This window comes from Melaminivora jejuensis (assembly GCF_017811175.1).
Classification (GTDB): Bacteria; Pseudomonadota; Gammaproteobacteria; order Burkholderiales; family Burkholderiaceae_C; genus Melaminivora; species Melaminivora jejuensis.
Genome location: NZ_JACWIJ010000002.1, coordinates 109,525 through 561,916, shown reverse-complemented (window position 1 = coordinate 561,916; position 452,392 = coordinate 109,525). Strand labels below are relative to the sequence as shown.

Annotated in this window: 384 protein-coding genes, 5 tRNA genes, 1 other RNA gene, 34 pseudogenes and 1 riboswitch (2 of these 425 running past the window's edge); of the genes and pseudogenes, 239 read left to right on the top strand and 185 right to left on the bottom strand. The window is 67.1% G+C overall.

Annotated features, from left to right (window positions below; translation table 11 throughout):
• The 3 genes in view from IDM45_RS02865 to IDM45_RS02855 are tightly spaced (at most 16 nt apart) and all read right to left on the bottom strand, a layout consistent with a single transcriptional unit that may run on beyond the window.
• Positions 1–347: the 5' portion of a multicopper oxidase family protein gene (locus tag IDM45_RS02865; protein ID WP_209421546.1), read on the bottom strand. It extends 1,066 nt beyond the left edge of the window; the window shows 347 of its 1,413 coding nt (coding positions 1–347); the start codon lies at positions 345–347; its stop codon lies off the left edge, out of view.
• 16 nt (positions 348–363) lie between these two features.
• Entirely contained in the window at positions 364–1,794 is a 1,431-nt protein-coding gene (locus IDM45_RS02860; RefSeq protein WP_209421545.1) for a TolC family protein, read from the bottom strand.
• Positions 1,791–2,126, bottom strand: a complete 336-nt coding sequence (locus IDM45_RS02855; protein WP_232653535.1) for a hypothetical protein — start codon at positions 2,124–2,126, stop codon at positions 1,791–1,793. Before IDM45_RS02855 ends, IDM45_RS02860 begins: the two co-directional genes overlap by 4 nt.
• A 154-nt stretch (positions 2,127–2,280) precedes the next feature.
• On the opposite strand from IDM45_RS02855, the gene IDM45_RS02850 reads away from it, so the two are divergent.
• From IDM45_RS02850 to IDM45_RS02840, 3 genes and pseudogenes are all read left to right on the top strand, one after another.
• On the top strand, positions 2,281–2,964 hold the full coding sequence (locus IDM45_RS02850) for a heavy metal response regulator transcription factor (RefSeq protein WP_209421544.1): 684 nt from the start codon (positions 2,281–2,283) through the stop codon (positions 2,962–2,964).
• Positions 2,965–4,365 (top strand): annotated as a pseudogene (locus tag IDM45_RS02845) (heavy metal sensor histidine kinase).
• 147 nt (positions 4,366–4,512) lie between these two features.
• The gene (locus IDM45_RS02840; protein WP_209421543.1) at positions 4,513–4,860 is read left to right on the top strand and encodes a DUF4148 domain-containing protein; all 348 of its coding nucleotides are present in this window, start codon (positions 4,513–4,515) and stop codon (positions 4,858–4,860) included.
• Positions 4,861–7,592: 2,732 nt separating this feature from the next.
• Here the strand turns inward: IDM45_RS02840 and IDM45_RS02835 are convergent.
• On the bottom strand, positions 7,593–7,964 hold the full coding sequence (locus tag IDM45_RS02835) for a type II toxin-antitoxin system YafQ family toxin (protein ID WP_232653539.1): 372 nt from the start codon (positions 7,962–7,964) through the stop codon (positions 7,593–7,595).
• The gene (locus tag IDM45_RS02830; RefSeq protein ID WP_209421542.1) at positions 7,936–8,217 is read right to left on the bottom strand and encodes a type II toxin-antitoxin system RelB/DinJ family antitoxin; all 282 of its coding nucleotides are present in this window, start codon (positions 8,215–8,217) and stop codon (positions 7,936–7,938) included. Before IDM45_RS02830 ends, IDM45_RS02835 begins: the two co-directional genes overlap by 29 nt.
• A gap of 245 nt (positions 8,218–8,462) precedes the next feature.
• Between IDM45_RS02830 and IDM45_RS02825 the strand changes: the two are divergent.
• A pseudogene (locus IDM45_RS02825) lies at positions 8,463–9,637 on the top strand (IS4 family transposase).
• Here IDM45_RS02825 and IDM45_RS02820 read toward each other — a convergent pair.
• The gene (locus IDM45_RS02820) at positions 9,610–9,870 is read right to left on the bottom strand and encodes a hypothetical protein (protein ID WP_209421541.1); all 261 of its coding nucleotides are present in this window, start codon (positions 9,868–9,870) and stop codon (positions 9,610–9,612) included. The pseudogene IDM45_RS02825 and the gene IDM45_RS02820 overlap by 28 nt on opposite strands.
• Positions 9,871–10,119: 249 nt before the next feature.
• Between IDM45_RS02820 and IDM45_RS02815 the strand changes: the two genes are divergently transcribed.
• The 4 genes from IDM45_RS02815 (at position 10,120) to IDM45_RS02800 (ending at position 16,916) form a co-directional block, all read left to right on the top strand.
• Positions 10,120–11,670 (top strand): class I SAM-dependent DNA methyltransferase, encoded by a 1,551-nt coding sequence (locus tag IDM45_RS02815; protein ID WP_209421540.1) that lies wholly within the window; start codon positions 10,120–10,122, stop codon positions 11,668–11,670.
• A complete protein-coding gene (locus tag IDM45_RS02810; protein WP_209421539.1) occupies positions 11,660–12,952 on the top strand; it encodes a restriction endonuclease subunit S in 1,293 nt (430 codons plus the stop codon). Before IDM45_RS02815 ends, IDM45_RS02810 begins: the two co-directional genes overlap by 11 nt.
• 31 nt (positions 12,953–12,983) lie before the next feature.
• On the top strand, positions 12,984–13,556 hold the full coding sequence (locus IDM45_RS02805) for a DUF2971 domain-containing protein (RefSeq protein WP_209421538.1): 573 nt from the start codon (positions 12,984–12,986) through the stop codon (positions 13,554–13,556).
• A 252-nt stretch (positions 13,557–13,808) separates the two neighbouring features.
• Entirely contained in the window at positions 13,809–16,916 is a 3,108-nt protein-coding gene (locus tag IDM45_RS02800; protein WP_209421537.1) for a type I restriction endonuclease subunit R, read from the top strand.
• Between the two features lie 47 nt (positions 16,917–16,963).
• Here the strand turns inward: IDM45_RS02800 and IDM45_RS02795 are convergent, their stop codons facing one another.
• A complete protein-coding gene (locus IDM45_RS02795) occupies positions 16,964–17,221 on the bottom strand; it encodes a hypothetical protein (protein ID WP_209421536.1) in 258 nt (85 codons plus the stop codon).
• Between the two features lie 258 nt (positions 17,222–17,479).
• Complete coding sequence (locus tag IDM45_RS02790) at positions 17,480–17,914, bottom strand: mercury resistance transcriptional regulator MerR (protein WP_000414383.1); 435 nt, start codon at positions 17,912–17,914, stop codon at positions 17,480–17,482.
• A gap of 71 nt (positions 17,915–17,985) precedes the next feature.
• Here IDM45_RS02790 and IDM45_RS02785 point away from each other — a divergent pair, with 71 nt between their 5' ends.
• From IDM45_RS02785 to IDM45_RS02760, 6 genes and pseudogenes are all read left to right on the top strand, one after another.
• Complete coding sequence (locus IDM45_RS02785) at positions 17,986–18,336, top strand: mercuric transport protein MerT (RefSeq protein WP_001294666.1); 351 nt, start codon at positions 17,986–17,988, stop codon at positions 18,334–18,336.
• Between the two features lie 15 nt (positions 18,337–18,351).
• Positions 18,352–18,627, top strand: a complete 276-nt coding sequence (gene merP / locus IDM45_RS02780; protein ID WP_000732290.1) for a mercury resistance system periplasmic binding protein MerP — start codon at positions 18,352–18,354, stop codon at positions 18,625–18,627.
• Between the two features lie 71 nt (positions 18,628–18,698).
• Positions 18,699–20,382 (top strand): annotated as a pseudogene (merA, locus tag IDM45_RS02775) (mercury(II) reductase).
• A gap of 17 nt (positions 20,383–20,399) precedes the next feature.
• A complete protein-coding gene (gene merD / locus IDM45_RS02770; protein ID WP_008063284.1) occupies positions 20,400–20,756 on the top strand; it encodes a mercury resistance co-regulator MerD in 357 nt (118 codons plus the stop codon).
• Positions 20,753–20,988, top strand: a pseudogene (gene merE, locus IDM45_RS02765) (broad-spectrum mercury transporter MerE). The gene merD and the pseudogene merE overlap by 4 nt, the downstream one beginning before the upstream one ends.
• A complete protein-coding gene (locus IDM45_RS02760) occupies positions 20,985–21,314 on the top strand; it encodes an EAL domain-containing protein (protein WP_008063282.1) in 330 nt (109 codons plus the stop codon). The pseudogene merE and the gene IDM45_RS02760 overlap by 4 nt, the downstream one beginning before the upstream one ends.
• A gap of 18 nt (positions 21,315–21,332) precedes the next feature.
• On the opposite strand, the gene cadR is transcribed toward IDM45_RS02760, so the two are convergent.
• Positions 21,333–21,773: a Cd(II)/Pb(II)-responsive transcriptional regulator gene (gene cadR / locus IDM45_RS02755; protein ID WP_008063281.1), complete on the bottom strand. Its 441-nt coding sequence runs from the start codon at positions 21,771–21,773 to the stop codon at positions 21,333–21,335.
• 83 nt (positions 21,774–21,856) lie between these two features.
• Between cadR and IDM45_RS02750 the strand changes: the two are divergent.
• Positions 21,857–24,260 (top strand): annotated as a pseudogene (locus IDM45_RS02750) (heavy metal translocating P-type ATPase).
• A 457-nt stretch (positions 24,261–24,717) separates the two neighbouring features.
• Here IDM45_RS02750 and IDM45_RS02745 read toward each other — a convergent pair.
• A pseudogene (locus IDM45_RS02745) lies at positions 24,718–24,851 on the bottom strand (transposase); the annotation flags it as partial.
• Between the two features lie 324 nt (positions 24,852–25,175).
• On the opposite strand from IDM45_RS02745, the gene IDM45_RS02740 reads away from it, so the two are divergent.
• The 9 genes and pseudogenes from IDM45_RS02740 to IDM45_RS02700 all read left to right on the top strand — a co-directional run bounded on the left by IDM45_RS02740 (position 25,176) and on the right by IDM45_RS02700 (position 33,339).
• Positions 25,176–25,874 (top strand): hypothetical protein, encoded by a 699-nt coding sequence (locus IDM45_RS02740; RefSeq protein WP_209421535.1) that lies wholly within the window; start codon positions 25,176–25,178, stop codon positions 25,872–25,874.
• Between the two features lie 31 nt (positions 25,875–25,905).
• Complete coding sequence (locus tag IDM45_RS17450) at positions 25,906–26,379, top strand: helix-turn-helix transcriptional regulator (protein ID WP_232653544.1); 474 nt, start codon at positions 25,906–25,908, stop codon at positions 26,377–26,379.
• 151 nt (positions 26,380–26,530) lie between these two features.
• On the top strand, positions 26,531–28,408 hold the full coding sequence (locus tag IDM45_RS02730; protein ID WP_209421534.1) for a helicase-related protein: 1,878 nt from the start codon (positions 26,531–26,533) through the stop codon (positions 28,406–28,408).
• Between the two features lie 540 nt (positions 28,409–28,948).
• A pseudogene (locus IDM45_RS02725) lies at positions 28,949–29,889 on the top strand (IS256 family transposase).
• Positions 29,890–29,986: 97 nt separating this feature from the next.
• Positions 29,987–30,652, top strand: a pseudogene (locus IDM45_RS02720) (site-specific integrase); the annotation flags it as partial.
• A gap of 139 nt (positions 30,653–30,791) precedes the next feature.
• Entirely contained in the window at positions 30,792–31,175 is a 384-nt protein-coding gene (locus IDM45_RS02715; protein WP_209421533.1) for a type II toxin-antitoxin system RelE/ParE family toxin, read from the top strand.
• Entirely contained in the window at positions 31,156–31,461 is a 306-nt protein-coding gene (locus tag IDM45_RS02710; RefSeq protein ID WP_012479502.1) for a helix-turn-helix domain-containing protein, read from the top strand. Before IDM45_RS02715 ends, IDM45_RS02710 begins: the two co-directional genes overlap by 20 nt.
• Positions 31,462–31,486: 25 nt before the next feature.
• The gene (locus tag IDM45_RS02705) at positions 31,487–32,503 is read left to right on the top strand and encodes a hypothetical protein (RefSeq protein WP_232653547.1); all 1,017 of its coding nucleotides are present in this window, start codon (positions 31,487–31,489) and stop codon (positions 32,501–32,503) included.
• 28 nt (positions 32,504–32,531) lie between these two features.
• Positions 32,532–33,339 (top strand): annotated as a pseudogene (locus IDM45_RS02700) (transposase).
• Positions 33,340–33,549: 210 nt separating this feature from the next.
• Here IDM45_RS02700 and IDM45_RS18210 read toward each other — a convergent pair.
• From IDM45_RS18210 to IDM45_RS02670, 7 genes are all read right to left on the bottom strand, one after another.
• Complete coding sequence (locus IDM45_RS18210) at positions 33,550–33,699, bottom strand: DUF4113 domain-containing protein (RefSeq protein ID WP_209421532.1); 150 nt, start codon at positions 33,697–33,699, stop codon at positions 33,550–33,552.
• A 185-nt stretch (positions 33,700–33,884) separates the two neighbouring features.
• On the bottom strand, positions 33,885–36,002 hold the full coding sequence (locus IDM45_RS02690; protein ID WP_209421531.1) for a UvrD-helicase domain-containing protein: 2,118 nt from the start codon (positions 36,000–36,002) through the stop codon (positions 33,885–33,887).
• Between the two features lie 4 nt (positions 36,003–36,006).
• Positions 36,007–39,069, bottom strand: a complete 3,063-nt coding sequence (locus IDM45_RS17445) for a DUF1998 domain-containing protein (protein WP_233457465.1) — start codon at positions 39,067–39,069, stop codon at positions 36,007–36,009.
• Positions 39,045–42,464 carry a DEAD/DEAH box helicase gene (locus IDM45_RS17440; protein ID WP_233457464.1) on the bottom strand — a complete coding sequence of 1,140 codons (3,420 nt, stop codon included), beginning with the start codon at positions 42,462–42,464 and terminating at the stop codon, positions 39,045–39,047. The genes IDM45_RS17445 and IDM45_RS17440 overlap by 25 nt, the downstream gene beginning before the upstream one ends.
• Complete coding sequence (locus IDM45_RS02680; protein ID WP_209421530.1) at positions 42,434–43,336, bottom strand: nucleotidyl transferase AbiEii/AbiGii toxin family protein; 903 nt, start codon at positions 43,334–43,336, stop codon at positions 42,434–42,436. Before IDM45_RS02680 ends, IDM45_RS17440 begins: the two co-directional genes overlap by 31 nt.
• A complete protein-coding gene (locus IDM45_RS02675; protein WP_106684098.1) occupies positions 43,333–43,932 on the bottom strand; it encodes a type IV toxin-antitoxin system AbiEi family antitoxin domain-containing protein in 600 nt (199 codons plus the stop codon). The genes IDM45_RS02680 and IDM45_RS02675 overlap by 4 nt, the downstream gene beginning before the upstream one ends.
• Positions 43,933–44,105: 173 nt before the next feature.
• Positions 44,106–44,660 carry a hypothetical protein gene (locus tag IDM45_RS02670; protein WP_209421529.1) on the bottom strand — a complete coding sequence of 185 codons (555 nt, stop codon included), beginning with the start codon at positions 44,658–44,660 and terminating at the stop codon, positions 44,106–44,108.
• Positions 44,661–44,819: 159 nt separating this feature from the next.
• On the opposite strand from IDM45_RS02670, the gene IDM45_RS02665 reads away from it, so the two are divergent.
• The 6 genes from IDM45_RS02665 to IDM45_RS02640 all read left to right on the top strand — a co-directional run bounded on the left by IDM45_RS02665 (position 44,820) and on the right by IDM45_RS02640 (position 56,523).
• Positions 44,820–46,145, top strand: coding sequence for an ISL3 family transposase (locus IDM45_RS02665; RefSeq protein WP_209421528.1), 1,326 nt, complete (start codon positions 44,820–44,822; stop codon positions 46,143–46,145).
• A gap of 146 nt (positions 46,146–46,291) precedes the next feature.
• Positions 46,292–47,551, top strand: coding sequence for a metallophosphoesterase family protein (locus tag IDM45_RS02660; RefSeq protein WP_209421527.1), 1,260 nt, complete (start codon positions 46,292–46,294; stop codon positions 47,549–47,551).
• The gene (locus tag IDM45_RS02655) at positions 47,551–51,015 is read left to right on the top strand and encodes a YhaN family protein (RefSeq protein WP_209421526.1); all 3,465 of its coding nucleotides are present in this window, start codon (positions 47,551–47,553) and stop codon (positions 51,013–51,015) included. The genes IDM45_RS02660 and IDM45_RS02655 overlap by 1 nt, the downstream gene beginning before the upstream one ends.
• A 64-nt stretch (positions 51,016–51,079) precedes the next feature.
• Complete coding sequence (locus tag IDM45_RS02650; RefSeq protein ID WP_209421525.1) at positions 51,080–51,943, top strand: IS5 family transposase; 864 nt, start codon at positions 51,080–51,082, stop codon at positions 51,941–51,943.
• A gap of 96 nt (positions 51,944–52,039) precedes the next feature.
• Positions 52,040–53,428 carry a hypothetical protein gene (locus IDM45_RS02645; RefSeq protein WP_209421524.1) on the top strand — a complete coding sequence of 463 codons (1,389 nt, stop codon included), beginning with the start codon at positions 52,040–52,042 and terminating at the stop codon, positions 53,426–53,428.
• Entirely contained in the window at positions 53,326–56,523 is a 3,198-nt protein-coding gene (locus IDM45_RS02640) for a hypothetical protein (RefSeq protein WP_209421523.1), read from the top strand. The genes IDM45_RS02645 and IDM45_RS02640 overlap by 103 nt, the downstream gene beginning before the upstream one ends.
• Before the next feature lie 242 nt (positions 56,524–56,765).
• Here the strand turns inward: IDM45_RS02640 and IDM45_RS02635 are convergent, their stop codons facing one another.
• On the bottom strand, positions 56,766–58,916 hold the full coding sequence (locus tag IDM45_RS02635) for an SEC-C metal-binding domain-containing protein (protein ID WP_209421522.1): 2,151 nt from the start codon (positions 58,914–58,916) through the stop codon (positions 56,766–56,768).
• A 277-nt stretch (positions 58,917–59,193) separates the two neighbouring features.
• Between IDM45_RS02635 and IDM45_RS02630 the strand changes: the two genes are divergently transcribed.
• The gene (locus IDM45_RS02630; protein ID WP_209421521.1) at positions 59,194–60,258 is read left to right on the top strand and encodes an alkene reductase; all 1,065 of its coding nucleotides are present in this window, start codon (positions 59,194–59,196) and stop codon (positions 60,256–60,258) included.
• Between the two features lie 110 nt (positions 60,259–60,368).
• Positions 60,369–61,543: pseudogene (locus IDM45_RS02625) on the top strand (IS4 family transposase).
• A 17-nt stretch (positions 61,544–61,560) separates the two neighbouring features.
• On the opposite strand, the pseudogene IDM45_RS02620 reads toward IDM45_RS02625, so the two are convergent.
• Positions 61,561–61,962: pseudogene (locus tag IDM45_RS02620) on the bottom strand (tape measure protein); the annotation flags it as partial.
• Between the two features lie 71 nt (positions 61,963–62,033).
• Between IDM45_RS02620 and IDM45_RS02615 the strand changes: the two are divergent.
• The gene (locus tag IDM45_RS02615; RefSeq protein ID WP_209421520.1) at positions 62,034–62,285 is read left to right on the top strand and encodes a type II toxin-antitoxin system Phd/YefM family antitoxin; all 252 of its coding nucleotides are present in this window, start codon (positions 62,034–62,036) and stop codon (positions 62,283–62,285) included.
• The gene (locus tag IDM45_RS02610; RefSeq protein ID WP_209421519.1) at positions 62,282–62,692 is read left to right on the top strand and encodes a type II toxin-antitoxin system VapC family toxin; all 411 of its coding nucleotides are present in this window, start codon (positions 62,282–62,284) and stop codon (positions 62,690–62,692) included. Before IDM45_RS02615 ends, IDM45_RS02610 begins: the two co-directional genes overlap by 4 nt.
• A 9-nt stretch (positions 62,693–62,701) precedes the next feature.
• Here the strand turns inward: IDM45_RS02610 and IDM45_RS02605 are convergent, their stop codons facing one another.
• A complete protein-coding gene (locus IDM45_RS02605) occupies positions 62,702–63,343 on the bottom strand; it encodes a DUF6441 family protein (RefSeq protein ID WP_209421518.1) in 642 nt (213 codons plus the stop codon).
• A gap of 224 nt (positions 63,344–63,567) precedes the next feature.
• Between IDM45_RS02605 and IDM45_RS02600 the strand changes: the two are divergent.
• The 3 genes and pseudogenes from IDM45_RS02600 to IDM45_RS02590 all read left to right on the top strand — a co-directional run bounded on the left by IDM45_RS02600 (position 63,568) and on the right by IDM45_RS02590 (position 67,334).
• A pseudogene (locus IDM45_RS02600) lies at positions 63,568–64,737 on the top strand (IS256 family transposase).
• A 115-nt stretch (positions 64,738–64,852) separates the two neighbouring features.
• Entirely contained in the window at positions 64,853–65,101 is a 249-nt protein-coding gene (locus IDM45_RS02595; RefSeq protein ID WP_209421517.1) for a hypothetical protein, read from the top strand.
• A 1,957-nt stretch (positions 65,102–67,058) separates the two neighbouring features.
• Positions 67,059–67,334, top strand: a complete 276-nt coding sequence (locus IDM45_RS02590) for a hypothetical protein (protein WP_209421516.1) — start codon at positions 67,059–67,061, stop codon at positions 67,332–67,334.
• A 29-nt stretch (positions 67,335–67,363) separates the two neighbouring features.
• Here the strand turns inward: IDM45_RS02590 and IDM45_RS02585 are convergent, their stop codons facing one another.
• Positions 67,364–68,599: a tyrosine-type recombinase/integrase gene (locus IDM45_RS02585; protein WP_209421515.1), complete on the bottom strand. Its 1,236-nt coding sequence runs from the start codon at positions 68,597–68,599 to the stop codon at positions 67,364–67,366.
• Positions 68,600–68,870: 271 nt separating this feature from the next.
• Between IDM45_RS02585 and IDM45_RS02580 the strand changes: the two genes are divergently transcribed.
• The 8 genes from IDM45_RS02580 (at position 68,871) to IDM45_RS02545 (ending at position 79,330) form a co-directional block, all read left to right on the top strand.
• Entirely contained in the window at positions 68,871–69,467 is a 597-nt protein-coding gene (locus tag IDM45_RS02580; RefSeq protein WP_209421514.1) for a GspH/FimT family pseudopilin, read from the top strand.
• Positions 69,455–70,105, top strand: a complete 651-nt coding sequence (gene pilV / locus IDM45_RS02575; protein ID WP_209421513.1) for a type IV pilus modification protein PilV — start codon at positions 69,455–69,457, stop codon at positions 70,103–70,105. The genes IDM45_RS02580 and pilV overlap by 13 nt, the downstream gene beginning before the upstream one ends.
• An 89-nt stretch (positions 70,106–70,194) precedes the next feature.
• Positions 70,195–71,031 (top strand): PilW family protein, encoded by an 837-nt coding sequence (locus tag IDM45_RS02570; RefSeq protein ID WP_267912123.1) that lies wholly within the window; start codon positions 70,195–70,197, stop codon positions 71,029–71,031.
• A 17-nt stretch (positions 71,032–71,048) separates the two neighbouring features.
• Entirely contained in the window at positions 71,049–71,801 is a 753-nt protein-coding gene (locus IDM45_RS02565; RefSeq protein WP_209421511.1) for a pilus assembly PilX family protein, read from the top strand.
• Between the two features lie 97 nt (positions 71,802–71,898).
• Entirely contained in the window at positions 71,899–75,663 is a 3,765-nt protein-coding gene (locus IDM45_RS02560) for a pilus assembly protein (RefSeq protein ID WP_209421510.1), read from the top strand.
• Positions 75,664–75,714: 51 nt separating this feature from the next.
• Positions 75,715–76,164, top strand: a complete 450-nt coding sequence (locus IDM45_RS02555) for a type IV pilin protein (protein WP_209421509.1) — start codon at positions 75,715–75,717, stop codon at positions 76,162–76,164.
• 46 nt (positions 76,165–76,210) lie between these two features.
• Positions 76,211–77,329 (top strand): bifunctional diaminohydroxyphosphoribosylaminopyrimidine deaminase/5-amino-6-(5-phosphoribosylamino)uracil reductase RibD, encoded by a 1,119-nt coding sequence (ribD, locus tag IDM45_RS02550; RefSeq protein ID WP_209421508.1) that lies wholly within the window; start codon positions 76,211–76,213, stop codon positions 77,327–77,329.
• Positions 77,330–77,548: 219 nt separating this feature from the next.
• Positions 77,549–79,330: a phospholipase D family protein gene (locus tag IDM45_RS02545; RefSeq protein ID WP_232653557.1), complete on the top strand. Its 1,782-nt coding sequence runs from the start codon at positions 77,549–77,551 to the stop codon at positions 79,328–79,330.
• Here the strand turns inward: IDM45_RS02545 and IDM45_RS02540 are convergent.
• Positions 79,290–80,312: a tRNA dihydrouridine synthase gene (locus tag IDM45_RS02540; RefSeq protein WP_209421507.1), complete on the bottom strand. Its 1,023-nt coding sequence runs from the start codon at positions 80,310–80,312 to the stop codon at positions 79,290–79,292. The genes IDM45_RS02545 and IDM45_RS02540 overlap by 41 nt on opposite strands.
• A 152-nt stretch (positions 80,313–80,464) precedes the next feature.
• Between IDM45_RS02540 and IDM45_RS02535 the strand changes: the two genes are divergently transcribed.
• Entirely contained in the window at positions 80,465–81,583 is a 1,119-nt protein-coding gene (locus IDM45_RS02535; protein ID WP_209421506.1) for an ISAs1 family transposase, read from the top strand.
• Between the two features lie 67 nt (positions 81,584–81,650).
• Here IDM45_RS02535 and IDM45_RS02530 read toward each other — a convergent pair whose 3' ends face one another.
• From IDM45_RS02530 to moaE, 5 genes and pseudogenes are all read right to left on the bottom strand, one after another.
• Positions 81,651–82,172: a GNAT family N-acetyltransferase gene (locus tag IDM45_RS02530; protein ID WP_209421505.1), complete on the bottom strand. Its 522-nt coding sequence runs from the start codon at positions 82,170–82,172 to the stop codon at positions 81,651–81,653.
• 142 nt (positions 82,173–82,314) lie between these two features.
• Positions 82,315–83,762 (bottom strand): annotated as a pseudogene (locus IDM45_RS02525) (coniferyl aldehyde dehydrogenase).
• A 31-nt stretch (positions 83,763–83,793) separates the two neighbouring features.
• Entirely contained in the window at positions 83,794–84,102 is a 309-nt protein-coding gene (locus IDM45_RS02520) for a hypothetical protein (protein ID WP_232654370.1), read from the bottom strand.
• A 79-nt stretch (positions 84,103–84,181) separates the two neighbouring features.
• Positions 84,182–86,794: an ATP-dependent chaperone ClpB gene (gene clpB, locus IDM45_RS02515; protein ID WP_209421503.1), complete on the bottom strand. Its 2,613-nt coding sequence runs from the start codon at positions 86,792–86,794 to the stop codon at positions 84,182–84,184.
• 83 nt (positions 86,795–86,877) lie between these two features.
• The gene (gene moaE / locus IDM45_RS02510; protein WP_232653559.1) at positions 86,878–87,381 is read right to left on the bottom strand and encodes a molybdopterin synthase catalytic subunit MoaE; all 504 of its coding nucleotides are present in this window, start codon (positions 87,379–87,381) and stop codon (positions 86,878–86,880) included.
• Positions 87,382–87,439: 58 nt separating this feature from the next.
• On the opposite strand from moaE, the gene IDM45_RS02505 reads away from it, so the two are divergent.
• From IDM45_RS02505 to IDM45_RS02495, 3 genes are all read left to right on the top strand, one after another.
• Positions 87,440–87,694, top strand: a complete 255-nt coding sequence (locus tag IDM45_RS02505) for a hypothetical protein (RefSeq protein WP_209421502.1) — start codon at positions 87,440–87,442, stop codon at positions 87,692–87,694.
• Positions 87,695–87,828: 134 nt separating this feature from the next.
• Complete coding sequence (locus IDM45_RS02500; RefSeq protein ID WP_209421501.1) at positions 87,829–87,966, top strand: DUF3149 domain-containing protein; 138 nt, start codon at positions 87,829–87,831, stop codon at positions 87,964–87,966.
• An 83-nt stretch (positions 87,967–88,049) separates the two neighbouring features.
• Positions 88,050–88,388, top strand: coding sequence for a hypothetical protein (locus IDM45_RS02495; RefSeq protein WP_209421500.1), 339 nt, complete (start codon positions 88,050–88,052; stop codon positions 88,386–88,388).
• On the opposite strand, the gene IDM45_RS02490 is transcribed toward IDM45_RS02495, so the two are convergent.
• The 8 genes from IDM45_RS02490 to IDM45_RS02455 all read right to left on the bottom strand — a co-directional run bounded on the left by IDM45_RS02490 (position 88,375) and on the right by IDM45_RS02455 (position 95,492).
• Positions 88,375–88,668, bottom strand: a complete 294-nt coding sequence (locus IDM45_RS02490) for a MoaD/ThiS family protein (protein WP_209421499.1) — start codon at positions 88,666–88,668, stop codon at positions 88,375–88,377. The genes IDM45_RS02495 and IDM45_RS02490 overlap by 14 nt on opposite strands.
• Positions 88,665–89,921 (bottom strand): molybdopterin molybdotransferase MoeA, encoded by a 1,257-nt coding sequence (locus tag IDM45_RS02485; protein WP_209421498.1) that lies wholly within the window; start codon positions 89,919–89,921, stop codon positions 88,665–88,667. Before IDM45_RS02485 ends, IDM45_RS02490 begins: the two co-directional genes overlap by 4 nt.
• Positions 89,922–89,925: 4 nt before the next feature.
• Entirely contained in the window at positions 89,926–90,489 is a 564-nt protein-coding gene (gene mobB / locus IDM45_RS02480) for a molybdopterin-guanine dinucleotide biosynthesis protein B (RefSeq protein WP_209421497.1), read from the bottom strand.
• 97 nt (positions 90,490–90,586) lie between these two features.
• Positions 90,587–92,047: a threonine synthase gene (gene thrC, locus IDM45_RS02475; protein WP_209421496.1), complete on the bottom strand. Its 1,461-nt coding sequence runs from the start codon at positions 92,045–92,047 to the stop codon at positions 90,587–90,589.
• An 8-nt stretch (positions 92,048–92,055) separates the two neighbouring features.
• On the bottom strand, positions 92,056–92,481 hold the full coding sequence (locus IDM45_RS02470; RefSeq protein WP_209421495.1) for a type II toxin-antitoxin system VapC family toxin: 426 nt from the start codon (positions 92,479–92,481) through the stop codon (positions 92,056–92,058).
• 11 nt (positions 92,482–92,492) lie between these two features.
• The gene (locus IDM45_RS02465) at positions 92,493–92,756 is read right to left on the bottom strand and encodes a type II toxin-antitoxin system Phd/YefM family antitoxin (RefSeq protein ID WP_209421494.1); all 264 of its coding nucleotides are present in this window, start codon (positions 92,754–92,756) and stop codon (positions 92,493–92,495) included.
• 59 nt (positions 92,757–92,815) lie between these two features.
• Entirely contained in the window at positions 92,816–94,150 is a 1,335-nt protein-coding gene (locus IDM45_RS02460; RefSeq protein WP_209421493.1) for a homoserine dehydrogenase, read from the bottom strand.
• Positions 94,151–94,238: 88 nt separating this feature from the next.
• Positions 94,239–95,492 carry a pyridoxal phosphate-dependent aminotransferase gene (locus IDM45_RS02455; RefSeq protein ID WP_209421492.1) on the bottom strand — a complete coding sequence of 418 codons (1,254 nt, stop codon included), beginning with the start codon at positions 95,490–95,492 and terminating at the stop codon, positions 94,239–94,241.
• A gap of 151 nt (positions 95,493–95,643) precedes the next feature.
• On the opposite strand from IDM45_RS02455, the gene IDM45_RS02450 reads away from it, so the two are divergent.
• From IDM45_RS02450 to IDM45_RS02435, 4 genes are all read left to right on the top strand, one after another.
• Positions 95,644–96,015 (top strand): Mth938-like domain-containing protein, encoded by a 372-nt coding sequence (locus tag IDM45_RS02450; RefSeq protein ID WP_209421491.1) that lies wholly within the window; start codon positions 95,644–95,646, stop codon positions 96,013–96,015.
• 209 nt (positions 96,016–96,224) lie between these two features.
• A complete protein-coding gene (locus IDM45_RS02445) occupies positions 96,225–96,785 on the top strand; it encodes a peroxiredoxin (protein ID WP_209421490.1) in 561 nt (186 codons plus the stop codon).
• Positions 96,786–97,007: 222 nt separating this feature from the next.
• The gene (locus tag IDM45_RS02440; RefSeq protein WP_209421489.1) at positions 97,008–98,792 is read left to right on the top strand and encodes a PhoH family protein; all 1,785 of its coding nucleotides are present in this window, start codon (positions 97,008–97,010) and stop codon (positions 98,790–98,792) included.
• A 2-nt stretch (positions 98,793–98,794) separates the two neighbouring features.
• Positions 98,795–99,181, top strand: a complete 387-nt coding sequence (locus IDM45_RS02435) for a hypothetical protein (RefSeq protein WP_209421488.1) — start codon at positions 98,795–98,797, stop codon at positions 99,179–99,181.
• A gap of 74 nt (positions 99,182–99,255) precedes the next feature.
• On the opposite strand, the gene dnaB is transcribed toward IDM45_RS02435, so the two are convergent.
• The 5 genes from dnaB to rpsF form a co-directional block, all read right to left on the bottom strand.
• On the bottom strand, positions 99,256–100,677 hold the full coding sequence (gene dnaB, locus IDM45_RS02430; RefSeq protein WP_209421487.1) for a replicative DNA helicase: 1,422 nt from the start codon (positions 100,675–100,677) through the stop codon (positions 99,256–99,258).
• Between the two features lie 254 nt (positions 100,678–100,931).
• Complete coding sequence (rplI, locus tag IDM45_RS02425) at positions 100,932–101,384, bottom strand: 50S ribosomal protein L9 (protein WP_209421486.1); 453 nt, start codon at positions 101,382–101,384, stop codon at positions 100,932–100,934.
• Positions 101,385–101,398: 14 nt separating this feature from the next.
• On the bottom strand, positions 101,399–101,680 hold the full coding sequence (gene rpsR / locus IDM45_RS02420; RefSeq protein ID WP_209421485.1) for a 30S ribosomal protein S18: 282 nt from the start codon (positions 101,678–101,680) through the stop codon (positions 101,399–101,401).
• A gap of 19 nt (positions 101,681–101,699) precedes the next feature.
• Positions 101,700–101,990, bottom strand: a complete 291-nt coding sequence (gene priB, locus IDM45_RS02415) for a primosomal replication protein N (protein WP_209421484.1) — start codon at positions 101,988–101,990, stop codon at positions 101,700–101,702.
• A gap of 14 nt (positions 101,991–102,004) precedes the next feature.
• Positions 102,005–102,430 carry a 30S ribosomal protein S6 gene (gene rpsF / locus IDM45_RS02410; protein ID WP_209421483.1) on the bottom strand — a complete coding sequence of 142 codons (426 nt, stop codon included), beginning with the start codon at positions 102,428–102,430 and terminating at the stop codon, positions 102,005–102,007.
• A gap of 266 nt (positions 102,431–102,696) precedes the next feature.
• Here rpsF and grpE point away from each other — a divergent pair, with 266 nt between their 5' ends.
• The 3 genes from grpE to dnaJ all read left to right on the top strand — a co-directional run bounded on the left by grpE (position 102,697) and on the right by dnaJ (position 106,552).
• Positions 102,697–103,233, top strand: a complete 537-nt coding sequence (gene grpE, locus IDM45_RS02405) for a nucleotide exchange factor GrpE (protein WP_209421482.1) — start codon at positions 102,697–102,699, stop codon at positions 103,231–103,233.
• 107 nt (positions 103,234–103,340) lie between these two features.
• Complete coding sequence (gene dnaK / locus IDM45_RS02400) at positions 103,341–105,299, top strand: molecular chaperone DnaK (RefSeq protein ID WP_209421481.1); 1,959 nt, start codon at positions 103,341–103,343, stop codon at positions 105,297–105,299.
• A gap of 113 nt (positions 105,300–105,412) precedes the next feature.
• Complete coding sequence (gene dnaJ / locus IDM45_RS02395; RefSeq protein ID WP_209421480.1) at positions 105,413–106,552, top strand: molecular chaperone DnaJ; 1,140 nt, start codon at positions 105,413–105,415, stop codon at positions 106,550–106,552.
• Between the two features lie 49 nt (positions 106,553–106,601).
• Here the strand turns inward: dnaJ and IDM45_RS02390 are convergent, their stop codons facing one another.
• The 6 genes from IDM45_RS02390 to IDM45_RS02370 all read right to left on the bottom strand — a co-directional run bounded on the left by IDM45_RS02390 (position 106,602) and on the right by IDM45_RS02370 (position 112,780).
• On the bottom strand, positions 106,602–107,138 hold the full coding sequence (locus tag IDM45_RS02390; protein ID WP_209421479.1) for a GNAT family N-acetyltransferase: 537 nt from the start codon (positions 107,136–107,138) through the stop codon (positions 106,602–106,604).
• Positions 107,135–107,416, bottom strand: a complete 282-nt coding sequence (locus tag IDM45_RS02385) for a type II toxin-antitoxin system TacA family antitoxin (RefSeq protein WP_209421478.1) — start codon at positions 107,414–107,416, stop codon at positions 107,135–107,137. Before IDM45_RS02385 ends, IDM45_RS02390 begins: the two co-directional genes overlap by 4 nt.
• Positions 107,417–107,522: 106 nt before the next feature.
• Positions 107,523–108,653 (bottom strand): type IIL restriction-modification enzyme MmeI, encoded by a 1,131-nt coding sequence (locus tag IDM45_RS17435; RefSeq protein WP_325168938.1) that lies wholly within the window; start codon positions 108,651–108,653, stop codon positions 107,523–107,525.
• A gap of 17 nt (positions 108,654–108,670) precedes the next feature.
• Entirely contained in the window at positions 108,671–111,109 is a 2,439-nt protein-coding gene (locus IDM45_RS02380; protein WP_233457463.1) for a DNA methyltransferase, read from the bottom strand.
• 34 nt (positions 111,110–111,143) lie between these two features.
• Positions 111,144–111,392, bottom strand: coding sequence for a type II toxin-antitoxin system HicB family antitoxin (locus IDM45_RS02375; RefSeq protein ID WP_209421477.1), 249 nt, complete (start codon positions 111,390–111,392; stop codon positions 111,144–111,146).
• A gap of 17 nt (positions 111,393–111,409) precedes the next feature.
• Positions 111,410–112,780, bottom strand: coding sequence for a tryptophanase (locus tag IDM45_RS02370; protein WP_209421476.1), 1,371 nt, complete (start codon positions 112,778–112,780; stop codon positions 111,410–111,412).
• Between the two features lie 314 nt (positions 112,781–113,094).
• Between IDM45_RS02370 and ubiU the strand changes: the two genes are divergently transcribed.
• The 26 genes and pseudogenes from ubiU (at position 113,095) to IDM45_RS02245 (ending at position 137,026) form a co-directional block, all read left to right on the top strand.
• Complete coding sequence (gene ubiU, locus IDM45_RS02365) at positions 113,095–114,156, top strand: ubiquinone anaerobic biosynthesis protein UbiU (RefSeq protein ID WP_209421475.1); 1,062 nt, start codon at positions 113,095–113,097, stop codon at positions 114,154–114,156.
• Between the two features lie 102 nt (positions 114,157–114,258).
• Positions 114,259–115,167 (top strand): U32 family peptidase, encoded by a 909-nt coding sequence (locus IDM45_RS02360; protein ID WP_209421474.1) that lies wholly within the window; start codon positions 114,259–114,261, stop codon positions 115,165–115,167.
• A 59-nt stretch (positions 115,168–115,226) separates the two neighbouring features.
• Positions 115,227–115,730, top strand: a pseudogene (gene ubiT, locus IDM45_RS02355) (ubiquinone anaerobic biosynthesis accessory factor UbiT); the annotation flags it as partial.
• Positions 115,731–115,825: 95 nt separating this feature from the next.
• Positions 115,826–116,275 (top strand): putative zinc-binding protein, encoded by a 450-nt coding sequence (locus tag IDM45_RS02350; RefSeq protein ID WP_209421472.1) that lies wholly within the window; start codon positions 115,826–115,828, stop codon positions 116,273–116,275.
• Entirely contained in the window at positions 116,268–116,852 is a 585-nt protein-coding gene (locus IDM45_RS02345) for a UbiX family flavin prenyltransferase (protein WP_209421471.1), read from the top strand. Before IDM45_RS02350 ends, IDM45_RS02345 begins: the two co-directional genes overlap by 8 nt.
• A gap of 198 nt (positions 116,853–117,050) precedes the next feature.
• Positions 117,051–118,535: a 4-hydroxy-3-polyprenylbenzoate decarboxylase gene (gene ubiD / locus IDM45_RS02340; RefSeq protein WP_209421470.1), complete on the top strand. Its 1,485-nt coding sequence runs from the start codon at positions 117,051–117,053 to the stop codon at positions 118,533–118,535.
• A 21-nt stretch (positions 118,536–118,556) separates the two neighbouring features.
• The gene (locus IDM45_RS02335; RefSeq protein ID WP_209421469.1) at positions 118,557–119,921 is read left to right on the top strand and encodes an MBL fold metallo-hydrolase; all 1,365 of its coding nucleotides are present in this window, start codon (positions 118,557–118,559) and stop codon (positions 119,919–119,921) included.
• Between the two features lie 63 nt (positions 119,922–119,984).
• Positions 119,985–120,302 (top strand): annotated as a pseudogene (locus tag IDM45_RS18205) (J domain-containing protein); the annotation flags it as partial.
• A gap of 611 nt (positions 120,303–120,913) precedes the next feature.
• Positions 120,914–121,291, top strand: a complete 378-nt coding sequence (locus IDM45_RS17430; RefSeq protein WP_233457462.1) for a hypothetical protein — start codon at positions 120,914–120,916, stop codon at positions 121,289–121,291.
• A 143-nt stretch (positions 121,292–121,434) separates the two neighbouring features.
• Positions 121,435–122,442: a LysR family transcriptional regulator gene (locus IDM45_RS02320; protein ID WP_209421466.1), complete on the top strand. Its 1,008-nt coding sequence runs from the start codon at positions 121,435–121,437 to the stop codon at positions 122,440–122,442.
• A gap of 37 nt (positions 122,443–122,479) precedes the next feature.
• Positions 122,480–123,901 carry a 3-isopropylmalate dehydratase large subunit gene (gene leuC, locus IDM45_RS02315; protein ID WP_209421465.1) on the top strand — a complete coding sequence of 474 codons (1,422 nt, stop codon included), beginning with the start codon at positions 122,480–122,482 and terminating at the stop codon, positions 123,899–123,901.
• 14 nt (positions 123,902–123,915) lie between these two features.
• A complete protein-coding gene (gene leuD, locus IDM45_RS02310; RefSeq protein ID WP_209421464.1) occupies positions 123,916–124,569 on the top strand; it encodes a 3-isopropylmalate dehydratase small subunit in 654 nt (217 codons plus the stop codon).
• A gap of 132 nt (positions 124,570–124,701) precedes the next feature.
• Positions 124,702–125,772 (top strand): 3-isopropylmalate dehydrogenase, encoded by a 1,071-nt coding sequence (gene leuB, locus IDM45_RS02305; protein WP_209421463.1) that lies wholly within the window; start codon positions 124,702–124,704, stop codon positions 125,770–125,772.
• Positions 125,773–126,041: 269 nt separating this feature from the next.
• On the top strand, positions 126,042–127,154 hold the full coding sequence (gene asd, locus IDM45_RS02300; RefSeq protein ID WP_209421462.1) for an aspartate-semialdehyde dehydrogenase: 1,113 nt from the start codon (positions 126,042–126,044) through the stop codon (positions 127,152–127,154).
• Positions 127,155–127,421: 267 nt separating this feature from the next.
• Positions 127,422–128,834, top strand: coding sequence for a type IV pilus assembly protein FimV (locus IDM45_RS02295; protein ID WP_209421461.1), 1,413 nt, complete (start codon positions 127,422–127,424; stop codon positions 128,832–128,834).
• A 71-nt stretch (positions 128,835–128,905) separates the two neighbouring features.
• Positions 128,906–129,793, top strand: coding sequence for a type IV pilus assembly protein FimV (locus tag IDM45_RS17425; RefSeq protein WP_233457461.1), 888 nt, complete (start codon positions 128,906–128,908; stop codon positions 129,791–129,793).
• Between the two features lie 193 nt (positions 129,794–129,986).
• Positions 129,987–130,145 (top strand): FimV/HubP family polar landmark protein, encoded by a 159-nt coding sequence (locus IDM45_RS17420; RefSeq protein ID WP_233457460.1) that lies wholly within the window; start codon positions 129,987–129,989, stop codon positions 130,143–130,145.
• 91 nt (positions 130,146–130,236) lie between these two features.
• A complete protein-coding gene (gene truA / locus IDM45_RS02285; protein WP_209421460.1) occupies positions 130,237–131,064 on the top strand; it encodes a tRNA pseudouridine(38-40) synthase TruA in 828 nt (275 codons plus the stop codon).
• Positions 130,955–131,788, top strand: coding sequence for a phosphoribosylanthranilate isomerase (locus tag IDM45_RS02280; RefSeq protein ID WP_209421459.1), 834 nt, complete (start codon positions 130,955–130,957; stop codon positions 131,786–131,788). Before truA ends, IDM45_RS02280 begins: the two co-directional genes overlap by 110 nt.
• Entirely contained in the window at positions 131,789–133,060 is a 1,272-nt protein-coding gene (gene trpB, locus IDM45_RS02275; RefSeq protein WP_209421458.1) for a tryptophan synthase subunit beta, read from the top strand.
• On the top strand, positions 133,057–133,890 hold the full coding sequence (gene trpA / locus IDM45_RS02270) for a tryptophan synthase subunit alpha (protein ID WP_209421457.1): 834 nt from the start codon (positions 133,057–133,059) through the stop codon (positions 133,888–133,890). The genes trpB and trpA overlap by 4 nt, the downstream gene beginning before the upstream one ends.
• A gap of 6 nt (positions 133,891–133,896) precedes the next feature.
• On the top strand, positions 133,897–134,769 hold the full coding sequence (accD, locus tag IDM45_RS02265; protein WP_209421456.1) for an acetyl-CoA carboxylase, carboxyltransferase subunit beta: 873 nt from the start codon (positions 133,897–133,899) through the stop codon (positions 134,767–134,769).
• A 223-nt stretch (positions 134,770–134,992) separates the two neighbouring features.
• Positions 134,993–135,586 (top strand): NINE protein, encoded by a 594-nt coding sequence (locus IDM45_RS02260; RefSeq protein ID WP_209421455.1) that lies wholly within the window; start codon positions 134,993–134,995, stop codon positions 135,584–135,586.
• Positions 135,587–135,598: 12 nt separating this feature from the next.
• Complete coding sequence (locus IDM45_RS02255) at positions 135,599–135,940, top strand: hypothetical protein (RefSeq protein ID WP_209421454.1); 342 nt, start codon at positions 135,599–135,601, stop codon at positions 135,938–135,940.
• Between the two features lie 37 nt (positions 135,941–135,977).
• A complete protein-coding gene (locus tag IDM45_RS02250; RefSeq protein WP_209421453.1) occupies positions 135,978–136,550 on the top strand; it encodes a hypothetical protein in 573 nt (190 codons plus the stop codon).
• A 62-nt stretch (positions 136,551–136,612) separates the two neighbouring features.
• Positions 136,613–137,026, top strand: a complete 414-nt coding sequence (locus IDM45_RS02245) for a hypothetical protein (RefSeq protein WP_209421452.1) — start codon at positions 136,613–136,615, stop codon at positions 137,024–137,026.
• Positions 137,027–137,103: 77 nt separating this feature from the next.
• Here IDM45_RS02245 and IDM45_RS02240 read toward each other — a convergent pair whose 3' ends face one another.
• The gene (locus tag IDM45_RS02240) at positions 137,104–137,655 is read right to left on the bottom strand and encodes a YggT family protein (protein WP_209421451.1); all 552 of its coding nucleotides are present in this window, start codon (positions 137,653–137,655) and stop codon (positions 137,104–137,106) included.
• A 46-nt stretch (positions 137,656–137,701) separates the two neighbouring features.
• Here IDM45_RS02240 and IDM45_RS02235 point away from each other — a divergent pair, with 46 nt between their 5' ends.
• The 11 genes from IDM45_RS02235 to IDM45_RS17895 all read left to right on the top strand — a co-directional run bounded on the left by IDM45_RS02235 (position 137,702) and on the right by IDM45_RS17895 (position 149,167).
• Positions 137,702–138,355, top strand: a complete 654-nt coding sequence (locus IDM45_RS02235; protein ID WP_209421450.1) for an LON peptidase substrate-binding domain-containing protein — start codon at positions 137,702–137,704, stop codon at positions 138,353–138,355.
• Positions 138,356–138,623: 268 nt separating this feature from the next.
• Positions 138,624–140,174, top strand: a complete 1,551-nt coding sequence (lysS, locus tag IDM45_RS02230) for a lysine--tRNA ligase (RefSeq protein WP_209421449.1) — start codon at positions 138,624–138,626, stop codon at positions 140,172–140,174.
• Positions 140,175–140,202: 28 nt separating this feature from the next.
• The gene (locus tag IDM45_RS02225; RefSeq protein ID WP_408631649.1) at positions 140,203–141,222 is read left to right on the top strand and encodes a GGDEF domain-containing response regulator; all 1,020 of its coding nucleotides are present in this window, start codon (positions 140,203–140,205) and stop codon (positions 141,220–141,222) included.
• A 49-nt stretch (positions 141,223–141,271) separates the two neighbouring features.
• The gene (locus IDM45_RS02220; RefSeq protein ID WP_209421448.1) at positions 141,272–142,030 is read left to right on the top strand and encodes a mechanosensitive ion channel family protein; all 759 of its coding nucleotides are present in this window, start codon (positions 141,272–141,274) and stop codon (positions 142,028–142,030) included.
• 28 nt (positions 142,031–142,058) lie between these two features.
• Complete coding sequence (locus tag IDM45_RS02215) at positions 142,059–143,180, top strand: high-affinity branched-chain amino acid ABC transporter substrate-binding protein (RefSeq protein WP_209421447.1); 1,122 nt, start codon at positions 142,059–142,061, stop codon at positions 143,178–143,180.
• Positions 143,181–143,310: 130 nt separating this feature from the next.
• Positions 143,311–144,240, top strand: coding sequence for a high-affinity branched-chain amino acid ABC transporter permease LivH (gene livH, locus IDM45_RS02210; protein WP_209421446.1), 930 nt, complete (start codon positions 143,311–143,313; stop codon positions 144,238–144,240).
• A gap of 20 nt (positions 144,241–144,260) precedes the next feature.
• The gene (locus IDM45_RS02205) at positions 144,261–145,493 is read left to right on the top strand and encodes a high-affinity branched-chain amino acid ABC transporter permease LivM (RefSeq protein WP_209423968.1); all 1,233 of its coding nucleotides are present in this window, start codon (positions 144,261–144,263) and stop codon (positions 145,491–145,493) included.
• Positions 145,490–146,299 carry a high-affinity branched-chain amino acid ABC transporter ATP-binding protein LivG gene (livG, locus tag IDM45_RS02200; RefSeq protein ID WP_209421445.1) on the top strand — a complete coding sequence of 270 codons (810 nt, stop codon included), beginning with the start codon at positions 145,490–145,492 and terminating at the stop codon, positions 146,297–146,299. The genes IDM45_RS02205 and livG overlap by 4 nt, the downstream gene beginning before the upstream one ends.
• A 35-nt stretch (positions 146,300–146,334) precedes the next feature.
• Positions 146,335–147,036 (top strand): ABC transporter ATP-binding protein, encoded by a 702-nt coding sequence (locus IDM45_RS02195; protein ID WP_209423967.1) that lies wholly within the window; start codon positions 146,335–146,337, stop codon positions 147,034–147,036.
• 55 nt (positions 147,037–147,091) lie between these two features.
• The gene (locus IDM45_RS02190) at positions 147,092–148,942 is read left to right on the top strand and encodes a sensor histidine kinase (protein ID WP_209421444.1); all 1,851 of its coding nucleotides are present in this window, start codon (positions 147,092–147,094) and stop codon (positions 148,940–148,942) included.
• 102 nt (positions 148,943–149,044) lie between these two features.
• Positions 149,045–149,167 (top strand): hypothetical protein, encoded by a 123-nt coding sequence (locus IDM45_RS17895; protein ID WP_267912101.1) that lies wholly within the window; start codon positions 149,045–149,047, stop codon positions 149,165–149,167.
• Positions 149,168–149,399: 232 nt separating this feature from the next.
• Here the strand turns inward: IDM45_RS17895 and nagZ are convergent.
• Positions 149,400–150,490, bottom strand: a pseudogene (nagZ, locus tag IDM45_RS02185) (beta-N-acetylhexosaminidase).
• Between the two features lie 209 nt (positions 150,491–150,699).
• Between nagZ and IDM45_RS02180 the strand changes: the two are divergent.
• Positions 150,700–150,879 carry a CsbD family protein gene (locus IDM45_RS02180; protein WP_209421443.1) on the top strand — a complete coding sequence of 60 codons (180 nt, stop codon included), beginning with the start codon at positions 150,700–150,702 and terminating at the stop codon, positions 150,877–150,879.
• 87 nt (positions 150,880–150,966) lie between these two features.
• Here the strand turns inward: IDM45_RS02180 and acpS are convergent, their stop codons facing one another.
• The 20 genes and pseudogenes from acpS to IDM45_RS02080 all read right to left on the bottom strand — a co-directional run bounded on the left by acpS (position 150,967) and on the right by IDM45_RS02080 (position 168,579).
• Complete coding sequence (acpS, locus tag IDM45_RS02175; protein ID WP_209423966.1) at positions 150,967–151,359, bottom strand: holo-ACP synthase; 393 nt, start codon at positions 151,357–151,359, stop codon at positions 150,967–150,969.
• A gap of 50 nt (positions 151,360–151,409) precedes the next feature.
• Positions 151,410–152,198 (bottom strand): pyridoxine 5'-phosphate synthase, encoded by a 789-nt coding sequence (locus IDM45_RS02170; protein ID WP_209421442.1) that lies wholly within the window; start codon positions 152,196–152,198, stop codon positions 151,410–151,412.
• 4 nt (positions 152,199–152,202) lie between these two features.
• Positions 152,203–152,964 carry a DNA repair protein RecO gene (gene recO, locus IDM45_RS02165; RefSeq protein ID WP_209421441.1) on the bottom strand — a complete coding sequence of 254 codons (762 nt, stop codon included), beginning with the start codon at positions 152,962–152,964 and terminating at the stop codon, positions 152,203–152,205.
• 81 nt (positions 152,965–153,045) lie between these two features.
• Entirely contained in the window at positions 153,046–154,014 is a 969-nt protein-coding gene (era, locus tag IDM45_RS02160; RefSeq protein ID WP_209423965.1) for a GTPase Era, read from the bottom strand.
• Positions 154,015–154,127: 113 nt separating this feature from the next.
• The gene (gene rnc / locus IDM45_RS02155) at positions 154,128–154,835 is read right to left on the bottom strand and encodes a ribonuclease III (protein WP_209421440.1); all 708 of its coding nucleotides are present in this window, start codon (positions 154,833–154,835) and stop codon (positions 154,128–154,130) included.
• Between the two features lie 11 nt (positions 154,836–154,846).
• A complete protein-coding gene (locus IDM45_RS02150) occupies positions 154,847–155,212 on the bottom strand; it encodes a DUF4845 domain-containing protein (protein ID WP_209421439.1) in 366 nt (121 codons plus the stop codon).
• A 47-nt stretch (positions 155,213–155,259) separates the two neighbouring features.
• Complete coding sequence (gene lepB, locus IDM45_RS02145; RefSeq protein ID WP_209421438.1) at positions 155,260–156,234, bottom strand: signal peptidase I; 975 nt, start codon at positions 156,232–156,234, stop codon at positions 155,260–155,262.
• Between the two features lie 12 nt (positions 156,235–156,246).
• Positions 156,247–158,055 carry a translation elongation factor 4 gene (lepA, locus tag IDM45_RS02140; RefSeq protein WP_209421437.1) on the bottom strand — a complete coding sequence of 603 codons (1,809 nt, stop codon included), beginning with the start codon at positions 158,053–158,055 and terminating at the stop codon, positions 156,247–156,249.
• Between the two features lie 302 nt (positions 158,056–158,357).
• A pseudogene (locus IDM45_RS02135) lies at positions 158,358–159,847 on the bottom strand (DegQ family serine endoprotease).
• Between the two features lie 176 nt (positions 159,848–160,023).
• On the bottom strand, positions 160,024–160,746 hold the full coding sequence (locus tag IDM45_RS02130) for a sigma-E factor negative regulatory protein (protein ID WP_209421436.1): 723 nt from the start codon (positions 160,744–160,746) through the stop codon (positions 160,024–160,026).
• Between the two features lie 83 nt (positions 160,747–160,829).
• Positions 160,830–161,465, bottom strand: a complete 636-nt coding sequence (gene rpoE / locus IDM45_RS02125) for an RNA polymerase sigma factor RpoE (RefSeq protein ID WP_209421435.1) — start codon at positions 161,463–161,465, stop codon at positions 160,830–160,832.
• A gap of 21 nt (positions 161,466–161,486) precedes the next feature.
• On the bottom strand, positions 161,487–161,993 hold the full coding sequence (locus tag IDM45_RS02120; RefSeq protein WP_209421434.1) for a hypothetical protein: 507 nt from the start codon (positions 161,991–161,993) through the stop codon (positions 161,487–161,489).
• A 120-nt stretch (positions 161,994–162,113) separates the two neighbouring features.
• The gene (gene fabF, locus IDM45_RS02115) at positions 162,114–163,358 is read right to left on the bottom strand and encodes a beta-ketoacyl-ACP synthase II (protein ID WP_209421433.1); all 1,245 of its coding nucleotides are present in this window, start codon (positions 163,356–163,358) and stop codon (positions 162,114–162,116) included.
• A gap of 50 nt (positions 163,359–163,408) precedes the next feature.
• Positions 163,409–163,648, bottom strand: a complete 240-nt coding sequence (gene acpP / locus IDM45_RS02110) for an acyl carrier protein (protein ID WP_166159477.1) — start codon at positions 163,646–163,648, stop codon at positions 163,409–163,411.
• A 105-nt stretch (positions 163,649–163,753) separates the two neighbouring features.
• On the bottom strand, positions 163,754–164,497 hold the full coding sequence (gene fabG / locus IDM45_RS02105) for a 3-oxoacyl-ACP reductase FabG (RefSeq protein ID WP_209421432.1): 744 nt from the start codon (positions 164,495–164,497) through the stop codon (positions 163,754–163,756).
• Entirely contained in the window at positions 164,494–165,447 is a 954-nt protein-coding gene (gene fabD / locus IDM45_RS02100) for an ACP S-malonyltransferase (protein WP_209421431.1), read from the bottom strand. The genes fabG and fabD overlap by 4 nt, the downstream gene beginning before the upstream one ends.
• A gap of 75 nt (positions 165,448–165,522) precedes the next feature.
• Entirely contained in the window at positions 165,523–166,503 is a 981-nt protein-coding gene (locus IDM45_RS02095; RefSeq protein WP_209421430.1) for a beta-ketoacyl-ACP synthase III, read from the bottom strand.
• Entirely contained in the window at positions 166,503–167,555 is a 1,053-nt protein-coding gene (gene plsX / locus IDM45_RS02090) for a phosphate acyltransferase PlsX (protein WP_209421429.1), read from the bottom strand. Before plsX ends, IDM45_RS02095 begins: the two co-directional genes overlap by 1 nt.
• A 166-nt stretch (positions 167,556–167,721) precedes the next feature.
• Positions 167,722–167,904, bottom strand: coding sequence for a 50S ribosomal protein L32 (gene rpmF, locus IDM45_RS02085; RefSeq protein WP_209421428.1), 183 nt, complete (start codon positions 167,902–167,904; stop codon positions 167,722–167,724).
• A 126-nt stretch (positions 167,905–168,030) separates the two neighbouring features.
• On the bottom strand, positions 168,031–168,579 hold the full coding sequence (locus tag IDM45_RS02080) for a YceD family protein (protein WP_209421427.1): 549 nt from the start codon (positions 168,577–168,579) through the stop codon (positions 168,031–168,033).
• Positions 168,580–168,605: 26 nt separating this feature from the next.
• Here IDM45_RS02080 and IDM45_RS02075 point away from each other — a divergent pair, with 26 nt between their 5' ends.
• Together IDM45_RS02075 and IDM45_RS02070 are read left to right on the top strand one after the other, a co-directional pair.
• Positions 168,606–169,205, top strand: a complete 600-nt coding sequence (locus IDM45_RS02075) for a Maf family nucleotide pyrophosphatase (RefSeq protein ID WP_209421426.1) — start codon at positions 168,606–168,608, stop codon at positions 169,203–169,205.
• Entirely contained in the window at positions 169,202–170,005 is an 804-nt protein-coding gene (locus IDM45_RS02070) for an SAM-dependent methyltransferase (RefSeq protein ID WP_209421425.1), read from the top strand. The genes IDM45_RS02075 and IDM45_RS02070 overlap by 4 nt, the downstream gene beginning before the upstream one ends.
• A gap of 101 nt (positions 170,006–170,106) precedes the next feature.
• Here the strand turns inward: IDM45_RS02070 and IDM45_RS02065 are convergent, their stop codons facing one another.
• The 3 genes from IDM45_RS02065 to IDM45_RS02055 form a co-directional block, all read right to left on the bottom strand.
• Positions 170,107–170,292, bottom strand: a complete 186-nt coding sequence (locus tag IDM45_RS02065) for a hypothetical protein (RefSeq protein WP_209421424.1) — start codon at positions 170,290–170,292, stop codon at positions 170,107–170,109.
• A gap of 20 nt (positions 170,293–170,312) precedes the next feature.
• On the bottom strand, positions 170,313–171,371 hold the full coding sequence (locus IDM45_RS02060) for a YeeE/YedE thiosulfate transporter family protein (RefSeq protein WP_232654372.1): 1,059 nt from the start codon (positions 171,369–171,371) through the stop codon (positions 170,313–170,315).
• Between the two features lie 98 nt (positions 171,372–171,469).
• Positions 171,470–172,426, bottom strand: coding sequence for a sulfurtransferase (locus IDM45_RS02055; protein ID WP_408631683.1), 957 nt, complete (start codon positions 172,424–172,426; stop codon positions 171,470–171,472).
• Positions 172,427–172,605: 179 nt separating this feature from the next.
• Between IDM45_RS02055 and IDM45_RS02050 the strand changes: the two genes are divergently transcribed.
• Positions 172,606–173,433: a crotonase/enoyl-CoA hydratase family protein gene (locus IDM45_RS02050; protein ID WP_209421421.1), complete on the top strand. Its 828-nt coding sequence runs from the start codon at positions 172,606–172,608 to the stop codon at positions 173,431–173,433.
• Between the two features lie 19 nt (positions 173,434–173,452).
• On the opposite strand, the gene IDM45_RS02045 is transcribed toward IDM45_RS02050, so the two are convergent.
• Genes IDM45_RS02045 through IDM45_RS02030 form a run of 4 tightly spaced genes read right to left on the bottom strand, consistent with a single transcriptional unit; the run spans position 173,453 to position 176,623 of the window.
• The gene (locus IDM45_RS02045) at positions 173,453–174,508 is read right to left on the bottom strand and encodes a S49 family peptidase (RefSeq protein WP_209421420.1); all 1,056 of its coding nucleotides are present in this window, start codon (positions 174,506–174,508) and stop codon (positions 173,453–173,455) included.
• A gap of 15 nt (positions 174,509–174,523) precedes the next feature.
• Complete coding sequence (locus tag IDM45_RS02040) at positions 174,524–174,901, bottom strand: Rieske (2Fe-2S) protein (RefSeq protein WP_209421419.1); 378 nt, start codon at positions 174,899–174,901, stop codon at positions 174,524–174,526.
• Positions 174,902–174,912: 11 nt separating this feature from the next.
• On the bottom strand, positions 174,913–175,581 hold the full coding sequence (locus IDM45_RS02035) for an HAD family hydrolase (protein WP_209421418.1): 669 nt from the start codon (positions 175,579–175,581) through the stop codon (positions 174,913–174,915).
• Between the two features lie 13 nt (positions 175,582–175,594).
• Positions 175,595–176,623, bottom strand: a complete 1,029-nt coding sequence (locus IDM45_RS02030; protein WP_209421417.1) for an RluA family pseudouridine synthase — start codon at positions 176,621–176,623, stop codon at positions 175,595–175,597.
• A 637-nt stretch (positions 176,624–177,260) separates the two neighbouring features.
• Here IDM45_RS02030 and IDM45_RS02025 point away from each other — a divergent pair.
• From IDM45_RS02025 to IDM45_RS02005, 5 genes and pseudogenes are all read left to right on the top strand, one after another.
• Positions 177,261–180,614, top strand: coding sequence for an Rne/Rng family ribonuclease (locus IDM45_RS02025; protein WP_209421416.1), 3,354 nt, complete (start codon positions 177,261–177,263; stop codon positions 180,612–180,614).
• Between the two features lie 226 nt (positions 180,615–180,840).
• A complete protein-coding gene (yaaA, locus tag IDM45_RS02020) occupies positions 180,841–181,617 on the top strand; it encodes a peroxide stress protein YaaA (RefSeq protein WP_209421415.1) in 777 nt (258 codons plus the stop codon).
• 45 nt (positions 181,618–181,662) lie between these two features.
• Positions 181,663–182,523: a 2OG-Fe(II) oxygenase gene (locus IDM45_RS02015; RefSeq protein ID WP_209421414.1), complete on the top strand. Its 861-nt coding sequence runs from the start codon at positions 181,663–181,665 to the stop codon at positions 182,521–182,523.
• A gap of 70 nt (positions 182,524–182,593) precedes the next feature.
• Positions 182,594–183,435, top strand: a pseudogene (queF, locus tag IDM45_RS02010) (NADPH-dependent 7-cyano-7-deazaguanine reductase QueF).
• Between the two features lie 29 nt (positions 183,436–183,464).
• On the top strand, positions 183,465–184,295 hold the full coding sequence (locus tag IDM45_RS02005; RefSeq protein WP_209421413.1) for a DODA-type extradiol aromatic ring-opening family dioxygenase: 831 nt from the start codon (positions 183,465–183,467) through the stop codon (positions 184,293–184,295).
• Between the two features lie 33 nt (positions 184,296–184,328).
• Here IDM45_RS02005 and IDM45_RS02000 read toward each other — a convergent pair whose 3' ends face one another.
• The 5 genes from IDM45_RS02000 to pbpC all read right to left on the bottom strand — a co-directional run bounded on the left by IDM45_RS02000 (position 184,329) and on the right by pbpC (position 191,881).
• A complete protein-coding gene (locus IDM45_RS02000) occupies positions 184,329–185,891 on the bottom strand; it encodes a methyl-accepting chemotaxis protein (protein ID WP_209421412.1) in 1,563 nt (520 codons plus the stop codon).
• Between the two features lie 111 nt (positions 185,892–186,002).
• A complete protein-coding gene (gene dinB, locus IDM45_RS01995; protein ID WP_267912122.1) occupies positions 186,003–187,211 on the bottom strand; it encodes a DNA polymerase IV in 1,209 nt (402 codons plus the stop codon).
• A gap of 68 nt (positions 187,212–187,279) precedes the next feature.
• A complete protein-coding gene (locus tag IDM45_RS01990) occupies positions 187,280–188,227 on the bottom strand; it encodes a DMT family transporter (protein WP_209421411.1) in 948 nt (315 codons plus the stop codon).
• A gap of 70 nt (positions 188,228–188,297) precedes the next feature.
• On the bottom strand, positions 188,298–189,473 hold the full coding sequence (locus IDM45_RS01985) for an alpha-hydroxy acid oxidase (protein WP_269783618.1): 1,176 nt from the start codon (positions 189,471–189,473) through the stop codon (positions 188,298–188,300).
• 122 nt (positions 189,474–189,595) lie between these two features.
• A complete protein-coding gene (gene pbpC, locus IDM45_RS01980; protein ID WP_209423962.1) occupies positions 189,596–191,881 on the bottom strand; it encodes a penicillin-binding protein 1C in 2,286 nt (761 codons plus the stop codon).
• Between the two features lie 117 nt (positions 191,882–191,998).
• Between pbpC and IDM45_RS01975 the strand changes: the two genes are divergently transcribed.
• From IDM45_RS01975 to IDM45_RS01965, 3 genes are all read left to right on the top strand, one after another.
• Entirely contained in the window at positions 191,999–193,474 is a 1,476-nt protein-coding gene (locus tag IDM45_RS01975; protein WP_209421410.1) for a hypothetical protein, read from the top strand.
• Positions 193,475–193,540: 66 nt separating this feature from the next.
• Entirely contained in the window at positions 193,541–196,003 is a 2,463-nt protein-coding gene (locus tag IDM45_RS01970; RefSeq protein ID WP_209421409.1) for a hypothetical protein, read from the top strand.
• A 60-nt stretch (positions 196,004–196,063) separates the two neighbouring features.
• Complete coding sequence (locus IDM45_RS01965; RefSeq protein ID WP_209421408.1) at positions 196,064–196,561, top strand: type III secretion system chaperone; 498 nt, start codon at positions 196,064–196,066, stop codon at positions 196,559–196,561.
• Between the two features lie 201 nt (positions 196,562–196,762).
• Here the strand turns inward: IDM45_RS01965 and IDM45_RS01960 are convergent, their stop codons facing one another.
• The 4 genes and pseudogenes from IDM45_RS01960 to dnaX all read right to left on the bottom strand — a co-directional run bounded on the left by IDM45_RS01960 (position 196,763) and on the right by dnaX (position 201,762).
• Positions 196,763–198,838, bottom strand: a complete 2,076-nt coding sequence (locus IDM45_RS01960; RefSeq protein WP_232653581.1) for a hybrid sensor histidine kinase/response regulator — start codon at positions 198,836–198,838, stop codon at positions 196,763–196,765.
• Between the two features lie 58 nt (positions 198,839–198,896).
• A complete protein-coding gene (gene recR, locus IDM45_RS01955; RefSeq protein WP_209421407.1) occupies positions 198,897–199,487 on the bottom strand; it encodes a recombination mediator RecR in 591 nt (196 codons plus the stop codon).
• Between the two features lie 13 nt (positions 199,488–199,500).
• A complete protein-coding gene (locus IDM45_RS01950) occupies positions 199,501–199,833 on the bottom strand; it encodes a YbaB/EbfC family nucleoid-associated protein (protein WP_209421406.1) in 333 nt (110 codons plus the stop codon).
• A gap of 82 nt (positions 199,834–199,915) precedes the next feature.
• A pseudogene (gene dnaX / locus IDM45_RS01945) lies at positions 199,916–201,762 on the bottom strand (DNA polymerase III subunit gamma/tau).
• A 281-nt stretch (positions 201,763–202,043) separates the two neighbouring features.
• Between dnaX and IDM45_RS17890 the strand changes: the two are divergent.
• From IDM45_RS17890 to IDM45_RS01930, 4 genes are all read left to right on the top strand, one after another.
• Positions 202,044–202,175 (top strand): hypothetical protein, encoded by a 132-nt coding sequence (locus tag IDM45_RS17890; protein ID WP_267912100.1) that lies wholly within the window; start codon positions 202,044–202,046, stop codon positions 202,173–202,175.
• A 12-nt stretch (positions 202,176–202,187) separates the two neighbouring features.
• Positions 202,188–202,646, top strand: coding sequence for a GGDEF domain-containing protein (locus IDM45_RS01940; protein WP_325168998.1), 459 nt, complete (start codon positions 202,188–202,190; stop codon positions 202,644–202,646).
• A gap of 32 nt (positions 202,647–202,678) precedes the next feature.
• Positions 202,679–202,775, top strand: an RNA gene (gene ffs, locus IDM45_RS01935) — signal recognition particle sRNA small type.
• Between the two features lie 293 nt (positions 202,776–203,068).
• Complete coding sequence (locus tag IDM45_RS01930) at positions 203,069–203,710, top strand: hypothetical protein (protein ID WP_209421404.1); 642 nt, start codon at positions 203,069–203,071, stop codon at positions 203,708–203,710.
• A 52-nt stretch (positions 203,711–203,762) separates the two neighbouring features.
• Here IDM45_RS01930 and IDM45_RS01925 read toward each other — a convergent pair whose 3' ends face one another.
• The 11 genes and pseudogenes from IDM45_RS01925 to IDM45_RS01880 form a co-directional block, all read right to left on the bottom strand.
• Complete coding sequence (locus IDM45_RS01925) at positions 203,763–203,891, bottom strand: TOBE domain-containing protein (RefSeq protein WP_209423960.1); 129 nt, start codon at positions 203,889–203,891, stop codon at positions 203,763–203,765.
• 63 nt (positions 203,892–203,954) lie between these two features.
• Positions 203,955–204,494, bottom strand: a complete 540-nt coding sequence (locus tag IDM45_RS01920; RefSeq protein ID WP_232653586.1) for a hypothetical protein — start codon at positions 204,492–204,494, stop codon at positions 203,955–203,957.
• Complete coding sequence (locus IDM45_RS17415; RefSeq protein ID WP_232653588.1) at positions 204,418–204,768, bottom strand: class I SAM-dependent methyltransferase; 351 nt, start codon at positions 204,766–204,768, stop codon at positions 204,418–204,420. Before IDM45_RS17415 ends, IDM45_RS01920 begins: the two co-directional genes overlap by 77 nt.
• On the bottom strand, positions 204,765–205,544 hold the full coding sequence (locus tag IDM45_RS01915) for an ABC transporter ATP-binding protein (RefSeq protein WP_209421403.1): 780 nt from the start codon (positions 205,542–205,544) through the stop codon (positions 204,765–204,767). The genes IDM45_RS17415 and IDM45_RS01915 overlap by 4 nt, the downstream gene beginning before the upstream one ends.
• Positions 205,541–206,532, bottom strand: a pseudogene (locus IDM45_RS01910) (FecCD family ABC transporter permease). Before IDM45_RS01910 ends, IDM45_RS01915 begins: the two are co-directional and overlap by 4 nt.
• Before the next feature lie 67 nt (positions 206,533–206,599).
• Positions 206,600–207,670 (bottom strand): ABC transporter substrate-binding protein, encoded by a 1,071-nt coding sequence (locus IDM45_RS01905; protein ID WP_209421402.1) that lies wholly within the window; start codon positions 207,668–207,670, stop codon positions 206,600–206,602.
• Entirely contained in the window at positions 207,667–208,212 is a 546-nt protein-coding gene (locus IDM45_RS01900) for a DUF2478 domain-containing protein (protein WP_232653591.1), read from the bottom strand. Before IDM45_RS01900 ends, IDM45_RS01905 begins: the two co-directional genes overlap by 4 nt.
• On the bottom strand, positions 208,193–210,181 hold the full coding sequence (locus IDM45_RS01895) for a TonB-dependent receptor plug domain-containing protein (RefSeq protein ID WP_209421401.1): 1,989 nt from the start codon (positions 210,179–210,181) through the stop codon (positions 208,193–208,195). The genes IDM45_RS01900 and IDM45_RS01895 overlap by 20 nt, the downstream gene beginning before the upstream one ends.
• 107 nt (positions 210,182–210,288) lie before the next feature.
• A complete protein-coding gene (locus IDM45_RS01890; RefSeq protein ID WP_209421400.1) occupies positions 210,289–211,716 on the bottom strand; it encodes a TIGR03862 family flavoprotein in 1,428 nt (475 codons plus the stop codon).
• 139 nt (positions 211,717–211,855) lie between these two features.
• Entirely contained in the window at positions 211,856–215,260 is a 3,405-nt protein-coding gene (locus IDM45_RS01885; RefSeq protein ID WP_209421399.1) for a UvrD-helicase domain-containing protein, read from the bottom strand.
• Positions 215,257–217,821 (bottom strand): PD-(D/E)XK nuclease family protein, encoded by a 2,565-nt coding sequence (locus tag IDM45_RS01880; protein WP_209421398.1) that lies wholly within the window; start codon positions 217,819–217,821, stop codon positions 215,257–215,259. The genes IDM45_RS01885 and IDM45_RS01880 overlap by 4 nt, the downstream gene beginning before the upstream one ends.
• Before the next feature lie 114 nt (positions 217,822–217,935).
• Between IDM45_RS01880 and trxA the strand changes: the two genes are divergently transcribed.
• From trxA to IDM45_RS01845, 7 genes are all read left to right on the top strand, one after another.
• On the top strand, positions 217,936–218,268 hold the full coding sequence (gene trxA, locus IDM45_RS01875; RefSeq protein ID WP_209421397.1) for a thioredoxin TrxA: 333 nt from the start codon (positions 217,936–217,938) through the stop codon (positions 218,266–218,268).
• A gap of 254 nt (positions 218,269–218,522) precedes the next feature.
• Positions 218,523–219,785, top strand: a complete 1,263-nt coding sequence (rho, locus tag IDM45_RS01870; RefSeq protein WP_209421396.1) for a transcription termination factor Rho — start codon at positions 218,523–218,525, stop codon at positions 219,783–219,785.
• Positions 219,786–219,843: 58 nt separating this feature from the next.
• On the top strand, positions 219,844–221,298 hold the full coding sequence (locus IDM45_RS01865; RefSeq protein WP_209421395.1) for an EAL and HDOD domain-containing protein: 1,455 nt from the start codon (positions 219,844–219,846) through the stop codon (positions 221,296–221,298).
• A 147-nt stretch (positions 221,299–221,445) separates the two neighbouring features.
• Positions 221,446–221,706, top strand: a complete 261-nt coding sequence (locus tag IDM45_RS01860) for a type B 50S ribosomal protein L31 (protein ID WP_209421394.1) — start codon at positions 221,446–221,448, stop codon at positions 221,704–221,706.
• 234 nt (positions 221,707–221,940) lie between these two features.
• Positions 221,941–223,593, top strand: coding sequence for a hypothetical protein (locus IDM45_RS01855; RefSeq protein ID WP_233457459.1), 1,653 nt, complete (start codon positions 221,941–221,943; stop codon positions 223,591–223,593).
• Positions 223,594–223,725: 132 nt separating this feature from the next.
• Positions 223,726–225,663 (top strand): SurA N-terminal domain-containing protein, encoded by a 1,938-nt coding sequence (locus IDM45_RS01850; RefSeq protein ID WP_209421392.1) that lies wholly within the window; start codon positions 223,726–223,728, stop codon positions 225,661–225,663.
• 49 nt (positions 225,664–225,712) lie between these two features.
• A tRNA-His gene (locus IDM45_RS01845) sits at positions 225,713–225,788 on the top strand.
• 456 nt (positions 225,789–226,244) lie between these two features.
• Here IDM45_RS01845 and IDM45_RS01840 read toward each other — a convergent pair.
• Genes IDM45_RS01840 through IDM45_RS01830 form a run of 3 tightly spaced genes read right to left on the bottom strand, consistent with a single transcriptional unit; the run spans position 226,245 to position 227,093 of the window.
• Positions 226,245–226,544, bottom strand: coding sequence for an addiction module antidote protein (locus tag IDM45_RS01840; protein ID WP_209421391.1), 300 nt, complete (start codon positions 226,542–226,544; stop codon positions 226,245–226,247).
• Positions 226,541–226,864 carry a type II toxin-antitoxin system RelE/ParE family toxin gene (locus IDM45_RS01835; RefSeq protein ID WP_209421390.1) on the bottom strand — a complete coding sequence of 108 codons (324 nt, stop codon included), beginning with the start codon at positions 226,862–226,864 and terminating at the stop codon, positions 226,541–226,543. The genes IDM45_RS01840 and IDM45_RS01835 overlap by 4 nt, the downstream gene beginning before the upstream one ends.
• Positions 226,839–227,093, bottom strand: coding sequence for a hypothetical protein (locus tag IDM45_RS01830; RefSeq protein WP_209421389.1), 255 nt, complete (start codon positions 227,091–227,093; stop codon positions 226,839–226,841). Before IDM45_RS01830 ends, IDM45_RS01835 begins: the two co-directional genes overlap by 26 nt.
• Before the next feature lie 88 nt (positions 227,094–227,181).
• Between IDM45_RS01830 and IDM45_RS01825 the strand changes: the two genes are divergently transcribed.
• Positions 227,182–227,358, top strand: a complete 177-nt coding sequence (locus tag IDM45_RS01825) for a hypothetical protein (protein ID WP_209421388.1) — start codon at positions 227,182–227,184, stop codon at positions 227,356–227,358.
• A gap of 49 nt (positions 227,359–227,407) precedes the next feature.
• Here IDM45_RS01825 and IDM45_RS01820 read toward each other — a convergent pair whose 3' ends face one another.
• Positions 227,408–229,639 carry an EAL domain-containing protein gene (locus IDM45_RS01820; RefSeq protein ID WP_209421387.1) on the bottom strand — a complete coding sequence of 744 codons (2,232 nt, stop codon included), beginning with the start codon at positions 229,637–229,639 and terminating at the stop codon, positions 227,408–227,410.
• 474 nt (positions 229,640–230,113) lie between these two features.
• Between IDM45_RS01820 and ppk1 the strand changes: the two genes are divergently transcribed.
• Positions 230,114–232,246 (top strand): polyphosphate kinase 1, encoded by a 2,133-nt coding sequence (gene ppk1 / locus IDM45_RS01815; RefSeq protein ID WP_209421386.1) that lies wholly within the window; start codon positions 230,114–230,116, stop codon positions 232,244–232,246.
• Positions 232,243–232,706 (top strand): annotated as a pseudogene (locus IDM45_RS01810) (SixA phosphatase family protein). The gene ppk1 and the pseudogene IDM45_RS01810 overlap by 4 nt, the downstream one beginning before the upstream one ends.
• Positions 232,707–232,867: 161 nt before the next feature.
• Here the strand turns inward: IDM45_RS01810 and IDM45_RS01805 are convergent.
• From IDM45_RS01805 to IDM45_RS01795, 3 genes are read right to left on the bottom strand one after another with little or no spacing between them, the layout of a single operon-like run.
• Positions 232,868–234,346 carry a Ppx/GppA phosphatase family protein gene (locus tag IDM45_RS01805; protein WP_209421385.1) on the bottom strand — a complete coding sequence of 493 codons (1,479 nt, stop codon included), beginning with the start codon at positions 234,344–234,346 and terminating at the stop codon, positions 232,868–232,870.
• Entirely contained in the window at positions 234,241–235,569 is a 1,329-nt protein-coding gene (locus IDM45_RS01800) for an ABC transporter substrate-binding protein (RefSeq protein WP_325168937.1), read from the bottom strand. Before IDM45_RS01800 ends, IDM45_RS01805 begins: the two co-directional genes overlap by 106 nt.
• A complete protein-coding gene (locus tag IDM45_RS01795) occupies positions 235,566–236,057 on the bottom strand; it encodes a fasciclin domain-containing protein (RefSeq protein WP_209421384.1) in 492 nt (163 codons plus the stop codon). The genes IDM45_RS01800 and IDM45_RS01795 overlap by 4 nt, the downstream gene beginning before the upstream one ends.
• Before the next feature lie 320 nt (positions 236,058–236,377).
• On the opposite strand from IDM45_RS01795, the gene pstS reads away from it, so the two are divergent.
• The 7 genes from pstS (at position 236,378) to phoR (ending at position 243,349) form a co-directional block, all read left to right on the top strand.
• A complete protein-coding gene (gene pstS / locus IDM45_RS01790) occupies positions 236,378–237,418 on the top strand; it encodes a phosphate ABC transporter substrate-binding protein PstS (RefSeq protein WP_209421383.1) in 1,041 nt (346 codons plus the stop codon).
• A 75-nt stretch (positions 237,419–237,493) separates the two neighbouring features.
• Positions 237,494–238,519, top strand: a complete 1,026-nt coding sequence (pstC, locus tag IDM45_RS01785) for a phosphate ABC transporter permease subunit PstC (RefSeq protein WP_209421382.1) — start codon at positions 237,494–237,496, stop codon at positions 238,517–238,519.
• Positions 238,516–239,403: a phosphate ABC transporter permease PstA gene (gene pstA, locus IDM45_RS01780; RefSeq protein WP_209421381.1), complete on the top strand. Its 888-nt coding sequence runs from the start codon at positions 238,516–238,518 to the stop codon at positions 239,401–239,403. The genes pstC and pstA overlap by 4 nt, the downstream gene beginning before the upstream one ends.
• Positions 239,404–239,437: 34 nt before the next feature.
• Positions 239,438–240,220: a phosphate ABC transporter ATP-binding protein PstB gene (gene pstB / locus IDM45_RS01775; RefSeq protein WP_209421380.1), complete on the top strand. Its 783-nt coding sequence runs from the start codon at positions 239,438–239,440 to the stop codon at positions 240,218–240,220.
• 132 nt (positions 240,221–240,352) lie between these two features.
• The gene (gene phoU, locus IDM45_RS01770; protein WP_209421379.1) at positions 240,353–241,054 is read left to right on the top strand and encodes a phosphate signaling complex protein PhoU; all 702 of its coding nucleotides are present in this window, start codon (positions 240,353–240,355) and stop codon (positions 241,052–241,054) included.
• A 62-nt stretch (positions 241,055–241,116) separates the two neighbouring features.
• Positions 241,117–241,839: a phosphate regulon transcriptional regulator PhoB gene (phoB, locus tag IDM45_RS01765; RefSeq protein WP_209421378.1), complete on the top strand. Its 723-nt coding sequence runs from the start codon at positions 241,117–241,119 to the stop codon at positions 241,837–241,839.
• Between the two features lie 109 nt (positions 241,840–241,948).
• Positions 241,949–243,349 (top strand): phosphate regulon sensor histidine kinase PhoR, encoded by a 1,401-nt coding sequence (gene phoR, locus IDM45_RS01760; protein WP_209421377.1) that lies wholly within the window; start codon positions 241,949–241,951, stop codon positions 243,347–243,349.
• On the opposite strand, the gene IDM45_RS01755 is transcribed toward phoR, so the two are convergent.
• From IDM45_RS01755 to IDM45_RS01745, 3 genes are all read right to left on the bottom strand, one after another.
• A complete protein-coding gene (locus IDM45_RS01755; protein WP_209423958.1) occupies positions 243,270–244,646 on the bottom strand; it encodes an MATE family efflux transporter in 1,377 nt (458 codons plus the stop codon). The two genes, phoR and IDM45_RS01755, sit on opposite strands and share 80 nt — an antisense overlap.
• A 73-nt stretch (positions 244,647–244,719) precedes the next feature.
• On the bottom strand, positions 244,720–245,817 hold the full coding sequence (gene aroC, locus IDM45_RS01750) for a chorismate synthase (RefSeq protein WP_209421376.1): 1,098 nt from the start codon (positions 245,815–245,817) through the stop codon (positions 244,720–244,722).
• Between the two features lie 152 nt (positions 245,818–245,969).
• Positions 245,970–246,434 (bottom strand): CBS domain-containing protein, encoded by a 465-nt coding sequence (locus IDM45_RS01745; RefSeq protein ID WP_209421375.1) that lies wholly within the window; start codon positions 246,432–246,434, stop codon positions 245,970–245,972.
• A 96-nt stretch (positions 246,435–246,530) separates the two neighbouring features.
• Between IDM45_RS01745 and IDM45_RS01740 the strand changes: the two genes are divergently transcribed.
• The 4 genes from IDM45_RS01740 to IDM45_RS01725 all read left to right on the top strand — a co-directional run bounded on the left by IDM45_RS01740 (position 246,531) and on the right by IDM45_RS01725 (position 250,466).
• Complete coding sequence (locus IDM45_RS01740; protein ID WP_209421374.1) at positions 246,531–247,853, top strand: O-acetylhomoserine aminocarboxypropyltransferase; 1,323 nt, start codon at positions 246,531–246,533, stop codon at positions 247,851–247,853.
• The gene (locus IDM45_RS01735; protein ID WP_209421373.1) at positions 247,853–248,662 is read left to right on the top strand and encodes an alpha/beta fold hydrolase; all 810 of its coding nucleotides are present in this window, start codon (positions 247,853–247,855) and stop codon (positions 248,660–248,662) included. The genes IDM45_RS01740 and IDM45_RS01735 overlap by 1 nt, the downstream gene beginning before the upstream one ends.
• Before the next feature lie 160 nt (positions 248,663–248,822).
• Positions 248,823–249,851, top strand: coding sequence for a ferrochelatase (gene hemH / locus IDM45_RS01730; protein ID WP_209421372.1), 1,029 nt, complete (start codon positions 248,823–248,825; stop codon positions 249,849–249,851).
• A gap of 168 nt (positions 249,852–250,019) precedes the next feature.
• Positions 250,020–250,466: an RNA-binding S4 domain-containing protein gene (locus IDM45_RS01725; RefSeq protein ID WP_209421371.1), complete on the top strand. Its 447-nt coding sequence runs from the start codon at positions 250,020–250,022 to the stop codon at positions 250,464–250,466.
• A 10-nt stretch (positions 250,467–250,476) separates the two neighbouring features.
• Here IDM45_RS01725 and IDM45_RS01720 read toward each other — a convergent pair whose 3' ends face one another.
• The 3 genes from IDM45_RS01720 to IDM45_RS01710 form a co-directional block, all read right to left on the bottom strand.
• On the bottom strand, positions 250,477–250,731 hold the full coding sequence (locus IDM45_RS01720; RefSeq protein WP_209421370.1) for a Txe/YoeB family addiction module toxin: 255 nt from the start codon (positions 250,729–250,731) through the stop codon (positions 250,477–250,479).
• A complete protein-coding gene (locus IDM45_RS01715) occupies positions 250,728–250,979 on the bottom strand; it encodes a type II toxin-antitoxin system Phd/YefM family antitoxin (RefSeq protein ID WP_209421369.1) in 252 nt (83 codons plus the stop codon). Before IDM45_RS01715 ends, IDM45_RS01720 begins: the two co-directional genes overlap by 4 nt.
• Before the next feature lie 112 nt (positions 250,980–251,091).
• Positions 251,092–252,555, bottom strand: coding sequence for a short-chain fatty acyl-CoA regulator family protein (locus IDM45_RS01710; protein WP_209421368.1), 1,464 nt, complete (start codon positions 252,553–252,555; stop codon positions 251,092–251,094).
• 159 nt (positions 252,556–252,714) lie between these two features.
• On the opposite strand from IDM45_RS01710, the gene prpC reads away from it, so the two are divergent.
• The 4 genes from prpC (at position 252,715) to IDM45_RS01690 (ending at position 258,855) form a co-directional block, all read left to right on the top strand.
• The gene (prpC, locus tag IDM45_RS01705) at positions 252,715–253,893 is read left to right on the top strand and encodes a bifunctional 2-methylcitrate synthase/citrate synthase (protein ID WP_209421367.1); all 1,179 of its coding nucleotides are present in this window, start codon (positions 252,715–252,717) and stop codon (positions 253,891–253,893) included.
• Between the two features lie 113 nt (positions 253,894–254,006).
• On the top strand, positions 254,007–256,667 hold the full coding sequence (gene acnD, locus IDM45_RS01700; protein ID WP_209421366.1) for a Fe/S-dependent 2-methylisocitrate dehydratase AcnD: 2,661 nt from the start codon (positions 254,007–254,009) through the stop codon (positions 256,665–256,667).
• A gap of 102 nt (positions 256,668–256,769) precedes the next feature.
• Complete coding sequence (gene prpF / locus IDM45_RS01695) at positions 256,770–257,963, top strand: 2-methylaconitate cis-trans isomerase PrpF (RefSeq protein WP_209421365.1); 1,194 nt, start codon at positions 256,770–256,772, stop codon at positions 257,961–257,963.
• A 16-nt stretch (positions 257,964–257,979) separates the two neighbouring features.
• Complete coding sequence (locus IDM45_RS01690; RefSeq protein ID WP_209421364.1) at positions 257,980–258,855, top strand: isocitrate lyase/PEP mutase family protein; 876 nt, start codon at positions 257,980–257,982, stop codon at positions 258,853–258,855.
• On the opposite strand, the pseudogene IDM45_RS01685 reads toward IDM45_RS01690, so the two are convergent.
• Positions 258,846–259,277: pseudogene (locus IDM45_RS01685) on the bottom strand (Rossmann-fold NAD(P)-binding domain-containing protein); the annotation flags it as partial. The gene IDM45_RS01690 and the pseudogene IDM45_RS01685 overlap by 10 nt on opposite strands.
• 172 nt (positions 259,278–259,449) lie before the next feature.
• Here IDM45_RS01685 and IDM45_RS01680 point away from each other — a divergent pair.
• The 3 genes from IDM45_RS01680 (at position 259,450) to IDM45_RS01670 (ending at position 261,302) form a co-directional block, all read left to right on the top strand.
• Positions 259,450–259,902 carry a CopD family protein gene (locus IDM45_RS01680; RefSeq protein WP_209421363.1) on the top strand — a complete coding sequence of 151 codons (453 nt, stop codon included), beginning with the start codon at positions 259,450–259,452 and terminating at the stop codon, positions 259,900–259,902.
• A gap of 16 nt (positions 259,903–259,918) precedes the next feature.
• Positions 259,919–260,425: a flavodoxin family protein gene (locus IDM45_RS01675; RefSeq protein ID WP_209421362.1), complete on the top strand. Its 507-nt coding sequence runs from the start codon at positions 259,919–259,921 to the stop codon at positions 260,423–260,425.
• A gap of 406 nt (positions 260,426–260,831) precedes the next feature.
• Positions 260,832–261,302 carry an ABC transporter substrate-binding protein gene (locus tag IDM45_RS01670; protein ID WP_209421361.1) on the top strand — a complete coding sequence of 157 codons (471 nt, stop codon included), beginning with the start codon at positions 260,832–260,834 and terminating at the stop codon, positions 261,300–261,302.
• A gap of 118 nt (positions 261,303–261,420) precedes the next feature.
• Here IDM45_RS01670 and IDM45_RS18200 read toward each other — a convergent pair.
• The 4 genes and pseudogenes from IDM45_RS18200 to IDM45_RS01660 all read right to left on the bottom strand — a co-directional run.
• Positions 261,421–261,933: pseudogene (locus IDM45_RS18200) on the bottom strand (IS5 family transposase); the annotation flags it as partial.
• A gap of 42 nt (positions 261,934–261,975) precedes the next feature.
• Complete coding sequence (locus IDM45_RS18195; protein WP_411828408.1) at positions 261,976–262,218, bottom strand: transposase; 243 nt, start codon at positions 262,216–262,218, stop codon at positions 261,976–261,978.
• A 131-nt stretch (positions 262,219–262,349) separates the two neighbouring features.
• Positions 262,350–262,472 carry a hypothetical protein gene (locus IDM45_RS17885; RefSeq protein WP_267912099.1) on the bottom strand — a complete coding sequence of 41 codons (123 nt, stop codon included), beginning with the start codon at positions 262,470–262,472 and terminating at the stop codon, positions 262,350–262,352.
• A 42-nt stretch (positions 262,473–262,514) separates the two neighbouring features.
• A complete protein-coding gene (locus IDM45_RS01660) occupies positions 262,515–263,549 on the bottom strand; it encodes a sulfate ABC transporter substrate-binding protein (protein WP_232653602.1) in 1,035 nt (344 codons plus the stop codon).
• Between the two features lie 127 nt (positions 263,550–263,676).
• On the opposite strand from IDM45_RS01660, the gene IDM45_RS01655 reads away from it, so the two are divergent.
• From IDM45_RS01655 to IDM45_RS01595, 13 genes are all read left to right on the top strand, one after another.
• Complete coding sequence (locus IDM45_RS01655) at positions 263,677–263,949, top strand: oxidative damage protection protein (protein ID WP_209421360.1); 273 nt, start codon at positions 263,677–263,679, stop codon at positions 263,947–263,949.
• A gap of 107 nt (positions 263,950–264,056) precedes the next feature.
• Complete coding sequence (locus IDM45_RS01650) at positions 264,057–264,722, top strand: trimeric intracellular cation channel family protein (protein WP_209421359.1); 666 nt, start codon at positions 264,057–264,059, stop codon at positions 264,720–264,722.
• A gap of 6 nt (positions 264,723–264,728) precedes the next feature.
• Positions 264,729–266,882, top strand: a complete 2,154-nt coding sequence (gene mnmD, locus IDM45_RS01645) for a tRNA (5-methylaminomethyl-2-thiouridine)(34)-methyltransferase MnmD (protein WP_209421358.1) — start codon at positions 264,729–264,731, stop codon at positions 266,880–266,882.
• A 240-nt stretch (positions 266,883–267,122) separates the two neighbouring features.
• The gene (locus IDM45_RS01640) at positions 267,123–268,913 is read left to right on the top strand and encodes a nitrite/sulfite reductase (protein WP_209421357.1); all 1,791 of its coding nucleotides are present in this window, start codon (positions 267,123–267,125) and stop codon (positions 268,911–268,913) included.
• A gap of 89 nt (positions 268,914–269,002) precedes the next feature.
• A complete protein-coding gene (locus IDM45_RS01635; RefSeq protein ID WP_209421356.1) occupies positions 269,003–269,398 on the top strand; it encodes a DUF934 domain-containing protein in 396 nt (131 codons plus the stop codon).
• Positions 269,395–270,042, top strand: coding sequence for a phosphoadenosine phosphosulfate reductase domain-containing protein (locus tag IDM45_RS01630; RefSeq protein WP_209421355.1), 648 nt, complete (start codon positions 269,395–269,397; stop codon positions 270,040–270,042). Before IDM45_RS01635 ends, IDM45_RS01630 begins: the two co-directional genes overlap by 4 nt.
• Positions 270,043–270,192: 150 nt before the next feature.
• Positions 270,193–271,125, top strand: coding sequence for a sulfate adenylyltransferase subunit CysD (cysD, locus tag IDM45_RS01625; protein WP_209421354.1), 933 nt, complete (start codon positions 270,193–270,195; stop codon positions 271,123–271,125).
• Positions 271,126–271,312: 187 nt separating this feature from the next.
• Positions 271,313–272,632: a sulfate adenylyltransferase subunit 1 gene (locus IDM45_RS01620; RefSeq protein WP_209423956.1), complete on the top strand. Its 1,320-nt coding sequence runs from the start codon at positions 271,313–271,315 to the stop codon at positions 272,630–272,632.
• Between the two features lie 132 nt (positions 272,633–272,764).
• Positions 272,765–273,091 (top strand): ferredoxin FdxA, encoded by a 327-nt coding sequence (gene fdxA, locus IDM45_RS01615; protein WP_209421353.1) that lies wholly within the window; start codon positions 272,765–272,767, stop codon positions 273,089–273,091.
• 111 nt (positions 273,092–273,202) lie between these two features.
• On the top strand, positions 273,203–274,234 hold the full coding sequence (locus IDM45_RS01610; RefSeq protein WP_325168935.1) for an NAD(P)/FAD-dependent oxidoreductase: 1,032 nt from the start codon (positions 273,203–273,205) through the stop codon (positions 274,232–274,234).
• Positions 274,235–274,279: 45 nt separating this feature from the next.
• A complete protein-coding gene (locus tag IDM45_RS01605) occupies positions 274,280–275,071 on the top strand; it encodes a hypothetical protein (RefSeq protein ID WP_209421352.1) in 792 nt (263 codons plus the stop codon).
• A gap of 190 nt (positions 275,072–275,261) precedes the next feature.
• Positions 275,262–275,370: riboswitch (TPP riboswitch) on the top strand.
• 89 nt (positions 275,371–275,459) lie between these two features.
• The gene (locus IDM45_RS01600) at positions 275,460–276,788 is read left to right on the top strand and encodes a purine-cytosine permease family protein (RefSeq protein WP_209421351.1); all 1,329 of its coding nucleotides are present in this window, start codon (positions 275,460–275,462) and stop codon (positions 276,786–276,788) included.
• A 214-nt stretch (positions 276,789–277,002) separates the two neighbouring features.
• On the top strand, positions 277,003–277,521 hold the full coding sequence (locus IDM45_RS01595; RefSeq protein WP_232654374.1) for an SH3 domain-containing protein: 519 nt from the start codon (positions 277,003–277,005) through the stop codon (positions 277,519–277,521).
• 18 nt (positions 277,522–277,539) lie between these two features.
• On the opposite strand, the gene thiD is transcribed toward IDM45_RS01595, so the two are convergent.
• Complete coding sequence (gene thiD / locus IDM45_RS01590; protein ID WP_209421350.1) at positions 277,540–278,439, bottom strand: bifunctional hydroxymethylpyrimidine kinase/phosphomethylpyrimidine kinase; 900 nt, start codon at positions 278,437–278,439, stop codon at positions 277,540–277,542.
• Between the two features lie 264 nt (positions 278,440–278,703).
• Between thiD and thiO the strand changes: the two genes are divergently transcribed.
• The 5 genes from thiO to IDM45_RS01565 all read left to right on the top strand — a co-directional run bounded on the left by thiO (position 278,704) and on the right by IDM45_RS01565 (position 282,985).
• Positions 278,704–279,837, top strand: coding sequence for a glycine oxidase ThiO (gene thiO / locus IDM45_RS01585; protein WP_209421349.1), 1,134 nt, complete (start codon positions 278,704–278,706; stop codon positions 279,835–279,837).
• Positions 279,834–280,031, top strand: coding sequence for a sulfur carrier protein ThiS (gene thiS, locus IDM45_RS01580; protein ID WP_209421348.1), 198 nt, complete (start codon positions 279,834–279,836; stop codon positions 280,029–280,031). The genes thiO and thiS overlap by 4 nt, the downstream gene beginning before the upstream one ends.
• 21 nt (positions 280,032–280,052) lie before the next feature.
• Positions 280,053–280,880: a thiazole synthase gene (locus IDM45_RS01575; protein WP_209421347.1), complete on the top strand. Its 828-nt coding sequence runs from the start codon at positions 280,053–280,055 to the stop codon at positions 280,878–280,880.
• Complete coding sequence (gene thiE / locus IDM45_RS01570; protein WP_209421346.1) at positions 280,877–281,806, top strand: thiamine phosphate synthase; 930 nt, start codon at positions 280,877–280,879, stop codon at positions 281,804–281,806. Before IDM45_RS01575 ends, thiE begins: the two co-directional genes overlap by 4 nt.
• Positions 281,807–282,040: 234 nt before the next feature.
• Positions 282,041–282,985 carry a helix-turn-helix transcriptional regulator gene (locus IDM45_RS01565; protein ID WP_209421345.1) on the top strand — a complete coding sequence of 315 codons (945 nt, stop codon included), beginning with the start codon at positions 282,041–282,043 and terminating at the stop codon, positions 282,983–282,985.
• 237 nt (positions 282,986–283,222) lie between these two features.
• On the opposite strand, the gene IDM45_RS17880 is transcribed toward IDM45_RS01565, so the two are convergent.
• Complete coding sequence (locus IDM45_RS17880) at positions 283,223–283,357, bottom strand: hypothetical protein (protein WP_267912098.1); 135 nt, start codon at positions 283,355–283,357, stop codon at positions 283,223–283,225.
• A 75-nt stretch (positions 283,358–283,432) separates the two neighbouring features.
• A complete protein-coding gene (pmbA, locus tag IDM45_RS01560) occupies positions 283,433–284,878 on the bottom strand; it encodes a metalloprotease PmbA (protein WP_209421344.1) in 1,446 nt (481 codons plus the stop codon).
• Between the two features lie 108 nt (positions 284,879–284,986).
• On the opposite strand from pmbA, the gene yjgA reads away from it, so the two are divergent.
• From yjgA to IDM45_RS01540, 4 genes are read left to right on the top strand one after another with little or no spacing between them, the layout of a single operon-like run.
• The gene (yjgA, locus tag IDM45_RS01555) at positions 284,987–285,649 is read left to right on the top strand and encodes a ribosome biogenesis factor YjgA (protein WP_209421343.1); all 663 of its coding nucleotides are present in this window, start codon (positions 284,987–284,989) and stop codon (positions 285,647–285,649) included.
• Between the two features lie 45 nt (positions 285,650–285,694).
• Entirely contained in the window at positions 285,695–286,345 is a 651-nt protein-coding gene (gene mog, locus IDM45_RS01550; protein ID WP_209421342.1) for a molybdopterin adenylyltransferase, read from the top strand.
• A 43-nt stretch (positions 286,346–286,388) separates the two neighbouring features.
• Positions 286,389–286,820, top strand: a complete 432-nt coding sequence (locus IDM45_RS01545; RefSeq protein ID WP_209421341.1) for a putative toxin-antitoxin system toxin component, PIN family — start codon at positions 286,389–286,391, stop codon at positions 286,818–286,820.
• A complete protein-coding gene (locus IDM45_RS01540) occupies positions 286,817–287,062 on the top strand; it encodes a toxin-antitoxin system HicB family antitoxin (RefSeq protein WP_209421340.1) in 246 nt (81 codons plus the stop codon). Before IDM45_RS01545 ends, IDM45_RS01540 begins: the two co-directional genes overlap by 4 nt.
• Before the next feature lie 48 nt (positions 287,063–287,110).
• Here IDM45_RS01540 and cysE read toward each other — a convergent pair whose 3' ends face one another.
• Together cysE and IDM45_RS01530 are read right to left on the bottom strand one after the other, a co-directional pair.
• Positions 287,111–287,914, bottom strand: coding sequence for a serine O-acetyltransferase (gene cysE / locus IDM45_RS01535; protein ID WP_209421339.1), 804 nt, complete (start codon positions 287,912–287,914; stop codon positions 287,111–287,113).
• A gap of 46 nt (positions 287,915–287,960) precedes the next feature.
• Positions 287,961–288,773 carry an RNA methyltransferase gene (locus tag IDM45_RS01530; RefSeq protein ID WP_209421338.1) on the bottom strand — a complete coding sequence of 271 codons (813 nt, stop codon included), beginning with the start codon at positions 288,771–288,773 and terminating at the stop codon, positions 287,961–287,963.
• Positions 288,774–289,033: 260 nt separating this feature from the next.
• On the opposite strand from IDM45_RS01530, the gene IDM45_RS01525 reads away from it, so the two are divergent.
• The 3 genes from IDM45_RS01525 (at position 289,034) to IDM45_RS01515 (ending at position 293,026) form a co-directional block, all read left to right on the top strand.
• Positions 289,034–290,707: a YsnF/AvaK domain-containing protein gene (locus tag IDM45_RS01525; protein WP_209421337.1), complete on the top strand. Its 1,674-nt coding sequence runs from the start codon at positions 289,034–289,036 to the stop codon at positions 290,705–290,707.
• Between the two features lie 133 nt (positions 290,708–290,840).
• Positions 290,841–291,860: an inositol monophosphatase family protein gene (locus tag IDM45_RS01520; RefSeq protein WP_209421336.1), complete on the top strand. Its 1,020-nt coding sequence runs from the start codon at positions 290,841–290,843 to the stop codon at positions 291,858–291,860.
• Between the two features lie 110 nt (positions 291,861–291,970).
• On the top strand, positions 291,971–293,026 hold the full coding sequence (locus IDM45_RS01515) for an Ldh family oxidoreductase (RefSeq protein ID WP_209421335.1): 1,056 nt from the start codon (positions 291,971–291,973) through the stop codon (positions 293,024–293,026).
• 95 nt (positions 293,027–293,121) lie between these two features.
• On the opposite strand, the gene IDM45_RS01510 is transcribed toward IDM45_RS01515, so the two are convergent.
• The gene (locus tag IDM45_RS01510) at positions 293,122–294,768 is read right to left on the bottom strand and encodes an acyl-CoA synthetase (RefSeq protein ID WP_209423953.1); all 1,647 of its coding nucleotides are present in this window, start codon (positions 294,766–294,768) and stop codon (positions 293,122–293,124) included.
• Positions 294,769–294,890: 122 nt separating this feature from the next.
• Here IDM45_RS01510 and dnaG point away from each other — a divergent pair, with 122 nt between their 5' ends.
• The 4 genes from dnaG to IDM45_RS01490 all read left to right on the top strand — a co-directional run bounded on the left by dnaG (position 294,891) and on the right by IDM45_RS01490 (position 300,392).
• Positions 294,891–296,744, top strand: coding sequence for a DNA primase (gene dnaG / locus IDM45_RS01505; RefSeq protein ID WP_209421334.1), 1,854 nt, complete (start codon positions 294,891–294,893; stop codon positions 296,742–296,744).
• A gap of 305 nt (positions 296,745–297,049) precedes the next feature.
• Complete coding sequence (gene rpoD, locus IDM45_RS01500; protein ID WP_408631651.1) at positions 297,050–299,359, top strand: RNA polymerase sigma factor RpoD; 2,310 nt, start codon at positions 297,050–297,052, stop codon at positions 299,357–299,359.
• 267 nt (positions 299,360–299,626) lie between these two features.
• On the top strand, positions 299,627–299,932 hold the full coding sequence (locus IDM45_RS01495) for a winged helix-turn-helix transcriptional regulator (RefSeq protein ID WP_209421333.1): 306 nt from the start codon (positions 299,627–299,629) through the stop codon (positions 299,930–299,932).
• Between the two features lie 100 nt (positions 299,933–300,032).
• The gene (locus IDM45_RS01490; protein ID WP_209421332.1) at positions 300,033–300,392 is read left to right on the top strand and encodes an FKBP-type peptidyl-prolyl cis-trans isomerase; all 360 of its coding nucleotides are present in this window, start codon (positions 300,033–300,035) and stop codon (positions 300,390–300,392) included.
• A 16-nt stretch (positions 300,393–300,408) separates the two neighbouring features.
• Here the strand turns inward: IDM45_RS01490 and IDM45_RS01485 are convergent, their stop codons facing one another.
• The 4 genes from IDM45_RS01485 to ppsA form a co-directional block, all read right to left on the bottom strand.
• Positions 300,409–300,873, bottom strand: coding sequence for a hypothetical protein (locus tag IDM45_RS01485; RefSeq protein ID WP_209423951.1), 465 nt, complete (start codon positions 300,871–300,873; stop codon positions 300,409–300,411).
• 207 nt (positions 300,874–301,080) lie between these two features.
• Positions 301,081–303,165 (bottom strand): VC_2705 family sodium/solute symporter, encoded by a 2,085-nt coding sequence (locus IDM45_RS01480; RefSeq protein WP_209421331.1) that lies wholly within the window; start codon positions 303,163–303,165, stop codon positions 301,081–301,083.
• Positions 303,158–303,472 carry a DUF4212 domain-containing protein gene (locus IDM45_RS01475; protein ID WP_209421330.1) on the bottom strand — a complete coding sequence of 105 codons (315 nt, stop codon included), beginning with the start codon at positions 303,470–303,472 and terminating at the stop codon, positions 303,158–303,160. The genes IDM45_RS01480 and IDM45_RS01475 overlap by 8 nt, the downstream gene beginning before the upstream one ends.
• Positions 303,473–303,493: 21 nt before the next feature.
• Entirely contained in the window at positions 303,494–305,884 is a 2,391-nt protein-coding gene (gene ppsA, locus IDM45_RS01470) for a phosphoenolpyruvate synthase (RefSeq protein WP_209421329.1), read from the bottom strand.
• Positions 305,885–306,142: 258 nt separating this feature from the next.
• On the opposite strand from ppsA, the gene ppsR reads away from it, so the two are divergent.
• Positions 306,143–306,973 (top strand): posphoenolpyruvate synthetase regulatory kinase/phosphorylase PpsR, encoded by an 831-nt coding sequence (gene ppsR, locus IDM45_RS01465; protein ID WP_209421328.1) that lies wholly within the window; start codon positions 306,143–306,145, stop codon positions 306,971–306,973.
• Between the two features lie 64 nt (positions 306,974–307,037).
• On the opposite strand, the gene IDM45_RS01460 is transcribed toward ppsR, so the two are convergent.
• The 4 genes from IDM45_RS01460 to IDM45_RS01445 all read right to left on the bottom strand — a co-directional run bounded on the left by IDM45_RS01460 (position 307,038) and on the right by IDM45_RS01445 (position 312,126).
• Positions 307,038–308,243: an ABC transporter permease gene (locus IDM45_RS01460; protein ID WP_209421327.1), complete on the bottom strand. Its 1,206-nt coding sequence runs from the start codon at positions 308,241–308,243 to the stop codon at positions 307,038–307,040.
• A 1-nt stretch (position 308,244) separates the two neighbouring features.
• The gene (locus tag IDM45_RS01455) at positions 308,245–309,534 is read right to left on the bottom strand and encodes an ABC transporter permease (RefSeq protein ID WP_209421326.1); all 1,290 of its coding nucleotides are present in this window, start codon (positions 309,532–309,534) and stop codon (positions 308,245–308,247) included.
• Positions 309,531–310,379 carry an HlyD family secretion protein gene (locus tag IDM45_RS01450; RefSeq protein WP_325168934.1) on the bottom strand — a complete coding sequence of 283 codons (849 nt, stop codon included), beginning with the start codon at positions 310,377–310,379 and terminating at the stop codon, positions 309,531–309,533. Before IDM45_RS01450 ends, IDM45_RS01455 begins: the two co-directional genes overlap by 4 nt.
• A 274-nt stretch (positions 310,380–310,653) precedes the next feature.
• The gene (locus IDM45_RS01445) at positions 310,654–312,126 is read right to left on the bottom strand and encodes a TolC family protein (RefSeq protein ID WP_232653608.1); all 1,473 of its coding nucleotides are present in this window, start codon (positions 312,124–312,126) and stop codon (positions 310,654–310,656) included.
• A gap of 213 nt (positions 312,127–312,339) precedes the next feature.
• Here IDM45_RS01445 and IDM45_RS01440 point away from each other — a divergent pair, with 213 nt between their 5' ends.
• The 6 genes and pseudogenes from IDM45_RS01440 (at position 312,340) to IDM45_RS01415 (ending at position 321,109) form a co-directional block, all read left to right on the top strand.
• Positions 312,340–315,243 carry a valine--tRNA ligase gene (locus IDM45_RS01440; protein WP_408631652.1) on the top strand — a complete coding sequence of 968 codons (2,904 nt, stop codon included), beginning with the start codon at positions 312,340–312,342 and terminating at the stop codon, positions 315,241–315,243.
• A gap of 85 nt (positions 315,244–315,328) precedes the next feature.
• Positions 315,329–316,215, top strand: a pseudogene (galU, locus tag IDM45_RS01435) (UTP--glucose-1-phosphate uridylyltransferase GalU).
• 123 nt (positions 316,216–316,338) lie between these two features.
• Positions 316,339–317,433, top strand: a complete 1,095-nt coding sequence (locus tag IDM45_RS01430) for a Sir2 family NAD-dependent protein deacetylase (protein ID WP_232653613.1) — start codon at positions 316,339–316,341, stop codon at positions 317,431–317,433.
• Positions 317,430–317,816, top strand: coding sequence for a hypothetical protein (locus IDM45_RS01425; protein ID WP_209421323.1), 387 nt, complete (start codon positions 317,430–317,432; stop codon positions 317,814–317,816). The genes IDM45_RS01430 and IDM45_RS01425 overlap by 4 nt, the downstream gene beginning before the upstream one ends.
• Before the next feature lie 18 nt (positions 317,817–317,834).
• On the top strand, positions 317,835–319,178 hold the full coding sequence (locus IDM45_RS01420; protein WP_325168933.1) for a DUF262 domain-containing protein: 1,344 nt from the start codon (positions 317,835–317,837) through the stop codon (positions 319,176–319,178).
• Positions 319,175–321,109 carry a DUF262 domain-containing protein gene (locus IDM45_RS01415; RefSeq protein WP_209421322.1) on the top strand — a complete coding sequence of 645 codons (1,935 nt, stop codon included), beginning with the start codon at positions 319,175–319,177 and terminating at the stop codon, positions 321,107–321,109. Before IDM45_RS01420 ends, IDM45_RS01415 begins: the two co-directional genes overlap by 4 nt.
• A gap of 49 nt (positions 321,110–321,158) precedes the next feature.
• On the opposite strand, the gene IDM45_RS01410 is transcribed toward IDM45_RS01415, so the two are convergent.
• The 3 genes from IDM45_RS01410 to cysM form a co-directional block, all read right to left on the bottom strand.
• Positions 321,159–321,386 carry a sulfurtransferase TusA family protein gene (locus IDM45_RS01410; RefSeq protein WP_209421321.1) on the bottom strand — a complete coding sequence of 76 codons (228 nt, stop codon included), beginning with the start codon at positions 321,384–321,386 and terminating at the stop codon, positions 321,159–321,161.
• A 5-nt stretch (positions 321,387–321,391) separates the two neighbouring features.
• Positions 321,392–321,964, bottom strand: a complete 573-nt coding sequence (locus tag IDM45_RS01405; protein ID WP_209421320.1) for an NUDIX hydrolase — start codon at positions 321,962–321,964, stop codon at positions 321,392–321,394.
• A gap of 61 nt (positions 321,965–322,025) precedes the next feature.
• A complete protein-coding gene (cysM, locus tag IDM45_RS01400) occupies positions 322,026–322,931 on the bottom strand; it encodes a cysteine synthase CysM (protein ID WP_209421319.1) in 906 nt (301 codons plus the stop codon).
• A gap of 45 nt (positions 322,932–322,976) precedes the next feature.
• Between cysM and IDM45_RS01395 the strand changes: the two genes are divergently transcribed.
• The 3 genes from IDM45_RS01395 (at position 322,977) to IDM45_RS01385 (ending at position 324,266) form a co-directional block, all read left to right on the top strand.
• Positions 322,977–323,061: transfer RNA gene (locus IDM45_RS01395), tRNA-Leu, on the top strand.
• A 176-nt stretch (positions 323,062–323,237) separates the two neighbouring features.
• The gene (locus IDM45_RS17410; RefSeq protein WP_232653615.1) at positions 323,238–323,459 is read left to right on the top strand and encodes an Arm DNA-binding domain-containing protein; all 222 of its coding nucleotides are present in this window, start codon (positions 323,238–323,240) and stop codon (positions 323,457–323,459) included.
• 46 nt (positions 323,460–323,505) lie between these two features.
• Positions 323,506–324,266 (top strand): IS5 family transposase gene (locus IDM45_RS01385; protein ID WP_411828433.1). Its coding sequence is split into 2 segments (ribosomal slippage): positions 323,506–323,830 and positions 323,830–324,266, totalling 762 coding nucleotides; the frame shifts between segments, so codons are not numbered across the junction.
• Between the two features lie 1,143 nt (positions 324,267–325,409).
• Here IDM45_RS01385 and IDM45_RS01380 read toward each other — a convergent pair.
• From IDM45_RS01380 to IDM45_RS01370, 3 genes are all read right to left on the bottom strand, one after another.
• On the bottom strand, positions 325,410–325,637 hold the full coding sequence (locus IDM45_RS01380) for a hypothetical protein (RefSeq protein WP_209421318.1): 228 nt from the start codon (positions 325,635–325,637) through the stop codon (positions 325,410–325,412).
• Positions 325,638–325,780: 143 nt separating this feature from the next.
• On the bottom strand, positions 325,781–327,379 hold the full coding sequence (locus tag IDM45_RS01375) for a cryptochrome/photolyase family protein (protein ID WP_209421317.1): 1,599 nt from the start codon (positions 327,377–327,379) through the stop codon (positions 325,781–325,783).
• Positions 327,376–328,356 (bottom strand): LysR family transcriptional regulator, encoded by a 981-nt coding sequence (locus IDM45_RS01370; RefSeq protein WP_209421316.1) that lies wholly within the window; start codon positions 328,354–328,356, stop codon positions 327,376–327,378. The genes IDM45_RS01375 and IDM45_RS01370 overlap by 4 nt, the downstream gene beginning before the upstream one ends.
• Positions 328,357–328,541: 185 nt before the next feature.
• On the opposite strand from IDM45_RS01370, the gene IDM45_RS01365 reads away from it, so the two are divergent.
• From IDM45_RS01365 to IDM45_RS01355, 3 genes are all read left to right on the top strand, one after another.
• Positions 328,542–329,735, top strand: coding sequence for an acyl-CoA dehydrogenase (locus tag IDM45_RS01365; protein ID WP_209421315.1), 1,194 nt, complete (start codon positions 328,542–328,544; stop codon positions 329,733–329,735).
• Between the two features lie 211 nt (positions 329,736–329,946).
• Positions 329,947–330,411: a hypothetical protein gene (locus IDM45_RS01360; RefSeq protein ID WP_209421314.1), complete on the top strand. Its 465-nt coding sequence runs from the start codon at positions 329,947–329,949 to the stop codon at positions 330,409–330,411.
• A complete protein-coding gene (locus IDM45_RS01355; RefSeq protein WP_209421313.1) occupies positions 330,399–330,944 on the top strand; it encodes a DUF4124 domain-containing protein in 546 nt (181 codons plus the stop codon). The genes IDM45_RS01360 and IDM45_RS01355 overlap by 13 nt, the downstream gene beginning before the upstream one ends.
• Here the strand turns inward: IDM45_RS01355 and IDM45_RS01350 are convergent.
• Positions 330,932–331,900: an NAD-dependent epimerase/dehydratase family protein gene (locus IDM45_RS01350; protein WP_209421312.1), complete on the bottom strand. Its 969-nt coding sequence runs from the start codon at positions 331,898–331,900 to the stop codon at positions 330,932–330,934. The two genes, IDM45_RS01355 and IDM45_RS01350, sit on opposite strands and share 13 nt — an antisense overlap.
• Positions 331,901–331,948: 48 nt before the next feature.
• Between IDM45_RS01350 and IDM45_RS01345 the strand changes: the two genes are divergently transcribed.
• A complete protein-coding gene (locus tag IDM45_RS01345; protein ID WP_209421311.1) occupies positions 331,949–333,019 on the top strand; it encodes a CDP-6-deoxy-delta-3,4-glucoseen reductase in 1,071 nt (356 codons plus the stop codon).
• Positions 333,020–333,052: 33 nt separating this feature from the next.
• Here IDM45_RS01345 and IDM45_RS01340 read toward each other — a convergent pair whose 3' ends face one another.
• A complete protein-coding gene (locus IDM45_RS01340; RefSeq protein ID WP_209421310.1) occupies positions 333,053–333,409 on the bottom strand; it encodes a four-helix bundle copper-binding protein in 357 nt (118 codons plus the stop codon).
• Positions 333,410–333,626: 217 nt separating this feature from the next.
• Between IDM45_RS01340 and IDM45_RS01335 the strand changes: the two genes are divergently transcribed.
• Positions 333,627–334,550, top strand: a complete 924-nt coding sequence (locus IDM45_RS01335) for a tripartite tricarboxylate transporter substrate binding protein (protein WP_325168932.1) — start codon at positions 333,627–333,629, stop codon at positions 334,548–334,550.
• Between the two features lie 76 nt (positions 334,551–334,626).
• On the opposite strand, the gene folK is transcribed toward IDM45_RS01335, so the two are convergent.
• From folK to hda, 4 genes are all read right to left on the bottom strand, one after another.
• The gene (gene folK, locus IDM45_RS01330) at positions 334,627–335,136 is read right to left on the bottom strand and encodes a 2-amino-4-hydroxy-6-hydroxymethyldihydropteridine diphosphokinase (protein WP_209421309.1); all 510 of its coding nucleotides are present in this window, start codon (positions 335,134–335,136) and stop codon (positions 334,627–334,629) included.
• Complete coding sequence (gene pcnB / locus IDM45_RS01325) at positions 335,133–336,839, bottom strand: polynucleotide adenylyltransferase PcnB (RefSeq protein WP_209421308.1); 1,707 nt, start codon at positions 336,837–336,839, stop codon at positions 335,133–335,135. Before pcnB ends, folK begins: the two co-directional genes overlap by 4 nt.
• Positions 336,836–337,540: an HAD family hydrolase gene (locus tag IDM45_RS01320; RefSeq protein WP_209421307.1), complete on the bottom strand. Its 705-nt coding sequence runs from the start codon at positions 337,538–337,540 to the stop codon at positions 336,836–336,838. The genes pcnB and IDM45_RS01320 overlap by 4 nt, the downstream gene beginning before the upstream one ends.
• A 63-nt stretch (positions 337,541–337,603) precedes the next feature.
• Complete coding sequence (hda, locus tag IDM45_RS01315; protein ID WP_209421306.1) at positions 337,604–338,296, bottom strand: DnaA regulatory inactivator Hda; 693 nt, start codon at positions 338,294–338,296, stop codon at positions 337,604–337,606.
• Between the two features lie 246 nt (positions 338,297–338,542).
• Here hda and purM point away from each other — a divergent pair, with 246 nt between their 5' ends.
• The 3 genes from purM to IDM45_RS01300 all read left to right on the top strand — a co-directional run bounded on the left by purM (position 338,543) and on the right by IDM45_RS01300 (position 341,368).
• Positions 338,543–339,610, top strand: a complete 1,068-nt coding sequence (purM, locus tag IDM45_RS01310) for a phosphoribosylformylglycinamidine cyclo-ligase (RefSeq protein WP_209421305.1) — start codon at positions 338,543–338,545, stop codon at positions 339,608–339,610.
• 175 nt (positions 339,611–339,785) lie between these two features.
• The gene (locus tag IDM45_RS01305; RefSeq protein ID WP_209421304.1) at positions 339,786–340,754 is read left to right on the top strand and encodes an AI-2E family transporter; all 969 of its coding nucleotides are present in this window, start codon (positions 339,786–339,788) and stop codon (positions 340,752–340,754) included.
• A gap of 221 nt (positions 340,755–340,975) precedes the next feature.
• Entirely contained in the window at positions 340,976–341,368 is a 393-nt protein-coding gene (locus IDM45_RS01300) for a universal stress protein (RefSeq protein WP_209421303.1), read from the top strand.
• A 130-nt stretch (positions 341,369–341,498) separates the two neighbouring features.
• On the opposite strand, the gene IDM45_RS01295 is transcribed toward IDM45_RS01300, so the two are convergent.
• A complete protein-coding gene (locus IDM45_RS01295) occupies positions 341,499–342,344 on the bottom strand; it encodes a SirB1 family protein (RefSeq protein WP_209421302.1) in 846 nt (281 codons plus the stop codon).
• 22 nt (positions 342,345–342,366) lie between these two features.
• Positions 342,367–343,932 carry a murein biosynthesis integral membrane protein MurJ gene (murJ, locus tag IDM45_RS01290; RefSeq protein ID WP_209421301.1) on the bottom strand — a complete coding sequence of 522 codons (1,566 nt, stop codon included), beginning with the start codon at positions 343,930–343,932 and terminating at the stop codon, positions 342,367–342,369.
• Between the two features lie 104 nt (positions 343,933–344,036).
• On the opposite strand from murJ, the gene rpsT reads away from it, so the two are divergent.
• Complete coding sequence (gene rpsT / locus IDM45_RS01285; RefSeq protein ID WP_209421300.1) at positions 344,037–344,342, top strand: 30S ribosomal protein S20; 306 nt, start codon at positions 344,037–344,039, stop codon at positions 344,340–344,342.
• A gap of 141 nt (positions 344,343–344,483) precedes the next feature.
• Here the strand turns inward: rpsT and IDM45_RS01280 are convergent, their stop codons facing one another.
• A complete protein-coding gene (locus IDM45_RS01280; RefSeq protein WP_209421299.1) occupies positions 344,484–344,810 on the bottom strand; it encodes a DUF3579 domain-containing protein in 327 nt (108 codons plus the stop codon).
• Positions 344,811–345,089: 279 nt separating this feature from the next.
• Here IDM45_RS01280 and IDM45_RS01275 point away from each other — a divergent pair, with 279 nt between their 5' ends.
• Positions 345,090–346,292, top strand: coding sequence for an aspartate aminotransferase family protein (locus IDM45_RS01275; RefSeq protein WP_209421298.1), 1,203 nt, complete (start codon positions 345,090–345,092; stop codon positions 346,290–346,292).
• A gap of 5 nt (positions 346,293–346,297) precedes the next feature.
• Positions 346,298–347,224: an ornithine carbamoyltransferase gene (argF, locus tag IDM45_RS01270; protein WP_209421297.1), complete on the top strand. Its 927-nt coding sequence runs from the start codon at positions 346,298–346,300 to the stop codon at positions 347,222–347,224.
• Between the two features lie 331 nt (positions 347,225–347,555).
• Here the strand turns inward: argF and IDM45_RS01265 are convergent, their stop codons facing one another.
• From IDM45_RS01265 to IDM45_RS01255, 3 genes are read right to left on the bottom strand one after another with little or no spacing between them, the layout of a single operon-like run.
• Positions 347,556–348,419 (bottom strand): ChbG/HpnK family deacetylase, encoded by an 864-nt coding sequence (locus IDM45_RS01265; RefSeq protein ID WP_209421296.1) that lies wholly within the window; start codon positions 348,417–348,419, stop codon positions 347,556–347,558.
• Positions 348,416–348,832, bottom strand: coding sequence for a GtrA family protein (locus IDM45_RS01260; RefSeq protein ID WP_209421295.1), 417 nt, complete (start codon positions 348,830–348,832; stop codon positions 348,416–348,418). Before IDM45_RS01260 ends, IDM45_RS01265 begins: the two co-directional genes overlap by 4 nt.
• 10 nt (positions 348,833–348,842) lie before the next feature.
• Positions 348,843–349,874 carry a glycosyltransferase family 2 protein gene (locus IDM45_RS01255; protein ID WP_209421294.1) on the bottom strand — a complete coding sequence of 344 codons (1,032 nt, stop codon included), beginning with the start codon at positions 349,872–349,874 and terminating at the stop codon, positions 348,843–348,845.
• A 123-nt stretch (positions 349,875–349,997) separates the two neighbouring features.
• Here IDM45_RS01255 and IDM45_RS01250 point away from each other — a divergent pair, with 123 nt between their 5' ends.
• Together IDM45_RS01250 and IDM45_RS01245 are read left to right on the top strand one after the other, a co-directional pair.
• A complete protein-coding gene (locus IDM45_RS01250) occupies positions 349,998–350,828 on the top strand; it encodes an alpha/beta fold hydrolase (RefSeq protein ID WP_209421293.1) in 831 nt (276 codons plus the stop codon).
• A 122-nt stretch (positions 350,829–350,950) separates the two neighbouring features.
• Positions 350,951–352,066, top strand: coding sequence for a carboxypeptidase regulatory-like domain-containing protein (locus IDM45_RS01245; protein ID WP_209421292.1), 1,116 nt, complete (start codon positions 350,951–350,953; stop codon positions 352,064–352,066).
• 159 nt (positions 352,067–352,225) lie between these two features.
• Here IDM45_RS01245 and IDM45_RS01240 read toward each other — a convergent pair whose 3' ends face one another.
• On the bottom strand, positions 352,226–353,050 hold the full coding sequence (locus IDM45_RS01240; RefSeq protein WP_209421291.1) for an undecaprenyl-diphosphate phosphatase: 825 nt from the start codon (positions 353,048–353,050) through the stop codon (positions 352,226–352,228).
• A gap of 363 nt (positions 353,051–353,413) precedes the next feature.
• On the opposite strand from IDM45_RS01240, the gene IDM45_RS01235 reads away from it, so the two are divergent.
• Genes IDM45_RS01235 through IDM45_RS01225 form a run of 3 tightly spaced genes read left to right on the top strand, consistent with a single transcriptional unit; the run spans position 353,414 to position 355,727 of the window.
• A complete protein-coding gene (locus IDM45_RS01235) occupies positions 353,414–353,719 on the top strand; it encodes a 2TM domain-containing protein (protein WP_209421290.1) in 306 nt (101 codons plus the stop codon).
• Between the two features lie 59 nt (positions 353,720–353,778).
• Positions 353,779–354,909 carry a sensor histidine kinase gene (locus IDM45_RS01230; RefSeq protein WP_325168931.1) on the top strand — a complete coding sequence of 377 codons (1,131 nt, stop codon included), beginning with the start codon at positions 353,779–353,781 and terminating at the stop codon, positions 354,907–354,909.
• Entirely contained in the window at positions 354,906–355,727 is an 822-nt protein-coding gene (locus IDM45_RS01225; RefSeq protein WP_209421289.1) for a LytR/AlgR family response regulator transcription factor, read from the top strand. The genes IDM45_RS01230 and IDM45_RS01225 overlap by 4 nt, the downstream gene beginning before the upstream one ends.
• 158 nt (positions 355,728–355,885) lie before the next feature.
• Here IDM45_RS01225 and IDM45_RS01220 read toward each other — a convergent pair whose 3' ends face one another.
• The gene (locus IDM45_RS01220) at positions 355,886–357,841 is read right to left on the bottom strand and encodes an FMN-binding glutamate synthase family protein (RefSeq protein WP_232653623.1); all 1,956 of its coding nucleotides are present in this window, start codon (positions 357,839–357,841) and stop codon (positions 355,886–355,888) included.
• A 165-nt stretch (positions 357,842–358,006) separates the two neighbouring features.
• Between IDM45_RS01220 and IDM45_RS01215 the strand changes: the two genes are divergently transcribed.
• Positions 358,007–359,266 carry an MFS transporter gene (locus tag IDM45_RS01215; RefSeq protein ID WP_209421288.1) on the top strand — a complete coding sequence of 420 codons (1,260 nt, stop codon included), beginning with the start codon at positions 358,007–358,009 and terminating at the stop codon, positions 359,264–359,266.
• Between the two features lie 65 nt (positions 359,267–359,331).
• On the opposite strand, the pseudogene IDM45_RS01210 reads toward IDM45_RS01215, so the two are convergent.
• From IDM45_RS01210 to IDM45_RS01200, 3 genes and pseudogenes are all read right to left on the bottom strand, one after another.
• Positions 359,332–360,560: pseudogene (locus tag IDM45_RS01210) on the bottom strand (FAD-dependent monooxygenase).
• Between the two features lie 62 nt (positions 360,561–360,622).
• Complete coding sequence (locus tag IDM45_RS01205; RefSeq protein ID WP_209421287.1) at positions 360,623–363,565, bottom strand: aconitate hydratase; 2,943 nt, start codon at positions 363,563–363,565, stop codon at positions 360,623–360,625.
• A 279-nt stretch (positions 363,566–363,844) separates the two neighbouring features.
• Complete coding sequence (locus IDM45_RS01200; protein WP_209421286.1) at positions 363,845–364,150, bottom strand: H-NS histone family protein; 306 nt, start codon at positions 364,148–364,150, stop codon at positions 363,845–363,847.
• A gap of 198 nt (positions 364,151–364,348) precedes the next feature.
• Between IDM45_RS01200 and IDM45_RS01195 the strand changes: the two genes are divergently transcribed.
• The gene (locus tag IDM45_RS01195) at positions 364,349–365,191 is read left to right on the top strand and encodes a symmetrical bis(5'-nucleosyl)-tetraphosphatase (RefSeq protein ID WP_209421285.1); all 843 of its coding nucleotides are present in this window, start codon (positions 364,349–364,351) and stop codon (positions 365,189–365,191) included.
• A gap of 4 nt (positions 365,192–365,195) precedes the next feature.
• On the opposite strand, the gene IDM45_RS17405 is transcribed toward IDM45_RS01195, so the two are convergent.
• Positions 365,196–365,381 carry a hypothetical protein gene (locus IDM45_RS17405; RefSeq protein WP_232653625.1) on the bottom strand — a complete coding sequence of 62 codons (186 nt, stop codon included), beginning with the start codon at positions 365,379–365,381 and terminating at the stop codon, positions 365,196–365,198.
• 77 nt (positions 365,382–365,458) lie between these two features.
• Positions 365,459–365,737: pseudogene (locus IDM45_RS17400) on the bottom strand (FAD:protein FMN transferase); the annotation flags it as partial.
• A 125-nt stretch (positions 365,738–365,862) separates the two neighbouring features.
• On the opposite strand from IDM45_RS17400, the pseudogene IDM45_RS01185 reads away from it, so the two are divergent.
• The 3 genes and pseudogenes from IDM45_RS01185 to IDM45_RS17395 all read left to right on the top strand — a co-directional run.
• Positions 365,863–366,825, top strand: a pseudogene (locus IDM45_RS01185) (4Fe-4S binding protein); the annotation flags it as partial.
• Positions 366,822–367,579 (top strand): annotated as a pseudogene (locus IDM45_RS01180) (right-handed parallel beta-helix repeat-containing protein); the annotation flags it as partial. The pseudogenes IDM45_RS01185 and IDM45_RS01180, both read left to right, overlap by 4 nt.
• Complete coding sequence (locus tag IDM45_RS17395; protein ID WP_325168997.1) at positions 367,574–367,795, top strand: nitrous oxide reductase accessory protein NosL; 222 nt, start codon at positions 367,574–367,576, stop codon at positions 367,793–367,795. The pseudogene IDM45_RS01180 and the gene IDM45_RS17395, both read left to right, overlap by 6 nt.
• A 91-nt stretch (positions 367,796–367,886) precedes the next feature.
• On the opposite strand, the pseudogene IDM45_RS01170 reads toward IDM45_RS17395, so the two are convergent.
• From IDM45_RS01170 to xdhC, 6 genes and pseudogenes are all read right to left on the bottom strand, one after another.
• A pseudogene (locus IDM45_RS01170) lies at positions 367,887–369,382 on the bottom strand (DEAD/DEAH box helicase).
• A gap of 40 nt (positions 369,383–369,422) precedes the next feature.
• Positions 369,423–370,292: a KPN_02809 family neutral zinc metallopeptidase gene (gene ypfJ, locus IDM45_RS01165; protein WP_209421284.1), complete on the bottom strand. Its 870-nt coding sequence runs from the start codon at positions 370,290–370,292 to the stop codon at positions 369,423–369,425.
• 94 nt (positions 370,293–370,386) lie between these two features.
• Complete coding sequence (dcd, locus tag IDM45_RS01160) at positions 370,387–370,953, bottom strand: dCTP deaminase (protein WP_209421283.1); 567 nt, start codon at positions 370,951–370,953, stop codon at positions 370,387–370,389.
• A 134-nt stretch (positions 370,954–371,087) separates the two neighbouring features.
• Positions 371,088–372,368: a guanine deaminase gene (guaD, locus tag IDM45_RS01155; protein ID WP_209421282.1), complete on the bottom strand. Its 1,281-nt coding sequence runs from the start codon at positions 372,366–372,368 to the stop codon at positions 371,088–371,090.
• A 102-nt stretch (positions 372,369–372,470) separates the two neighbouring features.
• On the bottom strand, positions 372,471–373,703 hold the full coding sequence (locus tag IDM45_RS01150) for a urate hydroxylase PuuD (protein WP_209421281.1): 1,233 nt from the start codon (positions 373,701–373,703) through the stop codon (positions 372,471–372,473).
• A 144-nt stretch (positions 373,704–373,847) separates the two neighbouring features.
• Positions 373,848–374,825, bottom strand: a complete 978-nt coding sequence (gene xdhC / locus IDM45_RS01145; RefSeq protein ID WP_209421280.1) for a xanthine dehydrogenase accessory protein XdhC — start codon at positions 374,823–374,825, stop codon at positions 373,848–373,850.
• Between the two features lie 363 nt (positions 374,826–375,188).
• On the opposite strand from xdhC, the pseudogene IDM45_RS01140 reads away from it, so the two are divergent.
• Positions 375,189–375,632 (top strand): annotated as a pseudogene (locus tag IDM45_RS01140) (hypothetical protein); the annotation flags it as partial.
• A 71-nt stretch (positions 375,633–375,703) separates the two neighbouring features.
• On the opposite strand, the gene uraH reads toward IDM45_RS01140, so the two are convergent.
• Positions 375,704–376,054 carry a hydroxyisourate hydrolase gene (gene uraH, locus IDM45_RS01135; RefSeq protein ID WP_209421279.1) on the bottom strand — a complete coding sequence of 117 codons (351 nt, stop codon included), beginning with the start codon at positions 376,052–376,054 and terminating at the stop codon, positions 375,704–375,706.
• Between the two features lie 163 nt (positions 376,055–376,217).
• Here uraH and ggt point away from each other — a divergent pair, with 163 nt between their 5' ends.
• A complete protein-coding gene (gene ggt / locus IDM45_RS01130) occupies positions 376,218–378,023 on the top strand; it encodes a gamma-glutamyltransferase (RefSeq protein ID WP_209421278.1) in 1,806 nt (601 codons plus the stop codon).
• 68 nt (positions 378,024–378,091) lie between these two features.
• Here ggt and IDM45_RS01125 read toward each other — a convergent pair whose 3' ends face one another.
• Positions 378,092–379,450, bottom strand: a complete 1,359-nt coding sequence (locus IDM45_RS01125) for a glycerate kinase type-2 family protein (protein ID WP_209423943.1) — start codon at positions 379,448–379,450, stop codon at positions 378,092–378,094.
• Between the two features lie 165 nt (positions 379,451–379,615).
• Between IDM45_RS01125 and IDM45_RS01120 the strand changes: the two genes are divergently transcribed.
• The 6 genes from IDM45_RS01120 (at position 379,616) to IDM45_RS01095 (ending at position 388,726) form a co-directional block, all read left to right on the top strand.
• Positions 379,616–380,284 carry a GntR family transcriptional regulator gene (locus IDM45_RS01120; RefSeq protein WP_209421277.1) on the top strand — a complete coding sequence of 223 codons (669 nt, stop codon included), beginning with the start codon at positions 379,616–379,618 and terminating at the stop codon, positions 380,282–380,284.
• Positions 380,285–380,298: 14 nt separating this feature from the next.
• Positions 380,299–381,282, top strand: a complete 984-nt coding sequence (puuE, locus tag IDM45_RS01115; RefSeq protein ID WP_209423942.1) for an allantoinase PuuE — start codon at positions 380,299–380,301, stop codon at positions 381,280–381,282.
• A 102-nt stretch (positions 381,283–381,384) separates the two neighbouring features.
• Complete coding sequence (gene uraD, locus IDM45_RS01110) at positions 381,385–383,160, top strand: 2-oxo-4-hydroxy-4-carboxy-5-ureidoimidazoline decarboxylase (protein WP_209421276.1); 1,776 nt, start codon at positions 381,385–381,387, stop codon at positions 383,158–383,160.
• Positions 383,161–383,183: 23 nt separating this feature from the next.
• Positions 383,184–384,452: a M20/M25/M40 family metallo-hydrolase gene (locus IDM45_RS01105; protein ID WP_209421275.1), complete on the top strand. Its 1,269-nt coding sequence runs from the start codon at positions 383,184–383,186 to the stop codon at positions 384,450–384,452.
• A 324-nt stretch (positions 384,453–384,776) separates the two neighbouring features.
• Complete coding sequence (locus tag IDM45_RS01100; RefSeq protein ID WP_209421274.1) at positions 384,777–386,264, top strand: nucleobase:cation symporter-2 family protein; 1,488 nt, start codon at positions 384,777–384,779, stop codon at positions 386,262–386,264.
• 152 nt (positions 386,265–386,416) lie between these two features.
• Complete coding sequence (locus IDM45_RS01095) at positions 386,417–388,726, top strand: NADP-dependent malic enzyme (RefSeq protein ID WP_209421273.1); 2,310 nt, start codon at positions 386,417–386,419, stop codon at positions 388,724–388,726.
• A 143-nt stretch (positions 388,727–388,869) separates the two neighbouring features.
• On the opposite strand, the gene yccS is transcribed toward IDM45_RS01095, so the two are convergent.
• The 4 genes and pseudogenes from yccS to IDM45_RS17875 all read right to left on the bottom strand — a co-directional run.
• Positions 388,870–391,011, bottom strand: a complete 2,142-nt coding sequence (gene yccS / locus IDM45_RS01090; protein ID WP_209421272.1) for a YccS family putative transporter — start codon at positions 391,009–391,011, stop codon at positions 388,870–388,872.
• Between the two features lie 22 nt (positions 391,012–391,033).
• Positions 391,034–393,916 (bottom strand): phosphoenolpyruvate carboxylase, encoded by a 2,883-nt coding sequence (gene ppc / locus IDM45_RS01085; RefSeq protein WP_209421271.1) that lies wholly within the window; start codon positions 393,914–393,916, stop codon positions 391,034–391,036.
• An 89-nt stretch (positions 393,917–394,005) separates the two neighbouring features.
• Positions 394,006–394,938: a PD-(D/E)XK nuclease domain-containing protein gene (locus IDM45_RS01080; RefSeq protein WP_232653628.1), complete on the bottom strand. Its 933-nt coding sequence runs from the start codon at positions 394,936–394,938 to the stop codon at positions 394,006–394,008.
• A 3-nt stretch (positions 394,939–394,941) separates the two neighbouring features.
• Positions 394,942–395,055 (bottom strand): annotated as a pseudogene (locus IDM45_RS17875) (AAA family ATPase); the annotation flags it as partial.
• Positions 395,056–395,105: 50 nt separating this feature from the next.
• On the opposite strand from IDM45_RS17875, the gene hemC reads away from it, so the two are divergent.
• The 4 genes and pseudogenes from hemC to IDM45_RS01060 all read left to right on the top strand — a co-directional run bounded on the left by hemC (position 395,106) and on the right by IDM45_RS01060 (position 399,391).
• On the top strand, positions 395,106–396,110 hold the full coding sequence (gene hemC, locus IDM45_RS01075) for a hydroxymethylbilane synthase (RefSeq protein ID WP_209421270.1): 1,005 nt from the start codon (positions 395,106–395,108) through the stop codon (positions 396,108–396,110).
• A gap of 10 nt (positions 396,111–396,120) precedes the next feature.
• Entirely contained in the window at positions 396,121–396,981 is an 861-nt protein-coding gene (locus IDM45_RS01070; protein WP_232653631.1) for a uroporphyrinogen-III synthase, read from the top strand.
• Positions 396,959–398,082 (top strand): annotated as a pseudogene (locus IDM45_RS01065) (uroporphyrinogen-III C-methyltransferase). Before IDM45_RS01070 ends, IDM45_RS01065 begins: the two are co-directional and overlap by 23 nt.
• Before the next feature lie 4 nt (positions 398,083–398,086).
• A complete protein-coding gene (locus IDM45_RS01060; protein ID WP_209421269.1) occupies positions 398,087–399,391 on the top strand; it encodes a heme biosynthesis HemY N-terminal domain-containing protein in 1,305 nt (434 codons plus the stop codon).
• A gap of 178 nt (positions 399,392–399,569) precedes the next feature.
• Here IDM45_RS01060 and IDM45_RS01055 read toward each other — a convergent pair whose 3' ends face one another.
• Positions 399,570–399,812 (bottom strand): TIGR04438 family Trp-rich protein, encoded by a 243-nt coding sequence (locus tag IDM45_RS01055; protein ID WP_209421268.1) that lies wholly within the window; start codon positions 399,810–399,812, stop codon positions 399,570–399,572.
• Between the two features lie 107 nt (positions 399,813–399,919).
• Between IDM45_RS01055 and IDM45_RS01050 the strand changes: the two genes are divergently transcribed.
• Positions 399,920–400,225, top strand: a complete 306-nt coding sequence (locus tag IDM45_RS01050) for a c-type cytochrome (protein WP_209421267.1) — start codon at positions 399,920–399,922, stop codon at positions 400,223–400,225.
• Between the two features lie 113 nt (positions 400,226–400,338).
• Here the strand turns inward: IDM45_RS01050 and IDM45_RS01045 are convergent, their stop codons facing one another.
• Positions 400,339–400,827, bottom strand: a complete 489-nt coding sequence (locus tag IDM45_RS01045) for a LapA family protein (RefSeq protein ID WP_209421266.1) — start codon at positions 400,825–400,827, stop codon at positions 400,339–400,341.
• A 180-nt stretch (positions 400,828–401,007) separates the two neighbouring features.
• Positions 401,008–403,002, bottom strand: coding sequence for an acetate--CoA ligase (gene acs, locus IDM45_RS01040; RefSeq protein ID WP_209421265.1), 1,995 nt, complete (start codon positions 403,000–403,002; stop codon positions 401,008–401,010).
• An 812-nt stretch (positions 403,003–403,814) separates the two neighbouring features.
• Between acs and proV the strand changes: the two genes are divergently transcribed.
• The 4 genes from proV to proX (IDM45_RS01020) all read left to right on the top strand — a co-directional run bounded on the left by proV (position 403,815) and on the right by proX (IDM45_RS01020) (position 408,964).
• Positions 403,815–405,110, top strand: a complete 1,296-nt coding sequence (gene proV / locus IDM45_RS01035; RefSeq protein ID WP_209421264.1) for a glycine betaine/L-proline ABC transporter ATP-binding protein ProV — start codon at positions 403,815–403,817, stop codon at positions 405,108–405,110.
• A 21-nt stretch (positions 405,111–405,131) separates the two neighbouring features.
• Positions 405,132–406,538 (top strand): glycine betaine/L-proline ABC transporter permease ProW, encoded by a 1,407-nt coding sequence (gene proW / locus IDM45_RS01030; RefSeq protein WP_232653635.1) that lies wholly within the window; start codon positions 405,132–405,134, stop codon positions 406,536–406,538.
• Positions 406,539–406,743: 205 nt separating this feature from the next.
• Positions 406,744–407,781: a glycine betaine/L-proline ABC transporter substrate-binding protein ProX gene (proX, locus tag IDM45_RS01025; protein WP_209421263.1), complete on the top strand. Its 1,038-nt coding sequence runs from the start codon at positions 406,744–406,746 to the stop codon at positions 407,779–407,781.
• A 127-nt stretch (positions 407,782–407,908) separates the two neighbouring features.
• On the top strand, positions 407,909–408,964 hold the full coding sequence (gene proX / locus IDM45_RS01020) for a glycine betaine/L-proline ABC transporter substrate-binding protein ProX (protein WP_209421262.1): 1,056 nt from the start codon (positions 407,909–407,911) through the stop codon (positions 408,962–408,964).
• 182 nt (positions 408,965–409,146) lie between these two features.
• Here proX (IDM45_RS01020) and fumC read toward each other — a convergent pair whose 3' ends face one another.
• Positions 409,147–410,559: a class II fumarate hydratase gene (gene fumC / locus IDM45_RS01015; protein ID WP_209421261.1), complete on the bottom strand. Its 1,413-nt coding sequence runs from the start codon at positions 410,557–410,559 to the stop codon at positions 409,147–409,149.
• A gap of 249 nt (positions 410,560–410,808) precedes the next feature.
• On the opposite strand from fumC, the gene IDM45_RS01010 reads away from it, so the two are divergent.
• The 3 genes from IDM45_RS01010 (at position 410,809) to IDM45_RS01000 (ending at position 413,393) form a co-directional block, all read left to right on the top strand.
• Positions 410,809–412,368 carry a fumarate hydratase gene (locus IDM45_RS01010; protein WP_209421260.1) on the top strand — a complete coding sequence of 520 codons (1,560 nt, stop codon included), beginning with the start codon at positions 410,809–410,811 and terminating at the stop codon, positions 412,366–412,368.
• Between the two features lie 114 nt (positions 412,369–412,482).
• The gene (locus tag IDM45_RS01005) at positions 412,483–412,965 is read left to right on the top strand and encodes a hypothetical protein (protein ID WP_209421259.1); all 483 of its coding nucleotides are present in this window, start codon (positions 412,483–412,485) and stop codon (positions 412,963–412,965) included.
• Positions 412,966–413,021: 56 nt separating this feature from the next.
• Positions 413,022–413,393 (top strand): DUF805 domain-containing protein, encoded by a 372-nt coding sequence (locus IDM45_RS01000; RefSeq protein WP_209421258.1) that lies wholly within the window; start codon positions 413,022–413,024, stop codon positions 413,391–413,393.
• Between the two features lie 53 nt (positions 413,394–413,446).
• Here IDM45_RS01000 and IDM45_RS00995 read toward each other — a convergent pair whose 3' ends face one another.
• Complete coding sequence (locus IDM45_RS00995; protein ID WP_411828406.1) at positions 413,447–414,034, bottom strand: hypothetical protein; 588 nt, start codon at positions 414,032–414,034, stop codon at positions 413,447–413,449.
• Positions 414,035–414,247: 213 nt separating this feature from the next.
• Complete coding sequence (gene polA, locus IDM45_RS00990) at positions 414,248–417,019, bottom strand: DNA polymerase I (RefSeq protein ID WP_209421257.1); 2,772 nt, start codon at positions 417,017–417,019, stop codon at positions 414,248–414,250.
• A gap of 83 nt (positions 417,020–417,102) precedes the next feature.
• On the opposite strand from polA, the gene IDM45_RS00985 reads away from it, so the two are divergent.
• The 5 genes from IDM45_RS00985 (at position 417,103) to IDM45_RS00965 (ending at position 421,069) form a co-directional block, all read left to right on the top strand.
• On the top strand, positions 417,103–417,531 hold the full coding sequence (locus IDM45_RS00985; RefSeq protein WP_209421256.1) for a hypothetical protein: 429 nt from the start codon (positions 417,103–417,105) through the stop codon (positions 417,529–417,531).
• Complete coding sequence (locus IDM45_RS00980; protein ID WP_209421255.1) at positions 417,528–418,757, top strand: serine hydrolase domain-containing protein; 1,230 nt, start codon at positions 417,528–417,530, stop codon at positions 418,755–418,757. The genes IDM45_RS00985 and IDM45_RS00980 overlap by 4 nt, the downstream gene beginning before the upstream one ends.
• 38 nt (positions 418,758–418,795) lie before the next feature.
• Positions 418,796–419,173, top strand: coding sequence for a hypothetical protein (locus tag IDM45_RS00975; protein ID WP_209421254.1), 378 nt, complete (start codon positions 418,796–418,798; stop codon positions 419,171–419,173).
• A 121-nt stretch (positions 419,174–419,294) separates the two neighbouring features.
• Complete coding sequence (locus tag IDM45_RS00970) at positions 419,295–420,257, top strand: homoserine kinase (protein WP_209421253.1); 963 nt, start codon at positions 419,295–419,297, stop codon at positions 420,255–420,257.
• Entirely contained in the window at positions 420,254–421,069 is an 816-nt protein-coding gene (locus IDM45_RS00965; protein ID WP_209421252.1) for a BPSS1780 family membrane protein, read from the top strand. The genes IDM45_RS00970 and IDM45_RS00965 overlap by 4 nt, the downstream gene beginning before the upstream one ends.
• 31 nt (positions 421,070–421,100) lie before the next feature.
• On the opposite strand, the gene IDM45_RS00960 is transcribed toward IDM45_RS00965, so the two are convergent.
• The 3 genes and pseudogenes from IDM45_RS00960 to IDM45_RS00950 form a co-directional block, all read right to left on the bottom strand.
• On the bottom strand, positions 421,101–421,829 hold the full coding sequence (locus IDM45_RS00960) for an OmpA family protein (protein ID WP_209421251.1): 729 nt from the start codon (positions 421,827–421,829) through the stop codon (positions 421,101–421,103).
• A complete protein-coding gene (locus IDM45_RS00955) occupies positions 421,826–422,410 on the bottom strand; it encodes a hypothetical protein (RefSeq protein WP_209421250.1) in 585 nt (194 codons plus the stop codon). The genes IDM45_RS00960 and IDM45_RS00955 overlap by 4 nt, the downstream gene beginning before the upstream one ends.
• 162 nt (positions 422,411–422,572) lie before the next feature.
• Positions 422,573–425,010: pseudogene (locus IDM45_RS00950) on the bottom strand (UvrD-helicase domain-containing protein).
• 198 nt (positions 425,011–425,208) lie between these two features.
• Between IDM45_RS00950 and IDM45_RS00945 the strand changes: the two are divergent.
• Both IDM45_RS00945 and IDM45_RS00940 read left to right on the top strand, forming a co-directional pair.
• Positions 425,209–426,186, top strand: a complete 978-nt coding sequence (locus tag IDM45_RS00945; protein WP_209421249.1) for a GMP reductase — start codon at positions 425,209–425,211, stop codon at positions 426,184–426,186.
• 97 nt (positions 426,187–426,283) lie between these two features.
• A tRNA-Lys gene (locus IDM45_RS00940) sits at positions 426,284–426,359 on the top strand.
• Positions 426,360–426,455: 96 nt separating this feature from the next.
• On the opposite strand, the gene IDM45_RS18055 is transcribed toward IDM45_RS00940, so the two are convergent.
• The 4 genes from IDM45_RS18055 to serA all read right to left on the bottom strand — a co-directional run bounded on the left by IDM45_RS18055 (position 426,456) and on the right by serA (position 428,411).
• Positions 426,456–426,629: a hypothetical protein gene (locus tag IDM45_RS18055; protein WP_325168929.1), complete on the bottom strand. Its 174-nt coding sequence runs from the start codon at positions 426,627–426,629 to the stop codon at positions 426,456–426,458.
• On the bottom strand, positions 426,611–426,895 hold the full coding sequence (locus tag IDM45_RS18050) for a hypothetical protein (protein WP_325168928.1): 285 nt from the start codon (positions 426,893–426,895) through the stop codon (positions 426,611–426,613). Before IDM45_RS18050 ends, IDM45_RS18055 begins: the two co-directional genes overlap by 19 nt.
• A gap of 124 nt (positions 426,896–427,019) precedes the next feature.
• Positions 427,020–427,109 (bottom strand) — tRNA-Ser (locus tag IDM45_RS00930).
• Positions 427,110–427,181: 72 nt separating this feature from the next.
• Positions 427,182–428,411, bottom strand: a complete 1,230-nt coding sequence (gene serA, locus IDM45_RS00925) for a phosphoglycerate dehydrogenase (protein ID WP_209421248.1) — start codon at positions 428,409–428,411, stop codon at positions 427,182–427,184.
• 307 nt (positions 428,412–428,718) lie between these two features.
• Between serA and ugpB the strand changes: the two genes are divergently transcribed.
• The 6 genes from ugpB to IDM45_RS00895 all read left to right on the top strand — a co-directional run bounded on the left by ugpB (position 428,719) and on the right by IDM45_RS00895 (position 436,520).
• Entirely contained in the window at positions 428,719–430,032 is a 1,314-nt protein-coding gene (ugpB, locus tag IDM45_RS00920) for a sn-glycerol-3-phosphate ABC transporter substrate-binding protein UgpB (RefSeq protein ID WP_209421247.1), read from the top strand.
• A 216-nt stretch (positions 430,033–430,248) separates the two neighbouring features.
• Positions 430,249–431,130, top strand: coding sequence for a sn-glycerol-3-phosphate ABC transporter permease UgpA (gene ugpA / locus IDM45_RS00915; protein WP_209421246.1), 882 nt, complete (start codon positions 430,249–430,251; stop codon positions 431,128–431,130).
• Position 431,131: 1 nt separating this feature from the next.
• Complete coding sequence (gene ugpE / locus IDM45_RS00910; RefSeq protein WP_209421245.1) at positions 431,132–431,980, top strand: sn-glycerol-3-phosphate ABC transporter permease UgpE; 849 nt, start codon at positions 431,132–431,134, stop codon at positions 431,978–431,980.
• Between the two features lie 71 nt (positions 431,981–432,051).
• Positions 432,052–433,056, top strand: a complete 1,005-nt coding sequence (locus IDM45_RS00905; protein ID WP_209421244.1) for a sn-glycerol-3-phosphate import ATP-binding protein UgpC — start codon at positions 432,052–432,054, stop codon at positions 433,054–433,056.
• Between the two features lie 13 nt (positions 433,057–433,069).
• Positions 433,070–433,825 carry a glycerophosphodiester phosphodiesterase gene (ugpQ, locus tag IDM45_RS00900; RefSeq protein ID WP_209421243.1) on the top strand — a complete coding sequence of 252 codons (756 nt, stop codon included), beginning with the start codon at positions 433,070–433,072 and terminating at the stop codon, positions 433,823–433,825.
• Positions 433,826–433,973: 148 nt separating this feature from the next.
• The gene (locus tag IDM45_RS00895; RefSeq protein ID WP_209421242.1) at positions 433,974–436,520 is read left to right on the top strand and encodes a DUF3772 domain-containing protein; all 2,547 of its coding nucleotides are present in this window, start codon (positions 433,974–433,976) and stop codon (positions 436,518–436,520) included.
• 66 nt (positions 436,521–436,586) lie between these two features.
• Here the strand turns inward: IDM45_RS00895 and IDM45_RS00890 are convergent, their stop codons facing one another.
• Positions 436,587–436,862: a hypothetical protein gene (locus IDM45_RS00890; protein WP_209421241.1), complete on the bottom strand. Its 276-nt coding sequence runs from the start codon at positions 436,860–436,862 to the stop codon at positions 436,587–436,589.
• 96 nt (positions 436,863–436,958) lie between these two features.
• On the opposite strand from IDM45_RS00890, the gene hemA reads away from it, so the two are divergent.
• The 3 genes from hemA (at position 436,959) to prmC (ending at position 440,420) form a co-directional block, all read left to right on the top strand.
• Positions 436,959–438,266, top strand: a complete 1,308-nt coding sequence (hemA, locus tag IDM45_RS00885) for a glutamyl-tRNA reductase (RefSeq protein WP_209421240.1) — start codon at positions 436,959–436,961, stop codon at positions 438,264–438,266.
• A gap of 143 nt (positions 438,267–438,409) precedes the next feature.
• Entirely contained in the window at positions 438,410–439,492 is a 1,083-nt protein-coding gene (gene prfA / locus IDM45_RS00880) for a peptide chain release factor 1 (protein ID WP_209421239.1), read from the top strand.
• A gap of 76 nt (positions 439,493–439,568) precedes the next feature.
• Positions 439,569–440,420: a peptide chain release factor N(5)-glutamine methyltransferase gene (gene prmC, locus IDM45_RS00875; RefSeq protein WP_209421238.1), complete on the top strand. Its 852-nt coding sequence runs from the start codon at positions 439,569–439,571 to the stop codon at positions 440,418–440,420.
• Between the two features lie 135 nt (positions 440,421–440,555).
• Here prmC and IDM45_RS17385 read toward each other — a convergent pair.
• Positions 440,556–441,205: pseudogene (locus IDM45_RS17385) on the bottom strand (RNA-guided endonuclease InsQ/TnpB family protein); the annotation flags it as partial.
• Positions 441,206–441,377: 172 nt separating this feature from the next.
• Here IDM45_RS17385 and grxD point away from each other — a divergent pair.
• Positions 441,378–441,710 carry a Grx4 family monothiol glutaredoxin gene (gene grxD / locus IDM45_RS00865; RefSeq protein ID WP_209421236.1) on the top strand — a complete coding sequence of 111 codons (333 nt, stop codon included), beginning with the start codon at positions 441,378–441,380 and terminating at the stop codon, positions 441,708–441,710.
• A gap of 146 nt (positions 441,711–441,856) precedes the next feature.
• Complete coding sequence (paeA, locus tag IDM45_RS00860; protein ID WP_209421235.1) at positions 441,857–443,221, top strand: polyamine export protein PaeA; 1,365 nt, start codon at positions 441,857–441,859, stop codon at positions 443,219–443,221.
• Here paeA and IDM45_RS00855 read toward each other — a convergent pair.
• The gene (locus IDM45_RS00855) at positions 443,197–443,862 is read right to left on the bottom strand and encodes a lytic transglycosylase domain-containing protein (protein ID WP_209421234.1); all 666 of its coding nucleotides are present in this window, start codon (positions 443,860–443,862) and stop codon (positions 443,197–443,199) included. The genes paeA and IDM45_RS00855 overlap by 25 nt on opposite strands.
• Positions 443,859–445,604: a proline--tRNA ligase gene (locus tag IDM45_RS00850; RefSeq protein WP_209421233.1), complete on the bottom strand. Its 1,746-nt coding sequence runs from the start codon at positions 445,602–445,604 to the stop codon at positions 443,859–443,861. The genes IDM45_RS00855 and IDM45_RS00850 overlap by 4 nt, the downstream gene beginning before the upstream one ends.
• Before the next feature lie 90 nt (positions 445,605–445,694).
• Here IDM45_RS00850 and IDM45_RS00845 point away from each other — a divergent pair, with 90 nt between their 5' ends.
• Positions 445,695–446,414 (top strand): RNA pyrophosphohydrolase, encoded by a 720-nt coding sequence (locus IDM45_RS00845; RefSeq protein WP_209421232.1) that lies wholly within the window; start codon positions 445,695–445,697, stop codon positions 446,412–446,414.
• A 42-nt stretch (positions 446,415–446,456) separates the two neighbouring features.
• On the opposite strand, the gene proB is transcribed toward IDM45_RS00845, so the two are convergent.
• The 4 genes from proB to rplU form a co-directional block, all read right to left on the bottom strand.
• Positions 446,457–447,599: a glutamate 5-kinase gene (gene proB, locus IDM45_RS00840; protein ID WP_209421231.1), complete on the bottom strand. Its 1,143-nt coding sequence runs from the start codon at positions 447,597–447,599 to the stop codon at positions 446,457–446,459.
• Positions 447,600–447,699: 100 nt separating this feature from the next.
• Complete coding sequence (gene cgtA / locus IDM45_RS00835; protein ID WP_209421230.1) at positions 447,700–448,785, bottom strand: Obg family GTPase CgtA; 1,086 nt, start codon at positions 448,783–448,785, stop codon at positions 447,700–447,702.
• A gap of 121 nt (positions 448,786–448,906) precedes the next feature.
• Positions 448,907–449,164 carry a 50S ribosomal protein L27 gene (rpmA, locus tag IDM45_RS00830; protein WP_209421229.1) on the bottom strand — a complete coding sequence of 86 codons (258 nt, stop codon included), beginning with the start codon at positions 449,162–449,164 and terminating at the stop codon, positions 448,907–448,909.
• A gap of 26 nt (positions 449,165–449,190) precedes the next feature.
• A complete protein-coding gene (gene rplU / locus IDM45_RS00825) occupies positions 449,191–449,502 on the bottom strand; it encodes a 50S ribosomal protein L21 (RefSeq protein ID WP_209421228.1) in 312 nt (103 codons plus the stop codon).
• A gap of 166 nt (positions 449,503–449,668) precedes the next feature.
• Between rplU and IDM45_RS00820 the strand changes: the two genes are divergently transcribed.
• The 3 genes from IDM45_RS00820 to pilB all read left to right on the top strand — a co-directional run.
• Complete coding sequence (locus tag IDM45_RS00820) at positions 449,669–450,652, top strand: polyprenyl synthetase family protein (RefSeq protein ID WP_209421227.1); 984 nt, start codon at positions 449,669–449,671, stop codon at positions 450,650–450,652.
• A 29-nt stretch (positions 450,653–450,681) separates the two neighbouring features.
• Positions 450,682–450,758, top strand: a tRNA-Pro gene (locus IDM45_RS00815).
• Positions 450,759–450,896: 138 nt separating this feature from the next.
• Positions 450,897–452,392: the 5' portion of a type IV-A pilus assembly ATPase PilB gene (pilB, locus tag IDM45_RS00810; protein ID WP_209421226.1), read on the top strand. It continues 238 nt past the right edge of the window; only the first 1,496 of its 1,734 coding nucleotides appear in the window; it begins with the start codon at positions 450,897–450,899; its stop codon lies beyond the right edge, outside the window.

The following is a 452,392-nucleotide window of genomic DNA, read 5'->3' as shown; positions in this document are numbered from 1 at the left end:
CGCACACGGTCGCCTTCGACGACCTCGATGGTCGGGCCGGGACTCTGCCCGTTGTAGCCCCACAGGTGAGCCTTCATCCCTGGGGCCACTTCGCGCACCACCGGTTCGGCCACCAGGTGGAACTCCTTGATGCCCTGGTTCATACGCCACGGCAGCGTCCAGCCGTTGAGCGTCACCACTGGGTTGTACGGCCGTCCCGAATTGGGCATCAGCGGGGCCATGGTGTTTGGGCTAGTCTGAATCACCGGCTCGGGCAATGCCGCCATGGCGACACGGCTGACCGCGCCGGCCGCAACGGCGCCGCCAGCAATACCGGCAAATTTGAAAAAATCTCTTCTGGATGTCATGGCAATCGTCTCTGCATCAGTGTCCGGCACCCGCGTCGCTGGGGGCGCTGGTGGTGACCGACAAGGTGGTGCTCGTGGGGCGCCCGATCACGGAGGCCTGCAGGGCGGCGTCGGCCAGCCAGAACTGCTGCTGTGCGTCGATGGCAGCGGAGACGGCGCTGACCTGATCGCGCGCATCGGCCAGCAGCTCGAAAACGCTGATCAGCATGCCGTTGTAGCGAAGCTGGTTTTCCTCCGAGATCACCTTGCGCAGCGGCACCACTTCATCGCGGTGGTGGCGGGCCACGTCGTAGGCCGTGCGGTAGGCCGAGTAGCTTTCCCGCAGGCTGGAGCCTGCTGCGCGCACGGTGGCTTCGAGCTGGTTGGCTGCGGCCAAGGTCCGTGCGTTCATCGCATCACGCTGTATCCCGCCCCAATCGAAGATCGGAAGGCGTACGGCGATTTCCCAACCACGCGCGGTCGAACGGGTGCCCTCGGCGCGATCCCAGCTGGTATTGCGACGCCCCTCCAACTCGATGTCAGTGAAGCTGGTCACCAGGTTCAGACCCTGGGCCTTGGCCGCGCTATCCAACGAGGCCTGCGCCAGCCGAATGTCCAGGCGCGCTCTGGAGGCCTGCGTGGCAACAGCCTGCGGCTGCAGCGGCTCTTTGGGAAGGTCGGGGAGTCGCTCGGGCAGGCGAAGCGCTTGCGCCTGGGCCTCATCGAGCCCAAGCAGGCGCACGAGTTCTTCCCGGCTGGCCGCGACCTGGTGTTGGGCCGTGCTCAGTCGAGTGGCGGCATCTGCATAAAAAGCCTGCTCGCGCGCACGGGTGATACGGTTGAAGTTGCCCACGCCCTGCATGCGCCGGGCCAATTCGGCGCCCGCTTCGGCGCTGTCATAGACCTGCTTGGCATACTGGAGCGTCTGCTGTGCGGCCACGGCCCGCACCCAGGCCTGGCGCACGCGCGTGACCTGATCCACCACGTCGCTGGTCAAACGCAGCTGCGACTGCTCAATGCGCCGGGTGGCAATGCCGTGCCGGGCCGGCAGGGTCAACAGATCCAGCAGGCCAAAGGAGAGCGCACGCCCCAAGTCCAGCTCGGTGCCGGCCGTCATGCGCTCAAAACTGAAGATGGGGTTGGCAATCCGCCCCACCTGCGCGGCATCGGCCGACTCCGCCCAACCCTGCGCCAGCAGGGCCTGCAGGGACGGGCTGTTCACCAAAGCCAGCTGAACGGTTTCTTTCTGACCCAGAGGCTGCGCCAGCAGGGCTTGGGCGGCCTGCGCTCGCTGGTCGCGTTCCTCCTGGGTACGAGCCAGGGCGAGCTTGCCTTCGGTGAAGCTGCCAGCCTCGTCGTTGACGCGGCCGATGTTCTGCTCCAGGCTGACGCTGGCACAGCCTGTCAGCACCGCCAGTCCGAGTGCAGACAGGCCCCATTTGGCGTGAGTGGCACGCAAACGCATCATGGCTTGTCTCCCCCGTGATGGCCAGAATGCGGGTCGCTGGCGGGAGCAGCATCCTTGGCGGACGCGGGCTCGCCCGTCTTGATCTCTTTGGCATAGCTGCGCCAGCCGCCAATCTCGCCCACACGATCATTGGCTTCGCGCCAGGATTGCACCTGTTGATCCGCATAGGCCTGGTACGCACCGATGGCGGACGAATACTGCAGCTTCGTCGGCAGTGAAGGCTGGGGGGCTTCGGTATCTGCCGGGGCTTGTGCAAAAGCCGCCCCTGCGAACAACGCCAGTGCCCAAGGCAACAGGGCCCTGAAGGATGGCAGGTGATGGGAATGGGCCATGGTCTCCTCTGAAAGCATCTTTGATCTCACGTCGGAGATTCTGGAAAGCCCGCCCTTTCAGCAAGATGTTTGCAACATTACATTCTTGTCAGCTTCGTGTTGGCAGCCATCCAACGCGGCACACTGATGTGGGAACCTTTAACGGAGCATGCGGGTGAAGATACTGATCGTCGAAGACGAGCCCAAGACGGGTGAATATTTGCGCCAGGGCTTGAGCGAGGCCGGGTATGTCGCGGACCTGGTGCCCCATGGTACCGATGGGCTGCACATGGCCTTGCACGGTGCCTACGACCTCGTGATCCTGGATGTCATGCTGCCCGGGCTGAACGGCTGGCAGGTGCTGCAATCGCTGCGCGAGCGCGGCCTGCAAATGCCAGTGCTGTTCCTGACCGCACGCGACCAGGTGGAAGACCGCGTCAAGGGACTGGAGCTTGGCGCCGACGACTATCTGGTCAAGCCGTTCTCGTTTGCGGAACTGCTGGCCAGGGTGCGCATCATCTTGCGCCGCGGCCCGGCGGGCAACGAAGGCACCCTATTGCGTGTCGCCGATCTGGAGCTGGATCTGCTGCGCCGCCGGGTCTCGCGCAACGGCAAGCGCGTGGACCTGACGGCCAAGGAGTTCGGCCTGCTGGAACTGCTGATGCGTCGCCACGGCGAGGTGTTGCCACGCTCCCTGATCGCATCGCAGGTGTGGGACATGAACTTCGACAGCGACACCAATGTCATCGAGGTGGCGATGCGACGACTGCGCATGAAGATTGACGAGGGCCACTCGGTCAAGCTCATCCAGACCGTGCGCGGCATGGGTTATGTGCTCGACGTTCCGCAGGAGGAGTAGATGGCGTTGCGGGTTCGTTGGGGTCAGTTGCCGCTGACGCAGCGCCTGACCCTGCTATTTACCGCGGTGGCGGCCTCGGTGGTGCTGGGGCTGGGCGCCTTGTTCTTGGTAGAAACCGAGCGGCATTTCGTCGAGCTTGATCGGATGGCGCTGCAAGACAAGCAACACCTGATCGAGGATATTCTGCGCAATGCCAACTCGGCGGACGACGCTCGCCGGCGACTGGGCGAAGCGCTGAGCTATCACCATGATCTCTACGCCCAGGTCCAGGATGGACAAGGAGCGGTGGTCTTTCAATCCCGAGGGTTCATCCCCACCATGCGCGGCGACAAGACCCCGCACGCCGGTGAAAACCAGGTGTTCGGGGTATTGCGGCACGACGGTGCCCGGTTCCATACACTGGTCTTCAAGGCCCCCCTGCCTACTCCAGCCCCCCCTGATGGTCTGGATCGCTGCGGATACGGATCACCACACGCAGTTTCTCGACCGCCTGCGGCGCAGCCTCGCCCTGTATGTGCTCGCCGCCATCGCCATCTGCGGCCTGCTCTCGTGGTTCGCCGCGCGCCAGGGGCTAGCGCCCTTGCGCGACATGAAGTCACGGGCCGCCAAGGTGACAGGCCAGAAGCTCGGCGAGCGCATGCCCGTGCAGGCCGTACCGGTGGAAATGGCCGACCTGGCGCAAGAGCTAAACCGTATGCTGGATCGGCTGCAGGAGGACTTCCAGCGCCTTACTGATTTCGCGTCGGACCTGGCACACGAGCTGCGCACCCCATCAGCAATCTGTTGACGCAAACGCAGGTGGCGCTGGCGACCAAGCGCGATGCCGCAACCTACCGCGACATCCTGGCATCGAACGCCGAGGAATTTCAGCGTTTGGCGCGCATGGTGTCCGACATGCTCCTGCTGGCCAAGACCGAGCGGGGCGTGGATCTGCCGCACAAGGAGCGGTTTTCCGCCCGCCAGGACGGGCTGGCGCTGCTCGACTTCTACGAGGCCGTGGCCGAGGAAAAGCGCATCCGGCTGCGGGTGGAAGGCGATGGCGAGATCGAAGGCGACCGCCTGATGTTTCGCCGCGCGGTCAGCAACCTGCTGTCCAACGCCCTGCGCCACGTTCCCGAGGCCGGGGATGTCACCATCCGCATCGCCGCCACAGCACAGGCCACGACAGTGGCCGTGGAGAACACCGGTGCCGACATCGACGCCAAGATTCTGCCCCGGCTATTCGACCGTTTCTACCGCGCCGATGCTTCCAGGCCCCATCCGGACACCGACGGATCAGGCTTGGGTTTGGCCATCACGCGCGCCATCGCCGAGGCCCACGGCGGCCGCGTCACCGTCACATCATCCAATGGACGTACATGCTTTGCCCTGGTGTTTCCGCATCGTGCGATCCAAGCATGACGCTGACCACGAGGAAAGCTGTCGGAAATGTCATTCGGCTGTCTAGGTTTTGTTGGGTAGGGGTTTCTACCATGAACACATCTCCTCAGCGCCTAACCAAGGCATGAGAGATGCAAGTTTCATCCACCTTCGTCAGGAGCTTCAATCATGACCCAACAACGCCTCTCCCTTTCTTCCATGATCGCCGCCGCGGCCGCAGTGGCTGCCCTGGGCCTTCCGGGGATGGTTTTCGCAGCATACGAGCATCCTGCCAACAATGAAAAGGGCGTCATTGTTCACCTAGAGCACTTCAAGAGCGATAAAACCCGCGCCCAAGTCAAGGCAGAAGCAGAGGCTGCTATGCAGCAAGGCCGCCTTTCCTACGGCGAAAGCAACTACCCGATTCGCACGCCCGATGCAGGTCCCGGCAAGACGCGTCAGCAAGTGATAAAAGAACTGCTGAGCGAGTCGCCTGCCGAACGCGATGCGCGTCTGCGCCTCTACTCTCCTGGTTAATGTAGTCAGTCGGGGCCGATGGGGGCGCATGGATCAATCTCGATCCCTTTACCCCCAATACCCGCCATCGAGTTGAAACAGCCAGCGTTCGCGAGGTTCAAGCGGCGTAGCTGTGCGGGGCATTTTGCTTCGGGCCTTGCATGCAGGCCAGACCAACGCCAGTCGACGAGAAAGCACAAGCGTTCGTCGGCCGTACTTTCCGAAGACAGGTCCACAACAAATTGCCGGCGGGTCAACTTAAATCCTGGGCTTGTGCACAGCACCAGCGTGCAAATGCCGCCTTATGGCAGCACACAACGAGAATTCAAAGCATTCCAATTCAACCGGATCAAGATCTGGTGCATTGCTTGCGAACTTCGATCGGAGGCATCGGTCGGACTCCGATAACCTCGCTGTTCGCGCATGGCTCCTCGTCGATTCGTGTGGAATCTGACAAAGCGCCAATCCCCAAAAACCGATCAGGCGCAACTACCCCGAGGCGACCAAAACGCCTCCCTGCGCCAGCAGTACGCCTGCCAGCTCCGCGCCAACTTCACCCCGTTGGAAAGGGAGGGGATTTGCACCCCCGACACCCCACTTGAAGAAACCTAACCGCTACGTACAGCCCGTGTCACGACTGTACGCCCGCACCCTTACGGTAATGCGACCTCCATAACCCGTAGCTCCGAAGAACCCAGACGCCTGGAAAAGCACCCTAGACCGGGCCAGCCGCTATTTCGAGAGCCAACAGACCCCCGTGGTTGCGAGACCACCGCCGTGAACCCAACCTACACGCTACCTCCCGCCACACTCGGCAAGCCCTCACGCGCACTGGACGCCTATCCAGCAGGTTCCCCTATCTCCATAGCTGCAGGGTGCCACAAAGAGCCAGCAAAGCGCCAACTCCCTCACACCCATCACTCCCCAGCAAGCCCACCTTGCAGCCCGCAATCTCCTCCTTTCATCGTTGCCAACCAACAGCCACCAGCACCAGCGCCAGCAAGCCCTGATCGCAGCGCAGCACCACAGCCACTCACCGTCAGCACCCCAGCAGTCACAGCACGCTTTCCCTCGCACCAGAACCACCAACAGCACCACCCGACAAACAGCCGCAGCACACACGCAGCGCCACACCAAACGCAGCACACAAGCCGCCAAGAACAACACCAAAGTTGCTCAAATTTTCAGCAGTTCAGTGCCGAAATCATTCAATAAACAGGTTCTGTGCCCGCCTCTGTGTTGAACGAAGCGCGTAAGTGCTTGTCGCCATTGAGGAATTCGACCTAAATCAGGCACTCTGTGTTGATCTGTTGTGAATTCCAAAAAAGCGCACTACCCCTATAGGGCAGTGGGCGCAACAAAAAAAACGGGTCAGCCGAAGCTGCCGTTTCTTTCGCCCATTGCGGGTCGAGAGTTGCCAGACATTTCCGCAAAAGCGGTGTTGGAAAGTGGTGCATGGCCCTAGCAAACCATGCATGAGGGCGAGCGTAGCACGGCCTGGGAGAGTTGTGCAACGCAAATGAGAGCGCCAAAGCAGCATCTTTCAAATTTGACCTCGGGCCTTCCCGCTTGCGACTGAAGGCTGGCCCGCGCCACTTTTGGACAAGATTGTCCAAATTTGGACAGGACTGTCCAATTTTGGACAAATTCCGCCAATTTTGGACAGGATTGTCCAATTTTGGCCAGCCAGCAGCAAGACGCAAAGCGATGAGCATCCCCCAAAGAACACCACCTCCCCGCCCCTTCCGTGCGCCTACGGCTGTACTTCCACCGGGCAGAGTGGTCTTTGCGGGAGCTTTTTTTGTTGCTCGCCGCCTTGCCCAACGAACGTGAAAGAGCGGGGGTCATCCGTCATGTTTTGACTTTCGGGCACAAGTCGTCCCTGCCGCCTGATCCGGTGCATCAAGACCAGGAGGTCACCGCCATCTCCGTGCGAGTCTTAGCGATCGAGGCAGCCCGTATCGCAGCCTCGATTTTTAGCAAACACTCTCTGAAGCCGAGTGGTCGGTACCAACGTGAGTGCCCAAGCTTGCCGCGCATTGGATTAGCAGTAGCTCAGAAGGAAGGGCGTGTGTGTAGGTTCGCCATCGCTGCCGCTCAAAAAAGGCCATATGAGACCCAGGCACAAGCGTGGCAGGCACTGCGTGCAGTTGAGCTAAGTGTTTGTTGCAAATATATTTTTTCTGTTTCTGGACTTCCCTGGAAGATTTTTTGCAATTAATTTTGCACTCACGATAATAGTAGTTATCGTCAGCTAAGTGAGTGAAAAAATTCCGAAGTACGCCGCGCCTCTACCGCGATCGAGGCCAAGCCTGCCTTCGTCTTGCAGCAACCGGTTGTCCAGTGGTGGCCATACAGGCCCGGGCTGGTTTCATTGCTGCCCGCACCGCGCCGACGCATCTACTGACGCAAGAGCGAATACGAGTGCAATTCGCCGTGATTGCATGCTTTGGCCCCAAGTGCGCGTTGATTGAGCTGCGTGAACCCGAATCTTGCACGCGCCGCAGCTAGTTGCGACGCGAGCGCCGACCGGCGTTGCAAGTGCTGGCGCTGTCCGAACGATTCACCAAGAGCTCGGCAAATCTCGGGGTTCAGGGCGCGGACGCGGCAGGCGGCCTGATGAGGCGTTTGCTGTTCCTCGATGTACCATCTAAAGACCCTCTGCAAAACCTCGTTTTCTGAAATTCCGACCTAGTTAAATCAATGATTTAAGATGCCTCCGCTTGGAATTTCAGAGAGTTTGTAGACCATCTTTAGGTGATTTTTTGCCAAGCCCTAATCAAATATCGGATATAGCTCAAGAAACAGCTCGGAGCGAGTCCCACTGCGCACAAAACAACCAAGCCGCTCTTGCCAGAATCGTCGAACCGATAGAACAACAGGAAGTCGCCGCCGATGTGGTATTCACTATGGCCGGCCCACTCACCCATCAACGGGTGATCGAGCCATTCAGGCGGTAGTGGCCCGTTGTTGGCGACGAGCAGTAGCATGACATTTTTCAACCGGTTCATGTCATACCGGCCAGAGTGGGACAGGCGTACCCAATCTTTTTGAAAATCTCTGGTGTAATCCGACGCTCGGGGCAGGTTTGCCCGTTTACTCGCTGCTGATTTCTTCGAGGCCATTCAGCAAGGCGTCAGCGGTTGCAAAGCGAGCGCGGCGGCTCTTGATGATCTCGTCGGCCTCGGCAATGGCAGCGACACTGCTGGCGCTTGGTGCCTTGAGGGCAAACGGCAGCTCCTTGTCGGCGACGACACGGGTCAGAAACACGCGAATCGCATCGGAAACGGTCATGCCCATTGAGGCCAGCGTTTCCGCAGCTTGCGCCTTGATGTTCTCGTCCACGCGAACGTGAACCATGGTGGTGGTAGCAGCCATGGAGGCCTCCTGTTGTGAATGATAGGAGATACATTGTGTCTCACATTATCGGTGCTTGCTGAATAGCGTCACTCTTGCTCGCTGTCCACGATAGGCTGAGCCGTGCGAGAAAGTCGCTGGGCCTCACCAGCCAGTCAATTCACTTTCCACTTTCGTAGAAGGCCCGCAAAGCCACCAAAGCGGTCAACCCATCTCGTTATACACAACCCTCTACCATCCGCAGTTCTCCGTAAAGAAACAAACCGATGAGCTGGGCAGCCCAAGAATTTGAAACCCTCGATCTGGGCGATGCACGGCTGAACAAGCGGGCGGTGCTGCTGGCCGAACGCCTGGCCGCCAAGCCGACGGCGAGCATTCCCAACGCCTGCAGCAATTGGACAGAGACGATTGCGGCCTACCGTTTCTTGAGCAACGACCGCCTGTCCTGGGAGGACGTGATGCAGCCGCACTGGCAAGCCAGCGTCCAGCGCATGGCCGCGCACCCGCTGGTGCTGTGCCTGCAAGACACCACGGAGCTGGACTACAACGGCCAGCAAATGCAGGGCCTGGGGCCGCTGAGCTACGAAGCCCAGCGCGGCATGTACCTGCACCCCACTTACGTCATCACCCCGCAGCGTGAACCGCTGGGCGTGACCGACGCCTGGATGTGGGCACGCGAGCCCAAGCCGGTGAGCTGGACTATCCAGCCGATTATCTGGTGCGCTGCAAGCACAACCGCGTCCTGCCCGAAGGCGGCAAGCTGTGGCAAAACGTGATGGACAGCGCGCCGCTGGGGTGCGTGCGCTTTGAGATTGCCGCCGGTCGTGGCCGCAAGGCGCGCAGCGTCAAACAAGAGGTGCGCGTGCGGCGTGTCGTTGTCAAGGACAGCCGCCAGGGCCGCATCGAAGTCAGCTGCCTGATAGCCACCGAGATCGATCCCCCGCCGGGAGTGCAGCCCGTGGTCTGGCGGCTGCTGAGCAACCGCCAGGCCGTCACCTTGGAGCAGGCCTGTGAGCTGATCGACTGGTACCGCGCGCGCTGGGAAATCGAGCTGTTCTTTCTGGTGCTCAAGGAAGGCTGCCAAGTCCAGCGCCTGCAGCTGGGCAACACGCAGGCGCTGCAAACGGCTCTGGCGCTGTACATGGTGATTGCCTGGCGCATCAACCGCTTGATGCGTCTGGGACGCACCCTGCCCGAGCTGCCCGCCGATCTGCTGCTGGAGACCCAAGAGTGGCACGCGGCGTTCATCTTGAACAAGAAAAAACCGCCCAAGGAGGTGCCCCAGCTCAATACGGTGCTGCGGCTGATCGCACAGCGCGGTGGGTTTCTGGCACGCAAGGGCGATGGTGAACCCGGCGCCAAGACGATCTGGTTAGGAATGCAGGACGTAGCGGCGTTTGTGGCCGGGGTGCGCTACATGCGCGAGGCCGGGCTGGGGTGAGTTGTGTATAACGAGATGCGCAAATCCTTGCCCTCCGGGTTTGCGGGCGACAGGTCATGGTCGCGATGCCCGCTGCGCAGGTAGATGTCTGCGCACAGGATTTCCTCGTAGCGTGATTGCATTCTGCTGCGTTCAAACAAGGTCGCCATGGCCTTCCTCTGCAACTCCTCCTCGGCTTGCTTTTCTGCCTTTGTCTTCTTCCGTTCAGCAGTGTCTGGAGTCTTCTTGGCCATAGGTTCCTCAGTGAGTGACTGACTGCATTTTTACCTCAGTCAGCACAGGAGGACATGCCGCAAGTTCGGATTACGTTGACCTCAGTCGAAGGGCTTGCAAGCACGTTGAACGCGCCATCGCAACACCCTGCCAACCAGTCGCCAGAACTGTATCCATCTGTGATCGTGACGGTAAGATGGTGCGAACGATCTCTACCTGCTCCGTCCACGCCCCAAGTCGGGTGGGGCAGCCAACCAATTCCCGCTTCAATGCTCGACGACATCAAAAAAACCCTCTGGGCCACCGCCGACAAGCTGCGCGCCAACATGGACGCCGCCGAATACAAGCACCTTGTGCTCGGCCTCATTTTCGTCAAATACATCTCCGACACCTTTGCCGCCCGCCGTGCCGAGCTGACGGCCCGCCTGACCAACCCCAACGACGAATACTTCTACGGCGACGCCGACCCCGCTGACATTGAAGCCGAGCTGGAAGACCGCGACTACTACAAAGAGGTCAACGTCTTCTGGGTGCCCGAAGGCGCGCGGTGGGAAGCTTTGCGCGCCGCCGCCAAGCAGCCCGACATTGGCAAACGCATTGACGACGCCCTCACACTGATCGAGGCCGAAAACCCCAAGCTCAAAGGCATCCTCGACAAACGCTATGCCCGTGCGCAACTGCCCGACGGCAAGCTGGGTGAGTTGGTGGATTTGGTATCCACCATTGGCTTTGGTGAAGACGCTGCCATTGCCCGCGACGTGCTGGGCCAGGTGTACGAATACTTTCTGGGCATGTTCGCCAGTGCCGAGGGCAAGCGGGGCGGGCAGTTTTACACTCCCGCCAGCATCGTCAAAACCCTGGTGGCCATCCTCAGCCCGCACGAAGGCAAGGTGTACGACCCCTGCTGTGGCTCGGGCGGCATGTTTGTGCAGTCGGAAAAGTTCATCGAAGCCCACGGCGGCAAGCTGGGCGATGTGAGCATCTACGGCCAAGAGGCCAACCCCACTACATGGCGCCTGGCCGCCATGAATCTGGCCATTCGCGGCATCGACTACAACCTGGGCCGCGAGCCTGCCGACACTTTCACCCGCAACCAGCATCCCGACCTGCGGGCCGACTACATTCTGGCCAACCCGCCCTTCAACATCTCTGACTGGTGGCACGGCAGCCTGGAAGGCGACCCGCGCTGGGAGTATGGCGACCCACCCCACGGCAACGCCAACTACGCCTGGTTGCAGCACATGCTGCACCACCTGAAGCCCACGGGCCGCGCCGGCATTGTGCTGGCCAATGGCAGCATGAGCAGCAGCCAGAACAACGAAGGCGTGATCCGCGCCGCCATGGTCGATGCCGACGTGGTCGAAGTCATGGTGGCCCTGCCCGGCCAGTTGTTCTTCAACACCCAAATCCCCGCCTGCCTCTGGTTTTTGGCCAAGCAGAAAACGCGCAAAGGCGAAGTGCTGTTCATCGACGCCCGCAAGCAGGGTCGCATGATCAGCCGCGTACAGGCCGAGCTGACCGACGACACCATCACCCGCATCGAAGCCGTGGTGGCCGCCTGGCGCGGCGAGCCAGGCGCAGGCAGCTACGAAGACGTGAAAGGCTTTTGCCGCAGCGTGCCCCTGGCCGAGATCGCCCAGCACGGCCATGTGCTTACCCCCGGCCGCTACGTGGGCGCGGAAGAGGTGGAAGACGACGACGAAGCCTTTGCCGACAAGATGCAGAAGCTCACCGAAAAGCTGGGCGAGCAAATGGCCAAGGGTGCGGAGCTGGATGCAGTGATTCGGGCGAAGCTGGGGGGACTGGGGTATGAGTTCTGAGTGGAGGGTGCAGAAAATTTCCTCACTCGGGGAATTTGATCGAGGCAAGTCGAAGCACAGACCAAGAGATGCCGCTCACCTTTATGGCGGACCGTATCCGTTCATCCAGACGGGAGACGTGACGAACTCTGACGGGCGAATCACAAGCTTTCGACAGACCTACAGTGAAGCCGGATTGGCTCAGAGCCGGCTTTGGCCTGCGGGCACGCTCGCGATCACGATCGCCGCGAACATTGCCGAAACAGCAATACTCACCTTTCCTGCATGCTTCCCAGATAGCGTTGTTGGTTTCACGGCTGACACTGCAAAAGCAGATGTTCGTTTCATAGAGTATTTGTTTCAGGCAATGCGAAAGCAGGTCAAGAGCCACGCATATGGCTCTGCTCAGGAGAACATCAATCTTGAAGTCTTGCGTAAGCTTGAGTTCCCTATCCCACCGTTGCCGCTGCAGACGAAGATCGCCGATTACCTCTCGCTGATCGACGACCGCATCGCCCTCCTGCGCGAAACCAACGCCACCCTCGAAGCCATCGCCCAGGCCCTGTTCAAGTCCTGGTTCGTCGATTTCGACCCCGTGCGCGCCAAGATGGCAGGCCGCACGCCCGAAGGCATGGACGAGGCCACCGCAGCGCTGTTTCCCGATGGGTTTGAAACGTCGGAGTTGGGGGAGGTGCCGAGGGGGTGGCGGGTTGGCATGATCGGCGATTTTGCGCAACTCAAGAAAGGCTCCGTCAACCCAGGTAGCCAACCAGAAGCGACTTTTGAACACTTCAGTTTGCCCTCGTTTGATGCTGGGCAAAGGCCAATCTTTGAACGTGGCGACTCCATCAAGAGCAACAAAACGCCTGTCACGCCAGATGCGGTACTGCTGTCGAAGTTGAATCCGCACATTCCACGTATTTGGCTACCGGTCGAGTGCGGATCGAACGCGGTGTGCTCAACGGAGTTTCTGGTTTTCGTGCCAATCGGAATCGGATCGAGAGAGCTTATCTACTGCGCGTTCAGTTCTCCCGACTTCATCGCTAGATTGCAGCAACTTGTGACGGGAACATCCAATAGTCACCAGCGAATCAAACCTGATCAAGTGGCGCTCATGTCCTCTGTCGTACCCACCGCAGATGTAGCCAGAGCGTTCGAAGCAGCAGCGAAGCCCATTTTTCAAAAGGTGTTCGCGAACAGAGCGCAAGTCCAAACCCTCACCACCCTTCGCGACACGCTGCTCCCCCGTCTGATCTCCGGCCAACTCCGTGTTGGAGAAGTGCCAGCAGTCGAACATGCATGACACACTGTAGTACCCAAGTATGAATCCAGGCATGAGCAAGCTAGAAATTCCAGAGGTGGTCTACCACTACACCTCCAACGACGTACTGCTGAAAATCTTGGAACACAAGGCATTGAGGTTGAGTGCAAAGCATCACCTCAACGACACTCTGGAAGGTGATCAGTTCTTTGCCTTGCTGAAAACACACCCTAGCGCGCCAGATTCACTTCGAATAGATGACTTGCGTAATGCCCTTGATCCTTTCGAGTTCTTTGTCACCTGTTTCAGCTCCTTAGGTGATCGCCTCAGTCAGTGGCGCGGGTACGCAGCCAATGGCACTGGTGTCTCGATTGGATTCAAGAGCAAGGCCATTCTCACCGCGATCAAGGGAGTAAAGAGGCTCTTCTTTATCCGGTTGCCTATGCCGATAAGGTGGACGAACTGCCGAATGATCGGGCCAACACAATCAATGCAATGCTCACGAGCACGGGATCGCCAAGCACTGCCGCTATTCAGGCGTTTGCGAAAGAGCGCTGGGCAATCAAACCCTCAGGGTTCGAGGAAGAGCATGAAACTCGGCTGGTTGTCACTATTGACTCGCGAAGCAGAAAACTTCACCCAGTAACGCCAGGCTTCCGGATTGGGTACTTTGCAACCGGGTCCGAGGTCAGAGAGTATTGCGAATTTCTCCTGGGCTCGACGGTTGATGCCGGTGTGATCGAGTCCATCACATTGGGGCCCAACAATCGGACGAACGAAGGCGCGCTCCAAAGAGCATTGCTGCATTTTGGGTTGCCGAACGTTGTGATCGAGCGGTCGCAGCTCTCGTACCGATAGTCAACACACACAGAATCTTGCGACCATCAGGCGCGTGCAAATGACAGAAGACCAACTCGAACAAGAAACCCTGGCCTGGCTGCAAGACGTGGGCTACACCCACCGCTACGGCCCTGATATCGCCTTCGATGGTTCTTCGCCAGAGCGTGCCGACTACCGCCAGGTCGTTCTACCCTTCCGGCTGCGCGAAGCCATCAACCGCCTGAACCCTGGCATCCCCGTGGCTGCCCGAGAAGATGCCATCAAGCAGGTCACTGACTTGGGCATCCCATCCCTGCTGTCGGCCAACCGGGCCTTCCACAAAATGCTGGTGGGCGGTGTCTCCGTCCAGTATCAAAAGGATGGCGAAACTCGCGGCGACTTCGTGCGCCTGATCGACTGGTCACACCCCGAGAAGAACGAATGGTGGGCCATCAACCAGTTCACCATCAAAGGCCCCCACAAGACCCGCCGCCCTGACATCATCCTGTTCGTCAATGGCCTGCCGCTGGTGCTGCTGGAACTCAAGAACCCTGCGGACGAAAACGCCAGCATCTGGAAGGCGTTCGACCAGCTCCAGACGTACAAAGAGCAAATCCCAGACGTGTTTCAGTACAACGAGGTGCTGGTGATTTCGGACGGCACCGAGGCGCTGATGGGGTCGCTGTCTGCCAACGCCGAGCGCTTTATGGCCTGGCGCACGATCGATGGGGTGAACCTCGACCCGCTGGGGCAGTTTCAAGAGCTGCAGACCCTGGTGCGTGGGGTGCTGGCCCCACAGTACCTGCTGGACTACATCCGTTACTTCGTCCTGTTCGAGGACGACGGCCAATTGGTCAAGAAGATCGCTGGCTACCACCAGTTCCACGCCGTGCGCGCAGCCATCGAAGAAGTGGTGACCGCTTCCCGGCCAGGAGCTTCCCGCAAGGGCGGTGTGGTATGGCACACCCAAGGCAGCGGCAAGAGCATCACCATGACCTGCTTTGCCGCCCGTGTGATGCAAGAAGCAGCGATGGAGAACCCCACCATCGTGGTCATCACCGACCGCAACGACCTGGATGGGCAACTCTTTGGCGTGTTCAGCCTGGCTCAAGACCTGTTGCGCGAGCAGCCGACTCAGGCACTGACCCGCCCAGACCTTCGCGCCAAGCTGGGCAATCGCCCTTCGGGCGGCATCATCTTTGCCACCATTCAGAAGTTCATGCCAGGGGAGGATGAAGACACCTTCCCGGTGCTGTCTGACCGCAGCAACATCGTGGTGATCGCGGACGAAGCCCACCGCACCCAATACGGCTTCAAAGCCACCCTCAAAGGAAAGCCTGGTGAAGAGAAGTACCAGGCGGGCTATGCCCAGCATCTGCGCGATGCCTTGCCCAACGCCACATTTGTAGGCTTTACCGGCACCCCGGTCAGCAGCACCGACCACGACACCCGAGCCGTGTTTGGAGAGTACATCCACGTCTACGACATGCAGCAGGCCAAGGAAGATGGCGCCACGGTGGCCATCTACTACGAATCGCGCCTAGCCAAGCTGCGACTCAAAGACGAAGACCTGCCCGCCATTGACGACGAAGTGGACGAGCTGGCCGAGGACGAAGAAGAAAGTACCCAAGCCAAACTCAAAAGCCGCTGGGCCGCCCTGGAAAAGATCGTGGGTGCCGAACCCCGCGTGGCCAGCGTGGCCGCCGACCTGGTCGCCCACTTTGAAGAGCGCAGCACCGCTCAATCGGGCAAGGCCATGGTGGTGGCCATGAGCCGTGAAATCTGCGTGCACCTGTACGACGAGATCATCAAGCTGCGGCCCGACTGGCATGACCCTGACCCAGAAAAAGGCGCCATCAAGATCGTGATGACCGGCTCCGCCAGCGACAAAGCCCTGCTGCGCCCCCATATCTACGACGGCAAGGTCAAAAAACGACTGGAAAAACGCTTCAAAGACCCCGCCGACCCGCTGCGCCTGGTGATCGTGCGCGACATGTGGCTCACCGGCTTTGACGCCCCCTGCGTACACACCCTGTACGTGGATAAGCCTATGAAGGGCCACAACCTCATGCAGGCGATTGCGCGGGTAAACCGTGTCTTCAAAGGCAAGCAAGGCGGCTTGGTGGTGGACTACATCGGCATCGGCAACGAACTCAAAGCCGCCATGAAGGAGTACACCGCCAGCAAAGGCCGGGGCACCCCCACCGTGGATGCCCGCGAGGCGTACAGCGTGCTGATGGAAAAGCTCGATGTGCTGCACTCCATGCTGCATGGCTGCGACACCAGCGACTTCCTCACCGGGGGCCACCAAACCCTGGCCCGGGCTGCCAACCACATCCTGGGCCTGCGGGAAGCAGGTGGCAAGGACGGCAAACGCCGCTTTGCCGACACCACGCTGGCACTGACCCAAGCCTTCTCGCTGTGCTGCACACTGGACGAAGCCAAGGCCGTGCGCGAAGAAGTGGCCTTCCTGCAGGCCGTCAAAGTCATCCTGACCAAGCGCGACATCACCGCCAAAAAGCGCACCGACGAGCAGCGTGACGCGGCCATCCGCCAGATCATCAGCAACGCCGTGGTGTCTGACCAGGTGGTGGACATTTTTGACGCTGTGGGTCTGGACAAACCCAATATCGGCCTGCTGGATGATGAATTTCTGGCCCAGGTGAAGAACCTGCCCGAGAAGAACCTGGCGGTGGAACTGCTCGAACGCCTGCTGGAAGGCGAAATCAAGAGCCGCTTTGGCAGCAACGTGGTGCAGGAAAAGAAGTTCTCCGACCTGCTGGGCAACGTCATCAAGCGCTACCAAAACCGCTCGATTGAAACCGCCCAGGTGATGGAAGAGCTGGTGGAGATGGCCAAGAAGTTCCGCGAGGCGGCCCACCGGGGCGAGCTGCTGGGCCTGACCGAAGACGAAGTGCGCTTTTACGACGCCCTGGCCACCAACGAATCAGCGGTGAAAGAACTCACCGACGAAACCCTGAAAAAGATCGCCCACGAGCTGACCGAGAACCTGCGCCAGAACCTGACGGTGGACTGGAGCGAGCGCGAGAGCGTGCGCGCCAAGCTGCGGCTGATGGTCAAACGGGTGTTGCGCAAGTACAAGTACCCGCCGGACTTCCAGGAAGAGGCTGTGGACTTGGTGCTACGGCAGGCGGAGGTGTTTGGGGAGAGCTGGGGTGGCAGCTAATCTGACTCCGGGGCAGACCGAATCGCTAGTACTGGCGAGCACTTCGCTCAGTGATTCTTGGTACCGAAGGCTTTCACGGCATCAAGCAAGCCCTTTGCGAGCGTGCGGATACCGCTCAAGTTGTAGCTGCCACCGATCTGTTCATAAGCATAGCGGGCTTGAATGAAGTAGTCCGAGCACTCGGCAAGAAGCGGTGCCAGCTGTTCTCCTGACGCCGCCAGAAATTCAGACTCAATAGCAGCCTGAGTGGGCGGTTCAAGAGACGCAAACACATCCGACAAGTTGTGCCCATGTGCCGTGGACATGATCTTGCAGCCTTCACAAGACCGTCCGGGGTCAGGCCGCCACCGACAGCGCCTCCCTCTGCGGCCTTCAAGCTGAGTTCAGCGCAGAGCGCATAGTTGACGATCAGCGGGAATACGAATTCGTTCAGATCGACTCCCTCGCTTGTCCAAACCTGCTCTGCTGCCTTGTAGAACTGCTCTGCTGATACCCAGATTCGGCCATTAGGGGTCGTCTCAGAAAACGGAAAATAAAGCACGCTAAGGCGTAACTACCCTCGGCTACACCGCGTCGGCACCACGCGGCTCTTTCTCCCCTTGCAGCGAAGCAATCAGCGGGCAAGAAACGTTCCCTTGCCGCGCATGGCAGGCGAACACAAGTTCGGATAGCACGGTTTCCATGCGCGCCAGGTCGGTCATTTTTTCGCGCACGTCCTGAAGCTTGTGCTCGGCCAGGCTGCTGGCTTCCTCGCAGTGGGTGCCGTCATCCAGCCTCAGCAGCTCTGCGATCTCGTCGAGGCTGAATCCGAGCCGCTGGGCTGATTTCACGAAGCGCACCCGCGTCACATCCGCCTCGCCATAGCGGCGGATGCTGCCATAGGGCTTGTCCGGCTCCGGCAACAAGCCCTTGCGCTGATAGAACCGGATTGTTTCCACGTTGACCCCGGCCGCCTTGGCGAAAACGCCAATAGTCAGATTCTCCAAATTTTTTTCCATATCGCTTGACTCCGTACATTGGTACGGAAGTAAGCTTAAGCTATCCAATCCAGATTTGAAAGGACAAGCGTATGTCTGAACCTCAAAACGGGCGCGGGGCGCTCTTCACTGGCGGGCTAGCCGCCATCCTCGCCTCGGCTTGCTGCCTGGGGCCGCTGGTTCTGATCGCCCTGGGGTTCAGCGGCGCTTGGATCGGCAACTTGACGGTGTTGGAACCTTATCGCCCGATCTTCATCGGCGCGGCGTTGGTGGCGCTGTTTTTCGCCTGGCGGCGCATCTACCGACCGGCGCAAGCCTGCAAACCAGGGGATGTGTGTGCGATTCCCCAAGTGCGCGCTACTTACAAGCTCATTTTCTGGGTCGTGGCCGCGCTGGTTCTGGTCGCGCTCGGATTTCCCTACGTCATGCCATTTTTCTATTAATCACAGGAGTTCATCATGAAAAAACTGTTTGCCTCTCTCGCCATCGCTGCCGTTGTTGCCCCCGTGTGGGCCGCCACCCAGACCGTCACGCTGTCCGTACCGGGCATGACCTGCTCCGCTTGTCCGATCACCGTCAAGAAGGCGATTTCCAAGGTCGAAGGCGTCAGCAAAGTTAACGTGACCTTCGAGACACGCGAAGCGGTTGTCACCTTCGATGATGCCAAGACCAGCGTGCAGAAGCTGACCAAGGCCACCGAAGACGCAGGCTATCCGTCCAGCGTCAAGAAGTGAGGCACTGAAAACGGCAGCGCAGCACATCTGACGCCCTTGTCTGCTACCACAAACGAAAAAGGATCTGTCGCATGACCCATCTAAAAATCACCGGCATGACCTGCGACTCGTGCGCGGCGCACGTCAAGGAAGCGCTGGAAAAAGTACCCGGCGTCCAATCTGCCATAGTGTCCTATGCCAAGGGCGCGGCCCAGCTCGCCCTTGATCCAGGCACAGCGCCGGACGCACTGACCGCCGCCGTGGCTGGCCTGGGCTACAAAGCGATGCTCGCCGATGCCCCGCCGACCGACAACCGCACTGGGCTGTTCGACAAGGTGCGCGGCTGGATGGGTGCCGCCGACAAGGGCAGCGGCGGCGAGCGCCCGTTGCAAGTCGCCGTGATCGGCAGCGGTGGAGCCGCGATGGCGGCAGCACTGAAGGCCGTCGAGCAAGGCGCGCAGGTCACGCTGATTGAGCGCGGCACCATCGGCGGCACCTGCGTCAACGTCGGTTGTGTGCCGTCCAAGATCATGATCCGCGCTGCCCACATCGCCCATCTGCGCCGGGAAAGCCCATTCGACGGCGGCATGCCACCCACACCGCCGACGATCTTGCGCGAGCGGCTGCTGGCCCAGCAGCAGGCCCGTGTCGAAGAACTCCGTCATGCCAAGTACGAAGGCATCCTGGACGGCAATTCAGCCATCACCGTTCTGCACGGTGAAGCGCGTTTCAAGGACGACCAGAGCCTTATCGTTAGTTTGAACGAGGGTGGTGAGCGCGTCGTGATGTTCGACCGCTGCCTGGTCGCCACGGGTGCCAGTCCGGCCATGCCGCCGATTCCGGGCCTGAAAGAGTCACCCTACTGGACTTCGACCGAGGCCTTGGTCAGCGACACCATTCCCGAACGCCTGGCCGTCATCGGCTCGTCGGTGGTGGCGCTGGAACTGGCGCAAGCCTTCGCCCGGCTGGGTAGCCAGGTCACGATCCTTGCGCGCAGCACGCTGTTCTTCCGCGAAGACCCTGCCATCGGCGAGGCCGTCACAGCCGCCTTCCGTGCCGAAGGAATCAAGGTACTGGAACATACGCAAGCCAGCCAAGTCGCCCATGTGGACGGCGAATTCGTGCTGACCACTGGACAGGGCGAAGTGCGCGCCGACAAGCTGCTGGTCGCCACCGGCCGGACACCGAACACGCGCAGCCTGGCATTGGAAGCGGCGGGGTAGCCGTCAATGCGCAGGGGCCATCGTCATCGACAAGGGCATGCGCACCAGTAGCCCGAACATCTACGCGGCCGGCGACTGCACCGACCAGCCGCAGTTCGTCTATGTGGCGGCAGCGGCCGGCACTCGTGCGGCCATTAACATGACCGGCGGCGACGCCGCCATCAATCTGACCGCGATGCCGGCCGTGGTGTTCACCGATCCGCAAGTGGCGACGGTGGGCTACAGCGAGGCGAAAGCGCACCACGACGGCATCGAGACTGACAGCCGTACGCTCACGCTCGACAACGTACCGCGCGCGCTCGCCAACTTCGACACGCGCGGCTTCATCAAGCTGGTCATCGAGGAAGGTAGCGGACGGCTCATCGGTGTACAGGCGGTGGCGCCCGAAGCGGGCGAACTGATCCAGACCGCAGTGCTCGCGATCCGCAATCGCATGACGGTGCAGGAACTGGCCGACCAGTTGTTCCCGTACCTGACGATGGTCGAAGGGTTGAAGCTCGCGGCGCAGACGTTCAACAAGGACGTGAAGCAGCTGTCCTGCTGCGCCGGGTGAGGAACAGGAGGTGGTCGATGAACGCCTACACGGTATCGCGTCTGGCCCATGAGGCCGGTGTGAGCGTACATGTCGTGCGCGATTACAAGGTGCGTGGGCTGCTGCGGCCGGTGGCGCGCACCGCCGGCGGCTACGGGGTGTTCGACGCGGCCGCCTTGCAGCGGCTGTGCTTCGTGCGAGCCGCCCTGGAGGCCGGCATCGGCCTCGACCTGCTGACGCGGCTGTGCCGGGCGCTGGACACCGCAGACGGCGATGAAGCGTCGGCGCATCTTGCCGACCTGTGCCACCTCGTCGAGCGCCGACGCCAAGCGCTGACGAACCTGGAAACGCAGTTGACCGAATTGGCGCACAGCACGTCGGAGATCTCGGCATGAACAGCCCGGAGCGCGTTTCCCCCGAGGCGCGCAAGCCGGTCGCCGGCTACCTGTGGGGCCTGCTCGCCGCGCTGACCTGTCCCTGCCACCTGCCGGTGCTCGCCATCGTTCTTGCCGGCACCACCGCCGGTGCGTTCCTCGGCAAGTATTGGGCATTGCGGCGTTCGGCCTGACCGGCTTGTTCGTCCTGTCCCTGGCGCGGGCGATGCGGGCGTTCAAGGGAAGATCATGAGCGCTACCGAGCCGGATGGCTGGACGGCGGCGCAACTGGCCCAGGCGGCCGAGCATCGGCAGCTTGAGCTGCACTACCAGCCCATCGTCGATCTGCGCCGCGGCCGAATTGCCAGCGCGGAAGCGCTGCTGCGCTGGCGGCACCCGAGCCTTGGCCTGCTGCCGCCGGGCGCGTTCCTGCCACTGGCCGAATCGTCCGGGCTGATGCCCAAAATCGGCGCGTGGGTGCTGGGTGAAGCCTGCCGTCAGATGCAGCGCTGGCTGGCGTTGAATTGGCGGCCGTTTCGATTGGCCGTTAATGGGGTCGCCTCAGAAAACGGAAAATAAAGCACGCTAAGCCCTTACTTACCCAGATGTTTGACTTTTCGTGGCACTTTCACCATGGCAATTGCAATTGCCCAACCCTTGCAAAATGCCGCACGCCTCTACAGATCGAGAGCCAGAACACTTCTCGCGCAAATCAACCAAGTGCCGCTTTAACTGCAACAGCGCGGACACACGCATTTCCACCTGTTGAATATGGGCCTCCAGCAGCGTGTTGACCTCCCCACAGTCCTGCATCGGGTTGTCTCGCAGACCCAGCAATGCGCGAATCTCGCTCAACGTCATGTCGAGCGAACGGCAATGACGGATGAATTGCAAGCGCTCAATGTGCGCCTCACCGTACAGCCGGAAGTTGCCACCGCTTCGCGCTGGCTTCGGCAGTAGCCCTTCCTTCTCGTAGTAGCGGATGGTCACAACCTCGCATCCAGAGCGCTTGGCGAGGTCGCCAATTCTGATTTCCATGCATCAATCTCCTTTATTTCACTTGACTCTATAGTAACTATAGGGTTTGTAATGGAAGTTGTATAGATTTGAAGGAGTTATTTATGAGCGAATGCGCTTCCACGGCGTGTGGCTGCTCGGCTGGGCCGATCATCCAACCCACGACACAAGCCCCAGCGACAACCGGATCGGCTCAAGCGGTGTATCGCATCGAGAACATGGACTGCCCCACGGAAGAGGCGCTGATCCGAGGCAAGCTGGTCGGGCTGGCGGGGTGGTTGGTCTTGAGTTCAACCTGATGCAGCGTACTTTGGCCGTTCGGCACGAACTGCCTTCGTTGTTTCCCGTTGAGCAGGCGCTAACCGCCATCGGCATGCAAGCCGTGCGCATGGATCAGGCATCGACCGGGCAAACGACCAAGCTGTCCATTACCAAAATGGATTGCCCGACCGAAGAGACGTTGATCCGCAACAAGCTCGGTACCATGGCCGGAGTTGCCGATCTCGATTTCAACCTGATGCAGCGCACGCTGTCGGTACGCCATGCGGACCAGGTTCTGCCGGACGTGCTCGCGGCACTGCAAGCGCTTGGATTCGAGGCGCAGGTGTTGGACACCGCAGAGGCCGCATCGCCATCCGCATCCCTTGTGACCACGCCGACCAACTGGTGGCCGCTGGGCATCTCCTTTGTAACTGCATCGGCGGCCGAGGCGGTCTACTGGCTCCACAACGGCAATCATTGGTCGGTCGTCGTTCTGGCGCTCGTCGCGGTCTTCACCGGCGGTCTGTCCACCTACAAGAAAGGTTGGATTGCGCTCAAGAACCGTAATCTCAACATGAACGCCCTGATGTCGATTGCCGTCACGGGTGCCATGTTGATCGGGCACTGGCCCGAGGCGGCAATGGTGATGGTGCTTTTCGCGCTGGCCGAGGTGATCGAAGCCAAGTCGCTGGATCGCGCCCGCAATGCCATCCGTGGCCTGCTCGACCTGACCCCGGAACAGGCCACGGTGCAGCAGGCTGACGGCACATGGCGCGAGGTGGGTGCAAAGCAAATTGCCATCGGTAGCCGCGTCCGGGTCAAGCCAGGTGAGCGCATCGCCCTGGATGGTGAGGTGCTGGAAGGCCGCTCTGCCGTCAACCAAGCCCCGATCACGGGTGAAAGCCTTCCGGTCGAGAAATCCCCCGGTGATCCGGTGTTTGCGGGCACGATCAACGAATCCGGTTCATTCGAGTACCGCGTCACCGCCGTGGCCAGCAACTCCACATTGGCCCGCATCATTCACGCGGTAGAGGCTGCCCAAGGAAGCCGTGCGCCGACTCAGCGCTTTGTCGATCAGTTCGCCCGCTGGTACACGCCCATTGTTTTCGGTGTTGCCATCGCCGTCGCGTTGTTGCCACCGCTGTTCATGGGTGCGGCATGGCTCGACTGGATTTACCGTGCATTGGTTCTGCTGGTGGTCGCCTGCCCGTGCGCACTGGTGATCTCTACGCCGGTCAGCATCGTCAGCGGCCTGGCCGCTGCCGCCCGCCACGGCATTCTCATCAAGGGCGGCGTCTATCTGGAAGAAGGCCGCAAGCTGCGCTGGCTGGCTCTGGACAAGACCGGCACGATCACGCACGGCAAGCCCGCACAGACCGATTTTGTCACTTGGGGCAATGCACTCGCCGCAAACAGCCGCAGCATCGCTGCCAGTCTGGCGGCTCGTTCCGACCACCCTGTATCCAAAGCGGTGGCACAAGCCGCGCAGACGGATGGGGTTGCCTTACTCGACGTAGCCGAGTTCAGCGCGCTGCCCGGTCGGGGCGTGCAAGGCCAAATCAACGGTGAGACCTACCATCTTGGCAACCAGCGGATGCTCGAAGCGCTGGGGCAATGCACACCAGAACTGGAACAGCGCATCGCGGCGCTGGAAACCATGGGTAAAACTGTCGTGATGTTGGTCAGCGCAAAAGGGTTCATGCCTTATTTGCCGTAGCGGACACCATCAAGGAAAGCAGCAGGAGCGCCATTGCCGAGCTTCATGCACTGGGCATCAACACCATGATGCTGACCGGCGACAACCCCCACACGGCACAGGCCATTGCCGCACAAGCCGGGATCGACAGTGCGCAAGGCAATCTGCTCCCAGACGACAAACTGCGCGAAGTTGAGCTACTGGCCATAAAGGGCAAGGTCGGCATGGTCGGTGATGGCATCAACGATGCCCCGGCCTTGGCGCGTGCGGACATCGGCTTTGCCATGGGAGCGGCTGGCACCGATACCGCCATCGAGACCGCTGACGTGGCCCTGATGGACGACAACCTGGGCAAGATTCCGACCTTCGTGCGCCTGTCGCGTGCGACGGCGCAGGTGCTGATGCAAAACATTGTGCTGGCCCTTGGCATCAAGGCAGTATTTCTGGTGCTGACCTTCACGGGTCAAGCGACCATGTGGATGGCGGTGTTTGCTGATATGGGGGCCAGCTTGCTCGTCGTTGGCAATGGCTTGAGGCTGTTGCGCAAATGAGCTGGAAATTCTTTCTCTACGACTGGGGTGGTCTAAACATCGCGCCAAGATCGGCGCGGGCAAGTTCAGGCCGCTACGACCATTGCAACCGGCTTAGCGTGCTTTATTTTCCGTTTTCTGAGACGACCCCTTTTTGGCTGATCAAAGCGCGCCTCATCAGGGCAGAAACTACGAGCCTTCGTACAGGTTCCTGGTTTTGTTGAGCACTCTTGGGGCTGAGAGGATGCCACCTGTCCAAGCTTGGGGCGTGCGACCCGGGTGGCCAAGGGTGGGCGAGGTGGGGAGTAAGAGGGACGACCGGCCAAATTTGGCCGGTCAAAAGGCGACGGAGACAGGCCATCTTTCGACACTTGGGCCTGCGCTGATCCCAAAAGCGGCATCCGATCGAGCTGACGGTGGCCAGTGCAGCCCGGGGATGGGACTGACGCCGCGACGACCGGCCAAATTTGGCCGGTCGCTTGATCCACTTGCAAAAACTGTGCTGGCTCACGCCGATCCGGGCAGACACGTCCGCCCCCCGAGGTCTCGCTCAGTGATCTGCTGGAGCGCCTCGATCTTGAACTCCCCGGGATATGGCCGCTTGGTCGTCATGGCGCCTCCTATTGGAGCCTCAGGCTTGAGACTTGAAGATGCCTGATTCAGCCGGGGTAATTCACTGGGCTCTCCCGCGTGCTTGCAAGCTCGCCATCAGCTGCGCCATCACGGCGCAGGCCATGGACAGCGAACAGCAATTTCCGTCTATACAACCCTTCGGAATGCGATAGCTGAAGGGCAATAAAAGACAAAATTGCCAGGTGCCTCATCGGATTGGTGACAAGCCATCCTTCGACTGCATTTGACTGGGAAATTATTCATGGGATATTGAATTGACCAATCGGAGCAGATGGTCTGCTCAATTGGCTCACAGGAGAACCCATGAGAAATTTTACCTACCACCAGGAAGATCACTTCCGAGGCCAAGACCCTGAGGCGCACGCAGCCACGGGCTGCATCAGCCTGGCGCAGGCTCTTGTCCAGCTTAACGCGCAGCTGGGCAAGACACTGCTGCTCGAAGTGATGTATGCCGAAAATTTCCCCGACTACGGAGCCTTGCAAAACAGCCTTCTTGCCGAGCACCTCAAAACTGATCGGCTGCAATTGGAGCTGCTGGATTTGAGGATCAAGGCGGCGCTTGACCTGGCTGCTCGCGTGAAGGAGCTGTTCGGGCAAACACCCGATGCTCATGTTTTGAGCGAAGAAACCGTCCAGTTGCTGCTGAAGGACATGGAGGGGGTGGGGCTCGACTGGAAGGGGCAGATCAGCCTGGATCGCTGGGCCGCAGATACCGATGCGATCGTTCGCCAATGGCAGCGAGAGCGCAGAACACTGGAGGCGAGAATCAGCGAGAAGCAGGAAACCTCCGAGCTGATGGCCCTTCAGCAAGAAATGGCGGAAGTGTTGACCCTGGGCGCCAATCATTTGCACGCCCATGTGTCGACTCTGGAGTCACCCAACCCTTGCAGGGTGCAGATACTGGAGGGCCTGAAGGTCAATGCCCGCAATCCTCTGACGACCAGTTGGCAATGGTTGTTCAACAACAGCGACCTTCAGGAACTTGTCCAGCAGTCTTGCTGAGGCAGTAGAGATTGGCGAAAGAGCCGGGGCCTTGAAGGCTTCGGCTCCTGCCCGGCAACAGGTCACGCATACTGAATGCTGCTGCCTCAAGCGTGTTATTCGCTTCCAACGCCGTTCGCAAAGCATTTACCATGCTCCCCATGGATTCATCGACGTACCGATTGAATCCGTGGCGCTTTCGGTTTACGCCCATGAACTGCCAATCGGCTGCACGCAGGATTGCACGCAGGACACGGAGCACATCGGAGCTTCTTCGGTCTTTGTTTTGTCTGAGGGTGTATTTATGTCTGGGATCTTGGTCAGGAGCAATGCAGCGCATCAAGAGCGTCGTCTGCTGCGTTTGAGGTCAGTTTTGGAAATGACGGGCCTGGGGCGCAGCAGCCTCTACAAAATGGTCAAGGAGCAAAAATTCCCGCGTCCGGTGCAGATTGGCAAACGAACGGTCGCTTGGGACAGCACCGCAGTGGCAATCTGGATTCAAGAGCGGATCAATGGAAAACTGTGATCCTCCAGAGAAGGCTCAAAGCCTTCTCTGAGGAAGTCGAAGCCGTCTCACTTCAAGACCAGTCACGCTATCGTCAGCAGACAAACCTTGAGATTTCGATGATGGGTTTGAGGCACGGCGCACGCATGGCTTTTACCTCTGTAGTTGCAACATGACTGTCTTTACTGCACTCGATCGCATTGGATGCCAGACGCCCGCAGAGGCATTGTTGGTACTGCCCAAGGATTACGTCGACAAGACCTATCTGCATCGACGCATCACTGCACATTTTCCGGCCAAGCGCCTCATCCTGTTTTGCGCTGTTGTACGTTCCTGGAGAGGCCTCAACAGCCTGAGCCAAGTGACCTCCAGCCCGCATCCGCTCAGCATCGAGTTGACGCTGGATTTTGAAGATGTGAAAGGCTTTCAGGTGCGATTTTTCGGCCTGACCCAAAAAGAGGCCAAGCCACTTGTCGGTCAACTGCTGCAGTTCCAGGCCAGCGTCAAAGAGTGCTCCAGTGGCCAGCGATTTTTGCAAAACGCTCAGCTTGCTGCGTTCAGCGGCAAGGTTGAGCCGCTGTACACCGGCGTGCAAGGCACCGTGTCGGGCACCAAGATTGAGGCCGCCATCCAGGCCGCGCTGGCGATGCCTGACGCTCTGGATGCAGCCGCCCAGATCCTCATGGACAACCCGACCATCGCGGATTTGCTACATCGGTACGGCCTCACCGCCCGGCAACTCATCGTGGACTTGCACCAGCCCAGCTCGTTCGAGCGTGCCGACTGCGCCCTGCGCTTGGCCCGTCACTGCGTCGTCCAAGAGGTGCGTGCGCAGGCGCTGCAAGGCAGTGATGCAGGCCGTGGCGAAGTCGTGCCAGCTCTCTACAACCTGGATGAGGACTTGCGCGCCTTGGTGCACGCCCAACCCGAGACCCTCAGCCATGACCAGCGCCACGCCCTCAACGGCATCCGCAAACTCGTCAACGCTCAGCGTGGCGTGCGCATTTTGCTCAATGGCGACGTGGGTACCGGCAAGACGCTGGTGTTCTTGCTGGCACTGGCCGCCATTTGTCAGGCCAGCGTCAAACGTGTGGCCGTCGTCGTCCCGAGCGACCTGGTGGCGCGGCAGATCCATGCCCAGGCCGCCCGCCGCTTCCCCCACCTGCACCCCGCTTTGGTCATCGCCGGCTCGGAAGTGCCTGCTCAGGCCAGGATGCTGATCGGCACACAAGCCTTGTTTGCCCATGCTGACCGCTTGGAGCTGGAGGCTTTGGTTGTGGACGAACAGCACAAGTTTTCCGTGCAGCAGCGCGCCTTGCTGGCCCAGGGGCACACTCACATCATCGAGGCCAGTGCAACGCCTATTCCTCGCTCCCTGGCGCTGGCCATCTTTGACGGCTGGCAGCAGGTTCGACTGGTCAACGGCCCGGTGGCCAAGACCATCCGCTCTCGCATCGCATTGAGCAACGAGCGCCAGCAAGTCAATCAACTGATTCGCTCGCATCTGCACGGCGGTCGCAAAGTCATTTTTCTGTACCCCAAGGTGAGTGGGCAAGGGGCATCGGTGAAGGCCGCCGGTGAGCGGCTGGGGCAGCACTTCAAGGACAAGGTGGCCGTGCTGCACGGCCAGATGGCAGGCGTTGCCAAGGCTCAGGCGCTCGAATCATTTGCCAGCGGCGACAAGCCCATCGTGGTGGCCAGCACGGCGGTAGAGGTCGGGGTGGATGTGCCCGACATCGGCCTCATGGTGGTCTCTGGCGCTGATCGTTTCGGGGTGGCCCAACTGCACCAGTTGCGCGGGCGGCTGGCCCGCAACGGCGGCAGCGCCGACTTCGTGATGATGCTCGACAAGCAGCCTTCACGGCTGACCCAGGAGCGGCTTCAGGCAGTGTGCAACCACGCTGACGGCTTCTCGCTGGCCGAGCGGGACATGGAGATCCGGGGCTTTGGCGATGTGCTGGGCGAGTTTCAGACAGGCAAGTCGCTGGGCACCTTCAAGCTGCCGCGTCTGGAGGTGCAGGACTTCACGGAAGGGGTTGGTCAGATGTAGCCGACCAGCCCGGGCATGGACAGGCTTTCCAATGGCCTCAACCATTGGAAAACCCGCCGAAGCGGTTTTTTTTCAAGCATCAGTGATGCTCGGCGTCTTTTTTGGCATCGCCTTCGACGGCGACCAAGGCCAAATAGCCTCCAAAGAGAGCTGCCAAGGCGCAGATGGCATAAAAAATGACCGTCACATCAATCTCCTTTGCTGAGGATGGCTCCAAAAAAAAAGAACAACACCGCCAGCAGCAGCAAGGCCAAGACCTTGCCAAGACCTTGCCAAGACCTTGCCAAGACCGTACCAAAAAGCACCCATAGACGAAAACGTCAGAGACGTTGCGCCGATCAAAGCTGCGGCACACAAAGTATGCAGCAGCCTGCCGTAGGCTTCTTTTTGGGAACCTCTCACAACCCCATGATTGACGGATCCGAATAGGCACGATTGGACGCCAGCCGTTTTGAATGCGCGATGAGGCCTGAGGGTGTGCAGAAATTTGTGTAAACGGACAATCCACCGCCGGCGCAAGCCGGCCTGTCCGTAAGCACAATGAACACCAAGAAACACGACGTACCCGAAGAACTGCTCTCTGGCCTGCTGGCCAACTACAAGAAGCCCGAAGACCTCATCGGCGAGAACGGACTGCTCAAGCAGTTGACCAAGCTGCTGGTCGAGCGAGCTTTGGACGCTGAGCTGACTGAGCACCTGGGCCATGAACGCAACGAGGCGGTGGCCAACCCCGCTGGCAACACCCGCAACGGCAAGAGCAAGAAGACCCTCAAGGGCGAGTTCGGCGAATTGCCCATCGAAGTGCCACGCGAGCGCCATGGCAGCTTCGAGCCTCAGCTCATCCCCAAGCACCAGACCCGCTGGGCCGGCTTCGACGACAAAATCATCTCGCTGTACGCCCGTGGCATGACGGTGCGCGAGATACAGGCCCATCTCGAAGAGATGTATGGCACCGAGGTCTCACCCAGCTTGATTTCCTCGGTGACCGCAACCGGGGCGTGCAGGACATCTTCATTGCCTGTGTCGATGGGCTCAAGGGCTTCCCGGACGCCATCGAGGCGGTGTTCCCCAAGGCGGTGGTACAACTGTGCATCGTTCACATGGTGCGCCACAGCCTGAACTACGTCTCATGCAAGCGCCGCAAGGAAGTGGCGGCCGACCTGCGCCGCATCTACACGGCCGCCACCGCCGAGGAGGCCGAACTGATGCTCGCATAGTTCGAGGCCCGATGGGATGCCGAGTACCTGCCCATCGGCCAGTCCTGGCGCAGGAACTGGAGTCGCTTGACCCCGTTCTTTGACTACCCGCTGGAAATCCGCAAGGTCATCTACACCACCAACGCCATCGAGTCGGTGAACATGAGCCTGAGGAAGCTGACCAAGAACCGGGGCTCGTTCCCCAGCGACGAGGCGCTGACCAAGCTGTTCTACCTGGCGCTGCGCAACATCAGCCAGAAGTGGACCATGCCCATCCGGGATTGAAAGGCCGCGCTGACCCGCTTTACCATTCAGTTCGGAGACCGCATCTCCGTCAATTGAAGTCCGACCCGTTTACACAAAAATTCGGACACGCCCGTGTGGCTACCGCCCGGACGGCACGAACCCGTGCCGGCATGTCCCGATGTTCCCGCCGGGCAAGGAAACCCGGCTCATCGTGGATGGCGAATTGGCGCTGATCTACCGCCACCTGGACAAGTTGGAGGCCGAAGGGCTGGAGAACTACGTCATCCCCCTGGCGATCCGGCTGCAATTCGAGTTTGCCGCCCGGCGCTCCGAAATCTGCCCACTCGAATGGGCTTGGCTGGACTTCGAGAACCGCCGTGTGGTTTGGCCCGACAGCAAGACTGGCGGCATGTCCAAGCCCATGAGCGCGGAAGCCTATCGGCTGCTCTCGACGGCGCCGCGCCGGGAAGGCTGCCCGTATGTCCTGCCGTCGCCCAACGACCCGGACAAGCACCTGACCTTTGGCGAGCACTACGGCGGCTGGTGCCGGGCGCTCAAGGCCGCCGGCGTGCCGCACGTCGGCACGCATGGTATTCGCCACCGCTCGACCACCGACATTGCCAATTCGGGCGTGCCGACCAAGGTAGGGATGAGACTGACAGGACACAAGACCGTAGCGATGTTCATGCACTACGTCCACACAGAAGACAAGCCAGTACGCGAGGCGGCCGAACTGGTGGCCAGCCGGCGTCAGGCCATCACCGGCGCAGGGCAGCGCCAGTCGCTGGAGGCCGCAGCATGAACAGCGAAATGCTTCTGTATATGGACGACAAGCCAATCCGCCAGACATTGTCTGGCGAATCCTCTCCAACGCCGAGAAAGCCGAAAGTTGAACTGGCAAACCATGCCCGTTTCGGGTATAGTTTTCGGGAGTGCCAAATATGACCGTCTTCAACCGCAGGGACTTTGCACGGTGGCAGGCCAGCGAAAGGCTACCTGACGCCGCTTTGTGCAAAGCAGTCCAGGAGATGGAGGCCGGTCTGGTTGATGCTGACCTGGGCGGCTTTCTCTACAAGAAGCGGGTAGCGCGCCCTGGTGGCGGCAAAAGCGGCGGCTATCGGACGCTGCTGTCGGCACGGATCGGCAGCAGCTATGTGTTCCTGCATGGGTTCCCCAAGAGCAACAAGGCGAATATCACTCAGGACGAAAGGAAGGCGTTGCAGTTCGCTGGCAAGGTGTTTCTGGAACTGTCGGCAGAGAACTTGGCGAAAGCGCTGGAGTCCGGCGTTCTACTGGAGGTGTGTTGTGACGAGCAAGCTCATTGAATCCCTGCGCGGCGACTTGGCTGCGCTGCATGACGCTGGCGCAATCGGCAAGGTAACGATGCGCGAGTTCGATGCCATCTGCCCGCCGCCAGTGCGGGAGTTCAGTGCTGCCGACATCAAACACCTGCGCGAAGAACTGAAGTTCAGCCAGCCGGTGTTCGCGCTGCATCTGCACACGACTGCTTCGACGGTGCGCAAATGGGAGCAAGGCGATACCCACCCGGCCGGCCCGGCGCTCAAACTGCTGAACATCATCGCCGACAAGGGCTTGCAAGCCATCATCTAGTGCCCCGCACTGGTGACTGCCACGCATGGATGAAGCCGTAGTCGTTTTCTCCCGCAAGGGCCTGTTTCAGACCCGGATTGTGGCGCGCGATGTTCGCAGCCGGGAACATGCGCGCAAGTTATGGCCGTTGGTGTCTCCCGATGCTTTGCGGCAAATGGTGACGTGGGTCAGCCCTATCTTTGAAGATGGAAAGCTGCGTCGGCGCTCCCATTTCCGGCAATTGCCCGTTGATCGCATCTACGACCTCAGGGCGCACTTTGATGACGAAGAAACCAACCGGCAGCGGGCCGTACAGGAAAGCCAAGAGCATCGGCGCGCAAAAGAGTTGATCGCGGCAGAGCTTGGTCGGCGTCTGGATGCCAGGCTTGCCATGCCGTGGTGGTTCAAGGATGCGGATGCATCAGACTACCCGCTGGAAGGTAACCTATTGCTCGGCGCTGATCGTGTAGCGACCGAGCATCCATTGGATACACCCTTCGGCAGCCGATTCCGGCTCGATGTTGCGGTGCTTGGGCCGCCTGTCCAAGCGGAGCCAATGGTTTTGGGTGGCGTGGAAATCGAGCTTGGCCATGCCTTCGACGGACGTAAGGCACTGATCGGTAAGTCGCTGGGGTTCCCGCTCATCTCCATCGACATCACGGAAATGTCGATCGACGAGTTGACGCCAGAATGGGCGCAGCAGGCATTGACCGCCACCACGCGCAGCCACGAACAAGGGCGCCGGCAAACGTACATCTATCTCCATGACCTGCTGTACCCCCTCTACGCCCAGTTGCCAGCATTCCTCGATGACGAGCAACGTCACCAGTTCCTAGTGTTCGCAGATGATGCAACCTTGCAAAAGCTGGCGCACTGGATGAACTTGCTGGCGGAAAGGCTGGAATACCCGAAGGGAGCTGTTGCGGTCGCGTTGGTCAACGGAAAAAGTGAACAATCACGCAAGATGCTGGAGCGCGCAGGGGAAGTTGCCGGGCCTGATTGGGGCTCCTCGTCGATTCGTGTGGATCCCAACACCCCCAATTGGCCCCTGGGGCAACACTGAGTAGATCAGAAGAAAGAAGCAAACCGACATGACCGCAGGAGCAGGGATCGAGGCGTTGTTCACCACGGCACTGGGCCTGCAGCCGCCCTGGGAGGTGGTGCAGGTGCAGCTTGAGACGGCCCGCCGGCGCATCGACTTTGAAGTGCGCTGCAGCGCCAAGCGCCTGGCTTGCCCGCACTGCGGCCTGGCCGAGCAAGGCATCCACGACCGGCTGCGCCGCTGCTGGCGCCACCTGGACTTCTTTCAATACGAAGCCTGGCTGCCAGGCCATGGACGAGGTGCGCACCAGCGAGTGGCGCAGCCACCCCAAGGCGGTCACGGAGGTCTTTGGTGACAAGGACAGCGAAACCCGCAAGGGCTTGATGTGGGGCATGCGCAAGAACCCGCAGGGCTGGACGGCCAGGCAAGCCGCCGCCATGCACTGGCTGCAGCGCTCGCATCTTCAGTCTGCCCGTGCCTGGCGCATGAAGATGAGTTTGCGTGAGGTGTACGCCAGGGCGCGTGAACACAACGACTCGGGCAGCGCGCAGCTTGAGCTCAGGCGCTGGCTCAGCTGGGCCAGGCGAAGCCGCCTGAAGCCCTTTGTGCGTCTGGCCAAGACCATCACCGAACACTTCGATGGCGTCGTGCGGGGGATGCTGGACAACCGCTCCAACGCCTATGTGGAGGCCATGAACGGGCTGCTGCAGCAGGTCAAGCGGGCGGCCCGGAGCTTTCGCACAGCCAAGAACTTCATCGCGATTGCGCATCTGCGCATGGGCCGGCTCAAGGATTTGCCGCAAAGCCCATTCAAGATGGCTGAGCCTGGCAATGACACGGGCTACCGCCATGTGTAGTGCCTGTCAGATTCCACACGAATCGACGAGGAGCCGAGGCCGGGCTGGGGTGAGTTGTGTATAACGAGATGGGTCTGGCGACATCGCTGCGATGGTTCGGATTGCCCACGGTGTTCGGATGGGCCTGACGGTCACAGACGATATGGAGGGCTGAGGCTCGCCAGTGAATTACCTTCTGAAAAGGCGAGTACCAATTTGGTACTCGCCTTTTCAATATGCGGCGACTTTGGGTACATCCTCCCACCGCGTCGTATACCGTGGGGACACCCGGCCGCGCTTCATCGTCCACAGTGGCTTTGTGCCCAACGCCCCCAGCTGAACTGCCCCGCAGCCAAAACGGGCGTTGACCTCATCGAGCACCCCATCAACTTGTGCGAGCGTTCCCAGCCGACCTCGTCAGCTTCGTCATTCCATAGGCCGACCTGGCGTTAACTTGCGGGCAGCAGGTCGCTCAACATGACCACTGCCTTCCTGCGCTAAAAGTCTGCCCGTCTAGCCCATTCGCAGCATCAAAAAATTGCATAGACAGCACGCGCATGCGGAAGCTAGTTGATTAACAATAGTTCGGCCCCACGCTTCGCGCGTGTCAATGCAACGTATAACAATTTGCGCTGGGTTTCCGTTTCTTCTGCCACACCCAAATAGCTCTTGGGGGCAACCACCACCACGCAATCGAATTCAAGTCCCTTGGCTCGGTGCATGGTGGCCAGATGAACCACATCGCGGGCATCGGCATGGTTGCTTTGCGCCGTGATGGCGATGCACCGCAAGCCTGCGGCCTGTATCAGACCTGCGATTGCATCCCGGCTTTTTTCGCTGGATGCAATGACGCAGAACGACAGCGGCACGCCATCACCCTGCGCGGTGCTCCATTGACGGACAAATTCATTAGCGTGTTTTGCTGCGTCCTCAATGCCCTCCACACTCAAAACAGTGGGGGCTGGTCCGTGTGACAACGACTTGTAGCGCTTGGTCTCATCGTGGCCATCGTCGAGGTCATCGATTTCGCAGCCTTCCAGCAATGCAACAGCCTGCCGGCGAATTTCATCCGTAGTGCGGTAGTTGAGGTACAGCTTTTTGGCGCGGCCCCGGATGTCGATACCACAGCGGCTCATTGCGGCCTTGTTGCGGCTGTAGATGCGCTGGTGACCGTCCCCGACAAAAAAGAGGTCGTTCGGGCCGACTGGCACCAAGGCGCGGAGTAAACGCAGCGCTTGCGGCCCCAAATCCTGGGTTTCGTCTGCGACGATGGCACTGTAGACAGGTTTGGAGCTTTGAGCCTCAGCGTTCAGCATATCGGCAACCTCGCGGTAAGCATCATCTACTTCTTTGAGCTTGCGCGATGCCAGCTGCCCACGGTATTCCTCAAACACCGGCCATACCGCATCACGTTTGGCGCGAGTCAGAATCACCCCGCGACCCGTGCGCCGGGCCGTCCGGTACTGGTCCAGCGTGGTGATGCCTTGCGCAAGAACCACTTGCTCCAGTTCGCTCTCGTAGAAGTTGTCAGGCAAGTCCAGGGACGAATCCTTCACGGCCAATGCCGCTTGCCATGCTTGGTGGGCGGCATCCTGCTTGCGGTCGTACACGATGCGGTGTTCCAGCTTGCGGCTGCGCATGAATGCATTGACCCAGGCGTCCAGGTTGCGGACCTCCAGCTTGGCGAATGTCTCGCTACTGCAGAGTGTGCGCAGGTTCTGCTCGATATCTGCCGCGAGATTCTTGGTGAAGGTGGTGACGAACACCTTCTGGTTTGCCTTGGTCCGGTTCTCTGCCAGCCACTTGGCGCGGTGCATGGCCAGCACAGTCTTGCCCGTGCCAGCGCCGCCCAGCACCCGTACGGGGCCGCTGCGGTCTCCAACAGTGAGTTTTTTCTGGGTGGGATGCAGGAACACACGCCATTGCGCGAGAGGCGCATTCAGGATGGCGGTCATGGACTCGTCGTCGCTCACCACGACAAACCGCGATTGCGACTCGGGCGTGGCCAGCGCTGCTGCGAAGTCCTGGGTATCGATGACCTTGTCCACCCGCGTCTCACGGGCATTGAGCACTTGACTGACCGTGTCGCCTGCCGCAACAAGGAATAGACCTTCGTATGCCTCCATCGGAAGCTGCGCCTGTTTGGCGTCCAGCTCGTCTTCACTAGCGATGCTGCGAACGAAGCCGAGTAACTCTTGTGGCACGCCGAGGCTCATCAAATCTCGGTCTTCCATTTCTCCAAAGAGCGTCGGAGCCACCGTTGCCACGGAGTCCTCCACCACGCCTTCGGCCACCGCAGCCTTGGCGCTTGGAGCTTCATCCGGCACCTGCTGCGTGACGCTTTCAAAAGTCAGCATCTGCATCGCCCCGGTGACGGGGTTAATGGTCAGCTTGCGATTTTCGGCCCAGCGGTAGGCGTCGTCGTGGTGGTCCACGTACAGCAGCACATACACATCACCGGCCGACGGTTTGAAGACAATACCGCGCCAGTCGCCGTCGAGCCGGACTGACTTGAGATTCGGGTCCCGCGCGCCGTTGATGTTCTCGTAATTGATGCCGGGGCTCTTGGGGTCGGCCTGAAACTGGATGGCCCACTTCATCACCTTGGTGTGAACCTTGGCGGGCAACTTGGCCAGCTGAAGCAGAAAATCGTTGCTCAACGCAACCTTGGGTTTGAAGCTCAAAGTTCTACTCCTGGTTTTCGATGGTCAGACCCAAGGCCGTTGCAGCAGCCTTGTCCCAAGGCTGCGCATTGCAATGTGTCAGGTCCTCATCCAGACACAGCACTGTCCACCCTTGCGCGGTCCACTCCTGCACCATATCTGCCTGGTCCGGTCGAAGAATCGCTACATGGGCAGCTGCCCAAACCATCTCGGCGTCCGCCGCAACGCGGCCTTTGTCATCTGCCAGTTCGGGGCCGATTTCGGGCACAGCCGCGCCGGCCTGCGCCAACCGAACCATACCCGGCTTGAGAGGCTCCAAAAGCTGCTCAAGGACCTCCAACCACGCGCCGTTCAAAGACGTTTGCTCAGACGACTGCGCGGCCGCAGGTGCAGGCACGGGGGGCAGGCCGTCGTAATCGTGCTGGTCCAGTCCGCTGGCGGTGACAAGCCACATTCCTGGCAGCGACTGCGCCGTGTTGAACAGTTGCAGCCACTGGCGCCAAGCCAGGTGAAGGGCAGTGTCATCTTCTGCCTTTGCCTCGTCCAGCACCAGAACGCCAGGCGCCATCCAGTTCTCATCCTGTGGAAGACCCTTGGCGGCAACCAACGGCCACCAGCCAACTTGCTGACATACTCCCGACACCTTGGACAGGCTGTGCGCAAAACCTTTGCCCGGTTCCTTGACATGCGCAGGCAGTCGATGAATCCATTGCCCGAGCTGATGCTCACATGTGGATTTCTCCTGTTCGTTATGCGGCACCATCAAAAAGCCCAACCACAAGGCGTTGCGCTGCAACTGCTCGACTGCAGGGTCGCCGGAGGGTCCATCCGCCGGGGTGGCAAGCCAATGCAACAAGCTGGCGACCGCATGCTGCGTGAAGGCCTTCTCTTGCGCGCGTGGAACCGTTGCGGGAGCCTTGGCCCCATGATGGCGGGACATGCCCATCAACGGCGACTCCAGGTCGGTATCCACTTTCCCTGCAAGCGCATCCATCACATCGTTGTGCGTAACAGACCAGCACCAGAACCTGCCGCTGGCCACCAACGCGCTACGCTTCAACGCATCCTCGCGCAAACAGTCTTTGTGATAAGCCCAGCCGTCGCAAAAAACGGCAACGGGGCGGCGTTTGGAGCCCGTTGCCCAAGGCCAAATCACAAAATCCGGTTTGCTTGCGGCGAGTACCCCTTGCTCAGCGCCCACATCGCACTGCGGCTCCACTCGATACCGCTGCCCACCCACTTCCAACACAAAGCCGGACTTCCCGTTCACTACGTCCTGCACCAGCTTGACCATGGGGATGGAGCCGACACCACCGAGGCGCTTCAGTGACTCGATAAACCGAGCCTCCAGGACTGAGTCGAAGTTCGGGTTGATAAAAATCTCGGAAATCGTCTTGACCCGCTCCAGCTGGTCCAGCGCCCCCACCAGTTCACCCAGCACCGCCTTGGCTTGGTCTCGGGACACCTGCTCCATGCTGCGCCCCAGTCGGTACTGGTAAAGACAGCGGTAGCAGCCATCTTTTTCCGGGTCGTCATTGCAAGAGCAACTGGTGACCGCCTGCAACGCCATCTTGAGCACATCAGACAAGGTGCCCGCATCATGGGCCAGCAACTGGTGCAGATAGCCTGTGCCTCCAGGTACGGAGTCGTACAGCATGACGTAATGGCGGCGCGGCCCACCGTCTTTTCCTGGCTCGTCTTGCAACACCATGCGCAAGTGGTCCACCTTGCCACCAAAGCGGCGCTTGAGGCCCAACTGCACGGCCGCCATGAAGGACTGGACCACGCTCTCGTCCATGCCGTTCTTGGTGTACGGCACCAGAATCCGCAACGCCTCCGACTCGAACTCTCGGTACAGGTACAGGCACTCCAGCAAGTTGGTAGGACTGTCATCCCCGTATTTGGGGCAATCGAAGCTATGGCTTTGCCCGCTCGGGTCGCTGCTGCGCCGTGGGGGCTTTTGCACCTTGCCGCAGTGCTTACACAGCTTGAACCCCGGGCGCGAGGATTCCTTGTCCGCCACCTTGAACGCCTCGCCAGGCTTGGCGAGCTCGCCAAAGTTCACGTCCCGGAACGTCACCCGGGAGATGAATTCAAAACCAAACGGCAGAGCACCCGAGCCAATCTGCCATCCCTCGCGGATGTGAGAGGGCGAGAAATCCGCCATCAGCTGGCGCACGTAATACTTGGGCTCGCGGTCATCGGCACTGTCGTCGATGCGCACATCCGTGTCGTTGCTGTTGGCAATGGCTTGCTTGAAGCGCAGCAGCGTACGGCGTTGTGCCGCATCCGACCACATCGCATCGCCGCACGAAGGGCACGCTACATGGGTGTCTGCCTCTACCGTCAGGTTTTGCATGTGATGACAGGACGGGCAGAAACGCCAGTCTTCCGTCTTGGCCAAATTCATGTTGATTTGGTCCACCTCCACACGCCGCTGGTTGGCATAAAAGCGGTTCTCAGGCGCGAACTCCGAAAGGGCAGATTGGGCCGGGCGTTCGTACTTTTGCGTGGTCAGCGTGACATAGGCGCCTTGGCCTGGCTCGTCCGAGGCCCGCTTGCGCCACAAAACCGACTTGAGCTCCACGCCGGCCTCCGGGAAGGCATAGTTGGGAATCAGCCCCGCATCGGTCAGCGTGTTCAGCAGGTCGCGCGTGTTGATTTCTTTAATCAGCTCCAGCAATTTGTCCCGCTCGCGCAGCAGGTTGTCGATTTCAGCGCGCGTGGCATCGTCCTGAGGCCTTTGCTGTGCTTTCGTGCGCACCTTATCGAGCTCGTCCTTGCGCTTTTTGTAGGTACGCCGCTCTTCCTGCAGCTCCTCCAGGGCCTTCAGCAAACGAGTGCGCATCCCGTCCGATTCACCTTGCCCCTGCATGAAGTCCCACAGCCTCGCAGTGACCACATCGTCAATATCACTCGCCAGCAACTGTACAAAGCCCTGAAACAACCGCTCCTCGTGCGCCAGCACATAGTTGCTGAATACGTACGGGAAGCGCTCCTGCTTACCCTGGTCCATCGCATCAAGTGCCTGCGAGGTCTTGTCAGGCAACGCTGAAATGTTGTTCAGGCTGGCCACCCAGTCGTCCATGCAAAACGCAAACAATTGCCGACGCAACACCTCAGCAGCCTGTAAGAACACCCCAGGCGGCGCCACCTCACCCGACAGCATCTCCTGGGTTTCGGCGAAGAAGTACAGGTCATGGGGCTGTTGCCATCTGCCAGCGTGGTAGCCAGGGCATTGCCGTCACGACGCCCAGCCCGACCTACCCGTTGCAAAAAGCTGGCTTGGTTGGGAGGTACCGAGCACAACAACACCGACGACAAATCGCCAATATCCACCCCCATCTCCAGCGTGGGCGTCGCGGAGAGCAGATTCTCAAACCATGGTTTGGGCTGCTTGGACTTGAAACGGCTCTCAAGGGCCTCTCGCACAGGTCGCTCCAGCAACCCAGTGTGCTCGGCGGCAATGACACGCCGCAAGTCGCCTTTGCTAAACCGTCGAGCCCACCAATCATCCGGCTGAGAAATGAGGGCTTCGTACCGAGACTCTGGCGCATCAATACAGGCCATTCCCAGCAGTTGCTCTGCATCTTGCCGGGGCACTGCCAGCCTGCGCTTGCTGCCGGCAGTGGCCACGAACGCCACCTCGGTATCTAGCTCCAACGCCTCGGGTTTGATGGCCCAGGTCTCGCCTTGGTGGTGGACCGTCAGCTCCAGAATACCGGCCTCCTTGAACGCCAGCAAAGCCTCACGGTACATATCGGCGGCCATGCCTTTGGCCAGCAAGGCTTGCTGCCCCAGAACGGCAGCGGCCCATCGGTCGTACCAGGTGGGGCGCTTACTTCCGGTCAATTTGTCAAAGCCAGGCTGCGTGCCCATGGTCAGCAGCACCGGTCGCGGTGTGTGCTCTCCCATCTTGGGCATCCATTCCGCGCTGCTCCCGGTTTTGACCAGGGCATAGACTCTGCCGTCTCCAGCGTAGGCGCCGAGCTCAGGGTGCATCACCCCACCGCGTCTACGCATGTGCGCCAGGGTGCCCCACAACCATTGGGTCACCGTCTTCAATTCGAGCCCATGGGTGCCAAACTGTTCGCGATAACGCGGCAGCAAGTCGGCAGCCACCGCCTCCACCACGTTCCAAGGCACCGATAGCGTCGCTTTGCCTGTGCGCTCCAAGGTTCGCCCGCGGTGGCTTTGGTAGGTCATCTCACTGTAGGCCTGCCAGAGCAGTCGCTTCTTGACCTTCAGCGGCAGCCGGCTCTCAGCGGGCAGATGCTGCTTTTCCTGCAGCTCCACCGACCAATCGCGCTGCCACATCATGTTCGGCGCCACGAACTCCGATACCAGCGACTCGCGCGACATGTGCAACACCGAGCCGGGTTGCTCGAACTGCTGCTCCATCTTTTCGAGGAACGCGGTCCAGTTCAAGCGCGTGGGCGCCACCTCGTCCATCACATGGGCCAGTGCCGTGCGCACGTTGTTCAGGTAAGTACGCGCGCCAAAGAAGCCCGCACGGTGGGCAGCATCTTGCACCGAATCTGAAAACGCAATCAGCTTCTTGTCGTCGTTGAACACGCTGGCCCAACTGCTCTCCACCACCTGCGAGCCCAGCGTGGCGCTGCGCGCACCCAGCAGCAAGAGCTCGTCTTGCTCGCCGCAAGCTGGGCAGGTGTTGTCGTGCCGCGTGTACTGCGCCTGGCCTATCACTTGCGTCTTCTGGGCCGTCACACGAAACACCGACAACAACTCTTGATGACCGCAAGCCAGGCACTCTTCCTGGCTTTGCTGCATGGTTCCGCAGGCTACGCAAACGCGCTCGGTCACGCCATCGACATGCGAGCGCGAAATGCTCTCTGATGCATACAGCCGCGCCGCCTCGGGGCGTCGCGAGAACCAGGTGTTGTAGACCTCATCAAGCTGGGTCGAGAGTTTGCTGGTGCCCTGCACCAATCGGGATAGCCAACCCGTGGTGCGGCACTGGCTGCACTGCACCATGGGCAGGTAGACACCATCGCGCGCCACCGGCAGGTCACGCTCACTGCGCAATTTCACTTCTTGTGGGTTCACGCTGAGCTTGCCCACCATGCGGCGTAATTCACGTACCCATAGCTGTAGCCGCAGTGTTACCAGGGGCTGCGAGCCATCGCGCAGCGCCCAGGCCACCAGCACCAGCAAGGCATCCAGCACCTGAGTGACCTGCGCTGTGCTGGCCGCGGGCATGTTGCGCGCAAAGGCTTCTGTCAGTTCGGGGTAGCTCACCACGCCACCCTTAGCCAACTTCAGCAAGTTCACAAAGAGTTGATGGCGCTTGAGCAACTGACCAAGCCCGCGGCGCCACGCAGGTGCATTCACATCCTCTGGCGCTGGCTCGTCCGGGAAAAACAGTGAAAACCAAGCCTGCACCGCAGTCTGCGGCGTGGGGTACTGCGATGGCTCCAGCAGCGGCGCCTGTTCTGCTCGGAACAAGAACATATAGTCCACCGTGGCGTCTTCCAGAAACCGCCCCACCGATTGGCGGCTCTCGGTCACCACAGCCTCTTCGCTAAACGGCACACCAAAAATCTGCCGCGCATATTCACGCAGAGGCGATGTGTCTGCGGCGTTGCCCAAGGTGGCTGATGTACCGGCACAGATGAGGTGCCCGGTGGGAGTTTTGAGTCGTGCGCGTAAGCGGCGCAGCAGCAAGGCCAGGTCAGTACCCTGGGCACCATCAAAAGTGTGCAGCTCGTCCACCACCACATAGCGCAGCGTGGTGGGTACGTTGGCTGCCCACAGCTGTCGGTCCTTGGGCCGCAGCATCAGGTAGTCGAGCATCTTGTAGTTGGTCAGCAAGATGTCGGGCGGGTGCTTGCGAAGAGTGTCACGGTCAGTGATGACGGCTCCCTGGGTCATCACCATGCCTTCGCCAGGTGCCCCGGCGTTTCCGCCCACATACAGCCCCACGCGCAACCCGGCAAACGCAGCGGTGGAGGCTACCAGTTCGGCAATGCGACGCGCTTGGTCAGTGGCCAGCGCATTCATGGGGTAGATGACCAAGGCCTTTACGCCAGATTCGCCCGCCGCGCGGGCGCGAGCGCAGTGGTCCAGCACCGGGTACAGAAAACACTCTGTCTTACCGCTGCCCGTACCGGTGGCCACCAAAGTGCTGAGGCCTTGACGGTGGCTCGCCAGCCGCTCCCATGCGTGTTCTTGGTGGCTGAAACCAGGGTGCGCGGTCTCGAACGTGTCAAAGAACGTCTTACCACTTTTGCCTGCCACAAAAGGCAGCCCCACCTGCACATACGGGCCTTTGAGCCACGCTGCCTCGTCATCGACAAAGCGGCTCATCAAGCCGTGGTTGAAAGCGTCGGCGGGCTCGAAAGCGGAAACCAGAAACTGCTTCAGTGCCGCCTGGATGTCGTGAGCAAGCAATGATGGAAGCATGTGAACGGCTAAATCAGTTGGTTGATGCGTCAAACCCAGCGCAAGGAATCCGGGCGCCAAGTGGCCTTCGCCTGGCTGTGTGCGGCAGCCACCTGCGTGGGAGGCCACAGCAGGTCGTCAAGCAGCGCAATGGTGTCACCCAAACTGGCTGCGGCAATGCGGTTCTTGTTCAAGAAAGCCTGCCACTGGCGCAGCTTGGCAGGGTCTTCGCTGAACTGTTTCGTCAGTGCAAGCGGGCGCCCTGTAGGCAATGCTGTCTGGCGTCGGGCAAAGGTGGCGGTTATGGCTGTGGCCAGCGTGGCGCCGTCCAGCTCTGTTCGCCTTGCAATCACCGTAAGGTCGAAAAAGTCTTTCATGCGGCTGTTTGCCTGCCCCAGCATCACCATGGCCTGGTACTTCTCGGCAATCACGGTGTAGACCGGATACACCCGCAGCGTAGGGGCTTGGAAGTCGTCCAGCAAAGTGGGATAAGTCACAGTCTGCGGCCCTGGCGTCACGGCATCGCCAAAGCCCACGTCGATTTGCAGGGCGCAGCGCGCAGAGCCTATGCGTGCCACCAGCGTGATGCGGGTGCCGCCGTAGGTGTTGTCTTCGCGAATGGCATCGGCTTTCACGGATTCCGGGTCAAACACGATGCCATCGTCCAGGTCCATGGCAGCGACTTCGCGGAAAGTGGCTATCAGGTTTGTCTCATCATCAGGGCCGAAGCCCAGCAGGTCGGCATCCCGTGTCGGGCGGTGCGGAGTGTCGTACCACAGCGCAAAGAGCAGCGCACCCTTGAGCAAGAAACGCTCTGCATACGGTGAGCTGCTGACGCGCGCCAGCAGGCGCTCCATGCCGAAGCGGTTGAGCAGCAGGCTGTAGTCGTCATCCCGTTGTTTGGCAAGCGTCAGCAACCGGGCCAGGATGGATGCCGAAAGATTCGCGCTCATTGCGTGACCGCCTCCAGGTAAGGCTGCATGACACGTTCGACGCGATTGATCTTGGCGAAGTGGCCCAGCTCGTCCATGGTGACCTTTCGGCTGCGCCATGCATCTTTCAGCGCCTCCAGCGCCACGTCCAGGCCAATCTTGTTGCGGAACTTGAAGCAGTCCGTCACCGTTTTGGCGGCGCTGTACACGCGGATTGGGGCGCCGTGCTCGGCCACTGTCTGGATGCCGTCGCTGTACGCGGCGCCACGCAGGCGCGTGATGCGCAGCGCCGGGTAGCCCGGCGCCGGGGCCTGCGTGCCTTCAGGCAGCGCGACCCATACTTCGTGGGGCAGTTGCGTGCCGATCTCGTGGAACTGCAACGCGCTCAGCAGGCACAGCACGGCCTTGGGCACGCGCTGGCACACCTCGATCAGCGTCTGGTGCTCGGTCACTTCGGCGTCGGGCAGCCCGTACAAACCGCGCCCCAGCCGGTGCAGCTTGCCCGCCTGGTGCAGCCGAATCAAAAGCTGCGGCGACCAGCCTTGCGCACGCACATCCGCCGCCCGCAGCACGCGCCGGTGCCGGGCCAGTTCAAGGATGTAGTCGGATTGGTTCATAGGCGTCCAAGTTTAATATTTACATCACTTTTTTTCAAGTAATGTGATTTACATCCAGCAGGACTCCATTGGCCTTGCTCGATGGCCGGCGCCACGACGGCGCGGGCTATTCTTACGGCATCGCTGCGCTGGATGACTATCGGTGCTGCAGACGGACGAGATCAGACCAAACTTCAGCGCTCAGCAACTGAACCGTCAACGCCATAGAACTCTTTTCCCTCCACCACTGCGCTCCAAGCAGCGCGCGCAGGCAGTCCAAGGGCTTCGTCTTTCAATCGAGCGGAACCATGCTCTTTCAAAAAGTCCATAGCGGCATACGCCTCGATACGTTCAACTTCCTTGGGAACTGCATAGCGTTGTCCTTTGACTGAATCGAAACTGCCCTCCATCAAGGCCAACGCGAACGAATCCAGGGATGGGTCTTGTTCCCGAACGGCATCGAATAGCGCCCTGCAACGCTCTGGGACCAGTCGCGGTGCAAGCCACAGGTTGATAGCGGAGCGCAGTTTGTTAAACAACGCACCCGATCTTGCTGCGCGCTCCAGGTTGTTGCCCAGCTCCGTCAATACCCGCTCTTTTGCATCAGCGCTTGCACGAACAACCGCCTTGGCATCGTCATCTCTTTCGTCTTTCACATAGCTCTCAAAGGCAACTGCTACGGCGATAGACAAAGCCTCCTCATCGCCGATCAGCCTCTCCGCCAATTGCACCGTGGAATCTTGCTGCATGCGCTTGCCCAGGGCATTTATGGCGCGCAGAGCCAATCGATCTGCAGACAGAAGGAAAACATCACGCCTATGGCTCCTCGTCGATTCGTGTGGATCCCAACACCCACAATTGGCCCCTGGGGCGACACTGAGTAGATCAGAAGAAAGATGCAAACCGACATGACCGCAGGAGCAGGGATCGAGGCGTTGTTCACCACGGCACTGGGCCTGCAGCCGCCCTGGGAGGTGGTGCAGGTGCAGCTTGAGACGGCCCGCCGGCGCATCGACTTTGAAGTGCGCTGCAGCGCCAAGCGCCTGGCTTGCCCGCACTGCGGCCTGGCCGAGCAAGGCATCCACGACCGGCTGCGCCGCTGCTGGCGCCACCTGGACTTCTTTCAATACGAAGCCTGGCTGCACGCCGACGTGCCGCGCGTGGCCTGCTCGGGCTGCGGCAAGACGGCGCAGGCGCCTGTTGCCTGGGCCCGGGAGGGATCGGGTTTTACGGCCTTGTTTGAAGCGCTGGCGCTGTCGCTGTGCGCGCAGATGCCGGTGCGCCAGGCGGCTGAGCTGCTGCGCTGCTCGGACAAACAGCTGTGGCTGCGCATCGAGCACTACGTCGGGTGCGCTCGCCACGGCGACGACATGAGCGGCGTGCGCCGCATCGGCATCGATGAGACCAGCCTGCGCAAGGGGCACAACTACATCACCGTGGTGCATGACCTGGAGGCCAAGCGGCTGCTGTTTGTCACCGAAGGGCGCGACCATGAAACGGTGCACGCCTTCGTGCAGGACTTGCAGGCGCACCAGGGCGATCCCGCCAAGATCGAGCATGTCTGCCAGGACATGAGCGGCGCCTACCTCAAGGGGGTGAGCCAGGCGCTGCCCCAGGCGGCCATCAGCTACGACCGCTTTCACGTGGTGGCCCTGGCCGGCCAGGCCATGGACGAGGTGCGCACCAGCGAGTGGCGCAGCCACCCCAAGGCGGTCACGGAGGTCTTTGGTGACAAGGACAGCGAAACCCGCAAGGGCTTGATGTGGGGCATGCGCAAGAACCCGCAGGGCTGGACGGCCAGGCAAGCCGCCGCCATGCACTGGCTGCAGCGCTCGCATCTTCAGTCTGCCCGTGCCTGGCGCATGAAGATGAGTTTGCGTGAGGTGTACGCCAGGGCGCGTGAACACAACGACTCGGGCAGCGCGCAGCTTGAGCTCAGGCGCTGGCTCAGCTGGGCCAGGCGAAGCCGCCTGAAGCCCTTTGTGCGTCTGGCCAAGACCATCACCGAACACTTCGATGGCGTCGTGCGGGGGATGCTGGACAACCGCTCCAACGCCTATGTGGAGGCCATGAACGGGCTGCTGCTGCAGGTCAAGCGGGCGGCCCGGGGCTTTCGCACAGCCAAGAACTTCATCGCGATTGCGCATCTGCGCATGAGCCGGCTCAAGGATTTGCCGCAAAGCCCATTCAAGATGGCTGAGCCTGGCAATGACACGGGCTACCGCCATGTGTAGTGCCTGTCAGATTCCACACGAATCGACGAGGAGCCAAGACTATCCGCCTTGATGGCGTGGCAGTATGTGGCCGATGGCTGGCGACGCCGGACAGGAGCATGCTAGTTGCGGCTGTCTCAAAATCGAACGAGAGACTGGAGGGAAGTATGGGATTTCGTTTCATTCACGCAGCGGACATTCACCTTGACAGTCCGCTGCGGGGCCTGAGCTCTTACGAAGCGGCGCCCGTCGAGCAACTGCGAGGCGCCACGCGGGAGGCACTCAAGCAACTGGTGACAACGGCAATCGAAGACAAGGTCTCCTTTGTCGTCATCGCCGGGGACCTGTATGACGGGTCATGGAAGGACTACCGCACCGGCATCTTCTTTGCCCAGCAGATGGGACGGCTCGCCAAGGCCGGCATTCGCGCCTATGTCCTCTACGGCAATCACGATGCGGAGAGCGAGATGACGAAATCGCTCAAGATGCCAGACAACGTCCACGTCTTCTCTTCGCGCTCACCTGAAATTCACAAGATTGAAGACCTAAAGGTCGCCCTACACGGCAGGAGCTTTCCCAACCGCGCCGTCGACGAGAACTTCGCCGCCAGCTACAAGGGCGCGGTCAAGGACTGCTACAACATTGGCATCCTGCACACAGCCCTGGAGGGCTACGCCGAGCACACGACGTACGCGCCTTGCACGGTGGATGAACTTCACGCCAAGGGTTACGACTACTGGGCTCTGGGCCACGTTCATGAATTCCAGCAGTGGGATGGAGCGTCCACCATCGTGTTCCCGGGCAACCTGCAGGGCCGCAACATCCGCGAGACCGGCCGCAAGGGCGCTGTGAGCGTGACAGTCAACGACGCGGGCAAGTCAGTCGTGGAGCGACTGTACCTGGACGTGCTGCGCTGGGAGGTTCTGAAGGTCGATGTGAGCGATTGCTCCACCCTGGACGCTGTGGCGCAGAAAGTTGGCCGAGGTCTGAGCCGATTGCTGGAGCAAAGCAGCGTCTGCCACGCCGTGCGTGTGGTGCTTGAGGGGAGCACACAGCTGCACGGCTTGCTGTTCGGAAATGGCGCCGCATTGCGAGCCCAAGTCATCGCACAAGCTGCATCCATCGACTCCGAAAAGCTCTGGGTCGAGAAGGTGAAGGTCGCGACGTCGGCGCCAGGGCAGCAGCCGGTCGACTCAGAGGCGCGCGAGGCGCTGTCGGAGTTGCAGGTCATCCTGGCAGAGGCCAAGGCAGACCCGGACTTCCTCGCGCAGCTCCAGGAGGAGCTCGCTCCCTTCTTGAACAAGCTCTCAGAGGACGTCAAATACGACGTGCCGCTGCTGTCCCTGGCGCGGGAGCAGCGCTTTGGCGATGTGGTCGCCGAGGTCGCGCCCGGCCTGATTGCTCGCCTGAGCGCGAAGGTGTCGTGATGCGGCTAAGAGAACTCAATCTTCTTGCGTACGGCAAGTTTACTGACTGCGAGTTACAGTTCCCGCGCAGCGAGCATGACTTCCATGTCATCATTGGTCCCAACGAGGCTGGGAAGTCCACGGTGCGCCGCGCCATCCGGGAGCTTCTCTTCGGGATGGAGCGCCAGTCCCCTTTGGGCTTCCTGCATCCACAGAGCGACCTCAAACTGAAAGCAGTCTTGGAAGCTGCAATCGGTAAGCTGGAATTCATTCGTACCAAGCAGCAGAAGTCGCTTCGTTCCCTGGCGGATGAGCCCCAGCCTGATGGCTACCTGGCTGCGGCATTGGGCAGCCTGACCGAGGAGGCCTTCATCCACCTGCACTCCCTGGACCACACGGCACTGGTCAAAGGTGGGCGAGGCATCGTGGACCCGAGCACCTCGGTCAGTCAGATGCTGTTTCAGGCCGCCTCGGGGCTCGAAGGCTTTGCGGCCGTGCGAGACAGCTTGCGTGAGCGCTCCGCGGAGCTTTTCTCCGCCCGCAGCAAGAAGAATGAATACGGTGCGGCCAGCGAACGTCTTGCCAGCGCCCAGAAGATGCTCAAAGAGGTACAGGTGCGCTCGAAGGACTGGGTTCAGGCCAGCGAGGCACTGGATAACGCCCGCAGTGCTCTGAGCACGGAGCGCAAAAATCGCGCAGAGCTCGAGCAGTTGCGCTCAGCGTGGGAGCGTTCAAGACGCTTGGGGTCGCGCATTGAACAGTACGACGAGCTGCTGCAGGAACTCGCCGACCTGGGCGAGACGCTTGCGTTCGCCGCAAATGCCAATGCGACGCTGGAGCAAGGAATCACGGAGCTGAACACGGCGGCGGGCATCACCCAGACGCGTGAATCCGACGTCCAGGCCAGGCAAGAAGAGCTCGCGGCCTTGGAGCTAGACGAGAGGGTCACGGAATTGGCCGCAGAAGTAACGCAGCTTGCGCAGCTTTGCGGTCAATGCGTCAAGTACCCGACGGACATCGCCTCTCGCAAGAACGAGGTGCAGTTATGGCTGCGCGAGGCACTTGCCCATGCCAAGCAGTTCGGGTGGGGAGAGGGCGAAGAGGAGATTCGCTCACGGGTGCCGCAGGACAAGGTTCTGCGTACGCTGGAGTCTCTGCTCAAAGAACGAGGCGCGTTGATTGAGGCGGAGCGCGGCGCCAACGAAACGCAGAACAGGCAGCAGCAGACCCTGGACTCGGTCAACCAGAAGCTGCAGGACCTCGGTGATTCTTCCTATGACCCAGCGGTGGAAGTCGCCCTGGACCAGGCGCTTCCCTACAGGTCCAGTGCGACCAAGGAGCGAACTCTGGGAGTGGCGGTGGAGACAGCCAAGACAAAGCTCGGCAACGCGCTTACGGCCTTCGGGCGGCCAGCCCTGGATGTAGACAGGCTGCGTCACCTGCAGCTGCCATCTCGCGAGCGAGTTACCAGCATCAAAGCGACACGGCAGGCGATTGCTTCGCAGCTGTCGCTGCGCCAGTCACGTGCCGAGGAGTCCCAGCTGTTAGCCCGGGCACTCGAGCTGCAAGTCAGACAGTTCGAGGCGGGCAACAAGGTCGTGACGGCCGCAGAGGTCGGCGCCGTGCGGAGGGAGCGTGACAGCGTTTGGGGTGACATCAAGGCGGGCGCTCTCGCAGTTGCAGATGGCGCGCCCCGCCTGGACGCGAACCTGCGACTCGCAGACGAGCTAGCAGATGCGCGGACCTTGTCCGAATCCGCCGCTGCGAGTTTGCAGGGGCTGCGGGACCAGCATCAGGCGGCAAAAGAGCAGGCCGATTCGCAAGCAAAGCTGGCGGAGGACAAGCAGCGCGAACTCGACGAGTTTGATGCCTCGTGGACCGAGCAAACGACCCAGTGGGGCATCGCCGGCATCGAGCTTGAGGACATGCACGACTGGCTTGCCAAGCGCGATGCAATTCTTGCTGCAGCCGACGAGCTGCAAGGCAAGGGCAGTGAGCTTCGGCTGGAGCAGGAGGTCGCAGCAGACGCCGGCAAGGCACTCGCCACTGCGATGGCGAAGGCAGGAATCGAGGTCGCGCAGAACACGGGTCTGGCGCAGATGGTCGCGAGAGCAGAGGAGTACGTCGAAGACGCGAAGACACAGCGTGTGACGAAGCAAGGACTGCTGCTGCAGCAGGCCGATGCCAAGGTGGCACTGGAGCAGGCCAAGCAGGCGGTGACCTCCAAGGCCGAAGCCGTCACCCAGTGGAACGGGCGATGGTCGGCTGCGCTGGCTGCGGCCAACCTTCAAGTCACCGACACTGCCGAAGTGGAGGCTGCAATCTACGCGGGACGTGAGATTCGCCAGCTCCTGGCGAAGGTCGACGACCACCGGGTCAGCCGCATCGACATGATGGAGGCCGAGCTCGAGCTGCTGGGAAACACTGCCCGCGAACTCGCCCAGGAACTGGCGCCTGAACTGCTGCAGGGCAAACCGCAGGAAATCAGTCAGGCGCTCACCACACGCCTGCAGCGCGCGCGGACGCAAGCCGATAAGCACGCCTCCGCGACCAATGCGCTGAACGAAGCACAGCGCCTTTTGAAGGAGGCGAAGGCCAGGGCTGAGCTCGTGAAGAAGGCGATGGGGCCGGTGCTGCAGTTAGCTCAAGTCGAGGACCCTTTGCTTGCGCTCCCCTTGGTTGAAAGGGCAGACCGCAAAAGGCACCTGCAGCAGGAGATTCACTCGGCGAAGCTTTCCATCGAGCGCGATAGCGATGCCTTGAACCTGGACAAGCTCCGGCTCGAGCTGCAGGAGCATCCGCCGGTCGAAGCACCCGGAAAGATTCAGGATATCAAGGACCGGCTTGAAGAGTCCGACCGGACTATGACGCAACTTGTGCAGGCTGAGGTGACCGCAAGGCAGGCGTTCGAGGCCATTGACGGCAGCGAGAAGGCGGCAATCGCCGAGGCTCAGCGCCAGGAAGCCATCGCCGATATGAGCACGGCCGGAGAAGAATACGTGCAGCTAGCCACTGGAAGCGCGCTGCTGAAATGGGCAGTGGACCGCTATCGTGACCGCAAGCAGGGCCCGCTTCTTGAGCGCGCAAGCTCAATCTTCGAGTCCCTGACCATCGGCTCGTTCCGGAAGCTTCGCATCGACTATGACCAGACGCCACCCGCGCTGCTCGCTTATCGGTCCGAGGGTGCGCCGGTCAAGGTAGAAGGCTTAAGCGACGGCACACGAGACCAGCTGTTCCTCGCATTGCGGATTGCCGCGCTGGAGCTTCAGTCCGAGCAGGGTGAACCAGTTCCGTTCATAGCAGATGACTTGTTCATCAACTTCGATGACGAGCGCTCCAAAGCGGGCCTGAAAGCGCTCTGGAATTTATCGACGAAGACCCAGGTCATCTTCCTCAGTCACCAGGAACACCTGCTGCCGGTCGTCGAGAGCCTCTTCCCGCAAGTGAATGTCCTGCGGCTCGAAGCAAGTGAGGCGTTGGCCTGACTTAGGATTTGTCCGTAAATTAAAATTCTCCCGAGTCGCCCGTGATGCGACGAAGGAGCGATAAATGGCCAAGGCGCATGCCAATTCGTGGGAGGTAACGGACGAGTTCTGGAAACTGGTAGAGCCGCTGGTGCCACAGCCAGTGCGCGATCCAGGCAAGCACTACGAACGCGCAGCCGGGGCGGGCCGCCCCGCAAAACCGCCACGGCTGGTGTTCGAGGCCATCATGTATGTGCTGCGCACAGGCTGCCAGTGGAAGGCGCTGCCGGCTGAACGCTTTGGCAGCGCCAGCGCGATCCATCACAAGTTCATGCTGTGGTCCAAGGCCGGGTTCTTCGAGAACCTGTGGAAGGCAGGGCTGGCCGAATACGACGACTGTGAAGGCATCGCCTGGCGCTGGCAGAGCATCGACGGCGCCATGTTCAAGGCGCCCTTGGCGCAGCAAGCTGTGGGGCGCAACCCGACGGATCGGGGAAAAAAAGGCAGCAAGCGTCACCTGCTGGTGGACGGGCGTGGCGTCCCGTTGTCGCTCGTCGTGACCGGGGCGAACGCGCACGACGTGACGCAACTTGAGGCCGTGTTGTCTTGCTGCATGGTCAAACGCCCCACGCCCAAGCAGCGGCGCAGCAAGCACCTATGTGCTGATGCGGGCTACCGGGGCAAGAACGCCATGAAGATCATTGTGGCCCACGGCTATATCCCGCATGTGGTGGGCCGCAAAAGCGAGGCAGAGCACAAAAAGCGTGATCCGAAGAAAAAAGCGCGCCGTTGGGTTGTGCAGGCTTGCCATGGCTGGTTCAACCGGTTCAGGAAATTACTGGTGCGCTACGAGAAGCTGGAGCACACGTTCCTCGCACTCAACCATCTCGCCGCCGCCATCATCGCGCTGCGGAAAATCCACCTGCCCGTTAATATTATTTACGGATAAATCCTTATACCAAGCAGTCTCCGCGTATCCGGGCGATTCAGTCCAGCCGGTTTTGGGGGCTGCTGGTCGGGTCACTATGAAATTTCTGGGGGGCGCGTGTTGGCATTGAGTTTAGATTTCACCCGCATCCGTGAGCACCGGGGCACCCAGATGGGCGGTTTCGAAGAGCTCTGCTGCCAACTGGCTGCCCTTGAAGACCCAGCCGAGGACTCGCGCTTCATCCGAAAAGGCCCCGGGGCAGACCAAGGCCTGGAGTGTTATCGCGCCTATGTGGATGGGCATGAGGTGGGCTGGCAGGCTAAGTACTTCATGAACGGATTTGAGGGAACTCAGGTTTCCCAAATCACTGAATCCTTGCAGCGGGCACTTGCTGCTCACCCGAAGCTGACGAAGTTCATCTTGTGCCTGCCGGTCGACCTCCAGGACAATCGGTCTGGCACCAAGCTTAGCCAGTTGGAGCGGTACGAGGCTTGGCGTGGCAAAAGCATCGCGGATGCTGCAACGCACGGCCGTACTCTGGCAATCGAACTCTGGAGCGCATCAAGCATCACGGAGCGGCTTGCGCGCGACACACCGGCCTACTCGGGACGAGCCCGCTACTGGTTCGACACCCTACGCTTCAACTCGGCCTGGTTTCGCCAGAAGTTCGAGGTCCAGCGGCAAAATCTCGGCGAGCGATACAGCCCCGAAAGCCACGTCGACCTACCTATCGAGGAGGCCTTGCAAGCGCTTGCGCGCGACTCAAAGCTTTTGGAGGAACCAAGCGCCTGGGCGGCGGAGATTACCTACCGGCTTGACGGGGCTGCACGGAGCTTGGCCCGGGAGGGTTTGACTCAGGCGGCTAACCAAGTGAAGCAAGCCTGCACGCCGTTGGTGGACGCGCTTGCCAGCTCGCCAGCCACCCTCGACGTGCCGATTCCCTTGGAAGCGTGGCTCGCGTTGTCGGCGGCAGGCACGCAGAGCGTTTCGTCCTCCCTGACCGAGCTCCAGGAGAAGGTCCCGGACAAGGACCGCGCCCTTGCTCGCAAGGACCTCTTCGACTTGTATGCATCCGTGGAGCACGTGCGGCGCGAGCTCGCGGGCACAAGGTGGCGGTTGGCAAACAAGCGGGAAATTGTCATCACGGGTCCGGCCGGCATCGGCAAGTCCCACTTGGTAGCCGACTTCGGTGAGAAGCAGATTCAGCTGAACCGCCCCTTTGTGCTGGTGTTGACTGGAACCCTGACGGAAGCCGAGCCTTGGGAGCAGATTCGAGGCCAGCTGGACGTCTCGCAGGTGAGCACGAATGAGTTCCTCGGCGCATTAGATGCAGCTGCAGAAGCTGCCGGCTGCCGGTCAGTGCTTGCAATCGACGCTTTGAACGAGAGGCACGGCGTCGACCTTTGGGAGTCCAGGCTACAAGGCTTCATTGCCCAGATGCAGCAGTTCCCGCGTCTAGCCTTGGTTCTGACCGTACGCGACACCTACCTGAACTACCTCCCCTGAAGGGTCTTGAACGAATCGTTCACCGCGGCTTTGCTGGTCACGCAGGCGCTGCCGCCAAGGCATACCTGGACCGCCGCGGCATCGCCCGTCCCAGCTCGCCAAACCTGGCCCACGAGTTCGAGAATCCTCTTTTTCTTCGAACTTGCTGCGCTTACTTAGATGCCGAGAATCTCAAGCAATTACCCAAGGGGCTGGAGGGCATCACAGCCATCTTCGATTTCTACCTTTCGGCGGTCGCCAAGAAGGTCGAGCGGCAGCTGCGGCTGGTTCCCCTGCAGAAGATTGCGTGCAAGGCACTCGACGGATTCCTTGACGCCTGCAGCGCCCATGGTGACGGGGGGAGCTTGCCGCTCGACACCACGATTGAGCTGCTAGACAGCTTCCACAACTCCGGCGGCAGTGAGGAACGAAGCCTGCTGTCAGCGTTCCTGTCCGAGGGCGTACTCACCCAGGAAGTCGAGCGCCATGACGGCAAGGTTGTGGAGACCATCAGGTTCACTTTCGAGCGACTGTCCGACCACCTGCGTGCCGAGCGCCTTGTCGCCCAAGTGGACCCAGCCGACCTCAAAAGCTCGTTCGGGCGAGTGCCGCTCTCTAGCTACTTCGGGCCTGATGCATCCTGGCGCTTCGCCGGCGTCGTCGAAGCACTCGCGGTCCAGGCCCCTGAACGTTTTGGGTGTGAGCTTTTTGATGTTCTACCGGAAGATTCAATTGTCGACACGGCCCTCTGTGACGCGTTCGTTAGTTCTCTGCTTTGGCGCGCGCCGACGGCGTTCACAGAGGGCACAGTGAGCTGGATAAGCAAGGTGTGCGAGCTCACCGGGCGGTCTCCATACGGACTGCTGCTACTGGTCTGCACTGAGCCTGAAAACCAATTCAACGCCGAGTGGCTGCACGGTGAGCTTTGGAAGCTGCCCATGCCACAACGTGATGCGCGATGGTCTGTATTCCTGGCGGAAGACGACCTGAGCGAAGGTGGCGCGGTCGAGACACTCATCGAATGGGCTTGGCAGGTTGAAGCCGGCGAGGTGGAAGCACAGCGTCTTCGACTTGCTTGCCTCACACTCACATGGTTTCTGTCCACCAGCAACCGAGCCGTGCGGGACCGTTCCACGAAGGCGCTAGTCAATGTCCTGGCGCCCAAGCTCACCATCGCCTCTGAACTGCTCGACAAGTTCGCCGATGTCGACGACCCCTACATCACAGAGCGCCTGCTGGCGGCCTGCTATGGAGCGATGATGCAGGGGGATGAAAAGCTGGGCTGCAAAGCAGTCACGTCAGCGGTATGGCGGAACCACTTCGCGTCGGGGCGCACACCACCGGTGCACCTGCTCGCACGCGACTATGCGCTTGGCACGTTTCTTTACGCTCAAGCGGCTGGCCAACTATCTCATGAAGTGGACATAGCAGCCGCGGAGGCCAGGTTCTCCTCCCCGTGGCCCTTGGAAGAGGTGACCGAGGAGAGCTTGAAGGAGTACCGAAAAAATGGCTACGGCGACGACATTTACTCGTCGACCGAAGAGTACGGCGACTTCGGCACCTACACCTTGCGTGCTTGGCTCTACGACTTCGTCGACGTTTCTCGGAGGCTGGTCGGGCAGACCACGCCGCGGCTTTATTTGCGCTGGGAAGTTGACTTCAGAGGCAAGGCAGAAGAAGCGCAGTTGCGGGCGTACTTAGACCTTCATGAGGCGAGTTTGCGGTACCGCCAGCGGCCGGAGCAGTATTGGCTCAGTGGCGAAGGCAACGACGAGTCCGGGCAGCTCTGGGAGGCGCTTGCCAATGCCAACTTCGTGTTCAAAAGCTTGCTGACTCCCGAGATGCGGGCGGAGTACGCGAACTTTGCCGAACTGCACCTGCTCGAAGCGACAAGGATGGACGACGACAACCGGCGGCCACCCGAGTTCGACCATGCAACAGTCAGGCGCTGGATTTGTGCTCGCGCGCACACGATGGGGTGGACCGAAGCACTCTTCACGTCGTTCGATAGTGGTCCTCACATCTTCCGCGAGCGCATGGGCAATCACCGCGTCGAGCGTATCGGCAAGAAGTACCAGCACATTGCACTCGCCGAAGTCACGGCTCGAATGGCAGACAACCTGGCTGTTTGTTCCTACCAAGACGAGGGAGTGCTGCGGGCTTTTAAGTACGGGCCAAGCGGCCGGGATATGAGGAAGGACATTGACCCCTCGCTTCTAGTCCGCGGGACGCATGAATCAGGCTGGTCCCCCACGCCGATGACCTGGTGGACCCCCTCCGCTCCTCGGCTGCCGGTTGGAGACACGGAGTTGCTCCTAGCATGGCTACCGTTGGAGGATGACTTGTGCAACGCGGCGGACCAGATTGAGGTCGCCGACCCCACAGGTGGTAACTGGCTTGTTGTCCGCGCCTTCAGGCACTGGAAGGTTTCAGGCCAAGAGAGGCGCAACCACGCCGATGCGTGGTCTCACATCAGTTGCCTAGTGACGAGGCAAGGCGATGGTACCGCGCTAGCTGTGGACCTGCTGAAGAAGCAGCGCGGAGACTCCTCACGCCTCTTAGGAGATGGCGGCACAGATAGTTTCCTGGGGGAGCATGGCTGGCGCGAAGTGATGGACATTGAGCTTTCGGACAACGCGCACGCAGGGATAGGTACTCCATACGCCGGAATCGTTGAGTCGTTAACAGCTGAAGGCAACACAGAAGATAATTCGGTCGAGGAATCGTTCAAAATCCACTTGCCATCGGCGGCTGCCATGCAGCTACTTGGCCTGCATCTGCACAGCGGGAAGAAGCCCGAGTACTCGGACTCCTCAGGAATCATTCGATGGCAGGACCCCTCCTTGCACACACGCGGTTGTGGGGCCGGCGTGGTATCGCGGGAGTATTTCCTGCAGTGCCTGGCGCAGGCTGGACTCGAGCCCGTCTGGGTGATAGCTGGTGAAAAGAATGTCTACGGGGGGCAGGATATTGGGCTCAGCAAAGGGTTTGGAGGCTGTCTGTACCACACCACTGTTTTCACCATGAGCGGCGGTGAAGTGAAGCAGTTCGGGCAAAGAATGAGCTATCACCCGGGCAGCAAGGAGCAGTTGGCGGCGCTACGGGCGGTCGGCTAGCACGGTGCATACCGTGGTTATTCCTGATTCAGGGTTGGTTTCATTCAGCAGCTTCACCTTGACAGCCGGCTCCGGGACCGAGCTCTTACGAAGTGGCGCCCGTTGGACCGCAGCTGAGCCATGACTGTTGGCACGATGACGATTCGGCTTCGGCCCCGACTTCCAAAGCGAACAAGCCGGCTCACCTCCAGCCTGGCGCATGGCTCAAATCGGCGTCGGCGGCAACATAGGCAGTCTTGTAGCTATTTCAGGCAGCACTTCTTGTGCTTGAGACCACTTCCGCAGGGGCATGGTTCATTACGGCCGACCTTGATGCGGCGAGCCTCTTTGAGGTATTGAGGAAGGACATCGCGCACCCGGGAGGCCGGCTTCATGTCGGCCGTCAATTGGTCTAGCTCCTTTGATGGTTCCCACGGGAAGTCGAGCGTGACGCCAAACTGAACCTGGCCATCTGCGCCCACGGACACTCCGAACCATTGCGCCGCGTGTCCCAGATACTTGCGCTTGGCGCAGTGAGTCTCCAGAACATCCACCGCCTCGGGAGAGGGAGCCGGGTTGCAATGAAAACAGACCCCGACGGGCGGCTTGCTCGACGCGAGAGTCACATCGTGTCTCTTGCCATCCAGCTGCGCCTTGCGCGTGATTGCCTCCAGCAAACGATGAACGTTCTTGCAGGAGTCTTCGTCCATGGAGAGCAGGTGGAACCCAAGTTCGAGAGTTGCGGGGTCCGCCCGATTCTCAATCTCCGTGATGACGCTCTCATAGCGAGTTCCACGCATTTTGGTAAGGATTCCCACTGGAGTGTCGTCGCCAGGCTGGTTATCCCTCCGAACCATCATCGCTGTGTCCAGGTCCTGCGCGATTGAGTCGTCAAGCATCACCAGCTGATGCTTTTCGTCGAGCCAGAGGTTCTGTTTCAAATGATAGGCAAGCACCGTTAGCTCGTGACCAGTCATCAGTTTGTCTGTGACAGTCACGCGCAACTTTACGTAGCTGAGAAGTCGCAGAGGCGTCGCCAGCATCTCGGTCAACGTGTCAAGAAGGAACACGTCCATGACGAACGGAGCCCGGATGACGTCTGTTGTTTGGAACTTCAACGACTGGCTCGCTTGAAATGCCAAGGCCGGATAGTGCTCCGACACCAGGCTGACCAAGAAAATCTCCTTGATGTGAGCTGGAAGCTTGAGCTCTTTCTCGTCGTCGTCCACCAGGCGGCACCCCCCGGCAAGCATCTCATTCGCGCACGCCCAACCCTGGTCGTAGGAGTCTTGAATTGCTGCAGCAAAGTCGGCCTTCAGCTGGTTGTCGTTCCCCTTGCGAGCTGCGATGGTCAGCTTCTTCGCCTTTGCCTGTACGATGATGAGGCGGTCGCCGTAGATGACCAAGACATCAGCCTCACCAACTATGTCCTTGCCACGATGCAAGTTGACATTCGTATGGACGTGCTCGTGGCCGAAGACCCCTGCCAGACGTCTCGCGGCGAACTTTTCAGTAAAGGCCCCGCGGTGCGCTTGTGCCGTCGGGCGGTAGGCTTTGTCCTCCCACATCCAGAAGAACGGAGACTCGTACAGAGCTTCGGAAATTGCATAATGCGAGAAAAGGAGTACTGTCCCCCGGTCGGTGGGAAGTAGGGGCCTAGCAGCGACCTCATTGAAATCACCGGCCTCGTTGAACGCCGTGTTGTCTCCAGTGAAGAGAAATGCGCGGAAGAACGCCTCAACCACGTCTTGCGCAATGCCACTGCGTGCCGATACCTCGTTCGATGAGAACTCAAAAGCGGGTAGCCAGGTCTCTGGTGGGCTTTTCGCATCGCGAGCTTCCATGAAGAGCCTGGTGCCCTTCTCATCCATCAATACGCACATCGTCTTGGCGATGGCGCTGGCCTGGCCGGCGGTGAAGGCTTTTACTCGGGACAACCAGTCGTCGTCCGGTCCATATTTCTCTGGAATGAGGTCTCGATATTGGAATGCATAAGCCGACTCGGTCCCATAGAAGATGGGTTCGCGCATTCCTGGCCCATGCCAAGGGTCCGGCGGCTTGGTGCCAGCCTTCATGGCCTCGAACATGGTGTCCCACATCGGATAGGAGATTGCATCATGCAACTCCTTCATGAGGGCGTCCGTACGCTGTACGTAACCATCGACAACGTCGCGTGGCTGCAGCGACAAGTCCAAAGGGTTCTTGGCCATCAAGCCGATGACCGTCGTCAACTCCGTTCGTATGAGCCGCTCTCGGCTGAACAAGCGGTCCATATCGGACGGCTTCAGCTTGTCCTTGATGTAGATGATGTTGTCGCGATTGCACATGCGCGCAACGGCATGGACGTACCCGGGTGATGCGGCTAGCGCTTCTAAGTCCGCAAAAATCTGTGACTCGTCGCGCGGCTTCTTCATTGTTGTCCCCTTTAGTTCACGTTCGACTGGGCGTCTTCGACGCGCACCAGCCGATGAGCACCCAAGCCCTGGGGTCGGAGAGGGCGCGCGATGGCTTGAAGGACGTTCTGCTGGGGCCCGCGCCGCAGGCGCTGCGGGCGGCTGAGGACCGGCGCGCCTCGGATTCTCAGCTTATGGGGCGCTTTTTCTCAACTTATGGGTCTTTTTCTCAGCTTATGCGTCTACCTACATTAGCTTTACCACTGTTTTCTGTTCACTAATCTGGCTTTTCATCCACATGCTATTCAATCCACTTCAAGTAGGTTCTCTCACCCTGCCCAACCGCATCCTTCTGGCACCGCTGACCCGCACCCGTGCCGACGCTGGCCACATGCCCAACGCGCTGATGGCCGAGTACTACAGCCAGCGAGCCACCGGCGGCCTGCTGATTTCCGAATGCACCATGGTGGCGCCCGGTACATCGGCCTTCGTCAATGAGCCTGGCATCTACAACGACGCGCAGATTGCAGCCTGGAGGCAGGTGACCGACGCGGTGCACGCCAAGGGCGGACGCATCTTCATGCAGATCTGGCACGCTGGCCGCGCAGCCTACCCTGGCGCTGCCGATGGCGCCCCCATTGTCTCCAGCAGCGCCACCGCTATTGAGGGTGAGATCCACACGCCCCAAGGCAAGGTGCCGCACGCGGTGCCCCGCCCCCTGACCGTCGAAGAGATTCCCGGCATCGTGGCTGCGTTTGCTCAAGGCGCACGCAACGCCATTGCCGCCGGCTTTGATGGTGTGGAAGTACACGGCGCCAACGGCTACCTGATTGACCAGTTTCTGCGCGACACGCCCAACCAGCGCACCGATGCTTACGGCGGATCGCTGGAAAACCGTGCACGCTTGCTGTTCGAGGTACTCACCGCCGTGACCCAGGCCATCGGTTCCGAGCGTGTGGGTCTGCGCCTGTCGCCACTCAACAGCTACAACAGCATGAAGGACAGCGATCCGCTGGCCCTCATCGGTTTCTTGGCCGACAAGCTCAACGCCTTCAAGCTGGCTTACCTGCACGTGATGCGGGCCGACTTCTTCGGCGTGCAAAAGGCCGATGTCATGCCCGTAGCGCGTGAGAAGTACAAAGGCGTGTTGGTGGGCAACATGGGCTACAGCGCTGACGAAGCCGAGGCGGCCATCGCCGCAGGCAAGCTTGACGCTGTGGCCTTTGGCACCGCCTTCCTGGCTAACCCGGACCTGCCCACACGCATCAGGGCCAAGGCACCGCTGAACGCGCCTGACACCAACACGTTCTACTCAGGTGGCGCCAAGGGCTATACAGACTATCCGACACTGCAGGTCGCGTAAATCACCGCCCCAGAAGACCGAAGAAACGAGCCACTTTATACCCAAGGCTCTGCCCATCTCGTTATACACAACCCTCTACCATCCGCAGTTCTCCGTAAAGAAACAAACCGATGAGCTGGGCAGCCCAAGAATTTGAAACCCTCGATCTGGGCGATGCACGGCTGAACAAGCGGGCGGTGCTGCTGGCCGAACGCCTGGCCGCCAAGCCGACGGCGAGCATTCCCAACGCCTGCAGCAATTGGACAGAGACGATTGCGGCCTACCGTTTCTTGAACAACGACCGCCTGTCCTGGGAGGACGTGATGCAGCCGCACTGGCAAGCCAGCGTCCAGCGCATGGCCGCGCACCCGCTGGTGCTGTGCCTGCAAGACACCACGGAGCTGGACTACAACGGCCAGCAAATGCAGGGCCTGGGGCCGCTGAGCTACGAAGCCCAGCGCGGCATGTACCTGCACCCCACTTACGTCATCACCCCGCAGCGTGAACCGCTGGGCGTGACCGACGCCTGGATGTGGGCACGCGAGCCCAAGCCGGTGAGCTGGACTATCCAGCCGATTATCTGGTGCGCTGCAAGCACAACCGCGTCCTGCCCGAAGGCGGCAAGCTGTGGCAAAACGTGATGGACAGCGCGCCGCTGGGGTGCGTGCGCTTTGAGATTGCCGCCGGTCGTGGCCGCAAGGCGCGCAGCGTCAAACAAGAGGTGCGCGTGCGGCGTGTCGTTGTCAAGGACAGCCGCCAGGGCCGCATCGAAGTCAGCTGCCTGATAGCCACCGAGATCGATCCCCCGCCGGGAGTGCAGCCCGTGGTCTGGCGGCTGCTGAGCAACCGCCAGGCCGTCACCTTGGAGCAGGCCTGTGAGCTGATCGACTGGTACCGGGCGCGCTGGGAAATCGAGCTGTTTTTTCTGGTGCTCAAGGAAGGCTGCCAAGTCCAGCGCCTGCAGCTGGGCAACACCCAGGCGCTGCAAACGGCCCTGGCGCTGTACATGGTGATTGCCTGGCGCATCAACCGCTTGATGCGTCTGGGACGCACCCTGCCCGAATTGCCCGCCGATCTGCTGCTGGAGACCCAAGAGTGGCACGCGGCGTTCATCTTGAACAAGAAAAAACCGCCCAAGGAGGTGCCCCAGCTCAATACGGTGCTGCGGCTGATCGCACAGCGCGGTGGGTTTCTGGCACGCAAGGGCGATGGTGAGCCCGGCGCCAAGACGATCTGGTTGGGAATGCAGGACGTAGCGGCGTTTGTGGCCGGGGTGCGCTACATGCGCGAGGCCGGGCTGGGGTGAGTTGTGTATAACGAGATGCCGTAGAGGGTGGCGGTTTCCTGGATCGGCACGCCGATGCGCTGGGCGATGGCGAACAACTCCTTTTGCGCGACGGCGTACTCGCGGCTGCCTGCGGTGGCAAGCTTCAAGCGCGCGCCCATCATGTTCCAGGCGTCGGCGATTTGCACGACCTCCTGCACCTTGCCAGCCGCCCAGTTGATGGTCACAAACGCCAGCAGCTGCGTCTTGGCACGGTTGATCTGTTCGCCAAAGGCCGTCATACCAGCCTTGACCTCGGCCATCCCGGCAGCGGCCTTATCACCTGCGGTTTTGGCGGTTTGCGAGAGTTCGCCCAGGGATTTTTCGGCCGAGGCGACGGCGCGCTTGAGCCCTTCGTCGGCACCTTCAAGGGCGACGAGCACGGAGATGCGGTTGGCCATAGTCCTGGAATCGGTTAAAGTGCAAAATCTGACTTGTATAGTCAGAATTCACGATAGAAAGGAGATCACCCATGCACACCTGGCAAATGCAGACCGCCAAGGCGCGGTTTTCTGAGGTGGTCAAGCAAGCCGCCGATGACGGCCCGCAAGAAATCACCGTGCATGGCCGCTCGGTGGCCGTGGTCATCTCCAAGGAGCTGTTTGACCGCCTCAGCGGCAACGAAGCCTCGCTGGTGGACTTCATGCGCCAGTCCCCGCTGTACGGAGACGAGGACATCGCGTTCGAGCGCGACCGCAGCCTGGCGCGCGAGGTGGACTTGTGAGCTATCTGATCGACACCAACGTCCTGTCCGAGCTGCGGCGCAAGGCGCCCGATCCACGGGTCGTGGCTTGGCTGCAAGCGCGCCCGCGCCAGTCCTTGTTCCTGAGCGTGCTGACGCTGGGCGAGATCCGCAAGGGGCTGGAACGGGTGCAAGAGCCTGCCCGCAAACAAACCCTGCTCGACTGGCTGGAGGTGGAGCTGCCGAACTACTTCGTCGGCCGGGTACTCACCATCGACGCCGCCACCGCCGACCGCTGGGGCCGTTTGATGGCGCAGGCCGCGCGCCCCTTGCCCGCCATCGATGCGTTGCTGGCGGCCACCGCGTTACACAACGATCTGACGCTGGTGACGCGCAATACCAAGGACTTTGCGGGACTTGATGTGCCACTCATCAACCCCTGGGATTGAGGCCTGCGGTCACAGGGCCGAGAGGGATTTCTCCATGGCAGCCGCCAAGCCCGGGATGCGACCGGCCACCAGGCGTTCGATGTTCAAGCGTTTTTTGAGCACCACCCGGGGCACCAGCACGGCAATCGGGATATCTGCACCGCGTTTCAATTTTTTGATGCCTTCGGCTTTGCGATAACGGCGCTTGAAGTCCGACAGGGGCCGGTCGTGCTCCTTGATGTTCTCGGCCATCAGCACGATGTTGCCCCGCTTGTTCTTGATGAAGTAGGCGTTGCCGCCGCGCATGAGCTCGGCGATCTGCGCCTTGAAGCGCTTTCTGCCCACACGCCCGTGCAACGGGATCAGCATCCGAGCGCCGATGCTGCCCCCGCGTTCGTGCATCCTCGACCAGGGAATGCGCGAACCCACGTAGAGCGCGGGCAGACGGTTGGGGTTCTTGTCCAGCACCTTGGCACTGAAACCCTTGAGGAAAGATTTCTTCACCACGGCCATCTGGCCCGCGACATGGGCGCGTACGTCCTCCTTGATCTCCCGGGCCTCGGCGGCCATGGCGCGCGCCACGGCTTTTTTGACCTTGTCCCGGTACTCTCCACCCCAGCGGCGCAACTGTGCCTGGGCGTCCTTGCTATCGATGCGAATGGCGATGCGCATGGTTCAAAGCTTGGTCGGTGAGTCGCTCGAACGTCTGGTCGAGGTGGCGTGCGTCACCGCGTGTGGCCGTCGCCACCAGGGACAACAGGCGCGCGTCCCGCATTGCATCGCTGCGCACCGTGGCCGCCACAAAGCCGCGCAGCTGCGCCAGGGTGGAGGGTGTGCAGAAATTTGTGTAAACGGACAATCCACCGCCGGCGCAAGCCGGCCTGTCCGTAAGCACAATGAACACCAAGAAACACGACGTACCCGAAGAACTGCTCTCTGGTCTGCTGGCCAACTACAAGAAGCCCGAAGACCTCATCGGCGAGAACGGACTGCTCAAGCAGTTGACCAAGCTGCTGGTCGAGCGAGCTTTGGACGCTGAGCTGACTGAGCACCTGGGCCATGAACGCAACGAGGCGGTGGCCAACCCCGCTGGCAACACCCGCAACGGCAAGAGCAAGAAGACCCTCAAGGGCGAGTTCGGCGAATTGCCCATCGAAGTGCCACGCGAGCGCCATGGCAGCTTCGAGCCTCAGCTCATCCCCAAGCACCAGACCCGCTGGGCCGGCTTCGACGACAAAATCATCTCGCTGTACGCCCGTGGCATGACGGTGCGCGAGATACAGGCCCATCTCGAAGAGATGTATGGCACCGAGGTCTCACCCAGCTTGATTTCCTCGGTGACCGATGCCGTGGCCGATGAGGTCAAGGCCTGGCAGGCCAGACCGCTGGAGCCGATTTACCCCATCGTCTATCTGGACTGCATCCACGTGAAGGTGCGCGAGGGCGCGGTGCGGGTCAAGGCGGTGTACCTGGCCATCGGCATCACCATGACGGGCGAGAAGGAGGTGCTGGGTCTGTGGCTGGCGCAGACCGAGGGTGCCAAGTTCTGGCTGCAGGTTGTGACCGAACTGCGCAACCGGGGCGTGCAGGACATCTTCATTGCCTGTGTCGATGGGCTCAAGGGCTTCCCGGACGCCATCGAGGCGGTGTTCCCCAAGGCGGTGGTACAACTGTGCATCGTTCACATGGTGCGCCACAGCCTGAACTACGTCTCATGCAAGCGCCGCAAGGAAGTGGCGGCCGACCTGCGCCGCATCTACACGGCCGCCACCGCCGAGGAGGCCGAACTGATGCTCGCATAGTTCGAGGCCCGATGGGATGCCGAGTACCTGCCCATCGGCCAGTCCTGGCGCAGGAACTGGAGTCGCTTGACCCCGTTCTTTGACTACCCGCTGGAAATCCGCAAGGTCATCTACACCACCAACGCCATCGAGTCGGTGAACATGAGCCTGAGGAAGCTGACCAAGAACCGGGGCTCGTTCCCCAGCGACGAGGCGCTGACCAAGCTGTTCTACCTGGCGCTGCGCAACATCAGCCAGAAGTGGACCATGCCCATCCGGGATTGAAAGGCCGCGCTGACCCGCTTTACCATTCAGTTCGGAGACCGCATCTCCGTCAATTGAAGTCCGACCCGTTTACACAAAAATTCGGACACGCCCATTTCTTGCTCCATACTGGGCTATGTCTTTCCTGCGCCTGCCCCGCCACCAGCCGCCCATTACACGCCGCAGCATCCAGCGGCTTTTGCTACTCAATTGCATCTGTCTTGCCTGGATCGCTGCTGCTGCCATCTTTCGTGGCGATCTCGTTTTGCTGGCGTTGGCTGCCCTGCCCTTCGGGCCAACACTGGGGATGTATTTCTCGCTGGGCGACTATGGCTTGAAGGGAGCGCCACCCCGCGATGCCAGCGAACAAGACATGCACCATTGATGTCCTGCGCCCGGCGTTCGGATTGCTTGTTGTCCTGATGGGCATTGCCCTGGAGACATGGCAAACCATCGGCCAATCTTCCTGGTGGATGGGCGTTGCCGCAGGCTGCTGCTCGGTCCATACGGCTTTTTTGTCCTGCGGGGATGCGCAGTGATAGGCCACCCCAAGGCTTCACCAGCATTCAGCCAGCCCAGGCCAGCAGAGGCCATGTCCGCCGCCGACTCTCCAGCCCAGCCGCAAAAAAATAGCACCGGCTAAATTTGGCCGGTCGCAAACGGCACAGGGTATCCGAGCGCCCAGAGAAAACCCACCACCAGGCAAAGCGCCAATCCCCAAAAACCGATCAGGCGCAACTACCCCCGAGGCGACCAAAACGCCTCCCTGTGCCAGCAGTACGCCTGCCAGCTCCGCGCCAACTTCACCCCGTTGGAAAGGGAGGGGATTTGCACCCCCGACACCCCACTTGAAGAAACCTAACCGCTACGTACAGCCCGTGTCACGACTGTACGCCCGCACCCTTACGGTAATGCGACCTCCATAACCCGTAGCTCCGAAGAACCCAGACGCCTGGAAAAGCACCCTAGACCGGGCCAGCCGCTATTTCGAGAGCCAACAGACCCCCGTGGTTGCGAGACCACCGCCGTGAACCCAACCTACACGCTACCTCCCGCCACACTCGGCAAGCCCTCACGCGCACTGGACGCCTATCCAGCAGGTTCCCCTATCTCCATAGCTGCAGGGTGCCACAAAGAGCCAGCAAAGCGCCAACTCCCTCACACCCATCACTCCCCAGCAAGCCCACCTTGCAGCCCGCCATCTCCTCCTTTCATCGTTGCCAACCAACAGCCACCAGCACCAGCGCCAGCAAGCCCTGATCGCAGCGCAGCACCACAGCCACTCACCGTCAGCACCCCAGCAGTCACAGCACGCTTTCCCTCGCACCAGAACCACCAACAGCACCACCCGACAAACAGCCGCAGCACACACGCAGCGCCACACCAAACGCAGCACACAAGCCGCCAAGAACAACACCAAAGTTGCTCAAAGTTTCAGCAGTTCAGTGCCGAAATCATTCAATAAACAGGTTCTGTGCCCGCCTCTGTGTTGAACGAAGCGCGTAAGTGCTTGTCGCCATTGAGGAATTCGACCTAAATCAGGCACTCTGTGTTGATCTGTTGTGAATTCCAAAAAAGCGCACTACCCCTATAGGGCAGTGGGCGCAACAAAAAAAACGGGTCAGCCGAAGCTGCCGTTTCTTTCGCCCATTGCGGGTCGAGAGTTGCCAGACATTTCCGCAAAAGCGGTGTTGGAAAGTGGTGCATGGCCCTAGCAAACCATGCGTGAGGGCGAGCGTAGCACGGCCTGGGAGAGTTGTGCAACGCAAATGAGAGCGCCAAAGCAGCATCTTTCAAATTTGACCTCGGGCCTTCCCGATTGCGACCGAAGGCTGGCCCGCGCCACTTTTGGACAAGATTGTCCAAATTTGGACAGGACTGTCCAGTTTTGGACAAATTCCGCCACTTTTGGACAGGACTGTCCAAATTTGGACAAATTCCGCCACTTTTGGACAAGATTGTCCAATTTTGGCCAGCCAGCAGCAAGACGCAAAGCGATGAGCATCCCCCAAAGAACACCACCTCCCCGCCCCCTCCGTGCGCCTACGGCTGTACTTCCACCGAGCAGAGTGGTCTTTGCGGGAGCTTTTTTTGTTGCTCGCCGCCTTGCCCAACGAACGTGAAAGAGCGGGGGTCATCCGTCATGTTTTGACTTTCGGGTGCAAGTCGCCCCTACCGCCTGATCCGGTGCATCAAGACCAAGAGGTCACACCCTCACCGTTCGGGTGATCTTGAGCGTCAGAGACCCCTGGCTGCTGCCATTGCGGCAAGGGGCCAGCCGCAACGGCACCCCGCCAGAGAGAAATATATTTGCAAAACAATGGCTTTCTTGAATTGCGCATTTGCAAATCATTTGCCGTGGCAAAAATTTGGAGAAAAAGACATTGCGCCAAGGGCTCTCCGCAAAACCTCGTTTTGCGAAATTTTTACTCAATGAAATCAATGGATTAGGAGAGCTTCGCCTGGAATTCCAGGGGTTTTGCAGACCCTCCCCAATTCAGGAAGATCTGTCGGAACAAGCCAAATCCGCAAGCAAACAAATCATCCTGGTGTCGGCTTTGCACGCCAGCCAGCGCACTGAACAATCGCTCCCACCTGGGTTATTCCAATGGCTGTGATTTTCTGGCCGGTAAGCAGCTATGAGGGATCAGGCAGAGCGGCTCAAGGGAATGACTCCTGCCGGTACCGCCACATGGTCACAATGCCGCGCCCAATCGGCCATCAGGACGCGGCGCTTTTCAAGCAAACTCCCACGTTGATAGGCGGCCTCGGCCTTGTCTTTCAACTGGTGCGCCAGCGCGTGTTCTATGACCTCGCGAGGATGATTGGTAGCTTCGCCGCTCCAGTCCCTGAAGCTGGATCTAAAGCCATGCACGGTCAAATCCTGCCGCCCCATGCGCTTGAGCAGCATCAATCCGGCCATGTTAGACAAAGGCTTTTGGATTTTGACACCAGGAAATACATAGCCCCCTTTGCCATATACCTCAGCCTGAATTTGCAGCACGTTCACAGCGGCGTCTGACAATGGTATGACGTGCTCTTTGCCTGCCTTCATTCGGGTGGCTGGGATCGTCCAGGTGCGCTGCGTCAGGTCGATCTCGCGCCACTCGGCATTGAAGGCCTCAGATGTGCGGCAGGCGGTCAGGATAACCAGTTCGACGGCTCGCGCGGCAGTGCCTTGTTGGCCCCGCAGCTCGCGCATGAAGGCCCCCATCTCCCGCCAGGGCAGCGCGGCATGGTGCTCTATCTTTTGTACCTTCGAGCGTGCAGGTAGCAGCTTGTCCAGGTGTCCACGCCAGCGGGCCGGGTTGTCACCCTGCCGATAGCCATGCACCGTTGCCCAGTCGAGGATGCTCTCAATCCTGCCACGCAAGCGTGCAGCGGTCTCGGCCTTGGTGCGCCATATCGGCTCCAGCACACGCATGATGTGTGTGGTTCCGACCTCAGCTACGAGCAGTTCGCCAATGATGGGATGGGCATAGGTCTCCAAGGTCGCAGTCCACTGGGCAGCGTGTTTTGCGCTCTTCCAACCGACTTTGTGACCTTCGATGTAGTCGGCAGCACACGATGCAAAGGTGCGGCTGTCGTTGGCCTCCATTCGGGCCTGATGCTGCATCTCGCGCCTTTGTTCAATTGGATCCATGCCATCGGCCAGCAGCTTGCGCGCAGCTTTGGCACGGTCTCGTGCCTCTTGCAGAGAGAAAGCACTGACGCTGCCCAGGCCCATCTCACGCGCCCTGCCGGCCATGGTGTAACGCAACACCCAGGATTTGCTGCCACCGCGCGCCACCTGCAACCACAGGTTGCCGCCATCAGCGTAGTAACCCGGCGCTTTCGCCGTCTTGACTTGCAGCGCACTCAGACGATTGATTGCCCTAGCCATACCCAGTTTCCCACCCACGTTTCTACCCACGTTCTTACCCACGTTATGGGCTGCGATTGTCTGGGATTGGAGTGTACCTCCTAGGAACAGTATCTTATTATAAGTTGTTGTTTATATTGAATTTTTGGACAATCCTGGATTGTATTGAATCATCACGCGGCGGACACAGTCTCCGCCACCTCTCGCCCCAATCCGAGCCGTCGATCCAGCCCCGGCTTCCGCTCGTCGGCTCTCATGCAGCGCCGTTCAGCGCTCTGCGTAGGATGGCTGCATGACCATCCCGCCCTGTCGCGCTGAACCCCAGCTTCAGTGCCGCCATCAGCTCCGGCGGCACCCAAAGCGTGGCTTCACGGCGCTTGAACTCCTGGTGACCATTGCCATTCTTGGCATCCTCACTGCCTTGGCTGCGCCCAGCTTCGTTCCGCTGATGGAGCGCTGGCGCACCCAGCAGGTGGCCGAGCAATTGCGCTCGACCATCTATTTCGCCCGCTCCGAAGCCATTAAGCGCGGGGGCAACGTCGTCCTCCAGAAGTTACCCAACGCTGGCGATTGCTCTTTTGCGTCCGGCAACGACGAATGGGGCTGCGGCTGGTTTGTCTGCGTTGACAGCAACAGTAATGGCTCGTGCGCTGCCAGCGAAGAGGTTTTGCAGCGCTACGACACCCCCGGCAAGGTCAAGGTCAGGCGCTCTACCAGCGGCGCCGGCATCAAGCTCAACCGCTGGGGACTGGTGGAGGGGAAATATCCCGGCTTCACCATCGTTCCAGAGGGCAAGAATCTCAGCGATCCCGCCGCCCGGGGTATCTGCGTCAGTTCAGGCGGGCGGGTGCGCCTGGTCAAAGCCGAGGATGTGCCATGCAACAGTTGAAGCCGGTTTCCCCGCCGCAGCGTCGCCAGCGTGGCGTTTCGCTGCTTGAGTCCCTCGTGGCCATCGCCGTGGCTGCCCTGGGTATCCTGGGCGTGGTGGGCGTGCAGATGCGCACCCTGGCCGATACCCAGACCACCGTACGCCGCGCCCAGGCCGTGCGCCTGATCGAGGACTTGAGCGAGCGCCTCAAGGTCAACCCCAACGCCATGGACGGCCTTGACGCCTATGTCTCGGGCTTCAGCGACGAGCCCACGCCCGGCGACTGCAGCGGCGGCAACAGCTGCACCAAGGAGCAGCTCGCCGCTCACGACATCGGCGTGTGGAAGCAGACCGTCAAGAGCAATTTGCCACTGGGCCAGGCCAACGTCTTTGTGGCTCCAGCCGAGAGCGGCGTCTCCGCCTCCAACCGGCGCCAACTCGGCGTCATGATCAGCTGGCGCGAGAACGAAAAAGAAACCGATACCGACTACAAGGACAGCATCGACGCTACCAAGGTCAAGAATGGCACCACGCTCACCGCAGGCGGGGGCAGCGTCACCTGCCCCACCGATCGCGTCTGCCATCTGCAGTACATCCCGGTGTCGGCGCGCTGCGCGCCTGACCTCGGCAGCGGCATTGTCCAGTTCTACTGCTCATGAGGGTCTGCAGCATGTCGTTGTCCCACCCCGCAAAAAAGATAGCAGATTGCGCTGACCTAGCAAGGGTTTCCAGCCCAAAACCCTTCCAACTGCAAAGGCGCTTCAGTAGCGCCAAGACCCAGCGCGGCGTAACGTTGATCGAGCTGATGGTCGGCTTGATCATCGGCCTGCTGGTCGTGGGCGTGGCCATGGGGGCACTGATAGTCGCGCGCGGCGTGACGGGTACCGTCAACGATGCCAGCGACATCCAGCAGCAGGCTGCCTACGCCATGCGCGTCATTGGCCAGCAACTGCGCCAGGCGGGCTCGCTCTACCTGGAACCCAACACGGCATCGGCCTCGGGCAGCGAGGTTTACATGACCCCCGTGTCTTTCGAAGAAAAAGATTTCGACTCCATCAAGGGCACGCAGTCGCCCCTGTCCTTCACCTCGCGCTATCGGCGCTACAAGGAAGCTGTCCATACAGGCGCCGCAGAGCAATCGCTGGTGCGCAATTGCATCGGTGCTCCGGCGGACGACAAACCCGATCGGCTGATCGAGAGCGCTTTTTCTTTCAGCGACAACGAACTGCGCTGCGGCGGCAACAGCGCTCCAGCGCAGCCCATCATTAGCCGCGTTGCAGACTTCCAGGTGCGTTATTTGCAGCAGAACAGCACCACCGATCCGGGTAACGTGACCATCCGCTACATCGACGCCGACAACATCAGTGCCACCAGCGCCTGGGACGACGTGCAGGCACTGGAGGTGTGCATGGTGCTGTATGGCGAGGAAGCCATCGACATGCCGGCAGGCAGCACCTATACCGGTTGCGACGGCACCGAGGTGAACATGAGCACCCTGACCGGCCCGCGCGCGCGGCGCATGCACATCATGTTCCGCAACGTTTTCCAGTTGCGCAGCCAGGGTCTGATCAAGGAGCCGACGTGATGCCGCACCAACGCCCCATGCAACGTCTTTCCCCTGCCGCTCCCCGCCAGCACGGCGTGGCCCTGTTCGTCGTCCTGGTGTTCGTGCTGCTGACCATGCTGCTGGCCGTATGGGGTTCGCGCACCTCGCTGTTCAACGAGCTGGTCGTGGGCAACGATGCCGACTACCAGCGCGCCTTCGAAGCGGCGCAGGCATTGCTGCAGGATGCCGAGCTGGATATACGAGAAGAAAACCCCGATGGCACACCTTGCTCGGGCTCCGGCGACGTCTGCCGAAAAGGCATTACCGAGCAAATCCCGGTTGAGGAAAAGGAAGTCGGCGATCTGCTGTCCCGCCTGGCACAGAACACCCCGACGGGTTGCCGCAATGGTCTGTGTGTCAAGCGCACCGGCAAGGTGGACTTCTGGAACAACAAGACGGCCAGCGAAGGCCCGACCCTGGCGCAGATGGCCCAGGACGGCGTGGGTGCACGCTACGGGCGTTACACCGGCGCAGTACCCGGCAGCAGCGGCAGCCCGGGAAACCCCATCCTGGCCGACACCAGCGCTGCCGACAAGGGCGGCTGGTATTGGATCGAAGTGCTGCCCTATGACAAAAGCAGCGAGACCGCCGGGCTGATCGTGGACGACAGCGGCAACCGCAAGACCTTTCTGCGGCTGAGCCTGGAGCCGGTGGTCATCTACCGCCTCACCGCCCTGGCCTATGGGCGCAAGCCCAGCACCCTGGTAGTGCTGCAACAGACCTATGCCCGGCAAAAGCTCAAGGACTGAGCAACACCGCCTTTGCTACCAAAAAAATAGCTGTCATCGCTTGCCCTGCAAGGCTTAAAGCCGTTTTTCATAAAAATTCAAGACAGGAGGACTGACCATGTTTGGCCCCGCCCCCCACCCCCTTCACATGCGCCCGACCCTGCTGGCTCTGGCGGCCTGCGCTGCACTGAGTCCGCACGCTGCCTGGGCGCTCGACCTGATGCAGGCCCCGCCGGGCACCGTGCAGCCCTACGTGGCACCCAACGTCATCCTGTCGCTGGACGACTCGACCAGCATGGATGCCAAGGACATGGTGCTCAAGGATCCGACCAAGCCCTATCACTGGAAGAACAACCCTTACACCAAGACCCGCGTGCAGGTGCTCAAGGACGCCCTGAAAGAGGTCTTCGAAGACAAAGATCTGATCCCTGACGGCAAGATGCGCCTAGCTTGGCAGACCCTGGGGGATTGCACCAAGGTCAACAACAAGAAATGGGCTCCTCCGCTGGGGACTACGGCTGCCACCGTCACAGGAGTGAACAACCCCAACGTCATGCGGGTGCTCGAAGGCACGCACCGGGACAACTTCCTGCAATACGCCGCCAATTTCACTTCCTGCACTTCCACGCCCACGCACTACATGGTCAAGCGGGCAGACGAGTACATGCGTGCCGAGGTACACCGCAATGGCCCTTGGGCCACCAAGCCTGGCGATCCTTCAGGCACCCCTGAATACTTGGGGTGCCGGCGCAATTACCACATCCTGCTGACCGATGGCGACTGGAACGGCACCTACGACGGCAGGGAGAATATCAACACCACGCCCATCAACTTCGACAACCAGGACACAGACGACAACATCAACGGGGCGCCCAAATCCGGCAGCAACAGCCGTCCAGTCAAGACCTATCCCTCCTTCAAGCTGCCCGACGGCACGGCCTACAAGCGCAGCGATCCCCAGACCTGGGTGTATCGCGACATCGACTTTCCAACCTGGAGCAGCTGGCACCCAGGCTATGAGAGCCAGTACATCAGTACTCTGTCGGATTGGACGTTCAAGAGCTGGGCCGACCCCTTGCAACCGTCCAGTGCTCTGACCGGCTCGATTGCTCCTGCCCCCGAATATGACAAGGCACCTGCCGAGGAAATTTTTACCAACCGCGTGTCAGGCAGAACCGCCACACTAAAAAAATACTGGAACCCGCGCTACAACCCTGCCACCTGGCCGCACATGGTCACTTTCACCATTGGCTTCAGCGAGGACTCCCTGCCGGAAAACCAGCTTCGCCCGGTCGGCAAGGACAATGAGTGGAAGGGCAATATCGGCAAATACTGGAACCCCAACCTCTCCAAGCCACTGTGGAATGAGGATGGCCCCTTCGTGGATACCACCAACGGCAACAACGGCAAATTGGTGCGCCCGACCAGCACCCTGCCCTACGGCTACGACGGCAGCTTTGCCGATTACGCCTCGGGCTGGGCGCAATGGCACGCCGTCAAGGGCGGCGAGGCAGTGGAAGACATGTGGCACGCTGCCATCAATGGCCGGGGCCAGTTCTACGCCGTGGAAAAGGGCGAAGACCTGAAAGAGGCCTTCCGCCAGATCATCCGCACCATCAACACCGATGTGCAGCCTGACATCACATCGACTGCGACCAGCGGCTCCAACACCTCGCGCAACGACGTCGGCAAATTCACCGGCAACTTCGAGCCCAAGAACGCCTGGAAGGGCTTTGTGACCGCTGATGCAGTCAAGAACGATGGCACGACCGAGCCGATTGCGGGCTGGGGCGGGCAGAACACAGCACAGAAACTCGACGCCTTGTCCTCGGTCTCCTCGCGCCTGATCCTGAGCTGGAGCGACCAATGGGTCGGCAGCAAGCCCAAGGGGGGTGTTCCCTTCCTGTGGGCGAGCAACCAGAACTACCTGAGCACCGAGCAGAAACTGGCGTTGCAAAAGGGCACGGACGGCATCGATGGAGGAGCCAGCGCTGGTGAGTCGCGGCTCAACTACATCCGGGGTGATCAGTCCAAGGAAGGCACGGATGGCCCCAACGGCTATACCAGCACCAAACCCTACCGCCAGCGCAAATCGCGCCAGGGCGACATCGTCAACTCCGTCATCTGGTACACCGGCGCGCCGGTGAGCAATTACTCTTTCAAGGGCTACACCGCCTTCATCCGCACGGCCAAGACGCGCACGCCGATGATCTACGTCGGCGGCAACGACGGCATGTTGCATGGCTTTTCGGCCCAGGACGGCAGCGAGAAGATTGCCTATGTGCCCCAGGGCGTCATCCCCAGCCTGAATCAGCTCACAGCGCCGGCCTACAACCAGCGGCACCGCTACTTTGTCGATGGCTCACCCATGACGGGCGACGTGAATGTGAGTACCGATCCCGAGGCGCCCGATTGGCGCACCCTGCTGGTGGGCTCGCTGGGCGCTGGCGGCAAGGGCTATTTCGTGCTGGATGTGTCCGACCCCGACGCTTTCTCCGCCGGCCAGGCCGCCAATCTGGTCATGCTCGACCGCACGCGCAACGCCGAGGCCGGAGTCCCCGACTGCACTCTTTCCACCCTGAGCAGTGGACAAAAGGCCGCGTGCAACAAAACTGTCGAGGAGGATCGCGACATCGGGCACATCACGGCCCAGCCAGTGCTGGACGAGAACAACCCCTTGCGCACCACGCAGATCATCCGCCTGAACAACGACCGCTGGGCTGTGGTCATGGGCAACGGCTACAACAGCGCCAACCAGCGTCCGGTGCTGCTGATCCAGTACCTGGACGGCAACCGCGAGTTGCTGCGCATCGCTGCTGCCGCCGCCGACGCCACGGGCACGGGCAAGGCGCAGGACAACGGGCTGATGGCGCCGCGCCTGGTCGATCTCGACGGCGATGGCCGATACGACATTGCCTACGCCGGCGACAACCAGGGCAACCTGTGGAAGTTCGACCTGACCAGCAGCGACGCCACGCAGTGGGGGGTGGCCTTCAGCGGCAGCCCGCTGTTCAGCGCCCAGGGCGGCACGCAAGGCTCGCCCAATTCGCGCACCCTGGCCCAACCCGTCACGGCTGTGCCCACCGTGCGCGCCAATGACCGCATCAGGACTGTCGGCACCGGCCCCAGCGCCAAGAAAGTCCCGGTCGGCGGGATGATGGTGGCCTTCGGCACCGGGCGCAACGTCACCAAGGCGGATGAAAACGACCGCAACATGCACACCCTGTATGCAGTGCTGGACAACACCCGCTATCGCCGCGTGGGCAGCGGCGCCAGCGAGCGCCTGGAAGTGCATCCCGGCAGCGGCACCTGCTCGCCCGTCCCAGCCGCCGACTGCGTGCCGGCCCCGGCAGCGCTGGGCACCGGAGTGGCGCAGGCCAAGCTGGTCAGCCGCAAAATCGAAGAAGTGAGCAACGGCGCCTTTGGCCGGGTGCTGGCTACGACCGAGCTGGACTGGGGCAGCCACAATGGCTGGTACATGGACTTTCCGACGGTGGGCGAACGCCTGCTCAAACCCATGGAGTTCTACGAAGGCAGCAATCTCATGACGGTGTTCTCACAGGTTCCGGCCAAGGGCTCGGATGTCGCCGCCGATGTCGAGAGCTGCGAGTCCAGCTCGGTGGACGAGGAGCGCCAATACATGACACTGATCAACATCATGGACGGCAAGCGCCCCTCGATCCAACTGATGGACATCAATGGCGACGGTCTGTACAACGCAAATGATGCCAACGTCTCGCGCAGACAGGTACCTCCGGGATCCATCACCCTGATCAGTCAGACATCTTCGACAGCTGTGCTGGACAAGAAAAACAGCAAGGTCACCGACTTGCGCCACCTGCCCGAAAACTCCCTGCGCCCCAGCTGGCGCCAGCTCCGATAAGTCATCGGCAAGCGCTTGACAACCCAAGGCATCCTCATGTTCATGGCATCCATGTCTCCACCGCTTCTCCCGCGCCCCCGGCGCCGGGGGCGGGCCACCTCGCGCGGTTTCACCCTGATTGAGCTGATGATCGTCGTCGCCATCGTCGGCATCCTCTCGGCCATTGCCTATCCCAGCTATACCGAGTACATCCGCCGCGGCCATCGTGGCGAGGCGCGTACCGGCCTGCTGCAGGCTGCGCAATGGATGGAGCGCGCCGCCACGGCCACGGGTACCTATCCGCTGGCGGCAGCCTTCCCGGCCAGCCTCAAAAAGGTGCCCGGCGATCGCTACGACATCAGCATCAGCTCCACGGACGGCGTCAAGTACACCCTCAGCGCCACTCCCAAGGGCGCGCAGGCAACCGACAAATGCGGCACCTACACCCTGGCGCACAACGGCCTGCGCGGTGCCAAGGGCGTGACCACCGGCGCCATCGTCACCGAGTGCTGGGGCAAGTGAGCACCAGGGGGATTCAGCCCTGCGGCGCGCTACCATCGCCGCCGCCATGACAGCCACCCACCCCTTCATCGACCAGGCGCTTGGGCTTGCCGCCCAGGCGCTTTTTCTTTCCAGCCCCAACCCGCGCGTCGGCTGCGTCCTGGTGGCCGCCGATGGCCGCAGCCTCCTCGGCCAGGGCTTCACCCAGCAGGCCGGTGGCCCGCACGCCGAGGTCATGGCGCTGCGCGACGCGGCAGCGCGTGGCGCCGATGTGCGCGGCGCCACCGCCTACGTCACGCTGGAGCCCTGCGCCCACCAGGGCCGCACCGGGCCATGCTGCGACGCGCTGGTGCAGGCCGGCATCGGGCGCGTGGTGGCCTGCATGGCCGACCCCAACCCGCTGGTTGCCGGCCAGGGCTTTGCCCGGCTGCGCGCCGCTGGCGTCGAGGTCGAAGTCGGGCCGGGCGCAGCAGCAGCACGTGCGTTGAACATCGGATTTTTTCAGCGCATGGAACGCGGCACACCGTGGGTGCGCCTGAAGGTTGCCGCATCGCTGGACGGTGCCACCGCCCTGGCCAATGGCGCCAGCCAGTGGATCACCTCTGCGGCAGCACGCGCCGACGGGCAGGCCTGGCGCGCACGCGCCTGCACCATCCTCACCGGCATCGGCACCGTGCTGGCCGACGATCCACGCCTGGACGTGCGGGACATCGACACCCCGCGCCAGCCCCGGCTGGCCATCGTGGACAGCCAGTTGCGCACGCCCTTGCAGGCGCGTCTTTTCAGCGTGGCGCAGCGCGAGGTGTTGATCTACACCGCTGCTGCGGCCAGCCATCCGGCCTGGCAGGCCCTGCAGGCCCAGGGCGCGACCCTGGTGTCGCTGCCCGGCAGCAGCGGCCAGGTCGATCTGCCGGCCATGCTGCGCGACCTCGGGGCTCGCGGCACCAACGAATTGCATGTCGAAGCGGGCAGCCTGCTCAACGGAGCCCTGCTGGCCCAGGGGCTGGTGGACGAGGTGCTGGCCTATCTGGCTCCCCTGCTGCTGGGCAGCGGCGCCCGGCCCATGGCGCACTGGGGGCCGCTGCAGGCGCTGACCGAAGGGGCACACCTGCAGTTCCATGCGGTGGAGCGCATCGGCCCGGATCTGCGGCTGCTGCTGCGCGCCGCTGGCAGCCAGCCTTCCTGAGCATGGCATCACGCGGCCTCCGCCGCCCACCGCTGCGCGCGCCGGTGTCCGACACGGGCGTGACAAGGGTGCAGGCTATAAATTTGCCACCGCCACGGCAATCCCGCGTGACGGCCTGCCGGCTCAGGTACCCAGGGCCGCGCAGCACAACAGACCGCAGCCCCAGCCATCTGCACCCTGCCCGGCCTATCGCCAACCCCCTGCCAATAGCCATCCATCATGCCCAGCCCTGCTCCATTCTTCCCGCCACGCGCAGGCATGGGTGCAGCGGCGCGGCGCTGGCTGGCAGCCCTGCTGGCGCTGGTGTGCAGCGCCTGCGCCGGTCTGCCCAAGGATGTGGAGCGGCCCGTGTCCACGGCATTCGATGCGGCAGGCCAGCCGACTGCCCTGTCCGCCCTGGCGCAGCAGCGCCGCCAGGCAGCCGGCACGCGCACCGCCTCCGGCTTCATGCTGCTCAGTGGCCCGCAGGAGGCTTACGGCAGCCGCCTGGCGCTGGCGCAAAGCGCCGAGAAAACCCTGGATCTGCAGTACTACACCATCCACGCCGACGAAAGTTCGGCGCGGCTGCTGCGCGAAGTGGTGGCAGCGGCGCGGCGCGGCGTGCGCGTGCGCATCCTGCTCGACGACTTCCACAGCACCGGGCGCAACGCCCTGGTCATGCGGCTGGCCTTCGAGCCGCACATCGAGATGCGCATGTTCAACCCGGTCTCCGGCCCGCGCGACTCCATGCTGGGCCGCCTGTGGGGTTCGCTGACGGATTTCTCGCGCGTGCAACAGCGCATGCACAACAAGCTGTTCCTGGCCGACAACGTCATGGGCGTGACCGGTGGGCGCAACCTGGGCGACGCCTACTTCGGCCAGGGACAGGCGAAAAATTTCGTCGATCTGGACGTGTTGGCTGCCGGCCCCATCGTGGCCGACATGTCGCGCAGCTTCGACAGCTACTGGAACAATCCGCGCGCCTATCCGGTGCAGTCGCTCATCACCAAGGAAGAGCTGGAGCGCCTGCGCGAGCAACTGGCGCAGGACAGCAACGAGGCACCCGCAGCGCAGGATCCGGCCAAGGCAGCGCCGCCGCAATTGCTGCCGCCTCCAGGCACCACGAAAGATGGCGGCGAGACTGCCGCTCGCCAGCGGGGCAACTGGGATGAGCAGCCCCTGGATCTGCGCCAGGCGCGCTTTGTCTGGGCGCCAGCGGTCATGCTGGCGGACAAGCCGGCCAAGATCGCACTCAGTGCAGACACAGGCGCAGACCAGGAGGCCAGCGATGAGGAAGGCACAGGCGATGAGGAAGGCGACACCGTCGTCGATGGCCTGCTGACCCTGATGCAGCACACGCGCCAAGAGCTGCTCATCATCTCGCCCTACTTCGTGCCCGGCCAGGACATGAAGCGCGCCTTCGCCGATGCCTGCGCGCGCGGCGTGCGCGTGCGCATCCTGACCAATTCGCTGGCCTCCAACGACGCGCCCATCGCCCATGTCGGCTATGCGCGCCACCGCCAGGAGCTGCTGGAAATGGGCGTGGAGCTGTACGAGCTGCGCAGCGAACAGGCCGGCCTGCGCTCGGCGTTCGGCAGCTCCGCAACCGGCAGTTCAGGGGCGGCAATGCGCTCGGGCAGCCGGGGCAACGCCGGCAATGCAGGGCTTTCAGGCGGTGCGACCGGGGCGTCGCGCTCCATGCTGCACTCCAAGGTCATGGTCGTGGACAGACGCCTGATCGTGGTCGGCTCCATGAATCTGGACTTGCGCTCGCAACTGCAAAACACCGAGATCGCCCTGCTGGTGCGCAGCAAGATGCTGTCCGAGCAGGCTGCCCGGCAGATCGACGACGCCATGCGCCAGGGCGCCTGGCATGTGCAATTGCAGGAAGGCGGCTCACTGGTCTGGCGCGCACCACAGGGCAGCGACCTGCCCGACATGCATCACGACCCGGACACCAGCGCCGGCCTGCGGCTGATGCTCAGGCTGCTGGGGCCGCTGGCACCGGATCGGCTGCTCTGAGCTGCCCGCGCAGCCACGCACCGATGGCCTGCTGATCGGTCAGGACACGCACGGCATCGAACGCTGCCTGGGCCTGCGGATAGCGCCGGCGCAGCAGATTCAGCCACTGCTTGAGCCGCCCGGCGCGCTGTCCCGGCTCCAGATCGGTGCAGACCATGTGCCAGAAGCGCTCGATCTGCGGCAACAGGGCCGTCCAGGTCAATGTTTCCGGGACTGGGGCCGGGGGCTGCTGGCTGGCCCTTGCGCCGGCAGCAACGCCATCGGCAGCGCGGATGGCCAGCGCCAGGCCCGGGTCGGCCACCATGCCGCGCCCCAGCATCAGTGCCGTGCAGCCGCTGAGCGCGCGGCAGCGCCAGGCATCCGGCACGCTCCAGATTTCGCCATTGGCCACCACCGGCACGCGCAGCGCTTCGCGGATGGGCGCGATCCGCTCCCAGTACGCTGGCGGGCGATAGCCATCGGCCTTGGTGCGGGCGTGGATCACGATCTCGCCGGCGCCGCCGTCCTGCATGGCCAGCGCGCATTCCAGGGCGCGGCCAGGGTCGTCGTAGCCCAGGCGCATCTTGGCCGACACGGGCAGCTGCGCCGGCACGGCGTGGCGCACGGCGGCGACCACGGCGGCGATGCGCTCGGGTTCGCGCAGCAGGGCAGCGCCGCCGCCGTGGCGGTTCACCGTCCGGGCCGGGCAGCCGAAGTTCAGATCCACGCCTTCGGCGCCGAGCTGCGCCAGGCGCGCCGCGTTGGCAGCCATGCTGGCCGGGTCGGAGCCCAGCAATTGGGCGCGCACCGGCGTCCCGGCCAAGGTGTGGCTGCCGTTGCGCAGCTCCGGCAGACAGCGGTGAAACACCCGATCGGGCAGCAGCGTGCCAGTGACACGGATGAATTCGCCCACACAGCGATCGACCCCGCCGACGCGCGTCAGCACGTCGCGCAGGACAAAATCGAGCAGCCCCTCCATGGGGGCCAGCAGCAGCTGCGTCATGGGGCGGGGGCGGGAGCGCCGACCGGCATCAGCATGTTTTTATGGTCAAAACTGGCTCAAACCCAATGCTAGCAAGCGCAGGGCGATCGCATCTAAATTTTGAGCCAATCTTGATGCAAAGTGCAGGCTCCTAAAGCCAACCGGATGCGACCTTGAGCCTGCTGCAACTGCTCCAACAAATTCCCGATCCCCGTGTGCAGCGCACCCGCCGCCATGAGCTCATCGACTTGCTGGCTATCGCCCTGTGCGCTACTGTCGCCGGAGCAGACAACTGGATCGAGACGGTGGAGTTTGCCCAGGCCCACCAGGCCTGGCTGCAACGCTTTTTGCGCCTGCCCTGCGGCATTGCCTCACACGACACCTTCGCGCGGGTCTTTCGCCGCCTGGATCCACAGGCACTCGAACAGGTCTTGCAGCAATGGCTCAAGGGTATGTCTGCGAGCGCCTCGGGCCATGTGGCCATCGATGGCAAGAGCGTGCGCAGCGCCCACCGCAAGGGCAAGGGTGCGCACCACAGTTTGCATTTGGTCAGCGCCTGGGCATCTGAGCAGCGCTTGCTGCTGGGCCAGCGCAAGGTCGATGGCAAGAGCAACGAGATCACGGCCATTCCTGAGTTGCTCAAGTTGTTGGACATTGGTGGGTGCACCATCACCATCGATGCCATGGGCTGCCAAAAAGCCATTGCCAAGCAAATCGCCGACCAAGGTGCCCACTACGTGCTCAGCCTCAAGGGCAATCAGCGGCACATGTTCAACGTGTGCAAGAAACACTTTGAAAGCGCTGAAGCTGACAGGGGCCAGCAAACGTTCAGTGACTCAGACAAAGGCCACGGGCGCATCGAGACGCGCAAGTACCAGGTGTCGGCACTGCCGCCGGCGCTGCAGCGTGCGGCCCAGCACTGGCCCCAGCTGCAAAGCGTGGTGCGCGTGGTGCGCACGCGCCAACTGCCAGGCCAAGAGCGAGTCAGCGAACAAACGAGCTACTACCTCAGTAGCCTGAGCGCACACACCAGCGCCCAGCAAATGGCGCAATACATCCGGGGGCACTGGAGCGTGGAAAACCAGCTGCACTGGAGCCTGGATGTGGGCATGGGCGACGACAGCGGTCTGAGCCAGAAAGACCACGCTGCGCACAACCAAGCGCTGCTCAGGCGCATGGCCCAGCAGATGCTGCAAGCCGACACCAGCGTGAAGGCCGGACTCAAGGCCAAGCGCAAACGCGCGGGCTGGGACTTGACCTACTTGGAGCGGGTCATGGAGCTATGCATTTAGATGCGATCGCCCTGCTAGCAAGCGCTGGTAGCTATTGAAAATATAGCTAACTACAGGGCTTGCCGCGTCAGTTGAGCGGGCGCTTGAGACGCACTTCCTCGATCTTGACGCCGCCGATGATGGCCGTCTTGGCGGTGGTCATCTCGCGCTTGAAGCCGGCGAGTTCATGAAAGCGCAGGGCGCGCTCGTTGCGCAGCGGCACCCAGGCGGTGACGGTGGTGCAGCCCTCCTCGGCCAGGCCGTCGCGGGCCGCATCCCACAGGGCCACGCCGACGCCCTGGCTCCAGTGGCTGGGGACGGCATAGATAGCCCAGATCTCGCCCGTGGTGGGGCGGGTCTTTTCATCGCGCGAGCGGTCGAAGCCGACGAAGCCGACGATCTTGTCGCCCTCGACGGCCACCTGCACCTGAGGCTCGCAGTATTCGATGGCCTCGCGCCAGTAGGCCTGGCGCTTTTCCACCGAGGACATGGCTTTGAGTTGATCGTCCGGCACCAGGCCACGGTAGGCCTCCAAAGCGGCAGTGGTGTGGACTTGGGCGATGGCCTTGGCATCGCGGAGAGTGGCAGGGCGAACCTGGATACTGGACATGGGACAGCGAAAACGGATAAACGGGTGACAAAGGGAAAACCCGGCATTTTCGCGCAAACCGCTGCCGATGCGCCAGGGGGTCATTCATCCTGCGCTGGACAGTGCGATTGTCCATGCAGCCAGCACGCCGCCGGCCAATGCGCTACATGAGCCGGCGCAGCAGTGCCATGACGCGATCGAAGCGCGCGCCATAGGGCGGATACAGCAGGTGCCCCATGCCCAGGCGCGACTGCGCCAGCACGCTTTTCTGGTGGCAAAAGCGCAGATAGCCCGGCTCGCCGTGGTAGGCGCCCCAGCCGCTATCGCCGACGCCGCCGAAGGGCAGGTTCTCATGGGCGATGTGCATCAGCGTGTCGTTGACCGAGACGCCGCCGCTCACCGTGCGGCGCAGCACATCGTTGCGCACGGCGTCACTGCGGCCAAACCAGTACAGCGCCAGCGGCCTGGGGTGGGCGTTGATGTGGGCGATGGCGTCGTCCAGCCGCTCGTAGCTGAGCACCGGCAGCACCGGGCCGAAGATCTCCTCCTGCATCAGTTGCATGGCGTGCGTGGCGCCAAAGACCAGCACCGGCGCCATCTGCCGGGCTACGCCGTCGCCAATGGACTGCGGCGGTGGCGGAGGGCTGCCCGGCGCCGGCTGCAGCACCTGCACTTGCGCGCCCAGAGTCTGCGCCTGCTGCAGCATGGTACGCAGCCGCCCCAGGTGGCGCGGGCTGATGATGGAGGCGTAGTCCGGGTTGCCCTCGAAGTACGGAAACAGCCGTGTCACGGCCTGCTGGAAGGCGTCGGCAAAAGCCGTCTCGCTGCCGCGCGGCAGCAGCAGGTAGTCAGGGGCGATGCAGGTCTGGCCGGCATTGAGCAGCTTGCCGTGGGCGATCTTCAGCGCTGCGTCCTGCAGGTCGCAGTCGGCATCCAGGATGCAGGGCGACTTGCCGCCCAGCTCCAGCGTGGTGGGCGTCAGGTTGGCAGCCGCCGCTTGCGCCACCTTGCGACCCACGGCGGTGGAGCCGGTGAAGACCAGATGGTCGAAGGGCAGCGAGGCGACCAGCGCGGCCGTGGCGGCATCGCCCTGCACCACGGCGAATTCCTGCGGGTCGAAGAACTGCGCCACCAGGGCCGCCAGCTGCGCCGAGGTGTGCGGCGTCAACTCGCTGGGCTTGAGCAGCACGCGGTTGCCAGCGGCCAGGGCGCTCATGGCCGGCGCCAGGGCCAGCTGCACGGGATAGTTCCACGGTGAAATGACGCCCACGACACCCAGCGGCTGGCGCTCGATCCAGGCACGCGCGGGCTGCAGCGTGAGGGGGTGCGCACCTTTTGCGGCCGGCTCCAGCGCGCCAGATGGCGCAGCGTGTGCTGGAGCTGGGCGCGCAGCACAAAGAAATCGGCCACTTCGGTCAGGCGCGGCGAGCGTATGCCGAAGTCCGCCTGCACCGCAGCCGCCAGCACCGGCGCGTTTTCCTCCAGCAGCTTGCCCAGGCGCAGCAGGCGCTCGCGGCGCAGATGCAGGGGCACGTCGGGCTGGGCGCGGGTGGCGGCGCGCTGGCGCTCGAAAAGGTCGCGGATGTCGTCGGGGCTCGTGGCGGGGTTCATGGCAGCCATGATAGGCGCGGGCCGCCGGGCATCAGCGTACTTCGCGCACCTGCACGTCGGTCACATCGGCCACCTGGCGCAGGCGGGCGCCACCAGCGCGGGCCGTGCCGGCGGCATGGGCTGTCCAGCGCGCCGTGCTGCGCGTGGCCTGGTTCCAGGCGCCGCGCGGATCGACGCGCCGCCAAGACGCCACAGGGCGCCCGGTCAGCCGCGCCCACATCAGACGCAGGCCCCAGGCCAGGGCCAGCACGCAGCCCACAGCCAGGATGCTCAGGAACAGCACCGCACCCATGGCAACCACCAACAGGCGCAATGTCCACCGGGTCAGGCCGGTCAGCATGTCGTTCAAAGCGTGCCCCTTTCTAGGCAAGATGCGGCGCGCGGCAGTTGGTTGCCGCGCGCCAGGGCCATGTTAGGCCTCACGGCGCGACCTCGGCCTCGCCGAACTGGAATACCCCCGGCTCATGTACCGGATCGACCCCCACCGGAATAGTGCTCTTGGGCGGGTAGCGGCCCTCCAGCAGCAACCTGGACAGCGGGTTCTCGATGCGCTGCTGGATGGCGCGCTTGAGTGGCCGGGCGCCGAACACCGGGTCGAAGCCGACCTTGGCCAGCTCCGCCATGGCTGCGGGCGAGACCTGCAGATGCAAGTCCATGCGGGCCAGGCGCGCTTCGAGCTGGCGCAGCTGGATGCCGGCAATAGCCTCGATGTGGCGCGCATCCAGGCCGTGGAAGACCACCGTCTCGTCGATGCGATTCAGGAACTCGGGGCGGAAGTGCTCCTTGAGCTCACCCCAGACGGCTTCCTTGATTTCCTCGGCATCGCTGCCCACCATGCTCTGGATCAGGCGCGAGCCGATGTTGCTGGTCATGATGACGACCGTGTTCTTGAAGTCCACGGTACGGCCCTGGCCATCCGTCAGCCGGCCATCGTCGAGCACCTGCAGCAGCACGTTGAACACGTCCGGATGGGCTTTTTCCACCTCGTCGAGCAAGATGACCGAATAGGGCTTGCGGCGCACGATCTCGGTCAGGTAGCCGCCCTCCTCATAGCCGACATAGCCCGGCGGCGCGCCGATCAAGCGGGCCACGGAGTGTTTTTCCATGAACTCGCTCATGTCCACGCGCACCAAGTGCTCCTCGCTGTCGAACAGGAACGCTGCCAGCGCCTTGCTGAGTTCGGTCTTGCCCACGCCCGTAGGGCCGAGGAACAAAAAGCTGCCCAGCGGACGATTGGGGTCGGACAGGCCCGAGCGCGAGCGGCGAATCGCGTTGGCCACGGCGGAGATCGCCTCCTCCTGGCCGACCACGCGCTCATGCAGCTTGGTCTCCATATGCAGCAGCTTGTCCTTTTCGCCCTGCATCATCTTGGCCACCGGGATGCCGGTGGCGCGGCTGACCACTTCGGCAATCTCCTCAGCTCCGACCTGGGTGCGCAGCAGCCGGTGCTTCGGAGCGCCTTCGGCACCTGCGCCAGCCTCGCTGTCCTGGGCTTCCTTGAGGCGTTTTTCCAGTTCGGGCAGCTTGCCGTACTGCAGCTCGGCCACGCGGTTGAAGTCGCCCTTGCGCTTGAGGTCGTCGATCTGCGTGCGGATGGAATCGATCTCTTTTCTGATCTGCTCGCTGCCCTGGGCGCTGGCTTTCTCGGCCTTCCAGATTTCCTCCAGGTCAGCGTATTCGCGTTCGAGCTTTTCCAGGTCTTCCTCGATCAGCTGCAGGCGCTTTTGCGAGGCCTCGTCGGTTTCCTTCTTCACCGCCTCGCGCTCGATCTTGAGCTGGATCATGCGCCGCTCCAGGCGGTCGAGTTCCTCGGGCTTGGAGTCGATCTCGATCTTGATCTTGGCCGCCGCCTCATCGATCAGGTCGATGGCCTTGTCGGGCAGGAAGCGGTCGGTGATGTAGCGCTGGGAGAGCTCGGCCGCGGCGACGATGGCCGGGTCGGTGATGTCCACGCCATGGTGCGCCTCGTAGCGCACCTGCAGGCCGCGCAGGATGGCAATGGTGTCTTCGACGCTGGGCTCTTCCACCAGCACCTTCTGGAAGCGCCGCTCCAGCGCCGCGTCCTTCTCGATGTACTTGCGGTACTCGTCCAGCGTGGTCGCACCGATGCAGTGCAGCTCGCCGCGCGCCAGCGCGGGCTTGAGCATGTTGCCTGCGTCCATGGCGCCTTCGGCCTTGCCGGCACCGACCATGGTGTGGATCTCGTCGATGAACAGGATGACGCGGCCTTCTTCGTGCGCCACTTCCTTGAGCACGGATTTCAGGCGCTCCTCGAACTCGCCCCGATACTTGGCGCCAGCCAGCAGGCCTGCCATGTCCAGCACCAGCACGCGCTTGTTCTTGAGCGTCTCGGGCACCTCGCCGGCCAGGATGCGCTGCGCCAGGCCTTCGACGATGGCCGTCTTGCCCACGCCAGGTTCGCCGATCAGCACCGGGTTGTTCTTGCTGCGCCGCTGCAGCACCTGGATGGTGCGGCGGATTTCCTCGTCGCGGCCGATGACCGGATCGAGCTTGCCGGCGCGCGCGCGCTCGGTCAGATCCAGCGTGTATTTCTTGAGTGCCTCGCGCTGGCTTTCGGCCTCAGGGCTGTCCACGCGCTGGCCGCCACGCACGGCGGCAATGGCTGCTTCCAGGCTCTTGCGGCTCAGGCCGTTGGCGCGGGCGATGTCGCCGGCCTCGCCCTTGCTGTCCACCAGCGCCAGCAGGAACAATTCGCTGGCGACGAACTGGTCGCCGCGCTGGATGGCTTCTTTTTCCGTGGCCTGCAGCACGCGGCCCAGTTCGGGGCTGCCCTGCACTTGGTCGTGGCCCTGCACCTGCGGCAGGCGCTTGATGGCGGATTCCGCCGCGCCCAGCAGGCCGTTGACATTGGCGCCGGCGCGCTCCAGCAGCGCGCGCGGGCCTTCGTCCTGGCGCAGCATGGCGACCAGCAGGTGGGTCGGTTCGATATAGGCGTTGTCATGCCCCAGCGCGATGGACTGGGCATCGGACAGCGCTTCCTGGAACTTGGTGGTGAACTTGTCGAGACGCATGTGATGAAACCTCCAACTCATCGCTAGCTGCGGCTGCTGCAGCCGCTTTCAAGCGGTTTTTCACCCTCTGCCGCTTCCGCCCTTCAGCCGGCCATGGGAGCTGCCGTGACACCCCAGCGCGCCAGCGCCGAGTCGTCGCTCTCGCGCGCATCGACCCAGCGCGCGCCCTGCGGCGTCTGCTCCTTCTTCCAGAACGGCGCCTGGGTCTTGAGGTAGTCCATCAGGAACTCGCAGGCCTGGAAGCTCTCGCCCCGGTGCGCCGATGTCACCGCCACCAGCACGATCTGATCGTGCGGCGCCAGCAGCCCCACGCGGTGGATGACGCGCACGCCATGCAGCGCAAAGCGCGCCAGGGCAGCGTCGATCATGGCCTCGATAGCCTTTTCCGTCATGCCGGGATAGTGCTCCAGCTCCATCGACGCCACCTGCGCGCCATCGCTGCGCTCGCGCACTGTGCCGACGAAGCAGCATACGGCGCCCACGCGACCGTCGCCGGCACGCAGCGCCGCCAGCTCGGCGGAAACATCGAAATCCTGGGTCTGGATGGAGACGCGCGGCAGGGCGGGCATGGGAGACGTGGCAGGCATGGACTGGGCGGCTGACCGGTTTGCTACATTGCCCGGCACTTTAACCCTGCCCCGCACCATGGCACAGCAAGCCTTCAGCACCCACCTCTACACCCTCTACCCCTCGCCGCACAACCAGCACCGCGAATTGTTCGCACACCAGGTCTTCGTGCCCCACCCCTACGCGCTGATCGACCTGCCCAGCTTTGCCCTGGCCGGGCGCTGCAGCCTGTTTGCCGCGCACCGCAAGGCCGACAACAAGATGGGGCAACTGGTCAGCTTCGAGCTGGAGGCTGACCGCACGCGCTTCGAGCGGGACTTCGCGCCCGACTAAGCGAGCGCCAGGGCGCTGCTGCGCCGGAGTTGACCTGCCTCAAGACTGCCATTAGAAACATGGTTTGCAATATGGCTATTCACGGCCAGCAGACCCACTGGCCAACATTCAACAAGACGAGGAAGGAAAGCCCCATGCGACTGCTTCAGGAACTCTTTACCACCGAAGTCGGCTTGTTCGCCGCCACCGGTATCGCCTTCATGCTGGGCATGGGCGTGTTTTTCCTGCGGTTGTTCATGCGCGACGACGCGCCCAAGACACAGCAGAAATAACGCCGCCCCCGGCACTGCGGCCCCACCCAGCGCCCGTCCATTTGGCCGGGCGCTTTTTCTTGCCGTCCACGGACAATGCACCCATGCAAGAAGATGACAACCAGATCTTGATCCCGCCGTCCTTCGTGGCCCTGTACAGCGATGCGCGCGGGCGCCTGACCGAGCGCCCGGACACGCTGCGCGGGCGCTACGAGCTGTGCGAAGACCTGGCCAGCCACCTGGTCGAGCAGGCCCGTCTGCTCTACCACACGCAGGTGCCGTCGGAGGGCGAAATCCTGCAGCGCATCCACGCCGGCCTGGCGGGCGGGCCGCAGACCGGGGTCAGCGCAGCCGAGGCCCGCTGGATCACGCTGCGCCTGGCCGAGCTGCTGCAGTGGCCCAGCCCGGCGCTCACGCCCCTCAACCCGATCAGCCCCCCGTGACGGGCGGGAAAAAGGCCGCTTCGGCGCCATCGGGCAGTTCCTGGCCGCCCTGCGCCATGTCCTGATTCAGCGCCATGCGCACGGCGCGGCCCTGCGCCAGGCAACTGGCCCAGGGCTCGCCCCGGGCGATCAGTTCCTCGCGCAGCGCACCCAGCGTCTCCGCCTGGGTCTGCACGGTTTCCTGGCCGCTGCCCACCGCCTCGCGGATGGAGGCGAAGTAGCGCACGGTGATGGTCTTGGCGGTTTTGGTGGTCTGGGTGGTCTGGGTCGATTCGTTCACAGCAGCTCCGCAAAAGGCAGGAAAGACACGCTGTCGCCGGGCGCAATGGTCTGGCCAGGCTGGTTGTCCACCAGGCCATCGCCCCAGACGGTCGAGGTCAGCACGCCCGAACCCTGGTTGGCGTACAGCTCCAGCGCTCCCCCCGGCGTCAGGCGCACGCGCAGGAATTCACGGCGTTTGTCGGCCTTGAGCCAGGTGAAATCAGCGCGAGCAGCTACGATTTTAGGAGCAACATCGACCACCCCCTGCAGCCGCAGCAGGAAGGGCCGCACCAGCACGCAGAAGGTGATCAGGCTGGACACCGGGTTGCCCGGCAGACCGATGAAGTGCGCGCCGCCGCCTGCTGCATCAGCCTCTGCCTGCACCCGGCCATAGGCGAAGGGCTTGCCCGGCTTCATGGCGATCATCCACAGGTCGAGCGAACCCAGGCTTTGCACGGCTGGCTTGACGTGGTCTTCCTCGCCCACGGACACGCCGCCGCTGGTCAGGATCAGGTCGTGCCCGGCAGCCGCCTCGCGCAGCGCCTGCACGGTGGCGTCCAGCCGGTCGGGCACGATGCCCAGGTCGGTCACCTCACAGCCCAGGCGCTGCAGCAGGGCGCGCAGGAAGAAGCGGTTGCTGTTGTAGATGGCTCCGGGCGGCATATCCTGCGGCGCCACTGCGCCGGGCATGACCAGCTCGTCGCCAGTCGAAAACAGCGCCACGCGCGGGCGGCGCGCCACCTGCAGCTGCGCCAGGCCGATGCTGGCGGCCAGGCCCAGCGCGGCGGGCGTCAGGCGCGTGCCGGCGGCCAGTACGGTGGCGCCCAGGCGAATGTCCTCGCCGGCGCGGCGGATGTTCTGGCCGGCAGCCGGCAACCGGTTGACGCGCACACGGCCATCGGCGAGCGCCTCACAGTCCTCCTGCATGACCACGGCATCGGCCCCGGCGGGCACGGGTGCGCCGGTGAAGATGCGCGCCGCCGTGCCTGGCTGCAGCGCCGCACCCACGCTGCCGGCCGGGATGCGCTGCGAGACCGCCAGCACGGCGCCTTGCGCAGCGCCCGCCCCGGCCACGTCGGCGCAGCGCAGCGCGTAGCCGTCCATGGCGCTGTTGTCCTGCGGCGGCACCTGCAGGGGCGAGACGGCATCGTGTAGCAGCACCCGGCCATCGGCGTCAAAGGTCGAGACGGCCTCGCCGCCAGCGAGCGGCTGCGCGTGCGCCAGCAGTTCGGCCAGCGCCTCGTCCAGGGGTTTCAGGGGCAGGCGGCTCATGGCTTTAATCCTCCAGGCAGGGCGCACCGCAGCGGGCGCGCCAATCGTCGAGTTGCGCGGCATGGCGCAGCAGCCACTCGGCCACCTGGGCCGGGGCGTTCAAGTCCAGCACCGGCTGGCGCGGCGCCGTGGGCAGGTGCTGCGGCGTGCTGGTGGCGACGGCGATGATGCCGTCGTCGTCGGGGTAATGCACCGGGCGCGGGGCCTCTCCAGCAGCGGGTGCGCGCCAGACTTCGATGCGCGGCAGGTCGCTGGCCTTGAAGCCCTCCACGAGCACCCAGTCCACGCCGGCATCGAGCCGCGCCAGCAGCTCATGCACGTCGGGCGCCTCGCCAGGCGGGTATTCGCGCATCAGCGCCAGGCGCTGGTCGGAGGCCACCAGCACCTCGCGCGCGCCGGCCTGGCGGTGGCGCCAGCTGTCCTTGCCGGGCCGGTCGATGTCAAAGCCGTGGTGCGCGTGCTTGATGGCCGACACCGCCAGGCCGCGTGCCACCAGATGGGCGATGACTTGCTCGACCAGGGTGGTCTTGCCGCTGCCGGAGTAGCCGACAAAGCCCACGACCTTCATGATTAACTCCTGAAAATATAGCTGTCAGCGCTTGCCAGGTAAGGGTTTGAGGCCGATTTCATTCAAAAAACACTGGTGAACAGCGGCCCCTCCAACCTCACTGGCAGTGCGCCGCGATGTAGTCCTTGACCTGCTGCACGTCGGCGGGCAGCACCGTGACGCGCTTGGGCAGCGCTTCGATGCCCTCGAAGCGCGCCGGGCGCTCGGGCGAGCGGCCCAGGGCCTCGACGATGGTGGCCTCGAACTTGATGGGCAGGGCCGTCTCCAGCACGATCATGGGCACATCGGCGCTGGCCGGCTGCTCGCGCGCCACCTTGATGCCATCGGCGGTGTGCGTGTCGATCATGCTGCCGAAGCGCTCCCAGGTATCGCGGATGGTGGCCAGGCGGTCGGCGTGCGTGCTCTTGCCGCTGGCAAAGCCGAAGCGCGCGGCGGCATCGGCAAAGCGGGCGTCGCCGCTCAGATCGAAGCGCCCCTCCCGCGCCACCTGCTCGAACAGCGCGCGCGTGGCCGCGCCGTCGCGCCCCAGCAAGTCGAAGACGAAGCGCTCGAAGTTGCTGGCCTTGCTGATGTCCATGGAAGGGCTGGAGGTCTCATATGTGTGCTCGGCGCCGCGCACCTGATAGACGCCGGTGCGAAAGAACTCGTCGAGCACGTCGTTCTCGTTGGTCGCCACGACCAGGCGCTCAATGGGCAGGCCCATCTGCCGCGCCACGTGGCCGGCGCAGACATTGCCGAAATTGCCGCTGGGCACGGTGAAGCTGACGCGCATCGCTCCCTCTCCCTCTGGGAGAGGGCTGGGGTGAGGGCTTTGCGTAGCCTGGAAGTAGCCGGCGAAGTAGTACACCACCTGGGCCAGGAGGCGCGCCCAGTTGATCGAGTTGACGGTGCCTATGCGGTATCTCGCCTTGAAGGCGTGGTCGTTGCTGACTGCCTTGACGATGTCCTGGCAATCGTCGAACACGCCGCGAATAGCGATGTTGTGGATGTTCTCGTCCTGCAGGCTGAACATCTGCGCCTGCTGGAAGGGGCTCATGCGCCCGTGCGGGCTGGTCATGAAGACGCGGATGCCCCGCTTGCCGCGCATGGCGTACTCGGCGGCGCTGCCGGTGTCGCCGGAGGTGGCGCCCAGGATGTTCAGCTCCTCGCTGCGGCGCGCCAGTTCGTACTCAAACAGGTTGCCCAGCAGCTGCATGGCCATGTCCTTGAAGGCCAGCGTCGGGCCGTTGGACAGCTCCTCGATCCACAGGCCGTCCTCGCCGAGCCGGCGCAGCGGCACGATCTCGCGCGTGCCGAACACGTCCTCGGTATAGGTCTTCTCGCACAGCGCGCGCAGGTCGGCTGCCGGGATGTCGTCGATGTACAGCTGCAGGATCTCGAACGCCAGCGCGGCGTAGCCTTGGGTGCGGTAGATGGCGCGCAGCTGGCCCAGGCGTTCGGTGCTGATCTGTGGATAGTGCTCGGGCAGGTACAGGCCGCCGTCGGGCGCCAGGCCGGCCAGCAGGATGTCGCAGAATTTGCGCGCAGTCGCGTCGCCGCGGGTGGAGAGGTAGTGCATGGGGTTTCTCAAGAAGCGGGGGCTTCCCAGGGATTGACGAGGCGCAGCCCCGTGTCCTGGAAATGGCGGATGTTGCGGGTGACCAGCACCAGGCCGTGGTGCAGGGCGGTGGCGGCGATGGCCAGATCCAGCGCGTCCTGCATACGGCCAATGGCACACAGCGAGGCCTTGAGTTCGCCCCACTGGCGCCAGACGGCATCGTCCGTGGGCAGGATGCGGTCTTCGAACTGCTGCGCCAGCGCCAGCGCCCAGCCCTGGAGCTGGTTGCGCCTGGCGCCCGGCGCCAGGCTGGCGATGCCATAGTGGATTTCGCCGAACGAGGCGCTGGAGATGGCGGCCTCGTGGCCGTGGCGGCGCAGCCAGTCCATCACGCCCGGGTCAGGCCGCGAGCGGACGGTCTCGGAGAGCGTGCAGGTGTCGAGCAGCCAGCGCATCGGCGTCTCGATCAGTCTTCGCCAAACAGGGGTGGCCGCGAATTGGTGTCGCGCGGCATCTCGGGCAGGCCACCCTCCACCCTGGACATGCTCAGCAGGAACTCGACGAAACCATCGTCCCTGGGCGGCGCGGCGGGCATCTCGCGCCCTATCGCCACCACCCGCACTACGGGCTTGCCGTGGCGCGTGACGGTCTGCGGGCCTTCGCTCACGGCGCGCTCGATGAGTTCGCTGAAGTGGTTCTTGGCTTCCTGTACTTGCCAGACTGCGGACATGGCGGCCTCCTGCGCGGTGAAATGGCCAGAATTCAAGCTAATCTGGCCATTTTAACGTCTCAGTTCAGCTCTTCCTTGCGGATGCGCGTGATCGGCGCCAGCACCGTGGGCAGCTGCTGGATCTGCGCCAGCGCGGCGTCCATGTCGCCCTCGCGCGTGTCGTGGGTCAGGATGATGACGTCGGTCTGGGTCGAGCCTTCGCCACCGACCTCGTCGGCCTCGCGCTGCAGCACGGCGTCGATGCTGATGCCGGCATTGGCCAGCACGCCAGTGATTTTGGCCAGCACGCCGGCCTCGTCGGCCACGCGGGCGCGCAGGTAGTAGCTGGTCACGACCTCGCTCATGGGCAGCACCGGCAGCGCGCTGCCCGCCGTCGCCAGGGTGTGGCTCTGGAAGGCCAGCGGCGGCACGCGGTGCGCGGCGTCGGCGCCCTCCAGGCGGGCGATGTCCACCAGGTCGGCAATCACCGCGCTGGCCGTGGGTTCGCTGCCCGCGCCCTTGCCGTAGTACAGCGTCGTGCCCACGGCGTCGCCATGCACCACCACGGCGTTCATGGCGCCCTCGACATTGGCGATCAGGCGTTTGGCCGGCACCAGACTGGGGTGGACGCGCAGCTCTATGCCCTCGGGGCGGCGGCGCGTGATGCCCAGCAGCTTGATGCGGTAGCCCAGCTGCTCGGCATAGCGGATGTCGGCTGCCGACAACTGGGTGATGCCCTCGACATAGGCCTTGTCGAACTGCACCGGCACGCCGAAGGCGATGGCGCTCATGATGGTGGCCTTGTGCGCGGCATCGACCCCTTCGATGTCGAAGGTCGGGTCAGCCTCGGCGTAGCCCAGGCGCTGCGCCTCCTTGAGCACCACGTCGAAGTCCAGGCCCTTGTCGCGCATCTCGGACAGGATGAAGTTGGTCGTGCCGTTGATGATGCCGGCCAGCCACTGGATCTGGTTGGCCGTCAGGCCCTCGCGCAGCGCCTTGATGATGGGGATGCCGCCGGCCACCGAGGCCTCGAAGGCGACGATCACGCCGCGCTCGGCAGCCGCCTGGAAGATTTCCGTGCCATGCACGGCCAGCAGCGCCTTGTTAGCCGTGACCACATGCTTGCCGGCGGCAATCGCCTCCAGCACCAGGGTGCGCGCCACGCCGTAGCCGCCGATCAGCTCGACCACCACGTCGATGTCCGGGTCGGCAATCAGCTCGCGGCCATCGGCCAGCACGCGCGCCGACTCGCCCACGATGGAGCGCGCGCGCGCCGTATCCAGATCGGCCACGGCAGTGATCTGGATGCCACGGCCAGCGCGGCGGCGGATCTCCTCCTGGTTGCGCTGCAGCACGTGGAACACGCCGCTGCCCACGGTGCCGATGCCCAGCAGGCCTACTTGGATGGGTTTCATAAGGTTTTAATGGTCAAAAATGGCTGAAAACCTTGTCAGACAAGCGGTTCCAGCTATCGAAAAAGGAGTTTCTGGAGTACTGCGGCGCTCAGGCTGCGACGGCTGCAGTCGCCGCTGTGCGGGCATGGCGCTGGCGGTACTGGGCCAAGAAGGCGGCCAGGCGGCCAATGGCCTCGCGCAGGTCGTCCTCGTGCGGCAGGAAGACGATGCGGAAATGCTGGTTGTCCGGGTAGTTGAAGCCCGAGCCCTGCACCAGCATGACGCGCGTGGCGCGCAGTACCTGCATGAAGAACTCGCGGTCATCCTGGATCGGATACATGTCCGGATCCAGGCGCGGGAACATGTACAGCGCCGCGCGCGGCTTGACGCAGGTGACGCCCGGGATCTGCGTGATCAGCTCGTAGGCCAGGTCGCGCTGGCGCCGCAGCCGGCCACCCGGCTTGACCAGGTCGTTGATGCTCTGGTAGCCGCCCAGGGCGGTCTGGATGGCCCACTGGCCCGGCACGTTGGAGCCGAGCTTGATGTTGGCCAGCATGTTGATGCCCTCGATGTAATCCCTGGCGGCAGCCTTGTCGCCAGAGATCACCATCCAGCCGGCGCGGTAGCCGCACGAGCGGTAGGCCTTGGACAGCGAGTTGAAGGTCAGCGTCAGCACGTCGGTGGACAGGCGCGCCATGGGCGTGTGGCGCACGCCGTCATACAGCACCTTGTCATAGACCTCGTCGGCGAAGATGACCAGCTCGTGCTCGCGCGCGATTTGCACGATGGCCAGCAGCAACTCGTCCGAGTACAGCGCGCCGGTGGGGTTGTTCGGGTTGATGACCACGATGCCGCGCGTGCGCGGGGTGATGCGGGCGCGGATGTCGTCCAGGTTGGGCATCCAGCCGTTGTCCTCGTCGCACTGGTAGTGCACCGGCTTGCCGCCCGAGAGGCTGGCGGCGGCCGTCCACAGCGGGTAGTCGGGCGCGGGCACCAGCAGCTCGTCGCCATCGTCCAGCAGCGCGTTGGTGGCCATGACGATCAGGTCGCTGGCGCCATTGCCCAGGTAGATGTCGTCCAGCGTCACGCCGGCCACGCCCTGCTCCTGGGTGTAGTGCATCACCGCCTTGCGCGCGGCAAAGATGCCCTTGCTGTCCGAGTAACCCGCCGAGTTGGGCAGGTTGCGGATCATGTCCTGCTGGATTTCCTCGGGCGCGTCGAAGCCGAACGAGGCCAGGTTGCCGATGTTGAGCTTGATGATCTTCTGGCCCTCGTCCTCCATCTGCCGCGCCGCGTCCACGATGGGGCCGCGCACGTCGTAGAGAACGTTGTTGAGCTTGGTGGATTTCTTGATGGGCTTCATGCGCGGGGGAGGCGCCGCAAGGCGCCGGGGACGACGAAAAACGGACAAAAGGCGGACAACCGGGCTGCAAAGCCGGCGAAACCTATAATTTGACCACAGTTCCCATCCTGCCCCGGGCCGCAGCGCGGGACACCAGCACCCGCCCGCCGCCATGAAATTCCAGCCCGACCGCTTCGAGACCAACGCCATCACCGCCTATGGCCCAGGCTGGATCGCCGTGGATGGCGAGCGCACCACCGCCAGCACCGTGCTCAGCTCGCGCGGCCCGCGTCTGGACTGGCACTGCACCAGCTTTGCCGACCTCACGCCCGAGCATTTCAAGCAGCTCATCGAACTGGAGCCGGAGGTCATCGTCTTCGGCAGCGGCAGCCGCCTGCGCTTTCCTGCCCCGGCCTGGCTGGCTCCCCTGATGCGCCAGCGCATTGGCGTGGAAAGCATGGACACGCAGGCCGCCTGCCGCACCTACAACATCCTGGCCGGCGAAGGCCGGCACGTGGTCGCCGCGCTGCTGCTGGAGGCCTGACAGCCTCGCGCCGTGACAAACTGAAACACTGCATATCCAACCAGTATCCGGGGCTGGATTAGGCCGAAAAGGGCCTTTGCGGGTAAAATCGCGGGTTGCGGTCGGGGGCTACGCCTGCGGCAACCATCGGGCAGGCAGCCTGGTTGCAGCACCTCACCCTCCCATTCCCCCGGCTTTCTTCGACCAATACCAAGAGAGATAGAAGCGCCATGGCGATCGTTGTCAACAAACCCCTTCCTGAATTCGAAGCCAACGCGACTGGTGGAATCAAGGTTTCCAACGTCTCGCATCTGGGTCAGGTGCTGATCCTGTACTTCTACCCCAAGGACAATACACCCGGCTGCACCACCGAGGCCATGCAATTCCGTGACAAGTTCAAGGACTTTGAAAAAGCCGGTGCCGTGGTGTTCGGCGTCTCGCGCGACAACATGAAGTCGCACGACGACTTCAAGGCCAAGCTGGAGCTGCCCTTCGAGCTGATCGCCGACACCGAAGAAAAGATGTGCCACATGTTCGGCGTGGTCAAGAACAAGATCATGTACGGCAAGAAAGTGAAGGGCATCGAGCGCAGCACCTTCCTGATCGGCGCCGATGGCCGTGTGGCCCAGGAGTGGCGCGGCCTCAAGGTGCCGGGCCATGTGGACGAGGTGCTCAAGGCCGTCAAGGCGCTCAAGTCCGGCACCAAGCCTGCCGCAGCCAAGACGGCCGCCAAGGAAGCCAAGGACAGCAGCAAGGAAACCAAGGAATCCCCCGTTCAGGAAGCCGCCTGAATCCCGGCCTGGACAGGCAAAAAGCCGACATCAAGCCGTCTTGAGGGGCGTGCATAATGGGTTGATGCCGCTGACGCACGCATCTGCCCCGCCCTCCCCGACAACGCAAGCCGCCTGGCCCGCCCGGCGGCTTTTTTGCGCTCTGGCGCACGCGCTGTCCAGCAGCGCACGCCGTTGACTGCGCCCGCAGCGCCATACTTTCCTTCGCCAAGGCCTCTGCCCATGCCCCTGCCTCCTGCCCCGAAAAAGCGTGCCGCCATCCTGGCTCCCAGTGCCTACCGCCAGACGGTGGGCGAGGATCAGCCGCAGGACGATGCGCCTACCGGCCAGCTCGAAGCCGTCGCGCTCGCGCCTGCCGCACCGATGGCCGCCGCCAGCCACGCCCCAGCCACCTCTGCCGCGCCCGCCAAGACGGCTGCACGCAAGGGCCGCGCCAGCACTGCGGCCACCAGACGCGCTGTGCCGGCTGCCGAGCAGACGGATGGGCAGGTGCTCGCCCAGCCGGCAGTCGCCAGCACCAAGGCCAAGGCCCCACAGAAGGCTGCACCGGCTTCTGCCAGCGCCAAGCGCGTCGCTGCTGCGCCCCGTCCCGCCGCCCGCAAGCGCAGCAGCGACGGCCCGCGCAAGATGTTCGTGCTCGACACCAACGTGCTGCTGCACGACCCGACCAGCCTGTTTCGCTTCGAGGAGCACGACATCTTCCTGCCCATGGTGGTGCTGGAGGAGCTCGACGCGCACAAGACCGGCATGACCGAAGTCGCCCGCAATGGCCGCCAGACCAGCCGCACGCTGGACGCCCTGGTGGCCGCGCAGGGCGCCGACATCGCCGAGGGCCTGAAGCTCGACGCCACTGGCAACGTCGCCGCCGGCGGCTGCCTGTACTTCCAGACCGAGCCGCTGGACTACGACCTGCCCGCCAGCCTGCCGCAGGGCAAGGCCGACAACCAGATCCTGGGCGTGGTTACCGCTCTGCGCAAGAAGCACGCGCCGCGCGAGGTGGTGCTGGTGTCCAAGGACATCAACATGCGCGTCAAGGCGCGCGCCCTGGGCCTGTCCGCCGAGGACTACCGCAACGACAAGACGCTCGACGACGCCGACCTGCTCTACACCGGCGTCCTGGCCCTGCCGCCGGACTTCTGGAGCAAGGCCGGCAAGAAGGTCGAAAGCTGGCAGAACGGCGCCCACATGTACTACCGCATCGGCGGGCCGCTGGCGGCGCAGCTGATGATCAACCAGTTCGTCTATTTCGAGGCGCCGGGCGAGCCCAGCCTGTATGCGCGCGTGGTCGAGATCCGCGAGCAGATGGCAGTGCTCAGGACGCTCAAGGACTACAGCTCGTCCAAGCACACCGTCTGGGGCGTGAACACGCGCAACCGCGAGCAGAACTTCGCCATGAACCTGCTCATGGATCCGAATGTGGATTTCGTCACCCTGACCGGCCAGGCGGGCACCGGCAAGACGCTGCTGGCGCTGGCCGCCGGCCTGACACAGGTACTCGACGAGCGCCGCTACACCGAAATCATCATGACCCGCGCCACCGTGAGCGTGGGCGAGGACATCGGTTTCCTGCCCGGCACCGAGGAGGAAAAAATGGGGCCGTGGATGGGTGCGCTGGACGACAACCTGGAGTTCCTCGCCAAGGGCGACGGCGGCAACGCCGGCGAATGGGGCCGCGCCGCGACCAATGAGCTGATCAGGAGCCGCATCAAGATCAAGAGCATGAACTTCATGCGCGGGCGCACCTTCCTGAACAAGTACGTCATCATCGACGAGGCGCAGAACCTGACGCCGAAGCAGATGAAGACCCTCATCACCCGCGCCGGCCCGGGCACCAAGATCATCTGCATGGGCAACCTGGCGCAGATCGACACGCCCTACCTGACCGAAGGCTCCTCCGGCCTGACCTATGCCGTCGATCGCTTCAAGGGCTGGCCGCACAGCGGACACATATTGCTGGCGCGCGGCGAGCGCTCGCGCCTGGCCGACTTCGCCAGCGAGGTGCTCTAGCCATGGCCGGCTGGCTGTCCGCGCTCAAGTTCGTCCCCTGGGGCCAGGTCATAGAGGCGGCGCCGCAGATCGTCCAGGGCGCGCGCAAGCTGATGCGCCGCAGCGAGCACGAGACCGCCGCAGCGCCCCCGCGCCCGGTGGCAACCAGTGCCGCCACCGGCTCGCCAGACACCCTGGCGCAGCAGTTGGCCACGCTGGAGCAGCGCGTGGCGCAGCTGCACGAGGAGCAGCGCGCCAGCGCCGTGCTGATCCGCTCGCTGGCCGAGCAGAACGCCCAGGTGGTGCGCGCCATCGACACCCTGCGTGCGCGCACGCGCTGGCTGGGCCTGGCCTGCGCGCTGCTGGGTGTGGTCAGCACCGGCCTGCTGGTGTGGGTGCTTTCACAATAAGACTACGCTATATAAAATATAGCTGTCAGCGCTTGTCTGGCAAGGGTTTGAGGCAGTTTTTACCCTGAAAACCTTCAGTAGTCATCACCGCCATAGCCCATGGCCAGGTTCTCGAAGCGCGTCTGATCCTTCTGGAAGAACAGCTTGACCGTGCCCGTGGGGCCGTTGCGCTGCTTGCCGATGATGATCTCGGCCACATTCGGCTCCTTGGACTCCCGGTTGTAGTAGTCGTCGCGGTAGATGAACATGATGATGTCGGCGTCCTGCTCGATGGCGCCCGACTCGCGCAGGTCACTCATCATGGGGCGCTTGTCGGTGCGCTGCTCGACGCTGCGGTTGAGCTGCGACAGCGCAATGACCGGGCATTGCAGTTCCTTGGCCAGCATCTTCAGGCCGCGCGAGATCTCGCCCAGCTCGGTGGCGCGGTTCTCGCCGCTACTGGCGCCCGAGCCGCTCATGAGCTGCAGATAGTCCACGACGATCAGGCCCAGCTTGCCGCAGGTGCGCGCCAGGCGCCGGGCGTTGGCGCGCAGCTCGGAGGGCGTCAGGCCCGGCGTCTCGTCGATGTGCAGCGAGACGTTGCGCAGCCGCTCGATGGCCTCGGTCAGGCGCGGCCACTCCTCGTCGGAGAGCTTGCCGGTGCGCAAGTGGCCCTGGTTGACCCGGCCGATGGAGCCGACGATGCGCACCGCCAGCTGCGCCGCGCCCATTTCCATGGAAAAGATCGCCACCGGCAGCCCCTCGTTGAGTGCCACGTGCTCGGCGATGTTCACGGCAAACGAGGTCTTGCCCATGGACGGGCGCGCCGCCAGCACCACCAGATCGCCCGCCTGCAGCCCGCTGGTCATGCGATCCAGATCGACGAAGCCGGTGGGCACGCCGGTCACGTCCATAGGGTTGTCGGCCATCTCCTGCACGCGATCCAGCAGATCCACCACCAGCGTGTTGAGCGGCTGGAAGCCCTGCTTCATGCGCGAGCCTTCCTCGCCAATGGCGAAGATTTTCTGCTCGGCCTCGTCGAGCACGCGCTCCACCGGCTTGCCCTGCGGGTTGAAGGCGCTGGTGGCGATCTCGTCGCTGGCGGTGACCAGTTTTCGCAGGATGGCGCGCTCGCGCACGATCTCGGCGTAGCGGCGGATGTTGCTGGCACTGGGCACGTACTGCGCCAGGCCGTTCAGATAGGCCAGGCCGCCGATGGCCTCGGCCTTGCCCAGGCTTTGCAGGTGCTCGTGGACGGTGATGACATCCGCCGGCTTGCTGGCATTGATCAGCGCGCCGATGGCGGCATAGACCTGCTGGTGCTCGTAGCGGTAGAAGTCGCCATCGACCAGCAGGTCGCCCACCCGATCCCAGGCCATGTTGTCCAGCAGCAGCCCGCCCAGCACGCTGGACTCGGCCTCGATCGAGTGCGGCGGCACACGCAGCTGCGCCACCTCGTGATCCAGCGGCGGGGCGAAGTCGTAATCGAGGGCGGAGACGGACAGAACGGCAGACATGCGGGCAGACAGATGGGCGGCAAGGCACCCTGAAAGGATTCCGGGAGGGCAATGCTAGCCACCCGGGGGCGCACGTCATTGCACAAGTCTGTGGACAAGCGGTGGGCACCGGGTGAACAACCAGCCGGCTTCGCTGGTGCGCTACTGGGGATAGAGCCCCAGGCAGGCGGATCGAAAAAATTTCCGCCGCAATGCAAAAACCGCCCGAAGGCGGTTTTGTCAGCAGTTGCGCAGATGTGGCGCTCTGGCCAGGATCAGGCTGTCTCGCCGTACACCGCCACGGTCACTTCGACCACCACGTCGGTGTGCAGAACCACGGTGATGGTGGTGTCGCCAGTGGTCTTGATGGGGCCATTGGGCAGGCGCACCTGGCTCTTGACCAGCTTGTAGCCCTGGTTGTTGAGTTCGTTGGCGATGTCCTGGTTGGTCACCGAGCCGAACAGGCGGCCATCGACGCCAGCCTTTTGCGTCAGCTTGACGGTCGAGCCGCCGAGCTTCTCGCCTTCGGCCTGGGCGGCAGCCAGCTTCTCGGCGGCAGCCTTTTCCAGTTCGGCGCGCTTGGCCTCGAACTCGGCCTTGGCGGCAGCCGTGGCACGACGGGCGCGGCCCGTGGGGATCAGGAAGTTGCGGGCATAGCCGTCCTTGACCTTGACGATCTCGCCCAGGTTGCCCAGGTTCAGAACCTTGTCGAGCAGGATGATTTGCATGATGTTGCCGCTCCTCAGATCTTGTGCTGGTCGGTGTACGGCAGCATGGCCAGGAAGCGCGCGCGCTTGATGGCGGTGTTGAGCTGACGCTGGTAAATCGCGCGCGTGCCGGTCAGGCGCGCGGGGATGATCTTGCCGTTCTCGGCGATGAAGTCGCGCAGCGTGTCGATGTCCTTGTAGTCGATCTCTTTCACGCCAGCGACGGTGAAGCGGCAAAAGCGCTTGCGCTTGAACAGCAGCGACTGGGTGTTGCGCTTGGGACGCTTGTCCTTGTTGAATTTCTTGAACGTGGCCATTGGTGGACCTCTTGAAAATTTAAATCCGTTGCATGTCCTGGATGTGGAAAACCAGCCCCTTGCCGTTGCGCCCCGCAGCCAAAAAGCCGCAGAACTGCCACTGGCTGCCCAGCGCCTGGCGGGCCAGCCGCTCGGCCAGCGTGCCAAAGGCGATGGCCCGGGCGGCCAGCTTCACCTGGCGCTGGCTGCCGGCCTCGGCCTGCACCGACTCATGCGTGAGCAGCACATCGATGGCCGGCAGCCCGGCGGGCGTATGGCGCAGCGGCTGCGCCTCGGCAAGCACGGCCCGCAGGGTCAGCTGGTTGTCCACACTCCCGGGGCGAATCAGCGCTCGGTGGCGCGCTCGCCCGAACGCTCATTCGAGCGCTCACCCGTGCGCTCGCCGGCGGCAGCGGCCTCGGCCTGGCTGGCCTTGCGGGCTTCCTCGCGCTCGACGGTCTTCATCATGGAAGACGGGCCGGTCTCGGCGTCCTTCTTCTGCACCGTCAGGTGGCGCAGCACGGCGTCGTTGAACTTGAAGGCGTGCTCCAGCTCAGCCATCACGGCCTGGTCAGCCTCGATGTTCAGGCACAGGTAGTGGGCCTTGGCGAGCTTGTTGATCAGGTAGGCCAGCTGGCGGCGGCCCCAGTCTTCCACGCGGTGGATCTGGCCACCGCCGGCGGTGATCATGCCCTTGTAGCGCTCCAGCATGGCGGGAACCTGCTCGCTTTGATCCGGATGGATCAGCAGGATGATTTCGTAGTGACGCATGCACACTCCTTTTGGATGAAGCCATCCGCCGCGTCGCCCCCGGGCAAAGGCCCAAGGGAAAGCGGTATGGCAAGGCAAAACGCGCGATTATATGCTGCGCCGCAGCACCTGTACACTGCGCCCCGCGCCCGGGTAGCCCCTCGCTGCTGCTGCCCGTGCCACCCTGCCCGACTGGCCCGGGCCATGCTTGAAATCCCGCGCTGGCACTCCCAACTGCCGCCAGTCCACCCTGTTTTTCAACACCAACAACAGCCAACCCAGCCGACATGTCCGACCAGCCCCCATTCAATCCCTCCCCCGAAGAGACTGAGGCCGCGATGGCCGCCAATGCCGCCGACGAACTGGCGCGCCTGCAAGGCGAGCTGGCCGAACTCAAGGCCAAGAGCGCCGACCTGGCCGACCAGTACCTGCGTGCCAAGGCCGAGGCCGATAACACCCGCCGCCGCGCCGACGAGGAAGTCGCCAAGGCGCGCAAGTTCGGCATCGAGAGCTTTGCCGAAAGCCTGCTGCCGGTGTGCGACAGCCTGGACGCCGCCCTGGCCATCGAAAGCGCCACCGCCGAGCAACTGCGCGAAGGCTCGGACGCCACGCTGCGCCAATTGCTCACGGCGCTGGAGCGCAACAAGGTCGTCGTGGTCAACCCACAACCTGGCACCAAGTTCGACCCGCACCAGCACCAGGCCATCAGCATGGTGCCCGCCGAGCAGGAGGCAGGCACCATCGTCAGCGTGCTGCAAAAGGGCTACCTGATCTTCGAGCGCGTGCTGCGCCCGGCCCTGGTCACCGTGGCCGCGCCCAAGTAAGCCCGGGCCGGCAAATTCCCGCATGGGGCCGCTTGAAGACCCGCCAGCGAGCCACATGTAACCAATCATCCAAGCATTACCACCCCTATTTGCGGAGAGAGAAAACAATGGCAAAAATCATCGGCATCGACCTGGGCACGACCAACAGCTGCGTGGCCATCATGGAAGGCAACACCACGCGCGTGATCGAAAACAGCGAAGGCGCGCGCACCACACCCTCCATCGTGGCCTACCAGGACGACGGTGAAATCCTCGTCGGCGCCTCGGCCAAGCGCCAGGCCGTCACCAACCCCAAGAACACCATCTACGCCGCCAAGCGCCTGATCGGCCGTAAGTTCGACGAAAAGGAAGTGCAAAAGGACATCGACCTGATGCCCTTCCAGATCATCAAGGCCGACAACGGCGACGCCTGGGTGCAGGTGCGCGACCAGAAGTTGGCCGCCCCGCAAATCAGCGCCGAAGTGCTGCGCAAGATGAAGAAGACCGCCGAGGACTACCTGGGCGAGCCGGTCACCGAGGCCGTCATCACGGTGCCCGCCTACTTCAACGACAGCCAGCGCCAGGCCACCAAGGACGCCGGCCGCATCGCCGGCCTGGAGGTCAAGCGCATCATCAACGAGCCCACCGCTGCGGCCCTGGCCTTCGGCCTGGACAAGCAGGACAAGGCCGACCGCAAGATCGCCGTCTATGACCTGGGCGGCGGCACGTTTGACGTGTCCATCATCGAGATCGCCGACGTCGATGGCGAAAAGCAATTCGAGGTGCTGGCCACCAATGGCGACACCTTCCTGGGCGGCGAGGACTTCGACCAGCGCATCATCGACTACATCATCGGCGAGTTCAAAAAGGATCAGGGCGTGGACCTGTCCAAGGACGTGCTGGCCCTGCAGCGCCTCAAGGAAGCCGCCGAGAAGGCCAAGATCGAGCTGTCCAACAGCGCGCAGACCGACATCAACCTGCCCTACATCACGGCAGACGCCTCCGGCCCCAAGCACCTGAACATCAAGCTCACGCGCGCCAAGCTGGAGAGCCTGGTGGACGACCTGATCGAGCGCACCCTCGCGCCCTGCCGCACCGCCATCAAGGACGCCGGCATCAGCGTCTCCGACATCAACGACGTGATCCTGGTGGGCGGCATGAGCCGTATGCCCAAGGTGCAGGACAAGGTCAAGGAATTCTTTGGCCGCGAGCCGCGCAAGGACGTCAACCCGGACGAGGCCGTGGCTGTTGGCGCCGCCATCCAGGGCCAGGTGCTGTCGGGCGACCGCAAGGACGTGCTGCTGCTGGACGTCACTCCCCTGTCCCTGGGCATCGAGACCCTGGGCGGCGTGATGACCAAGATGATCGGCAAGAACACGACCATCCCGACCAAGTTCGCGCAGACCTTTTCCACTGCCGAGGACAACCAGCCCGCCGTGACCATCAAGGTCTTCCAGGGCGAGCGCGAGATCGCCACTGCCAACAAGCTGCTGGGCGAGTTCAACCTGGAGGGCATCGCCCCGGCCTCGCGCGGCACGCCGCAGATCGAGGTGACCTTCGACATCGACGCCAACGGCATCCTGCACGTGTCGGCCAAGGACAAGGGCACGGGCAAGGAAAACAAGATCACCATCAAAGCCAACTCCGGGCTGTCCGAGGACGAGATCCAGAAGATGGTCAAGGACGCCGAGATGAACGCCGCCGACGACAAGAAGAAGCTCGAACTGGTGCAGGCGCGCAACCAGGGCGAGGCCGCCGTCCACTCGGTGACCAAGAGCCTGGGCGAGCACGGCGACAAGCTCGACGCCGACGAAAAAGCCAAGATCGAAGCCGCCGTCAAGGAGCTGGAAGACGCCTTGAAGGGTGACGACAAGGCCGCCATCGACGACAAGACCACCGCCCTGATGGCCGCCAGCCAGAAGCTGGGCGAGAAGGTCTATGCCGACGCCCAGGCTGCTGCCCAGGGCGCAGCCGGCGATGCAGGCGGCGCCGCGCCGGGCGCGCAGCAGTCCGCCGCCGGCGCCTCCGCCGCCCGCGACGACGACAACGTCGTGGACGCCGAAGTCAAGGAAGTCAAGAAGGGCTGACCCAGACCCGCAGGGCCGCCGCGCCCTGCCCTTTTTCACCGCCGCGTCGGGTTCCGCTGTTGTCTGCGGGGCCTTGCGCGGCGTTGTCGCACCCAACGGGTACCTGTCACACCATGTCCAAACGCGATTTTTACGAAGTGCTGGGCGTCCCGAAGAACGCTTCGGACGACGAGCTGAAGAAGGCCTACCGCAAGCTGGCCATGAAGCATCACCCTGACCGCAACCAGGGCGACAGCGCCAAGAAGGCCGAGGAAGCCTTCAAGGAGGCCAAGGAGGCCTACGAAATCCTGTCCGACGCGCAAAAGCGCGCCGCCTACGACCAGTACGGCCACGCCGGGGTCGATCCCAACATGCGTGGCGGCATGGGCGGCGCCGAAGGCTTCGGCGGCTTTGCCGAGGCCTTTGGCGACATCTTCGGCGACATGTTCGGCGGCGCGCGCGGCGGCGCCCGCAGCGGCGGCCGGCAGGTCTATCGCGGCAGCGACCTGTCCTACGCCATGGACATCACGCTGGAAGAAGCCGCCAATGGCAAGGAGGCGCAGATCCGCATCCCCAGTTGGGAGGGCTGCGACACCTGCCACGGCTCGGGCGCCAAGCCCGGCACCGCACCCAAGACCTGCACCACCTGCAGCGGCTCGGGTGTGGTGCAGATGCGCCAGGGCTTTTTCAGCGTGCAGCAGACCTGCCCGCACTGTCGGGGCAGCGGCAAGATCATCCCCGAGCCATGCACCACCTGCCACGGCCAGGGCAAGGTGAAAAAGCAAAAGACGCTGGAAGTGAAGATCCCTGCCGGCATCGACGACGGGATGCGCATCCGCTCCACCGGCAACGGCGAGCCGGGCACCAATGGCGGCCCGCCGGGCGACCTCTACATCGAGATCCGCATCAGAAAGCACGACATCTTCGAGCGCGACGGCGACGACCTGCATTGCGAGGTGCCGGTGAGCTTCACCACAGCGGCGCTGGGCGGCGAGATCGAGGTGCCGACCCTCAGCGGCAAGGCCGCCATCGACATCCCCGAGGGCACCCAGGCCGGCAAGCAGTTCCGCCTGCGCGGCAAGGGCATCAAGGGCGTGCGCTCGTCCTACCCCGGCGACCTGTACTGCCACATCGTGGTCGAAACACCTGTGAAACTGACCGAGTACCAGCGCAAGATCCTGCGCGAGTTCGACGAATCGCTGAAAAAGGGCGGTGCCAAGCATTCGCCCTCCACCGAGAGCTGGACGGACAAGCTCAAGAGCTTTTTTAGCTGACGACCGCGCCTGCCGCGCGCGTATGACAGCGTATGACAGCTCCCCGGCTTTACCGCCCCTGCGACTGCCCCGGATGCCGACCCGGCACCGGGAGCAGCTCAATGGTCGCCAGTGGCAGGAACAGCGTGCGCGGCGCTTCGGGCAAGGCGACAAAGCCGTGGTGCCGATAGAACTGCGCCGCCGGCTCGTCCTTCGCGTCCACCACCAGCGCGTAGGCGGCGATTTCCGCGCGGGCGGCGCGGGTGAGCGCATCGGCCAGCAGCGCACCGCCTAGGCCCTGCCCCTTGAAAGCCTGATCGACCGCCAGGCGGCCCATGCGCACGGCCGGCACGGTCGGGTAACGCGGCAACTTCTTGCCAACGACGGCTGGAAGATCGACCAACAGCAGACTGGCCGAGGCCAGGGTGTAGTAGCCCGCGATGCGCTGTCCGTCCGGCGAGGCCACGAAACAGGCGGCCACGCGGCGGCGAATGTCCTGGGTGGCGTGCTCGCGCAGGTAACGGTTCAGCGGCGGCGAGCCGCAGTCGAACAGGGTGCGGTCATGGGCGGCAGCGAGCGGCGAGAGCTGAAACGGCGCGCCGCTCATGGAGCACGCAAAAGCTTGCCGCGCCTGGCAAAGGCACGTCTGAGGGCAGGAGCCGGCTGCGGCGGTGCCAGCAGCGCCTGGGCAAAGCATTCCTGATCGGCCAGGGACAGGCGAATGACTTCGGCCTGCTCGATGGCGTGCTGCGCGGCCTCCTGGACGGCGGCCACGACGAAATCGGTCACGGTGCGCCCTTGCAGTTCGGCGGCGCGCTTGAGCATGGCGTGCAGATCGGTGCTGATTCGCGCTTCAAGGCGGGCGGTAGAGGGGGTTGCAGACATGGGCTTTCTCCTCGGCAAAATTTACGGCAAATTGCCGTACATATCAACCTCGACCGCCTCACCGCTTGCAGGCGAGCCATGCATCGCCCTCTGCCAGCCATGCCCCTCACCCACCCCAGGCCGGCGTGCCGTCCGCCAGGGCCACGGGGCGGGCGCGGCCCAGGGCTTCGAGGGTTTGCAGCAGCGTCGGCAGGCTTTTCTTCCACGGGCCACGGCCCTTGAAGCGCGCCTCGATGGCGGCCAGCGGCAGCGGCGCGCTGCTGGCCGCCAGCACCTCGGCCACGGCGCGCACCTGCTCGGGCAGGCTCGATGGCCAGGGCTGCGCCAAGACGGTTTTTTGCTCCTGTTTCAATAGCGATTTTTCACCTATGAAATCAGGCTCCATCCCTTGTCCATCAAGCGCTTCCAGCTCCTGATTTTGAGGCAAATTCTGCGGATTCTGGAACGCTGGGCGCAGCCAGCGCACGCTGCCCTGCGCCTCCTCCTGCGCGCGCCGGGCGTTGAGCTGCACCAGATGCGCCAGCACGGCCTGCGTATCGGCGCCGGGCGCCAGGCCATAGGCGGCCAGGACTGCTGCATCCAGCTCGTCGTGCAACTCGCGCAGCACGCCGGCCAGGCCCTGGGTGTGCAGCGCCTGCTCCTTGGCGGTGAGCGCCCGGCCCTCGCGCAGCGCGGCCAGCACGTTGTAGATGCCGGTCAGCGTCAGGCCGGCGTGGCCGGCGGACAGCACGCGCTTCCTGTGGGCGTCGATCTGCTCGGCCAGGTGGGCGATGCGTTCGCGCAGGGCGGGCGTCAGGCCGGTGTCGTCTCCCGGGAAGGGGAAGGTTTCGAAGCACATACTCTTGTTGTATACGGGGCGATCTTCCAACGTACCTCCCACAGCTAATGCCCAATCGATGTGCAACTGGCTGGACAGGACGCCTAGCGTGTACCCATCGTTTAGGGCAATAGCGATAAGTCTGTTGTCCGGCAGGATGCTGGCATCCAGGAACTGGAAGGTGCGGTGCTTGGCGGTTTCGACGGTGGCGATGTAGCGCGGCAGGCCAGCGAGCTGTTTACGCATTTCCTGGCGTGGCTTGCCATGCAGCCACCACAACCTGGCGTAGCCGGCTCCATCCTTGGTCGAGCCCTTGGCATCTCGCTCCGGCTTCACCCGCTCCAGCAGCCATTGGTAGATGGACGGATGCTGCGCGCGCAACTGCTCGGCGCTCAGGCCGAAGGCGTCGATGACTTGCACGCCGCGCGGCTTGTCGGTCAGGTCGCGGCCATTGCGGTAGTCGCGGATGAGCGGCGGACGCTGGCCCCCACCCCAACCCTCCCCAGAGGGGGAGGGAGCAGGGCAGCGGCCTGCTCGGGGGTGACGATGAAGCCGGCCCCATGCAGCTTGACGCCGGGCGAGGAGATGCCCTGCATGGCCCGCAGCGGCTGCGCTGCCGCCACGTTCGCCCCGACGCTCAAATCCGCATGGATCAGCCCGTCCTGCGCCCGCAACTGCACGTCCACCTCGCCGAACTCGCGCGCCTGCTCGTGCGTCACCGTCAGTAGCTGCCCCACCTCCTGCGCCCCACCGGCCAGCACCGTCATGGCGATGCGCACGGCTGCGCCATTGGCGCTGTCCACCCACGGGTGGTCGGGCACGGCCAGCGCGAGGTGCGTGCCGGCATCCAGCGCCGCCTGCACGACGCGGCGGTTGAAGGTCTGGCGCAGGCTGTTGGTGGTGATCAGGCCCATGCGCTGCGCCGCCCCGCCGGCCACCTGCGCGGCGGCGTGCTGCCACCAGAACATGACGAAGTCGGCGCTGTCGGGCACCTCGGGCCAGGCGCCGCGCAGGGCTTCCACGTAGCCGTCGCCCAGGGCGGCGCGCATGGCAGCGGCGCCAATGAACGGCGGGTTGCCGACGATGAAATCCGCCTGCGGCCACACCGCCTTGCGGGCGCCGACGTAGCGCCACTGCGGCACCTGCGCGGCCTCGTCGGGCACCGGCTCGCCGGTGACGGGGTGGGGCTTGAAGCTGCGGCCATCCCAGCGCGTGATGGGCTGGCCGGCGGCATCGCGCGCCGGCTCCAGCGCGTCCCAGGCCAGCACCGCATCGCGGCATTCGATGTTGCCGTAGGCGTGGACGATCGGCTCGGCGACGCTGGCGCGCCCGCGCGTGCGGATGTGCCACTGCAGCCAGCCGATCCACAGCACCAGCTCGGCCAGCGCGGCGGCGCGCGCGTTCAGCTCGATGCCCAGCAGCTGCTGCAGCGTCACCGTCTGGCCCTCGAAGCCAAGCTGATCCTGCGTCTGGCCCAGCTCCTGCAGGGCGTTGACGACCTCGCCCTCCAGGCGCTTCAGGTGCTCCAGCGTGACGTACAGGAAGTTGGCGCTGCCGCACGCCGGATCGAGCACGCGCACCCGACACAGGTACTGATGGAAGGTGCGCAGCTCGGCGCGCGCCTGCTCCAGCTTTGCCTCGCGGGCGCGGCCCGACAGCTCGGCGGCCTCGTGCGCCAGCACCAGGGCGGCGGCACGCGCATCCTGCCAGCGCGTGCGCAGCGGCGCGATCACCGTGGGCAGCACCAGGCGCTCGACATAGGCGCGCGGCGTGTAGTGCGCGCCCAGGGCATGGCGCTCGGTGGGGTCGAGCGCGCGTTCGAGCAGCGTGCCGAAGATGGCCGGCTCGACCTCGCGCCAGTTGGCGCGGGCCGCCTCGATCAGCAGGTCGATCTGCGCCGGGGTCAGCAGCAGGCTGTAGCCGTCCTCGCCCGCGCCCTTGAACAGCTTGCCGTTGAAGTGCAGCACGCGCCCGGCCAGCGCGGCGCAAAAGCCGCCGCTGTCCATGTCGCTCCACAGGATGCGCAGCATTTGCTGCAGGGTGGGCGGGTCGTCGCGCCAGGTCTGCAGGAGCTTGAGAAAACTGCCGGCGGGCAGCAGCTCCACGTCCTCGGCGAACATGGAGAACAGGCAGCGGGTCAGGAAGTTTGCTACCTTTTCTGGAGCTACTGCCACTTGTCCAGCAAGGGTTTGAAGCCGATTTGATGCAGATTCCGGCGCCGGCTTGCCACTGCCTTCGAGCGAGCGGGCCAGGCGCGCCAGCAAATCGGCCACGCCGCGCGTGACTTCGGCGCTGATGAGGGCGGGGTTGAGGCTGTCGGGTGCCAGCCAGATGCTGCGCAGCCGCTGGCGCACCTCGGGCCGCGCCAGGTCGGCCAGCGGCAGGCGGTGGCTGCGCGGGTCGGGAAACGGCGTGTAGGTGGCGCCGCTGCGGCTGAACTCGGCATAGACCTCGATGACATTGCCGACATCGAGCACCAGCAAAAAGGGCGGACGCCCCTCGGCGGCGGGCAGGGCGCGGGCATAGCCCTCGGCCTGGCTGCGCGCGCGCAACATGCCGTCGTCGAAGCCCTTGGTGTGGCCGGCGGCCCGGAGTTTTTTCGCCTCCAGCACGAAGTGCCCGCGCCGGTAGCAGTCGATGCGCCCGCTGCTGGTGCTGCCGTCGCCGTGCTGGAAGGTGACGGGGCGCTCGAACATGTAGTCCTGCTCGGGCGTGGCGTGCGGCGTGTCCACGCCCAGCAGCGCGCACAGCTCGATCACGAAGCTCTGCGCCGTTGCCAGCTCGCTGGCGGCCACGCCCTGCCAGCGGGCGATGAAGGCAGCGGCGGCGGCGTTGTCCGCCGCGCGGGCGGCTGGGTCGGTGGCGGCTTCGGTCATGCGGCGTGTGTCCGGTTGTTTCTCCCGCGCGGGATTATGGACAGGCGCCGGAGGTGCTCCTGTTGCTGCTGCCCAGCCCTGGCTGCACCCCATGCCGGGCGCAGACCTGTTGGAAGCAATCCAGGGATGCGCGAAATTCACGCCGCAGCCCATCCACGGTGGAGCCGTAGAAATCGGCACCACCGTTGAGGCCCTGGATCTCCCCGCGGAATCGAGCGCTCTCAGGGTCGTATTGCAAGACGGCGGTATAGCCGTCCAGCTCCATCGTGGTCGGGGTGGTCATGGGTGGCGCCCCCAGCCTCAGACCCACGCACACTCGCACGTGAAATGCCGCAGGAACTTCGGCTGCTTGGTGATCCGCACCCCGCGGATGCTGGCGGCCTTGTCCTTGACTTCGGCAATCACCTCGGCGGCGTAGTCGAAGTGGCTTTGCGTGTACATGCGCCGGGGGAAGGCCAGGCGCACCAGCTCCATGCTGTGGAACGTCTCGCGGCCATCATCGCCGCGCTTGCCGAACATGACCGAGCCGATCTCCACGCCGCGGATGCCGCCTTCCAGGTACAGCGCGTTGCACAGCGCCCAGGCGGGGTAGTGCTCGACGGGCATGTCGGGCAGCACGCTCTTGGCGTCGATATAGACAGCGTGCCCACCCGTGGGGCGCACAAAGCCGACACCGGCGGCATCGAGCTTTTCGCCCAGGTATTCGGCGGTGCGCAGGCGGTAGCGCAAATAGTCCTCGTCCATGCCCTCATACAGCCCCACGGCCAGGGCTTCGAGGTCGCGCCCGGCCATGCCGCCGTAGGTCGGAAAGCCCTCCATCATGATCAGGTTGTTGCGCACGGCATCGAGCCACTCGTCGGTACGCAGCACGATGAAGCCGCCGATGTTGACCATGCCGTCCTTCTTGGCGCTCATGGTCGCGCCGTCGGCATACGAGAACATCTCGCGCACGATCTCGGGGATGGACGCGCCCTCGTAGCCCGGCTCGCGCATCTTGATGAACATGGCGTTTTCCGAGAAGCGGCACACGTCCATGATGAAGGGCTTGCCGTATTTCTTGAGCAGCTGCGCATACGCGCGGATGTTGGCCATGGACACGGGCTGGCCGCCGCCGGTGTTGTTGGTGATGGTGAGCATCCCGAACGGGATGCGGTCGCCATCCTTTTTCAGCACCTCCTCGGCGCGCTCCAGGTCGATGTTGCCCTTGAAGGGGTGCAGCGCGGCGGGCTGCAGGCCTTCGGCGATGACCAGATCGAGCGCGGTGACGCCCAGAAACTCCAGGTTGCCGCGCGTGGTGTCGAAGTGGCAGTTGTTGGGCACCACGTCGCCATCCTTGGCAATGGCGGAAAACAGCACTTTCTCCGCTGCCCGGCCCTGGTGCGTGGGCACGAAGTGCGCCATGCCGGTGATGTCCTGGATCGCCTTTTCCAGCCGGTAGTAGCTGCGCGCGCCGGCATAGCTCTCGTCGCCTTCCATGATGGCGCCCCACTGGCGGCTGGACATGGCGCCGGTGCCGGAATCCGTCAGCCAGTCGATCAGCACGTCCTCGGCGCGCAGCTTGAAGACGTTGAGTTTGGCCTCGTCCAGCAGCCGCTCGCGGTCGGCGCGGGTGGTCATGCGAATCGGCTCGACGCTCTTGATGCGAAACGGCTCGATCAGGGTCTTGGGCATGGAGTTCTCCTGGAGTTGTGGTTGCGATGGGGCAGGAAGTTAGGCCGTCCGGCACGGTCGTGGTGTCGGTTTTTCCCAACGCTGGGGCAGAAAAACGCTGTTTGCGGCAGGTCAATCCCGAGTGTTTTATTCGGGTTTGCGCAGCAGGCCTTGCGGCAGGTCAGGCCGGCGCCCGGGCGGGCGGCCTAAGGTGCGCCGTTCAGGGCTTGCGGGTCTGTCGTGCATCTGCCCGGCCCACTCGCCGCCTGGTCTGCGCCGCACTGGCGCGCCCATTGCGCATTCCTGCCTGTCACTTCTGCCTGTTGCTGCTCCCGATGGCCTCTGCTGCTTGCCTTGCCCCTGCCGCCCCTGCCCCCGCCGCCTCCGCCGCGCCGCGCCCCGAGCTGGTCTGCCCGGCGGGCAGCCTGCCAGCCCTGAAGGCGGCCATCGACGGCGGGGCCGATTGCGTCTATCTGGGCCTGCGCGATGCCACCAATGCGCGCAACTTCGCCGGGCTGAACTTCGACGAGGCGGCCATCCAGACCGGCATTGCCTACGCCCACCAGCGCGGCGCCAAGGTGCTGCTGGCGCTCAACACCTATCCGCAGGCGGCCAATCCGGCGCCCTGGCGCCAGGCGGTGGATCGCGCCGCCGCCTGGGGGGTGGATGCCGTCATCCTGGCCGACCCGGGGCTGATGCGCTACGCCTGCCAGCAGCATCCGGGGCTGCGCCTGCATCTGTCGGTGCAAGGCTCGGCAACGAATCACGACGCCATCAACCTGTACCGCGCGCAGTTCGGCATCCAGCGCGCCGTGCTGCCGCGCGTGCTGGCGCTGGAGCAGGTGCGCCAGGTCGTGCAGCGCACCGACGTGGAGATCGAGGTCTTCGGCTTCGGCAGCCTGTGCGTGATGGTCGAGGGGCGCTGCGCGCTGTCGTCGTATGCCACGGGCGAGTCGCCCAACACGCATGGCGTGTGCTCGCCGCCCAAGGCCGTGCGCTGGCAGGAGACCAAGGATGGCGTCCACGCGCGCCTGAACGGCGTGCTGATCGACCGCTACGCGCCGGACGAGAACGCCGGCTATCCGACGCTGTGCAAGGGCCGCTTCGACGTTGGCGACGAAAAGAACTACTACGCGCTGGAGGAGCCGACCAGCCTGAACACGCTGGAGCTGCTGCCGCAGTTGATCAAGATGGGCGTGCGCGCCTTCAAGATCGAAGGGCGCCAGAGGAGCCCGGCCTACGTAGCGCAGGTCACGCGCGTGTGGCGCGAGGCCATCGACCATTGCCTGGCGCAGGGCCATTTGTACGTCCCCAAGACGGCCTGGATGGCCAGCCTTGATCAGGTGGCCGAGGGCCAGCAGCACACGCTGGGGGCGTATCACAGGCCGTGGAAGTGAAGCAAGCCGGCCTGAGAGACTTTCTCCCTCTCCCGCATGCGGGAGAGGAAGCCAGACCCGTCCCGCATCCAAATTCTCATGACACCCCTCAGCACCCCTGCCATGCAACTGGCCCTCGGCCCCCTGCTCTACTACTGGCCGCGCGAGACGGTCTTCGACTTCTACCAGGCCATGGCCGAGACGCCGCTGGACATCGTCTATCTGGGCGAAGCCGTGTGCTCGCGCCGCCACGAGCTGCGCCAAAGCGACTGGATCGACATCGCCCGGATGCTGCGCAGTGCCGGCAAGCAGCCGGTCATGTCCACCATGGTGCTGCTCGAATCGACCAGCGGCGTGGCCGACATGCACAAGACCGTGCGTGACGAGGAATTCCTGATCGAGGCCAACGACATGGGCGCCGTACACAACCTGGCCGGCAAGCGCGCCTTTGTCGCCGGGCCGCAACTCAACCTGTTCAATGCCGACGCGCTGGCCTGGATGGCCGGCCTGGGCGCCAGCCGCTGGGTGGCGCCGCTGGAGATGCGCGGCAGCGATCTGGTACTGCTCAACGCCCAGCGCCCCGCCGGGCTGCAGACGGAAGTCTTTGCCTATGGCCGGATGCCGCTGGCGTTCTCGGCGCGCTGCTTCACTGCACGGCACTACAACCTGCCCAAGGACGATTGCGGCTTTTCCTGCATCCAGCACCCCGACGGGCAGGTGCTGGCCACGCGCGAGGGCGAGGCATTTTTAGTACTCAACGGCATCCAGACGCAATCGGCACGCATCCACAACCTGATCCAGGACGTGCCGCAGCTGGCCGCCGCGGGCGTGGACATCCTGCGCCTGTCGCCGCAGTCGCAGCACATGGCCGGAGTGATCGCCGAGTTCGACGCCGCCCGCCGCGCCGCCGCGCCCGACCCCGCCGCCCTGGCCCGGATGCACGCGCTGATGCCCGCAGCGGCCTGCAACGGCTACTGGCACGGCAAGCCGGGGCTGGAACTGGTCGAGGGGGCAGGGGAGGTTGTGCGATGAGCCTGAAAGGCCGCAGGAATCCATCGCCCACCGCACAACGCACAACGCACAACGAGACCATGTACCACACCGCCCCGCCCGCCCCCTACACCCTGCCCCGCCCCGTGGGCGCCGCCCTGGCGCGGCTGCCGGCCTGGCCGGGTTCGCGTCTGCTGGTCGCGGCCATCAACGTGGCCCTGGCGCGCCACCTGCCCGCCGACGTGCGCGCGCTACTGCAGGGCAAGCGCCTGGCGATCCGCGTGCGCGATGCGCGCCTGGCCTTCGACTTCACCTGGAGCGGCCAGCACTTCGTCGCCAGCCGGGCGCACGCCCAGCCAGACCTGGTCATCAGCGCCAACGCGCAGGACTTTCTGCTGCTGGCGCAGCGCCGGCAAGACCCGGACACGCTGTTTTTCAACCGCCGCCTGGTCATGGAGGGCGACACCGAGCTGGGCCTGATGGTCAAGAACGCGCTGGACGCGCTGGAGCTGCCGGTGCTCGACCCCTGGCACTGGACGCCGCACGCCGTGCTGTCGCGCCGCGCGCCGCAATTGGCGCGGCTGCTGCCGCCGCTGCCGGGCTTTGCGCGCAGGCCGGGGGGTGAGCCGCCCGCAGACTGGCGCGCTGGCGCAGGCGCTGCACCCGCCCGCCCACATCCAACCCCACCCAGGAGCCAGCCATGAGTCCCCTGCCCGCCTCCAACGACGACGAGCACGCCCCCGAGGCGCTGGTCTATTCCTGCTCGGGCTGCTCCAGCGCGGCGCAACTGGCCAACCATGTAGCGCTGCAGATGGATAGGCGCGGCGTGGCCGAGATGTCGTGCATCGCCGGCGTGGGCGGCGACGTGCCCAAGCTGGTCAAGGTGGCCAAGTCGGGCCGCCCCATCATTGCTCTGGATGGCTGCCCGCTGGTGTGCGTCAAAAGCGTGCTGGCGCGCCACGGCGTCGCGCCGGCGCGGCACTACCAGTTGCATCAGTACGGCGTGAAAAAGCGCACGCACCAGGACTTCGACCCAGCGCAGGCGCAGGAAGTGCTGCAGCGCGTCGAGGCCGACCTGCGCAAGCGGCCACTGCAGGCTACGCCGCCGCCGGGCACCAGTCCCGGCACCGACCAGGCCCAGCATGTCTGAGCCGCGCCGCATCATCGTCGGCATCTCGGGCGCCAGCGGCGCCGTCTATGGCGCGCGGCTGCTGCAGGCGCTGCGCGAGCTGGGCGGCGTCGAGACGCATCTGGTGGTCTCCAGCGCCGGCTGGCTGAACCTGCGCCACGAGCTGGACATGGATCGCCCCGCCGTGGAGGCGCTGGCCGATCGGGTGCATAAGGTGGCCGACATCGGCGCGTGCATCGCCAGCGGCTCGTTTGCCGCACATGGCATGGTGGTGGCGCCGTGCTCCATGCGCACGCTGGCGGCGATTGCCCACGGCCTGACGGACAACCTGCTCACGCGCGCGGCGGACGTCTGCCTCAAGGAGCGCCGCCGCCTGGTGCTGATGGTGCGCGAGTCGCCGCTGCACCTGGTGCATCTGCGCAACATGGCCACGGCAACCGAGCTGGGTGCCATCGTCTGCCCGCCCATGCCGGCCTTCTACCAGCGCCCGACCAGCGTGGGCGAGATCGTCGATCACAGCGTCGCCCGGGTGCTCGACCTGCTGGGCCTGGAGCACGCGCTGGCACCGCGCTGGCAGGGCTTGCAGGAGGCAATTTGATAAAAAAATGATAGCTATCATCGCTTGCCTGGCAAGGGTTTCAGTCGTTTTTCACTGAAAAAACCCTCATGCACCGCCACCCCGCCCCCTCTCCCGCGTGCGGGGAGGGCCGGGGCGAGGGGATCGGCAATGAGCGCCGCGCCCGAACCACCCCCTCTCCCCAGACCTCGCCCCAAGAGAGCGAGGAAGTGAAACCCCATGCCCTACCGCGACCTGCGCGACTTCATCACCCAGCTGGAGGCCGCCGGCGAGCTGCGCCGCATCGCCCAGCCCGTCTCCCCGCACCTGGAAATGACCGCCCTGGCCGATCGCGTGCTGCGCACCGGCGGCCCGGCGCTGCTGTTCGAGCAGCCGACCGGCCACTCCATGCCGGTACTGGCCAACCTGTTCGGCACGCCGGCGCGCGTGGCCCGGGCCATGGGCGTGCGCGATCTGTCCGAGGTGCGCGCCTTCGGCGAGGCCCTGGCCCAGCTCAAGGAGCCGGAGCCGCCCAGCAGCGTGCGCGGGCTGTGGCAGCAGCGCGATCTGGTGCGCTCGCTGTGGCACATGACCCCGGCCAGCGTGCGCCAGCCGCCCTGCCAGCAAATCGTGCTGGAGGGCAGCGAGGTCGATCTGGGCCGCCTGCCGGTGCAGCACTGCTGGCCGGGCGATGTGGCCCCGCTCATCACCTGGGGCCTGACCATCACGCGCGGGCCGCACAAGCGCCGGCAAAACCTGGGCATCTACCGCCAGCAGGTGCTGTCGCGCAACCAACTCATCCTGCGCTGGCTGCCGCACCGTGGCGGCGCGCTGGACTTTGCCGAGCACGGCCGCCGGCATCCCGGCCAGCCCTACCCTGTGGCCGTGGCCATAGGGGCCGACCCGGCGACCATCCTGGGCGCGGTGACGCCCGTGCCCGACGCCCTGTCCGAATACCAGTTCGCCGGCCTGCTGCGCGGCGCGCGCACCGAGGTGGCGCCGGCCATCGGCGTGCCGCTGGCGGTGCCGGCGCACGCCGAGATCGTGCTGGAGGGCCACATCCTGCCCGATGCCGAGCATCCCAGCGGCTGGCAGCACGCTTGGGAGGGGCCGTATGGCGACCACACCGGCTACTACAACGAATGCGCCGAGTTCCCGGTGCTCACGGTGCAGCGCCTGACACAGCGCCGGGGCGCGATCTACCACAGCACCTACACCGGCAAGCCGCCAGATGAGCCGTCCATGCTGGGCCTGGCCATGAACGAGCTGTTCGTGCCGCTGCTGCAGCGCGCCCTGCCCGAGGTGCTGGACTTCTGGCTGCCGCCCGAGGCCTGCAGCTACCGCCTGGCCGTGGTGCGCATCAGAAAGAGCTACCCCGGCCACGCCCGGCGCGTGATGATGGGCGTGTGGGGCCACCTGCGCCAGTTTCTGTACACCAAGTTCATCATCGTGGTCGATGAGGATGTCGATGCGCGCCACTGGCCCGACGTGGTCTGGGCCATGACTACGCGCATGGATCCGGCGCGCGACACCATGCTGGTGGAGAACACGCCCATCGACTATCTGGACTTTGCCTCGCCCGTGTCCGGCCTGGGCAGCAAGATGGGGCTGGATGCAACCAACAAATGGCCCGGCGAGACGCAGCGCGAATGGGGCCGCACCATGGCCATGGACGCACAGGTCAGCGCCCGCATGAACGCCCTGGCCGACGCACTGGGGCTGTAGCGCAGCGGCTATCCTGCCGCCATGACCGTCCACCTCACCTTCCTCGGCGGTGCCGGCACCGTCACCGGCTCCAAGTACCTCGTGCGCCACGGTGGCCAGGCGCTGCTGCTCGATTGCGGTCTGTTCCAAGGCTACAAGCTGCTGCGCCAGCGCAACTGGCAGCCGCTGCCGCTGGCCAGCGCCGCCCTCGACGCCGTGGTGCTGACGCACGCCCACCTCGACCACAGCGGCCACCTGCCGCTGCTGGCGCGCCAGGGCTTTGCCGGCCCGGTCTGGTGTACGCCGGGCACGCGCGACCTGTGCGCCATCTTGCTGCCCGACAGCGGCCATTTGCAGGAAGAAGACGCCAACTACCTGAACCGCCACGGCCTGAGCCGCCACAGCCCGGCGCTGCCGCTGTACACCCGGCTGGACGCCGAGCGCAGCCTGGCGCTGCTGCGCACGCAGCCGCTGCACCAGGACTTCGAGCCGCTGCCGGGCTGGCACGCGCGCTTCAGCCGCGCCGGGCACATCCTGGGCGCGGCCAGCGTGCTGCTGCAGGTCGGCGGGCGGCGCATCCTGCTGTCCGGCGACCTGGGGCGCAGCGACGATGTGCTGATGCACGCCCCGGAGCCGCCGCCAGCCGCCGACGTGGTGCTGGTCGAATCCACCTACGGCGACCGCAGCCACCCGCCGGGCACGGTGGCGGACGAACTGGGGCCGGCGCTGGCCCGCGTGGCGGCGCGCGGCGGCGTGGCCGTGGTGCCGGTGTTCGCCGTGGGCCGGGCGCAGACGGTGCTGCACGCCATCACCGAGCTCAAGGCGCGCGGCGCGCTGCCGGCGGCGCTGCCGGTCTTTCTGGACAGCCCGATGGCGGTCAACGCCACGCAGCTGTTCGAGGATCACCTGGGCGAGCACCGCCTGAGCCGCGCGCAGCTGCAGGCCATGGCGCGCGGCACGACGCTGGTGCGCAGCGTCGAGGAGTCCAAGGCGCTGGCGCGTCTGCACGGCCCGCGCGTCATCCTGTCGGCCAGCGGCATGGCCACCGGCGGGCGCGTGCTGCACCACCTGCAGCTGCACGCCGGCGACCACCGCAACATGATCGTCCTGACCGGCCACCAAGCCGGCGGCACGCGCGGCGCGCGCATCGCGGCGGGCGAGAAGAGCATCCGCATCCACGGCCAGGACGTGGCCGTGCGCGCCGAGGTGGTGCAACTGCACACGGCCTCGGCCCACGCCGACGGCCAGCAGGTGCTGGACTGGCTGGCGGCCAGCCCGGGCGCGCCGCGCCAGGCCTATGTGGTGCATGGCGAGCTGGCCGCCGCCGACGCGCTGCGCCAGCGCATCGAGCAGCGCCTGCGCTGGCCAGCGCAGGTGCCCGAGCATGGCGCCACGGTCGTGGTCTGAGGGTCAAAACCGCCTCAAACCCTTGTCAGACAAGCGCTGCCAGCTATCATTTTTTGAAAAACCATGTCGCCCGGCTGCAGCCCGCAAGTCGGCGGCAGGCCGCTCGGGCGGGGCTGCGACAATTCCTGCTGCCCTGAGCCAGCCGCCTGGCGCCGTGGCACCCTGATTGCCAAGTCCATGCCTGCCGAGCTCTTCACACTGCACACCCACTACGACAACCTGAAGGTCAGTCGGGATGCACCGCCGGAGGTCATCCGCGCCGCCTACAAGGTGCTGGTGCAGCGCTGCCACCCGGACAAGTGGGACAACGCAGCCGAAGCCACCTATGCCATGCAGGTGCTCAGCGAGTCGTATGCCGTACTCATGGACCCGCAGCAGCGCCGCGAGCACGACGCCTGGATCCTGCGCGAGGAGCTGCGCCAGCAGACCTGGACGGGCGCCTGGACGACTGCCCCGGCCCCCACCCCGCCGCCACACGAGCCGGCGCCGCAGCCGGCCAGCACCCAGCCGCCTGATGATGCAGATGAGGCGGATGGTGCGAAGCCAGCGCAGCACAAGGTGGCCAGCCTTGGCAGCACGCAGGCAGTCGAGGGCAGCGTCGGCGCACCGCCCCTGGCCCCGGAGCCTGCAGCGCAGACGCAGGCGGTGGTCGTTGCCGCCCAGCCCGGGCCAGCGCAGACCACTGACCCGCCTGCTGCCGAACCACCTGCTGCCGAACCGCCCGCGACGGCAGACCCCGGCACCTCCCCGGAGCCGGAGCCAGAGCCGGAACCTGAACCAAGGCCCGAACCCGCAGCAACGCCGATACCGCCGCCGCAAGCACAGGCCTTCAGCCCCTGTGCCGCAGCCAGGCCCACGCTGTCCCAGCAGCAGACAGCTCCCTTGGCAACCCCGGGTGCTCCCGCAGCGCCCATCCCTCCTGCGGCCAGCCCCGCCCTCTCGCGCCCGCAGTCCAGCCAGCCGCGCCGGGGCCGCAGCCGCCGCCTCGGCCCATGCGGCGGCGCCGATCCGGACTGCGGCCCGAGGTGCTGGTGGCCGTGCTGGCAGCCGCGATCGTCCTGGGCGCGCAACTGTTCTTTGCACCCCCCGAACCGGGCGAGGCGCACGCCCCGGAGGCCCCGCTGTCATCGGCGGACGTACACGACCTGACCCGGCCCGTGCCGCCCCAGGTGCAGGCAGTGACCTACCCCCAGGTCAGCAAGGCGCATCCGGATGCGCGCCTCATCGTCGTCAGCCCCGAATTCGACGCCTGGCGCAAACAGCAAAGCGCCGCCCGCCGGGCGGAGATCACGCGCATCCTCGGCCAAGGCACGCCGGGCGAGGTCATCGCCCTGCTGCATGAGTACAAGCGCCAGCTGCACGACTCCTGAGCACACAAGCCATCGCCAGACACGATGCCTGACACCCATATTTGGCAGCCCACCCCCATCCATTCGCGATGCCAAGGCGCATCACATAGGGCAAAATAGGGGCATCCATCTTCATTCAAGAAGACTGAAAATTACCACCCCGCATGAAACCCGAACGCAGCCTTGCCCGCCGCATCGATCTGACCACGCTGCAACTGTTCGTTGCCGTGTGCCGCACAGGCAGCATTGGCCGGGCGGCGCAGCAGGAGTTCATCGCCGCCTCGGCCGTCAGCAAGCGCCTGGCTGACCTGGAGGCTGCCGTGGGCACGCCGCTGGTCTATCGCCACAGCCGGGGCGTGGCGCCCACGCCTGCCGGCGAAAGCCTGCTGCACCACGCACGCAACGTGCTGCTGGGCCTGGAGCGCCTGCACGGCGAGCTGTCCGAGTACGCTGGCGGCGTGCGCGGCCATGTGCGCGTACACGCCAACATCTCGGCCATCGTGCAATTCCTGCCGGAAGACCTGGGCGCCTTTGCCCGCACGCACCAGCAGATCAAGATCGACCTGCACGAGCGCCTGTCGCCCGAGGTGCTGCAGGCCGTGCAGGAGGGCAGCGCCGACCTGGGCCTGTGCCAGGCGCCCACCGCCGGCTCGGGCAGCGGCCTGGATGGCGCCGTGGCCTGCGGCCTGCAAGCGCGCCCCTATCGCAGCGACGAATTGGTGCTCATCGTGCCGCAAGGCCACGCCCTGCAAGCGCAGGCAGCTATCAAATTTGAAGAAGTGCTGGACTGCGACATCGTCGGCCTGCACGCCGGCAGCTCCATCAGCCTGGCCATGCAGGCCGCCGCTGCGCAGGCCGGGCGACCGCTGCGCCAGCGCATCCAGGTCACCGGGCTGGATGCCATGTGCCGCATGATCGACAACGGCCTGGGCGTGGGCCTGTTGCCCAGCCGCGCCTTTGCGCTGATGCAGGGCCTGGGCCGGCTGGCCGCCGTGCCGCTGGATGAACCCTGGGCGCGCCGCACCCTGGTGCTGGTGGCGCGCGACTTTGCCGCCCTGCCGGCCAGCGCCCGGCTGCTGGCCGAGCACCTGGCGCAGCCGCCCGGGGCGGGCTGCGCCGACATTGGCACCAACACCAGCAACAACACCAGCACCGTTGCCGCTGCTGCCTGACGCCTTTTTCCTTCCCCACCCACGAGACGAGACTGCCATGGGACGCACCCTGTACGACAAGATCTTCGACGAGCACGTCGTCCACACCGAGGACGACGGCACCGCCATCCTCTACATCGACCGCCATCTGGTGCATGAAGTCACCAGCCCGCAGGCTTTCGAGGGCCTGCGCGAGGCGGGCCGCCGCGTCTGGCGCAACAGCTCCATCGTCGCCACCGCCGACCACAACACGCCCACCACCGGCTGGGAGCTGGGCTACGACGGCATTGCCGACCCCATCAGCCGCGAGCAGATCGTCACACTCGACAAGAACATTGCCGAGCATGGGGCGGCGGCCTTCTTCCCGTTCATGAGCCGCCGCCAAGGCATCGTGCATGTCATCGGCCCGGAAAACGGCGCCACGCTGCCGGGCATGACCGTGGTCTGCGGCGACAGCCACACCAGCACGCACGGGGCGTTTGGTGCTCTGGCGCACGGCATCGGCACCAGCGAGGTCGAGCACGTCATGGCCACGCAGACGCTGCTGGCCAAGAAGGCCAAGAACATGCTGGTCAAGGTCGAGGGCAAGACGGCGCCCGGCATCACCGCCAAGGACATCGTGCTGGCCATCATCGGCAAGATCGGCACCGCCGGCGGCACGGGCTACACCATCGAGTTTGCCGGCCAGGCCATTCGCGACCTCTCCATGGAAGGGCGCATGACGGTGTGCAACATGGCCATCGAGGCCGGTGCGCGCGCCGGCCTGGTGGCCGTGGATGACAAGACCATCGACTACCTGCGTGGCCGGCCCATGTCGCCCACGGGCGTCGAGTGGGATCAGGCGGTGGCGTACTGGAAGACGCTGCACTCCGACCCGGACGCCAAGTTCGACGCCGTGGTCGAGCTGCGCGGCGAGGACATCGTCCCGCAGGTCACCTGGGGCACCAGCCCGGAGATGGTGCTGGGCGTGGACGCCCGCGTGCCCGACCCCGACAAGGAAAAGGACGCCACCCGCCGCAGCGCCATGGAGCGCGCCCTGACCTACATGGCCTTGGCGCCGGGCAAGCCGATTGCCGACATCTTCGTGGACAAGGTCTTCATCGGCTCGTGTACCAACAGCCGCATCGAGGACATGCGCGAGGCCGCCGCCGTAGTGAAAAAGCTCGGCCAGAAGGTGGCCAAGAACATCAAGCAGGCCATGGTCGTGCCCGGCTCCGGGCTGGTCAAGGAGCAGGCTGAAGCCGAGGGCCTGGACAAGATCTTCAAGGCCGCAGGCTTCGAGTGGCGCGAGCCGGGCTGCTCCATGTGCCTGGCCATGAACGCCGACCGGCTGGAGCCGGGCGAGCGCTGCGCCTCGACCTCCAACCGCAATTTCGAGGGCCGCCAGGGCGCGGGCGGGCGCACGCACCTGGTCAGCCCGGCCATGGCGGCAGCGGCAGCCATCCACGGCCATTTCGTCGATATCCGCAAATTCGCCTGAAAGGACACAGCGCCATGGAAAAATTCACCATCCACCAGGGCCTGGTCGCGCCCATGGATCGCGAGAACGTCGATACCGACGCCATCATCCCCAAGCAATTTCTGAAGTCCATCAAGAAGACGGGCTTTGGCCCGAATCTGTTCGACGAGTGGCGCTATCTGGATCAGCCCGGCCAGCCCGGCGTGCCGGAAGCCGAGCGCCGGCCCAACCCGGATTTCGTGCTGAACCAGCCGCGCTATCAGGGTGCGAGCATCCTGCTGGCACGGCAGAACTTCGGCTGCGGCTCCAGCCGCGAGCACGCGCCCTGGGCGCTGCAGCAGTACGGCTTTCGCGCCATCCTGGCGCCCAGCTTTGCCGACATCTTCTTCAACAACTGCTTCAAGAACGGCCTGCTGCCCATCGTGCTGCCACAGGGCGTGGTCGATCGGCTGTTCAACGAAGTCCATGCCTTCCCCGGCTACGAGCTGACCATCGACCTGGAGCGCCAGGTCATCGTGCAGCCGCAGGGCGAGGAGATCCCGTTCGAGGTCAACGCCTTTCGCAAGTACTGCCTGCTGGGCGGCTATGACGACATCGGCCTGACGCTGCGCCACAAGGACAAGATCGCCGCCTTCGAGGCCGAGCGCCTGGCCACCAAGCCCTGGCTGGCGCACACCATGGCAGCGTAGGAAGGCCACCCCTCGCCCCACTCCTCTCCCTCACGTGGGCGAGGGAGTGAAATATATATAAAAACTGCCTCAAACCCTTGCCAGTCAAGCGTGAGCAGCTATCAATTCAATAATTCACAGAGAAACCAAACCATGAAAATCGCAGTTCTGCCGGGCGACGGCATCGGCCCCGAGATCGTTGCCGAGGCCGTCAAGGTGCTGGGCGCCCTGGATCTGAAGTTCGAGCTGGAGTCCGCCCCGGTGGGCGGCGCGGCCTACGAGGCCGCCGGCCATCCGCTGCCCGAGGCCACCTTGAAACTGGCCAGCGAGGCCGACGCCATCCTGTTCGGCGCCGTGGGTGACTGGAAGTACGACACGCTCCAGCGCCACCTGCGCCCTGAGCAGGCCATCCTGGGCCTGCGCAAGGCCCTGGGCCTGTTCGCTAATTTCCGCCCGGCGATTTGCTACGAGCAGCTGGTGGGCGCCTCCAGCCTCAAGCCCGAGCTGGTCGCCGGCCTGGACATCCTGATCATCCGCGAGCTGACGGGCGACATCTACTTCGGCCAGCCGCGCGGCCGGCGCCAGGCCACGGACGGGCACTTTCCCGGCGCCGAGGAAGCCTTCGACACCATGCGCTACACGCGCCCCGAGATCGAGCGCATCGCCCGCGTGGCCTTCGAGGCGGCACGCAAGCGCAATAAAAAAGTGACCAGCGTGGACAAGGCCAACGTGCTGGAGACCTTCCAGTTCTGGAAGGACGTGGTCACCGAAGTCCACAAGGACTACCCGGACGTGCAGCTGGAACACATGTACGTGGACAACGCCGCCATGCAACTGGTCAAGGCGCCCAAGGCCTTCGACGTGATCGTCACCGGCAATATGTTCGGCGACATCCTGAGCGACGAGGCCTCCATGCTCACCGGCTCCATCGGCATGTTGCCTTCGGCGTCGCTGAACGACAGAAAGCAGGGCCTGTACGAGCCCAGCCACGGCAGCGCGCCCGACATCGCCGGCAAGGGCGTGGCCAATCCGCTGGCGACCATTTTGTCGGCGGCCATGATGCTGCGCTTCTCGCTGGGCCAGGCCGAGGCGGCCGAGCGCATCGAGACCGCCGTCCAGGCCGTGCTGGCCCAGGGCCTGCGCACGCCCGACATCTGGAGCGAGGGCACGAGCAAGGTCGGCACGCAGCAGATGGGCGATGCGGTGGTCAACGCGCTGCGCTGAGCGCGCGTTAGCCATCCCCGGGGCCGGTCATTGCCGGCCCCTTAAAATACCCCTCCATGACTGTCGCTCACCTGCGTCCCCCAGGAATGCCGCCCGCACCAGCGGGCCTGGCGGGCGACTTTCTTCCTCCACCAAAACCACGACCATTACGGGCTGACCCAGCTCCGGCATCGTCGTGCGCCCTTCCGGCCAGACGAGCCGGAGCCGAAGAAAGGCAGCCGCCGGTCGCGTGCGCACTGTTTCTTCAACCTCGTACAAGGGCATTTCAAATGAGCAAGCAACTGGTAGGCCTCGTCGGCTGGCGCGGCATGGTCGGCTCCGTGCTGATGGATCGCATGGTCGCCGAAGGCGACTTCGAGCTGATCGAGCCGGTCTTCTTCTCCACCTCCAACGCCGGCGGCAAGGCGCCCGCCATGGCGCGCACGCACACCCAGCTCAAGGACGCCAATGACGTGGCCGAGCTGGCCAAGTGCGCCATCGTCATCACCTGCCAGGGTGGCGACTACACCAAGGAGGTCTTCCCCAAGTTGCGCGCGTCCGGCTGGCAGGGCCACTGGATCGACGCCGCCAGCGCGCTGCGCATGGAAGGCGACGCCGTCATCGTGCTCGACCCGGTCAACGAGGGCCTGATCCAGCAAAAACTCGCCGCCGGCGGCAGGAACTGGATCGGTGGCAACTGCACCAACTCCATCCTGCTGATGGGCCTGGCCGGGCTGTTCAAGGCCGATGCGGTCGAGTGGGTCAGCTCCATGACTTACCAGGCAGCGTCCGGCGGCGGCGCCAACCACATGCGCGAGCTGCTCAAGGGCATGGGCGTGATCCACGGCGCAGTGGCCGACGAGCTGGCCACGCCTTCCTCGGCCATCCTGGACATCGACCGCAAGGTCGCCCAGACCATCCGCGAGGACGTGCCCACGGAATTTTTCGGCGCGCCGCTGGCCGGCGGCCTGATCCCCTGGATCGATTCGCAGCTCGACAACGGCCAGTCCAAGGAAGAGTGGAAGGGCCAGGCCGAGGTCAACAAGATCCTGGGCACCGAGAGCGCTATCCCCGTCGATGGCCTGTGCGTGCGCATCGGCGCCATGCGCTGCCACTCGCTGGCGCTGACCCTCAAGCTGAAGAAGGATTTGCCTTTGCCTGAGATCGAGACGCTCATCCAGGGCGGCAATCCGTGGGTCAAGTTCGTCGCCAACGAGCGCGCGCTCACGGTGCAGGAGCTGACCCCGGCCTCCATCACCGGTGGCCTGCAGATCGGCGTGGGCCGGGTGCGCAAGCTGAACATGGGGCCGCAGTACATCTCCGCCTTCGTGATCGGCGACCAGCTCCTGTGGGGCGCCGCCGAGCCGCTGCGCCGCATGTTGCGCATCCTGCTGGCCGCCTGAGGACGCGGGCGGTGCCCGGGCGCACCGCCTCGGCGCCGGGGCCACGTGGTTACCTGCAGTTACGCCACGTTGTCCCCGGCCAACAAGAAAAACCGCTTTCCAGCCACCCCCCGCAAGGGCCGGCGCCAGGCGCGAGGCCTCAGCTTGTCAGTGCAAACCGTTGCTGATATGGTGCTTTGGACATATTTGTAGACGCGGGCGCCGCTTTTCGGCATAGCACTAGAACAATCGCCAATCCCGGCACCACTTACACAATCAGTCGCACACATGCATCGCTGGAATCTCTCCGTCCTGGCCACCGCAGCCCTGTTGTCTGCCGGCCTGTATGCCACCGATGCCAATGCCCTTGCCCTGGGACGCCTGAACGTCCAGTCCGCATTGGGCGAGCCCCTGCGGGCCGAAATCGACCTGCCCCAGATCACGCCTGCCGAGGCCGATTCCCTGCGCGTGGCGCCAGCCAGTCCCGACGTATTTCGCGCCCAGGGCGCCGAATACTCGCCAGCCGCGCACAGTGTCCAGATCCAATTGCAGCGCCGCCCCGACGGCAGCATGTATCTGCGCCTGAGCAGCGCCCGCCCGATCAACGAGCCCTTTGTGGATCTGGTCATCGATGCCAACTGGAGCTCCGGGCACATCGTGCGCAGCTACACCATGCTGCTCGACCCGCCGGCGCTACGCCGTCCGCAGGCAGCCACTGCTGCCCCGCAGTTTCAGCCCCAGGCGCCGCGCCCGGCAACGCCCGCACAGGCGCCAGCGCGCACCGAGCCTCCAGTCCGCAGCCGGCCAGCACCGGCCCTGCCGGCCCCTGCCCCAGCGGCTGCGGAGCAGTCCGCTGCCAGCGGCGAGGTGACAGTGCGCAGCGGCGACACCGCCGGACGCATTGCCGCTGCACATCGCCCGGCAGGCGCATCGCTTGACCAGATGCTGGTGGCCATGATGCGCAGCAATCCGGACGCCTTCATCGACGGCAACGTCAACCGCCTGCGCGCCGGCACCGTACTGCAGCTGCCCGACGCAGCCCAGGCCCAGGCCACGCCAGCCGCCGAAGCCCGGCGCATCGTGGCAGCGCAAAGCCGCGATTTCAACGAATTCCGCCGTCGCCTGGCCCAGGCTGCGCCCTCCAGCGCCACCGCTGCCGCCGACCGCTCGGCCAGCGGCAGCGTCCAGACGCAAGTGCAGGACAGCCGCCCAGCCCAGGCCAGCCCGGACAAGCTCACCCTGTCCAAAGGCAGCGTGAGCGCCGCCAGCAACGACGAGAAGCTGGCCCAGAGCAAGCAGGCCAGCCAGGACGCACAGCGCATGGCCGAGCTGTCGCGCAACATCTCCGAACTCAATCAGCTCAGCCAGGGCTCAGCCTCTTCCACACCTTCCTCCTCGCCCTCTGCCGCCGCCGGCACCGCTGCAACACCCGCCGAGCCAGCCGCCCCAGCCAGTGCTGCAGGCCCTCTGGCCATCCCCGCAACCGGCGAGGCCGCACCAGTCGCCCCACCAACCTCTGATGAGCTGCCGGACAGCTCCGCCGCGCCTGCCGCCGCCCCGGACGAGCCCCCTGCCGCCGACGAGGCCCCAGCCGAGGCCGCAGCGCCCAGCCCGGAGCAGCCGCCCGCTCCTGCTCCAACCCCTGCAGTCAAGCCGCCGCCACCGCCGCCCCTCAAGAGCCCAGCTTCTTCGACTTCCTGACGGAAGACCCGCTGCTGGCCGGCGGTGCGCTGGCGCTGCTGCTGGCGTTGATCGGCTATGGCGGCTGGCGCGTGGTGAAGCAGCGCCGCGCCAATGCCTTCCCGGACAGCTCCATCATGGACAGCCGCAAAGGCCCGGATACCTTCTTCGACACCAGCGGTGGCCAGCGCGTGGACACGGCGGCCAACAGCGAACTGAGCACCGGCGCCTCGTCCTCCATGACGTACTCGCCCAGCCAGCTCGATGCCGGCGATGTCGATCCGGTGGCCGAGGCCGATGTCTATCTGGCCTATGGCCGTGATCTGCAGGCCGAGGAAATCCTCAAGGAAGCACTGCGCCATTACCCCGACCGGGTCTCCATCCCCGTCAAGCTGGCCGAAATTCACGCCAAGCGCCAGGATCGCCGGGCGCTGGAGGTGGCAGCCGGCGACGTGCTGCGCCTGACGGGCGGCAAGGGGCCGGACTGGTCGCGCGTGGCCGAACTGGGGCGCTCGCTCGATCCGACGAACTCCCTGTACCAGCCCGGCGCTGCAGCAGGCACTGCCACCGCAAGCGCCGGCGCAGCAGCAGCAGCAGCAGCAGCCCCTGCGGCCCCTGCGGCCCCGGACTCGGAGCTGCCCGACCTGGATCTCGACCTGGACTTCGATCTGGATCTGCACGAGGCGCCCGCCACCGCCCTCCTCCCAGTTCGTTTGCCGCAGCCGCAGCCGCCCAGACAGCGCAGGACAAGGCAACTCCAGACCCCGCTCCCCTCCAGCCGCCAGCAGCCGCAGCGCCAGCGCCACTTGAGCCGCCGCAGGACGCTGCAGGCCTGGATCTGGAGCTGGGCGATCTTGATCTGCCAGGGGGGCAGTGGGAAGCCGAGCAGCCGGCACCAAGCCCCGCCGCCGAGCCGATCGGCGCCCCGCCGCCACCGATCAGCGAGCCTTCGCCGCTGGATCTGGACGACATCGGCCTGACGTTCACGGATTCGGCCCCGGCCCCGCTGGAGCCCAGCCCCGAGCACGAGCCGCCGTCGTCCGAGCCCGCTGCGCTGGAGTTCGACCTGGGCGACCTGACGCTCGACCTGGGCACACCCAGCCGCCCGGCCAGCCTGCCCGAGCAGGACACGCTGAATGTGGATCTGCTCGACACCACCCTGGCGACATCCCCATGCCCGACGACCCGCTGGCCACCAAGCTGGCGCTGGCCGAGGAATTCAACGCCATCGGCGACAGCGAGGGTGCCCGCTCCCTGGTCGAGGAAGTGATCGCCGAGTCCAGCGGCGACCTGCGCGCCCGTGCCCAGCGCCTGCTGGCCACGCTGTCCTGATCCCGCCCTGCCGCCTGCGCCCCAACCTGATGCGCCTTGCCCTGCCGCGTGCCTGCGGCCCCTGCCGCAGCGCCGGCCCGCAGGAGCTGCCATGAGGGTGGCCCTGGGCGTGAGCTACAACGGCCAGGCCTATCGCGGCTGGCAAAGCCAGCCGGATGGCCAAACCGTGCAGGATCACCTGGAAGCCGCCCTGGCGCGCTTTGCCACCCAGCCCATCCATACCCTGTGCGCCGGGCGCACCGATGCCGGCGTACACGGCCTGATGCAGGTCGTCCACTTCGACACCGCCATCGACCGGCCAGCGTTCTCCTGGGTGCGCGGCAGCAACACCTTCTTGCCGCCGGACATCGCCGTGCAGTGGGCGCAGATCGTGCCCGCTGCCTTCCACGCCCGGGCCAGCGCCACCGGGCGGCGCTACGCCTATGTGTTGCTGCAGTCCAGCGTGCGCCCCAGCGTCGAGGCCGGGCGCGTCGGCTGGGTGTTTCGCCCGCTCGATGAAGCCGCCATGCGCGCCGGCGTGCAGTACCTGTTGGGCGAGCACGACTTCAGCTCGTTTCGCGCCGCCGGCTGCCAGGCCAGGACGCCCGTCAAGACGCTGCGGCGCATCGACATCGCGCGCCGGGGCCTGCCGGATGGCGCCGACGGTGCAATGCTGCACGGCGTGCAGCCCTGCTACTGGCGCTTCGACTTCGAGGGCGACGCTTTCCTGCACCACATGATCCGCAACATCATGGGCTGCATCGTCGCCATCGGCCAGGGCCTGCGCCCGCCGCAGTGGATGGCCGAGGTGCTGGCCGCGCGCTCGCGCGATGCGGCAGCGCCTACCTTCGCACCCGACGGCCTGTACTTCCTGGGGCCACAGTACGACGCCGCCTGGGGCCTGCCCACGCACACGGCTGCTTATCATTGGCTGCCATGAGCAGCCCCCAACAACCACCCCGCCACGCACGCGGGTGAAGATCTGCGGCCTGACGCGCGAGCAGGACGTGGATGCCGCCGTCGCCCTTGGAGCCGACGCCATCGGCTTCGTGCTGTACGCCAGGAGTCCGCGCGCCGTAAGCGCCCAGCGCGCCGCCGAGCTGGCGCGGCGGCTGCCGCCCTTCGTCACTCCGGTGCTGCTGTTCGTCAATGCTTCTGCTACCGAAGTAATAGCTGCCAGCGCTTGTGTGGCGGGCGCTACAGTGCAATTTCATGGTGATGAAACGCCCGAGGACTGCCTGCGCGCCACAGATGGCGGGCGCATCCCCTTCATCCGTGCGGCGCGCATTCCCCTGGGAGACGCGGGCGCGCGCTTTGACCTCCTAGAATACGCCGGGCACTATCCACAGGCCCGCGCCATCTTGCTCGACGCTCTGGTCGAGGGCTATGGCGGCGGGGGCAAGGCATTCAATTGGTCACTTCTTCCACCCGCCGTCGGCTGTCATCTCGTTTTGTCTGGTGGACTCACGCCTGCAAACGTGACCGATGGCATCGCCCAGCTCAGACCGCGCTGCCAGTCGCTCGCGGTTGACGTCAGCTCCGGCGTGGAGGCCACAGCCCCCGATGGCTCGCTGCTGCGGGGCATCAAGGACGCCGGCAAGATCTCCCGCTTCATCGCCGCCGTGCGTGCGGCCGATGCGGCAACTGCCCACACAAATTCATAAATGTCCAGCACCTACCAACAACCCGACGCCGGCGGCCACTTCGGCCCCTATGGCGGCAGCTTCGTCAGCGAGACACTGACGCACGCCATCCACGAGCTGCGCGCAGCCTATGCGCGCTATCAGAACGACCCGCAGTTCCAGGCGGAATTCCGCAGCGAGCTGGCGCACTACGTGGGCCGGCCTTCGCCGGTCTATCACGCCGCGCGCACCAGCCGCGAGCTCGGCGGCGCGCAGATCTACCTCAAACGCGAAGACCTCAACCACACCGGCGCGCACAAGATCAACAACGTCATCGGCCAGGCCATGCTGGCCAAGCGCATGGGCAAGCCGCGCATCATTGCCGAGACCGGCGCCGGCCAGCACGGCGTGGCCACGGCGACGATCTGCGCGCGCTACGGCCTGGAGTGCGTGGTCTATATGGGCGCCGAGGATGTCAAGCGCCAAAGCCCCAACGTCTATCGCATGAAGCTGCTGGGCGCCACCGTGGTGCCCGTCGAATCGGGCAGCAGGACGCTCAAGGACGCGCTCAACGAAGCCATGCGCGACTGGGTGGCCAACGTCGATCACACCTTCTACATCATCGGCACCGTGGCCGGCCCGCACCCTTACCCCATGATGGTGCGCGACTTCCAGAGCGTCATCGGCCAGGAGTGCCTGACGCAGATGCCGGCCATGCTGGCGCAGCAGGGCATCGCCGCCGAGCAGCCCGATGTGGTCATCGCCTGCGTGGGCGGCGGCAGCAACGCCATGGGCATCTTCCACCCCTACATCCCGCACACCGGCACGCGGCTGATCGGCGTCGAGGCCGCCGGCGAGGGCCTGGACTCGGGTCGCCACTCGGCCAGCCTGCAGCGGGGCAGCAGCGGCGTGCTGCACGGCAACCGCACCTTCATCCTGCAGGACGACAACGGCCAGATCACCGAGACGCACAGCATCAGCGCCGGCCTGGACTACCCCGGCGTCGGCCCCGAGCACGCCTGGCTGCAGGAGATCCGCCGCGCCGAGTACGTCGGCATCACCGACGCCGAGGCGCTGGCCGCCTTTCACCACCTGTGCCGCACCGAGGGCATCATCCCGGCGCTGGAGTCGAGCCACGCCTTCGCCCACGCCCTGAAGCTGGCCCCCACCATGACGCCTGAGCAATCCATCCTGGTCAACCTGTCCGGGCGCGGCGACAAGGACATCGGCACCGTGGCCGACCTGTCGGGCGTGGACTTCTACGACCGCCCCAGCACGCGCGGCCACGCCGTCAAGGGAGGAGCCAAGGAATGAACCGCATCGAAGCCACCTTCAGCGCGCTGCAGCAGGCCGGGCGCAAGGCACTGATTCCCTATGTCACGGCAGGCTTTCCGTTTGCCGACATCACGCCGGCGCTGATGCACGGCATGGTCGAGGCCGGCGTCGATGTCATCGAGCTGGGCGTGCCGTTTTCCGACCCCATGGCCGACGGCCCGGTCATCCAGAAGGCCGGCGAGAAAGCCCTGTCGCTGGGCGTGGGCCTGGCGCAGGTGCTGGAGATGGTGGCCACCTTCCGCCAGCGCAACCAGAGCACGCCCGTGGTGCTGATGGGCTATGCCAACCCGCTGGAGCGCTACGAGCAGCAGCGCGGCAAGGGCAGCTTTGCGCGCGACGCGCAGGCCGCCGGCGTCGATGGCCTGCTGATCGTGGACTACCCGCCCGAGGAATGCGTGGAGTTCGCCGCCGAGCTGCGCGCCCACGGCATCGACCTGATCTTCCTGCTGGCGCCCACTTCGACGCCCGAGCGTATGCAGCAGGTGGCGCGCGTGGCCAGCGGCTACGTCTACTACGTCTCGCTCAAGGGCGTGACCGGCTCGGCAGCGCTCGACACCGAGGAAGTCGCAGCCAAGCTGCCGCAGATCCGCGAGCACGTGAAAATTCCCGTCGGCGTGGGCTTTGGCATCCGCGATGCGGCCACCGCCCAGGCCATTGGCCGCGTGGCCGACGCCGTGGTCATCGGCAGCCGGCTGATCCAGTTGCTCGACGGCCAGCCGCACGAGCGGGTGGTCGGCATCTCGGTCGATTTCCTGCGCCAGATCCGCAAGGCGCTCGACGCGCCGGCGAGCGACGACACCAAGAGGTAATCCAACATGTCCTGGCTTGAAAAACTCCTGCCCTCCAAGATCCAGCAGACCGACCCGGCCGAGCGCCGGCAGATGCCCGAAGGCCTGTGGATCAAGTGCCCCAGTTGCGAGACGGTGCTCTACAAGAACGACCTGGAGGCCAACCAGAACGTCTGCCCCAAGTGCAGCCACCACCACCGCATCGGCGCGCGCGCGCGGCTCAACGCCTTCCTGGACGGCGAAGGCCGCTACGAGATCGGCCAGGAAGTGCTGCCGGTCGATGCGCTGAAATTCAAGGACAGCCGCAAGTACCCCGAGCGCCTCAAGGAAGCCCTGGAGCACACCGGCGAGACCGACGCGCTGGTCGTCATGGGCGGCGCGGTGAAAAGCATCAACCTGGTGGCCGCCTGCTTCGAGTTCGACTTCATGGGCGGCTCCATGGGCAGCGTGGTCGGCGAGCGCTTCGTGCGCGGCGTGGAGACCGCCATCGAGCAGAAGGTGCCCTTCATCTGCTTTACCGCCACCGGCGGCGCGCGGATGCAAGAAGGCCTGCTGAGCCTGATGCAGATGGCCAAGACCAACGCCGCACTCACGCGCCTGGCGAAAAAGGGCCTGCCCTACATCAGCGTGCTCACCGACCCGACCATGGGCGGCGTGTCCGCCGGCTTTGCCTTCGTGGGCGACATCGTGATGGCCGAGCCCAAGGCACTGATCGGCTTTGCCGGCCCGCGCGTCATCGAGTCCACCGTGCGCGTCACCCTGCCCGAGGGCTTCCAGCGCGCCGAGTTCCTGCAGCACAAGGGCGCCGTGGACATGATCGTCGATCGCCGCGAGTTGCGTGACACCGTGGCGCGCAGCCTGGCCATGCTGCAGCGCCTGCCGGCAGACGCCGTGGCCTGAAGCGCCGCCCGGCAGCCTCTGCCGCCTCTCCTGCATTGCATGACCGCCCGCGTTGGCGGTCTTTTTTCATGCGCCGCCGCAGGGCGACACAACCTGTCGCACGTCCTCCCTACAGTCCCGTGCATCGGCCTCAAGCCGTGGAGCAGCTAGCAAAAATCATAGCTGCCCACGCTTACCCAGCAAGGGTTAGAGCCGAAAAACTTCAATAAACACGGAGAACACCATGAGAGGACAGCTACTCGGCTTCAACGAGGAAAAACAGGCCGGCGCCATTGCCGCCTCCAACGGACAGCGCTACATCTTCCACATCAGCGACTGGCAGGACGTATTGCCGCCCGAGCGCGGCATGAGCGTGGACTTCACGCCTGGCGAGGGCACGCGCGCGCACCAGGTGCAAATCGCCGCGCCCGCTGCCTTGCCCGATCCCCTGTTCGACCCCCTGCCACCGCCACCTCTGCAGGCGCAGCCCGCCGGCACGGCCAGCGCGCCCCAGCCGCCTGCCCCCATGTCGCTGGCGCTGCGCCCCAAGCGCAAGGCGGTGCTGACCCTGCTCACCTTGTTTCTCGGCTTCCTCGGCGCACACCGTTTCTACATGGGTGCCTGGGGCCTGGGCCTGGTGCAGCTGCTGGCCGTGCCCCTGGTCATCGGCGTGCTGGCCCTGGCGCTGCCGCCCCTGGGAGGACTGCTGTACCTGATCGCCCTGATCTTCATCTGGGTCGAGCTGGTGCGCTACATCTGGATGAGCGACGCCGAGTTCGACACCAGGGTGCAGCACTACCAGGCAGCGCGCCCCGGGCCGTTCTCCTTCTTTTGGTGAGTGCGGCTGGCCATGCAGCACAGCATCCCCCTGCAGCCCCACTCGGGGCTGGGCATTGCTTCCTTCATCATCAGCCTGGGTGCCGGGCTGATGCTGCTCATCGCCCTGCTCATCGCCGGCGTGCTCGAATCGCAGCCCGGCGGCCTGGACGAGGACTCGATCGCCGCTGGCGTCCTGGGCCTGATCCTGGTGCTGGCCGTGCTGGCCCAATTGCTGGCCCTGGGCCTGAGCATCGCCGCCGTGGTGCAGGTCGGGCGCAACAAGCTCTACGGCATCCTGGGCCTGGTGTTTTCCGCCACCGGGCTGATCGGCGCCGTGCTGATCCTGCTGCTGGGTGCGCTGCTGGGCAGTTGAGGCAGCAGGCAAGACCAACCAACCGATGAATGATTCCATGTCGATACCCAAGCCCCTGAAACCAGCCCTGCCCAGCGCCCTGCTCGGTGCCGCCCTGGCGCTGTCCACCGGCACAGCCAGCGCCCAGGCAGACAACCTGGAGGGCGCGCTGGAGCGCGGTGCCACGCATTCCGTGCTCTGGTTCGCCAGCCCCGAAACGGGCGACCTGATCGGCCAGGCCTTTGCCAACGATTCGCAGGCCGGCCAGACCATCCTGGCACGCTGCCTGCCCGACCTAGGCTGCGCCGTCGAGGCAGCCCGCTTCGCCGACGAGGCCCCGCAGGAGGAGCTGGAGCGCATGGGCTTCAGCGCCCAACCCTCCGGCTGGACACTCATCACCCACGCACGCGACGCCTACATGCTGACCAACCTGCCCCTGCAGGAGCGTGAACTGCAGACGCGCCACGGACGACTCAGCATCACCGACGACCACCGCCTGCTGTTCAACGACCGCGCCGTGCTGGACAGCCCGCCAGCGCCGCCGGAGGCGCCAGCGGTCGCCCAGTCGTCAGCGGCCACTCCAGCCGCTGCCCCGTCCCCGCCCCGGCAGTCTCCTGGACGCAGCGCCTGAGCGCCTGGTGGCAAGGTCTGTGGGGCCGGCTGCTGGCCCTGTTCGGGCGCGCGCCAGTCACAGTGGGCACAGGCACTGCCGATGCCACGGCAGCAGCCCCCGTCACACCGATCTCCGCCGCAACCCCTGCCCCGGCGGCGCAGGGCACTGCCGATCTGGTGCAGGGCAACAGCCGGCTGGACATCGTGGCGCACTTCGAGCTGGAGGGCCAGGACATCGTGCTGCTGCAGGACACGGGCGGCACCGCCTGCCCGGCGCTGTTTCGCTTTGCCACCCTGACCAGCCAGGGCATCGCCGTGACACCAGAGTTCGGCACCTGCTCGGATATCGCCACCGTGGCCATGAACTCGGTCACGCTCGACCCGGTGCCGGAGCTGTTGGTCAGCATGGCGGGCTACCGTGGCCCTTCGAGTCGGAGCAGGAGCAGCAGCGCGCCTACCGCCAGCTGCACCGTTTCACCCTGCGCCAGGGCGTAATACACGAGCAGGGCTATCAAAAACCATAGCTGTCTGCGCTTGCCAGTCAAGGGTTTGAGCCGGAAAACACCCTTGACTCACCCCAGCAGCACCCCCGCCTGCAGGTGCCCCAGCACCATGGCCAGCACCTGCAGCAGCACCAGCAGCACCAGCGGCGACAGGTCGAAGCCGCCCAGCAGCGGCAGCACGCGGCGCAGCGGCGCCAGCAGAGGCTCGCACAGGCGGGCGATGACATCGACGATGGGCGAGCGCGTCTGCACCCACGACAGCACGACATGCACGAACACCAGGCCCATCAGCCCCGAGACTGCCACCTGGGCCGTGCCGAACAGCGCCATCCACGGCGCCCAGGCCAGGCCCATCGCGCCGCTGAACAACAGCAACAGCAGCAGGTACTGCGCCAGCTTGAGCAGCAGCGCGGCAGCCAGGCTGGCCAAGTCCCAGCGACCTGCGGCGGGCACCAGCTTGCGCAGCGGCAGCACGATCCAGTCCGTCACCGCAAACACCAGCCGCCCGACCGGATTGGCAAAGGGCACGCGCTGCAATTGCATATACAGCCGCAGCAGGCAGGCGCCAGCCAGCAGGCCGGTTGCGACATCGAGGAGAAAGGACAGGATTTGCAGCAGCATGGCGGCTCCGGGCGGGTGGCAAAGCCGTGGGATGATAGCCACGCCCATGAATTCCAATCCGCCCTCGCCGTCGCCGCTGACCCTGACCTCGCTGCCGCTGTTTCCGCTGTCCAGCGTGCTGTTTCCGCAGGGCACGCTCGACCTGCGCGTCTTCGAGGTGCGTTATCTGGACATGGTGCGCAAGTGCCAGCTTGCCGGCGCGCCCTTCGGCGTGGTGGCGCTGGCGCAGGGCAGCGAGGTGCGCCGCGCCGGCGCCGGCGACGAGCAACTGCACGACATCGGCACGCTGGCCGCCATAGAGCAGCTGCACGCACCCCAGCCCGGCCTGGTGCTGCTGCGCTGCAGCGGCAGTCAGCGCTTTCGCATCACGCAGCGCCAGCGCCTGCCACATGGCCTGTGGGTGGCCGACGTGCAACTGCTGCCCGCAGATGCCGCCGTGGCCGTGCCGCAGGACTTGCGCCGCACGGTGGCAGCGCTGCAGCGGCTGCTGGCCTCGCTGCAGGCACGCGGCCAGGCGCCTGCCGCCCTGAGCGCGGCCAGCACCGCCCAGCTCGATGACTGCGCCTGGGTCGCCAACCGCTGGTGCGAGCTGCTGCCCCTGCCGCTGGAGCTGCGCCAGCGGCTCATGGCGCTGGACAACCCGCTGGTGCGGCTGGAGCTGGTGGGCGACATCCTGGAGCGCACCGGCATCCTGGACTGAAAGCAGCCCCTCTTGAGGCCATCCCTTTCGAGGTGCTGGAGCAGGCAAGCCTTTCATGCGCCGCCAGGCGACCGGGCATTGGGCATTGGGCATTGGGCGCCAGACACTCAGCAGCCACCCGCACCGATCGGCGCTTTGGGATATGCCTAAAATCCCGCAGTTGTCCCAAGGCGTGCCGCACGCACCGCCGTGGCCGCAGCGCCCGCGCCGGCCCAGTGCCCTGCCGCCCTCCCATTCCCCTCGGCGTTTGCCTCCTCTCCCTTTGTCTATGTCTTCCGACCAGCCCAGCCCCGCCGCCCCGCCCGTGGATGAAAACCAGCTCATCGCCGAGCGCCGCGACAAACTGCGGGAGCTGCGCGAGCGCCAGGCGCGCGGGGCCGGCGTGGCCTTCCCCAACGATTTCAAGCCGCAGCACAACGCTGCCGACCTGCACGGCTCGCACGGCGGCTTGCCAGCCGAGGCGCTGGAGGCGCAGCCCATCAGCGTCAGCGTCGCCGGTCGCATGATGCTCAAGCGCGTCATGGGCAAGGCCAGCTTTGCCACCATCCAGGACGGCTCGCTGGGCGAGACCGGCGGGCGCATCCAGCTCTACGTCACGCGCGACGCCGTGGGCGAGGAGCTGTACGCCGACTTCAAGCGCTGGGATCTGGGCGACATCGTGGGCGCCGAGGGCACGCTCATGAAGACCAGGACGGGCGAGCTGTCCATCAAGGTCACGCGCCTGCGCCTGCTGACCAAGAGCCTGCGCCCCATGCCCGACAAGTTCCATGGCGTGGCCGACCAGGAGGTCAAGTACCGCCAGCGCTACGTCGATCTGATGACGGATGAGGCCGCGCGCCGGCGCTTCGTGGCGCGCAGCCAGGCGATTTCCGGCATCCGCGCCTTCATGGTCGAGCATGGCTTTCTGGAGGTGGAAACGCCCATGCTGCATCCCATCCCGGGCGGCGCCAATGCCCGGCCCTTCGCCACGCACCACAACGCGCTGGATCAGGAAATGTTCCTGCGCATCGCGCCCGAGCTGTACCTCAAGCGCCTGGTGGTGGGCGGCTTCGAGCGCGTGTTCGAGATCAACCGCAACTTCAGGAACGAGGGCATCTCGGTGCGCCACAACCCGGAGTTCACCATGATGGAGTTCTACGCGGCCTACTGGAACTACCGCGACCTGATGGACTTCACCGAGGAGCTGATCCGCAACGCCGCGCGCCAGGCCACGGGCGGCCTGCAGCTGGACTACGGCGGGCGCGCCGTCGATCTGGCCGCGCCCTTTGCCCGCATGACCATCCGCGAGGCCATCCACGCCCACACCGAGGCCGGCGCGCACGTCGATGACGCCGCCTGGCTGATCAGCGCCCTGAAAAAACTCGGCCTGAGCGAGGACAAGGATCGCCTGTCCAGCCGCACCCTGGCCGGCCTGCAGGTGCTGTACTTCGAGGAGGCGGTGGAGGACAAGCTGTGGCAGCCGACCTTCATCATGGAGCACCCCACCGAGATCTCGCCGCTGGCGCGCGCCAACGATGCGCGCCCCGAGGTGACCGAGCGCTTCGAGCTATACATCACCGGGCGCGAGATGGCCAACGGTTTTTCCGAGCTCAACGACGCCGAGGATCAGGTGGCGCGCTTCCAGGCGCAAGTCGATGCCAAGGACAGCGGCGACGACGAGGCCATGTATTTCGACCATGACTTCGTGCGCGCGCTCGAATACGGCCTGCCGCCCACGGGCGGCTGCGGCATCGGCATCGACCGACTGATGATGCTGCTCACCGACAGCGCCAGCATCCGCGACGTGATCTTGTTTCCAGCGCTGCGCCGCGAGCACTGAGGCCCGCCCCCGTGCCGCCGCACACGCCATGAGTGCCCAGCCCATGCCCGAACCCGCTGCTTCCCATCAGCCGTTTTGCGTGCTGGTGGTCGAGGACGACGGCGCCTTGCGCGCCACCCTGGCCGCCGAGCTGCAGCAGGCTGGCGCCACCGAAGTGCTGCAGGCCGCCCATGCACCGGCGGCGCTGCAGCTGTTTCGTCAGCACCGGCCCGACCTGGTGTTGCTGGACATCTGCCTGCCCGGCAGCGAGGACGGCTACTGGGTGGCCCAGCGGATGCGCGAGGCCGAGCCGGGCGACTGGACGCCGATCATCTTCCTGTCCGGTCTCACGGGCGATCTGGACGTGTGGCGCGGCATCGAGGCCGGCGGCGACGACTACCTGGTCAAGCCGGTCAAGCCCATCGTGCTGGCCGCCAAGCTGCGCGCCATGCGCCGACTGCGCGACATGCGCCGGCGCCTGGTGGAGCTGACCGACGAACTGCACCAGGCCAATCAGCGCCTCAACGAGATGGTCGAGGTGGACGCGCTCACGGGCCTGGTCAACCGGCGCGGCTTCGACCGCATCCTGCACAGCGAGATCCTGGCCGCCCGGCGCGAGGGCGCCCCGCTGACGCTGATGCTGTGCGACCTGGATCACTTCAAGCGCTACAACGACACGCTGGGCCACGTGCGGGGCGACGAATGCCTGAAAATCGTCGCCCGCGTGCTGCGCGAGGTCTGCGTGCGCCCGCGCGACGTGGCGGCGCGCTACGGCGGCGAGGAGTTCGCGCTGATCCTGCCGCACACGCCGCGCTCGGGCGCCATGACCTTCGCCCGCGCCCTGGGCGGGCTGTTGAAGGCGCGCGGCATCGCACACCCGGACTCGCCCCTGGGCCAGGTGCTGACCTTCTCGGGCGGCATCACCACCTGCGTGCCCGACGCCAGCACCAGCGCCGAGGGCATGTTGATGCGCGCCGACGAGGCGCTGTACGCCGCCAAGGCGCAGGGCCGCAACCGCTTCTTCAGCTTCGAGATGCAGATGGACACCATCGAGCAGCGCCAGCGCTGAAGCCACCCGCCTGCCGCTGCCCGCTGCCGCCCCACGCCACTACGCCGACATGCAATCGCGCCTGAAACTCTATCTGCCGCCCTGGATGCAGGACTGGCTGGACGTGATCGTGCCGCTGCTGCAGATCGCGCTGATCGTGCTGGTCACGCTGGCGCTGTACCGCCTGCTGCAGCGCATCTTCCGCCGCGCCAGCGAGCGCTATCAATTTCCGCACGAGTTGCTGCGACCGGTCAGCGTCATCGTGCGCTGGCTGCTGATCGGCGGCGCCGGCCTGCTGGCGCTGGAGCGCCTGGGCGTGTCGGCCAGCGTGCTGTGGAGCGCCTTCACCGGCTTTGCCACCGTGGGCGCGGTGGCCTTCTTTGCTGCCTGGAGCGTGCTGTCCAACCTGTTCTGCGCGTTCCTGATCGTCAGCGCCGGGCCGTTTCGCCTGGGCGACCACATCGAACTGCTGGAGAGCGCCGACAAGCCCGGCGCCCTGGGCCGGGTGGTGGACATCAATTTGCTCTACACCACGCTGGAGGATGCCACCGCCCCCGAGCCCGGCACGCTGCTGCAGATCCCCAACGCGCTGATCTTCCAGCGTGTGCTGCGCCGCTGGCGCGCCGGAATGCCGGTGCCGCCCGAGCGGCTGCAGCCCCCGAGGCGCTGCGCGCACCGCCTGCGCCAGCCGGTGCCGAGGCTGGCGCACAAACGTTGCGCGAAAGCAAAATCCATCAGCACTAACCCTGTTGCCAGTGCCCTTGAGGGCATTAAGCTGGCGGCCTGCGCTGCAGGCCCGCTTGTCCGGGCCTGTCTTTTTGCCACCTGATTTCCTCACCAAGATCGGAAAGATTTTCATGAACACACCGTTTCGCCTGCACTCCGTTGTCGCCGCCCTGAGCCTGGCCGGTGCCGCCCTGCTGCTGCCCGCGCACGCCCAGATCAAGATCGCCATGGTCATCCCGACCACCGGCCCGCTGACGCAGTACGGCGACATGGTCAAGGAAGGCGCCACCACCGCCGTCGAGCTGGCCAACGCCACCGGCGGCATTGGCGGCAAGAAGATCGAGCTGGTCGCCGTGGACGACGCCTGCGAGCCCAAGCAAGGCCCGGTGGCCGCCAACCGCGTGGTCAACGGCAAGATCGGCTACGTGGTCGGCCCGGTGTGCTCGGGCGCCTCGATTGCCGCCGCCCCCATCTACAACAACGAGGGCGTGGTGGTGGTGACGCCCTCGGCCACCTCGCCGGCGCTGACCGACGGCAAGAATTTCCACTTCATCTTCCGCACCATCGGCCGCGATGACCAGCAAGGCCCGGCTGCCGCCAAGTTCATCGCCGAGAAAGTCAAGCCCAAGAAGGTCGCCATCCTGCACGACAAGCAATCCTACGGCCAGGGCATCGCCTCCTCGGTGCAGGCCGACCTGAAGAAGGCCAACGTGCCGGTGGCGCTGTTCGAGGGCATTAACGCCGGCGACAGCGACTACTCCGCCGTCATCACCAAGCTCAAGAGCGCCGGCGTGGACTTCGTCTATTACGGTGGCTACCACCCCGAAATGGGTCTGCTGCTGCGCCAGGCCGGCGAGCAGGGCCTGAAGGTGCGCATGATGGGCCCCGAGGGCGTGGGCAACCCCGAGGTGAACGCCATCGCCGGCAACGCCGTCGAGGGCATGTTGGTCACGCTGCCGGCAGATTTCTCGGCCAACCCGAAGAACGCCGCCGTGGTCAAGGCCTTCCAGGACAAGAAGCGCAACGCCTCGGGCGCTTTCCAGCTGACCTCGTTCGCCGCCACCCAGGCCATCCTGGAAGGTATCAAGGCCGTGGGCGACGATCCGGCCAAGGTGGCCGACCACCTGCACAAGGCCACCGTCGAGACCGTGCTCGGCCCCATCAGCTGGAACAAGCAGGGCGACCTGAACTCGTTCGACTTCCAGGTCTTCGAGTGGCACAAGGACGGCAGCAAGTCGCCCGCCGCCAAGTAAGCAGGCGCTGCACCGAGCTCCAGCGCTTTCCTTTCCTCTTGCACACCGGGGTGCCGCTGAACGCATCCCGGCGTGCTGTCACATCCGGGCCGCTCGCGGCCCTTTTTTCGATTGTGGAGGGCGGCATACCATGTCCGATCTCTTGCCCCAGCTGCTACAGCAGCTGTTCAACGGTCTGTCCCTGGGCGCCATCTATGCCCTGATCGCCATCGGCTACACCATGGTCTACGGCATCATCGGGATGATCAACTTTGCCCACGGCGAGATCTACATGATCGGCGCCTACATCGGGCTGGTCACACTCTCGGCCATCGGCATGCAAAGCGGCCTGCCGGTGTGGGCCATCATCTCCATCATGCTGCTGGTGTCGGTGGTCATCACCGGCATCTATGGCCTGGTGGTCGAGCAAGTGGCCTACAAGCCGCTGCGCGGCAGCCCGCGCCTGGTGGCGCTGATCTCGGCCATCGGCATGTCGATTTTTCTGCAGAACTGGGTGGCCCTGGGCCAGGGCGCACGCGACATGGCCGTGCCCTCGCTGATCCCGGGCGCCTTGCGCTTTGGCGGCGAGGACGGTGGCTTCGAGATCTTCGTGCCCTACTCGCGCATCCTGATCATCGTCGTGGCCGTGGCGCTGATGGCGCTGCTCACGGTGTACATCAAGCACTCGCGCATGGGCCGGGCCTCGCGCGCCTGCTCGCAGGACATGCACATGACCAACCTGCTGGGCATAGACACCAACCGGGTCATCTCCTTCACCTTCATCCTGGGCGCCATGCTGGCCGCCGTCGGCGGCGTGCTGATCGCCCTGGCCGTGGGCAAGCTCAACCCCTTCATCGGCTTCATCGCCGGCATCAAGGCCTTCACCGCAGCGGTGCTGGGCGGCATCGGCTCCATTCCCGGCGCCATGCTGGGCGGCGTCATCCTGGGCGTGGCCGAGACCTTTGCCGCCGCCTACATCTCGTCGGAGTACAAGGACATCGTGGCCTTCAGCCTGCTGGTGCTGATCCTGCTGTTTCGCCCCACGGGTCTGCTGGGCAAACCTGAAGTGGAGAAGGTGTGATGCAGCCGCAAGTCCAATCCATGCCGTTTTCCATGCACCTGCGCCACGCCTTTGTGTCCGCCTTCCTGGCGGCCATCGTGGTGTTGCCCATCTTCACCCTGCACCTGGAGCGCGCCGGGGTGCGCACCATCATCGTGCCCGAGTGGCGCACGCTGCTCTGGGGCTGCCTGGCGGTGTTCGCCGTCCAGCTGCTGCGCCCGCTGCTGCTGCCGCGCCTGCCGCGCCTGGCCCTGCCACGCATCCCGCAGGTCGCCCCCAGCCATCACAAGGTGCTGCTGCTGGCCGCGCTGATGATCGCCGTCATCTGGCCCTTCTTTGCCGGGCGCAACGCCGTGGACATCGCCACGCTGGCCATGATCTACGTGATGTTGGGCCTGGGCCTGAACGTGGTCGTGGGCTTTGCCGGCCTGCTGGACTTGGGTTTCGTGGGCTTCTACGCCGTGGGCGCCTACACCTTCGCCCTGCTCTACCACTGGGCGGGCTGGAGCTTCTGGCAGGCACTGCCGCTGGCCGGCGCCCTGTCGGCGCTGTTCGGCTTCCTGCTGGGCTTTCCGGTGCTGCGCCTGCGCGGCGACTACCTGGCCATCGTGACCCTGGGCTTTGGCGAAATCATCCGCCTGCTGCTGGTCAACCTGACGGACTGGACGGGCGGGCCGGACGGCATCTCGGGCATCCCCAAGCCCAGCGTGTTCGGCCTGGAGATGGGGCGCAGTGCCAGCACCGAGGGCGGCACCACCTTCCACCAGTTCTTCGGGCTGGAGTTCAACTCCATGCACATGGTGATCTTCCTGTACCTGATGGCGCTCTTGCTGGCGCTGGTCACGCTGTTCATCAGCAACCGGCTGATCCGTATGCCCATAGGCCGCGCCTGGGAGGCGCTGCGCGAGGACGAGATCGCCTGCCGCTCGCTAGGCCTGAACCCCATGTCCATCAAGCTCTCGGCCTTCACGCTGGGCGCCATGTTCGCCGGCTTCGGCGGCGCCTTCTTTGCTGCGCGCCAGGGCATCGTCAACCCCGAATCCTTCACCTTCATCGAGTCGGCGCTGATCCTGGCCATCGTGGTGCTGGGCGGCATGGGCTCGCAACTGGGCGTGATCCTGGCGGCCATCCTGCTCACCGTGCTGCCCGAGGTGGCACGCGAGTTTTCCGAGTACCGCATGTTGATCTTCGGCCTGGTCATGATCGTGATGATGATCTGGCGGCCTCAAGGGTTGCTGCCCATGAAGCGCCACCATGTGGAGGTGCCGGCATGAGCGCCCCCATGACAGCCACCCGGCCAGCGGCAGCGACCAGCGCCGCGCCCATCCTGCAAGTCAGCGGCCTGTGCATGCGCTTTGGCGGCCTGCTGGCGGTCGATCACGTCGCCTTCGACGTGGCGCCGCAAGAGGTCTTCGCCATCATCGGCCCCAACGGCGCCGGCAAGACCACGGTGTTCAACTGCATCAGCGGCTTCTACCAGGCCAGCGAAGGCCAGATCCAGCTGGCCGGCCAGAGCATCGCCGGGCACAGCAGCCACCAGGTCGCCAACCAGGGCGTGGTGCGCACCTTCCAGAACGTGCGCCTGTTCAAGGCCATGACGGCACTGGAGAACCTGCTGGTCGCCCAGCACCGCCAGTCGCGCGCGCCGCTGCTGGCCGGCATCTTCAACACCGCCAGCTACCGCAGGAGCGAAGCCGAGAAGATCGAGCGCGCCCTGCAATGGCTGGACGTGATGGGCCTGCGCGAATTCGCCAACCGCGAGGCCGGCAATCTGGCCTATGGCCACCAGCGGCGGCTGGAGATCGCGCGCTGCATGATCACCGGCCCACGCCTGCTGATGCTGGACGAGCCCGCCGCCGGGCTGAACCCGCAAGAAAAGAAAGACCTGCAGCAGCTGATCGACCAGCTGCGCCGCGACTGGGGCGTCACGGTGCTTTTGATCGAGCACGACATGGGCCTAGTCATGGGCGTGTCCGAGCGCATCCTGGTCATGGAATATGGCAAGCCCATCGCCCTGGGCGTGCCCGAGGCGATCCGCAACGACGAACGGGTCATCAAGGCCTACCTGGGAGAAGCCTGATGACGAGCGCAACCATGAAAACCGCAGCCGCGCCCATGCTGCAGGTGCAGGGCCTGTTCACCCACTACGGCGCCATCTGCGCTGTCAACAATGCCAGTCTGCACGTCAACCAGGGCGAGATCGTCTCGCTGATCGGCTCCAACGGCGCCGGCAAGACCTCGCTGCTCATGACGCTGTGCGGCACGCCGCGCGCCAGCGGCGGCAGCGTGCTGTACGAGGGCGAGGACATCACCCAGGCGCCCACGCACCTGATCATGCGCCGCGGCATCGCCGTCTCGCCCGAGGGGCGGCGGGTGTTCCCGCAGCTCACCGTGGTCGAGAACCTGAAGATGGGCGGCTTCTTCCTGGACAAGGACGAGATCGACGCCGGCATGGAGCACGTCTTTGAGCTGTTCCCGCGCCTCAAGGATCGCGCCAGCCAGCGCGCCGGCACCATGAGCGGCGGCGAGCAGCAGATGCTGGCCATCGGCCGCGCCCTGATGAGCCGCCCGCGTCTGCTGCTGCTCGACGAGCCGACGCTGGGCCTGGCGCCACTCATCATTGCGCAGATCTTCGACATCATCCAGATGATCCGCAGCGAGGGCGTGACGGTGTTCCTGGTCGAGCAGAACGCCAACCGCGCGCTGGCCATCGCCGACCGGGGCTACGTGCTGGAGAACGGGCGCGTGGTGCTGGAGGACACTGGCGCGGCGCTGCTGGCCAACGCCGATGTGCGCAAGGCCTACCTGGGCGGGTAGGCCTGCCAGGAGCCTGTTGCTGCAGCCGGGGCGCCGGTGGCTTGCCGGGTGGGCCTTGTTCTTGCTGGCCTTGTGCAATCCAGCGCTGGCGTCCTGGGCCATCACCGACCTCGCCGTGCTCGAAGACGCAGCCGGCAGCCAGACCATCGCCAGCGTCACGCAGCCCGACCGTGCGGCGGCATTCAAGTCTGCCCCGCACGGCTTTTCTGCCGGCTTCAGCCGCTCCGCGCATTGGATGCGCTTCACCCTGCCGGCGCCGCCCCCGACGCACGGGGCCGGCGCACAGTCCTGCTGGAGATCCACCCACCCTACCTGGACGAGCTGCAGCTCTACCTGTCTCGGCCCCAGGCCCCGGGCACCTTCAGCATCAAGCACGCCGGCGACCTGCTGCCCCAGACGGCCAAGGAATACCTACCGCGCCTTCGTGTTCCAGGTCGATTTCGCCGATGCGCGCCCGCGCACCGTCCACGTCCGGCTGCGCACCACCAGCAGCTCGGTGCTGGCTGTGCGGGCCTGGCAGCCCCGCCACTTCGTGGCCCAGGCAGCGCGCGAGTACGCCCTGCTGGGCCTGCTGCTGGGCCTGTTCACGGCGGCGCTGATCACCAACCTGTGGCAAAGCCCCTGGCGGCGCGAGACCATCTACCGCCGCTATATCGCCTATCTGCTGGCCAACATGGCCAACATCATCGGGGTCAATGGCCTGGCTGCTGAATTCCTCTTCCCCCAGTCGCCCTTCTGGGCCAACCACTGGGTGTCCCTGGGGACGCTGTCCGTGATCATTTTCGGCACGCGCTTTTACATGGAGGCGCTGGACTTGGCCCACGCCCAGGCCTGGATGCGCTGGCTCTACCGGATGCAGCTGTGGGTGGCCGTGCTGTGCCTGCCCGCACCTTTCCTGGACTTCTACCCCGAAGTGGCCCGGGTGGTGCTGCCGCTGGCATCGTTGACCCTGCTGATCGGCGCCGTGCGCAGCGTGCAGCTGTGGCGGCAAAAAAACGCTAACGGCAAGCTCCTGCTGCTGGCCCATCTGCTCAGCCTGGTGGGCAGCGTGTCCGTGGTACCCACGCTGCTGGGCCTCTTCCCAGGCCAGCTGTGGCTGATCTACGGCTTCCAGCTCGGGCCTTTGGGCACCCTGGTGGCGCTGCAGCTCATGCTGTCGCAGCGCACGCGCGTGATGCAGGCGCAACTGCTCCAAGCCAGCCTGGATGCCGAAATCGCCGAGGCCACCGCCCGCCAGGAGCGCGCCGAGCGCGAGCACCAGCGGCACTTCCTGTCCATGCTCACGCACGAGCTGCGGACACCGCTGTCGGTCATCCGGATGCGCCTGGGCGCGCAGGAGCCCACCTTGCGGATGCAAAGCCACGCCCGGCAGGCAGTGCGCGACATCGACGCCATCGTCGAGCGCTGCGCCCTGGTCAGCCAGCTGGAGGACAAGGCCACCCAGGTGCAGCGCGTGCCGTGCGACATCGGCGCCCTCGTGGCCGAGGTGATCGCGCTCCAGCCGCCGGGCGCCGCCGGGCGCATCAGCCTGCGCCTGGCCCCGGACGCCGCCAGCGCCAGCCTGTCCAGCGACCTGCTGCTGCTGCGCACCATCCTGGGCAACCTGATCGACAACGCCCTCAAATACGCGCCGCAGGGCGCGCCGGTACGCATCGACGTGGCCGCAGCCCATCACGGCGAACGCCCGGGCGTGGCCATCCAGGTCAGCAACCCGCCAGGCGTGGCCGGCCTGCCCGACCCGGCGCGCATCTTCGAAAAATACTACCGCGCCCCGGGCGCCCACCAGCAAAGCGGCTCGGGCCTGGGGCTGCACATCGCCCAGGCGCTGGCCCAGCGGCTGGGCGGTAGCATCGAGTGCCACGCCGAGCCGGGCGTGGTGACCTTCGTGCTTTGGCTGCCCCTGTGACCGTGAACCTCCTCCACCAGCAGTTGCAGCTGCGGATCGGCCTGCACCAGTGAGTCCAGAAACGCCAGGCCGCCGGCGCTGGTGGCGTTGCCGGTGGCCAAAATGGCCACCTGCTGCAAGATGTTGTCCAGTGGCGGCGCTACGGCAGAAGTGCTGGAGGTGCTGGAAGAAATGCTGGCGGTAGCAGTGGCAGGCGACGTGGCGGCGGGCATGGGGTGTTCCTGAAGCGCGACTGAAGGGCAAAAGCTGGAAGCCGGCACTGCAAGCCGGAAACCATTTTTTGCAATTGGGCGGTTGCGTGTTGCACCATGGGCAGTGCAAAGCTGCTAGCGCACTCTAGGAGGCCCACAAAATCCAAGCTTGCCAAAGCTTGCTGTTACATGTCTGGCCAGGCCAGGCCTTGAATCTTTCTAATTTGATAGCTGCCAGCGCTTGCCCTGTAAGGGTTTGAGGCAGTTCACGGCAGCAACTCCAGCGCCTGCATGTACGCCGGCTGCACCATCAGCTCATCCCAGGGCTGCGGCAGCGTCTGCGGCAGCAGGGCCACGCGGCGGGCCTCGCTGGCTTCGCTGGGCTGCCAGCGCCCAGCTGTGCGCGCCGCGTCCAGGCCCTCGATCAGCTCATCCACCGCCCGGCCCTCGCCCACACTCTGGTTGCACAGCAGCACCAGGTCGCAGCCGGCAGCAAGCGCCGCCGCCGCCGCTTCGGCGTAGCTCACCACCTGGCCGTCGATGCGCCGCGCGCCTTCCATGCTCAGGTCGTCGCTGAAGATGGCGCCATCGAAGCCCAGGCGGCCGCGCAGGATGTCCTGCAGCCATTTTTGCGAAAAGCCCGCCGGGCGCTTGTCCACCCGGGGTAGATGACGTGCGCCGGCATGACGCTGGTGAGCACGTTCGACAGCCAGTCGTAGGGCATAGCGTCGTCCTGCAAGATGGCGCCGAGGCTGCGGCGATCGACCGGCACTTCGGTGTGCGAATCGGCGGCGACGTGGCCGTGGCCGGGGAAGTGCTTGCCGCAGTTGGCCATGCCGGCCTGCAACAGGCCCTGCATCAGCGCACGCGACAGCATGGCGACCACGCGCGGGTCGGCATGGAAGGCGCGGTCGCCAATCACCGCGCTCGGCCCCCAGTCCAGGTCGAGCACCGGCGTGAAGGAAAAGTCCACGCCGCAGGCGCGCAGCTCGCTGGCCAGCACGTAGCCCGCCGCCGTCGCCGCCTGCATGGCGCGCAGGGCGCCGCTGCCCTCGCGGTGCTTGCTGCCTTTGCCATCCTGCATCCACAGCTCGCCCAGGGCGCGCATGGGCGGCAGGTGGGTGAAGCCGTCGGTGCGAAAGCGCTGCACGCGCCCGCCTTCGTGATCGACGCAGATCAGCAAGTCCTCGCGCACGTCCTTGATGGCGGCGCACAGCTCCAGCAGTTGCCGCCGATCTTGCCAGTTGCGTGTGAACAGGATGATGCCGCCGACCAGCGGATGGGCCAGGCGGCGGCGGTCGGCGGCGCTCAGGGTGGTGCCGGCTGCGTCGATGATCAATGGGGCGTGCTGGGTCATGGCATTAACTCTCGAAAAGATAGCTGTCTTCGCTTGCTGTATAAGGGTTTCAGGCAGTTTTCATCATACTTACCGACACGTCTGTAGGTTGCAGCCGACCTGAAAATCTAACTTCGGCTGCCACGTGCGGCCCGGGGTGGAACCTACATTGAAGGTGTCGCACAGCCACCCCGGCACATGCGCATCATCCATCTTCAAAGGACAGCAACATGAACACCGATCAGATCAAGGGCGCCGCCAAGGAAGTGGCCGGCAAGGTGCAGCAAAAGACTGGCGAGGTCTTCAACAGCCCCGAGCAGCAGGTCAAGGGCGTGGCCAAGCAGGTCGAGGGCGGCGCCCAGAAGGCCTATGGCAACGCCAAGGAAGACATCAAGGACGCCACCAAATAAGTGTCGAGGTATGAAAAGCCCCGCTGCACGACTGCAGCGGGGTTTTTTTGCGCCCGGCTCCGGCCTGGTGGAGTGCAGGCCGGGCCGTCAAAGCCGCTCGACCACAACGAAGCTGGCGGCGTATTCGCTCTCGTCGGTCACACTCAGATGGGCGCGCAGGCCGCGCTGCTCGAACCACAGGGCCAGCTCGCCGTGCAGCACGATGCACGGCTGGCCGCTGGGCAGGTTGGCGACCTCGCAGGCGCGCCAGGTCATGGGCATACGCATCCCCAGGCCGATGGCCTTGGAGAACGCCTCCTTGGCAGAAAAGCGCGTGGCCAGGTAGCGCACGCCGCGCTCGGGCCAGCGCGCGCTGCGGGCCTGCCAGGTAGCCAGCTCGCCATCGGCCAGCACGCGCTCGGCAAAGCGCTCGCCGTGGCGCGCCAGGCTGGCGCGGATGCGGCGCACGTCGCAGATGTCGGTGCCTATGCCGTAAATCATAGTCAAATCAGCCTCAAACCCTTGTCCAGCAAGTGCTGACAGCTATTGTTTCAGGAGCGATCCGCCATACCCTGGTCGATGCACTGCTGGTAGGCACGCACGGTAGCGGCGTAGCCCAGCTCCAGCGCATCGCTGATGAAGGCGTGGCCGATGGACACCTCCAGCAGGCCGGGCACGCGGGCGACGAAGGCGGCCAGGTTATCCCGGTTCAGGTCGTGGCCGGCGTTGACGCCCAGGCCGGCGGCTAGTGCCGCCTGGGCGGCGGCGGCGTAGCGCGCCAATTGCGCCTCCTGCTGCGGCGTGCCCCAGGCGGCGGCGTAAGGCTCGGTGTACAGCTCGACGCGGTCGGCGCCCACGGCGCGCGCGCCGGCCATCTGCCCGGGGACGGGATCCATGAACAGGCTGACGCGCACGCCCAGGGCGTGGCACTCGGCAATCAGGGGCGCCAGGCGCTGGGCGTCCTGCGGAAAGCTCCAGCCGTGGTCGCTGGTGAACTGATCCTCGCTGTCGGGCACGAAGGTGGCCTGCTGGGGGCGCACGGCGCGGATGAAGTCCAGCAGGTTCTGCGTCGGGTTGCCCTCGATGTTGTATTCCCGATCCGGCCAGGCCTTGAGCAGCGCCGCCAGCTCATGCACATCGTGGGCGCGGATGTGGCGCGCGTCGGGCCGGGGATGGACAGTGATGCCCTGGGCGCCGGCCTGCAGGCATTGCTCGGCGGCGCGCAGCACGCTGGGGATGCCCAGGTGGCGCGTGTTGCGTACCAGCGCGACCTTGTTGACGTTGACGGACAGGGCGGTGCGCGCACTGGCAGAGGTGACAGATGTGGCGAAGGAGGTCATAGGGTCACAGCGATTGCAAATCCATCATGAGCTGGCGTGTGCGCAGCAACGGGCTGCCGCAGTGGTATTGCAGCAGCGCGCGCAGCTGGGGCTTGAGCGGCGCGGCCAGGGGCGCGGCGGCGCGCAGCAGCGCGGGGTAGGCGGCGCCGGCCTGCAGGGCCTGCTGCAGCGTCCTCCACTGTGCGCCGGTCAGGGTGGCGCGGTCATCGGGGCCGGCAGCGCGCAGGCCGCCTTCGGGCACCAGGGCATAGGCGGCAGCGGGCTGCAGCGCGGCCAGGGTGGCGCTTTCCTGGTCGAGGGCAGGCAGCAGGCCCAGCGCGCGCAGCAGCAGCAGCTCGAAGGCGCGCAGCACCGGCTCCAGCGCCTCGCCGTGGCTGCCCGTGCCCAGCACGCGCACCACGCCGGCATAGACATCGAACAGCTCGGCGTGCGGGTCTTCGCGCGCCAGCAGGCGCAGCAGCAATTCGTTCAGGTACAGGCCGGCCAGCAGCGCATCGCCCGCCGGCATGGTGTGACCGCCGGCCCACTCGGCGCCGCGCAGGGCGTGGATGTCGCCATGCCCGCCGCTGGCGGCGTAGGTCACGCGCAGCGGCAGCAGCGGCAGCAGCACCGGGCGGAAGTTGGAGGTGGGCTTCTTGGCGCCCCGCGCCACCAGCGCCACCCGGCCCCGGTGACGGGTGAAGGTCTCCAGGATCAGGCTGGACTCGCTCCAGTCGTAGCTGTGCAGGATGTAGGCGGGTTCGTCGGAGACGCGGCGGGTGGCCATGGGGGCGTTATGCGCTGTGCATCGAGCGTTGTGCGTGGGCGCTTGTCGCAAGACACTCGCCGCACGACGCTCAGCCGGCCTTCACTCGTAGCCGAAGGAGCGCACGCGCGCCTCGTCGTCAGCCCAGCCGGAGCGCACCTTGACCCAGACCTCCAGGAAGACCTTGGCGTCCAGCAGTTTCTCCAGCTCCTGGCGCGCTTCGGTGCTGATGCGCTTCAAGCGCTCGCCGCCCTCGCCGATGACCATGGCCTTGTGACCGTCGCGCTCGACCACGATGGTCGCGGCGATGCGCATGAAGCGTTTGTGCTGGCGGCTGGCCTCTTCGTCGAACTTGTCGATGACCACGGTGGAGGTGTAGGGCAGCTCGTCGCCGGTGAAGCGAAAGAGCTTTTCGCGCACCGTCTCGCCGGCCAGGAACTTCTCGCTGCGGTCGGTGAGTTCGTCCTGGCCGTACCACCAGGGCTGCTCGGGCAGGTATTTTTCAACGATGCCCAGCAGCCGCTCGATGTCATCGCGCTTCTTGGCCGACATGGGCACGAACTCGGCAAAGGGGTGGCGCTCCTGCATGTCGCGCAGCCAGGGCGCGATCTCGGCACGCCGGTGTACGGTGTCGAGCTTGTTGGCCACCAGCAGCACCGGGATGCCCGGCTTGAGCAGCGACAGCACCTTGGCGTCTGCCAGCGTGAAGCTGCCGGCCTCGACGACGAACAGGATGACATCCACGTCGCCAATCGCGCCCATCACGGTCTTGTTCAGCGACTTGTTGAGCGCCGTGCTGTGCCGGGTCTGGAAGCCCGGCGTATCGACAAAGACGAATTGCGTGTCGCCGCGCGTGCGGATACCGGTGATGCGGTGGCGCGTGGTCTGCGCCTTGCGCGAGGTGATGCTGATCTTCTGCCCGACCAGGGCGTTCATCAGCGTGGACTTGCCGACGTTGGGCTTGCCGACGATGGCGATCAGGCCGCAGCGCTGGCCCTCGCGGGCCGCAGCGGCGTCGCTGGCCGGCTGGGCAGCCAGCGCGGCGCCGCCGGGCCGGGCGGCGGCCAGCATGGCCTCCAGGTCGGGCTGGCGCAGCTGGCTGCCCTGCCCGCTGCGAGGTTCTTGGTTGTTTTGGCCGTTTTGCGGCTCCTGGCCTGCGCCACCAGCTATGTTTTCAGTAGCACTCATGCCTTGTTCCTCGTCGTTGTCAGTCGGGCCAGCACGGCGGCGGCGGCGGCCTGCTCGGCGGCGCGGCGCGAAGCGCCCGAGCCGCGCTCGCGCAAATTTCTTTCGGCCACTTCGCATTCCACGTGGAAGACCTGGGTGTGCGCAGCGCCGGTGGTCTCGACGACCCGGTACTGGGGCAGCTTGAGCTTGCGGCCCTGCAGCCACTCCTGCAACGCGGTCTTGGCGTCCTTGGCCTCGGCCTGCAGGCGTGCGCTCAGCTCCACGCCCTCGAACAATCGGTGTACCAGCGCCTGCGCCACTTCGTAGCCGGCATCCAGATAGACAGCGCCGATCACCGCCTCCAGCGCATCGGCCAGGATGGAGGGGCGCTGCTTGCCGCCGGACTTGGTCTCGCCTTCGCCCAGGCGCAGCACCTCGGGCAGCTGCAGGCGCACGGCAATGGGGTGCAGCGACTCCTGGCGCACCAGGTGCGCGCGCACGCGCGACAGCTCCCCTTCGGGCAGGTGCGCCAGGCGCGTGAACAGCAGGCTGGAGACGGCCAAGTTCAGCACCGAGTCCCCCAGGAATTCCAGCCGCTCGTTGTGCTCGGCGCTGAAGCTGCGATGCGTGGTGGCCCGCGCCAGCAGTGCCGGGTCGGCAAAGTCATGTTGCAGCCGCTGCTGCAGCGCCAGGAGGGCCGGGCGGACTGTGGGGACTGGTTGCACGTGGATGGCGGTCAGTTGGAGGAGCCTTGGAAACGATAGACCAGGAGGGCCGGGCCGGCCAGGTGGATTTCGCGCTCGTAGCTGTACGACACGACGATGCGGTCGTTTTGCTTGGTGACCTCCAGATCCTTGCCGGAGATGGACTTGATGTCGTCGATGGCAGCGGCCCGGTCGAAGGAGGCGCGGATTTCGGGCACCGTCGAGCCCTCCTGCGCAGCCTTGTTGGCGGCCTTCTTGATGGCGAAATATTCGGTGTAGATGGGCAGCGACTGGCCGCCGATGGCAAAGACCGCCACCGCCAGGACGCCGATGAAGACGACGCCGATGAAGGACAGCCCGCGTTGGCGCGAGCGAGGTGCTGTGCGTGGCAAGGCCATGCCTGGTCTCCCTGTGCTGTGCTGTTGTGCCTGGGTGGGATGCCGGCTCAGTTGAACGAGCCGATGCGCTTGAGGTTGCCGAAGTTCATCCACACGAAGAACGCGCGGCCCACGATGTTCTCGTCGGGCACGAAGCCCCAGTAGCGCGAGTCGAGCGAATTATCCCGGTTGTCGCCCATCAGGAAGTAGTGGCCTTCGGGCACCTTGCAGGTGACGCCTTCGACGCTGTAGCGGCAGCCCTCGCGGCCGGCGAAGTTGCTGGCGCCCTGCACGAAGGCCGGGGCGTCGGTGTTGACGATGACGCGGTGGCGGCGCTCGCCCAGCTGCTCCTCGAACAGCTTGAAGTAGCGCATGGCGTCCTGGTCGAAGTAGTCGGGCAGCGCCGTGGTGGGCACGGCCTGGCCGTTCACCGTCAGGCGCTTGTTCAGGTAGGCCACCTCGTCGCCGGGCAAGCCGACCACGCGCTTGATGTAGTCCATGCTGGGCTGCGGCGGGTAGCGAAACACCATCACGTCGCCGCGCTGCACGGGCGTGCCGGCGGTGATCTTCTTGTTGATGACCGGCAGGCGCACGCCGTAGGTGAACTTGTTCACCAGGATCAGGTCGCCCACCAGCAGCGTGGGGATCATGGAGCCCGACGGGATCTTGAAGGGCTCGAACAGGAACGAGCGCAGCAGGAACACGATGGCGATGACCGGGAACAGCCCGGCCGTCCAGTCCAGCCACCACGGCTGCATGAGCAGGCGTGCCTTGGCCTCCTGCACGTCGCCATCCACTTTCTGGATGCCCATGCGGTCGAGTTCGGCGCGGCGCTGGGCGGCGGCGTCTTCCAGCGCCTGGGCGGCGCGCCGGCGCTGGGGCAGGAAGACCAGCCGCTCGGCCAGCCAGTAGGCGCCCGTGACCACCGTGGCCAGAAACAGCAGCAGCGCGAAGTTGCCTTCGATGGCCCCCGTGTACCAGGCGCCGACGTAGCCGACGAAGGCCGCCAGCACGGCAGCGGTGATGTATTGCATGGCTTGCATGGATGGGCCCGCTTATTCCTCGACCTGCAGGATGGCCAGGAAGGCTTCCTGCGGCACCTCGACCGAGCCGATCTGCTTCATGCGCTTCTTGCCGGCCTTTTGCTTTTCCAAGAGCTTGCGTTTGCGCGAGACGTCGCCGCCGTAGCACTTGGCCAGCACGTTCTTGCGCAGCGCCTTGATGTTCTCGCGCGCGATCACGTTGGCGCCAATCGCCGCCTGGATGGCCACGTCGAACTGCTGGCGGCTGATGATCTCGCGCATCTTGGCGGCCACGGCGCGGCCCCGGTACTGCGCCTGGGTGCGGTGCACGATGATGGACAGGGCATCCACCTTCTCGCCGTTGAGCAGGATGTCCACCTTGACTACGTCGGACGGGCGGTTTTCCTTGAATTCGTAGTCCATCGAGGCGTAGCCCCGGCTGACCGATTTGAGCTTGTCGAAGAAGTCCAGCACGATCTCGCCCAACGGCATCTCGTAGGTCAGCATGACCTGGCGGCCGTGGTATTGCATGTTCATCTGCACGCCGCGCTTTTGGTTGGCCAGCGTCATCACGGGCCCGACATAGTCCTGCGGCATGTACAGATGCACCACGACGATGGGCTCGCGCACCTCTTGGATCTTGCCCTGCTCGGGCATTTTTGACGGGTTTTCCACCTGGATGATTTCGCCGTCGCCCTTGACCACCTCATAGACCACGCTGGGTGCGGTGGTGATGAGATCCATGTCGAACTCGCGCTCCAGGCGCTCCTGCACGATCTCCATGTGCAGCAGGCCCAGGAAGCCGCAGCGAAAGCCAAAGCCCAGCGCCTGCGAGACTTCCGGCTCGTAGTGCAGCGAGGCGTCGTTGAGCTGGAGCTTTTCCAGCGCGTCGCGCAGCGCGTCGTACTGGTTGGCCTCGGTCGGGTACAGGCCGGCGAAGACCTGCGGCTGGATTTCCTTGAAGCCGGGCAGTGCCTGGCTGGCCGGGCCAAGGTTGTTGGGCAACTTTTTTTCCAGCGTGATGGTGTCGCCCACCTTGGCAGCCTTCAGCTCCTTGATGCCGGCGATGATGTAGCCGACCTCGCCGGCCTTGAGTGCGTCGCGCGGCAGCTGCGCCGGGGTGAACACGCCCAGGTTGTTGGCGTCGTAGGTGGCGCCGGTGGCAATCATCTTGAAGCGCTCGCCCTTTTTCAGCTCGCCATCGACCACGCGCACCAGCATGACCACGCCGACATAGCTGTCGAACCAGCTGTCGATGATCATGGCGCGCAGCGGCGCGTCGGGCTTGCCACGCGGCGCCGGCACCTTGGCGACGATCTGCTCCAGCACGTCGTCTATGCCCATGCCGGTCTTGGCGGAGATCGGGATGGCCTCGCTGGCATCGATGCCGATCACGTCCTCGACCTCGGCCTTGGCGGCGTCCGGATCGGCCTGCGGCAAGTCCATCTTGTTGAGCACCGGCAGCACTTCCACGCCCAGATCCAGCGCGGTGTAGCAGTTGGCCACGGTCTGCGCCTCGACGCCTTGCGAAGCATCGACCACCAGCAGCGCACCCTCGCAGGCCGACAGCGAGCGCGAGACTTCATACGAGAAATCCACGTGGCCGGGCGTGTCGATCAGGTTCAGGTTGTAGACCTGGCCGTCGCGGGCCGTGTATTGCAGCGCTGCGGTCTGTGCCTTGATGGTGATGCCACGCTCGCGCTCGATATCCATGGAGTCCAGCACCTGGGCCTCCATCTCGCGGTCGGCCAGGCCGCCGCAGCGCTGAATGATGCGGTCGGCAAGCGTGGACTTGCCGTGGTCGATGTGGGCAATGATGGAGAAATTTCGGATGTGGTTCATCAACGGCTAACGGGCAGGTATCTGACAGGTATCTGTATGGCCGCACTCGACGGCCATGAAAAAAGGGCGCGTCAGACAAGTGACGCGCCCTGAACCAACAATCTGTGGCAACTGCGATGGTTGGAGCTTCATTGTAGGCAAAAAGCCCATCGGCAAGCCCGCGCAGCGCTGCTCAGGGGCCGCCTCCGGGCGGCGGGTGGCGGCTGGAGCGCCCGGTCACACGGAGGTTTTTGGCGGGGCATTCTAGCAAACGGCCCGAACGGGCAGGCCGCCTGCAACGCCGACAAACCCGCTGGCCGCTCTCAGCGCGCCGGGCGGATCAGCGCGTATTGGGCCCACTCGCCACGGCGCACCAGCACGCTGACAGGCTTGGACTTTTCGGCCTTGGCCACCGCCGTATCGAAGTCCTTGAGGTTGCGGATTTCCACATTGGCCAGGGCCACGATCACGTCGCCCTCGCGCAGGCCGGCGCGCGCTGCCGCGTCGCTGGCCGAGACCACGCGCACGCCGCCCTTGATCTTGAGCTCCTTTTCCTGCGCGGCGGTCAGCTCGGCCACGACCAGGCCCAGGTGCTGGGCGGTAGCGGTCGGCTGGCTGCCATCGCCCTTGCCTTGCCCCTCGTCTGCCTTGGCGACGGTCTTCTCGTCAGGCTCGACCTCGGCAATGGTCACCGTCAGGTCGCGCGCCGCACCACGCCGGAACACCGTGATGGCGGCCTTGGTGCCGGGCTTGGTGTTGCCCACCAGGCGCGGCAGGTCGGCCACCCGATCCACCGGCTTGCCCTCGAAGCGGATGATGATGTCGCCGGCTTCGATGCCGGCCTTTTCCGCCGGCGAGCCGGGCTCGACGCCGCGCACCAGCGCACCCTGCGACTTGCCCAGGCCGATGGACTCGGCCACGTCCTTGGACACGCCCTCGATCTGCACACCGATGCGCCCGCGCGAGACGCGGCCCGTGGCGCGCAACTGGTCGCTCACGCGGATGGCCTCGTCAATCGGGATGGCAAACGAAATCCCCATGAAGCCGCCCGAGCGCGAGTAGATCTGGCTGTTGATGCCCACCACCTCGCCGCGCATGTTGATCAGCGGCCCGCCGGAGTTGCCGGGGTTGATCGCCACGTCGGTCTGGATGAAGGGCAGGTAGTCGCCGGTGTCGCGCTGCTTGGCGCTGACGATGCCGGCGGTGACCGTGTTGTCCAGGCCAAAGGGCGAGCCAATCGCCATGACCCACTCGCCAGCCTTCAGGCGGCTCACATCGCCCACGCGCACCGCCGGCAGGCCGGTGGCGTCGATCTTGACCACGGCCACGTCGGTGCGCTTGTCCGAACCGATGATCTTGGCCTTGAACTCGCGCTTGTCGGTCAGGGTCACGATGACCTCGTCGGCGCCCTCGACCACGTGGGCATTGGTCATGACGAAGCCGTCGGCGCTCAGGATGAAGCCCGAGCCCACGCCGCGCGGCTGCTCGCGGGGCTGGGGCGGCTGCTGCGGGCCCTGCTGGCGCGGGATGTTGGGCACCGGCAGGCCGAAGCGCTTGAAGAACTCCAGCATGTCCTCGTCCATGCCCCCATGGACGGACGGGCGTTGACGCGCTCGGTGGTGCGGATGTTGACCACGGAGGGGCCGACCTGCTCGACCAGTTCGGTGAAGTCGGGCAGGCCACGCACGGCGGGTGCGGCCTGCGCGTGGGCCGGTGTGGCGCTGGCCAGCCATCCGGTGCCACCGGCCAGGGCCAGGGCCACGGCTAGCGCGCAGGAGGACAGTTGGTTTCTGGTGGGCGGATTCTTGAGCATGGGCAGCCTTTCCAAGCAAAGGGGTGTTGTAGTTGTCGCATCCAGACCCGCAGGGCGTGCAACGCACCTGGGGTCATGAACCGGCACTTGGAAGGAAAGCAGACGCCATTGGTTCCCTGGCGTCTGCCGGCCAGGATGCGCCCAGGCTGTCGGCAAAAGCGCCCAACGCCCAACGTTCAGCGCTCACGCCCGGCAAAGCTGGCGTTGCGCAGGAAGTCTGCCGGCATCTGCAGCGCCGTGGTGCTGTTGCCCAATTGCCGGTGTGCGGCCAGCAGCTCGTCCAGACGTGGGTCGCGGATCATGATGGGCTGCGGCGGCGGCACTGCCGTGGCCATGGTTGCAGCCATGCCCGAAGCTCCTGCCGCCCCGGTGGCAGAGACGGCAGCGGCGGAATCGGCTGCAGCAAGGGTCTGCCCGGCAGCCGCAGGAGCTGCCCTGGCTGGCGCAGCCGCCAGTTGCGCGCCCTGCGGCTGCGCTGCACCCATGCTGGCGTAGCTGTGCCAGCCCAGCACGGCCACCGCCGCCAGCGAGGCAAAGCCAGCGGCCATTTTCCAGCGCCAGACCTCGGCATTGGCCGCCGGATCGCGCGCGGTGGCAGGGCGCCCGGCCAGGGGCTGGGCCAGCGTCTGCACTACTGCCGGCGCCAGGCGCGGCACGGGAGCTTCCTGCGCCAGTCGCTGGCGCAGGCTGGCCAGCAGGGCGCCGCCATCACCGCCGGCGCCGGCAGCCGGTTCGCTGCGGCGCAGGCTCTCGCCGATCAGGTGATAGGCCTGCCAGCAGGCCTGCCCTTCCTCTGTTGCAGCGTAGTCCAGGGCCTGGGCAGCTTCGGCGCCGTGCAACTCGCCATCGGCCAGTGCCGAAAGCTGTTCACGCTGCAGCATCACATTGCGGTCATTCATGGTTCATCCGCCTCACGGGCGCAGATACATGCAGATAGATATTCGACCTGCCGGCCACTGCCACCGGCACAGCTGCCAGAGGGCTACCAGCGCTTGCCTGTGCGCCGATCCAGCAGCGGCTTGACGCGCGCCGAAATGGCCTCGCGCGCACGAAAGATGCGTGAGCGCACCGTCCCGATGGGGCAATCCATGACAGTGGCAATCTCGTCATAACTGAGGCCTTCCAGCTCGCGCAGCGTGACCGCCTGGCGCAGCTCCTCGGGCAAGGCGGCCAGCGCATCGTTGACTGCGGCAGCAATCTCCTGGGCGGCGAGCACGGTCTCCGGGGTTTCATCGCTCGTTAGTTCACGCTCCAGCAGGGAAGTTTCATCATCGTCCTCGCTGCCACCGCGCAGGGCGCTTTCGGTGATGACCGGGTCGCGGCGCATGTCCACCAGCGCCTTCTTGGCCGTGTTGACGGCAATGCGGTACAGCCAGGTATAGAACTGGGCATCGCCGCGAAACTGGTGCAGCGCCCGCCAGGCACGCAGAAAGGTTTCCTGGGTGATGTCGGGCACCAAATCGACATCGCGCACCATGCGCGCCACCAGACGCTCGACCCGGCGCTGGTACTTGATGACCAGCAGTTCGTAGGCTCCCTGGTCGCCCGCCACGGCACGCTCGACCAGCTGCAGATCGGTATCGGCAGGGCTGGCAGGCACGGCGGGGGAATCTGTCATGTTGCTGATCGTCGCCTCGGCTCAGCCAGGCATGGAGTCGGATGGTGACACGGCATTGCTGTCCGGTGCGGGCGCCTCGGGGGCGCGGGAATACAGCGCACGGCGCAGCGGCAGCCAGGCGCCGCAGGCCGGGGTGGCAGCGCAGCGGGACAACCACAGCCACAGCGCCGGCTGGTGCTGGAGCTGCCCGCGCAGCAGCAGGGTCGATTGCAGATCAAGACACACCTCGGGCGGGCCGGTCAGCGCCTGGGGCTGTTCCCAGCCGCTGCGCTCCAGGCTCCAGCCCTGGCCATCCCACACCAGCTGACCGCACGGCAACGCGCGCCACCAGCGCCAGGCCAGGGCTGCGCAGACCAGCCACAGGCAGGGCACAGCGATGGTGGCAGCGACGCTGCGCGGGCCGCTCAGCACCAGCCACGACGCACTGCACAGCAACCCGGCAGCACACAGTAATCCGACTGCCCAGCCCAGCCCGGCGCTCGGGCCGAAAGCGTGGCGTACTGCAGGAGCCAGCCGATGCACCTGCACGGCAGCTAAACGCCAGTCGGGAACCAGGCAGCGAGTGCGGCCACCCTGGCGGACGCAGCAGGCCGCACTTGCAGGCAACGCAGCTGCTGCACGCTCTGGCTCTGGCTCTGGCTCTGCCGCTCAGACCCGCTGGAACACCAGCGTGCCGTTGGTGCCGCCAAAGCCGAAGTTGTTCTTCAGCGCCACGTCCATCTTCATGTCGCGCGCCTCATTGGCGCAGTAGTCCAGGTCGCACTCGGGATCCTGCTCGAAGATGTTGATGGTCGGCGGCACCTTCTGGTGGTACAGCGCCAGCACGGTGAACACGCTCTCGATGCCGCCGGCGCCGCCCAGCAGGTGGCCGGTCATGGACTTGGTCGAGCTGACTACCATATTGCGGGCATGTTCACCCAGGGCCGCCTTGATGGCATTGGTCTCGTTGATGTCGCCCAGCGGCGTCGAGGTGCCGTGCGCGTTCAGGTATTGCACCTGGTCGGCGTTCAGGCCGGCGTTCTTCAAGGCCGCCAGCATGGCGCGGCGCGGGCCGTCCATGTTGGGCGCCGTCATGTGGCCGGCGTCGGCACTCATGCCGTAGCCGGTGAGTTCAGCGTAGATCTTTGCGCCGCGCGCCTTGGCGTGTTCGTATTCTTCGAGTACCAGCACACCAGCGCCCTCGCCCAGCACGAAGCCATCGCGGCCCTTGTCCCAGGGGCGCGAGGCCGTCTGCGGATCGTCGTTGCGCGTGGACAGCGCCCGCATGGCGGCAAAGCCCCCCACGCCCAGCGGCGAGACCGTAGCCTCGCTGCCGCCGGCGACGATCACGTCGGCATCGCCATACTCGATCTTGCGCGCCGCCTCGCCGATGCAGTGCAGCCCGGTAGTGCAGGCAGTGACCACCGACAGGTTGGGGCCTTTGAAGCCAAAACGCATCGAGACGTGCCCGGCCACCATGTTGATGATGGACGCCGGCACGAAGAACGGCGTGATGCGCCGTGGGCCGCGCTTTTCCAGCTCGGCGTGCGTGTCCTCGATCAGCGGCAGGCCACCTATCCCTGAGCCAATGATGCAGCCGATGCGCGTGGCCAAGTCTTCGTCCAGCGCCGCACCCGTGGGCAGGCCGGCATCCTGCACGGCCTCCTGGGCCGCAGCGATGCCGTAATGGATGAAGGTATCCATGGTGCGCGCATCCTTGGCGCTCAGATAGGCATCGAGGTCGAAGCCCTTGACCTCACCGGCAATCCTGCAGGCGAAGCTGGAGGCATCGAAACGGGTGATGAGGTCGATGCCGGACTTGCCGGCAAGGATGTTGGCCCAGGACTGCGCCACCGTATTGCCCACGGGGGAGACGCAACCCAGGCCGGTCACGACAACGCGACGACGGCTCATGCGTGAAAACCTTTAGCTGGGGGGGTGCGCCGCCACCGTGGCGGCATGGTTCAGCCCTTGTGGTGGGCGTTGGCGTAGTCGATGGCGTTTTGCACCGTGGTGATCTTCTCGGCGTCCTCGTCGGGGATCTCGATGCCGAACTCGTCCTCCAGCGCCATCACCAGCTCCACCGTGTCCAGGGAGTCGGCACCCAGATCGGCCACGAAGGCCTTCTCATTGGTGACCTGGGACTCTTCCACACCGAGTTGCTCGGCGATGATTTTTTTGACACGTGCTTCGATATCGCTCATGGTTTCCCTCTGGGGGTTGTGAAATGAATCCGCGATTCTAGCCGCATGAGGATGACACCTCCGTGCGGCTTGCCAGGCGGAATATCTGGCGCCAACTTCGCTCAATTACATGTACATGCCGCCATTGACATGCAACTCCTGCCCGGTGACATAGCCGGCGCCATCCGAGGCCAGGTAGGCCACGGCGTGGGCGATGTCTTCCGGGCGGCCCAGATCGCCCAGGGCGATCTGCGCGCGCAGGGCTTTTTTCTGCTCTTCGGGCAGCACCGCCGTCATGTCGGTGGCAATGAAGCCCGGGGCGACGCAGTTCACCGTGATGCCGCGGCTGCCCAGCTCGCGCGCCAGCGCCCGCGTCATGCCGGCCACGCCGGCCTTGGCCGCCGCGTAGTTGGCCTGGCCCGGGTTGCCCGAGGCGCCAACCACGCTGGTGATGCTGATGATGCGGCCAAAGCGCTGCTTCATCATGGGGCGGATGGCAGCGCGACTGGCACGGAACACCGCCTTGAGGTTGGTGTCGATGACGGCGTCCCAGTCGTCGTCCTTCATCCTCATGGCGAGCTGGTCGCGGGTGATGCCGGCGTTGTTGACCAGCACGTGCAGGCCGCCGTCGTGCTTGACGATGGCATCGACCAGGGCATCGACGGCAGCGCCGTCGGTGACATCGAGCCGCACGCCGCGCCCGCCGTGCGGGGCCAGGGCCGCGCCGATGCGCTCGGCGCCTTCGTCGCTGGTGGCGGTGCCGATGACGCGCAGGCCGCGCGCGGCCAGCTCGGCGGCGATGGCCGCGCCGATGCCGCGCGTGGCGCCGGTGACCAGGGCGACGCGGGGAGTGGATTCCTGGGCGCTCATGCCAGCAGCTCCTTGGTTTCGGCCAGCGTGGCCGGGTCGTACAGGGATGCGCCGACCAGCTCGGGGTCGATGCGTTTGGTCATGCCAGTCAGCACCTTGCCGGGGCCGCACTCGACGATGTGGGTTGCACCGCGTGCTTTCAGCGCCTGCACGCACTCGACCCAGCGCACCGGGGCGAAAGCCTGGCGGTACAGCGCGTCGCGGATGGCGTCCGGCTCGCTCTGCACCGCCACGTCCACGTTGTTGAGCACGGGGATGCTCGGCGCGGCCAGTGCAAGGTTGGCCAGGGCCGTGCGCAGCTTCTCGGCAGCGGGCTGCATCAGGCTGGAGTGGAAGGGTGCGGACACCGGCAGCGGCAGCGCACGCTTGGCGCCCAGACCCTTGAGCACTTCGCAGCCCTTGTCCACGCCGGCCTTGGTGCCGGCAATCACGGTCTGCACCGGGTCGTTGAAGTTCACGGCCTCCACGACTTCGACAGTGTTTTCTCCGAAAAAGGCCGTGGCTTCAGCGCAGCCAGCTATCACTTTGGAAGCATCCAGACCCAGGATGGCAGCCATGGCGCCGGCACCCACGGGCACAGCCTGCTGCATGGCGGCGGCGCGCAGGCGCACCAGCGGCGCGGCCTGGGCCAGCGTCAGCACGCCAGCGGCGACCAGCGCGGAATATTCACCCAGCGAGTGCCCGGCCACGGCGGCAGGCAACGCACCGCCCTCGGCACGCCAGGCGCGCCAGGCAGCCACGCCGGCCACCAGCATGACGGGCTGGGTGTTGGTAGTCAGCGCCAGCGCCTCCTTGGGGCCGGCGGCGATCAACGCGCCGATGTCCTCGTCCAGGGCGTCGGACGCTTCGGCCAGTGTCTCGCGCACGGCGGGATGGTCGCCCCAGGCGTCCAACATGCCAACCGACTGCGAGCCTTGGCCCGGGAAGACGAATGCAAAGGTTTCAGCCATTACCAACTCGGAATCAAACCATTCAAAATTATCAATGAAATACGCCTCAAAGCCTTGCCAGGCAAGCGTTTGCAGCTACATTTTCAGGAGCACAGCACCCCAGGTGAAGCCGCCGCCCACGCCCTCCAGCATCACGGTCTGGCCGGGCTGCACCTGGCCGGCGCGCACCGCCTGATCCAGCGCCAGCGGGATGGAGGCTGCCGAGGTGTTGCCGTGCTGATCGACGGTGACCACGACCCTGTCCATGGGCAGCTTGAGCTTGCGCGCCGTGCTCTGCATGATGCGGATGTTGGCCTGGTGCGGGATCAGCCAGTCGATGTCCCCTTCCTGCAGGCCGGCCTTGTCCAGCACGGCGCGGGCGGCCTTCTCCAGCACGCCCACAGCCAGCTTGAAGACCGCCTGGCCATCCATGGTCAAGAGCGGGCTGCCCAGCACCTCGCCGCCATAGACGTTGCCGGGCACGCACAGAATGCCCACGTGCCTGCCGTCGGCGTGCAGGTCGCTGGCCAGGATGCCCGGCTCGTCGCTGGCTTGCAGCACCACGGCGCCGGCGCCGTCGCCGAACAGCACGCAGGTCGTGCGATCCTGGAAGTTCAGGATGCGGCTGAAGACCTCGGCGCCCACCACCAGCGCGCGCCGGGCATTGCCGGCGCGGATCATGGCGTCGGCCACGGTGAGCGCATAGACAAAACCGCTGCACACCGCCTGCACGTCGAAGGCCGGGCAGCCGGCGATGCCCAACTTGTGCTGCAAGATGCAGGCCGTGGAGGGAAATACCATGTCCGGCGTGGACGTGGCGACGATGATCAGGTCGATGTCTGCGGCCTCGCAGCCGGCAGCGGCCAGGGCCTGGCGCGAGGCCTGCAGCGCCAGATCGCTGGCCGTCTGCTCGCGCTCGGCAAAGTGGCGCGCGTGGATGCCGGTGCGCTCGACGATCCACTCGTCGGAAGTCTCGACGCCCTGGGCTGCCAGCTCGGCCACCAGATCGGCGTTGCTCACTCGGCGCGCAGGCAGGCTGCTGCCCGTGCCGACAATGCGGGAATAGCGTGGTGTCATCAAAGGGGGGCCGAGGCGGCGCCAGGGGTGGTGGAAGCGGTCGTGCTGCCCAGCAGCGGCGCCGCATGGGCAACCCGGGCGCGCACGCGCTCGAGCAGGTTGTTGCGGGCCGCATCATAAGCCCGGCACAGTGCCTGCTCGAAGGCCAGCGCGTCGGCCGAGCCGTGGCTCTTGAACACCAGCCCGCGCAGGCCCAGCAGCGCCGCGCCGTTGTAGCGGCGGTGATCCATGCGCCGCTTGAGCGCCGACAGCACCGGCCAGGCCACCACGGCGGCGGCCTTGGTCAGCAGGTTGCGCGAGAACTCCTCCTTCATGAAGCCGCCGATCATGCTGGCCAGGCCCTCGATGGTCTTGAGCGCCACGTTGCCGACAAAACCGTCGCACACCACGATCTGCGCCGTGCCACGGAAGATGTCGTTGCCCTCGACGTTGCCGATGAAGTTCAGGTCGCCAGCGTTGCCTGCGGCACGCAGCAGCTCGCCGGCGCGCTTGATCTCTTCGCTGCCCTTGATGGCTTCTTCGCCGATGTTGAGCAGGCCGACGCTGGGCTGCGGCTCGTCATTCAATACTGACACCAGGGCCGAGCCCATCACGGCAAACTGCAGCAGGTGTTCGGCGGTGGAGTCGACGTTGGCGCCCAGATCGAGCACCGTGGTGGCGCCGCCGCGTGCGTTGGGGATTTGCGTGGCGATCGCCGGGCGGTCGATGCCATCCAGGGTTTTCAGCAAATAGCGGGCAATCGCCATCAGCGCGCCGGTGTTGCCGGCCGACACCGCCGCCTGCGCGCTGCCGCTCTTGACCTGGGCGATGGCCACGCGCATGGATGAGTCCTTCTTGCGCCGCAGCGCCACCTCCACGGCATCGTCCATGCCGACCACCTCGCTGGCTGGGACGTGCTGGGCGCGCTCGTGTACCAGCGCCTGCAGCCGCTCGGGGCGGCCTACCAGCAGCAGGCGCGCGTCGGCGTGGCTCTCCAGGAACTGGCGGCACGCAACCAGCGTGACATCGGGGCCGTGGTCGCCCCCCATGCAGTCAACAGCCAAGGTAATCATCGGCAAGGATCGCAAAGACACGGCCCAGCAGTGGGCCGGATACAAAAAAGCTGCCATTGTGGCAGCCGAAAACGACAAGGGCCTGCGCTACGCAGGACGTAGCCGCAGGCCCGAATATGGTGCAGCCCGCCCCGCAAGCAGCAGGCGGGCCGCCGCAGCGCAAGTGTCAGGCTTCGTTCTTGGCCTTGATCACCTGGCGGCCACGGTAGAAGCCGTTGGGGCTGATGTGGTGGCGCAGGTGCGTCTCGCCGGTCACCGGCTCGACAGCCGTGCCCGGGGTGGTCAGGGCGTTGTGCGAGCGGTGCATACCGCGCTTGGAGGGGGACTTCTTGTTTTGCTGAACAGCCATGATCGGCTCCTGGTCTTGAAAGGGTTGAAAAAGAAAACGCGATCAGCCCATAAAAGACACGAGGGGTTTCGCGCGAAGCCCGCAATTATAGCGCAGGCGTCGATGCCGATCCGGCACTGGCCCGGCTCAGTCCTTGCTGCCCTTGCCCAGGCCAGCCAGCGCGGCAAACGGATTGGGCACGCTGGCACTGGCCACCTCGAAATCCTCGTCGCTGGAGGCCAGTTGCACCGGCACCGGGCATTCGTCGTGGCGCGGCACGATGGGCAGGGCCATGATCAGCTCATCCTCGATCAGCTCGCGCAGATTGAAGTCGCGCCGCAGGGCCAGCAGGTCTTCCTCGCAATCATCGTCGAGCGCCTCGGCGGTCGCCTCGTCGGCGACGAAGCGAAACTCGCGCTCCACCTGCAGCGGCACATCGACGGGCTGCAGGCAGCGCTGGCAGATCAGCGGCACGGTGGCGTCGGCCTTGAGGTGCAGCCAAACTTCGGCGCCCAGGCCGTGGGTCGAGCGGATAGCGCCGTCGGCGCTCCAGTCCACGCGCAGATCGGGGTGCAAGCCGCGCGCCTCTTCGGCCAGGCGCTGGTAGCGCAGCAGGGTGTCATGACCGGACAGATGCGCGCCGGCCTGCGCGAAGGCCTTGACATCCAGCCGGTCGGGGGAGTGTTCCTTGGTCATGGCGGGCAGTGTAAGAGAATCAAACGATGTCAAGAACACCTTTCCTGCCCCGCCCGCTGGTACTGGCTTCGACCTCGCGCTACCGGCGCGAACTGCTGCAGCGCCTGCAATTGCCCTTTGCCGTGGCCGCGCCGCAGGTCGATGAAACCCCGCTGCCGGACGAGGCGCCACGCGCCCTGGCGCTGCGCCTGGCGCTGGCCAAGGCGCAGGCCGTGGCGGCGCAGCAGCCCGGCGCCCTGGTCATCGGCTCCGACCAGGTGGCCGACCTGGCCGGGCGCAGCCTGGGCAAGCCCGGCAGCCACGAGCGCGCCGTGCAGCAGCTGCGCCAGATGCGCGGGCAGACGGTGGTCTTTCATACCGCGCTGGCCGTGGTCTGCCTGGAAGCAGGTTTCGAGCAAGCCGATGTGGCGCCGGTGCGCGTGCGCTTCCGAGATTTGCACGACGACGAGATCGAGCGCTACCTGCACGCCGAGCAGCCCTACGACTGCGCCGGCAGCGCCAAGAGCGAGGGCCTGGGCATCAGCCTGCTGGAGGCCATCGACAGCGACGACCCCACGGCGCTGATCGGCCTGCCCCTGATCCGCACCTGCGGCATGTTGCGCGCCGCCGGAGTGGTGCTGCCATGAGTGGCGCCCCCGCCACCACGCCCGGCACGCTGTACCTGGTGCCGGCGCCGCTGGACTTCGGCTGCGCCGCCCAGGCACCGCTGGTCGAGGTGCTGCCAGCCGGCACGCTGCGCCAGGCCGCGCAACTGACCCACTGGGTCTGCGAGAACGCCAAGAGCCTGCGCGCCTACCTCAAGCGCATTGATGCCGAGCAGCCGCTGGCCGCGCCGCTGCAGCAGCAGCACATCAGCGAACTGCCGCGCCACGTCCACAAGAAGGGCGACCACGGCGGCAGCGGCGCTCCGGCCTTCGACGCGCGCACGCTGCTCGCCCCCTTGCTTGCCGGCCACGACATGGGCCTGGCCAGCGAGGCCGGGATGCCCGCCGTGGCCGATCCGGGCAGCTCGGTGGTGCGCGCTGCGCACGACGCCGGCGCGCGCGTCGTGCCACTGGTCGGGCCGGTATCGCTGCTGCTGGCGCTGGCGGCCAGCGGCCTCAATGGCCAGAACTTCGCCTTCGTCGGCTATCTGCCGCAGGACGCAGCAGCGCGCGCCCAGCGCATCCGCGAGCTGGAGGCGCTGGCGCTGCAGCAGGGCCAGAGCCAGCTGTTCATCGAGACGCCCTACCGCAACGCCGCGCTGTGGCAGGCGCTGGTGCAGCAATTGCGCCCGGGCACGCGCCTGGCCTTTGCCGAGGGCCTGACGCTGGCCGATGCGCGCGTGTACTCACATACCGTGCAGCAGTGGCGTGCGGGGGCCAGGCATGGAGCGGATGCAGCGCCGGACAATCGCACGCCGGTGGTGTTCGCCCTGGGAGCCTGACGCCTGGCAGAAGATGCCATATTGAGCATCAAATCGGCCTCAAACCCTTGTTTAGCAAGCGCTGACAGCTATTGATAAAGTAGCAAAATTCTCGCCTAGCCTCATTTCGGCATGGCGCAGTGCCCGCCGCTGGCCGCCGTGCCCGAGCCGGCGGTGATCATGGGCGGCTCCAGGCGCAGGTTGACCGGGTCGGAATGCACATAGTCCCAGGCGATGAAGCCCACCAGGGCCAGCCAGAAGGCCCAGCGCCGGAGGTTGGCGGAAGATGCAGGATTGCTCGTTGCCATGACTGAAATCCCCGCCCGGTTCAAAACTTGAAGTACCGGCGCACGCGCAGGCCCACCAGCGTGCCGGCGAAGGCCAGCGGCACCCAGATCCAGCCATGCAGGCTGCCGGTGCTGATGCCGCTGACCATGGCGCCGACGTTGCAGCCGAATGCCAGCCGCGAGCTGTAGCCCAGCAAAAAGCCCGCCCCCATGCCCACCAGCCACTGCTGGCCGCTCAGCGGCTGGCTCGGACGCGGGCGCCGGGCCGCCACCCACAGCGCCCCGGCCAGGATGCCGATGTTGGTGATGCTGGTGACATCCAGCAGCAGCGTCTGCGACAGGCGCTGGGCGTGGCCGGCGTCGCCCCAGAAGGCGTTGGCCGCCGGATCGAACAGGCCCAGCGCCGTGGCCGCCTTGGCGCCCCACAGGCCAAAGCCATAGACCACGCCCCAGGGCTGGCCGGCGACCAGCAGATTCAGCGCCGCCAGCAGCGCCAGCGCCAGCGCCCCCCAGAGCCAGCGCCCGGACAGGCCGGCGCGCAGCGGGCGTCCACTCCAGCGCGCCACCAGCAGCGCCACCAGGGCCAGGGCGGCCAGCGTGGCGGCCAGCGCCGTGCCCGCGCCCCAGCGCTGCACCAGGCCCACCGGCGCCGTCGCGCCCAGGGCCAGCCAGTCATTGAGATGCACAGAGCCCAGAAAGCTGCCCAGTGCGAACAGCGGCAGGATGGCCATGTTCATGGGCACGCCCAGGCCGGCCTTGTACAGCGTGCCCGAGCCGCAGCCGTCGGCAATCTGCATGGCCATGCCGAACACGAAGGCCCCCACCAACAGGCTGACCGAGGGCGGGCCGAGGGCGGCGGTGGTTTCCGGGAAGTGCGCCAGCATGGGCATGGAGATGGCCGACAGCAGCGCCAGCAGCAGCAACTGGCCATAGACGCCGCCCGGGTCGCGCCGCTCGACCAGGTGGCGCCAGCCGGTGGTGAAGCCAAAGCGCGCGCCGGCCAGCGTGGCGCCAAAGCCCACGCCGACCAGCAGCAGCAGCGCCTGGCGCGCCGAGACCGACCACAGCAGCCAGCCGAACAGCGCCAGCACGGCCAGCAGCAGCGGCAGGCGCTGCGCCCAGGCCGACGCAGGGGCTGAGGCGGCGCCAGAGACAGGGGCCGCCGAAACAGGGGCGGCATTGGGCAGGACGACGGTATTCATGGCGCTTGCGTTCCGAGGTTGCGGTGGGCCCAGCTCAGGGCGGTGTAGCGCAGCTGCTGCCAGCGGCCAGGCTCGTTGTCCATGGGCAGCGGCGTGCTGGCGCGCGTCCAGTCCACCATGGAGCCGGGATACAGGCGCACCTCGGGCCGGCCCAGCACCTCGGAGAGCACGAACCAGTCCGTGGCAGCCCAGTGCCCGGTGTTGCAGAACGCCACCACCGGCTGGTCGGGCGCGGCGCCCAGGCTGTCGAGCTCATCTTGCAGCGCTGCCTTGTCCAGCAGCACCGGATGCTCCAGCTCGAACAGCCTCTCGCTGTCCAGGTTGACAGCGCCCGGCAGCGTGCCGCGCGCGCGCGCCGCGTCGTGGGCGATGCGGCCTTCATAGAAGCGCGCCGGACGCGAATCGACGCGCAGCACGCCCGAGTCGCCCAGGCCAGTCTGCACCTGCTCGCGCGTGGCCAGCCAACGGCTGGAAAACTCGGGCTGCCACTGGCTGCGCGGCGCGGCCACCGGCTGCTGCTCCAGCGGCAGGCCGGCCTGCTTCCAGGCCGCCAGGCCGCCATCCAGGATGGACAGCTCGGCCACGCCCAGGGACTTGAGCGTCCAGTACACGCGCGCAGCGGCGCCGAAGTCGGTGGCGTCGGCCCCGGCGTGCGCCACCACCACGCGGCTGGCGGACGTCAGGCCCAGCTCCTGCACCAGTTGCGTCAGCACCGGCAAGGGCAGTAGCGCGCCGGGGTTATCCGGGCCGGAGCGCCAGCGGCCATAGGGCGCTGACAGCGCGCCGGGTATGTGCTGCAGCGCATAGGCCGGCGCATCGCGCACGTCCAGCACCACCAGCCGCACGCCCTGTTGCTGCTGGGCGGCCAGCTGGCGCGGACTGAGCAGCGGCTGGGCCGCCATGGCGCCGCCGGCCAGCAGCAGGCAGCAAAGGAAAAGGGAACGCAAAAGCACACGCATGGGCTGTGGGGCAGGCAAAGGCTGGGCCGGGTAGGCAAAGGCGTGCATTGTCCTGGCATCGGCAGGGCCGCCCAACGACAGATTCGTCAGATGCTTATCTGCCGGCCCGCGCCGCCTGGGCGCCACTTCGGCGCCGGCCTACCATGCGCCCTCTTGCATCGACAGGCACCGCCATGAACGCCCCACATCCTGAACCCGTCCTGTTTGCCAGCCACGGCCCGGTCTGCAGCATCACCATGAACCGGCCCGAGCGGCGCAATGCCGTACACCGGCCCATGGCCGAGGCGCTGCGTGCGGCCCTGGCCCGCTTCGAAGCCGACGACAGTCTGCGCGTGGCCGTGCTGCACGGCGCTGGCGGGCATTTCTGCGCCGGCGCCGACCTGACGGCAGTGGCCGATCCGCTGCTGCGCAACGAACTCGACCCCGAAGGCGGTGGCGCCGGCCCGATGGGGCCGACACGGCTGGCGCTGGCCAAGCCTTTGATCGCCGCCATCGAGGGCCATGCCGTGGCCGGCGGGCTGGAGCTGGCGCTGCTGGCCGACCTGCGCGTGGCCGCCGAGGACGCCACGCTGGGCGTGTTCTGCCGCCGCTGGGGCGTGCCACTGATAGACGGCGGCACGGTGCGCCTGCCGCGCATCGTCGGCATGGGACGCGCGCTCGACCTGATCCTGACTGGCCGGCCAGTGGGCGCTGCCGAGGCGCTGGGCATGGGCCTGGTCAACCGCGTCGTGCCTGCCGGGCAGGCGCTGGAGGCAGCGCTGGCACTGGCCCGGCAGCTCGCCGGCTTTCCGCAGCAGTGCATGTTGGCTGACCGGGCCTCGGCCTATGCGCAGTGGGAGCTGCCGCTGCCCGAGGCGCTGCGCATGGAGGGCCGACGCGGCACCCCCATGGTGCTGGCCGAAGGCGTGCAGGGTGCTGCCCGCTTTGCCGCTGGCGCCGGGCGGCACGGCGCATTCGACGCATCCGCATCCGCCAGCCCGGGCGAGACCCGGGAAAACTGAGGGCGGCGGCCCCGGCCCTTCAGCGCACTGCCGGCAGCGACAATCCGGCCAGCGCCCGGGCCGCGCCGGCACCCACGGCTGCGCCGAACTTGCGCGCCAGGCGCTCGGCCATGTTGTCGCGGCGCGTGTAGTCGATGACTTCCTCGGCCTTGACCACCTCGCGTGCCACGTAGTCCAGATTGCCCAGGCGGTCGGCCAGGCCCAGCTCGACGGCCTGCTGGCCCGTCCAGAACAAGCCGCTGAAGGTCTCGGGCATCTCCTTGAGACGCTCGCCCCGGCCCGCCTTGACCACGGCGATGAACTGCTGGTGGATCTGGTCGAGCATGGCCTGGGCGTACTCGCGCTGCTGGTCGCTCATGGGGCTGAAGGGGTCGAGAAAGCCCTTGTTCTCGCCAGCGGTGATCAGGCGCCGCTCCACGCCCAGCTTGTCCATGGTGCCGGTAAAGCCGAAGCCGTCCATCAGCACGCCAATGCTGCCGACGATGCTGGCCTTGTCCACGAAGATGTCGTCCGCCGCTGCCGCGATGTAGTAGGCCGCCGAGGCGCAGGTCTCCTCGACCACGGCATAGACCGGCTTGCCGTGCTTGGCCTTGAGGCGCACGATCTCGTCGTTGATGATGCCGGCCTGCACCGGGCTGCCGCCGGGCGAGTTGATCAGCAGCACCACGGCCTGCGAGCCGGAATCCTCGAAGGCGCTTCGCATGGCGGCGACGACGAACTCGGCACTGGCCTCGGCGCCGGCGGCGATCTCGCCCTTGATGTCCACCACCGCCGTATGCGGGCCGCTCTTGGTGCTGCTGGCCAGATCGCGCGTGGCGACCAGCCAGAACATGGCTCCCATCAGGGCAATCCAGGCAAAGCGCCAGAAGATGCGCCAGCGGCGCGCGGCGCGCTGCTCGGCCAGCGTGGCCAGCACCAGTTTTTCCAGCACGCTGCGCTCCCAGGCGGGGTTCTGGCCAGCGGTTTGCTGCGCCCCTTTTGCTACATTTTCGGTAGCTGGCTGCGCCCACAGGTCGGGCGGTTGGGGCGGATTGGACTGCGAACCGGTTGGTGGGGGAGTGTGGGGGTCGGTCATGGGTGGGCAGCGGTATCAGAACGCCAGCGGTTGCAGCAGGGGCGCAGTATGCCAGCGCACCTGGCCGCCCTCCTCGGTCAGCTCGACCTTGACCAGGCCGCCCCGGCAGGGGCCGCCGACGCAAGCGCCGGTATCGGGCGCGTAGGTCGCGCCGTGCGTGGCGCACAGCAGCCAGCGGCCCGTGTCGTCGAAGAAGCGGCCTTCCTGGTAGTCCATTTCCATGGGCACGTGGCTGCAGCGGTTCAGGTAGGCGTGTACCCGGCCTTCGTAGCGGATGGCGAAGGCGCGCAGCACCTGCCCGGCATAGACCACATCGAACGCCACGGCGCGTCCGCCGTCCTGCAGCTCGCTGCTGGCGCACAGGGGCTGGCCCTGCATGTGTTTCAACGGCATGGCATCGGACATCAGGCGTGCTCCTGCAGCCACTGGTGCAACTCGCCGACCGAGCGGGCGATGAAGCGCGGCGCCAGGGCGGCAAAACCGTCGATGCTGTGTGCGCCATAGCCTACGCCCACGCTGGCGCAGCCAGCGGCGCGCGCCATTTCCAGATCGTGCGTGGTGTCGCCGATCATCAGCGTGCGCTCGGGCGCCACGTCCAGCTCGGCCATCAGCTCATGCAGCATCAGCGGGTGCGGCTTGCCCGCCGTCTCGTCGGCCGTGCGCGAGGCGTCGAACATGCCGCGCAGCTGCACCGCCTGCAGCACGTGATCCAGGCCGCGCCGGCTCTTGCCGGTGGCCACGGTGAGCAGGTGGCCGCGCGCTTTGAGCATGTCCAGCAGCGGCAGCACGCCATCGAACAGGCTGATGTCGTCTTGGTGCTGCAGGTAGTGGTAGCGGTAGCGCAGCGCCAGCTCCTGGTATTTTTCGCGCGGCACGTCGGGCGCGGCGTGGGCCAGCGCCTGCGGCAGTGCCATGCCGATGACCCAGGCCGCCGCCTCGCTGGTGGGCCGGGCGCCGCCGACATCGACCACCGCCTCCTGGATGGAGCGGGTGATGATGGCGGTGGAGTCGAACAGCGTGCCGTCCCAGTCGAAGGCGATCAGGTCGAAGCGGCGGGAGAGGGTGGCGGGCATGGAAGGCAGAGAATCAATCGGCAACAGGGAGGAAATCGGCCAGCTCGGGCGGCAGACCGGCGTGTAGCGTGACGTGCTCGCCGCTGGCCGGGTGCGTGAACTGTAGCCGCCAGGCGTGCAGGAACATGCGCCTGAGGCCTTGCCGGTGCAATCGGCGGTTCAGCTCGAAGTCGCCGTATTTGTCGTCGCCGGCGATGCCGTGGCCGCTACTGGCCAGGTGGACGCGGATCTGGTGCGTGCGCCCGGTCTTGATGGTCACCTCCAGCACGCTCATGGCCGGCAGGCCCTGCAGCGGGCGCGGCCCGAGTTGCTCGCGCACCCTGACCAGCGTCAACGCACGCATGGCGTCCGGGTCATCGGCAGTGGTCACGCGCACGCGGCGCTCGCCGCTCTCCAGCAGGTATTTGTACAGCGGCGTGTCGATGACCTTTCTGCTGGTCGGCCAGCTGCCGGCCACCAGCGCCAGATAGGTCTTGCCGGTCTCGCGGCTGCGGAACTGCTCCTGCAGATGCGTGAGCGCCGAGCGCCGCTTGGCCACCAGCAGGATGCCCGAGGTCTCCCGATCCAGCCGGTGTACGAGTTCCAGAAACTTCGCCTGCGGGCGCGCCCGGCGCAGCTGCTCGATGACGCCCGAGCTCACGCCGCTGCCGCCATGCACGGCCACGCCGGCGGGCTTGTCCAGGGCGATCAAATAGTCGTCCTCCAGCAGAATGGGAAATTCACGCGCCGGCGCCGCGTGCGCGCCGTCCAGCGCCGCTGCATCCGGCGGCTGCGCCACGCGCACTGGCGGCAGGCGCACCACATCGCCCTCGGCGATGCGCGCGTCGGCGCTGGTGCGGCCCTTGTTCAGGCGCACCTCGCCGCTGCGGATGATGCGATAGACGTGCGTCTTGGGCACGCCCTTCAAGTGGCGCAGCAGGAAATTGTCCAGGCGCTGGCCGCTGGACTCGGCATCCACTTGCAGCAGGCGCGGGGCTGGGCTGCCAGGGCCTTGGGGCGCTGCCCGGTGGGCGGGCGGTTTGCCCTCTATAATCTGTTTCACCTGTGCGACAAATGTGTAAGTGGTTGATTTGTCTGGATTTTATCGGACGAAACGCCCAACTCGACGCCCAGGCTGCCGATGCCATCGGGCGTCGTGCGTTTTTTGCAGGCCAAGGTTTCGCCTGCACGGGCGCACGGCAAGCGACAGGCTGATGCATCGAGACACGGAAAACCGACGGATATTTCAAGCCAGTTGCCCCCGCCCCGTGGCGCGCGCGGCCACTGGCGGATCAAAGCGAAATCATGGTGTGGCTGCTGATGTGGATAGCGTCCTTGTGCGCGGGGCTGGCGCCCCGGGTGCAGTTGCGCGCCCTGCCGGCAGCCCCCTCGACACGATGCCCCCCACCGCCCTGCCACTACCCGTGGTGCGGCACTGCGCATTGTGCTTCGCCCCCATCCACGCGCCCCCTACCCCGCCAGCGCAGTTGAGCCGCTCCCCGCTGCGGCCGCGTGTGCGGTGCGTGGAGCCATCCCGTCCTTCCTCGTCCTGATGCGCCAGCCCCGGCATCTTTGGCTCACCTTTGAGCCTGTTGCTGTCTGGCTGCCGACTCCTTGTGCCCATGCAGACCCGCACCGAGACGGGCTGCGCACCAGGCGTCGCAGCCGCATGAATATCGAATTGACGAAGGAATCGCATCATGAAGCGGATGCTCATCAACGCCACGCAGGCTGAAGAACGGCGCCTGGCCATCGTGGACGGCCAGAAGCTGCTCGACTACGAAATCGAGATCGAAGGGCGCGAGCAGCGCAAGGGCAACATCTACAAGGCCGTGGTCACGCGCGTGGAGCCCTCGCTGGAGGCTTGCTTCGTTGACTATGGCGAGGATCGCCACGGCTTCCTGCCCTTCAAGGAAATCTCCAAGCAGTACTTTGCCGAGGGCGTGTCGCCCAGCCAGGCACGCATCCAGGACGTGATCCGCGAGGGCCAGGAGCTGATCGTCCAGGTCGAAAAGGAAGAGCGCGGCAACAAGGGCGCGGCGCTGACCACCTTCGTCAGCCTGGCGGGCCGCTATGTCGTGCTGATGCCCAACAACCCGCGCGGCGGCGGCGTGTCGCGGCGCATCGAGGGCGAGGATCGCGCCGAGCTCAAGGAGGCGATGGATCAGCTCGAATACCCAAAGGGCATGAGCATCATCGCGCGCACCGCCGGCATCGGCCGCACCGCGCCCGAGCTGCAATGGGATCTGAACTACCTGCTGAAACTGTGGAACGCCATCGACGGCGCGGCCCGCGCCGGGCGCGGGGCATTTCTGATCTACCAAGAGTCCAGCCTGGTCATCCGCGCCATTCGCGATTACTTCAACAGCGACATCGGCGACATCCTGATCGACACCGACGACATCTACGAGCAGGCGCAGCAGTTCATGGCGCACGTGATGCCCGAGCACGCGCCCAAGGTGAAGCGCTACCGCGATGACGCGCCGCTGTTTTCGCGCTTCCAGATTGAGCACCAGATCGAATCCGCCTACTCGCGCACCGTCATCCTGCCCTCGGGCGGCGCCATCGTGATCGACCACACCGAGGCGCTGGTGTCCGTGGACGTGAACTCGGCGCGCGCCATCAAGGGCGGCGACATCGAGGAGACCGCCACCCGCACCAACCTGGAGGCGGCCGACGAAGTGGCGCGCCAGATGCGCCTGCGTGACCTGGGCGGCCTGATCGTGATCGACTTCATCGACATGGAGGAGTCCAAGAACCGCCGCGAGGTCGAGCAGCGCCTGCGCGAGGCGCTGCGCCAGGATCGCGCGCGCGTGCAGTTCGGCACGATTTCCAAGTTCGGCCTGATGGAGATGAGCCGCCAGCGTCTCAAACCCTCGCTGTCCGAGGGCGCGCACATCCGCTGCCCGCTGTGCGACGGCACCGGGCACGTGCGCGACACCGAGGGTTTTGCGCTGCAGATGCTGCGCATGATCCAGGAGGAGTGCATGAAGGACAACACCGCCGCCGTGCATTGCCAGGTGCCGGTGGAGGTGGCCAGCTTCCTGCTCAACGAAAAGCGCGCCGAGATCGCCAAGATCGAACTCAAGCAGCGCGTCAGCGTGGTCTTGATCCCGAACAAGACCCTGGCCACGCCGCACTACAAGCTCGAACGCCTCAAGCACGACGACGCGCGCCTGGAAGAGCGCGAAGCCAGCTACAAGCTGGCCGAGCAGGAACAGGAGCCGACGCACATCACGCGCCGCTCGCAGGAGCCGACCAACAAGCAGACCCCGGTCATCAAGGGCGTGCTGCCCGATGCGCCGGCGCCGGTGGCCGAGCCGCGCCCGCAGTCGGCCAGCCAGCCATCGCGCAGCTCCGGCGGACGCGGCGGCCAGCAGCCGCGCAGCGCTGCAGCCGCAGCCACGCCGGTGCAGCCGCCGGCACCGGCGCCCGAGCAGGGCTTCTTCGCCTGGCTCAAGAGCCTGTTCGGCTTTGGCCGCAGCCCGGCGCCCGTGGCCGCGCCCGTGGCCCAGCCTGCACCCCAGCCCGAAGCACCGGCACGCAGCGAAGGACGGCGCGATGGGCGCTCCGGTGGCGAGCGCAGCCGCCGCAGCCGCAGCGACGCCAGCCGCGACGGCACTGCCGATACGGCGCAGGGCGAACCGCGCAGCCGCCGCAGCCAGGGTGCTGGCGGCGCCGAGCGCTCCACCGAAGGCCGTGAGGGCCGAGAAAGCCGCGAAGGCAGCCGCGAAGGCAGCCGCAATGGCCGTGGCAACCGCGCCGAGCGCAGCGAATCCAGCCAGGGCGAGGCCGGCAGCGACAGCCGCCGCGCGCCCCGCGAAGGACGCGCCAGCCGCGAGCGCGCCGAGCGCCAGCCCGTGGCAGAAGGCCAGTTGGAGCAGCACGCCAGCCACAGCCCGGCCAACGAGTCCGAGGGCAGCGCTGCCACCGGCCAGCCGGCACGCGGCGAGCGCACGGCACGCAGCAGTGAGCGCAACGGCGAACGCAGCGAGGAGCGCAACGGCGAGCGCCGCAGCCGCCGCAGCGACGAGCGCGGCCCGCGCACCATCGACGCCGATGCACCGGCAGCGCCGCTCCAGGCCGGCGGGCAGCCCGAGACTGAGCTGCTGGCGCCGTCCGCCGGCGCCGCCCGGGACGACGAGGCGCTGACCGCCCAGGACGGCAGCAGCGCCAGCGACACCGGCGAACAGCCGCGCCGCGAGCGCCGTTCGCGCGACCGCTATGGCCGCGACCGCCGCGCCGCCCGCCACGCAGCCAGCGAGGCGAACGAAGCGAACGAGGCCAACGGAAGCGGCGATGTCAGCGACGCCAGCGATCTGGCCACCGGCCACGGCGCTGCCCAGCCGGCGCGGGAGCCGGTCGCGCTGGACATCGACCCGGTAGCCGGCATGGCACCCCAGGGCGCCGAGCAGCCGGCGCGGCGCAGCTACTTCGCCGCTGCCCCGGCACCGGTCGGGCCTGCTGCCGCTGCGGCGCAGCCAGCCAGCCCGCCGGCCGCAGCCGTGCCTGCCCCGCAGGCTGCCGCCAGCGCCGAAGCCCTGCCGCTGCCTTTGCCGCTGCCGGCCACGCCAGCAGCCGAGGCCTCGGACAGCGCCAGCAGCAGCAGCAGCAGTGCCAGCACCGGCCAGGCTGCCGTTGACGAGCGCCAGCAGGACGCCCCTGCCGCCCAGCCGGCACCGGCACCTGCTCCCGCCCAGCATTGCGCCCAGCCGCAGGAGCAGCAGGAGCCGCAGATGCAGCAGCCCGCCCAGGGCGGCAGCGCCCTGCCGCGCGTGCCGGTCTTCGAGCTGCCGGTGCAGGCGCTCTCCGACATGGCCAGCGCCTCGGGCCTGCAATGGGTGAATTCGGACGCGCAAAAGATCGCCGCCGCGCAGGCCGCCATTGCCGCCGAGCCGCAGCCCGTCCACGTGCCGCGCGAGCGCCCGGCTCCGGTGGTGCTGGACGAAGGCCCGCTGGTGCTGGTGGAAACCCGCCGCGACCTGCGCGAGCTGCGCCTGCCCTTCGAGCAGGAGCAGCAGCAGGCCCAGGCGCCCGGCGCCACCACGGCCTGAGAGCGACCCCGCGCTCCCGGGAGGTTGTGCGTCGTGCGTATGCGCCGGACGCCGGGCGCATGACCTGCGCCCCACCTCTGCCCGCCCCTGCGCCCGCCTTACCAGCACGGCGCAGGGCTTGAAAAACCATAGCTGCCACCGCTTGCCTGGCAAGGCTTTGCGCCGGTTTTGGCATCAAAGCCAGGCCGCATCCAGCGATCGGCGGCAGCATCTGCCAGACCTGCCCATGCTGTTCGTGCTCTCCCCTGCCAAATCCCTGGACTACGACACGCCGGTGCCCGGCGGCCTGGCGCACACCCAGCCGGCTTTCATGGCCGAGGCCGCACAGCTGATCGAGGTGCTGCGGGGCAAGGCGCCGCAGGAGCTGGCCACGCTGATGTCCATCAGCGACAAGCTGGCGGCGCTGAACGTGGCGCGCTACGCCGCCTGGCAGCCGCAGGCCGGTGCGGGCAACGCACGCCAGGCGCTGCTGGCCTTCGACGGCGATGTCTACGCAGGGCTGGACGCGCGCAGCCTGTCGCTGGCCGAGCTGGAGTGGGCGCAGCAGCACCTGGCCATCCTGAGCGGCCTGTACGGCGTGCTGCGCCCGCTGGACTGGATGCAGCCCTACCGGCTGGAGATGGGCACGCGCCTGGCCACCGCCGCCGGCGCCAATCTGTACCAGTTCTGGGGCGCGCGCATCGCCCGGCACCTCGACGGCCTGCTGACCGGCATGGACGAGCCGGTGCTGGTCAACCTGGCCTCGCAGGAATATTTCAAGTCGGTGGCGCGCGATGCGCTGCGTGCGCCGGTGGTCGAATGCGTGTTCCAGGACTGGCGCGCCGGGCAGTACAAGGTCATCAGCTTCCACGCCAAGCGCGCGCGCGGGCTGATGGCGCGCTGGGCCATCGGGCAGCGCGCCAGCCGGGTGCGCCAGCTCCAGGGCTTTGCCGCCGAGGGCTATGCTTTTGCGGCGGATGCCTCCACGCCCGAGCGTCTGGTGTTTCGCCGCCGGCAGGATTGACGCCCTCCTGCCGCCTTCTTGCCACCAACACAGAGGAAGAAACCGATGGCTGCCTCCCCCGCCCAACCCATCACGCCCGAGCTGCGCGCCTGGATCATCGAGCAGGCCGCCACCGGCATCAGTGCCCCGGCGCTGATCGACGCCATGACCCACTCCGGCTGGCGCGAGGAGGTGGCGGTGGATGCCGTCGAGCAGGTGCTGCGCGGGCACCTCGACCAGTTGGCGCGCCAGCAGGGCCTGCCGCCCGCCGCAGCGGTGCCCGAGCCGGCGCTGGACGAGTCGCCGCGCTGGCTGGACGCGGGCGACCGCCAGGTCGAAGTGCTGATGAGCCTGGCCAATCCGCGCGTGGTGCTGCTGGGCAACGTGCTGTCGCAGCAGGAGTGCGAGGCGCTGATCGCCGCCGCCCGCCCGCGCATGGCGCGCTCGCGCACCGTGGCCACGGCCACCGGCGGCGAGGAGGTCAACGACGACCGCACCAGCGACGGCATGTTCTTCCAGCGCGGCGAGAGCGAATTGCTGCAGCGCATCGAGCAGCGCATCGCCCGGCTGCTGCACTGGCCCATCGAGAACGGCGAGGGCCTGCAGGTGCTGCACTACCGCCCCGGCGCCGAATACAAGCCGCACTACGACTACTTCGACCCTGCCGAGCCGGGTACGCCCAGCATCCTGCGCCGGGGCGGCCAACGCGTGGGCACCCTGGTCATGTATCTGAACGATCCGCCCAAGGGCGGCGGCACGACGTTCCCGGACGTGTTCCTGGAAGTGGCGCCGGTGCGCGGCAACGCCGTGTTCTTCAGCTACGAGCGCCCGCACCCGAGCACGCGCACCCTGCACGGCGGCGCACCCGTCATCGAGGGCGAGAAGTGGATCGCCACCAAGTGGCTGCGCGAGCGCGAATTCACATGATGGATTCTTGGTCAAATCGGCTTCAAACCCTTGCTGGACAAGCGCTGACAGCTATCATTTTTGATAATCGATGACCCCTGAACAATCCCCCCTGGGCCGCAGCGCGGATTACCCCGCCGAGTACGACGCCGCGCTGCTGTACCCCTGGCGCGCGCGCCCAAGCGCCAGGAGCTCGGCCTGGCCGGCGCCACGCCTTTTTTTGGCGCCGACCTGTGGACGGCCTACGAGCTGTCGTGGCTGAACCCGCGCGGCAAGCCCCAGGTGGCGCTGGCGCATATCACCGTGCCCTGCGAGACGCCCAACATCATCGAGAGCAAGTCCTTCAAGCTGTACCTGGCCAGCTTCAACAACACGCGCTTCGATAGCCTGGAGGAGGTGCGCGCGCGCATTCGCGCCGATGTCAGCGAGGCCGTGTGGCGCGGCAGCGGCCAGTCGGCCAGCGTCGGCGTGCGCCTGATCGCCCCCGAGGCCTTCGACCAGCAGCCCCTCCACGAACTCGACGGCCTGCTGCTCGACCGGCTCGATCTGGAATGCACGCACTACACGCCCGCACCCGAGCTGCTGGGCGCCAACCATGACGAAGCGCCGGTCAGCGAGGTGCTGACCAGCCACCTGCTCAAGAGCAACTGCCTGGTCACCGGCCAGCCCGACTGGGGCAGCGTGCAGATCAGCTACAGCGGCGCGCAGATCGATCAGGCCGGGCTGCTGCAGTACCTGGTCAGCTTTCGCAACCACAACGAGTTCCACGAGCAGTGCGTCGAGCGCATCTTCATGGACGTGTGGACGCGCTGCCGGCCCATCAAGCTGTCGGTCTATGCGCGCTACACGCGGCGCGGCGGGCTGGACATCAACCCGTTTCGCACCAGCGCGCCGCAGCCGCTGCCGGCCAACGTGCGCACGGCGCGGCAATGAAGCCACCAGGCAACAGGACTGCACTACCAATGACCACTCTGCCGACCGCCCCTGTCCCGCGCCAGCCTGTGCTGTTCATCCCGCACGGTGCCGGGCCGTGCTTCTTCATGGACTGGAGTCCGCCCGATGCCTGGGATCGCACCGCCGCCTGGCTGCGTGGCATCCCTGCCAGCCTGCCGGCCCGGCCAGCGGCCATCGTCCTGGTCACAGCGCACTGGCTGGAGGCCCAGCCCACCCTGGGCAGTGCCGCCCAGCCCGCCCTGCTGTTCGACTACCACGGCTTTCCACCGCACACCTACGAGCTGACCTACCCCGCGCCCGGCGCGCCGCAGCTGGCCCGGCAGGCCAGTGCGCTGCTGGCGCAGGCCGGCTTCGCGCCGCAGCTGGACGAGCGGCGCGGCCTGGATCACGGCAGCTTCATCCCGCTGAAAGTGGCCTTTCCCGAGGCCGACATCCCGGTGCTGCAGATGTCGCTGCTCTCCAGCCTGGATGCTGCCGAGCACCTGCGCCTGGGCCAGGCATTGCAGCCGCTGCGCGATGCCGGCGCGCTCATCATCGGCAGCGGCATGAGCTACCACAACATGCGCGGCTATGGCGACCCGCGCTCGACACCCGCCTCCAGCGCCTTCGACCACTGGCTGGCAGAGACTGTGGCGCTGCCCGAGGCGCAGCGCCATGCGCGCTTGGCCGACTGGGCCGCTGCCAGCGCCCCGGCTGGCCGCCTGGCCCATCCGGCAGGCCGCGAGGAACACCTGCTGCCGCTGCTGGTGGCCGCCGGTGCAGCCGGCGCCAGTCCGGGCGCCCGAGTCTTCACCGACCGGGTGCTGCAAGTCGATATTTCCGCGTTCAGGTTCGATTGAGGGCCGCCCTGGGCGGCGGCCTCGGCGGCAGGCTCAGGGCAGGCGGAAGATCTCCAGCGTGCGATGCAGCACGCCGGCGTTGTGGCTCATGGTGCGCGCTGCAGCCGCAGACTCCTCGACCAGCGCGGCGTTTTGCTGCGTCACCCGATCCAGATCATTCACGGCGGCATTGACCTGGGCGATGCCCTGGGTCTGCTCGCGCGTGGTGTGGCCCATCTGCAGCATCAGCTCACGCACCTGCGCTGCGCTGTGCACCACCTGTTCGATGGTCTGGCGGGCGCCTTGCATCTGGCTGGCGCCGCTGTGCACCTGGGCGGTGGAGCCTTGGATCAGCGTGCGGATTTCGCCAGCGGCCGTGGCGCTGCGCTGCGCCAGGGCGCGCACCTCGCCGGCCACCACGGCAAAGCCCCGGCCCTGCTCGCCGGCACGCGCGGCTTCGACAGCCGCGTTGAGCGCCAGGATGTTGGTCTGGAAGGCAATGCCCTCGATGGTGGCGATGATCTGGCCCATCTGCTGCGAGGACTGCTCGATGGCCTGCACCAGCGCACCGGCCTGGGCTACGGCAGCGCCGCCCTGCTGCGCCAGCTCGGCGCTGCGTGCGCTCTCGGCCAGCACCTGCTGCGTGCCATCGGCGGCCTGGCGCGCGGTGCTGGCCAGCTCCTCCATAGCGGCGGCGGTCTGCTCCAGGTTGCCGGCCTGGGTTTCGGTGCGCGCCGACAGATCATGCGCGCCCTGGGCAATCTCGGTGGAGGTGCTGACGAAGCCGGCAATCTCGCTGCGCGAGTCGCCCACGACGGCGCGCAGGTTGATCTGGATCTGGCTGAGCTGCTCCATCAGCAGCGCCATGGGATGGCGCCCCTCGGCAGTGGAGGCCGGCGTGGTCAGGTTGCAGCCGGCGAGGTCGCGCGCCAGGCGCAGGGCATCGCCCAGGCTGGAAGTGATGCGCCGGTGAAAGCGCCACAGGATCCAGGCGCACATGGCCAGCAGCACCAGCGCCTGGCCCAGCGCCACCTCCAGCCCCGTCCAGCCCAGCAGCGCTGGTGCCAGCGCCACGCCCAGCAGCGGCACCAGCATGGCCGCCAGGCGCTGGGTGAAGCTGGCGCGGCGCAGGCGCTCAAGCCAGTCGCGCCAGCCGGTGTGGCGCACGTGGCCGGCGTGCAGGATGAAGCTCCTGCGCCCGCTCTCGATCTCCTGGCGCAGCCGCGCGTACATGGCCTCGGCAGCCTGCACCTCCTCGCGCGAGGGTTTTTCGCGCACCGACATGTAGCCCTGCGGCTTGCCGTCCACCACGATGGGCGTAACGTTGGCGCGCACCCAGTAGTGGTCGCCATTCTTGCGCCGGTTCTTGATGATGCCGCGCCAGCTGCGGCCATTGCCGATGGTGCTCCACAGATCCTTGAAGGCCTCGGGTGGCATGTCCGGGTGGCGCACCAGATTGTGCGGCTGGCCCATCAGCTCCTGCATGGTGTAGCCGCTCACGCGGGCAAAGGCCTCGTTGCAGTGCGTCATCCGGCCCTGCCTGTCGGTCGTGGACATGAGCAGCTCATCGGCCGGAAAGTCGTACTCTGCCTGGGTGACCGGAAGATTGACGCGCATGGTGAGGTTGCAAAAAAACGTTTCAGGCCCGTAGGGTAACTGCAAGGCAATCCCAAAAAAATCCGAACAGCCAGGGTTTTCCCGATTTTGTCGCCCGCACGCCGGCAGCCGTCAGAACAACTGCGCTGTCGTGCCCGGCACGCCGCCATGCTCCCCCTCGCCGGCTCGTACCAGGGCGCCCACGCGCACGCCCAGCAGGCGCAGGCGCTGCACCAGCGGCACGCGCCTGAGGCACTGGCCGGCGGCGCGGCGGATGGTGGCCGCGTCCTGCGTGGCCTGGGCCATGGTCTGCTCGCGCGTGGCGCCGCGAAAGTCCTCGTAGCGCAGCTTGATGCCGATGGTGCGCCCGGCGTAGCCCTTGGCGACCAGATCCTGCGCCACCTGCTGGCACAGCGCAGTGAAGATGCGCGACAGCTCGGCACGGTCATGCACGGCGTGCAGGTCGCGCTCGAAAGTCGTCTCGCGGCTGATGGACACCGGCTCGCTGTGCGTCAGCACGGGCCGCTCGTCGCGCCCCCAGGCGGCCTCGTGCAGCCAGGCGCCATAGGCGCGGCCAAAGTGCGCCTGCAGCCACAGGCGATCGCGCGCGGCCAGCTGGCCGATGGTCTCAATGCCATGCGCGCGCAGCCGCTGGTCGGCCTTGGGGCCGACGCCGTTGAGCTTGCGGCACGGCAGCGGCCAGACCAGCACCGGCAAGTCCTGCGGCTGCAGGGTGGCGATGCCGCGCGGCTTGTGGAACTCGCTGGCCAGCTTGGCCAGCAGCTTGTTGGGCGCCACGCCGATGGAGCAGGTCAACTGCGTGGCCGCCTGGATGCCCTGCTGGATGCGCTCGGCCAGCATCCGACCGCCCTGCTCCTGCCCGCCCGGCGCGTGCGTGAAGTCGATATAGACCTCATCGACGCCGCGATCCTCCATGACCGGTGCGTGCTGCCGGACGACGTCCTTGAAGCGGCGCGAAAAGCGCCGGTACTCGGCAAAGTCCACCGGCAGCCGAATGGCATCCGGGCACAGATGGGCGTTCTTCATCAGGCCCATGGCCGAGCCCAGGCCGAAAGCGCGCGCCGCGTAGGTGGCGGTGGTGATGACGCCCCGGCCCCGGTAGTCGGCCAGGCGGGCAAAGGCCGGCAGCGGGATGGCGTGCAGCCGCCCGGCAAAATCCGCCGCCAGCCGCTCGTCGTGCGCACTGCGCCCGCCACCTATGACCAGCGGCAGCCCGGCCAGCTGCGGGTAGCGCAGCAGCTCGACCGAGGCATAGAAGGCATCCATATCCAGATGGGCGATGCGCCGGGGCACAGGCCCGGCAGCGCCATCGGTGGCCAGATGAGCGATCGGATCGGCAGCAGGGACAGCGACGGTATCGGACACGGCGGGCGATTGTGGCGCGCCCCTCAAACCCCCTGCAAGCACACCAGCACCAGGCCGATCAGCATCAGCGCCAGGCCCAGGCGCTCCAGGGTGCTGAAGGATTCGCCCAGCCGGCGCGAGACCAGGTAGCTGAACACCACCTCAACCATGCCCAGGGTGCGGATCTGCGCCGCGCCCTGCATGGCATAGGCCGTGAACCAGGCCAGCGACGCCGCCGCGCCCATGCTGCCGGCCAGCAGCGACACACGCCAGGCGCGCGCCAGTGGGGCCAGGCCAGCAGGCGCACGCCAGACGATCCAGCCGCCCAGGCCCAGGCTTTGCAGGCTCTGCGCCAGCAGCACGCCCCAGGCGCCCGACAGCCACGGCGGCGCCTCGCCCAGCGCCAGCGCCGCACCGCGAAAGCCCACCGAGCTGACGGCAAAGCAGGCACCGCAGGCCAGGCCATACAGCGCCGCCCGGCCCGAGCCGCCGCCGTCCCCCGTCGCGCCCACTGCGGCAGCACGCAGCCGGCGCGGCGGCAGCGACAGCAGCAGCACGCCCACGGTGGCCACGACCATGGCCACCCCGGCCAGCGCCGAGGGCAGCTCGTGCAAGAGCACGCCGGCAAACAGGGCGACTTGCAGCACCTCGGTCTTGGATAGGGTCACGGCGACGGCGAAATTGCGCTCCTGCATGGCCAGCAGCAGCGCCGCCGTGGCCATGACCTGGAAGAAGGCGCCCAGCGCAATCCAGCCCGCCCAGGCCCAGGAAAATGCCAGCGCCGGCTGCCCGCCCGGCAGCGCATACAACGCGATCAGCCAGGCAGCGGCAAAGGGCAGGCCGAACAGAAAGCGCACCAGGGTGGCGGCCAGCGTGCCGACCTCAGCCGTCAGCGAGCGCTGCGCCGCATTGCGCGCAGTCTGCGCCAGAGCGGCGAACAGCACCACCGGCACCCACAGGCCGGGCAGCAGGGAAGAAAAGGTGGCGCTCAAGAAATAAAAAACATCAAAAACCGCTGAAACCCGCTCCAGGCAAGCGCTGCCAGCTATCAAATAAAAAGCATCAAGGCAGCGGCACGGGCAGCGGATAAGTGCCCGGCACCAGGATGCGGCCATCGACGTTGCGGATGTCCACATGCCCACAAAAAGCCATGGTCACATCCAGCTCCTTGTGGATCAGCTCCAGCGCGCGGGTCACGCCGGCCTCGCCATATGCGCCCAGGCCATAGACCATGGCACGCCCGATCAGGGTACCGCGCGCGCCCAGCGCCCAGGCCTTGAGCACATCCTGGCCGCTTCGGATGCCGCCGTCCATCCACACTTCGACCTGGCTGCCCACGGCGGCCACGATGGCCGGCAGCGCGGCAATCGACGAAGGCGCGCCATCGAGCTGGCGCCCGCCGTGGTTGCTGACCACGATGGCGTCGGCGCCGTGCTGCACGGCCAGCAGCGCATCCTCCACTTCCATGATGCCCTTGAGTATCAGCTTGCCGCCCCACTGCTCCTTGACCCAGGCCACATCCGCCCAGGACAGACGCGGGTCGAACTGCTCGTTGGTCCAGGCGGCCAGCGACTTCATGTCCGACACGCCCTTCACATGCCCGACCAGGTTGCGGAAAGTGCGCCGCTGCGTGCCGGCCATCCCTAAGCACCAGCGCGGCTTGGTCATCAGGTTGGCGATGTTGGCCAGCGTCGGCCGGGGCGGCGCGGACAGGCCGTTCTTGATGTCCTTGTGGCGCTGGCCGATGACCTGCAAGTCCAGCGTCAGCACCAGGGCGCTGCAGCCGGCTGCCCGGGCGCGCCCGATCATGCGGGCCATAGATTCGCGGTCGCGCATCATGTACAGCTGGAACCAGAACGGCGCGCTGGTGTGCGTGGCGATGTCTTCGATGGAGCAGATGCTCATGGTGGACAGGGTGAAGGGGATGCCGAACTTCTCGGCGGCGCGCGCGGCGTGGATCTCGCCGTCGGCGTGCTGCATCCCGGTCAGGCCCACCGGGGCGATGGCCACCGGCATCCGCGTCGGCTGGCCGGCCATGGCGCAGGCCGTGCTGCGCCCCTCCATGTTCACGGCCACGCGCTGGCGCAGCTTGATGGGCGTGAAATCCTGCTCGTTGGCGCGGTAGGTGGTCTCAGTCCACGAGCCCGAGTCGGCATAGTCGTAGAACATGCGCGGCACGCGCCGCTGGGCGACCTGGCGCAGGTCTTCGATGGTGGTGATTCTGGACAGATCGGGCATGGCGATGGCAGCTGCGTGGATGGCCAAAAGGGCAAGGCGCGCATGGTAGTGCGGGCGAGCGGCGTGTGGTTTGAGCGATTTTTGCCGCGCGTGAAAATCCTTCCACCACCGGCAGGCGACCTTCAGCGCACCCCGGCGCCGCGCACCTCGATGCCGATCTCGTCGAGCACCTGCCCGCGCCCGTCCAGCAATTGCACGCGGTGGCGCCCCGGCCAGGGCAGCCAGGCGCCCTCGGAGCCGCGTGCCACCGGCTTGCCGCCGATGCGCCAGGCCAGCGCCTGCCCCGGCGCCGCACCGCTGGCGCGCAACTGCAGGCGCTGATGGGCTGGCGGGATGTCCGGGTCGAGCGCCAGCACCGTGCCGGCCACCGGGGCCGCAATGCGCGCCCGGCTCGCTGCAGCCGCCCAATTTTTTTGGTCTTTTTGGCCTGAAACCCTTGCTGGGTAAGCGCTGACAGCTATTTTTTCAGAAGCAAACAAGGCCTGCTGCGTACCGCGCACAAACCATTCCTGGCGGGCGCTCTCGATGGGCTGACCGCCCTCGCCCGGGCCAAAGCGCACGGCCTGGCGCAGCACGCCCGGCGGCGGCGCCGGCACGCGGCTGGGCGTGCGGCGGTGCAGGTGCTGCATCAGCGCCGCCCAGATGGGCGCCGCGCCGCTGGTGCCGCTGACATCGTGCATGGGCGCGCCGCTGGCATTGCCCACCCACACCGCCACCGTGTAGCGCGCCGACCAGCCCACGGCCCAGTTGTCGCGCATGTCCTTGCTGGTGCCGGTCTTGACCGCGCTCCAAAAGCGCGTGTTCAGCACGCTGTCCGGCCCGAAGGTGGGCACGCGCGCCTGTGCATCGGCCAGGATGTCGCCGACGATGAAGGCTGCGCCGGCATCGAGCGCCGCCACCGGCGCCGGCTGTGGCCCGCCCGCTGCCGCCAGGCGCAGGCGCGCCGGTGTGAACTGCCCGCCATTGGCCAGCGCGCGGTAGGCGTTGGCCAGGTGCAGCAGGCTTACCTCGCTGGCGCCCAGCGCCAGGCTGTAGCCGTAGTAGCCGCCCGACTCGCGCAGCGGCAGGCCCAGCGCGCGCAGCTGCCCAAAAAAAGCATCGGGCGTGACCATGACCAGGGTGCGCACCGCCGGCACGTTGAGCGACGCGGCCAGCGCCGTGCGCACCGACACCAGGCCCTTGAAGCGCCGGTCATAGTTCTGCGGGATGTACAGGCCCGAGGCCGTGGGGATGTGGGCGCTCGAATCCTCCACCAGCGAGGCCGCCGTCAGCCGCCGCTGGGCGATGGCCTGCGCGTACAGGAAGGGCTTGAGCGCCGAGCCCGGCTGGCGCAGCGCCAGCACGGCGTCCACCTCGGGCGCAGCGCTCAGGGCGCCGGAGGAGCCGACCCAGGCCAGCACCTCGCCGCTGGCGTTGTCCAGCACGACCAGCGCGCCGTCGCGCGCGTTGCGCCCGGCCAGCTCGCGCAGGTGCCGGGCCAGCAGCTCGGTGGCGTGGCGCTGCAGCGGCGCGCTCAGGGGCAGGCGCTCGCCGCCGCGCACCGCGTCCGCGCCCGCCGCGCGCAGCCACTGGCGGGCGAAGTGCGGCGCCACGCCCTCGCTGGCGCTCCAGGCACGGCGCTGCAGGGCGGCTTCGGTCAGCAGCTCCAGCGCGCCGCAGTCGGGCGCGGCGGGGACGATCAGGGCCGCAGCCCCGGGGACGGCGCCGGCCCTGGCTGCGGCCCCGGCCTGCGCCGGTGCGCTGGCGCGCTGCATCTCGCCCAGCACCGCGCAGGCACGCCGCGCCACCAGCGCCGCGCCGGCGTTGGGCGCACGCACCAGGGCGGCGGCAATGGCCGCCTCGCGCGCATCCAGACCGTGCGCGGCCTTGGCGAACAGCGTGCGCGACAGTGCGTCGATGCCGACCAGCTCGCCGCGAAACGGCACCAGGTTCAGGTAGGCCTCCAGGATCTGATCCTTGCGCCAGCGCCGATCCAGCACCTGCGCGGCCACGGCCTGGCCGGCCTTTTGCACCACGCTGCGTCCGCCCGGGCCGGCGCGCCAGTCGCCATCGAGCAGCCCGGCCAGCTGCATGGTGATGGTGCTGGCGCCGCGCGTGCGCGTGTTCCACAGATTGCCCCAGGCAGCGGCGGATACGGCCGCCCAGTCCACGCCGCTGTGCTCATGAAAGCGCCGATCCTCGCCCAGCACCAGGGCCACGCGCAGCGCCGGCGAGACATCGCCCAACTGCAGCCACTGGCCCCGGCGCACAGTGCTGTCCAGGCGCACGCGGCCCAGCACCTGGCCTTCGCGCGAGTGCAGCAGCACATCCGAGGGCTGATGCGCGGCGCGCACTTCGGCAAACGTCGGCAGGGCCAGCGCCGGCAGGGCCAGCAGGCCCGGCAGCGCGGCCAGCGCCAGGCGCGCCAGGGTTGTGCCAAGCCCGTGGACAGGCGCCGCATCCGGGCCTCGATGGCGCCGGTCTGCCGGCGTGTTGTTGCGCTCCACCCCAGTGTCCTTTTCTCATCTTTGCGGCAGGAAGCTGCCATGCAGCACTGCCCAGGCATTTTCGTCTGCACGCCGGCGCTGGCCTGGAACCACCGCCGTGCAACTGCCACTCATGAGGGTCTTCTTCACCACCCCGGCCCACCGGCCAAGGCACGCACCATGGACAAGATCAACATCTCCTTCGGCCTGAACCAATCCCTGGCCCTGAGCGAGAGCCGCATCCAGAAATTCCTGGACGGCAACAACGCTGCCGCCCAGAAGATGGGTTGGTTCGACACCTTCAAGGATCAGGTCTTCGGCGGGGGCGCCAAGCAGGCTGCACTGCAGCAGCTGGCCCAGGAATTCGACGCCGCCCACGGCCTGAGCGCCTTCGAGAAGTTCGAGCGCCTGGCCCAGTACGCCACTGCCGCCGACCGCAGCCAGTTCACCGTCACCAACGAAGGCCCGCAGCAGGCGCCCAACCTGACCTACAGCATCAAGGGCACGCCGGTCAAGCACGACCAGGTCTCGGCGCAGGCCTGGAGCACCATCGAAACCCGCCTGGGCCAGGTCACCGGACTGGGCGACATGGGCCATCCGCGCGCCGCCGACTGGCTGGGACAGCACGAGCGCCAGGATCTGGAGGCCGAGCGCAACGCCGTGACCGACGACGCCTTCCGGGAGGGCGGTGTCCACAAGCGCTTCGACCCCAGAAGCGGCGTGCTGCGTGCCGAGGACAACACCGGCGCGCGCGACTTCGACAAGGAGCGCCTGGTCGAGGAGCGCGCCGCCACCAGCGACAGCCTGGCGCGCTACGTCTCGACGCAGAAGGTGCTGAGCGAAGCGGAAAAATCGGCCATGCTGCCCGGCATCAGCAGCAACAAGGCCCACGCCACCGTCACCCTGTACGACCAGGCCCACGTCACCAGCGGCGAGCTCGATCGCCAGATCGGCACGCTGAGCGCCCGCGAAGCCCACAGCGTGCTGATGCAGACCGTGGACATGGCGCGCGTGTTCTACCAAAACGGCATGTCGCACCAGGACTTGCACATGCACAACCTGATGGTGCACAAGCCGGTCGATCAGTCGCAGAACAACATCACCCTCAAGGCCATCGACTTCGGCAAGTCCAAGGTCGGCGTCACCAGCGAGTCCGACCGGCTCAACGACGTGCGCTACCTGTTCCACAAGCAGGCCTCGTCGGGCAAGCTGGAGACCATGCGGCGCGACGCACGCGAGTATTTCAACTACGACATGGACAAGCAGGCCAAGCACTACCCGCTGCACAAGCTGATGGGGCAATGCGCCAGCGCCGCCCTGGGGGGCCAGGCCGCCCTGGCGCCCAACGCCTTCGACGAGGCTATCAGCCGCGCCGGCGACCAGCTGATCGCCCAGCTGCAGCACGCCGAAACCCTGGACGAGCCGGCACGCACGCAGGCCATCGATGCGGCCTTCGACCTGGCCATGAACACGCTGTCGGCCACCTCCGACCACTTCAGCCGCCCGCACCTGCCAGACCACTTCGTGCGCGCCTGACGGCCTGCCGCCTGGAACCGCACGACCCCGCCAGGTTACTCATCTGCTGAAAGGAAGCCACGCACCATGTCCCACGTCATCCAGCCCGGCGCCTCGATGCACGGCATCGCACTGCGCCATGATTTTCAGCAAAGCCCCGTCGGCAGCCTGGGCGGACGCCAGGTGCAGCAAGGCCAAGCGCAGGCGCCGCGCAGCCTGGGCCGGGTGCTCTCGGACGTGGGCCGCGGCATCCAGAACTTGGCCTCGCGCGCGCTCAACGCCGTCACGCCGCACAGCGTGCGCGCCGACACCAAGTTCCGCGCCGGCCTCAAGGACACCAGCGCGCAGCTGGGCGACTTGCTGGGCGCCATCTCGCACAGCGGCAACCACTCGGTGGATGGCGCGGCGGCGCAGCGCCTGCTGCAGTCCCTGCCCGGCACCGCCCAGCCAGCCACCAGCCGGGGCCTGCCCTACGCACAGCTGATCGAGCAGCGCACCGCCGTCCACCTAGCCCACATGAGTCCGGCGCAGCGCCAGGCCCTGCACACCGGCCTGGCCATGGCGGAAAACTCCGCCCTGCGCGGCGACCCGACCTTGGCCGCCGTGCGCCGCGCCATGGAGCAAGGTGCCGTCGAGGCCGGCATCCCGGCCCTGCAGGGCGACCTGGATCAGGCCATTGCCATGGTGGCACGCGAGACGCAGGACAAGGGCATCACGGGCCGCGCCTTCCAGGAGCTGTACAACACCGCGCGCCAGGTGCTGGAGCAGCAGGGCTTTGGCGGCCTGCCGCGCGACGAACTCAAGCACCTGCAGCGCGCCCTGGTACTGCAGGCGCTGGAGCAGCGCATGAGCGGTGCCGAAGACCCCGCCGACCTGCAGCCCCTGGCGGACATGATCAACCACCTGCCCACGCGCGAGCTGCACGCCTTGATGCACGAGGATCGGCAGCTGGGCGCCATCCAGCCGTCCAGCACCTCGTTCGTGCTCATGGGCGCCATCGGCTTGCGCTCCGAGCAGTTGGAGCAGAGCCTGACCGACGGCTTTGCCGCCCTGCTCGGCCACGGCGAGCCGGCCGTGGACGATCCCGGCGGGCTGCTGCACAGCCCCCAGGCCTTTGCTCGGCAAGTGGCCGAAATGGGCCAGGCGCTGACTGACCTGCGCCAGCACAGCGAAGTCCACGGCCAGCACTTCCCGCCCGAGCTGGACGCCGCCTACGCCCGCACGCTGGCGCACCTGGAGGACTACCTGACCCCGCTCAACCTGAGCCAGCTGAGCGAACTCAGCTCCAGCCAGTTGCACGCCTTCGGCCAGGGCCTGCGCCAGCTGGGCGTCGAAGCCGGACAGGCCGAAGTCGCCGCCGATGCCGCACGCCGGCGCACCGAGGCCTTCGACCAGTACGCCCAGGGGCTGCAGCCGGCCCTGCAGGCACTATCCACCGGCAATCTGACCGGCGGCCTGCAAAGCCTGGCCAATGCCCAGCGCCTGGGCGACACGGCGCTGACCGTCCACAGCAACCTGGGACGCAAGATCGACGGTGCCGACGACATCATGGACTTCCGCGCCGAGCTCACCGCGCACGCCCTGCAGGGCCTGGACACACCCACGCTGCAGGCGCTGGCGCAGCGCCTGGGCAGTCCGGTGGCCGACGAATTGAGCGCCACCCTGTCCGACAGCGCCATGCTGCTGCTGTCGGACATGAACATGACCGGCTACGACCCGCAGGTGGGCCGGCGCATGTTCGACCGCGCCACCGACCTGTACATGCTGCGCGAGGCCGTCGGCAACGCCTTGCAAGAGCGCGGCGCCGATGTGCCCGCACCCGGCTGGCCCGGCGCGGCGCCCGATCTGGCGGCCCTGGTGGAGCAGCAGTACGGCGTCGAAGCCACCAGCGACGGCAGCATCCGGATGCGTGCCGGCCTGGGCGGCCCGGCCATGCAGGAGGCGCTGCAGGCCAACATCGACGACATGCTGGAGCACCCGCAGACCGACCCGCCGCACGCCGAGCACCCGCTGGTCAGCGATGGCTTCATCAAGGATCTGACACGCGCCGACTTCGGCCTGATTGCCCCGGATGGCACGCGCCAGCCCCTGCTGGCCCCGGGCGCCGGCAACCAGGACGCGCAGATCGGCAACGCCGTCACCCAGCTGCGTGCACTGGCCGGCAACAACGACGCGCTGCTGCTGCTGGCCACGCGCCTGGCCAACCAGAACGTGCAGGCCGGCGTGCAGCAGGCGCTGATGTCCCAGCAAAGCCCGATGCGCCTGGACGATGGCACGCCAGGGCGGCTGATGGGCGACGAGGACAACCGCTACACCTTCTCCAGCGACGGGCAGGGCGGCCTGATCCTGCAGGTGGACTACGGCCTGAGCAATGCCAGCGCCTTCCTGCCGGCGCCGCGCAACGCCCGCGAGGGCGTGGGCGTGCCGGTCATGCTGGACGCGGCGCACAGCCAGGCCCAGCTGCGCTTTGCCCTGCACATCGGCGCCGACCTGTCGGTGCAGATGCACGATCCGCTGCAGTACACCTACGATGCCGTGCGTGCGCCCTGAGCGCCGCCGGCCCCATCCCCCGCCCTCCACTGAACCGACCTGCCGAGAAAGACCCCTGCCATGCACTCCTGCGACCAGCTTTTGCTCGACCTGGGCCAGACCGCCGGCCTGTCCCAGCCCCTGCGCTTCGATGACCACGGCTGCGCCCGCCTGATGGTCGGCGCCCATCTGGCACTGGACTTCGAGCGCGACGCCGAGGCCGGCGTCATCCAGCTCTACAGCGTGCTCGGCCCTGCACCGGCGCAGGGCGACGCTGCGCTGTACCGGCAATTGCTGGAGGCCAACCTGTTCGGCGCCGACACGGCCGGTGCCACCCTGGCCATCGACGGCCCGATGCGCGAGATCGTGCTGTGCCGCAGCATCTCCGCCGAGGGCCTGGCGGCGCCGGCCTTCGTGCAGACCGTGGAGCAGTTCATCGCCGCCGCCGAAGACTGGAAGGAACGCCTGGCGGCGCACCAGCCCGGCGCTGCTGCGCCAGGCGCAGCAGCCGAGGGCGCGTCCGCCGCCGCGCCCCTGGAAATCCCGGTGCCGGGCCTGGGCGCTTTCCTGCGCGCCTGAGGCGCGGGGTAGGGCACGGCTGGCCACCCGGGCGCATTCAGGCACGCACCAGGGCCGGGACGCTGTCTTGGCATGATTTCAGTCGCAAACCCAATGCTGGCAAGCGCTGGCAGCTACTTTTTAAATAGCAAAACTTGCTGACAATCGCCAGCAGCGGACAGGCCGGACAGGACACTGCCCTGCCCGCGTACACGCCTCGCCTCACGTCGGCGGCTGGCCCTCGCAGCCCATCATCTGCTGCACCTTGCGCATGAAGGTGCCGGCATCGAAGGGCTTGACCAGCAGCTCCATGCCATCGCCCACCAGGCTGTCGCTGGAGGCGGCGCGCTCGGCGTAGCCGGTCATGAGCAGCACCTGTATGGCCGGCAGGCGCTCGCGCGCCAGATCGGCCACCTGCCGGCCATTGGGGCCGGGTAGGCCGACATCGGTGACCAGCAGATCGAACTGCAGCGCCCCCGACAGCAAGGCCATGGCCTCATGGCCATCGGCAGCCTGCATGATCTGAAAGCCCAGCTCCTGCAGCAGCTCGACCACGGTGGCGCGCACGGTGGCATCGTCCTCGACCACCAGCACGGCATCGTGGCGCCGCTCGTGCGTCTGCGCGTGCAGCACGGCGGGCGCTGCCGGCTGCAGCTCTTCGGCGCAGCGCGGCAGGTACAGATGCACCGTGGTGCCCACGCCCGGCTGGCTGTCGATCTCCACCGCGCCGCTGGTCTGGCGCATGTAGCCGTAGATCATGGACAGGCCCAGGCCGGTGCCCAGACCTATGGGCTTGGTGGTGAAGAACGGGTCGAAGGCGCGCTCGATGACGTCGCCAGCCATGCCGGTGCCGCTGTCCGAGACGCTCAGGCGCACGTAGTCGCCTGCCGCCAGGCCGCTGCTGCCGCTGCCGGCGCCATGCTCGCCAAGCCTGGCCGCGTTGCTGGCCTGCAGGTGCAGCCGCCCGCCTGCCGGCATGGCATCGCGGGCATTGATGGCCAGGTTGAGCACGGCGTTTTCCAACTGGTGCAAGTCGGTGCAGACCAGCCACAAATCCTCATCGGCCTGCACCGACAGGGCGATGTTCTCGCCGCAGCTGCTGCGCAGCATGGTCTGCAGGCCGGCCAGCACGGCGGCGACATCGACGGCACGCACATCCAGCGGCTGGCGGCGCGAGAAGGCCAGCAGCCGCTGGGTCAGGGAAGCGGCGCGCCGCGCCGAGGCCAGCGCGGTGTCGATGTAGCTGCCGACCTCTTGCACCCGGCCCTGCTGCAGGCGCCGCTGCATCAGCTGCAGCGGCAGCACGATGCCCTGCAGCATGTTGTTGAAGTCGTGCGCGATGCCGCCGGTGAGCTGGCCGATGGCCTCCATCTTCTGGCCCTGGCGCAAGCGCTCCTGGGCCTCGGTCAACTCCAGCGCACGCGACAGCTCCTCGGTCTCGTCGCGCCCAATGGCGTGCAAAAAGCCATCGCCCGAGACCACCGACCAGGCAACGGTGCGCAACTGGCCGTCGCGCCCCAGCAGACGCATACGCACCTGGCGGCGCGGCGCCCCGGCGCGTAGCAGCGTGCCTTCGGCATCCAGCTCGGCGGCGTCTTCGTCCAGCACGAAGGCGCGCACATGGCGGCCCACGGTCTCGGCCTCGCTCCAGCCCAGGGCCACCGTCCAGCCGGGATTGACCGAGACGATGACCCCATCAGCCAGCCGGGCCACCATCATCAGCGCGTCCGACAGGCTCCACAGCCGGTCGCGGTCGGCGGTGCGCTGCACGACCTGCTGCTCCAGCGAACTGGCCTCGGCGCGCAGCTGCTGCTGTGCGTGGTTGCTCTGCGTGGTTTCGATGATCGTGACCACATAGCCGCCCACCGCGCCGTGGACATCGCGCACCGGGCTGAAGCCGAAGGTGAAGAAGGTCGGCTCGGGATAGCCGTAGCGCTGCACCGTGAAGGGTGCGTCCTGCCAGAAGGAGGCCTGCCCGGCCAGCGCGCGCTGCGCCATGTCGCCCACCAGATGCCAGGTCTCGTGCCAGACCTCGGGGAAAGGCCGCCCCAGCGCATCGGGCTTGTCCCCCAGCAGGGGGCGGTAGGCATCGTTGTGGAAAGTGGTCTGCCGCTCGCCCCAAACCAGGCACTTGGGAAAGTGCGAGGCCAGCATCAGCTCCAGCACCACGCGCAGGGTGTCTGGCCAGCCCGCCATCGGCCCCAGCGGGTGCGACGCCCAGTCGAAGGCGCGCACCTTGGCGCTCATGGCGCCGGGAGCATGGGGGAACTGCGGCGGTGTCGGCGGTGTTTCGGCCATGGTGGTTGTACGCCCAAAAACTGCCCAGGCAGCAGCGCCCGCCTTGAGCCGGGGCGCCTCAGCGCCGGTCGGCCAGGGCGTGGGCGATGGTGCCCAGATCGACATATTCCAATTCGCTGCCCACCGGCACGCCGCGCGCCAGTCGCGTGGCCTGCACGCCCCGGCGCCCCAGCGCCTCGGCAATGGCGTGCGCCGTGGCCTCGCCCTCGGCGGTGAAACTGGTGGCCAGGATGACCTCCTGCACCGTGCCGTCGCTGGCGCGCTCGATCAACTCGCGCACGCCGATGTCGCGCGGGCCGACGCCATCGAGCGGCGACAGCCGGCCCATGAGCACAAAGTACAGGCCCTTGAAAGCCCCGGTGCGCTCCATGGCTGCCTGATCCGCCGGGGTCTCGACCACGCACAGGCGCGTGGCATCGCGCCCGGCGTCCTGGCAGATCTCGCACAGCGCATCCTCGGTGAAGGTGTGGCAGCGCTGGCAGTGGCGCACGTTGCCCGCCGCCTGCGCCAGCGCCTGCGACAACACCTGGGCGCCAGCGCGGTCGTGCTGCAGCAGGTGAAAGGCCATGCGCTGGGCGGACTTCTGGCCCACGCCCGGCAAGCGGCGCAGCGCCTGGATCAGCGCGTCCAGCGAGCTGGTGTCGGACATGGGCGGCGCGCGCTCAGAACGGGAACTTCATGCCGCCCGGCAGGCCCGGCATCCCGGCGGTGAGCTTGCCCATCTTTTCCTGCGAGGTCTCCTCGGCACGGCGCACGGCGGCGTTGAAGGCGGCGGCCACCAGGTCTTCCAGCATGTCCTTGTCCTCTTCGAGCAAGCTGGGGTCGATGGTCACGCGCTTGACATCGTGCTTGCAGGTCATGAGCACCTTGACCAGGCCGGCGCCGGCCTCGCCCTCGACTTCGATGCTGCCCAGTTCCTCCTGGGCTTTCTTGAGGTTGTCCTGCATGGCCTGGGCCTGCTTCATGAGGCCGGCGAGCTGTCCTTTGTTGAACATGGTGTGTTTCCTTGGGTTGTGAATGACGGCGATGGTGCGAGGATAGCCGCCCCCTGGCCGTTGCCTGGAGCGGCGCGCCCGGTCAGAGAGGCCGGATGCTGCCGGGCACGATGCGCGCGTCGAATTCGCGCATCAGCTGCTGCACATAGGGGTCGGCGCGCACGGTGGCCTCGGCGCGCTGCTGGCGCGCGCGCGCGGCACTGGCGTTGCGCTGCGCCGGGCTGTCGCTGACCGGGCCGATCTCGACACTGAGCTGCTGCGCGCAGCCAGCAGCCTGCAGCGCGGCGCGCAGGCGCTCGTGGGCGGTGGCCTGGGTCAGCGATTCGCGCTCCACGCGCAGAAACCAGTGCCCGCCCTCGCGCGCCACGAGCTGAGACTGCAGCGCCAACTCGCGCGCCAGCGCCGCGATGGCGCCGTCCTGCACCAGGCGCTGCACGGTGGCGTGCCACAAGTCGTCGTCCCCGGACGTTGCCGGCGCACTGCCAGCGTCCGGTGCGCCAGCGGGTGGCGCTGGCGTGTCCTGGGCATTCTGCGCGCCCTGTGCGGGCGCTGGAGCGGGTGTTGTTGTCGCTACGCTTTCAGTAGCTGTCAGCGCTTGTCCAGCAAGGCTTTGAGCAGGATTTGACTGATATTTTCCAGGATCGTCCGCCTCCTGCGATGGCAGGGCCGGCGCCGGGGAAGGCGAGACGGCACGAGGTGCGGTCGGCGCGGCTGATGCGGCGGGTGCCGGTGCCGGGGGAGCGGCCGAGACCTCAGCCGGTGCCGGCGTCAGAGTTTTTTTTTCAGCCTGCCCCGCCGCCTGCGGAGCTTGCGCCGGCTTGAAGGCCAGCAGGCGCAGCAGCGCCATGGTCAGGGCAGCGTACTCGTCGGGCGCCAGGCCCAGCTCGGCGCGGCCATGCAGGCAGATGCTGTAGAGCAGCTGCGTCTCGTCGGCTGGCAGCAGGGCCGCCAGGCGGGCGATTTCGGCGGCGTCCGGGTCGCCGCCCGCATCGGCCTGCGCCGCCTGGACGGCCAGTTGCGGCACGGCCTGCAGCACGGCCATGCGCTGCAGCACGGCGCTCATGTCCTCCAGCGCCTGCGCCGCCGACAGGCCGTGCGTGCGCAGCAGGTCGCTGGTCTGCACCACGGCCAGGCCGTCGCCGCGCGCCAGGGCGTCGATCAGCGTGAAGACGTGGCTGCGATCGACGCTGCCCAGCATCTGGCGCACGTGGGCTTCCTGCACCTGCCCGCCGCCGAAGGCGATCGCCTGGTCGGTCAGCGACAGCGCATCGCGCATGGAGCCGCGCGCTGCGCGCGCCAGCAGACGCAGCGCCTGCGGCTCGGCGGCGATGTGCTCGGCGGCCAGCACATGCGCCAGATGCTCCAACACCACCTCGGGCGGCATGGGCCGCAGGTTGAACTGCAGGCAGCGCGAGAGCACGGTGACCGGCACCTTCTGCGGGTCGGTCGTGGCGAGCACGAACTTCAGGTACTCGGGCGGCTCCTCCAGCGTCTTGAGCATGGCGTTGAAGGCGGTGTTGGTCAGCATGTGGACTTCGTCGATCATGAAGACCTTGAAGCGCCCCTGCACCGGCTTGTACACGGCCTGCTCCAGCAAGCCCTGGACTTCATCGACGCCACGGTTCGACGCCGCGTCCAGCTCGGTGTAGTCCGGGAAGCGCCCCTCGTCGATGGCCGTGCAGGCCGGACACACGCCGCACGGCGTAGCGGTGATGCCGCCGCGCCCATCCGGCCCCTGGCAGTTGAGCGACTTGGCCAGGATGCGCGAGACCGTGGTCTTGCCCACGCCGCGCGTGCCGGTGAACAGATAGGCGTGGTGCAGCCGCTGCTGGGTCAGGGCGTTGGTCAGCGCCTGCACGACATGCTCCTGGCCCACCATCTCGGAGAAATTTCGGGGCGGTACTTGCGGGCGAGCACGAGGTAGGACATGGAGGGCGATTCTATGTGGCCGACCTGGCCGGCCTGGCAGGGCGGCGGGCGCCCCCTGGCCTGCCGGCGCGGCCTGCAGGCCGGGCCGCACTGCGGGCATATTGCCCCGGTTGCGCACAGTTACCTCCCTCAGCTTCCTGCCTCATGCCTGATTTCGCAGTCCGAGCGCCCACCTCTGCCCCCAGCCTGCCCAAGACCCATTTCGCATCCTGCTCGACGAAGTCGGCGCCTATGTCTATACCACCGACCTGCAGGGGCGCTACGCCTACGCCAACCGGCTGGTGCTCGACCTGCTGGGAGTGCGCGACGTGTGCGACATCGTGGGCAAGCATTTTGGCGAGATCATCGAACTGGACGAGCAGGCCAGCGCCGCGCTGCAGGCCGCCGACAACCGCCGGCGCTTCTGGGAGTAGGCCGAGCGCGAACTGGCCTTGAGCCGGCGCCACGGCATCCCGCTGGCCCTAGTGGCCATCGACATCGACCATTTCAAGGCCATCAACGACACCCACGGCCACCTGGTGGGCGACCAGGTGCTGCGCGCCTTTGCCGACACCTGCCGGCAGGCGCTGCGCAGCACCGATCTGTGCGCGCGCACCGGGGGCGAGGAGTTCTGTGTCCTGCTGCCGGCCACCGACCTGGGCGGCGCCCGCACCATGGCCGAGCGCATCCGCGATCAGGTGACCAGGCTGCGCCTGGATGCGCAAACGGATGCGGCTGCCGAGCTGCGCGTCAGCGCCAGCTTCGGCCTCGCCTGCTCCAGCGAGCGCACGCCAGTATTCGATGCGCTGTTCTCGCACGCCGACCAGGCGCTGTACGCTGCCAAGCGCGCCGGGCGCAACCGCGTGGCCGCCTGGGAGGAGCTGTTGCGCCCGCCATCCGAATAAAACCGATCCGGCGGCGGGCTACAATCGCCGCTGACGGGCCTCCCCGCATGGGGAAGCGGCCAACCGGGTCAGGTGGGGAACCAAGCAGCCCTAACCGTGGAGCCAGTGCCGGGGGTAAGGCTCGTCACCTCTCACTCTTCTACTCTCCCCTCCCTCCCTTTCTTCTGCCCATTGCTCGCGCCCAGGCACGCGCTGGGCAGCGCCCAGCCCTTGGGCTTCCTATCGCTTCCAGAATGTCGCGCGCGGGCTGCAGCCGTGCGCTGTGCGTTCGGCGACGCCTGAAAGGCCTGTTCGCCACAGCACCTCGGGCGGCGTAGGCTTCAGTCCGACAGGCGGGTGCGCCGTCAGGCGATGAGAGGTCAAGGGGCATGGCTGCATACTGGCCGGCAACACCCCTGGCTGACCGACGAGAGTGTGCCGCCATGACTGCCCGCCTCCACCCCGCACCCTGCACCAGCGCCCTGGCAGTTGCCTTGCTGCTCATCTTGGCTGGCCCGGCTGTCCAGGCCCAGGACGACCTGGCCGGACGCGCCCTGGCCGCCACCTTCCAGCACACGGCCCCCCAGCAGCTCACCGCCGCCCAAGCGCCGCTGACCCTGCGCAGCGAAGATGCGCCGCTGTTCACCCGTGCTGGCAATGGCCTGCCTGCCGGGCCGGCGCACTACAGCGAGATGACCGGCTGGCTGTTTGCCGACCGGCCATCCAGCCTGGGCATGACGCTGGGCGTGCTGTCGGCCTCCGGCGCCAGCGGCGCCCAGTCCGCCCCGCTGGCCTATGACCTGGGCCTGCGCTGGCGCTCGCGCCTGCAGCAACGCATACATCTGGACGTGCAGGCCTGGGCGCGCAGCCCGCAGCGCCCGGGCGCACCTGATGCCCTGGGCATGGTCTGGGCGCGCGAGCCGGCCAGCGTCGGCACCCGGCTGGAAGTGCAATGGAAGGCCTCGCGCACCGGCGGTCTGGTGCCCGAGTTCGGTGCCATCGGCGTGCAGCTGCAGGGCGATGCCAAGCTGCTGCTGCGCGCCCGGCATGGCGGGCCGATGGTGTATTACCGCACCAAGTTCTGAGATACCGAGCGCTCTCGGAGCGCATCCACGAGGAAAAGCCGTGAACCGGTTCTCAGCCGGCCACGCCGACGATGACGCTGGATGCCTTGAACAGGGCAGCAGCCGGAACGCCCTCGGCCAAGGCCAGGTTCCGGGCACTTTCGTTGGTGACGATGGCCACCACTGAGGCACCACTCTCCAGGCCGAGCGCTGCGTGACTTCGGCTTGCAGCTCGGCCAGCAAGGTGGCGCCCGCCTGGGCGGTCTCAATGCGCGTCATGGTGCTCGCCATGGGGGTTCTCCCAGGAAATGAAGGCCCAGCGCATGGGTGCGCCGGCACGCTGCTGCGGCGTGGCGCGCTCGTACCAGGCGCGCAGGCGTGCGGTTTCGGCCTCGTCCAGGCTGCCCATCGACCAGGCCACGCGACGCGCGAATTCGTCCCAGTCCGGCGCACCGGCCAGGCGGTTTTCCTGCGTCAGATACGACAGCTCAGGATGAAGGCCCATGCGGTGCAGGATGTTGAGCACATAGATGTAGTCGGGCACCGTGGGCAGGGCGCGGCCAATGACCTGCTGGATCAGCGGATCGGTGAAGTGCCCGCCCACCAGGTGCGTCAGGTACACACGCAGGCGCGCCTTGGCCCGCAACTGCTCCAGCGCCGCAGCCATGTCCTGCACAGTGGTCGAGCGCGAGGCGACGGCGATGTCGCACACCGGCACATCGCTCCAGTCATCTTCCCAGGCGCGGTGCAGGGCTTCGACGCCCTGCAGCCCGCGCGCTGCAGCCTGCGCCTGCATGGCATCCATGCATGGCGCGGCTGTAGTCCAGCCCAACCACGCGCTGCAGCCGGCTGGCCACGGCCAGGGCGATGGTGCCAGGGCCGCAGCCCACGTCCAGCAGCGACTGCGCGCCGTGCAGGTTCATGCGCGCCACAAAGGCGCTGGCGTAGCCGCTGTCCAGCGCCTTGGCGGCCATGCCGGCGGCCCGCGCGTCCCAGGCAGCGGCACTCTTGTGGTTGCGCCCGGACAGGGCCAGATGGTCGCGGTACAGGCGGCCAAAATCGATGGCTTCGATGGTCATGCAAGAGCCTCCTCAGCCCAGCAGGCGCTGCCCAGGCTGGCAGCCACCGCCGCCTCGCTGACGCCGTAGAGAGCTGCCAGGGCGGCCGGCGTGGCCGTGGCGTGCGGCGCACCGATGGCCACCAGCCGCCCACCGCCCAGCAGCGCGATGCGATCGGCAACGCGCAGCGCGTGCTCGGGCTGGTGCGTGGTCATGAGCACGGTCATGCCAGCGGCACGCAGGCGCTCGATGTGCTGCAGCACCCGGATTTGGTTGCCAAAGTCCAGGCTGGCCGTTGGCTCATCCATCACCAGCAGCGCTGGCTCCTGCGCCAGTGCGCGGGCGATCAGCGCAAGCTGCCGCTCGCCGCCGCTGATGGCGGTATAGACGCTGCGGCGCAGGTGCCCGACACCGAGCAGCTCCAGGCACTGCAGCGCGATGCGCCGGTCTTGCGCACTCGGCGCGGAAAACCGCCCCACGCGCGCAGCCCGGCCCATGAGCACCACGTCCTCCACAGTGAAGGCAAACAGGCCTGCGTGCGCCTGCGGCACGTAGCCCACATGGCGCGCGAAGGCCGCGCGCGGCCAGGCGGCCACGTTCTGCCCGCCGCAGGACACCTCGCCGGCCAGCGGCGCTAACAGGCCGAGCAGCGTGCGCAAGAGCGTAGTCTTGCCGCCGCCGTTGGCGCCCAGCAGGCACAGCACCTCGCCGGTCGCCAGGGCAAAGTTCAGCCCCTGCGCCACACAGCGCCGGCCATGGCCAATGGACAGGGCCTGCGCCTGCAGCACCGCGCTCATGACCGACTCCCGGTGCCGGCCAGCAGGAACAGAAAAAACGGCGCACCCACCAAAGCGGTGAGGATGCCCAGCGGCACCTCGATGGGGCCACAGTGCGCGCCAGCGTGTCCGCCGCCACCAGGAACCCCCCACCCAGCAGCAGCGATGCGGGCAGCAGCCGCGAAAACTCCGGCCCCACTAGCAGCCGCGCCACGTGCGGCACCACCAGGCCGACCCAGCCGATGATGCCGGCCAGCGACACAGCCGCCGCCGTGGCCAGCGTGGCGGCGGCCACCAGCACCAGGCGCAGGCGGCCCACGGCCACGCCCAGCGCCAGCGCCTCCTCATCGGGCAGGCCCAGCAAGTTGATGCGCCAGCGCAGCAGCGCCATGGGCACCAGCCCGGCCAGCAGTGCCGGCGCGGTGGCCAACAAGTCGGCGGCAGTGATGGCGTTGAGGCCGCCCAGCAGCCAGAAAGTGATGGTCGGCAACTGCGCCATCGGGTCGGCCAGAATCTTGACCAGCGAGATACCCGCACCCAGCAATGCCCCCACGGCTACGCCGGCGAGTACCAGCACCAGCACCGGGTCATGGCGACGCACCAGTCCGGCCACCGCCAGCACCGCCCCAACAGCCAGCAGCCCGCCCGCAAAAGCCAGCGCCTGCACTGCCACCACAGGCAGGCCCAGGTAAATGGCCGCCACCGCTCCCAGTCCGGCGCCAGCCGATACACCCAGGATGTCGGGCGACACCAGCGGGTTGCGAAACATGCCCTGATAGGTGGCGCCTGCCGCCGCCAGCACCGCGCCGACCAGCAATCCGGCAGCTACGCGCGGCAGGCGGATGCTCCAGACCACAGTCTCTACCGCAACCGGCAGGCCCGAATCCCAGCCCATGAGGCGCGCAGTCACGGCACGCCACAACTCACCCGGCGCCACTGGAAACTTGCCCGCCGCAAAGGCCGCCAGGACTAGCGCCACGAGCAGCGCCACGGCCAGCAGCCAGCGCAGCCGTTGTCCAGCTACTGAAAAAGGAGCTGTTAGCGCTTGTCCAGCAAGCCTTTGAGCCTGATTTGACTCATATTTCATCAAGCAGCCCCTGCAGCTCCTGGGGCGCCAGGCTGGCGCCATAGAACAACTGGTAGAAGCGCCGCACGGCCTCGGGCAACGGCGCCTGCGCACGCAGCACCGGGTGTCCCGGGTGCAGCCGCTCCAGCAGCCAGCGCACACCGATCAGGCGGTTCACGCCAGGCGGCCCATCGAGCCAGCCAAAGGGCAGCGCAGGCGCGCAATGCACACGCTGCGCACGCACGGCAGCGATGCCGCGCCACAGCGGGTCAGCGCGCACACGGCGTGCGAAGGCCGCATCCTGCGTGACGATGACCTCGGGGTTCCACAGCAGGAGCTGCTCCAGCGACGCACGCACGAGTGAACCCTGGCCGGCCTGGGCTGCCACATTGCGGCCCGCGCAAAAGTCCAGCAGCTCCACGTTGATGGAGCCGGACAGCCCCGTCTCCAGCCCATCCGTGCCACGCCCGTAGTACACACGCGGACGCTGGGCAGGCGGCACGCTGGCACGTATCCGCGCAGCCAGAGCAATGGCTGCATCGGCCTCGGCGGCCAATAGCGCGCCGCGCTCGGCCACGCCCAGCAGGCGCCCTACCTCGCGCAATTGGGCGGCATGGTCGGCGATGCGGCCCTGGATCAGCACCGTGGGCAGGCCGGTCTGCTCGCTCACGCGGCGCACGCCAGAGACATAAGTGGCGTCCGCCGTGCCTGCGTCCAGCACCAGATCGGGCTGCAGTTGCAACAGCGCTTCGAGCGGCACCGTGCTGCCGCGCCCGGACAGGCGCCCGCTGTGCGCCAGTGCGCGCAGCTGCGGGCCCAGCAAGGCACGCGCCTCGTCGCCGAGCGTGAGCGGCCAGCCGACCAGCTTGCCGGGCGCCAGCGCCGCCACCAGCACGCCGGCAGGCGGGCCTGCAGCAAACACCTTGCGTACCCGCTCAGGTGCGGGCTGCACGCCAAAGCGCGCGACAACCACCTCCTGGGCGCCAGGCACCTGGGCGCGCGCCGGCACCTGCGCAGCAGCCAGCGCCAGCGGCAACTGCAGCAGCAAGCGGCGCCGGTGGTGCAGCCCAGGGCGCGTCATGCAGGCACCCCGCGCCCCGCAGCCTGCGTGAACCAGGCGTGCAGAGCTGCCGGCTGCGCCGGCAATTCAGCGCCCAGGCCGCCCGTGAAGCAGCGCCAGGCCTGGACATGCTTGCGACCGGTCACCGTCAGCACGGGAATGCCCGCACCCGCCAGAGCCGCAAGCTCGGCGGCAAAGCCGCCGCCTGCGGCCTCCAGCTCGCCGAAGCGATTGGTCACCGCCAACTGCACCCCATCGGCCAGCGCCTGGCGCAGCACGCCGCTGGCCTGGGCGAGGGCACAAGTGTCCAGGCTGCAGGCACGCGAGAGGGTCCCCAGCCTTTGCGAGATGGGCCAGAGCTGGCCTGTGCGCACATCTTGCAGCTCCAGCAGCGGCTTGCCGCCGCCCGGAGCCGGCAGGCGCCGCTGCACCAGACCGCCCACGCGCCAGCCAGCGCGCTGCAGACCCTGGCAAAAACCCAGCACCAGCGCATCGACCGCATCGCTGTCGGCCAGATCGCTGGCGCAGACGATGGCTGCCAGATCAGAAGCGGTAGGAGCCATTGACATACCAGAACCGGCCCGGCATGGGATGGCCGTCAGCCAACTCGTACCATTTGTCCGCCAGATTGTTCACACCGAAATCCACCGCAACGCCCTTGGCAGGCCGGTAGATCGCCTTGAAGCCGGTAGTGCCGAAGCCGCCAAGCTGGCGGTAGGCACTATCCAGGCTCACCCGGCGGCCCTGCTCGGCCTCCAGCGTGGCGCGCAGCTCCCACAGGGCGCTGGCCTGCCAGTTGACGGCAGCAAACAGGCGATGGCGCGGGGTATCGAGCAGCATCACGCGGCGGTCGCTGAGATTGGTGCGGCTCAGGTAGGTGTAGCTGGCATTGGCACTCCACTGGGCCGCCAACTGCTGCGCCAGCGACAGCTCCAGCCCCAGGCTGCGCGTGCGGCCCACGTTCTGCGCCTGGTCGCAGGTGGAGCCGCCGCAGGCGCCGGAGGACACCACCACGGTCTGAATCTGGTCGCGCACACGGCTGTAGAACACAGCCGCCTGGCCGGTGCCGCCGGCCCAGGGCCGGGCGCTGACGCCCAGCTCGAAGTGGTTGGCACTCTCGGGCTTGAGGTCGGGGTTGGGCAAGGCGCGGCCCATGCGGGCGGAGTAGCGATCCTTGATGGTGGGAAAGCGCGTCTTGTGCGAGATGACGGCATACACCTCATCGCCCTGGGGCGTGAGCGCATAGCTCAACCTGGCCAGTCCGTTGGTGGCGTTGGCCGAGCCCTTGGGCCAGTAGTACACCTGCCGGGCATCGCGCTTTTCATGGCTCACGCCCAGATTCAGGCGCCAGCGCTCGCCCAGGGCGATGCTGTCCTCGGCCACCAGCGAGGTGGTCACGTCGCGGTAGAACTGGCCGGCGTCGTCATGCTCATCGACCTTGTAGTGCGCAGCCAGACGCAGCTCGTGGCGGCGCAGGCTGTAGTTGGCCCATTCGAAAGTCGTCCCCTTGCTGGTGTCCTGGTAGGCGCTGGTGGGATCGTGGCTGCCGTAGCTGGCGTCGCCGTAGATATCCAGGCCGTTTTTGTAGCTGTCGTGGTACAGGCGGGTCTTGAGCACGTTGTCCGCACCGATGCGCGTGGTGCTCAGAAAGTACACGCTGTCCTTGTCCCAGTACGGCCAGCGCCAGTAGCGCACGGCGTTGCGTTGCGCAGAGGTGCCGGCATAGACCGGATTGCCCTTCTCACCCTCCTGGCGCACGTAGCCCAGCGCATATTCGTCGGTGGCATTCGGTGTCAGGCCCAGCTTGAACGACAGGCGCTGGTCTGTGCGATAGGCATTCTCGCGGCGGCTGCCGGTGTCGGTGGGCTGGCGCTTGTAGTCCTTGAAACCCTTGGGCAGCGGGAAGCCGTCGGCGTCCAGGTAGGAGGTGCCAAGCTGGTAGTACCAGGCGCCCTGATTGCCGCCCAGGTTGACTGCCGCCTTGCGCATTTGGCCAGCGCCCAGGCCCAGGCGTGCATCACCCTCGAACGGGCGCGCCGGCTTGCGCGTGACGAGGTTGATCGCACCACCCAGCGTATTGGGGCCATACAGCAGCGAGGCATCGGCCTTGGCCACGCGAATCTCGGCCAGATCGAAGGTGGTGAAGCGGCTGAAATCGACATAGCCGTCATAGGGCACGTACAGCGGCACGCCATCCACATAGACCGGCACCTGGCGCGAATCGAAGCCGCGCAGGTAGATCATCTCCTCGTTGCGCGCACCCACGCGCGAGAGGCTCACGCCGGGCAGCAGCCGCACAGCCTCCGACACCGTGTCGGCATTGTTGCGCGCGATCTCCTGCTGCCCCAGCGCGGCCTCGCTTGCCGGCGCTGCCGGCACGGGCGAACCCGTCACCGTCACCGTGCCCAGCTCGAACACCCCGTCAGCCGCCTGTGCAGTCCCTGCCGCCAGACCGAGCGCGCACAGCAGCAACGGCTGCGCACCACGCCATCCACGGCCTCGGCGCAAGGCCGGTATGACATCACTTCCCATGCCCACCCCCGTTATTCAAAAAATGAATAGCGATAGCCGAAAAAAAAACCATGGGCTGCCTGTCTTGCGATGCAGGCAGCCACCATGGCCATCGCACAAGGCAGCGACTATAACTCGGTGCGGCACCCCAGCCGGCGTGCCGCACCCTGCCCCGCCGCCAGGCCCGTGGCGAAGCAGGCGGTGAGCAGGTAGCCGCCGGTGGGCGCCTCCCAGTCCAGCATTTCACCGGCAGCGAACACCCCGGGCAGCGCACGCAGCATCAGCGCCTCATCAAGCGCCTCGAAAGCCACGCCGCCGGCGCTGCTGATGCTCTCGTCGATGGGGCGCGGCGCCAGCAGCGTCAGCGGCAGGGCCTTGATGGCCTGCGCCAGCCGCTCGGCGTCCTGCACGCCGTCGCGGCCCAGCACCTCGTGCAGCAGCGCCACCTTGATGCCGCCCAGGCCCAGGCGGCTTTTCAGGTGGCTGGGCAGGCTGCGCGCGCCGCGCGGGTGGCGCACCTCGGCCAGCACGCGCTCGGGTGTGTGGTCGGGCAGCAGATCCAGGTGCAGCGTGGCGTGGCCGTGCGCGGCGATCTCGTCGCGCAGCAGACTGGACGCCGCATAGACCAGGCTGCCCTCGATACCGCTGGCGGTGGCGACGAACTCGCCGCGCCGCTCGAAGCTGCGGCCCTGGCTGTCGGTGAACGACAGGCGCACCGACTTGAACGGCTGACCGGCAAAGCGCTCGGCAAAATAGGCCGACCAGCCAGGCTGGGGGGCTTCCTGGCGGCCCAGCAGCTCGCGCAGGAAATCGCGCCGCGTCTCGCCAGCGCCGCCATGCGCGCCCAGCACGTCGAAGCCGCAATTGGCCGATTGCAGCGGCGCGATGGCCACGCCGCGCTGGTGCAGCCAGGGTACCCAGGCGCCGTCCGAGCCCAGCCGCGCCCAGCTGGCCCCGCCCAGGGCCAGCACCACGGCGCGCGCCTGTACGCGCACCGGGCCTGCCGGGGTGGCAAACAGCAGCTCCTGCGGGGGCGCGGTGCCGGGGCTGTCCAGGCCTGCCGCATCCTGTGCCGCACCTGCCACGCTCTCTGGCGCCTCCTGCCAGCCCAGCCAGCGCTGGCGCATGTGCAATTGCACGCCGCCAGCGCGCAGGCGCTGCAGCCAGGCGCGCAGCAGCGGCGCGGCCTTCATGTCGGTCGGAAAGACGCGCCCGGAGGTGCCGACGAAAGTCTCCACCCCCAGGCCCTGCGCCCAGTCGCGCAACTGCTGCGGGCCGAAATGCTGTAACAGCGGCGCCAGCACCTGCGCGCGCGCGCCGTAGCGGCCCAGAAAGGCCGGCAGCGCCTCGGAGTGCGTCAGGTTCAGCCCGCCCTTGCCAGCCAGCAGGAACTTGCGCCCGGCGGACGGCATGGCGTCGAAGACGTGGACATCGGCAAGGCCTGCCGCAATGGCTGCCTCGGCCGCCATCAGGCCGGCGGGGCCGGCGCCGATCACGGCCAGGGTGCAAGTGCGGGTGGGCGCGGGGGAGGAAAGAGGGGTGAGGTCGTGGGTCATGGGTCGAGGACGGGCCTGGCTCGTCGGGCTGGGGCGACCAGCAGCGCTGGCCAGGCACCTTGGCGGTCTTGCCTGGCTGCAGGGCTGCAGAGGCAAACGCTCCTGCCAGCCCGGTATTTCTGATTGTTGTCGGGAGGCCTCAAAACAGCTCCACCTGCCGCGCCCCGTCCAGCGTCACCAGCCGGCCATCGCCGGTGAGAAAGGCCGCCTGCACCGCCTCGCCCGGCAGCAGCGCGCTCAGCGCCTGGCGGTAGCGGTGCAGCTGCGCCAGCAGTTGCGCCTGCTGCTCGGGCTCGGTGGCGCTCTTGTAGTCCAGCACCCACCAGCGCGCGCCCTGGCGCGGTGCGCGCAGGCGCACCAGGCGATCCAGGCGCAGGCCCTGGCCCTGCCAGGTCAGCGGCACTTCGTTCATGGCGTGCTCGATGCAGCCTGCATCCCAGGCCCAGGCGCCCTCGCCCTGCACGATGGCACGTGCCATGGCGGCGGCACGCTCGGCGGCCTCCAGCGGGATGTCGAAGTCGCGCACCAGACGCACCAGGCGCGCCGGGCTGCTGTCCAGGGCCGCCGGTTCGGCCAATTGTTCGAGCAGCTGGTGCATGGCCTCGCCCTGGCGCGATTGCAGCGTGCTGGCCGGCGGCGGCGCGGCGCGCGTCTGCGGCTGTGCGATGTACTCGGGCAAAACGTGCAATGTGATAGCCGCAGCCTCGGCAGGGCTGCCGGCACCCCCCTCCCCGGGCAGGCCGGCGGGCTGCAGGTCGGGCAGCAGGCGCTGCCACCAGCTGCCCGGCGCATCGGTTCTGGCCTGCACGCACGACAGCACCAGACAGGTTTTGGCGCGCGTGACGGCGACATACAGGGTGTTGAGCTCCTCGCGCCGGCGCGCCGCCACCTCCCGCTCCAGCACAGCGCGCACGCTGGGCGGCGGGCTGGTCTCGCTGGCCAGAAAGACAAAGTGGCGCGGCACGGCCGCCTCGCCCGGCCAGTCCACCAGCACGCCCATGGTCTCGGCACGCTGGCCGGCGGCGTCGGTGTCCAGCAGCAGCACGGTCTGCGCCTCCAGGCCCTTGGCGCCGTGGACGGTCAACAGGCGCACGGCCTGGTCGTCCACCCGCCCGGGCGCACGCGGGCCGCCGCTGCGCATGGCGCGCACGAAGGCGTAGGGCGTGAGGTAGCGCCCGCCCGCCTCGTCCAGCGCCGCCGCCAGCAGCGCCCGCAAATGGGCCAGCACGCTGGCGCGCTGGGTGGCCGGCGTGGCGGCGGCGTAGCGCGCCAGTGCGTCGCGATGGACGTAGATGGCCTGCAGGGCGTCGTGCGGGGGCAAGGCCTGCACCCATTGCTGATACAAGGTCAAATCAGCCCCAAACCCTTTCAGGTCAAGCGCTGATAGCTCACTTTTTTGAAGTACATCGAACCAGCTTACGGGGACACTGGTGGCGCTTTGCCGGCTGGTGTGCGCTGCCTCCTGCGGCTCGGCCTGGACGGCAGCATCTTGCTGCGCCTGCCATTGGCGGCGCTGCAACTCGATGCGGATCAGCTGCTCGTCGGATGCGCCGAACAGCGGCGATTTGAGCGCGCGCGCCAGCGCCAGGTCGTGGCCGGGCGAGACCAGTGCATCCAGCAGCGCCAGCACGTCCTGCACTTCGGGCGCATCGGTCAACTGGGATTTGTCAGGGCGCACGCAGGGAATGTGCAGCGCGCGCAGCGCTTGCTGCATCTGCGCCAGGCGCTCGTGCTTGCGCGCCAGCACCAGGATGTCCTGCGGCGCCAGGCCGGCAGCGATCTGCGCGGCCACCCATTGCGCGGCCTGGGCGCATTCGCGCATGAGCAGGGTTTCCTCAGCCTCGTGCCGGGGCTCGGCCAGGCTGTCGCGCCAGCGGGCGGCGGCGCTGTCGGTGCTGTCGTCGCTGCTGTCGCCGCCATCGCTGCCGTCGGCGCGGCGGCCCCTGGCGGCGCGCTCCATGCGCTCTATGGGGGGCAGGTGCAGCAGCGTGCCGGCCTGCTGCGATTCGGTGGTATGGGGGCGAAAGCCGCCGTAGTCCCCGGCGTCCTGCGCCTGCTGCATGGCACGGTTGACGCAGCCGATCACGCCGCTGGCGTTGCGCCGCGTGTGGTCGCAGGCCAGCAGGTCGCCGCCCAGGGCATCCTGCACGAAGGCCTGCGCGGCGCGAAAGACCTGCGGCTCGGCGCGGCGGAAGCGGTAGATGCTCTGCTTGGGATCGCCGACGATGAACACGCTGGGCGCGTGCTGCCCGCCGCCGGCGCCGGCATAGCCCGACAGCCAGGCGTGCAGCGCCTGCCACTGCAGCGGGTTGGTGTCCTGGAATTCGTCGATCAGCAGGTGGCGCACGCGCGCATCCAGGCGCTCTTGCACCCAGCCCGACAGCACCGGGTCGGACAGCAGCGCCAGCGCCGTGCGCTCGATGTCGTTCATGTCGATCCAGCCGCGCGCGCGCTTGAGGGCGGCGAACTCGGCGATCAGGCAGCGCGTCAGGCGGATCATGCGCTGCTGGTGCAGCCAGGCGGCGTGCTGGCGCTGCGCGGCGCACAGCTGCTGCAACTCGGCTTCGGCCTCCTGCGCCAGCGGATAGCTCTGCAGATGCGCCGTGAGACGGTCTGCGTTGGCCACGAGGAACGCCTTGCGCAGCTTGGCCAGGCGCTGCTCCAGATCGTCCAGCAAGAAGGCTTCGACCACGCCCTGGGCGGCTTTTTGCGGGGTCTTGTTCTTTTCTGCGCCAAGCGCCCTGGCCCGGGCGTGCCAGCGGGTGCTGGCGGCCTCGCCATGCAGCGCCTGGCACGGCGCGGACAGGCCGGCCAGTGCAGGGAAGGCCACACCGAACGCCGGCATGGACGCCTCGGCCACACCGGCCTGGTCGGCCAGGGTGAATTCGACGCGCTTTTTCAGCGCCGCCTCCAGCGCCTTGTGCGTCTGGTGGCGGCCATGCGCGGCGATGCAGGCCTCATAGTCGGCGCGCAGCGCCGCGTCGTGCGCCACGGTGTGCAGGAAGGGGCGCCAGACCTCGGCCATGGCGGCCTCGTCGTCCTCCAGCAATTCGTAGCGCGTGGGCAGGCCGTGCTGCTCCAGCACCGACAGCGGTGCGCTCGACAGCAGTGCGGCAAACCAGCTATGGAAGGTGCGGATCTGCAGTGGCCTGCCGGCATCGAGCGTCTGGCGATATAGATTTTGTAGCTGCTCGCGCTTGTCCCGTGCGGCTTTGGGCGGGATTCCTCTTGCAATCAGTTCGGCTTCCAGGCGCTGCGGGGTCTGGCGGGCGAAGTCCTGCAGCCATTCCTGCAGGCGCTGGCGCATCTCGCCAGCGGCTTTCTTGGTGAAGGTGATGGCCAGGATTTCATGCGGCGCGCAGCCGTCGAGCAGGGCACGCAGGATGCGCGAGACCAGCATCCAGGTCTTGCCGGCGCCGGCGCAGGCCTCCACGGCCACGCTGCGGCGCGGGTCGCAGGCGATGGCGTAGAAGGCCTCGCGCGCGATGCTGGCACCGTTGCATTCGTAGGCGTAGGAGGCGGGGGAGGCAGCCGGCTGCGTCATGTCCAGAAGTCCCTGCGGCACAGGCCGCGTGCGTTGCACCATTCGCAGACTGAACCCTCACCCAGCGCCTGCAGCGGCGTGCCGCCGGCGATGCGCTGCAGGTCGTCGGCAATGCCCTGCAGCAGCTGCTCGCGCTGCGCCAGCACCTCGGCCTGCTCGTACAGCCGGGTTGCGCCGCGCTCGCCGACGTTGACATAGGCCGCGCGCAACTGCGTGCCCGGCGGCATCAGGGCGGCGTAGAAGGCCAGCTGCGTGTCCTCACTGCCGGGCTGCACGCGCGCGCTGGTCTTGTCCGCGCCCTCGGTCTTGTAGTCGATGAGCAAGTGGCTGGCCGCGCCAGCGCCCGCCGGCTGCAGCCGATCGACACGGTCGAGGCTGCCGACCAGCTCGACCGCCAGGCCCGGCAGGCGCTGGCGCACGTGCCGCTCGGCCTGCTCGAAGCGCGCGGCCAGGCCCGTCTCGTGCTGCACCAGCCAGTCCAGATAGCCCTTGCGCAGCTCGGGCCAGCCGCTGCGGTAGGGCAGGAAGTCGCCCGGCTGCAGGCGCAATTGGTGCTGCGCGCGTTCGGCGGCAGCGTCCATCAGCGTGACACGCTGGCCGGCATCGGCGCCGGGGTCTTGCGCCAGGGCTTCGTGGAAGTGCTGCAGCACGGCGTGCAGCCAGGTGCCGAAGTCGCGCTTGTCCACCTGCCCGTCGAGTTCATCGTCGTCCTGCAGGCGCAGCAGGCGGCGCACGAAGAAGCGGTAGGGGCACTGGCGCAGGTCGTCATAGGCCGAGGACGACAGCTGCTGCAGCTGCAGGGCGCTGGCGTCGATGGCCGGGCGCACCACGGGGGTCGGCGCCACAGCGCGCGGGGTGCAGGCGTCGGCGCCATCGGTGGCCAGGCCTTCGAGCTGCAGCGCCTGCACCAGCGCGCTGGGCAGCAGCGGCTCGCCCCCTTCGCCGGCGCGCCACAGCACATCGACCCAGGGCGACTTCAGGGCGCAGCCCCAGGCCAGGCGCTGCGCCTGCAACAGGCTGTCGCGCGTGGGCAGACCCAGGGCCTGGCGCTGGGCAGCGCTCCAGGCGCCAGGCGGCTCGGGCACGGCAGGCAGGCGTTTTTCATCACAGCCGGGCATGACCAGGGCGGCAAACTCCCGGCCCAGCAGCTGTGCCAGCGGCAGCACCACCACGGGTGCGCCGGCAGGGTATTCGGGCCGGTGGCGTGCGCACTCCAGCACATCGCTGGCCCAGCGGGTGAATTCGCCCAGATCCAGGCGCTGCTGGGCACCGGCAGCGTCGCGCAGGCCGATGTCCAGCCCGGGCAGCAGGTGCAGCGCAGACAGGACGGCTGCGCCGGCAGGGTCGCCCTCCAGCGCCGTCCAGGCCAGGGTGGCCTGCAGCAGCGCGCGCAGCGCCGCCAGCCAGTCGGCCAGCGGGCGGCGGGCGTGCAGTTGCGTGCGCCAGTCTTCGCACTGGGCGGCCAGGGCGGCTTCGAGCGGGTGGCGCCCGGCCAGGGCGGCCAGCTCGTGCGCAGCCAGCTTCCAGCGGTGCGCGCCGTGGCGGCGCAGCCAGCGCTCCAGCGCGCGCACTGCGGCAGGGGCGGCTGCCGGGCAATGCTTGAGCCAGTCCAGCACCTCATCGCTGCTGGCGCCCCAGGCGGCGGCGCGCAGCAAGGCCATGAGCTGGGCGGCGGCGCGGGTGGTGGACAGCGTCCAGCCGGACTCGTCCTGCAGCGGCACGCCGGCCTGCTGCAGCAGCGCACTGACGCGCCGCGTCAGCGCCCGATCGACGGCCACCAGCGCCACCGGCGAGCGCTGCCGCCCCAGATGCGCCAGCACGCAGGCGGCGGCGCGCTGGGCTTCGGCCTCGGCGTCCTCGGCTGCGTGCAGCGCGATGCGCGCCGGGGCCAGCGGGGCCGACTCGCGCAGCGGCACGGCGTAGCCATCGTCGCCCCAATGCGCCAGCAGCGCCTGCGCCAGCGGGTCGGGCTGCAGGCCTTCGACGACCAGCAGCAGCCGGGCGCTGGCGCGTGCCGGGGCGGTGAACAGCACGTCGCAGCTGTGACGCGAGGCCAGCACCCACTCCAGCGCCACCCGGGCGGCTGTCGCCTCCAGGCGCAGCGGACTGCCCTCCTCGCCCACTGGCAGCAGGGCGCGGGCCTGCTCGGCCCATGCGGCACGGCGCGCCGGCTCGACGACAGCCACGGCGGCGGCGAGTTGCCCGGCCATGTCCAGCAGCGGGCCGATCAGCAGCTCGGCATGGGCGCCCAGGCCGGCGCCCTCCAGCAGGACGCGCGCCGCGAGGGTGTCGCGGGCGCGCTCGCCGGTGTACTCGGCGGCCTCCAGGGGCGGCGCGGCGAACTGCCCGGCCCAGTTGCGCGTGGTTTCGAAGCGCGGCTCGAAGCCCTGCGCAAACAGCGCCTGCCAGTGCCGGCGTGCCTGCGCCATGAGCTGGGCATAGGGCACCAGCACCACCGCCGCCGACAGGGGCACGGCCTGCCGCTGCGCGCGCGTGCGCAGCCAGGCAAAGGCTGTGGCCCAAAGCTGGGCCGGATCATCGTCTGCCGCTATGACAGTCATAGCGTCCTGGAGCCTGTCCATGGCACTGTGCGGGTGGAGGGTTTCTGTCACAATGCCCGGACTGTAAACGCGCCCCACAGGCGCTCGACCAAGAAGGACACGAAGGAACGCACCATGGCCAGCGAACTCATCAAACAACTCTCCGACGCCAGCTTCGATGCCGATGTGCTCAAGGCCAGCACACCGGTGCTGGTGGACTACTGGGCCGAGTGGTGCGGGCCGTGCCGGATGATCGCTCCCATCCTGGACGAAGTCGCCAGCGCCTACCAGGGCCGCCTGACGGTGGCCAAGATGAACGTGGACGACAACCGCGAGGTGCCGGCCAAGTTCGGCATCCGCGGCATCCCGACGCTGATGCTGTTCAAGAACGGCCAGTTGGTGGCCACCAAGGTCGGCGCCCTGAGCAAGGCCCAGCTCACCGCCTTCATCGACCAGCAGCTGGCCTGATCGGCCCATCACCCTCCTGCAACGGCTGCCCAGGGCAGCCGTTTTGCTTTGGCGGCAAGGGTGCATCCGCAGGGCGGCAGAATTTTCCTGTCATAATTTCCCGCTGATCGCCTGCCGCAGCACCTTCGCGGCCATGTTCCGATCCCGGCTCGGCCCCTGCCTTTCGCGTGCCACCCACGCACGCACCCACGGCCCGCAGCCCCCCTCTCATTCCCCCTACCAGAATTCTTTCACTCCGCTGCAGGAGTCCATTCATGCACCTTAATGAACTCAAGGCACTGCACGTGTCTGAAGTGCTCAAGCAGGCCGAGGCCCTGGAGATCGAAAACGGCGGCCGTATGCGCAAGCAGGAGTTGATGTTCGCCATCATCAAGAAGCGCGCCAAGGCCGGCGAGCAGGTCTTTGCCGATGGCGTTCTGGAGATCCTGCCCGACGGCTTCGGCTTCCTGCGAAGCCCCGACACCAGCTACACGGCGTCCACCGACGACATCTACATCTCGCCCAGCCAGGTGCGCCGCTTCAACCTGCACACCGGCGACATGATCGAGGGCGAGGTGCGCATCCCCAAGGATGGCGAGCGCTACTTCGCGCTGACCAAGCTGGACAAGGTCAACGGCGATGCGCCCGAGAAGAACAAGCACAAGGTCATGTTCGAGAACCTGACCCCGCTGTTCCCCAAGGAGCGCATGAAGCTCGAGCGCGACATCAAGGGCGAGGAGAACATCACCGGGCGCATCATCGACATCGTCTCGCCGATCGGGCGCGGTCAGCGCGCGCTGATCGTCGCCCCGCCCAAGAGCGGCAAGACCATGATGATGCAAAGCATCGCCCACTCCATCACTGCCAACCACCCGGACGTCCACATGATGGTGCTGCTGGTCGATGAGCGGCCCGAGGAAGTGACCGAGATGCAGCGCTCGGTGCGCGGCGAGATCATCGCCTCGACCTTCGACGAGCCGGCGGCGCGCCACGTACACGTGGCCGAGATGGTCATCGAGCGCGCCAAGCGCCTGGTCGAGCTGAAAAAGGATGTGGTCATCCTGCTGGACTCCATCACCCGCCTGGCGCGCGCCTACAACAACGTCGTGCCCTCCAGCGGCAAGGTGCTCTCGGGCGGCGTGGACTCCAACGCCCTGCAGCGGCCCAAGCGCTTCTTCGGCGCGGCGCGCAATGTCGAGGAAGGCGGCTCGCTGACCATCATCGCCACGGCGCTGGTGGATACCGGCAGCCGCATGGACGAGGTCATCTTCGAGGAGTTCAAGGGCACGGGCAACAGCGAGATCCACCTGAGCCGGCGCCTCTATGAAAAGCGCGTCTTCCCAGCCATCGAGCTCAACAAGAGCGGCACGCGCCGAGAGGAGTTGCTGCTGGCGCCCGAGATCCTGCAAAAGACACGCATCCTGCGCCAGTTCATGTACAACATGGACGAGATCGAGTCCATGGAGCTCATGATCAAGAAGATGAAGGAGACGAAGAACAACGTCGAATTCTTCGAGGCGATGCGCCGGGGCGGCTGACTAGAATCGGCCCACACCGCCAAGGCAGCGTCCAGCTGCCCGGTCACCCCCGACGCACATGCTTGATTCACTGCGCCGCCTGCTGGGCCGCTCGCGCCCGGACGATTCTCCGACTGCCCCGCCTTCGCCCGAGGCGCAAAGCCGCCAACAGTTCGAGGCACTGGAGCGTATTGCCCCCTTGAAAGGCGCGCCGCCCGCTCCCAGCGACCTGCCCATCCGGGCTGCCAGACAAGGCACAGAGGCGCTGATCAGCGCCACCTTCGTGCGCCGCGAGCCGGTGCTCGACCGCGAGGAGCGCATTGCCGGATATACCTTCAATCTGCAGGACAACCTTCAATCGCGCCTGCAGGGCAAGCAGGACTTGCAGCTCAAGGTCTATGACGACCTGCTGCTGCGCAATCTGACCACCCTGGGCATCCACAGCCTGCTGGGGCATCGCCTGGCCTTCGTCGGGCTGTCGCCAGTGTCGCTGGACAACCCGCTGCTGCAGCGGCTGCCGACACAGGGCACGGTGCTGATGCTCAAGCCAGGACGCCAGCCGCTACAGCCCGAGACTCTTGAGCCACGGCTGCGGGGACTTCGCGAGGCCGGCTTTGCCATCGGCTGGGTGGTGGGCACCAAGGGGCTGGACGAGCACCCCGCGCTGCTGGCGCTGGCCGCCCAGGGCGACCACGTGCAGATACTGACCGGCGGCATGGATGGGCTGCAGATCAAGACCCTGCTACGCGATCTGCAACAGCAGCGCCCGTCCGGCAAGGGCAAGCTGCAGCTGATGGCTGCCGAGCTGTACGTCCATGAGGAATTCGACCTGTGCTTTCGCATGGGTTTCGGCCACTTCCTGGGCGATTTCGTCACCAGCCGGGAGAACTGGCACCCACCCAGGAGCGAGACCAACCGGGTGCTGACGCTGAAGTTGCTCAACCAGCTGCGCAGCGATGAAGAGCTGAAGAACATCGCCCAGCAAATCACCACTGACCCGGTGATGACCTTCAAGCTGCTGCGCTACCTGAACTCGCCCGCCATTGGCCTGCCCAACCCGGTGCTGACCATCGACACGGCGCTGCAGCTGCTCGGGCGCGAGCGCTGCTTTCGCTGGCTGTCGCTACTGCTGTTCGACATCCGCCAAAGCGGCTTTCGCGAGCGGCTGCTGACCGAGCAGGCACTCACGCGCGCCTTCTTCCTGGAGGGCCTGGCCGGCAAGGGGCGCGTACCGGACAACGGCGACGAGCTGTTCATCCTGGGCCTGTTTTCCATGCTCGACCTGCTGACGGGCCAGCCCCTGCCCACGCTGCTGCAGGAAACCCGGCTGCCCGAGCCGGTGCATCAGGCGCTGCTAGGCCAGCCCGGCATCTATCGCGATGTGCTGAATCTGGCGCGGGCCAACGAAAGCCACGCCAGCGAGCAGTTGGAGCAGCTGTCCCAGGCCTGCGGCGTCGACGCCGTCCTGGTGCTGCAATACGGCATCACGGCGCTGGGCCAGGCTTTCGACACCCTGTCATCGAGTCAGCCGTGACAGCCTTGCGGCACCGCTGAAAGAGCAACGGGGCCGTGGGATATAATGGCAAGCTTTTTCACGCGGCAAGTATGCGGGATGTCCTGGCGAGGCAGAGGTTGTCTCCCATCCTGCACGGCTGCCGTATCTGACTGCGCAAGGCACACCATGAAAGAAGGCATCCACCCCAACTACCGCGAAGTGCTCTTCGTGGATCTGTCCAACGGCTTCAAATTCGTGACCCGCTCGTGCGTGAACACGAAGGAAACCGAGACCTTCGAGGGCAAGGAATATCCGCTGTTCAAGCTGGACACCTCGTCCGAATCGCACCCCTTCTACACCGGCACGCAGAAATCCGTGGACAACATGGGCGGTCGTGTAGAGCGCTTCCGCAACCGCTTCGGCAAGAGCGCGGCAGCCGCCAAGTAATTCAGCCGCTGGATACGCAAAGCACGCTGGCGCAGGACGTCAGCAGCGCACGAACAAGGCAGCCCGGCCCTCCGCGCTGCCTTTTTTTACGCCGCAGCACTTGCCGGGCAGCGGTGCCGGCGCCACTGGCCATCCTCGATGGCCCGGGCTTTCGCCCATCCCCAGCCCTGCTTGTCCCTGCCAGCCCCTTCCTGTGTGAACCGTCCATCCCCTGCCATCGTTGCCCAAAACGCCATGCGCCCGCTGCCGCGCTGGGCGCTGCTGCTGCTGTGCCTGGCCTATGTGGTGGCCGGCTACCTGGGCCGTGATCCCTGGCGCGGCGAGGACATCACCGCCTTCGGCTACATGCGTGAGCTGGCCCTGGGCCGCACCGACTGGAGCGCCCCGCTGCTGCTGGGCCTGCCACCCGAGACCGACGGCCTGCTGCCCTACTGGCTGGGCGCCTGGGCCATCCAGGCGCTCGATGGCTGGCTGCCGGCAGCCCTGGCCGCACGCCTGCCTTTCATGGCCCTGCTGGCGCTGACATTGGTCGCTACCTGGCACGCCGTGCAGCACCTGGCCCGTTGCCCGGGCGCCCAACCCGTGGCCTTTGCCTTCGGCGGCGAGGCCGAACCTGCGGCCTATGCGCGCACCATGGCCGACAGCGCGCTGCTGGCACTCATCGCCTGCCTGGGGCTGATGCAGTATTCGCACGAAACCACCAGCTACCTCACGCAACTGACCTGCAGCACCCTGGTGTTCACGGCTGCTGCGCTGGTGCCCCAGCGCCTGGGCTGGAGCGCGCTGGCCGGCGCCGCCGGCATGGCCGGCCTGGTGCTCAGCGGCGCCCCGGCCATCGCCTTGCTGCTGGGCCTGGGCAGCGCCTGGCTGGCCTGGCAGGCCCAGCCGGGCAGCCAGCGCCAGCGCGCTGCCGGCGCAGCCATGCTGGTGGCCCTGGCGCTTGCGGCAGCGCTGCTGGCTGCTGCCCTCGACCTGTGGCGTTGGCGCATTCTGGACTGGCAGGACATGAAGGATTGGGACAGCCTGCTGCGCCTGCTCGCCTGGTTCACCTGGCCCGCCTGGCCGCTGGCACTGTGGACTTGCTGGCGCTGGCGCCAGCAGATCGCCAGCCGGCAGTGGCACCGGCACCTGTGGCTGCCGCTGTGGTTTGCCCTGGTGGCGATTGCCGCCACCCTGGCCACGGAGCCATCCGACCGCGCCCTGCTGCTGGGCCTGCCGGCCCTGGCCACGCTGGCAGCCTTTGCCCTGCCCACCCTGCAGCGCAGCCTGGCTGCTCTGATCGACTGGTTCACCCTGCTGTTCTTCAGCATCGGTGCCATTGCCGTGTGGGTGGTCTGGCTGGCCGTGCAGACCGGCGTGCCGGCCAAGCCGGCGGCCAACGTTGCACGCCTGGCACCGGGCTACGTGGCGGAGTTTTCCGCCCTGCCCTTTGCCGTGGCCCTGGCCGCCACCCTGGCCTGGGCAGCGCTGGTGCGCTGGCGCACCGGACGGCATCGCTCGGCGCTGTGGAAGAGCCTGGTGCTGCCGGCGTCAGGGGCCACGCTGGGCTGGCTGCTGGTCATGACGCTGTGGCTGCCGCTGCTGGACTATGGCCGCAGCTTTGCACCGCAGATTGCCGGCATCACTGCCGTGCTGGGCAAGCAGCCCGGCTGCGTCGCTGGCCACGGCCTGAGCCGCGCGCAGATCGCCGCCCTGCAATACCACGGCGGGCTGGGCATGGCCGACGCCGGGCAGCACGCCTCATGCGACTGGCTGGTGGCCGATGCCTCAGCCCGCCCGCGCCCCGATCCGCAGCGCTGGCAGCTGATGGCCAGCGTCAGCCGCCCAACCGAGCGCAACGACCGATTGCTGGTGCTGCGCCGCGTGGTGCAGCCGGCACTGCCGTAAACAGTAAAATCGTCGGCTTGACTGCCGCAGCTGGTGCAAGCGACGCCCGCCCGTCAGCGCCCGCCACTTCATGCACAAGGCGAACGCGAGTTCGCCTTTTCTTTTGCTCCGCCGCTGAAAGCCCGACAGACCATGTTCGAATCCATTCGCAAGCACTCCAAGGTGGTGATGCTTGTGCTGTTCCTGCTGATCATCCCGTCCTTCGTGCTGGTGGGCATAGACCGCAACTATTTCACCGGAGGCAGCCCGGTGGTGGCACGCGTGGACGGCAAGGACATCACCCAGGACGAGTGGGACAACGCCCACCGCATGGAAAGCGATCGCATCCGTGCCCAGTCGCCCGGCATCGACGGCAAGCTGCTGGACTCCCCCCAGGCACGCTACGCCACACTGGAGCGCCTGGTGCGCGACCGCGTGCTGGCCGCCGCTGCCCAGAAAATGCACCTGCTGACCAGCGACGCCCGGCTGGCGCGCGAGCTGCAATCCATCCCGCAGATCGCCGCGCTCAGGCGTGCCGATGGCAGCCTGGACACCGAGGCCTATCGCTCCCTGGTGGCGGCGCAAGGCCTGTCGCCCGAAGGTTTCGAGGCACGTATGCGGCAAGACATCTCCATCAGCCAGGTGCTGGGCGCCGTGGTCAACTCCTCCACGGCCAGCCCGGCCGAGGCCAGCCTGGCACTCGACGCCTTCCTGCAGCGCCGTGAGATCCAGGTAGCGCAATTCAAGCCCGCCGCCTTCGCCAGCCAGGTCAAGGTCACGGATGACGAGGTGCGGGCCTACTACGAGGCCCACCCTGCCCAGTTCCAGCAGGCTGAGCAGGCCACGGTCGAATACGTGGTGCTCGACCTGGATGCGGTCAAGGCCGGCATCAGCCTGAGCGAGGATGACCTGCGCACCTATTACAAGGAAAACCTGGCGCGCCTGGCCGGCCAGGAAGAGCGCCGCGCCAGCCACATCCTGATCAATGCAGCCCAGGACGCCCCTGCCGGCGAACGCGACAAGGCCCGGGCACAGGCGCAGGAGCTGTTGGAGCAGGCGCGCAAGGCGCCGGGCAGCTTTGCCGAGCTGGCGCGCAAGCATTCGCAAGACCCAGGCTCGGCCCCCAGCGGTGGCGACCTGGGCTTCTTTGGCCGGGGCGCCATGGTCAAGCCTTTCGAAGATGCCGTCTTCGGCATGGCCAAGGGCGATATCAGCGACGTCGTCGAGAGCGACTTCGGCTACCACATCATCCAGCTCACCGACATCAAGCAGCCGCGCGCGCCCAGTTTCGAAGAACTGCGCCCCACCCTGGAGGCCGATCTCAAGCAGCAGCAGGCCCAGCGCAAATACGCCGAGCTGGCCGAAGCCTTTGCCAACGCCGTCTATGAGCAGTCCGACGATCTGGCCGCCGTGGCCGACAAATTCAAGCTCAAGGTACAGACGGCGGCAGGCGTGACGCGCCTGCCGGCCCCCGGCGCAACCGGCGCCCTGGCCAGCGCGCGCCTGCTGGAGGCTTTGTTCCAGCCCGAGTCGCTGCAATCCAAGCGCAACACGGAAGCGGTCGAGACCGCACCCAGCACCCTGGCCGCCGGGCGCGTCACGGCCTACCAGCCCGCCATGACGCTACCCCTGGAGCAGGCGCAGGCCAAGGCCCGCACTCTCTACCTGGCGGATAAATCGGCACAGCTGGCGCGCGAGCAAGGCCTGTCCCGGCTGGAGGCCTGGAAGGCCGACCCGGCCTCCGTCACCGGCCTGGGCCAGGCCATCACCATCTCGCGCGACCAGCCCCAGGGCCAAAGCCGCGCCATCGTGGATGCTGCCCTGCAGGCCCCTGTGGACAGTCTGCCCGGCTGGGTCGGCGTCGATCTGGGCAATGACGGTTATGCCGTTCTCAAGATCAACCGCATCGTTGCGCGCGAGGGGCTGGAAGAGCCACGCCGGCTGGCCGAGCGCCAGCAATACGCCCAAGCCTGGAGCACGGCGCAAGCACTGGCCTACTACGAACTGCTCAAGCAGCGTCTGAAGGTGCAGATCAAGGTGCCACGCCCCAGCCCGGTGGAGCCTTCGGAGCTGCAGGCCACAGCAAACTGATGGCTCCTTGGCAAAAACGCCAATTGTCACGCTATAATGCGTGGCTACGGTGGCTGTAGCTCAGTTGGTAGAGTCCAGGATTGTGATTCCTGTTGTCGTGGGTTCGAGCCCCATCAGCCACCCCAATAAAATCAAACAAAAAGGTCAGTTCTTCGGGACTGGCCTTTTTGTTTGCCGGCAGCTTGTAGGCAAGCTGTAGGCAATTTCGCCACGCGAGCCACGCCTTCAGACTTGAATCCGTGCAGCCCACCGGGCCGGGCGGCCACCAGCCATCGCAAGACGGAAATGGATAGTCCTGCCGCCGAACGGCAGGCATCAAAACTGATAGCAATCAGCGCACTGTTGGCAAGGATTTCAGGCGCATGGCTTTCTTTCTGCCATAGAATTCAAGGCCAGGCGGGCGATGCCGTGGGCAGCGGCGAAAAGGCAGTCTGCGCGATGCGGCGCAGGGCTTGCAGCTCTTCATTCAACGTTTGCTCCCCTTCCAAGTGCAGCCTCCGCAATGGGTGCCCCAGCAGGCGGGTGAAGGTGTTCTGCTTTTCGGCCAGGCCTCGAAGCTGGTCTGTCCGGGACCAAACTGTTCAGGCGTGAATTGGAGTCACGCTCAGGCGCAGCCCCATGGCGTGCAAAACCTTGTACAGCGTGTCAATCGTCGGATTGCCGTTCTCGCTCAGTGCGCGGAACAGGGATTTCTCGCCTACCTCTGCCCGGCGCGCCACCTCAGCCATGCCGTGCGCCTTCGCCACATGGCGCAGCGCCAGCAGCAGCGCAGCCGGGTCTTCCAGCTCAATGGCGGCTTCGATGTAGGCGGCAGCTTCTTGCGGGTCTTGAAGTGATTCAGTCAGCCAAGCCGTGTAGCTTGTATCGCGCGGCGCGTTCATGGTCTGCCCCTTTCCTTCCAGTCGTTCAGATAGCCAATGGCGCGCGTGATTGCGCGCTCTTGCTCGCTTTTGTCGCTGGCACAAAGCAGCAGCACCAGCACCGGGCCTTGCCGGCTCAGATAGACGCGATAGCCCGGGCCTTTGTCGATTCGCAACTCTTGCACGCCATCGCGCAGGGGCTTGCAGTCACCAAGGTTGCCGGCTTCCACGCGCAGCAGTCGGGCCTTGATGGCAGCGCGGCCTTGCCTGTCTTCCAACGCCTCCAGCCACTCCACAAAAGGCCTTCGCCCACTGCTATCGGTGTAGATTCGGATGTCCACAAAGGTATCTTAAACGGTACTGCTGTACACCCACGGCGCGCAGCTTGCCGGGTTTCTGGGCAGGGTCGAACTCCACCCCGGCCTGTTCCAGAATCCACGCCTCCAGCCGCTCATGGTGCAGGCGCAGCAAGTTCAGGGGCCGGAAGCTGCGGCACAGTCCGTGCAGCGTCAGTTCTTCAATCCCGGCCACGGCGCAGGCATCGGCCAGCCGGCGATGCGGGCGGCTCATCGGCTTTGCGCCAGCGTCACCGCTGGAAACCCATTCACTGCGGCACGGCAGACCAGCCAGCAAGTGCCAGACATGGGGCGTCAAGGAAATGGAACGCTTCCTGTTGTCGTGGGTTCGAGCCCCATCAGCCACCCCAATAAAATCAAACAAAAAGGCCAGTTCTTCGGGACTGGCCTTTTTGTTTGCCGGGTGGCTGAAATACGTGACGCTGGGGCCAGATATTTATGGTGTTTTTGGCCTCCAGCCCTTGCGGGACAAGCGCTGACAGCTATATTTTTTGAACGGCACGGCCGGACTGCCAGCGCCTGGGTGCGCTAGCCGGCGCAAGCCAGGGCACCGCACAGATAGCGCTCGAACTGCGCCGCCGGCATGGGCCGGGCGAAGTGGTAGCCCTGGGCTTCGTCGCAGCCCTGCTCGTGCAGGAAAGCCAGTTGCTCGGCGGTTTCCACGCCCTCTGCCGTGGTGCGCATACTCAAGGCCTGGGCCATGCGCACGATGGCGCTGACGATGGCCCGGTCATTGCCGTCCTGACCCAGGTCGCGCACGAAGGAGCGGTCGATCTTCAGCCGGAAGATCTGAAAGCGCTTGAGCTGGCTGAGCGACGAGTAGCCCGTGCCGAAATCATCCATCGCCAGCCGCACGCCCTTGCTGTGCATACGATTCATGATCTGCGCAGCCGTGCCCGCGTCATCCACGGCCACGTTCTCGGTCAGCTCCAGTTCCAGGCGGTCTGCCGGCAGTTGATACTGCGCCAGCAGTTGTTCGATCAACTCGGGCAGCAGCGGATGGCGAAACTGCGCCGCCGACAGATTGACCGCCATGGTCAGCGGCGGCAGGCCCTGGTCGCGCCAGCGTGCAAGCTGCGCCAGCGCCGTGCGCAACACCCACTCGCCAATCGGGATGATCTGGCCACTGTCCTCGGCCACAGGAATGAACTCCGCTGGGCTGACATCGCCCAGTTCCGGGTGGTGCCAACGCAGCAGCGCTTCCACACCGCACACTTGGCCGCTGTCCAGATCGAGCTGGGGCTGGTAGTGCAGCGTGAACTGCTCACGCTCGAGCGCCCGGCGCAGCGCGTGAATCAACTGGAGCGCACGGGTGGACTGGGCCTGCATCTGCGGCGAAAAAAACCGGTAGATGTTGCGTCCCTCGGTCTTGGCCTGGTACATGGCCGTATCGGCGGCCTGGATCAAGGACTCGAAGTCCTGCCCATGCTCGGGAAACAGCGCAATGCCCATGGAGGGCGACATGCACACCTCGTGCTCGCCCAGCTGCACCGGCTGGCGCGCCGCCTCCTGCATCTTGGCGGCCACGCGCGCCGCGCCCCGGGCATCGGCGCCGGGCAGCAGCAGCACGAACTCGTCGCCGCCCAACCGCGCCACCATGTCGCGCTCGCGCACGGTGCCGCGCAGGCGCCGGCCAATCTCCACCAGCAGGGTGTCGCCCTGGCGGTGCCCCAGCGAGTCGTTGACGTGCTTGAAGTTGTCCAGATCGAGAAACATGACCGATAGCGGCGTGCCGCTGGCCTGGGCGTGGCGCACCGCCTCCTGCCCGCGCTCGGCCAGCAGGACACGGTTGGGCAGCCCGGTCAGGGCATCGTAGTGCGCCATCCAGTGGATGCGCTCCTGGTCGCGCTTGCGCTGGGCGATCTCGCGGTGCAGATCGGCCACGGTGTCGCTCAACTGGGAAGTGCGCTCGCGCACTTGCTGCTCCAGCGCGCTGTGCATCTGCGCCAACTGGGCCTGGATGCGCAGGCGCTCGCTCACGTCCATGACGATCCACATCGAGCCCTGCGCCAGATCGTGCGGATCGATGGCCCGGCTGCGCACTTCGCAGATCACGGCCCGCCCATCCTTGGCGCGCAGTGTCATCTGACCCTCGAAGTCCTCGCCGCGCAGCAGTGGCCCATAGCAGTATTCGCCTGCCGCCTGCCAGTCGCTTTCGCTCAGATACCAGCGCCGCGACGGGCTGTCCAGCAACTCGCCCGGCTCGTAGCCCAGCATCTGCTCGAAATACCGATTGCAGCGCTTGAGGTGCCGATCGCGCAGCACCACGATACCCACCATGGCGTTGTCGAACAGCATCTGCTTTTCGCGCACGGCAGCGCCGAGCTGGGCCTGGGCAAGCTTTTGCTCGTCGATGTCGTCGATGATCCAGATCGAGCCCTCGGAGCTGTCGCGGGGCGTGATGAGCCGCCCCGTCAGGTGCGCCCAAAAGAGCTGGCCGTTGCTGCGCCGCATCTGGCGCTCGGTGCGGTAGGCCCGGCCCTGGGTCAACACAGGAAAGGCCGCCCGCCCCAGTTCGCGGAAGGCCTCGCGGCTGGGGTGCAGGGCCTCGCTGCTGCGGCCCACGGCCTCGGCGCAAGAGTCCAGCCCGAAGATCTCGGCGTAGCGCTGGTTGCACCGCACCACCGCGCGGTGACGGATGAAAACGATGCCCACTCCCGCACTGTCCAGCAGCGTCTGCTGCTCGCGCAGGATGCGTTGCAGCGCCAGCGTAGAGGGATGCCCGGGCTCCAGCGCTGGGCCGTCAGGCAGAAATGACATGTGCCGTGGCGTCCATGAAGGAAAAATTCAAAATCGCGATTTGTACCAAATTGTTGCTATTTTTGCAACAGGGTGTGTCCGTCGTGTCTGTGGACTTGCTGGCGCTGCCGGCTGGCGCCACCGCGACATGCAGCCGACATGCCAGTGTCATGCGCGCCTGCGGCAGTGGTTGGGGCACACAAGGGGCCGGCACGCAAGGCGTCCCTGCCCGCCAGCGCCTGGCGCCAAGCCAGTTGCGCCAGACCCACCTACGCCCACGAGCACCCGATGCTGGTGCGCCTGCGCCCAGGAGGCGGTCGCTGTGCGCGCCCGTGTGGGACATGGACTTCAACGCCACCACCTTGCCGCTGCTCATGCCCCTGGCCGACCCGTTGCCCCACCCCCGGCGGCAGCCTCGAGGCCGCACCCGTGTGTCACGAAGCTGTCATCGGCCCTGCGGATACTGCTGCCGCTGTTGCCCATCAAGCTGCCGTCATGACGCCCCTGCTGCCTTGCCTGCCCTCCACCGAAGATGCCGTCGATGCGCTCGCGCCGTCTGGCGGCGCCCCCGCTCCGGACGGGCATGTGCTCCGGCTGGACCGCGATCACAGCATTCTGGCCTTCAACGAGCGGGTGCTGGACTGGGCCGTGCGCGAGGACGTGCCGCTGCTGGAGCGGCTGCGCTACCTGTGCATCGTGTCGTCCAACCTGGACGAGTTCTTCGAGGTGCGCGCCGCGGCCCACCTGGGCGCGGCCCTCGCGGGCCGCGCCCAGGTGGGCCGCGGCGCCTTCGAAGTGCTGGCGCGCAAGGCGCAGGCGCTGGTGGCGCGCCAGTACGCGCTGTACAACGACTCGCTGATGCCGGCGTTCGCCGCGCGCGGCATCCGCATCGTGGGCCACAGCGAGCGCACGCCCGCGCAGCGGCGCTGGGTGCGCGAGTTGTTCGTGCGCGAGGTGCGGCCGCTGCTGATTCCCGTGGGGCTGGACCCGGCGCACCCCTTTCCGCAGGTGGCCAACAAGTCGCTGAACTTCATCGTGCGGCTGCGCGGCGGCGACGCCTTCGGGCGCGAGAACGAGATCGCCATCGCCCGGGTGCCGCGCGCGCTGCCGCGGCTCATGCGCCTGCCCACGCACGTGGCGCCGGCGGGCCTGCAGTTCGTCAGCCTCTCGAGCATCATCCGCACCCACCTGGCCGAGCTGTTTCCCGGCCGGCAGGTGGTGGAGTTCTCGCAGTTCCGCGTCACGCGCCACTCGGATCTGGCAGTGGACGAGGAGGACGTACGCAACCTGCGCACGGCGCTGCGCCAGGGCCTGCAGCACCGCCACTATGGCCAGGCCGTGCGCCTGGAGGTCTCGGCCGGCTGTTCGCAGTTCCTGGCCGATTTCCTGCAGGCGCAGTTCGCGCTGCCGGCGGCTGCCCTGTACCGGGTGCACGGCCCCGTCAACCTGGTGCGCCTGGGCCAGCTCGTGGATCTGGTCAACGACCCGGCGCTGCTGTTTCCCCCGTGGCGCCCGGCGTGGCCGGCCAAGCTGCCGCAGCCCGGCGCCATCCTGGCGCGCCTGCGCCGGCACGATGTACTCATCCACCAGCCTTTCGAGAGTTTCGAGGGCGTGCTGGGATTTCTGCGCGAGGCCGTCAACGACCCGCAGGTGCTGGCCATCAAGCAGACCATCTACCGCACCGGCGCCGACTCCGAGCAGATGGATTTGTTGTGCGAAGCGGTGCGCCGGGGCAAGGAAGTGATGGTCGTGGTGGAACTCAAGGCGCGTTTTGACGAGGAGGCCAACATCAACTGGGCCGAGGCGCTGGAGTCCATCGGCGCGCAGGTGGTCTACGGCGTGGTCGGCCTGAAGACCCACGCCAAGATGCTGCTGGTCACCCGTCGCGAGGGCCGCGGACTGCGCCGCTACGGGCACCTGTCCACCGGCAACTACAACCCGCGCACCGCGCGTCTGTACACCGACCTGAGCTACCTCACGGCCGATGCACAGACCACCGCCGACATGGACGCGGTCTTCGACCACCTGGCCAACCAGAACCGCGTGCCGCAGCTCAAGCGCCTGCTGCTCGCACCCTTTGACCTGCAGCAGCGGCTGATCGACAAGATCGACGCGGCGGGCCTGGCGGCCGAGCGCGGCGAGGGCGGGCGCATCGTGGCCAAGATGAACGCGCTGACCGATGAGGCACTGATCCAGGCACTGGAGCGCGCCGCGCGCCGCGGAGCCAGCGTAGACCTGATCGTGCGCGGCGCCTGCACGCTGCCGGTCGGTGTCCCGGCCATGAGTGACCGCATCCGCGTGCGCTCGGTCATCGGGCGCTTCCTGGAGCACACGCGGGTGTTCTATTTCCGCAGCGGCGAGCACGAGGACTTGTACCTGTCCAGCGCCGACTGGATGAACCGCAATATGCTGCGCCGGGTGGAGATTGCCTGGCCCGTCACCGATGCCAAGCTGCGCCAGCGCATCATCGACGAGTGCCTGGTGGCCTATCTGCACGACAACCGCGATGCCTGGACGCTCAACAGCGACGGCAGCTACACGCGCGCGCCGGGCGCGCTGGACGGCGCTGGCGCACAGAACGCGCTGATGGCGCGCTACGCCTCGCCCACGAAGAACGCAAGGCCATGATGGATCTCATCCTCTGGCGCCACGCCGAGGCGCAAGACCCGCAGGGCAGCCAGGAAGACCTGGAGCGGCCGCTGACGCAGCGCGGCGAAAAGCAGGCCGCGCGCATGGCCGCCTGGCTCGACCGGCAACTACCCGATGGCCTGCGCGTGCTGGCCAGCCCCGCGCGGCGCACCGAGCAGACCGCGCGCGTGCTGGGCCGCAAGGTCAAGCTGCGCGCCGAGCTGCTGCCCGGCGGCAGCCCCGAGGAGCTGCTGGAGCTGGTGCAGTGGCCGCGCGCCCGCGGCGCGGTGCTGGTCGTGGGCCACCAGCCCTGCTGGGCCAGACGGCGGCGCGGCTGCTGGGCATGCAGGAGGCGGACTGCGCCATCCGCAAGGGCGCCGTGTGGTGGCTGCGCTACCGCCAGCGCCAGGACGTGGCGCAGACCGTGCTGCTGGCAGTGCAGTCGCCGGAATTCCTCTGAACCGGCGGCGAGGTGCGCCCGCCGCGCGTGGCGCTGGTGCCACCGACAACACTGTTTTGCTATTAAAATTATAGCTGTCAGCGCTTGATGGACATAGGTTTCAGTCCATTTTCATTGAAAATACAGACAACGCCGCGGCCTGCAGGCCGCGCGCCACGCCTTCAGGACAGCTCGGCCACGAATTCCCAGGGCGTTTTGTGCCAGGCGGCGGCTTCTTCGCGCAGCAGGTGGGCCGACTGCGGATAGGCCGCCGCCCAGCCCGCACGCGAGTGCACCGTGCAGCGCTGGCCCTGCAGCCGCAGGCCCAGGCCCTGCACATCCGGCTCCCGGCGTGCGTGGCACAGGGCCACGGCCGTGCGCAGGCACAGCAATTGCAGTGCCAGCAACGCGTCGCCCAGGTCGGCCTCCAGCTTGCGCAGCTTGCCGCGGTGGCCCAGCACCAGCAGGCTGAGCGCGTGCAGCTCGGGCTGCGCGAAGCCCGCGGCCTCGGCGTGGTCCAGGATGTAGGCGCCGTGGCGATGGTAGTTGCTGTGCGAGATGCGGCAGCCGATCTCGTGCAGGCAGGCGGCCCACTGCAGTTGGCGCGATGCGCCGGCGCTGCCGAGCGCGGCGGCCTCGTCGAACAGCCGGCAGGCCAGTCGTGCCACACGTGCGGCATGCACCTCATCCACGGCAAAGCGCTGCATGAGCGCGCGCACGGTGGCCGAGCGCAGGTCGGCGCCGGGCTGCTCGCGCTCGAGCAGGTCGTACAGCGCGCCTTGGCGCAGCGCACCCTGGGCCACGCGCATCTCGCGGATGTCGAGCAGATCGAAGACCGCGCGCACGATGCTCACGCCGCCGCCGATGACCGGGCGGCGGTCTTCCTTCAATCCATCGAGGCGGACGCGGTCGGCGTGGCGCGCGCGCAGCAATTGCTCGCGCAGCCAGTCCAGGCCCTCGCGGGTGATCAGGCCTTCGCCGTAGCCTGCCGATGTCAGCACCGTACCCACTGCGCCCATGGTGCCGGAGGAGCCATATGCCATTTCCCACAGCCCGGGGCAGTAGGTCTGGGCAGCCTCGTCCAGCACCGCCTTGGCAGCCACCTCGGCGGCCTCGAAGGCCTCGCGCGTGAACGCGCCGTCGGCAAAGTAGCGCGCCGACCAGGCCACGCTGCCCACGCGGTAGGACGCGACGGCGCTGGGCGTGAACTGCTGGCCCAGGATCAGCTCGGTCGAGCGCCCGCCGATGTCCACCACCAGGCGCCGCTCGTCCGACTGCGGCAGCAGCCGCGCCACGCCCTGGTAGATCAGCCGCGCCTCCTCGGGGCCGGAGACCACGTCGATGGGAAAGCCCAGGATGGCGCTGCCGCGGCGCAGGAATTCCTCGCGGTTGCGCGCCTCGCGCAGCGTCTGCGTGGCCACGGCGCGCACGCGCCCGGGCGCGAAGCCGGCCAGGCGCTCGGCAAAGCGCGCCAGGCACTCCCAGCCGCGCTGCATGGCGTCGGCGCCAAGGTTGCGCTGCTCGTCCAGGCCGGCGCCCTGGCGCACGGTCTCCTTCAGGTACTCGACGCGGTGGATGAGCCCGTGGTCGAGGCGGCCGATCTCGAGGCGAAAGCTGTTGGACCCCAGGTCCACGGCCGCCAGCAGTGTTCCGTCTTGCATGGATGTGCGCGTGCCGCGCGGTGTTTTCGGGGCGGCGCAGCATAGCACCGCGCCGCCGGGTGCGCCCGCTCAGCCCACGATGCGCCCGTCGGCGGTGAGCATACTTTGCGTGACCTGGGCGTGCGACGGACGCCCGCCCTGGTAGGCCACGGCATAGCCCCCAGTTGCACGCCCTGGCGGCGCCGGAACGCGGCCAGCACGCTGGCGCGCTGCAGCGGCCCGGCCACCGAGGCGAGCACCTCGGCCGTGTAGCGCGCGGCGATGAAGCCGGCCAGGCCCTGGGGCGAGGGCGGCTCGTCGTACAGCCGCGCCATCACGGCGCGGTAGGCGCGCACGATGGGCAGGCTGGCGGTGACCAGCGGCACTGGCTGCGTGGCGATGACGGAGACGTTGCGCCGCTGCCCGCCCAATTGCCCCAGCACCTGCAGGTTCACGTCGGCCAGGGCCACCACGTAGCACTGGCGCCCGGCGGGCAGCGCCAGGCGGGACACGTATTCGTGCAGCTCCGGTGTGCCGCCCACGAACAGCACGATGGCCGGCGGCGCGGTGCGGGTGTGCGCGGCGGACAGCACCTCGGTGCGCAGGCCCATGGCCGCGCCGGCCTGCGCCACCGATCCCTGCAACTGCCGCTGCAGTTCGGGGCGGGCGAAGACCACGCCGGCCTGCGGCACGCCCATGGCCGCCAGCGAGCGCACGGCGTGCCCGATCTGCGCCTGGTAGTCGGCAAAGATGCTGAAGACAGTATCGCCCGCGTCGTGCCACTGGCGGTGCAGCCAGGGCGCGGCCAGCGCCAGGGCGCCGCCGCCGGCCTGCAGCGCGGCGATGGTGGCCGCGGCGCCGTCGGCGGCGCAGCCCGACAGGGCCACGCAGGCCGGCTCGTCATGTGCCGCCTGCCAGGCTTGGCGCAGGCGCTCGGGCGAGCCATCGGTCTCCAGCACCAAGTGCTGCACCGCCTGCCCACGCAGGCCGCCGCGGGCGTTGAAGTCCGCCCAGGCCGCGCGCGAGCCGATCAGGAAGTCGCGGCTCACATCCTGCTGAGGTGCCGACAGGTCGACGATCTGGGCCACCGCCACGGGACGCGCCTGGGGCTCCTGCGCCCGCACCAGAGGCAACGCGCAGGCGGCAGCGCCCACGCCCGCGGCACGCAGCAGCGCACGGCGGCGCAGCGCCGGTTGTACACCCGCAAGCCCGGCTGCGGGAGCATGGGACGGGGCGCGGCTCACTTGCGCGGGGGCATCAGGACGCGGTCGATGACATGCACCACGCCGTTGCCGGCGCGCAGGTCGGCCTGCTCCACCAGTGCATCGTCCACGGTCAGGAAGGTGCCGGCGCGCGCCAGGGCGATGTCCGTGCCTTGCAGCGTCTTGGCCTTGCCGGCGCGGGCCTCGGCGGCGCTGACACGGGCGGGCACGACGTGGTGCTGCAGCACGGCCTTGAGCTGGGCCTTGTCGGCCCTGAGCGCGTCCAGGCTCTTGGCGGGCAGGGCCTGGAAGGCCGCTTCGCTGGGGGCGAACACCGTGTAGGGGCCCGGGCCCTCCAGGGTGGCCAGTACGCCAGAGTCGGCCGCCAGGCGATGGAAGGTGGACAGCGCGGGCGTGGCGGCAGTGGCCGCAGCCACGGTGCGCGGGGCGGAGGCGGGGCTGGCACAGGCGCCCAGCACGGCGGCGGCAGACAGCGCCAGCGCACAGTGCATGGCAGAGCGGCGGAACATGGTTCTTCTCCCAGAGAGTGTGTCGGTCATTGGACGGGGCCGACTGCGGTCGGCGGCGCCAGAGTACGCAGCGATTGCGACAGTGGTATGACAAGTCCGCGGCGCAATCGCCCCAGGCGCGCCAGCGCGCTCGGGGCGCCGCAGCAGCGGCGCACGCGAGAGACACAAGGGGGGGGGGAAAGAAGCAGCCACCAAAGCGGCCACGGCAAGCCGGCTGGCGCCCAGGGTGTTGTGTGACGGCTGCGCCGCCGTGTCACGGGCATGTCACAAACGGCCCCTAGAGTGCCGCCATAGCTTTTTTCCAACCAAGAGGTCTTCTCATGAAACTCTCCGCGATTCGGGTTCTGGTGTCTGGTGTGATGGCGATGGGTATGGTCACGGGCGCCTGGGCCCAGCAGGAAGCCACGGGCGCCGGCGCCAGCTTCCCCGCGCCGCTGTATTCCAAGTGGGCCGCCGACTACCACAAGGCCACGGGGGTGAAGATCAACTACCAGTCGGTCGGCTCGGGCGCCGGCCTGCGCCAGATCGAGGCCAAGACGGTGGACTTCGGCGCCTCCGACGCGCCGCTCAAGGACGACGAACTGGCCGCCAAGGGCCTGGTGCAGTTCCCCACCGTCATCGGCGGCATCGTGCCGGTGGTGAACGTCAAGGGCCTGCAGCCTGGCCAGCTCAAGCTCAGCGGCCAGGTGCTGGGCGACATCTACCTGGGCAAGATCACCAAGTGGAACGACGAGGCCATCAAGGCGCTGAACCCGGGCTTGGCCCTGCCGGACGCAGCGATCGCGCCGGTGCGCCGCGCCGACGGCTCGGGCACCACCTTCGGCTTCACCAACTACCTGTCCAAGGTCAATGCCGAGTGGAAGTCCAAGGTGGGCGAAGGCACGGCCGTGAACTGGCCCGTGGGCGCCGGCGGCAAGGGCAACGAGGGCGTGGCCGCCTTCGTGGGGCGCCTGCCCAACTCCATCGGCTACGTGGAGTACGCCTACGTCAAGCAAAACAAGCTGACCTTCGCGCAACTGCAAAACAGCGCCGGCAACTTCGTCTCTCCTGACGAAGCCTCCTTCAAGGCGGCTGCGGCGGGTGCCGAATGGGCCAAGAGCTTTCACCAGATCCTGACCAACCAGCCCGGCAAGGATGCCTGGCCCATCACCTCGGCCACCTTCATCCTGATGCACAAGGCGCAGGACAAGCCGGCGCAGGCCGCCACGGCGCTCAAGTTCTTCGAGTGGGCCTACCAGAACGGCGACAAGACGGCCTCGGAGCTGGACTACGTGGCCATGCCCGAGAGCGTCAAGGGCGTGATCGTCAAGTCCTGGGGCGACATCAAGGACGCCTCCGGCCAGCCCATCGCACTGAAGTAAGCTGCGCGCCGGCCCGCCAGCGCGGCGGGCCGGCTGGCGACCTTCCCGGCTTTTCGATCCCACAAGGCAACGGATATGTCCACCATGCTGCCAGTCCACCAGGCGCCGCCGATCGAGGCGGCGCGCGGCGCTTCCCGAAGCTCGCCGCCATCGCGTCCCTCGCTGGTCTCCGGCGTGCTCGCCGATCGCATCTTCGGCGCCCTGGCGCGCGGGGCGGCGCTGATCACCCTGGCACTGCTGCTGGGCATCATGGCCTCGCTGCTGGAGGGCGCCTGGCCGGCCATCCAGGCCTATGGCCTGGGCTTTCTGACCAGCAGCGTCTGGGACCCGGTGCAAAACGACTTCGGCGGCCTGGTCATGATCTACGGCACGCTGGCCACCTCGTTCATCGCGCTGCTGGTGGCAGTGCCGGTCAGCTTCGGCATTGCGCTGTTCCTGACCGAGCTGTCGCCGGCCTGGCTCAAGCGGCCCCTGGGCACCGCCATCGAGCTGCTGGCGGCCGTGCCCTCCATCGTCTACGGCATGTGGGGCCTGATGGTCTTCGGCCCCATCCTGTCCACCTGGGTGCAGCAGCCGCTGCAGGCGCTGCTTGCCGGCGTGCCGTACTTCGGCGCGCTGGTGTCGGGGCCGCCGGTGGGCATCGGCATCCTGTCGGCCGGCATCATCCTGGCGATCATGATCATTCCGTTCATCGCCTCGGTCATGCGCGACGTGTTCGAGGTCACGCCGGCGCTGCTCAAGGAGTCCGCCTACGGTCTGGGCGCCACCACCTGGGAGGTGGTCTGGAAGGTCGTGCTGCCCTACACCAAGTCGGGCGTGCTGGGCGGCATCATGCTGGGCCTGGGGCGCGCCCTGGGCGAGACCATGGCCGTCACCTTCGTGATCGGCAACATGAACCAGCTCGATTCGTTGTCGGTGTTCGAGGCGGCCAACAGCATCACGTCGGCCCTGGCCAATGAATTCGCCGAGGCCGGCCAAGGGCTGCACCAGGCCTCGCTGATCTACCTGGGCCTGGTGCTGTTCTTCATTACCTTCGTCGTGCTGTCGCTGTCCAAACTGCTGCTGGCGCGCCTGAAGAAAAGCGAGGGGGCCGGCGCATGAGCACCACCACATCCCAGCACCTGATCGCCGCCGCCGAGCTGGCGCAGGTACGCGCACGGCGCTACGCGGCGCGCAAGCGGCTCAACCGCGTCGCGCTCACGCTGTCGCTGCTGGCCATGGCCTTCGGCGTGTTCTGGCTGATCTGGATCCTGTGGGAGACGCTGCGCCTGGGCCTGGGCGGCCTCAGCCTGGCGCTGTTCACCGAGATGACGCCCCCGCCCAACGAGGCCGGCGGCATCGCCAACGCCATCTTCGGCTCCTTCGTGATGGTGCTGCTGGCCACCTGCGTGGGCACGCCCGTGGGCATCCTGGCCGGCGTGTACCTGGCCGAATACGACACGCGCGGCTGGCTGGCCGGCGCCACGCGCTTCGTCAACGACATCCTGCTGTCGGCGCCCAGCATCGTGATCGGCCTGTTCGTCTACGCAGTGGTGGTGGCGCGCTTCAAGAGCTTCTCGGCCTGGGCCGGCATCATGGCCCTGGCGCTGATCGTCATTCCGGTGGTCATCCGCACCACCGAGAACATGCTGATCCTGGTGCCCGCCAGCCTGCGCGAGGCGGCCTACGCCCTGGGCACGCCCAAGTGGAAGGTCATCACCCTGGTGACGCTGCGCGCCGCGCGCGCCGGCGTGACCACCGGCGTGCTGCTGGCCGTGGCGCGCATCGCCGGCGAGACGGCGCCGCTTCTCTTCACCGCGCTGAACAACCAGTTCTGGAACGGCGACCTGTCCAAGCCCATGGCCAGCCTGCCGGTGACCATCTTCAAGTTCGCCATGAGCCCCTACGAGAACTGGCAGCAATTGGCCTGGGCCGCGGTGCTGCTCATCACGGTAGCCGTGCTGGCGCTGAACGTGCTGGCGCGCGTGCTGGCGCGGCAGAAATAACAACGCAACGACCCCCTGCTCAGCGAAAGTTCCCATGCCCTCAACCCGCACCGCCCCACCCCCGCGCGCCAAGCTCACCGTGCGCGACCTGAACTTCTACTACGGGCGCTTCCATGCCCTCAAGAACATCAACCTGGACATTCCCGAGCACAAGGTGACGGCCTTCATCGGGCCCTCGGGCTGCGGCAAGTCCACGCTGCTGCGCACCTTCAACCGCATGTTCGAGCTGTACCCCGAGCAGCGCGCGCAGGGCCAGATCCTGCTGGACGGCCAAGACCTGCTGACCAGCCGCGAGGACGTGGCGCTGATCCGCGCCAAGGTCGGCATGGTGTTCCAGAAACCCACGCCGTTTCCGATGTCCATCTACGACAACATCGCCTTCGGCGTGAAGCTGTTCGAAGCCCTGAGCGCGGCCGACATGGACGAGCGCGTGGAGTGGGCGCTGCACAAGGCCGCGCTGTGGAGCGAGGTCAAGGACAAGCTGCACCAAAGCGGCGCCAGCCTCTCGGGCGGGCAGCAGCAGCGCCTGTGCATCGCGCGCGGCATCGCCGTGCTGCCCGAGGTGCTGCTGCTCGATGAGCCCTGCTCGGCGCTGGATCCGATCTCCACCGCGAAGATCGAGGAGCTGATCGCCGAGCTCAAGAACGAGTACACGGTGGTCATCGTCACGCACAACATGCAACAGGCCGCGCGCTGCAGCGACTACACCGCCTACATGTACCTGGGCGACCTGGTGGAATTCGGCGAGACCGAGGCCATGTTCTTCAAGCCCCAGCGCAAGGAAACCGAGGACTACATCACCGGAAGGTTTGGGTGATCCCCCTGAGCGGCTGCGCCGCTTCCCCCAAGGGGGCGCCACCAGCGCGGCGGGGGATCCAAAGCGCGGTGGCACTGGCCTGCCGCGTGCCAGTACAGAACATTGCAGGCGACTGAGACCTGAGGAGAAGAAATGACCGAGAAACACCTTTCCACGCAGTTCGACAGCGAGTTGAACGCCATCTCCGCGCGCGTGATGGAGCTGGGCGGGCTGGTGGAGTCGCAGATCCGCCAGGCCATCCACGCGCTGTCGCACTTCAGCCCCGAGGCGGCGCAGGAGGTCGAGCAGCTCGAGCAGCGGGTGAACACCATGGAAGTGGAGATCGACCACGAACTCACCACCATCATCGCCCGGCGCCAGCCCACGGCGCGCGACCTGCGCCTCTTGATGGCCTTTTCCAAGGCCACGGCCAACCTCGAGCGCATGGGCGACGAGGCCACGCGCATGGCGCGCATGTGCCTGTCCATCATCGACAGCGGCGCCGCCCGCGCCCTGCCCACCAGCGACCTGCGCGTGGCCGCCGACCTGGCCTCGGGCCTGCTGAGGAAGGCGCTGGACGCCTTCGCCCGGCTGGACACCCGCGCCGCGCTGGCCATCCTCAAGGAGGACGACCTGATCGACGAGGAATTCGACGGCTTCGTGCGCAAGCTCATCACCTACATGATGGAAGACCCGCGCAAGATCTCGCCCAGCCTGGACTTGCTGTTCCTGGCCAAGGCCATTGAGCGCATCGGCGACCACTCCAAGAACGTGGCCGAGCTGATCATCTACCTCGTCGAGGGCCGCGATGTGCGCCACCGGGCGCTGCACGAGATCGAGTCCGCCCTCGCCTGAGGCCGCGCTGGGCAGCCTGCTGCCCGCTGTCCGCCTTGTGTCCGTCTTGCCCACCTGCCTGCATGAAGAAACCCCCCCGCGTACTCATCGTCGAGGACGAAGCACCGATCGCCGAACTGGTGGCCGTGAACCTGCGGCACAACGGCTTTGCGCCCATCTGGGCCGAGGACGGCGAATCCGCCCAGCGCGAGCTCGACGCCGTGCTGCCCGACGTTATCCTGCTGGACTGGATGCTGCCCGGCATGAGCGGCCTGCAACTGGCGCGGCGCTGGCGCGCCGATGTGCGCACCAAGGCCGTGCCCATCCTGATGCTCACCGCGCGCGGCGACGAGCCCGACAAGGTGGCCGGCCTGGACGCGGGCGCCGACGACTACATCACCAAGCCCTTTTCCACGCAGGAGCTGCTGGCGCGCATCCGCGCCGTGCTGCGCCGGCGCGCACCCGAGCACAGCGACGAGGACGTGCATGTCGGCGCCCTGCATCTGGACGGCGCGGCGCACCGCGTGCATTGGCAGGGCCAGCCGCTCAGGCTGGGGCCAACGGAATTTCGCCTGCTGCAGCACCTGATGCGCCACGCCGAGCGCGTCCACACGCGCGCGCAACTGCTCGACAAGGTCTGGGGCGACCACGTCTTCATCGAAGAGCGCACGGTGGATGTCCACATCAAGCGCCTGCGCGAAGCCCTGGGCGAGGCCGCCTGCATGGTCGAGACGGTGCGCGGCACCGGCTACAGGCTGACGGCGCTGCAGCCGGCGGATGCGCCAAAAGATCAGCAAAAAGCATAGCTTGTAGCGCTTGCCAGGCAACGATTTCACCGTATATTGGTCATCAAAACGTTTACCAGCAAGCGATGCCAGCTATTTTTTTCATAGCTACCCCACACAGGATGCACCCATGCGCCTGCTCGTTCTGATGCTGTGCCAGGGGGTTGGGGCCGGTGCCGGCGGCTGGCTGGGCGGTGCCTGGGGCGCCGGCGCGGGCGCCTGCGCCGGGGCTTGGCTGTGGCTGGCCTGGGACGGCTGGCAGGGCCGGCGGCTGGCGTCCTGGCTGCGCGACAAAAGCCAGGAAAAAAACCATGAAGCCGCCAGCGCCGCCCCCGCCCTGCCGCGCCTGCCCGGCCCCTGGGGCGAGGCGGCCGGGCGCATGGAGCGCCTGCTGCGGCGCACGCACCGCAGCGCCCAGGCCAGCGACGCGCGGCTGCAGGACATCCTGGCGGCGCTGCAGGCCTCGCCCAACGGCGTGACGCTGCTGGACGCGCAAGGCCGCATCGAGTGGTGCAACCAGGTGGCGCAGGAACACTTCGGCCTGGACGCCGGGCGCGACACGCTGCAATCCATCGCCAACCTGGTGCGTGAGCCGGACTTCACCGCCTACCTGGCCAGCGCCGACCCGGCGCCCGGCGTGCTGCTGGCCGGGCGCGCCAGCACGCCGGCACGCCCGGTGCGCCTGGACGTGCGCCTGCACCCCTACGGCGAGGGCCGGCGCCTGCTGCTGTCGCGCGACATCACGCAACTGGAGCAGGCCGAGGCCATGCGGCGCGACTTCGTGGCCAACGTCTCGCACGAGATCCGCACACCGCTGACGGTGCTGGTCGGCTTCGTCGAGACCCTGCAGACCCTGGCCCTGTCCGAAGACGAGCGCGCGCGCTACCTGGCGCTGATGGCGCGCCAGGGCCAGCGGATGCAGCAACTGGTGCAGGACTTGCTCACACTCTCGCGCCTGGAAGGCCAGCCCGCGCCGGGGCTGCAGGACTGGGTGGACATCGGCGCGCTGCTGGCGCAGTGCCACAGCGAGGCGCAGGCCCTGTCGGCCAGCCTCGCGCAGGGCGGGCCGGCGCACGCCATCGAATTCCCGCCGGCGCTGGAGCTGCGCGGCGGGCAGCTCGCCGGCAGCGCGGGCGAGTTGCACAGCGCGCTGGCCAACCTGATCCACAACGCCGTGCTCTACACGCCGGCGGGCGGCCACATCCGCGTGCAGTGGCAGTGGCTGGCCGACGGCGGCGCGCGCTTTGCCGTCAGCGACAGCGGCCCGGGCATCGCGCCCGAGCACCTGCCGCGCCTGACCGAGCGCTTCTACCGCATCGACCGCAGCCGCTCGCGCGACACCGGCGGCACCGGCCTGGGCCTGGCCATCGTGCGCCACGTGCTGCAGCGCCACGGCGCGCTGCTGCACATCGACAGCACGCCGGGCCAGGGCTCGACCTTCAGCGTCCAGTTCAGTGCGTCGCGCGTGCGCCAGCCCGCCTGTGCCGGCCCTGGCGCTGCAGCCGGATCACCAGCGCCAGCAGCGCCGTGAACGCCAGCGCCACCACGGCCAGCGCCCCGGCGCTGGCGGCCCAGAAGGCCACGGGCGAATGCAGCGGCCCCAGCCCGAACAGGCCGCGATAGGCCAGCGCATAGCCGCCCGTCAGCCCCAGGCCCCACAGCAGCACGCCATAGATCAGCAGCGGCGCCAGCGTGACGTGCCAACTGCGCAGCACGAAGATGCACAGCGCCTGCACGGCATCGGCGATGTGATACAGCGCCACCCAGGCGAGCAGGCCGGCGGTCAGCGCGGCGACCTCGGCGCTGTTGGTATAGAGGCTGGCCACGCCCTGGCGCAGCAGAAACAGTACGGCGGCCAGCACCAGCGCCAGACCCACCGTCAGCCCCAGGCCCAGCCAGGCCACGCGCGCGGCGCGCGCCTCGTGGCCGCTGCCGCGCCAGAAGCTCACGCGGGCGCTGGCGGCAATGCCCAGCGACAGCGGCACCATGTACAGCACGGCGGCCAGGTTGGAGGCGATCTGGTGCGCCCCGGCCGCCAGCGCGCCCTGGCGGGCGATGAACAGCGCCATCAGCGTGAAGGAGGTGACCTCGACCAGGATGGCCAGCCCCGCCGGCAGGCCCAGGCGCACGAAGCGCAGCAGTTGCGCGCGGTCGGGCGCCTCCAGCCGCTGCCACAGGCGCAGCGGCGCATACCGGGCGCTGCGCCGCAGCATCCCCAGGCCCAGCGCCGCCAGCGCGTAGTTCACGATCAGCGTGCCCCAGGCGCAGCCCGCCGCGCCCTGCGCCGCCAGCCCGGCGCCGCCGAAGGTGAACCAGATCGACAGCGGCACCTTGAGAGCCAGCGAGCCGACCTGCAGCCAGGTCACCAACTGCGGCCAGCCCAGGCCCTGGTTGAGCGTGCTGTAGATGCGAAACAGCAGCGCCGGCGGCAGGCCCCAGGCCAGGATGCCCAGGTAGCGCTGCACCTCGCCCTGCAGCTCGGGCGGCACGTCGGTGGCGCGCAGGAGGGGGCCGGGCGCCAGCAGCAGCGCCATGCCCAGCACGCTGGCGGCCAGCCACAGGTACAGCGACTGGCGCACGCTGGCGCCGATGGCGCCGTCCTGCCCGGCGCCGCGCTGCTCGGCCCAGATGGGCAGCAGCGCCTGCAGCACGCCCATCAGCGCCACATAGACGCTGATGAAGACCGCCGAGCCGATCGACAGCGCAGCCAGCGCCTCCTGCGAGTGGCGAGCGGCGACGATGGTGTCGGTGACGCCAAAGGCCATGACGGCCAGTTGCCCGGCCAGCACCGTGACGGCGTGGCCCAGCAGGGTGGGCAGCTCGCGCAGCAGGCGCAGGCGCGATCGGGCGGAGACTTGCAAGCTCAGGTCGCAATGGATCGGCGCAAAACGGATCCGCGCATCAGCGCGCGCTGGCGGCGATCGGCCCGACGGCCTGGGCCACGTCGCCGCACTGGGCGCGCTGGCGCAGCGCGTGATCCATCAGCACCAGCGCCAGCAGCGCCTCGGCGATCGGCGCGGCGCGGATACCGACGCAGGGATCGTGGCGGCCTTTGGTCACCACGTCCACGCTGTTGCCGTGGATGTCGATGGACTGGCGCGGACTGATGATGGAGCTGGTCGGCTTGATGGCGATGCTGACCTCGATGTCCTGCCCGCTGCTGATGCCGCCCAGGATGCCGCCGGCGTGGTTGCTGGCAAAGCCCTGCGGCGTGAGCGAGTCGCCATGCACCGTGCCGCGCTGCGCCGCGCTGGCAAAGCCGGCGCCAATCTCCACGCCCTTGACGGCGTTCAGGCCCATCAGGGCGTGGGCGATATCGGCGTCCAGCCGGTCGTACAGTGGCTCGCCCAGGCCGACGGGCACGCCTGTGGCCTGCACGCGGATGCGCGCGCCGCACGAGTCGCCGGCGCGGCGCAGCGCGTCCATGTAGTCCTCGTAGCGCTGCACGTCGGCCACGGGGGCGAAGAAGGGGTTGTGCGGCACGTGCTCCCAGCCCTCGAAGGCGATGGGCAGCTCGCCGAGCTGGGTCATGCAGGCACGGAACTGCGTGCCGAATTTTTCCTGCAGCCACTTCCTGGCGACGGCGCCGGCAGCCACTGTGGGGGCGGTGAGGCGCGCCGACGAGCGCCCGCCGCCGCGCGGATCGCGCAGGCCGTACTTGTGCCAATAGCTGTAGTCGGCGTGGCCGGGGCGAAAGCTCTGGGCGATGTTGCCGTAGTCCTTGCTGCGCTGATCCTGGTTGCGGATCAAGAGGGCAATAGGCGTGCCGGTGGTGCGGCCCTCATGGACGCCCGAGAGGATTTCCACGGCGTCGGGCTCGTTGCGCTGGGTGACGTGGCGGCTGGTGCCGGGACGGCGGCGATCGAGGTCGCGCTGGATGTCGGCCTCGGACAGCTCCATGCCCGGCGGGCAGCCATCGATCACGCAGCCGATGGCCGGGCCGTGGGACTCACCGAAGTTGGTGACGCAAAACAGGGTGCCTAGGGTGTTGCCGCTCATAGTGGGGCGGGATTATCGCTGGCCCCAGCGCTGGGTTCTTGCTTGGCGGGGCCACCGTCGCTGGCCCCACCCCAGCCCTCCCCAGAGGAGGAGGGAGCAAGGACGGCCTTCCCCTGCAGGGAGAGAGTGAAATACCCGCCTGATCGGAATACTCAACCCGCCTGATCGGACGGCTGCGACTTTTCCTCCGGCCAGTCGCGGATGTAGGCCTTGAGCAGCTTGTTCTCGAAGTTCTGGCTGTCCACCACCGCCTTGGCCACGTCGTAGAAGCTGACCACGCCCATCAACATGCGGTTTTCCATGACCGGCATGTAGCGCGCGTGGCAGCCCAGCATCATGCGGCGCACCTCGTCCATGTCGGTCTCCAGCGTGCAGGTCAGGGGCGCGTCGTCCATGGCGGTGCGCACCAGCATGGTGCCGACACTGCCGCCATTTTTCGCCAGCACCTGGTTGATCTCGCGGAAGGTGAGCATCCCCACCAGGTCGCCATATTCCATGACCACCAGAGAGCCGATGTCGCGCTCGGCCATGGTCTGCACGGCCTGCGCCAGGCGCTCATCGGGCGTCACGGTGTAGAGGGTGTTGCCTTTGAGGCGCAGGATGTCGCTGACTTTCATGGTGTCTCGCAAGGGGCAGTGGGGCCGGCGCAGCCGGGAGTGCTCGGGAAAATATAGCCCACAATCCCCGGCGCATTGACCACTTTGGAGACACGGATGCCCGGATATTCCGACCCTGGCTTCGACACGCTCGCGCTGCACGCGGGCAGTCAGCCAGACCCCACGACCGGCGCGCGTGCCACGCCGCTGTACCTGACGACCTCGTTCGTGTTCGAGTCCAGCGACCACGCCGCCTCGCTGTTCAACCTGGAGCGCCCCGGCCACGTCTATAGCCGCCTGAGCAACCCGACCACCGACGTGCTGGAGCAGCGCGTGGCGGCCCTCGAAGGCGGCGTGGGCGCGATCGCCACCGCCAGCGGCCAGGCCGCGCTGCATCTGGCCGTGGCCACGCTGATGGGCGCGGGCGGGCACATCGTCGCCAGCACCGCCCTGTACGGCGGCTCGCAGAACCTGCTGCACTACACGCTGCGCCGCTTCGGCATCGAGACCACGTTCGTGAAACCCGGCGACATCGACGGCTGGCGCGCCGCCATCCGGCCCAATACCCGGCTGCTGCTGGGCGAGACCGTGGGCAACCCCGGCATGGAGGTGCTGGACATCCCCACCATCGCCCAGATCGCCGAAGAAGCCGGCGTGCCGCTGCTGGTGGACTCGACCCTGACCTCGCCCTGGCTGATCAAGCCCTTCGAGCACGGCGCGCACCTGGTCTATCACTCGGCCACCAAGTTCCTGTCCGGCCACGGCACGGTCATTGGCGGCGTGCTGGTCGATGGCGGGCGCTTCGACTGGGAGGGCGGCGCAGCGGCGGGCAAGTTCCCCGAGCTGACCGAGCCTTACGACGGCTTTCACGGCATGGTGTTCACCGAAGAATCCAGCGTCGCGGCCTTCTTGCTGCGCGCGCGGCGCGAGGGCCTGCGCGACTTCGGCGCCTGCATGAGTCCGCACTCGGCCTGGACTATCTTGCAAGGCATCGAGACGCTGCCGCTGCGCATGGAGCGGCACGTGCGCAACACCGAACGCGTGGTGCAGTTCCTGGCCAGCCACCCGTTTGTCTCGCGCGTGGGGCATCCGATGCTCGAATCCCACCCCAGCCACGCATTGGCGCAAAAGCTGCTGCCGCGCGGCGCTGGCTCGGTGTTCAGTTTCGACATCAAAGGCAGCCGCGAGCAGGGCAAGAAGTTCATCGAAAGCCTGCAGCTGTTCAGCCACCTGGCCAATGTGGGCGACGCCAAGAGCCTGGTCATCCACCCCGCCAGCACCACGCACTTTCGCATGAGCGACGAGGCGCTGGCCGCCGGCGGCATCAGCCAGGGGACGATCCGCCTGTCCATCGGACTGGAGGAGGCCGACGATCTGATCGACGACCTCAAGCGCGCCCTGAGGGCAGCGGAAAAGCACGCTGGAAAGGCAGGTGCGTGATGAACTACGAAGTCAACGGCGCCCGCGCCTATTGCTACACCGGCGGACGGCCCTTCGACCCCGCGCAGCCCACTGCCGTGCTGATCCACGGCGTGCTGGGCGACCACAGCGTCTGGGCCTGGCAAAGCCGCTATCTGGCGCACCACGGCTGGAACGTGCTGGCCGTCGATCTGCCCGGCCACGGCAGGAGCGGCGGCGAGGCGCCGCAAAGCGTCGAGCAGGCGGCGGACTTCATCGCCGCGCTGCTGGATGCGGCCGGCGTGCAGCGCGCGGCGCTGATCGGCCACAGCTGGGGCTCGCTGATCGCGCTGGAGGCGGCCGGGCGCCTGGGTGAGCGCATCAGCCACCTGGTGCTGGTGGGCACGGCCTATCCGATGAAGGTTTCGCCGGCCTTGATCGAGTCGGCACAGAACACGCCCGAGGCGGCGCTCAAGATGATCAACGTGTTCTCGCGCAGCACGCTGGCGCCGCCTACCGGGGCGGGCATGTGGGTCTATGGCGCCGGCATGGCGCTGGGCCGGCGCGTGCTGCAGGGCAACCGCGCGGCCAACGTGTTCCACCGTGGCTTCGTCGCCTGCGACAGCTACGCCGGCGGCGAACAGGCCATTGCGCGCATCCAGTGCCCGGTGCTGTTCGTGCTGGGCGCAGGCGACCAGATGACGCCGCCGCGCGCTGCCAAGGGGCTGATCGACGGCGCGCGCGCTGCCGGCAGGCAGGTGCAGGTGGCCAACCTGCCCGTGGGCCACAACCAGATGACCGAGGCGCCGCACGAGACGCTGCTGGCAATCCGGGATTTTCTGCGCCGATAGCACGGCCATGCTCTTCGCTCCCTCTCCCGCGTGCGGGAGAGGGCGGGGGTGAGGGTACCCGGCAAGGGCGCTGCGCCTGAACCACCCCTCTCCCCCACCCTCTCCCCAAAGGGACGAGGGAGCAACTCCCCGCCGAAGTTGCCGGCCACAATCGCGCCCCATGCCCCACACCCCTCCCCTACCGCCCACCACCGCCGTCCTGCTGTGCAACCTGGGCACGCCCGACGCACCCACCGCGCCGGCGCTGCGCCGCTACCTGGCGCAATTCCTGAGCGACCCGCGCGTGGTCGAGATCCCGCGCCTGCTGTGGCTGCCCATCCTGCACGGCATCATCCTGCGCACCCGCCCGAGGCGCTCGGCGGCCAAGTACGCCACCATCTGGACGCCCGAAGGCTCGCCCCTGGCCGTGTGGACGCAGCGCCAGGCCAAGCTGCTGCGCGGCTGGCTGGGCCAGGCGGGCGCCAGCGTGCAGGTGCTGCCGGCCATGCGCTACGGCCAGCCGGCCATTGCCGCGCAGCTGCAGGCCCTGCAGGACGCCGGCGTGCAGCGCGTGCTGGTGCTGCCGCTGTATCCGCAGTATTCGAGCACCACCACGGCCAGCCTGTTCGACGACGTGGCGCGCTGGGTGCGCCGCGCACGCCGCTACCCCGAGCTGCGTTTCGTCAACAGCTACCACGACCACCCCGACTACATCGCCGCCCTGGCCAGGAGCGTGCGCGCGCACTGGGCACGCGAAGGCGGGCCGGCGGAGCGGCTGGTCATGAGCTTTCACGGCATCCCCGAGCGCAACGTGCGCTTGGGCGACCCCTATGCCGACGAGTGCCGTACCACGGCCCGGCTGCTGGCGCAGGCGCTGCATCTGTCCGAGCAGCAATACCAGGTCACCTTCCAGTCGCGCTTTGGCCGCGCCCGCTGGCTGGAGCCCTACACCGAGCCCACGCTGGTGGCCCTGGCCCAGGGCGGCACGCGGCGCGTCGATGTCATGTGCCCCGGCTTCACCGGCGACTGCCTGGAGACGCTGGAGGAGATCAACCAGGAAGCGCGCGCAGCCTTTCTGCAGGCGGGCGGGCAGGAGTTTCGTTACATCCCCTGCCTGAACGACGACGCGGCCTGGATTGGCGCACTGTCGCGCATCGCGCAGCAGCAATTGGCCGGCTGGCCAGTTTCAGCACCCGAGCAGCAAGCATGAAATTCTGGCCAAAGGCTTGTGTATCAAGCGCTGACAGCTATCAATTTGATTGCAAACTCAATTGCCAATGCGGGCCTGGGCAGCAGCTGCCGATGGGTCAGCTAGCTGACAGCCAGACCCGGCCAGCAGGCATGACAGGGGCATGGGCGGCGTGCAAGAATCACCGCCATGACTGCCCAACCCCTGGAATCCATGCGTCTGGACAAATGGCTGTGGTGCGCGCGCTTTTACAAGACGCGCGGCCTGGCCGTCGAGGAAATCGGTCGTGGCCGCGTCACCGTGAACGGCCAGAACGCCAAGGCCGCGCGCGAGTTGCGCGTGGGCGATACCGTAGCGCTGCGCCAGGGCCACACGGCGCGCACGGTGGTGGTGCGCGGCTTGAGCAACATGCGCGGGCCGGCGGCGGTGGCGCAACTGCTGTACTACGAAACCGCCGAAAGCATCGCGGCACGCGAACAGGCAATGCTGGCGCGGCGGCTGGCGCCAGAGCCGGCGGATGACCTGCAGGGCGGACGGCCGACCAAGCGGGATCGGCGGGACATGGACAGGCTGCGCACGGGCTGGGGAGACAGGTGGAGTGCGTCGCTGGGAGACGGCGGCTCGGGCAAATCCTGAGCCATCCATATCAGTAGTGGTAGCGCAGCTGGGCAATCAGCAGCTCCCCCTCACTCGCCTTGTAGACCATCCGGTGCTCGCCGGTGATGCGCCGAGAGCAATAGCCTGAAAATGCGTGCTTCAGGGGTTCGGGCTTGCCCGTCCCCTGAAATGGCGTGCGGCTGGTTTCCCTGATGAGAGCATTGATCCTCTGCACCAGCTTTTTGTCGTTCTCCTGCCAGTACAGATAGTCTTGCCAGGCCTGTTCGGCAAAAACCAGCTTCATTCGATCAGCGCCTGCTCACGGCCCTTGCATGATTCCAGCTCAGCGATCGCGTCCATCAGCCGTTTGGCATTTTTCGGGCTGCGCAGCAAATAGGCAGTTTCTTCCAGTGCGTTGTAATCCTCCAGCGACAGCATGACCACCGACCGCTGGCCGCTGCGGGTAATGATGATGGGCTCGCTGTCATCGCAGACGCGATCCATGGTGGCCGCCAGATTGGCCCGGGCAGCAGAGTAAGTGATGGCATCCATGGCAACCTCCAATATGTACTAATTATTGTACAAAATCAATTAAAACCCTTGCCCACCAAGCGCTGACAGCTATTTATTCAGTAGCATCTACACGCCCACCCAGGCCCGCCCCTCAGCCCGCCTCATACGGCACCAGACTGCTCCTGTCCTCACTCACCTGCAGCGCCCGCCCGATCGGCGGAAACGCCCGCTGCGGGCAGGCCGTGCGCTCGCAGACCTTGCAGCCCATGCCGATGGGCACATACGCCGCCGCATCGCCCAGATCCAGCCCGCGTCCATAGACCAGGGCGCCCGCGTGCTGCACGTCGCAGCCCAGCGCCACCGAGAACTGCCGCTGCGGCGCGCCCCAGCCGCCGGCGCTGCGCGTCACGGTGCGGGCAATCCACAGATAAGACCTCCCGTCCGGCATCCGCGCCAGCTGGCGCACGATGCGCCCGGGCTGGGCAAAGGCCTCGTACACGTTCCACAGCGGGCAGGTGCCGCCGATCTTGCTGAAGTGGAAATGCGTGGCCGACTGGCGCTTGCTGATGTTGCCGGCCCGATCCACCCGGATGAAGAAAAACGGCACGCCGCGCGCGCCCGGGCGCTGCAGCGTGGACAAGCGGTGGCACACGGTCTCGAAGCCCACGCCGAAGCGCTGCGCCAGCCGCTCGATGTCGTAGTGCAGCTCTTCGGCCGCGCGCACAAAGCGCGTGTAGGGCAGCAGCAGCGCGCCGGCAAAGTAGTTGGCCAGGCCGATGCGCGCCAGCGACTGCGCCGCCGCGCCGCTCAGGCTGCCCGTCTGCACGGCCTGCGCCACGGTCTGGGCCAGCGCGTCCTCGACTTCCAGAAAGGCCAGTTGCGTCGCCATCTGGAAGGCGCGCTGCGCCGGCAGCAGGCTGGCTCCCAAATGCAGCACGCGCGCCTGAGCGTCGAAGCGGCGCAGCGCCGCCTCGCCCTCGGCGCCGGGCGCGGCTTCGGGCAGCAGGGCCACGCGCACGCCGTGCTGCGCCTCCAGCCGCCGGGCCAGGGCGGTGTCGCTGACGCGCTCGGGCAGGCCCCAGGCGCTGGCCAGCGCCTCGGCGGCATCGTCCAGCGGCGCGATGTGGTTGTGCCGCGAATAAAAGAAGTCGCGCACCTGCTCGAAGGCCATGGGCGGGGCCGGCTGTGCGGCAGCAGCCGGGTTGGCGCGGCCATCCTCCAGATGCTGCGACAGCGCGGCCAGGCGCTCGTCGGCAGCGCGCCGGCTGTCGTGCAGCGCCAGCAGCGTGCGCGCCACGGCGGGCATGTTGGCCGCCAGCTCGCGGATTTCCGCCAGCGACACGGCGTCCTGCGCTGCGCCGCCGGCCAGCTCGGCGCAGACCTCGCGCAGGCCGGCGATCAGCCGTGCCTCGTCGCCCTCGGAAAACTGCTGCACATCGACGCCGAACACGGCGTTGATCTTCAGCAGCACCGGCACGGTGAGCGGGCGCTGGTTCTGCTCGATCTGGTTCAGGTAGCTGGCCGACAGATCCAGCGCGCGCGCCAGCGCCACCTGGGTCAGGCCGCGCTCCTCGCGCAGGCGGCGCAGACGCACGCCCATGAAGGTCTTTTTCATGTCAGAGGTTCTTTGCTGTCGTTCGCAAAATTTGCAATTCCTGGGTGCAGGCTTCGCTTTGCTACGCCAATTCAGGGCTTATGCGGGGGCGCCATTGTGCGTAAATTGCGAAGGGTGGCAAGCCCCGCCATAGCCTTTCGACACGGAGAACCTGCACCCATGAGCGCCGTCCTGAGCCCCGTCCCCGAGGCCGCCCAGCCATCCGCCCCGAAGCCCAAGAAGTCCGTCGCCCTGTCGGGCGTGACGGCCGGCAACACCGCCCTGTGCACCGTGGGCCGCAGCGGCAACGACCTGCACTACCGCGGCTACGACATCCTGGACATCGCCGAGGTCTGCGAGTTCGAGGAGATCGCCCACCTGCTGGTGCACGGCAAGCTGCCCACGCGCGCCGAGCTGGCCGCCTACAAGGCCAAGCTGCGCGCCCTGCGCGGCCTGCCTGCGGGCGTGAAGGCCGCGCTGGAGCAGCTGCCCGCCGCCAGCCACCCCATGGACGTGATGCGCACGGGCGTATCGGCCCTGGGCTGCGCGCTGCCCGAGAAAGACGACCACAACCTGCCCGGCAGCCGCGACATCGCCGACCGGCTGATGGCTTGCCTGGGCTCCATGCTGCTGTACTGGTGGCACTTCAGCAATGGCGGCCGGCGCATCGAGGTGGAGACCGATGACGAGTCCATCGGCGGGCACTTCCTGCACCTGCTGCACGGCACGCGGGCGCCAGACAGCTGGGTGCGCGCCATGCACACCTCGCTGAACCTGTACGCCGAGCACGAGTTCAACGCCTCCACCTTCGCCGCGCGGGTCATCGCCGGCACGGGCAGCGACATGTACTCATGCATCGCCGGCGCCATCGGCGCGCTGCGCGGCCCCAAGCATGGCGGGGCCAACGAGGTGGCGTTCGAGGTGCAAAAGCGCTACGACAGCCCGGATGAGGCGGAGGCCGATATCCGCCGGCGCGTGCAGAACAAGGAGGTGGTGATCGGCTTCGGCCACCCGGTCTATACGGTGAGCGACCCGCGCAACGCCATCATCAAGGGCGTGGCACGGCGCCTTTCAGAAGAAGCCGGCTCGATGAAGATGTACGACATCGCCGAGCGGCTGGAGGCCGTCATGTGGCAGGAAAAGCGCATGTTCCCCAACCTGGACTGGTTCAGCGCCGTGAGCTACCACATGATGCAAGTGCCCACCGCCATGTTCACGCCGCTGTTCGTCATCGCCCGCACCAGCGGCTGGGCAGCGCACGTCATCGAGCAGCGCATCGACAACAAGATCATCCGCCCGAGCGCGAACTATGTCGGGCCGCAGGATCAGCGATTTGTGCCCATCGACGAGCGCCTGTGAGGGTGCAGAAAATGCAAATTTGATAGCTGCTGCCCCTTGCCTGGCAAGGGCTAGCGGCTGTTTTCTCCCTCTCCCGCTGGCGGGATAGGGAGCCACAACCCACGCAAAACACGATGACCCACCCCTACCGCAAACCCCTGCCCGGCACCGCCCTGCACTACTACGACGCCCGCGCCGCCGTCGAAGACCTGGCGCCCGACGCCTGGGCCGGCCTGCCCTATACCGCCCGCGTCCACGCGGAAAACCTGGTGCGCCGCGCCGATGCCCGGCACCTGCCTGCCTACCTGCGCCAGCTGATCGAGCGCCGCCGCGATGCCGACTTCCCCTGGTGGCCGGTGCGCGTCGTGTGCCATGACATCCTGGGCCAGACGGCGCTGGTCGATCTGGCCGGTCTGCGCGACGCCATTGCCGCGCAGGGGGGCGATGCGGCGCAGGTCAACCCGGTGGTGCCGGTGCAGCTGATCGTGGATCACTCGCTGGCCGTGGAGTGCAGCGGCTTCGAGCCGGATGCGTTTGCCAGAAACCGCGCCATCGAGGATCGGCGCAACGAGGATCGCTTCCACTTCATCGACTGGTGCCAGCAGGCCTTTGCCAACGTCGATGTCATCCCGGCGGGCAACGGGATCATGCACCAGATCAATCTGGAGAAAATGTCGCCCGTCGTGTACGTGCAGGACGGCGTGGCCTTCCCCGATACCTGCGTGGGCACCGACAGCCACACGCCCCACGTCGATGCCCTGGGCGTGATTGCAGTCGGCGTGGGCGGGCTGGAGGCCGAGGCCGTCATGCTGGGCCGCCCGTCGTGGATGCGCCTGCCCGAGATCGTCGGCGTGCAGCTCACCGGGCGCTGCCCGCCGGGCATCACCGCCACCGACATCGTGCTGGCGCTGACCGAGTTCCTGCGCCAGCACAAGGTGGTCGGCGCCTACCTCGAATTCTTTGGCGACGGCGCACGCTCCCTGACCATCGGCGACCGCGCAACGATCTCCAACATGTGCCCGGAGTACGGCGCCACCGCCGCCCTGTTCGCCATCGACGAGCAGACGCTTGCCTATCTGCGCCTGACCGGGCGCGAGGAGCAGCAGGTGCAGCTGGTGGACAGCTACGCCCGCGCCGCCGGCCTGTGGGCGGACGCGCTGGCGCAGGTGCAGTACGAGCGCGTGCTGCAGTTCGATTTGTCCGGCGTGGAGCGCAACCTGGCCGGGCCATCCAACCCGCACCGGCGCCTGCCCACCGCGCAGCTGGCCGAGCGCGGCATCGCCATCGATCTGGACCAGGCCCGCGCCGACGAGGCGCAGGGCCTGATGCCCGATGGCGCCGTCATCATTGCCGCCATCACCAGTTGCACCAACACCAGCAACCCGCGCAACGTGATCGCCGCCGCGCTGCTGGCGCGCAACGCGCGGCGGCTGGGCCTGCAGCGCAAGCTGTGGGTGAAGACCTCGCTGGCGCCCGGCTCGCGCGCGGTCGAGCTGTATCTGAAAGAAGCCGGTCTGCTGGGCGACCTGCAAGCCCTGGGCTTTGGCATCGTCGGCTTTGCCTGCACCACGTGCAACGGCATGAGCGGGGCGCTCGATCCGGCCATCCAGCAGGAGATCATCGACCGAGACCTCTACACCACCGCCGTGCTCTCGGGCAACCGCAACTTCGACGGGCGCATCCATCCGTATGCGAAGCAGGCCTTCCTGGCCTCGCCGCCGCTGGTCGTGGCCTATGCGCTGGCCGGCACCATCCGCTTCGACATCGAGCGCGATGTGCTGGGCGTGGCGGATGGCCGCGAAGTGCGCCTGCGCGACCTGTGGCCCAGCGATGAGGACATCGACGCCGTGGTGGCCGCCGCCGTGCGGCCTGAGCACTACCGGGCGGTGTACCAGCCCATGTTCGCGCTGCGCCAGGACAGCGGCCCGCGCGCCGCGCCGCAATACGCCTGGCGAGCGCAGTCCACCTACATCCGCCGCCCGCCCTATTGGGACACCGAGGGCATCGGCGCCCTGGCCGCGCATCCGCGCACGCTGCAAAACCTGCGCCCGCTGGCCATCCTGCCCGACAACATCACCACCGACCACCTGTCGCCCTCCAACGCCATCCTGGCCGACAGCGCGGCCGGCGAATACCTGGCGCGCATGGGCCTGCCCGAGGAGGATTTCAATTCCTACGCCACGCACCGGGGCGATCACCTGACGGCCATGCGCGCCACCTTCGCCAACCCGGCCCTGAGAAACGAAATGGTGCGGGACGCTGACGGCAAGGTGCGCGCCGGCTCGCTGGCGCGCGTCGAGCCGGACGGCCAGGTCATGCGCATGTGGGAGGCCATCGAGACGTATCTCTCGCGCCGCCAGCCGCTGATCGTCATTGCCGGCGCCGACTACGGCCAGGGGTCGAGCCGCGACTGGGCGGCCAAGGGCGTGCGGCTGGCCGGCGTGGAGGTGGTCGTGGCCGAGGGCTTCGAGCGCATCCACCGCACCAACCTGATCGGCATGGGCGTGCTGCCGCTGGAGTTTCTGCCCGGCACCACGCGGCACACGCTGGGGCTGGACGGCACGGAGGTGTTCGACGTGCAGGGCGAGGTGCAGCCGGGCGGCGCGCTGCAGCTGCTGGTACGCCAGCGCAGCGGCGCCGTGCAGCGCGTGCCGGTGCGCTGCCGGCTGGATACGGCGGATGAGCTGGCAGTGTATGAAGCCGGCGGCGTGCTGCAACGCTTTGCGCAGGATTTCCTGGCGCGCTCGGCGCGGGGAACGATGCAGGCCGATGCGCACTGCGCCGCCCTGCCGTGACCTCTGCAACCACCCGCGCCGCACCGCCGCGCAGGCTCCCTCTCCCCTGCGGGGGATAGGGAGCCAAACCGGCGTCCAATCAGCGTCAACAGCTATGAAAACATGAGCAACAACCCGCAACTGCGCATCCCCGCCACGTATATGCGCGGCGGCACCAGCAAGGGCGTCTTTTTCCGCCTGACTGACCTGCCCCCGGCCTGCCAGCAGCCCGGCCCCGCGCGCGACCGCTTGCTGCAGCGCGTGATTGGCAGCCCCGACCCCTACGGCAAGCAAGTGGATGGCATGGGTGGCGCCACCTCCAGCACCAGCAAGTGCGTGATCGTGAGCCGCAGCACGCGAGCCGGCCACGACGTGGACTACCTCTACGGCCAGGTCGCCATCGAGGACGATTTTGTCGATTGGTCGGGCAACTGCGGCAACCTGACGGCTGCCGCCGCCGCCTTCGCCCTGTACGCCGGCCTGCTGCCGCCCGAGCGCGTGCCGCAGGACGGCATCTGCACCGTGCGTATCTGGCAGGCCAACATTGGCAAGACCATCATGGCCCACGTCCCCATGCATGGCGGGCAGGTGCGGGAGGCGGGCGATTTCGTGCTGGACGGCGTGGCCTTCCCCGCCGCCGAGATCGTGCTCGAATTCCTCGACCCCGCGCCCGAGGAGGAAGGCGCCAGCAGCGCCGTGCTGCCCACCGGCAACGCGCAGGATCTGCTGGACGTGCCGGGTATCGGGCGCTTTGCCGCCAGCTTCGTCAACGCCGGCATCCCCACCGTGTTCCTGAACGCCGACGACCTCGGCTACACCGGCACCGAGTTGCAACCCGCCATCAATGGCGACGCCGCAGCGCTGGCGCGCCTGGAGACCATCCGCGCCCATGCCGCCGTGCGCATGGGCCTGATCGACCACGTGGCCGAGGCGGCGCGCCGCCAGCACACGCCAAAGATCGCCTTCGTTGCACCACCTGCGGCCTACACCGCCTCCAGCGGCCAGCAAGTCGCGCAAGAGGACGTGGACGTGCTGGTGCGCGCCCTGTCCATGGGCCGGCTGCACCACGCCATGATGGGCACGGCGGCCGTCGCCATCGCCACTGCGGCAGCCATTCCCGGCACGCTGGTCTGCCAGGCGGCGGGCGGTGCGCCGCGCACGCACATCCGCCTGGGCCACCCCAGCGGCACGCTGCGCGCGGGCGCCGAGGTGGCACAGGACGCGGGCGGCCAGTGGCAGGCGCGCAAGGCAGTCATGAGCCGCAGCGCCCGCATCCTGATGGAAGGCTGGGTGCGCGTACCCGCCGGCAGTTTCTGATTACTTTGGACACGATATGAGCACCAAGCAGCACAACACCAAGCAGCAGTTGCGCGCGCTGGCGGCCCAGCGCCGCGGCGTCCTCATTCCCGGCGCCTTCAACGCCCTGTCCGCCCGGGTGGTGGCCGACATGGGCTTCGAGGCAATCTACGTCACCGGCGCCGGTGTGACCAACATGTGGCTGGGCCTGCCCGACCAGGGCTTCATGGGCCTGGCCGACATCGCCGACCACACGGCGCGCATCCGCGATGCGGTGGAGCTGCCGCTGATCGTCGATGCCGACACGGGCTTTGGCAACGCGCTCAACACCTACCACGCCGTGCGTGTACTGGAGCGCGCCGGCGCCGACTGCATCCAGCTCGAAGACCAGGTCAGCCCGAAGCGCTGCGGCCACTTCAGCGGCAAGGACGTGGTGGAGGCCAGCGAGATGGTCGGCAAGATCCGCGCCGCCTGCGACGCCCGGCGCGACGGCGACCTGCTCATCATGGCGCGCACCGATGCCGCCGCCGTCCATGGCTTCGACGCTGCGGTGGAGCGGGCGCAGCAGTACGCCGAGGCCGGCGCTGACATCCTGTTCGTCGAGGCCGTGACCTCTGCCTCCGAAGTGCGCGAGCTGCCCCGGCGCCTGGCTGCGCCGCAGCTCATGAACATGGTCATCGGCGGCAAGACACCCATCGTGGGCGCGGATGAGCTGGGCGCGCTGGGCTACGGCTTCGTGCTGTACGCCAACGCTGCGTTGCAAGGGGCGCTGGCCGGGATGCAAAAGGTGCTGGCCACGCTGCGCGATACGCGCGAGGTGCGCGAAGACCCGGCCCTGGTCGCGCCGTTTGCCGAGCGCCAGCGGCTGGTGGGCAAGCTGGAGTGGGATGCGCTGGAGCAGCGCTACCAATGACCCACGCGCGCGGTTAGCCTGAAAGCTGAAAGGCAGATCAGATCGAGCCCTTCCCGATAGGTGGTCACCTGGAATTGGGGAAACCGGCGCTTGAATCTGGTGGAGTCGAACAGGTTGTCGTGCCCGTAGCGGGGCAGCAGTTCACGTAACTCGCGCACCTCCCGGGAAAACAGGCCGGCGGCGACCAAGGCCCACTTGCCAATGACCGTATAGGCGTCGCAGCAAGGCAGGTGCCAGGTCTGGCCATAGGCTCAGGCGCATTGCGTCCAGATCAGCGTACGCAGCGTGTCGTCACGTACTGGCACCCGGGGCTTCTTGCCGCTTCGGAGCGCGTCGATGACCAGCGCATTGGTGAAGCTCGGCTCGGCGGGGTCGGTGTAATGAGCCACGTTGGTGACTACGTGGAGGATGCTGCGGGCCATGGTCTAGGGCGATGTCCTGATTGCCGCACGTTAACCTTGAACTGCGCTTCAAGGTCAAGGCCAGGCAGCGCCAGCAGCACAGGAGGACGCAACACCCTAAACGCACCAACCCTGAGGACACTGCCAGCGTGGGCACAATGCGCGCCAATTTCGTCCACCACCTTTTCCGGCCATGCTCTACAACGCCCTGAAACTGCTGCACCTGCTGTCCATCATCGTCTGGGTGGGCGGCATGGTGTTCGCGCATTTTTTCTTGCGCCCGGCAGCGCAGGCACTCGAACCTGCCCAGCGCGTGCCGCTGCTGCACGGCGTGCTGCAGCGCTTTCTGGCCGCCGTGGGCGCGGCGGTGGTGATAGTGCTGACCACGGGCCTGGCCATGATCGGCATGGTCAGCATGGGCGGGGGCTTTGCCATGCCGTGGGACTGGACTTTCATGTCCGGCGTGGGCATCTTGATGATGGCCCTCTACGCCTATCTGTACCTGTCGCTGCTGTCGCGCCTGGACAGCGCCGTAGCAGCGGGCGACTGGACGGCGGGCGGCGCGGCGCTGGCGCGCATCCGGGCGATAGTCGGCATCAACTTGCTGCTGGGCACGGCCATCGTCGTGGCCGTGCTGCTGTGGTGAGGCCAGGGCCAGGGCCATGACGCAACCGCAGCGCAAGACCCTGCTGATCGTCTGGCACAGCCAGACCGGCGGCACGCGCCAGATGGCCGAGGCGGCGCGCGCCGGCGCGGCCAGCGAGGCCGGTTGCGACGCGCGCCTGCTGCACGCCAGCGCGGCCGGGCCGCAGGACGTGCTGGCCGCCGACGGCTATGTGTTTTGCACGCCCGAGAACTTGGCGGCCATGAGCGGGCAGCTCAAGGACTTCTTCGACCGCTGCTACTACCCGGTGTTGGGGCGCATCGAGGGCCGGCCCTGCGCCAGCCTGGTCTGCGCCGGCAGCGACGGCACGGGCGCGGCGCGCCAGATCGCGCGCATCGCCACCGGCTGGCGGCTCAGGAGCGTGGCCGAGCCGCTGATCGTCTGCACGCACGCGCAGACGCCCGAGGCCATCGCCGCGCCCAAGACCATCGCCGCCGCCGAGCTGCAGCAGTGCCGCGCGCTGGGCCAGGCGTTGGCCAGCGGGCTAGCGCTGGGCGTCTTCTAGCGTTCAGGCCTTGTGAACGATGGCCGCCTGCACGCCGGCATGGGCACACCGCGCCCGTCATCCGCGCGAAGTCCCCGGCGCTCCGCCCGGAGCCATGCGGGCGCATTTCGGCTGTGATTTCGTCCTGGCCGCCCAGGGGACACAATCGGACGCATGGTTCCAGGCCGGCCTTTTGCTACTATTTTAATAGCTAAAAGCGCTTGTCTGGAAAGCACTGGATGGCAATTTCATTCATGTCCATCGCCCCATTCAATCGCCATGCAGGCGTACGCGCCGCTCACTGGCTCGCCCTGGGGGACTTGGAATGGCTCAGCACTCCCCCATGTATCGCGTGAATCCCCAAGGTCGCCAACGTCCTGATGGGGAAACTCGGTTTTGCAACGTTCTTGATTGGAAGGATGAATCTGTGAGCTTTTCTTTTCGCACCACTGCCGCCGTTGCCGCTGTGATTGCTGCAGCCCTGCTCGCTCCATCGATGGCGCAGGCCAAGCGCATGGGCAAGGGGCTGAGCGCTACGCGCACGGCCAAGGCCCCCGGGGCCCCCACAGCGCCAGCCGCACCCCGCGCGGCAACGCCCGCAACACCGGCGGCAGCCCCGGCCCCGGCCGCGACCCCAGCCGCAGCGGCTCCCGTCGCAGCCCCTGGCGCCGCATCGCGCGGCCCGGGCCTGATCGGCACCATGGGCGCAGCGGCGGTCGGCGCCGTGGCCGGCAATGCCATCGCGAGCAGCCTGTCCGGCAATGACGACAAGGAAGCTGCCGCCAAGGAAGCGAAGAAACAGGAGGCGCTGGCTGCCGAGCACGATGCCGCCGAGTTGCAAAAGAAGGCCGACGAAGCCAAGGCCAAGGCGGCCGCGGCACGCGCTGCGGCGATGTGATCCGTGCGCCATGCTTCGTGCCCGGGCCCTGGGCCCAGGCGGCAGGCTGGCACCGTCCATGATGAACAACAGCCACCTTGCGGTGGCTTTTCTTATCCGATGCGTCGTAAGAGCGTGTTTACGATCTCCGTAGTAGAAGCACCAGGAAAGCGAGATGGACGAACTGCAAGCTGGTGTTGAGCCAGCGCTCGCAGTTCTTCCACAACCTCCTGTTCTTCTCCAACCACGCGAAGCTGCGCTCGACCACCCAGCGCTGGGGCATGAGCTTGAAGGTGTGCAATTCGCTCCTCTTGGCAACCTGCACTGTGACGTGCTCGCCCACAATCTCTCGCACCCCCTGCGCAAAGGGCTCGCCCGTGTAGCCGCTGTCGGTCAGCACATTTGCCACTTTGCTCAGCCTGCTCTTGCAGCGCTTGAATGCCTGCAATGCACCCTTGCGGTCTGTGACGTCCGCTGTGGTGACAGCCACCGCATGCGGCAGTCCCAACGTATCCACCGCAATATGGCGCTTGATGCCCGAGACCTTCTTGCCTGCGTCATAGCCTTTGAAGCCCGCCGTATCAGCGTTCTTCACGCTCTGCGCGTCCACGATCAAGAACGTGCTGCAGGCGTTGCGCCCCAGTTTCTCGCGGGCCGCGCCAACCTGATTTTTTAAGTGCCCGCTGCAGCACGCTCACTCCGTGCTGGTCGGGCTCGCTCCACTTGCGCCAGTAGGCATAGACCGTCGTCCATTTGGAAAACTCGGGGGCAGGAACCTCCACTGGCAGCCGGTGCGCAGTAGATACAGCACCGCGCACAACACCTCGTACAAGTCCACTGTCGTCGGCTTGGTCGCCTTGCGCACGCTGCGCAGCAGCGGCTCGATCTCGGCAAACTGCTCGGGGCTGATGTCGCTGGCGTATTTCTTTCTCTTCACCCACCTATTGTCGGATCAGGGGAAGATCGTAAACACGTTCTTAGGGAGGGGAGGATGTCAAGCAATGCATTCCTTGTCCGGCGTTCCATCGGGGGGAGTGCCGCCTGCACAGCCAACGCACGAACACACGCTTAGTTCATGCGTACTGCCCGGCACGCGCCGCAGCGCAGGCCCAGGCGCGTGAGGTAAACCTGGAGCAGGTGGCCCACACCGATGGCGCGCGGGTGCCGGTCGCGCTCGGCATCGAAGGCCACGCAAGCACTGCAGGCGCTGGAAGCATTCTTTGCCTGAAATTTCTAGCGCCCGGCGTAGATCTGGTCGAAGCTGGCGCCGTCGGCGAAGTGCTCCTTGTTCGCCTTGGCCCAGCCGCCGAAGGCCTGGTCGACGGTCACCAGCGTGAGCTTGGGGAACTGCGCATCGAACTTGGCGCGGGCCTTCTCGCTCGTGGGGCGGTAGTAGTTCTTGCCGGCGATCTCCTGGCCCTCGTCGGAATACAGGTGCTTGAGGTATTCCTCGGCCAGGGCGCGCGTGCCCTTCTTGTCCACCACCTTGTCCACCACGGCCACCGTGGGCTCGGCCAGGATGGACAGCGAGGGCACGACGATCTCGAACTTGTCCTTGCCGAACTCCTTCCGTGCCAGGAAGGCCTCGTTCTCCCAGGCCAGCAGCACGTCGCCCACGCCGCGCTGTACGAAGGTGATGGTGGAGCCACGCGCGCCGGTGTCGAGCACGGGCACGTTCTTGTAGAGCTTGGCCACGAAGTCCTTGGCCTGGCTATCACCACCGTTTTGGCCGCTGTACTTGCGCCTGGCGAACTCCCACGCCGCCAGGTAGTTCCAGCGCGCGCCGCCGCTGGTCTTGGGGTTGGGGGTGATGACCTGCACCCCGGGCCGAGCCAGGTCGTCCCAGTCCTTCAGGCCCTTGGGGTTGCCCTTCCTGACCAGGAACACGATGGTCGAGGTGTAGGGCGCCGAGTTGTGCGGCAGGCGCTTTTGCCAGTCGGCGGCCAGCAGGCCGTGGCGGGCCAGCGCGTCCACGTCGCCGCCCAGCGCCAGCGTGGCCACGTCGGCGTCGATGCCGTCGATGATCGAGCGCGCCTGCTTGCCCGAGCCGCCGTGCGACTGCCTGAACTGCACTTCCTGCCCGGTCTTGGCCTTCCAGTGGCGGGCGAACGCCTGGTTGTATTCGGCGTACAGCTCGCGTGTGGGGTCGTAGGACACGTTCAGGAACTGCGCCGGCTGGGCCTGCGCCGGCAGCGCAATGACCGCGCCGAGCGTGGCGGCAAGGACAGCGGTCAGAGGAAAATTGATAAAGTGGCGGCGATTTTTCACGGGTGTGTTCCAGGCTGTTGGTGGGATGCAGCGCATTCTGGAAGCCACCCCGCATATCTTGGAACCAATAAGATTTCAGTTCTTTATTACAAAACAACTGAAACACACCCCCAAAGGAAGATTCCCCATGACACGTACCGTCCACTGCATCAAGCTTGGCCAGGAAGCCGAGGGCCTGGCCTTTGCGCCCTACCCCGGCGAGCTGGGCAAGCGCATTTTCGACAACGTCAGCAAGCAGGCCTGGGGCGACTGGCTCAAGCACCAGACCATGCTGGTCAACGAGAACCGCCTGAACCTGGCCGATGCGCGCGCCCGCCAGTACCTGGCGCGGCAGATGGAGGCGCACTTCTTCGGCAGCGGCGCCGACGCGGCCGCCGGCTACGTGCCGCCCAGCGCCTGAGGTACGCTGGGCGTTGGGCGTTTTGCGCCCAACGCCCAGCGCAGGAAATCCCCGCCCCGAGCGCTGCAGCGCTCTTTTTTTCGCCCTCCCCTCGCCCAAGGCCCACCGTGCTGCCTTCCGTTTCCCTGCTGGAGTCGTTCCAGGCCTCGCAGATCAGCTTCATCCTGGTCATCTACCTGGTAGCCATCACGGCGGAGGCCATGTCGGGGGCGCTTGCCGCCGGGCGGCGCAACATGGACATCTTCGGCGTCTCGGTCATCGCCTTCGTCACCGCCCTGGGCGGGGGCACCATCCGCGACATGGTGCTGGGCCACTACCCGCTGGGCTGGACGCAGCACCCCGAGTATGTCTATCTGGTGCTGGGCGCCGGCCTGCTGACCACGCTGGTGGCGCGCTTCATGATCCACCTCAAGCTGGTCTTTCTGTGGCTGGATGCGCTGGGCCTGATCGCGTTTTCGCTGATCGGCTGCAGCGTGGCGCTGGAGCTGGGCTACCCCACGGTGGTGGTGGTGATGAGCGGCATGATCACCGGCATCAGCGGCGGCATCGTGCGCGACGTGCTGTGCAACCAGGTGCCGGTGGTGTTTCGCCGCGAGCTGTACGCCAGTGTCTCGCTGGCCGTGTGCCTGATGTTCCTGGCGCTGCGCGCCGCCGAGGTCGGGCAGGACTGGAGCATTGCCGTGTGCTTCAGCGCCGGCCTGGCGCTGCGCCTGGCGGCCATCCGCTGGCACTGGCGGCTGCCGGTGTTTTCCTACCAGGAACGCTGGGACTGAAAACCCATGCCCGAGGCCATCGACTGGCTGCCTGACGGCACGCCGCTGAGTCCGCGCTTTGGCGACCGCTACCGGGGCGCGGGCGACGGCGTGGCACAGGCGCAGCAGGTGTTTGTCGCCGGCTGCGGCCTGCCGCAGGCTTGGGCGCAGCAGCGCCAGTGGCGCATCCTGGAGACGGGCTTTGGCATGGGGCTGAACTTCCTGGTCACCTGGGCCACTTGGCGGGCCGACCCGGCGCGCCCGCAGTTGCTGCACTTCATCTCCTGCGAGGCCTGGCCGGTGGCCGCTGATGATCTGCTGCGCGCTGCGCCGCACACGCCCGAGCTGCATGAGTTGGCACAGCAGCTGCACGCGCAGTTCTGGGGCCTGCTGCCGGGCGTACACCGCCTGGCCTTCGAGGGCGGGCGGGTGCTGCTGACGCTGTACGTGGGCGACGCCCAGGCCATGCTGCGCCAGCAGCAACCGGTGGCCGATGCGGTCTATCTGGACGGCTTCGACCCGGCGCGCAACCCGGACATGTGGAGTGCGCACCTGCTCAAGGCCGTGGCGCGCTGCTGCCGGCGCGGCGCCCGGCTGGCCACCTGGAGCGTGGCGCGCAGCGTGCGCGAGGGGCTGGCGCAGTGCGGCTTCGTCGTGGACAAGCTGCCCGGCCTGGCGCCCAAACGCCACCGGCTGCAGGCGTGCTTCGATCCGCGCTGGGAGCCGCGCGCCGGCACGCCGGCGCTGCCGGACGTGGCCCTTGCTGCGGCGGCTGCTCCGGCGCGCTGCCTGGTAGTGGGCGGCGGCCTGGCCGGCGCCGCCGTGGCAGCCAGCCTGGCGCGGCGCGGCTGGCAGGTTGTCGTGCTGGATGCCGCGCCCGCCCCGGCAGCCGGTGCCTCGGGCCTGCCGGCGGGGCTGTTTGCCTCGCACGTCTCGCCCGACGACAGCCTCCTGTCGCGCCTGTCGCGCGCCGGCGTGCGGCTGACGCTGCAGACCCTGGCCACGCTGCTGCCCGATGCGCGTGGCCGCGACTGGGACGACGGCGGCGTGCTGGAGCACGGCGTGGATGCGCCCATCCGCCTGGCCTGGGGGAGCAGCGCCGGGCGTGGCACGCGGCATCTTTCTGCACTCAACCCGGAGCACAAACTCGCATCAGCTGCTGCGCCTACCCCGGAATACAGCCCTGCATCAACCGCCGCATCTGCCCAGGAGCACAGCCCCGGCCTGGACTGGAGCCGCCCGGCCAGCGCCGCCGAGCTGCGCGCCAGCCATCTGTCCGGGGACGCCAGCGCCTGCTGGCACGCACGCGGCGGCTGGGTGCGCCCGCCGCGCCTGGTGCAGCGCCTGCTGGAGCAGCCGGGCATTACCTGGCAAGGCAATGCCGACGTTGCCCGGCTGGAGCGTGGCGACAGCGGCCTGTGGCGCGCCCTCGACGCACAGGGCAAGCTGCTGGCCGAGGCCGAGCTGGCCGTGGTCTGCGCCGGCCCGGCCAGTGGTGCGGTCGCTGATGCCCCTGTGCCGCTGCAGGCCCTGCGCGGGCAGATCGCCTGGGGCTTGCACGCTGAGATACCGCTGCCTGCACCGTGGCCACCGCAGCCGGTCAACGGCCACGGCAACCTGGTGCCCTGCGCGCCCATCGGCCCGGCTGGCGCGCCCGGCTGGGTGCTGGGCTCGACCTTCGAGCGCGACTGCAGCGAACTGCCGCCCAGCCCCGAGGACATCGCCGCCGGACGGGCCGAGAACGCCGCGCGGCTGATGCAACTGCTGCCGGCGCTGGGGCACAGCCTGGCGGAGCATTTGCGCCCTCAGCCCAACCCTCTCCCGCGCGCGGGAGAGGGAGCGGCAACCCCGCCCGGCGCTGCACTCTTGCCCCCTCTCCCCCGTGGGGGAGAGGGCTGGGGTGAGGGGGCGATGGCCAGCAGCAGCACTGCGGCCCCGCCTCCCAGCACCCACACCTGGGCCGCCGTACGCTGCGCCGCACCCGATCGCCTGCCCCTGGTCGGCCCGGTCGATGCCGCCGCCCGACCCGGCCTGTGGCTGTCCACGGCCATGGGCGCACGTGGCCTGACCCTGGCGCTGCTGTGCGGCGAGCTGCTGGCCGCGCGCCTGCACGGCGAACCCCTGCCGCTGGACGCGCGGCTGGCGCGCGTCCTGTCCAGCGAGCGGCTGGGCCGCGCCTGATCCAGCCCCGGCAGGGCCTCTGCCGTGCTGCACTGGCGCAACACTGGTGCAGCGCAGGCACGGCAAGCCCGCTGGCATCCGCTCCCACTGCTTCCATATATGCCAAACCCGGCATATATGAAGCATTAAATATTCGTTTGGTTTTAAGAGGCCGACCCCTACAGTGCGCCCGTTGCGCGTCGCTGCCCGGGCCGGCCCGGCATGGCGCGATCCCCATTCAGAGACGAATTGCCCAGCTCCATGTACCAATACACCGCCTTCGACCGCCAGTTCGTGCAGCTACGCGCCCAGCAGTTCCGCGACCAGTTGGAGCGCTGGCAGCGCGGCGAGCTGACCGACGAGCAGCTCTTGCCCCTGCGCCTGCAAAACGGCTGGTACATCCAGCGCTACGCCCCCATGGCGCGCATCGCCGTGCCCTATGGCGAGATCAGCAGCACGCAGTTGCGGATGCTGGCGCACATCGCCCGCGAGTACGACCGTCCCGACCCCGAACTGCTGGCCCGCGCCCAGGCCACGCAAGACGCGCTGGAGGCCGCCCAGCCCGGCCAGACCCTGCCGGCCGCACCGCTCAAATACGGCTACGGCCACTTCACCACGCGCACCAACGTGCAGTTCAACTGGATTCCGCTGGCCCGCGCCGCCGACGTCATGGACTTGCTGGCCAGCGTCAACATGCACGGCATCCAGACCAGCGGCAACGACATCCGCAACATCACCTGCGACGCCTACGAGGGCATTGCCGAGGACGGCATCGTGGACACGCGGGCGTTTGCCGAAATTGCGCGCCAGTGGAGTTCGCTGCACCCCGAGTTCAGCTACCTGCCGCGCAAGTTCAAGATCGCCTTCAACGGCGCGCTGGAAGACCGCGCGGCGATTGGCTGGTACGACATCGGCCTGCAGGCCGTGCGCGGTGATGACGGCGCCGTGGGTTTCACCGTGCGCGTGGGCGGCGGCATGGGGCGCACGCCCATCATCGGCACCGTGGTGCGCGAGTTCCTGCCCTGGCCGCAGTTGCTCAACTACATCGAGGCCATCGTGCGCACCTACAACAGCTATGGCCGGCGCGACAACAAATGGAAGGCGCGCATCAAAATCCTGGTCAAGGCCGAGGGCCAGGCCTTCATCGACGCGGTGGAGCAGGAATTCGCCGCCATCACCCAGCGCGACGGCGCGCCGCACACCATCACCCAGGCCGAGTTCGACCGCGTGTCCAGCCACTTCGCCGTGCCTGAGTTGCGTCCGGCCAACCTGCCCTCGCGCATCGATCCGAACGGCCAGCTCTACCAGCGCTGGCTACAAAACAACGTGCGCGGCCACCGCCTGCCGGGCCTGGCCGCCGTGAACCTGTCCTTCAAGCGTCCCGGCTTTGCGCCCGGCGACGCCGATGCCGGCACGCTGGAGGCGCTGGCGCAACTGGCGGAGACCTTCTCCGCCGCCGAGGCGCGCCTGACGCACGAGCAAAACCTGCTGCTGCCCTGGGTACACCAAAGCGACCTGCCGGCGCTGTACGAGGCAGCGCGCAAGCTGGGCCTGGCGCAGCCCAACATCGGCTTGCTGACCGACCTGATCGCCTGCCCGGGCGGGGATTTCTGCTCGCTGGCCAATGCACGCTCGCTGCACATCGCCAACGCCATCACCGAGCGCTACCAGGACTTGGACGAGCTGTTCGACCTCGGCCCCATCGACCTGCACATGAGCGGCTGCATCAACAGCTGCGGCCACCACCACAGCGGGCACATCGGCGTCCTGGGCGTGGACAAGGACGGCCGCGAGTGGTACCAGGTCACGCTGGGCGGCTCGGACGGCTCGCAGCTGTCCGGCCCAGCGATTGGCGGCAAGGTGGTCGGGCCGGCCTTCAACGCTGCCGAACTGCCGGACGTGATCGAGGCTGTGCTGGAGGTCTTTCGCGAGCTGCGCAAGCCCGGCGAGACCTTCATCGACGCCCTGCGCCGCATCGGCCACGAACCCTTCAAGGCCGCCGCCAACGGCGCGCGCCACCCGAAAGTGGAGGAGAAGGCGCTGGCGGATTGAGCGCCTTGCCCCTCCCCTCCGGGAGGGTCGGACTTGCCCCCTCCCCCTCTGGGGGAGGGGATGAAAACCTTCCAGACTTGCCTACAACTATGAAAATAATAGCTAACACCGCTGGCCCAGCAACAGAAATCGCCGAAAACATCCTGCAAATCGCCAACGACGCCGACCTGGCCGCGCTGGCTGCAGACGGCGCCCTGGCCGGCATCGAGCGCATCGAGCTGCAGTTCCCCAAATTCACCGATGGCCGCGCCTATACCCAGGCGCTGCTGCTGCGCCGGCGCTACCAGTTCGCGGGCGACATCCGCGCCACGGGCGACGTGCTGATCGACCAGCTCGTGCACATGCACAGGAGCGGCTTCACCAGCGCCGTGCTGGCCCCGGGCGTGGACGCCAGCGCCGCACAGCGCCAGTTCGAGCGCTACGCCGCCTTCTACCAGGGCGACGTGCTGGAGCCGCGCCCGCTGTTTGCCCGGGAGGCGGCATGAACGCGCCCGTTCTCGACCGTCCCGCCGGCCTGGATCTGGCGCGCATCAATGCCGAGCTGGGCCGCGACGCCCCGGAGCTGGTGCGCTGGGCGCTGGCCTTGGGTCAGCCGGCCATAGTCACCACCAACTTCCGCCCCTTCGAGGTCGTGCTCCTGCACCTGGTCACGCGGGTAGCGCAGGACGTGCCCGTGATCTGGATGGACAACGGCTACAACACCGAGGCCACCTACCGCCACGCCGACGAGGTGACGCGCCTGCTGGGGCTGAATCTGCACACCTACCTGCCGCTGCGCTCGCGCGCGCACCGCGAGGCGCTGGACGGCCCGGTGCCGGCGCTCGATGACCCGCGCCATGCCGCCTTCACCGAGGAAGTCAAGCTCGAACCCTTTGCCCGCGCCCTGCGCGAGACAGCGCCCGGCGTCTGGTTCACCGCGCTGCGCGCCAGCGACAGCGCCGTGCGCGCGCAGATGGAGCCGGTGAGCCGCAACCCCGACGGCCTGCTCAAGGTCGCGCCGCTGCTGCACTGGACAGCCCGCGACCTGCACGCCTACTGCACGGCGCACGGCCTGCCCAACAACTTCGACTACGCCGACCCGACCAAGGGCGAGGCGCAGCGCGAATGCGGCCTGCACCTGGCGCATTGAGCAGAGGTTGAGCGATCAGCCAAGCGCCCTGCGTCGAGCGTGAAGCACGGCCCGTATTTCGCTCAGCGCACAGCGCACAACATTCAAAAACGATAGCTGTCCACGCTTGCACCATATGCCCTACAGCCTGATTTGACTGGAAACCACCCCATGAATGCCCGTGTCGATCCACAGTTGCTCAGCCAGCTCGGCAACCACCACCTGGACGCGCTGGAGGAAGAAACCATCTTCCTGCTGCGCGAAGTCGCTGCCTCCTTCGAGCGCCCGGCGCTGCTGTTTTCCGGCGGCAAGGATTCGCTGGTCATGCTGCACTGCGCCGAGAAAGCCTTTGGCCGGGGGCAACTGCCGTTTCCGCTATTGATGATCGACACCGGGCACAACTTCCCCGAGGTCACGCAGTTTCGCGACCAGCGCGCCCAGGAGCTGGGCGCCGAGCTGATCGTGCGCAGCGTCGAGGACTCCATGGCGCGCGGCAGCGTGCGCCTGGCCCGGCCCGACGAGCCGCGCAATGCGCACCAGTCGGTCACGCTGCTCGAAGCCATCGAGGAGCACCGCTTCGACGCGCTGATCGGCGGCGCGCGCCGCGACGAGGAAAAGGCGCGCGCCAAGGAGCGCATCTTTTCGCACCGCGACGGCTTCGGCCAATGGCAGCCCAAGGCCCAGCGGCCCGAACTGTGGCAGCTGTTCAACACGCGCATCGCGCCGGGCGAGCACTTTCGCGTCTTCCCGATCAGCAACTGGACGGAGCTGGACGTGTGGCAGTACATCGAGCGCGAGGCCATCGCCCTGCCCAGCCTGTACTACAGCCACCCGCGCGCGGTGGTCGAGCGCCGGGGCCTGCTGGTGCCCGTCACGCCGCTCACCCCCGCGCGCGAGGGCGAACAGGTGCAGACGCGCGCCGTGCGCTTTCGCACCCTGGGCGACATCACCTGCACCTGCCCGGTGGACAGCCCCGCCGCCAGCGCCGCCGAGGTGGTGCTGGAGACGCTCAGCTGCGAGGTCAGCGAGCGCGGCGCCACGCGCATGGACGACAAGACCAGCGACGCCTCCATGGAAAAGCGCAAGAAGGATGGGTATTTCTGATGAGCACCGCAACGACTTCCGCAAGCCACGGCACTACTGAATCCATAGCTTCCAACGCTGATTTGACAAGGGCTGAGGGCGTTTTTGACCTTCAACAACCAAAGCTGCAACACCCGCCCTTGCTCCCTCTCCCCCTGGGGGAGAGGGCGGGGGTGAGGGGGCTGGTTCAAGCGCAACGTCTGACGCCCTGCCCGCCCTGCGCTTCATCACCTGCGGCAGCGTCGATGACGGCAAGAGCACGCTGATCGGTCGCCTGCTGGTGGACAGCCGCGCCGTGCTGGCCGACCAACTCGCCGGCGTGTCGCGCACCGGCGAGGCAGACCTGGCCCAGCTCACCGACGGCTTGGCCGCCGAGCGCGAGCAGGGCATCACCATCGATGTGGCCTGGCGCTACTTCGCCACACCGGCGCGCAAGTTCATCATCGGCGACGCGCCGGGCCACGAGCAGTACACGCGCAACATGGTCACCGCCGCCTCGCAGGCCGACTGCGCCATCGTGCTGGTGGACGCCACCAAGCTGGACTGGCAGCAAAGCCAGCCGGCACTGCTGGCCCAGACGCGCCGCCATGCCCTGCTGGCGCAGTTGCTGCGCGTGCCCTCGCTGGTCTTTGCCGTGAACAAGCTGGACGCCGTGGCCGACCCGGTCCTGGCCTTCAAGCACATCCGCGCCGCGCTGCTGCAATTCACCCAGGACGCCGGTATTGCCGTGGCCGCCGTGGTGCCGATCTCCGCCCTCAAGGGCTGGAACGTGGCCGAGCCCCGGCCCGGCTGGTGCGGCCACGACGGCCCCAGCCTGCTGCAGTTGCTGGAGCAATTGCCCTGCACGCCGGCGGACGCGCAGTTGCCGCTGGCCCTGCCGGTGCAGTGGGTGGAGAAAACCGCCGCCGCCTCGGCGGATACGCAGCGTGGCCGGCGCGTCTTCTGGGGCCGCGTGGCCGCCGGCAGCGTAGCGCCGGGCGCGCAGGTGCAGGTCTTTCCCAGCGGCCAGCGGGCGCAGGTGGCCCAGGTGCTCGATCACGCGCGCCGCCCGGTCGATGCCGTCCGGGCCGCCACGGGCGCCAGCGCCGGCATCGTGCTCGACCGCGAGGTCGATGTCTCGCGCGGCGACTGGCTCGTCGCTGCTGCACTCGCACCGCAGGCAGACGCAGCCGACGACTGGGACAGCCCCGCCCCTGCCACCAACAGCCCCTGGCCCGGCCAGCGCGAATTGCAGGCCACCATCGCCTGGCTGGACGACGAGCCGCTGGCCCCCGGGCGCGTGTACTGGGCGCTGCACGGCCACCGCTGGGTCAAGGCGCGCGTGCGCCGCGTGGTGCATCGGCTGAACATCCACACCCTGGCCCAGGAAAGCGCCGAGCAGCTCGAAGCCAACGCCATCGGCCTGGTCGAGCTGCTGCTGCAGGAGCCCATCCCGGCCAGCGCCTTCGCCCGCGCGCGCGTGCCCGGCTCGCTGATCCTGGTGGACACGGCCAGCCACCGCACGGCAGGGGCGGTGCTGGTGCGCTGAGGCCAGCCAGCCCCTTGCTTGACGAGCATCAAGACAACCAGCCTCCGGGTAAGGCCTCGCGCCTGCCCGGCAGGTGGTCGCGGCCTAAAATTACGGGCAATCCCGAATATCCAAAACTCTGCGAGACGAGACATGACTCACGTCGTCACCGACAACTGCATCAAGTGCAAATACACCGATTGCGTGGATGTGTGCCCTGTGGACTGCTTCCGCGAAGGCCCCAACTTCCTCGTGATCGACCCGGACGAGTGCATCGACTGCGCCGTGTGCATCCCCGAGTGCCCGGCCAACGCCATCTTTGCCGAGGAAGACCTGCCCGCCGACCAGCTGCCCTACATCAAGATCAACGCCGACCTGACGCCCAAGTTCAAGAGCATCACCAAGCGAAAGGGCGCCCTGCCCGATGCCGACGAGTGGAACGGCAAGGAAGACAAGCTGAAGTACCTGGAAAAGTGGTGATGGGCCGGGCTGCACTGCCGGCCTGATTGCATCCTCCGCTGATCCCTCCTGCCCTCCTCGCGTGACCGCCGCCCCCCTCTCCCGCCCCCCGCTGCACAGAGCACCGACGCCGTGGTCATCGGCGCCGGCCCGGTGGGCCTATTCCAGGTCTTTCAGCTCGGCCTGCAGGGCTTGCGGGTACAGGTCATCGACGCCCTGCCGCATATCGGCGGCCAGTGCGCCGAGCTGTACGGCGACAAGCCCATCTACGACATCCCCGGTATCCAGGTCTGCACCGGCGACGAGCTGGTGCAGCGCCTGCGCGCGCAGATCGAGCCCTTTGCCACGACGTTCCACCTGGGCCAGCAGGTGGATGCGCTGCAGGTGCTGCCGGAGGGCGGTTTTCTCGTGGGCACGGCGCAAGGCACGCAGCTGCAGGCGCGCGCCGTGTTCATCGCCAGCGGCGTGGGCGCCTTCATGCCGCGCACGCTGAAGCTGCCGGGCCTGCCGGCGCACGAGGGCAGCCAGGTGCTCTACCGCTGGGACGGCACGACCAGCCTGGCCGGCCAGCAGGCCGTGGTGCATGGCGGCGACACGCCCGCCGTGCAGCAGGCCATTGCGCTGGCCAGCGCGCCCGAGGCGCTGCGCCCGGCGCGCATCACGCTGCAGCACCGGCGCGACGTGTTCGACGCCGCGCCGGCGGTGCTCGATGAGCTGCAGGCGCTGCGCGCCGCCGGGCGCATCGAGGTGGTGGTCGGCATGGCGGGCGGCATCGTGGAGGACGCAGGCCGCCTGAGCGCCCTGGAACTCACCACGCCCGAAGGCGCCGCCCTGCGCCTGCCGGTGGATGTGCTGCTGGTGCGCCTGGGCCTGGTGCCGCGCCTGGGGCCGATCGCCAGCTGGGGCCTGCAACTCGAGCGCAAGCAGCTGGTGGTGGACACGGCCACGTTTGCCACCAGCGTGCCAGGCATCCACGCCGTGGGCGACGCCATCACCTATCCCGGCAAGCGCAAGCTGATCCTGAGCGGTTTTCACGAAGCCACGCTGGCCGCCTTCGGCGCAGCCGAATGGCTGGCCGGGCGCAAATTGCCGCTGGAGTACACGACCAGCAGTGAGCGGCTGCAGGGCTTGCTGGGCATTTCCGGAGCGCGCCCGGCTGCGTGACAGAATGCCTGCCGGCAATTGGGCCGCAAATTCTGCATCACCTCCATGACCGACCGCCCCACCCCGGAAACCACTGAATCCGCCATTCTGCAGACCGCTTTTCAGGGCATTGCCCAGTCAGTAGCCGCCTCGATTGTTGCGGCGCTGGAGCAGCCGCTGCGCCAGGAAATCGAATCCCGGGTCAACAGCATCATTGCCGATGCCACCAGGGATATCCACCAGAAAATCGCGGCTGCCATCGGCCACATACAGCCCATCCAGATTCCGATCAATTTGCTGGCGCAGCCCCTGGTGCAGCCGCTTCAGCCAGCGGCACCAGCACAGCCTGCCACCACAGCAGCCCCAACACCGGCACCGGCACCAATCTCGGTGCCAGTGGCTGCAAAACCGCAATCGCAGCCGCCTGCTGCAGCCAAACCCGAGCAGAGTGTGGAATTTCCTCCTGTAGCCGAGGAAAGCGAAAAATACTCGGACGATGCTCCGATTGAGCTGAAAAGGGACAGAAAACGCACGCCACAGAAAAGCGGCAAGAACGTCTCCGCCACCATTGTCGGCCTCCTACCGGGGCAGGCCCATTTGATCAAGAACGAGTTCAAGCACATCAAGCTGTCCTTTGTTTCTGCCGACGCCGGCAACAGCAAACAGTTGAGATCCCTGTCCAAATCCAACAATCCGGTCATTTTCATGACCGATTTCATCAGGCACGCCTCGGTCGAGAGTGTGCGAGCCGCCAATGGCAGTTGGATTTACGCCACCGGTGGCCTCAGTTCGCTGCGGGAAAAACTGCGTGAGCTTCATCAGGAGACATCGCAAAATTCCCTGCTGCGCTCGGCCTGAAGACGGATATTCCAGCATCTGTCACAGATCGCACTGCCATTCACCGGCGACCGGTTTCTCGAATTCCATTTCGCAAGAAGGAACCTTGCCAGGACGCAGTCCTCCTCTTGCCTTGCCTGGACTCTTTCGGAGTGCATCTCCTGACGTGGCTTGCCTGACCTAGAATCCGCCCGCAGCGCGCCCTGGCGCGCTGCATCGCTGGGGGTGCCCGGCTGCCGGTCACTGGCAGCACGGGCTGAGACAGTCCCTTTGAACCTGATTGAGATCATCCTCGCGCAGGGAAGCACGCTCCAGACATTCGCCACGCCGGCGCAGCCTTGCTGCCTCGCGGCGGCGATGCGCCAAGGCCTGCGTCCCGCGCGCAACGGCCATCCAAGGAGCGCAAGCCATGAGCAGTCCAACCACCTCGCCTCCCGTTGGTACGGGCAGCAGCCCCATCAACCAGGCGCTGTCGCCGGTCGCTGCCAGCGATCGCGTGTTTTCCTGGCACGACCATGCCTCGCTGTGGTTCAGCCTGGGCGTGGGCCTGCTGGTCATGCAAGTCGGCGCCTACCTGATGCCGGCGCTGTCGCCGCGCGAGGCGCTGCTGGCCATCGTGGGCGGCTCGCTGCTGGGCGCGGGCCTGCTGGGCTGGGTGGCCAAGCTGGGCTGCGACAGCGGCCTGTCCAGCGCCGGGCTGATGCACGCGGTGTATGGCCGGCGCTTTGCCAGCCTGCCCATCGTGCTCAACATCGTGCAGCTGGTCGGCTGGGGCACCTTCGAGCTGGTGGTCATGCGCGATTCGACCCTGGCGATTGCACGCCAGTCGGGCGGCGCGGGGGCTTTTGCCGGCAGCGGCTGGCTGCTTGCGGCGACGCTCTTGTGGGGCGGCGTGGTGGTGGCCCTCATCAGCGGCTCCATGGTGCAACTGGTGCGGCGCATCATCGCGCGCGTGGCGCTGCCGTTGGTGGTGCTGTCGCTGGTCTGGCTGTCCTGGCAATTCCTTGCGCTGGCGCAGGCCCAGGGTCTGGCGGCGCTGTGGAGCCGGCCCGGCGCGGGCGGCCTGGGCGTCATGGGCGCGCTCGACCTGGTGATCGCCATGCCGGTGTCGTGGCTGCCGCTGGTGGCCGACTACGCGCGCCACGGCAGGAGCGGGCGCACTGCGCTCACCGGCACCTGGGCCGGCTATCTGCTGGCCAATGTCTGGTGCTACAGCCTGGGCGTGCTGGTGGCGCTGGTGCTGCCCAGCGCAGACCTGGTGACGGCGCTGCTGCTGGCCCAGGGCGGGCTGATTGCGCTGTCGCTGATCCTGATCGACGAGGTGGACAACGCCTATGGCGATGCCTATTCGGGCGCCGTCTCGGCGCACAGTCTGTTGCCGCGCTGGAGCATCCGCCGCTTCGGCATCGCCATCGCCGCGCTGTGTACGGTGCTGGCGCTGGTGCTGCCCATGCACAGCCTGGAGCCGTTTTTGCTGACGCTCAGCTCGGTCTTCGTGCCGCTGTTCGGCGTGGTGCTGGGGCGGTTGGGCGGCGGCGTGGCAGCGCGCGTGCGGCTGGACGGGGCACCCGCCGTCCACTGGCCGTCGGTAGCGCTGTGGCTGGCCGGCATCGCCTTCTATCACCTGGCGCCGAAGCTACTGCCGGGCCTGGGGGCAGCCCTGCCGACGCTGCTGCTGTGCCTGCTGCTGTCGTGGGCTACGCGCAGCCGGGCGACTGTAGCGCCGGCGCTGGGCTGATGGTTTTCATAGTCAAAATTGCCTGAAACCCAATACCAGCAAGCGATCACAGCTACTTCTTCAGGAGCATTTTGCAGGTCTGTGGACGGAGTGGGAGTTTCGGCAGGAACTTCCACGGCACGGCGGGCGTCCACCGGGGCTGTCACACTTGGCCCCTGTCTGTGACAGTCAGACAAATCCAGAAAGCTCAAGAAAGGAGTCCTGCCCCGTGTCCTTGTCCCTGTCCTCGCCCCTGTCCCGCCTTGTCTCCACCGTCCCCGCCAGCCGCGCCTCGCGCACTGCCCGCCTGCTGACCGCCGCTGCCGCCACGCTGGCATTGGCCGCGCCGCTGATGGCACCCATGGCCGTGCAGGCCGCCGAATTCGTCAGCATCAAGGGCAAGGTGGTCAACGTGCGCGCCAAGCCCACGACCAGCTCGGACACGCACTGGGAGCTGGCCAACGGCTACCCGCTGAAAGTGCAGGGCCGCAGCGGCAAATGGCTCAAGGTGGGCGACTACGAAGCCACGCTGGGCTGGGTCTTCGCCCCGTTGACCGCTAAGACGCCGCACCGCGTGGTCACGGCGCGCAACGCCAATCTGCGCGAGAAACCCGGCACCAGCTACCGCGTCGTCGGCAAGCTGGAGCAGCACGAGATCGTGCGCACCCTGGGCAACCAGGGCACCTGGGCGCGCGTGCAGCGCGAGGGCGGCCAGACCGGCTGGGTGGCCAAGCGGCTGACCTGGGGCTGGTGACCTGGGGCTGGCAAACGCTCAGCCCGCAGCGCCGCCCTCGATAACGCGCTGCGCCAGCGGCGCAAAGCCGTGGTTCAGCGGCCCCTGGCCATGCCCGGTGCGCACGTCGGCACCGGCGGCGATGGCCGCCAGGATGTAGCGCCGCGCCAAGCGCACGGCCTGCGCCAGCTCCTGCCCCAGCGCCAACTGCGCGGCAATGGCCGATGACAGCGTGCAGCCCGTGCCGTGTCCGTTGTGCGTGGCGATGCGCGCGGCGGCCAGACGCTCGCGCGCGCCGCCCGGCAGCGCCAGCAGATCGACCACCGCATCGCCCGGCAGGTGCCCGCCCTTGAGCAGCACCGCCGGCGCACCCAGGGCCAGCAGGGCATCGGCCGCGCCGGCCAGCTGTGCCTCGCTGTCGATGCGCCGATCCAGCAGCCAGCCGGCTTCGTCCAGATTGGGCGTGACCACGCTGGCCAGCGGGAACAGCTCGCGCACCAGCACGGCCACCGTCTCTTCTGCGATCAGGCGGTCGCCGCTGGTAGCCACCATGACCGGATCGAGCACCACGTTCTTCAGGCCATGCCGGGTGATGGCCTCGGCCACCACGCGCACCACCTCGGGCGAGTGCAACATGCCGATCTTGACGGCGTCGGCGCCGATGTCCTCGACCACGGCGTCGATCTGCGCGCGCAGCATCTCGGGCGGCACGCCGTGGATGGCGCGCACGCCCTGGGTGTTCTGCGCGGTGATGGCGGTGATGGCGGTCATGCCGTAGCAGCCCAGGGCGGCAAAGGTCTTGAGGTCGGCCTGGATGCCGGCACCGCCGCCCGAGTCCGAGCCGGCAATGGTCAGCACGCGCGCGTAGCGCCGGAGGACAGGCGCAGGGGCCGGATGGGCAGCGCCCGCAGGGGCAGGGGTGGCAGTCTGGTGGATCATGGCAAAAATTATCGGCCAGCGCCGGCCTGCCACTTGCCGCTTCGAGGCCTGCAGCGCCCTGCGCCACATCAACATCAAGGTTGCAAGCGCTGTGCTGTAATCCGCGCTTCGAACGAAACAGGGGTGCCACCGCCGCGCAGATGCGCAGGCCACGGCTGAGAAATACCCTCCAACCCGATCCAGGTCATGCTGGCGTGGGGAGTTTTCGGCAGGTGCGGCACCGCCCGTTTTGTTCCATTGGCCCGCTGGGGCCGAAGGACTGCGATGCACACCCTCACTCCTTTCCATTTTCTTCCTTCGCTCGATACCCCCAGGGCCGTCACCATCCTGGGCGCCGGCCTGATGGGGCGGCTGCTGGCCGTGCAGCTGGCGCACGCCGGCCACCACGTCACCATGCACGGCATCGGCGGCCCGGATGCCGAGGGCAGCGCGGCTCGCGTGGCTGCCGCCATGCTGGCGCCGCTGGCCGAGTCGGCCATCACCGAGCCGGGCGTGGTGCGCATGGGCCAGCATGGCCTGGCGCGCTGGCCCGGGCTGCTGGCGCAACTGGCCAAGCCGGTGTTCTTTCAGCAAGATGGCACACTGATCCTGTGGCACCGCCAGGACGCGGGCGACGCCGCCCGGCTGCAGCAGACCCTGGCGCGCACACAGGGCGCCGTGGCCGATCTGCCGGCCATGCAGCCGCTGGACAGCGCGCGCCTGGCCGCGCTGGAGCCAGCCGTGGCCGGGCGCTTCCACCAGGGCCTGTACCTGCCGGGCGAGGGCCAGCTGGACAACCGCCAGCTACTCACGGCCCTGGCCGCCACCATGCAGGAGCTAGGCGTGGCCGTGCATTGGCACAGCGCGCGCAACGTGCAGGATTTCCGCCCCGGCGAGGCCGGCCAGCCCGACTTGCTGCTGGACTGCCGGGGCCTGGGCGCGCGCGCGCACTGGCGCGAGCTGCGCGGCGTGCGCGGCGAGGTCGTGCGCCTGCACGCGCCGGATGTGCAATTGCAGCGCCCGACGCGGCTGGTACACCCGCGCTACCCCATCTACATCGCGCCCAAGCAGGATGGCGTGTTCGTCATCGGTGCCACCGAGATCGAATCCGACGACCTCTCGCCCGCCAGCGTGCGCTCGACGCTGGAGCTGCTGTCCGCCGCCTACGCCGTGCACCCCGGCTTTGCCGAGGCGCGCATCCTGGAGCTGGCCACGCAGTTGCGCCCCACCCTGCCCGACAACCTGCCGGCCATCCGCGTGCGGGAGCCGCGCGTGCTGGAGGTCAACGGCCTGTACCGCCACGGCTTCATGATCGCCCCGGCCCTGCTCGACGCAGTGCTGGAGCTGCTGCACACCGGACAATCGCCGCTGGCGCAGCGCTTCGAGCTGCGCGTGCAGCTGGCCGACCTCCACCCATGAACATCCTGATCAACCAGACCCCGACCGAACTGCCCGCCGGCGCCACCGTGGCCGACGCCGTGGCCCACCTGGCGCCGCGCCCGCCCTTTGCCGTGGCCGTGAACATGCAGTTCATCCCCAACACCCGCTACGCCGAGCAGCCCCTGGCCGACGGCGACCAGGTGGAAATCATCGCGCCGGTGACCGGCGGCTAAAGCCAAGGCACACACCCTTCCATGACCGAACCACAAGACATTGCCACCCTGTCCGCCGAGGCCGACGCCCTGGTGCTCTACGGCCAGGCTTTCGAAAGCCGCCTGCTGCTGGGCACGGCGCGCTACCCCTCGCCCGCCGTGCTCGAAGCTGCCGTGCAGCGCGCCCGGCCCGCCATGCTCACGGCCTCGCTGCGCCGCCAGGGGGCGCAGCCGGGCAGCGGCGGCGAGGCGTTCTGGGAGCTGCTCAAGCGCCTGGGCGTGCCCGTCCTGCCCAACACCGCCGGCTGCTACAGCGCCGAGGAAGCCATCACCACCGCCCACATGGCGCGCGAGGTCTTCGGCACGCCGTGGATCAAGCTGGAGGTCATCGGCGACGACTACACGCTGCAGCCCGACATCTTCGGCCTGGTGCAGGCGGCCGAGGAGCTGATCCGCGAGGGCTTTCACGTCCTGCCCTACAGCACCGACGACCTGCTGGTCTGCCAGCGCCTGGTGGACGTGGGCTGTCAGGCCGTCATGCCCTGGGCGGCGCCGATTGGCACCGGGCGCGGCCCGATGAATCCCTACGCCCTGCAGCTGCTGCGCGAGCGGCTGGACGTGCCGCTCTTGGTCGATGCCGGCCTGGGCCTGCCCTCGCACGCCTGCCAGGTCATGGAATGGGGCTTCGATGGTGTGCTGTTGAACACCGCTGTAGCCCAGGCCAGCGACCCCGTTCTCATGGCCGGCGCCTTTGCCGATGCCGTGGCCGCTGGCCGCGCCGCCCGCCTGGCCGGTGCCATGCAGCCGCAGGCCAGCGCCCAGGCCAGCACGCCGGTGCTGGGCACGCCGTTCTGGCACCACGCGACATGAGCGCCCAACTCCCCGACAGCGGCGATGCTGGCGCGCTGGCGCAGCGCATCCTGGCCACCCACGCCGCCACCTTCACCGGCTTTGCGCCCGAACCACCGCCCGCACCAACCAGCGACGAGCCGGCCTACCGCGCCGCGCTGCTGGCCGCCAGCGCGCTGGGCTTCATCGCCCACGATGCCGAGGCTATCGCCCGCGCCTGGGCCGCGCAGACACAGCGCACCGGCCCGTTCGATGCCGCGCACTGGCCGGATGCGCCACAGGATTTTGGCCTGGCCAGCCGCACCAGCGGCCCGGCCTTTGCCGAGTGTCCGCCGGCCCTGGGCCTGTACGCCGTGCTGCCCGACGCCCAGTGGGTGGGCCGCATGGCGCGCGCCGGCGTGCCCACGGTGCAACTGCGCTTCAAGAGCGATGACCGCGCGGCAGTGGAACGCGAAGTGCGCGCCGCCGTCACCGCCGTGCAGGGCACGCAGGCGCTGCTGTTCATCAACGACCACTGGCGCGCAGCGCTGGAGGCCGGCGCCTATGGCGTCCACCTGGGCCAGGAAGACCTGGACGCACTGCCGGCAACCGACCTGAACGCCCTGCGCGCCTCCGGCGCGCGCCTGGGCGTCAGCACGCACGGCTACGCCGAGATGCTGCGCGCCGCCCGCGCCCGGCCCAGCTACATCGCCATGGGGGCAGTCTTCCCGACCACGCTGAAGAAGATGGCCACGGCCCCGCAGGGCCTGGCGCGCCTTGCCGCCTATGCGCGCCTCATGCGCGGCTATCCGCAGGTGGCCATCGGCGGCATAGACGAGGGGCAGTTCCCCGCCGTGCTGGCCACTGGCGTAGGCTCGATCGCCGTGGTGCGCGCCCTGGTCGCTGCACCCGAGCCGGAAGCGGCAGCGGCGCGGCTGCTGCAAGCCATGCGCGCCGCACACGCCTGACGACACAGCGCCCAGAGCTGGAGGGACTTTATTTTTGATAGCTGTCACCGCTTGCCCTGCAAGGGTTTAAGGCAGTTTTCATTCAAAATCATGGTGGGATGAGACTGCACCGGCATTGTGGATACGATCGCTTACACCGGGTAACGCGCAAAAAGCCAACGCCTGCCGTTCTCACGACACAACCTGTCGTACCCGGTCGCTACAGTGCCGATCAACGCCTTGCAGCCACCTGCCATGAAACGCTCGCCAGCCACCCCTGCACGCCCGCCCTCGGACAGCCCCGCCAAAGGCGAAAAGCTGGCCCAGCGCCTGTCGCACATCCTGGCGCTGCTGCACCAGGGCGACACCATCGACAAGCACCGGCTGGCGCAGGACTTCCAGGTGGACGTGCGCACCATCGAGCGCGACCTGGCCGAGCGCCTGCACGGCATTGCCGAGCGCGGCGAAGGCAGACGCTGGCAGCTCACCCACGCCGCGCGCAGCACCATCCCGGCGCAGCACCTGCACCACTACGCCCGGCTGACGGGCACGCAGCACCTGTTCCCCGACGCCAGCCTGCGCTACCTGCTGGAACAGCTCGAAACCCCCGAGGCGCAGCGCAGCACCCAGGTGCTGGCCACGGCGCAGGAAGATCTGCGCGCTGCCGGGGCCGAGGGCGGGCACAACTTCAACCAGCTCCAGCAGGCCATCGAACTCACGCACGAATGCCGCTTCGACTACAAGGGCAAGCCGCGCCAGGCCCAGCCCTACCGGCTGCTGCACCGCAACGGCGTGTGGTATCTGGCGGCGGAGGAAGGCGGCAAGCTGAAGAACTTCAGCGTCGCGCTGATCCAGGGCCTGCAGGTGGACGGCGCCCGCAGCTTCGCGCGCAAGGCCGAGCACCAGGCCTACATCGACGCGCAGGACGACGTGTGGTTCACCACCAGCACCACCGAAGTGCTGCTGCGCGTGTCGCCCGAGATGGCGCACTACTTCAGCCGCCGCGCCCAACTGCCGCAGCAGCAGCACCGCCCGCAAGGCGACGGCTCGCTGCTGGTCAGCAGCCGCATCAACCACATCAACCAGCTCCTGCCCGTGGTGCGCTACTGGCTGCCCCACGTGCGCATCGTGCGCCCGGTGGAGTGGCATGAGGAGCTGCTGCGCGGGCTGCGGGAGGCGTTGGAGATGTGGAAAGCATGATCTGCCCCTGACCAACTGCCATCCTCGGAGACTGCTGCCATGCCCATCCGCCCCCCGCCCCTGCACTGCTCCTGCCCCTCTTGCCGCTGGAGTCGCACCCTCCAGCCTCTCAGCGATGCATTGCACGGCGGCGAATTGCCCACTGAATGCCCTGCGTGCGGGCATGAGCCACTCAGGGTGGAGCGGGCCGGGCCTGTCCAGGCTTTGACCGCCCGCTGTCAGCAGGAAATTGCCAGGTTATTCGGACGTTGTTGAGTAGTCCAGGCTGTGCAGCCACTCGTCGGGCACGAAGCCCAGGATCAGGTCGCGCACCAACTCGGGGGCGGAAAACAGCAGCTTGTAGGAGGCGTCGTGCGCGGCGGTCATGTTCAATTAACAAAATTGATAGCTGTCAGCGCTTGCCAGGTAAGGGTTTGAGCCGGTTTTGACCTCAAACCCCTGCCAGGATCAGCTCCCTGCCACCTTCATGCGGTTGACCAGCACCGAACCCACCGTCTTGGCGCCATAGGTGTAGGCATCGGCCCCCACGGCTGCTATGCCCAGCAGCATGTCGCGCAGGTTGCCGGCGATGGTGATTTCATCGACCGGGTAGGCGATCTCGCCGTTTTCCACCCAGAAACCGCTGGCGCCGCGCGAGTAGTCGCCGGTCACATAGTTCACGCCCTGGCCCATCAGTTCAATGACGAACAGGCCCGTGCCCAGCTTTTGCAGCATGGCGCGCAGGTCGTCATCCGGGCGCGTCAGGCGCGAGGTGAGCTGCAGGTTGTGCGAGCCGCCGGCATTGCCCGTGGTCTTCATACCCAGCTTGCGCGCCGAGTAGGTGGACAGGAAGTAGCCCTGCACCCGCCCGTCCTCGACCACCTGGCGCGGCGCCACGCGCACGCCCTCGTTGTCAAAGGGCGAGCTGCCCTTGCCGCCGACGATGAAAGGGTCTTCCGCCACGCTGATGTGCTCGGGAAAGACCTGCTGGCCCAGCGAATCGAGCAAGAACGTGCTCTTGCGATACAGCGCGCCGCCGCTGACGGCCTGCACGAAGCCGCCCAGCAGCCCGGCGGCCAGGGGCGACTCGAACAGCACCGGGCATTCGCGCGTGCTGATCTTCCTGCTGCCCAGGCGCGACAGCGCACGCTCCGCGGCGTAGCGGCCCACCACCTCGGGTGCAGCCAGCTCGCGCGCGTCGCGCATGGAGCTGTACCAGGAGTCGCGCTGCATCTCGCCGCCCCGCCCGGGCAGGCTGGCGATCGGCGCCACCGAAATGCTGTGGCGCGAGCTGGCGTAGCCGCCGCGAAAGCCACGCGTGTGCGCGCTGAAGAAATGCGACTGCTGCGCCGATACGCCCGCGCCCTCGCTGTTGGTGATGCGCCGGTGCGTGCCCAGCGCTGCCGCCTCGCACTGCAGCGCCAGCTGCGCGGCCTGCTCGCTGTCGATGGCCCAGGGGTGGAACAGCTCCAGGTCGCGGTGCGATTCCTGCGGCGCCACGTCGGCGGCATCGGGCAGGCCGGCGGCCGGGTCTTCGGAGGTGAAGCGGGCGATGTCGTAGGCCGCCTGCACGGTGCGCTCCACGGCAGCGGGCGAGAAGTCCGAGGTGCTGGCGTTGCCCCGGCGCTGGCCGACATAGACCGTCACGCCCAGCGACTTGTCGCGGTTGCGCTCCACCGTCTCCAGCTCGCCCTTGCGCACGCTCACCGACAGGCCGCAGCCCTCGGAGGCGTCGGCGCCGGCGTCCGTGGCGCCGAGTTTCCTGGCGTGCGCCAGGGCGTGATCGACCAGATCGGCAAAGAACTCGCGGCTGTAGGCAAAGCCGTCTTGCGGCGCTGCACAAGTGGAAGAGGAGGAGGATGGAGAGCGGGCGGTGGAGGCGGCGCGCTTGGCGCCTGGACGGGCTTGGGTCATAGCGGCGGCTATGATACTTGCCGCCCCGTGCTGGCGCTGCAGGCCGGCCTTGCCCGTACAGCAGCGCTGGCGCGGTTTTTTTGTTTTTTCACGCCAGCGCCGCCGCCCATGTCACGCAAACCCAAAAAAGGCTACTTCGTGCGAGGCCAGTTCGTTGCCGAAGGCAGCGAGTTGGACTTGCAGCTCAAAGCCGAGCTCAAAGGCACGACCGGCGCCACCAAGACCGAGATGAAGCGCGAAAGCGACGCGCTGCAGGATTTGGGGGCCGAACTCATGACGCTGCGCGCCGACCTGTTCGCGCGCCTGGAGCTGCCGGGCGTGCTGCAGGACGCCCTGGCCGAAGCCGCGCGCATCAGCAACTTCGAGGGCCGTCGCCGGCAGATGCAATACGTCGGCAAGCTCATGCGCCAGCTCGATGACGAGCAGGTGGCGGCCATCCGCGCCGCGCTGGAGGAGCAGCGCACCGGCAGCGCGGCAGAAAAGCTGCTGCTGCACCAGGCCGAGCACTGGCGTGACACGCTGATTGCCGACGATGAGGCACTGGCCCGGTGGCTGACGCAGTTTCCGCGCACCGACACGCAGCAGATCCGCGCGCTGATCCGCCAGGCGCGCAAGGACGCGCCGGCGCAGGACAGCATCGCCGCTGCCGAGGCGCAGGGCCTGGCACCGCGCAAGAGCCGCGCCTACCGCGATCTGTACCAGCTGATCCGCCAGCACATGAGCGAAGCTGCCGAGTACGCCGTCGAGGAGCAGCGCTCACGCGACGCCTGAGCCCCCTCGTCACAGCCCCTGAACGCCCTGAACGCCCTGAACGCCATGACCACTGCCGACACTGCCCTCCCCACCTCCAGCCAGGACGGCGCCCTGCCCGCGCCCGAGGCCGTGCGCATCGGCATCGTCTCGGTCAGCGACCGCGCCAGCAGCGGCGCCTACGAGGACAAGGGCCTGCCGGCGCTGCAGGACTGGCTGGCGCGCGCGCTGCACAACCCCATTCACTTCGAGGCGCGGCTGATCCCCGACGAGCCTGAGGCCATCGCCGCCGCGCTGATCGAGCTGGTTGACCGGCAGCACTGCAGCCTGGTGCTGACCACCGGCGGCACCGGCCCGGCACCGCGCGACGTCACGCCCGAAGCCACCCTGGCCGTGGCCGACCGCGAGATGCCCGGCTTTGGCGAGCAGATGCGCCAGATCAGCCTGCGCTTCGTGCCCACGGCCATCCTGTCGCGCCAGACGGCGGTCATCCGGGGCCAGGCGCTGATCCTCAACCTGCCCGGCCAGCCCAAGTCCATCGCCGAGACGCTGGAAGGCCTCAAGGACGCCGATGGCGCGCAGCTCGTGCCCGGCATCTTCGCCGCCGTGCCCTACTGCATCGACCTGATCGGCGGGCCGTACCTGGAGACGCGCGCCAGCGTCTGCGCGGCCTTTCGGCCCAAGGCGGCGCTGCGGCACGTGCGCCCGCAGGACTGATGGGGCAGCAACCTCGGGCTGGGCTCAGAGGGCGGGCAGTGCCATGCAGCAGTTTCCCCGCATCATCATCGATACCAACGTGCTGGTTGCAGCGCTGCGCTCGCGCCGTGGTTGGTCGTTCAAGTTGCTGTCTCAGGCAGGTCGAGGACACTTTGAGCATGTGCTGACCGTCCCCCTGCTCATGGAGTATGAAGACGTCCTGCTGCGCCCGGACATGGTGCCCATAACCGCTGCTGCAGTGCATGATGTATTGGACTATCTATGCGTCACGGCCCAGCTGCAGCCCGTGCATTTTCTGTGGCGCCCGCAATTGCCGGATGCCAAGGACGACATGGTTCTGGAAGCTGCGGTCAATGGCCGCTGCACCTGTATCGTGACGTGGAATGTGCGTGATTTCGTACCAGCACGCCGATTTGCCATCAAAGTGACGGATCCAGCCCGCTTCCTGCAACAGCTGCCAGAGGTTCAGCCATGAGCACACTCAGCATTCGCCTGCCGCACTCACTGCACAAGAACGCCCGTCTGTTCGCACAACAGGAGGGCATTTCGCTCGATCAACTCATCAGCACAGCCCTGGCAGAAAAGCTGGCATCCCTGGCAGCACTGGAATATCTGGAACAACGCGCTGCACGCGGCAGCCGCAGCAGTTTTGACGCTGCATTGGCGACGGTTCCGGATGTCGAAGCAGCCGGCCCTGATGGCCGCACGCCTGCCTGAGCAGCTGCACAGCATTGGCCATGGATTGCCAGCCATCACAGCCAGCCATCACTTGCCGATGATGTCGTTGAGTCGTCCGGCCTCGAACTGCTCGCGCGTGGCGGCGTCCTGGGGCACGCAGTCGCCGACCTGCTGGCCGGCGGAGAGTTTCTCGATGGCGCGCCACAGCAGGGCGATCTGGTGCTCCTGCGTGCTGGCCGAGTCGATCAGGCCGCGCATGGCCTGCATCAAGGGGTCTTCCTGCTGCGGCGCCACGCCGTAGGCGCTGAACTTGGCCGCCGCCGCCCCGCGCTCGCCGCTGTCCTGCGCGTCGGTCACGTCGGCGCTCTGGCCCTGCTTGCTGGGGATGATGCGTGCCGGAATGCCCACCGCCGTGGCCCCCGCCGGCACCGGCTTGATGACCACCGCGTTGCTGCCGATCTTGGCGCCGTCGCCCACCTCGAAGCCGCCCAGCACCTTGGCCCCCGCCGCCACCACCACGTCGCGCCCCAGCGTCGGATGGCGCTTGGCGCCCTTGTACAGCGAGGTGCCACCCAGCGTCACGCCGTGGTAGATGGTGCAGCCGTCGCCCACCACCGCCGTCTCGCCGATCACCACGCCCATGCCGTGGTCGATGAAGACCTGGCGGCCAATCTGCGCGCCGGGGTGGATTTCGATGCCCGTGAGCCAGCGCGAGACGTGCGAGATGAAGCGCCCGGCCCAGCGCAGGCCATGCGTCCAGCACCAGTGCGCGGGCTGGTGCAGCCAGATGGCGTGCAGGCCGGGGTAGCAGGTGACGACCTCCCAGCGGCTGCGCGCCGCCGGATCGCGGTCGAGGATGCACTGGATGTCGGAGCGCAGGCGAGAGAGCATGGGTGGGTGGGACGGATGCGGGCGCGGGGGCCAGGGGTCGGGCGGGTCAGTCTAGCGGCCTGGACGCCGACGCCTGCAGCATGGCCTTGGCAATGCCGCGCAGGATGTGGATTTCCTCCTGCGTGGGCTGGGCGCGGTTGAACAGTTGATTGAGGCGCGGCATGAGTTTCTTGGGCGCCGCCGGGTCGAGAAAGCCGATGGCGGTGAGCGCCTGCTGCCAGTGCGCCAGCATTCCGGCCAGTTGCGCCGCGTCGGCCGCCTGGCCCGGCGCGGCGCCGGCGGGCACGGCAAAGCCGCCCAGTGCCTGGCGCCACTCGTAGGCGATGAGCTGCACCGCCGCACCCAGGTTGAGCGAGCCGAACCGGGGATGGGTGGGAATGGACAACGCCACGTGGCAGCGATAGACATCCTCGTTGGCCATGCCGAAGCGCTCGCTGCCGAACAGGAAGGCGATGCCGCCCGCCATCTGCCGCCCTGGCCTGGCTGCAGCCCCAGTTTCAGGCATCAAATCAGGCTCAAACCCTTGACCAGCAAGCGCTGACAGCTCGCCTTTCAATAGCATCTCGAAATGCTGGCGCGGCGCCCGCGTGGGCGGGCCGAAGTCGCGCGGCGTCATGGCCGTGGCGCACAGGTGGGCCATGCCATCGAGCGCCTCGTCCAGCGTGGCGACGATGCGCGCCCTGGCCAGCACGTCCAGCGCTCCGCTGGCGCGCTGGATGGTTTCCTCGCGCCGCAGCACGTTGGCCCAGCGCGGGGCGACCAGCACCAGATCGTCGAAGCCCATGGTTTTCATGGCGCGGGCGGTGGCGCCCACGTTGCCGGCATGGCTGGTGTGGATCAGGACGAAGCGGGTATTCACGGTGTACGCAGCGGCACGCGCCGCAGGGAAAAGGGCTGGATTGTCGCGCACCTGCCCGGCGCAGCTCTGGCCGGCACCGCGCCCCGCCCTGTCCGACGCGGGCTGCGGCGCAGGCGGACAGCGGCGGTAAATCGGCCACCGCCTGCGCGTGGGCCTGGGCCTACCCCGGACAAGCCCGGGCGACGACATACCACCCATCGACGGCATCCCAGACTGAAAGCCAGTCCTCGCCAGCACCTCATCCCCCTGCCCTTCGCCGCATGAATCCTGACCGCTCCACCCACCCGCCCCACCCGTCTTCAAAGGCTGCCGCCGCAGCCCAGGCCCAGGTGCTGCAGCCGGGCCAGACGCAGGTCGTACCCATGCTGGAGGAGCAGCTCGACATCCGCACCGAGCGCCACGACACCGGCGCCGTGCGTGTGCGCAAGGAGCTGGACAGCCGCGTCGAGACGGTGCGGCTGCCCGGCTGGACGCAGCGCGCCCACATCGAGCGCATCGCCATCGACCAGCCTGCCGAGCGCGTGCAGCCCCCGCGCCTTGAGAGCGAGGGTGAGGGCGAAGTCTGGGTCGTGCCGATCTATGAAGAGCGCTGGGTCATGGTCAAGCAGCTGTACCTGCGCGAGGAGCTGCGCATCGCCGCCGTGCGCGAGTCGCACGAGCGCCAGGAGAGCGTGACGCTGCTGCGCGAGCGCGTGGTCATCGAGCGCCTCGATCCGGCCACCGGCCAATGGCAGCCCCAGCCTGCACAGGACGCGCCGCCAGACATCGCCCCAGGCCCGATCACGGGCGCCGCACCCCCGGTAGGCCAGGCCCCTTATTGGCCCGCCCCCCGGGTCGCCCATCCACCAACCCATCCATCCATTTCCCACCCCAGCAGAAGGAGCATTCCCATGGCACAGACCATCATTGGCATTTTCGACACCCTGCAGCAGGCCGAGCGCGCCCACGACGCGCTGCGCGCCGCCGGCTTTGCCGAGAGCAGCATCCGCGTGGACGCCCACTCCGGCGCCGGCACCTCCGAGCGCCTGCCCACGCGCCAGGCCGACAGCGGCTTCATGGCCGGCGTGAGCCAGTTCTTCCATGACCTGTTCGGCGCCGACGACGCCGGCAACTACGCCGAGGCCGTGCGCCGCGGCGCCACCGCCGTCTCCGTGACCGCCGAGGAGGGCCGCATCGACGCTGCGCGCCAGGCGCTGGCCGGCGCTGGCGCCATCGACATCAAGAGCCGCGCCGAGCAGTGGCGCCGCGAGGGCTACCAGGGCTACCAGCCCGCTGCCGCCGCCTACACCACCGACGAAGTCCAGCGCGAGCGCAAGCGCGTCATCCCGGTGGTGCAGGAGTCGCTGGCCGTGGGCAAGCGCGACGTCGATCTGGGCACTGTGCGCGTGGTCTCGCGCGTGGTGGAAAAGCCCGTGACCGAACAGGTCGAGCTGACCACGCAGCGCGCCACCGTCGAGCGCCGCCCGGTGAACCGCCCAGCCTCGGCTGCCGACCTGAACGCCATGCAAAAGGGCGCCTCGGTCGAAGTCCACGAAAGCACCGAGCAGGCCGTGGTGCAAAAGACCGCCCGCGTGGTCGAGGAGGTGGTGGTCGGCGCCGAGCAGACCGCCAAGACCGAGCAGATCAAGGACACCGTGCGCTCCAACGTGGTCGAGGTGGACAAGCAGGGCGGCACGCGCCAGGTCGATCCGGTGGTTTCGGCCAAGTGGCGCAGCCACTACGACCAGCACCTGGTGCAGCAGGGCCGCTACGAGGACTTCGAGCCGGCCTACCAGTACGGCTCCAGCATCCGGCGCGACCCGGCCTACGCCCAGCGCGACTGGACTGCCGCCCAGGCCGACCTGCAGCGCGACTATGTCAAGCGCTACCCGCAGGGCAACTGGAGCCGCGCCGAACCTGCCGTGCGCTACGGCTGGGATCAGGTCGGCCTGTGACGCGGGTGACTGGGGGTCGAGCCACGCTTGACCCCGCCCCCGGCCCCGAAGGCGGGCAGGCCCTAGAATCCGCACCTTTCGCGCCCGCATCGCCGGGCGCGCCGTCGTTGCCGCTCCTTGTCCCTGCCAGCCCATGTCGTCCAACCTGCACCCCATGCTCAACGTGGCCATCAAGGCCGCCCGCGCCGCCGGCGCCATCATCAACCGCGCCGCGCTCGATGTCGAAGCCGTGCGCATCTCGCAAAAGCAGATCAACGACTTCGTGACCGAAGTCGATCAGGCCAGCGAGCAAGTCATCATCGAGACGCTGCTCACCGCCTACCGGGGCCACGGCATCCTGGCCGAAGAATCGGGGCGACAGCATGGCAACCAGAACTCGGACTTCATCTGGATCATCGATCCGCTGGACGGCACGACCAACTTCATCCACGGCTTTCCGGTGTATTGCGTGAGCATCGCCCTGGCCGTCAAGGGCCGCATCGAGCACGCCGTGGTCTATGACCCGACGCGCAACGACCTGTTCACCGCCACGCGCGGGCGCGGCGCCTACATGAACGACCGGCGCCTGCGCGTGTCCAAGCGCATCCGGCTGGCCGACTGCCTGCTGGCCACGGGCTTTCCGTTCCGTCCGGGCGACAACTTCCAGGCCTACCAACTCATGATGGCCGAGGTCATGCCGCGCACCGCCGGCGTGCGCCGCCCGGGTGCGGCGGCGCTCGATCTGGCCTATGTGGCAGCGGGCTTCACCGATGGCTTCTTCGAGTCCGGCCTGTCCATCTGGGACGTGGCCGCCGGCAGCCTGCTGGTGACCGAAGCTGGCGGCCTGGTCGGCAACTTCACGGGCGAGGCGGATTTCCTGGAGCAGGCCGAGTGCCTGGCCGCCAGCCCGCGCATCTATGGCCAACTGGTGCAACTGCTGGGCAAGTACAGCAAGTTTGCCGGCGCCGGCGACAAGGCGGCCATCCGCCAGGCCATAGGCGACACCGCCCCGGCCAGCGAGAAAGACGAGAAAGCCGGGGAAACCGAGGGGGCCGGGGAAGTCAGCGAAGGGCCAGCTGCAGACCCAACCGCCGAGGACAGCGGCGACGCGCCCACCCCAGCAGCCGAGCAGCCGGCAGCCGGCAAGCCCGGCGCGGACAGCGCCCCCTTCTGAAGCCCCGGGCTGGACGGCGGGATGCCCCAGAAAATATCAGTCAAAAACGGCTCCAGCCCTTGATGGGCAAGCGCTGACAGCTATATTTTAAGTAGCACATCCTTCGCCCCATGCCTGACACCACCGCCCCCATGCCCCCAACCGAGCGCATCCCGTTCGAGCAGCTGCGCGCCACGCTGGCGCGCATCTTCGAGCGCCACGGCACCAGCGCCGAGGTCGCCGCCGTGCTGGCCGACAACTGCGCGGCAGCCGAGCGCGATGGCGCGCACAGCCACGGGGTGTTCCGCATCCCCGGCTACCTGAGCACGCTGGCCAGCGGCTGGGTCGATGGCCGGGCCGTGCCGCAGGTGCAGGATCTGGCGCCGGGCGCCATTGCCGTCGATGCGCGCAATGGCTTTGCCCAGCCGGCCTATGCCGCCGCGCGCGAGCTGCTGATCGCCAAGGCCCGCGCCAACGGCATCGCCCTGCTGGCGATTCGCGACTCGCACCACTTTGCCGCGCTATGGCCGGATGTCGAGCCGCTGGCCGAGCAAGGCCTGGTGGCGCTGGCCCTGGTCAACAGCATGGCCTGCGTGGTGCCGCACGGCGGGCAGCAGGCGCTGTTTGGCACCAACCCCATCGCCTTTGCTGCGCCGTGTGCCGATGGCCCGCCGCTGGTGTTCGATCTGGCCACCAGCAGCATGGCGCACGGCGACGTGCAGCTCGCCGCCCGCGCGGGCCGGTTGCTGCCCGAGCATTGCGGCGTCGATGCCGGGGGCCAGCCCACGCGCGATGCGCGCGCCGTGCTGGACGGCGGCGCGCTGCTGCCCTTTGGCGGCGCGGCGGGCGGGCACAAGGGCTCGGCCCTGTCGATGATGGTCGAGCTGCTGGCGGCGGCGCTCACCGGCGGCAACTTCTCCTTCGGCTTCGACTGGAGCGGCCATCCCGGCGCGCAGACGCCGCGCACCGGGGAGCTGATCATCGCCATCGACCCGGGCAAGACCTCGGGCCAGGCCTTTGCCCAGCGCTGCAGCGCTCTGGTGCAGGCCATGGCCGACGCCGGCCAGACGCGCCGCCCAGGCCAGCAGCGCCAGCACCAACGGGCCGATTCGCTGGCACATGGCGTGCCGCTGGCGCGCGATGCGTGGCGGGAGCTGCAGCGCCTGGCAGGCCATGCGGACAACTAGAAAAATCAAGCAAAATCTGCCTGAAACCCTTATCCATCAAGCGTTGACAGCTATTTAAACAATAGCAACAGCAACCAGCCACTCATTCAGCCATTTCAGCCATCGATGGCAGACGCCGAGCCCGCCTGGCGGCGCAGCTCGAACTTCTGGATCTTGCCGGTGCTGGTCTTGGGCAGTTCGCCAAAGACGATGGCGCGCGGCACCTTGAAACCGGCCAGGTGCTGCTTGCAGTGCGCCACGATGTCCTCGGCGCTCACTTCGGCGCCGGCTTTCAGCTCGACGAAGGCGCAGGGCGTCTCGCCCCATTTCGGGTCGGGGCGCGCCACCACGGCGGCGGCCAGCACGGCCGGGTGGCGGTACAGCACGTCCTCGACCTCGATGGAGGAAATGTTCTCGCCGCCGGAGATGATGATGTCCTTGCTGCGATCGCGGATTCGGATGTAGCCGTCCGGGTACTGCACCGCCAGATCGCCCGAGTGGAACCAGCCGCCGGCAAAGGCTTCTGCAGTGGCCTTGGGGTTCTTCAGGTAGCCCTTCATGGCGATGTTGCCGCGAAACATGATCTCGCCCATGGTCTCGCCGTCGTGCGGCACGGGCTGCATGGTCTCGGGATCGAGCACCGCCGCGCTGCGCTGCAGGTGGTAGCGCACGCCCTGGCGGGCGTTGAGCCGGGCGCGCTCGCCGATGTCGAGCCGCTCCCAGCTGTCGTGTTTGGCACAGACCGTGGCCGGGCCATAGACCTCGGTCAGCCCATAGACATGCGTCAGGTCGATGCCCAGCTGCTCCATGCCCTCGATCATGGCCGCCGGTGGCGCGGCGCCGGCGACCATGGCCTTGACGCCGGCGGGCAGGCCTTCCTTCATCGCCGCCGGCGCATTGACCAGCAGGCTGTGGACGATGGGCGCGCCGCAATAGTGCGTCACGCCATGCTCCTTGATGGCCCCGATGATGGCCTGGGCCTCGACGCGGCGCAGGCAGACGTTGACACCGGCGCGCGCTGCCACCGTCCACGGAAAGCACCAGCCGTTGCAGTGGAACATGGGCAGCGTCCACAGATAGACGGCGTGCTTGGGCATGTCCCACTCCAGCACGTTGCTCACGGCGTTGATGTGCGCGCCCCGGTGGTGATAGACCACGCCCTTGGGGTTGCCGGTGGTGCCGCTGGTGTAGTTCAGCGCGATGGCGTCCCATTCATCGCCGGGCAGCTCCCAGGCGAAGTGCGGATCGCCTGCAGCGATGAAATCCTCGTAGCGCGTGCCACCCAGGCTTTGCGCGGCGGGGCCGTACAGCGCATCCTCGACCTCAATGACCAGCAGCGGCGTCGCGCTCTTCCTCAGCGCCAGGGCGCGCGCCATGACCGGGGTGAATTCCGGATCGACGATGACGGCGCGGGCCTCGCCGTGATCCAGCATGAAGGCCACGGTCTCCGGGTCGAGCCGGGTGTTGAGCGTGTTGAGCACGGCGCCAGCCATGGGCACGCCAAAGTGCGCCTCGACCATGGGCGGGGTGTTGGGCAACATCACCGCCACGGTGTCGTTCTTGCCGATGCCAGCAGCGCGCAGGCTGCTGGCCAGGCGGCGGCAGCGGGCGTAGGTCTGGCCCCAGTTCTGGCGCAGCTGGCCATGCACGATGGCCAGGCGCTCGGGATAGACCTCGGCGGTGCGTTCAATGAAGGACAGCGGCGTGAGCGGGGCGAAGTTGGCTTCGGTACGCGGCAGATGTTGGTCGAAGATGCTGGTCATGGGCATGAATGAGAGAGTTGGCAAACAGGTGAACTGGCGTTTGTCGCGCCTGACGCCTGATTACAGCAGACCGTGCTGACGCAGGACTGAGTGCCGCACACGCCTGCGCGAAAATGCCGCCCGTGTCCATACCCCAGTCTTTCATCCAGGAGCTGCTCGCCCGCGTGGACGTGGTCGAGGTCGTCGCCCGCCATGTGCAGCTCAAGAAAAGCGGCGCCAACTACATGGGGCTATGTCCGTTTCATGGGGAAAAATCACCCTCGTTCTCGGTCAGCCCGTCCAAGCAGTTCTTCCACTGCTTCGGCTGCGGCAAGAGCGGCAATGCCATCGGCTTTCTAATGGAGCACGCCGGCATGGGCTTCGTCGAGGCGGTGCAGGATCTGGCGCAGGGCTGCGGCCTGGCGGTGCCTGACGAGCGCGCCTCGCCCGCCGAGCGCGCCCAGGCCGCTGCCCAGCGGCGCCAGCAGGCCACGCTCACCGACGTGCTGGAGCAGGCCGCGCGCGCCTGGCAGCAGCGCCTACGCGAGTCGCCGCGCGCCATCGAATACTTCAAGGGCCGGGATGTGTCCGGGCAGATCGCCCTGCGCTTCGGCCTGGGCTACGCCCCCGAGGGCTGGCACGGCCTGGCCAGCGTGTTTGCCGAGTACGACAGTCCGCTGCTGGAGCAGGCCGGCCTGGTCATCGTGGGCGAGGAGGACGGCAGGCGCTACGACCGCTTCCGCGACCGCATCATGTTCCCGATACGCAATGTGCGCGGCGAGTGCATCGCCTTCGGCGGGCGTGTGCTGGGCGACGACAGGCCCAAATACCTGAATTCGCCCGAGACGCCGATTTTTCACAAGGGCCAGGAGCTGTACGGCCTGCATGAGGCGCGCACCGACATCCGCGCGCTGGGCTACGCGCTGGTGACCGAGGGCTACATGGACGTGGTGGCGCTGGCGCAGCGCGGCTTTGCCAACGCCGTGGCCACCCTGGGCACGGCCTGCACGGCAGAGCACGTCCACAAGCTGTTTCGCTTCACCGATGCGGTGGTCTTCAGCTTCGACGGCGACGCTGCCGGGCGACGCGCGGCACGCAAGGCGCTGGCCGCTGCCCTGCCCCACGCCGGCGACACGCGCAGTGTCCGGTTCCTGTTCCTGCCGCCCGAGCACGACCCCGACAGCTTCATCCGCGAGCATGGCCAGGAAGCCTTTGCACAGGCCGTGCAGGAGGCCATGCCGCTGTCACGCTTTCTGGTCGAGGCGGCCAGCGAGGATTGCGACCTGGCCACGCCCGAGGGCCGGGCGCACATGCTGAGCAACGCCCGCGAGCTGTGGGACGCCTTGCCCCAGGGCGCACTGCGCCGCCAGATGCTGGGCGAACTGGCCACGCTGGGCCATCTACCAGTGGCGGAGCTGGCCGCCCTGTGGGCGCAGCAGCTGCCGGCCAGCAGCGCCGGCCACCCCGGCCCGGGCGCTGGCAGGCCGGAAGGGCCAGGGCGCCGCGCCTGGCAGCGCCGAGGCGCAGCCCCCCCACCCCAGCCCCCGCTGGCGCCGCAGTCGGCACGGCGCATTGACCATGCCGCACGCCTGCTGCTGTCGCACATGCAGTTCCTGGAGGATTTGACGCATGAGGAGCTGGCGCTGCTGCGCGAGCAGCCGGCACCGCATGGTGCGCTCATCGTCTGGCTGGAGTCGCGCCTGCACGAGCACGGCCCCCAGCCCTGGGCAGTGCTGCGCGAGGCCCTGGCCGGCCACGACTGCCAGCGCCTGGCCGAGCACCTGATGACCGGCTCGCACGCGCAGACCGAGGGCGACGAGGCCGAATTGCGCTGGGAGCTGCGCGACCTGCTGGGCCGGATGCTGGCCGAGGCCATCCAGCATGAACAAAACGCCCTTATCGCCCGCGCCGCGCATGACCCCGAGGCACTGGAGCGCTACCGCCAGCTGCAGGAGCGCCGCCTGGCCTTGCAAAGGACGCAGCGCCCGGCGGCTTGACTTTTTCATGTTTTGGACTCTTGATTTCGTGCCCATCGGTATAATTTAGGGTTTGTCGGCAAGAGCGACAGCAGCACCTCCGGGCCAGGCAACCGTGACACCAGCAGCGCAGCAGCGCCCACGACCGCCCTATTTACCGCAAGGACTGCACCCCAAATGTTCGCCCGGACATCTTGCCTCTGAGGGCTTTGCCCCTCACCTCACCACCCCAGGCCCTTCCTTGTCGCGCCCCAGGCGCATGTCGCTGTCCTGCCAGCGGGCAGCGCCGCGCTGCGCTGCGGGCCACATTCAATGTCGAGATTGCCGTGTCCACCACTCCAAGAACTGCCGCCGAACTGAAGAAAGCCGCTGACGAGCTGCTCAAGCAAAAGCCCGCCCGCGCTGCCAAGACCACTGCCAAGACCGCCACCGCCAAGGCAGCGGCCAAGACCGCTCCTGCCACCCCCGCCGCCAGCGCCGAGGGCGACGCTGCCGAGCCGGCCAAGAAGAAGGCCACCCGCGCCAAGGCTGCTGCCAAGGCGCCAGCCAAGACCGCCGCTGCCAAGGCTCCTGCCGCCAAGCGCGGGCGCAAGGCCGGCAAGGCCAAGGACGAGCTCGACGACGACGCCGACCTGTCCGACATCGAAGCCGACCTGGAGGGCGAGCCCGAGGCCGAGCCCGAGGCGGCCGCCACCGACAGTCCGGTCGAGAAGGTCAAGCCGCTGCGCATGAAGATCAGCAAGGCCAAGGAGCGCGCCTTGATGAAGGAATTCGGCCTGGACGAGACCGTCCTGTCCGAGGAAGACATGGCCAAGCGCCGGGCGCAGCTGAAAAAGCTCATCACCCTGGGCAAGACGCGCGGCTACCTGACGCAGGGCGAGATCTCCGACCACCTGCCCGACAAGCTGGTGGACGCCGAGACCATGGAAGTCGTGGTCGCCATGCTCAGCGACATGGGCATTGCCGTCTATGAGCAGACGCCGGACGCCGAGACGCTGTTCCAGAACAACGTCACGCCCACCGCCACCACCGTCGAGGAAGCCGAGGAGGAAGCCGAAGCCGCGCTGTCCACCGTGGACAGCGAGTTCGGCCGCACCACCGACCCGGTGCGCATGTACATGCGCGAGATGGGCACGGTGGAGCTGCTCACGCGCGAGGGCGAGATCGAGATCGCCAAGCGCATCGAGGGCGGCCTGCAGGACATGATGGAGGCCATCAGCGCCTCGCCGGCGACGATTGCCGAGATCCTCAACATGGCCGAGGAAATCCGCGAGGGCAAGGTCGTCATCAACACCGTGGTCGACGGCTTCGCCGACCCCGACGAGGCCGATGACTACGTGGCCGAGGAGGACTTCGACGAGTACGACGACGAGGACGACGACGACGGCAAGGGCGGCTCCAAAGCCATGACGCGCCTGCTGGAGAAGCTCAAGAACGATGCGCTGGCACGCTTCGACGAGCTGCGCGCCCTCTTCGAGAAGATGCACAAGATCTACGACAAGGAGGGCTACGGCAGCCCGGCGTACATGAAGGTGCAGCGCGAGATCTCGGCCAAGCTGATGACGATTCGCTTCACCGCCAAGACCATCGAGAAGCTCTCGGACATGGTGCGCGCGCAGGTGGACGACGTGCGCAAGAAGGAGCGCGAGCTGCGCCGCATCATCGTGGACAAGTGCGGTATGCCGCAGGAGACCTTCATCAAGGAGTTCCCGCCCAATTTGCTGAACCTTGCGTGGGTCGAGCAGCAGGCAGGCGCCGGCAAGCCCTGGAGCGCCGTGCTGGAGCGCAACATCCCGCCGGTGCAGGAGCTGCAGCAGCACCTGCTGGACTTGCAGACGCGCGTGGTCGTGCCGCTGGCCGAGCTCAAGGCCATCAACAAGCGCATGAACGCGGGCGAGGCCAACTCGCGCCACGCCAAGAAGGAGATGATCGAGGCCAACCTGCGCCTGGTCATCTCGATCGCCAAGAAGTACACCAACCGCGGCCTGCAGTTCCTGGACTTGATCCAGGAGGGCAACATCGGCCTGATGAAGGCGGTGGACAAGTTCGAATACCGCCGGGGCTACAAGTTCTCGACCTATGCCACGTGGTGGATCCGCCAGGCCATCACGCGCTCGATCGCCGACCAGGCGCGCACCATCCGCATCCCGGTTCACATGATCGAGACCATCAACAAGATGAACCGCATCTCGCGCCAGCACCTGCAGGAGTTCGGCTTCGAGCCCGACGCCTCCATCCTGGCCGAGAAGATGGAAATCCCCGAGGACAAGATCAGAAAGATCATGAAGATCGCCAAGGAGCCGATCTCCATGGAAACGCCCATCGGCGACGACGACGACAGCCACCTGGGCGACTTCATCGAGGATCAGAACAACACCGCGCCGGTGGACGCCGCCATGCAGGCCGGCCTGCGCGATGTGGTCAAGGACATCCTCGATGGCCTGACCCCGCGCGAGGCCAAGGTGCTGCGGATGCGCTTTGGCATCGAAATGAGCACCGACCACACACTCGAAGAAGTCGGCAAACAGTTCGACGTGACGCGCGAGCGCATCCGCCAGATCGAGGCCAAGGCGCTGAGGAAGTTGAAGCACCCCAGCCGCTCGGACAAGCTGCGCAGCTTCATCGATTCACTGTAAGCGCGCTCGCCCGGCGCCCTGCGCGCCGGGCCGCTGCAAGCCTGCGACACCCCGGCCCCGTCCGGGTTTTTTTGCGTCTGGACAGGGCATAAAAGCAACCATGCTTTTCGGGTGAACGGCAACTGTGGCGCCGGCTTGAAGCTACTAAACTTGTAGCGCCTGGCTTTCCGCGTTATATTGCTATCGTTTTTTTCATGGCGACGCCCCCGACTGCTTTGGCCGGGCTGCCGCCTCCAGTCATCCAACCCTGCGCAAGGAGAAGCATTTATGAGCTCCAAGGAAAACGCCGCCGTCAACCAGCTCTTCGAGCGGCTGGAGTGCCGCTACGCACTGCGTGTGCTGTGGGCGCTGCGCGACGGCCATCCGCAGACCTTCCGGCTGCTGCAGGACAGCGTCGGCGGCATCACGCCGAACACGCTCAACACCCGCATCAAGGAACTGCGCGAAGTCGGCCTGCTCGACCACGGCAGCGACGGCTATATCGTCACCCCCAGCGGCCAGGACTTGCTCAAGCGCCTGTCGGACGTGCAGGCCTTCGCCACCCGCTGGTCGGCTGCCCGCGCCAAGAAGTGACATCAGGCAAAAATACAGTGTTTTTCGGCGCAAACCCAATGCAGGCAAGCGCTGGCAGCTATCAATACAGTAGTCAAACCCCACAGTAAAAGGAATCCACATGGCTTTCACCACCACGGCCTCCGGCCTGCAATACGAAGACGGCAAGATCGGCGAGGGTGCCGAGGCGCGCGCCGGGCAGTCGGTGCGCGTGCACTACACCGGCTGGCTCTGGCAGGACGGGCAGCAGGGCGCCAAGTTCGACTCCAGCCGCGACCGGGGCCAGCCGTTCGAGTTCGCACTGGGCGCCGGCATGGTCATCCAGGGCTGGGACGAGGGCGTGCAGGGCATGAAGGTGGGCGGCCAGCGCACCCTGATCATCCCGGCTGCGCTGGGCTACGGCGCGCGCGGCGCCGGCGGCGTCATCCCGCCCAATGCCACGCTGAAATTCGACGTGGAACTGCTGGACGCAGGCCGCTGAGGCAGCCTCTTTCGGCTCAATCGAACAGCGCGCTGGCCAGGCGCGTATAGCGGGCATCGCCCACGGCCTCCTGGATGCGCGGCGCCAGCTGCGCCAGCTGCTCGTAGCTGGTGGTGCCCTCCACCGCCAGGTTCAGCCGAAAGCCGCGCAGGCCCAGCGCTGCCGTCAGCTCGATGGCCACCGGGTAGGCGCTTTGGTAGCGCTGCATCGGCGAACGCACGCTGGCCGGCTCGGGCGCCGGGGGCGCCGGCTTCACGTCCGGGCCGGGCGCCAGGCCTTCGGCGACGGCCAGCAGACCCTGGTCGAGCATGGCCTGCACGTCGGCCATGGTGATGCCCATGCTGGCCGTGGCGGCCAGGACTTCATCGACGCTGCGCCGCCCGTCGAACAAAATGAAGGCCGGGCGCTGGCGCGGCGCCAGGGCGGCAGCGTGCCGCTCCTTGAGCGCCTGCTGGCCGGCTGGCGTCTTGGTCAGGATCATCATGGCAAAACTCCAAAAATTCCGTCTGCACCAGCAGGCAGCGAGGCCCGGGACGGGACAAAACTGGCACCGAACCCAGGCGCTGTGAATGGGGCCGAACCCGCAAGAGCCGCGCAAGAGCCGCAACGCCCAAGAGGCGCAACACATGACCACTCGAAGGGGCACGAAAGGCTGCTGCCCCACAGCACCCACGAAGATATGTGGCGCTCACAGCCCATCGGGCACCACGCGCTGCAGCCGGCCCGGGCGCGTCCACAGGCTGACCAGCCAGGTAGTCAGCAAGCCCGCAGGCACGCCAAAGACGCCGGCTGAAATCGGCTGTATGCCCAGCCACAGGCCATCGACCAGCAGCGCGTGCGGCACGGCCTCGCGCACCGCATCCACCTGCGACAGCAGGTAGTACAGCGTGACCACCAGGCCGGCCAGCATCCCCCAGACGGCCCCGGCGCGCGTCGTGCCGCGCCAGAAGATGCCCAGCACCATGGCCGGCACGAAGGCCGAGGCGGCGATCGAGAACGACGCCGACACCATGGGCAATATCTCCGAGGGCTTGAGCGCGGCCACGAAGGCTGCCGACAGCGCCACCGTCAACAGGGTGAACTTGGTCATGATGACGCGCTGCTCGGGCGAGGCGCGCTTGCGCGTTTCCTGGAAATACAGGTCGCGCACCAGGGCGTTGCTGATGGTCAGCAGCAGGCCATCAGCGGTGGACAGGGCTGCCGCCAGCCCGCCGGCGGCCACCAGGCCGGCAATCACATAGGGCAGGCCGCCGATCTCCGGCGTGGCCAGCACGATCAGATCGGCCCCCAGGCGGATCTCGCCGAACTGCACGATGCTGTCGCCGTTCACGTCCTCGACCGACAGCAGCGCCGCATCGACGCGCGACCACTGCGCCAGCCAGGTCGGCAGCTCGTCGAAGCGGCTGCCCACCAAGTTGTTCATGACCTCGAACTTGACCAGCGTCGCCAGCGCCGGCGCGCTCAGGTACAGCAGCGCAATGAACACCAGCGACCAGGCCACCGAAGTGCGTGCGGCGGCCACCGAAGGCGCCGTGTAGTAGCGCGTGAGCAGGTGCGGCAGGCCGGCAGTGCCAACCATCAGGCAAAACATCAGCGCCAGGAAGTTGCGCCGCGCCAGATCGAACGCCTGTTGCTGCTCGGCCGTGCCGCGCGGGTCGCCGACGAAGGCCTGGCTGTGGCGCGGCAGGCCGCCCAGCAGCTGCGCGCGCTCGCTGTTGGCCTGCATCTCGCGCGTCCAGCGCTCGCGCGCGGCGGCCTCGTCGCGCGGCATGTTGGCCAGCTCGCGGCTGGCAGCGACGATCAGGCCGACATCGGCGTTCTGCGCGCGCAGGCGCTGGATGCGCTCGGCAGCGGTCTGCCGCTCGCGCGCCAGCGCCGCCGGCACGTCGGCCAGGCGCCGCTCGAACTCGCGCGCGCGCTGCATATAGGCGGCCACCACCTCGTGCTCGGCCGGCTCGTGCAGCAGCGCGGCTTCCAGCTCGGCGATCTTGCCGATCTGCTGCTTGGCCACCAGCGGTGCCGCCGGGTTGCCCAGCTGCTTGTAGGCCAGCCAGGACACCGGGATCAGAAAGGCCAGCAAGATGACCACGTACTGCGCCACCTGCGTCCAGGTAATGGCGCGCATCCCGCCCAGGAAGGAGCACAGCAGCACCCCACCCAGGCCCAGCATGATGCCGATCTCGAACTGCACGCCAGTCAGGCGCGAGGCGATCAGGCCCACGGCGTAGATCTGCGCCACCACATAGGTGAACGAGCACAGCACGGCAGACAGGGCGGCGATGATGCGCGGCCAGCGCCCGCCAAAGCGCACCTGGAAGAAGTCCGGCACGGTGTACAGGTTCATCGCCCGCAGGTGCGGCGCAATCAGCATGGCCACCAGCACGAAGCCGCCCGTCCAGCCCAGCAGGTAGGCCAGGCCGCCGGGCTGCCCGGGCGTGCCGGCGAAACCCTGCAGGTACAGCGCGCCGGACAGGCTGATGAAGGAGGCCGCGCTCATCCAGTCGGCAGCGGCGGCCATGCCGTTGTAGATGGGCGGGATGCGCCGCCCGGCGACGTAGTACTCGTCGGGGTCGCTGGTGCGGCCATAGACGCCGATCACGGCATAGGCCATCACTGTCAGGAACAGGAAGATCGGCCCGATCCACTGGCGCGACAGGCCGTTTTGCTCGGCCCAGGCCATGGCGCCGATGAAGCCCAGCAGACCCAGCACGTACAGCAGCAACGCCCGGTTCAGGCGCCGGACGTAGGCCTGCTGCGCGCGCTGCTCAGGCATCTGGCCGCGCTGCGCCCTGACCTGCTGCGCTGTCCTGGCGCTCGAAGCGGTTCATGGCCAGGCAATAGACCCAGACGATGGCGATGAAGATCAGCACCGCTCCCTGCGAGGCCAGCCAGTAGCTGAACGACCAGCCGGCCACGCCGAACTGCAGCTCGCGGGCGAAATAGCTGCCCACGAAGGACACCAGCACCCACAGCGCCAGCAGCACGGCCTTGAGCCATAGGTGGCGCACATCGTGCAGGTCGGGCGCGAACAGCGCCTCGCCATGCTCGGGCTCCATGTCCAGGCGGCTGTGGTAGGCCATGCGCTGCGTCCGGCGCCGGCGTCAGCCGGCCAGTTGCTGCCAGGTGGCGATCACGCTGTCGGGGTTGAGCGAGATCGAGGAGATGCCCTCGCCCGCCAGCCACTGGGCAAAGTCCGGGTGGTCGCTGGGGCCCTGGCCGCAGATGCCGACGTATTTGCCTTGGGCGCGGCAGGTGGCGATGACGCCCTTGAGCAGCTTTTGCACCGCCGGGTCGCGCTCGTCGAAGTCTGCGGCAAGCAGCTCCAGGCCCGAGTCCCGATCCAGGCCCAGGGTCAGCTGCGTCAGGTCGTTGGAGCCGACCGAGAAGCCGTCGAAGTACTCCAGGAACTCCTCGGCCAGCACGGCGTTGCTGGGCACTTCGCACATCATGATCAGCTTGAGGCCGTCCTCGCCGCGCTGGAGGCCATGCTCGGCCAGCAGCTGCGTGACGCGCTCGGCCTGCTTCAAGGTGCGCACGAAGGGCACCATGATCTGCACGTTGACAAGGCCCATCTCGCCGCGCACGCGCTTGAGCGCCTCGCACTCCATGGCAAAGGCCTGGCCGAAATCCTGGCTGATGTAGCGCGCCGCGCCCCGAAAGCCCAGCATGGGGTTTTCTTCCTCGGGCTCGTAGCGGCTGCCGCCGATCAGCTTGCGGTACTCGTTGCTCTTGAAGTCGGACAGGCGCACGATCACGGGCTTGGGCCAGAAGGCTGCAGCGATGGTCGCCACGCCCTCGGTCACTTTGTCCACATAGAAGGCGCGCGGGCTGGCGTGGCCACGCGCCACGCTCTCCACCGCTTTCTTCAGGTCGGCATCGACATTGGGATAGTCCAGGATGGCCTTGGGGTGGACGCCGATGTTGTTGTTGATGATGAACTCCAGGCGCGCCAGGCCCACGCCCTCGTTGGGCAGCTGGGCAAAGTCGAAGGCCAGTTGCGGATTGCCGACGTTCATCATGATCTTGGTGGCGATGTGCGGCATCTCGCCGCGCTGCACCTCGGTCACCTCGGTCTCCAGCAGGCCGTCGTAGATGCGCCCTGTATCGCCCTCAGCGCAGCTCACCGTGACCAGCGTGCCGTCCTTCAGGCTGCTGGTCGCGTGGCCGCAGCCGACCACCGCCGGGATGCCCAGCTCGCGCGCGATGATGGCCGCGTGGCAGGTGCGCCCGCCTCGGTTGGTGACGATGGCCGAGGCGCGCTTCATGACCGGCTCCCAGTTGGGGTCGGTCATGTCGGTCACCAGCACGTCGCCGGGCTGCACCTTGTCCATCTCGGCGATGTCCGAGACCAGCCGCACCGGGCCGGTGCCGATCTTCTGGCCGATGGCGCGGCCCTCGGCCAGCACCGTGCCCGTCCCTTTCAGCTTGAAGCGCTGCTCGGCCTGGCCCTTGGCCTGGCTCTTCACCGTCTCGGGGCGCGCCTGCAGGATGTACAGCTGGCCATCCTGGCCGTCCTTGCCCCACTCGATGTCCATGGGCCGGCCATAGTGCTGCTCGATGATGAGGGCGTAGTGCGCCAGCTGCTGCACGTCCGCGTCGCTCAGGCTGTAGCGGTTGCGCTGCTCGGTAGGCACGTCCAGCGTCGTGACCAGCTTGCCCGATGCGGCCTTTTCCTCGGCCGAAGCAAAGACCATCTGCACCAGCTTGCTGCCCAGGTTGCGGCGGATTACGGCCTGCTTGCCGGCGCGCAGCATGGGCTTGTGGACGTAGAACTCGTCGGGGTTCACGGCCCCCTGCACCACCGTCTCGCCCAGGCCGTAGCTGGCGGTGATGAACACCACCTCCTCGAAGCCGCTTTCCGTGTCGATGGTGAACATGACGCCGGCCGCGCCCAGGTCGGAGCGCACCATGCGCTGCACGCCCGCCGACAGCGCCACCACGTCATGCGCGAAGCCCTTGTGGACGCGGTAGCTAATCGCCCGGTCGTTGTAGAGGCTGGCAAAGACCTCCTTCATCTTGTGCAGCACGTCGTCGATGCCGACCACGTTCAGGAACGTCTCCTGCTGGCCGGCAAACGAGGCGTCGGGCAAGTCTTCGGCGGTGGCCGACGAGCGCACGGCAAAGCTGGCCTGCTCGTTGCCGGCGCACAGGGTCTTGAAGGCGCCGCGCACGGCGGCTTCGAGCTCTGCCGGGAAGGGCTGGGCCTCGACCCAGCCCCGGATCTCGGCGCCGGCAGCGGCCAGGGCGCGCACATCGTCGGTATCCAGCGTGGCCAGGCGGGCGCTGATGCGCTCGGCCAGGCCCTCGTGGGCCAGGAACTGGCGGAAGGCGTGCGCCGTGGTGGCAAAGCCGGTGGGCACGCGCACGCCGCCGGGCAGCTGCGAAATCATCTCGCCGAGGCTGGCGTTCTTGCCGCCGACAGCCTCGACGTCCTCCATCCTCAGGTTTTCAAACGGTACGACCAGGGCGGTCGCCTCAAAGCGTGCAGACATGGGAATGCTCCAGAAGTTGAAACCGGTGGTGGCACTGCCAGCGCGGCAGCGCCGCCCCCATGCAGCGGCTGCGGCTTTCTTGTAATGCTTGTGGGCCTGCGCGGTGCATGAGGGAAGTTGTGCGGAAAAGCCAGGCGGGGTTGGAATAATGCGCGCCATTGTAGTAGTCGGCCCTGCAGGCCCTGAGTGGGCGAGCCGGCCCGCTGCCCCACCCGCGCCAACCGCTTTTTTGCAACGCCCGCCCGCCTTTTGCTCACCATGCTGCCTCCGCACACACGCACCGCGTTCTACATCTCCGACGGCACCGGCATCACCGCCGAGACCTTCGGCAACGCCATCCTGGCGCAGTTCGACGTGCGCCCGCGCCACGTGCGCCTGCCCTTCATCGACACCGAGGACAAGGCGCATCAGGTGGTGCGCCAGGTCAACCACACAGCCGAGCTGGAGGGCAGCAAGCCCATCGTCTTCACCACGCTGGTCAACCCCAGCGTGCTGGCCATCATCGAACAGGGCTGCAAGGGCATGTTGCTGGACATGTTCGGCACCTTCATCCGCCCGCTGGAGGCCGAGCTGGGCGTGACCTCGCACCACCGCGTCGGGCGGTTTTCCGACATCAGCATGTCCAAGGAGTACAGCGACCGCATCGAGGCCATCAACTTCAGCCTGGATCACGACGACGGCCAGAGCCACCGCGACCTGGAGGGCGCCGATGTCATCCTGGTGGGCGTCTCGCGCAGCGGCAAGACGCCCACCAGCCTGTACCTGGCCATGCAGCACGGCCTGAAGGTGGCCAACTACCCGCTGATCCCGGAAGACTTCGAGCGCCGCCAGCTGCCGCCCGCGCTGGCGGCGCATCGCAAGAAGATCTTCGGCCTGACCATCGATCCGCAGCGCCTGGCCGAGATCCGCAACGAGCGCCGCCCCGGCTCGAAATACGCCGACCTGGCCAACTGCCGCTACGAGATCAGCGAGGCCGAGGCCATGATGCGCCGCTCAGGCATTCGCTGGCTGTCGTCCACCACCAAGAGCATCGAGGAAATCGCCACCACCATCTTGCAGGAGGTGCGACCCGAGCGGCTGGCGTATTAAGGGGGTGCCAAGAGCACATCAACCGCATCTCATAAAACTCAAAATTGATAGCTGTCTGCGCTTGTCAGACAAGGCTTTGCGGCTGATTTGATCCATATTCTGCGCTGCGCGTGCGGCCCAGCCAGAGCACGGCCAGCCAGCTGGCCACGGCCAGGGCGGCCAGCCACAGCAGATGCGGCAGCACGGCGTGCAGCGGCGCGCCGGCCTGGTTCAGCCGCAGCGAGGCGGCAATGCCCGCCGTGCTGGGCGAGAGCCAGCGCAGCCACTGCAGCAGGTCGGGCAGCGCCTGCTCCGGCCAGGTGAAGCCGCCCAGGAAGGCCAGCGGGATGGAGGTGAACAGCAGCACCTGCGGCGCGCCCTCGCGGTCGGCCAGCCACCAGCCGACCAGGCAACCCAGGCCGGCCACCGCCGGCGTGAAGACGGCCAGCAGCGCCAGCGCCCCCAGCGGATTGCCGCCGCGCGGATAGTCCTGCAGCACGAAGACCCAGCCAAAGTAGAACAGCCCGGCCAGCCAGCCCGGCGTACACAGCGCCAGCAGGCGTGCCAGCCATTGGCGCGTGCCGGCGTGCTCCTGCCCCAGCTCGCGCCAAGTGCCCACCAGCATGGCGCTGCCCATGAGCAGCGTCTGCTGCAGGATCAGGATGGCCACGGCGGCGACGACGAAGCTGCCATAGCCCTCCGTCGGGTTGAACAGCGCCACGGCCTGCAGCTGGACTGGCGCGCGGCTGGCCGCCGCCTGCCCGGCACTTTGCCCGCCGGCCTGCAGGCGCCGGATCTGCACACCCGCCGACACAGTGCCGAAGACCTCGGCAAAGCCGTACTGCACCTGCTTGGCAGCCAGCGGGTAGGCGCCGTTGGCATAGACCGGCACCACCACCTCGGCGGCGCGCAGCACATCGCGCTTGAAGTGCGGCGGCACCAGGGCATAGCCCTGCACCTGGCCGCGCGCCAAGGCCGCGCGCGCCCGGCCCTCGTCGGCGGTGACCAGCACCGGGTCGATGCGCGGGCTGGCCTGGGCAAAGCGCTGCACCTGGCGCGACAGGCCGGAGGCGTCCTGCAGCACCAGCGCCACCGGCACGCGCTGCACCACCTCGGGCGCATAGAACCAGGGGTAGAAAAAGCCGTAGAGCAGCGGCGCGCCCAGCAGCAGCAGGGCCACGCCCTTGTCGTGCAGGATGCTGCCCAGGTGCGCCAGCCACAGTGCCAGCAGGCCCGGGCGGCGCGCCTCCTGCAGCGGCGGCTGCGGCAATGGTTGGTGCTGCACGGCCATGTCAGCGCACCCCCCAGTCCTGTGGCCGTGCCCAGGCACGCAGCAGCGCCACCGTGGCCAGGGCCAGCAGCACCAGCGTAGCCAGCAGCAGGCCGGCCACCACCGGCAGGCTTTGCTGCACCGGCGCGCCGATTTGCCACTGCTCGATCTGCAGCCGGGCGTAGTGGGTATAGGGCATGGCCTCGGCCCAGGTGCGCGCGCTGCCGCTCATGGCCAGCAGCGGAAAGCCCACGCCGCTGAAGGCAAAGGCCGGCGCCGACAGCAGCCCCGCCCCCGACAGCGCCTGGCGCAGCGAGCGCAGCGCCCCGGCCAGCAGCGCCCCGGCGGCCAGGCTGACGGCGATCAGCAGCAGCAGGCCCAGCGCGATCCAGGCCAGCGAACCGGCCACGGCCCAGCCGCGCAATTGCGACAGATAGACCAGCCCGGCCATGCCGCACAGCCACAGCGACAGCAGCGGCCAGGCCAGCTTGCCCAGCAGCGCCCCCAGCACCTGCCCAAGTGCGGGCCGGCGCAGGCCAGCCAGCGCGGCACCGGCTGGCTGGCGCCGGCCATGCGAGCCGGCAGCCGGCCCGGGCGCAGCCGGCAGCGGCGCAGCGCCCGGCCCCGGGGCAGTCGTGGTGACCGCGCCCAGCCATTGGCCCAGCGTGCGGTCGCGCAACTCGCGGCCCACGCTCCAGGCGCCCGCCGTCATGGCCAGGATGTGCAAGAGCGCCGGCAGCAGCGTGGCGGCCAGGAACTGCTCGTAATTGGTCGAGACGTTGAACAGCGAGATGAGCTGCGTGCGGATCGGCTCCTGGCGCACCTGCAGCACCTGCGCCGGCGTGCCGCGCCTGGCAGCGGCCTGCATCTGCACGCCCGCCGACAGCGTGCCCACCACCTGGCGCAGGTCGCGCTGCACCAGGCTGGAGGCCGTAGCCAATTGCGCGTTGTGCAAGAGCGTGACGCTGGCCGCGCCGCCGCGCTGCACGTCGCGCGCAAAGTGCGGCGGGATGTGGACTACGCCATAGACCTCCATGCGCTGCAGCAAGTCCTGCGCCTCGGCGCGGCTGAGCACTTGGGTGCGCACCGACAGGCCGGGCGTGGCCTGCAACATGCGCACCAGTTGGCGCGACAGGCTGGAGCCGTCCTCGCTCCACACGGCGATCGGCAGGCCGTAGGGCTGGCCGGCGGCAAAGATCCAGCACAGCAGGGCCACGGCGAGCAGCGGCACCCAGGTCAGTATGGCCAGATCGCGCGGGCGCTGGCGCAGCAGGAGCGCTTCGCGCAGCAGGCTGGCGCGCCAGGCGCTCACACCGCGCCCTCGACGATGGCGCTCATGCCCGGGCGCGCGCCCTCAATGGGCGCCAGGGGCCGGGCGCGCACTTCAAAGGTGCGGGCGTCAAAACCCTGGCTGCCGCGTGTGGCGCGCCAGGTGGCGAAGTCGGGCAGCACGCCCTGCCAGTACACCTCGAACTCGGCCCTGCGATCGGCCAGCGCCGGCAGGCGGGCAGTGAAGCGCTGGCCCTTGGCAAAGCGCGGCAAATCGTCCTCGCGCACGTTGAGCACCAGCCACTGATCCTGCAGATCGACCACCGTCACCACAGCCACGCCCTGCGGGGCCAGCTCGCCCACGCGCGCCAGCACCTTGGCGACCTCGCCGGCCACCGGGCTGCGCAGCTGGGTTTCGGCCTGCGCGGCCTCGACCTCGGCGATGGCGCCAGCAGCGCGGCGTGTCTGGGCATCGGCGGCGGAGCGATCCTCGACGCGCGCGCCGCTGGCGGCCAGCTCGTACTGGGCGCGCGCGGCCTGCGCCTGAGCGCGCGCAGCGCGGGCGTTGGTCTGCGCCTCGTCGCGCTTTTGCGCCGCCACCAGCCCTTGCGCGTACAGGCTTTGCACGCGCTGCCAGGAGGTCTCGGCCAGCTCGGCGGCGGCCTGGGCGCGCTGCCAGGCCAGGCGCGCCATCTGCACTTCCTCGGGCCGGGCGCCGCGCGCGGCCTTGTCGGCCTGTGCCTGGGCGGCGTCGCGCGCCGCCTCGGCCTGGGCCAGCTTGGCGCGCACTTCGGGGCTGTCGAGTTCGACCAGCAGCGCGCCGGCCTCGATCTGCTGGCCCTCGCGCACATGCACCTGGGCGATGCGCGCCGGCACTTTGCCTGCCACATCGGTCTCGCGCGCCTCCATCTGGCCCTGGAAGTAGGGCTGCGGCGGCTGCGCAGCACGCCAGAAACCCCAGGCGACGAAGGCCAGCAGCAGCGCGCCGACCAGCAGCGCCAGCCAGGGCGGGCGCGGCGCGGGGCCAGGGGCGGCGGCACGGCGGGCGCCCTGGCGGATGGCGCGGACGGGGGAGCTGATGGCGTTGACGGCACGGCGGGCGGTACGGGCACAGCCGCAGCGGGCGGTGGGGTCGGAGCTGCCGGCTCGGGAGGCGTGGTGTTCATGGTGCTTGCATCGGGATCTGGATGTCGGCCTGCGCCATGTGGCGCTCGAAGTCCTCGGCCTGGCCGGTGGCCTCCAAGAGCGCGGCCAGGGCCTGCACGTACTGGTTGGCGGTCTGGGCGCGCTCGGTCTGCACGCGGGCCAGGTTCAGGCGTGCGTCGATCAGCTCCAGCGGTGTGCCGGTACCCTCTTTCAGCGCGGCGGTGCGCAGGCGCAGCAGCTCGTGCGCCAGGTCTTCCTGGGCCTGCTGGGCCAGGTATTGGCTGCGTGCCTGCTCGACGGCCAGCCAGTTCTTTTCCACCAGCAGGGCGATGTCGGACAGGGCCTGCTGCTCGGTTTGCTCAGCCTGGTCGATTTTTTTCTGCGTGGCGGCGGCCAGCAGGTCGCGATCCACGCTGTCCCACAGGGTGTAGCGCACGGCCAGGCCAGCAACCCAGTTGGGCTTGCCCTGCGTGGCCAGCTGGTGCGTGCCAAAGCCCAGCACCTGCGGGCGGCGCAAGGCCTCCTGCGCATCGTGCAGGGCGCCGGCCTGGCGGCGCTTGGCCTGCACCTTGGCCAGGCCGGGGTGGTGGCGTTGCGCGGCGTCGATGAAGTCCTGCAGCGGTGCCAGCGGCTGGCTGTGCAGGAACAGCGCACTGCCCGGCTGCACCGGCGCGGCAAATTTCAGGGTGCGCCCCAGCGCCGTGGCGGCCAGCCGGGCGTCGTCTTCGGCCTTGCGCGCCTGCTGCTCGGCGTCGGCCAGCGCGGCGCGCGCCTGCAGCCGCTCCAGCTCGGAGATCACGCCCGCCTGCAACATGCGATCAGCGGCGTCGGCGTGTTCGCGCACGCCGGCCAGCGCCTGCTGGCGCAGCTGCGCCGCGCGCGCCGCCAGCTGCGCGCCGAAGTAGCGCTGCACCAGCAGCGTGTCCTGGCTGTGCTGGGTGGCGTCGGCATCGGCGCGCGCCTCGTCGGCCAGGGCGTCGAGTTCGCCGCGCACGGCGTCCGCCAGGCCGCCCAGGTAGATCGGCCACAGCAGCGACACGCTAGCCGAGGCGCGGCTGGACTCGCGCTGCAGGTTCAGGCTGTCCGGCAGGGGCGGCAACTGCCCGCCGATGGCGCCGCCCAATTGCGGCGGCAGCAGGCTCAGGATGTCGTTCAGGCTGCGCCGCGCCGGGTCGAGGCTGATGTCGGCATGGGCCGAGTAGTGATACGCCATGCCGGTCACGGCGATCGACGGCCCGCCCAGTCCCTGCATGGCCTGGCGGCGCAGGCGGGCGCTGTCCAATGCGCTGGCGGCGGCGCCCAGGCGGTCGGAGCGCTCCAGCAGCCATTGGCGCGCCTGGGCAAAGCTGATGCCGGCGGCAGGCGGCATGGCTGGCGACACGACAGGCCGCACGGTAGGCGCAGCGTCGCCCGCCGGCTGCGCCCCGGTGGGCAGCGCGCCGGCCAGCAGCAGGGCAGCGCCGGCGATGGAGCGGAAAAAGGAATTCACTTCGGGTACGGCGGGCGTCGGAAAAGACCAGCGCCGCATTGTGCCCAAAGCCGCCAGACGCCTGTCAGCCACTATCTCAAGAATGAAATCAGCCGCAAACCATTGCCAGGCAAGCGCTGATAGCTACTATATAAGTAGCATGGATGCAGCGCATAAAATCCCGCCCATCGTCCAATCCCTGCCAACCCTCTGCCTTTGGCGGCATCCCGCGGGATGCCGTTTTGCATTCCCATGAGCGACTCCCACACCCCGCAGCAACCCGGCCTTGCCAGCCTGTCCAAGTCTTTCGAGCCCGCGCCGCTGGAGGCGCACTGGGGGCCGCAGTGGGAGCAGCGCGGCTATGGCCGCGCCGGCGTGCGCGGCAGCGGCCAGCCTGACGCCGCCCAGCCGTCCTTTGCCATCCAGCTGCCGCCGCCCAACGTGACCGGCACGCTGCACATGGGCCACGCCTTCAACCAGACCATCATGGACAGCCTGACGCGCTACCACCGCATGTTGGGCCACAACACCGTCTGGGTGCCGGGCACGGATCACGCCGGCATTGCCACGCAAATCGTCGTCGAGCGCCAATTGCAGGGCCAGGGCGTGAGCCGCCACGACCTGGGCCGCAAGAACTTCGTCGCCCGCGTCTGGGAGTGGAAGGAACACTCGGGCAACACCATCACCACGCAGATGCGCCGCCTGGGCGACAGCGTGGACTGGAGCCGCGAGTACTTCACCATGGACGAGAAACTCTCCAAGGTGGTGACCGAGACCTTTGTGCGCCTGTACGAGCAGGGCCTGATCTACCGTGGCAAGCGCCTGGTCAACTGGGATCCGGTGCTGCAGTCGGCCGTGTCCGACCTGGAGGTGGAGAGCGAGGAAAAGGACGGCTCACTGTGGCACATCGCCTACCCGCTCACCGACGGCAGCGGCCAGCTGGTGGTGGCCACCACCCGGCCCGAGACCATGCTGGGCGACGTGGCCGTCATGGTGCATCCGGACGACGAGCGCTATGCGCACCTGATCGGCCAGAGCGTGCGCCTGCCGCTGTGCGAGCGTGACATCCCCATCATTGCCGACGAGTACGTGGATCGCGAATTCGGCACCGGCGTGGTCAAGGTGACACCCGCGCACGACAGCAACGACTACGCCGTCGGCCAGCGCCACGGCCTGCCCATGATTGGCGTGCTGACGCTGGCCGCCACCATCAACGACAACGCCCCGGAAAAATACCGGGGCCTGGATCGCTTTGCCGCACGCAAGGCCGTGGTGGCCGACCTCGAAGCCCTGGGCCTGCTGGTCGAGACGAAAAAGCACAAGCTGATGGTGCCGATCTGCACCCGCACCGGCCAGGTCATCGAGCCCATGCTGACGGATCAATGGTTCGTCGCCATGAACCAGGTGGCGCGCGAGGGCACGGGCGACGCCAGCGGCAAATCCATCGCGCAAAAAGCCATCGATGCCGTGGCCAGCGGCCAAGTGCGCTTCGTGCCCGAGAACTGGGTCAACACCTACAACCAATGGATGAACAACATCCAGGACTGGTGCATCTCGCGCCAGCTGTGGTGGGGGCATCAGATCCCGGCCTGGTATGACGAGGATGGCCGCGTCTATGTGGCACGCAGCGAGGCCGAGGCGCAGGCGCGCGCCGGCGCAGGCGCCAGGCTCACGCGCGACCCGGACGTGCTCGACACCTGGTACTCGTCGGCGCTGGTGCCGTTTTCCACCATGGGCTGGCCCGAGCAGAGCGACACGGCCACCGACGACTACAACCTGTACCTGCCCAGCAGCGTGCTGGTCACGGGCTACGACATCATCTTCTTCTGGGTCGCCCGGATGATCATGATGTGCAGCCACTTCACGGGCCGCGTGCCGTTTCGCGACGTCTATATCCACGGCCTGGTGCTGGACGCGCACGGCAAGAAAATGAGCAAGTCCGAGGGCAACGTGCTCGATCCGGTCGATCTGATCGACGGCATCGACCTGGCTCCCCTGCTGGACAAGCGCACCCAGGGCCTGCGCCGCCCCGAGACCGCGCCGCAGGTGAAGAAGAACACGCAAAAGGAATTCCCCGAGGGCATCCCGGCCTACGGCGCCGACGCGCTGCGCTTCACCTTCGCGGCGCTGGCGTCCCTGGGCCGCAGCATCAACTTCGACAGCAAGCGCTGCGAGGGCTATCGCAATTTCTGCAACAAGCTGTGGAACGCCAGCCGCTTCGTGCTGATGAACTGCGAGGGCTACGACTGCGGCCTGGACAGCGCGCAGGGCTGCACCGAGGCCTACCTGCACTTCAGCCAGGCCGATCGCTGGATCGTCTCGCAGCTGCAAAAGGTGGAGGCCGACATTGCCAAGGGCTTTGCCGACTACCGCCTGGACAATGTGGCCAATGCGCTCTACGACTTCGTCTGGAACGAGTTCTGCGACTGGTACCTGGAAATTGCCAAGGTGCAGATCCAGACCGGCAGCGCGGCGCAGGCCCGCGCCACGCGGCGCACGCTGATCCGCGTGCTCGAAGCCATCCTGCGCCTGGCGCATCCCATCATCCCCTTCGTGACCGAGGAGCTGTGGCAAAAGGTCGCGCCGGTGGCCGGCGTCGCGGGCGAGTCGGTGGCGATCGCGCCCTACCCGCAGGCGCAGCCGGCCAAGATCGACGAGGCTTCAATAGCCCACGTCGAGCGCATCAAGCAACTGGTGGACGCCTGCCGCCAGCTGCGCGGCGAGATGCAGCTCTCGCCCGCGCAGCGCCTGCCGCTGCTGGTCACGGGCAGCGCCGAGACCGTGCAGTTCATGCGCGCCATCGCGCCGGTGCTGCAAAACCTGGCCAAGCTGTCCGAAGTCCAGCTCTTCGACGACGAAGCCGCCTGGGCGCAGGCTGCGCAGGCCGCGCCGGTGGCCGTGGCAGGCGAGGCGCGCCTGGCGCTGTTCGTCGAGATCGATGTGGCGGCAGAAAAAGCCCGCCTGGGCAAGGAAATCACCCGTCTGGAGGGCGAAGTCGCCAAGGCCCGCGCCAAGCTGGCCAACGAGGCCTTCGTCGCCAAGGCGCCGCCCGCCGTTATCGAGCAGGAGAAAAAGCGCATGGCCGACTTCGGCGCGACGCTCGCGCGTCTGGCCGAGCAGCTCACGCGGCTGGGCTAACATCGTTGCCGAGAGGGGCATAGGGGCAGGCCAGCGCGCCGGCCCCCTGCGCTGCAACGATTCCAATCACCCAGCGAGGCAACACTTGAGCATTCCGACCCGCATCCGCAAAGCCGTCTTCCCCGTAGCCGGCCTCGGCACGCGCTTTCTGCCGGCGACCAAGGCATCTCCCAAGGAGATGCTGCCGGTGGTGGACAAGCCGCTGATCCAGTACGCCGTCGAGGAAGCCTACGAGGCCGGCATCCGCGACATGATCTTCGTGACCGGGCGCAGCAAGCGCGCCATCGAAGACCATTTCGACACCTCCTACGAGCTGGAGTCGGAGCTGGAGGCGGCTGGCAAGCAGGAAATGCTGGCGTTGGTGCGCAGCGTCAGTCCCTCGGACATGCACTGCCTGTTCGTGCGACAGCCGCGTTCGCTGGGCCTGGGCCACGCCGTGCTGTGCGCCGAGCCGCTGGTGGGCAGCGAAGCCTTCGCCGTCATCCTGGCCGACGACCTGATGGTGGGCAACAACGGCGGCCCGGGCGTGATGGCGCAGATGACGGCGGCTTTTGAAAAGCAGGGCCGCTCCTTGATCGCCGTACAGGAAGTGCCCCCTGAGCACACGCGCCGCTACGGCATCGTGCGCGGCGAAGGCGCCGGCGGGCCGCTCTTGCGCGTCGAGGAGATCGTGGAAAAGCCCGCGCCGGAAAAAGCCCCCTCGCGCATGGGCGTGGCCGGGCGCTATGTGCTGACCCGCGCATCTTCGACGAGATCCGCAGCCAGCCACGCGGCGTGGGCGGCGAGATCCAGCTCACCGATGCCATCGCCCGGCTGATCCAGCATGAAGCGGTCTATGCCTATCAATACACCGGCAAGCGCTACGACTGCGGCAGCAAGGAAGGTTTCCTGGAGGCCTCCGTCGAGCTGGCGCTGCGGCATCCGCAAGTGGGCGAGTATTTCCGCGGGTATCTGAAAACGCTGGAGCTGTGAAACTCCTTTTTTGATAGCTGTCAGCGCTTGCCTGGCAAGGGTTGCAGGCCGATTTGGCCATCCAACGCCATCCCTACCGGCCTGCGACACAACTTGTCGCACCCTCGGCGCATGATGGCAGCCATGGCCACCGACACACCCCCCACCGGTCGCGACGACCCGCTGTACCCGCGCGCCCGCCAGAGCGTGCTTTTTCGTCGCGACCCCGGCATCGCCGCCCTGCAGCGCGCGCTGCGCATCGGCTACCAGCACGCCAGACAGCTGCGCGCGGCCATGCGCGGCGACATCCTGGACTGGGATGAGCAAGGCCAGCACTGGCGCATCACGGACGGGGCCTGTGCAGGGCCGGATCTGTTGCTGCAGGACAAGCTGGCCCAGGCCGCCGACTGGATTAGCAACGCGCACAGCATGGTCGTGGCCGCCGGCGCCGGCATGGGCATCGACTCCGGCCTGCCCGACTTTCGGGGCGAGGAGGGTTTCTGGCGCGCCTATCCGGCGCTGGCCCAGGCCCGGCTGCCGTTCGAGAGCATTGCATCACCCCGTGCCTTCCAGGAGCGCCCGGCCACCGCCTGGGGCTTCTATGGCCACCGGCTGAAGCTGTACCGCGCCACCGCGCCCCACGCCGGCTTCGGCATCCTGCACGGCTGGAGCCAGCGCATGGCGCAGGGCAGCTTCGTCTTCACCAGCAACGTCGATGGGCATTTCCAGAAAGCGGGCTTCACGCCGGCCCGCGTGTACGAATGCCACGGCACCATCCACCGGCTGCAGTGCTCGGCCAACTGCACGGGCAGCCTCTGGGGCACGGCAGGCCTTCGCCCGCAGGTGGACGAGGCCAGCTGCCAGTGGCAGGGGCCGCTGCCGCTGTGCCCGCACTGCGGCGCTCTGGCGCGGCCCAACATCCTGATGTTCGAGGACTGGCACTGGAACCACGAGCGCAGCGACCAGCAGCGCGCATTGCTCGACAGATGGCTGGATCAAAGCCCCGCCCCGCTGGTGCTGGAGATCGGCGCCAGCAACGCCATCGCCACGGTGCGCCACTTCACCCGGCGCCTGCAGCAGCGCGGCAGCAAGCTGATTCGCATCAACCCGCACGAGGCAAACATCCACAACCCCCAGGCGATCGAACTGGCACTGGGGGCCAGGCAGGCGCTGGAAGGAATAGCGGCGCGCCTCCAGGGACGAGACCTTTCATCACACCCAGGCAGACCGACACCATGAGTCCAGAACTTGATGCCCTGCTGTGCCAGCGCCACCCGCAGCTATTGCAACACCGCCACGCCGACCGGCAGACCTGCGCCATGGGCTGGGGAGTGCAATGCGGCGATGGCTGGTTCACCCTGATCGACACGCTGTGCGAGCGCCTGCAACAGGAAACCGAACAGGACGACGCGCCACAGGCAGCAGCCATGCAGATCAAGCAGAAATGGGGCCGGCTGCGCTTTGTCCTGGAACCCGCCACCGAACGCCAGCAAGCCATGATCGACCTGGCCGAAGCCTTGTCCGCACGCCTGTGCGAGTCGTGCGGCAAGCCCAGTCAGATGGCATCCATCCGCGGCTATCGCACCCCACGCTGCGCGCAGCACGCACAGCCTACGCCTTGACGGCAGCACGGCCAATGCGTGACCCGCGCGGGCTGGCTCCACCAGGGCACCCTGACAACAACACATGAAAGGCAGCACATGGCAATCAAGGAAGCCGGGGTCAGCGCCGTCAGCGTGGGCGCGCTGCTGGCGCAAAAGCTGCGCATTCCCGAATACCAGCGCCCCTATCGCTGGCAGCCCGAAACAGCCTTGCAACTAGTGGACGATCTCAGGCAGGCGCAAGCCCGCGACGAAGATGTCCCGTATGTGCTGGGCGCAGTCATTCTCCACGAATGCGATGGCTGGCTGGATGTGGTGGATGGCCAACAGCGGCTGCTGACGCTGCGCATGGTGATGGCGGTGCTCCAGTGCCACAACCTGTTGCCCGATCGCCAGAACAAGGCACCGGTGTGCCTGGTTTGGCAAGCCTTGCAGCATCGGCTGGCTGCGCTGGAGGACGCTGAGAAAGAAAGCCTGCTCGACTTCATCAGCAACCGGTGCCAACTGGTGCGCGTGGTGACCGACGACGTGGACGAGGCCTTTCGAGTGTTCGATTCACAGAACTACCGGGGCAAGCCGCTGGCTCCCCATGATCTGCTCAAGGCCCACCACCTGCGGGAAATGCGGAATGAATCGGCTGCCATGCAGACCGCCGTGGTCGAGGCCTGGGAGTCGACGCCGGACAAGACGCTGCACCGGCTTTTTGCCACTTTTCTCTACCGCATTGCCCGCTGGTCGCGCGGCGAAAGCGCGCCGGGCTTTTCCATTCACGACATCGGCATGTTCAAGGGCATTGCGCCGGCAGCCCACGCTCGCGCGCTCATGCCTTGCGAGCGCTATCACCTGGCGGCGCAGACTGCCATGCCTTTGCTGACGTCCTGGCTGGCACCCGTGACGCTGCACGACCACGACGCAGCACGCAGCCGATTCCAGCTGGATGCACCGCTGATCGCCGGGCGGCCTTTTTTCGAGAGGGTGTCCTTTTTGCTGAAGGAGCTGGAATGGGTGGAGCAGCAAGCCGCCGAGCGCGTTGGCCGCTTCGGCTCGTCGCAAGGGCGCTACCGCTACACCCATGAGCTTTTCACCGCTGCCTTGCTCTACTACACCAACAAATTCGGCAGTGCCGGCCTGCCACAAGCGCGCGACAAACTCTTTGCCTGGGCCTACGCGCTGCGGGTGGAGATGATCCGCGTGCAGTTTGCCTCCATCGACAACCGGGCGCGCGGCAAGGACAACCCGGCCAGCTCGCCCTTTGTCCTGATGCGCAACGCCCTCACAGCGCAGGCCATCCAACGGTTGGCCGTCAAGCCGCCCACACCAGAAGAGCGCGCGGAACACGAAAAAGAACTCCTGGCCCTCATCCAACCCCTGTGTACACCATGAACCCCAACCAACTGCATCCCCAATTGCTCACGGTCAGCGGATTGTTCGACGGTGACACCGTCTACACCGTGCCCATCTACCAGCGCAACTACGCATGGGGAGCTGCGCAGATCGAGCAACTCATCAGCGACATTCAGGACGCGGTGGCGCGCCAGGAAAGCGGTCAGGAGAGCGGCTACTTCCTGGGCAATCTCGTCGTCACGCCCAGGGATAAAAGCGGCAACAACTTCGAGGTCATCGATGGGCAGCAGCGACTGACCACGCTCTACTTGCTGCTGACACTCTTGCAAGGCGATGGCAGCAGCTCCGGCGCCTGCCACCAGGGCTGCCTGCAATATGCCTCCCGCGCGCGGGCCTCTGAAGCACTGCGGCGCGCACGAGAGCCATGGTCTGCGCCGCTGGGACAGGCGCGGGATGCGGCGACCGATGAGGATGGCGCCATCCGCGAGGGCTTGCACATCATTCGCCAGTACCTGCAGGGGCACGCAAGGCTGCGCCATCCGGCTGAGCGGCACGCTTTTGCAGATTTCCTGCGCACGCGCGTGACGCTCGTGCGTGCAGCGCTGCCGCCCAAGACCGATCTGAACCGCTACTTCGAGATCATGAACACGCGCGGCGAGCAGCTCCAACCCGTGGACATCGTCAAGGCGCGCCTGATGAGCCAGCTGCCCGAATCCGAACGCGCGACCTTCGCGTGGATCTGGGATGCCTGCGCCGACATGGATGTGTACGTGCAGATGGCGTTGACCCGTGGAAGCACAGACCTGCGCGAGAAGATCTTCGGCCCTGACTGGTCTTGGCTAGAGCTGTCTGACTTTGCGGCCCTTGCCTTGGCTTTTGTCAGCGCGCACTCATCCGCCCAGCCTGAGGCGGCTACTGGCATGGCCACCCAAGCTCTGTCCCTGGACGATGCCTTGCAGAAATACGCCAGGGGCGGCGAGAGCGCCTCCCGCGCAGAGGAAGGCAGTGAGCGTTTCCGCTCCACCATCGAATTCCCGGTCTTTTTGCTGCACGTCCTGAAGGTCGTCAAAGGCGGCGAGGACGAAGATGAGGGGCAACTGGATGACAAGCGTCTGATCCAGTCATTCACCAAAGCGATGCCCTCGGGCCAGGAAGCGCAATGGGTGCGCCACTTTGCCTTCACCCTCCTGCGCTGCCGCAACCTCTTTGACAACTTCATTTTGAAGCGCCAGTTCGCCGTCAGCGCCGAGGATGACGAAGGAGACTGGTCGTTGCAACGTCTGAAAAGGAATATGTCCAAGGGCAAATCAACGCCAGGCTATGCCCCTGTCTTTCGCCACGGGGACACGGCCCAGGACAGCGAGCCCGATTCCGATACACGCGACGTGCTGCTGCTGCAGTCCATGCTGCGCATCACTTACACCTCGCCGCGCACCATGCACTGGATGACCAAAACCCTGCAATGGTTGGTACGGCAGCCCGAGCCGCAGGCCATTGTCAGCGCCGACCTGGCCAATTTCCTCAAGGACTTCGCCCGCGCCAAGGTGGCATCCGCTTTTGTGCACACTGAACCCAAGCCGCAGGGCTTTGGCATCGCCCGCATCGTGTTCACCTACCTGGATTACCTGCTGCTGGATGAGCAAGCAAAAAGAAACTTCAAGTTCCAGTTTCGCAACTCTATCGAGCATTTTTACCCGCAGAAGCCGGTCGGGGCGCAGTCAGCGGTATCGCAGGGCAACCTGCACTGCCTGGGCAACCTCGCACTGGTCAGTGTCAGCGCCAACTCCAAGTTCAGCAACTATCCGCCCGAAGTCAAGGCCGATTACTCCAAGGGCAGCATAGAAGCGCAAAGCCCCAAGCTGCAACGCATGGCAGAGATCACGCGCCGCGAGGGCTGGGGCGACGAGCAGGTGCAAAAGCACCACGATGACATGCTGGTGCTGCTGGTGGCAGATATTCAAAAAAGATAGCTGACAGCGCTTGCTGGATAAGCCCTGGAGGCTGATTTGGCTTGAATTTTCAGCGCCGCCGCAGCAGGTGGATGAACTCCTCGCCCTCGCTGCGCTGCTCCAGCAGCTCATTGCCAGTCTGCCGGGCAAACGCCTGGAAGTCGCGCATCGAGCCGGTGTCGGTGGCCACCACCTTGAGCACCTGGCCGCTTGCCATGCCCGCCAGCGCCTTCTTGGCGCGCAGGATGGGCAGCGGGCAGTTCAGCCCGCGGGCGTCCACTTCGTGATCGATTTGCATGACGTTCAATCCTTGGCCGGCTGCGGCGCGTCCAGGCCGCGGCGGCGCTCGGCGTTTTCCTCGGGCGTGAAAAATACCGGCTCGTGCCCGCGCGAGCGCAGCCAGTCGGCCAGCGCATAGCCCGTGCCCGCCGGCCAGCACTTGAGTTCGTGCAGCTCGTACAGCCGCCAGTCGGCCAGCTCGGGCGACAGGCGCACCTGGCCGCTGGCGCGCACGTGGAAGGCGATGATGACCTGGTTCATGCGCAGGAACTCATAGACGCCGACCAGCGTGATGGCCTGCGCGTCCAGATTGGTTTCCTCCTTGAGTTCGCGCGCGATGCCGTCCTGGGGCGACTCGCCGGCCTCCATGAAGCCGGTGATCAGCGCGAACATCTTGCTCGGCCACAGCGCATTGCGCGCCAGCAGCACCTTGCCGTCCAGCTCGACGATGGCGGCCAGCACCGGCGTGGGGTTGTTCCAGTGCGTCCACTGGCAGGCCGGGCAGCGCAGGCGCTCCTTGGGGCCGCTGTCCTCCATCTGCACCAGGGGCGCAAGCGGCGTGGCGCAGCTCGGGCAGAAGCGGTAGGCGTGTTCCATTTGCTCTTCTTTCAATAGCTGCTCGCGCTTGACCAGCAAGGGCTGGGGGCGATTTTTATCCTCAAGCCGGAAAGACTCCAGTGGACAGGTAGCGGTCGCCCCGGTCGCAGACCACGAAGACGATGGTGGCGCCCTCCTCGCGTGCGGCGATCTGCTGCGCCACCCAGCAGGCGCCGGCAGCCGAGATGCCGCCGAACAGCCCTTCCTCGCGCGCCATGCGCCGGGCCATATCCTCGGCGTCGTCCTGGCTGACCAGCACCAGCTCATCGACCATGCTGGGCTGGTAGATCTTGGGCTGGTACTCCTCGGGCCACTTGCGGATACCGGGGATGCGCGAGCCTTCCTCCGGCTGTGCGCCGATGATGCGCACGCCCGGGTTTTTCTCGCGCAGGAAACGCGACACGCCGGTGATGGTGCCCGTGGTGCCCATGGCGCTGACGAAGTGCGTGATGCGCCCGCCGGTCTGCTCCCAGATCTCCGGGCCGGTGGTTTCGTAGTGGATGCGCGGGTTGTCCTCGTTGGCGAACTGATCCAGCACCACGCCCTTGCCCTGGGCGACCATCTGCTCGGCCAGGTCGCGCGCGTACTCCATGCCGCCGCTGCGCGGGGTCAGGATCAGCTCGGCGCCGTAGGCGCGCATGGTCTGGGCGCGCTCCACGGACAGGTCTTCCGGCATGATGAGCAGCATCCGGTAGCCGCGCACGGCGGCCACCATGGCCAGGGCAATGCCGGTGTTGCCCGAAGTGGCTTCGATCAGCGTGTCGCCGGGACGGATGCTGCCGCGCTCCTCGGCGCGGCGGATCATGGACAAGGCCGCGCGATCCTTGACCGAGCCTGCCGGGTTGTTGCCCTCCAGCTTGCCCAGCACCACGTTGCCGCGCGCTGCGTTGTCCTGTGCGTTGATGCGCTGCAAAGCCACGAGCGGCGTGCGCCCGATGACATCATCGATGGTCGGATAGGTCGTCATGCGGCGCTACTGTGCCATAATTTGCGACTTCGCTTTTTTGCGTTTGCCCGGGTGGTGGAATTGGTAGACGCAGGGGACTCAAAATCCCCCGCCGCAAGGCGTGCCGGTTCGATTCCGGCCCCGGGCACCACATTACTGTCTCATACCGTCCCAAGACGTTCCAAAACCCGCGTGCTACAAGGCACTGCGGGTTTTTCTTTGTCCCGTACCGTGCCACCATGACCCACCACATACCGTCACTTTGACGGTACTTTTGACGGTACCGGATACCGTCAGCCCGGCAGATACCGTCAACAGGGGACGCACATGGCACTGACAGACACCTTCGTGAAGAACGCCAAGCCTGATGCTGGCAAGGCAGCAGGCACCAAGCACACCGACGGGCAGGGGCTGTACCTGCTGGTCAAGCCGGCGGGCAAGTACTGCACCACACTGAAGGCCGCACAGTTCCGAGAACGTGCGGCCTTTTCTTTTTTTTCTCTGAAGCGCCCGCTAGGGCGTGTCATCAATCAACGCCGCTACAGTTGAAAGCTACGGCCGCCGGCGGCAAGTAAAGGCGATGCAAGTAAAGGCGATGAGTAAGAGATATGCCCTCAGTGATGTGCAGTGGGCGCGCATCAAAGACCTGCTACCGGGTCAGGCAGGACATTCCGGAGCCACGGCAAAAGACAACCGGCTGTTCGTGGACGCGGTGCTATACCGCTACCGAGCAGGGATTGCTTGGCGAGATCTGTCGACGCGCTTTGGCGACTTTCGTGTCGTGCATACCCGTCACTCTCGCTGGAGCGACAAAGGTGTTTGGCAACGGGTGTTGGAGGCCTTGGCGCAGGACGCGGACGATGAGTACGCGATGATCGACGCCACCATCGTGCGGGCCCATCAGCACAGCGCTGGTGCAAAAGGGGGGATCCGGATCAGCAGGCTCTTGGGCGCAGCCGAGGAGGCCTGAGCACCAAGATCCATGCGACGGTCGATGCGCTGGGCAACCCGACAGGATTTGTCCTCACCCCTGGGCAGGCGCATGACCTCAAGGGCGCCGATGTCCTGCTCAAGGACACGCCCGCACAGACCATCCTCGCCGACAAGGCCTATGACGCCCAGGCCCGACTGATCGGGCCGCTGCTGGACAAGGGAAAAGCGGTTGTCATTCCGTCTCGGGCGACCAACAGACAGCCGCGTGCATATGACCGAGACCTGTACAAGGCGCGCCATCTGATCGAAAACTTCTTCGCACGCTTGAAGCAGTACCGCGCCATCGCTACGCGCTACGACAAGACCGCGCACAACTTCCTGGGGGCCATTCACCTGGCCGCATCCATGGTGTGGCTGGCGTGAGCGGTAGCAACCCTGCCATGCTCTCGGGATTGATTGATGACACGCCCTAGATCGATGCGCCGGCCCGAGCCGTCATGCACCAGGGCTTCGCAACCGGGGTGAGCGCAAGGGCAGCGAGGGCTGATCGGCATACCAGCATTGCCCGCCAGCGCCGGGCAGGGCGATGCATATTCCAGGGGAGAGCCACGCTGTTCTCTTCTCATGAGCGGCGGCATGGGAGACAGACCCGCCATGGATTTGTGCAGTGTGCTGCCATGCACCCATTGAAGCTGTGCAATTTTCCGACTACAGAAAAACCGAGAAAGGCTTGTTGCACAGCGCGGCCTTTCTTGCGCTTCGGCCATGAAGAAGCGGGATGGATGCTTCAAGCCAGCATCGCCTTGCCCCAGCCCCCGACTGCCTGCGCAGCCCGCATCCCATGCGGCGGCGTGTCGGCGGGCTCGGGGGGCTTGCCCGGGATGTCCGGATCAACCGGCTGATCTCCTGGATGGCGGTGCATGGAGCATGGCATCTCGGCGCTGTCCTTTCGAAAGTCTCGCAGGGTTCTCGGCAAATGCGGCGGTGGCGGCGCCTGGCGCCTGCCCGATGCAGCCCGGCAATCGGGCCGCACGGCTGGAAAGGAGCATTGGCCTTTCCAGACACCGTCAATTCCCTGATGCCCTGGCGCCGTTGCGGTGGGGCCGTATTCCTTGCCCTGCAGGTGTGCCGGTATGACCATCAGACCTGCGGGCAGCACGAATCCAGCCTCGGCGGCCAGGCAGAGCGTTGTGCGAAGGGGGTTTCTGCAATAGAGCCCTGGCGCAGCTGCCCTTTTGCCCGGACGCCACCGCGAGCGGCGTGGCGGGTCAGGGTCGTCTGCTCGGCAGGGGCGGCGAGGCCACAGAAAGCGTGCCCGGCACCTGGGTCGAAAAGCGGCGCCCGTGGCGGGTTGTCTGCCTGGTCGTCATTGTTATGAACTCCTTGCTGGTCGATCTGCGCGGCTGGGGCATGGCCCTTGCACAGCCCTGCATGGCCCCGCGCGTCGATCACCTGGGCAGCAACCTTACGGGGCCATGCCTAGGCGATATGTAGGATGATGGCGGACGTTCATGACCCGCTGATGACAGTCCGGCAGGCTGCAGCCAGCAAGGCGCTGCAAACGGTTCACCCCTCCTGGCGCTGCACCAGTTGCCGCCCGGCGCCGGTAATGGCAAATCCGCCTTCGGGCGTCTTGCGGATGTAGCCCCAGTCCAGCAAGCGGCCCGACAGGTGCTGGCGCAGCGCCTCGGGCACGGTCATGACAGCCTCCAGCTCAAGCTGCTTGAGGGTTCGGAGTTCATCCACGGTGGGCTCGAAAACCGGGGCGTGGTAGGTAGGGGTGTTGGTGGCCATGGTCGTCTCCTCGTGCATGGGCGCGGCGTTGCGGGGCGCAGGTGCCGGGCGGGGGTCTTGGCCAGAATAAGCGCGCCACAGGCCGTTTGTCCATCAGCCGACAACCCCCAGACAGGCGCGCCCGGGCCTACAGCCAGCCCCCTTCAACCAGCACCCTTCAGGAAATGAAAGCGCTGCAGGGTGCGCTGGCGGGCGCTGGCGTGCTCGACCACTGGATGCGGATAGTCCGTGCCCAGGCGCACGCCACAGGCCTGCAGCTGCGCCGCCGGCATGGCTGCCGGAAAGTGGATGTGCCGATCCGGCAGCCGTGCCAGTTCGGGCAGGTAGCGGCGGATGAAGCGCCCCTGCGGGTCGAATTTTTGCGATTGCATGACCGGGTTAAAGATGCGAAACCAAGGCTGGGCATCGCAGCCGGTGGAGGCCGCCCACTGCCAGCCACCGTTGTTGGCCGCCAGGTCGTAGTCGTTCAGGTGCTGGGCAAAGTAGCGCTCGCCCCGGCGCCAGTCGATGCCCAGATCCTTGGTCAGAAAGCTGGCCACCACCATGCGCAGGCGGTTGTGCATGTAGCCGCTGTGGTGCAGCTGGCGCATGGCGGCATCGACCAGTGGATAGCCGGTGCGCCCCTGCACCCAGGCTTGCCACAGCTGCGGTGCCTCGTCCCACTGCACGCGGTCGCACTCGGGCCGAAAGGACTGCTGCACGACCTGCGGGTGGTGCCACAGGATCATGAAATAGAAATCGCGCCAGCACAGCTCGGCCAGCCAGGCCTGCGCACCGGCGTCGCCCCGGACGGCGCGCGCCTGCGCCAGCGCCGCCGCCGCGCGGATGGACAGCGTGCCAAAGCGCAGATGCACCGACAGATAGGACACGCCCTTGTGCGCCGGATAGTCGCGCGCCTCGCGGTAGTGCTGGATGCGGCCGGCAAAATCCTGCAGCAGCTGGTGCGCACCCCGGCTGCCAGTGGGCAGGGCCAGCGCACCCAGATTGGTGCGCTCGAAACCCAGTTGCGCCAGCGTCGGCAAGGCTTCACCTGCCGGGGGCGGCGCCAGTTGCCGGGCATGGCGCGCCACCGGATAGGCCTTGAGCTGGAAGGCGTCCAGGCGCTGCAGCCAGGCGTGCCGGTAAGGCGTGAAGACACTGTAGGGCCGGCCCTGGCGGCTGAGCACCTCGTCGCACTCCAGCAGGGCCTGATCCTTGTGCAGCGACAAGGCAATGCCGGCCTGCCGCAGGGCCTGGGCTACGCGCGCGTCGCGCTCACGCGCTGCCGGCTCGTAGTCGCGGTTGGCCAGCACCTCGCGCACGCCCAGCTGCCGCGCCAGTTGCACGATGCAGGCCAGCGCCGGGCCATGGCGCACGATCAGCCCGCCTCCGGGGGCACCGCTGCCCGCTGCCAGCGCCTGCAGGTCGGCGTGCAGCGCGGAAACGCTGGCATGGATGAATTCGACGCGCCGGTCGGCCCGCGTGGGCAGCGCGTCCAGGATGTCGGTGTCGAAGACGAAGGCGCAATACACGCGCGCATGGCTGCGCAGCGCGTGGTACAGCGCCGCATGGTCATCGGCGCGCAGATCGCGGCGAAACCAGACCAACGCGGCGCTGCCCCCGGCTGCTGCGTCTGCTGCGTCTGCTGCGTCTGCTGCGGCTGCTGCGGCTGCTGCGGCTGCTGCGGCTGCTGCGGCTGCTGCGGCTGCTGCGGCTGCTGCGGTGATGGTTGCAGTTGCGGTTGCCGCTGTGGTGCGATTCATGGCGCTTCGGGGCTGGAGTTGGGATTGGAATTGGAGCCGTCCGCCCCGCCCTCATCCGCCCCCGCCGTCTGGCCCAGCCAGCGGGCAAAGCGCGCCAGCGCCGGGGTGGCGGGCTGCTGGGGCGTGACCAGGTAGTAGCTGCGCTCGCGCTGCGGCGCCTGAGCGCAGGCGATGACCAGTTCGCCACGCGCCAGCTCCTGCTCGATCAGCAGCGGCGGGATCAGCGCCACGCCCAGGCCTTGCGCGGCAGCTTCGGCCAGCATGGAAAACAGCTCCAGCCGTGGCCCGTCCAGGGTACGCTGTGCCGCCACCCCGGCAGCGGCAAACCACTGCTGCCAACCCAGCGGGCGCGTGCTTTGCTGCAGCAGCGGCAGCCCGGCAATGGCCTGCGGCGCCACCGGCTGCCAGGCCCGGCCCGGCCCGCGCTGGGCGGCCCGCGCCAGCAGCTGCGGGCTGCACACCGGCACGATGTCCTCGTGCATCAGCCACTGCGCCTGCACGCCGGGCCAGTTGGCCACCTGCGCGGCCGTGCCGGCGAACAGCGCGGCATCGAAGGTGGTGTCGGCAAACAGGAAAGGCCGCGTGCGCACGTCGATATGGACGGTGATGTCGGGGTGCTGGCGCGCCAGTTGCGGCAGGCGCGGCAGCAGCCAGCGCGTGGCGAAGGTGGGCACGGCGGCCAGCGCCACACTGCCGCCGGCGCCCTGGTGCGCCATGATCTCCAGCGTGCCCTGGCGCAGCTCCAGCAGCCAGCGGCCTGCCTGGCGCGCGTACTGGCGCCCGGCCTCGGTCAGCGCGACGCCGTGGCGCGTGCGGCGAAACAGCGCCACGCCCAACAATTCCTCCAGCGCCATGATCTGGCGCGAGACCGCGCCCTGGGTCAGCGACAGCTCCTGCGCCGCACGGGTATAGCTCTGGTGGCGCGCGGCGGCTTCGAGGCAGGCCAGCGCCTGGGTGGATGGCAAGGGAGTAGGCATTCGCGCCGCTCGTGCAGGCAGGTGGGAGACAGGGATGAGGCAGGGACAACGGGCGCCCGATTGTAGGGAGGCACTAGCTTGATTCATGCGTTTTCCTCATGCCTGAATGAAATCAAATCGTTTGCCTCGCAGATTTGCGCTGCCTATCATGCTTTTTTTTATTTTCTTAGCGCAAGGAGACCAGCATGAGCCGCAATTTCCAATGGGACGACCCCCTGCAATTCGACCAGCAACTGAGCGAGGACGAGCGCGCCATCCGTGACGCCGCCGCCGCCTACTGCCAGGAGCGCCTCGCGCCGCGCGTGCTGGACATGTTCCGCCATGAAAAGACCGACACCAGCATCTTTCGCGAGATGGGCGAGCTGGGCCTGCTGGGGCCGACCATCCCCACCGAGTACGGCGGCGCCGGCCTGAGCTACGTCAGCTACGGCCTGGTGGCGCGCGAGATCGAGCGCGTGGACTCGGGCTACCGCTCCATGGCCAGCGTGCAGTCGTCGCTGGTCATGGTGCCCATCAACGCGTTCGGCACCGAGGCACAAAAGCACAAATACCTGCCGAAACTGGCCAGCGGCGAGTTCATCGGCTGCTTTGGCCTGACCGAGCCCGACCACGGCTCCGACCCCGGCAGCATGGCCAGCCGCGCACGCAAGGTGGACGGCGGCTATCGCCTCACCGGCGCCAAGATGTGGATCACCAACAGCCCGGTGGCCGACGTCTTCGTGGTCTGGGCCAAGGAAGTGAGCGAGGGCGGCAGCGTCGGCCCGATCCGCGGCTTCATCCTGGACAAGGGCATGGAAGGCCTGTCGGCCCCGGCCATCCACGGCAAGGTGGGCCTGCGTGCCAGCATCACCGGCGAGATCGTCATGGACAACGTGTTCGTGCCCGAGGAAAACGCCTTCCCCGAGGTGCAAGGCCTCAAAGGCCCCTTCACCTGCCTGAACAGCGCGCGCTTCGGCATCGCCTGGGGCGCCATGGGCGCGGCCGAGTTCTGCTGGCACACGGCGCGCCAGTACACGCTGGATCGCCAGCAGTTCGGCCGCCCGCTGGCCGCCAATCAGCTGGTGCAGAAAAAGCTGGCCGACATGCAGACCGAGATCGCCCTGGGCCTGCAGGCAGCGCTGCGCGTGGGCCGCATCAAGGACGAAGGGCACAACGTCATCGAGGCGACCTCGCTCATCAAGCGCAACAACTGCGGTAAGGCGCTGGACATCGCCCGCCTGGCGCGCGACATGATGGGCGGCAACGGCATCAGCGACGAGTTCGGCGTGGCGCGCCACCTGGTCAACCTGGAGGTGGTCAACACCTACGAGGGCACGCACGATGTCCACGCGCTGATCCTGGGCCGGGCGCAGACGGGCATCGCCGCCTTTGCCAACTGACATTTTGCTATTATATTGATAGCTATAAGCGCTTGACTGGCAAGGGTTTGATGGCTTTTTCCTGTATTTTCGGAATTGGTGCGGTGCAGCGCTGTCTTGCACGCCCTGCGGATGCGCACCTGCAGCACGATCAGGGCGCACGCAGCACAATCGGCAGCGAAACGCCCTCCTCCTTCCCGCCCACGGCGGTTCACCATACAGGAGCCTTGCCATGCCCTCCCTCCAGCTCCCTCTCCTGCGTGCCATCGCGATGAGCGCTGCGGCGCTGCTGGCCACCGGCTGCGCCAGCGTGCCTGGCGACCCCTATGGGCCGTACAGCCCGTACTACAGCGATGGCGGCTACGCCCCGCGCTACTACTCGGCGCCATCTCCCGCCATCACCGTGTATGAGCCGCCTGCCGTGATCTACACCGCTCCGCCCCCGGGCTGGCGTGCCGAAGCCTGGCGCGAGCGCCAGCGCCAGGAAGCACGCGAGCGCGAACGCGAGCGCCGGCTGGAGCAGCAGCGGCGCGAGCATGAGCGCCGCGAGTGGGAGCGCCAGCGAGAGCGCGAGCAGCAGGCCGAGCGCCGGCGCCAAGAGCAGGCCCAGCGCCCGGCACATCGCCCGCTGACCCCGCTGGAGCGCGAAGCGCTGGAAAAGGGCTGGCGCCCAGCGCCTCAGCAATGGCGGCGTTGAGGCGCGCGCCGCGCAGCACCCAGCCCCTGCGCCAGTCCTCGGGCCGCACCCTGGCGCTGCTCACGCTGGCGCTGTGCCTGCCCGCCGCCGCCCAGGTGGTGCGCTGCACCGACCCGGCCACCGGGCGCATCACCTATACCGACGGCGGCTGCGCCAGTGGTCAGGCCGTCCAGGAGGTGCTGCCACCGAAAAGCCCCGAGGACATCGCCCGTGAGCAGCAGCAGGCCGAGGCCGCCCTGGCGCGCAAGCATGAGCGCCAGCAGCGCGAAACCGCCGAGCGCGCCGCCGAACGTGCTGCCGAGCTGGAAGCCGCGCGCATCGAGGCCCTGCGCAACCCCGCGCCGCCGCCGGCCTACCCAGCGTATCCAACCCCGGCACCGGCACCCATCATCATTGCACCGCCCTACGGCTATCCGCTTCCCGGCCACGGCGGGCGACCACCGCACTGGCGCCCGCCACCGCCGCCGCCCGAAATCACCCGCTGCAACGTCTTTCGCTGCTACGACCGCCAGGGCAACAGCTACCCACGCTGAAGACCGGCCTGCAGGCCCTGCAGCACGGTCGGATAGCGCAGCTGCAGCCCCAGTTCGCGCTCCATGCGCTGCGTGAGCAGCCGGCGCGACTCGCCCAGAAAGCTCATCTGCAACGGCGAAAGTTGCAGCGCCGCCTGCGCCCGCGTCAGGCGCGGCGGGCGCGGCAGGCCATACAGATCAGCCGCCAGATCCAGGTACTGGCCCAGCTTCAGCCCACTGGCATCGCTGATGTTGCAGGCCCGCTGGGGCCGGCCGCGCCACAGGGCCAGCAGGCAGGCGCGCGCCAGATCGTCGGCGTGGATGTGGTTGGTGTGGACGTCCTCGGCCTCCACCAGGGCCGGTGCGCCCCTGAGCAGCCGCTCGCGCGGCGTGCCGCCCGCGCGGTCGCTGGCGTAGATGCCCGGCGCCCGCAGCAGGCTCACGCGCACGCCCGAGCGCCCCAGGGCGCGCAGGCTAGCCTCGGCGTGGACGCGCCGCCGCGCCCGCGCCGTCATGGGCCGCACCGGGCGCGCCTCACTCACCCACTGCCCGGCGCAGTCGCCATAGACGCCGCTGGTGGAGACATAGACCAGCGCCTGCGCCTGCGCGCCCCGGCGCAGCGTGCGCACCAGCGCCACGGTGCGCGGATCGGCCAGCCCGCTGTACCCGCCCTGCCCTGCGGTGCCCAGCCCCGGCGGCGGCGCCAGGTGCAGCACCCGGGTGGCCAGGCCGGCGAGGCGCCTCAGGCTGGCCGGCCTGTCCAGATCACCCACCAGCGCCGTGATGCCGGCAGCGCGCAGCAGGGGCAGGCGCTGCGGGTCGGAGGTCAGCGCCAGCACCCGGCAGCGCTGCGCGCCGCTGGCCGCGCCCAGCTCGCGCGCCGCGCGCAGGCCAACGTCGCCGCAGCCGACGATCAGCAGCCGCGGGCGGCGAAAGCGCGCCGGCAGCGCGCCGAGGGGGTTTTGATGGGCGGGCAAAATCGCGGCCTTCGTAATGCACCAGAACGACTGTGAGGATAGCCCACCATGAGTAGCGCCGAGAGCACCGCCCCGGACACCGCCCACCAGATCACCGTCCAGCCCAGCGGCCGCAGCTTCCAGACGCCAGCCGGGCAGGCCATCCTGGCGGCGGCCATCGGCAGCGGCATCGGCCTGCCCTACGGCTGCAAGGACGGCGCCTGCGGCTCGTGCAAGTGCAGAAAGCTCAGCGGCTCGGTCGAGCACGGCCCGCACCAGCAAAAAGCCCTGAGCGACGCCGAGGAGGCCGCCGGCTTCATCCTGACCTGCTGCGCCCGGCCCCTGACCGATGTGGTCATCGAGTCGCGGCAGGTGACCGACGAGAGCAGCTATCCCATCCGCAAGCTGCCCGTGCGCGTGGCGCAACTGCAGCGCCTGTCGCACGACGCCATGCAGCTGCGCCTGCAACTGCCGGCAGCCGATACCTTCCGCTATCACGCCGGGCAGTACATCGAGTTCATCCTCAAGGACGGTGCGCGCCGCGCCTATTCGATGGCCAACGCGCCGCACACCCTGCAGGCCGGCGCGCCAGCGGTGGAGCTGCACATCCGCCACATGCCGGGCGGGCGCTTCACCGACCACGTCTTCGGGGCGCTCAAGGAAAAGGACATCCTGCGCATCGAAGGGCCATTCGGCAGCTTCTTCCTGCGCGAAGACAGCGACAAGCCCCTGGTGCTGCTGGCCTCGGGCACGGGTTTTGCGCCGCTCAAGGCACTGATCGAGCACATGCAGCACAAGGGCATCACGCGCCCTGCCGTGCTGTACTGGGGTGGCCGGCGCCCGCGCGACCTGTACCTGGACGCCTGGGTGCGCGAGCGCCTGCAGGACATGCCGCAGCTGCGCTACGTGCCGGTGGTCTCCGACGCCCTGCCCGAGGACGGCTGGACGGGGCGCACCGGCTTCGTCCATCAGGCGGTGCTGGACGACTTTGCCGACCTGTCGGGCCACCAGGTCTATGCCTGCGGCGCACCGGTGGTGGTCGAGGCCGCCCGCGACAGCTACAGCGCCCAGCGCGGCCTGCCGCCCGAGGAGTTCTTTGCCGACGCCTTCACCTCCGAGGCCGACAAGCACGGCGCCTGAGCTACCTCGGCGCCTGCGGCCTGGGAGTCGCCCTCAGGCCGAGGCCATCTCGCGGCACATGCGCGCGCAGTGCGCGCAGGCCTTGGCGCATTCCTGGCAGTGGGCGTGCTGGTGCGACTGGCATTCCTTGGCGCAGGCCTCGCAGATACGGGCGCACAGCGCGCAGATGTCGGCAGCGTAGTCGCTGGCGCGCGCCATGGCGGCGGCGGCCAGGCGGCAGATGGCGGCGCAGTCCATATCCAGCGCGATGCAGCGCGCCATGTGCGCCACGTCGTCCTCGCGCAGGCAGGCGGCGGCGCAGAAGTCGCAGGCAGCGGCGCAGGCATTGCAGGCCTGGATGCAGTCGGCGTAGCGGGAGGCGGACAGGGTGGAGGGAGCTTGCTGGGTCATGCGGAATCCTTTCGTCAGGCGGGTGAACGGGGTACGAAAGTGGCCGTCGAGCCGGCCACGGGCCATGCTAGAAATGGCCCGGACGAGACACCTGTAGGACAGCGCAGCCAGCCCCGGAAGTCCGCAGCCGGTGCAGCCGCTGCAATTTTTTGCACAATCGGCGGCCTATGAAACGCAGAACCCCCTCCTTTTCGCCCTGGCCGCAGCCGCTGCGGCTGTGTCTCCCAGCCTGCACGCCCAGTCTTCGGGGCCCATCCGCCTGGTCGTGCCCTACGCCCCTGGCGGCCCCATCGACGTGACGGCCCGCGCCCTGGCCGAGCGCGTGCGCGACAGCCTGGGCACTGTGGTGGTGGACAACAAGGCCGGCGCTGGCGGCAACATCGGCGCCGACGCAGTGGCCAAGGCCGCGCCGGACGGCCTGACCATCGGCATCGCCGCCACGGCCACGCACGCTGTCAACCCCTGGCTGTACAGCCGTATGCCCTACGACGCGGCCAAGGATTTCACCGGCATCACGCAGATGGTGCGCGTGCCCAACGTGCTGGTGGTCAACGCCGCGCGCGCCGAGCAGCTCAAGATCAATACCGTGGCCGACCTGATCGCCTACGCCCGCGCCAACCCGGCCAAGCTCAACTACGGCAGCGGCGGCAACGGCAGCGCCGGCCACCTGGCCGGCGAGATGTTCAAGCAAAAGGCCGGCATCTATGCCCTGCACATCCCGTATCGCGGCGCCAGCCCGGCGCAGCTGGCGCTGATGGCCGGCGAGGTGGACTTCAACATCGACAACCTGGCGGCGGCTGCGCCCAACATCCGTGCCGGCAAGCTCAAGGCGCTGGCGGTGACCAGCGAGCAGGCCAGCCCCATGCTGCCAGGCGTGCCGCCGCTGTCGGCCACCTTCCCCGGCTTTGCCATCGACACCTGGTGGGGCCTGATGGCCCCGGCAGGCACGCCCAAGGCGGCCATCGACCGGCTGAACAAGGCCTTCACCGACGCCCTGAAAGCGCCCGAGACCAAGACCCGCTTCGAGGCCCTGCTGGCCGAGCCGGTGCCGACCACGCCCGAGCAGTTCAACGCCTTCATGGCCGCCGAGCGCGCCAAGTACCAGCAGGTGGTCAAGGCTTCGGGCGCCAAGGTCGATTAAGCCCTGGATTAAGCATCAAATCCGGCTCAAACCCTTGCCCAGCAAGCGCTGACAGCTATTGTTCAAGTAGCAAAATTCAGTCGCTGCCGCCGAGCCAGGCAGGCGCATCGGCAACACGCTCGATGCGCTGGCCGGCCACCGCCGCGCGCTGCTCGGGCGTGACCAGATGCGGCGCCAGTTCGGCCAGTGGCAGCAGCACGAAGGCGCGCTCGGCCAGGCGCGGATGCGGCACGGTCAGCGCGGGCGTGCCGTGGCGCTCGGCGCCATACAGCAGCACGTCCAGATCCAGCGTGCGCGGCGCATTGCGCCAGGGCCGCTGGCGGCCTGCGCCGGTTTCGATGGCCTGCAGGGCGTGCAGCAGCGCCAGGGCCGGCAGGCCGGTCTGCAGGTGCGCCACGGCGTTCAGATAATCCGGCCCCTGCGCGTCCACCGGCGCGCTGCACCACAGCGAGGACACTTGCAGCACGCGCGTATCCGCCAGCGCATCCATGCTGGCCACGGCGGCGCGCAGTGCGGCGCGGGCATCACCCAGGTTGGCGCCCAGGCCGATCCAGGCGGACACGGCATCGGGCCGGGCGGCACTCATTCGGCGCCCTGCCGGCCTTGGCTGCCGGCGCTGTCTGCACCGTTCACATCGTTCGCAGCGCCCGTGCCATTCGGGCCGCCAGCGCCAGCGTCGCCCTCGGCGCTGCCGCCGCCAGCAGGCTTGCGCCGGCGCCGGCGGCGCTTCTTGGCCGGCGCCGCGTCGTCATGTGCCAGCGCTGCCGTCTGTGCCTCAAGCGGATCAACCGGGTCAACTGGCTCAAGGGCACCCGCTGCAGCCGCAGCAGCTGGCGGCGGCGCTGCCGGCGTCACCCGGCGCACCACCGGCTGATTCTTCTTTTGCTGGGCGCGCTGCTGCTGGCGCAGCTCCTCGCGCACCTGGGCCAGCAGGTCATGGCGGCGTGCGTCATCGGTGATGGAAAACTCCTGCCACCACTCGACCAGGCCCTCGCGCACCTCGCCCACGTCGGCGCGCAGGCGCAGAAAGTCGAAGCCGGCGCGAAAGCGGATGTGCGCCACCATGCTGAAGGGCGTGTTGCCCGAGCGCTTGTCAAAGCGCGGCTGCATGACCCAGATCTCGCGCATGTCGGCCGCCAGCTTGCCGCGCCCGGACACGTCGCCGATGCGCTGGTCGAACACCGCGTCGATGGCGTCCTGCAGCGCCGGGAAGGTGTGCTCGCCCGCCTCCAGGCGCTGCTGCCAGCCGGCCTGCACGTCCTGCCACAGCACGCAGGCCAGCAGAAAGCTCGGCGCCACGGCCTTGCCCTCGGCCACGCGGCGGTCGGTGTCCAGCAGCGCGGCGCGCACCAGCGGCACCTCGGCGCGCTCGACCACCACATCCAGCAGCGGATAGATGCCGCGCGCCAGGCCCAGTTTTTTCAGCTGCTCGATGGTGGCAATCGCGTGGCCGGTCTGCAAAAGCTTGAGCATTTCGTCGAACAGCCGGCTTTGCGGCACGTCGGCCAGCAGATGCTCGCTGGCCACCAGCGGCCTGGCCGTCTTGGGCTCCAGCTCGAAACCCAGCGGGCTGAGCTTGGCGGCAAAACGCACGGCGCGGATGATGCGCACCGGGTCTTCGCGGTAGCGCGCCGCCGCGTCGCCGATCATGCGCAGCACGCGCTTGCCCGCGTCCTGGATGCCCTTGTGGTAGTCCACCACGATCTGCGTCTGCGGGTCGTAGTACATGGCGTTGACGGTGAAGTCGCGCCGCGCGGCATCTTCCTCCTGCGGCCCCCAGACGTTGTCGCGCAGCACCCGGCCACTGGCATCGACGGCGTGCTCCATGCCGGCCAGCTGGGCGCGGCTGGTCTTTTCGTTGCCCTTGACCTGCTCGGCGGCGCTGTTGTCGAGGTAGGCGCGGAAGGTGGAGACTTCCACCACGTCATGCTCGCGCCCGCGGCCATGCACCACATGCACGATGCGAAAGCGCTTGCCAATGATGAAGGCGCGCCGGAACAGCGCCTTGACCTGCTCGGGCGTGGCATTGGTGGCCACGTCGAAATCCTTGGGCTTGAGGCCCAGCAGCAGGTCGCGCACCGCGCCGCCGACGATGTAGGCCTCGTGGCCGGCCTCCTGCAGCGTGCGCACCACCTCGAAGGCGCGCTTGTCCACCAGTTGCGGGTCGATGCCGTGGACGCTGGCGGGCACTTCCTCGCGCTTGCCGAAGCGCTTCTTGCCGGCGGCGGCGCGGCCAGCGCCAGCGCCGCCCTTCTTGCCCAGCAGCTTGTCGATGAAGGTCTTGATCATGGTGCTTTCGGGGCAAACAGTTCCAGGATGGGCCAGCCGCGTTCGGTGGCCAGGGCGCGCAATCGCGCGTCGGGATTGGTGGCCACCGGGCGGGTGACCCGCTCCAGCAGCGGCACGTCGTTGAAGGAGTCGCTGTAGAAGGTGCTGTCCACGTCCTGCCAGGCCAGGCCGCGCGCGGCCAGCCAGGCATCCATGCGCTGCACCTTGCCCTCGCGCATGGAGGGCACGCCGTGGATGGCGCCGCTGTACCAGCCGTTCGCGCCGCGCGCCAGCTCCACGGCCAGCAATTGCTCCACGCCCAGGGCGCGGGCGATGGGCCGGGTCACGAATTCGTTGGTGGCGGTGATGATGACCAGCTCGTCGCCGGCGGCGCGGTGGCGCGCCAGCAGATCGAGCGCCTCGGGCCGGATGGCCGGCTGTATGACCTCGCGCATGAACTGCGCGTGCGCCGCCTCGGCGGCCTGCTGGCCGCGCTGGCAGACGGCCTCGGTGGCAAAGCGCACGTAGTCGTGTACATCCAGCCGCCCGGCAACATAGTCGTCGTAGAAGGCCTGGTTGCGCCGGCCGAATTCGCCGCGCTCGCACCAGCCCAGGCGGATGGTGAACTCGCCCCACTCGTAGTCCGAGTCGAGCGGCAGCAGCGTGTGATCCAGGTCGAACAGGGCCAGGCGCGGGCGCTGCGGGGTGGGGTCAGTGGACATATGTCTTTCAGATCGAAACGCAGGCAAATCCTGTTGCAGGACAAACGCGCGGCAGCGCCCGGCTCAATCGCCTTGCAACATGCTCTTGAGCAGCGGGATGGTCACGGCGCGCTGGGTGCGCAGGGCAAAGCCGTCCAGGCGGTCGAGCAGCCCGGTCAGGCTGCCCAGGTCGCGCGAGAAGTGGTGCAGCATGTAGTCCACCACGTCGCCGGCCAGCGCCATGCCGCGCTCGCCGGCCTGGCGGTGCAGCACGGCGCGCAGTTCGTCCTCGGCCAGCGGCTGCAACTGGAACACATGGCCCCAGGCCAGGCGCGAGCGCAAGTCCTCGCGCAGCGCCAGGTCGGCGGGCGGCAGGTCGCCGGCGGCCAGCACCCAGCGCGGCGGGCCGGCCGCCGGGTCGAGCGCGTTGATGAACCAGTTGAAGGCCGCTGCCTGCTGCTCCTCGCTGTAGCGGTGTACGTCGTGCAGCAGCACGGCGCTCCAGCGCTCGTCGAAGGCGCTGGGCCAGCGCATGGCCGGGTCGAGCCAGCCCACGCGCGCGCCCTGGGCGCGCAGCGCCTCGTAGGCGGCACGCAGCAGGTGCGACTTGCCGGTGCCCGGCGCGCCCCACAGGTAGATCGGCACGGGCGAGTGCAGCGCCGCCGCCTCGCCGGCGGCCAGGCGCAGGTGCTGCAGCGCCTGGGCGTTGCTGCCGGGCTGGAAGTTCTCCAGCGTCGGGCCGCTGGCCAGGCCGATGTCCAGGGCCAGCTGCTTCATCGCCGGCACAGGGCGCGCCGCGCGCAGGGGCGTGGGAGGCGTGAGGGAAGATTCAGGAGCATGGAATGCCGGGTGGAGGACGACCGAGGCTGCCCGGTCGCAAGGCCCGCGCCCGCTGGCGCAAAGCCAGGGCACGATGGACGGCGGATTTTAAGGGGGACGCCGGCAGCGCCTTAAAATCCGCCGTTTGCGCCCCAGGCTCCCCCGGAGCGCGCGTGTCGCCCGGCAGATTTTCCTTCCCTTTCCATGAGCACCTCCACCTCCACCCCCATCTCCTACAAGGACGCCGGCGTTGACATCGACGCCGGCGACGCGCTGGTCGAGCGCATCAAGCCGCTGGCCAGGAAGACCCTGCGGGAGGGCGTGATGGCCGGGATCGGCGGCTTCGGCGCGCTGTTCGAGGTACCCAGGCGCTACCGCGAGCCGGTGCTGGTGTCGGGCACCGATGGCGTGGGCACCAAGCTGAAACTGGCCTTCGAGTGGAACATGCACGACAGCGTGGGCATCGACCTGGTGGCCATGAGCGTCAACGACGTGCTGGTGCAGGGCGCCGAGCCGCTGTTCTTCCTGGACTACTTCGCCTGCGGCAAGCTGGATGTGGACACGGCGGCGGCCGTGGTCGGCGGCATTGCGCGCGGCTGCGAGCTGTCGGGCTGCGCGCTGATCGGCGGCGAGACGGCGGAGATGCCCGGCATGTACCCCGAGGGCGAATACGACCTGGCCGGCTTTGCTGTGGGCGTGGTCGAGAAATCCAAGATCCTGAACGGCGCGGCCGTGCAGGCCGGCGACGTGGTGCTGGGCCTGCAGTCGAGCGGCGTACATTCCAACGGCTTTTCGCTGGTGCGCAAGTGCCTGGAGCGCGCCGCAGGCCAGGGCGCGCTGCCCGAGCAGCTGGACGGCCAGCCGCTGCGCCAGGCCGTCATGGCGCCCACCCGGCTGTACGTCAAGAGCGTGCTGGCCGCGCTGGCCGCACACCCGCACAGCGATGAGACTCCGGGCATCAAGGCGCTGGCGCACATCACCGGCGGCGGCCTGCTGGAGAACATCCCGCGCGTGCTGCCGGATGGCTTGGCCGCGCACCTCACAGCCGGCAGCTGGCCGCGCAGCGAGCTGTTCGCCTGGCTGCAGCGCACCGCCGGCATCGATGACATCGAGATGAACCGCACCTTCAACAACGGCATCGGCATGGTGGTCGTGGTGGCCGCCGAGGCCGCCGAGGCAGTGCGCGCGCTGCTTGCCGAGCACGGCGAGTCCGTACACACCATTGGCCGCATCGCCGAGCGCGGCGCCGGCGCTGCCGTGGCCATCGCCTGAAGCCCCTTTCTTCTTCTTGAAGTTCCATGCCTGCCGGGCCGCACCCGCCGCCTGAAGCGCCCCCGGGGCGCTGCTGCCGCTGGAGGGCGGCCCGCCGCCGGCCCAGCGTGGCCAGCGCCCCGGCCCCGAATGGCACGAACCCACGCGCGGCGTCAAGCTGGCCAGCTATCTGCTGATGGTCGGCACACTGGTGCTGGTCATGCTGCAAGGCCTGTTGCCAGGCCTGTTGACCGTCTGCCTGGGTTTCTTGCTGACGCGCTGGCTGGCCGCCCGGCTGAGCTGGCTGCCGCAGGGCGGCCCGGGCAGCAACCGCGCCGGCAGCCTGGCGGCGGCGCTGGTCATGCTCTCGCCGCTGCTGCTGGTGGCGCTGGCGCTGTCGCACTCGCGCAGCTACATCCTGGCTGCGCCGGCGCAGTACCGCGAGCTGCTGGATTTTCTGGCGCGCACCGTGTTGGAGCTGCGCCTGAAGCTGCCGCCCGACATCGCCGCACAGCTGCCCGAGGGCGCCGCCGAGATCCAGCGCACCATCGCCGGCTACCTGGCGGCCAAGGCCGGCGCACTGGCCGTGGCCGGGCGTGTCTGGCTGGCCGGACTGCTGTACGCCTATGTCGGCCTGCTGATCGGCGCGCTGGCCGCCGTGCGTGCGCGCGGGCGCTCGCACGGCCCGCTGGCGCAGGCGCTGACCCTGCGCGTGGCGCGCCTGGGCGACGCCTTCCGCCAGATCGTCGCCGCGCAGTTCTGGATCGCCTCGTTCAACACCTTGCTCACCGCCACCTTCCTGCTGGCCGTGCTGCCGCTGTGGGGCATGCGCCTGCCCTACACGCCGGCGCTGATCACGCTCACTTTCATCGCCGGGCTGGTGCCCATCGTCGGCAATTTGCTGTGCAACGCCGTGATCACGCTGGTCGGCCTGTCGGTCTCGCCCACGGCGGCGGTGGCCTGCCTGGCCTTTCTGATCCTGATCCACAAGGCCGAGTACGTCATCAACGCCAAGGTGGTCGGCCAGCGCACGCACATGGGCGTGTGGGAGCTGCTGTCGGTCATGTTCGTTGCCGAGGCCGTCTTCGGCCCCGCCGGGCTGGTGGCCGCGCCACTGTTCTACGCCTACCTGAAAAAGGAGCTGGAGGCGGAAAAGCTGGTCTGAACAAGGGGCTGGGCAGCCCTCCATTCAGCTATGTTTTATATAGCTATCACCGCTTGCCAGCAAAGGGTTTGAGCCGCTTTTGGCCTGATTTTCCAGGCTGCAATGCAGTGTCACCATCGCACCACGGCAAATCTCGCCAAGCCCAGCGGCTTGGGCTATCCTGCCCGCTGCGCCAGCGGCGCCCCCTTCCACCCATCCAATACCGCTACGGAGACCTTTGCATGACCATTCTTGTCGCCTACGTTGCCCGCCCTGAGGGCCAGGCCGCGCTGGACAAAGCCATCGAAATCGCCACGCGCCGCAATGAGCGCCTGGTGGTCGTCAACGCCGGCCCCGGCGGGCGCGGCGAGGATCCGAGCATCGTCAACGGCTACGAGGTCGAGCGCGTCGAGGAGCGCCTGGCCGCCCTGCCCATCCAGGCCGAGTTCAAGCAGTTCGTGCGCGGCAAGAGCGCCATCGACGAGATCGACGAGATGGTCGCGCAGCTGCAGGTGTCGGTGCTGGTCATCGGCCTGCGCAAGCGCTCCGCCGTGGGCAAGCTGCTGCTGGGCAGCATGGCGCAGGAAATCCTGATGACCGTGGATTGCCCGGTGCTGGCCGTCAAGGCCAGTTGAAGCGGCACCGAACGCGCGCACGGGCGGCCTTGCTGTGCCGCCCTTTTCTTTTGGCCGGGCAGCGCGCGCCACTGGGGACGGTTGTATGTTTGGCGCTTGCCGCACAGCCTCCCAGGATCGTGCCTGCGCGCTACCGCTGGCGCAGCACGCGCAGCAGCTCGGCCACTGCCGCCGTGTCTGCCGCACCATGCGCGTTGTCCAGATAGAGTTGCAGGTCGGCCATGGCCTGCTGGGCCTCATCCAGTTGCGCATGGGCCAGGCCCTTGTCGCGCCATTCGGCCCAGGCCTCGGGCAGCAGCAGCACCAGGCGCTGCTGCACCTGCAGCAGCAGCGGCCAGTCGTCGGCAGCGCGAAACACTTCCTTGAGATTGCGCAACATGCGCGCCACGATGTCGCGCGCCGTGGCCGGCTGCAGGTACAGCGTCAGCGACGGCGCCGCAGCCCCGCTTGCAGGCTGGCCGTGCAGCAGCGCCAGGCGCTCGATCAGTGCGTCTTGCGACAGCGATTGCCCGGTCAGCGGATCCAGCACCACCTGCCCGCCCGCCACGCGCACCTTGACCAGGAAATGCCCCGGAAACGACACCCCGGCAGCATTCAGCCCCAGGCCCTGCGCCAGCTCTAGCCACAGCACGGCCAGCGAGATCGGGATGCCCCGGCGCGTGTGCAGCACGGTGTGCAGGTAGCTATTGCCCGGGGCGTAGTAGTCGTTGGGGTTGCCGGCAAAGGCCAACTCGCCGTAGAAGAAATGGTTCAGCGCGCGCAGGCGCTGCAAGGCGCCGGCATCGTGCGGCAGGCGCCGCGCCAGGCGCGCCTGCAGGGCGTCCACATCGGCCAGCACCTGCTGCACGTCCAGCTGCGGGTGCTCGATCTGGGCGATGCAGGCGGCCGTCTCCAGCAGGGGCACGGCAGCATCCCGGGGCGTGACCAGGGCGGCGAAATACTCCAGCGCGGTCGGAACGGTGTAGTGCAGGCTCATGCGCTCGCTCGGTTTTCCAGCATCAGCGGCGCAGCAGCTGGCGCAACTTCAGGCCGGCTGCCGTCAATGCACCAAAGTACAGCAGCGCCGAGGCCACCAGCAGCGCCGCCAGCAGGGCTGCGCGCTGCACGCTGCGCTCTTGCAGCGCCAGCCAGTCGAACTGGCCCCTGGCCCACCACAGAAAGGCCGCCAGCAGCGCATTGGCCAGCAGCACCTGGACGGCCAGCCGCAGCCAGCCGGCGCGCGGCGCAAAGCTGCCCCGGCGGATCAGGCCGGCCAGCAGCCAGCCAGCGTTGAGCAGCGCCCCCAGGCCAATCGACAGCGCCAGCCCGGCGTGCGCCAGCCAGGGCACGAAGGCGAGGTTCATGAGCTGCGTGGCCACCAGCACCACGATGGCGATGCGCACCGGCGTGCGGATGTCCTGGCTGGCGTAGTAGCCCGGCGCCAGCACCTTGACGGCCACCAGGCCCAGCAGCCCGGCGCCATAGCCAGCCAGCGCCAGCGTGATTTGCTGCACATCCTGCGCACCCAGGGCGCCGTGGTGGAACAGCGTGGCCACCAGCGGCAGGCCGAAGACCAGCAGGCCCACGGCGCAGGGCAGCGCCAGCACGACGACGATGCGCAGGCCCCAGTCCAGCATGGCGCTGTAGCGCTCGGTATCGCCGGCGGCGCGCGCGGCAGCCAGTTGCGGCGTCAGCACCACGCCTAGCGCCACGCCCAGCAGCGCGGTCGGAAACTCCATCAGCCGGTCGGCATAGAACAGCCAGGTCACGCTGCCCGGCGCCAGCCAGGAGGCGATCTGCGTGTTGATCATCAAGGACAGCTGCGCCACACCCACGCCCAGCACGGCGGGCGCCATCAGGCCCAGGATGCGGCGCACGCCGGCGTCCTGCCAGGCGGCGCGGATGCGCGCCGGCGTCAGCGCGATGCGTGGCATCAAACCCAGGCGCAAGAGGGCCGGCAGCTGGGCACCCAACTGCAGCGCGCCGCCGGCCATGACACCGCCGACCATGGCGTAGATCGGCTCGATGCCGCGCGCGGCCAGCGCCGGCGCGCCGGCCCAGGCGGCGGCGATCATCGAGACGTTGAGCAGCACGGGGGTGGCGGCGGGCACGGCAAAACGCTTCCAGGTGTTGAGCACACCGGCGGACAGTGCCACCAGCGACATGAAGCCGATGTAGGGGAACATCCAGCGCGTCATGAAGACGGCGGCCTCGAAGCCTTCGCCGCTTTGGCGCAGGCCGCTGGCCAGCAGCCACACCAGCGCCGGCGCGCCCAGCATCCCGGCCAGGCACACCAGCACCAGCACCCACAGCAGCGCCGTGGCCACGGCGTCGATCAGGCCGCGCGTGGCCGCATCGCCATGCTGCGCCCGGTGCGCCGCCAGCACCGGCACGAAGGCCTGGCTGAAAGCGCCCTCGGCAAACAGGCGGCGAAACAGGTTGGGGATGCGAAAGGCGACGTTGAAGGCGTCGGTCAGCGCCGTGGCGCCGAAGATGGACGCCATGAGCAGGTCGCGTGCCAGGCCCGTCACGCGCGAGGCCAGGGTCAGTAGCGAAACGGTGGATGCGGCTTTGAACAGGGACACCGCAGCGAGTGTATGCGCGCGCCATGCGCTGCCGGGCAAAAAGGCCGCCACGCTATAATCGCCGGCTTTGCTGGCAACATCCACAGACAACTTAGGAACACACAATGGCATCCAACAAGCCCAAGAAGAAGAACCCGCGCCTGGCGTCGGGCCGCAAGCGCACCCGCCAGGGCGTCAAGCTCAACGCAGCCAACACCTCGCTGCGCTCCAAGTACCGCACTGCGGTGAAGAACGTCGAAAAGGCCGTGCTGGCCGGCGACAAGCCGAAGGCGACCGAACTGTTTGCCAAGGCGCAGTCGGTGCTGGACACCATTGCCGACAAGGGCATCTTCCACAAGAACAAGGCTGCTCGCGACAAGAGCCGCCTGTCCGCCAAGGTCAAGGCCCTGGCAGCTCCCGCCGCCGCCTGACGCTTTCAGGCAAACAGCCCGGGTGGCCTGCCACCCGCCGTTTGTAACGGGTGCGCTGCCAGCAAAACAAGAAAACCGCCTTCGGGCGGTTTTTTTGTGCCCGTCGTTTGGGCGTTGTGCGGGACGTTGTGCCGACCGCTCTTACCCCTTGGCGTCAGGCAGCAAGCAGGCGTCGGCCACCTGCAGATCGTTGTCGCGGGCGAAGTTCATGACGAAATCCCAGGCCATGGGCTCGTGCTCGCGCAGGTCGGAATGCACGACCACGCACTTGACGCCGCCCAGCGTGGTCGGGATGCACCAGGGCGAGTAGCTCAGGTGCGCGCCCGGCGTGGAGCGCGCCCCGCCCGGGCGGAACTGGCTCATCACCCCGGCCAGGCGCTCGGCCCAGTCGCTGGGCCGGAAGGTCTTGCCCTGGTGGGTCACGCCTTGGATGAAGACTTCCTTGGAAGAAGATGCAGGTGCAGCCATCGGTATGGGGCAAAACAGGAAGGCAGCGTTGTGCGCTGCAACAGGCGATTCTAACTCTTATACAAGACTGACCCCATCCAGCCCCCACCCCCCGCCCGACAGTCACCGCCGCTGCCCGAACCTCTGCCGGACATCAACATTGCAGCAGCCTCGCCAGCGCAGCAGCAGGCGGCCCCTAGAATCGCTTTTCGCTTCGCCGCCAGCGCCGCCCTCCCGCGCAGCGCAGCGGCGGCTTTTGCCTCACGGCCCCTTGCTCCCTTGGAATCAGGAGATTTCCGCATGACCGCTTTTGCCCCGGCTGCCTCGCCCCACGTGATGAACACCTACGCCCGCGTGCCGATCGCGCTGGAGCGAGGCCAGGGCGTGCGTCTGTGGGACGCGCGCGGCAAGCAGTATCTGGATGCACTGGCCGGCATCGCCGTCAACACCCTGGGCCACAACCACCCAAAGCTGGTGCCGGCGCTGCAGGATCAGCTGGCCAAGCTGATCCACACCTCCAACTACTACCACGTGCCGCTGCAGGAAGAACTGGCACGCCTGCTGGTCGAGCGCTCGGGCCTGACCAATGCGTTTTTCTGCAACTCCGGCCTGGAGGCCAACGAGGCAGCCCTGAAGCTCGCGCGCAAGTACGGCCACGACCGCGGCATCGAGCGCCCGCAGATCGTGGTCTATGACAAGGCCTTTCATGGCCGCTCCATCGCCACGCTGTCGGCCACCGGCAACGCCAAGGTGCAGGCCGGCTTTGGCCCGCTGGTGGAAGGCTTCATCCGCGTGCCCATGAACGATATCGAGGCCATCCGCGCCGCCACCGAGGGGAATCCGGATGTGGTCGCAGTGTTCTTCGAGACCATCCAGGGCGAGGGCGGCGTCAACCCCATGCGCGCCGAATACCTGCGCCAGCTGCGCGCCCTGTGCGACGAGCGCGGCTGGCTGATGATGATCGACGAGGTGCAGTGCGGCATGGGCCGCACCGGCAAATGGTTTGCCCACCAGTGGGCCGGCATCCTGCCCGACGTGATGCCGCTGGCCAAGGGCCTGGGCTCGGGCGTGCCGATCGGCGCCGTGGTCGCCGGCCCCAAGGCCGCCAGCATCTTCGGCCCGGGCAACCACGGCACGACCTTTGGCGGCAACCCGCTGGCCATGCGCGCCGGCGTGGAGACCATCCGCATCATGGAAGAGGATGGCCTGCTGGCCAACGCCGCCGCCGTGGGCGAGCACCTCAAGGCAGCGCTGGTGCAGGCCTTGGCCGGCCTGGACGGCGTGGTCGAGGTACGTGGCCAGGGCCTGATGCTGGGCGTGGAGCTGGCGCGACCCTGCGGCGCCCTGGTGCAGCGCGCCGCCGACGCCGGCCTCTTGATCTCGGTCACCGCCGACAACGTGATCCGCCTGGTGCCCTCGCTGATCCTGACGCGCGCCGAGGCCGACGAGATCGTGGCCCTGCTGGCGCCGCTGGTGCAGGCCTTCCTGGCCGAAGGGGCGTGAGCACCATGGCGATCCGGCATTACCTGCAGTTCAGCGATTTCACGGCTGACGAATACCACTACCTGTTCCAGCGCGCGGCGGCCATCAAGGCCAAGTTCAAGGGCTACGAGAAATACCACCCACTCACCGACCGCACGCTGGCCATGATCTTCGAGAAAGCCAGCACGCGCACCCGCGTCAGCTTCGAGGCCGGCATGTACCAGCTCGGCGGCAGCGTGGTGCATCTGACCACGGGCGACAGCCAGCTGGGCCGCGCCGAGCCCATCGAGGACTCGGCCCGGGTCATCAGCCGCATGGTCGATCTGGTCATGATCCGCACCTTCGAGCAAACCAAGATCGAAGCCTTTGCCGCCCACTCGCGCGTGCCGGTCATCAATGGCCTGACCAACGAGTTCCACCCCTGCCAGATCCTGGCCGACATCTTCACCTTCATCGAGCAACGCGGCTCCATCCAAGGCAAGACCGTGGCCTGGGTGGGCGATGGCAACAACATGGCCAACACCTGGCTGCAGGCTGCCGAACTGCTGGGCTTTCGGGTACATGTGAGCACGCCGCGCGGCTATGAAATCGATGAGAAATTGGCCGTTGGGGCAAGTGGGGCAAGCGCTGGCAGCTATCAATTTTTCAGCAACCCGCACGATGCCTGCCGCAGCGCCGATCTGGTCACGACGGACGTGTGGACCAGCATGGGCTTCGAGGCCGAGAACGAGGAGCGCCGACGCGCCTTTGCCGACTGGTGCGTCGATGAAGCCATGATGGCCGAGGCCCGCCCGGACGCGCTGTTCATGCACTGCCTGCCGGCGCACCGGGGCGAGGAAGTCACCGCCGGCGTGATCGACGGCCCCCAGTCCGTCGTCTGGGACGAGGCAGAGAATCGAATGCACGTGCAAAAGGCACTCATGGAGTACCTTTTGCTCGGCCGGATTGCCTGAAGGGCAAGACGGCGGCGCGCCAGCGCCGGCATTCGATTCCGGCGCAGGCTCATGTCCGCGCCAGCGGACGTGAAGTGGCCGCAGGTCACGGGCCGAAGCCACAACGAATGCACGTGCAAAAGGCACTCATGGAGTACCTTTTGCTCGGCCGGATTGCCTGAAGGGCAAGACGGCGGCGCGCCAGCGCCGGCATTCGATTCCGGCGCAGGCTCATGTCCGCGCCAGCGGACGTGAAGTGGCCGCAGGTCACGGGCCGAAGCCACAACGAATGCACGTGCAAAAGGCACTCATGGAGTACCTTTTGCTCGGCCGGATTGCCTGAAGGGCAGGCTCAGCCGCGCATCGGCCCCTGGTGCAGGCGGCAGCCAGCCTGCGCCAGGTCGCGGGCAAAGGCCTGCGAGCGCAGATAGTCCCACTCCACCACCCGCTGCCCGGCCAGCCCGTCGCGCGGCACTGGCGCAGCCGCCGGGTGGCACATCAGCAGGCCGCCATCAGGCAGCTGCGACAGCCAGCGGCGCATGTGGGCGCGATAGGCTGCCACATCCGGCGCATCAAAGGCATAGACGCCGCCAAATCCCCGGTTCATGACCACACCGGCACGGCGCAGCTGGCGCCGGGCCGTCCAGCCGCCCAGCAGCGCAATGGCCGCCGCCTTGGGGCTGCGCCACAGGCTGCCCGCCGGCCAGGTCGAGCGCACCCAGGGCATCTCGTGCGCCCCATAGCGCGCTTGCAGCTCCTGCAACAGCGCCTGGCGCACGCCGGGCAGTTGATGCACGTGCTGATGGCCGTCGATGAAGTCCGGCGGCGTGCCCAGCGCGCGCTCGAAGGCGTCGAGCTGTACGGCCCACTGCGCACGCAGCGCCGGCACGCGCAGGCCGCCGGCGTAGGCGCGGCGCAGCACCTGGCCCAGGGTCAGCGCGCCGCCCTGCACATGGCCATCGTGGCCGCCGTGGCCCTCGGTCAAATTGAAATGCAGGCCTAGCGCCAGCGCTGGCCTCAGCTCGCGCAGCGCCGCTGCTGCAGCCGGCCAGTGCGGCGCCGTGGTCATGCAGCTGGTGGCTGACAGCCGCCCGGCGCGTGCCAGCGCCTGCACAGCCTGATCGACCAGCGGATGCAGCGCATAGTCATCCGCACACAGCACCAGCCGGCGCAGCGGCGGGCCGCCCTTGCCGCCTTCCCCGCGCCGCCCGCTCATGCCGGCCCGGTGGCCCGGAAGGCCCAGAACTTGCTGAACACGAACGTCCCCACCGCCACCAGCAGCAACACCGCCAGCAAACTGACCAGGTAATGCCAGGGCAGCCAGCGCAGGGCCAGGGCGTACAGCAGCTCGTTGGCGGCAAAGGACACGCTGGCCACCAGGAAATAGCGCAGCGCCGCCCGCCAGTGGCGTGCCTGGGCATCGGCAAAGGTCAGCCAGGCGTGGCCGCAGTAGCTCACGCCGAAGGCGACAAAAAAAGCCAGCACATTAGCCAGCAGCGGCGGCACCTGGGCCAGCGCCACCCACAGCGCCACGGCCAGCAGGTGCGTGCTGGCCGCTGCTGCGCCCACGACGATGAACTGCAGGGCCTGCGGCAAGCCCCGCAGCGCCTGCACGGCGCGCGCCAGCATGGGTGGCAAGTCAGCTCTCCCGGCTGCCGTCGCCGCGCAGCGGACTGTGGTCGTCGTCGCGCGCCAGCAGATAGCTGGGCCGGTGCTTGACCTCATCGTAGATGCGCCCGATGTACTCGCCCAGCACGCCGATCGACATCAGCTGCACGCCGGCAAACAGCATCATGCCGGCGGCCAGCGTCGGCCAGCCGTCCAGGTCGTTGCCGAACATGAGCGTCTCCACGGTGATCCAGGCGCCATAGCCCAGCGCGATGAGCGCCACCGCCGTGCCGATGAAGCTCCACACGCGCAGCGGGATAGTGGTGAACGAGGTCAAGCCCAGCAGCGCCAGCGAGCCCAGGCGGCGCAGGTTGAAGCTGGACTGCCCGGCGGCGCGATCCTGCGGCACGAAGGGCAGCGCCGCCGTCTTGAAGCCGACCCAGGCGTACAGGCCCTTCATGAAGCGGTGATGCTCGGGCAGGCTCTTGAGCGCCTCGGCCACGCGCCTGTCCATCCAGCGAAAGTCACCCGCGTGCGGCGGCACCTTGACGCGATTGCCGCTGTTGAGCAGGTGATAGAACAGCTCCGTGCCCAGGCGCTTGGCGCTGCCTTCCGCCGAGCGGTCGGCGATCACTCCATAGACCATGTCGTAGCCCAGCAGCCACAGGCTGTGCATCTCGGGCAACATGGCCAATGGATGCTGGAAGTCGGCATCGATCAGCAGCACGGCATTGCCGCGCGCGTGGTCGATGCCGGCCGACAGCGCCGCCTCCTTGCCGAAATTGCGCGACAGCGCCAGGTAGCGCACCGGCAGGCCCGCCTGCGCCAGCGCCAGTGCCGCATCGTGCGTCCCGTCGCGGCTGCCGTCGTTGACGACGATGATCTCGAACTGCGCCGTCAACTGCCCCACCGCCTGCGCCAGGGCATGGACGAAGGGCTGCAAATTGGCCTCCTCGTTGTAGGCCGGCACCACGCAGCTCAGGCGCAGCGCCGGCCTGGGCAGGGCAGCGGGCGGGGCTGCCGGCGCGTAGTCGGCGTGCAGCGGTCGGGCGTCATCGGTCATCGCGCGGATTGTCCCAAAACTGCGCCCGGCCAGCGCCTCGCCGGCGTCGCGCCCGCCCTACACTTGCGCCCTTGCCAAAAACCCCGGTCGCGCTGTCCAGGCGCGTCCTTTTCCGTTGCAGCCATGGCGACCATCGTCTTTTCCCACGCCAACAGCTTCCCCCTGGGTACCTACCGGGTGCTGTTCGAGCACCTGCGCGCACGCGGCTTCACCGTGGCCGGCCCGCAGCGCTTCGGCCACGACCCACGCTATCCGGTCACCAGCAATTGGCCGCACCTGGTACAGCAACTGGCCGACTTCGCCGCCGAGCAGCAACGCGCCAGTGGCGAGCCGGTCTTTCTGGTCGGGCACTCGCTGGGCGGCATCCTGAGCGCCATGGCGGCTGCGCGCCACCCCGAACTGGCACGCGGCGTGCTGCTGATCGACTCGCCCCTGGTGGGCGGCTGGCGCGCCAGCGCCGTGGGCGTGGCCAAGCGCACGCCACTGCTGGGCGCGCTATCGCCCGGACGCATCAGCCGCGCGCGGCGCAACACCTGGGCCAGCAGCGAAGAAGCTCTGGAGCACTTCCAGCGCAAGAAAATATTTGCCCGCTGGGATCCCCAGGTGCTGCGCGACTATGTGGAGCACGGCCTGCTCGATCAGGACGGCAAGCGCGTGCTGGCCTTCGAGCGCGAGGTGGAGACCGCCATCTACAACACCCTGCCGCACAACCTGGACGCGCTCCTGCGCCGCCACCCGCTGCGCTGCCCGGCGGCCTTCATCGGCGGGCGCTCGTCGGTAGAGATGCGCCAGGTCGGCATGACGCTGACCGAGCGCATCACTCAGGGCCGCATCACGATGCTGGACGGCAGCCACCTGTTCCCGATGGAGCAGCCGCTGACCACGGCGGCAGCGATCGAGGCCGCATTGCTGAATTTGCAAGCCATCAGCCACAAGCACAGCAAAAAAAAATGAGCGTCAGAGGCGAAAAACTCTCCTGCATCATTGCCCAACCAGCTTGCAACAAGTTTTGAACCATCTGACAATAATTTCGTTAGTTTTCATCAACAGGGGCAAGCCCCCAGGAGGAGTTCACCATGCATAGCACAACATTCGGCATTCCCTTGCTTCGGCCAGCACTTTTGTTTGCAGTAAGCTTGGCATGCAGTACGGCGCAAGCCCAGGTGATCGATTTCTCGTCATCGCGCGGAGCGGGCATTTCCCAATCCGATGTGATGATGGAAAACATCCGCATCCGGGTTCCAGTCCCTAACCCCTTTGATCCCGGATCCAGCACCACGGTCGAGAACAGCTACAACGTACGCTTTCGCTTCGATCCCACGACCCTGCATCTGGTGCCCATCGGCATAGACCAGACTGATCCGCAGCAAGCCTGTGCATCAGCCACCGTCTCGGTATTCGATGCCGTGCGCGGCGCGGCTGCCCCCATCGCCAACGCCTCGGTCACTTTGGGCAATCAGACCCTCCAGACCAACGCTCAAGGACAGGTTTCTTTCTCCGGACTGCCTGCCAGCACCTTTACCATCAACGCAGCAGCAAGCGATTACGTCCCAGCCAGCCAAGCCATTGCCCTGTCATGCGACACGCCGGCCAGTACGGCCATTGCACTGTCTCCCTCCAATCCCAACCAAGGAGGGCTGGGAGCAGGGCAGTTCCGCATCATCCTCACTTGGGGCCAAGACCCAGCCGATCTGGACTCGCACCTGACAGGGCCTGGAACCACAGCCGATAGCCGCTTCCACGTGTTTTACGCCAACAAGACAAATGGCGGCGTCTGCGGCCTGGATGTGGACGATGTGACTTCCTTCGGCCCCGAAACCGTCACCTGCCCCAGCACTGGCTCCACCGGCACGCTGCGCCCCGGGGTGTACCGCTACTCTGTACATCACTACTCGGGCCTGACCAACATCGGCGCATCAGGAGCGTCGGTACGCCTGGAATTCGCCAATGGCCAGCAATACCGCTTCACTCCCCCAGCGTTGTCCAATTACCTGGGCAGAAACGATGTGTGGACGGTATTTGAGCTGACCGTCAACAGCAACGGCGCCGTCAGCATGGCACCTGTCGATTCAGTCATGAACAATGTCGGTTCTGGCCAGGTTCGCTCTGGCGACAAGGGTGCTGTCGAGTTGGCCGCACCGCAGTTTGGCCGTGCCGAAGACATGAGCCTGATGCGTGGCCTGAGCAAATAAGCAGCGCACCGGGCGACTCACACGCCCACAGGCCAACATTGCTCCAGCCCGGTTTCGCTCTATCGTCAAGCGAAACCGGGTTTTTATTGAATCACTCAAAAAAGATAGCCCCCAGCGCTTGCCTGATAAGGCTTTGAGCCGGAAAACACTGAAAAATCTTCAGTCTGCCCAGGTCACCAGCCCCGACCAGGCCGTGGCCAGCACCACCAGGCCGAAGGCGATGCGGTAATACGCAAACGGCACGAAGCTGTGCGAGCTGATGTAGCGCAGCAGCCAGCGCACGCACAGCCAGGCACTCAGAAAAGAAAACACCAGCCCCACGGCGAACAGCGGGATGTCGGCGGCGGACAGCAGCGCGCGCTCCTTGTACAGGCTGTAGGCGCCGGCGCCGATCAGCGTGGGGATGGCCAGGAAGAACGAATAGTCCGTGGCGGCCTTGCGCGACAGGCCCAGCAACATGCCGCCGATGATGGTCGCGCCGCTCCTGCTGGTGCCCGGCACCATGGCCAAGCACTGCACCAGGCCGACCTTGAGCGCGTCCAGCGGCCCCATGTCGTCCACGCTCTGGATACGCACGGCCACCTGCTGGCGCCGCTCGGCCCACAGGATGATGAAACCGCCCACGATGAAGGTGCTGGCCACGACGACGGGCGTGAACAGGTGCTCCTTGATGGCGCGGCCAAACAGCAGGCCCAGCACCACGGCGGGGAAGAAGCCGATCAGCACGTTGAGCGCGAAGCGCTGCGCCTGGCGCTGGCTGGGCAGCTGCACCAGCGTCGCGTGGATGCGCTGCCAATAGACCAGGATCACGGCAAAGATGGCGCCAGTCTGGATGGCGATGTCGAAGACCTTGGCCTTGGCGTCGTCGAAGCCCAGCAGGCTGCCTGCCAGGATCAGGTGCCCGGTGGAGGAGATGGGCAAAAACTCGGTCAAGCCCTCGACCACACCCATGATGGCGGCCTTGAGCAGCAATACGGTATCCACGCGCTTTCCTCGTCCTGAATGGTGAAGCCCGCCGGGCGGCGGGAAAAAACGGCGGATTATCGGCCCCACCCTGGCGCGTCCCCGTGCAGCGCCGCCTGCCGCCAGCGCATTCCTGCCGCCTTCCACGCCGCCCCTGGCGCAACTGGCGCCCCCCTGGCGGCCATCCGTCGCATGGCCGTGGCGCACCGCCATCCTGCCCGGCACAGTGCGCGCATCGCACTTTTGCCCGTGCGGCCCACCACACCAGGAGCCTGACATGCGGATGCAGATTGCCATGCACCCACCGCAGATGCCGCGGGGAGCAGCCAGCACTTCCAGCACCGCAACGCCGGCCTGATCCCGCCCACCTCACCCTGCACGACCATGAACCACGACCCCGCAGCCCCCAGCCCACCCCTCGCAGCCGATCTGGAGCGCCTGGCGCAGCGGCGCGCCCGCGCCAAGCTGGGCTGGTATTCGCACGCCAGCGTCTATGTGCTGGTCAATCTGCTGCTGGCCTTCCTGTGCGCACGCAGCAGCTATCCCTGGGCCGTGTACCCGGCCCTGGGCTGGGGCCTGGGCTTGCTGCTGCACGGCGCAGGCGTCTGGCTGGGCGCCCCGGGCGGCGCCCTGTACAGCCAATTGCTGGAGCGCGAGCGCGCTGCGCTGCACGGCAGGCGCCGGCCTTGAGCGCCGGCCCTTTCAACAGCATTGCGGCAAACAAGCCTTTCACGTGCCGGCAAACGCACGTGCGTTGTGCGCCAAGGGTTCGCGGACAGCTCGTCCAGCACGCAACGCACAACGCACAATCGCCCCATGCCCGTCAGCCCGCCCCCCTGCGCCAGCTGCTGCGCGACGGCCTCGTCACCGCAGCGTTCTGCTGCGTCATCGCCCTGGCGCTCACCGTGGGCGGGCACGGCGCCTGGGACGAGCAACTGGTGTATTCGCTGGCCATCGGCGGCGTCGCCTGGCTGGTCATCGAGGCCGGGCGGCTGGCCTTTGCCGCAGATGGTTCCTGGCCGCACGGCTGGCGCGGCGCAGCGCTGGTGGCCGCTGGCAGCCTGGTCGGCCTGCTGCTGGGCTCGGCGCTGGGCGACCGCTACAGCGGCCAGCCGCAGCCCATCTGGCGCAGCCCCTGGCTGGCCTCGACGCTGGTCATCACCGTGCTGGCGGCGGTGGCGGTGTCGTTCTTCATGTACAGCCGTGCCCATGCCCGGCGCCTGGCGCTCGAAGCCGCACAGGCCCAGCGCGACGCCGTGCAGGCCCGCCTGAGCCTGCTGCAGGCGCAGCTGGAGCCGCACATGCTGTTCAACACCCTGGCCAACCTGCGCGCGCTGATCGCCAGCGACACGCCGCGTGCGCTGGACATGCTGGATCACCTGAACGCCTGGCTGCGCGCCACGCTGGGGGCCTCGCGCACTGCGCTGCATCCGCTGGCCGATGAGTTCGCGCTCCTGCAGGACTACCTGGCACTGATCGCCGTGCGCCTGGGGCCGCGCCTGGCCTACCGCCTGGAGCTGCCGCCGGCGCTGGCCACCCTGCCCGTGCCGGCGCTGGTGCTGCAGCCGCTGGTGGAAAACGCCATCCGCCACGGCCTGGAGCCGCAACTGGCGGGCGGCACGCTGCAGGTGCGCGCCGAACTGCTGCCCGGCGCATTGCTGTGCCTGAGCGTGCACGACGATGGCGCCGGCCTGTCCGCCGCGCTGCCGGCCAAGGCCGACAGCAGCACCAGTCACTTCGGCCTGAGCCAGGTGCGCCAGCGCCTGACCGCCCTGTACGGCCCTGCCGGAACTCTCGAATTGATAGCTGGAGACGCTGGTGGTACAAGGGCTAGAGTCATATTTCCCATCAAAAACACCGACCTGGCAGGACAAGCATGACCGCTACCAGCACAGCGCGTGCATTGATTGCCGAGGACGAGCCGCTGCTGGCCGCCGCCTTGGCACGCGAGTTGGCCGCCGCCTGGCCCGGACTGGCCATCGTCGCCAGCGTCGGCGATGGCCTGGCTGCCGAGCACACGGCACTGGCGCTGCGCCCCGACGTGCTGTTCCTGGACATCCGGATGCCCGGCCAGAGCGGCCTGGAGACCGCCGCCGCGCTGGCTGACGCCTGGCCCGCCGACGGCCCGCCTTTTCCGCTGCTGGTCTTCGTCACCGCCTACGACCAGTACGCGGTGCAGGCCTTCGAGGCGCAGGCGCTGGACTATGTGCTCAAGCCGGTGCAGCCCGCACGCTTGCGAAAAACTGTGCAAAAACTCCAGCAAACCCTTGCCAGCCAAGCGCTGACAGCTATCAATCTTGATTCAACCCTGAGCCAGTTGCGCGCCCTGCTGGCAGCGCGGCAGCAGGCCGACGGGCGCGCCAGCGCCGCCACGCCCCTGAGCGTGATCCAGGCCGGCAGCGGCAGTCAGATCGAGCTGGTGCCGTTGGCCGAAGTGGTTTATTTCGAGGCTGCCGACAAGTACGTGCGCGTGGTCACCGCCGCACGCGAGTACCTGATCCGCACCCCGCTCAAGGAGCTGGCGGCACGGCTGGATGCAGGCGAGTTCTGGCAGATCCACCGTGGCACGCTGGTACGCGCAGCACGCATTGCGCGCGCCGAGCGCGACGCGGCGGGCCGCACCTACCTGCACCTGCATGGCCGGCCCGAACGGCTGGCCGTGAGCCGGCTGCACGCCTCGCTGTTCAAGGCCATGTGAAGCGCAGGGGGCCAGCCACGCCAACCGGGCGGGGCCAGGGCCGACGGGGCGACAGGGGAGCGTTGTTCTGGAGATTTGTGCGTAACCCGGCACCAGGGCCGCCGTCTGCAATGCCCTGGATCTGTCACCAAAAGCGCAAGTGCGCCCTTAGAGCGTGTTTACGACTCCCCCGGCTCGCGCTTGCGCGTAGCCATCACGCCATCCTCGGCGGCGGCCAGCGGATCACCCGGCGCCCGCTGGTCGGCGCCCGAGCCAGTCCACTGCGGCGGCACCTGCGAGGGCTGGGTGGTGGCCGGGTTGAAGCGCCGCGCCTGATCAGGCACCAGCGCGCTCACCGGCGCCGGGCGCTGCGGGCGCTTGCGGTTGAGCTCCTGCGCGATCTGCACGGCAGAGGCGGGCCGCCCGGCAATGGTCGGGCGGATGCCGGGGCTGGCCTGCAACTCTTCGGCGCTGGGCGTGCGCGGCAAAAAGCTGTGCGCGTCGGCCAGCGGCCAGTACAGCTTGTAGACGCTGTGCTGGTTGTCCAGGTCGTCCAGGATGGCGCCGAAGCGGATGGTCGGCATGACGGCCGACAGGAGGCGGATGCGCGAGCTGTCGATGCGCCGCACGATGTGGTGCGGCGTGAGCTGGTCGGGGTGCTGCAGGCCGGCGGCCTGCAGCAGCTCTTTCAGTGCGTGCAGCGTGTTGGCGTGGTATTGCGCCACGCGCGTGGCCTTGTCCGGCACCACCAGCGCGCGCTCGCGCAGCGCGTCCTGCGTGGTGATGCCCGTGGGGCACAGCCCCGTGTGGCAGACCTGCGCCTGGATGCAGCCCAGCGCCATCATGAAGCCGCGCCCGGAGTTGCACCAGTCGGCGCCCAGGGCAAACATGCGCGCCAGGTCGAACGAGTTGATGACTTTCCCAGCTGCGCCGATCTTGATGCGATGCCGCAGGTTCACGCCGATCAGCGTGTTGTTGACCAGGTGCAGGCCCTCCTGCACCGGTGCGCCCATGTGGTCGGCGAACTCGATGGGCGCCGCGCCCGTGCCGCCCTCGGCGCCATCGACCACGATGTAGTCGGGCGTGATGTCGGTCTCCAGCATGGCTTTCACGATGGCGAACCACTCCCAGATGTGGCCGATGCACAGCTTGAAGCCCACCGGCTTGCCGCCCGACAGCTCGCGCAGCTGCACGATGAAGTGCATCAGCTCGATGGGCGTGGAAAACGCGCTGTGCGACGACGGCGAGACGCAGTCCACGCCCACCGGGATGCCGCGCGCCGCCGCAATCTCGGGCGTGACCTTGGCGCCCGGCAACATGCCGCCGTGGCCCGGCTTGGCGCCCTGGCTGATCTTGATCTCGATCATCTTGACCTGCGGCTCGCGCGCCTGTTGCGCGAAGCGCTCGGCGTTGAAGCTGCCGTCGTCGTTGCGGCAGCCGAAGTAGCCCGAGCCGATCTCCCAGATCAGGTCGCCGCCGTGCTCGCGGTGGTAGCGGCTGATGCCGCCCTCGCCGGTGTCGTGGGCAAAGCCGTCCATCTTGGCGCCCTTGTTCAGCGCCAGCACGGCGTTGGCCGACATGGAGCCAAAGCTCATGGCCGAGATGTTGAAGACGCTGGCGTTGTAGGGCTGGGTACAGGGCGAAACCCCGTCCTGCCTCTCGCCCGGCTGGCCGCCGATCCAGATGCGGAAGTCGTGCGAGTCGATGTGCGTGGTCTGCATGGAGTGGTTGATCCACTCGTAGCCCTTGGCGCCCACGTCCAGCTTGGTGCCGAAGGGCCGCACGTCGGGCTCGCCCTTGGAGCGCTGATAGACCACCGAGCGCTGGGCGCGCGTGAAGGGCTCGCCCTTGTCCACATCGCCCTCGATGAAGTACTGGCGGATCTCCGGACGGATGAATTCCAGCCAAAAGCGCATGTGCCCCAGGATGGGATAGTTGCGCAGGATGGCGTGGCGCGTCTGGCGCAGGTCGCGCAGGCCCACCAGCGTGAGCGCTCCCGAGGCCAGCGCCAGCGCCAGCGCTGCGCGGCTGGCCGGCATCAGCGCCAGCCACAGCACGCTGGCCAGCGCCAGCAGGATGCACAGGGCCAGGGTGCTGTAGCGCACGCTGTTGACGAAGTAGGCATGGAGCTTCAAGGCAGTCCTTTCGCTGGCGGCAGGGCAGCAGCCGCAGCCGCGCAGGGGCGAATGATGTCCCCCGGCCCGGCGCCACGCCTCGGCATTATCCCCAGCCCCCGGCAGGGACGCCGCCACGACGGGCGCGACAGGCCAGCCGGCGTTTCGCGTGTAGGCTGCGCCGCCATGCCCGACACCTCCTCGCCCCCAGCCCCGAGCCGCAGCGCATCGACCCCCAGCGAACGCCTGGCCCTGCGGATGCTGCTGGCGCTGACCTCGGGCTTTGCCCTGAGCAATGCCTTTCGCACCGTGGCCGCCATCCTGGCCACGCCGCTGCAGGCGCAGTACGCCCTGTCGCCGCAGGAGCTGGGCCTGTTTGCCGGCGCCTTCCACTTCGCCTTTGGCGCCATGCAGATCTTCATGGGCATAGGCATAGACCTGTACGGCGTGCGCCGCACCATCCTGACGGCCTTTCCGCTGGCCATAGCCGGGGCTGTGTTGTCGGCGCTGGCGCCCAGCTTCGGCTGGCTGATGCTGGCGCAGGTGCTGATCGGCGTGGGCTGCGCACCGGCCTTTCTGGTCTGCACGGTGTTCATCGCCCGGCACTTCGCGCCGCAGCGCTTTGCCTCGGTCTCGGGCACGGCCATGGCCGTGGGCACTCTGGGAATGCTGTTCACCGGCACGCCGCTGGCCTGGCTGGTCGAGCAGTGGTCGTGGCGCGCCGGCTTTGCCGTGCTGGCGCTGCTGGCCGTGTGCGCCTGGCTGTGGATGTGGCGCGGCGTACACGAGCCCGTCGGCGCCCCCGCGCAGGGCGCTGCCGCACGCGAATCCGTGGGCCAGGCGATCCGGCGCTTCGGCACGCTGTTCACCCTGGCGCACACCTGGGGCATCGTGGCCCTGGGGGCGGTGACCTATGCCGCGCTGATCGCGCTGCGCGGCCTGTGGCTGGGGCCGCTGCTGGTGGCGCGCCACGACTGGTCGCTGGTGGCCGGCGGCAACGTGGCGCTGGCGCTGTCGCTGGTGGCGCTGGCCGGGCCGATATTGTTTGGCCGCCTCGACCCCGGGCCGGCGCGGCGCCGGCGCTGGCTGGTGGCCTGCACGCTGGCCATGGCGGCGCTGTTCGTCGGCTTGGCGCTGGGGCTGTCGCCCTGGCTGGACGTGGCGCTGATGCTGGCCGTGGGCCTGCTGTCGGGCTTCATCGTGCTGCAGTACGCCGATGTGCGCACCGCCTATCCGGCAGACCTCACGGGCCGGGCCATGGCGGTGTTCACCATGGCCATGTTCCTGGGCGTGGCGGCCATGCAGTGGTTCACCGGGCTGGTGGCGTCGCTGGCGGCGGGCCGGGTGGCCGATGTCTTCGTGCCGGTCATGCTGGCCATTGCCGCGCTGCTGGCGCTGGCCGCTGCCGCCTTTGCCTGGCTGCCCAAGCCGCCTGCCCAGCCCTGAAAAAGCATAAAAACCAGCTCAAACCCTTGCCAGTCAAGCGCTGACAGCTATATAAAAAATAGCAATCATTCGGCAGCGCTGCCGCCCCGGTACAGCCACGGCACGTCCAGCAGCCGCGCACCCAGCAGCCGCATGGCCGTATCGCGCCCCCAGCGTACCGGCCCGCGCGCGTGGAAGATGACGCCGTTGCGCCGGGCGCGCTCCTGCACCCGGGCGTTGCGCTGCCAGCGGTTGAGGGCGTAGCGGCGCAGGCGCAGCACCACCTCCAGCTCGCTCATGGCCAGGGAGTGCTGCAGTTGCGTGGCGTCCTCAATGGCCATGCCGGCGCCCTGGGCCAGGTAGGGACGCATGGGGTGGGCGGCATCGCCCAGCAGCGCCACCAGGCCCTGCGCCATCTGGTGCGCGCCGGCCACGGGCGGGCGATCGAGCAGCGGCCACAGGCGCCAACCGCTGCCGGCATGTGGCACGGCGCGGATCAAGTCCTGCAGCGGCGCGCAGGTCTGCGCCAGCGCTGCCTCCAGCTCGGCGGCGTTGGCGCCGTGATCCCAGCTGTCTAGATCGGCCGGCGCCTGGCCGTGCCGGATGGCGATGATGTTGAGCAACTCGCCCCGGCGCACCGGGTAATGCACCACGTGCAGGCGCGGCCCCAGCCAGGCCGTGACCTGCATGGAGCGCAGCGCCGCCGGCAAGTCCTGCTGCGCCACCACGGCGCGATAGGCCAGGTGGCCGGACGAGCGCATCGGCTCCTGGCCAGCAGCTGCGTGCGGATGCGGCTGCGCAAGCCGTCGGCGCCCAGCAGCGCATCGCCCTCGACTTCGATGCTTTTGTCCCCCCGCCCGGCCTCGTCCGCCGGGCAGGACAGGCGCAGCGTGACCACCCCGCCCTCCTGGCGGCAGTCCAGCGCCGTATGGTTCAGGCTCAGGTGGACATTGGCTTGCTGCCGGGCGGCGTCCAGCAGCAGACCCTGCAGGTCGGCGCGGTGGATAGCGGCGTAGGCTGCGCCGTAGCGCTGCGCGATGTCGGCACCCAGGCGCATGTGGGCCAGCTCGGCGCCGCTGCGCGCGCTGCGCACCGCGATGCGCTCGGGGAAGGCAGCCACAGCCTGCAGGGCGTCCCGCAGGCCCCAGGCCTGCAAGCAGCGCACGACGTTGGGGCCGAGCTGCACGCCGGCGCCGACCTCGGTGAAGGCCGGTGCGCGCTCGTACAGGCGCACGTCCCAGCCGGCGCGGGCGCTGCCCAGGGCGGCGGCCAGGCCACCGATGCCGCCGCCGGCGATCAGGATCTGTTTCTTCAGCATGGCGCGATTGTCACGCCATGCCCGGCCTGCCCTGAAGCGTCACGGCACACGCGCCGGCATCACTGCGTCAGCAGCTGGCGCAGCACATACGGCAGGATGCCGCCGGCGCGGTAGTAGTCCACTTCGATGGGCGTGTCGATGCGCAGGGTGAGCTTTACTTCCTGCACCACGCTGCCATCGGCGCGGCGGATGCGCAGCAAGGCTTCGCTTTGCGGCGTGAGTTGGGCGTCGGCCTCGATGTCGATCAGCTCGTCGCCCTTGAGGCCCAGGGTCTGCCAGGAGTCGTTGCCACGGAATTGCAGCGGCAGCACGCCCATGCCGACCAGGTTGGAGCGGTGGATGCGCTCGAAGCTCCTGGCCACCACGGCCTTGATGCCCAGCAGTTGCGTGCCCTTGGCGGCCCAGTCGCGGCTCGACCCCGTGCCGTACTCCTCGCCGGCAAAGACCACCGTGGGCGTGCCCTGCTCGATGTAGCCCATGGCGGCGTCGAAGATGGACATGCGCTCGCCCCGCTGCGGGCCGTCGCCCTGGAACAGGGTGTAGCCGCCCTCCTCGCGCGAGCCGTCCTCCAGCGGCGGGATCATCAGGTTCTTGATGCGCACGTTGGCAAAGGTGCCGCGCATCATCACGTCGTGGTGACCCCGGCGCGAGCCGTAGCTGTTGAAGTCCAGCCGCGCCACGCCGTGCCCGGTCAGCCAGCGCCCGGCGGGCGAGCTGTCCTTGATCGAGCCGGCCGGCGAGATGTGGTCGGTGGTGATGGAGTCGGCAAACAGCGCCATGATGCGCGCACCCTGCACGGATTCAGCATCTTTTTGGCCTCCAGCCCTTTGCTGGTCAGCGCTGCCAGCTACGTTTTCGAGAGTGAACTCATCGAAGTACGGCGGCTCGGCGATGTAGGTGCTCTGCGGCCAGGAGTACACGTCGCCGGTCACGCCGTGGATGCTCTCCCACAGCTGGCCAGGCTCGGTCTTGACGCGGGCGTAGTTCTCGCGGAAAGCCTTGCCGTTCATGGCGTAGTGCATGAGGGCGTGGATTTCCTCGGCCTTGGGCCAGATGTCGCGCAGATGCACCTCGCGCCCGTCATGGCCGCGACCCAGGCATTCGGTGGTCAGGTCGCGCAGCATGGTGCCGGCAATGGCGTAGGCCACCACCAGCGGCGGACTGGCCAGGAAGTTGGCCTTGATGTTGGGATGGATGCGCGCCTCGAAGTTGCGGTTGCCCGACAGCACCGCCGCACACACCAGGTCATTGCGCGTGATGACGTCGTTGATCTCGGGCGCCAAGTCGCCGGCGTTGCCGATGCAGGTCGTGCAGCCGTAGCCGGCCAGGGCGAAGCCGAGCTTTTCCAGATACGGCAGCAGGCCGGTCTGCGTCAGGTATTCGGTCACCACGCGCGAGCCGGGCGCCAGCGAGGTCTTGATGTGCGGCTGCACCGTCAGGCCCGCCTCCACGGCTTTTTTCGCCAGCAGGCCGGCAGCCAGCAGCACGCTAGGGTTGGAGGTGTTGGTGCAGCTGGTGATGGCAGCGATCAGCACGTCGCCATTGCCCAGGCTGAAGTCGGCCTCCTCGGCCGGCAGGGCCGAGGCATCGCTGGCCTCGTCGTGCATGATCTTGGGGTTGGGCTTGTTGTTCTGCATCTCCTCCAGGAAGCGCGGCGCGCCTGGAGGGGTGGGCGGCGATTCGCGCGGCAGGTTGCTGGTGACATCGCCGTGGCGCACGTGGTGACGGGTTTTCAGCAGCTCGGCGGGCAGGTTGAAGCCACCCTCGGACATGGGCTTGGAAAACAGCGAAGTGAACTGGCGGCAGACGTTTTCCAGCTCGATCCTGTCCTGCGGACGCTTGGGGCCGGCCAGGCTGGGCGTGACGTTGGCCAGATCCAAACGCACGACCTGCGAATATTCAATGTCGCCGGCCTTGGGCACGCCGAACAGGCCCTGGGCGCGGAAGTAGGCCTCCAGCGCCTCGATGGCCTCGTCGCTGCGGCCCGTGCCACGGAAATAGTCCAGGGTCTTTTCATCGACCGGGAAAAAGCCCATGGTCGCGCCGTATTCGGGCGCCATGTTGCCGATGGTGGCCCGGTCGGGCAGCGACAGCGAGCGCGTGCCCTCGCCGAAGAATTCGACGAACTTGCCGACCACCTTGGCCTGGCGCAGCATCTCCGTCACCGTCAATACCAGGTCGGTGGCGGTGACGCCCTCGCGCAGTTCGCCCGTCAGCTCGAAGCCCACGACGTCAGGGGTGAGGAAATACACCGGCTGGCCCAGCATGGCAGCCTCGGCCTCGATACCGCCCACGCCCCAGCCGACCACGCCGATGCCATTGATCATGGTGGTGTGGCTGTCGGTGCCGACCAGGGTGTCGGGGTAATGAATGCCGTTCTTGCCCTGATGCACCCCGGGCGCCAGATATTCCAGGTTGACCTGGTGCACGATGCCAAAGCCGGGCGGCACCACGCCAAAGGTTTCAAAGGCCTGCATCCCCCATTTCATGAATTCGTAGCGCTCGCGGTTGCGATGGAATTCGAGTTTCATGTTCAGATCGAGCGCATCGCGCGTGCCGTAATGATCGACCATGATGGAGTGATCGACCACCAGATCGACGGGCACCAGGGGTTCGATGCGGCGCGGCTCCTTGCCCAGGCGCTGCGCGGCGCTGCGCATGGCGGCCAGATCGACCAGCAGCGGCACGCCGGTGAAATCCTGCAATACCACGCGCGAGACGATGAAGGGGATTTCATCCTTGCGCGGCGCCGTGGGCTGCCATTGAGCCAATTGCGCCACGTGCTCGGGCGTGACCTTGCGGCCATCGCAATTGCGCAGTACCGATTCGAGCACGATGCGGATGGAAACCGGCAGCCGGCTGACCGAGGGAAACTGCCTTGCCAATGCGGGCAATGAGAAGAACCGGCCCTGCTTTCCCGACGCAGTGGTGAAGGTATCGAGCGTGACAGCAAAGGCGTGGCCGCCCAGATCCTGGGTTCTGTCTTGCGGGGATGAGGACATATGCGGGTCTCCGGTTCGTTGTCAGGAGCCGACATTCTGGCAGCCTCGCCCTGCAAAGCCAATGAACGCCCTGCGCCTGCCTGTGCGTATCGGCGGGAAAGCCGCCGGCATCCGACCTGGGTACAGGCCCCAGGCCTACGTAGAAGCCGCAAACCCCAGCACTGCAGTTGTGATAAGCCTATTGGCCACAGCAGGAATGCAAAGGCAGCGCATACACAAAAGCCCGCGCATGGCGGGCTTGGGTGCAGAGGTTGCCGGCGCAGGCGCAATGCCTTGTGCTCAAATGGCGAATTGCTCGCGATCCTGGTTCTGGATCCAGCGCGGCGGCTTGCCCCGGCCCGTCCAGGTCTTGCCAGTGGCCGGATCGCGGTATTTGGGCGCCACCTTGGGGCTATCAGCTGCAGCAGAGCGCACCGAGGGCTTGCCTGCGGGGAATACATCCTGGGCAGTCAGGTTGAATTCCGTCACTATTTCACGCACGCGGGCAACGGCAGCGCTGACTTCGCGTCGATGCGCTTCCTTGATTCGCTGCTCCAGCGCCTCGCGCTCCTTGAGCAATTCGCGGTAGCTGACTTCTTCATTCATGATGGCACTCACAAGTGTTGGTTAAAGTGATTTGGCGAGCCGATTATAGCCATTCAAAAGCGCATCGAAATGAAATTCTTCCATGCCTGCCTTCAAGGCATTCCCGGAGGCAGCCAGATGAATAATCACGCCAGGGGCGGATCGGGCATTGACCTGCCACCTGGCGTGATTCCCGGATAACCGATACCAAGGAACGATATGAGTGTCTATTGCATGGGCGACTTGCAGGGCTGCCATGACGCATTCGAGCGGATGCTGGCGGAAATCGGTTTTTCGCCCAGCCGCGACAGGCTTTATCTGCTGGGCGATCTGGTCAATCGGGGGCCGCAGTCAGCCCAGGTGCTGCGCCACTGCCGCACCCTGGAGGACAGCGTCTTTCCGGTGCTGGGCAATCACGACCTGCATTTGCTGGCCGTGGCGCACGGCGCGCGCAAACCCTCGCGGCGCGACACGCTGGAGAGCATCCTGCAGGCGCCGGACTGCGCCGAGCTGCTGCAATGGCTGCGCCGCCAGCCCTTGGCGCGGCGGGTGGAACACGGCGGCGGCGCGTTTCTCACCCTGCACGCCGGAGTGCTGCCGCAATGGGATGCCGCCCTGGTGCTGGAGCTGGCCGGGCAGGTGCAGCAGGTGCTGCAGAGCGCACAACTGCCCGATTTTCTGGCGCAGATGTACGGCAACGAGCCGGCAGTCTGGAGCGATGGGCTGGCCGGTGCCGGGCGTCTGCGCGTCATCGTCAACGCCTTGACGCGGCTGCGCTTTTGCACGCCGCAGGGCCACATGGACTTCGACAGCGCCGAGAGCGCACAGCAGGCCCCAGCCGGCCTGGTGCCCTGGTTCGAGGCACCTGGGCGCCGCAGTGCCGACACGCTGATTGCATTCGGCCACTGGTCAACCCTGGGCCTGCTCGATCGCCCGCATCTTCTGGGGCTGGATACAGGCTGTGTGTGGGGCGGTGCGCTGAGCGCAGTCCGCCTGGGGGCAACTCTTGATGAGCGGGAGTTCTTTCAGGTGCGCTGCCCCCAGGCGCAGGCTCCCGGATGAGCCGTCAGATATTCTGCTTCAGACGGGCCGCCATGCCTGTTGACATGAAGCGGCGCCCCTGGGCGTCCACCAGCAGGATGCCGATCTCAGGGTGACGCGCAGACCAGGCGGCCCCTGCGCTCGGCCCCTGCACCATGAGGGCAGCGCCCCAGCCGTTGACATCGGCCACGCTGCGGGCCACCAGGGCCACGCCATGCACCCGCTCGGTTGGCCAGCACGATTGATTTCCCGCGCCTGCGGCACGGCCTGCGCGCCGGGCTCGAAGCGCCAGCCCTGCAGGGCACCGATCGTCGGGTCGGAGGCACCGGCACTTGCACGGTGCAACTGCTGCGCGGTGCGCAGGACAGCCATCACTTCGGGCGACACGCGCACGGGAGCGCGGCCAGCAGCAGCGCCGATGCGCGCCACCTCACTGTCCGGGCGATAGCGGCTCATCAGCGCCTCCAGGCGCTGCATCTCGGCAAAGGCGCGCGCCATGGCCGCGTCTGCGTCCCGCTGCAAGGCAGCACCCGCCAGCGGTATGGCAATGTCCACGCGCGTTCCCATCAACTCGCGCGACTGCCGGGCAACGGCGGGCGCACCGGCGGGCGCTGCCAGCGCCAGCTGGGGGCGCCAGCCAGCAGCGGCAGCGCCAGCGCAAAGCTGCGGCGCGTCCACTGCGCGCGCCCGGAAAGTGGCTCAAGTACACCATCTTCTTCGCGCTGCTGACGGTGTCCATGTTCTCCATGGGCCTGGCCGAGAAGCTGGCCGAGGTCGAGTCCTTCAAGACCACCTTCCTGGTGGGCGTCACCAACCGCGCCTGGCCCTACAGCCTGTTCGTGGCGGTGCTGCTGGGCATCTCGATCTTTATCGAGCGGCCATTTTGCAAATACCTGTGCCCGCTGGGCGCCTCGCTGGCCATGCCCAGCACCTTCCGCTGGTTTGGCTTGAAGCGCAAGCAGGACTGCAACAGCTGCAAGGCCTGCGCCGTGGGCTGCGGCGCCCAGGCCATCGACGAAGATGGCCGCATCGACCACCGCGAGTGCCTGCACTGCCTGGACTGCATGATTTTGTACACCGACACCAAGGGCTGCCCGCCCCTGGCGCGCGAGCGCAAGCGCCGCGAAAAGGACGGCCTGGAGCTGACCCCCATCGGCAAGAACGGCTACTTCATCCCGATCTACCCAGCCAGGGCCGAGGATCAAATCCTGCCCAAGGCCCGGGACGGCGTCGATCCACGTATGCCGACCAACCCCACCCTGCCGGCGCACAAGCAGGGCGCGGGCCTCCTCCAGTGGCTGATGCTGGAGCTGCGCGACCACCTGTGGCCCTGGAGTGCCGAGGGCTGGCGCAGCCAGCGCGCGCTGCAGATCGCCGGCCTGTCGCTGGCTGTGGCGGCCACGCTGGCCTGGGTGCTCACCGCCATGGGCCACCTGTCCTCGGGCGCCATCATCGGCTGGTGGTTCGGCTGGAGCGTCTATGAGGTGCTGATCCGCCTGTCGGGCCGGCGCTACGTCAAGGACGGCCCGTGGTGGCGCGACAATTACCGGGTTTCCGGCGTCTTCGACATGATCAGCTACGTGGGCTTCAAGAATCTGATGATTGGTGCGGCATTGTTCCTGGCCCTCAAGGCGCTGGGCTGGCTGATTGCATGAGAGCCAAGTCCACCTGGATCGCCGCCCTGGCGCTGTGGATCGCCGGGGCCGCGCAGGCCGCCACCCTGACGGTGCGCCCGGGCGACGACCTGACCGCCGCCGTACAGGCGGCCCAGCCCGGCGACGTGGTGCAGATCGAGCGCGGCCACTACCGCGCCAATTTGCTGATCGACAAGCCGCTGACCCTGCGCGGCCTGGATCGCCCCACCATCAGCGGCGGCAACCAGGGCGACACCATCCGCGTGACGGCGACCGACGTGCTCATCGAGGGCCTGATCGTGCGCGACTCGGGCGACGACCTCAAGGATCAGAACGCCGGCATCTATATCTACCCCGGCGCGCACCGCGCCATCGTGCGCCGCTGCGACCTGGCCTACAACCTGTTCGGCCTGTGGATAGAAAAAGCCGACGACGTGCTGATCGAGCACAACAACATCACCGGCAAGCGCGAGTACGCCTCGCCCCAGCGCGGCAACGGCGTGCAGCTGTACAACACCAGGCGCGCCAGGATTCTCAACAACGAGATCAGCTTCGTGCGCGACGCGCTGTACGTGGACGTCTCGCACAACGCCCTGTTCAAAGGCAACAAGCTGCACCACAGCCGCTACGGCACGCACTACATGAACTCCTACTACAACCTGTGGGAGGACAACGACAGCTACTACAACCGCGGCGGCCTGCACTGATGGAGGTGCGCCACCAGGAGGTGCGCGGCAACCGCGCCTGGGGCAATTCCGACCACGGCATCATGCTGCTGCTGGCCAGCCCTGCGGTACAGGCGCTGCGCCTGTACGTGCATGGCTCGGACGCGCGCGGCCCGATGCGTGCGGGCAACCTGCCGGCCTTTGCCACGCGCGCGGCGGCTCAGGCCTTTGCCCGGCGGCGCGGTGGCCGGGTGCTGGCCTATGGGCAGGTCGATGGCGCCGTCATTGCTGCTCTGGCCGGCAGTGGCGGGCACGGCGCACACTGAAACCGAAGACCATGTTCGCTACTGAAAATATAGCTGTCAGCGCTTGACTGGCAAGGGCTGGCAGCTTATTTGACGATTGAAACTCAGGCCTTCAGTCCTGCGGCACCTCGACCGGAGCCTCCACCGGCACTTGCATTGGCGCCTTGAACAGCGCCGCCACCTTGCGCCGGGGCTTGATGTTGGCCGAGATGTTGCCGCGCCCCGGATTGCTGCGCGTCGTCGCCTCCCAGCTGGCCGGGGAGTCGGTGACTGCGCTGGGTTCATAGGGCCGCTCGAAGAAGGGGTCGCGCGCCGCAGCGGGCGGCCGGTAGCCGCCGTGGCGCGTGCTGCGCGGCGCGCCATGCGCGGCGCAATCCTCGCTCTCGCGCCAGGAGCGGCGGCCCTCGGGGCGGCCTTCGTGTCGGCTCTCATGGCGGCCCTCGCCGAAGCGGCCACGCGGGCGCTCGCCCTCCAGCGCAATGGGTTCGACCTCGATCTTCTTCTTGATGAGCTTTTCGATGTCGGCCACCAGGCGCGCATCGCTGCCCGCCACCAGCGTGACCGCCAGGCCCGAGGCGCCAGCACGGCCGGTGCGACCGATGCGGTGTACGTAATCCTCGGCGTTGAAGGGCACGTCGTAGTTGAAGACCGCCGGCACGTCCTTGATGTCCAGGCCGCGCGCGGCCACGTCGGTACACACCAGCAGATCGACCTCGCCGGCCTTGAAGGCGTCCAGGGCCTTCAGGCGCTCGTCCTGGCTCTTGTCGCCGTGCAGGGCGGCGGTCTTCAGGCCGTCGCGCTCCAGCGCCCGCGCCAGGCGCGCGCAGCCCAGCTTGCTGTTGACGAAGACGAAGGCCTGGCGCAGGTCGCGCTCTTTCAGCACCTTGCGGATGGCGCGGCGCTTGTCATCGCCGTCGGCACTGAAAAAGCGCTGCTCCACCGTCGAAGCGGTCTCGTTGGGCCGGGCCACCTCGATGACCACCGGGTTTTGCAGGTAGCTGCCAGCCAGGCGCTTGATCTCGGGCGAGAAGGTGGCGGAGAACAGCAGCGTCGTGCGCTGCTTGGGCAGGTAGGACAGGATGCGCTGCAGGTCGGGCAGAAAGCCGATGTCCAGCATCCGGTCGGCCTCGTCCAGCACCACATACTCGACCTGGTTGAGGACGGCGTTCTTGGCCTCGATGTGGTCGAGCAGCCGCCCGGGCGTGGCCACCAGGACTTCGACGCCTTTTTTCAGCTCCAGCGTCTGCGGCTTCATGTCCATGCCGCCGAAGACCACGGTGCTGCGCAGCCTGGTGTACTTGGCGTACTGGGCGATCTGCTGGGCCACCTGGTCGGCCAGCTCGCGCGTGGGCAGCAGCACCAGGGCGCGCACCGGGTGGCGCGCCGGCGAGGCCGAGGCGTTTTCGTGCTTGAGCAGGCGCTGCAGCAGCGGCAGGGAGAAGGCCGCCGTCTTGCCGGTGCCGGTCTGCGCGGCGCCCATCACGTCCTGGCCGGTCAGCACGACCGGGATGGCCTGGGCCTGGATGGGGTCATGTTCTCGTAGCCCATGTCGGCCACGGCGCGCTTGAGGGGTTCAGCCAGCGCGAGGCTTGAATATGCTTGTGTCATCAAGCCGCTATTGTCGCATTGCAACAAAAAACGGCCAGTGTCAAAGGGCAGAGGTGTTGAAAGTGTCGCAGGACTGCACACTGCCGCTCTTGTAGCCCTGCTCGAACCAGCGCACGCGCTGGGCGCTGGAGCCGTGCGTGAAGGCGTCCGGGCGCACGGCGCCGGTCTGCTTGCGCTGCAGCGTGTCGTCGCCGATCTGCTGGGCGGCGTTGATGGCGGACTCGATGTCGCCCGCCTCCAGCCAGTTGCGCGCCTGTTGCGAGTGCCGCGCCCACAGGCCGGCGTAGCAGTCGGCCTGCAGCTCCAGGCGCACCGACATGGCGTTTTGCTCGCGCTGGCTGACGCGCCCGCGCAGGCCATCCACCTTGGCTGTCGTGCCCAGCAGGGTCTGCACGTGGTGGCCGACCTCGTGCGCCACCACATAGGCGCGGGCAAACTCGCCCGGCGCGCCGAGCTGGCGGCTCATGGTGTCGAAGAAATCCATGTCCAGATAGACCTTGTGGTCGCCCGGGCAGTAAAACGGCCCCATGGCGCTTTGGCCGGTGCCGCAGGCCGTGGGCGTGGCGCCGCGAAACAGCACCAGCTTGGGCGCCTGGTAGCGCGCCCCGCCCTGGCTGAAGACCTGCGCCCACACGTCCTCGGTCGAGGCCAGCACGGTGGAGACGAAGGCTGCCTGCCGGTCGCCCTCGGGCGGGCGCTGCGCCGGGCCTTGCTGCACCTGCGGCGCGCCGCCGCCAGCGCCCGACAGCACGCTGATGGTGGTGAGCGGATTGATGCCGAACACGCCCCAGCCGATCAGCGCCACGACCACTGTGCCGATGCCGATGCTGCGCCCGCCGATCAGGCCGCCCCCGCCGCCGCTGCGGCGGTCTTCGACGTTGTCAGATTCGCGGTTGCCTTCCCATCTCATGGCGAGTCTCTTTCATGCAGCGCACGCGGCGCGAAGCCGCCATGCTACGTCCAGGCAGGGACTGTGCGGCGTCAGCCTATTGCTCAGGCAGGACTCAGGCGCGCGGCAGTGTCACGCCGTGCTGGCCCTGGTACTTGCCGTTGCGGTCGCGGTAGCTGACCTCGCACTCCTCGTCGCCCTGGAAGAACAGCACCTGCGCGCAGCCCTCGCCGGCGTAGATCTTGGCCGGCAGCGGCGTGGTGTTGGAAAACTCCAGCGTCACATAGCCCTCCCACTCCGGCTCGAAGGGCGTGACGTTGACGATGATGCCGCAGCGCGCATAGGTGCTCTTGCCCAGGCAGATGGTCAGCACGTCGCGCGGGATGCGAAAGTACTCCACCGTGCGCGCCAGGGCGAAGCTGTTGGGCGGGATGATGCAGTGGTCGCCCTCGAAATCGACGAAGCTCTTTTCGTCGAAATGCTTGGGATCGACGACCGTGCTGTGGATGTTGGTGAAGACCTTGAATTCACGCGCGCAGCGGATGTCGTAGCCGTAGCTGCTGGTGCCGTAGCTGATGACCTTGCGGCCGCCCTGCTCGCGGATCTGGCCAGGCTCGAAAGGCTCGATCATGCCGTGCTGCTCGGCCATGCGGCGGATCCATTTGTCGCTCTTGATGCTCATAGCGGGCTCAACTCCTGGCGCGGATGGGATAAAAAGATGGGTATAAAACTATCAGAATGATAGCTGTTTGCGCTTGCCTGGTAAGGGAAAGAGGCTGTTTTGACCAAAAATCCCAGCCCGATTCAGACACCAGCTCAGGCAATGACGGTGCGCTCTATCAGCCGATCATCGCCCAGCACGATCATGGCAAACAGCAGCTCGGCCAGGTTTTGCGCGGCCTGCGTGCGCCGCGCCAGCAGCGGCGTGGCGGCGGGGTTCAGCACGATGAAATCGGCCTCGCAGCCCGGCTGCAGATTGCCGACCACGCCGGCCAGGCCCAGCGCCTGCGCCGCGCCCGCCGTGTGCTGCCACCACAGCTGTTCGGGCGTGAGCGATACGCCAGCCTTGGTCTGCCCCTCGCGCCCCACGCAATAGGCGGCCAGCATGGTGCGAAACGGGCTGAAACTGGTACCCCCGCCCACGTCGCTGGCCAGGCCGTAGCGCATCCCGGCGCGCTCGGCGGCCACGTAGTCGAAAAAGCCGCTGCCCAGGAACAGGTTGCTGGTGGGGCTGACGGCTGCTGCCGCGCCGGTTTCGCGCATCAGCGCCCGGTCGGCGTCGTCCAGATGGATGCAGTGGGCGTAGATGGCGCGTTCGCGCAGCAGGCCGAAGTCGCCATAGACGCCCAGATAGCTGCGGGACGCCGGGAACAACTCGCGCGCCCAGCGCACTTCGTCGAGGTTTTCCGCCACATGCGACTGGATCCAGACGCCGGGGTGGCGTGCCGCGATCTCGCCCGCGCCGGCCAATTGCGCCGGCGTGCTGGTGGGCGCAAAGCGCGGCGTGATGGCGTAGCCCAGGCGACCCGTGCCGTGCCAGCGCGCGATCAGCGCCTCGGTGTCCAGCAGGCTTTGCTCGGTCGCGTCGCGCACGCCATCCGGTGAATGCCGATCCTGCAGCACCTTGCCGGCGATCAGGCGCAGGCGGCGCGCCTGGGCCTGGCGCATCAGCGCATCGACAGCCTGCGGGTGCGAAGTGGCAAAAGTGAGCGCCGTGGTCACGCCGTTGCGCGCCAGCTCGTCGAGGAAGAAATCCGCCACCTCGGCGGCGTGCTGCGGATCGGCAAAGCGCGACTCGTGCGGGAAGGTGTAGTGCTCCAGCCAGGGCAGCAGGCCTGCAGCGGGCGAGCCGATCACGTCGGTCTGCGGAAAGTGGATGTGCAGATCGACGAAGCCCGGCGCGATGACGCGGCCCGGCCAGTGCGTCAGCGCCGCGCCGCTGCCGGCGTACCCGGCAGCCAGCGCCGACCAGGGGCCGGCGGCGACGATGCGCTGCACGCCGCGCGCGTCGGGCGCGGTGGCCAGCAGGCCGTCCTCGTCATACAGGGCGCGGCCATCATCGGCAAAGCGCAGCAGGGCAGATCGGTAGAGGTGCATGGCAGCCGACTGTACGGGGCGCGGGCGCCGGCGTCATGCCAATCGGGTGATGGAGGCCATACGCTCGGCGCGGCCCAGCCACCTGCTGCCGGCCACCCGGCCCTACTGGGCCGTGGGCGCGCCGCCCTCGAACCAGCGCTTGAACACGCCGCGCTCCTCCTCGCTCAGCGCGCCGGGGTTGCCAAACGGCATCTTCTTCAGCTGCACCACCTGCTGGTAGATCTGCTGCGCGTGCGCCTTGACCTCGGGCGCCGAGTCCAGGCGCACGTTCTTCTGCGCGATGGCGCTGCCGTGGCAGACCACGCAGTGCTGGGTGATCAGGGCGTTGACGGCGGCAAAGCCCGCGCCCTCGGCGGCTGGCGCTGCGTTGGTGGCAGCCGTGGCCGCAGCGGCGGCAGGGGCAGCCGGCGCCGGCTTGAGCCAGGCCAGCACACCCAACAGCACTGCCACACCCACGGCAGCGTAGGGCCAGGGGTGCGGGTTGCGGCCCAGCTTGAAGCCGTGGCGCATGACGAAGAACTGGCGGATGGCGGCGCCAGCGAACATCATCAGGATCAGCACCAGCCAGTTCAGCTCGTGGTTGTAGAGCCAGCCATAGTGGTTCGACAGCATGGCAAACAGCACCGGCAGCGTGAAGTAGGTGTTGTGTACGCTGCGCTGCTTGCCGCGCTTGCCGTGGATCGGGTCAACCGGCTGGCCGGCCTTGAGCGAGGCCACCACCTTGCGCTGGCCGGGGATGATCCAGAAGAACACGTTGGCGCTCATGGAGGTGGCCAGCATGGCGCCCATCAGCAAAAACGCCGCCTGGCCAGGGAAGATGTGGCAGGCCAGATAGGCGGCGATGCACACCAGTACCAGCACCAGCGCGCCGACAGTGGCATCGCCCCCCTCGCGCTGGCCGAAGACGCGGCAGATGGCGTCGTACAACAGCCAGAACACCACCAGAAAGGCCAGCGCCGCGATGATGGCCATGGTCGGCGACATCAGCGGGTTGGCCGGGTTGACCAAGTAGATGCCGGCATTCCACAGGTACGACACCGACAGCAGCGCAAAGCCCGACAGCCAGGTGGTGTAGCTCTCCCAGAAGAACCAGTGCAGGTGCTCGGGCAGCTTGGGCGGCGAGACGTTGTATTTGACGGGGTGATAAAAGCCCCCGCCGTGTACGGCCCACAGTTCGCCGTTCACGCCCTGGCGTTTCAGGTGCTCATCGACCGGCGGCGTCAGGCTGCTGTCCAGGAAGACGAAATAGAACGACGAGCCCACCCAGGCGATGGCGGTGATGACGTGCAACCAGCGCAGCAGCAGGTTGGCCCAGTCCAGGAGATAGCTTTCCATGGCATTCCTTCGACTGCTCACCACTGCGGGCGCTCTGAGCAGGACATGGCAGGCCGCGCACCAGGGCTGGACGCCCGGCACCGCTGCGACCGGTTTTTGTGGACACGAAGTGTATGCAATTTTTGGAGGCTACCGGCTTGGTAGTCACCCGGATGCCGCCGCTGCCGGCATCTGCAGGGCGCTCCAGTGCTGCAGCAGCTGCGCCGCCACGGCAACGGCGATGACCTCGGGCTGCTTGCCGGTGATGCCGGGCAGGCCGATGGGGCAAGTCACCTGGGCCAGCTCGGCCTCGCTGAAGCCGCGTGCTTCCAGCCGATGGCGGAAGGTGGCCCACTTGGTGCGGCTGCCGATCAGGCCGATGAAGGGCAGATCGCCCCGGGCGCGCTGGCGCAGCAGGCAGGCGGCGACGATGTCCAGGTCTTCCGCATGGCTGAAGCTCATGATCAGCACCAGCGACTGCGGGCGCAGCGTGGGCACGGCAGCCTGCACCGGCTCGGAGTGCTCGCACAGCGCCTCGGGCGCGCCGGCGGCGTCGAATACGCCGTCGCGGCTGTCTATCCAGTGCAGGGCAAAGGGCAGCGGCGCCAGCGCCCGCGCCAGCGCATGGCCGACGTGGCCGCCGCCGAACAGCGCCACCGGCTGCAGCTCGGGCGCCAGGCGCTCGCGCAGCGCCGGCGCGTCGGCCTGGGTGACACACTCCAGGCGCAACTGCACCACGCCGCCGCAGCACTGGCCCAGGCTTGGCCCCAGCGCCTGGCGCAGCGCGATGGCCGGCGGCGCCTCGCCCGCCAGGTGCAGCTGCAGCAGCCGGCGCGCCTGCGCCAGCGCGGCAAACTCCAGGTGCCCGCCGCCTATGGTGCCCATGAGAAGCTCGGGCGCCCCCGGCGCGCCCGGCACAGCGCCAGCCAGTGCCATCCAGGTGCCGGCCTCGCGCGGCACCGAGCCTTGGGTGGCCTCCACCGTCACCAGGCAGGCCGGGCCGGCCTGCAAGCTGTGCAGCAGTTGCCGCAGGGGGGCGACGGCGCTGGTGGCTGCCAGCGCAGGGCTGGCGCCAGCGGGAGTGGTGGGGCTGGCAGGCAAGGCGGGATGGGCGATGGCGGGGATATGGTGCGCGCCTGTCATGAGATCGTCCCTTCTGCTTTCTGGCTTCTTCCGGATGCTGGACACTGCGGGCTGGCTGCGCCCACTGGCGTGGCTGTCAGAGCGTGTCCACGATCTCCGCGCGCAGGGGCGCGAGTGCGGATCGGGATGGGCTGCCAGGCGCAAACCGCAGCGATAGCCCGTGCTATCGCGAGGATTTGCAACGCCGCAGACCGCCCGAGGCCGCGCCCGCGCACCCGCGCGGGGATCGTGAATACGCTCTCAGCATAGCCACCGCCACGTTCTGCGTCCGATGCCCTCCTCTTCCCCCTCCCCTGCCCCCACTCTGATGCTCCGGGCCGCCGCAGCGGGCCGGGCGCCTGGCTGGCGGCCCTGCTGCGGCGCCTGTGGCGGCGCACCGCATCGGGCGCCGTGCCGGCGCAGACCGATGGCGCATCGCCAGCCCCTGCCGCGCTTCAGGCAGGCAGCGTCCGGGCGGCGCTCCCGGCTCCATCGCTGGCCCGCACCGCCCTGGACTACCGCCAGGACGCCGCCCGCCACATCTATGCCCGCAACGCCGCCCGCATCTACCCGGGGCCGCTGCCGCCGCTGCTGCACGCCATCGGCGTGCTCGACGTGCAGCTCGACGCCCAGGGCCGGGTGCTGGGCCTGGACTGGCTGCGCCGGCCACGCCACGCGCCCGAAGTGGTGCTGGAGATCGAGCGCACGGTGCGCGCCGCCGCGCCCTGGCCGGCGCCGCTGCACCTGGGCCAGGTCACCTATACCGACACCTGGCTATGGGACGAGTCCGGGCGCTTCCAGCTCGACACGCTGACCGAAGGCCAGCTGGGCAGCGAGGACGAGGATGAAGGGGCAGGCGATGACAAGGGCGATGCCGGCAGGCTCGGCAGCGCCAGCGCTCAGGAGCCGCGATAGGTCGAATAGCTCCACGGACTGACCAGCAGCGGCACGTGGTAGTGCTGCTCGGCATGGGCCACGCCAAAGTCCAGGCTGACGCGGTCGAGGAAGTTCGGCTCGGGCAGCTGCACGCCGCGCGCCCTGAAATACTGCGCCACCTCGAAGCTCAGGCGGTAGGTGCCCACGCGCAGGCTGTCGTTGTCGAACAGCGGGGCATCGGTGCGGCCATCGTGGTTCAGCGTCAGGCGCTTGACCAGCGTGGCCTGGTCGCCCTGGGTGGCGTACAGCGCAACCTCCATGCCGGCCGCCGGGCAGCCGTGCATGGTGTCCAGAACGTGGGTGCTCAGGCCCATGGGAATCTCCTTGTCTTTCTCTTGATGGGGCAGCTGACCGGGCAGGGTCAACGGCGCTGGCGGTAAGCTATCGGCTCAAGTGTATACAATTTTTGTATTCTCTTGCTATCCGACAGCGCTGCATATACCCTGTCGCGCTACCGACAACCCAAGGAGACATCCCATGAACTTGCGCACATCCCTGCTGGCCGCCAGCCTCGCCCTGGCGCTGTCCAGCCTGGTGGCCTGCAGCAGCACGCCGCCGTCTGCCGCGCCCCAGGCGGTGGTCACCGCGCCGGCAGTCCAGGCGGCCAGCCAGCCCAGCGCCGCGCAGGCCGCCGCTGCGGCCTACGACTTCGACATGGATGTCTTCCATCCGGTGGTGGCAGCCAATGGCATGGTGGCCAGCGAGCAGGAGCTGGCCTCGCGCATCGGCCTGGATATTCTGAAGGCCGGCGGCAACGCGGTGGATGCCGCCGTGGCCATGGGCTTTGCGCTGGCTGTGGCCCTGCCCAACGCCGGCAACCTGGGCGGCGGCGGCTTCATGATGGTGCATGACGCGCGCACCGGCCGCAACGTGGCGCTGGATTTCCGCGAGGTAGCCCCCGCCGCATTCACGCGCGACATCTATCTGGACACCAAGGGCAATGTCATCGACGGCAAGTCGCTCTACACCCATTACGCCGTGGGCGTGCCGGGCACGGTGGCGGGGCTGGAACATGCGCTGAAGAAATGGGGCACGCTGCCGCTCTCCACGGTCGTGGCGCCCGCCGCCGCACTGGCCGAGCGCGGCTACCCGGTCAGCGAGACCCTGGCCAAGATCCTGCAGCAGGAACAAAAGAACATGGGCAAGTGGCCTGCTACCACGGCCATCTTCTGGAAGAACGGCGCGCCCCTGCAGCGCGGCGATCTGCTGGTGCAAAAGGATTTGGCGCAGTCGCTGCGCCTGATCGGCCAGCAGGGCGCGCGGGCCTTCTACGAGGGCGAGATCGCGCAAAAAATCGCCGCCGAAATGGCCCCGCACGCCGGCGCGCTGACGCTGGCCGACCTGAAGAACTACCGTGTCGCCGAGCGCGAGCCAGTTGCGGGCAGCTACCGGGGCTACCAGATCGTCAGTATGCCGCCGCCGTCCTCGGGCGGCGCACACCTGATCCAGATCCTGAACATGATGGAGCGCTGGCCCATGAAGGAGTGGGGCGCGGGCAGCGCGCGCAGCGTCCACTACATGGCCGAGAGCATGAAGCTGGCCTACGCCGACCGCTCCGAGTACCTGGGCGACCCGGATTTCGTCCGCGTGCCGCTCAAGGGCCTGACCTCCAAGCGCTACGCCGAGCAGCTGGCCGCCGGCATCTCGCCCACGCAGGCGCGCGACGCCAAGGCCATCAAGCCCGGCCAGCCGCAGCCCTATGAGGGCGACCAGACCACGCACTTCTCGGTGGTGGACAAGGCCGGCAACGCCGTGGGCGTGACCTATACGCTGAACACCAACTTCGGCAGCGGCATCGTGGCCAAGGGCACCGGCATCCTGCTGAACAACGAGATGGACGACTTCTCGGCCAAGCCGGGCGTGGCCAACGCCTATGGCCTGGTGGGCGGCGACGCCAACGCCGTGGCGCCCGGCAAGCGCCCGCTGTCGTCCATGATGCCGACCCTGGTGCTCAAGGACGGCAAGCCGGTGCTGGTCACCGGCAGCCCGGGCGGCGCGCGCATCATCACCACGGTGCTGCAGACCGTGGTCAACACCATCGACTACGGCATGAACCCGGCAGAAGCTGCCGCCACGCCGCGCTTTCACCACCAGTGGACGCCCGATGAGCTGCGCATCGAAAAGGGCTTCTCGCCCGACACCCTGGCGCTCCTGCGCCAGTGGGGCCACAAGGTGGCCGTCAAGCCCTCCATGGGCCGCACGCAGACCATCCAGATCCGGGACGGCCTGCTGTACGGCGCGTCCGACCCGCGCAATCCGGACGGGCAGACGCTGGGCTATTGAAGAGCCTGGCCAGCGCGGCTTTTTCAAGCCTTTTTGGCCTGAAACCCTTGCTGGACAAGCGCTGGCAGCTATAAAATAAGTAGCGCACGGAAGTCATTCACATTGGTGTGCGTCGGCCCGGTAACGACCAGATCGCCCAGCGCCTGAAAAAACCCATGGGAATCATGGCGCTCCAGATGCACGGGCAGCGCCAGGCCCAGCGCCGCCGCGCGCGCCAGGGTGTCGGGGCCAACGCGGGCGCCGGCACTGTCGCCCACACCGTCGATGCCGTCGGTGTCGGCGGCCAGCGCCCACACCCCCGGCTGGCCCTGCAGCGCCTGCGCCAGGGCGAGGCAGAACTCGCCGGCGCGCCCGCCGCTGCCGCTCGGCTGGCCGGCTGCGGGCGGCTGCAGCGTCACCGTGGTCTCGCCGCCCGACAGCAGGACGCAGGGCCGGGCAAACGGCTGGCCCTGACGCGCCACGCTGCGCGCCAGGGCGGCGTGTACCTTGGCCACCTCGCGCGACTCGCCCTCGATCTCGTCGGACAGGATGTACGCCGCCAGCCCCGCCGCGCGCGCTGCCTGGGCCGCAGCCTGCAGCGCCTGAGCGGGCGTGGCCACCAGGCGCAGCGCATCGGCAAAACGCGCATCGCCCGGCTTGGGCGTCTCCAGCGTGCCGTCCTCCAGCGCCCGGCGCACGGCGGGCGGCAGCGCGATGTGGTGGCGCGCCAGGATGGCCAGCGCATCGGCGCAGCTGCTGGCGTCGGGCACGGTAGGGCCGCTGGCGATGGTCGAGGGGTCGTCGCCCGGCACGTCGCTGATGGCCAGGGTCAGCACGCGCGCCGGCGCGCAGGCCGCCCCCAGGCGCCCGCCCTTGATGCGCGAGAGGTGCTTGCGCACGCAGTTGATGTCGCCAATGGCCGCGCCGCTGGCCAGCAGCTGGCGGTTGATACGCTGCTTGTCCTCAAGCGTCAGGCCATGCGCCGGCAGGGTCAGCAGCGCCGAACCACCGCCCGAGATCAGGCACAGCACCAGATCATCCGCGCTCAGGCCTTGGGTGAGCGCCAACATGCGCGCGGCAGCGGCCAGGCCGGCGGCATCGGGCACGGGGTGCGCGGCCTCGGCCACCTCGATGCGCTGCGCCAGGCCCGGCGGGCGCGGCGGCACATGGCCGTAGCGCGTGACCACCAGGCCGGACAGCGGCGCCTGCGCCGGCCACAGCGCCTCCAGCGCCTGCGCCATGGCGGCGCTGGCCTTGCCCGCACCCAGCACCAGGGTGCGGCCCCGGGGCGGCGGCGGGGGCAGGTGGGCCGCCAGGCAGTGGCGCGGCTGGGCGCTGCGCACGGCTGCCTGGAACAGCCGGAGCAGAAAGCCTTGCGGATCGGCCCGTGGATCGGCTGGCGGGTCGGCCCGCACGCTGGCGGCGGGAACTGGTACGGGGTCTGGCATCAGGTCGGGCATGGCGGCAAGTGTGCGCCAGGGCGCCCGCACCGCCAGTCCGGGCAGGCGGAGGCAGGCAGCGGCTGGCCTGCCCCGCCTTGATGCAGGGCAAGCGTTTTCCCTGGTTCACAGAAATTGCATACAAAATTTGTGTTCCGCAGATATGATGGCCGGATGGAAACCTCCACCACTGGCCAGATTGTCGAGAGCCTGACGCGCGCCATCGTCGAGCACCGCCTGCTGCCCGGCACCAAGCTGGCCGAGCAAAAGCTGGCGGATCACTTCGGCGTCTCGCGCACGCTGGTGCGCCAGGCGCTGTTCCAACTGTCGCAAAACCGGCTGATCCGCCTGGAGCCGGCGCGCGGCGCCTTCGTCGCCACGCCCTCGGTCGATGAGGCGCGCCAGGTCTTTGCCGTGCGCCGGATGCTGGAGGGCGCCATGGTGCGCGCCTTCGTCGCCCAGAGCACGCCGGCGCAGCTGCGCGCCCTGAAAGCCCACATCGCCGCCGAGAAAAAGGCCATGGACGGCGGCGACGTCGGCCAGCGCACCGAGCTGCTGGGCGACTTTCACGTGCGCCTGGCCGAGCTGATGGGCAACCAGGTGCTGGCGCAGCTGCTGGGCGAGTTGATCTCGCGCTGCGCGCTGATCACGCTGATGTACCAGTCCACCAGCGCCGCCGAGCACTCGCACGAGGAGCACGAGCAAATCGTCGCCGCCCTGGCCCAGCGCGATGCCGAGGCCGCCGTGCGCCTGATGCACAAGCACCTGGACAACGTGCAGGCCGGCCTGCAGTTCGACCGCGAGCTGCCCACCAGCGACCTGTCCATGGCCCTGTCCACCTGACCCGTCCGGCCCCCATCACCCGCACCGACCGCCATGAGCACCCTGTACGACACCCTCGCCCCCTACCCCGCGACCTGGTCGGCCATGGCCGCACGCCGCCGCACCCGCACTGGCCCGGCGGCGCCCGGGTGGCCGTGCAGTTCGTGCTGAACTACGAGGAAGGCGGCGAAAACAGCGTGCTGCACGGCGACCCGGCCAGCGAGCAGTTCCTGTCCGAGCTGTTCAACCCGGCGGCCTATCCGGCGCGGCACATGAGCATGGACGGCATCTACGAATACGGCGCGCGCGCGGGTGTGTGGCGCCTCTTGCGCGAGTTCGAACGCCGCAGCCTGCCGCTCACCGTGTTCGGCGTGGCCACGGCGCTCAAGCGCCACCGCGAGGTCGCCCAGGCCTTCGACGAACTGGGCCACGAAGTCGCCTGCCACGGCCTGAAGTGGATCCACTACCAGAACGTGCCCGAGGACGTCGAGCGCGCCCACATGCACGAATGCCTGGCCATCTTCGACGAGCTGTACGGCCAGGGGGGCGACCACGCCCTGGGCTGGTACACCGGCCGCGACAGCCCCAACACGCGCCGCCTGGTGGCCGATGCCGGGCGCTTCGTTTATGAGAGTGACTACTACGGCGACGACCTGCCGCTGTGGATGCGCGTGGCCCGCACCGACGGCAGCGCCCACACCCAGCTGGTTGTGCCCTACACGCTGGACGCCAATGACATGCGCTTTGCCCTGCCCCAGGGCTATTCGCACGCCGACCCGTTCTTCCAGTACCTCAAAGACAGCTTCGACGTGCTCTACGCCGAGGGCGACCCGGCGGGCGACAACGCGCCCAAGATGATGAGCATCGGGATGCACTGCCGCCTGCTGGGCCGGCCCGGGCGCATCACGGCGCTGCAGCGTTTCCTGGATCACATCCAGCAGCACCCACAGGTCTGGGTCTGCCGGCGCATCGACCTGGCGCGGCACTGGGCGCAGCAGCACCCCGCCCCGGAAATGTGAACGCAACCCTTGAACACAAAGCGCCTGAAATTTGCATGAAATCAGCCTTAAACCCTTATGGGACAAGCGCTGACAGCTATCTTTTTTGAAATGGGAGACACCGTGGCCCTGACCCTGGAACAACTCAACGCCGCCTCCGCAGCCGAGGCCGTGGCCCTGCTGGACGGCGTGTACGAGCACTCGCCCTGGATTGCCGAGGCCGCCCTGGCCCAGCGGCCTTTCAAATCGCTGGCGCACCTCAAGCACGCCATGGTGCAGGTGCTGCAGGAGGCCGGCGAGGACGCGCAGCTGGCCTTGATCCGCGCCCACCCGGAGCTGGCCGGCAAGGCCGCCGTGGCGCGCCAGCTCACGGCCGAGTCCACCAACGAGCAAAGCAAGGCCGGTCTTACCGACTGCACGCCGGCAGAGTTCGAGCACATCCAGCAGCTCAACCGCGACTACAACACGCGCTTTGGCTTCCCCTTCATCCTGGCCGTGCGCGGCCCGCGCGGCACCGGCCTTGCGCGCGCGGAGATCATCGAGACCTTTGCCCGCCGCCTGGCCAACCCGGTGGACTTCGAGCGCGCCGAGGCGCTGCGCAACATCCACCGCATCGCCGAGATCCGCCTCGCCGACAAGTTCGGCGCCGAGCCCACCCTGGGCCACGACGTGTGGGACTGGCACGAGCGCCTGGCGCAGCACAGCGACCCCGGCTACGCCGAGCGCGGCCAGCTCACCGTGACCTACCTGACCGACGCGCACCGCGCCTGCGCCCAGCGCATCAGCCACTGGATGCGCGACTGCGGCTTCGACGACGTGGAGATCGACGCCGTGGGCAACGTGGTCGGGCGCTACCGGCCCGCGCAGCCCGACGGCAAATACCTGCTGACCGGCAGCCACTACGACACCGTGCGCAACGGCGGCAAGTACGACGGCCGGCTGGGCATCTTCGTGCCCATGGCGGCGGTGCGCGAGTTGCACCGCGCGGGCCGGCGCCTGCCCTTGGGCATCGAGGTCGTGGCCTTTGCCGAGGAAGAAGGCCAGCGCTACAAGGCCACTTTTTTAGGCTCGGGCGCGCTGATCGGGCATTTCGACAACGCCTGGCTGGAGCAGCGCGATGCCGACGGCATCAGCCTGCGCGAGGCCATGCAGCACGCCGGCCTGTGCCTGGACGACATCCCCAGGCTCAAGCGCGATACGGCGCGCTACCTGGGCTTTGTCGAAGTCCACATCGAGCAGGGGCCGGTGCTGACCGAGCTGGACATCCCGCTGGGCGTGGTCACCAGCATCAACGGCTGCGCGCGCTATCTGGGCGAGATGGTGGGCATGGCCAGCCACGCCGGCACCACACCCATGGATCGCCGCCGCGACGCCGCCCTGGGTGTGGCGGAGCTGGCGCTGTACCTGGAGCAGCGCGCCAGCCAGGACGCAGGCAGCGTGGCCACCATGGGGATGCTCAACGTGCCGGCTGGCTCGGTCAACGTGGTGCCGGGGCGCTGCAGCTTCAGCCTGGACATGCGCGCACCCACCGACGCGCAGCGCGATGCGCTGGTGGCCGACGTGCTGGCCGCGCTGCACAGCATCGCCCAGCGCCGTGGCCTGCAATACACCACCGACTTGGCCATGCAGGCATCCGCCGCGCCCAGCGACCCGGCCTGGCAGCAGCGCTGGGAGACTGCCGTGCAGGCCCTGGGTGTGCCGCTTTACCGCCTGCCCAGCGGCGCCGGCCACGACGCCATGAAGCTGCACGAGCTGATGCCCCAGGCCATGCTGTTCGTGCGCGGGCAAAACAGCGGCATCAGCCACAACCCGCTGGAATCCACCACCAGCGACGACATGCAGCTGGCCGTCGATGCCTTCAGCCACCTACTGGCGCAGCTCGCCGCCGAGCAGGCCTGAATACCCGCCCTCCAAGGAAAAACATGAACCCCGACACCCAAGCCACCTACGCCGCGCTGGATGCGTGGATCGACCAGCACTTCGACGAGCAGGTGCAGTTTCTGCAGGCCCTGGTGCGCGTGCCCACCGACACCCCGCCGGGCAACAACGCGCCGCACGCCGAGCGCACCGCCGAGTTGCTCGCGCCCCTGGGCTTCGAGGCCGAGCGCCACGCCGTGCCTGACAGCCAGGTGCGCGACTACGGTATGCAGACGATCACCAACCTGATCGTGCGCCGCCCCTACGGCAGCGGTGGCAAGACCATCGCCCTGAACGCCCACGGCGACGTGGTGCCGCCCGGCGAGGGCTGGACGCGCGACCCCTACGGCGCCGAGATTGTCGATGGCCGCATGTATGGCCGCGCCAGCGCCGTGAGCAAGAGCGACTTTTCCACCTTCACCTACGCCGTGCGCGCGCTCGAAGCCGTGGCCCGGCCAGCCCGGGGCGCGGTGGAGCTGCACTTCACCTACGACGAGGAGTTCGGCGGCCTGCTCGGCCCCGGCTGGCTGCTCGCGCAAGGCCTGACCAAGCCCGACCTGATGATCGCTGCCGGCTTTTCGTATGAGGTGGTCACGGCGCACAACGGCTGCCTGCAGATGGAGATCACCGTCCACGGCAAGATGGCCCATGCCGCCGTGCCGCATACCGGCGTGGACGCGCTGCAGGCGGCCACCGCCATCATGGCCGCGCTGTACGCCGAGAACGCCAAGTACCGCAGCGTGCGCTCGCAGGTGGCGGGCATCAACCACCCCTACCTGAACATCGGTCGCATCGAGGGCGGCACCAACACCAACGTCCTCCCCGGCAAGGTGGTGCTGAAAATCGACCGGCGCATGATCCCCGAGGAAAACCCCGCCGAGGTCGAGGCCAGCATCCGCGCCGTGATCGCGCAGGCCGTGCAGCAATTCAACCAGGACAGCGGCCATGCGGGCGACGACGCCGTGCGCGTGGACATCCGCCGCATCCTGCTGGCCAACGCCATGACGCCCCTGGCCGGCAACGCGCCGCTGGTGGAGGCCATCCAGAAGCACGGCGAGGCCATCTTTGGCGCCAAGCCCCCGGCAGTGGGCACGCCGCTGTACACCGACGTGCGCCTGTATGTCGAGCGCGGCATCCCCGGCGTGATCTACGGCGCCGGCCCGCGCAGCGTGCTGGAGAGCCACGCCAAGCGCGCCGACGAGCGCGTCGAGCTGGAGGATTTGCGCCGCGCCACCAAGGTCGTGGCGCGCAGTCTGGTCGATCTGCTGGACTGAGGGCGCTGCGCCCACCACCCCATCCGCAAACCCGGCCTGGCCGGGTTTTTTGTTGCCTGAAAGAGCGGCAGGATTTTTCGCATCGCAAACTGCGTTGCTGCCCAGCAAAAACACATCGCCCGGTCCACCCCGCAGCGGCGCCCAACCCCGGGCAAACCCCGAGGCAAAACGCCATTGCAGGGTCGTTTTCCCGCTGCCGTGGCCCAGGTGATTTGTATACACTTTTTGTATGGATGCCTGTACGCACGCGACGGGCGCTGTTTGCAATCCACTGTCCGCAGGCGTCCCTGGCCGGCGCTGCGGCAAGTCCATCAAGGAAGACCCATGTCAACCTCCGTCCATCCCGTTGACGAAACCCTGCCGCTGGGGCAGCTCACGGCCCTGGGGCTGCAGCACGTGCTGGTCATGTATGCCGGTGCCGTGGCCGTGCCGCTGATCGTGGGCCGGGCGCTGAACCTGCCGCCCGACCAGGTGGCGCATCTGATCTCCGCCGACCTGTTCGTCTGCGGCCTGGTCACGTTGATCCAGGCCTGGGGCGCCACGCGCTGGTTCGGCATCAAGCTGCCGGTCATGATGGGCGTCACTTTTGCTGCCGTCGCTCCCATGGTGTCCATGGCGCAGACCACCGGCGGCGAGGCCGGCGCCGGGCTGATCTTCGGTGCGGTGATCGGCGCGGGCGTGATCTCGCTCTTGATCGCGCCGGCCATCAGCGGGATGCTGCGCTTTTTCCCGCCGGTGGTCACCGGCACCATCATTGCCGTGATCGGCATCAGCCTGATGCGCGTGGGCATCAACTGGATCTTCGGCAACCCGGTCGGCCCCACCGCGCCCACCGTGCCCAACCCCGAGCACCTGAAATGGCTGGCCGACGCCCAGTCCGCCGCCGGCGCGCCCGGCTCGTCGCTGCCGCCCGTGCCCAAGGGCTTTGCCGTGGTACCGACCATCCCCAACCCCAAGTACGCCGACCTCACCGGCGTGGGCATCTCGGGCATCGTGCTGCTGACCATCCTCCTGATCGCACGCTTTGGCCGGGGTTTCCTGGCCAACATCTCGGTGCTGCTGGGCATCATCGTCGGCGGCGTCATCACCGCTGCCATGGGCCTGATGAGCTTTCAGAAAGTGAGCCAGGCCGCCTGGTTCGACATCGTGCTGCCGTTTCAGATAGCAGCGCCGGTATTCGACCCCATCCTGATCCTGACCATGACGCTGGTGATGATCGTGGTCATGATTGAGTCCACCGGCATGTTCCTGGCTCTGGGCGACATGACCGGCAAGGAGATCTCGCGCGAAGACCTCACGCGCGGCCTGCGCACCGACGGCCTGGGCACCCTCATCGGCGGCATCTTCAACACCTTCCCCTACACCAGCTTCTCGCAAAACGTCGGCCTGGTGGCCGTGACCGGCGTCAGGAGCCGCTGGGTCTGCGTGGCCGGCGGCTTCATCCTGATCGTGCTGGGCGTGCTGCCCAAGATGGCGGCCCTGGTCGAGTCGCTGCCCACCGTGGTGCTGGGCGGCGCCGGGCTGGTCATGTTCGGCATGGTGGCGGCCACCGGCATCCGCATCCTGTCCAAGGTGGATTTCCAGCACAACCGCAACAACGCCATGATCGTCGCCGTATCCATCGGCGTGGGCATGATCCCGCTGGTAGCGCCCAACTTCCGCCAGTGGATGCCGCACGCCATCCACCCGCTGATCGAGTCGGGCATCTTGCTGTCCTCGCTCATGGCCGTGGCGCTGAACGTGTTCTTCAACGGCGCCAGCCACGACACCTCGGCTGCCGTGCTGGCGGCGCGCGAGGCCGACGCACATTGAAGGCCCCGGCTGCGCCCCCGGCCTCCCCCAGCCCCGCCTGCCCCTGGCCGACGGGGCTTTTTTGCGGCCCGCACCGCGCCCGGCGCGCCGGCCATGCCTTAAGCTAGTGCGGCGGCTTGCCGCTTTTTTTGCCCTCTTTTTTTGCCTCAGCCATGACCCAGCAACTGTCCGCCGCCGAAGCCGCGCTGCGCGAAGCAGCGCTCGAATACCACCGCAGCCCCGTGCGCGGCAAGGTCTCCGTCACCCCGACCAAGCCCCTGTCCAACCAGCGTGACCTGTCGCTGGCCTACTCGCCGGGCGTGGCCTACCCGTGCCTGGATATCCAGGCCGACCCGAGCAAGGCCTTCGACTACACCGCGCGCGGCAATCTGGTCGGTGTGGTCACCAACGGCACCGCCGTGCTGGGCCTGGGCGACATCGGCCCGCTGGCCGGCAAGCCGGTCATGGAGGGCAAGGGCTGCCTGTTCAAGAAGTTCGCCGGCGTGGACGTGTTCGACATCGAGCTAGCCGAACGCGACCCGGACAAGCTGATCGAGATCATCGCGGCGCTGGAGCCGACGCTGGGCGGCATCAACCTGGAAGACATCAAGGCGCCCGAGTGCTTCTACATCGAGCGCGAACTGTCCCGGCGCATGAACATCCCGGTGTTCCACGACGACCAGCACGGCACGGCCATCATCTCCAGCGCTGCGCTGCTCAACGGGCTGGAGCTGGTCGGCAAGGACATCGGCGCCGTCAAGGTCGCCGTCTCGGGCGCGGGCGCGGCGGCCATCGCCTGCGTGGATGTCATGGTCGGCCTGGGCGTGCAGCGCAGCAACGTCTATATGGTGGACTCCAAGGGCGTGATCTACCAGGGCCGGGGCGGCCTGGACGAGTCCAAGGCGCGCTACGCGCAGGACACGCAGGCACGCACGCTGGCCGATGTGGTCAATGGCGCCGACGTGTTCCTGGGCTGCTCGGCGCCGGGCGTGCTGACGGCCGAGATGGTGAAAACCATGGCGGCGCGCCCCATCATCCTGGCGCTGGCCAACCCCGAGCCGGAAATCCGCCCGGAACTCGCCCGCGCGGTTCGCCCGGACTGCATCATCGCCACGGGCCGCTCGGACTATCCCAACCAGGTCAACAACGTCCTGTGCTTCCCCTACATCTTCCGCGGCGCGCTGGACTGCGGCGCCACCAAGATCACCGAAGCCATGAAGCTGGCCTGCGTGCGCCAGATCGCCGCGCTGGCCAAGGAAAACGTCAGCGAGGAAGTGGCGGCAGCGTATTCCGGAACCGAACTGGCCTTTGGCCCCGACTACCTGATCCCGACGCCATTTGATTCGCGCCTGATCATGAAGATCGCGCCGGCGGTGGCGCAGGCGGCGGCGGATTCGGGCGTGGCCACGCGGCCCATCGAAGACATGGAGGCCTATCGCGAGCACCTGTCGCGCCACATCTTCCAGACCGGCATGTTGATGCGCCCGGTCATCAATGCCGCCAAGCACCTGCCCGAGAGCCAAAAGCGCGTGGCCTACGCCGACGGCGAGGACGAGCGCGTGCTGCGCGCCGCACAGGTGGCGATTGACGACCAGATCGCCCGGCCCATCCTGATCGGCCGCCCCGAGGTCATTGCCGCGCGCATCGCCAAGGCCGGCCTGCGGATGCAGCCGGGCGTTGACGTGGAAATCGTCAACCCGGCGGACGACCCGCGCTTTCGCACCTACTGGGAAACCTATCACCAGCTGATGAAAAGGGATGGCGCTACCGCCGAGGTCGCCAAGGCCGCCGTGCGCCGCTCCAACACCATCATCGGCTCGCTGATGGTCAAGCTGGGCGACGCCGACGCGCTGATCTGCGGCCTGGCCGGCACCTACGAGACACACCTGGAGCGTATCGACCACATCCTGGGCCGCGCGCCAGGCGTGCGCCAGTACGCCGCGCTCAACGCCGTCATGACCAGCACGCATGGCACGCTGTTCATCACCGACACTTATGTCAACGAAGACCCCGGCGCCGAGGAGCTGGCCGAAATCGCCTGGGCGGCGGTGCAGGAGGTGCAGCGCTTCGGCATCCCGCCCAAGGTGGCGTTTCTGTCCAACTCCAGCTTCGGCTCGTCCAGGCGCGCCTCGGCGCGCAAGATGCGCGCGGCGCGCGACCTGTTCGTCGAGCAGCACCCGGAGATCGAGTGCGATGGCGAGTTGCACGGCGACGCCGCGCTGGAGCCGCGCATCAGGAGCACCTATCTGCCGGACTCCACGCTCAGCGGTGCGGCCAACGTGCTGGTGTGCCCCAACCTGGATGCGGCCAACATCCTCTACAACGTGCTCAAGACCACGACCAGCGGCGGTGTCACTGTCGGCCCTATCCTGATGGGCACGGCTGCCACGGCCTACATCCTGACGCCGGCGGCCACCATGCGCCGGGTGCTGAACATGACGGCCCTGGCCGTGGCCAGCACGGCGGCGCGGCGCACCGGCTGAGCTGATCGGCCAGCAGGCCCGGCCCGGCCCTGCCGCACCTGCCTGTTGATTCAATGGTAAAAAACGGCTGAAAGCCTTGTCCAGCAAGCGCTGACAGCTATTATTTTTGAACCAAATCGGGCTTGTGCTCACAGGGCTTGTGTTCAGGCTGCATGGAGCGGTGCCGGGGCCACCTGAACCAGCTGCTGCGCAGCGGTGCGCAGTTCCAGCAATTGGCGCGCGACCTGGGCCAGCTGCGCGTGCAGCACCGGCGCATCGCCGTCCTGGCCGGCTGCACCCTGCAGCTGCTGCAGCCAAAAGCAGGCGTCGCCGCCCTCCAGCCCGCCTGACGGCGGCAGGCGGTGGCTGCGCAGCGCCTGTGCCAGCGTCTCGATCTCTGCGGCCAGCGCCTGGGCGGCGCGTTCTGCCAGAGCCTCGGCTTGTGCATCGGCAGCCGCGCCCGGCTGGGCGGCAGCGCGCAGGTCGCGGTGCGCTCCCAGCGCCGACAGATAGCCCAGCAGGGTGTGCGTGCTGGCCAGCAGCTCCTGCCCGGCTCGTGCATGGCGGCGCACCCAGGGCGGCTCGCGCAGCATGTGCGACAGCGCCAGCGACAGCGCCGCGTCGGTGTCGTGGGCGTGCCGGCGCGCGATGCGGTAGGCCAGGTCGTCGCTGCGTCCGCTGACGTATTGCGCCACGATCTGGCGCAGGTAGGCAGCGCTGGCGGCCAGCGTATCGGCGGCGGCGGCCCCCAGGCGCCGGCCCTGCCAGTCAGGCAGCACCAGCAGCAGCGCAGCAGCGGCAATGGCCGCGCCCACCAGGGTATCGAGCAGGCGCGGCACGATGAGCGCAAAGCCGGTGCCCGTGCCGTGGTTGAACAGCATCAGCACCATCAGCGTCACCGCCGCCGTGGCGCTGACGTAGCGCTGCGCGCGCACCACGAAAAAGACTACGCCGCCGCCCACCGCCAGCAGCGCCTGCACGGCGGGTTGCGGAAACAGCCGCATCAGCGCCCAGCCCAGCACCAGCCCGGCCACCGTGCCGCCCACGCGCTGCGCCAGCCGCGCCACGGTGGCGCCATAGGTGGGCTGGCAGACGATGAGCGTGGTCATCATGATCCAGTAGCCGTGCGCCGGGTCGGCCCACTGCATGGCGCCCCAGGCTGCGGCCAGCGCCAGCGACAGGCGCACGGCATGGCGAAACAGTGCCGAGCGCACGTGCAGTTGCGCGCGCACGCGCGCCCAGGCCTCGGCCAGCGAGTGCGGCGCCTGATCCAGCAATGCAATGTCGCCGCGCAGCGGCCCATCCAGCGGGCCGGCGGCCAGGCTCAGTTGCGCGTCCAGGCGCTGCAGGTTGCGCGCCACGGCGCGCAGCGGCTGCAGCGGCTGGCGCCACTTGGGCTGGCCCTGGCGCGCCAGCCAGGCCAGCGAGTCCTGCAGATCCGCCAGCGCCTGGCCATGCGGCGGCAGCGCTGGTCGGGCGCGGCGGCGCGGCAACGCCCGGCCCAGCGCACTACAGGCATCGCCCTGCAGCAGCAGCACGCGCTGGCAGCGGTACAGCACGTCGCTGTGAAACAGCTCCTGCGTCCAGTCGGCATAGGGGTAGTGCGAAGCGCTGGCGCGCTCGTGGATGTCCTGGGCGATGAAGTACAGCTGCAGCAGCTGCGCCAGCGCTCCCTGCGGCGCGCTGCCCGGCACGCTGCGCGCCACGATGGCTTCCTTGGCAGCGTTGAGTGCCGCCACCACGCGCGCATTGGAGCGCGCCAGCTGCAGCCGGCGCGCACGCAGATCGACTCCGCGCACCGGCTCGAACATGGCCGCCTTCAGGCGCAGGTGCTCGCCCAGCGCCAGCCACAGCGCGGCCAGGGCGCGGCGCACCGGCGGCAGCGGTGCGGCGGCGCTCCACAGCACCGACAGCAGGCCGTACCAGGCGGCGCCGGCCAGCAGCAGCGCCGCCACCAGCGCCGCAGGCAGCGCTGATGGCCCCTGCGCCGGCTCGCTGATGGCGGCGTACAACGCCAAGATGATGGTGGCTGCGGCAATGGCGCGGTAGCGCCCGCCCACAGCCCCCAGCAGCGTGAAGACGAAGCTGCACGCCAGCAGGGCGGCCAGCAGCGCCAGCGGCTGGCGTGCCAGCTCGGCCAGGGCGCTGGCGAACACGCCCAGCAGCAGCGGCACCAGGTAGGCGTCCCAGCCGCCGTGCAGGCCCAGCGCCAGCACGCCGCTCAGGGCCAGGGCCAGCCGCAATGCGTAGGCCCAGGCGATGTCGGCGCTCAGGCGCTGCAGCCACTGCGCGGTGAAGGCTTCCATGGTGGCGCTGCCCTGGCGCGCGTCAGCCGGTGTTGCGCAGCCCGGCGGCGATGCCGTTGATGCAGATGTGGATGCCGGTCTGCACCCGCTCGTCGCCCTGCCCGGCGCGCCAGCGGCGGATCAGCTCGACTTGCAGGTGGTGCAGCGGGTCGATGTAGGGGAAGCGGTGGCGGATGGAGCGCGCCAGCGCCGTGTTGCCGGCCAGGCGCTGGCGCTCGCCGGTGATGCGCGCGAGTGCCTCCGCCGTGCGCTGCCACTCGGCCTCGATGGCCGTAAACACGCGCCGGCGCAGGCGCGCATCGGGCACCAGCTCGCTGTAGCGCGAGGCCAGCGCCAGGTCGCTCTTGGCCAGCACCATGTCCATGTTGGACAGCAGGGTGTGGAAGAACGGCCACTGGCGGTACATCTTCTGCAGCAGTTGCAGCCGCGCCTTGGCGTCTTCGCCAGGGGCTTTGACGAAAGCCTCCACCGCCGCGCCAAAGCCGTACCAGCCCGGCAAGGTGAGGCGGCACTGGCCCCAGCTGAAGCCCCAGGGGATGGCGCGCAAGTCCTCGATCTTCTGGCTGGCCTTGCGCGAGGCCGGGCGCGAGCCGATGTTCAACTCGGCAATCTCGCGGATCGGCGTGGCGTTGAAAAAATACTGCGTGAAGCCGGGCGTTTCATAGACCAGCGCGCGGTAGGCCGCCATGCTGGCGCACGACAGCTCCTCGGCTGCCGCCAGAAAGGCTTCGGTAGCCGGCTTGGTGGGCTGCAAGAGCGTCGCCTCCAGCGTCGCGGCGACCAGGGTTTCCAGGTTGCGCCGGCCAATTTCCGGGTTGGCGTATTTGGAGGCAATCACCTCGCCCTGCTCGGTCAGGCGGATCTGTCCGCGCACCGTGCCCGGCGGCTGCGCCAGGATGGCCTGGTAGCTCGGCCCGCCGCCGCGCCCCACGGTGCCGCCGCGCCCGTGGAACATGCGCAGCGCCACCGGCGGCGCCGGCCGGGCGGCAGCGTTCATCTCGTCAAAGAGCTGCACCAGCGCGATCTCGGCGCGGTACAGCTCCCAGTTGCTGGTGAAGATGCCGCCGTCCTTGTTGCTGTCGCTGTAGCCCAGCATGATGTCCTGCAGCGCACCGCTTTGGCGCACCAGCTCGGCCACGCCGGGCAGGGCGTAGAACTCGCGCATGATGGGCGCGGCATTGCGCAGGTCTTCAATGGTCTCGAACAGCGGCACCACGATGAGCTGCACGCGCGCCTCGACCGTGTCCAGCGTGCCCTGCATCAGGCCGACTTCCTTTTGCAGCAGCAGCACTTCCAGCAGATCGCTCACCGTCTCGGTGTGGCTGATGATGTAGTGGCGAATCGCCTCGCGGCCAAAGCGGCGCAGCGCCGCCAGCGCCGTCTCGAAGATGGCCAGCTCGCCGCTGGTGTGCTCGCTGTAGCGCGCACCGACCACACGCAGGGGCCGGGCATCGCACAGCAGCCGCATCAGCAACGCACGGCGCGCCTGCTCGGGCAGGGCGGCATAGTCGGGCTCGATGCGTGCCGTGGCCAGCAGCTCGGCGATCACGCGCTCATGCTGATCCGAGCTTTGCCGCAGATCCACGGTAGCCAGATGAAAGCCGAACACTTCCACCGCGCGCAGCAGCGGCGCCAGGCGCTCGGCGGTCAGCAGTTCGCTGCGGTGGGTGCGCAGCGAGGCGTCGATGGTGTGCAGATCGGCCAGGAATTCCTCGGCGCTGTCGTAGGGATGCTGCGGTGCGACGGCGTGGCGCGCGGCCTCCGCGCCGGTCAGGTTTTTCAGGGTGGCTGCCAGGCGGGCGTAGATGCCGGTCAGCGCGCGCCGGTAGGGCTCGTCCGAGCGGTGCTCGCTGGTGTCGGGCGAGCGCTCGGCCAGCAGCTGCATCTCGGGCGTGACCGGCACCAGCTTCGCTGACAGCGACAGCTCGCCGCCCAGCAGGTGTACTTCGGTCAGGTAGTGGCGCAGGGCGACTTCGGCCTGCCGGCCCAAGGCCAGCGACAGCGTGGCGGCGCTGACGTTGGGGTTGCCGTCGCGGTCGCCGCCGATCCACTGGCCCATGCGCAGGAAGCTGGCCACCGGCTGCTGCGCGCCCAGTTCGCGCTCCAGTTGTGCATAGAGCTTGGGGATTTCGCTCAGAAAGGTGGCTTCGTAGTAGGACAGGGCGTTTTCGATCTCGTCGGCCACGGTGAGCCTGGAGTAGCGCAAGAGGCGCGTTTGCCACAGCTGCGCCACACGGGCGCGCAATTGCGCCTCGTTGGCCGCCAGCTCGCGCGGACTCAAAGTGTCGCGCGCCGCCTTGTAGAGCTGGGCACGGGTGGCGATGTCGTCCCTGCGGGCCAGCAGCTGGGCGATCTCGCGCTCGGCATCCAGGATGCTCTTGCGCTGCACTTCGGTCGGGTGGGCCGTGAGCACCGGCGCCACATAGGCGCTGGCCAGCATCTCGGCCACGGCACGCGGGGCGATGCCGGCCCAGCGCAGGCGCGCCAGGGCGACTTCGACACTGCCCTCCTGCGTGCTGCCGGCGCGCTCGTGTACGGCGCGGCGGCGGATGTGGTGGCGATCCTCGGCCAGATTGGCCAGATGGCTGAAATAGGTGAAGGCGCGGATCACGCTCACCGTCTGGTCGCCAGTCAGCGACTTGAGGAGTTTTTTCAGCGCCCGGTCGGCCTCCTGGTCGGCATCGCGCCGGAAGGCCACCGAGAGCTTGCGCACCTGCTCGACCAGCTCATAGGCCGCCGTGCCCTCGTGCTCGCGGATCACGTCGCCCAGGATGCGGCCCAGCAGGCGGATGTCCTGCGTCAAAGGCTGATCCTTGTCGGTGCGCCGCGCCGGGCGGGCGGCAGGAGCCGGGGCAGCTGAGGGGGCCGATGCCTCGGGGGCGGCGCTGGAATCGGTGGCGGACATGCGCGAAGTCTCCTGAGGCCATGCCCTGCAGGCGGGATGCACGGCAGGATGCTGGCTTGATTGTTGCGGCGCAGCATCCTAGCGCAGGCTCAGAGCGCCAGCGTCTCGAAGCCGACGATGTTGCGCTCGTCGCGGCTGAACTCGATGCCGACCAGATGCACGGCCTGGCCAGTGGCGCGGTATTTGTCGGCATAGCCCCTGTCCTGCAACTGCTGCAGCGCCCGGCCCTCAGGCACCAGCTCGACCACCTTGAACTCGAACAGATAGACGCGCTGCGCCAGCCGCACCGCCATGTCCATGCGCCCGTGGCTGGTCACGTCTTCGAGCACGATGTCCAACCCCAGGGCGGCAAAGTGGCTGTAGCACACGCTGGCCCAGTAGCCCTCGTAGCGGGCGATCGGGTTGGCGCGATGCCAGTCGTGCGGGACGGTGGCAAAGAAGGCATGGAAGACTTCGCGCAGCCCGGCCACATCGCCTGCCTGCAGCAGCCGGTACAGCCGGCCCATCTGCACGGCGTAATGGCTGTCGTGCCCGGTGAGGGCTGGCAGCAGCGCGCCGTTGAGCGCGGTGCGCACCTTCAGGTTGGGGTAGCGCAGCGCCACCTGGGCCAGGCCGGGGATTTCCTCGACCCGGTCGATGGTCAGGTGGCCGGCCTGGAACAGCAGGGCTTCGGTGGCGATGTGATCCACGTCGAAGGACGACAGCAGTGTCTCGGGCGCCACCTCACGATCCAGCCCGGGCAGCTCGGGCGCGAACACGGTGTCGATGTCGTGCTCGGTGTAGCCGCAAATGGCTGAGTACGGCGCATCCAGCGTGATGTCGTTGAGGTTGTTCAGGTCGGAAAAGATGCTCACCTTGCTGAACTTGGATACACCGGTCAGGAGCGCAAAGCGGATGTGCGCGTCGGGGTATTCGGCGGGCAGGCCGTGGCGCGCCTCAAAGGTGCCCAGTTGCTCGGCCAGGCTGGCGCGCAAGTCCTCCACACTGCCCAGCAGGCCGCCGCCAAAGCTGAAGCGCAGCACCGGCTATTTCACCGACCAGTCCCAGTGCTGCTCGGCGTGCAGCCCCTCGAACAGCGCCCGGTTGCTCTCGAACAGCTCCTTCAGCGTGTCCAGAAACAGGCTCTTGCCAAAGCGCCGTGGACGCGAGAATGGGCGCCGGTTCGCGTTGACTCATGCTGCAGCGCAACATGCTAGCATCCCGCGCAGCCCCTGCTGCCGTGCCGGCAGGGGCCGTGACCGAGCACTTCGCCGATGAATTCCCCCGCCTCCACTCCCCCCTCTCCATCGTCATCGCCACGCGCGAGAGCCAGCTGGCCCTGTGGCAGGCCGAGCACGTGCAGCAGCTGCTGGCCGCGCGCGGGCACAGCGTGCAGCTACTGGGCATGACCACGCGCGGCGACCAGATCCTGGATCGCACGCTGTCCAAGGTCGGCGGCAAAGGGCTGTTCGTCAAAGAACTCGAAGTGGCGCTGGAGGAAGGCCGCGCCGACATCGCCGTGCATTCGCTCAAGGACGTGCCCATGGAGCTGCCGCCGGGCTTTGCGCTGGGCTGCGTCATGCAGCGCGAGGATCCGCGCGACGCCTTCGTCTCGCCGTGCTGGGCCAGCCTGGACGAGGTACCCCGGGGCGGTGTGGTCGGCACCTCCAGCCTGCGCCGCCAGGTGCTGCTGCAGGCACTGCGGCCCGACCTGCGCATCGAGCCGCTGCGCGGCAACGTCAACACCCGGCTGCGCAAGCTCGACGAAGGCCAGTACGACGCCATCGTGCTGGCCGCCGCCGGCCTCAAGCGCCTGGGCCTGCAGGGGCGCATCCGCGCCATCTTCACGCCCGAACAGATGCTGCCCGCCGCCGGCCAGGGCGCCCTGGGCATCGAGGTGCGTGCCGAGCGCACCGATCTGATCGCCGCGCTGGCCCCGCTGGCGCACCAGCCGACCTGGCTGACGGTGACCGCCGAGCGTGCCGTCAGCCGCGCCATGGGCGGCAGTTGCTCCATGCCGCTGGCGGCGCACGGCCAGTGGCTGGCCGACGGCACGCTGCAGCTGCGCGCCGCCTGGGGCGACCTGGAAACCGGCGCCGCGCTGGTGCGCGCCGAGGACACGGCCCGCGTCCACACCCTGGGCGAGGCCGACGCCCTGGGCCTGGCCGTGGCGGCGCGGCTGCGCGCCCATGGCGCCCGGGCAGCGAATGCCTGAGTTGCCTGCCATGCCCGAAGCCATGCCCGGCGCAGCGCGCGTGCTCGTCACCCGCCCGGCGCGCGAGGCCATGCCGTGGGTGCAGGGCCTGCAGACACACGGCATGGCCGCCCAGGCGCTGCCGCTGATTGACATCCGCGCGCTGCGGGATCCGGTACTGCTGCAGGCACTGGAGCAGGCGCGCCGCGCGCTGGGCCAGTACCGTGCGGCCATGTTCGTCAGCCCGAATGCGGTGGCGCATTTTCTTGCCGATACCGCTGAAGATTCAGAGTCAAATCTGGCGCAAACCCTTACCAGACAAGCGCTGACAGCTATCGATACAAGAGCATGGGCGCCCGGCCCGGGCACGCTGCGCGCCCTGCAGGCCGCTGGCGTGCCGGCGGCCCGCATCGACGCCCCGCCAGCCACCAGCGCGCAGTTCGACTCCGAGGCCTTGTGGCCTTGCGTGGCAACGCAGGTGCGCCCCGGCGACCGCATCCTGATCGTGCGCGGCAGCGGCGGCCCGGCGGTCGAAGGCGGCCAGGGCCGGCCCTGGCTGGGCGCGCAACTGGCCGCTGCCGGGGCCGAAGTGCATTTCGTCGCCGCCTACGAGCGCTGCGCGCCGCAGTGGACTGCCGCCCAGCAGGCCCTGGCCCGGGCTGCGGCGCACGACGGCACGCTGTGGCTGCTCAGCAGCTCCGAGGCCCTGATGCATCTGCAGACCCTTCTGCCCGGCCAGGACTGGCAGCACGCCCGGGCGCTGGCCACCCACGCACGCATTGCCCAGACGGCACGCGAGGCCGGTTTTGGCGCCGTACACGAGTGCCGCCCGGCCCTGGCGGATGTGGCCGCATCGATAAAATCGCTCCATGCCCATCGAGACTCCTCCTGAGCCGGTCGCCGCTCCCGCAGCCCCGCTGTCCGGCACGGCAGCCGCCACGCGCGCCGGCCTGTGGCTGCTGGGCATGTTGGCCATCGCCGGCCTGGCCAGTTCGCTGCTGCTGTGGCAGCGCCTGTCGGCCATTCAGGAGCAGCTGGCGCGCCAAAGCGCCGACTCCGGCGCCCAGGCCATCGAGGCGCGCACCGTGGCGCGCGAGGCGCAGGATCTGGCACGCGAGACCGCCGCACGCCTGGCCGTGGCCGAAACCCGCGTCGGCGAAGTGGCGCTGCAGCGCGGCCAGCTCGAAGAGCTGATGCACAGCCTGTCGCGCACGCGTGATGAAAACCTGGTGGCCGACATCGAGGCCGCGCTGCGCCTGGCCCAACAGCAAGCCCAGCTCACCGGCAGCCTGCAGCCGCTGATCGCCGCCCTCAGGAGTGCCGAGCAGCGCATCGAGCGCGCCGCCCAGCCGCGCCTGGCGCCCGTGCAGCGCGCTCTGGCGCAGGATCTGGAGCGCCTGGAGCGCGCCAGCGTGACCGACACCGCCGGCCTGCTGGGCCGCATCGACGACCTGGTGCGCCAGGCTGACGAGTTGCCGCTGCTGGCCGACGTGGCCAGCGCCGCCGCCATGCGCCAGCCGCGCCCGGGCCGCGCTGGCGCTGCAGCTCCCGCTGCAGCCGCGCCGGCCACCCCCCTGCCGACACTGCCGAAACCGCCAAAACCGCCGCCGCCCCCGAGCCGCAGTGGCAGCGCCTGCTGGGCCGTGCCTGGGAAGGCGCGCGCGAACAGGCGCGCGGCCTGCTGCGCGTGAGCCGCATCGACCAGCCCGAGGCCATGCTGCTGGCGCCCGAGCAGGCTTTCTTCCTGCGCGAGAACCTCAAGCTCAAGCTGCTCAATGCCCGCCTGGCGCTGCTGGCACGGCGCATGGACACGGCGCGCGCCGACCTGCAGATGGCCAGCGCAGCGGTGGGCAAGTACTTCGACCCGGCCTCGCGCCGCGTCCAGACCATGGCGTCCTCGCTGGATCAGCTGCAGGGCCACATCCGATCGGCCGAGCTGCCCCAGCTCGACCACTCCATGGCCGCACTGGCCACGGCAGCGGCGGGGCGCTGACACCATGCGCGCCGCCCTGTGGTTGCTGGCCCTGTTCGGCGCTGCCGTCGCCGTGGCCCTGTTCGCCGGCAACAACCAGGGCACGATCACCGTGTTCTGGCCGCCCTACCGGGTCGATCTGTCGCTCAACATGGTGCTGGTGCTGTTGTTTGCCGGCTTTGCCCTGCTGTATGCCGCGCTGCGCGGCACGGCGACGCTGCTGGAGCTACCCGGGCGCGCGCGCCGCTGGCGCCGGCTGCAAAAGGAGCGCGCCATGCACGGCGCGCTGCTGGAGGCGCTGACGCAACTGCTGTCGGGGCGCTTTCTGCGCTCGCGCCGCGCTGCCGAATCCGCCGTGCAGCAGGAGCGCCGCCTGGCGCAGAGCGGCGAGCAACTGGGCCACGGGCGCCAGCTGCGCACCCTGGCGCACCTGCTGGCCGCCGAGGCCGCGCACGCGCTGCAGGACGGCGAGCAGCGCGACGCCCATCTGCAGCAGGCCCTGGATGGCCTGGGCCAGCCCGACACGGCGCTGGACGCCGAGCTGCGCGACGGCGCCCAGCTGCGCGCAGCGCGCTGGGCGCTCGACGAGCGCGACGCCGCCACGGCGCTGGAGCGGCTGGGCGAGCTGTCCAGCGGCGCGGCACGGCGCACCCTGGCGCAGCGCGTGCGCCTGAAGGCGGCCCGGCTGCAGCACCGCACGGCAGAAGCGCTGGACACCGCCCGCCTGCTGGCCAAGCACCGCGCCTTTGCCCCGGCAGCCGCTGCCAGCCTGGTGCGCAGCCTGGTGCTGGAGCTGATCAACGACGCCCGCGACACGGCCCAGCTGGAGCGTGTCTGGGCCAGCCTGGACGCAGCCGAGCGCACCACGCCCGACATCGCCGTGCGTGCCGCGCGCCGCCTGCAGGAGCTGGGCGGCGAGCCGGCGCAGGTGCGCGCCTGGCTGCTGCCGGTGTGGGAGCGCATGGCGGCAGGCTCCGCAGGAGCGGGAGCCGGCGCCGTGCCCAACCTGCAAAGTGACGAAGGCGCCCGGCTGGTCACCGTGCTGCAGACCAGCCTGCACGGCCTGGATGCCCCCTGGCTGGCGCGCATCGAAGCCGCCAGCCGGGCACAGCCCGGCGATGCCCGGCTGCTGTACCTGTCGGCCCTGGCCTGTATGCACCGTGAGCTGTGGGGCAAGGCCCGGCAGTTGCTGGCCCAGGCAGCGCCGCAGCTGGCCGATCCGGCCCTGCGCGCCAACGCCTGGCGCGCGCTGGCCGCGCTGGCCGAGCAGCAGGGCGACGACAGCGCCGCCGCCCAGGCCTGGAAGCAGGCGGCGCTGAGCCAGGATTGACAGGCACGAACGCCTGCCGCCAACGCCAGCGCCAGCAGCAAGCTGTTTTTACAAGAAAAAGCGGCTCAAACCCAAGCCAGGCAAGCGCTTCCAGCTATTGAATCAGGAGTTCTGTCTGCTGCCTCGGCGGCGTGTTCAGGTCCTTGGCGACACCTTCGAGGCATTGCGGGGGTGGCACTCAGCGCCGCTTGCGTGCGGCTGTGCCCATGGCCTGCTTTTGCCGATTGATGCGGTCGAGCTTGCGCTGGTCGATCTTTTCCATGGCCTTGCGCTTGGTGTAGCCCGAAGCATCGGCCCAGGCCCACCAGACGGCAGTGACGGCCAGGGGCGACAGCACCCACCACCAGGCCCAGTCGGCAACCGGGGCAACCTGGAAGTATTTGAGGAAAATCAGCAGCAGGCCCAGCACCAGGGTGTACATATCACGTCCTTTGCCGCCGTCCGGACATGGCGGCATTCCGGTCAACAGCGAACACTACAATCGCGTTGGAAGACAACTGTACTTCACCCCATCAGAGGAACCCCACCATGAAGCGCACTCTCATCACCCTCGCCGTGGCCCTGACTGCAGCCGCCCCCGTCATGGCCGACGAGGCCCTGGCCAAGTCCAAGAACTGCATGGCCTGCCACTCCGTGGACAAGAAGCTGGTCGGCCCCTCCTACAAGGACGTTGCTGCCAAGTACGCCGGCCAGGCCGGCGCTGCCGACAAGCTGGCCGAGAAGATCATCAAGGGCAGCTCCGGCGTCTGGGGCCCGGTGCCCATGCCGGCCAACGCCCAGGTCAATGCCGACGATGCCAAGAAGCTGGCCAACTGGGTGCTGTCGCTCAAGTAAGCCACCGCCTCCGTCCATCGGCTCCAGGGCCGGCGGGACGCAACAAGCCGCAGCGCTGCCAGGCGCTGCGGCTTTTTTGCTGTCTGGCCCTGCCCGGCGCCAGCGCCCGGGCTTCAGGGGCGCAGGCCCGGCTCGATGCGCAGCTCCGTCACCCCGCCCTGCCCGCCCTGGCGGTGCAATTGATCCTCCAGTTGCCCGACGTAGGCCGCCGTGGTGTTGTCGGACTCCTTCAGGCGGCTGCTCATGCGTGCCTCCAGCGCATCCATGCGCGCCAGCATGGCGCTGTGCTGGGCATCGAGGAAATTGCGCAGTTCGGTGAAGCGCGAGGCCTCGGCCTTGTCGGCCAGTTCGCGCTGGGCGGCCATCTCCTTGGTATGGCGGCGCGCCTCCAGCAGCACCGAGCCATGCAGGCCCAGCACGTAGGCCAGGAACATCACCGCCATGAGGGCCGTGAGCGCCAGCATGATCAGCCCCAGCGGCGCTTCGATGGTGGTCAGGCCCAGCGACATGATGGTCGGCGTGGCCAGCAGCGGCCAGTTCAGCACCGCCAGCGCGGCAATCGCCGCCATGATGAGCAGCAGGATCAGGGTTCGCAGGTTCATGGGATCGCTCCTTGGGAAATTCGCAGCCGCTGTTGTAACCCAGTCGGGCCTGCTCCCCGGCGCCCTCGTGGCGCTTTTGCGCGCAAGAAAAAGCCGCCCGGCACAGGCGGGGCGGCTTTTGCGTTGTGCGTTTGGCGCGCTGCGACCAGCGCGCCGGCCACTGGCGGTGGCCGCTCTGGATCAGTTGTTCTGCGCCAACTGCTCCAGGATTGCGGGGTTCTCCAGGGTGCTGGTGTCCTGGGTGATGGACTCGCCCTTGGCCAGCGAGCGCAGCAGGCGGCGCATGATCTTGCCCGAGCGGGTCTTGGGCAGGTTCTCGCCGAAGCGGATGTCCTTGGGCTTGGCAATCGGGCCGATCTCCTTGGCCACCCAGTCGCGCAGCTCCTTGGCGATCTGCTTGGCCTCGTCGCCGGTGGGGCGCGGGCGCTTGAGTACCACGAAGGCGCAGATGGCCTCGCCCGTCAGGTCGTCGGGGCGGCCTACCACCGCCGCCTCGGCCACGAGGTCGGACTTGGCCACCAGGGCGGACTCGATCTCCATGGTGCCCATGCGGTGGCCCGAGACGTTGAGCACGTCGTCGATGCGCCCGGTGACGCGGAAGTAGCCGTTGTCCTTGTCGCGCACCGCGCCGTCGCCGGCCAGGTAGGCGCCGCGCATCTCCTCGGGGAAGTAGGTCTTCTTGAAGCGCTCGGGGTCGTTCCAGATGGTGCGGATCATGCTCGGCCAGGGGCGTTTGATGACCAGCATGCCGCCCGAGCCATCGGGCATCTCGGTACCGGTCTCATCGACCACCGCCGTGTAAATGCCCGGCAGCGGCAGCGTACACGAGCCCGGCACCATGGGCGTGGCGCCCGGCAGCGGGTTGATGATGTGCCCGCCGGTCTCAGTCTGCCACCAGGTATCCACCACCGGGCAGCGCTCGCCGCCGACGTGCTTGTAATACCACATCCAGGCCTCGGGGTTGATGGGTTCGCCCACGCTGCCCAGCACGCGCAGGCTGGACAGATCCCAGTTCTTCGGATGCACGGACTCGTCCGAGTCGGCAGCCTTGATCAGCGAGCGGATGGCGGTGGGCGCGGTGTAGAAGATGGTGCACTTGTGGCGCTCGATCATCTGCCAGAAGCGTCCGGCGTTGGGATAGGTCGGGATGCCCTCGAAGATGATCTGCGTGCCGCCGGCAGCCAGCGGGCCATAGGCGACGTAGCTGTGGCCGGTGACCCAGCCGATGTCGGCCGTACACCAGAACACGTCCGAGGGCTGGAGGTCGAAGCTCCACTCCATGGTGCGCTTGGCCCACAGCAGGTAGCCGCCGGTGCTGTGCTGCACGCCCTTGGGCTTGCCGGTGGAGCCGCTGGTGTAGAGGATGAACAGCGGATGCTCGGCGCCCACCGGCGTCGGCTCGCACTCGCTGCTCTGGCCTTCCAGGGCCTGCTCGAAGGTCTTGTCGCGGCCTTCCACCATGTTGCAGGCGGTGGCGGTGCGCTGGAACACGAACACGTTCTTGACCGTCTCGCAGCCGCCCAGGGCCAGGCCGTCATCGACGATGCCCTTGAGCGGCAGCTCCTTGCCGCCGCGCACCTGGTAGTTGGCGGTGATCACGGCCACGGCCTGCGCGTCCACGATGCGCTCTTGCACCGCCTTGGCGGAAAAGCCGCCGAACACCACGCTGTGCGTGGCGCCGATGCGCGCGCAGGCCTGCATGGCCACCACGCCCTCCACGCCCATGGGCATGTAGATCAGCACCCGGTCGCCCTTCGCGACGCCGTGGCTCTTGAGCGCGTTGGCGAACTGGCTCACGCGCGCGAGCAGTTCGCGGTAGGTGTACTTGGTGACCTTGCCGTCGTCGGCCTCGAAAATGATGGCCGTCTTGTTCTCGACCGGCGTGCCCATGTGGCGATCCAGGCAGTTGGCGCTGGCGTTGAGCTCGCCGTCATCGAACCACTGGTAAAACGGCGCATTGCTCTCGTCGAGCACGCGGGTGAAGGGTTTGATCCACTGCAGGTTCTCGCGTGCCTGGCGGCCCCAGAAGCCCTGGAAATCCTGGTCGGCCTCGGCGCGCAGCGCCTGGTAGGCCGACATGCCCGAGATGTTGGCGCCCTGGACGACGTTTTCGGGCGGCTGGATGACACGGTTTTCGACCAGTACGGATTGGATCGCGGACGGGGATGCACTCATGGATTTGTCTCCTGCAAGACGGACGGAACAGTAGAAATTTCGGCGTGCAAATGTCATCTGCGGGACTTACAACCCACTGACGCGGCCCCTGCGCCCGGACGCGGCCAGGCGGGACGCTCTGCGCCGGTAGGCCGGTTTTTGGTCAAATCGGCTCCAAACCCTTTGCAGGCAAGCGCAGGCAGCTATCAAAACAGAAAAAACTGCAACCGAAACAACTCGCTTGCTAACACACATTTGATAACCTTTGTTTTGACTCAAACATAGGCAATCAATATACTAGATCGATGTTTTACAACCTGCCATGCAGGTAATCGATCTTTGGGCAGCCCATTTCCGAGTGCTGAACCAAAGGTTGTTGTTCACGGCGGCGGCGCGTTTTCTCATACGACAGCGATGAGGCAGCGCCCGGCGTCCAGGCCGAAGACTCGGCCCTGATGCCCCCCTGGTGTCGATGCCGTTGCTCCTGCGCAGCGCACCGCACCCGCGCTGTTTGAGCAAAAGTCCCCAGCCCGGCCTCTTTTGCCACGCGCGTCCTGCTTGCCATACAGGCCCTTGCGTACTGCTTCGCGTGCCATTCGGGCCGACCAGGTCACTGGTTGTCTGTTCTTCCCGTGTCCGCTCTCCGGCATTCGTCTGCTGCGCCCACCGCCTGCGGTGCGCGCCGCCATCGTGGTTCCGGCGCATCAGGGTTCTTGGTTGCCCAGTCTGCCTTGCTTCGGCCTTCGCAGTCCCTGCGGCTCTCTCTCAGAGCGCTGGCGGGGTTTGGCATCCGTTCGACTCGATTCGAGTGACAAGAGGGAGGAAATCCATTCATGGCCAAGCAAATCATCATCGACCACGTCTTCAAGGTCTTTGGCGAGCAACCCCAGCAGGCGCTGGAGCTGGTGCGCCAGGGCGCGTCCAAGCAGGACATCCTGGAGCGCACCGGCCAGTCCATCGGCGTCTTCGACGCCACGTTCACCATCGAGGCCGGCGAGATCTTCGTCGTCATGGGCCTGTCCGGCTCGGGCAAATCGACCCTGGTGCGGATGCTCAACCGCCTGATCGCGCCCACCAGCGGGCGCATCATGGTCGATGGCCAGGACATCGGGCAGCTCAGCGAGCCGGCCCTGCGCGCGCTGCGGCGCAAGGACATCTCCATGGTGTTCCAGTCGTTCGCGCTGATGCCCCACCTCACGGTGCTGGACAACACCGCCTTCGGCCTGGAGCTGGCCGGCGTGGGCCGCCAGGAGCGCCAGCAGGCGGCCGAGCAGGCGCTGGCCCAGGTCGGCCTGGCCGGCTGGGGCGCGAGCTATCCGGATGAGCTCTCGGGCGGGATGCAGCAGCGCGTCGGCCTGGCGCGGGCGCTGGCGTCCGATCCGGCCATCTTGCTGATGGACGAGGCGTTCTCCGCGCTCGACCCCATCATCCGCACCGAAATGCAGTCCGAGCTGCTGCGCCTGCAGGAAAAGCAGCGGCGCACCATCGTCTTCATCTCGCACGACCTGGACGAGGCCATGCGCATCGGCGACCGCATCGCCATCATGAAGGACGGCCAGGTGGTGCAGGTCGGCACGCCCGACGAGATCCTGCGCTGCCCGGCCAACGACTACGTGCGCAGCTTTGTGCGCGGGGTGGATGCCGCCGCCGTATTCAAGGCCGCCGACATCGCGCGCCAGGCGCTCACCGTGGTCTCGGCGCAGTCCGACCGGGGCTGCCGCGCCACGCTGCGCATCCTGGAGGACTCGGATCGCGAGCACGCCTATGTGCTGACCAGCGACCAGCGCTTTCTGGGCGTGGTGTCCTCGCAGTCGCTGCGCCAGGCGCTGCACGGCCACCAGGGGCCGCTGGGCCTGCGCCACGCCTTCCTGGGCGACGCCCCGGCCATCGAGGCCGCCACGCCGGTGGCCGACCTGTATGGGCCGCTGTCCAGCGCGCCATGCCCGCTGCCGGTGGTCGATGAGGCCGGGCGTTACCTGGGCGTGGTCAGCCGCACCGGCCTGATGCGCTTCCTGGATCGCGACACGCCGCCCCTGCCGCCGCAGCAGGAGGAGCGCGCCCCGCTGCACCTGAACCCGCATTTCCCGCAGGCCGCCAGCCCCGTGGCCCCGACGCTGGCCGCGCATTGACCCCGAGGAGGAGAAAAGAACATGCAACAAGCCCAAGCCCAGACCCTGAGCGACATTCCTGAACGCCCTGACGGCAACCCCTGGACGGGCGAGGCAACGTCCGCCGCAGCGCCCCTGGAGCAGCCCGCCGCCGCTGCTGCCGCCCCCTGGAGCGATGGCGCAGCCGCCGGCACCGCCGCCCCGTCCGACCCGTGGAGCGGCAACGCCCAGGCCACGGCCAGCGACCCATGGAGTGGCGACGCCGCCGGCACGGCTGCCGATGCCCCTGCCGGCGACCCCTGGGGCGGCGGCGACGCTGCCGCCAGCGCCGCCGACCCGGCAGCCGGCGCCGATTGGCTGGACAGCGCCGCCCAGGCCAGCAGCACCGCTGACGGCAGCACTGGCGGTCTGGCCGCGCTGTGGCAGCAGATCCAGAACGACGGCCTGCCCATCCAGGGCTGGATCAACGACGGCCTGCATTGGGTGGTGGAGAACTTCCGCCCGTTCTTCCAGGCCGTGCGCGCACCCATCGACGCCACGCTGACCGGCGTGACCGACGCCCTGCTGGTCGTGCCCACGCCGGCCATGATCGTGCTGGCCGCCCTGCTGGCCTGGCAGTTCGCCGGCCGCGCCATGGCCATTGGCACAGCGGTATCGCTGGCGCTGGTCATGCTGCTGGGCATCTGGCCCGACGCCATGGTCACCCTGGCGCTGGTGCTGACCTCGCTGCTGTTTTGCGTGCTGCTTGGCCTGCCCGCCGGCGTGCTGCTGGCCGCCAGCGACCGCGCCCAGCGCATCACCCGCCCGCTGCTGGACGCCATGCAGACCACGCCGGCCTTCGTCTATCTGGTGCCGGTGGTCATGCTGTTCGGCATCGGCAACGTGCCGGGAGTGATCGTGACCATTGTCTTTGCCCTGCCTCCGCTCATTCGCCTCACCAACCTGGGCATCCGCCAGGTGCGCCCAGATTTGATCGAGGCCAGCCGCGCCTATGGCGCCTCGCCCTGGCAGCTGCTGTGGAAGGTGCAGCTGCCGCTGGCCATGCCCAGCATCATGGCCGGCATCAACCAGGCGCTGATGCTCTCGCTGTCCATGGTGGTCATTGCCTCCATGATCGCCGTGGGCGGCCTGGGCCAGATGGTGCTGCGCGGCATTGGCCGCCTGGACATGGGCCTGGCCACCGTGGGCGGCCTGGGCATCGTGCTGCTGGCCATCGTGCTGGATCGGCTGACCCAGGCCATGGGCGAGCCGCGCCGTGGCGGCGAGCGCTGGTGGCACACCGGCCCTGCTGGGCTGCTGACGCGCACTCTGCGCCAGCGCCCGGCAACCGCCCCGGCGCAGGCCGCCGCCCAGCCGGCCACGCCCGCTGCCGCCGCCGCGCCCCAGGCCCCAGCCGGCAAGCCAGCCACGTCCGACCTGCCCGCCATGGGCCGCCAGCCAGCGGTCTGACCCCCTGCCCTTGCTCCTTCCCCCTGTGGGGGAAGGCTGGGATGGGGGCCGGCTGGCTCTGGCGCGCCGTGTCGTGCAGCCACCGTCGCTGGCCCCCACCCCAACCCTCCCCCAGAGAGGGAGGGAGCGAAATCGCCCCCCCTCCAGAGGGGGAGCCGAACCCCCGGCAAATCATTTATCCCACCCACGAAAGGAAATCCCAAGGATGACAACCACCACCCTGCCCCCCGCGCCTGTGCATACCCTGCGCACCCGCCTGTCCACCGTGGCTGCCGGCCTGGCGCTGGCCCTTGCCGGCAGCGCCTTTGCCGCCGACCAGCCCGGCAAGGGCGTCAGCGTGCAGCCGCTCAAGAGCTCGATTGCCGAGGAAACCTTCCAGACACTGCTGGTCATGAAGGGCCTGGAGCAGCTGGGCTACGACGTCAAGCCCATCAAGGAAGTCGAGTACCCGACAGCGCACATCGCCATTGCCAATGGCGACGCCACGTTTCTGGCTGATCACTGGAACCCGCTGCACGCCGACTACTACAAGAACGCCGGCGGCGAGGCCAAGCTGTACCGCAAGGGCATCTTCTCGGGCAACGCCGCACAGGGCTACCTGATCGACAAGAAGACTGCCGACCAGCACAAGATCACCAACATCGAGCAGCTGAAAAAACCCGAGATCGCCAAGCTGTTCGACACAAACGGCGACGGCAAGGCGGATCTCACCGGCTGCAACCCCGGCTGGGGCTGCGAGGGCGTGATCGAGCACCACCTGGACGCCTACGGCCTGCGCGGCACGGTGACGCACAACCAGGGTTCGTACTCGGCGCTGATCGCCGACACCATCACGCGCTTTCGCGAAGGCAAGCCGGTGCTGTACTACACCTGGACGCCCTACTGGGTGAGCAACGAGCTCAAGCCCGGCAAGGATGTCGTGTGGCTGGAGGTGCCGTTTTCCTCGCTGCCCGGCGAGCAAAAGGGCCTGGACACCAAGCTGCCCAATGGCAAGAACTATGGCTTCGTGGTGAACAACCAGCAAATCCTGGCCAACAAGGCCTGGGCCGAGGCCAACCCGGCCGCTGCCAAGCTGTTTGAGGTCATGCAGCTGCCTGTGGCCGACATCAACGCGCAAAACCACATGATGAGCCAGGGCCAGAACAAGCCCGCCGACATCGAGCGGCACGTGAACGGCTGGATCCGCGCGCACCAGCAGACCTTCGACGGCTGGCTGGCGCAGGCGCGCGCGGCGGCGAAATAAACCTTCGCACGCTCCGCGCTCTTCACTCCTTCTCCCGCACGCGGGAGAGGGGGCTGACACCGGCTCCCATCAAGCGTGGCGCGCTATCAAAACCATTGCACACGCTTCATCCACTTCAGAAAGACACATGCACACCATCCAGCAAACCTCTCTCTTTTCCCTCTCTTCCCTGCTGCGCCGCAGCGCAGCGCTGGCCGCCTTTTCGCTGGCGGCGGCAGCCGCCGGCCCGGCCCTGGCCAACACCGCACCTGCCGCCCAGCCCGGCCAGGGCGTCAAGGTGACCATCCTCAAGAGCTCGCTGGCCGAAGAATCCTTCCAGACCGTGGTCGCCATGCGCGCGCTGCAGGCGCTGGGCTATGACGTGGCGCCGTACAAGGAAGTCGAATACCCGCTGGCGCACATGGCCGTGGCCAGCGGCGACGCCACGCTGATCGCCAACCACTGGAACCCGCACCACTCCGAGTTCTACAAGGCCGCCGGCGGCGACGCCAGGCTCTCGCGCAAGGGCGTGTATTCCGCCGGCGCCGCGCAGGGCTACATGATCGACAAGAAGACCGCCGATCAATACAACATCACGCACATCGACCAGCTCAAAGACCCGAAGCTGGCCAAGCTGTTCGACATGAGCGGCGATGGCCGCGCCGACCTGGTCGGGCCGAATGCCGGCTGGGGCGGCGAGGCGGTGGTCGAGCACCATCTGGACACCTACGGCCTGCGCGGCACGGTCAACTACGTGCAGGGCAACTACCCGGCGCTGATCACCGAGACGCTGGCGCGCTATGAATCGGGCAAGCCGGTGCTGTTCTACGCCTGGACGCCGCACTGGCTGAGCAACGTGCTGAAAACCGGCAAGGATGTCGTGTGGCTGCAGGTGCCCTACTCGGCCATGCCTGGCGTGCAGGCCGGCACCGACACCAAGCTGCCCAACGGCAGGAACTACGGCTTTCCGCTGAACAACGAGTACATCGTCGCCAACAAGGAGTGGGTGGCGAAGAACCCGGCTGCCGGCAAGCTGTTCGAGGTCATGCAGATCCCGCTGGCCGACATCAGCGCGCAAAACCGCCTGATCCACCAGGGCGAGAAGAGCGCCGCCGACATCGAGCGCCACGCCGACGCCTGGATCCGCGCGCACCAGAAGACCTTCGACGGCTGGCTGCAGCAGGCGCGCGCTGCGGCGAACTAAGCCCGGCGAGCCTCTCTTCACCCCCTCTCCCCCTCAGGGGGAGAGGGCTGGGGTGAGGGGGCAGCCCAAGCGCAACGCTCATCACCACCCCGGAATTCAACTTCTGTTTTGATAGCTGCCATCGCTTGTCTGGCAAGGCCTGGAGGCCAAAAACACCATTATTTTCAAGCGTGGCACCCACCTCAGCCGCCCACCATCTTGCCCGGCACGACCCATTCATCGAACTGCGCTTCGGTGACATGGCCCAGGGCGAGGGCCGCCGCGCGTAGCGTCGTGCCTTCGCGGTGCGCCTTCTTGGCGATCTCGGCGGCCTTGTCGTAGCCGATGTGGGTGTTGAGCGCCGTGACCAGCATCAGCGAGCGATCCAGCAGCTCGGCAATGCGCTCGCGCTGCGGCTCAATGCCCACGGCGCAATGGTCGTTGAAGCTGACCATGCCATCGGCCAGCAGGCGCACGCTCTGCAGGAAGTTGTAGCTGACCATGGGCCGGAACACGTTCAGCTCGAAGTTGCCGCTGGCGCCGCCGATGTTGATGGCCACGTCGTTGCCCATGACCTGCGCGCACAGCATGGTCAGCGCCTCGCACTGCGTCGGATTCACTTTGCCCGGCATGATGGACGAGCCGGGCTCGTTTTCCGGGATGCTGATCTCGCCGATGCCGCTCCTGGGCCCGCTGGCCAGCCAGCGCACGTCGTTGGCGATCTTCATCAGGCTGGCCGCCAGGGTTTTCAGCGCGCCATGCGCCGCGACCAGTGCGTCGCAACTGGCCAGCGCCTCGAACTTGCTGGGCGCGGTGACGAAGGGCTGGCCGGTCAGGCGAGCGATTTCCTGCGCCACCGCCTCGGCATAACCTGCCGGCGCATTCAGGCCCGTGCCCACGGCCGTGCCGCCCAGCGCCAGCTCGTACAGATGCGGCAGCGCCGCACGCACATGGGCCTCGCCGTGGTGCAGCTGCGCCACCCAGCCGGAGATCTCCTGCCCCAGCGTCAAGGGCGTCGCATCCTGCAGGTGCGTGCGGCCGATCTTGACCACGTCGGCGAACTGGCGTGATTTTTCCTGCAGCGTGCCGCGTAGCTCGTCCAGCGCCGGCAGCAGCCGATGCACGATGGCCAGCACCGCCGACACGTGCATGGCCGTGGGGAAGACGTCGTTGCTCGACTGGCTCTTGTTCACGTCGTCGTTGGGGTGCACCAGCCGGCCCTCGCCGCGCGCGCCGCCCAGGATCTCGCTGGCGCGGTTGGCCAGCACCTCGTTGACGTTCATATTGGTCTGCGTGCCCGAGCCGGTCTGCCAGACCACCAGCGGAAACTCGCCGTCGTGCCGGCCATCGAGCACCTCGTCGGCAGCAGCCAGGATGGCGCGCGTGCGGTCATCCTGCAGCAGGCCCAGGTCGTGGTTGACCTTGGCCGAGGCACGCTTGACCTGCACCAGCGCGCGGATCAGCTCGGGCGGCTGCTGCTCGCCGGAGATGTCGAAGTTCAGCAGCGAGCGCTGGGTCTGCGCGCCCCACAGGCGATTGGCCGGCACCTCGATAGGGCCGAAGGTGTCGCGCTCGGTGCGCGTGGCGGATGGGCTATCGGAATGGTGCTGATTCATGGCGCAGAAAACTCCTTGCAAAAAAACGGTGGTGGCACGGCCAGACCCTGGCATTTCAGCGCAAGGCCGGGCTGCCGTGCAGTCGGCCAGGGCCGCGAATGTGTCCGCAGTGCCGGTGCCGGCGCCCGCAGCGCAGGCAGCCTCGCCAGCCCCGCGCAAGGTCGGATGGGGATAATCCTGCAGGCATTTTTGTTACACCTCATCCACGTGTCATCCACGTACCACCAAGCACAAGGACTTACCGAGGCCATGACCACCACCATCCGCTACCACGACCTGGTCGAATCCATTGCCGGCGCGCTGCAATACATCAGCTACTACCACCCGGCAGACTACATCCAGCACCTGGCGCGCGCCTGGGAGCGCGAGCAATCCCCGGCGGCCAAGGATGCGATGGCGCAAATCCTGACCAACAGCAAAATGGCCGCCTACGGCCACCGCCCGATCTGCCAGGACACGGGCATCGTCAACGTCTTTCTGAAGCTGGGCATGGATGTGCGCTTCGAGGGCTTTGCCGCCGACCAGAGCCTGGAGGACGCCATCAACGAAGGCGTGCGCCGCGGCTACAACCACCCGGACAATACGCTGCGCGCCAGCGTCGTGGCCGACCCGCACTTTGCGCGCAAGAACACCCGCGACAACACGCCCGCCGTCATCAACGTTCAACTGGTGCCGGGCGACAAGCTGGACATCACCGTCGCGGCCAAGGGCGGCGGCAGCGAGAACAAGTCCAAGATGGTCATGATGAACCCCAGCGACAGCCTGGTGGACTGGGTGCTCAAGACCGTGCCCGAGATGGGCGCCGGCTGGTGCCCGCCGGGGATGCTGGGCATCGGCATCGGCGGCACGGCGGAAAAGGCCGTGCTGCTGGCCAAGGAAAGCCTGATGGACGACCTGGACATGCACGAACTGCAGGCCAGGAATGCGCGCGGCGAGAAGCTGACCCAGGTCGATGAGCGGCGCCTGGAGCTGTACGAGAAGGTCAACGCCCTGGGCATTGGCGCGCAGGGCCTGGGCGGCCTGTCCACCGTGCTGGACGTGAAGATCAGGATGTACCCCACGCACGCCGCCAGCAAGCCCGTGGCCATGATCCCCAACTGCGCGGCCACGCGGCACGCGCATTTCGTCATGGACGGCAGCGGCCCGGTCTATCTGGAGGCCCCCAGCATCGACCTGTGGCCGCAGGTGGACTGGGCACCCAACACCGAGACCAGCAAGCGCGTCGATCTCAACACCCTGACCCGCGAGGAAGTCGCCAGCTGGAAGCCCGGCCAGACACTGCTCTTGAACGGCAAGATGCTGACGGGCCGCGACGCCGCGCACAAGCGCATCCAGGACATGCTGGCGCGGGGCGAGAAACTGCCGGTGGACTTCACCAACCGCGTCATCTATTACGTCGGCCCGGTCGATCCGGTGGGGGATGAAGCGGTCGGCCCGGCTGGCCCGACCACGGCCACGCGCATGGACAAGTTCACCGACATGATGCTGGAGCAAACCGGCCTGATCGCCATGATCGGCAAGGCCGAGCGCGGTCCGGTGGCGATTGAGGCCATCAAGCGCCACCGCAGCGCCTACCTCATGGCCGTGGGCGGCGCGGCCTACCTGGTCAGCAAGGCCATCAAGCAGGCGCGCGTGGTCGGCTTCGAGGATCTGGGCATGGAGGCCATCTACGAATTCGACGTGGTGGACATGCCGGTCACGGTGGCGGTCGATGCAGGAGGTACCAGCGCGCACATCACCGGGCCGGCCGAGTGGCAAAAGCGCATTGCGAGTGGGGAGTTCAGGGGGATTGAGGTAGTTCCGGCCTGATCGCGTCGTCTGACCGGATCGGCTCGTCTTCTCGGCCCCTTCTCGACTGCGAGGCACCGGGGCTGAGAAAAAGAGCAGAGGACGCCCGCACAATTTCAGCGGGTCAATAATCGAATGGACAATCTGACAATTCGAGTGAACTGGCGCGGCCCTTTTTCCCTGGAAGAGGTGTGCGAAACCGATCTCGGCGGCGGACTCTATTTGCTGACGGGAAAACGTCCGTACGAGCGCAATGAACAGATTCAATACTGCGGCATCACCGAAGGGTTTTTCAGGTCACGACTCAAACAGCATCACAAGCTCCCACAGATCAAGAAAGACCTCAGGATCTGGCTCGGCCAGGTCGTTTATCCGGAACAGGTGACGCGCACTCATCTGGAGCTCGCCGAAGCAATCATTGTCTATTTCTGGCAGCCAAACTTGAATGAACGCAAAAGAATTCAGCCTCCGCGCCCTACCGTCATTATTTCGCAGTGGCTCAGGCGCGACGGCTCGCCGCGCTTCAATCAACTGTCAATCTATTCAGATCTGCACGACGTCATATGCTGGGATGGAGTACTCTGGCGGACGGGCAATCTGAAGGTTTACGCGGGCTGAGGCCTAGTTGGCCTTCGTGCGTCTGCCCCCTTCCAACCAACTGACAGGAAGCACCCATGAGCTGGTTCCTCGCCGCCCTCCAGAAATACGCCACTTTCTCCGGCCGCGCGCAGCGGGCGGAGTATTGGTATTTCGTGCTGTTTTACTTGCTCATCGTCCTTGTCCTGTCGATCGTCGATGCCTTCACCGGCACGTTCGACAGAGAAGGCGGTGTCGGCTTGCTCAGCGGCTTGTTCAGCCTCGCGCTGTTCATCCCGTCACTGGCCGTGGCGGTGCGTCGTCTGCACGATATCGGGCGCAGTGGCTGGTGGCTGCTCATCGGGCTGATTCCCTTGGTCGGCGCTTTCGTCCTGCTCGTCTTTGCCGTACAGGACAGCCAGCCCGGCAGCAATGCCTACGGCCCCAACCCCAAGACCGGCACCGGCTGAAGGCTTGAGGGCACGCGCGCCCGCGCACGCCTGGGCTGGCGCTTGGGCCGGCTTCAGCGCACCGGCAGAAATTGCAGAAGCTGTCCGCCCACCAGCGTCTGCACATAGCTGATCACGGCCCGGCGGTATTTCTCCGTCATGACCTGCGCCAGCAAGTCCAGCCGGGCAATGATCTTGCCGAACTCGCGCTCGTAGCTCAGGTTGCGCTCGGCGGGGTTGATCTCGTCGGCCAACAGCAGCGGGCGGCCCAGGGCGTTGCGCCGCTGGGCCAGGATCCAGATGGCGACTTCGACGTTGCGCGCCGCGTTGTACAGGTGCTGCGCGTCCAGGCTGTCGATCAGGAAGAACTGCGTGCGGTCGCCGTGCGCGACGATCATGGTGTCGGCCACGGCATAGATGAAGCTGCCGACGCGGTCGTCGGCGAATTCGGGCGACAGCGCCAGCGCCAGGGCGTCGATGTCACGACGCTCCTGCAGGGGCGGCCAGCCAAAGCGCTGCTCGACGCAGCTGCGCAGCAAATTCACCGCCTCCGTGCGGTTGGGCGCATTGCCCTTGCGCCACTCCGCCGGGTTGCGCCGGTACAGCTTGTCGGCCAGGCGGTACAGCGCATCCAGGTTCTCGCGCATGGCGATGGTGGCCACGCGGTTGATGTCCGACTGCAGCAGCTCCTGCCCGGTGGCTTGCGGGCCTTTGACCTTGCCCCGGGGGTCGGGGCCGGGGTGGTGGAGCAGGCGGCCAGCAGCGATGTGGCCAGCAGGGGCAGCGCAGCGCGCCGTGAGACCAGGGCAGCCGCCGCTTGCGGGTGCTGCCGCCCCAGGGGTGTCATGTCTGCCTGCCTGCCTGTTTTACCCATGTCAATGCGCCTCTTCCCAGTTGCCTCCCGCGCCCACCTCGGCCACCAGCGGCACTTTCAACTGCGCCACGCCGGCCATCACCCGAGGTATCGATTCTTGCAGCCATTGCAGCTCGCCCTCGGGCAGCTCGAAGACCAGCTCGTCGTGTACCTGCATGACCATCAGCACCTCGGGCCTGTCGCTGTCCAGCAGCGCCTGCACCTGCACCATGGCCATCTTGATCAGGTCTGCCGCCGTGCCCTGCATGGGCGCGTTGATGGCGGCGCGCTCGGCGCCGCTCCTGCGCGGGCCGTTGGGCGAGTTGATCTCGGGCAGGTACAGGCGCCGGCCAAAGACGGTCTCCACATAGCCGCGCTCCTTGGCCTCCAGCCGGGTGTTGTCCATGTAGCGTTTCACGCCGGGGTAGCGCTCGAAGTAGCGGTCGATGTAGTTCTTCGCCGCGCCGTTGCTGATGCCCAGGGCTTTGGCCAGGCCGAAGCTGCTCATGCCGTAGATCAGCCCGAAGTTGATGGTCTTGGCATAGCGGCGCTGCTCGCTGGTGACCTGCTCCAGCGCCACGCCGAAGACTTCCGCCGCCGTGGCGCGGTGTACGTCCAGCCCCTGGCTGAAGGCGGCCAGCAGGGCCGCATCGCCGCTGATGTGCGCCATGATGCGCAGCTCGATCTGGCTGTAGTCGCAGCTGGCGATCAGGCGGCCCGGCGGGGCGATGAAGGCCTCGCGGATGCGCCGGCCCTCCGCCGTGCGGATGGGGATGTTCTGCAGATTGGGTTCGTTGCTCGACAGCCGGCCCGTGACCGCCACGGCCTGCGCGTAGTGCGTGTGTACGCGCCCGGTGCGCGGGTCGGCCAGCTGGCCCAGTTTGTCGGTGTACGTCCCCTTGAGCTTGCACAAGCTGCGGTGCTCCAGCAGCCTGGCCGGCAGCGGGTAGTTCTCGGCCAGTTTTTCCAGCACTTCCTCATCGGTGGAGCGCGCGCCGGTGGCGGTCTTCTTGATGACCGGCATACCCAGCTTGTCGAAAAAGATCTCGCCCAGCTGCTTCGGGCTGCCCAGGTTGAAGGGCTGACCGGCGATCTCGTAGGCCTGCTGCTCCAGCGCCACGATGCGCTGGCCCAGGTCGCGGCTTTGCGCGGCCAGCAAGTCGGCGTCGATCAGCACGCCATTCCTTTCGATGCGAAACAGCGTCTCGCTGCAGGCGATCTCCAGCTCGTAGATGGCGCGCAGCTTTTCGTCGGCCTGCAACTGCGGCCACAGCACGCGGTGGACATCCAGCGTCTGATCCGAGTCCTCGCAGGCATAGGCCGCTGCCTGCTCCACCGCCACCTGCGAGAACGGGATTTGCTTGGCGCCCTTGCCGCACAGGTCTTCATAGGACAGCCCGGTGCGGCCCGTATGGCGCTCGGCCAGGCTGGCCAGGCCGTGCGGCCTGTGGACTTCCAGCACGTAGCTTTGCAGCATGGTGTCGTGGACGTAGCCGCGCACCTGGATGCCGTGGTTGGCCAGCACGTGGCGGTCGTATTTGATGTGCTGGCCTAATTTTGGCGCTGCCGCATCCTCCAGCCAGGGCTTGAGGCGCGCCAGCACCTCGTCCAGCGGCAGTTGCTCAGGCACGTCCGGGCCGTCGTGCGCCAGCGGGATGTAGGCGGCACTGCCCGGCTCGACGCTGAAGCTCAGGCCGACGATGCGCGCACGCAGCTCGTCGAGCGAGGTGGTTTCGGTGTCCAGCGCCACCAGCGGCGCGGCCTGCAGGCGCACCAGCCAGCGCTCGAAGTCCGGCCAGTCCAGGATGATGTCGTAGGCCACTTCGCGCTGCTGGGCAGCCTCGGCCAGCTCGGTGGCACCGGCACTGGCGACATCGCCCACGGCACTTTCGGCGCTGCCACCCTGCAGGGCGCGGGCCAGGGAGCGAAAGCCGTATTTTTCATAAAAATCGGCCAATTCCCTTGTCTGGTTTGCGCTAACAGCTATTGAATCAATAGCATCAGGATAGCCCGGCAGGTACTCGTCCAGCGCGCAGTCGGTCTTGATGGTCAGCAGCTTGCGCCCGGTGGGCAGCCAGTCCAGCGCGGCGCGCAGGTTCTGCCCGGCCACGCCCTTGATGGTGTCGGCGCGGGCCATCAGCGCGTCCAGCGAGCCGTGCTCGGCCAGCCACTTGGCAGCCGTCTTGGGGCCAACCTTGGCCACGCCCGGCACGTTGTCCACGGCGTCCCCCACCAGGGCCTGAAAGTCCACCATCAGCCCGGGCGGCACGCCGAACTCCTCGCTCACCCCGGCCACATCGCGGCGCTTGCCGCTCATGGTGTCGATGATGGTGATGCGCTCATCGACCAGCTGCGCCAAGTCCTTGTCGCCGCTGGCGATGATGACGCGCAGGCCGCGTGCGGCGGCGTGCCTGGCCAGGGTGCCGATCACGTCGTCGGCCTCCACGCCCGGGATGCACAGGAGCGGCCAGCCCAGCAACTGCACGACCTCATGGATGGGCGCAATCTGCGCGCGCAGGTCGTCGGGCATGGCGCTGCGATTGGCCTTGTAGTCGGGATACAGCTCGTCGCGGAAGGTGGGGCCGCTGGCATCGAACACACAGGCGGCGTACTCGGCTGGCACGTCCTTTTGCAGGGCGCTCAGCATGTTGACCATGCCGCGAATGGCGCCGGTGGCCGGGCTAGCCGGGTCGCCCGGCACAGCGCGCAGGTCGGGCATGGCGTGGAAGGCCCGGTACAGGTAGCTGGAGCCATCGACCAGCAGCAGGGTCTGGCGTTCGTCGTTGTCGGTCATGGCGGCATTTTGTACGCGATGACCGGGCTGTGCAGCGGCACAATGGCCGCTTTGCAGTCCTGCGTCAGCGAAAGCGCCACGCCATGAAGAAAACCCTCACCCTGCTCCTAGCGGCCTGCGCCCTGGCGGCCACGGCCACAGCCGCGCCCCAGTTCTCCGACATCCCGCCCGACATGCAAAAGGTGCTGCAGGGCAACGCCCTCAAGAGCGCACAGCTCGACAGCCGGGGCGTGCTGCACCTGGTGAGCGAAAAGCCCGTCATCAGCGAGCTGACCTTTGCCAGTTTCGTGTTTCACACCATCTGCGCGCAGCAGTGGCGCCACCCCGACGAGTTCGCCCGCTGGCAGCTCGCCCGGGTGCAGCTGCTGGAGGCGAGCGCCCAGCAGGGCTTTGCCTTCGATGCGCGCGGCGACATCTGCCAGCGCATGGGCCAGATGGGGCAGAACTACCGCAGCGTGATACAGCAGCGCACGGCGGTGTGCAGCAGCGGGCAGTGCCCGGCGCAGCCATGAGGCGCGCCACCCGCATCGCCCTGGGGGCGCTGGCCGTACTGGTGCTGGCCGGCGCTGCCGGCTGGGCCAGCCTGGATCGGGAAACGCGCGGCCTGCTCCAGGCACTGCCGACCAACCGCGACATCCTGTTCTGGAGTGTGCCGCAGCGCGACGCGGCCTTTCGTGCCATGGACAGGATCTCGCTGCTGGCCAAGTGGCGCACCATGCACGCCGGCGCCACGCCGCGCGAGCTGCCGGCAGGCGAGCCGCTGGTGCTGCCCATCGACGTCGATGCCTTCATGGCCGGGCAGCGCAGCGCCAATTTGCTGATCGTGCAAGGGGGCAAACTGCGCCTGGAGCGCTACGGCCTGGGCTTTGACCAGCACGGGCGCTGGACGAGCTTTTCCGTGGCCAAGTCCTTCACCTCGACGCTGGCCGGCGCAGCCGTCAAGGACGGTTTCATCAAGAGCCTGGATGACAAGGTCAGCCAGTACATCCCCGAGATGAAAGGCTCGGCATACGACGACGTGAGCGTACGCCAGCTGCTGACCATGACCTCGGGCGTGGCCTGGAACGAGGACTACGCCGACCCCAGCTCGGACGTAGCGCGCTTCAACAACCACCAGCCTGAAGCAGGCGTGGACGCGCTGGTCAGCTACCTGCGCCGCCTGCCGCGCGCCGCGCCGGCGGGCGAGCGCTGGAACTACAGCACCGGCGAGACCAACCTGGTCGGCGTGCTGATCAACCGCGCCACAGGCCGCACCCTGGCCGACTATCTGGAAGAAAAAGTCTGGCGCCCGGCAGGGATGCAGCAGGACGGCACGTGGCTTTTGAGCAAGAGCGGGCAGGAGATCAGCGGCTGCTGCATCCAGGCGGCGGCGCGCGACTATGCGCGCTTTGGCCAGTTCATCCTGGAAGGCGCGCGCGCCGGTGGTGCTGCCGGTACCAGCATTCTGCCGGACGGCTGGCTGCAGGAGGCCACGCGCAAGCACGCCGACATCGATGTGCCGGGGCGGGGCTATGGCTACCAGTGGTGGACGTATGACGACGGCAGCTACAGCGCGCGCGGCATCTTCGGCCAGGGCATCTTCATCGACCCGCAGCGCCAGCTGGTCATCGTGACCAATGCCAACTGGGCCGGCGGGGCGCGCGATCCGCAGGCGCTGCCGGCACGCGAGGAGTTCTACCGCACGGTGCAGCAGGCCATCGACCAGGAGGCGGCGCGCGCTGCGCAGCCGCAGCAGTAAGCCCGGGGCCGCCGGCCCTGCCCCCTACAATCGCCGCCATGCGCGCCCCTTTGCTTCTCTCCTCCCTGCTGCTGGCCCTAGCCAGCGTCCCGGCCCTGGCTCAGAATTCTGATCAAAACAGCGTTTCACCCAATACTGGCAAGCGTGAACAGCTATCAAATCAAGAGCAATCAGAAACCCTGGATGGCCGGCGCAACCAGCGCGTACAGCGCATCGTGGTCGAGGACTCGGGCAGCCGCGTGGATGAGCTGCGCGTGGGCGGGCAGACGCACAGCATCACCGTGCAGCCCAAGACCGGCGCGGCCCTGCCCTCGTACGAGGTCAAGGCCCACGACGGCGCCCGCGCCCGGCCCGGCAACCTGGACGCCTCGGACACCATGACCGCGCCGCGCGTGTGGAACCTGGGGCGCTTCTGATGCGGCTGCGGCCCGGCACAGCCTGACCCGCACGCCATTTCCTTCCCACGCCCTGCCCGCCCGACCCGGCTGGTCGGCCCCGGCAGGCGCAACCGGCGACCACCCCCTTTCCTGATCCACGATGGCCGTCTATACCGAAGTCTCCAGCAAGGACGCGCGCGAGTTGCTGCGCCGCCTGCAACTGGGCAAGCTGCTCGCCCTCCAGGGCATAGAGGGCGGCATCGAGAACACCAACTATTTCGTCACCGCCGAGGCGGGCGAGTACGTGCTGACCCTGTTCGAGCGCCTGACGCACGAGCAGCTGCCGTTCTACCTGCACCTGATGCACCACCTGGCGCACGCCGGCATCCCGGTGCCCGACCCGCAGGCCGACAAGCGCGGCGCCATCCTGCACACCGTAGCCGGCAAGCCCGCCGCCCTGGCCACCCGGCTGCGCGGCAAGAGCCAGCTGACGCCCCAGGCCAGCCACTGCGCCGCCGTGGGCGCCATGCTGGCGCGTATGCATCTGGCCGGGCAGGACTACGCGCGCAGCCAGCCCAACCTGCGCGGCCTGCCCTGGTGGAACGAGACCGTGCCGGTGGTACTGCCCTACCTCACGAGCGAGCAGGCAGCGCTGCTGCAGTCCGAGCTGGCCTACCAGAACCACATCGCCGCAGGCAGCAGCTACGCCGCCCTGCCGCGCGGACCCATCCATGCCGACCTGTTTCGCGACAACGTGATGTTCGAAGGCGAGGAGCTGACGGGCTTTTTCGACTTCTACTTCGCCGGCGTGGACACCTGGCTGTTCGACCTGGCCGTGAGCCTCAACGACTGGGCCATCGACCTGCCCACCGGCCAGCACGACAGCGAGCGCGCCGCCGCCATGCTGGCCGCCTACCAGGGCGTACGCCCGCTCACCGCCGCCGAGCGCGAACTGCTGCCAGCCCTGCTGCGCGCCGGGGCGCTGCGCTTTTGGATCTCGCGGCTGTGGGACTTTTACCTGCCGCGCGAGGCCAGCTTGCTCAAACCGCACGACCCGGCCCACTTCGAGCGCGTGCTGCGCCAGCGGGTGCAGCATCCGCCGGCCTGGCTGCTGTCGCCATGAAGCTGCGCATCGTCCCCGCACGCACCGGCCTGGAGTGGACGCGCCTGGGCGTGCGCGTGTTCTGGCGCCAGCCCATGGCGCTGGCGGCGCTGTTCTTTTTGTCCATGGCGGCGATCTCGCTGGCCACGGCGCTGCCGCTGGTCGGCCCGGCCATCGCCCTGGCGCTGCTGCCCTCGGCCACGTTGGTCATGATGGTCGCCGCCGCCGAGGCCTACCGTGGCCAGACGCCCACGCCGCAGCTGCTGCTGGTGGCCTTTCGCACCGGGCGCCAGCGCATGAACGCCATGCTGATCCTGGGTGCGCTGTACGCCGGGGGCTTTCTGCTGATCATGGGCCTGTCGGCGCTGGTCGATGGCGGCGACTTTGCACGCGTCTATATGGGCGGCGCACCGCTGACGCGCGAGTTGGCCGAGTCGGGCAGCTTCCAGGCCGCCATGTGGCTGGCGCTGTTGCTTTATGTCCCGCTGTCGCTGCTGTTCTGGCACGCGCCGGGCCTGGTGCATTGGCACGGCGTGCCGCCGGTCAAGGCGCTGTTTTTCAGCATCGTCGCCTGCGTGCGCAATCTGGGCGCATTCATGGTCTATGGCCTGGCCTGGCTGGGCGTGTTCATGATCGCCGGCATGGTGGTCAGCCTGGCGGTGGCGCTGCTGTCCGGCCTGGGCCTGGGCGTCGGCGTGGCCGGCGGCGTCATGGTGGGCACGGCCATGATGCTGGCGTCGATGTTCTTCACCTCGGTGGTCTTCACCTTCCGCGACAGCTTCGAGGCGCCCGAGGCAGCCGAGCCGCCGCCCCAGGACGACGCAGCAGCCTGAACATTTTGCTGGCGGCTGCGGTGCCGGCGGATCAGCCGTCCAGCCCGGCTCGGCTGCTCGCATGCCCGAGCGGCTCGATCAGGATCTGCACGCGCCGGTTGCGCTGGCGGCCCTGTGGGTCGTCGCTCCCATCCGGCAGGGTATTGGCTGCCACCGGCTCGCTCCGGCCCCGGCCCTGGACGTGCGCCTGCCGCCCGGTACGCTCGCGCAGCGCCTCGGCGACCGCCTGGGCGCGGCGCAGCGACAAGGCATCGTTGTAGGCATCACCACCCTTCGCATCGGTATGCCCCACCACCCGCAGCGGCGCTCGGGGATAGCTTTGGATCAATTGCGCCGCGCGCTCCAGCACAAGTGCCGCATCGGCACGCAATTGCGCCCGGTCGAAGTCGAACAGCACGTCGGCTGGCAAGTCGAAGGCAATGGCTTGCTGCGGCGTGGCGTGCGCGTGCAGTGCGGCCAGCAGCGCACGCGTGCGCTCCAGGCGGATAGGCGGCACTTCGGCGGCGCGCAGCAGCGTGACCGGGCCAGCAATAGGCGCGAGCCGGGTTGCGCCGCCCTGCACTGCCAGCGCGCCAGCGGCATCCCGGGGCTGCAGTGCGGTGGCAGGCGCCTCGGCGGGCGTGAGCCTGGTGGCCTGCCGAGCCAGAGACCGGTCGCTGCGCAGCACATCCGCCGCCGGTTCAGCCAGGGCAGGCGCTGCGCCAGCGGCCAGCGCAACCAGCGCGAGCGCCGGCGCCAGGGCATCAGGCCGCCGCTTCATGACAGCGGCAGTTCCATGGCCAGCCCGGGCGCGACGATGTTGTCGCCGTCGTTGCCCTCGTTGAACACCAGCCGTACCCGTTGCGCTGCGACGGACACGCTGCCCAGGAAGACCAGTTGCCCATCCAGCGTCTGGCCTTCGCGGATGGTGAGGTCGCGGTTGTCCTCGGGGCGCTTGATGTGCAGCCGGGCGCCGTTTTCATCCTCCAGAAAGGTGTCGGCCAGGGCCAGCATGGTGCTGTCGGTGATTCGGTTGGCAAACGAGATGCTGACATCCAGCACCGTGGCATCGCCGCCCACCTCGATGCTCTTGACGCGCACCGTGACGCCGGCTGGCGCAACACCCTGCACGCCCAGCGGCAGCCTGCGCGGCGCGGACGGCTGCACTACAGAGGTGGCGGGGGCACCAGCTTGCGGCGGGGACGCAGCAATCGCGGGAGCAGGCGCGGGGATTGCGGGTGCCCCGGCCTGGACGGCGGTGCCTGGCTGCTCCTGGCAAGCGACCGACAGCACAGCGAGCGCGCAGGACACCAACAGGGCAGCACTGCGCGCAGCAGCGGGCTGGACGAAGGAAGTGGACATCAGGGCTTCTCCTCGGGTTGTTCGGTCGCAGCACCCGGCCTTTTGCTTTTGCAGCAGGCACTGGCAAAAAAACGCCGCCCTGCAGGCGGCGTCTGGATTGTTGGCCACCGCTGCAACAGACTGCGGTAAGCAAACGTGAAAGCTGTGTGCCGGGCCTGGCGCCTACTCCACCACCGTCAGCTTGGCCACCGACAGCGCCAGCCACTTGGTGCCGTGGCGCGGGAAGTGGATCTGCGCGCGCGCATCGTCGCCCGCGCCCTCGACGGCCAACACCTTGCCCTCGCCGAATTTGTTGTGAAACACCGCCAGCCCCGGGCGCAGGCCGTGGCCAGGCTCAGCCTTGCGCGGCGGCACGGGCGGGCTGGCGAAGATTTCAGTTTTAGAGCCAAATCGGCCTTCAGCGCCCGTCCAGCCTGCGTTGACAGCTCCTGAAACAGAAGCAAAACCAGCAAAATTGCCAAAGCCCGGCTGGCGCGGCGTGAGCCATTTGAGCGCGCCCTCGGGCAGCTCGTCGAAGAAGCGGCTCCTGACGTTGTAGCGCGTCTGGCCGTGCAGCAAGCGCGTCTGCGCGTGGCTGAGGTACAGACGCTTCCTGGCGCGGGTGATGGCGACATACATCAGGCGGCGCTCCTCCTCCAGCCCGGCGCGGTCGCTCATGGCGTTCTCGTGCGGGAACAGCCCATCCTCCAGCCCGCCGATGAACACGCAATCGAACTCCAGCCCCTTGCTGGCGTGGACGGTCATGAGCTGCACAGCGTCCTGTCCGGCCTGGGCCTGGTTGTCGCCGGCCTCCAGCGCGGCGTGCGTGAGGAAGGCCGCCAGCGGCGACAGCGTCTCGCCGGTGTCCTGGTCGATCAGCGCGCCCGGCTCGGCCAGCGGCAGGCTGGCATCGATGCCCTGGCTGGCCGGGCTTTGCGTGAGCAGCGGCGCGCCGCGCTGCTCATCGAGCGGTAGCGCCACGGCGTCGCGGCCAAAGCCTTCCTGCGTCACGAAGCTCTCGGCGGCGTTGATGAGTTCATCCAGGTTCTCCAGCCGATCGGCGCCGTCCTTGTCATTGCGGTAGTGCTCGATCAGGCCGCTGGCGTCGAGCATCTGGCCAATGATGGTGCGCAGGCTGGCGCCCTGCGTGGCCTCGCGCAGCACGTCGATACGCGCGACAAAAGCGCCCAGGTTGGCGCCGGCGCGGCCTGGCACGGCACTCACCGCATCATGCAGCGAGCAGCCAGCCTCGCGCGCGGCGTCCTGCAGTTGCTCCAGCGTGCGCGCGCCGATGCCGCGCGCCGGAAAGTTGACCACGCGCATGAAGCTGGTGTCCTCGTGCGGGTTCTCCAGCAGGCGCAGATAGGCCAGGGCGTGCTTGATTTCCGCCCGCTCGAAAAACCGCAGGCCGCCATAGACACGGTAGGGCACGCCGGCGTTGAACAGCTGCGACTCGATGACCCGGCTTTGCGCGTTGCTGCGGTACAGCACGGCGATTTCGCGCCGCGCTATCTCGCCGTTCTTCACCAGGCTCTTGATCTCGTCGACCAGCCACTGAGCCTCGGCCAGATCGGTCGGCGCCTCATGGATGCGCACCGGCTCGCCCGGGCCTTGCTGCGTGCGCAGGTTCTTGCCCAGCCGGCCCTGGTTGTGGGCGATCAGGGCGTTGGCGCAGTCCAGGATGTTGCTGTAGCTGCGGTAGTTCTCCTCCAGCTTGATCGTCTGCTGCACGCCGAACTCGCGCACGAAGTCCTGCATGTTGCCCACGCGCGCGCCGCGAAAGGCATAGATGCTCTGGTCGTCGTCACCCACGGCGATCACGCTGCCGTGCGTGGCCAGCCGCCCGCCCTCGACGTCCCCGGCCAGCTGCTTGAGCCAGGCGTACTGCAGCCGGTTGGTGTCCTGGAACTCATCGACCAGGATGTGCGAAAAGCGCCGCTGGTAGTGGGCGCGCACGGCATCGTTGCCCTGCAAAAGCTCGTAGGAGCGCAGCAGCAACTCGCCAAAGTCCACCACGCCTTCGCGCTGGCATTGCTGCTCGTAGAGCTGGTAGAACTCGACTTTTTTCTGCGTGTCCGGGTCGCGCACCGGCACATCCTGGGGCGCAGGCCTTCTTCCTTGCAGCCGGCGATGAACCAGGCCAGTTGCTTGGGCGGGAAGCGCTCTCCGTCCACGCCGTGCTGCTTGCACAAGCGCTTGACGGCCGAGAGCTGATCCTGCGTGTCCAGGATCTGGAAGGTGCTGGGCAGGCCGACCAATCTGTGGTGCGCGCGCAGCAGGCGGTTGCACAGGCCGTGGAAGGTGCCAATCCACATGCCGCGCACGTTGACGGGCAGCATGGCCGACAGGCGCGCCACCATCTCCTTGGCGGCCTTGTTGGTGAAGGTGACGGCCAGGATGCCGCCGGGCGAGGCCTGGCCGGTCTGCAAGAGCCAGGCGATGCGGGTGGTAAGTACGCGCGTCTTGCCCGAGCCGGCACCGGCCAGGATCAGCGCGTGGCCGGCGGGCAGCGTGACGGCGGCGAGTTGCTCGGGGTTGAGGTTTTGCAGCAGCGGCAGGGTGCCGGGGCCGCCAACGCCAAAAGGCGCTGCAGCGCCGGCGGTCGGGTCATGAGGGAGCATGGCGGCGATTGTAGAAAGCCCCTGCATGTCCGGGTTTGCCCGGGGCCGGTACAATCAAGCACCGGGCCCAAGTTTCTTGCGCCCGGTTTTTTTATGCCTGCACGTCGGGCAACGCAGGAAACCGGAGCGTGAGCCAAGCGCCCTTCTCGTGCCGCGAAATCCCTCGCCGCGCGACCCTCTACAGGAGCTTGGAACCTCATGGAAATCTTCGACTACGACAACATCCTGCTGCTGCCGCGCAAGTGCCGCGTGCAAAGCCGCGCCGAGTGCGACGCCAGCGTGGAACTCGGCGGGCGCCGCTTCAAGCTGCCCGTGGTGCCGTCCAACATGAAAACCGTGGTGGACGAAAAAATCTGTACCTGGCTGGCGCAGAACGGCTACTTCTACGTCATGCACCGTTTCGATCTGGACAACGTGCAGTTTGTGCGCGACATGCAGGCCAAGGGCTGCTTCGCCTCAATCTCGCTGGGCGTGAAAAAACCCGATTACGACACGGTGGATCAATTTGTCGCGCAGGGCCTGTGCCCCGAGTACATCACCATCGACATCGCCCACGGCCACGCCGACACGGTGAAGGACATGATCGGCTACCTCAAGGCCAAGCTGCCCGGCGCCTTCGTGATTGCCGGCAACGTCGGCACGCCCGAGGCGGTGATCGACCTGGAAAACTGGGGCGCGGACGCCACCAAGGTCGGCATCGGCCCGGGCAAGGTCTGCATCACCAAGCTCAAGACCGGCTTCGGCACAGGCGGCTGGCAGTTGTCGGCAGTCAAATGGTGCGCCCGCGTGGCTACCAAGCCCCTCATTGCTGACGGTGGCATCAGAAGCCACGGCGACATCGCCAAGAGCATCCGCTTCGGCGCCACCATGATCATGGTTGGCTCGCTGTTTGCCGGCCACGAAGAGTCGCCCGGCGAGACGGTGGAGGAAGGCGGCGAGCGCTTCAAGGAGTACTACGGCTCGGCCTCGGACTTCAACAAGGGCGAATATCGCCACGTCGAGGGCAAGCGCATCCTGGAGCCCATCAAGGGCCGCCTGGCCGACACGCTCATCGAGATGGAGCAGGACGTGCAAAGCTCGATCAGCTACTCGGGCGGCACCAGGCTGATGGACATCCGCAAGGTGAACTACGTGATCCTGGGCGGCGACAACGCCGGCGAGCACCTGCTGATGTGATTCGCACGATTTTTTTGCCCAGCAAGCGTTGACAGGGCAAGAATTCGTGCATAATTGCGGACTTCGCTGCACTGCAGCGATTCTCTGAAAAGAGATGGGGCTCTTAGCTCAGTTGGTAGAGCAGCGGACTCTTAATCCGTTGGTCGTAGGTTCGAATCCTACAGGGCCCACCAAAAATACATTACGAATCAAGCACTTGCAGCGGCAACGCACAAGTGCTTTTTTCTTGTCCGCTTGTTGTGCGAGCCTCAGCCAAACCCTGAAACTGATCAGAACGGTATCTGCCCACCATCGTCCAGCGCCTCATGAAGACCTGGAGATGGCCGCGCCGGGCGCCAGGCCTCGCCCGATTGCTCGCCAGAGCGGACGCTGCCTCCGTCCTCGGGCTGCATGGCACGGCGCTTGCGGGTGACGTGGTAGGCAGTCAGTACCTGATGGGCCACGACATCCAGCGCCGGGCGCGCCACGCCCTCCCTGTCCGTCCAGACCTTGGGGTCACGCTGCCGGCCACGGCCAGACTGTCGCCGGCGTCCAGTGCCAACAGCGCTGCTACGGCAGCCTGCTCGAAGGCGATGACGTTCACGAACAGGCTGTCGCCATCCCCAGCTGCCGCGCGCAGCTTGGCCGTCGCAAAGGGCTTGCCGTTCTTGCTGGTGCGTGATTCAGGCCGTGCGTGCAGCTTGCCAGAGATCAGTGCATCGATGCTCATGGTGGCGTCCTTTCATCCCTTGCCGGGCGGGCAGTCCGGCCATCGCCATCGGCAGGCGCCCCGCCGCAGGCAAAAAAAGCCGCTTGATGCTATTTTTTCAATAGCTACCAAGCGGCTTGTACATTGGCGGAGAGGGTGGGATTCGAACCCACGGTACGCTTGCACGTACGCCTGATTTCGAGTCAGGTACATTCGACCACTCTGCCACCTCTCCTGTGTGTCGAAGCGCGCGATTGTAGCAGCAAAAATCTGCCCGCCAGCAATCGCGCACCCATCCCGGTCGGGGTCAGAACAGTACGCGCGTGCGCAGCGTGCCCGGCACCTGGGCGAGCTTTTCCAGCGCCACATCGGACGAGCGGGCATCCAGGTCGATGACCACGTAGCCGATGTCCTCGCGCGTCTGCAGGTACTGGGCCGAGATGTTGATGTCGTTGTCCGACAGGATGCGGTTGATCTGCGAGAGCACGCCCGGCACGTTCTGATGCACGTGCAGCAGGCGGTGCTTGCCCTCGTGCGCCGGCAGCGCAACCTCGGGGAAGTTGACCGACGAGGTGCTGGTGCCGTTGTCGCTGTAGCGGATCAGCTTGGCCGCCACCTCGACGCCGATGTTGGCCTGCGCTTCCATGGTCGAGCCGCCGATGTGCGGCGTCAGGATCACGTTGTCCAGCCCGCGCAAGGGCGAGACGAACTCGTCCTTGTTGCTCTTGGGCTCCTTGGGGAAGACGTCGATGGCGGCGCCCGCCAAGTGGCCGCTCCTGATGGCCTCGGCCAGCGGGTCGATCTCCACCACCGTGCCGCGCGAGGCATTGATCAGGATGGCGCCGCGCTTCATGGCGGCGATCTGCGCCGCGCCGATCATCCACTGGGTCGAGGCCAGCTCAGGCACATGCAGGCTGACGATGTCGGATTCGGCCAGCAGCGCCTGCAGCGACGCCGCCTGGTGGGCGTTGCCCAGGGGCAGCTTGGCCACCACGTCATGGAAGATGACGTGCATCCCCAGGCTCTCGGCCAGTACCGACAACTGCGAGCCGATGGCGCCATAGCCAACGATGCCCAGCGTCTTGCCGCGCGCCTCGAACGCGCCTTCAGCACTCTTGAGCCAGCCGCCCCGATGCGCCACAGCGTTCTTTTCGGGGATGCCGCGCAGCAGCAGAATGCTTTGCGCCAGCACCAGCTCGGCCACCGAGCGGGTGTTGGAATACGGCGCGTTGAACACGGCGATGCCGCGCTCGCGCGCCGCCTTCAGGTCGATCTGGTTGGTGCCGATGCAAAACGCCCCCACGGCAACCAGCTTGGAGGCGTGCGCCAGCACCTCGGCAGTGAGCTGGGTGCGCGAGCGCAGGCCGACAAAGTGCGCATCGGCAATCTTGTCGTGCAACTCCTGCCCCTCCAGCGCGCCGGGCAGCCGCTCCACGTTGATATAGCCGGCGGCGGCCAGCGCATCGACGGCACTTTGGTGGATGCCTTCGAACAGCAGAAACTTGATCTTGCTCTTGTCCAGGGATGTCTTGGGCATGGGGAATTTGCAGTCAGAAGTGGAACAAGGCGGTCATCATTGTGCAGCGCACAAAGCCTTGCTGGGCGGCGGGCGATTGCCCGGCGGCCTGCTGCGCTACAGGACAAAGGCCCTCGCTTGTCAGCAAGCCGTAATGAAAGTGTCACAATTTGCCCCTTCGTCAGACGACGAGATCGTTGCCGCCTGACGGGTTATCCCGATTGATGCCCGTTTTTTGCTGTGCGACAACGTCACGCACCTGTCATGTGGCTGCGTCACCATGGCGCCTTCCGCCACTCTTTCTTCCACTCCGAGGAGAACCTTTTCCATGCAAATCAGACATCTGGCGCTGGCCGCCTCCATGTTCGCTGCCAGCCTGGGCGCCCAGGCACAGACCGAGATCCAGTGGTGGCATTCGATGACCGCCGTCAACAACGAGTGGGTCAACGACCTGGCCCGGCAGTTCAACGAAAGCCAGAAGGATTACAAGATCGTGCCCACCTTCAAGGGCAGCTATGACGAAAGCATGACGGCGGCGATTGCCGCCTTCCGCTCGGGCAATGCGCCGCACGTGCTGCAGGTGTTCGAGGTGGGCACGGCCACCATGATGGCCAGCAAGGGCGCCACCGTGCCCGTGGCCAAGGTCATGAAGGACGCTGGCGCCGACTTCAACCCGAGCGGCTACATCCCCGCCGTCGCTGCCTACTACACGGCCCCCAACGGCGAGATGCTGAGCATGCCGTTCAACAGCTCGACCACGGTCTTCTACATCAACAAGGACGCCTTCAAGAAGGCCGGCCTGGACGGCGACAAGCCCCCGGCGACCTGGCCCGAGGTCTTCGACGCCGCCAAGAAGCTCAAGGCCAGCGGCCACAGCTGCCCCATGACGCTGGCCTGGATGGGCTGGACGCAGCTCGAATCCTTCTCGGCCTGGCACAACGTCGAGTTCGCCACCGAGAAGAACGGCCTGTCGCCCAACGGCTACAAGGCGCGCCTGAAACTCAACTCGCCGCTGCACGCCCGCCACATCGACAACCTGGCGCAAGCCGCCAAGGCCGGCGAGTTCGTCTACAAGGGCCGGGGTTCTGCAGCGCAGGCCTCGTTCACCTCGGGCGAGTGCGCCATGATCCAGACCTCCTCGGGCTACTACGGCGACGTGGCCAAGAACGCCAAGTTCGCCTACGCCATAGCTCCCCTGCCCTATTACCCGGACGTGAAGGGTGCACCGCAGAACACCGTGATCGGCGGCGCCTCGCTGTGGGTCATGGCCGGCAAGAAGCCCGAGGAGTACAAGGGCGTGGCCAAGTTCTTCGAGTTCCTGTCGCAGACCAAGGTGCAGGCCGACAGCCACCAGCGCACCGGCTACCTGCCCATCACCATGGCAGCCTATGACCTGACCGACAAGTCCGGCTTCTATCAGAAGCACCCCGGCACCGACGTGGCCGTGAACCAGATGGTGCGCAAGGTGACCGACAACTCGCGCGGCATCCGCCTGGGCAACTACGTGCAGATCCGCACCATCGAGGACGAGGAGATGGAGCAGGTCTGGGCCGGCAAGAAGAGCGCCAAGGAGGCGCTCGACACCATCGTCCAGCGCGGCAACGAACTGCTGACGCGCTTCGAGCGCTCCTACAAGAAGTAAGGGGCATCCCTCGGCAGCGTGGCAGCGGGCGCATACCTTGCGCTCGCCTGCTGCGCTGCCGAGCGTTTTGCGTTGAGGATTAGGCGTTTCGCGGTATTCACGCCCAACGCAAGACGCTCAACGTGAAACGCAGCGCCCGCCCGCCCCTGGCGCGGGCCGCTTGCTCCCCGACGGCGGCGCCTGGCGCCCCGGCGGTTTTCTGTTTTTTGGACCGTCATGGAAAAACGTGTACTTTTCCGCTCGGCATGGTTGCCCTGGGTGCTGATTGCGCCGCAGCTGCTCATCATCCTGATCTTCTTCTTCTGGCCCGCCGGGCAGGCCGTGGTGCAGTCCTTCCAGATGGAGGACGCCTTCGGCATGAGCACGGAATGGGTTGGCCTGCAGAACTTCCAGCAGTTGCTCGATGACCCGTCCTACCTGAACTCCTTCAAGCGCACGGCGCTGTTTTCCATTTTGGTGGCGGGCATCGGCATCGTGCTGGCGCTGATCCTGGCCATCTTTGCCGACCGCATCGTGCGCGCGGCCATGCTCTACAAGACGCTGCTCATCGTGCCCTACGCCGTGGCACCGGTCATCGCCGGCGTGCTGTGGGTGTTCCTGTTCTCGCCGTCAATCGGCGTCATCACCTACTACCTGGGGCGTCTGGGCTACAGCTGGAACCACATGATGAACGACGGCCAGGCCATGGCGCTGATCGTCATCGCCTCGGTCTGGAAGCAGATCTCCTACAACTTCCTGTTCTTCCTGGCCGGGCTGCAATCCATTCCCAAGGCGCTGATCGAGGCCGCCTCCATCGACGGCGCCGGCGCCTGGCGGCGCTTTTGGAACATCCAGCTGCCGCTCTTATCGCCGACCACGTTCTTCCTGCTGGTCATCAACATCGTCTATGCCTTCTTCGACACCTTCGGCATCATCGACGCGGCCACGCAGGGCGGCCCTGGCCAGTCCACCTCCATCCTGGTCTACAAGGTCTATCAGGACGGCTTCAAGGCGCTCGACCTGGGCGGCTCGGCCGCGCAGTCCGTCATCCTGATGCTGATCGTGGTGGCGCTCACCGTAGTGCAGTTCCGCTACGTCGAAAAGAAGGTGCAGTACTGACATGATCGACCGCAACCCCTGGCTGACCTTTGTCTCGCACGCCGTGCTGATCCTCGGCGTGGCCATCGTCGCCTTTCCGCTGTACCTGGCGCTCGTCGCCTCCACGCACACGGCGGACGCCATCGTGCAGTCGCCCATGCCGCTCTTGCCCGGCTCACAGATGTGGGAGAACTACCAGGCCGCCCTGTTCGGCTCGGGCAAGCTGGGCTCCAACACCAACGTGGTACGCATGATGTGGGTCAGCTTCGTGGTGGCCATGATCATCACGGTAGGCAAGATCGCGATCTCGCTGCTGTCGGCGTTCGCCATCGTGTACTTCCGCTTCCCGTTCAAGATGCTCACTTTCTGGGCCATCTTCCTGACGCTGATGCTGCCCGTGGAAGTGCGCATCCTGCCGACCTACAAGGTGGTGGCCGACCTGGGCCTTTTGAACAGCTACGGCGGCCTGACGCTGCCGCTGATCGCCTCGGCCACGGCGACCTTTCTGTTCCGCCAGTTCTTCCTCACGGTGCCCGATGAGCTGGTCGAGGCGGCGCGCATCGACGGCGCCGGGCCGATGCGGTTTTTCGTGGACGTGCTGGTGCCGCTGTCGCGCACCTCGATTGCGGCGCTGTTCGTGATCCAGTTCATCTACGGCTGGAACCAGTACCTGTGGCCGCTTTTGATGACCACCAGCGAGGACATGTACCCGGTGGTCATCGGCATCAAGCGCATGTTGGCCGGCGGCGAGGCCGCCGTGGACTGGAACATCGTCATGGCCACGGCCATCATCGCCATGCTGCCGCCCACGCTGGTGGTCATGCTGATGCAAAAGTGGTTCGTCAAGGGCCTGGTGGACACGGAAAAATAACAAAAATACACATCAAATACCGCTCAAACCCTTGCCCAGCAAGCGCTGACAGCTACTGATTAAATAGCAAAATGGCTTCCATTTCCCTGAAGAACATCACCAAGACCTATGGCAGCGGCAAGGCTGCCGTGCCCGTCATCCACGGCGTCAACGCTGAAATCCAGGATGGCGAATTCATCGTCATCGTCGGGCCGTCGGGCTGCGGCAAGTCCACGCTCCTGCGCATGGTCGCGGGGCTGGAGGAGATCACCGGCGGCGAGCTGCACATCGGCCCGCGCGTGGTCAACAACCTGGAGCCGGCCAAGCGCGACATCGCCATGGTGTTCCAGAACTACGCCCTGTACCCGCACATGAGCGTGTTCGACAACATGGCCTACGGCCTGAAGATCGCCCGGGTGGCCAAGGACGAGATCCGCACGCGCGTGGACAAGGCGGCCAAAATTCTGGAGCTGTCGCACCTGCTCGACAGGAAGCCGCGCCAGCTCTCGGGCGGCCAGCGCCAGCGCGTGGCCATGGGCCGGGCCATCGTGCGCCAGCCGCAGGTCTTTCTGTTCGACGAGCCGCTGTCCAACCTGGACGCCAAGCTGCGCGTGCAAACGCGCCTGGAGATCCAGAAACTGCACCGCGAGCTGGGCATCACCAGCCTGTTCGTCACCCACGACCAGGTCGAGGCCATGACGCTGGCCGAGCGCATCATCGTCATGAACGCCGGCCGCATGGAGCAGTTCGGCACGCCCGAGGAGGTCTATCACACGCCGGCCTCCACCTTCGTGGCCAGCTTCATCGGCTCGCCGCCCATGAACCTGCTGCACAACGCTCCGGGTGCCGTGCCCGGGCAGATCCTGGGCATACGCCCCGAGCATCTGGACGTGGGGCCGGACGGCTGGCCGGTGCTGGTCGAGACCGTGGAAATGCTGGGCGCCGAGCGCCTGATCTATGGGCGCCTGAACAGCGAGCAGATCGTCGTGCGCATCGAGGAAGGCAGCCATGCGCCGCAACTGGGCGCCACGCTGCACGTCCAGCCCCGGCCCGAACGCTTGCACGCCTTCGACGCCAAGACCGGCAAGCGCATCTGAACCGAGCACCGCCATGAGCACTACCGACACCCTGCCAGCCTGGCCCTACCCGCGCTGGATCGCCCACCGGGGCGCTGGCCGCCTGGCGCCGGAAAACACCCTGGCCGCCTTCCGCCTGGGCGCGGCGCACGGCTGGCGCATGTTCGAGTGCGACGCCAAGCTCAGTGCCGATGGCGTGGTCTTTCTGCTGCACGACGCGACGCTTTCGCGCACCACCAACGGCCACGGCACGGCTGGCGAGCTGCCCTGGAGCGACCTGGCGCAGCTCGACGCCGGCGCCTGGCACTCGCGCCAGTACGCCGGCGAGTCCATCCCGACGCTGGAGAACGTGGCGCGCTGGTGCATCGCCAACCACCTGCACCTGAACATCGAGATCAAGCCCACGCCCGGCACCGAAGAGGCCACGGGCCGCGCCGTGGCCAGCCTGGCGGCGCGCCTGTGGCACGGGCAGGCCGTGCCGCCGCTGCTGACCTCCTTCCAGCCCCGGGCCCTGGCCGGCGCGCGCGACGCTGCCCCGCAACTGCCGCGCGGCCTGCTGCTGGACAAGCTGCATGACGGCTGGCTGGATGCCGCGCAGCAATTGGGCTGCGTGGCCGTGGTCTGCAACCATGCGCTGTGGAGCCGCGAGCAGGTCGAGGCGGTACACGGCGCCGGCCTGCGCGCACTCAGCTACACCGTCAACGACGAATGGGCTGCCGAGCGCCTGCTGGCGCTGGGCACGGACGGCATCATCAGCGACCGGGTGGAGCTGTTCAGCCCGGCGGGCTGACAGGCGCACCGTCGCCACGCCGGCGCAGGCCCGCTCGGGCCGCTGCCCCTGCCGCAGTGGAGCAAGGCGCGCCGCGCCGCTTGCCTGGGCCGCAATGGCGGCTCTTTCCTGCACGCGGGCACGGCCACGCCGCCGGACAATCGCGCCCATGCCGCGCCCCGCCCCGCTCTCGCCCCTGCATCGCCTCATTGCTGCATCTGCCAGCCAGCCCTGCGCCACCGGCCTGACGCGCTGGCTGCTGTGCCTGCTGCTGTGCTGCATCGGCGCCTTGGCCCTCACCCTTCAACCGGCGCACGCCCAGCCAGCACCCGCCACTGCCCCGGCCAGCAGCGACGGCACGCCCCTGTCCAGCGTGGAGGAGCTGCGCCTGCGCCTGGATGCACTGCCGCAAAAACTCTCCACAGAGGACGACGGCCGCCGCCTGGTGGCCGAGGCCAACGCCATCGGCGCAGCCGCCGATCGCCTGGCCGCGCAGCGCAGCGCCGATCTGGCCGATGTCGATGCGCGGCTGCAGGGCCTGGGGCCGGCGCCTGAAAAAGGCTCGCCCGCCGACACGCCGGACGTGGTGCGCCAGCGCAGCACGCTCACGCGCCAGCGCGCAGCGCTGGACAGCGAGTTGAAGCTGGCACGCCTGGTCAGCGTCGATGCCGGCCAGCGCGCCAATGAACTCACGCGCCAGCGCCATGCCCAATTCCAGGCAGCGCTCAGTTCGCGCACCGATTCACCCCTGAGCGCCGCCTTCTGGCGCAACCTGCGCAACGCCTCGCCCGGCGACCGCGCCCGCCTGCAGTCGCTGGGCCTGGACTTGCGCAGCGCCCTCACCAGCGCCGCGCAGTCGCCGCACCGGGGCGCCTTCTACGGCATGGGACTGCTGGCCCTGCTGCTGGGCAGCGCCGGCACCTGGGGCGCGCATCTCCTGCTGCTGCGACTGCTGCCCCGGCGCCTGCCCTCGAACCGGCTGCGCCGCACGCTGCTGGCCACGGTGGCGATTGCCGTGCAGGTGCTGCTGGTGGCCATGGCGGTGCAGCTGCTGTGGGGCGCGCTGGCCGTGGGCGGCGAACTGCCCGAGCCGCTGCGCGCCCTGGAGCGCGCCAGCGTGCGCGCCGCCGCCTATGCCGCCTTCGTCATCAGCCTGGGCCAGGCCCTGCTGTCGCGCCGGCGCCCAAGCTGGCGTCTGCTGGCGCTGTCCGACGAGCAGGCGCGCCGCCTGGCGCCCTACCCCTGGTGGATTGCCCTGCTGTCGGCTGCCGGCACGCTGGCTGTCGATCTGAACGCCATCATCGGCGTCAGCCTGTCGGCGGAGGTGTTCACGCACGCACTGGTGGCCTTGGCGCTGTCGCTGGCCATGGCGCTGCTGCTGGCGCGCACGCGCCGGCGCGTGGTGCGCGTCAGCCAGGCGCCGGCTGCGGCGCAGCAGGCCGCACCGCCAGCCGAGCCGCAGCCTGAGCCGCAGGTCGAGGTGCGCCCGCTGTGGCTGGCCGTGGTGCTGGCCGCTGCCGGCCTGGCGGTGCTGGCATCCTGGGTGGCCCTGGCGTTGGGCTACGTGGCCCTGGCCGGCCTGTTGGCGCGCCAGAGTGTGTGGTCGGGCGTGGTCTTTGCGACTACCTATCTGCTGTTCATGCTGGCCGAAGACCTGAGCGAGACGCTGCTGTCCTCGCAAGGCCTGGTCGGGCGGCATCTGCACAGCGCGCTGGGGCTGGAGCCACGGCTGCTCGATCAGCTGTCGGTGCTCTCCAGTGGCCTGCTGCGCGTGCTGCTGCTGTTCTATATGGCGATTGCCCTGATGGCGCCCTTTGGCACCGGGCCGGACGAGCTGTTTCGCCGTGGCAGCATCCTGCAGGGCACGCTCAGGATCGGCGACTTCGTGCTGGCCCCCAAGGCGCTGGCCACCGCCGTGGCAGTGCTGCTGGCCGGCTTCATGGCCATTCGCGTGTTCAAGCGCTGGCTCAGCGACGCCTACTTCCCCAGCACCGCGCTCGACCCTGGAATGCGCAGCTCCATCACCACGCTGCTGGGCTACATCGGCGGCGTGGTGGTCATCGCCATCGCGCTGGCCGGGCTGGGCATCAGCGTCGAGCGCATCGCCTGGGTGGCCAGTGCGCTGTCGGTGGGCATAGGCTTTGGCCTGCAGGCCATCGTGCAGAACTTCATCTCCGGCCTGATCCTGCTGGCCGAGCGCCCGGTGCGCGTGGGCGACTGGGTCAAACTGGGCGACACCGAGGGCGACGTGCGCCGCGTCAACGTGCGCGCCACCGAAATCCAGGTCGGCGACCGCTCCACCGTGATCGTGCCCAACTCGGAGTTCATCACCAAGACGGTGCGCAACATGACGCTGACCGGCGCCCAGGGCCGGGTACAGCTGAGCCTGCCCGCGCCCCTGGATACCGATGCGCGCCGAATGCGCGAGCTGATCCTGCAAGCCTTCCAGGCGCACGAGCTCATCCTGGACGAGCCGGCCCCCAGCGTGACGCTGGACGGCATCCACAACGGCACGCTGACCTTCATCGCCACTGGCTGGGTGGCCAACCCGCGCAGCGCCGGCGGCACGCGCAGCGACGTGCTGTTCGCCATCCTGGATGCGCTGCGCGCCGAAGGGCTGTACCTGTCGCCGCCGGCCACCACCCTGGTGGCGCAAGGGCAATCAGTGGAGGGTGCAGACGACGATGGGGAGCGCCGCCCGGCCTCGGGGGCGTGAGCGCCGTGTCCTTCGGCGTTGTGCGTTTTGCGCGACGCGTTTCGCGGTCGTCGGCGCCCAGCGGCCCTACCGCCAGGCCCGCAACCATAGCCACTGACTGCTAGCACAGGCCAGCACCAGCGCGGCATGGGTCAGCATCAGCCCGTCATGTCCGCCCAGCACCAGGCCAGCCACCAGCACGCCGCAACCGACTGCAAAATTGATAGCTAGCGGCGCAAGCCAGCCGGCGTTTTTGGCCAGATTTCTCATGAAAACATGGCTGGCCAGCACCAGCAGCACAGCCACGGCCAGGGCCGGCGCGGCGAAGTTCAGGAGGTGATTCACAAGGATGGCAAAGCTCATGCAGACAGCGCGCACAGACAGGCCGCAAATGACGCAAATCAAGGCCGATACCCAGCAGACTAGCCGGTGGCGGCACAAATTTTATAATCCGCCCCCATGGCAGTCTGGGCACTCGGCATCAACCACACCACTGCCCCGCTCGATCTGCGGGGCCGTTTTGCGTTTGCGCTCGACCAGATCGCGCCCACGCTGCACGGCCTGCGCGCATCGCTGGCCGGTGGCAGCCGCCATCCGCAGGTGGAAACAGCCATCCTGTCCACCTGCAACCGCACCGAGATCTACTGCGCCGCGCCCACCGCCGCGCCCGAGCACACGCTGCGCTGGCTGGCGCAGTCCGGCGGCGTCAGCGCCGAACTGCTGCACGCACACTCCTACCACCTGGAAAACGGCCTGGCCGCGCGCCACGCCTTCCGCGTCGCCAGCGGGCTCGACTCCATGGTGCTGGGCGAGGCGCAGATCCTGGGCCAGATGAAGAACGCCGTGCGCGCCGCCGAAGGCGCGGGCGCTCTGGGCAGCACGCTCAACCAACTGTTCCAGCGCAGCTTCGCCGTGGCCAAGGAGGTGCGCTCCAGCACCGACATCGGCGCGCACAGCATCAGCATGGCCGCCGCCGCCGTGCGCCTGGCCGGGCAGCTGTTCGAGGATTTGTCGCAGATCCGCGTGCTGTTCGTCGGCGCCGGCGAGATGATCGAGCTGTGCGCCACGCACTTTGCCGCACGCAACCCCCGGCAGATCGCCATTGCCAACCGCACGCTGGAGCGCGGCGAAAAGCTCGCCACACGCCTGGGCGGCAGCGTCATGCGCCTGGCCGACCTGCCCGAGCACCTGCACGAGTTCGACGCCGTGGTCAGCTGCACCGCCAGCCAGCTGCCCATCATCGGCCTGGGTGCCATCGAGCGCGCCATCCGCCGCCGCCGGCATCGGCCCATGTTCATGGTCGATCTGGCCGTGCCGCGCGACATCGAGCCAGAGGTCAAGCAACTGGGCGACGTGTACCTCTACACCGTGGACGACCTGGCCGGCGTGGTGCAGACCGCGCAGGCCAGCCGCCAGGCCGCCGTGGCACAGGCCGAGGCCATCATCGACGCCGGCGTGCAAAGCTTTCTGCACTGGCTGGACTTGCGCCAGCCTGCCGGCCAGGGCGCTGCCGTGGTGCCGCTGATCCAGCAGCTCAACCGCCAGACCGATGCCTGGCGCGCCGCCGAGATCGCCCGTGCCAAGAAGCTGCTGGCCCGGGGCGAGGACATCGACACCGTGCTCGAAGCCCTCTCGCGCGGCCTGACGCAGAAGATGCTGCACGGCAGCCTGGCCGAGCTGCGCTCGGGCGACGCCGCCGCGCGCGAGCAGACGGCGCAGACCATTGAGCGGCTGTTTTTGCGCGCGCACGGCAAGGGCGCGCTGTAGCGGCACTGGCCTGCTGCTCATCCCCCGCCCCTCCACCCTGCCGCCCACCGGCTTGAAATTTCAAGTCAAATCAGCCGCAAAGCCTTGTCAAGCAAGCGCTGACAGCTACTGAAAAAGTAGCACAACCTTTCATCCCATCACCCATGCAAGCTTTTCTCCGCAGCCAGCTGGAGCGCCACACGCAGCGCCTGGCCGAGCTGGACTTCCTGCTGTCGCGCGAGGACATCATGGCCGACATGCAGCAATACCGCAGCCTGTCGCGCGAGCACGCCGAAGTCAGCGCCGTGGCCAGCCGCTGGGCGCGCTTTCGCCAGCGCGAGGCCGACCTGGCCGGCGCGCAGGACATGCTGGCCGACCCCGACATGGCCGAGCTGGCGCAGGAAGAAATCGATGCCGCGCAGGCCGAGCTGGCCACGCTGGACGCCGAGCTGCAGCGCCTGCTGCTGCCCAAGGATCCCGATGACGAGCGCAACGCCTTCATCGAAATCCGCGCCGGCACCGGCGGCGACGAATCGGCCCTGTTCGCCGGCGACCTGGCGCGCATGTACACCCGCCACGCCGCCAGCGCCGGCTGGCGCGTGGAGATCATGAGCGCGCACGAGGCCGAGCTGGGCGGCTACAAGGAAGTGGTGCTGCGCATCGAGGGCGAGCGCGCCTATGGCCGGCTGCGCTTCGAGTCCGGCGGCCACCGCGTGCAGCGCGTGCCGGTGACCGAGACCCAGGGCCGCATCCACACCAGCGCCTGCACCGTGGCCGTGATGCCCGAACCCGACGAGAGCCAGGCCATCACGCTGAACCCGGCAGAGCTGCGCATCGACACCTTCCGCGCCAGCGGCGCCGGCGGCCAGCACATCAACAAGACCGACTCCGCCGTGCGCGTGGTGCATTTGCCCACCGGCATCGTCGCCGAGTGCCAGGACGGGCGCAGCCAGCACGCCAACAAGGCCCGCGCCCTGGCCGTGCTGCAGGCACGCCTGGAGGACAAGGAGCGCAGCGAGCGCAGCGCGCGCGAAGCCGCCACCCGCAAGGGGCTGATCGGCTCGGGCGACCGCTCGGATCGCATCCGCACCTACAACTTCCCGCAGGGCCGGCTGACCGATCACCGCATCAACCTGACGCTGTACAAGCTGCTGGCCGTCATGGAGGGCGACCTGGACGAGGTGCTGGACGCCCTGCAGCACGCCCGCGAAGCCGAGCTGCTGGCCGAGCTGGAAATCAACGCCTGAACAATTTTTTGCATCAAATCCGCCTCAAAGGCTTGTCCAACAAGCGCTGGCAGCTATTGAAAAAGTAGTGAAAGACATGGCATCGACGATCACCCAGGCCCTGGCCCAGGCACAGCGCAGCGGCTTGGCGCGCATCGACGCCACCATGCTGCTGCTGCACGCGCTGGGCCATGCGCTGCACGACCGCGCCTGGCTGATCGCGCATGGCGACGAGGCGCTGCCGGCGGCCACTGCGGCCACCTTCGACGCCCTGTGCCAGCGCCGCCTGGCGGGCGAGCCGGTCGCCTACCTGGTTGGCAGCAAGGAATTCCACGGCCTGCGCCTGGCCATCGACGCCCGTGTGCTCGACCCTCGGCCCGATACCGAAACCCTGGTGGACTGGGCGCTGGAGCTGCTGGCCGAGCGGCCCGCGCCGCGCATCATCGACCTGGGCACGGGCAGCGGCGCCATTGCCCTGGCGCTGGCGCACGCCCGCCCGGATGCGCAGGTGCTGGCCATCGATGCCAGCGCCGACGCCCTGGCCGTGGCGCGCGCCAATGCCCAGCGCCTGCGGCTGCCGGTGCAGTTCGCCCACAGCCTCTGGCTGCAGGACGTGCCGCCGGGGCGCTTCGACGCCGTCGTCAGCAACCCGCCCTACATCGCCGAGGACGACCCGCACCTGCCCGCCCTGCGCCACGAGCCGCGCATGGCGCTTGCCAGCGGCGCCGACGGGCTGGATGACATCCGCGCCATCGTCGCCCAGGCCCCGGCCCACCTCGCCCCCGGCGGCTGGCTGCTGCTGGAGCACGGCTGGGATCAGGCTGAAGCGGTGCAGGCACTGCTGCGCGCGGCAGGCTTTGCCCAGGTACACAGTCGGCATGACCTGGCCGGCATAGCCCGATGCAGCGGCGGGACAATGGCCGGCGAAGATGCAGCCTCAATGAATTGACATCCTCCCCCGCCTAAAAGCGTGGGATTCCTACCGCGCCCATTGCAGGCGCAACGCCTGAACAAGTCGCCTCAGTGGGTTCCTGCTTCACCGAGGCTGCACGCTTGGCCCTTGCGGGCCTTGCACGGCTGACATCATGGCCCGCTGGTATCTACACAAGCGGGCTTCGTGCTTCTTGAAACAGGCTAGCGGCTCCAGGTATGTTCCGTCGCTGAAGGTGGCAAAGCGCGCCACCCCTACGTCTATGCCAACGGCGCTGCTGGCCTGGGGGATGGGCGGCTCTACCTCTCGCTCAGTCTGGAGGCTGACGAACCATTTGCCGCTGGACAGGCTGACGGTGGCATTGCACGGCTTGCCCAGCACCGGGCGCGATAGCCTCAGCCGCATCCAGCCCAGCTTGGGCAGGAGATGCGAGCGTTGCCCGCATCGAGCTTGAAGCCCTGGGGAAACCTCAAACTCGCGCCTCGCCCCTTTTTCTTGAACTTCGGGAAGGCTGCGCGTTTGGCAAAGAAGTTCTTGTATGCCCGCTGCAGGTCTTTGAGTGACTGCTGCAAGGCCTGGCTGGGTGAATCACTCAGCCATGACAGATCCTTCTTCCAGTCGGGCAGCAAATTGGCAAGTTTGGTGTAGCTGAATTTGCTGGTGTTATCTGCCTCGTACCAGGCCTTTTGCTGCGCCAGCGCCTTGTTGTAGACGAACCGGCAGGCGCCCGCAAAGCGGCGCATCTGCCGCTCCTGCTGGCCGCTCGGCATCAGCTCGTACTTAAAGGCCTGCAAGCGCTTCATATACTGTGATTATATACAGGTTCTGCATGGCAGACAAGCCCTACGGGCCAGAACTGCTGCGCAGTTCGCGTCTTATATCCCCGGCCTGAACGCCGAGGTTTTACGACGCATCGGATAATCGCGCCCATCACCCCATCCGGGGCTACCCATACACACCAGGAGCATCATTTTTATGAGCGACGTCCAGCAACGCATCGAGCAACTCGTCAAGAACAACGACATCGTGCTGTTCATGAAGGGCAATGCCAGCTTCCCCATGTGCGGCTTTTCCGGTCGCGCCGTGCAAATCCTCAAGGCCTGCGGCGTGGAAGCCAAGGACATTGCCGCCGTCAACGTGCTCGACGACCAGGAAATCCGCCAGGGCATCAAGGACTTCAGCCAGTGGCCGACCATTCCGCAGCTCTACGTGCGCGGCGAGTTCATCGGCGGCTCGGACATCATGATGGAGATGTACGAGTCGGGCGAGCTGCAGCAGGTCGTGAGCGGCCAGCAGGCTGCGGGCTGAAGCGCCCGCCAGCCCAGCCCCTTTTTCCCCCTCCCCCTCTCTCGAAACCGCTCTCAGGAGCGGTTTTTTCGTTCTGGCGCAGCCCCTGGCCGGACGGTAGCGCCCCGCTACACTCAGGCGGCCCTTTCGCCGCCCTCCACTCCTTCATGACCCTGCTCCAGAGCCTGCTCGTCATCGCCGCCCTGATTGCCACCAGCGCCTTCTTCTCGGTGGCCGAGCTGTCGCTGGCCGCCTCGCGCCGCCTGCGCCTGCGCCAGATGGCCGACGAGGGCGATGCGCGCGCCGCGCGCGTGCTGCTGATGCAGGAGCAGCCGGGCGACTACTTCACTGTGGTGCAGGTCGGGCTGAATGCCGTGGCAATCCTGGGCGGCGTCGTGGGCGAAGGTGCGCTGAGTCCGTATTTTTCCGCCCTGCTGGAGCTGTGGCTGCCGCAGAGGCAGGCGCAGACGGCCGGCTTTCTGGCGTCTTTTTTGCTCGTCACCTCGCTGTTCATCCTGTTTGCCGACCTGCTGCCCAAGCGCCTGGGCATGGCCAACTCGGAGCGCGTGGCCGTGGCCGTGGTCGGGCCGATGCAGTGGTGCATGAGGCTGTTCAAACCGCTGATCTGGCTGTACAGCCGCGCAGCCGATGTGCTGCTGCGCCTGTCGGGCCTGCCGGTGCAGCGCGACGAGCGCGTCACCTCCGACGACATCCTGGCCATGATGGAGGCCGGCGCGCGCTCGGGCGTGCTGGCGGCGCGCGAGCAGCAGGTCATCGAGAACCTGTTCGAGCTGGACTCGCGCAGCGTGGTCAGCAGCATGTCCTCGCGCGAGCGCATCGCCTATTTTTTGCGCGACGACCCGGACACGGTCATCCGCGCACGCATCGCCAATGAGCCGTTTTCCACCTATCCCGTGTGCGTGGGCGACATCGACCACGTGGTCGGCTATGTCGATGCCAAGGATTTGTTCCAGCGCGCGCTGAACAACCAGCCCATCTCGCTGTCCGAGGAAGGCCTGGTGCGCAAGGTGCTGATCGTGCCCGATCGCCTGTCGCTGGCCGAGGTGCTGGAGCAGTTTCGCCAGGTACACGAGGACTTTGCCGTCATCGTGAATGAGTACAGCCTGGTGGTCGGCGTAGTCACGCTCAACGATGTCATGAGCACCGTGATGGGCGATCTGGTCGGGCCGGCGGACGAGGAGCAGATCGTGCGCCGCGACGAGGACTCTTGGCTGATCGACGGCATCACGCCGGTGGCTGACGTGCTGCACGCCCTGGGCCTGGACGAGCTGCCGCACGAGGGCGACTATGAAACCCTGGCGGGTTTTCTGATGGTCATGCTGCGCCGCGTGCCCCGGCGCACCGACAGCGTGGACTGGGGCGGCTACAAGTTCGAGGTCATCGACGTGGACAGCTACCGCATCGACCAGGTGCTGGTCTCGCGCCTGGCATCGCTGCGCCCGGCCAGCGCGGGCGAAGTAAGCAATGCGCCGGCCTTGCTGTCCTCTCAGGCGCCCGACGTGCGCTCCTGAAAGAACCAGTTGCGCTGCGCGGCAAACACCGCATTGGGGTACGGCGCCTTGCCCCGGCTGCCGTTGTAGCGGCCCAGCGCCAGGTACAGGTCGCCCTGCTCGCGATCGAGATAGTGGCGCAGGATGACGCAGCCAAAGCGCAGATTGGTCTGCACGTGAAACAGCTTGGCCGGATCGCCGTCGCCGATGACGCGCGTCCAGAACGGCATGACCTGCATGTAGCCGCGCGCGCCCACCGACGAAATGGCGAACTTGCGAAAGGCGCTCTCCACCTGGATCAGGCCCAGCACCAGCGAGACATCCAGACCGGCGCGCTTGGACTCATACCAGGCGGTCTGCAGGAAGTCGCGCCGCACTTCCCACTGCGGCTTGCGGTTGCGCAAGCGCTCGCTCATGGCAGCCAGCCAGCGCAGGTAGGACAGGCGCGCCTCGGTGCTGGCAAACAGCGGCTCGGGTGGTGCCAGGTCGCCCACGGCCGAGGCCAGCGCGCCGCGCACCGAGTCGATCAGTGGCTCCTCCAGTTGCCCGCCGGCGTGCGCCGCCGGAGCGGCCAGCCAAGCGCCCGGCCCTGCGGCCAGCGATGCCAGGCAGGCGCGGCGCGACAGGGCGCCAGGCTGTGCAGTCTTGCCCTGGATGCTCATGCTGCGAGTTGTTCCTTCACGAAGGAGAAAATATCCGCCACCGGCACCTGGGTGGCGCTGATGGCACGGCGGTGCTGGTATTCCACCTGGCCTTCCTTGAGGCCGCGCTCGGACAGCACCACGCGGTGCGGCACGCCGATCAGCTCCCAGTCGGCAAACATGGCGCCCGGGCGCTCGCCGCGATCATCGAGCAGCACATCGACGCCGGCGGCCTGCAGCTCGTCGTGCAGCTTCTCGGCAGCCTCCTTGACCGCCGCGCTGCGATCCATGCCGATGGGGCACAGCACCACGGTGAAGGGCGCGATGGCATCGGGCCAGATGATGCCGCGCTCGTCATGGTTTTGCTCGATGGCCGCCGCCGGCAGGCGCGTCACGCCGATGCCGTAGCAGCCCATCTCGAAGTGCGCCGGCTTGCCGTCCTCGTTCAGGAAGGTGGCGTTCATGGCCCTGGAATACTTGGTGCCCAGGTAGAAGACATGGCCGACTTCGATGCCGCGCTCAATGGCGAGTTCCCCCTGGCCGTCGGGCGAGGGGTCGCCAGCCACGACGTTGCGCAGGTCGGCCACGGCGTCAGGCTCGGGCAGGTCGCGGCCCCAGTTCACGCCGGTGATGTGGTGGTCTTCCTTGTTGGCGCCGCAGATCCAGTCAGCCATGACGGCGACCTCGCGGTCGGCAACGATGCGCACGGGTTTCTTCAAATCCAGCGGCCCCAGGTAGCCGGGCTTGGCGCCGAAATGCTCCTCGATCTCGGCCACGCTGGCAAAGCGAAAGCCCTTGTCCAGACCCGGCACCTTGGAGACTTTGATCTCGTTCATGTCATGGTCGCCGCGCAGCAGCAGCAGCCAGACCTGCACGCCGGTCGGCTCGCCGGCCTCGTTGAGCTCGTCGGTGGCCAGCACCAGGGATTTGACGGTGGTGGCCAGCGGCACGCCAAGCAGTTCGGCTACATCGGCGCAGGTCGCCTTGCCCGGGGTGGGGGTCAGCGTGCGCGGCTGGCTGGCAGCCGGGCGCGGGCCGGCAGGAGGCGCGCTTTCCGCCTTTTCCATGTTGGCCGCATAGTCGCTGGTCGGACAATAGACGATGGCATCCTCGCCGGTGGCGGCGATGACCTGAAATTCCTCGCTCAGATCGCCGCCGATGGCGCCCGAGTCGGCAGCCACGGCGCGGTATTTCAGGCCGAAGCGGTCGAAGATGCGCCGGTAGGCCTGCGCCATGGCTTGGTAGCTGGCCTGCGCGCCGGCCTGGTCACGGTCGAAGGAGTAGGCGTCCTTCATGATGAACTCGCGCCCGCGCATCAGGCCAAAGCGCGGGCGGCGCTCGTCGCGGAACTTGGTCTGGATCTGGTAGAGATTCTTGGGCAGCTGCTTGTAGCTGCGCAGTTCCTGGCGGGCGATGTCGGTGACCACCTCCTCGCTGGTCGGCTGCACGATGAAATCGCGCCCGTGCCTGTCCTGGATGCGCAGCAGCTCCGGCCCCATCTTGTCGAAACGCCCGGTTTCTTCCCACAGCTCGGCGGGCTGCACCACGGGCATGGTGCATTCGACAGCGCCGGCGCGGTTCATCTCCTCGCGCACGATGGCCTCGACCTTGCGGATCACGCGCAGGCCCATGGGCATGTAGGTGTAGATCCCAGCGCCCAGCCGCTTGATCAGGCCGGCGCGCATCATCAGCCGGTGGCTGACGACCTCGGCGTCGGCGGGTGCCTCTTTGAGGGTGGAAATGAAGAATTGGGAGGCTTTCATCGAACGAACCCGGACAGCGCAGGGGCTGTGCTTGCCGCACGCAAGGGCGCGTGCATAATGCCTGCAGTTTGAAAAATTTGGGGTCAGATTATGCTCGACAGGGACGGATTTCGCCCTAACGTCGGCATCATCCTGCTCAACCAGAAGAACCAGGTGTTCTGGGGCAAGCGCATACGCACCCACAGCTGGCAGTTCCCGCAAGGGGGCATCGACCGAGGAGAAACTCCGGAACAGGCCATGTTCCGCGAGCTTCACGAAGAAGTCGGACTGCAGCCCAACCACGTACGCATCATTGCCCGCACCCGCGACTGGTTGCGCTACGAGGTGCCAGACCGATATATCCGCCGCGATGCGCGCGGCCACTACCGGGGCCAGAAGCAGATCTGGTATCTGCTGCAGTTGACCGGCTACGACTGGGACTTGAACCTGCGCGCCACCAACCACCCGGAGTTCGACGCCTGGCGCTGGAACGAATACTGGGTGCCGCTGGACGTGGTGGTCGAGTTCAAGCGCGGCGTCTATGAAATGGCCCTGACCGAGCTGTCGCGCTTCGTGCCCCGCCACGAGCAGCGCAATCGCTACCTGCGCAGCGGAATGCGCGTGCGCGATCTGAGCGGCCTGGTGCCGGCCCAGCATCGCGGCGGCAGCGGGATGCTGGTCAAGCCGGGGGTGGAGCTGCCGCCTGGTGCCAGCTTCGACCCAGACCCGCAAAGCGGTTTGCCGGATCATCCGGGCGCAGCGCCAGCCCAGGAGGCAGCACCCGCCCAGCAGGCCGGCCCGGCCCCGGCGGCACCCTCCGGCAAGTCCTGAGAACCCAGGCGGCGGCACTGCCTGGCTGCTGCCTTCAACGCCTCAGCGCTGCGTCAGCACCATGTTGTCGCGATGCACCATCTCCGGCTCGGCGGCGTAGCCCAGCAGCCGCTCGAACTCGCACGAGGGCTTGCGGCACAGCAGGCGCGCCTCGGCGCTGGCGTAATTGGCCAGGCCCCGGGCAACCTCCCCGCCTGCCGCATCGCGCACCGCAATCACATCCCCGCGCACGAAATCGCCTTCCACCGCCACCATGCCGATGGGCAGCAGGCTCTTGCCCTCGCCGCGCAGCTTGGCCACGGCACCGGCATCCACGGTGACCGAGCCGCGCAGCTGCAGGTGATCGACCATCCACTGCTTGCGCGCATGGTTCTTGGCCGTCTGCGCCACCAGCAGCGTGCCGATGGCCTCGCCCTGCGTCAGGCGCAGCAGCACATCGCGCTCGCGCCCCCAGGCGATCACCGTCGAGGCGCCCGAGCCGGCAGCGCGCCTGGCAGCGATGATCTTGGTCAACATGCCGCCCTTGCCGATGCTTGATCCGGCGCCGCCGGCCATGGCCTCCAGCGCCGGATCGCCCGCCTGCGCCACATGCACGAACTGCGCCGCAGGGTCGCGCCGGGGGTCGGCGGTATAGAGGCCCTTTTGGTCGGTCAGAATGACCAGCACATCGGCCTCGACCAGATTGGCGACCAATGCACCCAGGGTGTCGTTGTCGCCGACCTTGATCTCATCGGTGACCACGGTGTCGTTTTCGTTGATGACCGGGACTACGCCCAGGCGCAACAGTGTCAGCAGCGTCGAGCGGGCATTCAGATAGCGCTCGCGGTCGGCCAGGTCGGCGTGCGTGAGCAGCACCTGGGCGCTGCCCATGCCCTGCTCGCGCAGCTTGGTCTCGTACATCTGCGCCAGACCCATCTGGCCGACGGCTGCGGCCGCCTGCAGCTCGTTGACGGCACGCGGGCGCTTGGCCCAGCCCAGGCGCTTCATGCCCTCGGCGATGGCGCCGCTGGAGACCATGATGACCTCGCGCGTCACGCCGTCGCTGCTGCCTTGCACCAGGGCGGCCAGCTGGCGGCTCCACTCACCGATGGCCGCCTCGTCCAGGCCCCGCCCTTCATTGGTCACCAGGCTGGAGCCAACCTTGACCACGATGCGCCGGGCATCACGCAACACGCTGGAAGTCATATTTTGGATGAAAACGGGCTGAAAGCCTTGCTGTACAAGCGCTGACAGCTATTGATTTGATAGTTTAAGCTGGCTACAGCCGGCCCTTGAGAGCGGCCTGTCAAGACTGGTAGTCGTCGTCCAAGGAGCGGTCGAAGCGCGGATCGACTTCGCCGGCGGGGGCGTTTTCCGCCTGCTGCTGGGCCTGGACGTGCTGGTAGATGGTCTTGATCAGCGGCTCGCAGCCCTCGCGCGTCAGTGCCGAAATCTGGAACACCGGCCCCTGCCACTTGGAGCGCTTGACGAAATCCTGCACCCGCGCGGCGCGCTCCTCGGCGGGCACCATGTCCAGCTTGTTGAGCACCAGCCAGCGCGGCTTGGCGTGCAGCGCGGGGTCGTATTTCTTGAGCTCGGCGACGATGGCGCGGGCCTGCGCCACCGGATCCACACCTTCGTCAAAGGGCGCCAGATCGACGATGTGCAGCAGCAGCCGGGTGCGCTGCAGGTGTCGCAGGAACTGGTGTCCCAGCCCGGCGCCCTCGGAAGCCCCCTCGATCAGGCCGGGGATGTCGGCAACGACGAAGCTCTGCTCCGGCCCCACGCGCACCACGCCCAGGTTGGGGTGCAGCGTGGTGAAAGGGTAGTCGGCGATCTTCGGTCGCGCGTTGGACACGGCCGCGATGAAAGTGGACTTGCCGGCATTGGGCATACCCAGCAGGCCGACGTCGGCCAGCACCTTGAGTTCGAGCTTCAGGTTCTTGCGCTCGCCCGGCCAGCCGGGCGTCTTCTGGCGCGGCGCGCGGTTGATGGAGCTCTTGAAGCGCAGGTTGCCGAAGCCCCCGTCGCCGCCCTTGGCAATGGTGATGACCTCGCCCGGGTTGAGCAATTCATGCAGCACCTGACCGGTATTGGCGTCGCTGATGATGGTGCCCACGGGCATCTTCAGCGTGATGTCGCTGCCGGCGGCACCGAACATGTCCGAGCCCATGCCGTGGCCGCCGCGCCTGGCCTCATGCCGGCGCGAGTAGCGGTAGTCCACCAGGGTGTTCAGATTCGGGTCGGCCAGCGCGAAGACGTGGCCGCCGCGCCCGCCATCGCCGCCGTCCGGCCCGCCGAATTCCTTGTATTTCTCGTGGCGAAAGGACACGCAGCCATTGCCACCGTCGCCGGCGGCGACGTCGATGAAGGCTTCGTCGACAAATTTCATGGGGGTGCAGTTTACAAAAGCGCGGCAGCAGGCCGCGCAAACAGCAAAGCCCCGGGGCAGCACGGCTGCGTCACGGGGCTTTGCGGATCAGGCCTGTCGCCAGGCTTGAGGGGCTGGCCGATCAGGCCGGGGTGATGCTGACCGTATGCTTGGACAGCGCGCCCTTGGTGGCGAACGACACACGGCCATCGACCAGCGCAAACAGCGTGTGATCCTTGCCGATGCCGACGTTGTCGCCGGGGTGCATGCGCGTGCCGCGCTGGCGCACGATGATGGAGCCGGCGCTGATCAGCTCACCGCCGTAGGCCTTCACACCGAGCATCTTGGGCTTGGAATCGCGCCCGTTTCGCGTAGAGCCGCCGCCTTTTTTCTGTGCCATGAGAGTTTCTCCTGGTGCTCAAGTCATCAAGCGGCAATCGCCTCGATCTGCAGTTCGGTGAACTGCTGGCGATGGCCCTGGTGTTTCTGGTAGTGCTTGCGACGGCGCAGCTTGAAGATACGCACCTTGTCGTGCTTGCCGTGGGCCACGACGGTGGCCTTGACGCTGGCGCCGGATACCAGGGGCGTGCCCACCTTGAGTTCGGTGCCGTTGCCGACAGCCAGAACCTGGTCGATCACATACTCCTGGCCCACATCCGCAGCAATCTGTTCTACCTTGATTTTTTCGCCAACAGCAACGCGATACTGCTTGCCGCCGGTTTTTATGACCGCGTACATGTAAACCTCTTTGTAGAGTTGAAGTTCTGCAAACGAATTTCTGCAGAACCGGTAATTGTACTGCGCTGCAGCAAAAACCGCAAAGCGCACCCGGATCCCGGGTGCAGGAAGGCGCCGGATGCGCTTCCTATAATTGACGGTTTTGCATCAACCGCCTCACCTCACCTTGGCCGCCTCATCCCCCAGCACCGCCGCCGCCCTTGCGCTGATCCAGCCGGACATGCGCGAGGTGGACAACGTCATCGCCGAGCGTCTGCACTCGGGCGTTCCACTGGTCGGCCAGGTGGCGCGCTACATCATCTCCGCTGGCGGCAAACGTCTGCGCCCGGCCCTGCTGCTGCTGATGGCCGGCGCGCTGGGCTACCGGGGCGCACAGCGCTTCAACCTGGCTGCCGTGGTCGAGTTCATCCACACCGCAACGCTCCTGCACGACGATGTGGTGGACGAGTCCACGCTGCGCCGGGGCCGCGCCACTGCCAACGAGAGCTTCGGCAACCCGGCCAGCGTGCTGGTGGGCGACTTCCTGTACTCGCGCGCTTTCCAGATGATGGTGGACACGGGCAACATGCGCGTGATGGCGGTGCTGGCCGATGCCACCAACGTCATTGCCGAAGGCGAGGTGCAGCAACTGATGAACACGCACGATGCCTCGCTCGACGAAGCAGGCTATCTGCATGTCATACGCTCCAAGACCGCCAAGCTGTTCGAGGCCAGCGCCCGCCTGGCCGCCATCCTGGCCGGCTGCACACCCGAGGTCGAGCAGGCCTGCGCCGAATACGGCCAGGCACTGGGCACTGCCTTCCAGGTCATCGACGACGTGCTCGACTACGACGGCGACGCGCACGAGATGGGCAAGAACCTGGGCGACGACCTGCGCGAGGGCAAGGTCACGCTGCCGCTCATCATTGCCATGCAGCGCTGCACGCCGCAGCAGCGTGAACTGCTGCGCGGCGTGATCGAAAGCGGCACGGTCGAAGATTTGACGCCGGTGATGGCCATCATCCGCGAAACGGGCGCACTGGCCGCCACACACAAAGCCGCCGCTGGCCAGGCACGGTTGGCCATGGATGCAATTCGTGCGCTGCCAGCCAATTCCTACACCGAAGCTTTGCTACAATTGGCGGCTCAGCTGCTTGAGCGGCGCACCTGAAGCCAAGGGCGCGCAATGCACAAGCACATCGGGGTGTAGCTTAGCCTGGTAGAGCGCTACGTTCGGGACGTAGAGGCCGGAGGTTCGAATCCTCTCACCCCGACCAGATCTTTCCCGCACATCGAGAACTCGCAAAGCCCCGCACGCCGGGGCTTTGTCGTTTCTGCGTCTCCATCGGCAGCCGCAGCGTCCGGCTCCGTCGATGATAGGATGACCCATTGTCGTCAAATACCTTGCTGGTTACATGGTCACCGCCAATCCCGCCCAGAAACAGGCCCAGCCCGTCGCCCTGCCGGGCCTTGCCCGCGCCCTGATGTCCGTGGGCAAGCTGGATCAGCAGACGGCCGAAGAGCTCTTTCGCAAGTCCCAGGCAACGCGCACGCACTTCATCACCACGCTGACGTCTGCCACGTCCATCACCAGCGCCGAGCTGGCGCATACCGTCTCCTCCATCTTCGGCGCACCCCTGCTCGACCTGGATGCGCTCGATCCGCTGCGCACTTCCCGCGACCTGCTGGACATCAAGCTGTGCCAGGCATACGGCGTGATGGCCCTGGCCAAGCGCGGCAATCGCCTGATCGTGGCCACGGCAGACCCGACCCAACAGGAAGCAGCAGAAAAAATCAAGTTCACCACCCAGCTGGGTGTGGATTGGGTAGTTGCCGAGCACGACAAGCTGCTGCGGCTGATCGACGCCGCCGTCAAGGGCGACGAGGCACTGCAGGCAAGCGCCGGACTGGACGACTTCAATTTCGACGACATCCAGCCCGAAGCGGAGCAAAGCGAGGACGAGAGCGCCGCCAGTGAGGTCGAAGACGCACCCATCGTCAAATTCCTGCACAAGATGCTGCTTGATGCCTTCAATATGCGTGCATCGGACTTGCATTTCGAGCCCTACGAGCACCAGTACCGGGTGCGCTTTCGCATCGATGGCGAGCTGCGCGAGATCGCCTCCCCGCCGATCGCCATCAAGGACAAGCTGGCTTCGCGCATCAAGGTGATTTCACGCCTGGACATTTCCGAAAAACGCATACCCCAAGACGGTCGGATGAAGCTCAAGGTGGGTCCCGATCGGGTGATCGACTTTCGTGTCAGCACCTTGCCTACGCTGTTTGGCGAAAAGATCGTGATCCGTATCCTCGATCCCAGTAGCGCCAAGCTGGGCATCGAGGCGCTGGGCTATGAGCCAGTCGAAAAGGAGCGCCTGCTCAGCGCCATTGGCCGACCCTACGGCATGATCCTGGTCACCGGGCCGACGGGTTCGGGCAAGACGGTTTCGCTCTACACCTGTCTGAACCTGCTCAACAAACCCGGGGTCAACATCGCCACGGCGGAAGACCCCTCGGAAATCAACCTGCCGGGGGTCAATCAGGTCAACGTCAACGACAAGGCCGGGCTGACGTTCGCTGCTGCCCTCAAGGCTTTCCTGCGCCAGGATCCGGACATCATCATGGTCGGTGAAATTCGCGACCTGGAAACTGCCGACATCGCCATCAAGGCCGCCCAGACCGGTCACCTAGTGCTGTCTACGCTGCACACCAACGACGCACCCACCACGCTGACCCGGATGCGCAACATGGGCATTGCGCCATTCAACATCGCCTCCAGCGTCATCCTGATCACTGCCCAGCGCCTGGCGCGCCGGCTGTGCCCTAACTGCAAGGAGCCGGCAGACATCCCGCACGAAGCCCTGCTGGACGCCGGCTATCCAGACGATGAGCTCGATGGCTCGTGGGTGCC

What these genes read in the sequence shown, in the direction of transcription:
- IDM45_RS01215 (WP_209421288.1), top strand. Translation starts at nt 358,007, where the DNA reads ATGCCCGACACCTCCTCGCCCCCAGCCCCGAGCCGCAGCGCATCGACC.
- phoU (WP_209421379.1), top strand. Translation starts at nt 240,353, where the DNA reads ATGACCGAGAAACACCTTTCCACGCAGTTCGACAGCGAGTTGAACGCC.
- IDM45_RS01370 (WP_209421316.1), bottom strand. Translation starts at nt 328,356, where the DNA reads ATGCCTACTCCCTTGCCATCCACCCAGGCGCTGGCCTGCCTCGAAGCC.
- IDM45_RS02040 (WP_209421419.1), bottom strand. Translation starts at nt 174,901, where the DNA reads ATGCCGTTGAAACACATGCAGGGCCAGCCCCTGTGCGCCAGCAGCGAG.
- IDM45_RS01250 (WP_209421293.1), top strand. Translation starts at nt 349,998, where the DNA reads ATGGCGACCATCGTCTTTTCCCACGCCAACAGCTTCCCCCTGGGTACC.
- trpB (WP_209421458.1), top strand. Translation starts at nt 131,789, where the DNA reads ATGTCCAGCACCTACCAACAACCCGACGCCGGCGGCCACTTCGGCCCC.
- prpF (WP_209421365.1), top strand. Translation starts at nt 256,770, where the DNA reads ATGAGCAACAACCCGCAACTGCGCATCCCCGCCACGTATATGCGCGGC.
- IDM45_RS02810 (WP_209421539.1), top strand. Translation starts at nt 11,660, where the DNA reads ATGAGTTCTGAGTGGAGGGTGCAGAAAATTTCCTCACTCGGGGAATTT.
- fabF (WP_209421433.1), bottom strand. Translation starts at nt 163,358, where the DNA reads ATGAGCCGTCGTCGCGTTGTCGTGACCGGCCTGGGTTGCGTCTCCCCC.
- IDM45_RS02280 (WP_209421459.1), top strand. Translation starts at nt 130,955, where the DNA reads ATGCGGCAGCGCCTACCTTCGCACCCGACGGCCTGTACTTCCTGGGGC.
- IDM45_RS01825 (WP_209421388.1), top strand. Translation starts at nt 227,182, where the DNA reads ATGGAACGCTTCCTGTTGTCGTGGGTTCGAGCCCCATCAGCCACCCCA.
- acpP (WP_166159477.1), bottom strand. Translation starts at nt 163,648, where the DNA reads ATGAGCGATATCGAAGCACGTGTCAAAAAAATCATCGCCGAGCAACTC.
- uraH (WP_209421279.1), bottom strand. Translation starts at nt 376,054, where the DNA reads ATGGGCCTGAGCACCCACGTTCTGGACACCATGCACGGCTGCCCGGCG.
- IDM45_RS02390 (WP_209421479.1), bottom strand. Translation starts at nt 107,138, where the DNA reads ATGAGCGGCGCGCCGTTTCAGCTCTCGCCGCTCGCTGCCGCCCATGAC.
- IDM45_RS01640 (WP_209421357.1), top strand. Translation starts at nt 267,123, where the DNA reads ATGTACCAATACACCGCCTTCGACCGCCAGTTCGTGCAGCTACGCGCC.
- grpE (WP_209421482.1), top strand. Translation starts at nt 102,697, where the DNA reads ATGTCCGACCAGCCCCCATTCAATCCCTCCCCCGAAGAGACTGAGGCC.
- IDM45_RS01375 (WP_209421317.1), bottom strand. Translation starts at nt 327,379, where the DNA reads ATGAATCGCACCACAGCGGCAACCGCAACTGCAACCATCACCGCAGCA.
- dcd (WP_209421283.1), bottom strand. Translation starts at nt 370,953, where the DNA reads ATGAGCATCAAGAGCGACAAATGGATCCGCCGCATGGCCGAGCAGCAC.
- IDM45_RS17430 (WP_233457462.1), top strand. Translation starts at nt 120,914, where the DNA reads ATGCGGCGGCGCCGATCCGGACTGCGGCCCGAGGTGCTGGTGGCCGTG.
- IDM45_RS02070 (WP_209421425.1), top strand. Translation starts at nt 169,202, where the DNA reads ATGAGTGGCGCCCCCGCCACCACGCCCGGCACGCTGTACCTGGTGCCG.
- IDM45_RS02670 (WP_209421529.1), bottom strand. Translation starts at nt 44,660, where the DNA reads ATGCAGCAAGATTCCACGGTGCAATTGGCGGAGAGGCTGATCGGCGAT.
- IDM45_RS01985 (WP_269783618.1), bottom strand. Translation starts at nt 189,473, where the DNA reads ATGCCCGATCTGTCCAGAATCACCACCATCGAAGACCTGCGCCAGGTC.
- IDM45_RS02225 (WP_408631649.1), top strand. Translation starts at nt 140,203, where the DNA reads ATGAGTGCCCAGCCCATGCCCGAACCCGCTGCTTCCCATCAGCCGTTT.
- ugpQ (WP_209421243.1), top strand. Translation starts at nt 433,070, where the DNA reads ATGAGCACTACCGACACCCTGCCAGCCTGGCCCTACCCGCGCTGGATC.
- ppk1 (WP_209421386.1), top strand. Translation starts at nt 230,114, where the DNA reads ATGACGCCCCTGCTGCCTTGCCTGCCCTCCACCGAAGATGCCGTCGAT.
- IDM45_RS02595 (WP_209421517.1), top strand. Translation starts at nt 64,853, where the DNA reads ATGTCTTTCCTGCGCCTGCCCCGCCACCAGCCGCCCATTACACGCCGC.
- IDM45_RS02130 (WP_209421436.1), bottom strand. Translation starts at nt 160,746, where the DNA reads ATGAATGACCGCAATGTGATGCTGCAGCGTGAACAGCTTTCGGCACTG.
- proX (WP_209421262.1), top strand. Translation starts at nt 407,909, where the DNA reads ATGCACACCATCCAGCAAACCTCTCTCTTTTCCCTCTCTTCCCTGCTG.
- IDM45_RS02025 (WP_209421416.1), top strand. Translation starts at nt 177,261, where the DNA reads ATGAAGCGGATGCTCATCAACGCCACGCAGGCTGAAGAACGGCGCCTG.
- IDM45_RS01855 (WP_233457459.1), top strand. Translation starts at nt 221,941, where the DNA reads ATGCGCCCGCTGCCGCGCTGGGCGCTGCTGCTGCTGTGCCTGGCCTAT.
- IDM45_RS02675 (WP_106684098.1), bottom strand. Translation starts at nt 43,932, where the DNA reads ATGAACCAATCCGACTACATCCTTGAACTGGCCCGGCACCGGCGCGTG.
- hda (WP_209421306.1), bottom strand. Translation starts at nt 338,296, where the DNA reads ATGAAGCAGCTGGCCCTGGACATCGGCCTGGCCAGCGGCCCGACGCTG.
- IDM45_RS00965 (WP_209421252.1), top strand. Translation starts at nt 420,254, where the DNA reads ATGAAGCTGCGCATCGTCCCCGCACGCACCGGCCTGGAGTGGACGCGC.
- trpA (WP_209421457.1), top strand. Translation starts at nt 133,057, where the DNA reads ATGAACCGCATCGAAGCCACCTTCAGCGCGCTGCAGCAGGCCGGGCGC.
- IDM45_RS02345 (WP_209421471.1), top strand. Translation starts at nt 116,268, where the DNA reads ATGTCTGAGCCGCGCCGCATCATCGTCGGCATCTCGGGCGCCAGCGGC.
- IDM45_RS00975 (WP_209421254.1), top strand. Translation starts at nt 418,796, where the DNA reads ATGCGCGCCCCTTTGCTTCTCTCCTCCCTGCTGCTGGCCCTAGCCAGC.
- IDM45_RS02530 (WP_209421505.1), bottom strand. Translation starts at nt 82,172, where the DNA reads ATGTCCAGTATCCAGGTTCGCCCTGCCACTCTCCGCGATGCCAAGGCC.
- IDM45_RS01200 (WP_209421286.1), bottom strand. Translation starts at nt 364,150, where the DNA reads ATGAATGAAGAAGTCAGCTACCGCGAATTGCTCAAGGAGCGCGAGGCG.
- lysS (WP_209421449.1), top strand. Translation starts at nt 138,624, where the DNA reads ATGTCTTCCGACCAGCCCAGCCCCGCCGCCCCGCCCGTGGATGAAAAC.
- IDM45_RS01010 (WP_209421260.1), top strand. Translation starts at nt 410,809, where the DNA reads ATGACCACCACCATCCGCTACCACGACCTGGTCGAATCCATTGCCGGC.
- IDM45_RS02240 (WP_209421451.1), bottom strand. Translation starts at nt 137,655, where the DNA reads ATGCTGCTGCAAATCCTGTCCTTTCTCCTCGATGTCGCAACCGGCCTG.
- IDM45_RS01690 (WP_209421364.1), top strand. Translation starts at nt 257,980, where the DNA reads ATGAGCACCAAGCAGCACAACACCAAGCAGCAGTTGCGCGCGCTGGCG.
- dnaB (WP_209421487.1), bottom strand. Translation starts at nt 100,677, where the DNA reads ATGTCTGCCGTTCTGTCCGTCTCCGCCCTCGATTACGACTTCGCCCCG.
- IDM45_RS01890 (WP_209421400.1), bottom strand. Translation starts at nt 211,716, where the DNA reads ATGACCCACGACCTCACCCCTCTTTCCTCCCCCGCGCCCACCCGCACT.
- pstB (WP_209421380.1), top strand. Translation starts at nt 239,438, where the DNA reads ATGCCCTCAACCCGCACCGCCCCACCCCCGCGCGCCAAGCTCACCGTG.
- IDM45_RS01805 (WP_209421385.1), bottom strand. Translation starts at nt 234,346, where the DNA reads ATGCAAGACGGAACACTGCTGGCGGCCGTGGACCTGGGGTCCAACAGC.
- IDM45_RS02005 (WP_209421413.1), top strand. Translation starts at nt 183,465, where the DNA reads ATGACCACTCTGCCGACCGCCCCTGTCCCGCGCCAGCCTGTGCTGTTC.
- IDM45_RS00955 (WP_209421250.1), bottom strand. Translation starts at nt 422,410, where the DNA reads ATGTCCACTTCCTTCGTCCAGCCCGCTGCTGCGCGCAGTGCTGCCCTG.
- merD (WP_008063284.1), top strand. Translation starts at nt 20,400, where the DNA reads ATGAACGCCTACACGGTATCGCGTCTGGCCCATGAGGCCGGTGTGAGC.
- IDM45_RS01095 (WP_209421273.1), top strand. Translation starts at nt 386,417, where the DNA reads ATGACCCAGCAACTGTCCGCCGCCGAAGCCGCGCTGCGCGAAGCAGCG.
- livG (WP_209421445.1), top strand. Translation starts at nt 145,490, where the DNA reads ATGAGCGCCCCCATGACAGCCACCCGGCCAGCGGCAGCGACCAGCGCC.
- proB (WP_209421231.1), bottom strand. Translation starts at nt 447,599, where the DNA reads ATGACTTCCAGCGTGTTGCGTGATGCCCGGCGCATCGTGGTCAAGGTT.
- IDM45_RS02035 (WP_209421418.1), bottom strand. Translation starts at nt 175,581, where the DNA reads ATGCCCGCCACCCTCTCCCGCCGCTTCGACCTGATCGCCTTCGACTGG.
- IDM45_RS02815 (WP_209421540.1), top strand. Translation starts at nt 10,120, where the DNA reads ATGCTCGACGACATCAAAAAAACCCTCTGGGCCACCGCCGACAAGCTG.
- IDM45_RS01060 (WP_209421269.1), top strand. Translation starts at nt 398,087, where the DNA reads ATGCGCGCCGCCCTGTGGTTGCTGGCCCTGTTCGGCGCTGCCGTCGCC.
- fdxA (WP_209421353.1), top strand. Translation starts at nt 272,765, where the DNA reads ATGACTCACGTCGTCACCGACAACTGCATCAAGTGCAAATACACCGAT.
- purM (WP_209421305.1), top strand. Translation starts at nt 338,543, where the DNA reads ATGAGCACCTCCACCTCCACCCCCATCTCCTACAAGGACGCCGGCGTT.
- IDM45_RS01860 (WP_209421394.1), top strand. Translation starts at nt 221,446, where the DNA reads ATGAAAGAAGGCATCCACCCCAACTACCGCGAAGTGCTCTTCGTGGAT.
- ypfJ (WP_209421284.1), bottom strand. Translation starts at nt 370,292, where the DNA reads ATGAGATGGGAAGGCAACCGCGAATCTGACAACGTCGAAGACCGCCGC.
- IDM45_RS02740 (WP_209421535.1), top strand. Translation starts at nt 25,176, where the DNA reads ATGAGAAATTTTACCTACCACCAGGAAGATCACTTCCGAGGCCAAGAC.
- IDM45_RS02605 (WP_209421518.1), bottom strand. Translation starts at nt 63,343, where the DNA reads ATGCGCATCGCCATTCGCATCGATAGCAAGGACGCCCAGGCACAGTTG.
- IDM45_RS01880 (WP_209421398.1), bottom strand. Translation starts at nt 217,821, where the DNA reads ATGACTGTCATAGCGGCAGACGATGATCCGGCCCAGCTTTGGGCCACA.
- IDM45_RS01960 (WP_232653581.1), bottom strand. Translation starts at nt 198,838, where the DNA reads ATGGCCGAAACACCGCCGACACCGCCGCAGTTCCCCCATGCTCCCGGC.
- IDM45_RS01360 (WP_209421314.1), top strand. Translation starts at nt 329,947, where the DNA reads ATGCCCTCCCTCCAGCTCCCTCTCCTGCGTGCCATCGCGATGAGCGCT.
- IDM45_RS01275 (WP_209421298.1), top strand. Translation starts at nt 345,090, where the DNA reads ATGACCGCTTTTGCCCCGGCTGCCTCGCCCCACGTGATGAACACCTAC.
- IDM45_RS02255 (WP_209421454.1), top strand. Translation starts at nt 135,599, where the DNA reads ATGCAGCACAGCATCCCCCTGCAGCCCCACTCGGGGCTGGGCATTGCT.
- IDM45_RS02250 (WP_209421453.1), top strand. Translation starts at nt 135,978, where the DNA reads ATGTCGATACCCAAGCCCCTGAAACCAGCCCTGCCCAGCGCCCTGCTC.
- IDM45_RS02445 (WP_209421490.1), top strand. Translation starts at nt 96,225, where the DNA reads ATGGCGATCGTTGTCAACAAACCCCTTCCTGAATTCGAAGCCAACGCG.
- IDM45_RS02630 (WP_209421521.1), top strand. Translation starts at nt 59,194, where the DNA reads ATGCTATTCAATCCACTTCAAGTAGGTTCTCTCACCCTGCCCAACCGC.
- IDM45_RS02000 (WP_209421412.1), bottom strand. Translation starts at nt 185,891, where the DNA reads ATGCGCGTCAATCTTCCGGTCACCCAGGCAGAGTACGACTTTCCGGCC.
- IDM45_RS01265 (WP_209421296.1), bottom strand. Translation starts at nt 348,419, where the DNA reads ATGAGCGGGCGGCGCGGGGAAGGCGGCAAGGGCGGCCCGCCGCTGCGC.
- mobB (WP_209421497.1), bottom strand. Translation starts at nt 90,489, where the DNA reads ATGAAGGTCGTGGGCTTTGTCGGCTACTCCGGCAGCGGCAAGACCACC.
- IDM45_RS01260 (WP_209421295.1), bottom strand. Translation starts at nt 348,832, where the DNA reads ATGCTGGCGCGCGCCGTGCAGGCGCTGCGGGGCTTGCCGCAGGCCCTG.
- IDM45_RS01510 (WP_209423953.1), bottom strand. Translation starts at nt 294,768, where the DNA reads ATGACCAGCATCTTCGACCAACATCTGCCGCGTACCGAAGCCAACTTC.
- ppsA (WP_209421329.1), bottom strand. Translation starts at nt 305,884, where the DNA reads ATGTCTGCACGCTTTGAGGCGACCGCCCTGGTCGTACCGTTTGAAAAC.
- folK (WP_209421309.1), bottom strand. Translation starts at nt 335,136, where the DNA reads ATGAGTGCCGCCCGGCCCGATGCCGTGTCCGCCTGGATCGGCCTGGGC.
- IDM45_RS02655 (WP_209421526.1), top strand. Translation starts at nt 47,551, where the DNA reads ATGCGGCTAAGAGAACTCAATCTTCTTGCGTACGGCAAGTTTACTGAC.
- IDM45_RS02585 (WP_209421515.1), bottom strand. Translation starts at nt 68,599, where the DNA reads ATGGCTAGGGCAATCAATCGTCTGAGTGCGCTGCAAGTCAAGACGGCG.
- IDM45_RS02045 (WP_209421420.1), bottom strand. Translation starts at nt 174,508, where the DNA reads ATGACCGACCCCCACACTCCCCCACCAACCGGTTCGCAGTCCAATCCG.
- IDM45_RS01735 (WP_209421373.1), top strand. Translation starts at nt 247,853, where the DNA reads ATGAACTACGAAGTCAACGGCGCCCGCGCCTATTGCTACACCGGCGGA.
- IDM45_RS01430 (WP_232653613.1), top strand. Translation starts at nt 316,339, where the DNA reads ATGGCCACCGACACACCCCCCACCGGTCGCGACGACCCGCTGTACCCG.
- IDM45_RS02615 (WP_209421520.1), top strand. Translation starts at nt 62,034, where the DNA reads ATGCACACCTGGCAAATGCAGACCGCCAAGGCGCGGTTTTCTGAGGTG.
- IDM45_RS00845 (WP_209421232.1), top strand. Translation starts at nt 445,695, where the DNA reads ATGCTCGACAGGGACGGATTTCGCCCTAACGTCGGCATCATCCTGCTC.
- ggt (WP_209421278.1), top strand. Translation starts at nt 376,218, where the DNA reads ATGAACTTGCGCACATCCCTGCTGGCCGCCAGCCTCGCCCTGGCGCTG.
- prmC (WP_209421238.1), top strand. Translation starts at nt 439,569, where the DNA reads ATGGCATCGACGATCACCCAGGCCCTGGCCCAGGCACAGCGCAGCGGC.
- IDM45_RS01345 (WP_209421311.1), top strand. Translation starts at nt 331,949, where the DNA reads ATGAGTAGCGCCGAGAGCACCGCCCCGGACACCGCCCACCAGATCACC.
- IDM45_RS01975 (WP_209421410.1), top strand. Translation starts at nt 191,999, where the DNA reads ATGCAGCACTGCCCAGGCATTTTCGTCTGCACGCCGGCGCTGGCCTGG.
- IDM45_RS02785 (WP_001294666.1), top strand. Translation starts at nt 17,986, where the DNA reads ATGTCTGAACCTCAAAACGGGCGCGGGGCGCTCTTCACTGGCGGGCTA.
- mog (WP_209421342.1), top strand. Translation starts at nt 285,695, where the DNA reads ATGACCACTGCCGACACTGCCCTCCCCACCTCCAGCCAGGACGGCGCC.
- guaD (WP_209421282.1), bottom strand. Translation starts at nt 372,368, where the DNA reads ATGCACCTCTACCGATCTGCCCTGCTGCGCTTTGCCGATGATGGCCGC.
- cadR (WP_008063281.1), bottom strand. Translation starts at nt 21,773, where the DNA reads ATGGAAATCAGAATTGGCGACCTCGCCAAGCGCTCTGGATGCGAGGTT.
- fabD (WP_209421431.1), bottom strand. Translation starts at nt 165,447, where the DNA reads ATGGCTGAAACCTTTGCATTCGTCTTCCCGGGCCAAGGCTCGCAGTCG.
- IDM45_RS01245 (WP_209421292.1), top strand. Translation starts at nt 350,951, where the DNA reads ATGCATAGCACAACATTCGGCATTCCCTTGCTTCGGCCAGCACTTTTG.
- IDM45_RS02795 (WP_209421536.1), bottom strand. Translation starts at nt 17,221, where the DNA reads ATGTCCACGGCACATGGGCACAACTTGTCGGATGTGTTTGCGTCTCTT.
- cysD (WP_209421354.1), top strand. Translation starts at nt 270,193, where the DNA reads ATGAATGCCCGTGTCGATCCACAGTTGCTCAGCCAGCTCGGCAACCAC.
- IDM45_RS01225 (WP_209421289.1), top strand. Translation starts at nt 354,906, where the DNA reads ATGACCGCTACCAGCACAGCGCGTGCATTGATTGCCGAGGACGAGCCG.
- IDM45_RS01440 (WP_408631652.1), top strand. Translation starts at nt 312,340, where the DNA reads ATGCCGTTTTGCATTCCCATGAGCGACTCCCACACCCCGCAGCAACCC.
- IDM45_RS02075 (WP_209421426.1), top strand. Translation starts at nt 168,606, where the DNA reads ATGTCAAGAACACCTTTCCTGCCCCGCCCGCTGGTACTGGCTTCGACC.
- pstA (WP_209421381.1), top strand. Translation starts at nt 238,516, where the DNA reads ATGAGCACCACCACATCCCAGCACCTGATCGCCGCCGCCGAGCTGGCG.
- IDM45_RS01460 (WP_209421327.1), bottom strand. Translation starts at nt 308,243, where the DNA reads ATGGCCGTGCAGCACCAACCATTGCCGCAGCCGCCGCTGCAGGAGGCG.
- recR (WP_209421407.1), bottom strand. Translation starts at nt 199,487, where the DNA reads ATGTCCGACACCAGCTCGCTGGACGCGCTGATCCAGGCGCTGCGCCGC.
- IDM45_RS02460 (WP_209421493.1), bottom strand. Translation starts at nt 94,150, where the DNA reads ATGAAACCCATCCAAGTAGGCCTGCTGGGCATCGGCACCGTGGGCAGC.
- IDM45_RS02465 (WP_209421494.1), bottom strand. Translation starts at nt 92,756, where the DNA reads ATGTCCGCAGTCTGGCAAGTACAGGAAGCCAAGAACCACTTCAGCGAA.
- accD (WP_209421456.1), top strand. Translation starts at nt 133,897, where the DNA reads ATGTCCTGGCTTGAAAAACTCCTGCCCTCCAAGATCCAGCAGACCGAC.
- leuC (WP_209421465.1), top strand. Translation starts at nt 122,480, where the DNA reads ATGGGACGCACCCTGTACGACAAGATCTTCGACGAGCACGTCGTCCAC.
- IDM45_RS00890 (WP_209421241.1), bottom strand. Translation starts at nt 436,862, where the DNA reads ATGAGCTTTGCCATCCTTGTGAATCACCTCCTGAACTTCGCCGCGCCG.
- IDM45_RS00970 (WP_209421253.1), top strand. Translation starts at nt 419,295, where the DNA reads ATGGCCGTCTATACCGAAGTCTCCAGCAAGGACGCGCGCGAGTTGCTG.
- IDM45_RS02835 (WP_232653539.1), bottom strand. Translation starts at nt 7,964, where the DNA reads ATGGCCTCGAAGAAATCAGCAGCGAGTAAACGGGCAAACCTGCCCCGA.
- IDM45_RS02095 (WP_209421430.1), bottom strand. Translation starts at nt 166,503, where the DNA reads ATGACACCACGCTATTCCCGCATTGTCGGCACGGGCAGCAGCCTGCCT.
- IDM45_RS01820 (WP_209421387.1), bottom strand. Translation starts at nt 229,639, where the DNA reads ATGTCATTTCTGCCTGACGGCCCAGCGCTGGAGCCCGGGCATCCCTCT.
- IDM45_RS01320 (WP_209421307.1), bottom strand. Translation starts at nt 337,540, where the DNA reads ATGTCCACTGACCCCACCCCGCAGCGCCCGCGCCTGGCCCTGTTCGAC.
- IDM45_RS02800 (WP_209421537.1), top strand. Translation starts at nt 13,809, where the DNA reads ATGACAGAAGACCAACTCGAACAAGAAACCCTGGCCTGGCTGCAAGAC.
- ubiU (WP_209421475.1), top strand. Translation starts at nt 113,095, where the DNA reads ATGGCCTCTGCTGCTTGCCTTGCCCCTGCCGCCCCTGCCCCCGCCGCC.
- IDM45_RS01410 (WP_209421321.1), bottom strand. Translation starts at nt 321,386, where the DNA reads ATGCAAATCGATCACGAAGTGGACGCCCGCGGGCTGAACTGCCCGCTG.
- IDM45_RS01565 (WP_209421345.1), top strand. Translation starts at nt 282,041, where the DNA reads ATGAAACGCTCGCCAGCCACCCCTGCACGCCCGCCCTCGGACAGCCCC.
- IDM45_RS01305 (WP_209421304.1), top strand. Translation starts at nt 339,786, where the DNA reads ATGGTCGGCACACTGGTGCTGGTCATGCTGCAAGGCCTGTTGCCAGGC.
- era (WP_209423965.1), bottom strand. Translation starts at nt 154,014, where the DNA reads ATGCTGGCCGCCGCCCGGCCCGGCGGCGCCGCGCTGGCTGCCCAGCCG.
- proV (WP_209421264.1), top strand. Translation starts at nt 403,815, where the DNA reads ATGGCCAAGCAAATCATCATCGACCACGTCTTCAAGGTCTTTGGCGAG.
- proX (WP_209421263.1), top strand. Translation starts at nt 406,744, where the DNA reads ATGACAACCACCACCCTGCCCCCCGCGCCTGTGCATACCCTGCGCACC.
- hemA (WP_209421240.1), top strand. Translation starts at nt 436,959, where the DNA reads ATGGCAGTCTGGGCACTCGGCATCAACCACACCACTGCCCCGCTCGAT.
- IDM45_RS02705 (WP_232653547.1), top strand. Translation starts at nt 31,487, where the DNA reads ATGGATGAAGCCGTAGTCGTTTTCTCCCGCAAGGGCCTGTTTCAGACC.
- pcnB (WP_209421308.1), bottom strand. Translation starts at nt 336,839, where the DNA reads ATGATCAAGACCTTCATCGACAAGCTGCTGGGCAAGAAGGGCGGCGCT.
- IDM45_RS01655 (WP_209421360.1), top strand. Translation starts at nt 263,677, where the DNA reads ATGACACGTACCGTCCACTGCATCAAGCTTGGCCAGGAAGCCGAGGGC.
- IDM45_RS17420 (WP_233457460.1), top strand. Translation starts at nt 129,987, where the DNA reads ATGCCCGACGACCCGCTGGCCACCAAGCTGGCGCTGGCCGAGGAATTC.
- IDM45_RS01425 (WP_209421323.1), top strand. Translation starts at nt 317,430, where the DNA reads ATGAGTCCAGAACTTGATGCCCTGCTGTGCCAGCGCCACCCGCAGCTA.
- IDM45_RS01495 (WP_209421333.1), top strand. Translation starts at nt 299,627, where the DNA reads ATGAGCTCCAAGGAAAACGCCGCCGTCAACCAGCTCTTCGAGCGGCTG.
- livH (WP_209421446.1), top strand. Translation starts at nt 143,311, where the DNA reads ATGTCCGATCTCTTGCCCCAGCTGCTACAGCAGCTGTTCAACGGTCTG.
- IDM45_RS02170 (WP_209421442.1), bottom strand. Translation starts at nt 152,198, where the DNA reads ATGACCTCCTTCGCCACATCTGTCACCTCTGCCAGTGCGCGCACCGCC.
- IDM45_RS02760 (WP_008063282.1), top strand. Translation starts at nt 20,985, where the DNA reads ATGAGCGCTACCGAGCCGGATGGCTGGACGGCGGCGCAACTGGCCCAG.
- IDM45_RS02295 (WP_209421461.1), top strand. Translation starts at nt 127,422, where the DNA reads ATGCATCGCTGGAATCTCTCCGTCCTGGCCACCGCAGCCCTGTTGTCT.
- fabG (WP_209421432.1), bottom strand. Translation starts at nt 164,497, where the DNA reads ATGAGCGCCCAGGAATCCACTCCCCGCGTCGCCCTGGTCACCGGCGCC.
- IDM45_RS02680 (WP_209421530.1), bottom strand. Translation starts at nt 43,336, where the DNA reads ATGAGCGCGAATCTTTCGGCATCCATCCTGGCCCGGTTGCTGACGCTT.
- IDM45_RS01150 (WP_209421281.1), bottom strand. Translation starts at nt 373,703, where the DNA reads ATGGAAAGCTATCTCCTGGACTGGGCCAACCTGCTGCTGCGCTGGTTG.
- dnaJ (WP_209421480.1), top strand. Translation starts at nt 105,413, where the DNA reads ATGTCCAAACGCGATTTTTACGAAGTGCTGGGCGTCCCGAAGAACGCT.
- IDM45_RS02805 (WP_209421538.1), top strand. Translation starts at nt 12,984, where the DNA reads ATGAGCAAGCTAGAAATTCCAGAGGTGGTCTACCACTACACCTCCAAC.
- IDM45_RS02860 (WP_209421545.1), bottom strand. Translation starts at nt 1,794, where the DNA reads ATGATGCGTTTGCGTGCCACTCACGCCAAATGGGGCCTGTCTGCACTC.
- IDM45_RS00905 (WP_209421244.1), top strand. Translation starts at nt 432,052, where the DNA reads ATGGCTTCCATTTCCCTGAAGAACATCACCAAGACCTATGGCAGCGGC.
- fumC (WP_209421261.1), bottom strand. Translation starts at nt 410,559, where the DNA reads ATGAATCAGCACCATTCCGATAGCCCATCCGCCACGCGCACCGAGCGC.
- acnD (WP_209421366.1), top strand. Translation starts at nt 254,007, where the DNA reads ATGACCCACCCCTACCGCAAACCCCTGCCCGGCACCGCCCTGCACTAC.
- IDM45_RS02335 (WP_209421469.1), top strand. Translation starts at nt 118,557, where the DNA reads ATGACCGTCCACCTCACCTTCCTCGGCGGTGCCGGCACCGTCACCGGC.
- IDM45_RS02235 (WP_209421450.1), top strand. Translation starts at nt 137,702, where the DNA reads ATGAATTCCAATCCGCCCTCGCCGTCGCCGCTGACCCTGACCTCGCTG.
- IDM45_RS02065 (WP_209421424.1), bottom strand. Translation starts at nt 170,292, where the DNA reads ATGGCAACGAGCAATCCTGCATCTTCCGCCAACCTCCGGCGCTGGGCC.
- IDM45_RS01480 (WP_209421331.1), bottom strand. Translation starts at nt 303,165, where the DNA reads ATGCCTGAGCAGCGCGCGCAGCAGGCCTACGTCCGGCGCCTGAACCGG.
- rpsT (WP_209421300.1), top strand. Translation starts at nt 344,037, where the DNA reads ATGGCATCCAACAAGCCCAAGAAGAAGAACCCGCGCCTGGCGTCGGGC.
- IDM45_RS02820 (WP_209421541.1), bottom strand. Translation starts at nt 9,870, where the DNA reads ATGGCCAAGAAGACTCCAGACACTGCTGAACGGAAGAAGACAAAGGCA.
- IDM45_RS01340 (WP_209421310.1), bottom strand. Translation starts at nt 333,409, where the DNA reads ATGACCCAGCAAGCTCCCTCCACCCTGTCCGCCTCCCGCTACGCCGAC.
- IDM45_RS02385 (WP_209421478.1), bottom strand. Translation starts at nt 107,416, where the DNA reads ATGTCTGCAACCCCCTCTACCGCCCGCCTTGAAGCGCGAATCAGCACC.
- IDM45_RS02505 (WP_209421502.1), top strand. Translation starts at nt 87,440, where the DNA reads ATGGCACAGCAAGCCTTCAGCACCCACCTCTACACCCTCTACCCCTCG.
- IDM45_RS02370 (WP_209421476.1), bottom strand. Translation starts at nt 112,780, where the DNA reads ATGCCCAAGACCCTGATCGAGCCGTTTCGCATCAAGAGCGTCGAGCCG.
- thiE (WP_209421346.1), top strand. Translation starts at nt 280,877, where the DNA reads ATGAGCGCCCAACTCCCCGACAGCGGCGATGCTGGCGCGCTGGCGCAG.
- lepA (WP_209421437.1), bottom strand. Translation starts at nt 158,055, where the DNA reads ATGAACCACATCCGAAATTTCTCCATCATTGCCCACATCGACCACGGC.
- asd (WP_209421462.1), top strand. Translation starts at nt 126,042, where the DNA reads ATGAGCAAGCAACTGGTAGGCCTCGTCGGCTGGCGCGGCATGGTCGGC.
- IDM45_RS01575 (WP_209421347.1), top strand. Translation starts at nt 280,053, where the DNA reads ATGACCGAACCACAAGACATTGCCACCCTGTCCGCCGAGGCCGACGCC.
- IDM45_RS01545 (WP_209421341.1), top strand. Translation starts at nt 286,389, where the DNA reads ATGCAGCAGTTTCCCCGCATCATCATCGATACCAACGTGCTGGTTGCA.
- cysE (WP_209421339.1), bottom strand. Translation starts at nt 287,914, where the DNA reads ATGCTCTCTCGCCTGCGCTCCGACATCCAGTGCATCCTCGACCGCGAT.
- IDM45_RS01355 (WP_209421313.1), top strand. Translation starts at nt 330,399, where the DNA reads ATGGCGGCGTTGAGGCGCGCGCCGCGCAGCACCCAGCCCCTGCGCCAG.
- xdhC (WP_209421280.1), bottom strand. Translation starts at nt 374,825, where the DNA reads ATGACAGGCGCGCACCATATCCCCGCCATCGCCCATCCCGCCTTGCCT.
- IDM45_RS02485 (WP_209421498.1), bottom strand. Translation starts at nt 89,921, where the DNA reads ATGAGCCGCCTGCCCCTGAAACCCCTGGACGAGGCGCTGGCCGAACTG.
- argF (WP_209421297.1), top strand. Translation starts at nt 346,298, where the DNA reads ATGGCGATCCGGCATTACCTGCAGTTCAGCGATTTCACGGCTGACGAA.
- leuB (WP_209421463.1), top strand. Translation starts at nt 124,702, where the DNA reads ATGAAAATCGCAGTTCTGCCGGGCGACGGCATCGGCCCCGAGATCGTT.
- rplI (WP_209421486.1), bottom strand. Translation starts at nt 101,384, where the DNA reads ATGCAAATCATCCTGCTCGACAAGGTTCTGAACCTGGGCAACCTGGGC.
- IDM45_RS01900 (WP_232653591.1), bottom strand. Translation starts at nt 208,212, where the DNA reads ATGGCTCCTACCGCTTCTGATCTGGCAGCCATCGTCTGCGCCAGCGAT.
- acs (WP_209421265.1), bottom strand. Translation starts at nt 403,002, where the DNA reads ATGAGTGCATCCCCGTCCGCGATCCAATCCGTACTGGTCGAAAACCGT.
- IDM45_RS01850 (WP_209421392.1), top strand. Translation starts at nt 223,726, where the DNA reads ATGTTCGAATCCATTCGCAAGCACTCCAAGGTGGTGATGCTTGTGCTG.
- IDM45_RS00985 (WP_209421256.1), top strand. Translation starts at nt 417,103, where the DNA reads ATGAAGAAAACCCTCACCCTGCTCCTAGCGGCCTGCGCCCTGGCGGCC.
- ppc (WP_209421271.1), bottom strand. Translation starts at nt 393,916, where the DNA reads ATGTCCGCCACCGATTCCAGCGCCGCCCCCGAGGCATCGGCCCCCTCA.
- IDM45_RS02435 (WP_209421488.1), top strand. Translation starts at nt 98,795, where the DNA reads ATGGCCGGCTGGCTGTCCGCGCTCAAGTTCGTCCCCTGGGGCCAGGTC.
- IDM45_RS01830 (WP_209421389.1), bottom strand. Translation starts at nt 227,093, where the DNA reads ATGAGCCGCCCGCATCGCCGGCTGGCCGATGCCTGCGCCGTGGCCGGG.
- IDM45_RS01105 (WP_209421275.1), top strand. Translation starts at nt 383,184, where the DNA reads ATGAACCCCGACACCCAAGCCACCTACGCCGCGCTGGATGCGTGGATC.
- IDM45_RS01490 (WP_209421332.1), top strand. Translation starts at nt 300,033, where the DNA reads ATGGCTTTCACCACCACGGCCTCCGGCCTGCAATACGAAGACGGCAAG.
- lepB (WP_209421438.1), bottom strand. Translation starts at nt 156,234, where the DNA reads ATGCAAGCCATGCAATACATCACCGCTGCCGTGCTGGCGGCCTTCGTC.
- IDM45_RS17395 (WP_325168997.1), top strand. Translation starts at nt 367,574, where the DNA reads ATGCTGCTGCTGGCCAGCCCTGCGGTACAGGCGCTGCGCCTGTACGTG.
- IDM45_RS02360 (WP_209421474.1), top strand. Translation starts at nt 114,259, where the DNA reads ATGCAACTGGCCCTCGGCCCCCTGCTCTACTACTGGCCGCGCGAGACG.
- IDM45_RS02790 (WP_000414383.1), bottom strand. Translation starts at nt 17,914, where the DNA reads ATGGAAAAAAATTTGGAGAATCTGACTATTGGCGTTTTCGCCAAGGCG.
- plsX (WP_209421429.1), bottom strand. Translation starts at nt 167,555, where the DNA reads ATGATTACCTTGGCTGTTGACTGCATGGGGGGCGACCACGGCCCCGAT.
- IDM45_RS01715 (WP_209421369.1), bottom strand. Translation starts at nt 250,979, where the DNA reads ATGGATGCCATCACTTACTCTGCTGCCCGGGCCAATCTGGCGGCCACC.
- rpmA (WP_209421229.1), bottom strand. Translation starts at nt 449,164, where the DNA reads ATGGCACAGAAAAAAGGCGGCGGCTCTACGCGAAACGGGCGCGATTCC.
- IDM45_RS01950 (WP_209421406.1), bottom strand. Translation starts at nt 199,833, where the DNA reads ATGTTCAACAAAGGACAGCTCGCCGGCCTCATGAAGCAGGCCCAGGCC.
- IDM45_RS01720 (WP_209421370.1), bottom strand. Translation starts at nt 250,731, where the DNA reads ATGAAGCTGGTTTTTGCCGAACAGGCCTGGCAAGACTATCTGTACTGG.
- yaaA (WP_209421415.1), top strand. Translation starts at nt 180,841, where the DNA reads ATGCTGTTCGTGCTCTCCCCTGCCAAATCCCTGGACTACGACACGCCG.
- dnaK (WP_209421481.1), top strand. Translation starts at nt 103,341, where the DNA reads ATGGCAAAAATCATCGGCATCGACCTGGGCACGACCAACAGCTGCGTG.
- IDM45_RS01865 (WP_209421395.1), top strand. Translation starts at nt 219,844, where the DNA reads ATGCTTGATTCACTGCGCCGCCTGCTGGGCCGCTCGCGCCCGGACGAT.
- IDM45_RS01740 (WP_209421374.1), top strand. Translation starts at nt 246,531, where the DNA reads ATGCCCGGATATTCCGACCCTGGCTTCGACACGCTCGCGCTGCACGCG.
- IDM45_RS17895 (WP_267912101.1), top strand. Translation starts at nt 149,045, where the DNA reads ATGGCCACCTGCTGCAAGATGTTGTCCAGTGGCGGCGCTACGGCAGAA.
- mnmD (WP_209421358.1), top strand. Translation starts at nt 264,729, where the DNA reads ATGCCCGAGGCCATCGACTGGCTGCCTGACGGCACGCCGCTGAGTCCG.
- prfA (WP_209421239.1), top strand. Translation starts at nt 438,410, where the DNA reads ATGCAAGCTTTTCTCCGCAGCCAGCTGGAGCGCCACACGCAGCGCCTG.
- paeA (WP_209421235.1), top strand. Translation starts at nt 441,857, where the DNA reads ATGACCCTGCTCCAGAGCCTGCTCGTCATCGCCGCCCTGATTGCCACC.
- IDM45_RS02470 (WP_209421495.1), bottom strand. Translation starts at nt 92,481, where the DNA reads ATGCGCTGGCTGCTCGACACCTGCACGCTCTCCGAGACCGTCCGCTCG.
- IDM45_RS02375 (WP_209421477.1), bottom strand. Translation starts at nt 111,392, where the DNA reads ATGACCACCCCGACCACGATGGAGCTGGACGGCTATACCGCCGTCTTG.
- IDM45_RS01675 (WP_209421362.1), top strand. Translation starts at nt 259,919, where the DNA reads ATGACGCAACCGCAGCGCAAGACCCTGCTGATCGTCTGGCACAGCCAG.
- IDM45_RS02855 (WP_232653535.1), bottom strand. Translation starts at nt 2,126, where the DNA reads ATGGCCCATTCCCATCACCTGCCATCCTTCAGGGCCCTGTTGCCTTGG.
- yjgA (WP_209421343.1), top strand. Translation starts at nt 284,987, where the DNA reads ATGTCACGCAAACCCAAAAAAGGCTACTTCGTGCGAGGCCAGTTCGTT.
- phoR (WP_209421377.1), top strand. Translation starts at nt 241,949, where the DNA reads ATGCGCCTGCTCGTTCTGATGCTGTGCCAGGGGGTTGGGGCCGGTGCC.
- IDM45_RS01380 (WP_209421318.1), bottom strand. Translation starts at nt 325,637, where the DNA reads ATGGCCACCAACACCCCTACCTACCACGCCCCGGTTTTCGAGCCCACC.
- IDM45_RS01475 (WP_209421330.1), bottom strand. Translation starts at nt 303,472, where the DNA reads ATGGCCTACCACAGCCGCCTGGACATGGAGCCCGAGCATGGCGAGGCG.
- clpB (WP_209421503.1), bottom strand. Translation starts at nt 86,794, where the DNA reads ATGCGTCTCGACAAGTTCACCACCAAGTTCCAGGAAGCGCTGTCCGAT.
- phoB (WP_209421378.1), top strand. Translation starts at nt 241,117, where the DNA reads ATGAAGAAACCCCCCCGCGTACTCATCGTCGAGGACGAAGCACCGATC.
- IDM45_RS01915 (WP_209421403.1), bottom strand. Translation starts at nt 205,544, where the DNA reads ATGAGCGCGGTGCTGCAGGCGCAGGCCCTGTCCATTGGCCATGGCCGG.
- IDM45_RS01525 (WP_209421337.1), top strand. Translation starts at nt 289,034, where the DNA reads ATGAATCCTGACCGCTCCACCCACCCGCCCCACCCGTCTTCAAAGGCT.
- polA (WP_209421257.1), bottom strand. Translation starts at nt 417,019, where the DNA reads ATGACCGACAACGACGAACGCCAGACCCTGCTGCTGGTCGATGGCTCC.
- IDM45_RS01795 (WP_209421384.1), bottom strand. Translation starts at nt 236,057, where the DNA reads ATGTTCCGCCGCTCTGCCATGCACTGTGCGCTGGCGCTGTCTGCCGCC.
- thiD (WP_209421350.1), bottom strand. Translation starts at nt 278,439, where the DNA reads ATGATCCACCAGACTGCCACCCCTGCCCCTGCGGGCGCTGCCCATCCG.
- IDM45_RS02215 (WP_209421447.1), top strand. Translation starts at nt 142,059, where the DNA reads ATGAACACACCGTTTCGCCTGCACTCCGTTGTCGCCGCCCTGAGCCTG.
- IDM45_RS02440 (WP_209421489.1), top strand. Translation starts at nt 97,008, where the DNA reads ATGCCCCTGCCTCCTGCCCCGAAAAAGCGTGCCGCCATCCTGGCTCCC.
- IDM45_RS01100 (WP_209421274.1), top strand. Translation starts at nt 384,777, where the DNA reads ATGTCAACCTCCGTCCATCCCGTTGACGAAACCCTGCCGCTGGGGCAG.
- IDM45_RS00980 (WP_209421255.1), top strand. Translation starts at nt 417,528, where the DNA reads ATGAGGCGCGCCACCCGCATCGCCCTGGGGGCGCTGGCCGTACTGGTG.
- IDM45_RS01300 (WP_209421303.1), top strand. Translation starts at nt 340,976, where the DNA reads ATGACCATTCTTGTCGCCTACGTTGCCCGCCCTGAGGGCCAGGCCGCG.
- IDM45_RS01195 (WP_209421285.1), top strand. Translation starts at nt 364,349, where the DNA reads ATGAGTGTCTATTGCATGGGCGACTTGCAGGGCTGCCATGACGCATTC.
- pmbA (WP_209421344.1), bottom strand. Translation starts at nt 284,878, where the DNA reads ATGACCCAAGCCCGTCCAGGCGCCAAGCGCGCCGCCTCCACCGCCCGC.
- IDM45_RS02220 (WP_209421448.1), top strand. Translation starts at nt 141,272, where the DNA reads ATGCAATCGCGCCTGAAACTCTATCTGCCGCCCTGGATGCAGGACTGG.
- IDM45_RS00895 (WP_209421242.1), top strand. Translation starts at nt 433,974, where the DNA reads ATGCCGCGCCCCGCCCCGCTCTCGCCCCTGCATCGCCTCATTGCTGCA.
- rpmF (WP_209421428.1), bottom strand. Translation starts at nt 167,904, where the DNA reads ATGGCTGTTCAGCAAAACAAGAAGTCCCCCTCCAAGCGCGGTATGCAC.
- IDM45_RS01635 (WP_209421356.1), top strand. Translation starts at nt 269,003, where the DNA reads ATGAAAATAATAGCTAACACCGCTGGCCCAGCAACAGAAATCGCCGAA.
- IDM45_RS02180 (WP_209421443.1), top strand. Translation starts at nt 150,700, where the DNA reads ATGAACACCGATCAGATCAAGGGCGCCGCCAAGGAAGTGGCCGGCAAG.
- IDM45_RS01605 (WP_209421352.1), top strand. Translation starts at nt 274,280, where the DNA reads ATGACCGACCGCCCCACCCCGGAAACCACTGAATCCGCCATTCTGCAG.
- IDM45_RS01125 (WP_209423943.1), bottom strand. Translation starts at nt 379,450, where the DNA reads ATGCCAGACCCCGTACCAGTTCCCGCCGCCAGCGTGCGGGCCGACCCG.
- ubiD (WP_209421470.1), top strand. Translation starts at nt 117,051, where the DNA reads ATGCCCTACCGCGACCTGCGCGACTTCATCACCCAGCTGGAGGCCGCC.
- IDM45_RS00855 (WP_209421234.1), bottom strand. Translation starts at nt 443,862, where the DNA reads ATGAGCATCCAGGGCAAGACTGCACAGCCTGGCGCCCTGTCGCGCCGC.
- IDM45_RS01055 (WP_209421268.1), bottom strand. Translation starts at nt 399,812, where the DNA reads ATGTACACCCTGGTGCTGGGCCTGCTGCTGATTTTCCTCAAATACTTC.
- IDM45_RS02555 (WP_209421509.1), top strand. Translation starts at nt 75,715, where the DNA reads ATGTCTCCACCGCTTCTCCCGCGCCCCCGGCGCCGGGGGCGGGCCACC.
- proW (WP_232653635.1), top strand. Translation starts at nt 405,132, where the DNA reads ATGCAACAAGCCCAAGCCCAGACCCTGAGCGACATTCCTGAACGCCCT.
- hemC (WP_209421270.1), top strand. Translation starts at nt 395,106, where the DNA reads ATGCTAGCATCCCGCGCAGCCCCTGCTGCCGTGCCGGCAGGGGCCGTG.
- prpC (WP_209421367.1), top strand. Translation starts at nt 252,715, where the DNA reads ATGAGCGCCGTCCTGAGCCCCGTCCCCGAGGCCGCCCAGCCATCCGCC.
- IDM45_RS17415 (WP_232653588.1), bottom strand. Translation starts at nt 204,768, where the DNA reads ATGACCATCGAAGCCATCGATTTTGGCCGCCTGTACCGCGACCATCTG.
- thiS (WP_209421348.1), top strand. Translation starts at nt 279,834, where the DNA reads ATGAACATCCTGATCAACCAGACCCCGACCGAACTGCCCGCCGGCGCC.
- IDM45_RS02520 (WP_232654370.1), bottom strand. Translation starts at nt 84,102, where the DNA reads ATGCTGACCGGCCTGACCCGGTGGACATTGCGCCTGTTGGTGGTTGCC.
- IDM45_RS01120 (WP_209421277.1), top strand. Translation starts at nt 379,616, where the DNA reads ATGGAAACCTCCACCACTGGCCAGATTGTCGAGAGCCTGACGCGCGCC.
- IDM45_RS02665 (WP_209421528.1), top strand. Translation starts at nt 44,820, where the DNA reads ATGACCGCAGGAGCAGGGATCGAGGCGTTGTTCACCACGGCACTGGGC.
- IDM45_RS01485 (WP_209423951.1), bottom strand. Translation starts at nt 300,873, where the DNA reads ATGATCCTGACCAAGACGCCAGCCGGCCAGCAGGCGCTCAAGGAGCGG.
- IDM45_RS01630 (WP_209421355.1), top strand. Translation starts at nt 269,395, where the DNA reads ATGAACGCGCCCGTTCTCGACCGTCCCGCCGGCCTGGATCTGGCGCGC.
- ugpA (WP_209421246.1), top strand. Translation starts at nt 430,249, where the DNA reads ATGGAAAAACGTGTACTTTTCCGCTCGGCATGGTTGCCCTGGGTGCTG.
- ribD (WP_209421508.1), top strand. Translation starts at nt 76,211, where the DNA reads ATGACAGCCACCCACCCCTTCATCGACCAGGCGCTTGGGCTTGCCGCC.
- IDM45_RS01415 (WP_209421322.1), top strand. Translation starts at nt 319,175, where the DNA reads ATGAACCCCAACCAACTGCATCCCCAATTGCTCACGGTCAGCGGATTG.
- IDM45_RS01840 (WP_209421391.1), bottom strand. Translation starts at nt 226,544, where the DNA reads ATGAACGCGCCGCGCGATACAAGCTACACGGCTTGGCTGACTGAATCA.
- IDM45_RS02830 (WP_209421542.1), bottom strand. Translation starts at nt 8,217, where the DNA reads ATGGCTGCTACCACCACCATGGTTCACGTTCGCGTGGACGAGAACATC.
- cysM (WP_209421319.1), bottom strand. Translation starts at nt 322,931, where the DNA reads ATGACGACCTATCCGACCATCGATGATGTCATCGGGCGCACGCCGCTC.
- IDM45_RS01515 (WP_209421335.1), top strand. Translation starts at nt 291,971, where the DNA reads ATGCCTGACACCACCGCCCCCATGCCCCCAACCGAGCGCATCCCGTTC.
- yccS (WP_209421272.1), bottom strand. Translation starts at nt 391,011, where the DNA reads ATGGAAGCCTTCACCGCGCAGTGGCTGCAGCGCCTGAGCGCCGACATC.
- pilV (WP_209421513.1), top strand. Translation starts at nt 69,455, where the DNA reads ATGCAACAGTTGAAGCCGGTTTCCCCGCCGCAGCGTCGCCAGCGTGGC.
- IDM45_RS02450 (WP_209421491.1), top strand. Translation starts at nt 95,644, where the DNA reads ATGAAATTCCAGCCCGACCGCTTCGAGACCAACGCCATCACCGCCTAT.
- IDM45_RS01895 (WP_209421401.1), bottom strand. Translation starts at nt 210,181, where the DNA reads ATGGGAAGTGATGTCATACCGGCCTTGCGCCGAGGCCGTGGATGGCGT.
- IDM45_RS01600 (WP_209421351.1), top strand. Translation starts at nt 275,460, where the DNA reads ATGAGCAGTCCAACCACCTCGCCTCCCGTTGGTACGGGCAGCAGCCCC.
- IDM45_RS01295 (WP_209421302.1), bottom strand. Translation starts at nt 342,344, where the DNA reads ATGAGCCTGCACTACACCGTTCCGACCGCGCTGGAGTATTTCGCCGCC.
- IDM45_RS02015 (WP_209421414.1), top strand. Translation starts at nt 181,663, where the DNA reads ATGGCTGCCTCCCCCGCCCAACCCATCACGCCCGAGCTGCGCGCCTGG.
- IDM45_RS01885 (WP_209421399.1), bottom strand. Translation starts at nt 215,260, where the DNA reads ATGACGCAGCCGGCTGCCTCCCCCGCCTCCTACGCCTACGAATGCAAC.
- IDM45_RS01045 (WP_209421266.1), bottom strand. Translation starts at nt 400,827, where the DNA reads ATGAACCTGCGAACCCTGATCCTGCTGCTCATCATGGCGGCGATTGCC.
- acpS (WP_209423966.1), bottom strand. Translation starts at nt 151,359, where the DNA reads ATGATTTACGGCATAGGCACCGACATCTGCGACGTGCGCCGCATCCGC.
- IDM45_RS01930 (WP_209421404.1), top strand. Translation starts at nt 203,069, where the DNA reads ATGACTGCCCGCCTCCACCCCGCACCCTGCACCAGCGCCCTGGCAGTT.
- IDM45_RS00960 (WP_209421251.1), bottom strand. Translation starts at nt 421,829, where the DNA reads ATGAAGCGGCGGCCTGATGCCCTGGCGCCGGCGCTCGCGCTGGTTGCG.
- IDM45_RS02350 (WP_209421472.1), top strand. Translation starts at nt 115,826, where the DNA reads ATGAGTCCCCTGCCCGCCTCCAACGACGACGAGCACGCCCCCGAGGCG.
- pstS (WP_209421383.1), top strand. Translation starts at nt 236,378, where the DNA reads ATGAAACTCTCCGCGATTCGGGTTCTGGTGTCTGGTGTGATGGCGATG.
- IDM45_RS02195 (WP_209423967.1), top strand. Translation starts at nt 146,335, where the DNA reads ATGCTGCAGGTGCAGGGCCTGTTCACCCACTACGGCGCCATCTGCGCT.
- IDM45_RS02495 (WP_209421500.1), top strand. Translation starts at nt 88,050, where the DNA reads ATGCAAGAAGATGACAACCAGATCTTGATCCCGCCGTCCTTCGTGGCC.
- rpsR (WP_209421485.1), bottom strand. Translation starts at nt 101,680, where the DNA reads ATGGCCACGTTCAAGAAATTCAACAAGGACAAGCGTCCCAAGCGCAAC.
- moaE (WP_232653559.1), bottom strand. Translation starts at nt 87,381, where the DNA reads ATGCCTGCCACGTCTCCCATGCCCGCCCTGCCGCGCGTCTCCATCCAG.
- aroC (WP_209421376.1), bottom strand. Translation starts at nt 245,817, where the DNA reads ATGAGCGGCAACACCCTAGGCACCCTGTTTTGCGTCACCAACTTCGGT.
- IDM45_RS02540 (WP_209421507.1), bottom strand. Translation starts at nt 80,312, where the DNA reads ATGACGCAGCTGCTGCTGGCCCCCATGGAGGGGCTGCTCGATTTTGTC.
- IDM45_RS00850 (WP_209421233.1), bottom strand. Translation starts at nt 445,604, where the DNA reads ATGAAAGCCTCCCAATTCTTCATTTCCACCCTCAAAGAGGCACCCGCC.
- IDM45_RS02635 (WP_209421522.1), bottom strand. Translation starts at nt 58,916, where the DNA reads ATGAAGAAGCCGCGCGACGAGTCACAGATTTTTGCGGACTTAGAAGCG.
- IDM45_RS01070 (WP_232653631.1), top strand. Translation starts at nt 396,121, where the DNA reads ATGCCCGAAGCCATGCCCGGCGCAGCGCGCGTGCTCGTCACCCGCCCG.
- pstC (WP_209421382.1), top strand. Translation starts at nt 237,494, where the DNA reads ATGTCCACCATGCTGCCAGTCCACCAGGCGCCGCCGATCGAGGCGGCG.
- rplU (WP_209421228.1), bottom strand. Translation starts at nt 449,502, where the DNA reads ATGTACGCGGTCATAAAAACCGGCGGCAAGCAGTATCGCGTTGCTGTT.
- IDM45_RS02715 (WP_209421533.1), top strand. Translation starts at nt 30,792, where the DNA reads ATGACCGTCTTCAACCGCAGGGACTTTGCACGGTGGCAGGCCAGCGAA.
- ugpB (WP_209421247.1), top strand. Translation starts at nt 428,719, where the DNA reads ATGCAAATCAGACATCTGGCGCTGGCCGCCTCCATGTTCGCTGCCAGC.
- merP (WP_000732290.1), top strand. Translation starts at nt 18,352, where the DNA reads ATGAAAAAACTGTTTGCCTCTCTCGCCATCGCTGCCGTTGTTGCCCCC.
- rpoE (WP_209421435.1), bottom strand. Translation starts at nt 161,465, where the DNA reads ATGACAGATTCCCCCGCCGTGCCTGCCAGCCCTGCCGATACCGATCTG.
- IDM45_RS02050 (WP_209421421.1), top strand. Translation starts at nt 172,606, where the DNA reads ATGAACGCCCCACATCCTGAACCCGTCCTGTTTGCCAGCCACGGCCCG.
- IDM45_RS01540 (WP_209421340.1), top strand. Translation starts at nt 286,817, where the DNA reads ATGAGCACACTCAGCATTCGCCTGCCGCACTCACTGCACAAGAACGCC.
- IDM45_RS01520 (WP_209421336.1), top strand. Translation starts at nt 290,841, where the DNA reads ATGTCGTCCAACCTGCACCCCATGCTCAACGTGGCCATCAAGGCCGCC.
- IDM45_RS01965 (WP_209421408.1), top strand. Translation starts at nt 196,064, where the DNA reads ATGCACTCCTGCGACCAGCTTTTGCTCGACCTGGGCCAGACCGCCGGC.
- thrC (WP_209421496.1), bottom strand. Translation starts at nt 92,047, where the DNA reads ATGCACTACCTCTCCACCCGCGGCGACGCGACTGCGCGCAAATTCTGC.
- recO (WP_209421441.1), bottom strand. Translation starts at nt 152,964, where the DNA reads ATGGCCACCCGCCGCGTCTCCGACGAACCCGCCTACATCCTGCACAGC.
- IDM45_RS02150 (WP_209421439.1), bottom strand. Translation starts at nt 155,212, where the DNA reads ATGGCCTTGCCACGCACAGCACCTCGCTCGCGCCAACGCGGGCTGTCC.
- IDM45_RS00945 (WP_209421249.1), top strand. Translation starts at nt 425,209, where the DNA reads ATGGAAATCTTCGACTACGACAACATCCTGCTGCTGCCGCGCAAGTGC.
- IDM45_RS01235 (WP_209421290.1), top strand. Translation starts at nt 353,414, where the DNA reads ATGAACCACGACCCCGCAGCCCCCAGCCCACCCCTCGCAGCCGATCTG.
- IDM45_RS02560 (WP_209421510.1), top strand. Translation starts at nt 71,899, where the DNA reads ATGTTTGGCCCCGCCCCCCACCCCCTTCACATGCGCCCGACCCTGCTG.
- IDM45_RS02320 (WP_209421466.1), top strand. Translation starts at nt 121,435, where the DNA reads ATGAAACCCGAACGCAGCCTTGCCCGCCGCATCGATCTGACCACGCTG.
- cgtA (WP_209421230.1), bottom strand. Translation starts at nt 448,785, where the DNA reads ATGAAATTTGTCGACGAAGCCTTCATCGACGTCGCCGCCGGCGACGGT.
- IDM45_RS02565 (WP_209421511.1), top strand. Translation starts at nt 71,049, where the DNA reads ATGCAACGTCTTTCCCCTGCCGCTCCCCGCCAGCACGGCGTGGCCCTG.
- IDM45_RS01710 (WP_209421368.1), bottom strand. Translation starts at nt 252,555, where the DNA reads ATGAAAAAGACCTTCATGGGCGTGCGTCTGCGCCGCCTGCGCGAGGAG.
- ugpE (WP_209421245.1), top strand. Translation starts at nt 431,132, where the DNA reads ATGATCGACCGCAACCCCTGGCTGACCTTTGTCTCGCACGCCGTGCTG.
- IDM45_RS02580 (WP_209421514.1), top strand. Translation starts at nt 68,871, where the DNA reads ATGACCATCCCGCCCTGTCGCGCTGAACCCCAGCTTCAGTGCCGCCAT.
- IDM45_RS02500 (WP_209421501.1), top strand. Translation starts at nt 87,829, where the DNA reads ATGCGACTGCTTCAGGAACTCTTTACCACCGAAGTCGGCTTGTTCGCC.
- rho (WP_209421396.1), top strand. Translation starts at nt 218,523, where the DNA reads ATGCACCTTAATGAACTCAAGGCACTGCACGTGTCTGAAGTGCTCAAG.
- grxD (WP_209421236.1), top strand. Translation starts at nt 441,378, where the DNA reads ATGAGCGACGTCCAGCAACGCATCGAGCAACTCGTCAAGAACAACGAC.
- IDM45_RS18050 (WP_325168928.1), bottom strand. Translation starts at nt 426,895, where the DNA reads ATGAGCATCGATGCACTGATCTCTGGCAAGCTGCACGCACGGCCTGAA.
- IDM45_RS01365 (WP_209421315.1), top strand. Translation starts at nt 328,542, where the DNA reads ATGAGCCGCAATTTCCAATGGGACGACCCCCTGCAATTCGACCAGCAA.
- leuD (WP_209421464.1), top strand. Translation starts at nt 123,916, where the DNA reads ATGGAAAAATTCACCATCCACCAGGGCCTGGTCGCGCCCATGGATCGC.
- IDM45_RS01680 (WP_209421363.1), top strand. Translation starts at nt 259,450, where the DNA reads ATGCTCTACAACGCCCTGAAACTGCTGCACCTGCTGTCCATCATCGTC.
- hemH (WP_209421372.1), top strand. Translation starts at nt 248,823, where the DNA reads ATGCCCCACACCCCTCCCCTACCGCCCACCACCGCCGTCCTGCTGTGC.
- trxA (WP_209421397.1), top strand. Translation starts at nt 217,936, where the DNA reads ATGGCCAGCGAACTCATCAAACAACTCTCCGACGCCAGCTTCGATGCC.
- IDM45_RS02545 (WP_232653557.1), top strand. Translation starts at nt 77,549, where the DNA reads ATGCCCAGCCCTGCTCCATTCTTCCCGCCACGCGCAGGCATGGGTGCA.
- IDM45_RS02380 (WP_233457463.1), bottom strand. Translation starts at nt 111,109, where the DNA reads ATGACCGAAGCCGCCACCGACCCAGCCGCCCGCGCGGCGGACAACGCC.
- IDM45_RS01725 (WP_209421371.1), top strand. Translation starts at nt 250,020, where the DNA reads ATGACTGCCCAACCCCTGGAATCCATGCGTCTGGACAAATGGCTGTGG.
- IDM45_RS01280 (WP_209421299.1), bottom strand. Translation starts at nt 344,810, where the DNA reads ATGGCTGCACCTGCATCTTCTTCCAAGGAAGTCTTCATCCAAGGCGTG.
- IDM45_RS02455 (WP_209421492.1), bottom strand. Translation starts at nt 95,492, where the DNA reads ATGAAGCCCATCAAGAAATCCACCAAGCTCAACAACGTTCTCTACGAC.
- IDM45_RS01405 (WP_209421320.1), bottom strand. Translation starts at nt 321,964, where the DNA reads ATGGAACACGCCTACCGCTTCTGCCCGAGCTGCGCCACGCCGCTTGCG.
- IDM45_RS01000 (WP_209421258.1), top strand. Translation starts at nt 413,022, where the DNA reads ATGAGCTGGTTCCTCGCCGCCCTCCAGAAATACGCCACTTTCTCCGGC.
- IDM45_RS17445 (WP_233457465.1), bottom strand. Translation starts at nt 39,069, where the DNA reads ATGGACGACTGGGTGGCCAGCCTGAACAACATTTCAGCGTTGCCTGAC.
- truA (WP_209421460.1), top strand. Translation starts at nt 130,237, where the DNA reads ATGAGGGTGGCCCTGGGCGTGAGCTACAACGGCCAGGCCTATCGCGGC.
- rpsF (WP_209421483.1), bottom strand. Translation starts at nt 102,430, where the DNA reads ATGCGTCACTACGAAATCATCCTGCTGATCCATCCGGATCAAAGCGAG.
- IDM45_RS01920 (WP_232653586.1), bottom strand. Translation starts at nt 204,494, where the DNA reads ATGGATGCCATGCAGGCGCAGGCTGCAGCGCGCGGGCTGCAGGGCGTC.
- IDM45_RS01745 (WP_209421375.1), bottom strand. Translation starts at nt 246,434, where the DNA reads ATGAAAGTCAGCGACATCCTGCGCCTCAAAGGCAACACCCTCTACACC.
- IDM45_RS02205 (WP_209423968.1), top strand. Translation starts at nt 144,261, where the DNA reads ATGCCGTTTTCCATGCACCTGCGCCACGCCTTTGTGTCCGCCTTCCTG.
- IDM45_RS02260 (WP_209421455.1), top strand. Translation starts at nt 134,993, where the DNA reads ATGAGAGGACAGCTACTCGGCTTCAACGAGGAAAAACAGGCCGGCGCC.
- IDM45_RS02730 (WP_209421534.1), top strand. Translation starts at nt 26,531, where the DNA reads ATGACTGTCTTTACTGCACTCGATCGCATTGGATGCCAGACGCCCGCA.
- IDM45_RS02840 (WP_209421543.1), top strand. Translation starts at nt 4,513, where the DNA reads ATGACCCAACAACGCCTCTCCCTTTCTTCCATGATCGCCGCCGCGGCC.
- IDM45_RS01005 (WP_209421259.1), top strand. Translation starts at nt 412,483, where the DNA reads ATGGACAATCTGACAATTCGAGTGAACTGGCGCGGCCCTTTTTCCCTG.
- thiO (WP_209421349.1), top strand. Translation starts at nt 278,704, where the DNA reads ATGCACACCCTCACTCCTTTCCATTTTCTTCCTTCGCTCGATACCCCC.
- IDM45_RS01905 (WP_209421402.1), bottom strand. Translation starts at nt 207,670, where the DNA reads ATGACGCGCCCTGGGCTGCACCACCGGCGCCGCTTGCTGCTGCAGTTG.
- ppsR (WP_209421328.1), top strand. Translation starts at nt 306,143, where the DNA reads ATGCTGCCTCCGCACACACGCACCGCGTTCTACATCTCCGACGGCACC.
- IDM45_RS02650 (WP_209421525.1), top strand. Translation starts at nt 51,080, where the DNA reads ATGGCCAAGGCGCATGCCAATTCGTGGGAGGTAACGGACGAGTTCTGG.
- IDM45_RS02660 (WP_209421527.1), top strand. Translation starts at nt 46,292, where the DNA reads ATGGGATTTCGTTTCATTCACGCAGCGGACATTCACCTTGACAGTCCG.
- IDM45_RS02080 (WP_209421427.1), bottom strand. Translation starts at nt 168,579, where the DNA reads ATGACCAAGGAACACTCCCCCGACCGGCTGGATGTCAAGGCCTTCGCG.
- IDM45_RS17410 (WP_232653615.1), top strand. Translation starts at nt 323,238, where the DNA reads ATGGCACTGACAGACACCTTCGTGAAGAACGCCAAGCCTGATGCTGGC.
- IDM45_RS01255 (WP_209421294.1), bottom strand. Translation starts at nt 349,874, where the DNA reads ATGACCGATGACGCCCGACCGCTGCACGCCGACTACGCGCCGGCAGCC.
- IDM45_RS01970 (WP_209421409.1), top strand. Translation starts at nt 193,541, where the DNA reads ATGTCCCACGTCATCCAGCCCGGCGCCTCGATGCACGGCATCGCACTG.
- IDM45_RS01205 (WP_209421287.1), bottom strand. Translation starts at nt 363,565, where the DNA reads ATGTCCTCATCCCCGCAAGACAGAACCCAGGATCTGGGCGGCCACGCC.
- serA (WP_209421248.1), bottom strand. Translation starts at nt 428,411, where the DNA reads ATGCCCAAGACATCCCTGGACAAGAGCAAGATCAAGTTTCTGCTGTTC.
- IDM45_RS01050 (WP_209421267.1), top strand. Translation starts at nt 399,920, where the DNA reads ATGAAGCGCACTCTCATCACCCTCGCCGTGGCCCTGACTGCAGCCGCC.